Origin of the sequence: Streptomyces sp. NBC_00690 (assembly GCF_036226685.1) — a bacterium.
Classification (GTDB): Bacteria; Actinomycetota; Actinomycetes; order Streptomycetales; family Streptomycetaceae; genus Streptomyces.
This window is the reverse complement of sequence record NZ_CP109009.1, coordinates 2186826-2648198: the sequence shown is the minus strand read 5'-3', so window position 1 is coordinate 2648198 and position 461373 is coordinate 2186826. Positions and strand designations below refer to the sequence as shown.

Annotated in this window: 395 protein-coding genes, 1 tRNA gene, 4 pseudogenes and 3 riboswitches (2 of these 403 running past the window's edge); of the genes and pseudogenes, 216 read left to right on the top strand and 184 right to left on the bottom strand. The window is 69.1% G+C overall.

The genetic code is table 11. The features are described from left to right. Window positions 1-3256, top strand: the 3' portion of a protein-coding gene (locus OID54_RS11690) for an AfsR/SARP family transcriptional regulator (RefSeq protein ID WP_329017894.1). It extends 140 nt beyond the left edge of the window; the window shows 3256 of its 3396 coding nt (coding positions 141-3396); its start codon lies off the left edge, out of view; it ends in the stop codon at window positions 3254-3256. An 81-nt stretch (window positions 3257-3337) separates the two neighbouring features. Here OID54_RS11690 and OID54_RS11685 read toward each other — a convergent pair whose 3' ends face one another. From OID54_RS11685 to panB, 3 genes are all read right to left on the bottom strand, one after another. Continuing rightward, window positions 3338-4168, bottom strand: a complete 831-nt coding sequence (locus OID54_RS11685; protein WP_329027431.1) for an ABC transporter permease — start codon at window positions 4166-4168, stop codon at window positions 3338-3340. Between the two features lie 32 nt (window positions 4169-4200). Continuing rightward, the gene (locus OID54_RS11680; protein ID WP_329017891.1) at window positions 4201-5250 is read right to left on the bottom strand and encodes an ATP-binding cassette domain-containing protein; all 1050 of its coding nucleotides are present in this window, start codon (window positions 5248-5250) and stop codon (window positions 4201-4203) included. A gap of 205 nt (window positions 5251-5455) precedes the next feature. Continuing rightward, window positions 5456-6316 (bottom strand): 3-methyl-2-oxobutanoate hydroxymethyltransferase, encoded by an 861-nt coding sequence (panB, locus tag OID54_RS11675; RefSeq protein WP_329017888.1) that lies wholly within the window; start codon window positions 6314-6316, stop codon window positions 5456-5458. Between the two features lie 171 nt (window positions 6317-6487). Between panB and OID54_RS11670 the strand changes: the two genes are divergently transcribed. From OID54_RS11670 to OID54_RS11660, 3 genes are all read left to right on the top strand, one after another. After that, window positions 6488-8221 (top strand): DHA2 family efflux MFS transporter permease subunit, encoded by a 1734-nt coding sequence (locus OID54_RS11670; protein WP_329017885.1) that lies wholly within the window; start codon window positions 6488-6490, stop codon window positions 8219-8221. 260 nt (window positions 8222-8481) lie between these two features. Beyond that, the gene (locus tag OID54_RS11665) at window positions 8482-9162 is read left to right on the top strand and encodes a TetR/AcrR family transcriptional regulator (protein WP_443055768.1); all 681 of its coding nucleotides are present in this window, start codon (window positions 8482-8484) and stop codon (window positions 9160-9162) included. Window positions 9163-9528: 366 nt separating this feature from the next. Then, complete coding sequence (locus tag OID54_RS11660; protein WP_329017879.1) at window positions 9529-10560, top strand: endonuclease/exonuclease/phosphatase family protein; 1032 nt, start codon at window positions 9529-9531, stop codon at window positions 10558-10560. Between the two features lie 87 nt (window positions 10561-10647). Here OID54_RS11660 and OID54_RS11655 read toward each other — a convergent pair whose 3' ends face one another. The 6 genes from OID54_RS11655 to OID54_RS11630 all read right to left on the bottom strand — a co-directional run bounded on the left by OID54_RS11655 (window position 10648) and on the right by OID54_RS11630 (window position 17289). Continuing rightward, window positions 10648-12405, bottom strand: coding sequence for an NAD+ synthase (locus OID54_RS11655; RefSeq protein ID WP_329017876.1), 1758 nt, complete (start codon window positions 12403-12405; stop codon window positions 10648-10650). Window positions 12406-12574: 169 nt separating this feature from the next. Then, a complete protein-coding gene (locus tag OID54_RS11650; protein WP_329017873.1) occupies window positions 12575-14179 on the bottom strand; it encodes a multicopper oxidase family protein in 1605 nt (534 codons plus the stop codon). An 83-nt stretch (window positions 14180-14262) separates the two neighbouring features. Next, complete coding sequence (locus OID54_RS11645; RefSeq protein WP_329017871.1) at window positions 14263-14814, bottom strand: hypothetical protein; 552 nt, start codon at window positions 14812-14814, stop codon at window positions 14263-14265. Between the two features lie 161 nt (window positions 14815-14975). Beyond that, complete coding sequence (locus tag OID54_RS11640) at window positions 14976-15761, bottom strand: hypothetical protein (protein WP_329017868.1); 786 nt, start codon at window positions 15759-15761, stop codon at window positions 14976-14978. Between the two features lie 53 nt (window positions 15762-15814). After that, window positions 15815-16195, bottom strand: coding sequence for a hypothetical protein (locus OID54_RS11635; protein WP_329017865.1), 381 nt, complete (start codon window positions 16193-16195; stop codon window positions 15815-15817). 128 nt (window positions 16196-16323) lie between these two features. Continuing rightward, a complete protein-coding gene (locus tag OID54_RS11630; protein ID WP_329017862.1) occupies window positions 16324-17289 on the bottom strand; it encodes an ATP-binding protein in 966 nt (321 codons plus the stop codon). Window positions 17290-17867: 578 nt separating this feature from the next. Here OID54_RS11630 and OID54_RS11625 point away from each other — a divergent pair. From OID54_RS11625 to OID54_RS11615, 3 genes are all read left to right on the top strand, one after another. Next, window positions 17868-18839, top strand: a complete 972-nt coding sequence (locus OID54_RS11625) for a hypothetical protein (protein WP_329017859.1) — start codon at window positions 17868-17870, stop codon at window positions 18837-18839. A gap of 10 nt (window positions 18840-18849) precedes the next feature. Continuing rightward, window positions 18850-19428, top strand: a complete 579-nt coding sequence (locus OID54_RS11620; RefSeq protein ID WP_329017856.1) for a GNAT family N-acetyltransferase — start codon at window positions 18850-18852, stop codon at window positions 19426-19428. Window positions 19429-19720: 292 nt separating this feature from the next. Continuing rightward, entirely contained in the window at window positions 19721-20587 is an 867-nt protein-coding gene (locus OID54_RS11615) for an alpha/beta fold hydrolase (protein ID WP_329017853.1), read from the top strand. Here OID54_RS11615 and OID54_RS11610 read toward each other — a convergent pair. Further along, window positions 20572-20991 (bottom strand): CBS domain-containing protein, encoded by a 420-nt coding sequence (locus OID54_RS11610; protein WP_329017850.1) that lies wholly within the window; start codon window positions 20989-20991, stop codon window positions 20572-20574. The two genes, OID54_RS11615 and OID54_RS11610, sit on opposite strands and share 16 nt — an antisense overlap. 149 nt (window positions 20992-21140) lie before the next feature. Between OID54_RS11610 and OID54_RS11605 the strand changes: the two genes are divergently transcribed. Continuing rightward, window positions 21141-21584: a DUF5990 family protein gene (locus OID54_RS11605; RefSeq protein ID WP_329017847.1), complete on the top strand. Its 444-nt coding sequence runs from the start codon at window positions 21141-21143 to the stop codon at window positions 21582-21584. A 9-nt stretch (window positions 21585-21593) separates the two neighbouring features. Here OID54_RS11605 and OID54_RS11600 read toward each other — a convergent pair whose 3' ends face one another. The 3 genes from OID54_RS11600 to OID54_RS11590 all read right to left on the bottom strand — a co-directional run bounded on the left by OID54_RS11600 (window position 21594) and on the right by OID54_RS11590 (window position 23399). Beyond that, window positions 21594-22244 (bottom strand): DUF305 domain-containing protein, encoded by a 651-nt coding sequence (locus OID54_RS11600; protein ID WP_329017845.1) that lies wholly within the window; start codon window positions 22242-22244, stop codon window positions 21594-21596. 19 nt (window positions 22245-22263) lie between these two features. Beyond that, window positions 22264-22908, bottom strand: coding sequence for a DUF3105 domain-containing protein (locus tag OID54_RS11595; RefSeq protein ID WP_329017842.1), 645 nt, complete (start codon window positions 22906-22908; stop codon window positions 22264-22266). Between the two features lie 128 nt (window positions 22909-23036). Continuing rightward, the gene (locus OID54_RS11590) at window positions 23037-23399 is read right to left on the bottom strand and encodes a hypothetical protein (protein ID WP_329017840.1); all 363 of its coding nucleotides are present in this window, start codon (window positions 23397-23399) and stop codon (window positions 23037-23039) included. Between the two features lie 241 nt (window positions 23400-23640). Between OID54_RS11590 and OID54_RS11585 the strand changes: the two genes are divergently transcribed. From OID54_RS11585 to OID54_RS11575, 3 genes are all read left to right on the top strand, one after another. Then, on the top strand, window positions 23641-25002 hold the full coding sequence (locus OID54_RS11585) for a glutamine synthetase family protein (protein ID WP_329017836.1): 1362 nt from the start codon (window positions 23641-23643) through the stop codon (window positions 25000-25002). A gap of 177 nt (window positions 25003-25179) precedes the next feature. Continuing rightward, on the top strand, window positions 25180-26514 hold the full coding sequence (locus OID54_RS11580) for a hypothetical protein (protein WP_329017833.1): 1335 nt from the start codon (window positions 25180-25182) through the stop codon (window positions 26512-26514). A 182-nt stretch (window positions 26515-26696) separates the two neighbouring features. Further along, a complete protein-coding gene (locus OID54_RS11575; RefSeq protein WP_329017829.1) occupies window positions 26697-26897 on the top strand; it encodes an antitoxin in 201 nt (66 codons plus the stop codon). Window positions 26898-27062: 165 nt separating this feature from the next. On the opposite strand, the gene OID54_RS11570 is transcribed toward OID54_RS11575, so the two are convergent. Further along, the gene (locus OID54_RS11570; protein ID WP_329017826.1) at window positions 27063-27494 is read right to left on the bottom strand and encodes a VOC family protein; all 432 of its coding nucleotides are present in this window, start codon (window positions 27492-27494) and stop codon (window positions 27063-27065) included. A 55-nt stretch (window positions 27495-27549) separates the two neighbouring features. Continuing rightward, window positions 27550-28074: a pyridoxamine 5'-phosphate oxidase family protein gene (locus tag OID54_RS11565; protein ID WP_329017823.1), complete on the bottom strand. Its 525-nt coding sequence runs from the start codon at window positions 28072-28074 to the stop codon at window positions 27550-27552. 232 nt (window positions 28075-28306) lie between these two features. On the opposite strand from OID54_RS11565, the gene OID54_RS11560 reads away from it, so the two are divergent. After that, window positions 28307-31297: a bifunctional [glutamine synthetase] adenylyltransferase/[glutamine synthetase]-adenylyl-L-tyrosine phosphorylase gene (locus OID54_RS11560; protein ID WP_329017820.1), complete on the top strand. Its 2991-nt coding sequence runs from the start codon at window positions 28307-28309 to the stop codon at window positions 31295-31297. A 219-nt stretch (window positions 31298-31516) separates the two neighbouring features. After that, window positions 31517-32575 carry an alpha/beta hydrolase gene (locus tag OID54_RS11555; RefSeq protein WP_329017817.1) on the top strand — a complete coding sequence of 353 codons (1059 nt, stop codon included), beginning with the start codon at window positions 31517-31519 and terminating at the stop codon, window positions 32573-32575. A gap of 9 nt (window positions 32576-32584) precedes the next feature. On the opposite strand, the gene OID54_RS11550 is transcribed toward OID54_RS11555, so the two are convergent. Further along, window positions 32585-33190, bottom strand: coding sequence for a TetR/AcrR family transcriptional regulator C-terminal domain-containing protein (locus OID54_RS11550; protein WP_329017815.1), 606 nt, complete (start codon window positions 33188-33190; stop codon window positions 32585-32587). A gap of 114 nt (window positions 33191-33304) precedes the next feature. Here OID54_RS11550 and OID54_RS11545 point away from each other — a divergent pair, with 114 nt between their 5' ends. Then, window positions 33305-34873: an amidohydrolase gene (locus OID54_RS11545; protein WP_329017814.1), complete on the top strand. Its 1569-nt coding sequence runs from the start codon at window positions 33305-33307 to the stop codon at window positions 34871-34873. 103 nt (window positions 34874-34976) lie between these two features. Here the strand turns inward: OID54_RS11545 and OID54_RS11540 are convergent, their stop codons facing one another. Together OID54_RS11540 and OID54_RS11535 are read right to left on the bottom strand one after the other, a co-directional pair. Further along, window positions 34977-35756 carry a GntR family transcriptional regulator gene (locus OID54_RS11540; RefSeq protein ID WP_329017812.1) on the bottom strand — a complete coding sequence of 260 codons (780 nt, stop codon included), beginning with the start codon at window positions 35754-35756 and terminating at the stop codon, window positions 34977-34979. Beyond that, the gene (locus tag OID54_RS11535; protein WP_329017809.1) at window positions 35753-36295 is read right to left on the bottom strand and encodes a UTRA domain-containing protein; all 543 of its coding nucleotides are present in this window, start codon (window positions 36293-36295) and stop codon (window positions 35753-35755) included. Before OID54_RS11535 ends, OID54_RS11540 begins: the two co-directional genes overlap by 4 nt. A 158-nt stretch (window positions 36296-36453) precedes the next feature. On the opposite strand from OID54_RS11535, the gene OID54_RS11530 reads away from it, so the two are divergent. Continuing rightward, window positions 36454-36840 (top strand): ATP-binding protein, encoded by a 387-nt coding sequence (locus tag OID54_RS11530; protein WP_443055767.1) that lies wholly within the window; start codon window positions 36454-36456, stop codon window positions 36838-36840. A 92-nt stretch (window positions 36841-36932) separates the two neighbouring features. On the opposite strand, the gene OID54_RS11525 is transcribed toward OID54_RS11530, so the two are convergent. From OID54_RS11525 to OID54_RS39180, 5 genes are all read right to left on the bottom strand, one after another. Then, window positions 36933-37820: a phosphatase PAP2 family protein gene (locus OID54_RS11525; RefSeq protein WP_329017807.1), complete on the bottom strand. Its 888-nt coding sequence runs from the start codon at window positions 37818-37820 to the stop codon at window positions 36933-36935. A 429-nt stretch (window positions 37821-38249) separates the two neighbouring features. Continuing rightward, window positions 38250-39848 (bottom strand): glycoside hydrolase family 13 protein, encoded by a 1599-nt coding sequence (locus tag OID54_RS11520; RefSeq protein ID WP_329017804.1) that lies wholly within the window; start codon window positions 39846-39848, stop codon window positions 38250-38252. 352 nt (window positions 39849-40200) lie between these two features. Then, the gene (locus OID54_RS11515; RefSeq protein WP_329017801.1) at window positions 40201-40974 is read right to left on the bottom strand and encodes a TetR/AcrR family transcriptional regulator; all 774 of its coding nucleotides are present in this window, start codon (window positions 40972-40974) and stop codon (window positions 40201-40203) included. A gap of 152 nt (window positions 40975-41126) precedes the next feature. Continuing rightward, window positions 41127-43010, bottom strand: coding sequence for a hypothetical protein (locus tag OID54_RS11510; RefSeq protein WP_329017798.1), 1884 nt, complete (start codon window positions 43008-43010; stop codon window positions 41127-41129). Between the two features lie 100 nt (window positions 43011-43110). Then, on the bottom strand, window positions 43111-43896 hold the full coding sequence (locus OID54_RS39180) for a helix-turn-helix domain-containing protein (RefSeq protein WP_443055563.1): 786 nt from the start codon (window positions 43894-43896) through the stop codon (window positions 43111-43113). A gap of 236 nt (window positions 43897-44132) precedes the next feature. Between OID54_RS39180 and OID54_RS11495 the strand changes: the two genes are divergently transcribed. Together OID54_RS11495 and OID54_RS11490 are read left to right on the top strand one after the other, a co-directional pair. Then, complete coding sequence (locus OID54_RS11495) at window positions 44133-44798, top strand: DUF4097 family beta strand repeat-containing protein (RefSeq protein ID WP_329017794.1); 666 nt, start codon at window positions 44133-44135, stop codon at window positions 44796-44798. A gap of 75 nt (window positions 44799-44873) precedes the next feature. Next, the gene (locus OID54_RS11490) at window positions 44874-45695 is read left to right on the top strand and encodes an alpha/beta fold hydrolase (RefSeq protein ID WP_329017791.1); all 822 of its coding nucleotides are present in this window, start codon (window positions 44874-44876) and stop codon (window positions 45693-45695) included. 72 nt (window positions 45696-45767) lie between these two features. On the opposite strand, the gene OID54_RS11485 is transcribed toward OID54_RS11490, so the two are convergent. Next, entirely contained in the window at window positions 45768-48860 is a 3093-nt protein-coding gene (locus tag OID54_RS11485; RefSeq protein ID WP_329017789.1) for an alpha-N-acetylglucosaminidase, read from the bottom strand. Window positions 48861-48977: 117 nt separating this feature from the next. Between OID54_RS11485 and OID54_RS11480 the strand changes: the two genes are divergently transcribed. Continuing rightward, window positions 48978-49484: a hypothetical protein gene (locus tag OID54_RS11480; RefSeq protein ID WP_329017788.1), complete on the top strand. Its 507-nt coding sequence runs from the start codon at window positions 48978-48980 to the stop codon at window positions 49482-49484. A 140-nt stretch (window positions 49485-49624) separates the two neighbouring features. On the opposite strand, the gene OID54_RS11475 is transcribed toward OID54_RS11480, so the two are convergent. The 3 genes from OID54_RS11475 to OID54_RS11465 form a co-directional block, all read right to left on the bottom strand. Next, a complete protein-coding gene (locus tag OID54_RS11475) occupies window positions 49625-51130 on the bottom strand; it encodes a DUF1996 domain-containing protein (RefSeq protein WP_329017785.1) in 1506 nt (501 codons plus the stop codon). A gap of 245 nt (window positions 51131-51375) precedes the next feature. Further along, complete coding sequence (locus OID54_RS11470) at window positions 51376-52023, bottom strand: response regulator transcription factor (protein WP_329017783.1); 648 nt, start codon at window positions 52021-52023, stop codon at window positions 51376-51378. Then, window positions 52008-53270: a sensor histidine kinase gene (locus tag OID54_RS11465; RefSeq protein ID WP_329017779.1), complete on the bottom strand. Its 1263-nt coding sequence runs from the start codon at window positions 53268-53270 to the stop codon at window positions 52008-52010. The genes OID54_RS11470 and OID54_RS11465 overlap by 16 nt, the downstream gene beginning before the upstream one ends. A 255-nt stretch (window positions 53271-53525) precedes the next feature. Between OID54_RS11465 and OID54_RS11460 the strand changes: the two genes are divergently transcribed. Then, on the top strand, window positions 53526-55667 hold the full coding sequence (locus tag OID54_RS11460) for an MMPL family transporter (protein ID WP_329017776.1): 2142 nt from the start codon (window positions 53526-53528) through the stop codon (window positions 55665-55667). Here OID54_RS11460 and OID54_RS11455 read toward each other — a convergent pair. Continuing rightward, window positions 55659-55943, bottom strand: a complete 285-nt coding sequence (locus OID54_RS11455) for a putative quinol monooxygenase (RefSeq protein WP_329017773.1) — start codon at window positions 55941-55943, stop codon at window positions 55659-55661. The genes OID54_RS11460 and OID54_RS11455 overlap by 9 nt on opposite strands. Before the next feature lie 277 nt (window positions 55944-56220). Further along, window positions 56221-57216: an NAD-dependent epimerase/dehydratase family protein gene (locus OID54_RS11450; protein ID WP_329017770.1), complete on the bottom strand. Its 996-nt coding sequence runs from the start codon at window positions 57214-57216 to the stop codon at window positions 56221-56223. Between the two features lie 147 nt (window positions 57217-57363). Between OID54_RS11450 and OID54_RS11445 the strand changes: the two genes are divergently transcribed. Both OID54_RS11445 and OID54_RS11440 read left to right on the top strand, forming a co-directional pair. Beyond that, on the top strand, window positions 57364-58002 hold the full coding sequence (locus tag OID54_RS11445) for a hypothetical protein (protein WP_329017768.1): 639 nt from the start codon (window positions 57364-57366) through the stop codon (window positions 58000-58002). 44 nt (window positions 58003-58046) lie between these two features. Beyond that, the gene (locus OID54_RS11440) at window positions 58047-59471 is read left to right on the top strand and encodes a PepSY-associated TM helix domain-containing protein (protein ID WP_329017766.1); all 1425 of its coding nucleotides are present in this window, start codon (window positions 58047-58049) and stop codon (window positions 59469-59471) included. Window positions 59472-59589: 118 nt separating this feature from the next. Here the strand turns inward: OID54_RS11440 and OID54_RS11435 are convergent, their stop codons facing one another. Together OID54_RS11435 and OID54_RS11430 are read right to left on the bottom strand one after the other, a co-directional pair. Continuing rightward, the gene (locus OID54_RS11435; protein ID WP_329017764.1) at window positions 59590-60222 is read right to left on the bottom strand and encodes a winged helix-turn-helix domain-containing protein; all 633 of its coding nucleotides are present in this window, start codon (window positions 60220-60222) and stop codon (window positions 59590-59592) included. 434 nt (window positions 60223-60656) lie between these two features. After that, window positions 60657-62075: an MFS transporter gene (locus tag OID54_RS11430; RefSeq protein ID WP_329017761.1), complete on the bottom strand. Its 1419-nt coding sequence runs from the start codon at window positions 62073-62075 to the stop codon at window positions 60657-60659. Between the two features lie 71 nt (window positions 62076-62146). Between OID54_RS11430 and OID54_RS11425 the strand changes: the two genes are divergently transcribed. Next, window positions 62147-63136 (top strand): GlxA family transcriptional regulator, encoded by a 990-nt coding sequence (locus OID54_RS11425; RefSeq protein WP_329017759.1) that lies wholly within the window; start codon window positions 62147-62149, stop codon window positions 63134-63136. Between the two features lie 15 nt (window positions 63137-63151). On the opposite strand, the gene glnII is transcribed toward OID54_RS11425, so the two are convergent. From glnII to OID54_RS11410, 3 genes are all read right to left on the bottom strand, one after another. Next, on the bottom strand, window positions 63152-64177 hold the full coding sequence (glnII, locus tag OID54_RS11420) for a glutamine synthetase (protein ID WP_329017756.1): 1026 nt from the start codon (window positions 64175-64177) through the stop codon (window positions 63152-63154). A gap of 152 nt (window positions 64178-64329) precedes the next feature. Next, entirely contained in the window at window positions 64330-65478 is a 1149-nt protein-coding gene (locus OID54_RS11415; protein WP_329017754.1) for an ARPP-2 domain-containing protein, read from the bottom strand. Beyond that, window positions 65475-66902: a hypothetical protein gene (locus tag OID54_RS11410; RefSeq protein WP_329017752.1), complete on the bottom strand. Its 1428-nt coding sequence runs from the start codon at window positions 66900-66902 to the stop codon at window positions 65475-65477. Before OID54_RS11410 ends, OID54_RS11415 begins: the two co-directional genes overlap by 4 nt. A 293-nt stretch (window positions 66903-67195) precedes the next feature. Here OID54_RS11410 and OID54_RS11405 point away from each other — a divergent pair, with 293 nt between their 5' ends. Then, window positions 67196-68119 carry a Gfo/Idh/MocA family protein gene (locus OID54_RS11405; RefSeq protein WP_329017750.1) on the top strand — a complete coding sequence of 308 codons (924 nt, stop codon included), beginning with the start codon at window positions 67196-67198 and terminating at the stop codon, window positions 68117-68119. 8 nt (window positions 68120-68127) lie between these two features. On the opposite strand, the gene OID54_RS11400 is transcribed toward OID54_RS11405, so the two are convergent. Beyond that, the gene (locus OID54_RS11400) at window positions 68128-68490 is read right to left on the bottom strand and encodes an arsenate reductase family protein (protein ID WP_329017747.1); all 363 of its coding nucleotides are present in this window, start codon (window positions 68488-68490) and stop codon (window positions 68128-68130) included. A 222-nt stretch (window positions 68491-68712) separates the two neighbouring features. On the opposite strand from OID54_RS11400, the gene OID54_RS11395 reads away from it, so the two are divergent. Both OID54_RS11395 and OID54_RS11390 read left to right on the top strand, forming a co-directional pair. Further along, entirely contained in the window at window positions 68713-68994 is a 282-nt protein-coding gene (locus tag OID54_RS11395; RefSeq protein ID WP_329027426.1) for a hypothetical protein, read from the top strand. A gap of 333 nt (window positions 68995-69327) precedes the next feature. Then, complete coding sequence (locus OID54_RS11390) at window positions 69328-70626, top strand: glycoside hydrolase domain-containing protein (protein ID WP_329017744.1); 1299 nt, start codon at window positions 69328-69330, stop codon at window positions 70624-70626. A gap of 38 nt (window positions 70627-70664) precedes the next feature. Here the strand turns inward: OID54_RS11390 and OID54_RS11385 are convergent, their stop codons facing one another. Genes OID54_RS11385 through hemC form a run of 3 tightly spaced genes read right to left on the bottom strand, consistent with a single transcriptional unit; the run spans window position 70665 to window position 73122 of the window. Further along, a complete protein-coding gene (locus OID54_RS11385; protein ID WP_329017741.1) occupies window positions 70665-71519 on the bottom strand; it encodes an MOSC domain-containing protein in 855 nt (284 codons plus the stop codon). Beyond that, on the bottom strand, window positions 71516-72127 hold the full coding sequence (locus tag OID54_RS11380) for a GNAT family N-acetyltransferase (protein ID WP_329017740.1): 612 nt from the start codon (window positions 72125-72127) through the stop codon (window positions 71516-71518). The genes OID54_RS11385 and OID54_RS11380 overlap by 4 nt, the downstream gene beginning before the upstream one ends. 59 nt (window positions 72128-72186) lie before the next feature. Next, entirely contained in the window at window positions 72187-73122 is a 936-nt protein-coding gene (hemC, locus tag OID54_RS11375) for a hydroxymethylbilane synthase (protein WP_329017737.1), read from the bottom strand. A 383-nt stretch (window positions 73123-73505) separates the two neighbouring features. Here hemC and OID54_RS11370 point away from each other — a divergent pair, with 383 nt between their 5' ends. After that, window positions 73506-74636, top strand: a complete 1131-nt coding sequence (locus OID54_RS11370) for an amidohydrolase family protein (protein ID WP_329017735.1) — start codon at window positions 73506-73508, stop codon at window positions 74634-74636. A 230-nt stretch (window positions 74637-74866) separates the two neighbouring features. Here the strand turns inward: OID54_RS11370 and glnA are convergent, their stop codons facing one another. Further along, the gene (gene glnA, locus OID54_RS11365) at window positions 74867-76276 is read right to left on the bottom strand and encodes a type I glutamate--ammonia ligase (RefSeq protein WP_329017732.1); all 1410 of its coding nucleotides are present in this window, start codon (window positions 76274-76276) and stop codon (window positions 74867-74869) included. 336 nt (window positions 76277-76612) lie between these two features. Here glnA and OID54_RS11360 point away from each other — a divergent pair, with 336 nt between their 5' ends. After that, window positions 76613-77080 carry an RDD family protein gene (locus tag OID54_RS11360; RefSeq protein ID WP_329017729.1) on the top strand — a complete coding sequence of 156 codons (468 nt, stop codon included), beginning with the start codon at window positions 76613-76615 and terminating at the stop codon, window positions 77078-77080. 236 nt (window positions 77081-77316) lie between these two features. Here the strand turns inward: OID54_RS11360 and OID54_RS11355 are convergent, their stop codons facing one another. The 4 genes from OID54_RS11355 to lipB all read right to left on the bottom strand — a co-directional run bounded on the left by OID54_RS11355 (window position 77317) and on the right by lipB (window position 80562). After that, the gene (locus OID54_RS11355; protein ID WP_329017723.1) at window positions 77317-78027 is read right to left on the bottom strand and encodes a DUF4191 domain-containing protein; all 711 of its coding nucleotides are present in this window, start codon (window positions 78025-78027) and stop codon (window positions 77317-77319) included. 10 nt (window positions 78028-78037) lie between these two features. Continuing rightward, the gene (locus OID54_RS11350; RefSeq protein ID WP_329017720.1) at window positions 78038-78256 is read right to left on the bottom strand and encodes an SCO2195 family GlnR-regulated protein; all 219 of its coding nucleotides are present in this window, start codon (window positions 78254-78256) and stop codon (window positions 78038-78040) included. Between the two features lie 421 nt (window positions 78257-78677). Next, window positions 78678-79631: a lipoyl synthase gene (gene lipA / locus OID54_RS11345; protein ID WP_329017717.1), complete on the bottom strand. Its 954-nt coding sequence runs from the start codon at window positions 79629-79631 to the stop codon at window positions 78678-78680. Window positions 79632-79767: 136 nt separating this feature from the next. After that, window positions 79768-80562, bottom strand: a complete 795-nt coding sequence (lipB, locus tag OID54_RS11340; RefSeq protein ID WP_329017714.1) for a lipoyl(octanoyl) transferase LipB — start codon at window positions 80560-80562, stop codon at window positions 79768-79770. Window positions 80563-80811: 249 nt separating this feature from the next. Here lipB and OID54_RS11335 point away from each other — a divergent pair, with 249 nt between their 5' ends. Further along, entirely contained in the window at window positions 80812-82266 is a 1455-nt protein-coding gene (locus OID54_RS11335) for a regulator (protein WP_329017711.1), read from the top strand. Window positions 82267-82406: 140 nt separating this feature from the next. Here OID54_RS11335 and OID54_RS11330 read toward each other — a convergent pair whose 3' ends face one another. Together OID54_RS11330 and OID54_RS11325 are read right to left on the bottom strand one after the other, a co-directional pair. Further along, on the bottom strand, window positions 82407-83726 hold the full coding sequence (locus OID54_RS11330; protein WP_329017708.1) for an NAD(P)/FAD-dependent oxidoreductase: 1320 nt from the start codon (window positions 83724-83726) through the stop codon (window positions 82407-82409). Between the two features lie 196 nt (window positions 83727-83922). Next, a complete protein-coding gene (locus tag OID54_RS11325; protein WP_329017705.1) occupies window positions 83923-84066 on the bottom strand; it encodes a hypothetical protein in 144 nt (47 codons plus the stop codon). Between the two features lie 63 nt (window positions 84067-84129). Between OID54_RS11325 and OID54_RS11320 the strand changes: the two genes are divergently transcribed. After that, window positions 84130-85830: an ATP-binding protein gene (locus tag OID54_RS11320; protein WP_329017702.1), complete on the top strand. Its 1701-nt coding sequence runs from the start codon at window positions 84130-84132 to the stop codon at window positions 85828-85830. 65 nt (window positions 85831-85895) lie between these two features. Here OID54_RS11320 and OID54_RS11315 read toward each other — a convergent pair whose 3' ends face one another. Continuing rightward, window positions 85896-86786 (bottom strand): TIGR01777 family oxidoreductase, encoded by an 891-nt coding sequence (locus OID54_RS11315; protein WP_329017699.1) that lies wholly within the window; start codon window positions 86784-86786, stop codon window positions 85896-85898. 44 nt (window positions 86787-86830) lie between these two features. Between OID54_RS11315 and OID54_RS11310 the strand changes: the two genes are divergently transcribed. Beyond that, window positions 86831-87397: a GNAT family N-acetyltransferase gene (locus OID54_RS11310; protein ID WP_329017697.1), complete on the top strand. Its 567-nt coding sequence runs from the start codon at window positions 86831-86833 to the stop codon at window positions 87395-87397. 34 nt (window positions 87398-87431) lie between these two features. Here the strand turns inward: OID54_RS11310 and OID54_RS11305 are convergent, their stop codons facing one another. Continuing rightward, the gene (locus tag OID54_RS11305) at window positions 87432-87953 is read right to left on the bottom strand and encodes a DUF4240 domain-containing protein (RefSeq protein ID WP_329027424.1); all 522 of its coding nucleotides are present in this window, start codon (window positions 87951-87953) and stop codon (window positions 87432-87434) included. A 159-nt stretch (window positions 87954-88112) separates the two neighbouring features. Between OID54_RS11305 and OID54_RS11300 the strand changes: the two genes are divergently transcribed. Continuing rightward, on the top strand, window positions 88113-89048 hold the full coding sequence (locus OID54_RS11300) for an SDR family oxidoreductase (RefSeq protein WP_329017695.1): 936 nt from the start codon (window positions 88113-88115) through the stop codon (window positions 89046-89048). A gap of 46 nt (window positions 89049-89094) precedes the next feature. Here the strand turns inward: OID54_RS11300 and OID54_RS11295 are convergent, their stop codons facing one another. The 8 genes from OID54_RS11295 to OID54_RS11260 all read right to left on the bottom strand — a co-directional run bounded on the left by OID54_RS11295 (window position 89095) and on the right by OID54_RS11260 (window position 101571). After that, window positions 89095-90075 (bottom strand): helix-turn-helix transcriptional regulator, encoded by a 981-nt coding sequence (locus OID54_RS11295; protein WP_329017692.1) that lies wholly within the window; start codon window positions 90073-90075, stop codon window positions 89095-89097. A gap of 29 nt (window positions 90076-90104) precedes the next feature. Next, window positions 90105-90932, bottom strand: coding sequence for a MerR family transcriptional regulator (locus OID54_RS11290; RefSeq protein WP_329017689.1), 828 nt, complete (start codon window positions 90930-90932; stop codon window positions 90105-90107). A 118-nt stretch (window positions 90933-91050) separates the two neighbouring features. Beyond that, window positions 91051-93732 (bottom strand): pyruvate dehydrogenase (acetyl-transferring), homodimeric type, encoded by a 2682-nt coding sequence (gene aceE, locus OID54_RS11285; RefSeq protein ID WP_329017686.1) that lies wholly within the window; start codon window positions 93730-93732, stop codon window positions 91051-91053. 704 nt (window positions 93733-94436) lie between these two features. After that, the gene (locus tag OID54_RS11280; RefSeq protein WP_329017684.1) at window positions 94437-95060 is read right to left on the bottom strand and encodes a GntR family transcriptional regulator; all 624 of its coding nucleotides are present in this window, start codon (window positions 95058-95060) and stop codon (window positions 94437-94439) included. 143 nt (window positions 95061-95203) lie between these two features. Next, window positions 95204-97072 (bottom strand): 2-oxoglutarate dehydrogenase, E2 component, dihydrolipoamide succinyltransferase, encoded by a 1869-nt coding sequence (sucB, locus tag OID54_RS11275; protein WP_329017681.1) that lies wholly within the window; start codon window positions 97070-97072, stop codon window positions 95204-95206. A 119-nt stretch (window positions 97073-97191) separates the two neighbouring features. Next, a complete protein-coding gene (gene lpdA / locus OID54_RS11270) occupies window positions 97192-98580 on the bottom strand; it encodes a dihydrolipoyl dehydrogenase (RefSeq protein ID WP_329017679.1) in 1389 nt (462 codons plus the stop codon). A gap of 321 nt (window positions 98581-98901) precedes the next feature. Further along, the gene (locus OID54_RS11265; protein ID WP_329017676.1) at window positions 98902-100419 is read right to left on the bottom strand and encodes a leucyl aminopeptidase; all 1518 of its coding nucleotides are present in this window, start codon (window positions 100417-100419) and stop codon (window positions 98902-98904) included. Window positions 100420-100800: 381 nt separating this feature from the next. Beyond that, the gene (locus OID54_RS11260) at window positions 100801-101571 is read right to left on the bottom strand and encodes an adenosylcobinamide-GDP ribazoletransferase (protein ID WP_329027423.1); all 771 of its coding nucleotides are present in this window, start codon (window positions 101569-101571) and stop codon (window positions 100801-100803) included. Between the two features lie 161 nt (window positions 101572-101732). On the opposite strand from OID54_RS11260, the gene OID54_RS11255 reads away from it, so the two are divergent. Next, window positions 101733-102488: a hypothetical protein gene (locus OID54_RS11255; RefSeq protein ID WP_329017673.1), complete on the top strand. Its 756-nt coding sequence runs from the start codon at window positions 101733-101735 to the stop codon at window positions 102486-102488. Between the two features lie 116 nt (window positions 102489-102604). On the opposite strand, the gene cobT is transcribed toward OID54_RS11255, so the two are convergent. Both cobT and OID54_RS11245 read right to left on the bottom strand, forming a co-directional pair. Further along, a complete protein-coding gene (cobT, locus tag OID54_RS11250; RefSeq protein ID WP_329017670.1) occupies window positions 102605-103711 on the bottom strand; it encodes a nicotinate-nucleotide--dimethylbenzimidazole phosphoribosyltransferase in 1107 nt (368 codons plus the stop codon). Window positions 103712-103758: 47 nt separating this feature from the next. After that, a complete protein-coding gene (locus tag OID54_RS11245) occupies window positions 103759-104958 on the bottom strand; it encodes a bifunctional adenosylcobinamide kinase/adenosylcobinamide-phosphate guanylyltransferase (protein ID WP_329017667.1) in 1200 nt (399 codons plus the stop codon). A gap of 92 nt (window positions 104959-105050) precedes the next feature. On the opposite strand from OID54_RS11245, the gene OID54_RS11240 reads away from it, so the two are divergent. Then, the gene (locus OID54_RS11240; protein ID WP_329017662.1) at window positions 105051-105257 is read left to right on the top strand and encodes a hypothetical protein; all 207 of its coding nucleotides are present in this window, start codon (window positions 105051-105053) and stop codon (window positions 105255-105257) included. A gap of 851 nt (window positions 105258-106108) precedes the next feature. On the opposite strand, the gene OID54_RS11235 is transcribed toward OID54_RS11240, so the two are convergent. The 4 genes from OID54_RS11235 to OID54_RS11220 form a co-directional block, all read right to left on the bottom strand. Further along, entirely contained in the window at window positions 106109-107185 is a 1077-nt protein-coding gene (locus OID54_RS11235; RefSeq protein WP_329017658.1) for a S1C family serine protease, read from the bottom strand. A 906-nt stretch (window positions 107186-108091) separates the two neighbouring features. Further along, window positions 108092-109843, bottom strand: coding sequence for an ABC transporter ATP-binding protein (locus OID54_RS11230; RefSeq protein ID WP_329027422.1), 1752 nt, complete (start codon window positions 109841-109843; stop codon window positions 108092-108094). A 144-nt stretch (window positions 109844-109987) separates the two neighbouring features. Then, on the bottom strand, window positions 109988-110668 hold the full coding sequence (locus OID54_RS11225) for a class I SAM-dependent methyltransferase (RefSeq protein ID WP_443055766.1): 681 nt from the start codon (window positions 110666-110668) through the stop codon (window positions 109988-109990). Window positions 110669-110811: 143 nt separating this feature from the next. After that, on the bottom strand, window positions 110812-111408 hold the full coding sequence (locus tag OID54_RS11220) for a DUF3043 domain-containing protein (protein WP_329017655.1): 597 nt from the start codon (window positions 111406-111408) through the stop codon (window positions 110812-110814). Between the two features lie 302 nt (window positions 111409-111710). On the opposite strand from OID54_RS11220, the gene OID54_RS11215 reads away from it, so the two are divergent. The 5 genes from OID54_RS11215 (at window position 111711) to OID54_RS11195 (ending at window position 118482) form a co-directional block, all read left to right on the top strand. After that, complete coding sequence (locus OID54_RS11215) at window positions 111711-112511, top strand: PspA/IM30 family protein (protein ID WP_329017652.1); 801 nt, start codon at window positions 111711-111713, stop codon at window positions 112509-112511. 113 nt (window positions 112512-112624) lie between these two features. Continuing rightward, window positions 112625-112912: a PspA-associated protein PspAA gene (gene pspAA, locus OID54_RS11210; protein ID WP_329017649.1), complete on the top strand. Its 288-nt coding sequence runs from the start codon at window positions 112625-112627 to the stop codon at window positions 112910-112912. Between the two features lie 276 nt (window positions 112913-113188). Further along, window positions 113189-114475, top strand: coding sequence for a sensor histidine kinase (locus OID54_RS11205; RefSeq protein WP_329027419.1), 1287 nt, complete (start codon window positions 113189-113191; stop codon window positions 114473-114475). Further along, window positions 114472-115155, top strand: a complete 684-nt coding sequence (locus tag OID54_RS11200) for a response regulator transcription factor (RefSeq protein WP_329017646.1) — start codon at window positions 114472-114474, stop codon at window positions 115153-115155. Before OID54_RS11205 ends, OID54_RS11200 begins: the two co-directional genes overlap by 4 nt. Window positions 115156-115338: 183 nt before the next feature. Next, on the top strand, window positions 115339-118482 hold the full coding sequence (locus OID54_RS11195; protein WP_329017643.1) for an efflux RND transporter permease subunit: 3144 nt from the start codon (window positions 115339-115341) through the stop codon (window positions 118480-118482). Between the two features lie 143 nt (window positions 118483-118625). Here the strand turns inward: OID54_RS11195 and nadA are convergent, their stop codons facing one another. Continuing rightward, entirely contained in the window at window positions 118626-119810 is a 1185-nt protein-coding gene (gene nadA, locus OID54_RS11190) for a quinolinate synthase NadA (RefSeq protein WP_329017640.1), read from the bottom strand. 294 nt (window positions 119811-120104) lie between these two features. Between nadA and OID54_RS11185 the strand changes: the two genes are divergently transcribed. After that, complete coding sequence (locus OID54_RS11185; protein ID WP_329027417.1) at window positions 120105-120461, top strand: HesB/IscA family protein; 357 nt, start codon at window positions 120105-120107, stop codon at window positions 120459-120461. A gap of 70 nt (window positions 120462-120531) precedes the next feature. Here OID54_RS11185 and OID54_RS11180 read toward each other — a convergent pair whose 3' ends face one another. After that, entirely contained in the window at window positions 120532-122043 is a 1512-nt protein-coding gene (locus tag OID54_RS11180; RefSeq protein WP_329017637.1) for a hypothetical protein, read from the bottom strand. Window positions 122044-122136: 93 nt separating this feature from the next. Then, window positions 122137-122340 carry a hypothetical protein gene (locus OID54_RS11175; RefSeq protein WP_329017634.1) on the bottom strand — a complete coding sequence of 68 codons (204 nt, stop codon included), beginning with the start codon at window positions 122338-122340 and terminating at the stop codon, window positions 122137-122139. Window positions 122341-122470: 130 nt separating this feature from the next. Between OID54_RS11175 and OID54_RS11170 the strand changes: the two genes are divergently transcribed. After that, window positions 122471-123445 (top strand): carbohydrate kinase family protein, encoded by a 975-nt coding sequence (locus tag OID54_RS11170; protein ID WP_329017631.1) that lies wholly within the window; start codon window positions 122471-122473, stop codon window positions 123443-123445. A gap of 925 nt (window positions 123446-124370) precedes the next feature. Here the strand turns inward: OID54_RS11170 and OID54_RS11165 are convergent. Then, window positions 124371-125852 (bottom strand): cysteine desulfurase/sulfurtransferase TusA family protein, encoded by a 1482-nt coding sequence (locus OID54_RS11165; RefSeq protein WP_329017628.1) that lies wholly within the window; start codon window positions 125850-125852, stop codon window positions 124371-124373. A 379-nt stretch (window positions 125853-126231) separates the two neighbouring features. Here OID54_RS11165 and ctaC point away from each other — a divergent pair, with 379 nt between their 5' ends. The 4 genes from ctaC to OID54_RS11145 all read left to right on the top strand — a co-directional run bounded on the left by ctaC (window position 126232) and on the right by OID54_RS11145 (window position 130687). After that, window positions 126232-127191, top strand: coding sequence for an aa3-type cytochrome oxidase subunit II (gene ctaC / locus OID54_RS11160; protein WP_329017625.1), 960 nt, complete (start codon window positions 126232-126234; stop codon window positions 127189-127191). Next, complete coding sequence (gene ctaD / locus OID54_RS11155; protein WP_329017621.1) at window positions 127188-128924, top strand: aa3-type cytochrome oxidase subunit I; 1737 nt, start codon at window positions 127188-127190, stop codon at window positions 128922-128924. Before ctaC ends, ctaD begins: the two co-directional genes overlap by 4 nt. Then, on the top strand, window positions 128921-129319 hold the full coding sequence (locus tag OID54_RS11150) for a cytochrome c oxidase subunit 4 (RefSeq protein ID WP_329017618.1): 399 nt from the start codon (window positions 128921-128923) through the stop codon (window positions 129317-129319). The genes ctaD and OID54_RS11150 overlap by 4 nt, the downstream gene beginning before the upstream one ends. Window positions 129320-129439: 120 nt before the next feature. Then, entirely contained in the window at window positions 129440-130687 is a 1248-nt protein-coding gene (locus OID54_RS11145) for a L,D-transpeptidase (RefSeq protein ID WP_329017615.1), read from the top strand. Window positions 130688-130811: 124 nt separating this feature from the next. Here OID54_RS11145 and OID54_RS11140 read toward each other — a convergent pair whose 3' ends face one another. Next, window positions 130812-131213, bottom strand: a complete 402-nt coding sequence (locus OID54_RS11140; protein ID WP_329017612.1) for a hypothetical protein — start codon at window positions 131211-131213, stop codon at window positions 130812-130814. Between the two features lie 208 nt (window positions 131214-131421). Between OID54_RS11140 and ctaE the strand changes: the two genes are divergently transcribed. From ctaE to OID54_RS11110, 6 genes are all read left to right on the top strand, one after another. After that, window positions 131422-132039 (top strand): aa3-type cytochrome oxidase subunit III, encoded by a 618-nt coding sequence (gene ctaE, locus OID54_RS11135; RefSeq protein WP_250922800.1) that lies wholly within the window; start codon window positions 131422-131424, stop codon window positions 132037-132039. An 89-nt stretch (window positions 132040-132128) separates the two neighbouring features. Next, complete coding sequence (gene qcrC, locus OID54_RS11130; protein ID WP_329017609.1) at window positions 132129-132941, top strand: cytochrome bc1 complex diheme cytochrome c subunit; 813 nt, start codon at window positions 132129-132131, stop codon at window positions 132939-132941. Further along, window positions 132938-134017, top strand: coding sequence for a cytochrome bc1 complex Rieske iron-sulfur subunit (gene qcrA, locus OID54_RS11125; protein WP_329017606.1), 1080 nt, complete (start codon window positions 132938-132940; stop codon window positions 134015-134017). The genes qcrC and qcrA overlap by 4 nt, the downstream gene beginning before the upstream one ends. Continuing rightward, window positions 134014-135654, top strand: a complete 1641-nt coding sequence (gene qcrB, locus OID54_RS11120; RefSeq protein ID WP_329017603.1) for a cytochrome bc1 complex cytochrome b subunit — start codon at window positions 134014-134016, stop codon at window positions 135652-135654. Before qcrA ends, qcrB begins: the two co-directional genes overlap by 4 nt. 127 nt (window positions 135655-135781) lie before the next feature. Further along, on the top strand, window positions 135782-136846 hold the full coding sequence (trpD, locus tag OID54_RS11115; RefSeq protein WP_329017600.1) for an anthranilate phosphoribosyltransferase: 1065 nt from the start codon (window positions 135782-135784) through the stop codon (window positions 136844-136846). Between the two features lie 154 nt (window positions 136847-137000). After that, window positions 137001-137118, top strand: a riboswitch (SAM riboswitch). A gap of 202 nt (window positions 137119-137320) precedes the next feature. After that, the gene (locus tag OID54_RS11110) at window positions 137321-138733 is read left to right on the top strand and encodes an aminotransferase class V-fold PLP-dependent enzyme (RefSeq protein WP_329017598.1); all 1413 of its coding nucleotides are present in this window, start codon (window positions 137321-137323) and stop codon (window positions 138731-138733) included. Here the strand turns inward: OID54_RS11110 and OID54_RS11105 are convergent. From OID54_RS11105 to OID54_RS11075, 7 genes are all read right to left on the bottom strand, one after another. Then, on the bottom strand, window positions 138676-139899 hold the full coding sequence (locus OID54_RS11105) for a glycerate kinase family protein (protein ID WP_329027415.1): 1224 nt from the start codon (window positions 139897-139899) through the stop codon (window positions 138676-138678). The two genes, OID54_RS11110 and OID54_RS11105, sit on opposite strands and share 58 nt — an antisense overlap. A gap of 35 nt (window positions 139900-139934) precedes the next feature. Continuing rightward, complete coding sequence (locus tag OID54_RS11100) at window positions 139935-141347, bottom strand: SLC13 family permease (RefSeq protein ID WP_329017597.1); 1413 nt, start codon at window positions 141345-141347, stop codon at window positions 139935-139937. A 243-nt stretch (window positions 141348-141590) separates the two neighbouring features. Then, entirely contained in the window at window positions 141591-142253 is a 663-nt protein-coding gene (locus OID54_RS11095; RefSeq protein WP_329017594.1) for a response regulator transcription factor, read from the bottom strand. After that, entirely contained in the window at window positions 142250-143710 is a 1461-nt protein-coding gene (locus OID54_RS11090; RefSeq protein ID WP_329017591.1) for a sensor histidine kinase, read from the bottom strand. Before OID54_RS11090 ends, OID54_RS11095 begins: the two co-directional genes overlap by 4 nt. Continuing rightward, window positions 143700-144023, bottom strand: a complete 324-nt coding sequence (locus OID54_RS11085; RefSeq protein WP_329017588.1) for a small secreted hydrophilic protein — start codon at window positions 144021-144023, stop codon at window positions 143700-143702. Before OID54_RS11085 ends, OID54_RS11090 begins: the two co-directional genes overlap by 11 nt. 131 nt (window positions 144024-144154) lie before the next feature. Further along, entirely contained in the window at window positions 144155-144436 is a 282-nt protein-coding gene (locus OID54_RS11080; protein ID WP_329017585.1) for an Lrp/AsnC family transcriptional regulator, read from the bottom strand. Next, window positions 144433-145170 carry a rhomboid family intramembrane serine protease gene (locus OID54_RS11075; protein WP_329017582.1) on the bottom strand — a complete coding sequence of 246 codons (738 nt, stop codon included), beginning with the start codon at window positions 145168-145170 and terminating at the stop codon, window positions 144433-144435. The genes OID54_RS11080 and OID54_RS11075 overlap by 4 nt, the downstream gene beginning before the upstream one ends. 212 nt (window positions 145171-145382) lie before the next feature. Here OID54_RS11075 and OID54_RS11070 point away from each other — a divergent pair, with 212 nt between their 5' ends. The 5 genes from OID54_RS11070 (at window position 145383) to OID54_RS11050 (ending at window position 151077) form a co-directional block, all read left to right on the top strand. Further along, a complete protein-coding gene (locus tag OID54_RS11070; RefSeq protein ID WP_329017579.1) occupies window positions 145383-145628 on the top strand; it encodes a hypothetical protein in 246 nt (81 codons plus the stop codon). A gap of 42 nt (window positions 145629-145670) precedes the next feature. After that, entirely contained in the window at window positions 145671-147032 is a 1362-nt protein-coding gene (locus OID54_RS11065) for an NYN domain-containing protein (protein WP_329017576.1), read from the top strand. A 407-nt stretch (window positions 147033-147439) separates the two neighbouring features. After that, window positions 147440-148465 carry a C40 family peptidase gene (locus tag OID54_RS11060; protein WP_329017574.1) on the top strand — a complete coding sequence of 342 codons (1026 nt, stop codon included), beginning with the start codon at window positions 147440-147442 and terminating at the stop codon, window positions 148463-148465. Between the two features lie 282 nt (window positions 148466-148747). Continuing rightward, window positions 148748-149776: a C40 family peptidase gene (locus tag OID54_RS11055; RefSeq protein ID WP_329017571.1), complete on the top strand. Its 1029-nt coding sequence runs from the start codon at window positions 148748-148750 to the stop codon at window positions 149774-149776. A 98-nt stretch (window positions 149777-149874) separates the two neighbouring features. Next, complete coding sequence (locus OID54_RS11050) at window positions 149875-151077, top strand: hypothetical protein (protein WP_329027413.1); 1203 nt, start codon at window positions 149875-149877, stop codon at window positions 151075-151077. A gap of 37 nt (window positions 151078-151114) precedes the next feature. Here the strand turns inward: OID54_RS11050 and OID54_RS11045 are convergent, their stop codons facing one another. Next, window positions 151115-152347, bottom strand: coding sequence for a glycosyltransferase 87 family protein (locus tag OID54_RS11045; RefSeq protein WP_329017569.1), 1233 nt, complete (start codon window positions 152345-152347; stop codon window positions 151115-151117). Window positions 152348-152565: 218 nt separating this feature from the next. Between OID54_RS11045 and OID54_RS11040 the strand changes: the two genes are divergently transcribed. Continuing rightward, a complete protein-coding gene (locus OID54_RS11040) occupies window positions 152566-153708 on the top strand; it encodes a glycosyltransferase family 4 protein (RefSeq protein ID WP_329017566.1) in 1143 nt (380 codons plus the stop codon). A gap of 77 nt (window positions 153709-153785) precedes the next feature. Here the strand turns inward: OID54_RS11040 and OID54_RS11035 are convergent, their stop codons facing one another. Beyond that, window positions 153786-155579, bottom strand: coding sequence for an AMP-dependent synthetase/ligase (locus OID54_RS11035; RefSeq protein WP_329017563.1), 1794 nt, complete (start codon window positions 155577-155579; stop codon window positions 153786-153788). Between the two features lie 280 nt (window positions 155580-155859). Here OID54_RS11035 and OID54_RS11030 point away from each other — a divergent pair, with 280 nt between their 5' ends. The 5 genes from OID54_RS11030 (at window position 155860) to OID54_RS11010 (ending at window position 160054) form a co-directional block, all read left to right on the top strand. Continuing rightward, on the top strand, window positions 155860-156627 hold the full coding sequence (locus OID54_RS11030; protein WP_329017559.1) for a metallophosphoesterase family protein: 768 nt from the start codon (window positions 155860-155862) through the stop codon (window positions 156625-156627). Between the two features lie 159 nt (window positions 156628-156786). Beyond that, window positions 156787-157233 carry an SRPBCC family protein gene (locus tag OID54_RS11025; protein WP_329017556.1) on the top strand — a complete coding sequence of 149 codons (447 nt, stop codon included), beginning with the start codon at window positions 156787-156789 and terminating at the stop codon, window positions 157231-157233. After that, on the top strand, window positions 157233-158504 hold the full coding sequence (locus tag OID54_RS11020; protein WP_329017553.1) for an ArsA family ATPase: 1272 nt from the start codon (window positions 157233-157235) through the stop codon (window positions 158502-158504). Before OID54_RS11025 ends, OID54_RS11020 begins: the two co-directional genes overlap by 1 nt. Before the next feature lie 77 nt (window positions 158505-158581). Further along, window positions 158582-159049, top strand: coding sequence for a DUF5304 domain-containing protein (locus OID54_RS11015; protein ID WP_329017550.1), 468 nt, complete (start codon window positions 158582-158584; stop codon window positions 159047-159049). Window positions 159050-159112: 63 nt separating this feature from the next. Beyond that, window positions 159113-160054 carry an ROK family glucokinase gene (locus OID54_RS11010; protein ID WP_329017547.1) on the top strand — a complete coding sequence of 314 codons (942 nt, stop codon included), beginning with the start codon at window positions 159113-159115 and terminating at the stop codon, window positions 160052-160054. 275 nt (window positions 160055-160329) lie between these two features. On the opposite strand, the gene OID54_RS11005 is transcribed toward OID54_RS11010, so the two are convergent. The 3 genes from OID54_RS11005 to OID54_RS10995 all read right to left on the bottom strand — a co-directional run bounded on the left by OID54_RS11005 (window position 160330) and on the right by OID54_RS10995 (window position 161344). Then, the gene (locus OID54_RS11005) at window positions 160330-160596 is read right to left on the bottom strand and encodes a DUF4235 domain-containing protein (protein ID WP_329017544.1); all 267 of its coding nucleotides are present in this window, start codon (window positions 160594-160596) and stop codon (window positions 160330-160332) included. After that, a complete protein-coding gene (locus OID54_RS11000) occupies window positions 160593-160940 on the bottom strand; it encodes a DUF3618 domain-containing protein (RefSeq protein WP_329017540.1) in 348 nt (115 codons plus the stop codon). The genes OID54_RS11005 and OID54_RS11000 overlap by 4 nt, the downstream gene beginning before the upstream one ends. A 65-nt stretch (window positions 160941-161005) precedes the next feature. Next, window positions 161006-161344, bottom strand: coding sequence for a phage holin family protein (locus tag OID54_RS10995; protein ID WP_329017537.1), 339 nt, complete (start codon window positions 161342-161344; stop codon window positions 161006-161008). Window positions 161345-161543: 199 nt separating this feature from the next. On the opposite strand from OID54_RS10995, the gene OID54_RS10990 reads away from it, so the two are divergent. Further along, complete coding sequence (locus tag OID54_RS10990) at window positions 161544-162314, top strand: endonuclease/exonuclease/phosphatase family protein (RefSeq protein ID WP_329017534.1); 771 nt, start codon at window positions 161544-161546, stop codon at window positions 162312-162314. A gap of 87 nt (window positions 162315-162401) precedes the next feature. Here OID54_RS10990 and OID54_RS10985 read toward each other — a convergent pair whose 3' ends face one another. Together OID54_RS10985 and OID54_RS10980 are read right to left on the bottom strand one after the other, a co-directional pair. After that, window positions 162402-162986 (bottom strand): hypothetical protein, encoded by a 585-nt coding sequence (locus OID54_RS10985; RefSeq protein WP_329017530.1) that lies wholly within the window; start codon window positions 162984-162986, stop codon window positions 162402-162404. Further along, the gene (locus OID54_RS10980; protein ID WP_329017527.1) at window positions 162979-163758 is read right to left on the bottom strand and encodes an alpha/beta hydrolase; all 780 of its coding nucleotides are present in this window, start codon (window positions 163756-163758) and stop codon (window positions 162979-162981) included. The genes OID54_RS10985 and OID54_RS10980 overlap by 8 nt, the downstream gene beginning before the upstream one ends. A 180-nt stretch (window positions 163759-163938) precedes the next feature. Here OID54_RS10980 and OID54_RS10975 point away from each other — a divergent pair, with 180 nt between their 5' ends. The 5 genes from OID54_RS10975 to OID54_RS10955 all read left to right on the top strand — a co-directional run bounded on the left by OID54_RS10975 (window position 163939) and on the right by OID54_RS10955 (window position 169524). Beyond that, window positions 163939-164733, top strand: a complete 795-nt coding sequence (locus OID54_RS10975) for a lysophospholipid acyltransferase family protein (protein WP_329027411.1) — start codon at window positions 163939-163941, stop codon at window positions 164731-164733. A gap of 120 nt (window positions 164734-164853) precedes the next feature. Continuing rightward, window positions 164854-166059 (top strand): MacS family sensor histidine kinase, encoded by a 1206-nt coding sequence (gene macS, locus OID54_RS10970; RefSeq protein ID WP_329027409.1) that lies wholly within the window; start codon window positions 164854-164856, stop codon window positions 166057-166059. A 180-nt stretch (window positions 166060-166239) separates the two neighbouring features. Beyond that, on the top strand, window positions 166240-166974 hold the full coding sequence (locus OID54_RS10965; RefSeq protein WP_329027407.1) for a response regulator transcription factor: 735 nt from the start codon (window positions 166240-166242) through the stop codon (window positions 166972-166974). 421 nt (window positions 166975-167395) lie between these two features. Further along, window positions 167396-168424 carry a 6-phosphofructokinase gene (locus tag OID54_RS10960; RefSeq protein ID WP_329017525.1) on the top strand — a complete coding sequence of 343 codons (1029 nt, stop codon included), beginning with the start codon at window positions 167396-167398 and terminating at the stop codon, window positions 168422-168424. Between the two features lie 101 nt (window positions 168425-168525). Beyond that, window positions 168526-169524, top strand: a complete 999-nt coding sequence (locus OID54_RS10955; protein WP_329017522.1) for a 2-hydroxyacid dehydrogenase — start codon at window positions 168526-168528, stop codon at window positions 169522-169524. Between the two features lie 100 nt (window positions 169525-169624). On the opposite strand, the gene OID54_RS10950 is transcribed toward OID54_RS10955, so the two are convergent. Then, window positions 169625-171520 carry an anthranilate synthase family protein gene (locus OID54_RS10950; protein ID WP_329017519.1) on the bottom strand — a complete coding sequence of 632 codons (1896 nt, stop codon included), beginning with the start codon at window positions 171518-171520 and terminating at the stop codon, window positions 169625-169627. 376 nt (window positions 171521-171896) lie between these two features. Between OID54_RS10950 and OID54_RS10945 the strand changes: the two genes are divergently transcribed. Then, entirely contained in the window at window positions 171897-173243 is a 1347-nt protein-coding gene (locus tag OID54_RS10945) for a class II 3-deoxy-7-phosphoheptulonate synthase (RefSeq protein ID WP_383536960.1), read from the top strand. 167 nt (window positions 173244-173410) lie between these two features. Then, window positions 173411-173653 (top strand): (2Fe-2S)-binding protein, encoded by a 243-nt coding sequence (locus tag OID54_RS10940; RefSeq protein WP_329017513.1) that lies wholly within the window; start codon window positions 173411-173413, stop codon window positions 173651-173653. Between the two features lie 95 nt (window positions 173654-173748). Here the strand turns inward: OID54_RS10940 and bfr are convergent, their stop codons facing one another. Continuing rightward, window positions 173749-174228: a bacterioferritin gene (gene bfr, locus OID54_RS10935; RefSeq protein ID WP_329017510.1), complete on the bottom strand. Its 480-nt coding sequence runs from the start codon at window positions 174226-174228 to the stop codon at window positions 173749-173751. A gap of 157 nt (window positions 174229-174385) precedes the next feature. On the opposite strand from bfr, the gene OID54_RS10930 reads away from it, so the two are divergent. Continuing rightward, window positions 174386-175018, top strand: a complete 633-nt coding sequence (locus OID54_RS10930) for a sulfite oxidase-like oxidoreductase (protein ID WP_329017507.1) — start codon at window positions 174386-174388, stop codon at window positions 175016-175018. 94 nt (window positions 175019-175112) lie between these two features. On the opposite strand, the gene OID54_RS10925 is transcribed toward OID54_RS10930, so the two are convergent. The 6 genes from OID54_RS10925 to thiO all read right to left on the bottom strand — a co-directional run bounded on the left by OID54_RS10925 (window position 175113) and on the right by thiO (window position 181341). Then, the gene (locus tag OID54_RS10925; protein WP_443055562.1) at window positions 175113-175784 is read right to left on the bottom strand and encodes a DUF4396 domain-containing protein; all 672 of its coding nucleotides are present in this window, start codon (window positions 175782-175784) and stop codon (window positions 175113-175115) included. A gap of 73 nt (window positions 175785-175857) precedes the next feature. Further along, complete coding sequence (locus OID54_RS10920; protein WP_329027403.1) at window positions 175858-176706, bottom strand: deoxyribonuclease IV; 849 nt, start codon at window positions 176704-176706, stop codon at window positions 175858-175860. Window positions 176707-176903: 197 nt separating this feature from the next. Next, the gene (gene pknB / locus OID54_RS10915; protein WP_329017504.1) at window positions 176904-178856 is read right to left on the bottom strand and encodes a Stk1 family PASTA domain-containing Ser/Thr kinase; all 1953 of its coding nucleotides are present in this window, start codon (window positions 178854-178856) and stop codon (window positions 176904-176906) included. Window positions 178857-179071: 215 nt separating this feature from the next. After that, window positions 179072-179812, bottom strand: a complete 741-nt coding sequence (locus OID54_RS10910; RefSeq protein ID WP_443055765.1) for a thiazole synthase — start codon at window positions 179810-179812, stop codon at window positions 179072-179074. A gap of 120 nt (window positions 179813-179932) precedes the next feature. Next, entirely contained in the window at window positions 179933-180148 is a 216-nt protein-coding gene (thiS, locus tag OID54_RS10905; RefSeq protein WP_329017498.1) for a sulfur carrier protein ThiS, read from the bottom strand. Next, on the bottom strand, window positions 180145-181341 hold the full coding sequence (gene thiO / locus OID54_RS10900; protein ID WP_329027401.1) for a glycine oxidase ThiO: 1197 nt from the start codon (window positions 181339-181341) through the stop codon (window positions 180145-180147). The genes thiS and thiO overlap by 4 nt, the downstream gene beginning before the upstream one ends. A gap of 5 nt (window positions 181342-181346) precedes the next feature. Further along, window positions 181347-181460: riboswitch (TPP riboswitch) on the bottom strand. A gap of 96 nt (window positions 181461-181556) precedes the next feature. Here thiO and OID54_RS10895 point away from each other — a divergent pair. The 6 genes from OID54_RS10895 to OID54_RS10870 all read left to right on the top strand — a co-directional run bounded on the left by OID54_RS10895 (window position 181557) and on the right by OID54_RS10870 (window position 186535). After that, on the top strand, window positions 181557-181904 hold the full coding sequence (locus OID54_RS10895) for a hypothetical protein (RefSeq protein WP_329017495.1): 348 nt from the start codon (window positions 181557-181559) through the stop codon (window positions 181902-181904). Window positions 181905-181932: 28 nt separating this feature from the next. Beyond that, window positions 181933-183171: an NAD(P)/FAD-dependent oxidoreductase gene (locus OID54_RS10890; protein WP_443055561.1), complete on the top strand. Its 1239-nt coding sequence runs from the start codon at window positions 181933-181935 to the stop codon at window positions 183169-183171. Between the two features lie 121 nt (window positions 183172-183292). Next, window positions 183293-183658 carry an Rv2175c family DNA-binding protein gene (locus OID54_RS10885; protein WP_329017492.1) on the top strand — a complete coding sequence of 122 codons (366 nt, stop codon included), beginning with the start codon at window positions 183293-183295 and terminating at the stop codon, window positions 183656-183658. A 226-nt stretch (window positions 183659-183884) separates the two neighbouring features. Further along, a complete protein-coding gene (thiE, locus tag OID54_RS10880) occupies window positions 183885-184589 on the top strand; it encodes a thiamine phosphate synthase (protein WP_329017489.1) in 705 nt (234 codons plus the stop codon). A gap of 101 nt (window positions 184590-184690) precedes the next feature. Next, a complete protein-coding gene (metF, locus tag OID54_RS10875; protein WP_329017486.1) occupies window positions 184691-185608 on the top strand; it encodes a methylenetetrahydrofolate reductase [NAD(P)H] in 918 nt (305 codons plus the stop codon). Window positions 185609-185659: 51 nt separating this feature from the next. After that, window positions 185660-186535: a hypothetical protein gene (locus OID54_RS10870; RefSeq protein WP_329017482.1), complete on the top strand. Its 876-nt coding sequence runs from the start codon at window positions 185660-185662 to the stop codon at window positions 186533-186535. 21 nt (window positions 186536-186556) lie between these two features. On the opposite strand, the gene OID54_RS10865 is transcribed toward OID54_RS10870, so the two are convergent. The 5 genes from OID54_RS10865 to OID54_RS10845 form a co-directional block, all read right to left on the bottom strand. Further along, window positions 186557-188056, bottom strand: coding sequence for a phytoene desaturase family protein (locus OID54_RS10865; RefSeq protein ID WP_329017479.1), 1500 nt, complete (start codon window positions 188054-188056; stop codon window positions 186557-186559). Window positions 188057-188113: 57 nt separating this feature from the next. After that, window positions 188114-188725: a DUF4126 domain-containing protein gene (locus OID54_RS10860; protein WP_329017476.1), complete on the bottom strand. Its 612-nt coding sequence runs from the start codon at window positions 188723-188725 to the stop codon at window positions 188114-188116. A gap of 499 nt (window positions 188726-189224) precedes the next feature. After that, a complete protein-coding gene (locus OID54_RS10855; protein ID WP_329017473.1) occupies window positions 189225-189842 on the bottom strand; it encodes a TetR/AcrR family transcriptional regulator in 618 nt (205 codons plus the stop codon). A 60-nt stretch (window positions 189843-189902) separates the two neighbouring features. Continuing rightward, window positions 189903-191987 (bottom strand): YhgE/Pip domain-containing protein, encoded by a 2085-nt coding sequence (locus OID54_RS10850; RefSeq protein WP_329017470.1) that lies wholly within the window; start codon window positions 191985-191987, stop codon window positions 189903-189905. Next, entirely contained in the window at window positions 191959-192831 is an 873-nt protein-coding gene (locus tag OID54_RS10845; RefSeq protein ID WP_329017467.1) for an ATP-binding cassette domain-containing protein, read from the bottom strand. The genes OID54_RS10850 and OID54_RS10845 overlap by 29 nt, the downstream gene beginning before the upstream one ends. Before the next feature lie 153 nt (window positions 192832-192984). On the opposite strand from OID54_RS10845, the gene OID54_RS10840 reads away from it, so the two are divergent. The 3 genes from OID54_RS10840 to OID54_RS10830 all read left to right on the top strand — a co-directional run bounded on the left by OID54_RS10840 (window position 192985) and on the right by OID54_RS10830 (window position 195374). Continuing rightward, window positions 192985-193581, top strand: a complete 597-nt coding sequence (locus OID54_RS10840) for an SAV_6107 family HEPN domain-containing protein (protein ID WP_329017464.1) — start codon at window positions 192985-192987, stop codon at window positions 193579-193581. 419 nt (window positions 193582-194000) lie between these two features. After that, window positions 194001-194717 (top strand): class I SAM-dependent methyltransferase, encoded by a 717-nt coding sequence (locus OID54_RS10835; protein WP_329027398.1) that lies wholly within the window; start codon window positions 194001-194003, stop codon window positions 194715-194717. A gap of 249 nt (window positions 194718-194966) precedes the next feature. After that, the gene (locus tag OID54_RS10830) at window positions 194967-195374 is read left to right on the top strand and encodes a DUF3040 domain-containing protein (protein ID WP_329017462.1); all 408 of its coding nucleotides are present in this window, start codon (window positions 194967-194969) and stop codon (window positions 195372-195374) included. Between the two features lie 386 nt (window positions 195375-195760). On the opposite strand, the gene OID54_RS10825 is transcribed toward OID54_RS10830, so the two are convergent. The 4 genes from OID54_RS10825 to OID54_RS10810 all read right to left on the bottom strand — a co-directional run bounded on the left by OID54_RS10825 (window position 195761) and on the right by OID54_RS10810 (window position 201356). Continuing rightward, window positions 195761-198184 (bottom strand): transglutaminase TgpA family protein, encoded by a 2424-nt coding sequence (locus OID54_RS10825; protein ID WP_329017459.1) that lies wholly within the window; start codon window positions 198182-198184, stop codon window positions 195761-195763. Between the two features lie 16 nt (window positions 198185-198200). Then, a complete protein-coding gene (locus OID54_RS10820) occupies window positions 198201-199574 on the bottom strand; it encodes a DUF58 domain-containing protein (protein WP_329017456.1) in 1374 nt (457 codons plus the stop codon). After that, a complete protein-coding gene (locus OID54_RS10815) occupies window positions 199574-200617 on the bottom strand; it encodes an AAA family ATPase (protein WP_329017454.1) in 1044 nt (347 codons plus the stop codon). The genes OID54_RS10820 and OID54_RS10815 overlap by 1 nt, the downstream gene beginning before the upstream one ends. Window positions 200618-200813: 196 nt before the next feature. Then, on the bottom strand, window positions 200814-201356 hold the full coding sequence (locus OID54_RS10810; RefSeq protein ID WP_329017451.1) for a beta-class carbonic anhydrase: 543 nt from the start codon (window positions 201354-201356) through the stop codon (window positions 200814-200816). 324 nt (window positions 201357-201680) lie between these two features. On the opposite strand from OID54_RS10810, the gene rsmH reads away from it, so the two are divergent. The 16 genes from rsmH (at window position 201681) to OID54_RS10730 (ending at window position 220254) form a co-directional block, all read left to right on the top strand. Beyond that, window positions 201681-202670 carry a 16S rRNA (cytosine(1402)-N(4))-methyltransferase RsmH gene (gene rsmH / locus OID54_RS10805; RefSeq protein ID WP_329017448.1) on the top strand — a complete coding sequence of 330 codons (990 nt, stop codon included), beginning with the start codon at window positions 201681-201683 and terminating at the stop codon, window positions 202668-202670. A 97-nt stretch (window positions 202671-202767) separates the two neighbouring features. Next, the gene (locus OID54_RS10800) at window positions 202768-203490 is read left to right on the top strand and encodes an FtsB family cell division protein (protein WP_443055764.1); all 723 of its coding nucleotides are present in this window, start codon (window positions 202768-202770) and stop codon (window positions 203488-203490) included. 4 nt (window positions 203491-203494) lie between these two features. Continuing rightward, a complete protein-coding gene (locus tag OID54_RS10795; RefSeq protein WP_329017445.1) occupies window positions 203495-205453 on the top strand; it encodes a peptidoglycan D,D-transpeptidase FtsI family protein in 1959 nt (652 codons plus the stop codon). A 15-nt stretch (window positions 205454-205468) separates the two neighbouring features. Continuing rightward, window positions 205469-207199 (top strand): UDP-N-acetylmuramoyl-L-alanyl-D-glutamate--2,6-diaminopimelate ligase, encoded by a 1731-nt coding sequence (locus tag OID54_RS10790; RefSeq protein WP_443055560.1) that lies wholly within the window; start codon window positions 205469-205471, stop codon window positions 207197-207199. Between the two features lie 4 nt (window positions 207200-207203). Then, window positions 207204-208643, top strand: a complete 1440-nt coding sequence (locus tag OID54_RS10785) for a UDP-N-acetylmuramoyl-tripeptide--D-alanyl-D-alanine ligase (RefSeq protein WP_329017442.1) — start codon at window positions 207204-207206, stop codon at window positions 208641-208643. Continuing rightward, the gene (gene mraY, locus OID54_RS10780; protein ID WP_329017440.1) at window positions 208640-209710 is read left to right on the top strand and encodes a phospho-N-acetylmuramoyl-pentapeptide-transferase; all 1071 of its coding nucleotides are present in this window, start codon (window positions 208640-208642) and stop codon (window positions 209708-209710) included. Before OID54_RS10785 ends, mraY begins: the two co-directional genes overlap by 4 nt. Continuing rightward, window positions 209707-211203 (top strand): UDP-N-acetylmuramoyl-L-alanine--D-glutamate ligase, encoded by a 1497-nt coding sequence (murD, locus tag OID54_RS10775; protein ID WP_329017437.1) that lies wholly within the window; start codon window positions 209707-209709, stop codon window positions 211201-211203. The genes mraY and murD overlap by 4 nt, the downstream gene beginning before the upstream one ends. Window positions 211204-211286: 83 nt before the next feature. After that, entirely contained in the window at window positions 211287-212867 is a 1581-nt protein-coding gene (gene ftsW, locus OID54_RS10770; RefSeq protein WP_329017435.1) for a putative lipid II flippase FtsW, read from the top strand. A gap of 6 nt (window positions 212868-212873) precedes the next feature. After that, a complete protein-coding gene (murG, locus tag OID54_RS10765) occupies window positions 212874-213962 on the top strand; it encodes an undecaprenyldiphospho-muramoylpentapeptide beta-N-acetylglucosaminyltransferase (RefSeq protein ID WP_329017433.1) in 1089 nt (362 codons plus the stop codon). Between the two features lie 60 nt (window positions 213963-214022). Beyond that, window positions 214023-214838 (top strand): cell division protein FtsQ/DivIB, encoded by an 816-nt coding sequence (locus OID54_RS10760; RefSeq protein WP_329017428.1) that lies wholly within the window; start codon window positions 214023-214025, stop codon window positions 214836-214838. Between the two features lie 275 nt (window positions 214839-215113). Further along, a complete protein-coding gene (gene ftsZ / locus OID54_RS10755) occupies window positions 215114-216340 on the top strand; it encodes a cell division protein FtsZ (protein ID WP_329017425.1) in 1227 nt (408 codons plus the stop codon). Then, window positions 216337-217116 (top strand): peptidoglycan editing factor PgeF, encoded by a 780-nt coding sequence (gene pgeF / locus OID54_RS10750; RefSeq protein WP_329017422.1) that lies wholly within the window; start codon window positions 216337-216339, stop codon window positions 217114-217116. Before ftsZ ends, pgeF begins: the two co-directional genes overlap by 4 nt. Continuing rightward, the gene (locus tag OID54_RS10745) at window positions 217113-217832 is read left to right on the top strand and encodes a YggS family pyridoxal phosphate-dependent enzyme (RefSeq protein ID WP_329017419.1); all 720 of its coding nucleotides are present in this window, start codon (window positions 217113-217115) and stop codon (window positions 217830-217832) included. Before pgeF ends, OID54_RS10745 begins: the two co-directional genes overlap by 4 nt. Before the next feature lie 141 nt (window positions 217833-217973). Beyond that, window positions 217974-218591 carry a cell division protein SepF gene (locus tag OID54_RS10740; protein WP_329017415.1) on the top strand — a complete coding sequence of 206 codons (618 nt, stop codon included), beginning with the start codon at window positions 217974-217976 and terminating at the stop codon, window positions 218589-218591. 67 nt (window positions 218592-218658) lie between these two features. After that, window positions 218659-218949 (top strand): YggT family protein, encoded by a 291-nt coding sequence (locus OID54_RS10735; RefSeq protein WP_329017413.1) that lies wholly within the window; start codon window positions 218659-218661, stop codon window positions 218947-218949. 63 nt (window positions 218950-219012) lie between these two features. Continuing rightward, a complete protein-coding gene (locus tag OID54_RS10730; protein WP_329017410.1) occupies window positions 219013-220254 on the top strand; it encodes a DivIVA domain-containing protein in 1242 nt (413 codons plus the stop codon). A gap of 383 nt (window positions 220255-220637) precedes the next feature. On the opposite strand, the gene ileS is transcribed toward OID54_RS10730, so the two are convergent. Further along, a complete protein-coding gene (gene ileS / locus OID54_RS10725; RefSeq protein ID WP_329017408.1) occupies window positions 220638-223775 on the bottom strand; it encodes an isoleucine--tRNA ligase in 3138 nt (1045 codons plus the stop codon). A gap of 552 nt (window positions 223776-224327) precedes the next feature. Here ileS and OID54_RS10720 point away from each other — a divergent pair. The 6 genes from OID54_RS10720 (at window position 224328) to OID54_RS10695 (ending at window position 230041) form a co-directional block, all read left to right on the top strand. Next, complete coding sequence (locus OID54_RS10720) at window positions 224328-225242, top strand: TraR/DksA family transcriptional regulator (RefSeq protein WP_329017406.1); 915 nt, start codon at window positions 224328-224330, stop codon at window positions 225240-225242. A 59-nt stretch (window positions 225243-225301) separates the two neighbouring features. Continuing rightward, entirely contained in the window at window positions 225302-225865 is a 564-nt protein-coding gene (gene lspA / locus OID54_RS10715; RefSeq protein WP_329017404.1) for a signal peptidase II, read from the top strand. Between the two features lie 94 nt (window positions 225866-225959). Then, the gene (locus tag OID54_RS10710) at window positions 225960-226901 is read left to right on the top strand and encodes an RluA family pseudouridine synthase (protein WP_329017401.1); all 942 of its coding nucleotides are present in this window, start codon (window positions 225960-225962) and stop codon (window positions 226899-226901) included. A gap of 2 nt (window positions 226902-226903) precedes the next feature. Continuing rightward, window positions 226904-227380: a GNAT family N-acetyltransferase gene (locus OID54_RS10705; protein ID WP_329017398.1), complete on the top strand. Its 477-nt coding sequence runs from the start codon at window positions 226904-226906 to the stop codon at window positions 227378-227380. A 134-nt stretch (window positions 227381-227514) separates the two neighbouring features. Continuing rightward, window positions 227515-229101, top strand: a complete 1587-nt coding sequence (locus tag OID54_RS10700) for a Na+/H+ antiporter (RefSeq protein WP_329017395.1) — start codon at window positions 227515-227517, stop codon at window positions 229099-229101. A 193-nt stretch (window positions 229102-229294) separates the two neighbouring features. Then, on the top strand, window positions 229295-230041 hold the full coding sequence (locus OID54_RS10695) for an SDR family NAD(P)-dependent oxidoreductase (RefSeq protein ID WP_329017392.1): 747 nt from the start codon (window positions 229295-229297) through the stop codon (window positions 230039-230041). Between the two features lie 111 nt (window positions 230042-230152). Here OID54_RS10695 and OID54_RS10690 read toward each other — a convergent pair whose 3' ends face one another. After that, window positions 230153-231292, bottom strand: coding sequence for a mechanosensitive ion channel family protein (locus OID54_RS10690; protein WP_329017389.1), 1140 nt, complete (start codon window positions 231290-231292; stop codon window positions 230153-230155). Between the two features lie 23 nt (window positions 231293-231315). Between OID54_RS10690 and OID54_RS10685 the strand changes: the two genes are divergently transcribed. After that, complete coding sequence (locus OID54_RS10685) at window positions 231316-231894, top strand: dienelactone hydrolase family protein (protein ID WP_329017386.1); 579 nt, start codon at window positions 231316-231318, stop codon at window positions 231892-231894. Between the two features lie 215 nt (window positions 231895-232109). On the opposite strand, the gene OID54_RS10680 is transcribed toward OID54_RS10685, so the two are convergent. The 3 genes from OID54_RS10680 to OID54_RS10670 all read right to left on the bottom strand — a co-directional run bounded on the left by OID54_RS10680 (window position 232110) and on the right by OID54_RS10670 (window position 235413). Next, window positions 232110-232925, bottom strand: coding sequence for a DsbA family protein (locus OID54_RS10680; RefSeq protein WP_329017383.1), 816 nt, complete (start codon window positions 232923-232925; stop codon window positions 232110-232112). Window positions 232926-233328: 403 nt separating this feature from the next. Then, window positions 233329-234012, bottom strand: a complete 684-nt coding sequence (locus tag OID54_RS10675) for a hypothetical protein (protein WP_329027393.1) — start codon at window positions 234010-234012, stop codon at window positions 233329-233331. Between the two features lie 36 nt (window positions 234013-234048). Further along, window positions 234049-235413, bottom strand: coding sequence for a DUF2252 domain-containing protein (locus OID54_RS10670; protein WP_329017381.1), 1365 nt, complete (start codon window positions 235411-235413; stop codon window positions 234049-234051). 340 nt (window positions 235414-235753) lie between these two features. On the opposite strand from OID54_RS10670, the gene dnaE reads away from it, so the two are divergent. Further along, on the top strand, window positions 235754-239296 hold the full coding sequence (gene dnaE, locus OID54_RS10665) for a DNA polymerase III subunit alpha (RefSeq protein WP_329017378.1): 3543 nt from the start codon (window positions 235754-235756) through the stop codon (window positions 239294-239296). 218 nt (window positions 239297-239514) lie between these two features. Here the strand turns inward: dnaE and OID54_RS10660 are convergent, their stop codons facing one another. Then, on the bottom strand, window positions 239515-239694 hold the full coding sequence (locus OID54_RS10660; RefSeq protein WP_329017375.1) for a hypothetical protein: 180 nt from the start codon (window positions 239692-239694) through the stop codon (window positions 239515-239517). A 316-nt stretch (window positions 239695-240010) separates the two neighbouring features. Between OID54_RS10660 and OID54_RS10655 the strand changes: the two genes are divergently transcribed. From OID54_RS10655 to OID54_RS10640, 4 genes are all read left to right on the top strand, one after another. After that, window positions 240011-241234 (top strand): NYN domain-containing protein, encoded by a 1224-nt coding sequence (locus OID54_RS10655; RefSeq protein WP_329017372.1) that lies wholly within the window; start codon window positions 240011-240013, stop codon window positions 241232-241234. Between the two features lie 46 nt (window positions 241235-241280). After that, window positions 241281-242246 carry an ABC transporter ATP-binding protein gene (locus OID54_RS10650; RefSeq protein WP_329027391.1) on the top strand — a complete coding sequence of 322 codons (966 nt, stop codon included), beginning with the start codon at window positions 241281-241283 and terminating at the stop codon, window positions 242244-242246. An 11-nt stretch (window positions 242247-242257) separates the two neighbouring features. Further along, a complete protein-coding gene (locus OID54_RS10645) occupies window positions 242258-243070 on the top strand; it encodes an ABC transporter permease (protein WP_329017369.1) in 813 nt (270 codons plus the stop codon). A gap of 170 nt (window positions 243071-243240) precedes the next feature. Further along, complete coding sequence (locus OID54_RS10640) at window positions 243241-243870, top strand: DUF2567 domain-containing protein (RefSeq protein ID WP_329017367.1); 630 nt, start codon at window positions 243241-243243, stop codon at window positions 243868-243870. 149 nt (window positions 243871-244019) lie between these two features. Here the strand turns inward: OID54_RS10640 and ybaK are convergent, their stop codons facing one another. The 4 genes from ybaK to OID54_RS10620 all read right to left on the bottom strand — a co-directional run bounded on the left by ybaK (window position 244020) and on the right by OID54_RS10620 (window position 248046). After that, on the bottom strand, window positions 244020-244514 hold the full coding sequence (gene ybaK / locus OID54_RS10635; RefSeq protein WP_329017364.1) for a Cys-tRNA(Pro) deacylase: 495 nt from the start codon (window positions 244512-244514) through the stop codon (window positions 244020-244022). Window positions 244515-244531: 17 nt separating this feature from the next. Then, a complete protein-coding gene (locus tag OID54_RS10630) occupies window positions 244532-245272 on the bottom strand; it encodes an LON peptidase substrate-binding domain-containing protein (protein ID WP_329017362.1) in 741 nt (246 codons plus the stop codon). A gap of 11 nt (window positions 245273-245283) precedes the next feature. Beyond that, on the bottom strand, window positions 245284-246297 hold the full coding sequence (locus tag OID54_RS10625; RefSeq protein WP_329017361.1) for a hypothetical protein: 1014 nt from the start codon (window positions 246295-246297) through the stop codon (window positions 245284-245286). Between the two features lie 201 nt (window positions 246298-246498). After that, window positions 246499-248046 carry an oxidoreductase gene (locus tag OID54_RS10620; RefSeq protein ID WP_443055763.1) on the bottom strand — a complete coding sequence of 516 codons (1548 nt, stop codon included), beginning with the start codon at window positions 248044-248046 and terminating at the stop codon, window positions 246499-246501. Between the two features lie 286 nt (window positions 248047-248332). Between OID54_RS10620 and hisD the strand changes: the two genes are divergently transcribed. The 9 genes from hisD (at window position 248333) to OID54_RS10575 (ending at window position 255374) form a co-directional block, all read left to right on the top strand. After that, window positions 248333-249670: a histidinol dehydrogenase gene (gene hisD / locus OID54_RS10615; RefSeq protein ID WP_329017355.1), complete on the top strand. Its 1338-nt coding sequence runs from the start codon at window positions 248333-248335 to the stop codon at window positions 249668-249670. Next, the gene (locus OID54_RS10610) at window positions 249660-250787 is read left to right on the top strand and encodes a histidinol-phosphate transaminase (protein WP_329017352.1); all 1128 of its coding nucleotides are present in this window, start codon (window positions 249660-249662) and stop codon (window positions 250785-250787) included. The genes hisD and OID54_RS10610 overlap by 11 nt, the downstream gene beginning before the upstream one ends. Continuing rightward, window positions 250784-251377: an imidazoleglycerol-phosphate dehydratase HisB gene (gene hisB, locus OID54_RS10605; protein ID WP_329017349.1), complete on the top strand. Its 594-nt coding sequence runs from the start codon at window positions 250784-250786 to the stop codon at window positions 251375-251377. The genes OID54_RS10610 and hisB overlap by 4 nt, the downstream gene beginning before the upstream one ends. Continuing rightward, the gene (locus OID54_RS10600; protein ID WP_329017346.1) at window positions 251374-251538 is read left to right on the top strand and encodes a hypothetical protein; all 165 of its coding nucleotides are present in this window, start codon (window positions 251374-251376) and stop codon (window positions 251536-251538) included. The genes hisB and OID54_RS10600 overlap by 4 nt, the downstream gene beginning before the upstream one ends. Beyond that, window positions 251535-252194, top strand: coding sequence for an imidazole glycerol phosphate synthase subunit HisH (gene hisH / locus OID54_RS10595; protein ID WP_329017343.1), 660 nt, complete (start codon window positions 251535-251537; stop codon window positions 252192-252194). The genes OID54_RS10600 and hisH overlap by 4 nt, the downstream gene beginning before the upstream one ends. Then, entirely contained in the window at window positions 252194-252919 is a 726-nt protein-coding gene (priA, locus tag OID54_RS10590) for a bifunctional 1-(5-phosphoribosyl)-5-((5-phosphoribosylamino)methylideneamino)imidazole-4-carboxamide isomerase/phosphoribosylanthranilate isomerase PriA (RefSeq protein ID WP_329017340.1), read from the top strand. The genes hisH and priA overlap by 1 nt, the downstream gene beginning before the upstream one ends. Continuing rightward, the gene (locus tag OID54_RS10585) at window positions 252916-253329 is read left to right on the top strand and encodes a RidA family protein (RefSeq protein ID WP_329017337.1); all 414 of its coding nucleotides are present in this window, start codon (window positions 252916-252918) and stop codon (window positions 253327-253329) included. The genes priA and OID54_RS10585 overlap by 4 nt, the downstream gene beginning before the upstream one ends. After that, complete coding sequence (gene hisF / locus OID54_RS10580; RefSeq protein ID WP_329017334.1) at window positions 253326-254081, top strand: imidazole glycerol phosphate synthase subunit HisF; 756 nt, start codon at window positions 253326-253328, stop codon at window positions 254079-254081. The genes OID54_RS10585 and hisF overlap by 4 nt, the downstream gene beginning before the upstream one ends. Before the next feature lie 87 nt (window positions 254082-254168). Beyond that, window positions 254169-255374: a cytochrome P450 family protein gene (locus OID54_RS10575; RefSeq protein WP_329017331.1), complete on the top strand. Its 1206-nt coding sequence runs from the start codon at window positions 254169-254171 to the stop codon at window positions 255372-255374. 137 nt (window positions 255375-255511) lie between these two features. Here the strand turns inward: OID54_RS10575 and OID54_RS10570 are convergent, their stop codons facing one another. Continuing rightward, a complete protein-coding gene (locus OID54_RS10570; RefSeq protein WP_329017328.1) occupies window positions 255512-256153 on the bottom strand; it encodes a TIGR03085 family metal-binding protein in 642 nt (213 codons plus the stop codon). A gap of 74 nt (window positions 256154-256227) precedes the next feature. Here OID54_RS10570 and hisI point away from each other — a divergent pair, with 74 nt between their 5' ends. The 11 genes from hisI (at window position 256228) to lgt (ending at window position 266010) form a co-directional block, all read left to right on the top strand. Next, complete coding sequence (hisI, locus tag OID54_RS10565) at window positions 256228-256602, top strand: phosphoribosyl-AMP cyclohydrolase (RefSeq protein WP_383538581.1); 375 nt, start codon at window positions 256228-256230, stop codon at window positions 256600-256602. Between the two features lie 11 nt (window positions 256603-256613). Then, entirely contained in the window at window positions 256614-258113 is a 1500-nt protein-coding gene (locus OID54_RS10560) for an anthranilate synthase component I (protein WP_329017323.1), read from the top strand. Window positions 258114-258138: 25 nt separating this feature from the next. Next, window positions 258139-258783 carry a TIGR02234 family membrane protein gene (locus tag OID54_RS10555; RefSeq protein WP_329017320.1) on the top strand — a complete coding sequence of 215 codons (645 nt, stop codon included), beginning with the start codon at window positions 258139-258141 and terminating at the stop codon, window positions 258781-258783. Between the two features lie 149 nt (window positions 258784-258932). Beyond that, window positions 258933-259211: an HGxxPAAW family protein gene (locus tag OID54_RS10550; RefSeq protein WP_329017317.1), complete on the top strand. Its 279-nt coding sequence runs from the start codon at window positions 258933-258935 to the stop codon at window positions 259209-259211. Window positions 259212-259398: 187 nt separating this feature from the next. Then, window positions 259399-259839, top strand: coding sequence for a DUF2752 domain-containing protein (locus OID54_RS10545; RefSeq protein ID WP_329017314.1), 441 nt, complete (start codon window positions 259399-259401; stop codon window positions 259837-259839). A 148-nt stretch (window positions 259840-259987) separates the two neighbouring features. Beyond that, window positions 259988-260797 carry an indole-3-glycerol phosphate synthase TrpC gene (trpC, locus tag OID54_RS10540; protein ID WP_329017310.1) on the top strand — a complete coding sequence of 270 codons (810 nt, stop codon included), beginning with the start codon at window positions 259988-259990 and terminating at the stop codon, window positions 260795-260797. Window positions 260798-260805: 8 nt separating this feature from the next. Continuing rightward, window positions 260806-261006, top strand: a complete 201-nt coding sequence (gene trpM / locus OID54_RS10535) for a tryptophan biosynthesis modulator TrpM (RefSeq protein WP_329017308.1) — start codon at window positions 260806-260808, stop codon at window positions 261004-261006. 573 nt (window positions 261007-261579) lie between these two features. Further along, a complete protein-coding gene (gene trpB, locus OID54_RS10530; RefSeq protein ID WP_329017305.1) occupies window positions 261580-262851 on the top strand; it encodes a tryptophan synthase subunit beta in 1272 nt (423 codons plus the stop codon). Beyond that, on the top strand, window positions 262848-263672 hold the full coding sequence (gene trpA, locus OID54_RS10525) for a tryptophan synthase subunit alpha (protein ID WP_329017302.1): 825 nt from the start codon (window positions 262848-262850) through the stop codon (window positions 263670-263672). Before trpB ends, trpA begins: the two co-directional genes overlap by 4 nt. Before the next feature lie 86 nt (window positions 263673-263758). Continuing rightward, a complete protein-coding gene (locus OID54_RS10520) occupies window positions 263759-264592 on the top strand; it encodes a DsbA family protein (protein ID WP_329017300.1) in 834 nt (277 codons plus the stop codon). Between the two features lie 302 nt (window positions 264593-264894). After that, window positions 264895-266010, top strand: coding sequence for a prolipoprotein diacylglyceryl transferase (gene lgt, locus OID54_RS10515; RefSeq protein ID WP_329017297.1), 1116 nt, complete (start codon window positions 264895-264897; stop codon window positions 266008-266010). A 127-nt stretch (window positions 266011-266137) separates the two neighbouring features. Here lgt and OID54_RS10510 read toward each other — a convergent pair whose 3' ends face one another. The 7 genes from OID54_RS10510 to OID54_RS10480 form a co-directional block, all read right to left on the bottom strand. Then, window positions 266138-266956, bottom strand: coding sequence for an HpcH/HpaI aldolase/citrate lyase family protein (locus OID54_RS10510; RefSeq protein ID WP_329017294.1), 819 nt, complete (start codon window positions 266954-266956; stop codon window positions 266138-266140). Between the two features lie 140 nt (window positions 266957-267096). Continuing rightward, on the bottom strand, window positions 267097-268305 hold the full coding sequence (locus OID54_RS10505; RefSeq protein WP_329017292.1) for a CaiB/BaiF CoA transferase family protein: 1209 nt from the start codon (window positions 268303-268305) through the stop codon (window positions 267097-267099). Beyond that, window positions 268302-269189, bottom strand: coding sequence for a ribokinase (gene rbsK, locus OID54_RS10500; protein WP_329017290.1), 888 nt, complete (start codon window positions 269187-269189; stop codon window positions 268302-268304). Before rbsK ends, OID54_RS10505 begins: the two co-directional genes overlap by 4 nt. Further along, window positions 269186-270688, bottom strand: coding sequence for an ADP-ribosylglycohydrolase family protein (locus tag OID54_RS10495; protein WP_329017286.1), 1503 nt, complete (start codon window positions 270686-270688; stop codon window positions 269186-269188). Before OID54_RS10495 ends, rbsK begins: the two co-directional genes overlap by 4 nt. A 116-nt stretch (window positions 270689-270804) precedes the next feature. Further along, the gene (locus OID54_RS10490) at window positions 270805-271986 is read right to left on the bottom strand and encodes an ADP-ribosylglycohydrolase family protein (protein ID WP_329017283.1); all 1182 of its coding nucleotides are present in this window, start codon (window positions 271984-271986) and stop codon (window positions 270805-270807) included. Next, window positions 271937-273142, bottom strand: coding sequence for an ADP-ribosylglycohydrolase family protein (locus tag OID54_RS10485; RefSeq protein WP_329017281.1), 1206 nt, complete (start codon window positions 273140-273142; stop codon window positions 271937-271939). Before OID54_RS10485 ends, OID54_RS10490 begins: the two co-directional genes overlap by 50 nt. After that, window positions 273139-274212, bottom strand: a complete 1074-nt coding sequence (locus tag OID54_RS10480) for an ADP-ribosylglycohydrolase family protein (RefSeq protein WP_443055558.1) — start codon at window positions 274210-274212, stop codon at window positions 273139-273141. The genes OID54_RS10485 and OID54_RS10480 overlap by 4 nt, the downstream gene beginning before the upstream one ends. 239 nt (window positions 274213-274451) lie before the next feature. Here OID54_RS10480 and OID54_RS10475 point away from each other — a divergent pair, with 239 nt between their 5' ends. The 3 genes from OID54_RS10475 (at window position 274452) to OID54_RS10465 (ending at window position 281666) form a co-directional block, all read left to right on the top strand. Continuing rightward, a complete protein-coding gene (locus OID54_RS10475) occupies window positions 274452-275180 on the top strand; it encodes a VIT1/CCC1 transporter family protein (protein WP_329017278.1) in 729 nt (242 codons plus the stop codon). Window positions 275181-275647: 467 nt separating this feature from the next. Further along, complete coding sequence (gene gltB / locus OID54_RS10470) at window positions 275648-280213, top strand: glutamate synthase large subunit (protein WP_329017275.1); 4566 nt, start codon at window positions 275648-275650, stop codon at window positions 280211-280213. Then, window positions 280206-281666 carry a glutamate synthase subunit beta gene (locus OID54_RS10465; protein ID WP_329017271.1) on the top strand — a complete coding sequence of 487 codons (1461 nt, stop codon included), beginning with the start codon at window positions 280206-280208 and terminating at the stop codon, window positions 281664-281666. The genes gltB and OID54_RS10465 overlap by 8 nt, the downstream gene beginning before the upstream one ends. Before the next feature lie 161 nt (window positions 281667-281827). Here OID54_RS10465 and OID54_RS10460 read toward each other — a convergent pair whose 3' ends face one another. Beyond that, a complete protein-coding gene (locus OID54_RS10460) occupies window positions 281828-283327 on the bottom strand; it encodes an MFS transporter (protein ID WP_329017268.1) in 1500 nt (499 codons plus the stop codon). Window positions 283328-283476: 149 nt separating this feature from the next. Here OID54_RS10460 and OID54_RS10455 point away from each other — a divergent pair, with 149 nt between their 5' ends. Further along, window positions 283477-284220, top strand: a complete 744-nt coding sequence (locus OID54_RS10455) for a VWA domain-containing protein (RefSeq protein WP_329017265.1) — start codon at window positions 283477-283479, stop codon at window positions 284218-284220. Between the two features lie 107 nt (window positions 284221-284327). Here OID54_RS10455 and OID54_RS10450 read toward each other — a convergent pair whose 3' ends face one another. Then, window positions 284328-284696, bottom strand: coding sequence for a hypothetical protein (locus tag OID54_RS10450; protein ID WP_329017263.1), 369 nt, complete (start codon window positions 284694-284696; stop codon window positions 284328-284330). A 76-nt stretch (window positions 284697-284772) separates the two neighbouring features. Between OID54_RS10450 and OID54_RS10445 the strand changes: the two genes are divergently transcribed. Continuing rightward, window positions 284773-285264 (top strand): pyridoxamine 5'-phosphate oxidase family protein, encoded by a 492-nt coding sequence (locus OID54_RS10445; protein WP_329017260.1) that lies wholly within the window; start codon window positions 284773-284775, stop codon window positions 285262-285264. A gap of 131 nt (window positions 285265-285395) precedes the next feature. Here the strand turns inward: OID54_RS10445 and OID54_RS10440 are convergent, their stop codons facing one another. Then, window positions 285396-286256, bottom strand: a complete 861-nt coding sequence (locus tag OID54_RS10440; RefSeq protein WP_329017257.1) for an SCO6745 family protein — start codon at window positions 286254-286256, stop codon at window positions 285396-285398. 78 nt (window positions 286257-286334) lie between these two features. Between OID54_RS10440 and OID54_RS10435 the strand changes: the two genes are divergently transcribed. Next, window positions 286335-286745 carry a hypothetical protein gene (locus OID54_RS10435; RefSeq protein ID WP_329017252.1) on the top strand — a complete coding sequence of 137 codons (411 nt, stop codon included), beginning with the start codon at window positions 286335-286337 and terminating at the stop codon, window positions 286743-286745. Between the two features lie 21 nt (window positions 286746-286766). Here the strand turns inward: OID54_RS10435 and OID54_RS10430 are convergent, their stop codons facing one another. Beyond that, the gene (locus OID54_RS10430) at window positions 286767-287531 is read right to left on the bottom strand and encodes an ankyrin repeat domain-containing protein (protein ID WP_329017249.1); all 765 of its coding nucleotides are present in this window, start codon (window positions 287529-287531) and stop codon (window positions 286767-286769) included. 22 nt (window positions 287532-287553) lie between these two features. Further along, on the bottom strand, window positions 287554-288450 hold the full coding sequence (locus OID54_RS10425; RefSeq protein WP_329027387.1) for a hypothetical protein: 897 nt from the start codon (window positions 288448-288450) through the stop codon (window positions 287554-287556). 243 nt (window positions 288451-288693) lie between these two features. On the opposite strand from OID54_RS10425, the gene OID54_RS10420 reads away from it, so the two are divergent. Next, the gene (locus OID54_RS10420) at window positions 288694-289461 is read left to right on the top strand and encodes a S1 family peptidase (protein WP_329017246.1); all 768 of its coding nucleotides are present in this window, start codon (window positions 288694-288696) and stop codon (window positions 289459-289461) included. 243 nt (window positions 289462-289704) lie between these two features. After that, complete coding sequence (locus OID54_RS10415) at window positions 289705-292770, top strand: endo-alpha-N-acetylgalactosaminidase family protein (protein ID WP_329017243.1); 3066 nt, start codon at window positions 289705-289707, stop codon at window positions 292768-292770. Window positions 292771-292777: 7 nt separating this feature from the next. Here the strand turns inward: OID54_RS10415 and OID54_RS10410 are convergent, their stop codons facing one another. Both OID54_RS10410 and OID54_RS10405 read right to left on the bottom strand, forming a co-directional pair. Beyond that, window positions 292778-293575: an MBL fold metallo-hydrolase gene (locus OID54_RS10410; RefSeq protein ID WP_329017240.1), complete on the bottom strand. Its 798-nt coding sequence runs from the start codon at window positions 293573-293575 to the stop codon at window positions 292778-292780. 5 nt (window positions 293576-293580) lie between these two features. Further along, complete coding sequence (locus OID54_RS10405) at window positions 293581-295074, bottom strand: purine-cytosine permease family protein (RefSeq protein WP_329017237.1); 1494 nt, start codon at window positions 295072-295074, stop codon at window positions 293581-293583. 82 nt (window positions 295075-295156) lie between these two features. Between OID54_RS10405 and OID54_RS10400 the strand changes: the two genes are divergently transcribed. Next, on the top strand, window positions 295157-295783 hold the full coding sequence (locus OID54_RS10400; protein WP_329017234.1) for a TetR/AcrR family transcriptional regulator: 627 nt from the start codon (window positions 295157-295159) through the stop codon (window positions 295781-295783). An 88-nt stretch (window positions 295784-295871) separates the two neighbouring features. On the opposite strand, the gene OID54_RS10395 is transcribed toward OID54_RS10400, so the two are convergent. Next, window positions 295872-296288, bottom strand: a complete 417-nt coding sequence (locus tag OID54_RS10395) for an ATP-binding protein (RefSeq protein WP_329017231.1) — start codon at window positions 296286-296288, stop codon at window positions 295872-295874. 291 nt (window positions 296289-296579) lie between these two features. Between OID54_RS10395 and OID54_RS10390 the strand changes: the two are divergent. Both OID54_RS10390 and OID54_RS10385 read left to right on the top strand, forming a co-directional pair. Further along, window positions 296580-297461 (top strand): annotated as a pseudogene (locus tag OID54_RS10390) (helix-turn-helix domain-containing protein). Further along, window positions 297445-297657 (top strand): DUF397 domain-containing protein, encoded by a 213-nt coding sequence (locus OID54_RS10385; RefSeq protein ID WP_329017228.1) that lies wholly within the window; start codon window positions 297445-297447, stop codon window positions 297655-297657. Before OID54_RS10390 ends, OID54_RS10385 begins: the two are co-directional and overlap by 17 nt. 539 nt (window positions 297658-298196) lie before the next feature. On the opposite strand, the gene OID54_RS10380 is transcribed toward OID54_RS10385, so the two are convergent. Next, on the bottom strand, window positions 298197-299936 hold the full coding sequence (locus OID54_RS10380; protein ID WP_329017226.1) for a glycoside hydrolase family 35 protein: 1740 nt from the start codon (window positions 299934-299936) through the stop codon (window positions 298197-298199). Window positions 299937-300050: 114 nt separating this feature from the next. Between OID54_RS10380 and OID54_RS10375 the strand changes: the two genes are divergently transcribed. The 9 genes from OID54_RS10375 to pyk all read left to right on the top strand — a co-directional run bounded on the left by OID54_RS10375 (window position 300051) and on the right by pyk (window position 311632). Further along, window positions 300051-300935 (top strand): helix-turn-helix domain-containing protein, encoded by an 885-nt coding sequence (locus tag OID54_RS10375; protein WP_329017224.1) that lies wholly within the window; start codon window positions 300051-300053, stop codon window positions 300933-300935. Between the two features lie 11 nt (window positions 300936-300946). Beyond that, complete coding sequence (locus tag OID54_RS10370) at window positions 300947-301273, top strand: chorismate mutase (protein ID WP_329017222.1); 327 nt, start codon at window positions 300947-300949, stop codon at window positions 301271-301273. Window positions 301274-301515: 242 nt separating this feature from the next. Beyond that, on the top strand, window positions 301516-302337 hold the full coding sequence (gene erm, locus OID54_RS10365) for a 23S ribosomal RNA methyltransferase Erm (protein ID WP_329017220.1): 822 nt from the start codon (window positions 301516-301518) through the stop codon (window positions 302335-302337). A gap of 232 nt (window positions 302338-302569) precedes the next feature. Next, window positions 302570-302974: a hypothetical protein gene (locus tag OID54_RS10360; RefSeq protein ID WP_329017218.1), complete on the top strand. Its 405-nt coding sequence runs from the start codon at window positions 302570-302572 to the stop codon at window positions 302972-302974. Between the two features lie 401 nt (window positions 302975-303375). Beyond that, a complete protein-coding gene (gene pepN, locus OID54_RS10355; RefSeq protein WP_329017216.1) occupies window positions 303376-305907 on the top strand; it encodes an aminopeptidase N in 2532 nt (843 codons plus the stop codon). Window positions 305908-306217: 310 nt separating this feature from the next. Continuing rightward, window positions 306218-307705, top strand: coding sequence for a pyridoxal phosphate-dependent decarboxylase family protein (locus OID54_RS10350; protein WP_329017213.1), 1488 nt, complete (start codon window positions 306218-306220; stop codon window positions 307703-307705). Continuing rightward, the gene (locus OID54_RS10345) at window positions 307702-309114 is read left to right on the top strand and encodes a lysine N(6)-hydroxylase/L-ornithine N(5)-oxygenase family protein (RefSeq protein WP_329017210.1); all 1413 of its coding nucleotides are present in this window, start codon (window positions 307702-307704) and stop codon (window positions 309112-309114) included. The genes OID54_RS10350 and OID54_RS10345 overlap by 4 nt, the downstream gene beginning before the upstream one ends. 199 nt (window positions 309115-309313) lie before the next feature. After that, entirely contained in the window at window positions 309314-310027 is a 714-nt protein-coding gene (locus tag OID54_RS10340; protein WP_329017208.1) for an SIMPL domain-containing protein, read from the top strand. Window positions 310028-310198: 171 nt separating this feature from the next. Then, complete coding sequence (gene pyk / locus OID54_RS10335) at window positions 310199-311632, top strand: pyruvate kinase (RefSeq protein ID WP_329017205.1); 1434 nt, start codon at window positions 310199-310201, stop codon at window positions 311630-311632. A gap of 102 nt (window positions 311633-311734) precedes the next feature. Here the strand turns inward: pyk and OID54_RS10330 are convergent. After that, a tRNA-Leu gene (locus tag OID54_RS10330) sits at window positions 311735-311807 on the bottom strand. A 119-nt stretch (window positions 311808-311926) separates the two neighbouring features. Here OID54_RS10330 and OID54_RS10325 point away from each other — a divergent pair. Then, entirely contained in the window at window positions 311927-312580 is a 654-nt protein-coding gene (locus OID54_RS10325) for an ANTAR domain-containing response regulator (protein WP_329017202.1), read from the top strand. A gap of 101 nt (window positions 312581-312681) precedes the next feature. On the opposite strand, the gene OID54_RS10320 is transcribed toward OID54_RS10325, so the two are convergent. From OID54_RS10320 to OID54_RS10285, 8 genes are all read right to left on the bottom strand, one after another. Beyond that, entirely contained in the window at window positions 312682-313398 is a 717-nt protein-coding gene (locus tag OID54_RS10320) for an ABC transporter ATP-binding protein (protein ID WP_329017199.1), read from the bottom strand. Then, on the bottom strand, window positions 313395-314339 hold the full coding sequence (locus OID54_RS10315; RefSeq protein WP_329017196.1) for an ABC transporter ATP-binding protein: 945 nt from the start codon (window positions 314337-314339) through the stop codon (window positions 313395-313397). The genes OID54_RS10320 and OID54_RS10315 overlap by 4 nt, the downstream gene beginning before the upstream one ends. Next, window positions 314336-316066 (bottom strand): branched-chain amino acid ABC transporter permease, encoded by a 1731-nt coding sequence (locus OID54_RS10310; protein ID WP_329017193.1) that lies wholly within the window; start codon window positions 316064-316066, stop codon window positions 314336-314338. The genes OID54_RS10315 and OID54_RS10310 overlap by 4 nt, the downstream gene beginning before the upstream one ends. A 5-nt stretch (window positions 316067-316071) precedes the next feature. Then, a complete protein-coding gene (locus OID54_RS10305; protein ID WP_329017190.1) occupies window positions 316072-317004 on the bottom strand; it encodes a branched-chain amino acid ABC transporter permease in 933 nt (310 codons plus the stop codon). A gap of 105 nt (window positions 317005-317109) precedes the next feature. Further along, window positions 317110-318342, bottom strand: a complete 1233-nt coding sequence (locus OID54_RS10300) for a branched-chain amino acid ABC transporter substrate-binding protein (RefSeq protein WP_329017186.1) — start codon at window positions 318340-318342, stop codon at window positions 317110-317112. A gap of 536 nt (window positions 318343-318878) precedes the next feature. Further along, window positions 318879-319289, bottom strand: a complete 411-nt coding sequence (locus OID54_RS10295) for a hypothetical protein (protein WP_329017183.1) — start codon at window positions 319287-319289, stop codon at window positions 318879-318881. A 588-nt stretch (window positions 319290-319877) separates the two neighbouring features. Next, window positions 319878-320363 carry a PaaI family thioesterase gene (locus OID54_RS10290; protein ID WP_329017180.1) on the bottom strand — a complete coding sequence of 162 codons (486 nt, stop codon included), beginning with the start codon at window positions 320361-320363 and terminating at the stop codon, window positions 319878-319880. 289 nt (window positions 320364-320652) lie between these two features. Next, window positions 320653-322926 (bottom strand): FdhF/YdeP family oxidoreductase, encoded by a 2274-nt coding sequence (locus OID54_RS10285; protein WP_329017178.1) that lies wholly within the window; start codon window positions 322924-322926, stop codon window positions 320653-320655. 274 nt (window positions 322927-323200) lie between these two features. Here OID54_RS10285 and polA point away from each other — a divergent pair, with 274 nt between their 5' ends. Beyond that, window positions 323201-325915: a DNA polymerase I gene (polA, locus tag OID54_RS10280; RefSeq protein ID WP_329017176.1), complete on the top strand. Its 2715-nt coding sequence runs from the start codon at window positions 323201-323203 to the stop codon at window positions 325913-325915. Between the two features lie 140 nt (window positions 325916-326055). Here the strand turns inward: polA and OID54_RS10275 are convergent, their stop codons facing one another. Then, the gene (locus tag OID54_RS10275) at window positions 326056-326940 is read right to left on the bottom strand and encodes a DUF4184 family protein (RefSeq protein ID WP_329017173.1); all 885 of its coding nucleotides are present in this window, start codon (window positions 326938-326940) and stop codon (window positions 326056-326058) included. A gap of 222 nt (window positions 326941-327162) precedes the next feature. Between OID54_RS10275 and OID54_RS10270 the strand changes: the two genes are divergently transcribed. After that, entirely contained in the window at window positions 327163-329010 is a 1848-nt protein-coding gene (locus OID54_RS10270) for a lytic transglycosylase (protein ID WP_329017170.1), read from the top strand. Window positions 329011-329092: 82 nt separating this feature from the next. Here OID54_RS10270 and hrpB read toward each other — a convergent pair whose 3' ends face one another. Both hrpB and OID54_RS10260 read right to left on the bottom strand, forming a co-directional pair. Next, complete coding sequence (gene hrpB, locus OID54_RS10265) at window positions 329093-331657, bottom strand: ATP-dependent helicase HrpB (protein ID WP_329017168.1); 2565 nt, start codon at window positions 331655-331657, stop codon at window positions 329093-329095. Window positions 331658-332108: 451 nt separating this feature from the next. Next, window positions 332109-332993 (bottom strand): class I SAM-dependent methyltransferase, encoded by an 885-nt coding sequence (locus OID54_RS10260; protein ID WP_329017165.1) that lies wholly within the window; start codon window positions 332991-332993, stop codon window positions 332109-332111. Window positions 332994-333374: 381 nt separating this feature from the next. Here OID54_RS10260 and rpsA point away from each other — a divergent pair, with 381 nt between their 5' ends. The 5 genes from rpsA (at window position 333375) to OID54_RS10235 (ending at window position 337718) form a co-directional block, all read left to right on the top strand. Next, entirely contained in the window at window positions 333375-334865 is a 1491-nt protein-coding gene (rpsA, locus tag OID54_RS10255) for a 30S ribosomal protein S1 (RefSeq protein ID WP_329017163.1), read from the top strand. A gap of 200 nt (window positions 334866-335065) precedes the next feature. Next, the gene (locus OID54_RS10250; protein ID WP_329017161.1) at window positions 335066-336004 is read left to right on the top strand and encodes a PAC2 family protein; all 939 of its coding nucleotides are present in this window, start codon (window positions 335066-335068) and stop codon (window positions 336002-336004) included. 98 nt (window positions 336005-336102) lie between these two features. Next, window positions 336103-336705 (top strand): dephospho-CoA kinase, encoded by a 603-nt coding sequence (gene coaE / locus OID54_RS10245; protein WP_329017158.1) that lies wholly within the window; start codon window positions 336103-336105, stop codon window positions 336703-336705. A gap of 95 nt (window positions 336706-336800) precedes the next feature. Then, complete coding sequence (locus OID54_RS10240) at window positions 336801-337190, top strand: DUF3592 domain-containing protein (protein ID WP_329017155.1); 390 nt, start codon at window positions 336801-336803, stop codon at window positions 337188-337190. Between the two features lie 159 nt (window positions 337191-337349). Beyond that, on the top strand, window positions 337350-337718 hold the full coding sequence (locus tag OID54_RS10235) for a tetratricopeptide repeat protein (protein ID WP_329017152.1): 369 nt from the start codon (window positions 337350-337352) through the stop codon (window positions 337716-337718). A gap of 12 nt (window positions 337719-337730) precedes the next feature. Here OID54_RS10235 and OID54_RS10230 read toward each other — a convergent pair whose 3' ends face one another. Then, complete coding sequence (locus OID54_RS10230) at window positions 337731-338033, bottom strand: DUF6343 family protein (protein ID WP_329017149.1); 303 nt, start codon at window positions 338031-338033, stop codon at window positions 337731-337733. Window positions 338034-338116: 83 nt separating this feature from the next. Here OID54_RS10230 and OID54_RS10225 point away from each other — a divergent pair, with 83 nt between their 5' ends. The 5 genes from OID54_RS10225 to OID54_RS10205 all read left to right on the top strand — a co-directional run bounded on the left by OID54_RS10225 (window position 338117) and on the right by OID54_RS10205 (window position 345946). After that, window positions 338117-338806 (top strand): class I SAM-dependent methyltransferase, encoded by a 690-nt coding sequence (locus OID54_RS10225; protein WP_329017147.1) that lies wholly within the window; start codon window positions 338117-338119, stop codon window positions 338804-338806. 172 nt (window positions 338807-338978) lie between these two features. Beyond that, window positions 338979-339977 (top strand): slipin family protein, encoded by a 999-nt coding sequence (locus OID54_RS10220; RefSeq protein ID WP_329017144.1) that lies wholly within the window; start codon window positions 338979-338981, stop codon window positions 339975-339977. Between the two features lie 345 nt (window positions 339978-340322). Further along, window positions 340323-343646: a DEAD/DEAH box helicase gene (locus OID54_RS10215; protein ID WP_329027385.1), complete on the top strand. Its 3324-nt coding sequence runs from the start codon at window positions 340323-340325 to the stop codon at window positions 343644-343646. A gap of 119 nt (window positions 343647-343765) precedes the next feature. Next, entirely contained in the window at window positions 343766-345043 is a 1278-nt protein-coding gene (locus OID54_RS10210) for an SWIM zinc finger family protein (RefSeq protein WP_329027383.1), read from the top strand. A 183-nt stretch (window positions 345044-345226) separates the two neighbouring features. After that, on the top strand, window positions 345227-345946 hold the full coding sequence (locus tag OID54_RS10205; protein ID WP_329017141.1) for a chaplin: 720 nt from the start codon (window positions 345227-345229) through the stop codon (window positions 345944-345946). A 139-nt stretch (window positions 345947-346085) separates the two neighbouring features. On the opposite strand, the gene OID54_RS10200 is transcribed toward OID54_RS10205, so the two are convergent. Next, window positions 346086-346544 carry a hypothetical protein gene (locus OID54_RS10200; protein WP_329017138.1) on the bottom strand — a complete coding sequence of 153 codons (459 nt, stop codon included), beginning with the start codon at window positions 346542-346544 and terminating at the stop codon, window positions 346086-346088. Between the two features lie 145 nt (window positions 346545-346689). On the opposite strand from OID54_RS10200, the gene OID54_RS10195 reads away from it, so the two are divergent. The 3 genes from OID54_RS10195 to OID54_RS10185 all read left to right on the top strand — a co-directional run bounded on the left by OID54_RS10195 (window position 346690) and on the right by OID54_RS10185 (window position 349212). Beyond that, entirely contained in the window at window positions 346690-347421 is a 732-nt protein-coding gene (locus OID54_RS10195) for a DUF7873 family protein (RefSeq protein WP_329017136.1), read from the top strand. Between the two features lie 642 nt (window positions 347422-348063). Beyond that, window positions 348064-348498 carry a cupin domain-containing protein gene (locus OID54_RS10190; RefSeq protein ID WP_329027382.1) on the top strand — a complete coding sequence of 145 codons (435 nt, stop codon included), beginning with the start codon at window positions 348064-348066 and terminating at the stop codon, window positions 348496-348498. Window positions 348499-348564: 66 nt separating this feature from the next. Next, complete coding sequence (locus OID54_RS10185; RefSeq protein WP_329017134.1) at window positions 348565-349212, top strand: uridine kinase; 648 nt, start codon at window positions 348565-348567, stop codon at window positions 349210-349212. A 101-nt stretch (window positions 349213-349313) separates the two neighbouring features. On the opposite strand, the gene OID54_RS10180 is transcribed toward OID54_RS10185, so the two are convergent. The 4 genes from OID54_RS10180 to OID54_RS10165 form a co-directional block, all read right to left on the bottom strand. After that, complete coding sequence (locus OID54_RS10180) at window positions 349314-350555, bottom strand: MFS transporter (RefSeq protein ID WP_329027380.1); 1242 nt, start codon at window positions 350553-350555, stop codon at window positions 349314-349316. A gap of 257 nt (window positions 350556-350812) precedes the next feature. Beyond that, window positions 350813-351343, bottom strand: coding sequence for a methylated-DNA--[protein]-cysteine S-methyltransferase (locus OID54_RS10175; RefSeq protein WP_329017131.1), 531 nt, complete (start codon window positions 351341-351343; stop codon window positions 350813-350815). A 146-nt stretch (window positions 351344-351489) separates the two neighbouring features. Further along, on the bottom strand, window positions 351490-351996 hold the full coding sequence (locus OID54_RS10170; RefSeq protein WP_329017129.1) for a YfbM family protein: 507 nt from the start codon (window positions 351994-351996) through the stop codon (window positions 351490-351492). A 136-nt stretch (window positions 351997-352132) separates the two neighbouring features. Continuing rightward, window positions 352133-353032, bottom strand: a complete 900-nt coding sequence (locus OID54_RS10165) for a glycerophosphodiester phosphodiesterase (RefSeq protein WP_329017126.1) — start codon at window positions 353030-353032, stop codon at window positions 352133-352135. Between the two features lie 286 nt (window positions 353033-353318). Between OID54_RS10165 and OID54_RS10160 the strand changes: the two are divergent. The 5 genes and pseudogenes from OID54_RS10160 to OID54_RS10140 form a co-directional block, all read left to right on the top strand. Beyond that, window positions 353319-354059: pseudogene (locus tag OID54_RS10160) on the top strand (MHYT domain-containing protein); the annotation flags it as partial. A 559-nt stretch (window positions 354060-354618) separates the two neighbouring features. Then, the gene (gene uvrB, locus OID54_RS10155) at window positions 354619-356742 is read left to right on the top strand and encodes an excinuclease ABC subunit UvrB (protein WP_329017123.1); all 2124 of its coding nucleotides are present in this window, start codon (window positions 354619-354621) and stop codon (window positions 356740-356742) included. A 199-nt stretch (window positions 356743-356941) separates the two neighbouring features. Continuing rightward, on the top strand, window positions 356942-357526 hold the full coding sequence (locus OID54_RS10150) for a TerD family protein (RefSeq protein ID WP_329017121.1): 585 nt from the start codon (window positions 356942-356944) through the stop codon (window positions 357524-357526). 315 nt (window positions 357527-357841) lie between these two features. Further along, a complete protein-coding gene (locus OID54_RS10145) occupies window positions 357842-359803 on the top strand; it encodes a TerD family protein (protein WP_329017118.1) in 1962 nt (653 codons plus the stop codon). 575 nt (window positions 359804-360378) lie between these two features. Beyond that, on the top strand, window positions 360379-361398 hold the full coding sequence (locus OID54_RS10140; protein ID WP_329017115.1) for a TerC/Alx family metal homeostasis membrane protein: 1020 nt from the start codon (window positions 360379-360381) through the stop codon (window positions 361396-361398). Window positions 361399-361530: 132 nt separating this feature from the next. On the opposite strand, the gene OID54_RS10135 is transcribed toward OID54_RS10140, so the two are convergent. From OID54_RS10135 to OID54_RS10120, 4 genes are all read right to left on the bottom strand, one after another. After that, the gene (locus tag OID54_RS10135) at window positions 361531-362724 is read right to left on the bottom strand and encodes an ABC transporter permease (RefSeq protein WP_329027378.1); all 1194 of its coding nucleotides are present in this window, start codon (window positions 362722-362724) and stop codon (window positions 361531-361533) included. A 77-nt stretch (window positions 362725-362801) separates the two neighbouring features. Continuing rightward, entirely contained in the window at window positions 362802-363476 is a 675-nt protein-coding gene (locus tag OID54_RS10130; RefSeq protein WP_329017112.1) for an ABC transporter ATP-binding protein, read from the bottom strand. After that, window positions 363473-364702 (bottom strand): efflux RND transporter periplasmic adaptor subunit, encoded by a 1230-nt coding sequence (locus tag OID54_RS10125; protein ID WP_329017109.1) that lies wholly within the window; start codon window positions 364700-364702, stop codon window positions 363473-363475. Before OID54_RS10125 ends, OID54_RS10130 begins: the two co-directional genes overlap by 4 nt. Then, window positions 364699-365241, bottom strand: a complete 543-nt coding sequence (locus OID54_RS10120) for a hypothetical protein (RefSeq protein WP_329017106.1) — start codon at window positions 365239-365241, stop codon at window positions 364699-364701. The genes OID54_RS10125 and OID54_RS10120 overlap by 4 nt, the downstream gene beginning before the upstream one ends. Window positions 365242-365464: 223 nt before the next feature. Between OID54_RS10120 and OID54_RS10115 the strand changes: the two genes are divergently transcribed. Together OID54_RS10115 and OID54_RS10110 are read left to right on the top strand one after the other, a co-directional pair. Continuing rightward, window positions 365465-366121, top strand: a complete 657-nt coding sequence (locus OID54_RS10115; protein WP_329017104.1) for a response regulator transcription factor — start codon at window positions 365465-365467, stop codon at window positions 366119-366121. A gap of 50 nt (window positions 366122-366171) precedes the next feature. Further along, window positions 366172-367467: a sensor histidine kinase gene (locus tag OID54_RS10110; protein ID WP_329017101.1), complete on the top strand. Its 1296-nt coding sequence runs from the start codon at window positions 366172-366174 to the stop codon at window positions 367465-367467. Between the two features lie 49 nt (window positions 367468-367516). Here the strand turns inward: OID54_RS10110 and OID54_RS10105 are convergent, their stop codons facing one another. Both OID54_RS10105 and OID54_RS10100 read right to left on the bottom strand, forming a co-directional pair. After that, window positions 367517-368173, bottom strand: coding sequence for an MBL fold metallo-hydrolase (locus OID54_RS10105; protein WP_329017098.1), 657 nt, complete (start codon window positions 368171-368173; stop codon window positions 367517-367519). Between the two features lie 10 nt (window positions 368174-368183). Further along, complete coding sequence (locus tag OID54_RS10100) at window positions 368184-368894, bottom strand: maleylpyruvate isomerase family mycothiol-dependent enzyme (protein ID WP_329017095.1); 711 nt, start codon at window positions 368892-368894, stop codon at window positions 368184-368186. Window positions 368895-369177: 283 nt separating this feature from the next. Here OID54_RS10100 and uvrA point away from each other — a divergent pair, with 283 nt between their 5' ends. Next, complete coding sequence (gene uvrA / locus OID54_RS10095; protein ID WP_329017092.1) at window positions 369178-372309, top strand: excinuclease ABC subunit UvrA; 3132 nt, start codon at window positions 369178-369180, stop codon at window positions 372307-372309. 260 nt (window positions 372310-372569) lie between these two features. Then, window positions 372570-373187, top strand: coding sequence for a DinB family protein (locus tag OID54_RS10090; protein WP_329017089.1), 618 nt, complete (start codon window positions 372570-372572; stop codon window positions 373185-373187). A gap of 199 nt (window positions 373188-373386) precedes the next feature. Here the strand turns inward: OID54_RS10090 and OID54_RS10085 are convergent, their stop codons facing one another. Beyond that, complete coding sequence (locus tag OID54_RS10085) at window positions 373387-374286, bottom strand: carbohydrate kinase family protein (protein WP_329027377.1); 900 nt, start codon at window positions 374284-374286, stop codon at window positions 373387-373389. Between the two features lie 161 nt (window positions 374287-374447). Here OID54_RS10085 and OID54_RS10080 point away from each other — a divergent pair, with 161 nt between their 5' ends. After that, window positions 374448-374879, top strand: a complete 432-nt coding sequence (locus OID54_RS10080; RefSeq protein WP_329017085.1) for a Rieske (2Fe-2S) protein — start codon at window positions 374448-374450, stop codon at window positions 374877-374879. Between the two features lie 123 nt (window positions 374880-375002). Here the strand turns inward: OID54_RS10080 and OID54_RS10075 are convergent, their stop codons facing one another. Beyond that, the gene (locus OID54_RS10075; protein ID WP_329017082.1) at window positions 375003-375932 is read right to left on the bottom strand and encodes a hypothetical protein; all 930 of its coding nucleotides are present in this window, start codon (window positions 375930-375932) and stop codon (window positions 375003-375005) included. A gap of 255 nt (window positions 375933-376187) precedes the next feature. Between OID54_RS10075 and OID54_RS10070 the strand changes: the two genes are divergently transcribed. The 15 genes from OID54_RS10070 to OID54_RS10000 all read left to right on the top strand — a co-directional run bounded on the left by OID54_RS10070 (window position 376188) and on the right by OID54_RS10000 (window position 394532). Next, window positions 376188-376793 carry a papain-like cysteine protease family protein gene (locus tag OID54_RS10070; protein WP_329017080.1) on the top strand — a complete coding sequence of 202 codons (606 nt, stop codon included), beginning with the start codon at window positions 376188-376190 and terminating at the stop codon, window positions 376791-376793. A 5-nt stretch (window positions 376794-376798) separates the two neighbouring features. Then, window positions 376799-377638, top strand: coding sequence for a hypothetical protein (locus tag OID54_RS10065; RefSeq protein ID WP_329027375.1), 840 nt, complete (start codon window positions 376799-376801; stop codon window positions 377636-377638). Window positions 377639-377866: 228 nt separating this feature from the next. After that, complete coding sequence (uvrC, locus tag OID54_RS10060) at window positions 377867-379972, top strand: excinuclease ABC subunit UvrC (RefSeq protein ID WP_329017076.1); 2106 nt, start codon at window positions 377867-377869, stop codon at window positions 379970-379972. Next, window positions 379969-380907 carry an RNase adapter RapZ gene (rapZ, locus tag OID54_RS10055; protein ID WP_329017073.1) on the top strand — a complete coding sequence of 313 codons (939 nt, stop codon included), beginning with the start codon at window positions 379969-379971 and terminating at the stop codon, window positions 380905-380907. Before uvrC ends, rapZ begins: the two co-directional genes overlap by 4 nt. Next, on the top strand, window positions 380904-381938 hold the full coding sequence (locus tag OID54_RS10050; RefSeq protein WP_329017070.1) for a gluconeogenesis factor YvcK family protein: 1035 nt from the start codon (window positions 380904-380906) through the stop codon (window positions 381936-381938). The genes rapZ and OID54_RS10050 overlap by 4 nt, the downstream gene beginning before the upstream one ends. Beyond that, window positions 381929-382918, top strand: coding sequence for a DNA-binding protein WhiA (gene whiA, locus OID54_RS10045; RefSeq protein ID WP_329017067.1), 990 nt, complete (start codon window positions 381929-381931; stop codon window positions 382916-382918). The genes OID54_RS10050 and whiA overlap by 10 nt, the downstream gene beginning before the upstream one ends. A 297-nt stretch (window positions 382919-383215) precedes the next feature. Further along, a complete protein-coding gene (locus tag OID54_RS10040; RefSeq protein WP_329017065.1) occupies window positions 383216-386161 on the top strand; it encodes a M14 family metallopeptidase in 2946 nt (981 codons plus the stop codon). A 210-nt stretch (window positions 386162-386371) separates the two neighbouring features. Then, entirely contained in the window at window positions 386372-387382 is a 1011-nt protein-coding gene (gene gap, locus OID54_RS10035; protein ID WP_250921193.1) for a type I glyceraldehyde-3-phosphate dehydrogenase, read from the top strand. 209 nt (window positions 387383-387591) lie between these two features. Further along, window positions 387592-388803 carry a phosphoglycerate kinase gene (locus tag OID54_RS10030; protein WP_329017061.1) on the top strand — a complete coding sequence of 404 codons (1212 nt, stop codon included), beginning with the start codon at window positions 387592-387594 and terminating at the stop codon, window positions 388801-388803. Window positions 388804-388811: 8 nt separating this feature from the next. Further along, window positions 388812-389588, top strand: a complete 777-nt coding sequence (tpiA, locus tag OID54_RS10025; RefSeq protein ID WP_329017058.1) for a triose-phosphate isomerase — start codon at window positions 388812-388814, stop codon at window positions 389586-389588. A gap of 117 nt (window positions 389589-389705) precedes the next feature. Beyond that, the gene (gene secG / locus OID54_RS10020; protein ID WP_329027374.1) at window positions 389706-389936 is read left to right on the top strand and encodes a preprotein translocase subunit SecG; all 231 of its coding nucleotides are present in this window, start codon (window positions 389706-389708) and stop codon (window positions 389934-389936) included. A gap of 134 nt (window positions 389937-390070) precedes the next feature. Continuing rightward, a complete protein-coding gene (locus tag OID54_RS10015; protein ID WP_079110552.1) occupies window positions 390071-390406 on the top strand; it encodes an RNA polymerase-binding protein RbpA in 336 nt (111 codons plus the stop codon). A 225-nt stretch (window positions 390407-390631) separates the two neighbouring features. Then, window positions 390632-392347: a glucose-6-phosphate isomerase gene (gene pgi / locus OID54_RS10010; protein ID WP_329017054.1), complete on the top strand. Its 1716-nt coding sequence runs from the start codon at window positions 390632-390634 to the stop codon at window positions 392345-392347. Window positions 392348-392352: 5 nt separating this feature from the next. Continuing rightward, window positions 392353-392868, top strand: coding sequence for a PH domain-containing protein (locus OID54_RS10005; protein WP_329017051.1), 516 nt, complete (start codon window positions 392353-392355; stop codon window positions 392866-392868). Then, a complete protein-coding gene (locus OID54_RS10000) occupies window positions 392865-394532 on the top strand; it encodes a PH domain-containing protein (RefSeq protein ID WP_329017048.1) in 1668 nt (555 codons plus the stop codon). The genes OID54_RS10005 and OID54_RS10000 overlap by 4 nt, the downstream gene beginning before the upstream one ends. Window positions 394533-394577: 45 nt before the next feature. Here the strand turns inward: OID54_RS10000 and OID54_RS09995 are convergent, their stop codons facing one another. The 6 genes from OID54_RS09995 to tkt all read right to left on the bottom strand — a co-directional run bounded on the left by OID54_RS09995 (window position 394578) and on the right by tkt (window position 401937). After that, a complete protein-coding gene (locus tag OID54_RS09995; protein ID WP_329017045.1) occupies window positions 394578-395132 on the bottom strand; it encodes a hypothetical protein in 555 nt (184 codons plus the stop codon). A gap of 190 nt (window positions 395133-395322) precedes the next feature. Next, complete coding sequence (gene pgl, locus OID54_RS09990; RefSeq protein WP_329017041.1) at window positions 395323-396105, bottom strand: 6-phosphogluconolactonase; 783 nt, start codon at window positions 396103-396105, stop codon at window positions 395323-395325. Beyond that, window positions 396102-397154: a glucose-6-phosphate dehydrogenase assembly protein OpcA gene (opcA, locus tag OID54_RS09985; RefSeq protein ID WP_329017038.1), complete on the bottom strand. Its 1053-nt coding sequence runs from the start codon at window positions 397152-397154 to the stop codon at window positions 396102-396104. The genes pgl and opcA overlap by 4 nt, the downstream gene beginning before the upstream one ends. Next, window positions 397151-398683 (bottom strand): glucose-6-phosphate dehydrogenase, encoded by a 1533-nt coding sequence (zwf, locus tag OID54_RS09980; protein WP_443055555.1) that lies wholly within the window; start codon window positions 398681-398683, stop codon window positions 397151-397153. Before zwf ends, opcA begins: the two co-directional genes overlap by 4 nt. Window positions 398684-398688: 5 nt before the next feature. Further along, entirely contained in the window at window positions 398689-399807 is a 1119-nt protein-coding gene (gene tal, locus OID54_RS09975) for a transaldolase (protein WP_329017034.1), read from the bottom strand. A gap of 42 nt (window positions 399808-399849) precedes the next feature. Continuing rightward, the gene (gene tkt, locus OID54_RS09970) at window positions 399850-401937 is read right to left on the bottom strand and encodes a transketolase (RefSeq protein WP_329017031.1); all 2088 of its coding nucleotides are present in this window, start codon (window positions 401935-401937) and stop codon (window positions 399850-399852) included. Between the two features lie 297 nt (window positions 401938-402234). Here tkt and OID54_RS09965 point away from each other — a divergent pair, with 297 nt between their 5' ends. Together OID54_RS09965 and OID54_RS09960 are read left to right on the top strand one after the other, a co-directional pair. After that, window positions 402235-403176 carry a heme o synthase gene (locus OID54_RS09965; RefSeq protein ID WP_329017028.1) on the top strand — a complete coding sequence of 314 codons (942 nt, stop codon included), beginning with the start codon at window positions 402235-402237 and terminating at the stop codon, window positions 403174-403176. A 178-nt stretch (window positions 403177-403354) separates the two neighbouring features. Continuing rightward, window positions 403355-403687, top strand: coding sequence for a hypothetical protein (locus OID54_RS09960; RefSeq protein ID WP_329017024.1), 333 nt, complete (start codon window positions 403355-403357; stop codon window positions 403685-403687). A 218-nt stretch (window positions 403688-403905) separates the two neighbouring features. Here OID54_RS09960 and OID54_RS09955 read toward each other — a convergent pair whose 3' ends face one another. The 4 genes from OID54_RS09955 to OID54_RS09940 form a co-directional block, all read right to left on the bottom strand. Further along, a complete protein-coding gene (locus OID54_RS09955; protein WP_329017022.1) occupies window positions 403906-404898 on the bottom strand; it encodes a COX15/CtaA family protein in 993 nt (330 codons plus the stop codon). Between the two features lie 60 nt (window positions 404899-404958). Further along, on the bottom strand, window positions 404959-406098 hold the full coding sequence (locus tag OID54_RS09950) for a hypothetical protein (RefSeq protein ID WP_329017018.1): 1140 nt from the start codon (window positions 406096-406098) through the stop codon (window positions 404959-404961). Between the two features lie 168 nt (window positions 406099-406266). Then, window positions 406267-407034, bottom strand: coding sequence for an ABC transporter permease (locus OID54_RS09945; RefSeq protein ID WP_329017015.1), 768 nt, complete (start codon window positions 407032-407034; stop codon window positions 406267-406269). A 58-nt stretch (window positions 407035-407092) separates the two neighbouring features. Then, a complete protein-coding gene (locus OID54_RS09940; protein ID WP_329017012.1) occupies window positions 407093-408019 on the bottom strand; it encodes an ABC transporter ATP-binding protein in 927 nt (308 codons plus the stop codon). Window positions 408020-408432: 413 nt separating this feature from the next. On the opposite strand from OID54_RS09940, the gene OID54_RS09935 reads away from it, so the two are divergent. The 11 genes from OID54_RS09935 (at window position 408433) to dapD (ending at window position 417677) form a co-directional block, all read left to right on the top strand. Then, window positions 408433-409215, top strand: coding sequence for a helix-turn-helix transcriptional regulator (locus OID54_RS09935; protein WP_329017009.1), 783 nt, complete (start codon window positions 408433-408435; stop codon window positions 409213-409215). Then, complete coding sequence (gene sufB / locus OID54_RS09930; protein WP_329017006.1) at window positions 409212-410633, top strand: Fe-S cluster assembly protein SufB; 1422 nt, start codon at window positions 409212-409214, stop codon at window positions 410631-410633. Before OID54_RS09935 ends, sufB begins: the two co-directional genes overlap by 4 nt. Before the next feature lie 98 nt (window positions 410634-410731). Then, complete coding sequence (gene sufD, locus OID54_RS09925; RefSeq protein ID WP_329017003.1) at window positions 410732-411916, top strand: Fe-S cluster assembly protein SufD; 1185 nt, start codon at window positions 410732-410734, stop codon at window positions 411914-411916. Next, window positions 411913-412230 (top strand): non-heme iron oxygenase ferredoxin subunit, encoded by a 318-nt coding sequence (locus OID54_RS09920; protein ID WP_329016998.1) that lies wholly within the window; start codon window positions 411913-411915, stop codon window positions 412228-412230. The genes sufD and OID54_RS09920 overlap by 4 nt, the downstream gene beginning before the upstream one ends. 7 nt (window positions 412231-412237) lie before the next feature. Further along, a complete protein-coding gene (sufC, locus tag OID54_RS09915) occupies window positions 412238-413002 on the top strand; it encodes a Fe-S cluster assembly ATPase SufC (protein ID WP_329016995.1) in 765 nt (254 codons plus the stop codon). 88 nt (window positions 413003-413090) lie between these two features. Continuing rightward, window positions 413091-414359, top strand: coding sequence for a cysteine desulfurase (locus tag OID54_RS09910; RefSeq protein ID WP_329016993.1), 1269 nt, complete (start codon window positions 413091-413093; stop codon window positions 414357-414359). Window positions 414360-414372: 13 nt separating this feature from the next. Then, window positions 414373-414837: a Fe-S cluster assembly sulfur transfer protein SufU gene (gene sufU, locus OID54_RS09905; RefSeq protein WP_329016991.1), complete on the top strand. Its 465-nt coding sequence runs from the start codon at window positions 414373-414375 to the stop codon at window positions 414835-414837. Next, window positions 414834-415172 (top strand): metal-sulfur cluster assembly factor, encoded by a 339-nt coding sequence (locus OID54_RS09900; protein WP_329016989.1) that lies wholly within the window; start codon window positions 414834-414836, stop codon window positions 415170-415172. The genes sufU and OID54_RS09900 overlap by 4 nt, the downstream gene beginning before the upstream one ends. A 494-nt stretch (window positions 415173-415666) precedes the next feature. Beyond that, a complete protein-coding gene (locus OID54_RS09895) occupies window positions 415667-415987 on the top strand; it encodes a DMT family transporter (protein WP_329016986.1) in 321 nt (106 codons plus the stop codon). Next, complete coding sequence (locus OID54_RS09890) at window positions 415987-416520, top strand: TetR/AcrR family transcriptional regulator (RefSeq protein ID WP_329016983.1); 534 nt, start codon at window positions 415987-415989, stop codon at window positions 416518-416520. Before OID54_RS09895 ends, OID54_RS09890 begins: the two co-directional genes overlap by 1 nt. Before the next feature lie 167 nt (window positions 416521-416687). After that, on the top strand, window positions 416688-417677 hold the full coding sequence (dapD, locus tag OID54_RS09885; protein ID WP_329016981.1) for a 2,3,4,5-tetrahydropyridine-2,6-dicarboxylate N-succinyltransferase: 990 nt from the start codon (window positions 416688-416690) through the stop codon (window positions 417675-417677). Window positions 417678-417726: 49 nt separating this feature from the next. On the opposite strand, the gene dapA is transcribed toward dapD, so the two are convergent. Continuing rightward, complete coding sequence (dapA, locus tag OID54_RS09880) at window positions 417727-418617, bottom strand: 4-hydroxy-tetrahydrodipicolinate synthase (RefSeq protein WP_329016978.1); 891 nt, start codon at window positions 418615-418617, stop codon at window positions 417727-417729. A gap of 330 nt (window positions 418618-418947) precedes the next feature. Between dapA and OID54_RS09875 the strand changes: the two genes are divergently transcribed. The 3 genes from OID54_RS09875 (at window position 418948) to OID54_RS09865 (ending at window position 420507) form a co-directional block, all read left to right on the top strand. Then, window positions 418948-419094 carry a hypothetical protein gene (locus tag OID54_RS09875; RefSeq protein WP_329016975.1) on the top strand — a complete coding sequence of 49 codons (147 nt, stop codon included), beginning with the start codon at window positions 418948-418950 and terminating at the stop codon, window positions 419092-419094. Next, window positions 419091-419654, top strand: coding sequence for a hypothetical protein (locus OID54_RS09870; RefSeq protein ID WP_329016973.1), 564 nt, complete (start codon window positions 419091-419093; stop codon window positions 419652-419654). Before OID54_RS09875 ends, OID54_RS09870 begins: the two co-directional genes overlap by 4 nt. 79 nt (window positions 419655-419733) lie before the next feature. Further along, window positions 419734-420507, top strand: a complete 774-nt coding sequence (locus OID54_RS09865; RefSeq protein ID WP_329016970.1) for an antibiotic biosynthesis monooxygenase — start codon at window positions 419734-419736, stop codon at window positions 420505-420507. Window positions 420508-420733: 226 nt separating this feature from the next. Here the strand turns inward: OID54_RS09865 and OID54_RS09860 are convergent, their stop codons facing one another. Continuing rightward, a complete protein-coding gene (locus OID54_RS09860) occupies window positions 420734-422599 on the bottom strand; it encodes an endonuclease/exonuclease/phosphatase family protein (protein WP_329016968.1) in 1866 nt (621 codons plus the stop codon). Window positions 422600-422940: 341 nt separating this feature from the next. Between OID54_RS09860 and OID54_RS09855 the strand changes: the two genes are divergently transcribed. Next, complete coding sequence (locus OID54_RS09855) at window positions 422941-424380, top strand: hypothetical protein (protein WP_329016963.1); 1440 nt, start codon at window positions 422941-422943, stop codon at window positions 424378-424380. A 240-nt stretch (window positions 424381-424620) separates the two neighbouring features. Here OID54_RS09855 and OID54_RS09850 read toward each other — a convergent pair whose 3' ends face one another. The 3 genes from OID54_RS09850 to OID54_RS09840 form a co-directional block, all read right to left on the bottom strand. Continuing rightward, entirely contained in the window at window positions 424621-425670 is a 1050-nt protein-coding gene (locus tag OID54_RS09850) for an aminotransferase class V-fold PLP-dependent enzyme (protein ID WP_329016960.1), read from the bottom strand. Window positions 425671-425769: 99 nt separating this feature from the next. Then, entirely contained in the window at window positions 425770-426477 is a 708-nt protein-coding gene (locus tag OID54_RS09845) for a DsbA family oxidoreductase (protein ID WP_329016957.1), read from the bottom strand. 321 nt (window positions 426478-426798) lie between these two features. Next, window positions 426799-427413, bottom strand: a complete 615-nt coding sequence (locus OID54_RS09840) for a DUF1349 domain-containing protein (RefSeq protein ID WP_329016953.1) — start codon at window positions 427411-427413, stop codon at window positions 426799-426801. A gap of 217 nt (window positions 427414-427630) precedes the next feature. Between OID54_RS09840 and OID54_RS09835 the strand changes: the two genes are divergently transcribed. Together OID54_RS09835 and OID54_RS09830 are read left to right on the top strand one after the other, a co-directional pair. Further along, window positions 427631-428401 (top strand): IclR family transcriptional regulator, encoded by a 771-nt coding sequence (locus OID54_RS09835; RefSeq protein WP_329016950.1) that lies wholly within the window; start codon window positions 427631-427633, stop codon window positions 428399-428401. Between the two features lie 140 nt (window positions 428402-428541). Then, window positions 428542-429990, top strand: a complete 1449-nt coding sequence (locus OID54_RS09830) for a peptidoglycan D,D-transpeptidase FtsI family protein (RefSeq protein ID WP_329016947.1) — start codon at window positions 428542-428544, stop codon at window positions 429988-429990. A gap of 2 nt (window positions 429991-429992) precedes the next feature. Here the strand turns inward: OID54_RS09830 and OID54_RS09825 are convergent, their stop codons facing one another. Beyond that, complete coding sequence (locus OID54_RS09825; RefSeq protein ID WP_329016944.1) at window positions 429993-430646, bottom strand: GntR family transcriptional regulator; 654 nt, start codon at window positions 430644-430646, stop codon at window positions 429993-429995. Window positions 430647-430957: 311 nt separating this feature from the next. Here OID54_RS09825 and OID54_RS09820 point away from each other — a divergent pair, with 311 nt between their 5' ends. Further along, on the top strand, window positions 430958-432160 hold the full coding sequence (locus OID54_RS09820; RefSeq protein WP_329016942.1) for a TerD family protein: 1203 nt from the start codon (window positions 430958-430960) through the stop codon (window positions 432158-432160). 67 nt (window positions 432161-432227) lie between these two features. On the opposite strand, the gene OID54_RS09815 is transcribed toward OID54_RS09820, so the two are convergent. Both OID54_RS09815 and OID54_RS09810 read right to left on the bottom strand, forming a co-directional pair. Further along, window positions 432228-432455 (bottom strand): hypothetical protein, encoded by a 228-nt coding sequence (locus tag OID54_RS09815; RefSeq protein WP_329016940.1) that lies wholly within the window; start codon window positions 432453-432455, stop codon window positions 432228-432230. Between the two features lie 396 nt (window positions 432456-432851). Further along, complete coding sequence (locus tag OID54_RS09810; protein WP_329016937.1) at window positions 432852-433352, bottom strand: MarR family winged helix-turn-helix transcriptional regulator; 501 nt, start codon at window positions 433350-433352, stop codon at window positions 432852-432854. 156 nt (window positions 433353-433508) lie between these two features. Here OID54_RS09810 and OID54_RS09805 point away from each other — a divergent pair, with 156 nt between their 5' ends. Further along, window positions 433509-434585, top strand: coding sequence for an alkene reductase (locus OID54_RS09805; RefSeq protein WP_329016934.1), 1077 nt, complete (start codon window positions 433509-433511; stop codon window positions 434583-434585). An 84-nt stretch (window positions 434586-434669) separates the two neighbouring features. Here the strand turns inward: OID54_RS09805 and thpD are convergent, their stop codons facing one another. The 6 genes from thpD to OID54_RS09775 form a co-directional block, all read right to left on the bottom strand. Then, a complete protein-coding gene (gene thpD, locus OID54_RS09800) occupies window positions 434670-435566 on the bottom strand; it encodes an ectoine hydroxylase (RefSeq protein WP_329016931.1) in 897 nt (298 codons plus the stop codon). A 3-nt stretch (window positions 435567-435569) separates the two neighbouring features. Beyond that, window positions 435570-435968: an ectoine synthase gene (locus OID54_RS09795; RefSeq protein ID WP_329016928.1), complete on the bottom strand. Its 399-nt coding sequence runs from the start codon at window positions 435966-435968 to the stop codon at window positions 435570-435572. Between the two features lie 83 nt (window positions 435969-436051). Beyond that, complete coding sequence (ectB, locus tag OID54_RS09790; RefSeq protein WP_329016925.1) at window positions 436052-437320, bottom strand: diaminobutyrate--2-oxoglutarate transaminase; 1269 nt, start codon at window positions 437318-437320, stop codon at window positions 436052-436054. Between the two features lie 152 nt (window positions 437321-437472). Next, a complete protein-coding gene (gene ectA, locus OID54_RS09785) occupies window positions 437473-438066 on the bottom strand; it encodes a diaminobutyrate acetyltransferase (RefSeq protein WP_329016922.1) in 594 nt (197 codons plus the stop codon). 534 nt (window positions 438067-438600) lie between these two features. Next, on the bottom strand, window positions 438601-439314 hold the full coding sequence (locus tag OID54_RS09780) for an ABC transporter ATP-binding protein (RefSeq protein WP_329016920.1): 714 nt from the start codon (window positions 439312-439314) through the stop codon (window positions 438601-438603). 1 nt (window position 439315) lies between these two features. Further along, window positions 439316-440761, bottom strand: a complete 1446-nt coding sequence (locus tag OID54_RS09775; RefSeq protein ID WP_329016916.1) for an ABC transporter permease — start codon at window positions 440759-440761, stop codon at window positions 439316-439318. Between the two features lie 168 nt (window positions 440762-440929). Between OID54_RS09775 and OID54_RS09770 the strand changes: the two genes are divergently transcribed. Continuing rightward, a complete protein-coding gene (locus OID54_RS09770) occupies window positions 440930-441592 on the top strand; it encodes a response regulator transcription factor (RefSeq protein WP_329016914.1) in 663 nt (220 codons plus the stop codon). Window positions 441593-441702: 110 nt separating this feature from the next. Continuing rightward, on the top strand, window positions 441703-442923 hold the full coding sequence (locus OID54_RS09765; RefSeq protein WP_329016911.1) for a sensor histidine kinase: 1221 nt from the start codon (window positions 441703-441705) through the stop codon (window positions 442921-442923). Window positions 442924-443026: 103 nt separating this feature from the next. Here OID54_RS09765 and OID54_RS09760 read toward each other — a convergent pair whose 3' ends face one another. Then, complete coding sequence (locus OID54_RS09760; protein WP_329016909.1) at window positions 443027-444127, bottom strand: pyridoxal-phosphate-dependent aminotransferase family protein; 1101 nt, start codon at window positions 444125-444127, stop codon at window positions 443027-443029. Window positions 444128-444274: 147 nt separating this feature from the next. Between OID54_RS09760 and OID54_RS09755 the strand changes: the two genes are divergently transcribed. Continuing rightward, window positions 444275-445366 carry an amidohydrolase family protein gene (locus tag OID54_RS09755; RefSeq protein WP_329016907.1) on the top strand — a complete coding sequence of 364 codons (1092 nt, stop codon included), beginning with the start codon at window positions 444275-444277 and terminating at the stop codon, window positions 445364-445366. Window positions 445367-445704: 338 nt separating this feature from the next. Next, window positions 445705-446670, top strand: coding sequence for an SCO1860 family LAETG-anchored protein (locus tag OID54_RS09750; RefSeq protein WP_329016905.1), 966 nt, complete (start codon window positions 445705-445707; stop codon window positions 446668-446670). A 102-nt stretch (window positions 446671-446772) separates the two neighbouring features. On the opposite strand, the pseudogene cobC reads toward OID54_RS09750, so the two are convergent. Both cobC and OID54_RS09740 read right to left on the bottom strand, forming a co-directional pair. Beyond that, window positions 446773-447873 (bottom strand): annotated as a pseudogene (gene cobC / locus OID54_RS09745) (Rv2231c family pyridoxal phosphate-dependent protein CobC); the annotation flags it as partial. Between the two features lie 855 nt (window positions 447874-448728). Next, window positions 448729-449133 (bottom strand): annotated as a pseudogene (locus OID54_RS09740) (cobalamin biosynthesis protein); the annotation flags it as partial. A 188-nt stretch (window positions 449134-449321) separates the two neighbouring features. On the opposite strand from OID54_RS09740, the gene OID54_RS09735 reads away from it, so the two are divergent. Further along, window positions 449322-450044: a ZIP family metal transporter gene (locus OID54_RS09735; RefSeq protein ID WP_329016902.1), complete on the top strand. Its 723-nt coding sequence runs from the start codon at window positions 449322-449324 to the stop codon at window positions 450042-450044. A 56-nt stretch (window positions 450045-450100) separates the two neighbouring features. Here OID54_RS09735 and OID54_RS09730 read toward each other — a convergent pair whose 3' ends face one another. The 7 genes from OID54_RS09730 to OID54_RS09700 all read right to left on the bottom strand — a co-directional run bounded on the left by OID54_RS09730 (window position 450101) and on the right by OID54_RS09700 (window position 458903). Then, complete coding sequence (locus OID54_RS09730; RefSeq protein WP_329016899.1) at window positions 450101-451450, bottom strand: cobyrinate a,c-diamide synthase; 1350 nt, start codon at window positions 451448-451450, stop codon at window positions 450101-450103. Continuing rightward, on the bottom strand, window positions 451444-452043 hold the full coding sequence (gene cobO, locus OID54_RS09725) for a cob(I)yrinic acid a,c-diamide adenosyltransferase (protein ID WP_329016896.1): 600 nt from the start codon (window positions 452041-452043) through the stop codon (window positions 451444-451446). The genes OID54_RS09730 and cobO overlap by 7 nt, the downstream gene beginning before the upstream one ends. Then, window positions 452044-454158, bottom strand: coding sequence for a putative cobaltochelatase (locus tag OID54_RS09720; protein WP_329016893.1), 2115 nt, complete (start codon window positions 454156-454158; stop codon window positions 452044-452046). Continuing rightward, window positions 454155-455945 (bottom strand): cobyric acid synthase, encoded by a 1791-nt coding sequence (locus tag OID54_RS09715; protein WP_329016890.1) that lies wholly within the window; start codon window positions 455943-455945, stop codon window positions 454155-454157. Before OID54_RS09715 ends, OID54_RS09720 begins: the two co-directional genes overlap by 4 nt. Then, complete coding sequence (locus OID54_RS09710) at window positions 455945-456919, bottom strand: cobalamin biosynthesis protein (protein ID WP_329016886.1); 975 nt, start codon at window positions 456917-456919, stop codon at window positions 455945-455947. The genes OID54_RS09715 and OID54_RS09710 overlap by 1 nt, the downstream gene beginning before the upstream one ends. 183 nt (window positions 456920-457102) lie before the next feature. Next, window positions 457103-457244, bottom strand: a riboswitch (cobalamin riboswitch). 156 nt (window positions 457245-457400) lie between these two features. After that, window positions 457401-457625, bottom strand: a complete 225-nt coding sequence (locus tag OID54_RS09705; RefSeq protein ID WP_329016883.1) for a hypothetical protein — start codon at window positions 457623-457625, stop codon at window positions 457401-457403. A gap of 12 nt (window positions 457626-457637) precedes the next feature. Further along, window positions 457638-458903, bottom strand: coding sequence for an inorganic phosphate transporter (locus OID54_RS09700; RefSeq protein WP_329016881.1), 1266 nt, complete (start codon window positions 458901-458903; stop codon window positions 457638-457640). A gap of 269 nt (window positions 458904-459172) precedes the next feature. On the opposite strand from OID54_RS09700, the gene OID54_RS09695 reads away from it, so the two are divergent. Further along, the gene (locus OID54_RS09695) at window positions 459173-459835 is read left to right on the top strand and encodes a class II aldolase/adducin family protein (RefSeq protein WP_329016878.1); all 663 of its coding nucleotides are present in this window, start codon (window positions 459173-459175) and stop codon (window positions 459833-459835) included. A gap of 810 nt (window positions 459836-460645) precedes the next feature. Continuing rightward, on the top strand, window positions 460646-461373 hold the 5' portion of the coding sequence (locus tag OID54_RS09690; RefSeq protein ID WP_329016875.1) for an alpha/beta hydrolase. It continues 400 nt past the right edge of the window; 728 of the gene's 1128 nt are visible here — the first part of the coding sequence; its start codon is at window positions 460646-460648; the stop codon falls past the right edge of the window.

Genomic DNA, 461373 nt, shown 5'->3' with positions numbered 1-461373 from the left:
CGACGAAGTGTGGGCCGGCGATCCGCCCGTGGATGCGACGGGCGCGGTGCAAGCCCTGATCGGACGGCTGCGGCGGGTGCTGGGGCGGGACGCGATCGTCTCGACCGAGGGCGGCTACCGACTGCGCGCGGACCCCGACGACATCGATTTGTACCGATTCGCACGGATCGCGGGGGAGGGCGCCCGGACGCTGGAACTCGGCGAGCCCGGGACCGCGATCGAGTTGTTCGACGAGGCCCTCGCACTCTGGCAAGGCGCACTGCTTGCCGACCTCCCGCTGCGTGCCGCCGAGGCGTCCCGGTGGGAGTCGCGACTGCTGAACGTCCGACGCGGGCGGCTCTCTGCGGTCCTGCTCCTCGGGCGGGCGGCGGATGCGTTGGAAGAACTGGCCGCACTGAGCGCGGAACACCCCATCGACGAGTCGTTCCACCTGCTGTTCCTTCGGGCGCTGCGGGCCACGGGCCGGTCGGCCGAGGCGCTCGCGGAGTACGAGACGTTCCGCCGCCGACTTGCGGACCGGTTGGGCGCGGACCCTGGTCCGGCACTGCGCGCGCTCCACACGGAGTTGCTCACCTCGCGCGGCGAACGCCCAGACGCGCTGCCGGCCGCCGGTCCTCACCCGTCGGCACCGGATGTGCCGAAGGACACCACAGCGGCGATCGATCCGGGCATCGCCGGAAGGACGCGCAGACGGGTCCCGGGGAACCTGAAGGCCCGGCTCACCTCCTTCGTGGGGCGCGAGCACGACATCGAGACCATCCGGGCCGATCTGACCAGGGCCCGTCTGGTCACCCTGTTGGGGCCCGGGGGCGCGGGGAAGACCCGATTGTCGGCGGAGGCCGCCGAAGGTGTCGTCGCCGAGGCACCGGATGGTGTCTGGCTCGTCGAACTCGCTCCCGTCGACGACCCCGACGATGTCCCCGAGAGCGTGCTGACGGCCCTCGGGGCTCGACAGACCGTGCTGCGCTCGGCCGGGGCCGAGGAGTTGCGCAGGGGTGACGACCCCCTGCTGCGGCTGGTGGAGCACTGCTCCCGCCGTCACATGCTCCTTGTCCTCGACAACTGCGAGCACGTCGTCCATGCCGTGGCCACGCTCGCCCAGCGGCTGCTGGAGGAGTGCCCCGGGCTGACCGTCCTCGCCACCAGTCGGGAACCGCTCAACGTCGCCGGCGAGTTGGTGCGCCCGGTGGAACCGCTGCCGCAGCCGACGGCCCTGCGGCTGTTCGCCGAACGGGGGGCAGCGGCCCGCCCGGGATTCCGCATCGAAGACGACGCGGACGCCTGCGCCGAGATCTGTCGCCGTCTCGACGGTCTGCCGCTCGCCATCGAGTTGGCCGCAGCCCGGCTGCGGATGCTGACCCCGGGGCAGATCGCGGCCCGCCTCGACGACCGGTTCGCGTTGCTGGCCAACGGCAGCCGTACCGCATTGCCGCGCCAACAGACCCTGCGTGCCGTCGTCGACTGGTCATGGGACCTGTTGGACGACTCCGAGCGGGCGGTGCTGCGACGCCTCTCCGTCTTCGCCGGCGGCTGCTCGCTGACCGCGGCCGAAGCAGTCTGCGCGGATGGCACCTCCGCAACCGACACCGCAGACGGCCCCCTTGCCGACGCCGCGGCCGGCGGAACCTCGGGAGGTGTGGCCGTCGCCGACGCACTGGGCTCGCTCATCGACAAGTCCCTCGTGGTCGCCGCCCCCGCCGACGGGGGAGAGATGCGGTACCGACTCCTGGAGACGGTCGCCGAGTACGCAGCCGAACGACTCGACGAGGCGGCCGAGCGCGCGGCCGTCGAGCGCCGTCACCTCGTCCACTACCGCGAGTTGGCCCGTACCACCGATCCGCTGTTGCGCCGCCACGGGCAGCGCGTCGCCATCGAGACCTTCCAACGGGAGTACGAGAACCTCCGCACCGCACTGCGTCGTGCCGTGCTGGCCCGGGACGAGCAGGAGACCCTCCATCTCGCCCTCTCGCTCTCCTGGTACTGGCAGATCCGTGATCTGCGCACCGAAGCCCGCCACTGGACGACGCTAGCGGCGGAACTGGGGCCCGACCCCTTCGGGCCGCCGTACGCTCCCGCGCCGCCGGTCTACGAGCGGCTATCGGACGTGCCCCCGCCGATGCCGCCCGAACTCCTTCAGGAGGCCCGCCGTGGGGTGGCCATTCTGCGGTTGATCTTCGTCGACCACGGGGTGGAGGAGTGGGGCACCCCGGAGAACCAGGAGCGATTGCGCGGGATCACCCGGGTCTACCGCCCCGGGCTGCCGCAGACGTGCCGAGTGCCGGGGGCCCTGTGGTTCTACGCCATCCTGCTCACGGAGGACGTGGAGCGGCTCAAGGCCATGCTCGACCGGACCGTTCAGACATGCCGCGAACTGGACTACGAATGGGAGTTGGCCTGCGCGCTCCACACCCGGGCCGCCCTGCTCGCCCACCGCGCCCACTGGTCGGGCGGCGCCGCCGACGACGCCGAGGAGGCACGGAAGATCTTCATCGGCCTCGGGGACGACTGGGGCGCGTCGGAGGCGCTGTCCGCCCGTGGCGAGACCCGGGAACGCAAAGGGGAGTTCGATCTGGCGACCGAGGACTACCGGGCCGCCATCACCCATGCCGAACGGATCGGAGCCACCATCCAGGTCTCGGTGCTGAGGGGAAGGCTCGCCGGCATCCTGATCGAGACCGGCGAGGGCGAGAGCGGTGAACGGTTGGCACGCGAGGTGCTGGCCTCCCATGACGGGGAGATCAACGAATCGACCGCCATAGCCCGTATCCACCTGGTCATCTGGCTCGGACTGACGGGCCGCAGGGACGAGGCGCGGGCCGAGGTCCTCCTGCTGATAGAGCAGTTCCGCCGCAACACCATGGCGATCTTCGAAGGCATGTTGATCGGGATGCTGGCCTGGCTCGACATCGGGGACGAACAGTGGGAATCCGCTCGGACGAGAGCGTTGGACGCCCTGGAGCGGGCGGCTGACCGGCTGAGCGTGTTGGTCGCGCCGCAGCTCATTCCGGCGCATCTGGTGACGCTCGCCAGAACGGTCGTCGGCGGCTGGCCCGAGCGGGCAGCGGATGCGGCCCGGCTCATCGGTGCCGCCGACGCCCGGCTGCCCCCGGGCTATCTCCGTCTGCGCCAAGAGCGCGAGGCGCGGGAGTCGGCCGAGCGGCAGGTCCGGGCGTTGCTGGCGGACGGGGCGTACGAGTCGGCCCACGCCCAGGGCGGCGAACTCAGCCTGGAGGAAGCCGCAGCCCTGGCCGGGTGACCTCGCCCCCGCTTTGGTGGAACCCGGGGGAGGCCCCGGACGTCGACGTCCTGGCGAGGGATCCCACCCGGGCGCGCCGGCTCAAGACCGCTTGCGGAAGGCGGTGATGGCCAGGGGAGCGGTGACGAGCGTGATCGCCACCGTCCAGCCCAGCGTCATCCAGACGGAGTTCGCCCAATCTCCCCCGGTGATCAGAAAACGGGCCGCGTCGGCGAGATTGGAGAGCGGGTTGTAGTCGGTGAAGGTCTTCAGCCAGTCGGGCATGGTGGACGGCTTGGCGAAGATGGACGAACCGAACTGGAGTGGTGTCAACACCAGGAAGGCCATTCCCTGGACGGCCTGGGGGGTGTTCAGAGCGAGACCCAGCAGGATGAAGATCCACATCAGTGAGGCCCCGAAGACGATCGACAGGGCCATGGCGAAGAGCAGGTGCACGACCGAGGTCTGGACCTCCAGGCCGAGGATGAAGCCCATCGCGAGCAGGATGGTCATGGCGACCACCATTCGGCCGATCTCGACGACGATCTTCGCCACGAGCACCGACGACGGGGCGATCGGCATCGACCGGAACCGGTCCATCACCCCCTTCTTGACGTCGTCGTTGATGCCGGTGCCCACGGCCATGGCGATGCTCATGCCCATCATCGCCATGAGCCCCGGCACGACGTAGTTGACGTAGTCGGCCTGGTTGCCCTGCCCGGAGATCGCGCCGCCGAAGACGTAGACGAAGAGGAGGGTGAAGATGATCGGCATCAGCAGGACGTCGAACATCGACTGGGGGTCCCGCTTGATCTGGAGGACGTTTCGACGCGTCAGCGCTTCGACGTGCCGCAGATGGGCCCGGGGTCCGATGCGGGTCTTGCCGGTCACCTTCGGAAGCCGACCGTCCGCGCTGGGCGCAATGGGCCGCATGGGGCTGGAGCGCCGGGTAGAGGTGTCGAGGTTCATGAGGTGTACTCCGGGATGGCTGCGTCGGTCGCTTGGGTCGAGTCGTGCTGGGTGGTGGCCGGTGGGGTGGTGCCGGTGAGGGAGAGGAAGACGTCGTCCAGGCGGGGCAGTTCGGTGGAGATGTGGGCGATGCCGAAGCCCCGGGCCGACAGGACGCCGATCACGGAGGTCAGTTGTGCGTCGCTCAGGATCGGAACCGTCACCAACTGGGCGTCGGGGACGACACTGACTCCTGCGATTCCGTCGAGGCCGGCCTCCGTGAGCGCCCGAGCCATCTCGGGCAGCCGCTCGGGTTCGCTGGGGCGGATATGCAGGGTGCGTCCGCCGACCTTGGCCTTCAACTCGTCCACACCGCCGTTGGCGATGACCCGCCCGCGATCGACGACGGTCAATGCGTCGGCGAGCTGTTCGGCTTCCTCCATGTACTGCGTGGTGAGGAGGACGGTGACACCCTCGTCCGCCATGCCCTCCACCTCATCCCAGACCTCGTTGCGGGTCCTGGGGTCCAGCCCCGTGGTGGGTTCGTCGAGGTAGAGGACGGCGGGCCGGCCGATCAACGAGGCGGCGAGGTCGAGGCGTCGGCGCATTCCGCCCGAGTACTGGATGACGGGCCTCCTGGCCGCGTCCGTGAGCGAGAAGCGTTCCAGCATGGCGTCGGCGCGGGCACGGGCATCCCTGCGGGAGAGGTCGAGCAGCCGCCCGATCATCTGGAGGTTCTCCCACCCGGAGAGCTTCTCGTCGACGGATGCGTACTGGCCGGTGAGCCCGATGGTGCGCCGCAGTTCGTGCGGCTGGTGCACCACGTCGTAACCGGCGACCCTGGCGGTGCCGGAGTCGGGGACGACGAGGGTGGACAGACAGCGCACGAGGGTGGTTTTGCCTGCGCCGTTGGGGCCGAGTACGCCCATCACCGTGCCCTCGGGGATGTCGAGGTCCACGCCGTCGAGTGCCTTGGTCGTGCCGTAGTGCTTGACCAGCCCCCTCACCTCGACGGTGTGGGCGCCCTCGCCCCGGTGGGAAGTGTCGCTGCGGTCGTAGTGCGTCATGCGACCCACGATGGGTGGCGCGACCGACAGATCACCGACAGTCCACCGACAGATCGCTGCTAGCCCGCCTACGGATGCCTACGGGCCTGGGCCGGGCGGGGAGGGCCGGGAGGGCCGGGAGGAGTCCACCACCCCGACAGCCCGCCGACGGGGGATGATCGGCGGGCTGTCGTCTGTACCGGGATGGCTCGTGGGCCGGGCGGGCTCAGTGGAAGGTGTGCTCCTCCTGCGGGAACGCGCCGCCGACGACGTCGTCAGCGAATGCCTTGGCGGCATCGCCCAGCGTGCTGCGCAGATCGGCGTACTGCTTGGTGAAACGGGGCACCTTGCCGGCGGTGAGGCCCGCCATGTCGGTCCAGACGAGGACCTGTGCGTCGGTGTCGGGCCCGGCTCCGATGCCGATGGTGGGGATCTGGAGCGAGCGTGTGACCTCGGCTGCGAGTTGCGCAGGCACCATCTCCAGGACGACGGCGAACGCGCCCGCCTCCTGAGCGGCCTTCGCGTCGTGCAGCAGACGGTGGGCCGCCTCGTCGCCGCGGCCCTGTACGCGGTAGCCCATGGTGTTCACGGACTGTGGGGTCAGACCGAGGTGCGACATCACGGGGATGCCCGCCTGCACGATCTGCTCCGTCTGGGCCAGTGAGCGCTCTCCGCCCTCCAGCTTGATCGCACCGACGCCCGCCTCCTTCACCAGCCGGGTCGCGTTGCGCAGGGCCTGGACCGGGCTCTCCTGGTACGAGCCGAAGGGCAGGTCGGCGACGACCATGGCCCGCCGGGTGCCGCGCACGACGGCCGCGGAGAGCAGCGCGATCTCGTCCATGGTGACCGGGACCGTGGTCTCGTAGCCGAGGTGGGCGTTCCCCATGGAGTCGCCGACGAGCACGACCGGGATTCCGGCCTCGTCGAAGACGGACGCGATCATCGCGTCGTAGGCGGTGAGCATGGGCCACTTCTCGCCGCGATCCTTGGCGCCGGCGATGTCATGGACCGTGATGCGGCGAGTGCCCTTGCCGCCGTACAGCGTCTTGCTGCTGTCGGCGGGCTTGTGGGCAGCCTGAAGCGTCATGGCTAACGGCTCCTTACGTCATCTCGAGGCACCCTGACGGCGTCCCCGGATCCCTCCCATGGTGGCACTTTGTGTCGCTCGCGGGGAAGGGGGCCCACTCGTGAGCGTCGCCGCAAGTAAAGAATTGCTATACGAGACGGTCTCGTATCGAAAATAGTCTATGGTGGCGCCATGTCGACTCCGCAGCCATCGTCCGGCCCCCTCGGTGCCCCCGTGGCGCCGGGCGACGGGCCGCGGATACCCGCGGCCGTGCACCGGCGCCGCTGGGCGATCCTCACCGTCCTGACGTTCAGCCTGATCATCGTCGTCCTCGACAACTCGATCCTCAACGTGGCCGTCAAGACCATCGCCAGCCCGGCCCCCACCGGCATCGGAGCCACCCAGGGTGAGCTGGAGTGGGCGATCAACTCCTACACGCTGCTGTTCGCCGGTCTGCTCTTCACCGCCGGTCTGCTCGGCGACCGCATCGGCCGCAAGAAGGTGCTGCTCTTCGGGATCGTGGTCTTCGGCGTCGGATCGGCACTCGCCGCCTTCTCCACCTCGCCCGGTGAGCTCATCGCGTACCGGGGCGTGATGGGCTTCGGCGCGGCCTTCGTCATGCCCGCCACCCTCGCCGTCCTGATGCACGTCTTCGAGCGCGACGAGCAGCCCAAGGCGATCGGCATCTGGGCGGGCAGCGTCGGCCTCGGCATCGCGATCGGGCCCGTCACCGGCGGGGTGCTCCTCGAACACTTCTGGTGGGGCTCCATCTTCTTGGTCAACGTGCCCGTGGTGATCGTCGCCTTCATCGCCATGGCGGTCCTGGTGCCCGAATCCAAGGACCCCGCGCCCGGGCGCACCGACCCCGTCGGCGTACTCCTGTCCATCGTCGGTCTGGTGCTCCTGGTCTACGGGATCATCCGCGGCGGCGAACTCGCCGACTTCACCGAGCCGACCGTGCTCCTCTCCGTGCTCGGTGGCATCGCCGTGCTGGTGGCTTTCGTCTGGCACGAGAAGCGCAGCTCCCATCCGGCGATCGACATGAACTACTTCCGGATGCCCGCCTTCTCCGCTTCCGTGGTCGCCATCGCCCTCGTCTTCTTCGCGATGATGGGAGTGACCTTCCTCTCGGCCTTCTACCTCCAGAGCGTGCGTGGCTATAGCGCCCTGGAGTGCGGGCTCCTCGTCCTGCCGCTCGCGCTCGCCCAGATGTTCTTCTCGCCGCGCGCCAGGCTGGTCGTCGCGCGCTTCGGGGCCCGTGCGGTCTGCGCGATGGCATTGGTCCTGATCGCGGTGGGACTCGGGTCCTTCGCCTTCTTCGACGAGTCGACACCCATGTGGGTCTTCGGGGTCTCCCTCTTCGTCCAGGGCGTCGGGATGTCGCACATCACCGTGCCGGTCACCACCGCCGTGATGCAGTCCCTGCCCCGGGAGAAGGCGGGTTCGGGATCGGCGGTCAGCAACACCTTCCGCCAGGTCGGCGGGGCGCTCGGGGTCGCCGTGCTCGGCTCCCTGCTCTCCATCCGCTACCGCGCCGAGATGGAGGGGGAGTTGGCGAACCTCCCGGTCGGCGTGCGCCACACCGCGGGGGAGTCGATCGAGGGGAGCCTCGCCGTCGCCGACCAGTTGGGTCCGGCCGGCGGGCAGTTGATCGACCGGGCCAATGCGGCCTTTATCGACGCCATGCACCTCACCGCGGTCTGTGCGGCTGCGGTCGCCCTGCTCGGGGTCGTGGTCGTCCTACGCTGGCTGCCCGGTCGTCCACGGCCCTCGACCGGGCAGTCTTCAACCGATCAGGAGACGGCTCCCGTGCTGGTCGGCCAGGCCCCTCACATCCCCGACCCCCAGGGCACGCCTGCGGCGGACCAGGAGCGCAAGGTGCTGGGCACCCCATCGCAGCCCGCGGCCCCTTCCGCCGAGCGCTGATCACCGCGGGCGTCCCCATCGGGGACAATCGGCGAGTGGACGGGCCGAGCGCCCCGGACGGCGGCGCTGATCGTGGCAGAGCGACAGCGCGACAGCGCGACAGCGCGACAGCGCGACAGCGCGACAGCGCGAAAGACCGACAGAGCGACAGAGAGCGAGCGGATGTGCCCGTGAAGAAGCGGCCCGAGGAATATCGCGCCGGCTCGCGGACTCCGCCACCCGCGTCAGGCGTCGAGGACGATCGGGGAGCCGGTCCTGACCTGGACGACGGGCCGACCGGCCCCGGCGCCCCCACCGACCGGCCCGGCCCGAGCGCCCCCACCACCCCGGGCCCCGACCGCCCACCCGTCCGACGGGGCCGCCCCCGGAGCGAGGCGGCCGAGCGGGCCATCGTCGAGGCCACCCTGCGGCTGATCGAGGAGGGCATCCCCCTCTCCGACCTCTCCATCGAGCGCATCGCCCGCACGGCGGGCGTCGGCAAGGCCACCATCTATCGGCGTTGGGAAGGCAAGGAAGCCCTCCTCGTCGACGTCGTCCGCTCCCTGGACCCCGAGGACCCACCGCTGCCCGGCACCTCCCTGCGCGACGACCTGGTCGTCCTGATGGAGAACATCCACCGGCGCGGCCTCGCCAAGAGGTCGTCGGCGCTGCTCGTCAGCGTGTTCGCACAGATGCAGAGCTATCCCCGGCTGTGGGAGATGCACCACCGGGTCTCCGTGCTTCCGCGGCGACTTCAGATGGACGAGGTACTGCGTCGCGGCATCGCCGACGGCGAGATCCGCGACGACCTCGACTTCGATTTGCTGGGCGATCTGTTCGTCGGACCGATCCTCGTGCGCACTGTGCTCAGACCCGAGGTCGTCTGGGCGAAGGACAGCGCGGAGCAGATCGTCGATGCGGTGCTCGCGGGCGTCCGTCCGCCGCGGTGGCCCTCCTCCTGACGCCCCGTCACACCGCGCGCCCCACCCATCGAACTCTCCCCGGTTCCGCAATTTCGCACCGCCTCCGGCGACACGACCGCCATGACGGCCCCTCTGCCCTCGGGTGACCACCGACCCGGATCGCCACCGCCAGTTCGGGGGAGTTGGGCCCGAGCGCCTCGCCGCGACACGCCGCGCCGGAGCACATCTGACGTGTGCGTCTTCGGTCACACCCGCCCTACCAGGCCCAATACAAGGAACCACCGTCGCTGCCCCATCGTCATCGGGACAGTACGGCCGCTCCAGGGCGGTGAGACCAGTACCGTCATCGCCTAATGTCGATGTCGAGGCTGGAATGACGCGGGCAAGGCAGTGAGGACAGGCTTGATGGTGCAGGCGTACGAGACCGAGACCGGGAGCGGCGACCCGGGGGACCGGCTCACTCGATCCCGATCCCGAGCCCGGCACCTGCTGGACGGCTGGCGCGGGGACCATGACATCTGGCGGCGCGGCCTGCTCATCGCCGCATCCGCAGTGTTCATCGCACTGCTGATGATCTTTCACGCTCAGGTCCCCAACCGGATCGGGAACATGGGCTCGTTGAATGAGACGTTCCTGCCCTGGCTCGGACTGCTCTTCATCCCCCTGCTGCTGGTGGCCGCGCTCTGGCGCCGCTCGGCCACCGCACTGATCGTCCTTCTGCTCCCGACCATTGTCTGGTTCAACCTCTTCGGCGGGCTGCTCACCGACAAGTCGACCGGGGGCGGCGATCTGATGGTCGCCACCCACAACGTCAATGCGCAGAACCCCGACCCGAGCGGCACGGCGAAGGAAGTCGCCGCATCGGGCGCCGATGTGCTCGCCCTCCAGGAGTTGCCGCAGGGCCAGGTGGCCACCTATCGCAAGGCACTCGCGGAGACCTACAAGTACCACGTGGTGCAGGGCACGGTCGGCCTCTGGAGCAAGTACCCCCTGGTCGACAACTCCCCCGTGGAGATCCGGGTGGGGTGGACCCGCGCCATGCGCTCGACGGTTCAGACCCCCAAGGGCGAGGTCGCGGTCTACGTCGCCCACATGCCATCCGTACGGGTCAAGATGCATGCGGGCTTCACCGCCAACCAGCGCGACAACAGCGCCGATGCGCTCGGTGAGGCCATCGCCAAGGAGCGGATCGGGAAGATCGTCCTGCTCGGGGACCTCAACGGGACGATGAATGACCGCGCGTTGAACGCCGTGACCTCGCAGATGCGTTCCACCCAGGGCGCGGCCGGAGATGGGTTCGGCTTCAGTTGGCCGGCATCCTTCCCGCTGGCGCGCATCGACCAGATCATGGTGAAGGGGGTCGAGCCGGTGTCGTCCTGGACCCTGCCGCGGACCGACAGCGACCATCTGCCCATCGCGGCGCGCGTCGAACTCTGAGCTGGCCTCACGGCCCGGCGCGGTGAGCAGGTCAGGGCGTCGGGCCGTGAGGCGCTGTGGTTCTGTGATGCGCGAGGGACCTCTGGCTCAGTGCGAGGTCGACTCCCGCCAACGGTTGGTGATCGGCAGTCGACGGTCCTTGCCGAAGCCCTTCGCAGAGATCTTGGTGCCCGGCGGGTACTGGCGCCGCTTGTACTCGGCCATATCCACCATGCGCAGGGTCCGCGCCACCAACTCCTCGTCGAATCCGGCCGCCACGATCGCGTCCTTGCCCTGGTCCCGGTCCACGTACAACTCCAGGAGTCGGTCCAGTACGTCGTAGTCCGGCAGTGAGTCGGTGTCCACCTGGCCCGGTCGCAGTTCCGCGCTCGGCGGCTTGCTGATGGAGTCCTCGGGGATCGGCGGCGTCTGCCCGCGTTCTTGAGCAGCGCGGTTGCGCCACCGCGCAAGCCGGAAGACGGTCGTCTTGTAGACGTCCTTGATCGGGCCGTACGCCCCGACGGAGTCGCCGTACAGGGTGGAGTACCCCACCGCCAGTTCGGACTTGTTACCCGGGGCGAGCACGATCTGGCCCTCCTGGTTGGAGATCGCCATCAGTGTGGTGCCCCGCAGCCTTGACTGGAGGTTCTCCTCTGCCAGCCCGGTCAGTGCCAGCCCGCTCATGTAGGCGTCGAACATGGGCTCGATGGAGACGGTGCGGAAGTTCAGGCCGGTGCGCCGGGCGAGTTCGGCCGCGTCCGACTTGGAGTGCTCGGACGAGTACTTGGACGGCATGGACACGCCGTAGACGTGCTGGGCGCCGAGCGCGTCACAGGCGATCGCCGCGACCAGCGCGGAATCGATACCGCCGGAGAGTCCGATCAGCACCGAGGAGAAGCCGTTCTTGGCCACGTAGGCGCGCAACCCGACGACCAGCGCCGAGTAGATCTCCTCGTCGTCGTCGAGACGCTCCGCGTAACCGCCCGCGACCTCGGCCTCATAGGCGGGCAGCGGGTCCTCAAAGAGCACCACATGGTCGATCCGCAGCCCGTCGTCCACCACACCGGACGGCGCGTCCCCGGCGGCTGGCAGCTCAAGATCGAGCACCACGCACCCCTCGGAGAACTGCGGCGCACGGGCGATGACCTCGCCGGACGCGTCGACCACGATCGAGTCCCCGTCGAAGACCAACTCGTCCTGTCCGCCCATCATCGCCAGATAGGCGGTGGTGCACCCGGCCTCCTGTGCGCGCTTGCGCACCAACTCCAGCCGGGTGTCGTCCTTCATCCGCTCGTACGGCGAGGCGTTGATGGAGAGCAGCAGCCCGGCGCCCGCCGACCGGGTGGCGGGCACCCGACCGCCGTCCTGCCAGAGGTCCTCACAGATCGCGAGCGCCACATCCACCCCGTGCACCCGGATGACGGGCAGGGTGTCCCCGGGCACGAAGTAGCGGAACTCGTCGAAGACGCCGTAGTTGGGCAGATGGTGCTTGGCGAAGGTGAGGACCACCTCGCCCCGGTGCAGGACGGCCGCCGCGTTGCGCGGGGCTCCGGCCGGCTGGCCGTACTTGGGCTGGGGGCGCTCGGAGCGGTCGAGGTAGCCGACCACGACCGGAAGCTCTCCGAGGCCCTCGTCCTTCAGTCGAACGGCGAGCGCCCGCACGGTGGCCCGGGACGCCTCCACGAAGGACGACCGCAGAGCCAGGTCCTCCACGGGGTAGCCGGTCAGCACCATCTCCGGGAAGGCGACCAGGTGCGCTCCCTGCTCGGCGCAGTGCCGGGTCCACCGCACGACCGCCTCGGCGTTCGCGGTGAGGTCTCCGACGGTGGAGTCGATCTGATTCAGGGCGAGACGTAGTTGAGGCACGCCCCCCAGTGTAATCGTCTTTCTGACGCGATGTCCTGGGCGGAGGGTGTGGGACGCCCCACGCACGTGCGCTGCGGGGGCGCGCACGTCGTTGGGGTAGCTCCCGGGTACGGCCCTGGTCGTGTCGTCGAAGCCCGGCTGCTCGACGACACGACCCGTCAGCGGTGTGTCACCTCAGGTAGCCGAGTGCCGTCATCATGCCCGCCTCGGCGTGGTAGACGTTGTGGCAGTGGATCATCCACAGCCCCGGGTTGTCCGCGTCGAAGTCAACGGTGAGCTTGCCGTTCGGCAGGATCACCGAGGTGTCCTTGCGGGCGCCGCCCGCCCTGTTCGCGAGGGCGAAGGTGTGTCCGTGCAGATGCAGCGGATGCCACATCGCGGTGGGGTTGGTGAAGACCAGACGGACCCGCTCCCCGGAGCGGACCGCGTGGCGGGGCTCGGGTGAGTAGCTCCGGCCGTCGAAGCCCCAGTCGTACTTCGCCATGCCGCCCGTCAGCTTGATCTTGATCGTACGGTCGGGACTGCGCGCGGGCAGGGCGACTGAGGCGTGCGCGCGCAGGGCATCGGCGCTCACCACGCGTCCGTCCAACTCCTTCGGCCGGACCGAAGCGGCCGGCGCCGCACCGCCCCCGGTCCGCAGGAGCGCCAGGGCGGCGGCCTTCTTGCCCTCGGCGACCGCGGTGAGCGGGAAGACCCCGTTGCCCGCGGTGACCAGGACGTCGTAGCGCTCGCCCATCCCCAGCAGGAGTGCATCGGTCTTCGCGTGCTGGACGGGGAAGCCGTCGGTGTGGGTCACGGTCAGCTCATGGCCGCCGAGCGCCACCCGGAAGGCGGTGTCCCCGCCCGCGTTGATGATGCGCAGTCGGATGCGGTCGCCAGGACGGGCGCTGAAGGAGGTGGGCGCCTCGGGGGTGCGCCCGTTGATCAGGTAGTGCGGATAGGCCACGTCCCCGGCGTCCCCGCCGAGTAGATCGCTCTTCGCACCCATCATCATCCGGGACGGCCCCTTCCCCGGGCCGGGCGTCTCCTCGGTGTCGAGTGACATGGGCGCCATGCCCCCGTGCCCCTCGTGGCCGCCGCCTCCCATGCCCTTGCTCAGTTCCGCCAGCACCGCGTCCGGCGTCGAGCCGTCCACCCCGTCGACCCAGTCGTCGAGGACGATGACCCACTCCTTGTCGTACGCCAGCGGCTCCTTGGGGTCCTCGACGATCAGCGGTGCGTACAGTCCGCGGTCCTGCTGGACGCCGGAGTGGGGGTGGAACCAGTACGTCCCGGGGTGCGCGACCGTGAATCGGTAGTCGAAGGTCGCCCCGGGCTTGACGGGCTGCTGGGTCAGCCCGGGGACCCCGTCCATGTCGTTGCGCAGCGCGAGCCCGTGCCAGTGCAGCGAGGTCGACTGCGGGAGGTGGTTGGCGAGGGTGAGAGCGAGGGTGTCCCCTGCGGTCACCCGGACCTCCCGCCCGGGGAGGTCGTCGCCGTACGCCCAGGAGCGGACGGTACGGCCGCCGCCGAGGTCGAGGGTGGTGGCGACGGCGGTGAGCTTCACCTTTCGCTCGGGTCCCGTACCGCGTTTGGCTTCGGCGGCCCGGACCTCGGGGCCGTCGGGGGCGACGAAGCCCTGCGGGGTCTTGCCGGGGGCGCTGGCCTTCCCTCCGCCGCCGTGCCCGGCGTGGCCCCCGCCCGAACCGGAGGTCGAGCAGGCGGCGAGGACTCCGGTCCCGGCGACGGCCAGGGAGGCTCCGACCATGGAGCGGCGGGTGATGTGTGAACGCATGACTGAGTGCACCTCGTGGTGGTGTGTCGATGGAGCAGCTGTGGACGGACGCGCGTTCGCCGCGGGGACGGCGAGGGCTCGGCCTAGGTCCGCAGCACCGACAGTTGGGCCAGGAGGGTGCGGGGAGGCGGTGGGGCGGGACGCAGGGTGTCGACGGCCCGCACGCCGACACCGCGCACGGAGGGGTGGGTGGCCGCAGGCAGCTCCCACCAGTCGCCGGTGACGGCGAGTGCGACGCCGGTGGCGGCGAGCACGGCCAGACAGACCGTGGACGGATCCATCCCGTGGTCGCCGCCGTGGGCGTCCTTGGCACCGTGCTGCACCGGCAGTACGGACGTCGACGGCAGGTGGGGCGGGTCGAGCGCCCCTTCGACCAGAGGGCCTGCCACTGCCGCACCTGGCCCGGAGACCGGACCCCGTCCGGCGCCCTGATGGGAACCGTCCTCGGAGGAATCGACCTCGTGGGAGCCGTAGCGGGCGGTGGGGTGCGAGGTGGTCGGGTACGGGGACTGCTCGGGGGCGGCCGTGGCGCTCGACGGCGCGGGATGCCCCACCGTGTGCATGGTGGCGAGGCCGAACAGCAGCGCGACCAACAGCAGCAGCTGTCCCGTCCGCCGGCCGTTCCCCAGTTCCATGGAGGGAATCTTACCCCCACCGGGTATATGAACAGCGCGTACCCATGGGTAGGCGATCATGTGTCGACGACAGCCCTGGTACCCATCGGCCCGCTCGCCGGGGCACCGGACGACGGCCCAGGTGCCTGTTGTCTGGTGCCTGGGCGACCAACCCCGGAGGATCAGGCACCATCACCGGCCCGGCCCCGTGCCCGGAGCACCGGACGATGCCGGCAGGAGCGCTCTGGTGCCTCGGTTCCGGCCTCAATGGCGCCGATCAGGTCGCTGATCTGCTCCAACGTGGCCGTGCCGATACGGATCTGGTGGGGTCGGTCTTGAACACAACTGGTGCAGGCCGGATGCGGGGTGACCTTGATCCGAGGGGCCAGGCGGCGGAGCCGGCCGCGGAGGCGGTCCGTGATCCCTTCGGTGTTTCGCCCGTTGGCCGGGTTGGCTCGGGGCGGATGCTTCCCCCCGAGAACCGTGATCAAGGTGAGGGCGTCGCTTGCGCTGATCGTCCCGATCTCCACGCCCAGATCGTTGATCCACGTGTCGCTGACCTCTACGCCGGCAGCATGGAGGGCGGCGCCCAGGCGATGCTTGAGGAGGCCGGACTCCGGCATCTCCTGCCAGATCAGAGTGGTCAAGCGCTTCGCGTCGGCGGGGGTGGCCAGGGTGAGGAAGGGGCCCCGTTCATACCAGGGGGAGACGGTGATCTGCGCGTTGACCTCCTGCCTGTGGAGGGCCTGTTGCAAGGTACGGCGGTCATCGTCGCAGTCCAGCGGGTAGGCAGGAACCCCTGCCAGGGTGAATCGGATCGGGGAGTGGAAATGCACCGTAACCGCCTCTGAAGCGGTCTGGTCCACGAGGGCCCAATGGCCACGGGCCTTCAGGGCCTCGATCAGCTCGCGCATGGCGAGGTCAACTTCTGAGAGGGCGTCGCTGAAGGCCCCGGTGGGCGAGTTCATGGCATGTCCTGAGATGTCGAGAGGGCGGGGCGGCGTGGGGGCCTGGAGGTCACTCAGTGCGGTGAGCTGAGGGTCCTGTTGTCACGGCTTCCGATGTGCGGCCAGGGGGTACCGAATGAGCTGAGGTCGACTTGGGCGGAAGTCCTCCACGACCAGGCCGTCAGCTTGTATCGACCTGTCCAGTCAGCGGCTTCCAAGGAGAACTCGTGACCGGCCTTGAGGTCCTGCACGACCTCGCGCCGAGCGTCTTCATCCGCGATCCAGGCCCGTAGCAGGGTCGGCGCGTCACCGAGGTCGAGATCGAGCGCTGTCCGGGCGTCGACGGAGAAGAGCGCAGCCGACCACGGAACGTCGGGATCGGGATCCAGGCCGTTGGCGAGGCGCTCCGCCTGCACACACAGCCACCGCACCGCTCGCGCTGCATACGGAGTCACGAACGCACCGAGACAGATGGGCTTGGGCTCGGGAGGCTCGGGGAGACAGTCAGCGGCCACCTCGGCCCAGTACAGGAAACACTCCTCAAAACCCGTACCGTTCCGCGACGAACGCTGGGGGAGCCCGCTCACCGCGGCGTGGAGTGGTCGCCGGCTGCAACGATGGCCCAGACGGCCTTACCACCCTGGTCCAGGAGCTCTACGCCCCACTGGCCTCCGCAGTGCGCAGCCACGAGCGCCAGACCCCGGCCCGATTCAGCCTGGTCACCCACGCTTCGACTACGGGGGAGGGCCTGAGACTCATCCACCACCGCCACCCGCACAGACGTCCGGTCCTGCCTCGTCACGGTCACCCGAATCCGGGGCCCCGACGCGTGCACGAAAGCGTTCGCGACTAACTCCGACACCACCAACTGCGCCGCGTCGGCCACGTTTTCCAAGCCCCATGCGCTGAGCGCCGAGGACACGAGGCAACGGGCGCTCCGCGCCGACTCAGGAACCCTCGGCAGAGTCTCCGTGTAGACGGGACTGGCCGCGATGGCAGTGGTGTTGTCTCTTCGACCTGCCGCATCGTGCGACCCGCTCAGGACGTTCTGCCCCACGGTGACCAGGGCGGTGAGTCTGTGGGGCGGGCAGAGCACACCGGGACCGCTGGGAGGGACCACCCACCACGGGCCTTCGTCCCGGTGCTCCTGCACGTCAGGTGCGGGGACATGGAGTAAAGCCCGGTGGGGGTGCGCCATCGTGCCGACCATCGCCCACCGCATTCCAGCGGCTGCCGGTACGAGAGCCGTGTACGACGGCCCCCGGCCGAAGCCGGCCTGAGTGAAGAAGACCGGTCCCCCTTCAAGGAGTTCGGCGAGCGGGTCCGCGCACTTCGTCGGCTCCGCCAGACCGATGGCGGCATGAACCAGGTCAGCCGGGACAGTGATCGCCCCGAACAACTCACCGGGACGCAGCCAAGCAGCCCCGACCTCCTGCCACTCCCGAGACGCCTGCGGCTCCGACGGGCCAGCGGCCAGTATCCAGCGACCAGAGGAACGACCGCCACTGGCTACTAGCTGTGTGATCTTGCCATCCGACAAGGGGTCCATGAGGGCTCCTCAGTCCGGGAGCAGCCGCCGCAAGTGTGTAAGGCGGTCGGCTGCCATCCGCTGAGATAGATGCGGATAAAACGGGTGTCACGGGCAGTGGAGAGGTCAGCCCGAGGGGGAGGTGATGAGGGTGTACGGATTGCGGAGCGGGTCTGCGTGACTACTCAACGGCATGACCTGAGCCGTCGGGGAGGGCGATACGGGAAATTCAACTCTCCTGCGGATAGGCCGATTTGACCCCTGCTTTACCTCTGTTGGCAGCCGGATTCCTCTACGCTCATCAAGTGCTCCCGACCCAAAATGTGAAACTTGTCGCATGGATGACTGATCACGGGGTCAGCTCCAACTTGCTTGCAGAACAGGTAAATCGGGCCATCGGAGATCTCACTGGGAAGCCTGGCGGCGTCGATGGGTCGACGGTGCGCGACTGGCGTGCCGGAAGGGTCCGGTGGCCCAAGACCGTCACCCGAATCGCTCTTCAGCAGATCACCGGCCTGACCGCACTCGAACTAGGGTTCATTCCCAGGGGCAAGTCCTCGTCGACTCCCAGCCCGCAACTGTCCGAGGAGGGAGATCCTGTGAAACGCCGCAGGTTCATCGCTGCCGGTACCGGACTCGCTGCCGGAATCACCTCCGCTGCCCCCTTCACCCTGGGTGCAAGCGATGTGCAGCGCTTGCAAGACGATCTGGGCAACCTGTTGCGACTCGATGACCAAAATGGCGGCGGACCCGAGCTGGAACGGAGGGCGGTCTCCCTGAGCGACCACGCCGTAAGCCTCCAGACAACCGGTCGCGCTACCACGCGCATCCGCAGCCGGCTCTACTCCCTGGCGGCTTCCTTCCGTGCGCTCGCCTTATGGGCTGCGATCGACTCACGACGGTTGGACCAGGCAGGCCGCCATATGGAGACGGCTGTGACTCTGGCCGGGCTATCCCGCGACGGGCTGGTCCAGCATCAGGTGTGGCGCTTTGCTTCCAGTCTGGCGATCCAGCGCGGAAACTGGATCGAAGCCACTGCGGCCAACGAGGCCGCAGCTCTGACCTCCGTACACCGCAGGGATCCCCTATACGCCTCCCTTACCAACGCGCGTCTCGCCGTGACGCTGGCCAAGCAGGAGCCGGCCCGGGCGCGGCGAGCATTGGACCGCGCGGAACTTGCCTTCGGTCGAGCAGATCTAGCAGCCCACCGGCCGGTCGCAATGGAGTTCTACACCCGGAGCGAGTTGGACGGCCTGCTCGGAGTCGCCCACCTTCACCTCGGCGAGCCGGAGGCTGCCGAAGCCCGCTTTCATCGTTCCATCGCCGGACTTCGCCCCGAACAACACCGCAACCGCGCCTACTACACAGTTCACGCAGCGCAGGCGCAGCTACGACAGAGAGACATCGAGCAGGCGTGCGCTACAGCTGCCACCGTGATTCCGCCGCCGTGGTCGACAGAGAGCGGGCGCATTCCTCACATGCTCGGTGGCTTCACCAAGCAACTTCGGGTCACCGCACCCGACGCCTCAATCACCCGCGAATGGCTCCACCAAATTCGCGCCGCGGACTGAAGAGGAACTGATGACTGACTTTCCCCTGACGTTGCGTCGCTTCGGACTTCAGGACGTCGACACCGTGCGAGACACACTTGTCGACACCTACGCCGAGGTATACGCAGACAGGCTCGCCGAACCCTTCCTGTCCCTGCACCGGTTCCAGGAGCGATTGCAGGGTCACATTTCCCGACCCGGGTGGACCGCAGTCGTCGGCTACGACGGCGATCAGGCGATTGGCTACGCCTACGCTGCCCCGCTTCCGGAATCCCCCCGCTGGTGGGTGGGACTGACCGACCCGGCCACCGGGCTCGACACGACGGAGACCGGTTCGCGGACGTTGGCTCTGTTTGAGCTGATGGTCCGGACTCCCTGGAGGAAGACCGGCACAGCGCAGGCCATCCACGAAGACCTCTTGACCGGCCGTCCTGAGGAACGTGTGACGCTGATGGTCGAGCCACACAAGCCCGGCGTTCGGCGCCTGTACGAGCGGTGGGGGTATGCGCGTGTGGGCAGTGTGCAACCGTTCCCGGATTCCCCCACGTACCACGTCATGCTTCGTGAGTTGGGCGGGGATCAAGGGGCCGGTAGTAGATCCTTGATCTAGACCGCCTCGCCCGGCCGTCAGGTCAGAGAGGGGAGTGGGGGCTGCCCCACTGCACCCCGGCGTGTCCTGCGAGGGGTGGTGGACGGTCCGGCCCACGATCGAGGTGCACCGATCTGAGGTCGTCTCGATCGACTCGTGGCCCGAACTCCGCTGGACGTAGGTGAGACCGTGTGAAGCCGAGAGCAGTGCGTCGACGTGCGAACGTCGGAGGTCGTACTGGGTGGGGAACCTCTCGTACGGCGGTAGTGCCCCGGACGGCGGCCCTTCGCCCACGGGCGGAAGAGGTGCCGTGATGTGGATCCGGATCGCCGGCGTACCCCACCACGTACGCGTTGAGGGCTCCGGCCCGCTCTGTGTGCTCAGCGCCGGGCTCGGTCTCACCTGGTTCGACTGGGACCCCGTCGTCCCCCTGCTCGCTCCTCACCGCACGGTCGTGCGCTTCGACCGCCCTGGGCACGGGCTGAGCGGCCCAGCCCTCGTCCCGCCCTCGCTAGCCGGGGAGGCCCACCGGATCGCGGCTCTCGTGCGCGCGCTCGACCCGACGGGACTCCCGGCCCATGAGCCCCGGACCGGCGTGACCGTGGTCGGACACTCCATCGCCGGGTTCCACGTCGAAGCCTTCGCCCGACTCCACCCCTCGATGACCGCAGGCGTGGTCCTGGTCGACTCCAGCGTGGAGGAGGGCGTCCGCACCCCGGCCGCCCCCGCACTGCGGAGCGCAGCGGCCCTTGGCGTGGGCAGCGCCCTCGGTGCCGTTGGTGTCCCCGCGGCCCTTGGCCCCACCGCCCGCCGACTGGCCGTACGCCTCGCCCGTACCGGGGGCGGCGACCCGGCCCCCCGTGAACTCGTCCGCCGCTGCTACGCCACGACCCGCGTCCTGCGGGGAGCGTTGTTGGAGAACGCGCACTACCGCGCGGTTGCCGTCGAACTCCTCGCCCTGCGCGAACGCCGTCCCCTGCCCATCGGGGTGCCCGTCACCGTTCTCGCGGCTTCGAGGGGCGGACGGCGCCGACTGGCTCGGCAACAGCGGCTCGCCACCGTACTGGGCGCCCGCTACCGCGAGATCGGGCCCGCGGGCCATCTGCTGATGCTGGACCGCCCGGACGCGGTGGCCCGGGCGGTGCTCGACATGGGCGGCGCCGGTCAGCCCCTGGCGTAGACCCGCTCCACCCACCCGGCGAGTTGTTCGTCCGAGAGGTGCTGGGCTAGATCAGCCTCGCTGATCATGCCCACCAGCCGCTTGCCCTCGATCACCGGCAGTCGACGGATCTGATGGACCTCCATCTCCTGGAGGACGTCCTCCACCCCCGAGTCGGCCTCGATCCAGCGCGGCGTGCCCTTGGCGAGCTCACCGGCGGTCACCTTGGCCGGATCGTGGCCGAGGGCGACGCAGCCCACGACGATGTCACGGTCGGTGAGAATGCCGCAGAGCCGCTCATTGGCATCGGCGATCGGCAGCGCCCCCACATGGTGGGCACGCATCAGCTGCGCGGCTCGGTCGAGGGTCTCGTGTGCGGGAATCCACTGTGCCCCGCTGTGCATGATGTCCTTGGCGGTGGTCATGACGTTCGCGCCTCCTGGTACGTCACAGCTGCCCCGCGGGCAGCTGAAGGTCCGGGCGAACTCATCGTCATGGGGCCATTGGGAGTACGCGACCGCTGTAGGCCACATGGGTGAATATGGTGCGGGTGACACCGACGAAGGGGATCGGAATGGCGCGGCTGACCTTGCAGATCAGGGGCCATGAGCTGCCCGGCAGCAGCTGCGGCGAGTACCGCCATGTCCATGTGGGCACCCAGCGGGGCAAGAACCCCGAACAACTGGTGTCGGCGGACGTGTCCGAGGCGGTCTTCGACATCCCCGTCGAGACGGTCGGTGCCGCCGACGGCACCACCGATTTCAAAGGACCGCACGTCCAGGGCCCTCGCGGATCCCGATTCATCTATCTGACCTGGGGCGAGCTCCCACCAGAAGGCGAGTTCGCGATGTTCCGCCGGGCGAAGTTCTTCCTCGCCGACCTTCCGCCCGAGGCGGCGGCGGGAGGCACCGTGCGTACCGATGTCGCTCTGACGGACGACCGGGGGCTGCCCCTGTGCGCGGCGGTCCGCCCGCCCCGGATCACCTGGCGGTTCTCCGGAGCGGACGAACGTGGTTGAGCAAGCGGCTCAGGTACGCACCTGAGCGCCCCGCCCCTTCAACAGATCCACCATCAGTTCCACCTCGGAGCGCTGGGCGTCGACCATGCCCTGCGCCAATTGCTTCTCGGGCGCCACCGTGCACAGACGGACACAGCCCTCGGCCATGGCCACCCCGCCGTTGTGGTGGACGATCATCAACTGGAGGAACTCGACCTCGGCGGCCTTGCCGCTCAGGGTTCCGAGCTTTTCCAGCTGCGCCTTCGTCGCCATCCCCGGCATCAACGAACCCTCCCCGGCCGACTGCTGCCCGGAGTGTCCGCTGTGGTCGCCGCCGCCCTGTGACATCCAGGCCATCGGCTCGCTGCCCGCCGTGGTGACCGGCAGCCCCCACAGGTCCAGCCAGCCCAGCATCATGCCGCGCTGATTGGCCTGGGTGTTGGCGATGTCGTACGCCAGCCGGCGGATCTCCTCGTTCTTGGTGCGATCGCGGATGATGAACGACATCTCCACCGCCTGCTGGTGGTGGAGCGACATATCGCGGGCGAATCCCGCGTCCGCGGAGTCGGACGCAGGCGTCCGGGAGCCGTCGCCGTCGCCCGCGGAAGCCACCGTCGCGGCCCCGGCGAACAACAGCGCCAGGACGACCGCCGCGATGGCGGCCCAATGGGTACGTGTCATTGCGATCACCGCCCGTTCACTAGCTCCTCAGGCCGCCCGTGCAGGCCGCGCCCTTCTCGGGAGTCTGCTCGCCCAGCACGTACTTGGTGAAGAACTGCTCCACCCGCGAGTCGGACGCCTTCTCGACGGTGAGCTGCTTGCCCCAGGCACTCAGCATGATCGGGCCGGCCTGGTCCTTGACCGGGCTCATCAGCGTGTACTGGTTGCCCTTGACCCGCTTCTCCAACTTGGCCACGTCGGCCTTGGCGGCCTTGTCGTTGTACGTCACCCACACGGCGCCGTGCTCCAGGGAGTGCACGGCGTTCTCGTTCGGGATCGACTCCTTGTAGACGTCACCGTTGCAGTTCATCCACGCCTGGTGGTGGTCACCGCCGACCGGGGGCGTCATGGGGTACTTGACGGCCTGCTTGACGTGGGTGCGGCCGAGCTTCTTGGCGTCCCAGGTCTTCTCGTCCTTGATGGGTTCCTTGGCCTGGGCGACCTTCTGATCCTGCTCGTCGTTCTCCTTCTCCAGCACATAGACGCCGAAGCCGATGAGCGAGGCGACGACGATGCCGCTGAGGCTGATGGTGAGGATGCGATTGCGACGCTCGCGGGACTGGTCGGCCTTGCGCATGGCCTCTATTCGGGCGCGGCGGTCGTCGCTGGTCTTACGGGAAGCCATGGTGTGTCGTCCTTCTTCACTGGGTGATCGATGGGGGTGTGTGCGGAGCTGTGGGGGAGCGGACCCGTTGCGGCCCACCTCCGGATCCCGGTCGGGTTGTCTGCCCCGGCCGGTCCGAAAGGAAGGCACTAGGTCCGCAGCACCTGAAGGACGTGCAGATCGGGAGCACGCGCCAGCGCCCCGGAGCGCGTCGAACGATCGACTGCGGGCGCTGTGTCACGGCGGACGCCCTGCTCGCCGGCGTCGACGGGGTGGTCCGGCGGCGGCGACGTCAGTACGGCGGCGCTGACCTCGGGCAGCAATCCACAGGCCCCGTTGTCGTAGGGGCAGGAGAAGGCCGGCGGCACATCGCCCGCGGCCGGCGCGGGAGCGTGGTGATCGGTCAGCGCGCCCAGACAGATGACGAGCGCGCCGAGGAGCGTCGCCACGGCACTCAGCAGTGCCGCGGGACGCGTGCTACGCGTGATGAGGTCGAGCCGCGAACCCCCCATGGCCGTGATCGTAGCGAGCGAGCCCGCCGAGCACCTCATACGGGGCGGCCAAAACAGCTTTCGCCAGGTGGCCGGAACCACCCGGGAACCGCCCAGGGCGCCCTCAGGGTCGTACGGCGGTGCACCCTGACCCACAATGGGGCTCAGCGCTGGTGCGCAATGTGTCGGAAACCCATGGATGGGATGCTCGCGGGAGCGGACGGCTCGACCAGCAATGAGTGGGTGGAAGGATTGGGTGGCAATGGATAAGCAGCAGGAGTTCGTGCTCCGCACGTTGGAGGAGCGCGACATCCGCTTCGTGCGTCTGTGGTTCACCGACGTGCTCGGCTTCCTGAAGTCGGTCGCGGTGGCCCCCGCCGAGCTTGAGCAGGCGTTCGACGAAGGCATCGGCTTCGACGGATCCGCAATCGAGGGCTTCGCCCGCGTGTACGAATCCGACATGATCGCCAAGCCGGACCCGGGCACCTTTCAGATCCTGCCCTGGCGTGCGGAGGCCCCGGGCACGGCCCGGATGTTCTGCGACATCCTCATGCCCGACGGCTCCCCGTCCTTCGCCGACCCCCGCTATGTGCTCAAGCGGATGCTCGCCAAGACCTCCGATCTGGGCTTCACCTTCTACACCCACCCGGAGATCGAGTTCTTCCTGTTGAAGGACAAGCCCCTCGACGGCAGCCGACCCGTGCCCGCCGACAACTCGGGCTACTTCGACCACACCCCCCAGAACGTCGGCATGGACTTCCGCCGGCAGGCGATCACCATGCTGGAGTCCATGGGGATCTCGGTGGAGTTCAGCCACCACGAGGGCGCCCCCGGCCAGCAGGAGATCGACCTGCGGTACGCCGACGCACTCTCCACCGCCGACAACGTCATGACCTTCCGGCTGGTGATGAAGCAGGTCGCGCTGGAACAGGGCGTACAGGCGACCTTCATGCCGAAACCGTTCAGCGAGTACCCGGGCTCCGGGATGCACACCCACCTCTCCCTCTTCGAGGGGGACCGGAACGCCTTCTACGAGTCCGGTGCGGAGTACCAACTCTCCAAGGTGGGCCGCTCCTTCATCGCCGGCCTACTGCGCCACGCGGCGGAGATCTCCGCCGTCACCAACCAGTGGGTCAACTCCTACAAGCGCATCTGGGGCGGTTCGGCCCGCAGCGCGGGCGCGGGCGGCGAAGCCCCCTCGTACATCTGTTGGGGCCACAACAACCGCTCGGCGCTGATCCGCGTCCCGATGTACAAGCCGGGCAAGACGGGCTCCTCGCGGGTCGAGGTGCGCTCCATCGACTCGGGCGCGAACCCCTACCTGACCTATGCGGTGCTCCTGGCCGCGGGCCTCAAGGGCATCGAGGAGGGCTATGAACTGCCGCCCGGCGCGGACGACGACGTATGGGCGCTGTCGGACGGCGAACGACGGGCGATGGGCATCGAACCGCTGCCGCAGAACCTCGGCGAGGCGATCTCCCTGATGGAGCGCAGCGAACTGGTCGCCGAGACGCTGGGGGAGCACGTCTTCGACTTCTTCCTGCGCAACAAGAAGCAGGAGTGGGAGGAGTACCGCTCCGAGGTCACGGCCTTCGAGCTGCGGAAGATGATGCCGGTGCTGTAGGCGCAGGTGAGAGCGAGTCATCTCCGAAACGACCATCAGGGCCAGCGGCCGTCAGCCGCTGGCCCTGAGTCGTCTCGCCCGCCCCGGGCCGTCTGACGTCGAAACCGGTCTCCGCGGATTGTCAGCGTGCTGTCGTAGCCTCATGGGATTGATCTCCTCGACCCAACGGGGGTGGGCATGGCGACGTGGCTTCTGGCGTGCAACCAGGAGATGTTCGAGCTCGACAGGTACCGGCAGGATGGGCACAGCCTCAGGTCCTGGAGCGTCGGGAGGCACCTGAAGGAGTTGGCCGACGGCGACGAGTTCGTCATGTGGGTCACGGGCCCTGGTGGAGGGCTTGTCGGCCGGGGGCGTATCACTGGTGTGCCGACGCAGCAGCCGAGTGCCCCGGATGAGTACTGGCAGCAAGACCCCGGAACGCGCTGGTACGCGCCGCTGGTCATGGATGAATGGCTCACGCAGGCGATCCCACGGCAGCGGTTCAAGGCGGACGCGCGCTTCGAGCAGCGGTCGCCGCTGAACACCTTGTTCGCCACGAATCCGCACCGGGTGTCCGAGGAGCAGTGGAGCGCCTTCGAGGAGGCATTCACGGCCGGACAGATCGTGGACACCGCGTCTGCCTGGCACCTCCTGCCCGGCCAGACCATCAAGCGCAAGGAGCTGCACGACCGCTACGGCGGTAGCCGCCAGGGCGGTATGAGCAAGTGCGCCAAGTCGAAGAACGTGCTGCTGTTCAGCGACCCCAAGACGGGTCACCAGCACGGCTACTTCGACAAGTGGGCCGAGGACGGCACGTTCCACTACACGGGCGATGGACAGATCGGACCGCAGACCTTCGAGACCTTGGGCAATGCGTCCACGCGTGACCATGTGAGTCTCGGGCTCGCCTTGCGGCTCTTCGAGGGGTCACGCGGCATCATTCGATATGTCGGCGAGTTCGCGGTGGACCCGGAGCAGCCGTACTCCTGGGGTGAAGCGCCGGAGACGGGCGGCGGTCCGCTCAGGCCCGTCATCCAGTTCCATCTGGCGCCGGTCGGTCGCTCCACCCAGCCGGCGGACGTTCCGGTCGGTTGTGGATACCGCGAGGCGGACGAGTCGGTCGCCCCGTCCCCTGCCCAGCTCAGCCCCCCGGACTCGGATCTCGTCGGGAGAAACCTCAAGGCGCACCGCAAGCTACAGAACGACCTGGCCAAGGCCGCCGTCGCGCGTGGACTGGAGGTGTTCTCGCCAGGTGTCGCGGACCCCGACTTCGATCTCGGATGGCGTCTGCCCCCTGCCGATCTGACGGTGTGCGAGGTGAAGTCACTGACGCCCGCCAATGAGACCCGTCAACTACGCACGGGGATCGGACAACTTCTCGACTACCACGACAGGCTCAGGGACAGGGCTGCTTCCGTAAGGGCCGTCTTGTGGGTGGAGCGCGAGCCGTCGGACTCTCGATGGGTCGCCCTGTGCGAGCGGGTCGGCATCACCCTTGCTTGGCCCGGTCGTGAGGACGATGTGCTCGTGTGAACCCCTGCCGGTGCTGTAGGCGCCCGCCGCAGTAGTCGCCCCCGTACGACGGGCCGCCGGGAATCCGATCGGTGGTCCGTCGTTTCCGGGCTCTCAGGGCTCCTCAGGGCTGCCGGGATGCGGAGCGCCGCTTGTGCGGTGACCCTGGAGTAGAGGGGGACGAGCGCAGAAGGGATGACCCCATGTCCGTGATGGACAAGCTCAAGAACATGCTCAAGGGCCACGAGTCCCAGGCAGACAAGGGCGTCGACCGGGCCGGTGACAAGGTCGACGAGAAGACCCAGGGCAAGTACACCGGCCAGGTGGACACCGCCCAGGACAAGATGAAGGGCCAGTACGGCTCCGGTGGCACCTCGGGGCAGGGACAGCCCCCGCAGACCTGACGTACGGGAGTCACCCCGCCCCCTGCGCCCCGACGCCGACCCATCAGGGGGCTCGGCACCAACACACTGCTGGGTGCTGAGGGGAGTCCCGGTGCGCCCGGTGGTCCGTAAGGGCCACCGGGCGCACTGCGTGGCGCTGCTGACGAGGACCTTCCGGGCCGGGGCTCAGCGGTCCGACAGGGGCGACGGCGCCTCCTGGATCGCCCAGCCGTTGCCGTCCGGGTCGCGGAAGAAGGCGAAGGAGTTCCACACTCCGCCCGGACCCCCCTCCCAGCCGCTCTCACCCACGTGCTGGATCTCACTGATGTCCACCGCGCGCTCCACCAGCGCCGCCCGGGCCGCCGCGAGGTCTGTCACGCACAATTGGAGCCCCTGGAGCGCGCCCGGCGCCATCGACCGCTGCCCCGGCGCCAGAGGGAACCCTCCCATCAGGGCGATCGAACAGCGCGAGCCAGGCGGCGTGAGTTGGACGATGCGCACGCCCGGCGCGACCTCTTGATCCAGGTCGAGGCGGAAGCCGCAGCCCTCCTCGTAGAACTTCTTCGAGCGGTCCAGATCGGTCACCGGGACGGTGACGACCTCAAGCGTCAACTCCATGAGCGGGACTTCCTCCCTGTAGGTATCGGTGGGTCGAACGGTCGCCGGGGGCGATTCAGCCCTGACCGAACCGCCAGCGCGTCATTCCGTACGGTCCCTTGGTGAAGCCGAAAGCGGTGCGCGGCTCCACCCGGAACACCAGGGCCGGGCCACCCTGCCCTACGAATACCCCGTCCTGCACCTCGAAGGTCCACTCCGAGCCGTACTTGCTCGTGTACGCGCCCGCCAGCGAACGCAGCCGGGCATCGTCGGTCACCCGCTCCGCCGTGCCCTCGACCACGAGGTCACAACCCCCGTGCAACGAGTTGACACCGGTCGTGAGCACCACTTCCCCGTTCTCGGCGATGTTCTTCGCCTTGCGCTCGTCCTGACCGGTACAGAAGTTGAGCCCGTTCTCGTGCCACACCGCGATCAGCGGAGTGACGTGCGGGCGACCGTCGGGACGGACCGTCGACAACCAGAAGACCTCGGCCGCCGTCAACAACTCCACCGCCTCGGACCAGTCCTCGGCCGCGGCCTCGTCCTCGCTGAAACGGGTGATCAACTGGGTCAATGGGGGAGGGGATGCGGAGTCGACCATGGGGGGTGGTCCTCTCGTACGGGTGCGGTGCAACGTTTCGTCGCGGTCGGAGGTCGCCGAGCCGAGTGCAAGGGAGACTGCCTCCGCGGCCCATACTCATCGCTCGGGCGCGGACCACAGGGGACCGCCGCGCGAAGCTGCGGCTAGTCTCCCTTGCAGACCTTGATCGCGGCCCGGTACGAGCGCCGGGCACGGGGCTAGCGCGGGGCGAGCGCGGAACGGAGGCGACGGGATGACGGCGGTTCCCGGGCGCAGGAGCAGTACCTTCACACGGTTGCTGCGGCACGGTTTCACCGACCCCGCCGCCGCCGAGAGACTGCTCGACCTGCCCGTCCTCGCCCCCGTACGGGACGATTCCGTACTGCTGGACGCACTGGGCGCCGCGGCCGATCCCGACCTCGCGCTGCGCAGCCTCGTCCGCCTGGTCGAAGCACAGGACCCGGACGAGCCCCGCGTGCTCCTCGACACCCTCGTCACGGCCAAACCCCTGCGCGATCGACTCCTCGGCGTCCTGGGCGCGTCCGAGGCGCTCGGCGACCACCTGGTGCGCCACCCCGGCGACTGGCGGGTCCTCGCCACCTACGAGTCGACCGACCTCCACCCCGGCGTGGCCGACTTCGAACGATGCCTCGCCGACGCCGACGACCCCGTCTCCCTGCGCATCGGCTACCGACGCTGTCTGCTGTCCATCGCCGCCCGGGACGTCTGTGGAACGACCGGCGTCGCCCAGACCGCGGCCGAACTCGCCGACCTCGCCACCGCGACGCTCAGGGCCGCCCTCGCCATCGCCGAGGCCGCGGCCCCCGAGGACGCAGCGAGTTGTCGACTGGCCGTGATCGCCCTCGGCAAGTGCGGCGGCCATGAACTCAACTACGTCTCCGACGTCGACGTCATCTTCGTCGGAGAGCCCGCCATCGGCGTTGACGAGAACCGGGCCGTCCAGGCGGCCACCCGACTCGCCTCCCACCTCATGCGCGTCTGCTCCGAAACGACCGTCGAGGGCACGATCTGGCCGGTGGACGCCAATCTGCGCCCCGAAGGCCGCAACGGACCCCTGGTGCGCACCCTCTCCAGCCATCTGGCCTACTACCAGCGCTGGGCCAAGACCTGGGAGTTCCAAGCCCTCCTCAAGGCCCGGCCGGTCGCCGGCGACCCGGTGCTGGGCGACGAGTACATCGCCGCCGTCTCCCCGCTGGTCTGGCAGGCGGCCGAGCGGGAGAACTTCGTCGCCGACGTGCAGAAGATGCGCCGACGGGTCATCGACAACATCCCCGCGGCCGAAGTGGAACGCGAACTCAAACTCGGCCCCGGCGGACTGCGGGACGTGGAGTTCGCCGTCCAACTGCTCCAACTCGTCCACGGACGCGGCGACCACACCCTCCACAGCGGCAGCACCCTGGAAGCGCTGGAGGCCCTCGCCGAAGGCGGCTACGTCGGACGGGTGGACGCCGCCCAACTCGACGACGCTTACCGCTTCCTGCGCGCCATGGAACACCGCATCCAGCTCTACCGGCTGCGCCGCACCCATCTGGTCCCGGAAGGCGACGCCGACCTGCGCCGACTCGGACGCTCACTGGGGCTGCGCACCGACCCGATCGCCGAACTGAACCGCTCCTGGCGGCGCCACGCATCGGTGGTGCGAAGGCTGCACGAGAAGCTGTTCTACCGACCCCTGCTCGACGCCGTCGCCCAACTCTCCCCGGTGGAGGCCCGACTCAGCACCAAGGCCGCCCGGGAACGACTCGAAGCGCTCGGGTACGCCGACCCGTCCTCCGCCCTGCGCCATCTGGAGGCGCTGGCGTCCGGAGTCAGCCGCAAGGCCGCCATCCAGCGGACCCTGCTGCCGGTGCTGCTCGGCTGGTTCGCCGACTCCGCCGACCCCGACGCGGGACTGCTCGGCTTCCGCAAGGTGTCCGACGCCCTCGGCAAGACACCCTGGTACCTGCGGCTGCTGCGCGACGAGGGCGCGGCGGCGGAGAACCTCGCCCGCGTCCTGTCCGCCGGGCGACTCGCCCCCGACCTGCTGCTGCGCGCCCCGGAGGCGGTGGCCATCCTCGGTGACCCGGGCGGCCTCAACCCGCGCCGTCGCGACCATCTGGAACCCGAGGTCCTGGCGGCCGTCGGGCGGGCGGCGAACGCCGAGGACGCGGTCGCCGTGGCCCGCGGGGTGCGCCGCCGCGAGTTGTTCCGTACCGCCGCCGCCGATCTGATCGGCTCGTACGGCACCGAGGAGAGCCCCGCCGAGTCCGACCCCGGCGCCCTCGTCGACCGGGTGGGTCTCGCCCTCACCGATCTCACCGCAGCCACCATCGCCGGCGCGCTCCGCGCCGCTGTCGGCGCGCACTGGGGCGATGTGCTGCCGACCCGGTTCGCCGTGATCGGAGTGGGACGCTTCGGCGGCCGGGAACTCGCCTACGGCTCGGACGCGGACGTGCTCTTCGTCCACGAGCCCCGGCCGGGAGAGGACGAGCAGGAAGCGGCCCGCGCCGCCAACACCGTTGTCACCGAGATGCGCAGGCTCCTCCAACTGCCCACCGCCGACCCACCGCTCCTCATCGACGCCGACCTGCGGCCCGAGGGCAAGAGCGGGCCCATGGTCCGCACCCTGGCGTCGTACGAGGCGTACTACAGGCGCTGGTCGCTGGTGTGGGAGAGCCAGGCCCTGCTGCGGGCCGAACCCATGGCGGGCGATCCCGACCTCGGAGCCCGGTTCATCGACCTCATCGACCCGCTGCGCTACCCCATGGAAGGACTCGGCGAGGACGCCGTCCGCGAGATCCGTCGGCTCAAGGCACGGATGGAGTCCGAGCGGCTGCCGCGCGGCGCGGACCCCACCCTCCACACCAAGTTGGGTCGCGGCGGACTCAGCGACGTGGAGTGGACGGTCCAACTCATCCAGATGCAGCACGCCTGGACGGAGCCCGGGCTGCGCACCACCCGCACCCGCCCGGCCCTGCGAGCCGCCCACCAGGCCGGGCTGATCGGGACGGAGGACGCCCAGACCCTGGATGAGGCATGGGTACTGGCCACCCGGGTACGCAATGGGGTGATGTTGGTCCGCGGCCGGGCGGGGGACACCTTTCCCTCCGACGGCCGTGAACTGGCGGCACTCGGTCGCTACTTGGGCTACGACCCCGGGCATGTCGGCGACATGCTCGACGACTACCGAAGGACGACCCGGCGGGCGCGCGGTGTGATGGAGACCCTGTTCTACGGGGCCTGAGGCGCCGGCCGTTGATGGTGTGACCACCGGTGGGGCCGACCCGAACGGCTTCGCCCGTACGCGGTCGACACGCCCCACCCCGGGTCGTTCGGTCCGACGCCCGCGATCCCTACGGTGGTGGGGCGACTTCCGCCGTGCCGGTGGTGCCCGCTGCACTTCACCCCGACATCGACCGACTCGCCGACCATCTGCCCGCGTCCTGACCACCGGAGGAGCCCCATGCCGACCCGGTTGACCCGGATCACCCTCGCGTCCGTGCTCGCCCTGCTGATCGCCGTCCTGCTGCCCCAGCCCTCCGCCGACGCACAGGGCAGCCGAGGACCGGATCGCGTACGGGTCGTCGAGGAACGTCGCGTCGCCCCGCGGATCGTCGATCTGACCCTGGACACACCGTCCCTGGACACCCCCGGGAAGGTGCGGCTGCTGACCCCCGACGGCTGGGACGAGCGCGACCCCCGGGACCGCTGGCCGGTGCTCTACCTGTTGAGCGGCGGCGACGGCGATCACGAGACCTGGACCCGGGAGTACCTGGTCCAGGACCGACCGGAGCTGCGCGATGTGCTGGTGGTGATGCCGTCGATGCCGCTGTACGGCTTTTACAGCGACTGGTGGAACCACGGCGAGGGCGGTCCACCGGCCGTGGAGACCTTCCACCTCGACGAGGTCATGCCCCTGTTGGAGCGCTCGTACGGGGCCGGGAAGCAGCGCGTCGCGGCTGGCGAGTCCCAGGGAGGCTACGGCGCGGTCGCCTATGCCGCACGCAGACCGGGGCTGTTCCGAGCCGTGGCCAGCTTTAGTGGTTTCGTACATCCCTCGCAGCATCCCCACGCGGTCCGCGCGGGCATGACCTACCTCGGACTCGACTGGCTCGCCCTGTGGGGGGATCCGATCCTCCAGCGCGCCCGCTGGCACGCCCATGACCCCTACTACCTGGCAGAACGCCTACGGGGCACCCGGGTGCACCTGTCCAGCGGCGACGGGACGAAGGGAGAGCTGGACCCGCCCGACGTCCAGCCCGACCCGCACATCCCGGGGCTTGAGGACCCCGACGACCCCTTCCCCGCCGAGGTGATCTCACCGACCGAGGCCATCATGGAAGCTGAGTCGAAGACGCTGGCGGACCGGTTGGCAGCGGCCGGAGTGCGGCTCAGCACCCACTTCTACGCCGGCACCCACTCCCCGCCGTACTGGTGGCGGGAGCTGGATCGCACTCTGCCCGCGCTGTTGGCGGAACTCGGGCCGACCGACCGGCGCGGCTCGCGGACCTCGCAGACTTAAGGACAGCCCTCAGGCGTCGAGAAGTCGGCGGAAGTGCTCCACGCAGGCGTTCAGCCCCATCTCGAACGCCGCGTCGGACTGTCCCGCCGGCACCGCGGCCAGCGCCCTGGCCAGGGTGGGAGTGCTGTCGTCGTCCGACAGTTCCCACATGGTCTCGGGCGCTGCCAGGTCGAGGGCCGAGCCGAGCACCACGTTCTCCACGGCGGTGATCACCGTCAGGACCGACGGGAGGGCGAATCCGGCGTCCAGTAGGGCGCGCACCGCCTGCTCGTATCCCTCCAGGACCCGGGGTGCACGGATCGGGGACGCCATCAGCAGGGGGATTACCCGGGGATGGGCGGCGAAGGCGGCCCGGTAGGAGCGGGCCCATCCGACCAGGGCGCTGTCCCAGGGCGAGTGCTCCAGTACCGAGGTGTCGATCGCACCGGCGACGCGCTCCCGCATCAGTTCGATGATGCCGTCGCGCCCTTCGACGTGGTGGTACAGCGAACCTGTCTGCACCCCGAGTTTCCGGGCGATCTGCGGCACGCTGAACTCGCCTTGTGCATCGACGAGCTCCAGTGCGGCGGTCGTGATGCGCTCCCGATCGATCAGAGGTGTGCGCGGCCGTCCCATGTCTGCGATCTCCCCGTGTCTTCCCTGAACCCACGGCAGAGGCTACATTGCCAAAACCGAAAGGCTTTAGGTTTATGGTCTGACGTCCACCGACCTCCAGTGAAGGAGTGCCTCGTGCCCGCTGCCGACATCATCCTGACCGGCGCCCGGATCCACACCCTGGACCCCGCCCGACCTCGGGCAACCGCCGTGGCGATCAAGGACGGGACCATCACCGCGGTCGGTGACACGGCGGACGTACGGGACTGGAACGGCCCCGGCACCGAGACGGTCGACCTCACCGGCGCCACCCTCACCCCCGGACTGACCGACGCCCACAGCCATCCCGTATGGGGCTTGGAACTGGCGACGGGCATTGACCTCTCCGGCGTCGGCGACCTCGCGGGGCTCCTGGCGGCACTCAGCAGCGCACCCCGGGTCGACGGCTGGGTGTTGGGCTACGGCCTCGACCACAACGCCTTCGAAGGCCGCCCCCTCCACCACACCCTGATCCAAGGCGCACTGAACGGTGCCCACGCCTACATCCGGCTGTACGACGGCCACTCGGCGCTCCTGGGCGAAAGCGCCCTCGAACTCGCCGGGATCGATGGGCCGCGCACCTTCGACCAGCGGGCCGAAGTGGTCTGCGATGTCGAAGGACGCCCCACCGGCCATCTGATCGAGCACGCGGCCATGGACCTCGTCGCCCCGGTCCTGCCGCGCACCCCGCAGGCCGAACGCCGGACCCAGCTGATCGACCTCCTGTCGGCGATGGCCGCCACCGGGCTCACCTCGGCCCATGCGATGGACCTCGGGGGAGGCGCGCTGGAGTTGCTACCTGCGGTCGAAGCGGAGGCGGACCTCCCGTTGCGCCTACGGCTAGCACCCTGGTGCATGCCCGGCGCATCGGACGACGACCTCGCCGAGCTGATAGCCCTCCAGCGGCAACGGGGCCGCAACTGGCGCGTCGGCGGGGTGAAGTTCTTCATGGACGGCACGGTCGAGGGCGGTACGGCCTGGCTGGAGCAGCCCGACTGCCACGGCCAGGGTGCGGATGCCTTCTGGCCCGACCCGAAGGCATACAGCGCGGCAGTGCGAAGGCTGCACGAGGCGGGGGTGCCGACCGCGACCCACGCCATCGGTGACGCCGCCGTCCGCCATGTGCTCGACACCGTCGAATCGTTGGGCGCCGGAGGCCCGCGCCACCGCATCGAACACATCGAAACCGTCCCGGACGACCAGATCCCCCGATTCGCCCGGCTGGGCGTGGTCGCCTCCATGCAGCCCCCGCACACCGCGTTCACCCGCGCCGACCACACCGACGAGTGGTCACAGCGCCTCGGCGGCGAACGTGCGTCCCGGGCCTGGCGCTGCCGGGATCTGCGTGATGCCGGTGCGGTCCTGGCCATCGGCTCCGACTGGCCGATCGCCCACTTCGACGCCCGCCAGGTCCTGGCCATGGGCCGCCACCCCAAGGGCGCCTCCCGGGACGCCGGGCTCACGGGCCTGATGGCGCTGGAGGGGATGACCACGCACGCGGCCCACGCCGCCGGTGAGGAGACCGTGGCGGGTCGCGTCGCGGTGGGCCACCGCGCCGACCTGACCGCCTTCGGCCTCGACCCGATCGAGTCCACACCGGACGAGCTCGCCGACGCCCCGATCCCCCTGACGATCACGGCGGGCCGCATCGTCCACCGCGCCTGAAGACCGGAAGGGCCTTCGTCACGCGGATACCGGCCCCCCCCGCCTACTTTCCCGCTCGGCCCCGAAGGATGTGACGAGTCCGTTGGGGCAGAGAGGGTGACGGCTACTCGGGAGCGAACTCGTACTGAACCTCGTAGAGGTGGCCCGCCTTGACCATCACGGTGGCTTCGATGGGTCGGTTGCCGTCGGTGTAGACGACGCGAAGGGTCCGCAGTACAGGCAGATCGCCCGGCAGTTTCAGCACTCTGGACTGTTCCTGCGTGGGAACCCGCGCTGAGACGCGATCGGTGCTGAGTCTGGGAGGGAAGCCGAGGCTTGACAGCAAGGTAGGCGTCCCGCCCCGGATCTTGCGCTTCTCCATCATTGCTGTTCCACGGGCGAGGGCCAATGGGTAGTAGGAGTGCACCAGTTCTGCCGGCTCGTCATCGATGGTCAGCACCTGGGTACGCATGAGCGCCGCTTCCTCGGCCGAGAGGGCGAGCGCTGTTGCGATCTCCACGGGTGGCACGGTCTCCCGCACATCGAGGAGCGTGCTCCGAGTCTGGACGCCGTTCTTCGCGTTCTCGGTCAACCAGCGGTATGGAGTCCCTGTTGGGGACGGCGCCATGAACGAGGCAGGACGTATCGTTCGCTGTCTGTGGTCTCGCACGGTGACGGCTGCGCCCGCCCTACCGACGACGAGCCCCTCATCCTTGAGGAGCTGAAGTGCCTTCTGGACTGTGGCATTCGAGGCCGAGAACCTTGCTTTGAGCTGTGCGGTGGACGGCACCTTGGCTCCCGGAGCCAGTTCCCCGGACATGATTTCGTCGCGTAGGTCCGCGGCGATGCGCTCATGAAGGGACCGATGGTCGTGCGAGCCTGCTTCGGTGCTGGGCACTGTCATCCGATTCTGATTTCGTACTGCAGCCGCTGGCTGCTGGCTAGCATGATCATGACGTCTACCTGGATCGGATTGTCGTCCCGGTCCAGTGTGGTCCGCACCACTTGAAGGACCGGTTCGTCGTCTCCTGAACACAATGCCTCACGCTCATGCGCGTGGGGCATCCGGGCGCTGACGTCCTCGCGGGCGCGTGCGCCCACATATCCGAGCCCCGCGAGGTAGGTGACCGCTCCGCCTGGGATCTTGGTCGCCTGCGCCAACCGCGTATTGCGGGCGATCTCGGTGGAGTAGTAGCTGTCCGTCAGCTCGCACGGTCGTCCGTCGAGGAGCATGAGACGGCGGCGGACGACGACCGCGTCGCCTTCGTGAAGACCAAGCCGTTCGGCCACGTCTCGCGGCGCGGAAGCTTCACCTGCGTACAGGATTCGCTGGCGGCCCTGGCGCCCCTCCATTGCGGTCTCCGCACCCCAAGCCTCCCCCTGTCCCTTCGGCCGCGGTGCGAGATAGGGGGTCGAGGTGTTGATCCACTCGCCTGTGCTCACGGTGTCCTCCCTGCGCAGATGGCCATCTCACAAGCCTGCCGTCCCCCACGGTATGTGCATGGCTGGCTGCATCTCGCAGAGGATAAACTTTGCTGCTTTTCGTGAATAGCAATACGGTTTCGAGGTGTTGGTGGTTCAACGTTGAGGAGGCGGTTGTGGTGCCCCTGTTGCAGCGGCGAGGATTTCCACGATCCCCCGTGTCCGTCAGTGAAGTGAGAGCCTTCGCTGTCCATGTTCTAGGGGAGTGGGGTGTTACCGAGAGGCTGAGCGACGTTGAGCTGTGCCTTTCCGAACTGGCCACCAATGCGCTTCTGCATGGGGTTCCCGCAGGCAGGGAGTTCGGTGTCACGCTTGCCTTGGACGCAAGTCTCCTGCGGGCAGAAGTGCGCGACAGCGGCGACGGCACTCCCGTCGTGGACGCGCCGGACTGCGAACAGATGTCAGGGCGTGGGTTGTATCTCGTGCAGCACCTGGCCGATGGCTGGGGCTTCCGGAACCACGTGGTCGGAAAGTCCGTGTGGTGCGAGTTCAAGTTCGATCCTTGACCGGAAGGCGCGAGAGGCGAGGGTCCGCCATGTGTCCTCACCAGCCGGATACGCCCCAGGGCTGCCCTGAAGCCTCGCGCCGTCGCGGTGACCTACTGGTTTGTCCAGGCCCTCGGCTGGCGCAGGCGCTTGGGGGCCCTGTCGTTGATCGGGAGCTTCGGGAGCTGGTGCGGGAGCGCGCGGTACCAGGCGTAGGAGAGGGCGAAGCCGAAGGCCAGGCAGACTATTCCGCCCACCGCGTCCAACCAGAAGTGGTTGGCCGTCGCCACGATCACGATCAGTGTTGCCACCGGGTAGAGCGCACCGAGGATCTTCGCCCAGGGGGTCGATGCCAGGGCGAAGATGATCAAGCCGCACCACAGGGACCAGCCGATGTGCATCGACGGCATCGCCGCGTACTGGTTCGACATGTTCTTCAAGTCGCCCGATGCCATCGATCCCCAGGTCTTGTGGACCAGGACGGTATCGATGAAGTTCTGGCCGTTCATCAACCGAGGAGGGGCGAGCGGATACAGGTAGTAACCGACGAGGGCGACACCTGTCGTGGCGAAGAGGACGAGTCGCGCGGCTGCGTAGCGGCCCGGATGCCAGCGGTAGAGCCACACCAGTACACCGATGGTCACGATGAAGTGCAGTGTGGCGTAGTAGTAGTTCATGCCCACGATCAGCCATGTCACCGAGTTCACGGCGTGATTGACCGACTCTTCGAAGGCCAGGCCGATCGCCTTCTCGGCGTCCCAGATCCAGTCGGCGTTCTTCAGTGCCTGGGTCTTCTGCTCCGGGACCGCATTGCGGATCAGCGAGTACGTCCAGTAACTCACCGCGATCAGCAGGATTTCGAACCAGATGCGGGGACGGCGTGGAGAACGCAGGTTCTTGAAGCGCGCAAAACGGGAAGGGGGCGCTTCGGCATCCTCGTCCACCATGGGTGACGGGGTGGCCGTCTGGTCTTCCAGAGTCTTCACGGTCGCTTCACCCATGGGACGAGAGTCTGCCAGATGTGCGCCCACCCATCGATCATCCCTCGGTCTTGGATGGGACGCACCCGCTCCCCCTTATGGACGAGTCGGTCGTGCCCCACAGGTCGGGGGCGAACCCGGAGTGACCTTTGGGAGCCGTCGTGCTTGCACCCTCGAAGGGCCAGCTCAGACGGGTGGACGCAGACACGATACGTGGCCGTGGCCCTCCCGGGCCACCAGGGGTGGGTGCCTCAGCAGTGGCATCCGCCCCTTGGCTGCCCCTGGGTGTCAGCCGTCCACCGGGCCGCGCGGAGCGTATGGATCAAGCCATTCTCGGAGAGCTCTGGCTAGGGAGGGAAGCGGTACCCGGCGCTCCGGGGAGCGGGCCGCGGCGTCGATGCCCCCTCGACCGCGGACGCTGTTCGATGGGAGCTGCATGCTTCGCCGCGGTCAGACCGTCCACCATGCGCAACTCTCCGCCGGCAGTCGTACGACGTCCGCCGCGGGTGTCAGTTCCACCGAAGAGAGCGCGAGGCGCCCCGGCGTGGGCAGTTCGACGGCGTCCGCGAGAGCGTTGAGCGTGCAGACCACTCCGGACCGCCGGAAAACCAAGGTCCCCACCGGGCTCTCCAGCCACTCCATCTCGCCGTCGCCGAGACCCGTCAGCTGTTTGCGCAGAGTGATGGCCGAGCGATACAGCTCCAGGGTGGACCCCGGTTCGCCGCTCTGCGCCGCCACCGAGAGCGCCTTCCAGCCGTCCGGCTGGGGCAGCCAGCTTCCGCCGCGCCCGAAACCGTACGGAGCGGAGTCACCCGACCACGGCAGGGGTACGCGACAGCCGTCCCGTAGCCCTTCTTGCCCGTCACCACGGAAGAACGCCGGGTCCTGGCGCACCGAGTCCGGTAGGTCGACCTCCGGGAGACCGAGTTCTTCGCCCTGGTAGACGTAGGCGGACCCGGGCAGTGCCAGGGTCAGCAGGGCCGCGGCCCTGGCCCGGCGCAATCCCTGTTCCCCGCCCCCGTAGCGGGTCGTGTGGCGCACGACGTCGTGGTTGGAGAGGACCCAGGTGGTGGTAGCGCCCACCGAGGTCGTCGCTGCCAGGGAAGAGTCGATCACCTGCCGCATGGCGCTCGCGTCCCAGGCGCAGGTCAGGAACTGGAAGTTGAACGCCTGGTGCAGTTCATCGGGTCGCACATACAGGGCGAGCCGCTCCGCGGAGGGCGCCCATGCCTCAGCGACGCCGATGCGCTCGCCGTCGTAGGAGTCCAGGAGCCTGCGCCAGGAGCGGTGGATCTCGTGCACGCCGTCCTGGTCGAAGAACGGCAGCACCTGGGCGCCGATCATCTTGGCCTGCTCGCGGCGGCCGATGTCCGGCATCCCATCGGCCTTGATCATTCCGTGGGCGACATCGATGCGGAAGCCGTCGACCCCGAGGTCGAGCCAGAACCGCAGAATCGATTCGAACTCCTTGTGTACGGCGGGATGCTCCCAGTTGAGGTCGGGCTGCTCGGCCGCGAACAGATGGAGGTACCAGTCGCCGTCGGCCGTGCGGGTCCACGCGGGACCGCCGAACACGGACTCCCAGTCATTGGGCGGAAGTTCTCCCTCCGCGCCGCGACCGGGCCGGAAGTGGTAGCGGGCGCGTTCTTCCCCGCCGGCGAGCGCGGCCCGGAACCAGGCGTGCTGGTCGGAGGTGTGGTTGGGCACGATGTCCACGATCACCCGCAGGCCCAGCCGGTGGGCCTCGTACACCAGGGCCTGTGCGTCGGCGAGATTGCCGAAGAGCGGGTCGACCACCCGGTAGTCGGCCACGTCATAGCCGCCGTCCGCCTGGGGCGAGCCGTAGAAGGGGGTGAGCCAGACGGCGTCGACGCCCAACTCGGCGAGGTGGGGAAGCCGGGCCCGGGCGCCGGGCAGATCACCGATGCCGTCGCCGTCGCCGTCGGCGAAGGAGCGCACGTACACCTGGTAGATGACGGCGTCCCGCCACCAGTTCGTGGTGCGGGGGACGGGTTGGTCCGTGCGGGTGCGAGCGAGTTCCTGGGTCATGGACGTTCCCTCGTGAGGATGGGTACGGCGTCACAGCTGCCGTGGTGGCCGACACGCACGGGGGATGCTTTCCCCCCATCGGCGGGTCAACGCGCCCCTGCGTTCCCGGATGCGGCAGGATCGGCTGCCTTCGGGGTCTTCCGCAGGGCGCGCGTACGGAGCCTTCAGCGCCGTCGAGTGCGGTTGTGAGCCGGTCCCGACCCCGGTCCACCCCGTGCCTGAGGGTGGCGGGAAGCCGGGTGGGGAAGGGGTACCCCTTTACGAGGGCGCTAGCGGCGAGGATCAATATCCGGCGCGTTCAAGGCCAAGGCCGCTCGCCTGCTCCCTCCCGGCCGGTGGCCGGTAGAGAGGGTCAGCCGTTGCGCGGCGCTGGAACCGTATCGTCCGCGACGTCGGCGCTTGCCGGGCTGGTGGTGACGTCCACGGTGACGGCTGCCGCGGGGGCGAACGCCAACAGGCGCTCCAACAGATCCGCGAACGGCCCCTGCCCCGGCTCCTTGGCGAGCATGTCGACGATCACCCGTGCCATCTCGTCGTCGTACGCCGCGCTCACTGCGCACAGGGCGCCGAAGTCGTGCACCAACTGCAGCTCCAACTCGGCGCGCGGGATCTTCCGCCCGTCCAGCCAGAGCAGCGCGGTCGATTCGGCGAGCGCCACCCATGAGCGCACCACCAGGGTCAGTCGAACCGGTGGGGACTCGATGCCCAGGTGGCTCATGATCTGTTCGTACGCGGCCTGCCGCACCTCGTCGATCATTGCGTTGGTTGTGGTGGAGCCGATGGCCGGGCCGCCGCGCATGAGCGCGGAGAAACCGGGGCCGTGGTGGTCCACGAAGTCGAAGAAGCGGGTCATGACCCGCAGCAGCCGTGTGCCGAGGGGGCCTTCCTGCGGTTCCACGAACCGGCCGGCCAGGTCGTCGGCCGCGCGTCGCAGCGCCGCCTCGTACAGACTCTGCTTGCCGGGGAAGTAGTGGTAGACCAACGGTCGGGAGATGCCGGCCGCGGCGGCGATCTCATCGATGGACACCTCGTCGGGTGAGCGCGAACTGAACAGCTCCAACGCAACGCCGATCAGCTGTTGTCTGCGCTCCTCGACACCCATCCTGCGGCGAACCCCGGTGGTCATGCGAACACCCTACCGATGCCATACGCGCATGTGTTCTATAGGTGGCCCGATGTTGGGGACGCGGGCATGTGCTAGAAGCACCTTCCGCCCCCGGGCATTCAGTGTTCCGGAACGCCGTGGGTACGGGTGGATCGCCGCTCCCTCCGAACCCATCAGCCCAAGGCGCCCACCCGGGCGCCGTTGAGCAGGACGCCCGTCAACTCGGCCCGTGTGCCCTGGCGTGCGCGGATCGCCAGGAGCCGTCCGCGCGCCCGAGCGGTGACCCCGCCCGTCGCCGCGAGCGAGGTGAACCGGTCACTGCCCGCCGCCAGCACATACCAATCGCCCGCCGGCGACCGCCACACCACACCCGCGAGCGCCTTCGGATCGCGTACCCCACAGGCCGCGGAGTCGTCGGACCGCGCCACCACCGCACCCATCGGCGCCCCGGGCGCCTGGAACTGGGCCAACACCCGACTGCCCCGACCGCGCCAGGTCTCCGCACGCAGACACAGCCAGGACGCGGTGCCGGCCGACCGGGGCAACGGCTGCTGCGCATAGCGCCAGAGGTTCACCGTGCGCACACCGCGGCCCCGGACCTCCGGCAGCAGACAGGCCGTCGATGCCCAGACCGGCAGTGATGTCCGTGGGCGCACGTCCTGCGGGGCCGTCGGCGGGCCGAAGGTGAGCCGGGCCGGAGTCAACTCGCCCAGATCGGTCAGGAACCGGTCCACCGTTCCGTCCGCGATCTCCAGCGTCTCCCACGTCCGGCAGGTGCGGGCCTGCGCCGGGCTCGGCAGCGGTCGGGTCACCCCGTGCGCATCCCGAGGCAGCAACCGGGCATCGACGGCCGGGGCGAGGAGGTCCCGTACGGACACCTTCTGTACCCAGGGAGCCGTCAAGTAGCGGACGTTCCCGTCCGTGCGTCCCACCACGAGCGCGTCCGACGACAGGGCCTCCGCCCCATCGGTCCTGGCGAAGTCCAGTGCCGCACCCCGGGTCGAACCGGTCGGCTCGGCATAGCGGACCACCCGCAGACCGTCGTGCAGCAGCACCACCCGGACCTCGTCCACCAGGCCCGCGTAGAGCAGATGGGCGGGGCCCACCGGCGGCCCGGGGGGCGTGGCCGGGGTCGCCGACACCCGCACCGAACGGCCCGGGCGCGCCCACACGCTCAGGGCGCGCCCCAGGAGCGAGCGGTCCTCGGCCAGTTCCCCGCGCGCCGGCCACACCGAGAAGTCCAGTCGGGACGACTGCCGCCACACCGTGGGTGAGACCCGTACCAACCGCTCGGGGTCCAAGGCCCGCTCGGCGGCGGGGTTACGGGTGTACGGCGGGGCCGCAGCACCACGCTGCCCCCATCCCTCACCCGGCATCCCGAGGAGCGCACCGCACACCGCGAGCGCGGCGGCGCCCACCACGGCGGCCCGGGCGTGCTGGCGGCGGCGGATCAGATCGGGCGGCCGGACCTGGAGCGAGCAGGGGTCGAACTCCGTCGACGACAACAGGGCCCCGGCCCGGGGGTCGGCCCGGTGGGTTGCGGCGGCGTCAGTGACGGCCGCATCCGTGTCCTGCGCCCCTGCGGTGTGCAGCACCTGCCGCACCTCGTCCTCGTCCAGGCCCTCCAACTGCCGTAGTACGTACGCGGCGCGGGCCGGCCCGGAGAGCCGGGCGAGACGTCGGTCGAGGGCGAGTTCATCGGCGCCGCCCGAGCGGGGGAACACCCGCAGTCCCCAGATCCGGGGCAGCAGCGGTGGGAGCTGGGCGCGACGGGGGCGGGCGGACCAACTGAGCGGCAGCCCGGCTGCCAACGCCTGCTCGATCACCCGTGCCCGCAGATACGCGTAGCCGCTGCCGCCTTCGTCGACCCGGCCGCGCGGTAGCGAGCGCTGCACGAGGGAGTGGGAGGTCAGGACGCGGCGGTTGCGGCTGAGCGAGGGTGGCAGCACGAGATAGGCGATGCGTACGAGCCGGGGGTAGTGCTCGACGAGGGCGGCCTCGGCGTGTTCGAGTTCGAGGGAGGTCCCGGGCGAGGGGATGGTGTCCTGTGAGCGCACGTTCAGCTGAACGAGCGAATCGTCGTATGGTCACCCACGGGGGGTGGCTGGCGAATCACCCACCCCAACAGCCCCATCAGGGTCGCTCCCGGTGGGTGATTCACGATCGGGTGCCGCCCGGGGCATTCGACGGGGAGCGGTCCGGACCTGGTCGGCCGGTGTCGGCTGAGGTCGGGCCGGATGTGCTGTGGAGGACTTCGCGCCCCTGTTCGGCGGCGCGGATGATGCTCTCGCTGATGAAGTCCAGGAAGCGCGCGACGTTCTCCAACCGGTTGGCGGCGGGGGTGTGGGGGCCGAGGACGGCGACCCCTTCGCGTGCGGCTCGGACGAGTTGGTCATTGGAACGGGCGCTGGCGATCGTCGCCTGGTAGAAGAGGTCGTCGTCGACGACGTACCGGTCGCGGCGCCGCTCGTCGCGCTCTCGGCGCACAAGGCTCTGACCCTCTAGGAAGGTGATCGCCTTGGAGACCGAAGCCGGGCTGACCTGGAGGCGCTGGACCAGGTCGGATGCGGTGAGGCTGCCCGCGTCGCTGATGTACAGGCACGTCAGCACCCGGGCCATCATCTTGGGCAGGCCGGTTGCCATGAGGGTGGTGGTGAACGTCTCCTCGTACTCGGCCACCGCCTCGGGGTCGCGTCCGTACGACTGGGGAGCCACTGCCCCCGATCCCCGGGAGGATGCGGGCCTGCGGTGCGCGCGGCGTTCCGTGGCGCGGTGGGCCAGGTCGGCGCGGTAGGCCGTGGGGCCGCCGTTGCGCATCACCTCACGCGTGATCGTCGAGGTCGGACGGTCCAGACGTCTGGCGATCTCGGCGTAGGCGAGGCTGTCGGCCAGCCCCAGCGCGATCTGCTGGCGTTCCTGCTGGGTGAGTCTGCCTCCCGGCATCGCGTTCTCCTCGATGGTCCTGCGCGGTGGTCACTGGTGGCCCACTGTAGCGTTCGCTCTCTCGCCATTGCAATGAGTTGCCTCTTCTCGTTGCGTTATCGCTGAAATCATTGCAACAGTTGCATGCTCTCTAGCTGCAAAGATGCTTCTTCAGTGCAACAAGGCTGTTGCTTGGGATTGGAAAGCAACGTAGCGTTTCCGTTGTTGGAAAACGTGAACGAACATGGGAGAGCGCAATGCAGAAGTTCGACACCACCGCCCCGATCTCCGCGGTCCTGAACATCCCCGCCGGACGCATCCGCTTCATCGCCGCGGACCGTGCCGACACCACCGTCGAGGTCCTGCCCGCCGACCCCGCCAAGAGCCACGACAACAAGGCCGCCGAGCGGACCACCGTCACCTATGCCGACGGGGTCCTGCGGATCACGGCCCCGACACCCGGCACCCGGTCCTTCGGCCCCTCCGGGTCCCTGGAGGTCACCGTTCAACTGCCCGCCGGATCCCGCATCGAGGCCAGGGCCGCCAGCGCCGAACTCCGTGGCGTCGGACGCCTCGGCGACGTCGACTTCGAAGGTGCGTACCGAAAGATCAAGATCGACGAGGCTGGGAGCGTCCAACTCGCCGCGATCGAAGGCGACATCGAGATCGGCCGGCTCAACGGCTCCGCGGAGATCAGCACCGCACGCGGCGACATCCGCATCACCGAGGCCGTGGGTGGCACGGTCGTGCTCCGCACCCAGTCCGGTGACATCGCGGTCGGCGCCGCCGCCGGCGTCTCGGCCGCCCTGGAAGCCAACACCGACTACGGCCGCATCAGCAACGCCCTCAAGAACGACGGCACCACCGGACTCGACATCCGCGCCACCACCTCCCACGGCGACATCACCGCCCGCAGCCTCTGAAGGCGCAGGACCAGCCTCCGAAGGTGCAGCACCAGACAGGACCCGACCCCCGACTCACGCGAACAGGTGGAACCCATGACGAAGGACAGCACCTCATCGAACGCTGCGGCGTGGACCGGCATGGTGCCGGTCGACGATACGGCCCTGGCCGTCACCGACACCGGAGGCCCCGGCATCCCGGTGGTCTACCTCAACGGGCAGTTCTCCACCCAGTGGCACTGGCGGCGGGTCATAGCCGACCTGGGGACGGGGTGGCGCCACATCACCTATGACGAGCGGGCGCGCGGCAGGAAGTCGAAACGCTCGGCGGACTACTCCTTCGAGGCCGCCGTCCGGGACGTCGATGCCGTCCTTGCGGCCAGGGGCGTGGACCGGGCGCTGGTGGTGGGCTGGTCCTACGGAGCAGTCGTCGCGGCCCACTGGGCGAGCCGGAACCCGGACCGGACCCTGGGCGCGGTCATGGTGGACGGCGCGTACCCCGCGGACTGGCTGGACGAGGCCATGGAACGGCGGGTGCGGAAGCTGTTCCGGCGCATGAACTGGTTCCTGCCGTTGCTGCGCCCGACCGGCCTGGCCCCGAGGATGACCGCCGAACAGATGGCGGACAGCAACATCGAACTGGGCGAGCTCTCCCGTCTGGGCGAACTGGGCCCCGTGCTGGACTCCATCACCGTCCCGACGCGGTACGTGGTCGCTTCGGGGGTCTCCTTCGGAAGCAAGGGGGACGAGCAGGAACAGCTGCGCACCAGCCTCGATGAGGTGGTCGTCCGCAACCCGAACATCCAGATCGGCGCGAAGGTCGCCAGTAACCACGGGACGATCCTGAGGAAGGACTCCCCAGCCGTCGCCGACGCCGTACGCGAGGTCGCCGCCCCGGACCACGGGGGCCGCCGCTGACGACCCGCCAGTGCCATGGCAACGAGCAGCGCGGGAAGCAGGCGGTGCAGTGGATCGGGTAGCAGCGGTACTTCAGCCGCCGGTGACCTCCCAGCCGCTGAAGTTGACCGTCCCACGTGCGCCGCTGCCTCCGTTTATGGCCGTCATGAAGAACCCCACGTCCTGGCTCGATGCCGCGCCCGCCACCGAGACCGTCGCCACCGTCCGCCAGGTGGCGCCTCCGTCCACCGAGCAGGCCCCCGTGAGCGAGGTCCCCGCCCCGCGCGTGAGCCGCAGGAGCACGGGAGCCTTCACCCCCGTGATCCGCCGGTAGGTGTCGAGCGTGCCGTCGCCGTTGGAGTCGTAGGACAGCGCCACGCCCTGGCCCGGAGTCACCGCCAGATTGGCGAACCCCGGATCGCCGGGGGTGCCCAGCCGATTGCGCACGATGATGCCGGCGCGCGCCCAACTGGCCGTCCGGTCCTGGGAGTCCACCCGAAGCGTCACGCTCGTGCCCTGGCGCAGTACGCCCTCCCGGTAGGCGGTCCCGAACTGGGCCGTACCCCGCCACAGGTCGTGGCCCGCGCCGTTGATGGCAAAGCGCTGCTCGAACTGACCGAAGACCGCAGCATTGCTGGTGAACGTGCGCCACGGGGAGTCCAGCGGCGCGGCGATGTGCACCGCCCCCTGTTGGGTCACCGACACCCGGTCCTCGTCCTGGGGCCCGTACCGGGTGCGCAGGGAGTAGGGCAGTGGACGCAAGGGCGCGGTGAGCGGCTCGGTGGGTGCGGTGACCCGCCAGGAGACGGTTCCGGTGCCGCCCGCCGCCACCGATGCCACCGATGTGGGGCCCTGCGGTTCGGGCGTGACGCCGTCGACGGTCAGGTCGAAGTCGACGGCTCCGGTGGCCCGCAACCCGTTGAGGTTGCGGAAGGAGGCCGTCACGGTCCCGGAACTGCCCGGGGTGAACGCGGGCGGGTCCACGCTCACCGAGGCGAAGCCTTGGTAGGGCGCGGTGGTGAGGGTCTCCAGCACCCGCTGGGCCGTGCGGTGGGCGTCTCCGGTCGGGCGGACCGGATAGGTGCGCCGGTCCTTGGTCCATGCCTCCTCGGCCGCGTACCAGTCGATCGCCTTGGGGGCGCGGTTCTCGCTCAGCGCGGCGACGAGTTCGGCGAGGTACGCCTCCCACTGCGGTACGTGGACGTCGGCGAGCAGTCCGTGCCAGTCCCGGTTGGCGTAGTTGCTCAAGTGGCCGGCCACCACCCGGTCGCCCCAGGTCGTGACGAGGACACGGGCGGTGCGTTCGAGCTCCACGGCCTCCTCGGGGCTGGTCGCGAACCGTTTGGCGTCCTCCAACCACGGCCCGAGGAGGAACAAGCGGTGGCAGCCGGCCATGGTGTCGCTGAGCCGCATCAGCTTCAACCAGAGGGCCGACAGCGCCTTCAGGGTCTCCACGTCCTTGTCGGCGTAGGCCGCGCGCAGGGGGAGTTGGAGCGTACGGGAGCGGTTGGCGAGCGCCTGGCGGGCCACGTCGGTGAGGTCGTGGCGGTAGGCGTCGTTGTCGCGCAGTTCGGGGCGGACCTTGAGGAGCTGCTCCAGGGCCCGGTCGAAGGCGGCCGGGTCGAAGGCCGTGCCGATGGCCGATGTGAGGTTGGGCCGGCGGCCGAAGTGGGAGTCGAAGGGGCGGCCGTCGGTGCTGGTGAGCTGGTACGCGGTCGTGGCCAGCGCTGCGAAGGCCGCTTTCGCCGCCGGGTCGTCGCCGCCGTAGCGGATGGTGGCGTACTCGGCGAACCAGGCGGCCCGGTCGATGGGCTCCGTGCGCCAGGCGAGCTCGCTGAAGAGTTCCAGGGCGGCCGGGTCCCGTTCGGCCGCCTCCGGCATGTACGCGGTCCCCACCAGGGCACTGCCCGGTTTGTCGCGCCAGGCGGTGAACTTGGCCGTCCAGCGGTCGGTGTTCGCTCCGATCGTGGTCCGGCCACCGAAGTTGGGGATCGTGCCGAAGGCGTAGGGCGCGCCGCCCCACTCCGCGTCCCGGTCCGTGACCGTGTCCAGGTCGGACAGGCCGTCCACGATCAGCACCCGATCGGTGTCGATCGCGTCCAGCAGCGCCGGGCGGGGGTTGGACTGCCAGCCGAGGATCACCCAGGTCGCCTCGGGGCGGGCGGTGCGCAGGGAGGTCTCGACCGCGCGGGCCGCATCCGCGACGGGTACGTCACCTGCGGTGCCGCCCTCGTGCAGCAGGTCCATCTTGAAGTAGTCGATGTCGCCGAACAGTTCCGTCTGGTGGCGGTAGTAGGCGGCGGCGATCTCCGTGAAGACGGTGGTCCGTGGATCGAGCCAGTCGGGTCGGGGCAGCCCGTTCCAGGTGCCCTGCGGGATGACCCGGGCGCCCGGGTTGCGGGCGGCGAAGCCGTCGGGGACGGTCCCGAAGTATCCGGGCAGCACCGGCCGCATGCCCAGTTGGCGCAGCCGATCGACGATCTTGCGCCCGAGTTCCGTGCGGGCCGCCAGCAGCGCGGGGGACACCGGGCCGCCGTACTCGCTCATGTTCTGGAGCAGCCACCACGGCTGGTGGGAGGGGGCCGGTAGCCAGGTGTCGGCCTCGGTGTCCGAGTAGCCGAAGTCCTTGAGCAGTCGGTGGTAGACGGCCTCTTGCCCGGGGGTGACCAGGACTTCGTTGCAGCCGTGCAGGGCGAGGACGTCGATCAGGCGTTCCCAGCGCGCCCAGTCGGCGTAGGGGGCGGTGTAGCCGTCGTGGGTGTCGTTGTAGGCGAAGCGGTGCGGCACGGTCGCCCGCTGCTCCAAGGCCCTACGGGGCGCGGGGAGCACGACGGGCAGGTCGACCTGGCTGCCCGACCAGGAGATCTGGGCGCGGCATACGTACTTGAGGTACCAGTGGACACCGGTGAGCAGTACGGCGGGGGAGGTGCCCGAGACCTCGATCCGACCGGTGGTGCCGGTGACCTTGAATCGTTCGGCGCCCTCGATCGCCGTGAGCCGGAACTGGTCGGCGTGGTCCGGGAGGAGTCGCCGTAGCGCGGTGAGCGCCGGAGCAGTGCTGAAGAGGGCCCGGCGCACCGGGTGCCGGGTCAGCGCCGCGGCGCCGGGGGCGGGGCCGGCGAGTGCCGCTCCCGCGCCGATGGCTCCCGCGGTGCCCAGGACCGTACGTCTCGACAGTTCGGACATCAGGATTCCTCCGGCTGACCCGTATCCGTGATCGCGCAGTGACAGTAGGTGCGCGCGTGGCGCACGTTACTCGGCGTTCGCCCGCGGGGAAGCGCGGTGCGGGGGCACGATGGCCGGATGCGGACGAGGACGAAGATCCGGCGCGGGCGTACGGCCCGTACGGCATGGGCAGTTGTGGCACTCGCGCTCATCACAGGGTGTTCCTCGGGCGGTGACGGCGGTCGGCGTGGCGACGGCGACAGTGCGCCCTCACGGCGCGCGAGCTCTCCCGCGCCGGCCGTCGGCACCCTGGAGCAGCTGGCGGCGCGGGCGAGTTGCACACCGAACGTCCAGACGGACGCGGAGGAACTGCGACAGGCGAACTGCACCACGTCCGACGGCAGGTATGTGCTGACGACCTTCGCCACCGACCATGGACTCCACGAATGGATCACCGAGGCCAAGGACTACGGGGGCACCTACCTCGTGGGCAGCCGCTGGGTCGCCGTGGGCGACGAGAAGGTGATTACGGCGCTGCGCGGTCGGCTCGGGGGCACGGTCGAAAGCGGTTCGCTCCACCACTCAGGAGGAAGTGGGGGGAGTGGTGGTGGGGGGAGCGATGACCATTCGGACCATGGGAGCTGACCGCGCAGGACTGGGGGGCGCCGCCGAACGGCGGCGCCGGGTGTGCCGTGAGGATCGTGGACCGGGCGTACCACGGTCCGGTCATGCCGGATGGCCGGATCGGCCCCCGCGCCAAGAGGGGCCGATCCGGCCTGCTCAGATCACCGGCACTTCTCGCCCCGGTTGATGCAGCCGACCATGCGATCCATCAACTTCCTGTCGAAGACGTTGATGAAGTCGCCGTGGTCGGTGACCGGCTTGTGCAGTTGCTCCGGAAAGGAGTCCACGGCGAAGCCCGGCCCCGGCGGAACCTTGTAGACGATCCGCTGGACGAGTTGGGGGATCGCCTTGAAGCCCTGACCACAGCGGCCGTTGCGGTCGGCGAAGGCCACATGGGTGCGGTGGTTCGCACTGTCGGTGTTCCGGCCGTCCCAGCAGCTTTGGAAGTTGAAGGTCCGCACCACTTGGCTGCCGCTCGGGCAGATCGGGTACTTGTCCTTCAACTGGCGGTCCTCGAAGCCGGTGCAGCTCCAGGAGGCGTTGGCATTGCCCGGACCGTTGACGAACGCCTTGGCGTCGCCGGTGATGATGCGCAGGAATCGGGGCATTGCGGTGACCTTGCCGACCGCGCTGCCGCGGAAGGACAGGGTCACCTGGGTCGGCGTCTGGATCTCGCCGACGTTCTTGTCCCTGCCGCCACCGTCCTGGTTGGCGTCGCTCTCGGCCCGACCGTTCTGCACCCGCAGGACGGGCCAGTAGTAGGAGGACCGGTCCCCGCGGTTGCTACAGGTCGTACGGGCCCTTGCCAGGTCCTCGTCGCTCGCGAAGGCGTCGTTGCCCTGGTTCCCGATGTAGTCGTGCATGTGGTGCGCTCCATTGGAGACGCCCGGGGCGACGATCACATTGTCGGAGTTGAACAGGCCGGCCGCGTTCACGCCGCAGTTGGACGAGAACGTGCCCCGGGAGGAGCCCCGGCGCTGTTGGGCGCTTTGCACATTGGGGCGTACGGAACGGATGTCGACGAAGTCGGAGCGCACCGGGCCGTTCCCGCTCTGGCCGCTGCCGCCCTGACCGTTGCCGGGTGGACGGGGGCGGTTCGGGGGACGGTTCCCGTTCCCGTTGCCACCGCCGGGGCGGTTGCCCTTCACCTCGTTGTCGTCGTCATCGTCGTCGGCGTCATCTTCATCGTCATCGCCAGCAGCCGTACGCATGGTGCACGCCGCCATGCCCTGCATGCCCCGGGGCTGCGCGCCGTTGCGTTCGATGGCGGCGACGATCCGGTCGATGCTCTTTCGGCGGTCGTCCTGCAACGGGTCGAGGATCGTCTCATCGGCGACCGCAGGATCGCTCTGGACCTGCTCTCTGCGCTCGTCGAACCGCTGGTAGGCATCGGCGATCTGGGTGTCCATCGCCGCCATTTCGCGGTCCACCTCGGCCCGTGCCGGAGGCGGCATCTCGCGTGGCAGCCCGTCCGCGACCTCGGGGCAGTCGATGGTCGACACCTGCCGTCCGGCGTAGGGGTTCTGCGCCTTCTGGCCGGAGCGGCCTTCACCCGCGGAGGCGTTCACATTGACGGCTACCAGCCCACCTCCGCCCAGGATCAGCGCCAACGTCGAAACGATCGCACGGTTCGCCAGCTTCGAGCGTTTTCTCGTCTTGCGTCCCAAGGGAACTCCTCTGCTTCGTCGCCGGGGAGATGGTCGTTTGAGGGTTCTCGCAGGTTCCCCGGCAGAGGGAGAAGCGCGCCGTTCCATACGGACCGGGCCGCGGGGGTGTTCACCCCGGAGTGGAATTCGGAGGAAGGTACAGCGTCAAAACCGACACCAATGAACAAAGTGGTCCGGTGTGAGGCGGACGGTCGGAGCCGGGTCGCCCCCCGGCTCTTGCGAGTGCCGGAGCCGTGCCGGCTCTCTCAGCCCCGGTCCAGATACGCCAGCACGGCGAGCACCCGCCGGTTGTCGTCGTCGGACACCGGGAGCCCGAGCTTTCCGAAGATGTTGGACGTGTGTTTGGCCACCGCGCGCTCGGTGACGACCAACTGGGAGGCGATCGCCGCATTCGAACGCCCCTGTGCCATCAGCTCCATCACGTCCCACTCGCGCGGGGTCAATCCCCCCAGGGGCCGGTCGTTCGAGCGCCGGGTGAGCAGTTGGGAGATCACCTGCGGGTCCATGGCCGTGCCCCCCGCCGCCACCCTGCGCACGGCGTCGATGAACTGGTCGGCGTCGAAGACCCGGTCCTTGAGGAGGTAGCCGACCCCGCCGTCCCCGTCCGCGAGGAGTTCTCGCGCGTACAACTGCTCCACGTGCTGGGACAAGACGAGCACCGGCAGACCCGGTCTGGCGCGCCGTGCCGCCAGCGCGCACTGGAGGCCCTCGTCCGTGTGGGAGGGCGGGAGACGTACGTCGACCACGGCGATGTCGGGTTTCCCCTCGGCCAACGCCTCGGTGAGCTCCGGGCCGCTCTCCACGGCGGCCACGATGTCGAAGCCGTACGCCTCCAACAGCCGCACGAGGCCGTCGCGCAACAGGAAGAGGTCTTCGGCTAGGACAACGCGCACGGGATCTCCATCGTGACCATCGTCGGTCCGCCCACCGGGGAGGAGACGGCGAGCACCCCGTCGAAGGTGCCGAGCCTGCGTTCCAGTCCGCTCAGCCCCGACCCGGATGCCGGCGAGGCGCCGCCCCTGCCGTTGTCGGTGACGGCGATCCGCAGGCCGCCCGTCCCATGGCTGATGTCCACCCAGATCCGATCCGCACCCGAGTGCTTCACCGCATTGGCGAGCGCCTCGCTCACCGCGAAGTAGGCCGCCGACTCCACCGGTGCGTCGGCGCGGCCCGTCAGTTCCACGTCCACCTCGGTCCGCAGCGGCAGCCGCAGCGCGAGCGCCTTCACCGCATCCCCGAGGCCCCGTTCCGCCAGTACCGGAGGATGGATGCCGCGGACCAGGTCCCGAAGCTCCGCCAGCGCCTCGGCCGAGGTCGCCCGGGCCCGGCCGATCAACTCCTTCGCCTGCGCCGGATCACGCTCGATCAGCGCCTCCACCGCGCTCAGGTTCATCCCCACCGCCACCAGCCGGGCCTGGGCGCCGTCGTGCAGATCGCGTTCGATACGGCGCAGCTCCGCCGCCGAGGAGTCCAGTGCGTCGTGCCGGGTCTCGGTCAGCCGACCGATGCGCTGTTCCAGAGCGGCCCGGCTCGGCGCCAACAGTCCGGCGATCGTGAAGTGGGTCCGCACCAGGAGGGAGTTGTACCTGAACCCGATGCCGATCAGCGCGACACCCACCAGCGCCGCGGCCACCGCCGTACTGGCCCCGCCCACGGGTACGAACGTGTACCAGAAGGTGTGCTGCGACGACACCAGCGGCTTCCACAGGCCCAGGGGCAGCAACAGCCCGAAGACACCGTGGGCGAACAGGCCAGGGGCCACGACGGCGACGGTCGCACCGGCCGTGGAGTCCACGAACAGCCACTGCACATCCCGCCAGGTCGCCGGGTCCCGCAGCAAGTGCGCACAGCGCTCCACCTGACCCGTCACACCCCGCCGCACATCCCGTGGCAGCGGCCGGTACCCGGCCGGTATCAGCACCCCGCTCCAATCGGCCGCCAGTCGCCTGCGCTGATTGGCATGGGCCCTTACCAGCGCCAACACCGCGGGGGTGGTCAGGACTCCGATCCCCACCACGGTCAGGGCCAGGGACACCACGGTCAGCACGAACAGCGTGATCGAACCGATGAGTGCCATCAGGGTCAGGGCCAGTCCCCTGGCACCGGCGAGCAGCGACGCACGCACCGTCGTGGCGTTCATGGATCCCCCTCCTCGTCCCCGTGGTGAGCAGTCTGGCCCGCGGGCCCGATCAGGTCACTGGGCCCTGCCCCCGGCCGTGGGGTGGTGCTGGCACCACCCCACACCCTCGCCTTTTGGCTCCGCGAACGGGGGGTTCGACGGCTGGGGGAGAGCGCCGCGGGTTTCTAGCGTCGTCGTCGAACGGCACGGGCCCATCGGCTCCGTCGCCAAGGCCCGGTGCCCATCTCGGCCCGACCCCTGGGGGGACTGAACGTCATGAGACGCAATCTCGCGGCTCGCATCGGTGTGTGGAGCGCGCACCACCGCACGGCGGCCATCGTCGGCTGGCTGCTCTTCGTCGTGCTGTCCGCCGTGGCCGGCGGTGCGGCCGGCATCGTCGAGATGTCGGACTCGGAAGCGGGAGCCGGGGACTCGGCGCGAGCCCAGAAGATCCTGGAGGACGCCGGTCTGGACCGACCGGCAGGAGAACTCATCCTGGTCAGCGCCGAAACGGCCGGAGGATGGCGGACCGCGGCGACCGAGGTCACGGCCGTGCTCAAGGCGAGCGACGACGTCAGGAAGGTGGAGCCGCCGTTGGCGTCCGATGATGGACGCGAGGCGCTGATCCGGCTGGAGATGGCAGGCGATCCCACCACCGCGGGGGACCGGGTACAGCCCGTGCTCGACGCCGTGCGCGAGGTGGACCAGAGCCACCGGGACGTCGAACTGCACCAGTTCGGCGACGCCAGCGCGGACAAGCGGCTCGGTGATCTGCTCACCGACGACTTCCAACGGGCTGAACTCACCGCCGTACCCCTGGCACTGGGCATTCTGCTGGTCGCATTCGGAGCGGTCGTCGCCGCGCTGCTCCCCGTCGGGCTGGCGCTGACCGCATGCCTGGCAGCCTTCGGGCTGCTGTCCCTGGCCAGCCACCAACTGCACCTCTTCCAGACGACTTACTCGGTCATGTTCCTGATGGGACTGGCCGTCGGTGTGGACTACTGCCTGTTCTACCTGCGGCGGGAGCGCGACGAGCGAGCCGCCGGCCGCGACGCCGAGACCGCGCTGCGGATCGCCGCCGCCACCAGCGGTCGGGCCGTGCTGATCTCCGGGGTCACCGTGATGGTGGCGATGGCGGGCATGTTCCTGTCCGGTCTGATGCTGTTCGAGGGGTTCGCACTCGCCACCATCCTTGTCGTCCTCATCGCGATGCTCGGCTCGGTCACCGTGCTGCCCGCACTGCTGTCCTGGCTGGGGGACCGCGTCGACGCCGGCCGGATACCGCTGCTGGGCCGTCGGCGCGCCCGGGCACACGGAAGCGGCGGCGCCTTCGCAGGAGCGGTCCTCACGCCCGTACTGGCGCGGCCCAAGCTCTTCGCCGCCCTCGGCGTCCTCACCCTGCTGGCGCTCGCGGCCCCCGCGATCGGGATGAAGACCGAGCAACTCGGCATGGAGAAGCAGTTCGGCTCCGACTCACCGCTCTCCGTCGCCTACCAGCGCATCACCGACGCCTTCCCCGGCGGCCCCGAGCCGGCACGGGTGGTGGTGCGGGCGAACGACATCACCGCCCCACCGGTACGCGCCGCCCTGGCCGGCTTCGACCGGGTCACCGTGGACCGCGAGCACGATGTGGCGCAGATCGATGTGCCGCTCGCGGGCAACGGTAGTGACGCACGCTCCCGGCAGGCGCTGACCGAACTCCGCGAGCAACGGCTACCGGCAGCGTTCGACGGCACGGGAGCAGACGTCCACGTCACCGGCTCACTCGCCGAGTCCGTCGACTACAACCAGCAGCTCAGGCGCGGCATCGTGCCCGTCTTCCTCTTCATCACGGCCGTGACCTTCCTCCTGATGCTGTTCTGCTTCCGCTCCTACGTCATCGCCTTGACCTCGATCGTGCTCAATCTGCTGTCGGTGGCCGCCGCCTACGGAGTGATGGTCGCCGTCTTCCAACACGGCGTTGGCGCCGCCCTCCTGGGTACGGAGGCGGTGGGCGCGATCCAGAGCTGGCTGCCCCTGTTCGTCCTGGTGGTGCTCTTCGGACTGTCGATGGACTACCACGTCTTCGTGGTCTCCCGCATCCGGGAAGCCTGGGACGGCGGGGCCGACACCCAGACAGCGATCGGCGAAGGCATCCGTCGTACCGCGGGCGCGGTGACGGGAGCCGCAGCCATCATGGTCGCCGTGTTCGCGGTGTTCGGCACGCTCTCCATGCAGGACATGAAGCAGATGGGCGTCGGGCTGGCCGTCGCCGTGCTCCTGGACGCGACCGTGGTCCGCATGGTGCTGCTGCCGTCGGTGATGGCCCTGCTGGGCGAGCGCAACTGGCGTACGCCCAGGATGCTGCGCCGACTGCCACGGATGGAGCACGGTGACGAGCCCGCCCCGATGGCGGCGGGACGAGAGCCGTCACGCTGATTCGACCGCGGCCACCCGGTACTGCTGGACCTGTGCCTCCAAGATCGCCGCGGACTGGTCCGGGTCCGGCCCCGAACCCCGGAACTCGGCCAGCTCCGCGTCGGATGCCCACCGCTCGTACACGATGACCCGATCGTCCTCCAACAGGTCGGCCGCGATCACGAACTCCTGACAGCCGGGTGCGGTTCGGGCCGCGATCACGACCTTTCGGCACCCGGTCACATAGGCGTCCCGGACGAGCGGGTCGACCCGCAGCCAACCGGACACGATCACCATGGAATTCCTCCTTGCACAGCGCACGAACGGCCGGAGCGGTCCCGGCCCATGGGAACGAGACCGTACGGGAGGCAGGAACTCATCGGCGGGAGGGGCTCGTGCGGTCGTCCGGCCCGACCGTGGAGTGCAAGATCCGGCCGGTGGCGCCGGCGTCCAGCGCGCGACGATCGGCATCCGCACCCCACGACCCGTCCGCGGGAGGGCCGAGGCTTTCAGTGCGCCGGGGCCGCGGGCCGCGCCCGAAGCCCAGGCGACAGCCGCGGAACTCCGGGCCGCCTCACACCCCGAGGAGCTGCGCCTCCACCGACGGATCGAGCCCCACTGCCGGACGGTCCTCTCGCAGCGGCGCACTGCCCCCGATCGACTGCATCCACGACCAGGTGTCGGCGACCGTCTCCACGGCCGGCCGGCAGGACAGACCGGTGTCCAACGCCTTCGTCACCTCCAGCCCGTACACCGCCCGGTGGAGCTCGGCGGCCTCCGTCTGCGGCACCCAGATCGGCAGACCGCTCCACGGCGCGACACCCGCCGCCAGGATCGGCGCCGGGTCCGTCCAGCGCAGCTCGGCCGTCGACCCCGTGACCCGGACGCACTCCGTCAACAACTCCTCCATCGTCGAATGCGCGGGCGGGCTCACCAGGTTGTACGCACCGCCCAGACCCGCCGCTGCCGCCGACAGGGTCCACTCCGCGAAGTCCCGCACATCGATGAACTGCAACGGAGTCTCCCGTGGACCGGGCGCAAGGACCGGACCTCCTCGGGCGATCCGCTCCAACCACCACGGCAGCCGCCCCACGTTCTCCCGCGGCCCCAACAGCAGACCCAGCCGGACCAGTAGCGTGCGGTCCGCGCCGAACGCGTCCAGCGCGGCCAACTCCCCGCCGCGCTTGGCCTGTTCGTACGGCACGTCCACCGCATCGGGCGTCGCGTCCACCAGCGGTGCCGACTCATCGCGGGCGGCCACCGGAGGCCAGGCGTACACCGAACAACTCGACACATAGACATAGCGCCCCACCCGGTCGGCCAACAACCGGGCCGAGTCCCGCACCACGGTGGGCGCGGCCGACCAGGTGTCGACCACCGCGTCCCAGGTGCCTTCGGCGAGGGCGGCCAAGCCGTTCGGTTCGGTCCGGTCGCCCAGCAGCTCCGTCACCCCGGGCGGAGCCTCGTGCCTGCCCCGGTGAAAGACCGTCACTTCCCAGCCACGTACCAGCGCCGCATCCACCACGGCCCGACCGGCGAACTCGGTACCACCCAAAATCAGAAGTCGCATGGGTCGACTGTGCACCTCTGTCCCCACGGTGAACAGGGATTCTGCTGCCAGAAGAGCGCCCCCGCCGCCCCCGCCTGCCTCTTCGCTGAGATCGGATCACTCCCACCTCTCCCGCACCCGCCCGGGGGATGGCAGCATGTGCGCACCATGACGGATGTCCGGTCGCCACTGCGCGCCCTGCGAGCCGCACTCTTCGCGGCGATCTGCAGCTCCTTGGCTGCGATGGGGCATTCGTTCACATCTGGTCATGACCTACCGCTCCTGGTGCTACTTCCGGCCGTTCCCGTGACCGCCGGCTGTGCCTGGCTCGCCGCCGGCCGACGCCGCGGCGCACTCTCCATCGGCCTCGGACTGCTCGCCATGCAAGGCGCGCTGCACCTGTTCTTCAGCCTCGCCCAGACCCATCGGGCGGCACCACCGACCAGCCACCACATGGCCTCGATGGACCACCTGGCCACCGCGGTGCCGGTCGAGGCCGGATCGCCTGGCCAGTCCTCGGCGACCATGCTCGCCGCACACCTGGCCGCAGCCGCCTTCTGCGCACTGTGGCTCGCCCACGGCGAATCCGCCTTCTTCCGGCTGACCCGCACCGCCACCGCGTTCGCCTTCACCCCGCTGCGGCTGCTGCTCGCCGTCGTGCCCCTGCCACAGCGCCCGCGGCCCGCACCGGTGCGGCGGGTACCCCTCATCCGCAGGCCGACCGTCCTCCTCGGCCACACCGTGGTGCGCCGTGGCCCGCCCGCCCTGTCGTCGTCTCGCGCCACGGCCCCTGGAGCAACCGTCTGACCTGGGGCCGATCCCCCATGTCACACCAACTCCCCAGGATGACCATGGCCATTGACGTCCCTGTCCAGGGCAGCACCGAGACCGAGCAGGAGACCGCAGCCAGCTCCTCCACCTGGAGTGCACTGCGACCCCTCGTTCTGCGCATCCACTTCTACGCCGGCCTGCTGGTGGCTCCACTGCTGCTGATAGCCGCCGCTAGCGGACTGCTGTACGCCCTTTCCTTCGAAGCCGAGAAGATCATCTACAGCCATGAGCTGGAGGCCCCGGTCGGCGACCGAGTCCTGCCGCTCGCCGACCAGGTCAAGGCGGCCCAGGCGGCACGTCCCGACGGCACGGTGACCGCCGTCTGGCCCAGCTCCGAGGACGGAGCCACCACCCGGGTCCTGATGAGCACCCCCAAGGTCGAGGTGGGCAAGTCCCTCGCCGTGTTCGTCGACCCCTACACCGCCGAGGTGCGCGGATCGCTCGCCTCCTACGGCAGCTCGGGGGCCCTACCGGTGCGCACCTGGATCGACGAGCTCCACCGTGATCTCCACCTCGGCGACCTCGGCCGCCACTACAGCGAACTGGCCGCCAGTTGGCTCTGGGTCGTCGCCCTCGGTGGGCTCCTGCTCTGGTTGGGGCGCCGCCGCCGCAACAAGCGCGCACTGCTCGTTCCGGAGCGCGGGGCCAAGGGCCGTCGCAGGACGCTCTCCTGGCACGGAACCATCGGCCTGTGGGCGACGATCGGCCTGGTCATGCTCTCCGCGACCGGACTGACCTGGTCCCGGTACGCGGGTGAGAACATCGGCGCGGTCCAGGACCAGTTGGGCGGCGCGACGCCCGCCGTCTCCGCGGAGATCACTCCGGGCGCCGGTGGCGGCGGGGACCATGATGGTCACGGCGCGGGCCACGGCGGTGAACACCACGGGGCGGACGTCGGCATCGACAAGGCGCTGGAGTCGGCACGAGCCGTGGGGATCGACGGCAAGATGACGATCGTGCTCCCCGGTGAGGGCACCGGCTACGTCATCAGGGAGACCGACGCCACCTTCCCCATCCACCTGGACTCCGTGGCCGTGGACCCGGCCGACGGCAAGGTCATCGACGACCTGCGGTTCGCCGACTATCCGGTCCTCGCCCAGCTGACGCGCTTCGGCATCGACGCGCACATGGGCGTCTTCCTCGGCCTCGCCAACCAGTTGGCCCTGGCCCTGCTGATGGTGGCGGTCATCCTGCTCACCTTCTGGGGCTACCGGATGTGGTGGCTGCGCCGCCCCACCAAGGACCACAAGCTCGGCGTCGGTCGGCCGATCCCGCGCGGCACCTGGCGCCGGGTGCCGCTCGTCGTCCTGCTGCCGCTGATCGCGGTCACCGCACTCGTCGGATGGTTCGTCCCCCTGCTGGGGATCACCCTGGTCGCCTTCCTGGTGCTGGATCTGGCGGTCGGATGGGCACAGAAGCTCCGCGCCCCCGCCTCCACAGGATGAGACCCAGGTGACACCGATGGGTCGATGTCACGAGCAGCTCTCGTGACATCGACCCATCGGCTTTCGACATGTGCAGAAGGTCCCGGCCCTGGTCGTCCCGTGGGCCTGGTCCTTCGGCTCAGGGCGCGTACTTGTACCCCACCCGGCGCACGGTCTTGATGGTGCGTCGGTGCTCCACGCCCAACTTGCGCCGCAACCGGGCGACATGGACGTCGACGGTCCGCCCGTCGCCGACGTGTCCGTAGCCCCAGACCGTGGTCACCAGCTGATCGCGGGTGTGGACCCGATGGGGGTAGGTCACCAGATGGGCGAGGAGCTCGAACTCCAGGTATGTCAGATCCAGTGCCTTCCCGGCGACCAGGGCGACCCGCTCCACCGGGTCGATCCGTACCGGGCCCGACTCGGTGACGGCCGCCTCGTTCGCGGTCGACGGATACGGAGGCGGGGGTGATGACGGCGCCAGCGCTGTGTGCAGCGGAACCTGCTGGTCAGCCGGGACGAGGACGAGATAGCCGACCATCGGCGGATGGCCGGGCAGGCTGGGCACGCTGTGCTGTGGTGCCGGCAGCCAGGTGGCGCCGGGCGGCAGGTAGTCCGCCACATTGCGCAGACCGCCGATGGCACCCGCGGGTACCACCTCATCGCGGTCGACGGCGCGCAGTCGATGACGGGCGGGGTTCAGTGCACCGGTAGCGGCGGCAGCAGTCGCGGAGCCGGCCGGTACGGAGGAGAAGGATCGAGGGTTCGCCATGAGAGGTCAGCTCTCTTTCGCGCGGAGGATTCGTCGAGCCGTGTGGGACGGGACGTACGTCATGCGCGCTGGCCGAAGGCCGGGGGAACGGCTTTAGAGGGCCCGCGCGTTCACCGCGCGGCAACACACCCGGTCAAAGTCATGATCCTGCCGGGACGGCCAGAAGGGCTCAAGGTCGCTGCGACCCATCGCGAGGTTCTCAAGGCTGGCCATGGCCCTCATTGAATCAGATGAACACGATGCGAACGAGGGTCCCTCTCACGGATCGAGACGCGAGTCTCATCACATTAAATCGGCCCTGATTGCAGGGGTGGTACGGGAATTTCCGTACCATCGGTGCCTTCGCGGCCCCGGCCGGAGCGGGCTTCTGGCCACGGCTTAGGGACGCCGTGCGGGCGTTGGGCACACTCTGCCGAGCGGTTCCGCAGGTCCGCTCAGCCTTTCTGCGGACCGTTCGGTGCACCCCGCTCGGCACTGCCCATGGCAGCGGCGCGGGGCAGCGTGCGGATCGCCGGGATCGCGAACAGTGCCACGCAGCCCACCAGGCAGGCGCCGGCCGACACCAGGAGCAGCCGGTCGGGGGAGGCCAGCGCGATGGCCGGGCCTGCCAGCATCTGGCCGAGCGCGATGCCGGACACCGAGCCGGCCAACTCGTACGCGGAGACCCGGTTGAGCACCGCGGGCGGAGTGTGGGTCTGCACGCTAGTCGCCCACATCACCGACCAGAACGCCATGGTGGCGCCGCCGAGCACATGGCCCGCCAGGAGCAAGGGAAGGTCGGCGCCCAGCGCCACGCAGAGCGGGAGCACGGTGTACAGGGCCATCGCCGCCGTGCCTGCGGCCAGTGGCCTGGCCGGGCGCAGCCGTAGCGCCAACAGACCGCCGAGCACGGCTCCGAGGCCGAGGAAGGAGATCGCCAGACCGTAGGCGTTGGGGCCGAGGCGGGTGCCGACCAGGGCCGAACTGAGCGGTACCAGCGGGCCGAAGACCAGCACGCCGTAGCCCACCCAGATCAGGATCACCGCCCACATCCAGGTACGTGCGCGGAACTCCTGCCAGCCCTGGCGCAGATCACGGCGGAGCGCATGGCCGGTGCGGGCAGAGGTGTCGGTGCGGGTGCGGGCGTGGGCGTGGGTGGCGGTGTCGGCGTGGGCGGGACTGTCGGTCGGGCCGTTCTGGAGCGTGTCGGCGCGGGAGCCCTTGGGCGTGCCGGCCGGGGCGAGCCGGATCAGCACCAGGCACAGGGCGCTGAGCGCGAAGGTGCCGGCGTCGATCGCGTACACGGTCCCGGCGTTGGTCAGCGCGATCAGGAGTCCGGCGAAGGCCGGGCCGAGCAGATGGGCGAGCGCGTCGGCGACCTTGAGCGTGGCGTTGGCCCGCTGCGGTTCGCTGGCGACCAGCGGAACCATCCCGTTCGCCCCCGGCAGGAACATCGCGACACCCGCACCGGCCAGGGCCGCCATGGTCACCAACAGCCAGAACGGCGGCGGACCGGCGAAGAACGCGACTGCCAGCACCCCTTGGGTGAGCACCCGGACGAGGTCGGCGATGACCATCATCCGCCGGGCGCCGAACCGGTCGGCGAACACCCCGCCGAACAGCACCAGGAGGACGAACGTCCCGGTCCAGGTGCCGAGGACGAAGCCGACGCCGGAGATCCCGTACAGCGCTCCCACCGCGAGTGCGGCGGCCACCGGCATCATCGCGTCGCCGAACAACGAGATCGTGCGGGCGGTGAAGAAGAGGGCGAATCGGCGGTCCCACAACGGGGGACGGGCCGACGCCAGGCCGGTCGGCGGATCGGCCAGCGGGTCGGTTCGAGCGGTCTCGGGGTGCGTCGGTGCGGTGGTCACAGCTCAGATACTGGTTTGGTCCCATCGATGGTCCCAGTGTCCTGAACGACATGATGAGGTACTTTCACGCCATGACGCTTCGTGCACTGCCGGAGCCCCCGGCGCTCCATCGGGTGGTGGCCCTGTTGCAGCCCCCACAGTCGACCTTCCTGCTGGCCTGTGCGGCTGAGGTGTTCGCCGACCACGGCCCGGCGATACCCGCCCGCTACACGTTCGAGGTCTGCACCGAGCAGCCGGGCCTGCTGCGCACCCAGTCCGGCTACGACATGCTGGTCACGCAGGGGCTGGACACGGTGGAACGGGCGGACACCGTGCTCATCCCCGGCTGGCAGCAGGCGCCCGGAGTCGAGATCCCGCCCGAGGTGATCGCGGCGGTCCGACAGGCGCACCGGCGCGGCGCTCGGATCGTCGGCCTCTGCTCGGGCGCCTTCGTGCTCGCCGCCGCCGGGCTGTTGGACGGTCGGCGGGCCGCGACCCACTGGGCCAGGGCCGCGGAGTTGGACGCCCGGTTCCATCGGGTCCAGGTCGACCCCGCGGTGCTGTACGTGGACCACGGCGACGTCGCCACCAGCGCCGGATCGGCCGCCGCCGTGGACGTCTGCCTCCATCTGGTCAGGGCCGACCAGGGCTCCGCGTACGCGCTGCGCATCGCCCGGCAGATGGTGATGCCGCCGCACCGCGAGGGCTGCCAGTTGCAGTACGCCGAACTGCCCACATCCGGACCGGTCGCCGACTCGCTGGCACCGCTGCTGGAGTGGTTGGCCGGCCGGCTTGACCAGCCCGTCAGCGTTGCCGAGATGGCGGCCAGGTCCCAGGTCTCCGCCCGCACACTGACCCGGCGCTTCACCGAACAGTTGGGCATCAGCCCCGGACGCTGGTTGCTGGACCGGCGAATCGCCGCCACCCGGGCGCTGCTGGAGGAGACCGACCTGCCGGTGGAGAGCATCGCTCGCCGGGTCGGCCTTTCCTCGGCCGTCAATCTGCGCCGGCGTTTCCACGAGGCCCTGCGCACCACACCCGCCGCATATCGGCGCGCCTTCCGTCTGGACAAGGCTGGCTAGCGGGCCCGCTTCGGATCAGACCTGTCCGGCCTTCTCCAGTGCGGTGCAGCAGGTGTCCACCATCAGCCGCGTCACCAGGTACGGGTCCACGTTGGCGTTCGGTCGGCGGTCCTCGATGTAGCCCTTGCCGTCCTTCTCCACTTGCCAGGGAATGCGGACGGACGCACCCCGGTCGGACACGCCGTAGCTGTACTCGTTCCAGGGCGCGGTCTCGTGCAGACCGGTGAGCCGGTCGTCGATGCCAGCCCCGTAGTTCTTGACGTGGTCGAGCGGCTTGGAGCCCTCGCCCAGCGACTCACAGGCGGTGATGATCGCCGGGTATCCGCCGTCCTCGCGCATCGCCCGGGTGGAGAAGTTGGTGTGTGCGCCCGCGCCGTTCCAATCGCCCCGTACGGGCTTGGGCGCCAGGGTCGCCGCGACGTTGAAGTCCTCGGCCGTGCGGTAGAGCAGCCAGCGGGCGATCCACAGCTGGTCCGCGACGACGACCGGGTTCAGCGGGCCGACCTGGAACTCCCACTGTCCCGGCATCACCTCGGCGTTGATCCCCGAGATGCCGAGGCCCGCGGTGAGGCAGTTCTCCAGGTGGGCTTCGACCACGTCACGGCCGTGGATCTCGTCCACGCCGACGCCGCAGTAGTAGCCGCCCTGCGGGGCGGGGAAGCCGCCGACGGGGAAGCCGAGCGGACGGTCGCCCTGGAAGAACGTGTACTCCTGCTCGATGCCGAAGATCGGCTCCTGCGCGGCGAACCGCTCCGCCGTCTCCACCAGCTCCGCCCGAGTGTTGGAGCGGTGCGGGCTCAGATCCGTGTTCAGCACCTCGCACAGCACCAGTACGTCATCTCCGCCGCGGATCGGGTCCGGACAGGTGTAGACGGGCTTCAGCACACAGTCCGACGAGCTGCCCTCGGCCTGGTTGGTGCTGGAGCCGTCGAAGCCCCACAGGGGCAGCTCAGCGCCGGTGGCCAGGATCCTCGTCTTGGAGCGGAGCTTGGCAGTGGGCTCGGTGCCGTCGATCCAGATGTACTCAGCCTTGAAGGTCACGGGTCCCGTCCTTTGCTGGTGCTGCTGTATGCCCCGAAGCTTCGCAAAGGGCGATTTCCCGACCATTGCCCGAAGATGAACCCCGTGTTACGTATGTGGCCGCCGGGTTACCTGAGGTGTTACGTAGGTAACCCGGCGTTGACCCCCATCCGCTATCGGGCGCTCGCGCGCTCCGCCCCGTGCTTCAGCAGCGAACCGAAACCGGCATCCTCGACACGCCTCACCAACTGCGTCCGGCTGACCCCCATGGCCTCCGCCGTCCGGTCCAGGTGCCAATCGTGATCGTGCAGCCGGTCGAGCAGGTGCCCGCGTCTGATCTGCGCGTCCGACAGCCGGAAGGTCTTCAGATAGGCGACCCGGCCCCGGTGGTCGCAGATCGCCTCCCCGATGTGCTGCTCGGGCTCGCTCCGCGAGAAGGACGGCAGGAACCGCCACAGGGCGAAGCGATCCATCCGATACACCCGATCGAAGCGGTACGAGGGGCCCAGCAGCCGCGCGGACATCAGCGCGTCATGGCCCTGTACCCAATTCCTCTCCTGCCCCCGCGCGGCCAGCCGGAGATCGGCCAGGGTCCGGATGTGACGCTCCCCGCCGATCCGCACCTCGAAGTCCGGCACATCGCCCGAGAAGTGTGCGTACTGGTACACCAGCTCGCCGTAGAGGTCCTCGATCAGCGAGGGGTGCAGAGCGCGGTAGTCGTCCGGATGCGGCACGACGAAGGCGGCAGCCAGGGAATCCGCCGTGTACACCAGCACACCGCACTGACCGGGATGGATCTCGAAGATCCGCAGCGCCTGTCCGAGCCCCGGCACCTGCCAACCCGCGTACGCCGCCTCGGCCCGTGGCGAGAGCCCCTGCCGTACCGCCTGCTGGGACCACTCGTCCCAGACCACGGACGGCCCGCCGAAGTGCAGCGCCAGATACCCCTCCAACGCCAGGTGCAGGGGGAGGAACCGCAGCCGCTGCTCGCTGACGCCCTTGCTCCGTCGACGCTTGGCCAGCCGGTGGTGCATCCGCACGGGAACGCAGTCCGCCCCGCCGTCCGCCGACGGCGCCAACCGGCTGCCGTAAGCCGCCTGCTGGCCCCCGTCTCCCGACCAGTCCGCGATGAACCCGTGCGGGACGTACGACAGATAGTGGGCCCGCGGACCCACCTGCACCTCGCCGATGGCCCGGTCGTAGATCTCGTGGTGCAGCCGCAGCCCGGGCACCGGCTCCGTACGCACCAGGGGCACGAGCCGAACACCGCCCCAGACCTGCGACGGCATCACCGTCAACCCGGTCAGATCCAGTCCGTTCACCGCTCGTCCCCTCCCCGTCCGGTCAAGAAGGCGTCCGCTCGGCGGTCGAGGTACGCCAGCAGTTCCGGCAGACCCGTACGACCCTCGGCGAACTGTGCGATCTCCACCAGCGCCGCGAGGTCCTCCGCGTCCCGCACGCCGGCCGTCGGCACACTCGGCGCCAACCGGCGCACATCGAAGGCGTCCGCGTCGTACACCGGATTCAGATGGACGACGCTGGTGCGGCGCTCCCCGTCGAGCCGGGTGCGCCAGATCCGCAGCACTTCGCCCGCCAGCCCCGGTGGCGCGTTGTCCCAGCCGTCGGAGACGATCACCAAGCGATCGGGTGAGTCCTCCAGGGCGTCCAACACCCGGGTGCCGAGCGGACTCGGACCCCAGGGGCGCACCAACAGTGCATCGCTGCCACCCGAGAGCCAGTGCGCACGATAGGAACCGGCCAATGCCTCCAACAGGAAGTGCGCGCCCAGGGCGACGGCGAGCGGTCGACGCCGCTTCACCCCCGACCCCGATGACGAGTAGCTGTCGTCCAGCACGGCCGAGACCCGCCCCCAACCGCCCGCGTGCGGTCCGGCGACCCGGGCCGCCGCAGCCCGAAGGGCGCCCGTCAACTCCGTCCGCCGAGCGTGGCGCTCCTGCCGTGACAGCGACAGGACGAAGAGGGCAAGCCGGGTGAGCGGCATCGCGGTCAGGTCCGTGGGCATCCCGGTCGAGCGCTGGGTGCGCAACCGCTCCAGCCGGGTCATCCGCGGCGCGATCCGTTCCAGGAAGAGCGCACGCGGCACCCCGTGCTTCGCCGCGAACCCCTCGGCGACCGTGAACGGCAGTTCGTAGATCGCCCCCTGCTCGTAGCGCGCCCGACGGTAGGCGTCGAGGCGCGCATCCGCGTAGCGGGCGGTCTTGCCGGGGCGGAACAGGAAGTTTCCCAGTTCACTGCCGAGAGGCTGATGGGCGTGGCGGGCCACCGTCTTCAGTCCGCTGCGGTACTTCACCGCGTCATGGCCCAGATCCGGGCGGGCGGCCAGCCAGTCCCGCTGGATCGCCCGGGTACGGCGATTGTTGACCCCGGCGGTGCGGAGCGCCCGGAAGACCCGGTAGACGCGCTGCGGCGGCAGGGCAGCCAACCGGGCGGCGATCAGACGCCCCTCGCTCCGCTTCTGTGCGGAGGTGGCCTCGTCCGCGGTGCGCAGCAGATCGACGACGATGCGCGCCGCGTTGTGGTCGTTGATGTCGAGGGCCAGCACCGCCGCGTAGAGGGGGCGGTAGTTGATCCGTACGTACTCGTGCAGGAACGCCAGGGACAACCGTTGTTCACCCGCCCCGGAGTGGAACTCCCGCTGTCCGGTGGAGGTGACCGCGGCGTTCACAAAGAGGAGCACGTCCTCGGCGGCGATCAGATCGGCGACGGTCCCCGCGGTCCCTGCCATGCGTCTTCCCCTGCTCCCGTGGCGGTGCGTCCGGCCCCGCTGCGGGCGACACCCATCCGCGCGAGCCGTCTCCGCGGTGGTCGGACGGGCCCGGCGGCCCGGCGGGAGGTTCGATGCGGACGAAGTTCCGAGCAGCGGAAACCGGCCGGGGAATGAGGGCGTGATCAGCGAAATCACTGCTTCATAGGCAAGTCCCGGAAGTCACACCGGAGTCCCGCGGCCGGCTCGTTGAACCTACAACACCTCATCCACAGGGCTCTACGGGAATTCGAACCGGCGGGCACACTGAGGCCATGACTGATCACGAGCCCGCGCGGAAACCGCGCTTTGGACTGCTGGGTGCCGGCCCCTGGGCCGAGCGCACCCAGGCACCCGCCCTCGCCTCCCACCGGGGCATCGAGTTCGCGGGCGTCTGGGCGCGGCGCCCCGAGGCCGCTGCCGAGCTCGCCGCCGCGCACGGCACCCGGGCCTTCAGCGGCGATTTTGGAGCCGCGGAGTTGTTCGCCGACTGCGACGCGGTCGCCTTCGCCCTGCCACCGGACATTCAGGCGTCGTGGGCGGTGCGCGCCGCGGAAGCGGGCTGCCATCTACTGCTCGACAAACCGGTCGCGACGACGGTGGCGGGTGCCCGCGCGGTCGCCGAAGCGGCCGAGCGCGCCAAAGTGGCATCCGTGGTCTTCTGCACCCTGCGGTTCGCGGCACAGACCCGGCCGTGGATCGAGCAGCAGGCCGCGGTCGGCGGCTGGTTCACCGCCCAGGCCCAGTGGCTCGGTTCGCTGTACGCCGCGGACGGTGCGCCCGCCGAGGCCGGTGGCTATGCCGCGTCCCGCTGGCGCCGGGAGAAGGGCGGCCTCTGGGATGTCGGGCCGCATGTCCTGTCCGTGTTGATACCGGTACTCGGGGACGTCACCGATGTGACGGCCGCCCGGGGCCCCCTGGACACGGTCCATCTGGTGCTGCGCCATGCGTCAGGTGCGTCGAGCACGGTCACGGTGGGCCTCAGCGCACCGCCGAAGGCAGCGGCGGTGGGCGTCGAACTTATGGGGGATCAGGGGCGGGTACAGCTGCCGCAGTGGTCCGATGCGATCGCCTCCTTCGGGAGCGCGATCGACGGACTGCTGGAGGCTTCGCGCACGGGGCACGCGCACGACTGCGATGTGCGCTGGGGAATGCGTCTGACGCAGATCCTGGCCGAAGCGGAGTCCCAGTTGGGTTGAGCGGATGCTCAACCGCGGCCGATGGCGTCCCGTACGGCTTCGTCGGTGCGGGCCACCACGGCCGTGCCGTCGTCCGCCGTGATGATCGGGCGCTGGATGAGCCGCGGGTGGCTGGCGAGCGCCGCGATCCAACGGTCGCGCGACTCGTCCGTGCGCGGCCAACCGGCCAGCTCCAGGGCTTTGGCCTCGGGTTCCTGGGTGCGGGTGATGTCCCAGGGGGCGAGTCCCAGCCGTTCCAGGACCGTGCGGATCTCGTCCTCGCTCGGTACGTCCTCCAGATAGCGGCGCACGGTGTACTGGGCGCCCTCCTCGTCGAGGAGGCCGAGGGCGCTGCGGCACTTCGAACAGGCGGGATTGATCCAGATCTCCATGGGAGGCACCGTACCCGCCGAAGCCGTACGGCCAAGTGCCCAAAAGGGTGCCCCAACAGGGCGCCCAGCAGAACACTCGCCACGGCGCTCGACGGCGCGTTCAAATCACCGTCAGATGCCGTCTGAGCAGGGACGATTGTCAGTGCCCGGCAGTAGAATGGAGGTAGTTCGGGATGGTCCCGCCAGCACGTCTGGAGGTTGCCGATGACCGTGGTCAAGCTGATGAGAAAGCCGTCGCAGACCGACTCGGGCACCGAGCCCGCGGCGAAGCAAATCCCCCTGAAGAAGCCGCTGCCAGCCGGGCAGCCGCGCGATTGGTACGTGACGCACAACCGCCGGTTGAAGGCGATGCGCCTCGCCATAGCCCTGCTCGACTCCGGCGTCTACCACCCGGCCACCGCTGACAACCGCAGGATCCGGGCGATGGCAGACCAGGTCGGCATCCACCCCCCGTCGGACACCACCTGCCGCATGGTGCGTGCGCTGATCCGCTACGGGCGCTGAGCCCTGTGACGCCCGCCGCTCTCGACCGGACGGCGGGCGTCCTCGTACGCGCTTCGGCGCAATGTCCCTCCGCATAGGGTCCAGAACCCGCAAAACCGGGCATCCTGATGCCAATCGGTTTGCGCCACACCTTGGGGGACTCGTATGTGGCATCCGCACCGCACCCTTCGCAGAGCTCTGCACCGACTACTCCACCGGGCTGCACCGAGCACGCAGCACCCGGACCACGCCCGTTCGTCCCACGGCCCGGGCGCCAGGGCGAGCGGCCAGCCGGCGTCCGCCGACTCGCGCCCGATCCGGCGCGCCCGGAGGCAGCCTTCGCACACGGTCGCGGTGTTCTCCGCGGCCGGCGCGCTGGGCGCCACGGCCGTCCTGGCCTTCGCGCCGCCCGCCGCCGCCGAACCGGCCACACCGGTCGCCTACGCAGCGGGGGCGGGCTCGACCCGCTTCGCCGGGCTCGCCTTCGACACCTGTACCGCACCACCCCTCGCCGCCATGCGCGCCTGGACCGCCTCGCCCTATCGCGCGGTCGGCGTGTACTTCGGCGGGGTCAACCGCACCTGCGCCCAACCGGAACTCACCCCGTCGTGGGTCGCGTCCGTCGGCGCGCTGAAGTGGCGTCTGCTGCCGATCTACAAGGGTCTGCAACCACCGTGCGGGGCCAGGCCGATCGACGCCAAGATCAGCCTCGTCCCCGCCACCGCCCGATCGCAGGGCATTGCAGCCGCCACCGACGCCATCGCCAAGGCGAAGGCCCTCGGCATGCAGCCGGGCAGTGCGTTCTACAACGACATCGAGCACTACTCCCAGACCGATACCGCCTGCCGGACCGCGGTGCTCACCTATGTCTCCGCGTGGACCAAGGAGTTGCACCGGCTCGGCTATGTGTCCGGGGTCTATATGAACCTCAACCTGGGGGCGAAGCAACTCTCCGACGTCTACACCTCCACGGCCTACGCACGTCCCGACGCGCTCTGGATCGCACGGTACGACGAGGTCGACTCGCTCAAGGGATGGACCAACATCCCCGACTCCAGATGGGCCGTGCACCAGCGGGCGAAGCAGTTCCGCGGCAGCCACAACGAGACCCACGGCGGCACCACCATCTGGATCGACAGCAACCGTCTCGACACACCGGTGGCAACCCTCGCCTATCCGTACAAGGTCACCAGCACCACCACCCTGAACGCCCGTACCGGCCCCTCGTCGACGTACGCGGTCAGCCGCTCGCACGCCCCGGGAGCCGCGCTGAAAGTGCTGTGCCAGACACCGGGACAGTCCGTCGGCGGCTCAGCCGTGTGGAACAAGCTCGCCGACGGCTCCTACGTCAGCGACCGGTACGTGAGCACGCCTTCGGCGACCGGCTACAGCGCTCCGCTGCCCCGCTGTCTCTACCCGTACCAGGTCACCGCGGCCGGCGGCCTCTCGGAACGCACGGGTCCGGGCGCTTCCTACGCCGTCCGGGCGACCCTTCCGCACGGCGCGCTGGCCTGGGTGTACTGCCAGCGATCCGGGTCGACGGTCGGCACCACCAAGATCTGGAACCGTCTGGAGAACGGCCGGTACGTGTCCGACTACTACGTGGCCAACCCGAGCAACACCACGTACAGCAAACCGATCCCCCGCTGCTGAACCAGCAGGGACGGCAGGCCGGACCAAGCCGCCAGCCGTCAGCCGTCCTCTTCGCGAACGGCGATCGCCGAGACGAGGTCGCCGACGGACAGTGAACCCTGCCGTACGACCGCGGCCTTCATCCCGAAGCTGACCTTGTTGTCGTACTGCGGTTCCCGCCGATAGGTGGCGAGGGTGCGGATGGGCTCGGGACCCGAACGTGCTCCGGTGCGCTGGTCCACCATCGGGACGGCGCACCGGGTCGCCCGTACCGCGTACGCCAGTCCCACGGTCCCGATGTCGAGGCGGCGCAGCGTGTCCTCGGCGTGTGCGTCACTGCACCCGTCGAGGACGATGTTCGGCCGGAAGCGGTCCATGGGCACGGGTGCCGCGCCCCGCGCGGTGATGAGCGCATTGAGATGGTCCAACGATGCCTGGGAGACCACCAGGACGGCATGGGCGTCCGCGAACCCGACCTTGCCGGGGGTCTCGCCCCAGCCGTCCCGGTCGAAGTCGTCCGGTACGCGCACGAGTCGGGACGCGGCCCCCAACGCCTTGGAGAACCACGCGGCGGCGTCTTCCCCCTGGTCCACGCCCTCACCGATGGGCCGGCCGAACATGCTCACCGCTCGGCGTCGACCCTCCGGCGCGACCTGGAGCACCAGCTCGTCCACATCCGGTGCCGAGAGGCGAAGTGTGCTGCCGTCATCGGTGATCGTCGGCCGGATCGCAGCCATGGCGGGCAGGGTGCGCTGGCTCCTGAAGGTGCCGTCCGCCGCGTCGACGACCATGAATGTGCGGTCGTGCGCCAGGCCGATCGTCGTCACGGACGCCGATGCGGTGTCCGTGCCCGCACAGCCCTTGACGGGGTAGAACGTGAGCCGCTGCACGGACAGGTTCCCGGGTCCGGTCATGGCTGTGCCACCGCTGCGAGAGCCGTGTGCAGCCGTTCCTTCGCCGCTGGCCATTCCTCCGCCAGCAGCGAGAAGTACACCGTGTCCCGCCAGGTACCGTCATGGCGCCGCCGATGGCGACGAAGCACCCCTTCACGCCGTGCCCCGAGCCGGGCGATCGCTGTCTGGGAGCGCTCGTTGCGGTGGTCGGTCTTCAACTGGACGCGGCCCATGCCGAGCTCCTCGAAGGCGTGCGTCAGCAGCAGGAGCTTGGCTTCGGAGTTGACCGCGGTGCGCCAGTGCTCGCGTCCGTACCAGGTCCAACCGATCTCCAGCCGTTCATCGTCGACCTCGATGTCCAAGTAGGTGGACCAGCCGATCGCCCGACCGGTCGTCAGGAGGATCACGGCGAACGGAACGGTGGCACCGCGCTCCGCCTCGTCGAGCACTTCGCGCAGCGTGACGCCGAGGTCCTCCTGACGGGTGGGCGTGGGACCGCCCTGCCAGCGCCAGATCTCCTCGTCGCCGCCACCCGCGACGAAGAGGTCGGGGAGGTGCGCCATGGTGAGGGGTTCGAGACGGATGTGCCGACCGGTGAGGGTGATCGGTGACGGTGTCTTCGCGGGCATACCCGGACGGTAGCCGGTCTCTGCACTAGCTGCAAACTATCATTGTACTAGTGTGAAATTCAGTGGGAGATCTCGTCGATCAGCTCCCGTGCTCCCTGCCGCAGCAGAGCCACCGCCACCGACGTTCCGAGTGTGGCCGGATCGAGTGGGCCGGCCCACTCATGGGCGTTCAAGACCCGCTTGCCATCAGGGGTGAAGACCTTCGCACGCAGGGACAGGTCACCGCTGCGCTCCGAGCGTGCGAAGCCGGCGATGGGGGAGTTGCAGTGCCCTTGGAGCACATGGAGGAACATCCGCTCCGCGGTGGCCTCGCGATGGGCGGCCGGATCGCCGAGCCCGCTCACGGCGTCAATGGTCGTGGCGTCGTCCTCCCTGCACTGTAGGGCCAGGATGCCCGCGCCGATCGGCGGACACATGGCCTCCACGGACAGCACCTCGCTGATCACGTCCATACGCTCGATGCGCTCCAGCCCCGACACGGCGAGCAGTAGGGCATCAGCCTCCCCGGCGGCGAGCTTCTCCAGCCGACGGTTGGCGTTCCCTCGCATCGGTACGCACTCCAACTGCGGGTGGGAGGCGGCGAGTTGCGCAACCCGCCGCACCGACGAGGTTCCGATCCGCGTACCTCCAGGGAGCTCGTCGAGACGCAGCCCGCCGGGATGGACGAGTGCATCCCTGATGTCGTCGCGACTGAGGAAGGCGGCGAAGGTGGTCCCGGCCGGGAGCGGTCGGTCGGCGGGCACGTCCTTCACACAGTGCACGGCGAGATCGGCCTCCCCGGCGATCAGTGCGGCGTCCACCTCCTTGGTGAACGCGCCCTTGCCGCCCAACCGGGCGAGATCCCCCATCCAGCGGTCACCCGAGGTGGTGACGGGTACGACCTCGGTCCGAATTCCGGGGTGCAGCGCCTCCAACTCCGCCTGTACGCGGGCGACTTGGGCCAGGGCCATGGGGGAGGAGCGGGAGACGATGCGAATCAGCTCAGGGGCAGACATGCGGAACACCATAGGGCGTCCCGCTAGAGCACTGATTCACTCCGAGGCACCCGCGCCCACAACGGCCGCCCACCGCTCAGGCCCCGTGCCGGTCCCGGCGCGCCGGTGTCCAGGCCAGGCCCCGACCGCCGTACTCCTCGCTGGGATCGGCGCCTTCGAGAATGAACCTCCGGGGCCGCGTCCGATCGGGCGAACGGGCACCGTCCCGGTACTCCGGCCCGAAAGGTCCGGGTCCAGACGAACGTTCACCATCGCGCGGTGATCTCCCGCCATCGTGCATCCGGGGGACCGGAACCCCGCCGTGTGTGTGTCGGCCAGACCCTCGGCGCCCCCCGCCCCACAGTGAGTATCCACATCCACCAGCGCACCAGGGGCGTACTCACATGCCACACGCAAACCGGGGGATCGGCCGCCGCGACATGCTGCTGCTGGCAGGGGGCGCCGCTGCGGTGGCGACCGTCACCGACGGCAATAGGGCACACGCCTCGGCCGGGAGCGACAGCCCCGTGCCGCACGCTCGCCCCGCCGGTGACGCCCGCGGCGCGCGCATCGACGTCCACCACCACTACACCGCACCCAGTTGGGTGGCCTGGGCCGAGGGCAAGGGCCTGGTGGAATCTGCCCAATTGCCCTGGTGGACACGGTGGAACCTGGCCGACACGCTCGCCCTGATGGACGACGCCGGCATCGCGACCAGTGTGCTCAGCCTGGCCATGCCCGTCCGTAGATTCACCGGCGCGGCCCAGTTGCAGGAGAGCGTGACCATCGCCTTCGAAGCGGTCACGGAACTGACGGACAGTTACCCCGACCGCTTCGCGTTCTTCGCGCCCGTCTTCACCGATGACCTGGAGAGCTCACGGCGCTCCTTCACCCGGGGCCTCGACGACCTCGGCGCAATCGGCGTCCAGACCAGGGCGAGCACCAACGGCGTCTACCTCGGCGACCCGTCGCACTCCACCCTGCTCGCCGAACTCAACGAGCGCTCCGCGGTGATCAACACCCATCCCCTGGAACTGCCCGGCTCGGACCCCACCCGCCCGGCCGTCCCCGGCGTGCCGAGCTTCCTCTGTGACTTCCCGCTGGACACGACCCGCGCGGCGATCAATCTGATCCTCAACGGAACGCTGGACCGCTTCCCCAACCTGTCCTTCATCTTGCCGCACGGCGGAGGCTTCCTGCCCTACATCGCCACCCGCGCGGAAGCCTTCGCCGGCTTCCTCACCCCACCCGTCGACCCGTCCCGGGTGCGCGACTACCTCCACCGCTTCTACTACGACACGGCCGCCCCGCTGGGGCCGTCCTCGGTCGCCACCCTGCTCACGGTCACCGACCCCAGCCGCCTCCTGTACGGCAGCGACTGGCCCGCCAGCCCGGCCGCGACCATCACCGACGTCGCCCTCCCCGCCCTGGACGACGACCCCACGCTCACCACCCGCCAGCGTCGCCACATCAACCGCGACAACGCGGTGCGCCTGCTGCCGGCACTCGACCGCAGGTCGACGGCAACCCGCTGAACCACTCCCACCGTCCCCACAACTCGCTGACGGCCCTCGTGGAGCGCGTCAGCGACGGCTCCTTCCGCCCTCGTCGTCATCGGGCGGAAGGAGCCCACTACAGAACACCGAAGTGCCCACGGACTCCCGGCAACGCACAAGGCCGTCGACCGTGCCTCCCATCGAAGGGAAGGACACAGCCGACGGCCCAGGAGAAGACGACCTGAGGGGCGACCCCGAAGGGCGCGTTCCTAGATGTCGAAGTAGAGCTCAAACTCGTGCGGGTGCGGGCGCAGCTGGATCGGGGCGATCTCGTTGGTGCGCTTGTAGTCGATCCACGTCTCGATCAGGTCGGACGTGAACACACCGCCGGCCTGGAGGTACTCGTTGTCCGCCTCCAGCGCCTCAAGGACGGCCGGCAGCGACGTCGGGACCTGGGGGACGCCCGCGTGCTCCTCGGGGGCGAGCTCGTAGAGGTCCTTGTCGATCGGCTCCGCGGGCTCGATCTTGTTCTTGACGCCGTCGAGGCCGGCGAGCAGCAGCGCCGAGAACGCCAGGTACGGGTTGGACGACGGGTCCGGGGCGCGGAACTCGACGCGCTTGGCCTTCGGGTTCGACCCCGTGATCGGGATGCGCATGGCGGCCGAGCGGTTGCGCTGCGAGTACACCAGGTTGACCGGGGCCTCGAAGCCGGGCACCAGACGGTGGTAGGAGTTCACCGTGGGGTTGGTGAACGCCAGCAGCGACGGGGCGTGCTTGAGGATGCCGCCGATGTAGTAGCGCGCGGTGTCCGACAGGCCCGCGTAACCCTGCTCGTCGTAGAACAGCGGGACGCCGCCCTGCCAGAGCGACTGGTGGACGTGCATGCCCGAGCCGTTGTCACCGAAGATCGGCTTCGGCATGAAGGTCGCGGTCTTGCCGTTGCGCCAGGCGACGTTCTTCACGATGTACTTGAAGAGCATCAGGTCGTCCGCCGCAGCCAGCAGCGTGTTGAACTTGTAGTTGATCTCGGCCTGACCGGCCGTGCCCACCTCGTGGTGCTGACGCTCGACCTGAAGGCCCTGGCGGTCCAGCTCAAGCGAGATCTCGGCGCGCAGGTCGGCGAAGTGGTCCACCGGCGGGGCGGGGAAGTAGCCGCCCTTGTAGCGGACCTTGTAGCCGCGGTTGTCCTCGACGGCACCCGTGTTCCAGGCGCCGGCCTCGGAGTCGATGTGGTAGAAGCCCTCGTTGGCGGAGGTGTTGAAGCGCACCGAGTCGAAGACGTAGAACTCGGCCTCGGGGCCGAAGTACGCGGTGTCCGCGATCCCGGTGGAGGCCAGGTACGCCTCCGCCTTCTTGGCGATGTTGCGGGGGTCACGGCTGTACTGCTCGCCCGTGATCGGGTCGTGGATAAAGAAGTTGATGTTGACCGTCTTGTCGCGACGGAAGGGGTCCAGCCGCGCAGTCGACAGATCGGCGCGCAGCGCCATGTCGGACTCGTGGATCGCCTGGAAGCCGCGGATCGAGGAGCCGTCGAAGGCCAGTTCCTCGGTCGGGTCGAACACCGCCGCCGGGATCGTGAAGTGCTGCATCACTCCTGGCAGGTCACAGAACCGGACATCGATGAACTTGACGTCCTCGTCGGCGATGTACTTCTTCGCGTCGTCGGCGTTCTGGAACATCCAACTCCTCCTACTCCCGGCCCGGGAGGGCGGGGGTTGCAACTCGGTCGTGAGGCCAGTGCGGTGGCACACGCAAGACCCGACCATAGGTAGACGGGATTTCTCCAGCGTGACCCGTTTGTTTCGCACAAGTTAACCGGACGGCGGTCGGAGTGCTCCGGTCCGCTCGATGCGCCAGGGGCGCGGCGACTCGATGTGTGGTGCACCACAGGACCGTACGGACCGGATCGCCGGGCCCGGCGCCATGAGCCACCCTTCCCGCTGGGGGATGTTCCGCGACCGTCTATGGGGAGACCAGCCGTGAGATCGCAGAGCCCGGCACAGTACCGTGGACGGGTGGACAACAGGCAAGTAATCGGATCGTGGCTCTCCGGGCCCCGCGCGGCCGTCGAACAGATGGGGGCCGACCTCGGGCACCGCGGTCAGCGGCTCGGCCTGCCGGAGTCGGGCCCCGGCTCCATGGCCCCGCTCGGGAGGCGCTTCGGCGCACTCTTCATCGACTGGGGGCTCTGCCTGCTCATCGCCTCCGGCTTCTTCGCCGCAGGCAGCCAGCAGGCCGCCGGCAACTGGGCGCTCGGCATCTTCCTCCTGCTGAGCGTGCTCACCGTCGGTACCATCGGCTCCACTCCCGGCAAGCGAATCTTCGGGCTCCGCGTCATCTCCGTACACGGTGGGCGACTCGGCATCCCCCGTGTCCTCCTGCGCAGCGTGCTGCTCGGCCTGGCGATCCCGGCCCTGATCTGGGACCGCGACGGCCGGGGGCTCCACGACCGCCTCTCCCGTGCCGTTCAGGTGCGGATCTAGAGCGCTTCTGTACGCGAGGTCCCGGGGGCACGGGCTGCCCGTAGGCCCTTGGGCATCGGACCCTTTGGCAGTGGCATATGGCCCATGGGGTCGCGCCCATGGCGCGCAGTCTGCCCTCGACCAACATGCGGAACTGGTCGAACGTCGGGGCAGTTCGAATCCGCAGACGAACATGCGGAAGGGGCGGTTCGGACTCACTGTCCGGGCCGCCCCTTCGTGATGTGTGGTGGTGTGGCCTAGCGCATCTTCGGGCCGCCGCGCGGCATCCGCATGCCCTTGGGCATCGGACCCTTCGGCAGCGGCATATTGCTCATGAGGTCGCCCATGGCGCGCAGTCGGTCGTTGGTCGCCGTCACCTGCGGGCCGGTCAGTACGCGGGGCAGCTTCAGCATGGTCGTACGGACCTTTTTCAAGGGCACCTGGCCCTCGTCCGTACCCACCAGGATGTCGTGCACCGGCACGTCCACCACGATGCGTGCCATCTTCTTCTTCTCGGCCGCCAGCAGGGACTTCAGCCGGTTCGGATTGCCCTCGGCCACCAGCACGATGCCCGCCTTGCCGACCGCCCGGTGCACCACGTCCTGGCTGCGGTTCATCGCCACCGCCGGTGTGGTCGTCCAGCCTCGGCCGATGTTCTGGAGCACTGCGGCAGCCGCGCCCGGCTGGCCCTCCATCTGCCCGAAGGCCGCCCGCTCGGCCCGGCGCCCGAAGACGATCGCCATCGCGATGAAAGCGATCAGGAAACCGAGGATCCCGAGATAGATCGGGTAGTCGAGCCAGAATCCGATCGCGAGGAAGACACCGAAGGTGACGATTCCCACAGCCGCGAGGACGAGACCGATCTTGGAATCGGCCTTCCTGGTCATCTTGTAGGTCAGAGCGATCTGCTTCAGTCGCCCCGGGTTCGCAGCAGCGTCAGTGCTGTCGGATTTTGCCTTCCTCGCCATAACCGGAAGTTTACGTGGCTTGGGAAGCGCGACCAGCCACGGCCTCCAGCACATGCTGGGTTTCGACCCGGTCCTTGGCCCGACGGCGGTCCTCCAGGACCGATGTCCAGGCATTGCGCCGCGCCGTGCGGTGCCCGCGCCCCAGGAGCAGTGACTCCACGGTGCGCAGCGCGTCGGTGACGGACGGAAGAGTGGTTGCGTGCACGGGACGTACCGGCGCGGCCTGCATGATTGCGGTCCCCTCGGGATGTACGGGCAGGAAGGTGCGGGGGGTGTGGTGCTGGAGAATCAGGGTTACTGATTGGTGTTACCAGTGGGTGACCGACCGGTCAAACACTGATGAAACCTCTACGTGTCTGCCCTAAAGCCGCGGAAAACGCGGCAGCGGCCCCCGCACCGCCCCTACCTGCGGGGAGCGCGTGGGCCGCTGCCGACCTGGCAGTACTTGCCGGTAGCTGCTTGTGCCTGAATTCACAGGAGCCAGGGGCTGTCTCGCCTTGTTGCGGCGGGGTGCCAGCGGTGTTGTTGGGGGCCTTGGCTGGCCCCCCACCTACACTGCCGCTCGACTCCGCCGTGCTGTTCGTTGGGTCGCGCTTTGTCTCGCCTTGTTGCGGCGGCGTGCCAGTCTCGTTCCTCGACTGACCCCCCACCTACACTGCCGCTCGACTCCGCCGCTCCATGGCCTGGCCGAAGAGCCTGCCCGCCCGGTACGACGAGCGCACCAGCGGCCCCGACATCACGCCGGAGAAGCCGATCTCATCGGCCTCGTCCTTCAGCTCCACGAACTCGTGCGGCTTCACCCAGCGCTCCACCGGGTGGTGGCGCACCGAAGGCCGCAGGTACTGCGTGATCGTTATCAGCTCGCAGCCGGCCGCGTGCAGCTGGCGCAGTGCCTCGCTGACCTCTGCCCGCTCCTCGCCCATGCCCAGGATCAGATTGGACTTGGTCACCAGCCCCGCCTCACGGGCGCGCGTGATGACCTCCAACGAGCGCTCGTAGCGGAAACCGGGACGGATGCGCTTGAAGATCCGCGGCACGGTCTCGACATTGTGGGCGAGCACCTCGGGGCGAGAGGAGAAGACCTCCGCCAGTTGCTCGGGGACCGCGTTGAAGTCGGGGATCAGCAGCTCGACCTTGGTCTGCCCGCTCTCCCGCTCCGCCGTCATCGCATGGATCTGGCGCACGGTCTCGGCGTAGAGCCAGGCTCCGCCGTCCTCCAGGTCGTCACGGGCGACACCGGTGATGGTGGCGTAGTTCAGGTCCATCGTGACGACGGACTCGCCCACTCGACGCGGCTCGTCACGGTCGAGCGCCTGCGGCTTGCCCGTGTCGATCTGGCAGAAGTCGCAACGTCGGGTGCACTGGTCGCCACCGATGAGGAAGGTCGCCTCGCGGTCCTCCCAGCACTCATAGATATTGGGACAGCCGGCCTCCTGGCACACGGTGTGCAGGCCCTCGCTTTTGACGAGCTGCTGCATTTTCGTGTACTCGGGACCCATCTTCGCCCGGGTCTTGATCCACTCGGGCTTGCGCTCGATGGGGGTCTGGCTGTTCCGGACCTCCAGGCGCAGCATCTTGCGTCCGTCGGGTGCGACAGCGGACACGTCGGCGCCCCTTTCTGCTATCGCGGCATGTGATTCTGCGGCGCCCACCAGGGTACGCCCGTCATTTGTGTGGCCCTACTTCCAGCCAACCCGGGGCTAGCAGGGTCCATTCCCCTTCCGCTGGGATTCTCGGTGTTCAGACTTCACTCCCGACCGTCCGCGGAGCCGGCTCGGCCGTCTCCAGGACCTCCCTCAGATGCCGTTCCACCACCGGAAGTACTTCGGCGACGGAGATGTCCCGGCCGAGTTCCGTCGCGAGCGAAGCCACGCCCGCGTCCCGGATGCCGCACGGCACGATCCGGTCGAACCAGGTGTTGTCCGGATTCACATTGAGGGCGAAGCCGTGCATGGAGACACCCTTGGCGATGCGGATGCCGATGGCCGCCAGCTTGCGGTCCTCACGACGCTGGCCCGCGTTGGACGGGGCGTACTCGGGGCCGTTCAGGCGCGGGTCGAACTCGTCGTCGTGCAGCCGTGGGTCGAAGTCGAGCGACAGACCGCCGATCGCCGGACGGTCCTCGACGGGATCCCCCAGCACCCACACACCGCTGCGGCCCTCCACGCGACTCGTCTGCACACCGAACTCCGCGCAGGCGCGGATCAGCGCGTCCTCAAGGCGACGCACATGGGCCACGACGTCCACCGGTCGCGGCAGCTTCATGATGGGGTAGCCCACCAGCTGCCCCGGCCCGTGCCAGGTGATCTTTCCGCCCCGGTCGACGTCGATCACCGGAGTGCCGTCCAAGGGGCGCTCGCTGTCGAGCGTGCGGCGCCCCGCGGTGTAGACCGGGGGGTGCTCCAGCAGCAGACAGGTGTCCGGGATCTCGTCCTCGAAGCGTTGGGCGTGCACCTCGCGCTGCTTCTGCCACGCCTCCTGGTACTCCACCGCCTCGGCGCCAAAGCCCAGCCGGACGAACCGCAGCTCACTCACGGCACTGCCTTTCCCTTGGACTTTCCCTTGAACCACATCTGGCGCATACCTGCACTCCCTACGCCCCAGCCACTGTACGGCGGCCCCTGGGAGCCCTATCGGGGCGGTACGACCGTCAGCGTCACCTTGAATCCTCACACGATCGGATGAATTTGGGGCGAAGGCGGCGGTACTCGCGGTAAGGGCCGCTACATTCACGCCGTTCCATGAGGGCTGGACCGGCCCGGAAGGCAGGAGACCGCACAGCTGATGACGGAACGACCCTCGCAGCGCATCCCCAACCGCCAGCTTGCCGCACTCATCGCAGAAGCCGGATTCTCCAATGCGGGACTCGCCCGCCGAGTGGATCAGTTAGGTCTTGAGCACGGCCTCGACCTCCGCTACGACAAGACGTCCGTCACTCGCTGGCTCCGTGGCCAGCAGCCACGCGGCACCACGCCCGCCCTCATCGCCGAAGTCTTCACCCGGCGACTCGGTCGACGCCTTTCCGCGCAAGACCTCGGGCTCGACGCCTGTGCCCCCGTCTACGCCGGACTGGAGTTCGCGGCCACCCCCGAGGAAGCCGTCGACATCGTCAGCGGACTGTGGCGCAAGGACTCGGGCAGTCACGGGGAACTGCGCAAGATCGCATTCACCCCCGCCGGGCTCGTGGTGCCGAGCCGGGATTGGCTCATCGGTCGACCGGACGAGCGGGTCGGTCGCTCCGAGAGCGGCCCCATCGGCGTACGGGTCCCCCATCAGGCGGGCCCGGGCGTCCTGCCCCGTCAGCGGGCCTTCGACCGCACCGATCGGGGACCGGGGCAGCGGGTCTCCAGCGGCGACATCGCGGCCCTGCGCTCGGTGGGGGAGTTGTTCCGCACCCTCGACCACGCCTACGGAGGCGGGCACGCCAGACAGGCCCTCGTCCGCTATCTGGAGCACGAGGCCGAGCCGATGCTCCGCGGCAGCTACGGCGAGGCGACCGGGCGCAGGCTCTTCGGCGCCGTCGCCGACCTCACCCGGCTCGCCGGCTGGACGTCGTACGACATCGCCGCCCACGGCCTCGCCCAGCGGTACTTCGTCCAAGCCCTGCGTCTCGCCCAGGCGGCGGGGGACCGGGCGTACGGCGCCTATGTGCTGGTCGCCATGAGTCGGCAGGCGATCTATCTGGGTCATGGCCGTGAGGCGGTTCAGCTGACCAGGGTCGCCCAACAGGGGGTGGGTCACTCGGCGCCACCGGCGGTCCAGGCACTCCTGCACGCCGTCGAGGCACGTGGTCACGGTGTGCTCGGCGACGGACGGGCCTGTGCCGCCTCGCTCGTCCGGGCCGAGAGGGCGTTGGAAGCGGCGCGCTCGGGGGACGAGGTGCCGCACTGGGCGCGGTTCTTCGACGAGGCGCAGTTGGCCGACGAGTTCGGACACTGCCACCGCGACCTCCAGCAGTACCGGCAGGCCGTGCAGCACGCGGAGCGCTCCCTCCAACTGCGTCCGGCCGGTCTGGCCCGCAGCAGGCTGTTCTGCCGGGTGGTGCTGGCCTCCGCCAGGTTGGGGCTCGGAGAGCTGGACCAAGCCTGTGCGCTGGGCGCGGAGGCGGCCCAGCAGGCGTCGGAGATGAGGTCCGCGCGGGCCACGGAGTACGTGCGGGACTTCGAGCGGCGGTTGGAGCCCTACCGGGATGCCGCAGCCGTGCGGAACTACCGCGACCGGGTCGCCGCCTACGGGTGAGGGACCCGCGGTGCGGACCGTCCGGTGCCGACGGTCCGATGTGCGGACCGTCGGCACCGGACGTGATCCACAAGGCCGCGGTGTCGCCGCCGTGATCCACACGGCCACGGCGGGCACTACCGAACCGGCAGGTTTCGCCCTCAGGCGGCGGCGGGCAGCGGCGGCAATCCAGGACGGCGCACGGCGAAGTCCTGGAGGATCGCGTCCGTCACCCTTCGGGCCGAGTACATCGCCCCCCAGACCGTGCTGGTGGTGCGGTGGTCGCCGCAGACGTAGAGCCCCGCCAGCACCCGTACCGGCCGATGGAGGTCGTGCGGTGGGGGCATCGCCGGCACCGCCTGCGGACTGTGGTGCACGGCGAGCACCTCCCAGTCGTCCGTGGGGATGCCGTAGAGCCGGGTCAGCTGTCCCCGCACGGACTGCTCCAACTGCGGCGGGGGCGGCCCCAGCACGGTGGAGGTGATCAGTACCCGCCCCTCGGGGGCCCGGGAAGGGTCGACCTCGCTCATCACCGCGGTGTGTGCGACCGGACCGATCCGTTCCGAGTCGAGGACCAGCGAAGCCCCCGTCGGTGGTGCCGAGGGCGCTGTGTGGTGCACCACGGTCACCTGGTGGAACGGGGGCACCCGCAGCCCCGGCAGCAGTCTGGCGGCCTCCTGCGCACCGGTGGCCACGACGAGGGCGCGGCAGGTGAGTTCGCCGTACTCCTCGGTGCTGACCCGGTTGATGGATGCCTCCTTGACCTGTACGCCCGTCAGGAGGGTGCCGGGGGGCAGTGTCGCCGCGAGGTGTTCCGGCAGGGTTGCCGCACCGCCCGCGGGGACGGCGAGCCGGCCGCGGGCGAAGTCCCGCAGCACCAGATCGGCGCTGCGGCTCGACGTGGTCAGCTCCGGATCGCAGAGCAACGCCGACAACAGGGGCCGGAGAAATCCATCGAGGGTACGGGCCGGTAGCCCCCGGCTCGACGACGAGGCGAGCGCGGTCCGCTCAGGCCGGGCCGCGAGCCGCGCGGTCGAGGTGCCGGCGAGTCTGGTGAGCCAGGCGGCCAGCCGGGCTTCGTCCAAGGGCCTGGGAGCGCTTGCAAGGGCTCTCGCCACGGTCAGTGCGCCCCGTGCGCTCCCCGGTTGACCTGGTCTGCGGACGGTCTCGCCCATGCGGTGCAGCCGTCCCCCGGCATGGACCAGCACACCGGGAGCGAAGGACCGCAGCTCGACGTCCGTGGTGCCGTTCTGGTCCGACAGGCCCGGGTACGAGGTGCTGAGCAACTGTCCGATCCGGTCGAGGCGGAAGCCGTCGACCTCCTCCGTGGCCATGCGCCCACCCGGCCGCGGAGCGGCTTCGAGCACACTGACACTGAGTCCTGCGCTGATCAGCCGGTGGGCGGCCGAGAGTCCAGCGACCCCGGCTCCGACGACGATGACGTCCGCATGGTCCTTGTGGTGAGCGGTGCTGATGAGCACGTGCCCCTCCCCGAGGTCGCACGGCCGACGGGAGGATCTCGCCCCCGCCAGGCCCCTGGAATACCCGAGTTCAGTACGAGAGTAGGCAGGGCCCCCGGCCGTTGGTGCGCGCGTGTAGCGGGGCACCGGAGCGCAGGGGGCGCACGCGCCCGGCGCGGGGCCAGTCCAAACCGCCCTGGCCCGACGCCGCCCGGCCTCAGGAGCCGTCCGACGACGCGTCCCCGTTCCGCCGAAGGCGCACCGCCCGCCACACCAGCCCCGCTCCTAGAGCTGCCGCCGCGAACTGGATTACTGCGGCGATCAGTTCGACGATCGCCTTCACCATCCCCACCTGATCCACTTCCCCTTCCGTCGTGCTTCGTCCTGTCCCTCTCGCACCTCGACGTTCGCGGGGCCGTCAATCTTGCGCCAGAAGCAACAAAAGATCTTCCCGTCGTCCGGGAAGATTGGTCGACTGGCAGCGCTGGAAGGGGAGTTGTTGCGGGGGATGCAAGAAGCACGCCGAGGACGGCCGCTCAAGAAGCTGGACCCGGAGCTCAAACCGGAGATCGCCGCCTGGGCGATCAGACTGCGCGAGTTCTACACGATCCTGAACATGACGCTGGTCGAGCTGGAGCAGCACCTGGGCGTGACACCGGCGACGCTGTCCCGCTATCTGAACGGTGAGCGGCTCCCCGAGATCGCCTTCCTGGCCCGCCTGGACGCGGCGGTGGAGAGCAAGACCGGCCGGGCACTGCGGCCGGAGGTCGTCTGTTCCGTCCGGGAGCAGTACTACGCGGCCTGCGCGGTACGGGAACCGCGGCGGCACCAGGTGTACGTACTTCAGGACGCGCTCAAGGAGGCCGAGGGCAGGGCGACGGAAGCCGAGCGGACCGTATGGGAACTGCGCACCGAGCTCCAGGCCGAGAAGAAGCTGCGGGGCGCGGCCGAGACAAGCCTGCGGGCACTGAGGGAGCACGCCGACCGGGCCACCGAGATCGGGGCCGTACACAAGGAACTCGAAGAGGCCGCCGCCGAACGGGACCGGCTCGGCGCACTCGTCCAGCTCCATCTGGAGGAGTTGGCGCACGCACTGAAGACACAGCAGCTCATCGAAGACGCGCGGGTTCGAACGGAGTTCGCGTTACGGAAGGCCGAACTGGAACTGGAGGCGGAGTTGGAGCGGCACTGGACAGCGGTACAAGCGGTACGGACGAATCGAACCTCCTCGGATCCTGGACCGGCGCGCGGCTGGTGGCGTCGGTCCAGGCCGAAGCCGGGAGGCGGCCCGCAGGAGGAGCGTCGAGCCGGGGGGCGAGGGCGGCCGGCCCCGGTGGAGCCCGCAGTGAGCGAGCCTGATCCACCCGATGCGCGGGAACTCATGAACGACCTGTTCGTCAATCTCTCCCGCCGCAATCAGCTGCTGATCAAACGCCAGCTCTCGCTGATCTCCACGCTGGAGTCGAGGGAAGTCGATCCGGACCAGTTGTCGTCACTGTTCACGTTGGACCACCTGGCGACCCGGATACGCCGCAACGGGGAGAACCTCCTTGTCCTCGCAGGTGCGGAAGCAGGCCGCGAGATGGTCGGGCCGGTGCCCCTGGTGGATGTGCTCAAGGACGCGGCGTCCGCGATCGAGGAGTACGAGCGCATCGAACTGGAATCGGTGCCGGTGGCAGAGGTCACGGGCCGGGCCGTCAACGACCTCGTACACCTCTTCGGTGAACTACTGGAGAACGCCACCTCGTTCTCCTCCCCGCAGTACCGGGTCAAGGTCACGGGCCACGATCTTCCCGACGGACGGCTCCTGGTCCAGATCCAGGACAAGGGCGTGGGGCTGTCGCCCGGGGACCTCGGCGAGATCAACGACCGGCTGGCCTCGCCACCGACGGTGGACGTCTCGGTCTCCCGCCGCCTCGGCCTCCTGGTGGTGGGCCGGCTCTCCGTGCGCCACGGCACCCGGGTCCAACTGCGTCCCGGCGATTCCGGCGGAACGATCGCGCTGGTCATGCTGCCGGGTCATGCACTGGAGGGCCGTGAGGGGTTTATGACCGCCCCGCCCTTCGTGCCGGGACCCCACGGTCAGGGCCGGCGAACCCGACAGAAGCCGAGGGAGGGTCTCTAGAGGCCGGGACACACCGAGCCGACCGACGGACACTGCGATGGCACGACTCGCCGGGATGGCATGCCCTAGCGCAGCGCTGCCCCGATGGCCGCGTCGATCCCCGGGAACGCGAAGGAGAACCCCGAGTCCAACAACTTCGCCGGCACGGCACGCTGACTGCCGAGCACATCGCCCGCCATGTCCCCGAGCACCACCTTCAGCGCCACCGCGGGCACCGCGAACAGGGTCGGTCGGTGCAGTACGCGCCCCATGGCCGCGGTGATCTCGCGATTGGTCAGCGGATCCGGGGCTGTGCAGTTCACCGGACCGGACAGTGCGTCCGTGTCCAGGATGTGGCGCAGCGCGGCCACTTCGTCGTGCAGGGAGATGAAGCTCCAGTACTGGCGGCCGTCGCCCAGCCTGCCACCGAGTCCGGCCTTGAACAGCGGGAACATCCGCGCCCAGGCGCCGCCTTCGCGAGCGACCACCAGCCCGGTGCGGGCGAACGCGGTCCGCACCCCCGCCTCCTGGGCCGGGGCCGCGGCCTCCTCCCACTCCACGCACACCTCGGGCAGGAATCCGTCGCCCGGCGGAGCGTTCTCGTCCACCGCCCGGTCGCCGGTGTCGCCGTAGTAGCCGACCGCGCTGCCGTTGAGCAGCACCCGCGGCGGCGTGTCCAGGGAGGCCACGGCCTCCGCCAGCGCCGCCGTGCCCAGCACCCGGCTGTCCCTGATCTCCTTGCGGTACGCGTCGGTCCAGCGGTGGTCGCCGATTCCCGCGCCCGCCAGGTTCACCACCGCCTCGCACCCCACCAGACCCGCAACGTCGACGTACTGACGGTTCGGCTGCCACTCCACCTCGTTCCCGGACCGGGAGGGGCGGCGCACCACACGCACCACCTCGTGCCCGTCCGCGCGCAGTGAGCGCACCAGGGCGCCGCCGATGAGTCCGGAAGAGCCGGTGACCGCGATACGCATGAGCCCATCCTGCCCTCCGAACCCTTCATGACACAGTTGCCGTCATGCCCGAGTCGCACATACGCCCCGCCCTGCTCGCCGATGACGCCTCCCTCACCGCTCTCGACGTGGAGACCTGGTCGACCCTGCACGCCGTGACCCCGCGGCCCCTGCCTCCGTACGACTCCTTCTTCGACTCCAACCACCGTCCGCAGGACTACCTCGTCGCGGAAGAGGTGGCGACACCGAAGGACGAGCACGACGGGGAGATGGGAGTGCCGCCGTCGGCGGGTGGCGCGGGCGGTCCGGTCATCGGCTACCTCCGGCTTGTGCCGCCGACCTCTCTCGCCGCCAATCAGCACGTGCGCCAGATACAGGGGCTCGCCGTCTCTCCGAAGGCACGGGGCCGCGGAGTGGCCCGGGCGCTGTTGCGGGCGGCTTGTCGCCAAGCGAGGGAGCAGGGAGCCGTGCGGATCACGCTGCGGGTGCTGGGACACAACACGCCCGCCCGCGCGCTCTATGAGTCCGAGGGCTTCACGGTGGAGGGAGTGCTGCCTGAGGAGTTCTTCCTCGGCGGCCGGTACGTCGACGACGTGTTCATGGGCCGCACCCTGCGTTCGGACACCGCCTAGCCGTACTGATCACGGGCGGCCCGCCCCAGCCGACTCAGTCCGTGCCGAACCGCTCCCACAACCGGGGGAAGCGGCGGGCCAGCCCGGCATCGTCGTCGAGGTTGAACGCCGACCCCAGCGGTTCCGCTGGCTGGGGCGGAATCCCCAGGTCCGGTGCGACGACGCCGGTCAGCTGCTCATATGCCTCGTCCGCCGCGTACCCCAGTTCCTCGCCGTCCCCGTCGATGTCGTCGTCGAAGTCTTCGAGGAGTTCGGCCAGCTCGTCCGGCTCGTGCACCGCGCCTTCGAAGACCTCCCTGCCCTGGCCGATCAGCCAGCAGCGGAAGTAGTCGAAGGCATCGTCGCTGGCCCCGCCCAGCAGCAAGGCGGCGGCTCCCCACAGCTCCCAGGTGTACGCCCGGTTGTAGCGGGCCTCGAAGTGGCGGGCGAAGTCCAGCACGGAGTCGGGGTCGAGCTGCATCAGCCGTTCCACCAGCAGGTCGGCATGGTCTTCGGGGTCGCCTTCGGCGGCCTCGCGGGTGCTGTCGACGATCTCCCAGAACTCCGTCTCGTCCATCACGGGTCCAGCATCGTGGTTGGCGGGGGGCGGCGCACGCCGAGCCACCGAAGTGATGAGGATTTCGAAGGGTTCTTTCGAAGGAGATTCACTCCTCGTTCCCCGCGGGAGCGCAATCCCCGACAGAAGATGTCCGGTATCCGTGCGACGGTCGTTCCCATGACGACGAAGAACACAGCAGCGGACGCACCCCCGCTCACCGGGCGGATCGCTCTGGTCGCCGGGGCTACTCGGGGCGCCGGCCGGGCCATCGCCGTGCAACTCGGACAGCAGGGCGCGACCGTCTACGTCACTGGACGCACGACCCGCGAACGGGTCAGCGAGATGGGCCGACCGACGGAGACCATCGAGGAGACGGCCGAACTGGTGGACGCCGCGGGCGGCACGGGAATCGCGGTGCCCACCGACCACCTCCAGGTGGAACAGGTCAGGGACCTCGTCACCCGGATCGAACGCGAGCAGGGCCGGCTCGACATCCTCGTCAACGACATCTGGGGCGGCAACGCGCTGCTCGACTTCGACACCCGGATGTGGGACATCGACCTCGACCGTGGACTACGGATGATCGATCTGGGGGTCCGCAGTCACATCATCACCAGCAGCGTGGCACTGCCCCTGCTGGTCCGCAGGCCGGGCGGGCTCGTCATCGAGGTCACCGACGGCACCGCCCGGACCAACGAGGGCTTCCGCGAGAACTTCTACTACGACCTGGCCAAGAACACGCCCATCCGCATGGCCTTCGTCCTGGGCGAGGAGTTGAAGGCGGTCGGTGGCACGGCGGTCGCGGTCACCCCGGGGTTCATCCGCTCCGAGGAGATGCTCGACACCTTCGGCCTCACCGAGGAGAACTGGCGCGAGGGCACCGAGGCCCAGCCGCACTGGTCGCTCTCGGAATCGCCCCTCTATCTGGGCCGTGGAGTCGCCGCGCTCGCCGCTGACCCCGAGCGCGCCCGGTGGAACGGACAGTCCCTCGACAGCGGACAACTGGCCAAGGAGTACGACCTCACGGACGCCGACGGCAGCAGGCCGGACGTCTGGAGCTACATCCTCGCTGAGCGCGCCGGAGGCTCCCCGGACACGGCCGACTACCGGTAGCCGACGCCTTCTGATGGCACGGGGGTACGGCCGGATGCCGTACCCCTCAAGACCGCCCGTAGAGATCGACCATCCGCCGCGCCGCCGCGGCGAACGCCTCGCGCAGCTCAAGAGGCTCCAGCACTTCCACCTCCGCCCCCAGCGCGAACAGTTGGGCGTACGCCACCTCGGGGGACTCCACGGGCAGCCGTACGGTCGTCCGACCATCGGGATCGGCAGGCCCCGCCGCAGCCAGGGCCTCCCGGGCGGCAGCCCGATCCGTGACGTACGGCAGTCGATGCGCGCCCTGCTCGGTGAGGCGCACCACGATCTCCAGACGCAGGATGGAACGCGCGAACTGCGCCGCCCGCTCCGTCCAGAACTCGGGCAGGTCGAACCCCTCGTCCCGGACGAAGATCTCGCTGTCCGTCATGTCTCCGACGGACTCGAAGCGGTCGATCCGGTACACCCGGTAGGAACCCTCGACCCGCGCGCAGAGGTACCAGATCCCCGCTTTGAGGACGAGGCCATAGGGCTCAAGCTCCCGCTGTACCTCCACGCCCTTGCGGTTGCGGTACACCACCGACAACCGACGGTCGTCCCACACCGCCTCGGCGACCGCCGGGAGCAGCGGTGGCGTCTTCGGTTCCTGGTACCAGCCAGGGGCATCGAGGTGGAAGCGCTGCGTGGCACTGCGTGACGCGTCACGGATCGAGGGCAGCAGGGCCGCGGACACCTTCAGCCGGGCCGCTGACGCCGCGTCCGCCAACCCCATCTCGCGCAGTGCCCCCGGCAGGCCCGAGAGGAACAGCGCCTCGGCCTCGCTGCGACCAAGACCCGTCAATCGGGTGCGATAGCCGCCGATCAGCCGGTACCCGCCCGTTCGGCCTCGGTCCGCGTACACCGGGACGCCCGCCTCCGACAGGGCGAGTGCGTCCCGGGTCACGGTCCGCTCCGAGACCTCTAGCTCCCGGGCCAGTTCGGCGCCCGTCATGGACGGTCGGGACTGAAGGAGCAGCACCATCTTGATCAGCCGAGCAGCGCGCATGGTCCCATCATCGCCCGGGCCAGCGCGGGCTAGGCCAGCGGTTCCTGGAGCTCGGTGACCCACTGGTCCGGGTCGGGCGGGCACTCCAGGCTGACCTCACGCGCATAGCCGGCTGAGCGATGGCCGCCCGCGTCGATCCAGCGGGCCAGCGTCTGCGCCGTGGGCATCACCGACTGCATCGATCCGCGGTGCACGACGGTGGCCGCGCGTTCGATCGCCGGCAGCTCCACGATCGCGAAGTCCAACCCGGGCCGGGGGCCTGCCGCGACAGCCGCGACCGTCACCCCGGCGTGGACCACGATCGTGCCGTCGCCCTCCGGCGAGTCCTCGTAGTACGCGATGCCCGGGCCAGTGGGAGAGATGTCCGACGGCTCCACCCGACGGAACAACTCCTGGTAGAGGGGGCCGATGACCGGGCCGATGTGCTCGGGCGCATAGCTCTCGGCCACTGCCGTGAGCTCGGCGACCCGCACGGCGGGCAGTGACTTGATGATGACGTCGTCGGTGGGCATGCGCCCCTCGCTCTCGATGGTCCGGAGCCTCGCCTCGACCTGGCCCAGCGTGGCCGCAGCCGCGGCCATCGCCGCTTCCAACTCGGCCCGCCGCAGAACGAGCATCCCGCGCAACTCGTCCGTATTCACCTTCTCCGCCAGGATGCGCCCCACCTGGTCCAGGGTGAAGCCGAGGTCCTTGAGGGCGATGATCCGGTTGAGCCGGGAGAGCTGGGCCGCCCCGTAGTGGCGGTAGCCCGTGAACGGGTCGGTGCGCTCCGGGCGCAGCAACCCGATCGCGTCGTAGTGGCGCAGCATCCGGGCCGATACCCGGCCGTGCCTGGCGAAGTCTCCGATGGTGAACATGACTCCCTCAGTCCACGGGTTCACACGGTGTCAAGGTCAAGGGGCGCCCCCGATATCTGCGGGACGCCCCTCAATTCTTACTCTCCGTGTCATCGCCCCCGGCCAGCGGGAGGTGCGATCACAGACCGTAGCGCTCGCGCGCCTCCTTGACGGTGGAGGCGGGGATCTCGCCGCGCCGCGCCAGCTGGGCCAGCGCCGCGACCGTGACCGACTGGGCGTCGACACCGAAGTGCCGCCGCGCCGCCGGCCGGGTGTCCGACAGACCGAAGCCGTCGGTGCCCAGCGAGGACCAGTCCTGCTCGACCCACTGGCTGATCTGGTCCGGCACCTGGCGCATCCAGTCGCTGACCGCGAGCACCGGGCCCGGTGCTCCGCTGAGCGCCTGGGTGACGTACGGAGTGCGCTGCTCCCCGCGGAGGAGGGCCGCATCGGCCTCCAACGCGTCCCGGCGCAGCTCGCCCCAGGAGGTCGCCGACCAGACGTCGGCCGTGACGCCCCACTCGGCGGCGAGCAGTTCCTGAGCCTCCAGGGCCCAGTGGATCGCCGTTCCCGAGGCCATCAGCTGGAGCCGCGGCGAGTCGGCGGAGGCGGCCACGCCCTCCTTGAAGCGGTAGAGCCCGCGGATGATGCCCTCCTCCACGCCCTCGGGCATGGCGGGCTGTGGCTTGGGCTCGTTGTAGACGGTCAGGTAGTAGAAGACGTTCGGGTCCTCGCCGGGGAGGTTCTCCCCGTACATCCGGCGCAGACCCTCCTTGACGATCACCGCGATCTCGTACGCGAACGCCGGGTCGTAGTTGAGCGACGCCGGGTTGGTGGCGGCGATCAGCTGCGAATGGCCGTCCGCGTGCTGGAGGCCCTCGCCGGTCAGTGTGGTGCGGCCCGCGGTCGCACCGACGATGAAGCCCTTGCCGAGCTGGTCGGCGAGCTGCCACATCTGGTCACCGGTGCGCTGCCAGCCGAACATCGAGTAGAAGATGTAGAACGGGATCATCGGCTCGCCGTGCGTCGCGTACGACGTGGCGGCGGCGATGAAGTCGGCCATCGAACCGGCCTCGGTGATCCCCTCGTTGAGGATCTGGCCGTCCTTGGCCTCCCGGTAGTACATCAGCTGGTCGCGGTCGACCGGCTCGTACGTCTGGCCCAGCGGCGAGTAGATGCCCGCCGAAGGGAACAGCGACTCCATGCCGAAGGTGCGGGCCTCGTCGGGCACGATCGGCACCCAGCGGCGGCCGGTCTCCTTGTCCCGCATCAGGTCCTTGACCAGCCGGACGAAGGCCATGGTGGTGGCCATCTCCTGCTTGCCGGAGCCCTTCTCCAGGGTCTTGAACGCACGCTCCTCGGGGGCCGGCAGGGCCACGGAGTGCACGCGTCGCGCCGGCGCGGGCCCGCCGAGCGCCGCACGGCGCTCATGCAGGTAGCGCACCTCGGGCGAGTCCTCGCCGGGGTGGCCGTAGGGCACCAGACCGTCACCGAAGGCGCTGTCGGGGATCGGCAGCTCCAGCAGGTCCCGCATGCACATGAACTCGTCCACCGTCAGCTTCTTCATCTGGTGGTTGGCGTTCTTGGACGCGAAGCCCTTGCCGAGGGTGTGGCCCTTGACGGTCTGCGCCAGGATCACGGTCGGCGCGCCCTTGTGCGAGATCGCGGCCCGGTAGGCGGCGTACACCTTGCGGGCCTCGTGGCCGCCGCGGGAGGTGTAGAAGCACTCGGCGATCTTGGCGTCCCCGATGACTCGCGCCAGCTCGATCAGGGCGGGCTCGGTACCGAAGAAGTGCTCACGGATGTACGTGACGTCCCGCGTGGCGTACGTCTGGAATTGGGCGTCCGGCACCTCGCGCAGTCGGCGCAGCAGGGCGCCCGTGGTGTCGAGCTGGAACAGCTCGTCCCAGGCGGAGCCCCAGAGGGATTTGACGACGTTCCAGCCCGCGCCGCGGAACTGGGCCTCCAACTCCTGCACGATCTTGAAGTTGGCGCGCACCGGCCCGTCGAGGCGCTGGAGGTTGCAGTTGATGACGAACGTCAGGTTGTCCAACTGCTCCCGGGCCGCGAGCGCGAGGGCCGCGGTCGACTCGGGCTCGTCCATCTCGCCGTCACCGAGGAAGGCCCACACATGCGAGGCCGAGGTGTCCTTGATCTTGCGATTGTGGAGATAGCGGTTGAAACGCGCCTGATAGATGGCCGAGAGCGGCCCAAGACCCATGGAAACGGTGGGGAACTCCCACAGCCAGGGCAGTCGGCGCGGGTGGGGGTACGAGGGCAGACCCTCGCCGCCGGCTTCCTGGCGGAAGTTGTCCAGGTGCGCTTCGCTCAACCGGCCGTCGAGGAACGCGCGGGCGTAGATGCCGGGCGAGGCGTGGCCCTGGACATAGATCTGGTCGCCGCTGCCGTCCCGCTCCTTGCCCTGGAAGAAGTGGTTGAAGCCCGTCTCGTAGAGCCAGGCAGCAGAGGCAAAAGTGGCTATGTGGCCGCCCACGCCGAGCCGGGAGCCTCGGGTGACCATCGCAGCCGCGTTCCAGCGGTTCCACGCGGTGATCCGTGCTTCCAACGCCTCGTCGCCGTCGAAGGCGGGCTCGGCGGCGGTCGGGATGGTGTTCACATAGTCCGTCTCCAGCAACCGGGGTACCGGGATGCCGGCGGCCTCGGCGTGCTGGAGGGTGCGGCGCATCAGATACGCGGCGCGATGCGGGCCGGCATGCTGTGTAACGGCGTCGAGGGAGGCCGCCCATTCGGCGGTCTCCTCACGGTCACGGTCCGGGAGCTGGTCGAGCTCGCTCGGAAGCTTGCCTAGGGGGTCGGTCATGATCGCCGCCTTCCGGACTGGGAGGTGGTGTAACAGGGGGTGATGGGGCTGCCTCGTCTGGCAGGACAGGGCGGTGGGGGCTGACCCCGAAGGTGACTGTAAGCCTCTGATCGATGATCGATCAAAGTATTCGGAGATAAAAATACTCCGAGGGGCGAAATTGGCATTCCGTGCCCCGTGAAACGGCACCCGGTGCCGCGTTTCCCCGCCCTGAGCAGGGCTTTGTTGCTGGCCCGACAACAGAGGGCAATGGGGAAGCTGTGCTCTGTGGGAGCGTACTGGCTGGGCGGGTCGACCGGGGGGCGTTCGCCAGGACGACGGGTGAGATGGCCGAGAGCGCGACAGAGGGGCCAGCCGGTAGTGCGACGGACGGTCCAGCCGGCAGTGCGACGGACGGGACGACAGAGGGGATGGCCGGTCGTGCAACAGACGGGGACGGTCACCGCCGACGCCTCGTGTGCTGCGGGCCCGTGCCTCCCCGGCGACCTGGAGCAGGCGGCCTGCAGCCCCGACCGCCAGGGGCCGCGCCCCTCCCGTCGGTGCGAAGGGGCGGGACCCGGTGGCCGAACGACACCGGTGGGGAGACCGGCTAGGCAGCCTGCCTGCCGGGGGACACGGACCATGCCCGCAGCCTGCGACAGGAACGTTGAGCCGGCCTAAAACAGCAGGCCGTCACGGACCCCGACAGCCCGCGACATCGAGGACTACGCGCGGGGCGCGCACCCGAGCACATGCGCCTTCACCAGGAGACCGATGTCCGGATCACGTCGTAGGAAAGCCTCCACCAGCGCCTCGTGCTCCTCCGCGTACGACTGCTGGACCGTACCCAGCCATCTGATCGACAGAGCGGTGAAGACCTCGATGCCGAGCCCCTCCCAGGTGTGGAGCAGGACCGCGTTGTCCGCGGCACGCACCAACTCCCGGTGGAAGGCGACGGTATGGCGGACCTGGCCGGCCGAGTCACCCGCCTGGTCGGCGGCGTACAGCGCGGTCACATGGGGCTGGAGCGTCGAGCAGTCCCGGGCGAGGTGCTCGGCTGCGAGTTCCGCCGCGATCTGCTCAAGCCCCGCCCGTACGGGATAGCTCTCCTCCAGGTCGGCGGCGGTCAGATTGCGCACCCTGACGCCCTTGTTGGGCGCGGATTCGATCAGCCGAAGGCTCTCCAGCTCGCGGAGCGCCTCTCGGACCGGGGTCTGGGAGACCTGGAGCTCAGTGGCGATGCCGCGCTCGACGATCCGCTCTCCCGGCTTCCAGCGGCCACTGACGATCCCCTCCACGATGTGCGCGCGGATCTGCTCCCGCAGCGACTGGACGACGGGCGGGGTCATGGGGGGCTCCTTCAGGGATGGGCATAGCTCACCGATTATGCCCCTCGGTCGGCGGGGGACAGCGGACGCACGGCGCCCCCGCCCGGGAGAACCCCGGACGGGGGCGCCGTAGTGCACTGTCGGTAGACACCTGCCGACGGGCCTTAAAGGCCCAGTTCAACCTCGAACTCGCCGGCTTCCAGGATCGCCTTGACCGAGGTCAGGTAGCGGGCGGCATCCGCGCCGTCCACGAGACGGTGGTCGTACGAGAGCGAGAGATACGTCATGTCGCGGACACCGATCACGGTGCCTTCCGGCGTCTCGATGACCGCCGGACGCTTCACCGTGGCACCGATGCCCAGGATGGCGGCCTGGGTCGGCGGCACGATGACCGTGTCGAAGAGCGCACCGCGCGAACCGGTGTTGCTGATGGTGAAGGTCGCACCCGCCAGGTCGTCCGGCCGGATCTTGTTGGACCGGACGGCACCGGCCAACTCGGCGGTCTTCTTGGCGATGCCGGCGATGTTGAGGTCGCCCGCGCCCTTGATGACCGGCGTCATCAGACCCTTCTCGGAGTCCACGGCGATGCCGATGTTCTCCGAGTCGAAGTACGTGATGGTGCCTTCGTCCTCGTTGATCCGGGCGTTGACGATCGGGTGGGCCTTCAGCGCCTGCCCGGCGGCCTTCACGAAGAACGGCATCGGGGAGAGCTTGACGCCCTCGCGAGCCGCGAAGCTCTCCTTGGCCTGGTTGCGCAGTCGCATCAGCTTGGTGATGTCGACCTCGACGACCGAGGTCAGCTGCGCCTGGGTGTGCAGCGCCTTCATCATGTTGTCGCCGATGAGCTTGCGCATCCGGGTCATCTTGACCGTCTGGCCGCGCAGCGGGGACACCTCAAGTGAGGGCGCCTTCGCGGACGGCGCAGCAGCCGCGGGTGCGGCGGCCGGTGCCGGTGCGGCGGCCTTGCTGGCCTCCGCCGCCGCGATGACGTCCTGCTTGCGGATGCGTCCGCCCACGCCCGAGCCCTTGACCGCGGAGAGGTCCACGCTGTTCTCGGAGGCGAGCTTGCGGACCAGCGGGGTCACATACACATCGCTGCCGACGGGAGCGACCGGTGCGGGTGCGGGTGCTGCCGGTGCCTGCTGGGCAGGTGCTGGAGCCGGAGCCGCGGGCTGAGCCGGAGCTTGCTGCGCAGGAGCGGGCGCGGGTGCCGGAGCCTGAGCGGCGGGAGCCGGGGCTGCGGGCTGAGCCGGCGCGGGTGCAGGCGCCGGAGCCGGGGCGGGCGCCGGTGCCTGCTGGGCGGGCTCGGGAGCCGGTGCCGCAGGCTGGGCCGGAGCGGCAGGAGCCGCACCGGGAGCACCGATGACGGCCAGCTTCGCGCCGACCTCGGCGGTCTCGTCCTCGCCGACCACGATCTCCAGCAGGACGCCGGCCGTGGGCGCGGGGATCTCGGTGTCGACCTTGTCGGTCGACACCTCCAGCAGCGGCTCGTCGGCCTCGACGCGCTCGCCCTCGGCCTTCAGCCAGCGGGTGACAGTGCCCTCGGTGACGCTCTCACCGAGCGCGGGCAGCACCACGTCGGTGCCACTCGCACCGCCGGCGGGTGCGGCCGGAGCCTCCTGCGCGGGTGCCGGAGCCGGGGCGGGCGCCGGTGCCTGCTGGGCGGGCTCGGGAGCCGGTTCGGGCGCTGCCTGCGCCGGGGCTGCGGGCTGAGCCGGAGCTTCCTGCGCGGGAGCAGGAGCCGGGGCGGGCGCCTGCTCGGCGGCCGGTGCCGGTGCCTCGGCCGGAGCGCCGCTGCCGTCGTCGATGATGGCCAGCTCGGCGCCGACCTCGACGGTCTCGTCCTCGGCGACCTTGATGGAGGCGAGTACGCCGGACGCGGGCGCGGGGATCTCGGTGTCGACCTTGTCGGTCGACACCTCAAGCAACGGCTCGTCGGCCTCGACGCGCTCGCCCTCGGCCTTCAGCCAGCGGGTGACAGTGCCCTCGGTGACGCTCTCACCGAGCGCCGGAAGGGTTACGGAAACCGACATGGTTTCAGTTGCTCCTAACGGTGGGGTCTCCCCAGCTCAAGCGAAGCGCGAGCAGAGGGGAAATGCGGAAGTGGTCGTCTGTCCCGAGGGACTCAGGCGGCGCGAGCTGCGGGGACGGCTCAGTCATGCGCGTGCAGCGGCTTGCCCGCCAACGCCAGGTGGGCCTCTCCGAGCGCCTCGTTCTGGGTCGGGTGCGCGTGGATGAGCTGCGCCACCTCGGACGGCAGGGCCTCCCAGTTGTAGATCAGCTGAGCCTCGCCGATCTGCTCGCCCATCCGGTCACCGACCATGTGGACACCGACCACGGCGCCGTCCTTGACCTGGACGAGCTTGATCTCGCCCTGAGTCTTGAGGATCTTGCTCTTGCCGTTGCCACCGAGGTTGTACTTCAGGGCGACGACCTTGTCCGCACCGTAGATCTCCTTGGCCTTGGCCTCGGTGATACCGACGGATGCGACCTCCGGGTGGCAGTACGTCACCCGGGGCACACCGTCGTAGTCGACCGGGACCGGGTTCAGACCGGCGAGCCGCTCCGCCACCAGGATGCCCTCGGCGAAGCCGACGTGTGCGAGCTGAAGCGTCGGGACCAGGTCGCCGACCGCGGAGATCGTGGGCACGTTGGTGCGCATGTACTCGTCGGCCAGGACATAGCCGCGGTCCATCGCGACGCCCTGCTCCTCGTAGCCGAGACCCGCGGAGACCGGACCGCGACCGACGGCCACCAGCAGCACCTCGGCCTCGAAGGTCTTGCCGTCCGCGAGGGTCACCCGGACGCCGTCCTGCGTGTACTCGGCCTTCTCGAAGAAGGTGCCCAGGTTGAACTTGATGCCGCGCTTGCGGAAGGCGCGCTCAAGAAGCTTGGAGCTGTTCTCGTCCTCGACGGGCACCAGGTGCTTGAGGCCCTCGATGACCGTCACATCGGCGCCGAAGGACTTCCACGCGGAGGCGAACTCCACGCCGATCACACCGCCACCGAGCACGATCGCGGACTGCGGGACGCGGTCCAGCTTCAGCGCGTGGTCGGAGGAGATGATGCGGTTGCCGTCGATCTCCAGCCCGGGCAGCGACTTCGGTACGGAACCGGTCGCGAGCAGGATGTGGCGGCCCTGGATGCGCTGGCCGTTGACATCGACGGAGGTGGGCGACGACAGCCGGCCCGCACCCTCGATGGTGGTGATCTTGCGCGAGGCGATCAGACCCTGGAGTCCCTTGTACAGGCCGGAGATCACCTCGTCCTTGTACTTGTGCACGGCTGCGACGTCGATGCCCTCGAACGTCGCCCGAACACCGAACTGCTCGGATTCACGGGCCTGGTCGGCGATCTCACCGGCGTGCAGCAGAGCCTTGGTGGGAATGCAGCCGTAGTGCAGGCAGGTGCCGCCGAGCTTGTCCTTCTCGATCAGGGCGACGTCCAGGCCCAGCTGGGCTCCACGCAGCGCCGCAGCGTAACCGCCGCTACCGCCGCCGAGGATCACTAGGTCGAAAACGGTGCTGGCGTCGTTCGCCACGTCACGTCCTCCATGCATGTGCGCCGGTCGCCGGGGTCCCCTTCCCGGGGACGACCGGCCTCTCGGCTGGTGTGCGGCCGTTTCTTCGGCCCTGTCGTGGGCCCTGTCCTGCCGAGCCCATCTTCGCACTTGTTGGGGGAAGACGGGACGCGGGGCGGGTGTCTTCTGGCGTCTGATCGATCACCTCAAACATTACCGGGGCGTAACAACCCCGGTAAGGCCGAAACGATTCCGCCCACAGCGGCATTTCGTCGAGAGCGAACGCACCCTCCGAGGGGTGGCGGCGTACGGAACCACTCGCCGCCACCCTGCGAAGCGTCGTCAGCCGAGTTCGCCCGCGCCGATCCGCTCGGCCAGCCGGACCAGGGTGCGCACGGACGAGCCGGTGCCGCCCTTGGGGGTGTAGCCGTACGGGGCTCCCTCGTGGAACGCCGGACCGGCGATGTCCAGGTGCGCCCAGGTGATGCCCTCGCCCACGAACTCCTGGAGGAACAGACCAGCCACCAGGCCGCTGCCCATCCGCTCGCCCATGTTCGCGATGTCCGCGGTCGGGGAGTCCATGCCCTTGCGCAGTTCGCTCGGGAGCGGCATCGGCCAGGACTGCTCGCCGGCCTCCTCCGCGGTCTCGTAGATCGCGGTGCGGAACGCGTCGTCGTTGGCCATGATGCCGAAGGTGCGGTTGCCGAGCGCGACCATCATGGCGCCGGTCAGCGTGGCCACGTCCACGATTGCGTCGGGCTTCTCCTCCGATGCCTTCCAGAGCGCGTCCGCCAGCACCAGCCGGCCCTCGGCGTCGGTGTTGAGCACCTCGACCGTCTTGCCGCTGTACATCCGCAGCACATCGCCGGGGCGCACGGCGGAACCGGACGGCATGTTCTCCGCCAGGGCGAGCCAGCCGGTGACGTTGACCGGTAGGCCCAGCCGCGCGACGGTGATGACCGCGGCGAACACCGCGGCGGCGCCGGCCATGTCGCACTTCATGGTCTCGTTGTGACCGGCCGGCTTGAGGGAGATGCCGCCCGAGTCGTAGGTGATGCCCTTGCCCACCAGCGCCAGCGTCTTGGCGTCCTTGGAGTGGGTGTAGGTGAGCTTCACCAACCGCGGCGGGTTCTGCGAGCCCTGCCCGACGCCGAGGATGCCGCCGTATCCGCCCTTGAGGAGCGCCTTGTCGTCAAGGACCTGCACCTTGACGCCGTGCTCCTTGCCCGCGGCGGTGACCACGGCGGCGAAGGACTCGGGGTACAGGTCGTTGGGCGGGGTGTTGACCAGGTCCCGGGCCCGGTTCAGCTCCTCGGTGATGGCGAGCGCACGCTCGGCCGCAGCCTTGTGCGCCTTGTCCCGCGGCTTCGCGCCCAGCAGGGCGATCTCGGCGAGCGGAGCCTTCACGCCCTTGTTGCCTTCGCCGCCCTGGTAGGCGATGAAGGCGTACGCGCCCAGCAGCGCGCCCTCGGCGATCGCCTCGACGTCCTCCGACGCCTCGATCGGCAGCGCGAAGGCGGCCTTCTTCGAGCCGGCGAGCGTACGGGCCGCGGTGCCGGCGGCCCTGCGCAGGGACTCGGCCCCGTACGCCTCGTCCTCGTTCGGTACGGACCCGAGGCCGACCGCGATGATCAGCGGTGCCTTGATGCCGGCCGGCGCGGCCAGCTTGGTCACCTCGCCCTCGGAGCCACCGGCTCCGAGGGTCTCCAGTACGGCGGCGAGCCTGCCGTCGAACGCCTTGTCCACGGCCTCTGCGCCCGGTGCGACCACCGGGCCCTTGTCGCCCTTTGCGACCCCGATGACCAGGGCGTCGGCGCGCAGCGTCGCGGCACCGGCAGTGCTGAGAGTGAGAGCAGTCACGGTGGTGAAATCTCGCTTCCGTTGAGTTCGAGGGGCCATTTCGGGGCCGTTGGGGGGATAGGTCGACACCCCGCCCGGCAAGAGCCTACGCGCGGTCATACGGGTCGCTCACGGCGGCAGCCGTTCACTCCGGCCGTGGCGTCCGCCCTGGTTGAGGACATCCGGGGGAGCAGTGCGGGGTGAGACTCGTGTGGCGTGAGCGAGGGGACGGGCGGACTCCCTTGAGGGGAGCGGAACTTGGGGTGCCGTCCTCCGCGGGGGTGCCGTCGTCGTCCTGTGCAGCACGGTTCGCGGTACTGGCCGCACTTCGTTCACCACGGGCGCACACTCCACCGCCCGAAGGGGCGACCGACGCACTCGCAAGGGGGCGGCCCACCGGGGTCAGCCCAGGGCCAGCGCCACCAGGCAGATCGTCGCGGATGTCTCGGCCACGGCACCGAACACGTCCCCGGTCACCCCGTCGAAGCGTCGTACGCAGTGCCGAAGCAGCAACTGGGCGGCCAGCAGTCCGCTCACGACGGCCAGTGCCATGTGCAGTGCACCGAGCGGACCGGGGCCGAACAGCCAGCCGGCCGCGGCACAGAGCAACGTCACCCCTGCGGTGATCGCCAACGCGGACCGTACGGAGAGCACCTCCGCCACCAGTGCGCCCAGGCCCTCGGCACGGGCGGCCGGCACTCCCGTACGGGCGGCGAGGGTGAGCGCCAGCCGAGCGGCGACCTGGCAGATGACCGCGCCGAGCGCTCCATGGCCCCAGCCCTGCGCGTACAACTCGGACAGGGCCGCGACCTGCGCCAGCAGGGTGAACAGCAGCGTCAGCACGCCGAAGGGACCGATGTCCGACTTCTTCATGACCCTCAGCGCGTCCTCGGCGGGGCGCGCGCTGCCGAGCCCGTCGGCCGTATCGGCGAGTCCGTCCAGATGGAGGGCGCGGGTGAGGACGGCGGGCACCGTCGCGGTCGCGATCGCCACCAGCAGTGGCCCGGCGCCCAGGAGGATGAACAACCCGCCCGCCCCGGCCGCGACCAGACCGACCACCACGCCCACCAGCGGCGCGCACGCCATCCCGGCCCGCGCGGCCTCACGGTCCCAGCGCGTGATGCGCACGGGCAGGATGCTGAGGGTGCCAAAGGCGAAACGTATGCCGGTCATAGCCGTGGAGACGGGTGCTTCACTCACCGCCGAAGGGTAGCCCGGACCTGTTCGGCGGCCGATTCCCGCGCCACCACAGGAGATCTCCGCTCGATGATCCCGCCCGCTGTCCCGCCGGCGACGGTAAATTGCGCATATCGCGCAAAACGGGAGGACTTTCTATGGGGCACTGGTTCTCCACCAACATCGTCGAGCCGGGAAAGCTCCCGATGTTCCTCGCCCTCGCCTCCTTCGTACTGACCTTCCTCATCACCCGTGTGATCACCCGCATGATCCGCGCGGGCCGCGGCCCCTTCCGCAACATCGCATCGGGGGGAGGGGTGCACATCCACCATGTGGTGCCCGGAGTCATCCTCACCCTCGTGGGCGGCTTCGGCGCCGTGGGCAGCGGACAGCACGGCGTCACCGCGGCCGTCTGCGCAGTGATCTTCGGGGTGGGGGCGGGACTCGTCCTGGACGAGTTCGCGCTGATCGTCCACACGGACGACGTGTACTGGACCGAAGAGGGCCGGCAGAGCGTCGAAGCCGTCATCGTGGCCACCGCACTCGCCATGCTCGTGCTCAGCGGCTTCTCACCACTCGGCGTGGACAGCCTCACCCCGGACGAACGACAGAACCGCGCCACCCTGATCAGCACCCTCGTACTGAACTTCCTGCTGGTGATCGTCACCCTCTTCAAGGGGAAACCACAACTGGCGCTCATGGGCACCCTGGTGCCCTTCGTGGCGATCTTCGGCGCGGTTCGGCTGGCGAAGCCCACCTCGCCCTGGGCGCGGCGCTTCTACCGCCGCAGGCCGAAGTCCCGGGCCCGCGCCTGGCTGCGCGCCTATCGACACGATCGACGCTGGGACGGACCGCGCCGCAAGTTCCAGGACCTGATCGGCGGTACGCCCGACCCCGAGCGACTGGGACGCTGACGGCCCGTCCGCGCCCCACGGCCGTCATGCCCCAAACTTCTACGCCCGCAGCCTCCGTGCTCGTCACTGCGTGCCACGAGCGAAACCGTCCCGATCGCTCCCCGCGGGGGCGGGGCTCAGTCCCGGTCGTCCCCCGCGGACGTCGACTCGTCCTGCTCCTCAGTCGGCTCACCGGGCTCGGGACGCTCAGGCAACTCGGCAGCCAGTGCGGCAGCCGCCCGGACGAGAGGGAGGGCGAGCAGCGCTCCGGTGCCTTCCCCCGCCGTTACGCCATGGTCCAGCAACGGGGTGAGCGCCATCCGGTCCAACGCCTTCGCCTGGGCGGGCTCCCCGGTCAACTGGCCGGCCAGCCACCAGTCCGGTGCGCGGTACGCAGCCCGCTGCCCCACCAGCGCACAAGCGGCCGAAACCACTCCGTCCAGAATCACGGGCATCCGTCGCGTCGCACTCTGGAGGAGGAAGCCGGTCATCGCCGCCAACTCGGCGCCCCCCACCGCGGCCAGCAACTCCAACTGATCGCCCAGCACCGGGCGGGCACGGCGCAACGAATCCCGGATCGCGGCACACTTGCGCATCCATGCCAGATCGTCGATGCCCGCGCCACCACGACCCGTCACCACCGAAGCGTCCGTACCGCACAGCGCCGCGATCAACGTCGAGGCGGCAGTGGTGCCACCGACGCTCAGATCACCGAGCACCACCAGGTCAGTGCCGGAATCCGCCTCCTCATCGGCGATCGCCATACCCAGGCGTACCGCACGCTCCGTCTCATCGACCGTCAGCGCGTCCTCGATGTCGATGCGCCCGCTGCCGCGCCGCACCCGATGGCGCACCACGTCGTCCGGCAGCAGATCGGGATCGCAGTCCAAGCCGGCGTCGATGACGCGCACCTGAACATCCGCCTGGCGGGCCACCACCGCGACGGGACTCGCCCCTTCCAACACGGCCCGGACCAACCGGTGCGCCGACCCCGCCTCCCGGCCCGACACCCCCAGCGCCGCCACCGCGTGGTCACCGGCGAACAGCACCACGCGCGGCTGACCGATGGGCTTCACCGGTACCCGGCCCTGAGCGAGCGAAAGCCACTCGCCCAACTCGTCGAGTCGACCCAGCGCTCCGGGGGGAACGGCGAGCCGGGCCCGGTGTTCCTCAGCACGCTGGCGGAGGCCACTGTCCGGGCGCTCGATCAGATCGGAGAAGTCATCGAGATTCAGCCTGCTCATTCGCCGAACAGTACCCGCCCGCCCCGGCCATCCGCCTACCCCGTCGATCAGCTCCGGAGCACCAGTGGCTGCCCGGCGACCACCAGCAACACCTGCTCGCACTCCGCCGCGAAGGCGGCGTTCAGCCGACCGAGCTCATCACGGAAGCGGCGCCCCGACGCGGTGGCGGGGACCACTCCCGACCCGGCCTCGTTCGTCACCGCGACGAGCGTGCGCGGAGTCTCCCGCACCGCCGTGACCAACTCGGTCACCTTCTTGCGCAGCGCGGTCTCACCGCTCTCCCGCCACTGCGCGTCGTCCCAGGCGCCCACCTGGTCCATCGCGTCGGTGAGCCACAACGAAAGGCAGTCGATCAACAGAGGCGGGCCGTCCTCTGCGAGCAGCGGGACGAGATCACAGGTCTCCGCGGTACGCCAGGACCCCGGCCGACGGTCGCGGTGCAGGTCCACCCGGGCCGCCCACTCCTCGTCCCCCTGCCGGGTACCGCCCGTGGCCACGTACAACACCCCGGGGAAGGTCTCCAGCCGACGTTCGGCCTCCAAGGACTTGCCCGAACGCGCCCCACCGGTGACCAGGGTGCGCCGGGGCACATCAGGGACGGCGTGGTACTCGCCGACCACCAGCGTCGTCCCGTCCGGCACGGTCCGCGCACCCGCGGCGGCGAGCCGGCGGTCCAACTCGGGCCCACCGGGGACTTCATGGCCGATGTGGACGGCGATCACGTCCGTGGTCGCGCCGATCGCCCCGACGGCCCTCAGTCGCGCGATCGCATCCGGACGCCCCACGACATCGGCCACGACCATCTCGTAGGCCGCCCGCCCCTCCGCGACACCGGCCGGAGCGCCACCCGGAGGCAGGTACAGCAGCCGATCGCCCTCGGGGGAGGAGACCTCGTAGCCCGTGCCCGGGTGGTCCATCGCCACCGCCCGCACCCGGTGACCGCTGATCAACGTCAACACCCGTCCATCGGGAACCCGCCCCGCCGACGGTAGCCCCGCGGGCAACTCGACAGCCGGTCCGTCGTGCGGGTGAGTCAACAACACCTGTCGTACGCCCACGAGCGAATGCCCTGCCCGCGCTGCGGCCAGGGCGGCTCCGGGCGTCAGATCCAGGAGTAGCGCCCCGTCGATGAGCAGCGCGGTGGCTGCCCTGGCGCGTGAGCCACGGGCAGCGGCACACGCGGCGCAGGGACAGTCGGGCTGAGGGAGACCGGCAGGAGATCCGGTGCCGAGCAAAGTCACTTCCACATCCCCGATCCTGCCTCTTCACCGCAGGCAGTGCGCGCCCGGATACGCTGCGGGCAGGACAGAGATCCTTTGCGGGACTCAGGGAGGCGTACATGGCATGGACGTGGCGGTTCGAGAAGTCCGACGGAACGGAGGTCCAGCCGGCCGTCGAGCCGGAGGAGTTCACGACGCAGGGGGACGCGGAATCCTGGCTCGGTGAGCACTGGAAGGAGCTGCGAGACGGCGGCGCGGACCAGATTCACCTCTCGGAAGACGCGACCAAGATCTACGGCCCCATGAGCCTGGACGCCCCGGAGTAGCTTTCCGGGGGGACGGCTGTGCGAACGGGTCCCCGGAGAGTGAATCTCCGGGGGCCCGGGTGGGGCTTGGTCCGGGTGGGGGCCTAGCTTGGTCCGGGTGGGGCCTGTGCCTGGGTTTCCGCCTTGGGTGGCGGGGGGTTCCGTCCTCAAGCGCCGGACGGGCTGAGGTGATCCGGGGCTGCGGGTTTTGACTGTTTCCGGGCGGAGCCCGTTCTGTGAGCTCAGCCCTGGGGGTGGAGGGTTCCGTCCTCAAGCGCCGGACGGGCTGGGTGGGGCGGGTGGAGCTTGTGTTGTGGGGGCTGGTCTGGGGGGCGGGGCTTTGGGTGGTCCGGCTGGGGGTGGGGTTGGTGCGGGTGGTGGGGGTGCTTTCGGGCGTGACTCCTCAGCGCCGGCGGCCAGCGGCTGGCCCGTTGGTGGCGGCTCTGAAGCCGCCGACGCTTCCGGGGACACCCCCTGCGCGCCCCCAATACCGCAACCAGGCATACCTGCCCCTAGCTCGTCCATAAGTCGGGCTCAGGACGGGTGCTACCCAATACCGCAACCAGGTCTTGCTTGCCCCCAGCTCGTCCAAGAGTCAGGAAGTCGGGCTCAGGGCAGGTGCCCAGTGGCGCAACCAGTTCTGCTTGCGCCTGGCTCTATCCGCGGGTTGAGCTCGGGGCGCGTGGTCAACACCACCATCAGGGCTGCTTGCCCCCCTGCCCCGGCTCCATCCATGAGTTCAGCCACGAGTGGGGGTCTTCTTGCACATCGGACAGGTTCAGGGCCGAGCGGGAGGTTCCCTGGGCCATCGGAAAAGTTCAGGGCCCAAATGGGGGCAGTCGGTTGAAGGTTGAAGGTTGAGGTCGGCGGGCTTAGATCTCGCCCAAGGTGACCTCGGCCGTTTTGGAGTCGCCGCCCCGTTGGTATCCCACAACCACCTTCTGGCCGGGCTCGTCCGAAGCCAATGCCTCGGCGAGAGAGGTGATGGTCGTGATCTGTGCGGAACCGACCTTGGTGATGATGTCGCCCGGACGCAGCCCGGCTTCATCGGCGGCACCGTCCTTTTCGACCGTCACCACTGCCGCGCCGGAAGGCTGGTAGCTGTCGTCGAGGACCGTACGGGCGGTGATGTCCAGGGCGGCTCGACCTGAGTCGATCACTCTTCCACTCTGGATGATCTGGTCGGCGACCGTCTTCACCATGCTGGCCGGGATGGCGAAGCCAATTCCCGGTGCCGCTCCCTCACCGAGTGAAGGGTCGCTCGCAGCCAGGGTCGGGATTCCGATGACTTCACTATCCAGATTGACCAGCGCACCCCCGCTGTTGCCCGGGTTGATCGCTGCCGAGGTCTGGAGCATGTTCCCGATGGTGGCGCCCGTACCCCCACCCGATTCGCTCTCCGTGACCGTGCGCCCAACCGCCGAAATGATGCCTTGGGTGACGCTGCTCGACAGCCCGAGTGGCGAACCCATCGCCAACACGATCTGCCCCACCTGGACCCTGGACGAGTCCCCGAACTTGGCCGGTTTCAGCTCGGCCGGGACCTTCTCCAGCTTGATGACCGCGAGGTCCTGTTCAGGGTAGGAAGAGACCAGCCGTGCGCTGAGGGGAGCCTCGCCCGTGGCGACGGTGACTTTGAAGGATGTTCCCTCGCCCACGACGTGTGCGTTGGTGATCACATGGCCCTTGGTGTCATAGACGATCCCCGAGCCGAGGGCCTCACCCGCCTCGATCTGGACCACGGACGGCAATACGTTCTTGATGGCCGTCTCGTAGTCCGACTGGAGGTCGTTCGCGGCCTTCGGCGGCGCAGCGCGCGTGGAGGTCTCAGGCTGAGCTGCGGGCGTACTGGAACAGCCTGCGATCAAAGTGGCCGCGGCTGCACAGGCCCCAACGCTGAGGACCAGCATCCGGCGCATACTCCAGGTGGGGCGAGGGGATGCATCCATGATCGGAGTATCCCTTTTGTCGCTTTAGTTCGTCCCCTAGTGCGCATCCGAACAGGTGGCACCCCTGCGTGTCGACACGCCTTGCCGTGACTCACAGGAACTCCCTCCCTCACCTCATAGTCGAAGCCAGGGACGCTCGCTCCAGGATCTGAGTTGTTCCACCACCCGACGGACTCCCCCCACCTGACACCAAGCCCCCTTCGCAGCCGTCCTCATGTAGGCACCGAGCCCCATTCGCGGCCGTCCGCATTTGAGCGCCGAGCCCGATTGGCGGCCCGGGGGACCTCCCCCCATGACCTAAGCCTTCGGCCCGGGGGAACACTCCCCACCCGGGGCATCACTCATGGATGGAGCCAGGGCCAGGCGCAAGCAGAACTGGTTGCACCACTGGGCACCTGCCCTGAGCCCGACTTCCTGACTTTTGGACGAGCTGGGGGCAAGCAAGACCTGGTTGCGGTATTGGGTAACACCCGTCCTGAGCTCGACTTGTGGATGAGCTAGGGACAGGGAGACCTGGTTGATGTTCTGGGGGCGCGCAGGGGGTGTCCCCGGAAGCGTCGGCGGCTTCAGAGCCGCCATGGACGGATCAGCCGCTGGCCGCCGGCGCTGAGGAGTCACGCCCGAAAGCACCCCCACCACCCGCACCCCACCCCACCCCCAGCCGGACCACCCAAAGCCCCGCCCCCCAGACCAGCCCCCACAGCAAGGGCTCCACCCGCCCCACCCAGCCCGTCCGGCGCTTGAGGACGGAACCCCCCGCCCCCCAGGGCTGAGCTCACAGAACGGGCTCCGCCCGGAGAGAGCCAAAACCCGCAGCCCAAGCCAACCCAGCCCGTCAGGCGTTTGAGGACGGAACCCCGCCACCCCCCAAGGCGGAACCCAAAACACAGCCCCACCCGGACCAAGCTAGGCCCCCCCGTTCCCCTCACCCCCTGACAAAAACTGCGTCGCCGCCAGTTCCCCATACAGCGGATCCCCCGCCACCAGCTCCGCGTGCGTCCCCACCGCGCGTACCTTTCCCGCGTCCATCACCACGATCCGGTCGGCCAGCGTCACGGTGGAGAGCCGGTGTGCCACCACCAGGACGGTCACTTCGCGAGCCACTTCCGCCACCACGTCCCGTAGCGCCAGCTCGTTCACCGCGTCCAGTTGTGAGGTCGCCTCGTCCATCAGCAGCAGTCGCGGCTTGCGCAGCAGGGCGCGGGCGATGGCGACCCGTTGGCGTTCGCCGCCGGAGAGTTTGGAGCCGCGGTGGCCCACGAGGGTGTCGAGCCCTTCGGGGAGGCGGCTCACCAGCGTGTCCAGTCGGGCCTTCACCAGGACTTCGGCGATGTCTTCGTCCGTGGCGTGGGGGGCGGCGAAGACGAGGTTGTCGCGCAGGGTGCCCGCGAGTACCGGTGCGTCCTGTTCCACGTAGCCCATGGCTGCCCGGAGTTCGGCCAGCGGCCAGTCGCGTACGTCCTTGCCGTCCACCAGGACTCGTCCGTCGTCCACTTCGTAGAACCGTTCGATGAGGGCGAACACGGTCGTCTTGCCGGCGCCTGACGGGCCGACGAAGGCGGTCATCCCGCCTTCCGGTATGTCGAAGGAGACCCCGTGGTGCACCGGTGGGAGGTCGTCCCGATAGCGGAAGGCGACCTCTTCGAATGCGACCGAGACCGGTGCGGCACGCTGCGGGAGCACGGACTCCTGGGCTCCCGGTTCCTCCGTCGCCAGTTGTTCGGCTTCCACGATGCGGGCGATGGCGGCCGAGCCCTGCTGGTACTGGGTGGCGGCCTCCACCATCCGTGACACCGGGTCGATCAGGTAGAAGAGGAAGAGGAGGAAGGCGACGAGTGTGGAGATGGAGATCGCTCCGGATGCGACGCGTGCGCCGCCGATGCCCAGGACTGCCAGGAACGACACCTGTACGGCCAGCCCAACGGACGACCAGGCCACGGACTGCCATTTCGCGGAGCGCACACCATGCCGCCAGGCGTCGGTCGCGGCTGCGGTGACGACAGCGGTCTCTCGGTCTTCCGCGCCGGACGCCTTGACCGTTCGGAACGCTCCGAAGGCCCGTTCGAGCACGGTCGAGATCTCCGCGACGGATTCCTGTGCCCGCTGGGTGGATCGGGCGATCTGCGGCATCACCAGGGCGACACAGCCTCCGATCAGCACGATCACCGCGAGCGTGACCCCGAGGAGTACCGGGTCCATGACGGCCATCAGCACGATGGTCGCGACGAACGCGATTCCGCCCGTTGCGGCGGAGACGATCGACTGGGTGGTCACCGCGCGGAGGAGGGTGGTGTCCGAGGTGACGCGGGACATCAGATCGCCGGGTTGGGTCCGCTCCATCTCCGTCAGCCGCAGGCGGAGCAGTCGTCCGATGAGGGAGCGACGGGCCGCAAGGACCACGGATTCGGCGGTGCGTTCCAGGATGTACGCCCCGACCGCTTCGATCGCGGTACCTATGATCACCAGGCCGGTGAGCAGCAGGAGTATCCCGGTGATCGACTCGTCGTTGCCCAGTCGATCGACGAGGGACTTCGCCGCGAGGGGCTGGCCCAGTCCGGCCACGGTACCGACGAGGGCGAGGGACGCACCGAGCGCCACGGTCCAGCGGTGTGGCTTGAAGTGTGCGTAGAGCGCCCGCCAGGTCTCCCGGGCGGGCAGCCGGGCTGGCGCGTTTTCGCTCGTTCCGGTGGAGCCGGGGCCGGCGGGGCGCGGGGTGGATTTAGCGGTGCTCACCCCTACGATGACGCGAAATCTCCGCCCGCGCCTGACTGGCCGGAAGTACTAGCCGTTCCGGCGCGGGCGTCAGCCCCGTACCCCGCACAGGTGCAGCAGTGCCGCGACCTGGCGATAGGGGTCGGTGCGGCCTGCGCGGTCCTCGGCGGCCAGGAGGCGTTCCAGGGCGGTGGCCGCGGGGATCTCGGTGTCCGCTCCCCGGTCGGTGAACACCTGCACGCCGTACCAGGCGTGCAGGGGGGCAGCGATGCCCGCCAGCGCAGCGGTCAGTGCGTGGAGCCGGTCGGTCCGCTCCACGATCCCGCCGCGGTCGGTCCAGATGTCCGCGTCGAAGGCGGCCAGCGTCCCGTCCCAGTCCCCGTTCAGTCCGGGGGCGAGGGCGAGCGCGTCCCCGTTGCGGACGAGGAGGGAGAGCAGTCCGCCGGGAGCCAGCATCCGGGCGAGGCCGGCGAGCATCGCGTCCGGTTCCTGTTCGGACATCAGTACGCCATGGCACAGGACCACGTCGAAGCTGCCGGGCAGGAAGTGGACGCCGGTCTCGCGGCAGGCGCCTTCGATGAACCGGACGCGTTCCCGGATGCCGGCGGGTTCGGTCGCCAGCGATTCCTGTGCGGCCCGCAGGAGGCCGGCGTCGGATTCCAGTCCGGTGATGGTGTGGCCCGCCCGGGCCAGCCGGAGCGCCTGGACGCCCCTGCCCATGCCGACGTCGAGTATCCGCAGCCGCTGCCCCACGGGGTAGCGGGCGGCCATCTGCTCATCGAGTTGGCGGGCCACCAACTCCTGGCGGACGGTCTCCTTCAGCCCACCCCGCAGTACGGGGGCGGGCGTGATCGGCTGAATCTGCCCCTCAGGCCCTCCGGGCACGGTCGCCGTGCCTTCGAGGGCCTGGCTGCTCAGGGTCGCTCTCCGCGCTTGACCTGCGGCTTCGGCAGGCGAAGTCGCCGCAGTTGGAGCGTACGCATCAGGCCGTAGGCGACTGCGCCACGCTTCGGCTCGTCCGGGTAGCGCTCGCGCAACTGCTTCTTCAGTCGAATGGCGAGCCCGATCGAGTCCACGACGATCATGACGATGACACCCAACCAGACCAGCAGCGCGATGTTCTGCATCTGACGGTTCTGGATGAGGCTCATGATGAGGATCAGGACGGCGATCGGCAGGAAGAATTCGGCGATGCAGAAGCGCGAGTCGACGAAGTCGCGGACGAACCGTCGCACCGGGCCCTTGTCACGAGCGGGCAGGTACCGCTCGTCACCGCTGGCGAGGGCCTCGCGCTGACGGGCCAGATCGGAACGGCGTGCCTCACGCGCACGCTTCATGCCCTCCTTGCGGTCCGCCGGCGCGCTTGAGGCGCGGCGACGCTGACTCTGGGCCTCACTGCGCTTGGGCGTGGGGCGGCCCTTGGGGGCCTCGGGATCGCGGGTCTGCTTGGAGAGGTCCGCCGTCACCTGATCGGTGGGGGCCTTCTCTGTCTTGGCACGGCTACGGAACACAAAGCCCAAGGGTACGGGGTGGCAGGCATGGACCCAACGCCGGAGGGGAACGATCCGGCAACACCAAGCGTCTGTAGGGGGCAGAAGGGGCAGAACGCACATTGCGTGGAGTTCCCGCTGAGGCTCCTGAGGTTTCCCTGACGGTCGTCTACTCCCTGCGCCGGATCGGAAGCTGTCCGCAGTCGTCCTTGGGGATGAGCGCATCCACGCTCGAACAGTGCGGTAATGGATGTAGGGCCCGTACTGTGGGTTCTGTTGGAGTGCTGGAGCCGGAGTCCGTCAGAAGGGGGCGCGCGAAGCCCATGAGCGGTGTCATGAAGCGTATGGGGATGATCTTCCGCGCGAAGGCAAATAAGGCCCTGGATCGGGCCGAAGACCCGCGCGAAACCCTGGATTACTCATATCAGAAGCAACTGGAGCTGTTGCAGAAGGTGCGTCGGGGCGTCGCCGATGTGGCCACGTCACGCAAGCGCCTCGAACTGCAGGTGAATCAGCTCCAAGGCCAGTCCTCCAAGCTGGAGGACCAGGGCCGCAAGGCGCTGGCACTGGGCCGCGAGGACCTGGCGCGTGAGGCGCTCTCCCGCCGGGCCGCATTGCAGCAGCAGATCAGCGACCTGGAAGTGCAGCACCAGACCCTCCAGGGTGAAGAGGAGAAGCTCACCCTGGCGGCTCAGCGCCTTCAGGCGAAGGTGGACGCCTTCCGCACCAAGAAGGAAACGATCAAGGCGACCTACACCGCCGCTCAGGCGCAGACGCGGATCGGCGAGGCGTTCTCCGGTATTTCGGAGGAGATGGGCGATGTCGGCCTGGCCATTCAGCGGGCCGAGGACAAGACCGCGCAGCTCCAGGCCAGGGCCGGGGCCATCGACGAGCTGCTCGCTTCCGGTGCGCTGGACGACCCGTCCGGCATGGCGAAGGACGACATCGCCGCCGAGCTGGACCGCATCTCCGGTGGTACGGATGTAGAGCTGGAGCTCCAGCGGATGAAGGCCGAGCTGGCGGGTGGCAGCAGCTCCTCGCAGCAGGCCATCGAAGGGAACAAGGGGGCCCCGCAGGACGCTCCCGGCCAGCACACCAACAAGCCCAACTTTGACAAGAACTGAACAAGAACTGATCAGAGCCGAGGCAGAACCCGAGCGGGACCGAGAGGTCCCGGTCAGGCACCCCAGCACCGCTCAGCACCTGTCCGAGTGACATCGACCAGTAGGGGCTCGTCATGATCGTACGGATCATGGGGGAGGGCCAGGTGAAGCTGGCTGACACCCACTTCGCCGAACTGAACAAGCTCGACGACGAGCTGCTCGCCGAGATGGAGCGGGGTGACGGTCCCGGTTTCCGCCGGACTCTCGCCGCGCTCCTGGAGCGTGTGCACGCCCTCGGTGAGCCCCTGCCGGACGATGCCCTGGAGCCATCAGAGCTGATCCTTCCGGCAGCGGACGCGACGTTGGAGGACGTGCGGGCGATGCTCGGCGACGACGGATTGCTCCCCGGACTCCCCGGCTGACCACACGCGGTTGCCGGGGTTTCCGGCTGACTGCACCCGGTTCCGAGGCTCCTGGCTGAGCAGCGCCCGGTTTCCGGTCTCCCGGGGCTGACCGCAGCCCTGCTTCCGACCCCCTCCCGGCCGCTGCGCAGGCCACCCTGCTGCCTTCCCGCAAGATCCAAGCCCTTCCCGCACGGTTCGGGGAGCATGGCCACACCCGAGATGGTGGTCGGCGAGCAGGACGAGCAGGAGGAAGCGCCTTACCCGCCCGCAGGGTCACGCCGTACCGTTCCTGGCGTGACCTCACTCGCCTCCGGCTTCGCCCGCACCCAGCGCTGGCTCCGCGAGCACCCGTTGGCGCTCGACGGGTCGCTGGCCGTGACGGTGCTGATCTGCATGGTGATCGGATCCTTCGCCGAGCCGTACGGCGAGCACGGGCCCGAGTTCGGCGCCCGCACCCCCGAGTTGCGCAGCGTGGTGTTGATCGCCCTGGTCTCGGCCGCGCTCGTCTTTCGCCGCAGCAGGCCGATGGGCGTACTGCTCTTCACCGGGTTGCTCTCCGTCACCGAGTTGATCATCGGTGATCCTGCCGCTCCGGTGGTGATGAGCGCGGTGATCGCCCTGTACACCGTCGGCTCCCGTACCGATCGGCCCACCACCTGGCGGGTCGGGCTCCTCGCGATGACCGTGCTCACCGGCACCGCCATGTTCTTCGGCTCGACCCCTTGGTACACCCAGGAGAACCTGGGCATCTTCGCCTGGACCGGCATGGCCGCCGCCGCGGGGGACGCGGTCCGCAGCCGCCGCGCGTTCGTCGACGCCATCAGGGAACGCGCCGAACGCGCCGAACGCACCCGCGAGGAGGAGGCCCGCCGTCGGGTGGCCGAGGAGCGGCTTCGGATCGCCCGTGACCTCCATGATGTGGTCGCCCACCACATCGCCCTGGTCAATGTGCAGGCGGGAGTGGCAGCCCATGTGATGGACCGACGCCCCGACCAGGCGAAGGAGGCACTCGCGCACGTACGGGAGGCAAGCCGTTCCGCGCTCAATGAACTCCGCGCCACGGTCGGTCTGCTCCGGCAGTCGGGCGACCCCGAAGCCCCCACCGAGCCGGCACCCGGCCTCGCCGTCCTCGACGCCCTCGTCACCACCTTCCGGCAGGCCGGTCTGCCGGTCGAGGTGGCCCGCGCGGACGACGGTGCGCGTCCGCCGTCCGCCGTTGATCTTGCCGCGTATCGGATCATCCAGGAGGCGTTGACCAATGTGCAGAAGCACGCCGGCCGGGAAGCGACGGCCGAGGTCAGCGTGATCCGGGTCGGCGCCACCCTGGAGGTCACGGTCCTGGACAACGGAAAGGCGCCGGAGCTCTGCCCGGCGGGTTGCGCGGACCATCCCGGCGGGCCGCTGCCCCCGGCCGCAGACCCTTCGGACTCCGAGTCCGGGGGAGGCGGCCACGGCCTGCTCGGGATGCGTGAGCGGGTCACCGCGCTCGGCGGCCGGCTCAGCGCGGGCCCCCGATACGGAGGCGGTTTCCGAGTGCAGGCGATACTGCCCCTCACGGCTCGTACGGGGGAGAACAGATGACGATCAGGGTGCTGCTCGCCGATGACCAGACGCTCCTGCGCAGTGCGTTTCGCGTGCTGGTGGACTCGGAGCCCGATATGGAGGTCGTCGGCGAGGCCGCGGACGGAGCGGAGGCGGTCGCTCTCGCCCGTTCCACGCGTGCCGACGTCGTCCTGATGGACATCCGGATGCCCGGCACCGACGGACTGGCCGCCACTCGCATGATCAGCGCGGATCCCGAGCTCGCCGAGGTGCGGGTGGTGATGCTGACGACCTTCGAAGTGGACGAGTACGTGGTCCAGTCGCTGCGAGCCGGGGCGTCCGGCTTCCTCGGCAAGGGGGCCGAGCCCGATGAGTTGCTCAATGCGATCCGGATAGCCGCGGCGGGCGACGCCCTGCTCTCACCGGTCGCGACCAAGGGCCTGATCGCCAAGTTCCTGGCCCAGGGCGGCGACATGGACACCCAGGAGTCCGAGAGCTACTCCGAGCGGCTGGGCGCGCTCACCAGCCGGGAGCGCGAGGTGCTCGTCCTCGTGGCCGGGGGGTACACCAACGATGAGATCGCCGAACGCCTCCAGGTGAGCCCCCTGACCGTCAAGACCCATGTGAATCGGGCGATGGCCAAGCTCGGTGCGCGCGATCGGGCCCAGCTGGTGGTCACCGCGTACGAGTCCGGACTGGTACGTCCAAGGGTGGAGTGATCGGGCTCCCCGGCATACTCCAACTGCGGTATGCCCCAGATAAAGAAACGGGACCTGGGGCCGACAGTCGGGCCGATTCGATGACGGATGGTATTAGCGGGGTTCTGGCGGTCCGTGTCCGCACGTCCGCCCCCGGCGAACCCTCCGCTCCTTGCCTGCCGCGAGCCACAGAAGAGAGTCCCCATGTCCTGGCTGTCTCAGTTCAGCCTGAAGCAACGTGCGCTGGTCGGGCTGATGTCGATCGTTGCGATCGTCTTCGGCGCGATTGCCATACCCCAGCTCAAACAGCAGTTGCTGCCCTCCATCGAACTGCCCATGGTGTCGGTGCTCGCCCCCTACGAGGGCGCGTCCCCGGACGTCGTCGAGAAGCAGGTCGTTGAGCCGCTCGAAAGCTCCCTGGAGATGGTCGACGGCATCAAGGGCATCACCTCCACGGCGAGCGAAGGCAACGCCGTGATCATGGCCAGCTTCGAGTACGGGGACGGCACCAAGCAACTCGTCGCCGATGTGCAGCAGGCGGTCAACCGAGCCAGGGCACAACTCCCCGACACCGTCGATCCCCAGGTCATCGCCGGCTCGACCGACGACATCCCGACCGTCGTCCTCGCGGTCACCTCGGACAAGGACCAGCAGACGCTCGCCGACCAACTGGAGCGCACGGTCGTCCCCGCACTGGAGGACATCGAGGGCGTCGGACAGGTCACCATCGACGGCGTCCAGGACCTCCAGATCTCCGTCACGCCCGACGGTGCCAAGCTGGCCGCGGCCGGTCTGAATGCGGCCGTCCTCGCCGAGGCGCTCACCGCCGGCGGCGCCACCGTCCCCGCCGGCTCGTTCAGCGAGGCCGGCAAGAGCCGCACGGTCCAGGTCGGCGGCGGCTTCACCAGCGTCCAGCAGATCCAGGAACTGCGGATCGCGCCCCCGGCGCCCGCCAAGGGCAAGCCGGTGCGTCTCGCTGATGTCGCCACCGTCCAGCAGACGCCCGCCACCGCGGTCTCCCTCACCCGGACCAACGGAAAGCCCAGCCTGGCCGTCCTCGCCACCATGGACAACGACGGCAGCGCCGTCGCCATCTCCGAAGCGGTCACGGACAAGCTGCCCGAGCTGCGCAAAGACCTCGGCTCGGGGGCCGAGCTGTCCGTGGTCTCCGACCAGGGACCCGCGGTCTCCAAGGCGATTTCCGGACTCACCACCGAAGGAGCACTGGGACTGCTCTTCGCGGTGATCGTGATCCTGGTCTTCCTGGCCTCGGTGCGCTCCACCCTGGTCACGGCCGTTTCCATCCCGCTGTCCGTGGTCCTCGCGCTGATCGTGCTGTGGACCCGTGACCTCTCCCTCAACATGCTCACGTTGGGCGCGCTCACCATTGCCATCGGCCGGGTCGTCGACGACTCGATCGTGGTCCTGGAGAACATCAAGCGTCACCTCGGCTACGGCGAGGAGCGCGAGAGCGCGATCGTCAACGCAGTCAAGGAGGTCGCGGGAGCGGTCACCGCGTCCACGCTGACGACCGTCGCCGTGTTCCTGCCGATCGGTCTGGTCGGCGGCATGGTCGGCGAGCTGTTCGGCTCGTTCTCCCTCACCGTCACCGCGGCACTGCTCGCCTCGCTGCTGGTGTCACTCACCGTCGTACCGGTGCTGTCGTTCTGGTTCCTGCGCGCGCCCAAGGCCGTACGGGGACTGGGCGCCGACGAGGCCCGTCGGATCGCCGAGGAGAAGGAGGAGCGCAGCCGGCTCCAGCGGATGTACGTACCCGTCCTGCGCTTCGCCACGCGCCGCCGCCTGACCAGCATCGGCATCGCGGTCGTCGTCCTGTTCGCCACCCTCGGCATGGGCGGTCTGCTGAAGACCAACTTCTTCGACCAGGGCGAACAGGAGGTCATGTCGATCAAGCAGGAGCTGCCGCCAGGCACCAGCCTGGAGGCGTCCGACGCTGCCGCCAAGAAGGTCGAGCAGGTACTCTCCGGTCTTGACGAACTGAAGAACTACCAGGTCACGGTGGGTTCTTCCGGATTTATGGCGGCCTTCGGCGGGGGCACGGGCTCCAACCAGGCGTCCTATCAGATGACCCTCAAGGACGCCGGAGACTACGAGAAGGTCCGGGACCGCATCGATGCGGAACTGGCCAAGCTCGACGGCGTCGGCGACACGACCATCGCGGCGGGCGACGGCTTCGGCAGCCAGGACCTGAGTGTCGTGGTGAAGGCGGCCAACCCGGACACGCTCAAGACGGCGGCCGAGTCCGTCCGCAAGGAGATCGCCGGCCTCGACGACGTCACCGACGTCCAGAGCGACCTGGCCCAGTCCATCCCGCGGATCTCCGTGAAGGCGAACGCCAAGGCGGCCGAGGCGGGATTCAACGACGCCACCCTCGGAATGGCCGTCGCCCAGGCAGTGCGCGGCACCCCGTCCGGCAAGGCGATCATCGACGACACCGAGCGGGACGTGGTCATCACCTCCGCCCGGCCCGCGAAGACCCTCGCCGAACTCCAGAACCTGCCACTGGGCGCGGTCAAGCTCGGCACCATCGCCGATGTCAAGCTGGTGCCGGGGCCGGTCTCCATGACCCGCATCGACGGCTCGCGCGCCGCGACGATCACGGCCAAGCCGACCGGTGACAACACCGGCGCCGTCAGCTCCGAGCTCCAGACCAAGCTGAACTCCCTGGATCTGCCGGAGGGCGCCACCGCCTCCATCGGAGGGGTCTCCGAGGACCAGGACGACGCGTTCGCCTCCTTGGCCCTGGCGATGCTCGCGGCGATTGCGATCGTGTTCATGCTCCTGGTGGCGGCGTTCCGTTCGCTGATCCAGCCGCTGATCCTGCTGGTCTCCGTTCCGTTCGCGGCAACCGGCGCGATCGGACTGCTGCTCCTCACCGGTACGCCGATGGGCGTGCCGGCGATGATCGGTATGTTGATGCTGATCGGCATCGTGGTCACCAACGCGATCGTGCTGATCGACCTGATCAATCAGTACCGTTCCCAGGGCCTCGGCGTGGTCGAGGCGGTCATCGAGGGCGGTCGACACCGGCTGCGCCCGATCCTGATGACCGCACTGGCGACGATCTTCGCCCTGCTGCCGATGGCGCTCGGCGTCACGGGCGAGGGCGGCTTCATCGCCAAGCCGCTGGCCATCGTGGTCATCGGCGGGCTGCTCACCTCGACGCTGCTGACCCTGCTGCTCGTACCGACGCTGTACGCGATGGTCGAGCTCCGCAAGGAGCGCCGTGCCGCCAAGCGGGCTGCGAAGCGTGCGGAGAAGTCCGGCGAGGCAACGGCCGAGGACGAGGGCGCGCAGAGCGAGGAGCCGAGCCCGGTCAACGTCTGATCCCAGCACCCCTGACGGCCCACCCGGTCCGCGGTCCCGAGAGGAACCCGGACCGGGTGGGCCGTTTCGCACCTGGGGAACAACGGGAGAACACAGTGCCCCGGCCGTCATCGACGACCGGGGCACCACGCTTTGTCCGCCCGCTACGGAAGGGTCAGCATCCGTTCCAGGGCCAGCTTGGCGAAACTCTCTGTCTCGCTGTCCACCTGGATCTGGTTGACGAGGGTGCCCTCGGCCAGGGACTCCAACGTCCACACCAGATGGGGCAGGTCGATGCGGTTCATCGTCGAGCAGAAGCAGACGGTTCGATCGAGGAAGGCGATCTCCTTGTCCGGGTGGGCCTGGGCAACCCGGCGGACCAGGTTCAGTTCGGTGCCGATGGCCCACTTGGAGCCGGCCGGGGCGGCGTCGAGCGTGTTGATGATGTACTCGGTCGAACCGACGTAGTCCGCCGCCGACACGACCTCGTGCTTGCACTCGGGGTGGACCAGCACATTGACGCCCGGAATCCGCTCCCGGACCTCCCGTACGGAATCCAGCGAGAACCGGCCGTGCACCGAGCAGTGGCCGCGCCACAGGATCATCTTCGCCGAGCGCAACTGCTCGACGGTCAGTCCGCCGTTGGGCTTGTGCGGGTTATAGAGGACGCAGTCGTCGAGGGACATGCCCATGTCCCGTACGGCGGTGTTGCGGCCCAGGTGCTGGTCGGGCAGGAAGAGGACCTGCTCGCCCTGCTCGAACGCCCAGTCCAGCGCACGCTTGGCGTTGGACGAGGTGCAGATGGTGCCACCGTGCTTGCCGGTGAACGCCTTGATGTCGGCCGAGGAGTTCATGTACGAGACGGGTACGACCCGCTCGGCTATGCCGGCTTCGGTCAGCACGTCCCAGCACTCGGCGACCTGTTCGGCCGTCGCCATGTCGGCCATCGAGCAGCCCGCGGCCAGATCGGGCAGGACCACCTTCTGGTCGACCGAGGTCAGGATGTCCGCGGACTCTGCCATGAAGTGCACGCCGCAGAAGACGATGTACTCGGCGTCGGGGCGCGCCGCTGCTTCCCGCGCCAACTTGAAGGAGTCACCCGTGACATCGGCGAACTGGATGACCTCGTCGCGCTGGTAGTGGTGGCCCAGGACGAAGACCTTCTCGCCCAGTTTCTCCTTCGCCGCGCGGGCGCGCTCCACCAGATCCGGGTCGGAGGGGGACGGCAGATCGCCGGGGCACTCCACGCCGCGCTCGCTCCTGGGGTCGGCCTCACGGCCGAGCAACAGAAGGGCGAGCGGCGTCGGCTGCACATCGAGCGACTCCGTACGGGGTGGGGCGGTGGTCACGACACACACCCTTTCTTTCTCTGCACAGACCTTTTCGTCTATTTGACGTTATCTATGATAACCGCTTCATGTCACTTTGACGATGGCCATTGCGTCGATGTGACGCACCCCCCTGTGTAGGCCGGTGCCCCCTCGCGGCCGGGTATGCGAGCATGAAGGCAGTAGAAAGAAGACCAAGGAGAGCCCTGGGCCCGGAATGAATCCAGGACTCCACCGGTTGGAACCGTCTGCAAGCAGTCTCCGTACTTCCCCTGCCTCTGGTGGGGAGACCCCATCCCGGGAGTGATGAAGCAGATGTCCGTATCGGACGAGACCACCACCGTGAACGACGGCATCCTCCTGTCCGAAGCCGCCGCGGCCAAGGTCAAGGGCCTGCTGGACCAGGAAGGTCGGGAGGACCTGGCACTGCGGGTAGCCGTCCAGCCCGGCGGTTGCTCCGGTCTGCGCTACCAGCTCTTCTTCGACGAGCGTTCGCTCGACGGCGATGTCATCAAGGACTTCGACGGAGTCAAGGTCGTCACTGACCGGATGAGCGCTCCCTACCTCGGCGGCGCCTCCATCGACTTCGTGGACACCATCGAGAAGCAGGGCTTCACCATCGACAACCCGAACGCCACGGGGTCCTGCGCCTGTGGCGACTCCTTCAACTGAGTCGTCCCCCGCACGCACCAAGGGCGGCGGCCCGTACGGGCCGCCGCCCTTTGGCATGGACAGTCATCACTCAGCCGGACGAACCGACCCGCTCGACCGTCCCGCCGGACTCGGCGTCCACCACCGCCCGATCGCCGAGCGGCCGATCCAGCGTCACCGTCTCCTTCAACTGCTTCGCCAGGGCGATGCACACCCTGTCCGGGTCCGGTGAGGACTCGTTGATCCGCACCTTCACCACACCGCCGCTCTCGACCGCCGTCGCCCGGTGGTCGGAGCACACCCCGCCCCAGAAGGTCACCGTCAGCTTCAGTCCTTCGACCGCGTACGACTCGACGCGCCCAGCGGGCCGTGGCACGGCGGGGTCGGCCACTGGTCCGGACGGCTTGATCTTTTGCGGCGGCTTCGGAGGCTGAACCGGCTGCGCGGGACGGGTCTCCCCCTTCTCCCGCAAGAACTCAGGCTCCACCGCGGGCTGCACGACCGCCGCCGCCTCGCCGCCCACCCGGAAGACCCAGGACGGGACGAGTGCCTGGCCCTGCCCCACCGGCTGGGCGGACAACGCGAACACCGCGCCCGTCACCGTTCGCTGCTCCGGCGTCACCGTGCCACAGGGCTGCGCCGGCTTCTGCGCACCCTCCAGCGGTACGGGAGTGGCACACGCGGGCGGACCACAGGGGACGTCCGAGACCGCCGCGTCCGCTCCCGGCAACGGCGTGGGGCAGTCGGCGGTGCCCGCTGTGTTCGCACCTTGATTCAGTCGGTCCAGCGCCTCCTGGGCGGAGAGCACCGGATGCTCGGTGGACTTCACCGGCTCCAGCAGCCGCCCGCCACCACCGACGACCTGACCGTCCGCGCCGATCTCCACCCCGGTCGTCCAGCCGTACGTGGGCAACCCGCCGACCACCGGATCGGCGTTCACCACCCGCACGGCACCGCGCACCTGCCGAGCGTCCGTTCGGGCGTCGGCCTGCCGGAGGGCCTTGAGCAGCGGTGCGGCTGCCTTCTTCGCCGCAGCCTCGCTCACCGGCGTACCCGCCTCGGTCCCGGTGTCCGGCTTCTGGCAGGTCGCACCCGGGGCGCAGTCGTCGCCGCTCGGAGCACTTCCGTACGCACCGTAGGTCCAGGTGCCCGGCGCCTTGCGGTCGACCCGCAGCAATGGCCCGGAGCCATCGGCCCCGGGGCCCACGGACCACGTGCCACCGGTCAGCCGCGGAGTGCCCGACATCCCGAGCGCCGCCGCGAGCCGAACCACCTCGCTCCGGTCGACCGTCCCGACCGACTGGTGCACGGTGGCCCGTTCAGGTCCTGCTGGAAGTCGATGGGCGCGATAGCGGACGGCGCCGGAAGGGGCCGGCTCACCGGGTGCGATACCCGCCCGCGCCCGCGCCTGTTCCGGATCTGCGGAGAGCTGCGGCGGAGGGGCTGCACTCCGATCGGAGCCCGCCGAAGCCCCGCTGGAACCCACGGTCGCCAGATAGGTGCCGCCGCCCCCCGCGATGAGCAGTACCGCCACCGCGGATGCGACGAGCGGGGCGCGCTTACGGCGCACACGGGGTTCGCTGTTCTCGGTGCTGCTGCTCACCGCATCGCTCCTTGGCCTCATACCCACCCACGGCGCGTGGATGTGTATGGGACGGGGCCGACGGCCGGACGGTTCCCCTTCGCCGGGGCGCGGTCACTGCCCGTACTCGGGCATGGCCTCCACCAGTCGTGCCGAGGCGCTGGGCACCACGACGCCATGGATGCTCGAAGGCAACACCGGAGCCGGCACGTCCGCCATGGGCACCACCCAGTGGGGAGCCATCCGTGCGCAATCCCCGCGCAACTGGGCAAGGGTGAATTCCGTCTCGCGGCCGGCAGCACCTGCGTGGTTCGTCATAACAGCACCGTACGCACCTTGGAGAGAGGGAAAAAAGACCTACTATTGGGTAGTTCTCGCCTTACGGGGAGACCTGTTCGACCGGGTAGCGTTAAGCGTCAACGCCCCCCCTCCACAGGAGCGCCTCGCCGTGCGAATCGCAGTCACCGGCTCCATCGCCACTGACCACCTCATGACCTTCCCGGGTCGTTTCGCCGATCAGCTGGTCGCGGACCAGCTCCACACGGTTTCTCTCTCCTTCCTTGTGGACACCCTCAACGTCCGCCGCGGCGGTGTCGCCGCCAACATCTGCTTCGGTATGGGGCAGCTCGGGACCGCGCCGATCCTCGTCGGAGCGGCCGGGGCGGACTTCGACGAGTACCGCGCCTGGCTGGATCGACACGGAGTGGACACCGATTCCGTACGGATCTCCGAGGTCCTGCACACGGCGCGTTTCGTCTGCACCACCGATGCCGACCACAACCAGATCGGCTCCTTCTACACCGGCGCCATGAGCGAGGCCCGTCTGATCGAGCTCAAGTCGGTCGCCGACCGGGTGGGCGGGCTCGACCTCGCACTCATTGGCGCGGACGACCCGGAGGCAATGCTCCGACACACCGAGGAGTGCCGTTCGCGGAACATCCCCTTCGCGGCCGACTTCTCCCAGCAGATCGCCCGGATGAGCGGGGACGAGATCCGGATACTGCTGGACGGCGCCACCTATCTCTTCTCCAACGAGTACGAGAAGGGCCTGATCGAGTCCAAGACGGGCTGGACCAACGACGAGATCCTCTCCCGCGTCGGCCACCGGATCACCACCCTCGGGGCTCGCGGAGTACGCATCGAGCGCGTCGGCGATGACCCGATCGAGGTGGGTTGCCCGCAGGAAGAGGCCAAGGTCGACCCGACGGGCGTCGGGGACGCCTTCCGCGCCGGGTTCCTGTCCGGGCTCTCATGGGGCGTCGACCTGGAGCGGGCGGCCCAGGTGGGCTGCATGCTGGCGACGCTGGTCATCGAGACCCTGGGCACCCAGGAGTACACCCTGCGCCGGGCGCACTTCATGGACCGCTTCACCAAGGCATACGGCGAAGACGCAGGCACCGAGGTCAAGACTCACCTGGCCTAACCCCACCCGGGCCGGGGGCCTTTCCCCCGGCCCGACGAACACTCCCGCCCGGGTCTCAACTGCGGACGCCCCAGGGGTAAGCCGACGGCACTGGGGCCGCGCCCCGCGACCTAAGCCTGATCCACGGCCAGTGGAACACTCCCCACCCTGGCTGAACCCACGGATGGAGCCAGGGCCAGGCGCAAGCAGAACTGGTTGCCCCCTGGGCACCTGCCCTGAGCCCGACTTCCTGGCTTTTGGACGAGCTGGGGGCAAGCAAGACCTGGTTGCGGTATTGGGTAGCGCGCATCCTGAGCTCACCCCGTGGATGGCCCGGGGCCAGGTAGACCTGTTTGCGGTGTTGGGTAGCGCCTGTCCTGAGCTCGACTTATGGACGGGCTGGGCGCAGGCAGAGCCAGTTGCGGCACTGGGGGCGCGCAGGGGGTGTCCCCGGAAGCGTCGGCGGCTTCAGAGCCGCCACCAACGGGCCAGCCGCTGGCCGCCGGCGCTGAGGAGTCACGCCCGAAAGCACCCCCACCACCCGCACCCCACCCAAACCCCAGCCGGACCCCCTAAAGCCCCGCCCCCCAAGGCCAAGCCCACAACACAAGCTCCACCCGCCCCACCCAGCCCGTCCGGCGCTTGAGGACGGAACCCTCCACCCCCAAGGGCTGAACTCACAGAACGGGCTCCGCCCGGAAGCAGTCAAAACCAGCAGCCCAAGCCAACCCAGCCCGTCCGGCGCTTGAGGACGGAACCCTCCACCCCCAAGGGCTGAACTCACAGAACGGGCTCCGCCCGGAAGCAGTCAAAACCAGCAGCCCAAGCCAACCCAGCCCGTCCGGCGCTTGAGGACGGAACCCCGCCACCCCCCAGGGCGGAAACCCAGGCACGGGCCCCACCCGGAAACAGCCAAGACCCGCAGCCCCCGGGCCACCCCCGCAGCTCACACCACCCGCCTCACCCCATACCCCACCCCCCCTTCCACTTCCTCCTCCCCCAAATACTCCTGCCCCCGCATCGCACACCAAGCCGGAATGTCCAGGCGGGCGGCCTCGTCGTCCGACAGCACCCGCACCACCCCGCCGATGCGTACGTCCTCGATCACCTTCGCCAGTTCGATCACGGGAATCGGACAGAGCTTGCCCAGGGCGTCCAGGACCAGTACCTCGGAGTCCGACCCCTCGGAGTCCGACCCCTCGGCACCCGGCCCCTCCGAACCCGGCCCCTCGGAGCCCACCCCCACGGCGCCCACCTCCTGGCCACCCACCCCCCGGACCGTCCCCCCCACCCCCGGAGCCCCCAGCCGCTCCCGTACGGACGACACGACTTCCGGCAGAACGTCCAGGAACCGTTCCACTTCGGACGCTGTGGTGCCGGACGGCAGCGAAACCCGGACGTTTCCCTCGCTGAGCACCCCCATGGCCCGCAGCACATGGCTCGGAGTCAGCGTGCTCGATGTGCAGGAGGAGCCTGAGGAGACGGAGAATCCCGCACGGTCCAGTTCATGGAGCAGTGCCTCCCCGTCCACGTACAGACAGGAGAACGTCACCAAGTGGGGGAGTCGGCGTACCGGATCACCCACCACCTCCACATCGGGCACCACCTCGGGCACCCGGGTGCGGATGCGGTCCACCAGACCCCGCAGGCGCACCGCTTCTCCCGCGGCCTCGGCCCGGACGGCGCGCAGTGATGCGGCGGCGGCCACGATCGCGGGCAGGTTCTCAAAGCCGGGGGAGCGCCCCGACTCCCGTTCGTCCGCCGGGCCTCTGGGAGCGAACCGGACCCCCTTGCGTACCGCGAGGAGCCCGACGCCCGCGGGCCCACCCCACTTGTGGGCGCTCGCGGTGAGCAGCGACCACCCGTCGGGCACAGCCCCCCACCCGAGGGACTGCGCCGCGTCCACCAGGAGCGGTACGCCCGCCGCACGGCACGCTTCGGCGACTTCGCCCACCGGCTGTTCGGTGCCGACTTCATGGTTGGCGGACTGGAGGCAGGCCAGTGCGGTGCCTTCGCCAGGTCCCCCGCCCGGCCCTTTGGCGAGTTCCCCGGCGAAGGCGGCGGCGTCCACCCGGCCGTGCCGGTCCACGGGGACGGTGACCGCAGCTTCACCAGCGCCGTGGAGTACGGAGGAGTGCTCGACCGCGGAGACGACCACTCGGCTTCCGGCCCGTCGCCGCCCTGCTGTCGCCCCGGCGATCGCGAGGTGCACCGCGTGCGTCCCCGAGGGAGCGAAGGTCAACTCGTCCGGTCGGCATCCGATGGCTTCGGCCGCCGCCTCGCGCGCTGCGTCGAGCAGCAAACGCGCCCGGCGGCCTTCGCGGTAGAGACGTGCGGGGTCCGCCCAGCCCTCGTCCAGGGATGCTTGGAGGGCCTGTCGGGCCACGGGGTGCAAAGGTGCGGAGGAGGCCGCGTCGAAGTAGGGCACCCGGCCACGCTAACCCCCTCGGGTTCGGCTCTGCGGTCTGGAGGGGCGTCAGATCTCCACCGGGTGTGGGGACTCGGTAGTCGCGGCGGGATGTGGACTGCGACCGTCCGGGATGGAATCCGGTGATGGCCTCCGAATGTGAATCCGGCTCTGGATTCCCTAGCGATTCCCGTCGAAAACCGCGCGATATGCAGGGGGATTCCATCCCTTCGGGGTGTCGGACGGCGCGTTGGGCACCCTCCCCGCGCGACCCCAAATAGCGTCCAGTAGGGTTTGGTCCGCATAAACATCCAAACCCCTGCCCGCGTCAGGGCCGGCGACCGACCAGCGAGACGGCCGCAGCCGGTAGCGCGGGCCGAGACTCTCGGGAAGGCGCTACGTGAGTCCCAACGGCTCCGACCGCTCGTCGCGGCGCCCGATGCGGCGGAAGCTGCCGCAGGTGCTGACTGCGGGCCTAATCCTTGCGACCGCTACCGGTTGTACATACAAGGATTTCCCCCGTCTTGGTATGCCTACTCCGGTTACGGAAGAGGCGCCGATCATTCTCTCCCTCTGGCAGGGCTCGTGGGCGGCAGCGCTCGTCACGGGCGTGCTGGTGTGGGGCCTGATCTTGTGGAGCGTGATCTTCCACCGGCGCACGCGCACCAAGGTAGAGGTGCCTCCGCAGACCCGGTACAACATGCCGATCGAGGCCCTGTACACGGTGGTCCCGCTCATCATCGTTTCGGTGCTCTTCTACTTCACCGCACGTGACGAGTCCAAGCTTCTCTCCCTCTCGGACAAGCCCACCCACACGGTCAACGTGGTCGGCTACCAGTGGAGCTGGGGCTTCAACTACATCGAGGATGTGGACGGCTCCAAGGGCGACGCTAAGACCGAAAAGAACCTGGAGGGGATTCCGGACAAGTACCGCGATGAGTTCCCGGCCAATGCGGGCGGCGTGTACGACGCTGGCATTCCCGGAACCCGGAACCCCCAGACCGGCAACCCCGGCCCGACACTGTGGCTCCCCAAGGGAGAAAAGGTCCGCTTCGTGCTGACCTCACGCGATGTCATCCACTCCTTCTGGGTTGTCCCCTTCCTCTTCAAGCAGGACGTGATCCCGGGACACACCAACGTCTTCGAAGTGACCCCCACGCGTGAGGGCACCTTCCTGGGCAAGTGCGCCGAGCTCTGTGGTGTCGACCACTCCCGGATGCTCTTCAACGTCAAGGTGGTCTCCCCCGAGCGCTACCAGCAGCACCTCAAGGAGCTTGCCGAGAAGGGGCAGACCGGTTACCTCCCGTCGGGCATTGAGCAGTCGACCCCGGCCAAGAACTCGGAGAAGAAGCAACTGTGAGCATCCTCAACGAATCCCAGGGTGCCGCCGCAGCTGATGACTCGTACGAGAACGAGCTGCCGGTGCGGCGCAAGCAGCCCGGCAACGTCGTGGTGAAGTGGCTGACGACCACCGACCACAAGACCATCGGTACGCTCTACCTGGTCACCTCGTTCGTGTTCTTCTGCATCGGCGGACTGATGGCGCTCTTCATGCGCGCCGAGCTGGCCCGTCCGGGCACGCAGATCATGTCCAACGAGCAGTTCAACCAGGCGTTCACGATGCACGGCACGATCATGCTGCTGATGTTCGCGACGCCGCTGTTCGCCGGATTCGCGAACTGGATCATGCCGCTTCAGATCGGGGCGCCCGATGTGGCCTTCCCGCGGCTGAACATGTTCGCCTACTGGCTCTACCTGTTCGGCTCCATCATCGCGGTGGCCGGCTTCCTCACCCCCCAGGGTGCGGCCGACTTCGGCTGGTTCGCCTACTCCCCGCTGTCGGACGCGGTCCGCTCGCCGGGTGTGGGCGCCGATATGTGGATCATGGGCCTGGCCTTCTCCGGCTTCGGCACGATCCTCGGTTCGGTCAACTTCATCACCACGATCATCTGCATGCGCGCTCCCGGCATGACCATGTTCCGGATGCCGATCTTCACCTGGAACGTGCTGCTGACCGGTGTGCTGGTCCTGCTCGCCTTCCCGGTCCTCGCCGCCGCGCTCTTCGCGCTGGAGGCGGATCGGAAGTTCGGCGCACACATCTTCGACTCGGCCAACGGCGGAGCGTTGCTGTGGCAACACCTCTTCTGGTTCTTCGGCCATCCAGAGGTGTACATCATCGCCCTACCGTTCTTCGGCATCGTCTCGGAGATCATCCCGGTCTTCAGTCGGAAGCCGATGTTCGGTTACATGGGCCTGGTCGCCGCGACGATCGCCATCGCCGGTCTGTCGGTGACGGTGTGGGCGCACCACATGTATGTCACGGGCGGTGTGCTCCTACCGTTCTTCTCCTTCATGACCTTCCTGATCGCGGTACCGACCGGTGTGAAGTTCTTCAACTGGATCGGCACCATGTGGAAGGGGTCGCTGTCCTTCGAGACACCGATGCTCTGGACGATCGGCTTCCTGATCACCTTCACCTTCGGTGGTCTGACCGGTGTCATCCTGGCGTCGCCCCCGATGGACTTCCACGTCTCCGACTCGTACTTCGTCGTCGCGCACTTCCACTACGTCGTCTTCGGCACCGTGGTCTTCGCGATGTTCGCCGGGTTCCACTTCTGGTGGCCGAAGTTCACGGGCAAGATGCTCGACGAGCGGCTTGGAAAGATCACTTTCTGGACCCTGTTCATCGGTTTCCACGGAACGTTCCTGGTGCAGCACTGGCTGGGTACGGAAGGTATGCCGCGGCGTTATGCGGACTATCTCGACGCCGACGGTTTCACCGCTCTGAACACCATCTCCACGATCAGTTCATTCGTGCTCGGCGCGTCGGTCCTTCCGTTCATCTACAACGTCTGGAAGACCGCCAAGTTCGGCAAGAAGATCGAGGTCGACGACCCGTGGGGCTACGGACGTTCGCTGGAATGGGCTACTTCCTGCCCGCCCCCGCGGCACAACTTCCTCACGCTTCCGCGCATCCGCTCCGAATCTCCGGCCTTCGATCTGCACCACCCGGAGATCGCGCTGGTCGACCAGCTCGAAAACCGTGGTGAAGTCGACCAGGCCATCACCGATGGAAGGGAGGCCGCCAAGTGAAGATCCAGGGAAAGATGTTCCTCTGGCTGAGCGTCTTCATCCTCGCCGTGGCCATCCTCTACGGCGTGTGGTCGAAGGAGCCTGCCGGTACGACGGCGCTCTTCCTGGCGTTCGGTCTGAGCGTCATGATCGGCTACTACCTGGCGTTCACGGCCCGGCGTGTGGACGCCATGGCCCAGGACGACAAGGAAGCCGACATCGCGGATGAGTCCGGCGAGGTCGGGTTCTTCGCCCCGCACAGCTGGCAGCCGCTCTCGCTGGCCATCGGTGGAGCGCTCGCGTTCCTCGGTGTGGCGGTCGGTTGGTGGCTGCTCTACTTCTCGGTCCCGATCATCCTCGTCGGCCTCTTCGGCTGGGTGTTCGAGTACTACCGCGGTGAGAGCCAGAACCAGTAACACAGCGTCAGCGCATCACGGCCGGGCCCGGCTTTCCCGTCACTCGAACGGGGAAGCCGGGCCCGCCCATTTGGAGGTGTTCGGCGCGCCGTGGTGGACGGGTCTTCATAGCGTGTGCTTATGAACCAGACGCCCCGCACCCGCACGACCCTCCGCTGCACCCTCCTGGTCGTCTCCCTGGGGGCGGTCGCGATCGCGTGTGGCTTCTCTGACCCGAGCCCGCTCACCGGAAAGCCCTTCGACGCGGCCGAGCAGATCACGTTCAACACACCCGCGGACAGCCGCAAGGCGAATCCCGACAAGCCCCTGGAGATCGACGTCAAGGGGGACGAGGGCCGGATCACGGACGTGACCGTCATCGATGACTCAGGCCATCACCTCGCCGGGGAACTGTCCGCCGACGGCAGCCGCTGGCGCTCCACGGGGGCGCTGTCGGCAGGGGTGAAGTACACCGCCCGCGTGGCCACGGAGGACTCCGAGGGTGCACCGGGCAGTCGTACGCTCTCCTTTGAGACATCACCCGCACAGCGCAAGCTGACGGTCGCCTTCGGACCCGAGGCGGGCACCTACGGCGTGGGCCAGCCCATCACCGCCGAGTTGAGCCTTCCGGTCAAGGACAAGGCGGCCCGGGCGGTCATCGAACGGGCGCTCAAGATTGACTCAAAACCGGCCGTCGACGGCGCCTGGCACTGGGTCGACGACGAAAAGCTCCACTTTCGGCCCAAGGATTACTGGCCAGCCGGGACCAGCGTCACCGCCGCCAGCAACCTCCAGGGCGTGAAGGTCGCAAGAAGCCTGTACGGCGGCACGTCCAAGGCCCTGAAGATCTCCATCGGAGACCGCATCGAGGCCATCACCGACGCCTCGTCGCACCACATGACGGTCAAGCGCAACGGAGAAGTGATCAACACCATTCCGGTGACCACGGGCAAGCCCGGATTCTCCACCCGCAACGGCGTCAAAGTGGTGCTCGGCAAGGAGTACTTCGTCCGGATGCGGGGCACGAGCGTCGGGATCTACGGCGACGAGGGGTACGACCTGCCCGTGTACTACGCCACACGGGTCACGTGGAGCGGCGAGTACGTGCACGCCGCGCCGTGGTCGGTCGGCTCGCACGGGTACGCCAACGTCAGCCACGGCTGCACCGGAATGTCGACGGGCAACGCGGCCTGGTTCTACGAGACCGTCCGCGAGGGCGACATCGTCCAGGTCGTCAACAGCTACGGCGACGACATGGACCCGTTCGGCAATGGATTCGGGGACTGGAACCTGTCCTGGGCCGATTGGCGGCAGGGCAGTGCACTGGTGGCAGGGACCCCGGACGGCAGCAATCCCGTCGACGCGGCCCGACTGCGGCCTCAGGTCTAGGTCCAGGCCCCAGGTCGAGGGTGGGGCAGATGGGCGGGCCGCGTCGCCTTCGCGACCCGCCCCGGCCCGATCTCCCCGGTAGGTCCGATGCCTTCCGGGGTCACCAGGGGCCCCAGAAGGCCACTCACGCCTCTACTGCGAGCCTCTCACGCAGAAGTGAGGCCAGTGCCCTCGCGAAGTCCACGGGGTCCACAGGCAGCGTCACAGCGGCTTCCGCGCGACTCCAGGTCGCCAGCCAGGCGTCCTGCGGGCGGCCGATGAGGACCAGCACCGGCGGGCAGTCGAAGATCTCGTCCTTGATCTGGCGGCACACGCCCATGCCGCCCGCCGGCACGGTCTCGCCGTCCAGCACGCAGACGTCGATCCCGCCCTGGTCAAGCCGCTTGAGGACGGCCGGCAGGGTTGCGCATTCGATGAACTCAACCGGGGGAACATCGGCCGCGGGCCTGCGCCCTGCGGCCAGCCGCACCTGTTCGCGGGTGTTGGCGTTATCGCTGTAGACCAGCACGGTGGCGGTCGGCTGCATCGTTCCTCCGCGTCGCTTGGATCGGGCTGTGGGGGCCGTCGCCGAACCCCTCGTTGGATCAGGTACCGATGGGCCGGATCGTACTCGCTCCAACTCCGCGCAAACAGCGGTTCGGACACTGCGGTGATCGGCCGTTCGGGCAGCACAGCGGGTACTGACACACCGAACGGCACCCCCCGGAGTGAGGGCGGGATAAGCGACCGACATAATGTCGGTCGTGGCGACAGCAACGACAGTAGAAACCGGGCACGCGCACCCGTCGGTCAATCGGCCGAACCTCACCAGCGTCGGAACCATCATCTGGTTGAGTTCCGAGCTGATGTTCTTCGCGGCCCTCTTCGCGATGTACTTCACCTTGCGCTCGGTAACGGGTGCCGAGTTCTGGTCCGAGAAGGCCGACCTTCTGAACTTCCCGTTCTCGGCGACGAACACCACGATCCTGGTGCTCTCTTCTCTCACTTGCCAGCTCGGCGTATTCGCCGCCGAGCGCGGAGACGTGAAGAAGCTGCGCAGCTGGTTCGTGATCACGTTCATCATGGGCGCGATCTTCGTCGGCGGTCAGGTGTACGAATACACCGAACTGGTCCAGCACGGGCTTTCGCTCTCGTCGGACCCGTACGGCTCGGTGTTCTACCTGACCACCGGCTTCCACGGACTGCATGTGACGGGCGGACTGATCGCCTTCCTGCTGGTCCTGGGCCGTACCTATGCGGCCAGGAGATTCACCCATGAGCAGGCAACCGCCGCCATCGTCGTGTCCTACTACTGGCACTTCGTCGATGTCGTCTGGATCGGCCTCTTCGCCACGATCTACTTGATCAAGTAACGGCGCGGGCGACACTGCCGGACGCAGAAGCCCGAAGCAGACACAGTCCAGAAGCATCGACGCAGAAAATCCTGACACCGGGGTAATCCGTGAAAAAGCTCTCCGCACGACGACGCCATCCGTTGGCGGCGGTCGTCGTCCTACTCCTCGCGCTGGCGGCCACCGGGGGGCTGTACGCCGCGTTCGCACCTGCGGACAAGGCGCAGGCCGATCAAACCTCCCAGTCCCTCGCCATCGAGGAGGGCAAGAAGCTCTACACCGTTGGCTGCGCCAGCTGCCACGGAACCGGCGGTCAGGGCACCACTGACGGTCCGACCCTCGTCGGTGTCGGTTCCGCCGCCGTCGACTTCCAGGTCGCGACCGGCCGTATGCCGGCCCAGCAGCCCGGCGCACAGGTGCCGAAGAAGAAGAACATCTACACGCAGGCCCAGATCGACCAGCTGGCCGCGTACGTTGCTTCCTTCGGTGCCGGTCCGATCACACCCACCGAGAAGCAGTACAGCGCCAAGGGCGCTGACATCGCCAACGGTGGCGACCTGTTCCGCACCAACTGCGCCCAGTGCCACAACTTCACCGGCAAGGGCGGCGCGCTGACCGACGGCAAGTACGCCCCCACCTTGGAGGGGGTGAGCGCCAAGCACATCTACGAGGCCATGCAGACCGGCCCGCAGAACATGCCTTCCTTCCCCGACGGGGTGATGCCGGAGAAGGAGAAGCAGGACGTCATCGCTTACGTCGAGGCCATGAACGACCCCAACGAGTCGTCCAGCCCGGGCGGTCTCTCGCTGGGTGGGCTCGGGCCCGTCAGTGAGGGCCTGTTCGCCTGGGTCTTCGGACTGGGTGCGTTGATCGCAGTTGCCGTCTGGGTCGCGGCCCACACCGCTAAGGCCAAGAAGTCATGAGTAGCCAAGACATTCCAGAAGAGAACCTGCCGCAAGAGCAGGGCGCTGCGCACGGCGCGGCGGGGCACGGGAACACCGCCGTAGCCCAGCGCGCGGACGACAATCCGTTCGCCGATCCGGGACTGCCGGCCCACAAGCCGCGCATACAGGACATCGACGAGAGGGCCGCCAAGCGGTCCGAGCGCGCGGTGGCTCTGATGTTCACGCTCTCGATGCTCTCGACCATCGCCTTCATCGCGTGCTTCGTGATCTTCCCCGTGGACCAGCTCGTCTACATCTGGCCCTTCGGCCGGGTGAGCGCGCTGAACTTCTCGCTCGGCCTCACGCTCGGTGGCGCGCTCTTCTTCATCGGCGCGGGCGCGGTCCACTGGGCCCGCACCCTGATGTCCGATCAGGAAGTCGCCGACGAGCGTCACCCGATCGCGGCGTCCCCCGAGGTCAAGGCCCAGGTCATGGCCGACTGGGCGGCGGGCAACGAGGAGTCCGGCTTCGGCCGGCGCAAGCTGATCCGCAACACGATGTTCGGTGCGATGGCGCTGGTGCCGCTCTCCGGAGTGGTCCTGCTGCGCGACCTCGGCCCGCTGCCGGAGAAGAAGCTCCGCACCACGCTCTGGGCCAAGGGCAAGCAGCTCATCAACATGAACACGATGGAGCCGCTGCGTCCCGAGGACATCACTGTCGGTTCGTTGGTCTTCGCCATGCCCGAGGGCCTGGAGATGGACGACCACGAATTCCAGAAGGAGATCGCCAAGGCGGCCCTGATGATCGTCCGGATCCGTCCCGACGACATCAAGGACAAGCGCGAGCTTGAGTGGTCGCACGAGGGCATCGTCGCCTTCTCGAAGATCTGTACGCACGTCGGCTGCCCGATCAGCCTCTACGAGCAGCAGACCCACCACGTGCTCTGCCCGTGCCACCAGTCCACCTTCGACCTCTCCGACGGAGCCCGTGTCATCTTCGGCCCCGCCGGTCACGCCCTCCCGCAGCTGCGGATCGGTGTGAACACCGAGGGCAATCTCGAAGCACTCGGCGACTTCGCGGAGCCGGTCGGACCTTCCTTCTGGGAGCGCGGATGAGCACTACGACAGAGTCCAAGGGCGCTGACAACCAGCGCAAGGCCCCGGCCGGCGAGCGCGTCGCCGACTGGGCGGACGGCCGGCTCGGGATCTACTCCCTGGCCAAGGCCAACATGCGCAAGATCTTCCCGGACCACTGGTCCTTCATGCTCGGTGAGATCTGCCTCTACAGCTTCGTCATCATCATCCTCACGGGTGTGTATCTGACGCTGTTCTTCCACCCGTCGATGAACGAGGTGGTCTACCACGGCAGCTACGTGCCCATGCAGGGCGTGCGGATGTCGGAGGCGTACGCCTCCACGCTGGACATCAGCTTCGACGTCCGTGGCGGTCTGCTGATCCGGCAGATCCACCACTGGGCCGCGCTGATCTTCATCGCCGCGATGATGGTCCACATGATGCGCGTCTTCTTCACGGGCGCGTACCGCAAGCCGCGCGAGATCAACTGGCTGTTCGGCTTCCTGCTGCTCGTCCTCGGCATGTTCACCGGTTTCACCGGTTACTCGCTCCCGGACGACCTGCTCTCCGGCACCGGTGTCCGCTTCACCCAGGGCGCGATCCTGTCCGTACCGGTCGTCGGTACGTACATCTCGATGTTCCTATTCGGCGGGGAGTTCCCAGGCCACGACTTCGTGGCCCGGTTCTACTCGATCCACATCCTGCTACTGCCGGGCATCATGCTCGGACTGCTCGTGGGCCACTTGATCCTGGTCGTCTACCACAAGCACACCCAGTACGCGGGCCCCGGCCGGACCGAGAAGAACGTCGTCGGCATGCCGCTGCTGCCCGTCTACATGGCGAAGGCCGGAGGCTTCTTCTTCCTGGTCTTCGGTGTGATCGCGGCCATCTCAGCGATTGCGACGCTCAACCCGATCTGGGCACTCGGCCCGTACCGCACCGATCAGGTCTCCACCGGAGCCCAACCGGACTGGTACATGGGCTTCGCCGAGGGACTGGTCCGAGTGATGCCCGGCTGGGAGATCAACGCCTGGGGTCACACGCTGGCACTCGGTGTGATGGTCCCGCTGATGGTCTTCCCGCTGGTGCTGGGGGCGATCGCGCTCTATCCGTTCATCGAGTCGTGGGTCACCGGCGACAAGCGCGAGCACCACATCCTGGACCGCCCGCGCAACACCCCGACCCGTACCGGCTTCGGTGTGGCGTGGCTGACCGCGTACTTCATCATGCTCATCGGTGGCGGCAACGACATCGTGGCCACGCACTTCAACCTGTCGATCAACGCGATCACCTGGTTCGTCCGGATCTTCTTCTTCGTCGGACCGGTCCTCGCCTTCATCGCCACGAAGCGCATCTGCCTCGGTCTCCAACGTCGCGACCGCGACAAGGTGCTGCACGGTCGCGAGACCGGCATCATCAAGCGGCTGCCGCACGGTGAGTTCATCGAGGTGCACGAGCCGCTCAGCCAGGGCCAGCTGTACACGCTCACCTCGCACGAGCAGTACCAGCCGCTGGACGCCGGCCCCACGGTCGACGAGAACGGTGTCGAGCGCAAGGTCGGCCCGACCCAGCGGATCAAGGTCAGCCTCAGCAAGGGCTTCTACGGCGAGGGGAACCAGATCCCGAAGCCGACCACAGAGGAGTACAAGGAGATCACGAGCGGCCACGGCCACCACTGATCATCCGTAGCACTCGCTGATCGCCACAGCAGGAGCCCCGTCCAATGATTGGACGGGGCTCTTTGCCGTCCCCGGCGCTGGATAGGGTGGGTCGTATCCATTCAGCCTGTGGACCCTGGAGCGGACCATGAACGTTGTGACCCCGGTTGGCGGCGACAGCGTGGCGGACCTCTCCTGGCCCGTCGTGCTGAACGCCCTCCTCGACAACCGTGACCTCAGTGCCCGTGCAACCGCCTGGGCCATGGACCGCATCCTCAGCGGCGAGGCCACCAATGTGCAGATCGCCGGCCTCGCGGTCGCCCTGCGGGCCAAGGGCGAGACCGTCGAGGAGATCTCCGGTCTCGTGCGGACCATGTACGAGCACGCCCATCTCATCGAAGTGCCCGGTCCGTGCGTCGACATCGTCGGCACCGGGGGCGACGGCGCCAAGACGGTGAACATCTCCACCATGTCCGCGATCGTGGTCGCGGGCGCCGGTGTGAAGGTCGTCAAGCACGGTAATCGCGCCGCTTCGAGCGCCTCCGGAGCCTCGGACGTGCTGGAGAAGCTCGGCGTGAACCTGGAGCTGACCCCGCAGCGGGTCGCCGAGGTGGCCGAGGAAGCGGGCATCACGTTCTGCTTCGCGGTGAAGTTCCATCCGGCGCTGCGCCACGTGGGCGTGGCCCGCAAGGAACTCGGCATCCGTACCGTCTTCAACTTCCTGGGGCCGTTGACCAACCCCGCCCGGGTGATGGCCCAGGCGACGGGGGTCGCGGATGCCCGGATGGCCCCGATCATGGCGGGCGTGCTCGCGGAGCGCGGTTCCTCGGCGCTGGTGTTCCGGGGCGACGACGGTCTCGACGAACTGACGACGACCGCCACCTCGCACGTCTGGGTGGTCCGGGACGGGACGGTCCGCGAGGAGCGGTTCGACCCGCGGGACATCGGTATCGACCTGGTGCCGGTGGAGGCCCTGCGCGGTGCGGACGCCTCGTACAACGCCGATGTGGCGCGCCGGTTGCTGGGCGGTGAGAAGGGTCCGATCCGGGACGCGGTCCTGTTGAACTCGGCGGCGGCGCTGGTGGCCCAATCACCGTCGGACGGCACGCTCAACGAGCAGTTGACGGCCGGCCTCGCCCGGGCGGCCGAGGCCATCGACTCCGGGGCCGCCCTCGCCGCGTTGGAGCGCTGGGTGGCCGCCAGCAACGCCTGAAGCCGTGCGCCGTCGGTGGTCGTGTCGCTGGGGGTGGCCCCGACACGACCGCCGGCGTACGCCCCGAGCAACCCGCACAGCAGGGTGCGGCATGGTGCGTCCGGAATGCGGAACGGGTTGCGGTATCGCGACGCACTGGCATACCGTCTCCTCAGGTCATGAGTGACAGCGATTACGGCCCCGGCCCGCTGTCCGGCAACCCTCCGTCCGTGGCGGGGTGCCCCGGGTGAAGACCAGGCCGTGGGCAGCGAGGCCCGTGGCAAGCGCGGACCCCTGCGAACCCTGGGGTCCTGGTCCTCAAGGGAGCAGTCTCGTGAGCAAGCGAATGCGATAGGGCTCTTCGCCCCTCCTTCAGTACACCTCCACGCGGACATCCCGCGTGCTCTGAGGCAATCCCCGTACAGCGAGGCTCTCTTGCCCTGCCCGTGTACGGGTCATGAAGACACGCCGCCTGTCACCCCGGGAGATTCCGCCATGTCCGTACGCCCGAGCACCTCCGCACGCCCGAACACCACCGCCACCTCCGCTGCGGACACCGATCCCGCCTGTGCCGCCCCGCTCCCCGTGCTCGGCCGTGATGTGACCGTCCCCCTCGTCACCGGGGGTGAAGTCACCTACGCCGCGCTTGACTACGCCGCCAGCGCACCCGCCCTCCAGCGCGTCTGGGACGATGTCGCCGCCTATGCGCCGTACTACGGCAGCGTCCACCGCGGTGCCGGTTACCTCTCCCAACTCTCCACCGACCTGTTCGAGAACAGCCGTCGCACGGTGGCGGAGTTCCTCGACTGCCGCAGCACCGACCAGGTCGTGTTCACCCGCTCCACCACGGACTCGCTCAACCTCCTCGCCGCCTGCCTGCCCGCCGACTGCCAGGTCTTCGTCTTCGAGACCGAGCACCACGCCTCCCTGCTTCCGTGGCAGGGCGCCCAGGTCACCTACCTCAACGCGCCCCGCACCCCCGACGAGGCCGTCGCCACCCTGGAGCGGGCACTCGCCGACCGCGATCCGTACGGCCCCGCGCTGGTCTGCGTCACCGGAGCGTCCAATGTGACCGGTGAGCTCTGGCCGGTACGCGAACTGACCGCAGCCGCCCACGCCCACGGCGCCCGGATCGTCCTCGACGCCGCCCAACTCGCACCCCACCACCGCGTCTCCGTGAGCGAACTGGACGTCGACTGGGTCGCCTTCTCCGGCCACAAGCTCTACGCGCCCTTCGGTTCGGGCGTCCTCGCAGGTCGCGCCGACTGGCTCCAGGACGCCGAGCCCTACCTCGCGGGCGGCGGCGCCTCCCGTCAGGTCGCCCGCCGCTCCGACGGAGGCGTGGACGTCGAATGGCACACCACGCCCGCCCGCCACGAAGCCGGCTCGCCGAACGTGATCGGTGTCTACGCCATCGCCTCCGCCTGCAAGGCCCTGAGCGAAGAGGGCTTCGACCGGCTGGTCGCCCGTGAGCAGCGCCTCGTCGCCACGGTCCGCGCGGGTCTCGCCGAGGTGCCCGAGGTCAAGGTGCTCTCCCTGTTCGGGGACGAGGCTCCGCGGGTCGGCGTGATCTCCTTCGTCGTCCGGGGCTGGAACAGCTCCCACTTCGCCGCCGCGCTCTCCGCCGAGTACGGCATCGGAGTGCGCGACGGGCTCTTCTGCGCTCATCCGCTGGTCCGCACCCTGTTGGGCAGCACCCCGCAGGAGCCGGGTGAGTGCGGAGCACCGGACGAGACCCCCGGCTCGCTGAACGCGATCCGGGTCAGCTTCGGCGCCGGCACCCCTGACGAGCACGTGGAGCGCTTCGTCGGTGCCGTCAAGGAACTCGTTCGTGACGGCGCCCGCTGGAACTACCGGACCGAGGACGGTCGGTGCGTCCCCGACAGGACCACGGCCCCCTCCGCCTGACGATCGTCGTCCGCTGACAGGCGGGTTCCGATCAGTACCATCCGCAGGGCGCGCTCGGTGGCGTCGGTGAGGAACTCGCCGCCGCGCCCGAGCGCCTCCGTCAGACTGACCGGCGCGGGCAGGATGGAGCTGTACGCGTCCACGCCCACCGAACGCACGTGGTGCGCACCCTCGCCGATCGTGCCGGCGAGCGCGAGCACTTCACGACCGTACCGCTTGGCGCGCCTGGCGACCTCGGCGGGCACCTTGCCGCGCGGGGTCTGATGGTCCAGTGCGCCCTCGGCGGTGATCACCAGATCGGCCCTGGCCAGTCGCTCGTCGAGGTCGAGTTGGTCGAGGAGCACGTCGAAGCGGGGCAGCAGTTGGGCCCCGAGGGCGGCGAGTCCGGCGCCGAGCCCACCGGACGCTCCGGTGCCGGGTCCGCCGAAGAGGTCGTCCCGGACCTGGAAGTCACGGGTGAGGACGGTCGCCCAGTGCTCCAATCCCGCCGAGAGCTGTTCGACCTGCGCGGGGGTGGAGCCCTTCTGCGGACCGAAGACCCGGGCGACTCCGCGTTCCCCGCAGAGCACGTTGAAGGGGTTGCAGGCGACTCGGATCTCGGTGGCGGCCAGTCGCGGATCGAGCGCTGAGGTGTCGATCCGGTCGAGTCGAGCCAATTCCCGACCGCCGAAAGGGAGTTCGCGGCCCTCGACGTCGAGCAGCCGTGCTCCCAGGGCCTGGAGCGCGCCCGCGCCGCCGTCGCAGGTGCCGGAGTCCCCGCAGCCGACGAGGATGCGGCGGACGCCCGTGTCGAGTGCGGCCCGGATCAGCTCTCCGACGCCGTAGGTGGTGGTGGCTCCGGGGTCGCGCAGGTCCCGCGGCACCAGGGAGAGACCTGCGACGGCCGCCATCTCCACCACGGCCGTCGCTTCCCCGTCTCCGAGCAGGGCGAAGTGCGTACCGATCCGATCGCCCGTGGGCCCGGTGGCGGTCAGTCGCACCAGCCGCCCGCCCGACGAGGAGGCCAACGCCTCCGCGGTGCCCTCGCCCCCGTCGACCAGCGGTATCAGATCGATCTCCGCGTCGGGTACGACGCGGCGCACGCCTGCTGCGATCGCCCGCGCGGCGGACTGGGCGGACAGGGATTCCTTGAAGCCGCTCGGGGCGATGGCGAATCGGATCAACACGGTGGGCACTCCTTGAGGGTGAGGGCGAGGGTGCGTCAGCGGACCGGCACGCCGAGGAGCGGCCAGACGGCGACGGCGAAGAGCAGTACGAGGGCCGCGGTCATCGGTGCCAGCACGGCGGACATCCGGAGCAGGTCGCGGGGGGTGTAGGTGGGGACGCCTGGGATCTCGGCGAAGAGGGTCACCGGCTTGGCCGAAGCGGGCAGGGTGTGGCAGAAGCCGGCCGCGGCGGTGGAGGCGAGGGCCGCGGCCACCGGATTGACTCCGGCTCCGACTGCGGCGGCGACCACGAGCGGCACCAGGACCGAGGACCGGGCCGACCGCGACTGGAGGACCAGATGCGCGAGGGTGGAGACGGCGACCACGACGGCGAGGAACAGCCACGGCGGCAGATCCAGGGGTACCCCGGACACCAGCCACTTCGCGGCCCCGGAGTCGGCGAGCGCCAGCCCCATGGCCATGGTCGCGGCCATGAACAGCAGCAGGGCCCACGGCACCGTCTTCAGGGCGTCCTTGAGCCGTACGGTGCCCAGGGCCGGTGAGGCCGCGACGATCGCGCCGATCAGGGCGACGACGGCGGGTGGCACCCGGTGGAGCGGCTCGCTGCACCACAGGACGACGACGGTGGCCAGCAGGACGGCGCAGCGCGTTTCGGCCGCCTCCCACGGGCCCGTGACGGGCCGGTCGCTGTGTTCCTGGATCTCGGCGGGGGTGATGTGTACCGGACCCTTGCGGTCGGCGCGTCGGGTCGTGGTGAACAGGACCACTTCGGCTGCCAGATGGGAGGAGACGACGGCCAGCGGCAGTCCGAGCAGCAGCCATTCGGTGAAGCCGATGCGTTCCCCTGCGGCCTCCCACAGCACGGACACGGTGATGAGGTGGGCGCCCGCGCCGATCAGGGTGGCCACGGCGGAGAGCAGGATGACCGTGGGGAACAGGAGCGCCAACATGACCACCAGGCGCTTCCGGTCCTGGAGCGCCTTGGCGAGCGCGAGGAAGACGGGCATGGCGAGCGCGGCCCGTCCGGAGGTGGCCGGTACGGCGAAGGCCGTGACGACGAGGGCCGCGGTCGTCAGATGCACCAACTGCCGTACGCTGCTGGCCCCTCCGACGAGGAATGCGGCGGCCCGCCCGGCGAGCCCGGTCCTGGCCACGGCGGCGGCCAGGACGAAGGCGCAGATCAGCAGCCAGACCGTGTCGTCGCCCAGGGTGCCGAAGAGGGCGTCGCTGGAGATCACGCCGGTCGCGGTGAGCGCGAGACCGGCTCCGAGGGCGATATAGGTGTCGTCGATCGGGGTGCCGATCCAGGCGCAGGTCGCCAGGGCGAACACGGCGAGCGTGATGCGGGCGTCGCCGCTCAACTCCGGGAAGTTGCCGGGCACGACGAGCAGTGCGCAGATGCTCAGGGCCACGCAGAGGGTTGCCGCTTGGCGCAGGTTCAAGGTCACGTCATCGAGACTCCGCCTGCGTGGTGAGCGCTTCATGAGCCCTTCATGAAAGGAACTTCACGGAGCGGGGGTCAGAGAAATGCGCAGGCCAGAGGGGACTACGTGAATCTTGGTGGCCATGGTTCGGGTGGGGCCGGGGCGCAGGGGGACCGCTGTGGGTGGCGGCCCGGAAGAGGGCGACGGCAGCGCGGAAGGGGCACCCCGCCGCAGGGGGTGCCCGATGGGTTCGTGCCCGTGCGCGTGCTACTCCGGCAGTCGGTATCCCATGCCGCGTACGGTCTCCACCCGGTCGGCGCCGAGCTTCTTGCGCAGCGCGCGGACATAGACGTCCACGATGTTGGAGCCCGGGTCGAAGTCGTAGCCCCAGACGTGGGACAGGATCTGTTCCCGGGACAGGACCTGTCCGGGGTGCCGTAGGAAGAGTTCCAGCAGCACGAACTCACGGGCTGTCAGATCCACGGTCCGCTCACCCGAACGCGCCCTGCGGGTACGCAGGTCGAGGGTGAGTTCGCCGTTGCGCAGTACCGTCACCTCGGGGGCCCTGGCCGCGGTGCGCAGCCGGAGTCGGACCCGGGCCAGGAGTTCTTCGAACCGGAACGGTTTGGTCATCCAGTCGTCCGCGCCGCCTTCGAGTCCGGCCACCGTGTCCCGTACGGAGTCCCTCGCGGTGAGCACGATGACCGGCACGGACACCCGGGCCTCGCGCAGTTGGCGCAGTACGGTGAACCCGTCCTTGCCGGGCAGCCCGATATCCAGGATGACCAGGTCGAATCCGCCGGTGATCGCGTAGTCGTAGGCGGCTTCTCCGTCGCCGACGGCGCTCGTGGTGAATCCATTGGCCCGCAGGCCCTTTTCGACGAAGGACGCGATGCGCTCCTCGTCCTCGACGATGAGGATGCGGTTCACCGGACGGCCTCCTTCAAGTCCTTCACTTCTCTCGGTTCGTGGAGCACGAGGACGAAGGTCGCCCCACCGCCTTCGGTGGTACGCAGTTCGACCCGTCCGCCGTGGCCTTCCGCTATGGCCTTCACGATGGCGAGGCCGAGTCCGGCGCCGGTGGCGCGCGATCCTCTGCGGGCGGTGCCGCGCCGGAAGCGCTCGAAGATCACTTCATGGTCTTGGGGCTGGATCCCCGGGCCGGTGTCGGCGACGAAGAGCTCGATCCCGTCGGTGCGGGCGCGCGAGCCGATGCTGACACGCTGGCCCGGGACGGTGTGCTGGACGGCGTTCTGGGCGAGTTGGACCATGGCCTGCGTGATCCGCTGCGAGTCCAGGAACCCTTCGGCGTCGACGGTCCCGGCGAGTTTCCAGTCGCGGTCGCCGAGCGCGCGGGCCTTCACGAACACATCAGCGGTCAGTTCGGCGAGTTGGACCGGTTCCGGGGTGACGAAGTCGGGTCGTTCGGCCTTGGCGAGCAGGAGCAGGTCCTCCACGATCCGGCTCATCCGATCCAACTCCTCCATCACGATCCTCACGGTCTCCTCCCGTTCGACCGGGTCGTCGCCCATGAGTTCCAGATGGCCGCGGACGATCGTGATGGGGGTGCGCAGTTCGTGCCCGGCGTCGTCGACGAATTCGCGCTGGGCGGCGAACGCCCGCTCCAACCGGTCCAGCATGGCGTTGAAGGTCTCGGCGAGCGCCGCTATGTCGTCCCGACCCTGTACGGGTATGCGCTGGGTCAGGTCTTGTTCGGTGAGTTGGGCGGCGGTCGTGCGCACCAGCCTGACCGGGCGCAGTATCCGGCCGGCGACCACCCAGCCGATGCCCGTGGTCATCAGCAGTGCCACTCCGGAGATGGCGATCAGCATGGTGAAGACGTTGCCGGCCTTCTGCTGCTCGCCCTCGGGGTGGAAGGCGACGACGAAGGCGGCCGGCGGATAGCCGGCGCTCGCTTTGATCTCGACCTTCGCCCAGCGCACCTCCCCCTGCCGACGGTGGAGGGTGCCGGTGGCGTTGGCGGATTCAAAGATGGTGTTCAGGGAGCGGGAGTCCTCGGCGAGTGGATGGTCCACCCGCCCCTCACGGAACTGCATCTTGCGGGCCGGGGCCTGGCCGGAGCGACCGACCAGACCCAGCAGTTCCTCGTCGGGGTCGGCGTACTGGCGCTCCAGGAACAGCCGCAGGAGCGGGTCGGGGTCGGTGAACGGCTGGCCGGTCCGGGGGTCGACCCCGTTGCGCGCGAGGTTGGCGAACTCCTCCGCCTCCTGCGCCAGGAGGTTGTTGATCCGGTGGTCCACGTCCCTCAGGAGGACGCTGCGGGTGGCGGCTGCGACCGCTGTCAGGGCGACCGCCATCACGACGACCAGCCAGAGGAGGATGCGCAGCCGGGCGGAGACCCAGGGGCGTCCGGGATCAGCCGTCATCACCGAAGTCGTCGCCGCCCGGGCCGTCGTCGCCCTGCCCGCCCTGTTCGTTGCCGTCGTCGTGGTTGTCGTCGCCCGACGGGCTCTGGCCGACGGTGGGGCTCTCGCCGACCGGTGGCGGTGAGACCGTCTCGTCGCTGGGGGAGGGGGGAGCGGTGGAGGGAGGCGCCGACGGGGAACCGCTCTCCAGCTCCACCTTGGGTGGTGCCTTGCGGTCGTCGGGGTTGTCGGTGAGGGCGTAGCTGGTCACCGCGATACCGAGGGGTATCGCGACGACTGCGGCGAGGGTCGCCAGGCGATGCGAGAAAACCATGATGTCGATGGTGGCGCCCCGCAAGTGGCGTTCGGATGAGGCGCAGATGAAGAATTCTTCATGCGGGTGCGGTTCGTCCGTCGTGGTGAGTGGCGGGAATCGGCGCTCGGGGGAGTGTCGGGACCGTGGACTCAGGCGTCCAGGCCGATGGCGAAGGCTGCTTCGAGGTCGTGCTGCGAGTAGGTGCGGAACGCCACGTGCGTGTCGGTGGCCTCGACGCCCTGGATCTTGCTGATGCTGCCCGGGATCACATCCGCGAGGTCGTCGTGGCGGGCGACCCGGACCATGGCGATCAGGTCGTAGGTGCCGGTGACCGAGAAGACCTCGCTGACGCTGTCCAGGGCGGCGATCGACTCGGCGATCTCCGGGATGCGGTCCACACTGGTCTTGATGAGCACGATCGCGGTGATCACGGTTGGCTGTCTCCCTCGGCGGCCGTGGTTTGGGTCTTCACTCTAGCCCGGCGCCCATAGCGCACCCAGGCGTAGCAGAAGCCGGTGCCGAAGCCGACGACGTGCGCGAGGTAGGCCACCCCCGGGCCGCCGGTCCCAGCCCCGGAGGCGGCCAGCCACTGCAGGGCGAACCAGAAGACCAGGACGATCCAGGCCGGGAAGCGCAGCGGCAGGAAGAAGAGGAAGGGGAACAGACTGGTGACCCGGGCCTTCGGGAAGAGGAACAGGAAGGCGCCGAGGACTCCCGAGATCGCTCCGGAGGCCCCGACGAGGGTCTGGTCGGAGTCCGCATTGGTGATGGCGTAGGCACAGAGCGCGAGATAGCCGGTGGCCGTGTAGAAGACGGCGAACCAGATCGCCCCCATGCGTTCCTCGGTCATCGCGCCGAAGACATGGAGGAACAGCATGTTGCCGAGCAGATGCAGCCAGTTGCCGTGGACGAAGAGCGCCGTGAAGGGCGTCAGCAGTGCGTCGGACGTGCCCGTCATCAGTTCGGCGGGGATTACCCCCCACCTTTCGAAGTACGCGGCCTGGGCGGCGAGCAAGGCGTCCCCCGTGCCGTACGAGGCGTTGAGCCCGGATACGGGGCTAATGAGGAAGACCGCGCAGCAGATGGCGATCACCCCATGCGTCACCGTGGGCCCTGTCATCACGCCCCGGACCGTCCTGAGGGCCACGCCCCGCCAATCGATCACGGACAGATCATGGCGTAGTGGTCGTGAACGGTACAGAGTGCCTCGCCGTGTTCGGGGGTAGGCGCGAGGCCATAGAGTGACAGGGAGTACACCCGCAGTTCGACGGCGCACCGCGGACCTCGCTTCCGTACCTGGAAATCCGAGACGGGACCATGGAGTCCCGCACCAGTCTCAGCGAAGCCCAGTGAAGTCTGAGAGACAAGGACGGCACGATGACGACGACGGTTCCCCTGCCGACGGCCGGTACCCGCTGGCGCTGCACGCTCTGCGGCAACCTCACCCGCTTCGATGTCACCCGCTCCTCCAAGGTCGTCGAGTACGTCCATCTGGATCTCGCCGGGGAGCCCACGGTCGAGGAACGCCAGGTGCTCAGTGAGACCATCGAGTCTGTGCGCTGCCGCTGGTGCAACGCCGTGGACGAGATCGAACTCGTGGACAGGCCGGGCGCCGGCTCCTGAGGGAGCGGTGCGAGGCGCAGCAGGATAATGGGGTGACGGACCGTGGAGCAGCCTGATAGTGGCGCCGAACCGGCCTCCGCGGCCGGTGGCGCCGCCGAGGCGCTCGACCGACCGTTGCCGGAAGGCGTACGACGCCGGGTCGTGGCCCTGGTGTCGGACGCCTTCGGTGGTCTCACGGTGGGTGAGCTCCCCGCCCAATTGAGACAGTACGTCCGCTTCACCCCCTCTCGGCGTGCCAAGTTCGCCGGCAACGCCATGGCGGCTGCCCTGGAGAGCGACCCCGTCTTCCGTCAGCGCATCGGCGAGCGGTTGACCCTGGCCCAGCCCGAGCTGTGCGGCGCCCTGGCCGCCGGATCGCCGCCCGCTGCCGCTGACCCGCTGGACGTGGCGGCAGCGGCGTATGTGCTGCGACCCGCCGGCTGGGTGAAGCTGGTCGCCGCGGCGGGCGAGGAGGCCCTGCGCGCCGACGCCGAACGGGCCGACGAGGCGGGACGGCGGGAGCTTGAGCGGCTGCGCGAGGAGTTGACCGAGGCGCGGGCCCTGACCAAGAGCGAGACCGAGCGGCTGCGCACCGAACTCGACGCCGCCCGCAAGGAAGCCGAATCGCTGCGCCGCAAGGTGCGCAGCGCCCAGAGCGACATCAAGCGCGGTGAGGCCGCGCTGCGGCAGGTCGGCGCCGAGATGGAGACCGTCCGTACGGACGCGACGGCCCAGGTGTCGGCCGCGGAGTCCGAGGCCCGACGGCTGCGGGGGCGGCTCGGTGAGGCGGAGGCGGCCGTGGAGGCGGCCAGACGGGCCGCCAGGGAAGGCAGATCGGTCGAGGACATGCGGCTGCGGCTGCTGCTCGACACCGTCCTGGAGGCGGCCCAGGGGCTGCGCAGGGAGCTGGCACTGCCACCGGCGTCCGTCCATCCCGCGGATCTGGTGGATGCGGTGGAGCCCGGTCGGATGTCGCCCAAGGACATCGCGGCGCGGGCGCTGTCGGAGTCCGATCCGGCCCTCCTGGACCAACTGCTGGCCCTGCCCCAGGCGCATCTGGTCGTGGACGGCTACAACGTCACCAAGACCGGCTACCCGACCATGCCGCTGGAGAAGCAGCGGCTGCGGCTGTTGGGCGGCCTCTCGGTGCTCGCCGCGCAGTCCGGCGCGGAGATCACCTGTGTCTTCGACGGCGCCGAGTTGGCCGCACCGGTGCTGCTGGCGCCCCCGCGGGGGGTACGGGTGCTGTTCTCCAAGGCGGGCGTCACGGCCGATGAGCTGATCCGCCAGATGGTGCGTGCCGAGCCGCCCGGGCGACCGGTGGTGGTGGTCTCCACCGACCGCGAGGTGGCTGACGGGGTGGCCAAGTCGGGAGCCCGCCCGGTGGCGTCCGCGATGTTGTTGAAGCGGCTCTCCCGCGTCTGATCTCTTCCGCGTCTGATGGGGTGTGTCCCCTCCCGCCCGCCGAGGGCCGGGGCGTAATGATCACTTCGGTATGACAATCCTGTCTAATGTCAACTGAGGTGAGGAATGACCGAATTGCTGTCATTGGTGGTCAACAATCTGTCAAGACTCCTCACTGCGTGTGGATTGGGCGAAAAGAAAACGCCCATGAGCCAAGATTTTTCGCAACAGGATTTGAAGTGATCACAAGAACATCACTAGGGTCAGGCGTCGAACCTTCGCACGGTTGATCATCCATCCGGGATGGCAGCGAAGGAACCGCCGCATCTGCGCATCCAGCCGATTTCCGGGGGAGTTGTGTGTGCGGAGCCGGGGCATCGTCCCCACTGGCCCGGTAGGCGGCTCTGAGGCAGAAGGAGCTCGCCTTCGTGGCGTCCCACCGTCGTCCCAAGCAGCCGGGCCGCACCCGTGTGACCGTGCTCACCGCGACCGCCGCCGCAGCTGTCGCTCTGACGTCCCAGACCGCTCAGGCAGACCCCAAGCCGAGCAAGAGCGAAGTCAAGGCCAAGGTCGACAAGCTCTACGAAGAGGCCGAGAAGGCCACCGAGAAGTTCAACGGCGCCAAGGAGCGGCAGGGCAAGCTCCAGAAGCAGGTCGACACCCTCCAGGACGAGGTCGCCCGGGGTCAGGACGACCTCAACGACCTCCGGGACAAGCTCGGGTCCGTCGCCAGCGCCCAGTACCGCTCGGGCGGCATGGACCCCTCGCTCCAACTCTTCCTCTCCTCGGACCCGGACACCTTCCTCGACAAGGCGTCCGCGCTCGACCACCTCGGCGACAAGCAGCAAGAGGCCATCGCCGAGATCCAGAACAAGCAGCGGGCCCTCGCGCAGCAGCGCAAGGAGGCCCAGGGCAAGCTGACCGACCTGGCCGACACGCGCAAGGAACTCGGCACCAAAAAGCGCGAGGTGCAGACCAAGCTCGCCGAAGCGCAGAAGCTGCTGAACTCCCTGAGCGTCCAGGAGCGGCAGTCCATCAAGGCCGAGGAGACCCGCGCCAACCGGGCCAACCAGCGCGCCGACCTCGGTGAGGCCAAGCCTGCGTCCGGCCGGGCGTCCTCCGCGTTCGCCGCCGGTCAGAGCAAGATCGGCACGCCGTACGTCTACGGCGCGTCCGGTCCCAACTCCTTCGACTGCTCCGGCTTCACCTCCTGGTCCTTCGCCCAGGCCGGCATCTCCATCCCGCGCACCTCCCAGGCCCAGGCGGGCATCGGCCAGCGCATCAACTCCCAGAGCGACCTGCGCCAGGGCGATCTGGTCTTCTTCTACGGCGACCTGCACCACGTCGGCTTCTACGCCGGCAACGGCCAGGTCCTGCACTCCCCGCGCACCGGTGCCGTGGTGCGCTACGAGTCCATCAACAACATGCCGTTCCAGTTCGGGGTCCGCGTCTGAGGCAGGGTCGTCGCCTTCGACGCCCCGCCACGCCCAAGCCCCCCGATCGGGGGATTTCCCGCTCCCCTTGCTGACGCCGCGCCCTGCCGGTGACCTGTGGTCTCCCGGCAGGGCGCCGCCGTGTGCGCCCCACGAGGTCGTTGGTCGCTGTGTGTTCGCCGGGCTACTGTCTGCCGCGCAACAGACCTCGTACGGCGTTCGCCCGGGTTCGTCCCTGACAGCGCTGTTCTCGAACCAGCGGATTCGGTCGGCGGATTCGTGCAGCGGAAGGGAGCGCGGCCCGTGGCGTCCCATCGACGACCCACCCACTCCGGTCTCACCCACAGTGCCCGGGTCACCGTTCTGTCCGCCGCGGCGGCAACGGCCGTCGCGGCACTCGGGGCCACCCCCGCCGGCGCCGATCCACAGACCTCCCCGGAGCGGGCAAGGGCCGCGGTCGACCGGCTCTTCCAAGAGGCGGAGAAGGCCACGGAACGCTTCAACAGCGCCTCCGAACGCGCCACTCACCTGCGCGAGGAGTTGGGGCAGGTACAGGACGGCGTCGCCCGCGGTCAGGAGCGCATCAACCGGTTGCGGGAGGCGCTCGGCTCCCTGGCGGGCGCCCAGTACCGCTCCGGTGGAGTCGACCCCACCCTCTCGCTGTTGCTCTCGTCCGACCCCGACACCTTTCTCGCCCAGGCGGAGATGCTGAACATGGTCACCGAGCGTCAGCACTCCGCCCTCCAGGACCTGCAACGGGCCCAGCGCAGCATCGGCCAGTTGCGGACCGAAGCCGCCCGCGACCTCTCCGACCTCGAACGCAGCCGGGCGGCGGTGGCCCGCCACAAACGCACCGTGGAACGCAAGCTCGCCCAGGCGCAGAGACTGCTCAACTCCCTGCCGTCCGAGGAGCGCGGCGCGTTCGACCGGGCCTCCCGCTCGGGCCGTGGCGTCCTGCCTGCGGTCTCCGGTGACGCACCCGCCTCCTCCCGGGCCGCCGCCGCGATCCGGGCCGCCCGCAGCGCCGTCGGCAGGCCCTATGTGTGGGGTGCCAACGGGCCTTCCGGATTCGACTGCTCCGGGTTGGTCCAGTGGTCGTACGCACAGGCGGGCGTGGGGCTGCCCCGGACCTCGCAGGCCCAGCGGTACGCCGGGCGGCAGGTGCCGCTCTCGGAAGCACGCCCGGGAGATCTGGTGACCTACCGCAACGATGCCAGCCACATCGGGATGTACATGGGCAACGGTCAGGTCGTGCACGCGCCCTACCCCGGTGCCTCCGTCCGCTACGACCCGGTCCGCATGATGCCGATCTCCGCCGTCACCCGGGTCTGACGCCTGTGAGACGGCCCGGTGGTGCATCCACCCGGCCCGGTGTTCCGTACCATCGGCTGGTGGCAGCAGACGGGCGCGGGCGGCGCCGGGCGATACGGATGACAGCGGGGCTCGGCGTCGCCGCAGCCGTACTGACCCCCTCCCTTCTGGGTTGTGCGACACCCGAGGCTTCCGACACCGTGCGCCGGGAGGTCCAACGCACGCTCGACGCCCGGGCCGCGGCCGTCCTCGATCACGACGAGCACGCGTATCTCTCCCACCTCGCCCCCGAGGTCGTCGGGCTGTATGTCGAGGAGCGTCGGCAGTTCCGCAATCTCGCGGACGTACCGCTGCGCTCCTGGTCGTACCGAGTGGTCGAGATGGACGGCGAAGGGGAGCGGGTCACCGCAGACGTGGAGCTCCGCTACCGTCTCACCGGCTACGACTACGCACCGGTGACCTCCCGGCGTCAGGTACGGCTCGACAAGCGGCACGAACGCTGGTGGGTGACCGCCGATGAACCCGCTCAGGGCAGCGCCCAGCAGTTGTGGCAGCAGGGTCGGGTGCGGGCCGTCCACGGCAAGCGCAGCCTCGTGATGGGGGTCGACCAGGGCGTCGAGCGGCTCAAAGCGCTCGCCGACCGGGCGGATCGGGCCGTGCCCGCCGTGTCCGACGCCTGGCCGTCGCCGTGGCCGCGACGGGTCGTGGTCCTGGCCCCGGCTTCGGTGGAGGCGATGGGCGCCCTGTTGGGAGCACCCGCGGCCGGCTACCGGGGCATCGCCGCGGTCACGACGGGGGAGACGGGGAGGACCGGGGCCGTGCCCGCGGACCGGATCCTGGTGAACCCCTCCGCGTACACCGTGCTCAGCGAGTTCGGCCAGGACGCCGTACTGACCCATGAGACCGCGCACGTCGCCACGCGGGCGTACACCTCGCAGGCCACCCCGATGTGGCTGTCGGAGGGCTTCGCCGACTGGGTCGCGTACCGCGGGACGGGCCGTACCGCGAGCCAGACCGCACCCGAACTCCAGCGCGCGGTCCGTCGTGGCGCGGTCCCGGCCGGCCTGCCGTTGGACGGCGACTTCTCCTTCGGCGCGGACGCGGACGGTTTAGCCCGCGCCTACGAGGGTGGTTGGCTCGCCTGTGAACTGATCGCGGAACGCTGGGGCGAGCGGAAACTGACCGAGTTCTACCGGGCGGTGGGCGCGGGCCGGACCCGGGCGGGCGCGGTCGAGCGGGCCGTGGTCGAACAGTTCGGCACGACGCTGAAGGAGTTCACCGAGGAGTGGCGCGACTATCTGCGGGAGCGGCTCGGCGGCTGATGCCCCGCAGGACCGCTCCCGTCCGCTCCCGTCCGTGTCAGGACGTCAGCAGGGCACGTGCGGCCGTGGGTTCCTCGCTCGCCGGTGGTGGATCCGTCACCGTGCCCCGCCACAGCCGTACGGCCGCCGTCAGCGCGGCCCCCACCAGCAGTCCGTTGCGCACCAGCAGCAGCCCGACCCCGAGCGGATCGCTGGCGACCACCTCGGCGAAGTAGATCGGGAACTCCAACGTCGTCACCGCGGTCGCCAGCAGTACCAGGGCGGCGGGCAGCACCATGCGACTGTCCCGGCGGACCAGGCAGACGGCGGCCAGACCCACCGACCAGATCAGGTACTGCGGGCTGATCACCCGGCTCGTCGTGGTGAACAGCAGAACAGCGGTGAACGCCGCGTCCCCGAGCGTCGCAGGGCCGAAGCCGCGCGCCCGCCAGCGCCAGAACACCAGCCAGCCGAGGGCGACGAGCGCGAGGGCCAGCGCCAGGGACGACACCAGTGGCACGTGCGGGCCGAGGAACTCGATCGACCCGTAGTTCAGCAGCACACGCCCGTCCCAACCGAACTGCCGGGCCACATGGAAGACCAGCGCGCCCAGCGACTCCACCTCGGTCCCCCGGTCCCGCTGGAAGACCAGGAAGACCAGTGCCCCCGGCATCGCCACGAGGAATCCCAGGGTCAGGCCGATCGCCGTGCCCGTGGCCGTCCCCCAGGCGACCAGGGCGGCCCGCCCCCGATCCACTCCGACCAGCAGCAGTACCGGCCACACCTTCAGCAGAGCTCCCAGCGCCACCAGGGCACCCAGTGCCCCGGGCCGTCGCACGCCCACCAACAGGGCCACCACGGCGACCGCGGTCACCATCAGGTCGTAGCGCGCATACGCGGTCGGTCCCAGCAGCGGTACGCCCACCACCCAGACCCAGGCCCCCCGCGCGCAATTGCCGGGCCGCCCGGCCGCGTACCGCAGCAGGACGAACACCACCGCGTCGCAGAGCAGCACCAGGACGAAGAAGCCGGCGGCGTAGTCGAGGAACGGCAGGAGCGCGGGGGAGAGGATGGCGAGAGCAGCGGCGGGCGGATACTGCCAGGTCACGTCGTCCAACGGAAAGAAGCCGCTCCGGAGCGTCTCGGACCAGCGCCGATAGATCACCGAGACATCGGCGGTGACGTCGGGGCCCGGGAACGGGACCACGTGGAAGACCCAGAGCAGCAGCACGACCCTGGTGAGCAGCCACAGGGAACTCGGCACCAGCGACGGGGACCGTCCACCCCTCATATGCGACTCATCCCGCCTTCCGATGGAACGGTGAAGCGATCATCGTGCCCGGACGAACCCGGTGGGCTCGATCAGACGGGGCCGGCGTTCGGGGGATAGGGCCCGGTTCACACGGGTGGTGCACGCGCGGTGGGCCGGCCGGGCGGTGCGGCTCCCGCTGCGGCTGCGCCTGGCGGGGCGTTCGGCCCGCCGCACGGATTTCGGTACTGTCGGCCACGATGCACAAGACCCTGATCGTGACCAATGACTTCCCGCCCCGCCCCGGTGGCATCCAGGCGTTCCTCCACAACATGGCGCTGCGGCTGGACCCCGAGCAACTCGTCGTCTACGCCTCCACCTGGAAGCGGGGCCACGAGGGCACCGCGGCGACGGCGGCCTTCGACGCCGAACAGCCGTTCACCGTCGTCCGGGACCGAACGACGATGCTGCTGCCCACCCCCCGCGTCACCCGCCGAGCGGCCTCCCTGCTGCGGGAACACGGCTGTGAGTCCGTCTGGTTCGGGGCCGCTGCTCCACTCGGACTGATGGGTCCGGCGCTGCGGAAGGCCGGTGCACGGCGGTTGGTCGCCAGCTCGCACGGCCACGAGGCGGGCTGGGCCCAACTCCCCGCCGCCCGGCAGTTGCTGCGCCGCATCGGGGACGGCACGGACACGATCACCTATCTCGGCGAGTACACCCGCTCCCGCATCGCCGCCGCGCTGAGCCCCGAGGCCGCCCGACGGATGGTGCAACTGCCGCCGGGGGTCGACGAGAAGACCTTCCACCCCGACTCCGGGGGCGCCGCCGTGCGGGAGCGGCTCGGACTCGCCGACCGGCCGGTGGTGGTCTGCGTCTCCCGACTCGTGCCGCGCAAGGGACAGGACACCCTCATCCGGGCGATGCCCCGGATCCTGACCGCGGTCCCGGACGCGGTGCTGCTCATCGTGGGCGGCGGGCCGTACGAGGACGATCTGCGGCGGCTCGCCGAAACCGAGGGCGTTTCGACCTCGGTGGTGTTCACCGGCGCGGTGCCCTGGTCCGAATTGCCCGCGCACTACGGGGCGGGCGACGTCTTTGCCATGCCGTGCCGCACCCGCAGGGGCGGGCTCGACGTCGAAGGGCTGGGCATCGTCTATCTGGAGGCGTCGGCGACCGGCCTGCCGGTGGTGGCGGGCGACTCGGGGGGTGCGCCCGACGCGGTCCTGGACGGGGAGACCGGCTGGGTGGTGCGCGGCGGCTCGCCGCAGGACGCCGCGGAGCGGATCACGGCCCTGTTGCAGGATCCGGAGCTACGGCAACGGATGGGCGAGCGCGGTCGTCGCTGGGTCGAGGAGAAGTGGCGCTGGGACCTGCTGGCCGAGCGGTTGCGCGAACTGCTCTGAGACACGAGGCCGGGCGGGTGCGCATGGAGGGTGCGCCAGGCGTGGCCCGGCCCCGGCCCGGTCTCTCTCGCTGCGCCCTAGCCGCGGTAGATGCCCTCGATCTCGTCCGCGAAGTCCTTCGCCACCACAGTGCGCTTCAACTTGAGCGATGGTGTGATGTGCCCGGCCTCCTCGGTGAACTGGGCCCCCAGGATGCGGAACTTGCGGACCGACTCGGCCTTGGAGACGGCCGCGTTGCCGTCGTCCACCGCGCGTTGGATCTCGGCCAGCACTTCGGGGTCGTCCCGCAGTACGGCCGCCCCCTTGGCCGGCTTGCCGTGCTCGGCGGCCCAGCGGCCGAGGAACTCCTCGTCCAGGGTGATCAGCGCACCCACGAAGGGACGCCCGTCGCCGACCACCATGCACTCCGCGACCAGCGCATGGGCACGGATGCGGTCCTCGATCACTGCGGGAGCGACGTTCTTGCCGCCCGCGGTGACCAGGATCTCCTTCTTCCGGCCGGTGATGGAGAGGAAGCCGTCCTCGTCGAGGGCGCCGATGTCACCGGTGTGGAACCAGCCGTCGGCCAGCGCCTCCGCCGTCGCCGCCTCGTTGTTCCAGTACCCCTGGAAGAGGTGCTCGCCGTGCAGCAGCACCTCGCCGTCGTCGGCGATCCGAACGACCGACCCCGGTAGGGGCTGGCCGACCGTGCCGATCTTCTGACGGTCCCACGGGTTGAAGGCGGTCGCGGCGCACGACTCGGTGAGCCCGTAGCCCTCCAGGACCGTGAATCCGATGCCGCGGAAGAAGTGCCCGAGACGCTCTCCGAGCGGTGCCCCTCCGGAGATCGCGTGCTCGCCGCGCCCGCCGAGGACGGCCCGCAGCTTGCTGTAGACGAGACGGTCGAAGATCTTGTGCTTGATCCGCAGCCCCAGCGAAGGGCCCTTAACGGTGTCGAGAGCACGGCTGTACGAGATGGCCGTCTGTGCGGCCTTGTCGAAGATCTTGCCCTTGCCGTCGGCCTGCGCCTTCGAACGCGCCCCGTTGTAGACCTTCTCGAAGACCCGGGGAACGCCGAGGATCAGCGTGGGCTGGAAGGAGGCGAGCTCATCGGTGAGGTTCTTGACGTCCGACACGCAGCCCAGCTTGATCGGGGCCATCACGGCCGCCACCTCGACCAGCCGACCGAAGACATGTGCGGCGGGCAGGAAGAGCAGGACCGAGCACTCGCCCGTGCGGAAGAGGGGCTTGAGGCGTTCCACCGCGTTGCCGCACTCAGCGAAGAAGCTGCGGTGGGTGAGCACACAGCCCTTGGGGCGTCCGGTGGTGCCGGAGGTGTAGACGATCGTCGCCGGGTCATCGGCCTTCGCGGTCCTGGTGCGCTCGTCGACCAGTGAGTCCTCGACGTCGGCGCCCGACTCGATCAGCTCCGCCACTGCACCGGCGTCGATCTGCCAGAGGTGGCGCAGGGCCGGCAGTCGATCCCGTACGGACTCCACGGAGGCGACGTGCGCCTCGCTCTCCACGATCGCGGCGACCGCGCCCGAGTCGGAGAGGATCCAGGAGACCTGCTCGGCCGAGCTGGTCTCGTACACCGGCACGGTCACCGCACCGGCGCTCCAGATGGCGAAGTCCATCTGCACCCACTCGTAGCGGGTGCGTGACATCAGGGCCACCCGGTCCCCGGGGCGCACACCGGCGGCGATCAGGCCCTTGGCCGCGGCTCGCACTTCCGCGAGGAACTGCGTGGCCGTCACGTCCGCCCAGCCGCCCGCGACCTTTCTGCCGATGACGACGACATCGGGGTGTTGCGCGGCGTTGCGGCGGATCAGATCCGTCAGGTTTCCGTCCGAAGGGACCTCATACAGGGCCGGAAGGCTGAACTCGCGCAAAACTGCTGCTCCTCATCGGGCTCCGGCGCCACGGCTCTGTGTAACGCGCACCGGCTGCGGTCCAAGATCGGGCTGGTGCTCCTGGGGGTGAGCAGAAGCAGACTGCCCGGACGTTACCCACCGGTACTCGGTTCCGGGTAGGGGTTTCCGGCCAGATGTTCCCTGCGTCACATGTTCATGGCAGTACTTCGCGCAGAGTAGTCCAATCCTTGCCGGACCCGGAAGAACGACCGGCCTGCCCCACTGTCCAGCACTCGCGACGCGTCTTAAGGTGACCGCCATGCGGGTCAATGTGATCAGTGATGTGCACGGCAACGTCGACGACCTCGCCAGGGCGGGAGACGGTGCCGACGCCTTGGTCTGCCTCGGCGACCTCGTCCTCTTCCTCGACTACGCCGACCGCTCCCGCGGCATCTTTCCCGATCTGTTCGGAGTCGAGAACGCCGAGCTGATCGTGGGTCTGCGCACCTCCCGCCGGTTCGATGAGGCGCGGGAGCTGGCCCGTGGCCTCTGGGCGGAACTGGGGGAGGACCGGGACAGCACGATCGAGACGGCGGTGCGCCGGCAGTACGCAGAACTGTTTGCGGCTTTTCCCGTGCCTACGTACGCCACCTACGGCAATGTCGATATCCCTGCACTATGGCCGGAATACGCCCACGATGGCACCACCGTTCTCGACGGTCAGCGGGCCGAGATCGGCGGTCTGGTGTTCGGATTCGTCGGCGGCGGGTTGCGCACGCCGATGCGCACGCCCTATGAGATCTCGGACGAGGAGTACGCGGCGAAGGTCGAGGCGCTGGGGGATGTCGACGTGCTCTGCTCCCACATTCCGCCCGATGTGCCCGAACTGACCTATGACACGGTCGCCCGCCGCTTCGAACGCGGTAGCTCCGCGCTGCTGGCCGCCATCCATCGCAGCCGACCCCGGTACGCACTCTTCGGCCATGTACACCAGCCCCTCGTCGCCCGGATGCGCATCGCGGCCACCGAGTGTGTCAATGTGGGGCATTTCGCCTCCACGGGCCGACCTTGGAGTCTGGAGTGGTGAACACCACCCGGGCCGCCCGGACCAGCCGCTGAGATTCGGCCGCCCACTCCCGGGACGCGTCTTGGGGGCTGGAGGGCCGCAGACGGAGGGCGCCCCCGGTCGCGATAGCCTTCCCACCATCAACACCGGTCCGTACCCGCACTCCAGGGAGCCGCAGCGATGGCGGAACACACCAGCTCAAGCATCACCATTGAGGCGGCACCGGCCGAAGTGATGGGAGTGATCTCGGACTTCGACCGCTATCCGGAATGGACCGGGGAGGTCAAGCAGGCCGAGGTGATCTCCCGGGACGCCGACGGCCGTGCCGAGCAGGTCCGGCTGGTCCTCGACGCCGGCGCGATCAAGGACGACCACACCCTCGCCTACACCTGGAACGGTGCGAACCAGGTCAGTTGGACCCTGGTGAAGTCACAGATGCTGCGCGCCATCGACGGGTCCTACACCCTCACCCCGGTCGGCGGCGACCGTACCGAAGTCACCTACCGACTCACCGTCGACGTCAAGATCCCGATGCTGGGGATGATCAAGCGCAAGGCCGAGAAGGTCATCATCGACCGGGCCCTGGACGGACTGAAGAAGCGCGTCGAGAGCGGACACTCCCACTGATGCACCTGGTCCTCGTCACCGGACTCGGCGGCGCGGGCCGTACCACCGTCGCTGCGGCGACCGCCCTCGCCCTGGCCCGGCCGACGGCAGCGACACCCGCGGCCCAACCGGCACGGGTCCTCCTGCTCTCCACCGACCCCGGCACCCCCCTCGGCGTGCCCGTCACCCCCGCCCCCGGGCTGCGTACGACCGAGATCGCCGACGGTCTGCGAGCCGTCGAGATCACCGAAGGGCTCTGGGCCGCCGCGATCGACAGCGCGCCCCGCTTCCGGGCCGAGTTCCTGTCCTGGCAAGAACGCGGTGCGACCGTCCTCGACCTCCTCGGCGCCACCAGACTCGCGGACGAGGAACTGACCGAGCTCCCGGGCAGCGAGCAGTTCGCCCTGCTCAAGGCGCTGACCGCGGCGGCGGCCGGCGACTGGGACGCGGTTGTCGTGGACCTGCCCCCGGTACGCGAAGCCATCGCACTGCTCGCCCTGCCCGAGCAGCTCCGTCGCTATCTGCGCCGACTGCTGCCCCCGGAACGCCAGGCCGCCCGCGCGCTGCGTCCCGTGCTCGCCCAACTCGCCGGGGTCCCCATGCCCGCCCAACTGCTGTACGACACGGCAGCGGGCTGGGACACCGAGCTCGCCGCGGTCCAGCAGGTGGTCGCCTCTCCGCAGACGGTGGTGCACCTCGTCGCCGAGCCGGGCTCCACCGCCGCCGATGCGCTGCGGACCGCCCGTACCGGGTTCGCCCTGCACGACCTGCGCGTGGATGCGGTGATCGCCAATCGGGTTCTCCCCCGGCACTCGCCCGATCCCTGGCTCGCGGGCCTCGCAGCCCAGCAGGAGAAGACGCTGCACGAGTGGCACGCGGAGTGGGGGCCGCGCGTCCGTGAGGTCACCCACATCGGACGGGAGTCCCGGGGCATCGCGGCACTCCAGGACATCGGGGACGACCTGTTCCCCGAAGCCGCCGGAGCGCCGCTTCCGCTTGCTGCGGAGGCGGGCGTGGAGGGGGCCGGTGACTTCGAGTCGAAGCGGGTCATCGACCTGCGCGATGAGGACGGCACGTTCGTCTGGGACATTCCGTTGCCAGGCGCCAGCAAGGGGGAGGTACATCTCGTGCGTCGTGGTGAGGAGCTTGTCCTCACCGTGGGCCCCTTCCGCAGGATCGTTCCGCTGCCGTCCGCCCTGCGCCGCTGCACCGTCTCCGGGGCCGCCCTGAAGGAGGGCGCACTCAAGGTCCGATTCACCCCGGACCCGGACCTCTGGCCGCGCACTCGCTGAACCGTTCGCGTCCGTTCGGGTAACGTCGAGGGTACGAACACCCATCGCCGGACCAACGCCCTGTGCAGGAGTACGCCATGAGCGATGCCACCGAGCGGCCAGCCGACGCCGACGCATGGGCCGACGCCTGCGCCGAAGACCTCGCGTCAGAAAAGGCCCGCCGCCGCGCCGAGTACGGCCCCCCGCCCGGCTCCGCCGGCGATGAGCTGCGCAAACTCTTCGGTGCCGTGGCCGACAAGGTCAATGAGTTCCAGTCGTCCCTGCCGGGGGTCGCAGCGCAGAGTGCCGTGCAGCAACTGGTCAATCAGGCGAAGTCCGCCGTCGAGCCGGTGTTGCAGCGCAATCCCCAGGTGTTCGACCATCTCGCCGCCGCGGGCGGTGAGCTGCTCGCGGCCTACCGCTCCGCCGTCGAGGGCCAGGAACGCCGCTGGACCCAAGGGCCCGAGAAGCCGTCCGATTCCGCGAAGGACTTCGGTCCCGCGAAGAAGTCCGGCGATCCGCGCGACGGCGAACCCGGTGACGGCGAACACATCGACCTGGACTGATCATGGTCCTGTTGCCCTCGGGTACGGTTGAAGCCTGTGGCCATACCGGGAACTGAGGGGCACATGGGACTCACCATCGGCGTCGACATCGGCGGCACCAAGATCGCTGCGGGCGTTGTCGACGAGGCGGGCACGATCCTCAAGACACACAAGGTGCCCACACCACCGACCCCCAGCGGCATCGTGGATGCCATCTGCACCGCCGTAGCTGCGGCGGGCGAGGGGTACGAAGTCGCAGCGGTCGGCATCGGCGCCGCGGGTTATGTGGACGACAAGCGGGCCACCGTACTGTTCGCGCCCAACATCGACTGGCGTCACGAACCACTCAAGGACAAGGTCGAGCAGCGCGTGGGGCTGCCGGTCGTCGTCGAGAACGACGCCAACGCCGCGGCCTGGGGCGAGTACCGCTTCGGGGCCGGGCAGGGACACGATGACGTCATCTGCATCACGCTCGGCACGGGCCTCGGCGGCGGCATCATCATCGGCAACAAGCTGCGCCGGGGACGTTACGGGGTGGCCGCCGAGTTCGGTCACATCCGTGTGGTCCCGGACGGTCTGCTCTGCGGCTGTGGCAGCCAGGGCTGCTGGGAGCAGTACGCGTCCGGCCGTGCTCTCGTCCGCTACGCGCGCCAGCGTGCCAACGCCACCCCCGAGAACGCGAAGATCCTCCTGGGCCTCGGCGACGGCACGGTCGACGGCATCGAAGGCAAGCACGTCAGCGCCGCCGCCCGCGAGGGCGACCCGGTGGCGGTCGACTCCTTCCGGGAACTCGCCCGCTGGGCCGGGGCTGGACTGGCGGACCTCGCCTCGCTGTTCGACCCGTCGGCCTTCATCGTTGGTGGCGGAGTGTCGGACGAGGGGGAGTTGATCCTCGAACCGATCCGCAAGTCCTTCCGCCGCTGGTTGATCGGTGCCCAGTGGCGACCCCACGCCCAGGTCCTCGCCGCCCAACTGGGCAACAAGGCAGGCTTGGTGGGCGCGGCGGACCTGGCACGCCAGGGCTAGGTGCACCACTGCTGCGTGGTGATGGCCGGGGCGCGAGGGCGGCGGACTACTGATTCCGCGGCGGGTCCGCATCGATTCCACGGCGCGTTCATGACGGCTCCCGGTGCCGGAAGGCCCCGGGAGCGCCCAGGCGGTCGGTTCACCGCCGGCGCGTCCCGGAGACCGCCTTCCGCCCGGAGCCCCGGAGACCGCCCTACGGGTAGGTCGGTCGGGAGGGACCGACCGGTTCCCGCCCGGACGCCCTGGCCTCGATCGTCCCTCTGAGGGGCCCGGAGCTACCCCGGCCAGGTTCCCGTCAGCCGTCGGGCCGCCGTGGCCCCGCCGCGGTCCACGGCCGCCTTCACCACGGCGAAGACCGCCCCTTGGAGCGCCGCAGCCATCAATACCTCGCCCCAGCCACGGCCCTCGTCCGTGGGCCCGGGCGCCTTGTCGTTATGGCCGAGGCGCTTCCAGATCTGACCGAAGGCCGCGCTGGCGAGCAGCCCGCCGAGCGCTCCGACCCCGGCACCGACCGGCTTGTAGAGCACTTTCGACGCCTTCACCGGCCCCTCCGTCGGGCCAGCACCACCAGCGCCACGGTCGCTATGCCCACTGCCAGCAGCGGCACGCGCTTCCTCCGTGCGGTCTCGGCGACCAGGGCCGTCGTCTCCTGCACGGGCGGCGGGGTGACTTCGCGCAGTTTGTCGCCCACGGCCGTTGCCGCATCCGCCAGCTGGGTCTTGGCCGCGGATGCCTTCGCACGGACCTGCTCGCCCATCTCGCCCACCTCGGCTTTCGCGGCGAGTGCCTCGATGGTCTGTCCCAGTTGTTCGCGGGTGTCCTGTGCACGGGAGCGCAGCTCCTCGGTGTCGAGGACGTTGCGTCGGGGGTGGGGGATGCCGTTCATCGTGTGCCCTTTCCTGTGTCTCGGCGTACTGGGTCTGCTCGCTTGGGCTTTGGTCGATCTCTCGCCTATGCGATCGACGGCACCGCAGGACGCGGGGTTCTGCGGCCCGGTGCCGCCAGTGCCGCGGCGCCGGCTACCAGGACCCCGACAACGATGAGCGTGGACGCCGACCAGGGCAGAACCTGCCCGATGGCGACCAGCGCCACGGTCAACGCGATTTGGAGGCCGAGTGCCGCCACCACGGCGGCGACGCCCTGGAGTCCGCGGTTCCGGCCTGCTTGCCGAAACCGTGGCAACCGTGGCGGCTGCCTTCGCCGCGCATCGGTACCGACCGGCTGCCGCGGCTGCGCGACGGTGGCGGGCACCGGTCCCCACAGCCCGCCGCACCAGGTCATACCGCTCATGACGTCCTCACCGCCTCGCCGGGGTCTTCGAGGAAGCGGCTACCCGGTTCCCCCCACATCAGACATCTCCCTCATCACACCCCCTGAGGTCATGGGCGCCTGGGAAGGGGACGCAACCGTGGCAAGGGGGGCGCGGCCGGCCACGCCGGCCCCGGGCGAGCCTGACGAAACACGGGCAACTCCGTCGTAGGGTGCTGGCATGGCCACGGTCCTGCCCAACTCCCGTACCGAACCCGATGGTTCCGCCGTTGTTCGTGTCCTCAGCTACAACGTTCGCTCGCTGCGCGACGACGAGGACGCCCTCGCCCGAGTCATTCGGGCCTGCGCGCCCGACCTCGTCCTCATCCAGGAGGCGCCCCGCTTCTTCCGCTGGCGCAAGCACGCCGCACGGCTCGCCGCCAAGACCGATCTCTTCGTCCTCAGCGGCGGGGCCACCGCTGCCGGCCCCCTGCTCCTGTGCTCACTGCGGGTGACCGTCGAGCGGACTCAGGACGTCCTGCTGCCGCTCGTCCAAGGTCAGCACCGCCGCGGCTTCGCCACCGCCGTGGTCACGATCGGCGGTGCCAGATTCGGTGCGCTCAGCTGTCATTTGAGCCTGTCGGATGCCGAGCGCCCTACGCAGGCAGGGTTGCTCATCGACCAGATCACCGCGATGGACGTGCCGTACGCCGTCGTCGCGGGAGACCTCAACGAGACCCCTGCCGGACGCAGCTTCCAACGAATCGCACAGCAGATGCAGGACTGCTGGGCCACTGCGCCGTGGGGCGGGGAGAACACCTTCGACCCCGACCGGCCGCGACGCAGGATCGATGCCGTGTTCGCGAGCCACGGCATCGAGGTGCTCGGCTGCGGGGTGCCGTTCGACCATCCCGGTGTGAGCCCGGCTGATCTGCGCGCGGCCAGCGATCATCTCCCCGTACTGGCCGCGCTCAGGATTCCTGCCGTACTCCCCGCCTTCGCGGGTTCCTAAAGGGTGTGCAGCAGGTCGTGTCCGATGCATCCCGTCCGGCCTGTGAGCCCTTGGGACGCACGAAGCCCTTCGTCGGACAGGTCCTGGTTAGACGACCGCGCCCCGACCGGGGTCGTCGTCCTCTTCGTCACCGTGTGCCATCCGGGCCACCAGCGTGGCGAAGCCGCCGAGGAAACCGCTGACGCACAAGGTGGTCAGCCACCAGGTCATCTCCCACTGGAGCAGAACCGCGATCAGCATCAGCACCGGACCGCCGATCACCGCCAGCCAGGCGAACTTCGCCGTGACATCGGCCTCCGGCAGCGGCGGCGGCTCCGGGGGGACGAAGTGGCCTTCGTCGCCGTCGTCCCCGTCCTCGCCCTGGTCGGTGTTGGCTTCGTTCGGCTCGACCACCTGGTAGTCACGGGGGCCGGCGCCGCCGACCCCGGGGGCGAAGGTGATGGAGCTGCCGAGCCCGGCCGCCTGGTCCTCTTCGGGCGCAGGCTCCTTCCCCTTGCCCTGGGGCGACTCGTTCACCTCGCCTTCGAGGAGCGCGAGGTCCTCCACCGATTTGAACGGCTTGGCACCCGGCGGGTCCGCCGGTTCATCCCCGTACCCCGCGACGATGGCGGCCCAGGCCGCCTCCTCGTCGATGGGCTGCGGCTCTCGGTCCGCGTCATGCTGCTCAGCCACCGGCGGTGCTCCCCTTCCTCACGGCATTCGGAGCGAGCCGGTCGACGAACGCACAACTCTCGTGGAAGATCCGCTCCGCATCGTGGTCCAACGTCGCGACGTGGTAGCTCTGTTCCAACACGACCTCAGTGACGTCCGTGGAGGAGACCCGGCCGAGAATCCGCGCCGAGTCGACCGGCGGTACCACATGGTCCTGCAAACTGTGCAGGAGCACCATGGGCTGGGTGACCTGGGGCAGCTCGCCGTCGACGAGCCGAAGGAAATTCCGCAGCGAGTGGGCGGCCTGGAGCGGGACCCGGTCGTAGCCGACCTCGTGGGCGCCCTCCTTGGCGATGTCGTCGATCAGCCCCGGGGTGGTCCGGACGAAATGGCGGGCCACCGGCAGTGCCCGCGCGGCGAGACCGTGCACCTTGTTCGCCGGATTGACCACGACGATCCCTCGGACCGCGTCCCCGTACCGGGCGGCGAGCCGCAGGGCGAGGGCACCGCCCATGGAGAGCCCGAAGACGAAGACCACCTCACACTTCGAGAGCAGTTCGCGCAGCTCCCGGTCCACCTCCGCGTACCAGTCCTGCCACCCGGTGATCTGCATGTCCTGCCAGCGCGTGCCATGGCCGGGGAGCAGCGGCAGGGAAACGGTCAACCCTCGCTCGGCCAGGAACTCCGCCCAGGGACGCAACGACTGCGGTGAACCGGTGAATCCGTGGCAGAGAAGGACGCCGACCTCGCCGCCTTCATGGCGGTAGGGCTCGGCTCCGGGAAGGACCGGCACCGGGGTCTCCTGTTCTGTGGCATGAAGCATCGAAGGGGGTGCATCTCACCGTACGCGACCGGACTGACACCGACCAGGTCCATAAGTCCACCGGCGCGGGGGATGCGCCGGCCCCGTGGTCACGTCGGGTTAAGGTCTGTTCGACAGCAACAGGAGGCATTCGAGTTGATCTACGGCGCAATGAAGTTCTCCATCGGAGGCTCGCTGAAGCTTGCCTTCAGACCCTGGGTGGAGGGTCTGGAGAACATTCCCGCCGATGGCCCGGCGATCCTCGCGAGCAACCATCTCTCCTTCTCCGACTCCTTCTTCCTGCCGGCGGTCCTCGACCGGAAGGTCACCTTCATCGCGAAGGCGGAGTACTTCACCTCGCCAGGGGTCAAGGGTCGGCTCACCGCCGCCTTCTTCAAGGGTGTGGGACAGCTCCCGGTCGACCGGTCCGGTGGGCGGGGCGCGGGTCAGGCGGCGGTCAGGGCCGGTATCGAGGTGGTGGAGCGCGGCGATCTCTTCGGCATCTACCCCGAGGGCACGCGCTCCCCTGACGGCAGGCTCTACCGCGGCAAGCCCGGTGGCCTCGGCCGGGTGGCGCTCGCCACCGGTGCGCCGGTGATCCCCATCGCCATGATCGACACGGAGAAGATCCAGCCGCCCGGCAAGGTCGTGCCCAGGCTGATGCGGCCGGGCATCCGGATCGGCAAGCCGCTCGACTTCAGCCGCTATCAGGGCCTGGAGGAGGACCGCTACATTCTGCGTTCACTGACCGACGAGGTCATGTACGAGATCATGAAGCTCTCCGGGCAGGAGTACGTCGACATCTACGCCACCGTCGCCAAGCGGGAGATCGCGGAGGCGGAGAAGGCGGCCAAGGCGGCGGCGAAGGCGGCCGAGGGGAACAAGGCCCGGGAGAAGGCGCCGGCCGTGGAGCAGGCCGCTCCGGCCGATGACGTCGAACACACGGACAGACCGCCGGCAGCGTAGTAGCGCTGTCGTTGATCGGGGGTGGGGGACATGGCTGGACAGGGTGCGCACACCCAGCCCACTGCGGGCACTGAGGCTGCTGGGGGACCTGGGGGCACGAAGGCCCGACAGGTCGGACGGATGTCGGTCGAGTTGCCCCTGTGGCGCGCGCTCGCCGGCTACCGGGTCCTGACGATGGTGTACGCGATACTCCTCTTCGCCTTCACCCCGGACGACTTCGAGCGCCCCTGGGTGGCCTTCGCCTTTCTGTCGGTTCTGGCGATCTGGACCCTGGCCACCCTGCCCCAGGTCTCCAACGCCACCCGCTGCACCAAGCGGTTCCTGGGCGTGGACCTCACCATCGCCCTCACCGGCATCCTGATCACTCCCCTCGCCGACGTGGACGCACCCCACGTCGACGGGCCCACCCTGCCGTCGATCTGGACCGCGGGCTCCGTACTGGCCTTCGCCATCAAGGGCGGCTGGCGGTGGGCGGGCTTCGCCTCCTCCCTGGTCGCCGTCGCCAACATCGTCGAGCGCGCCGAACCCAGCCGCGACACCTTCCACAATGTGCTCCTGGTCTGGGTCGCTTCGATAGCCATCGGCTATGTGGTCGAGGTCGCGCGGGCATCGGAACGCACCCTGGCCCGAGCACTGGAGATCGAGGCGGTGACCCGGGAGCGGGAGCGGCTCGCCCGCGACATCCACGACGGGGTGCTCCAGGTGCTGGCGATGGTGCAGCGGCGCGGTACGGCCCTGGGCGGCGAAGCGGCCGAGTTGGGTCGGATGGCGGGGGAACAGGAGATCGCCCTGCGCACCCTGGTCTCCCGTGGCCTCGTGCCCGTCACCCGCCCGGGGGCCGCCGAAGCTGGCGGATCTGGCGGGGCAACGGCGGCAGGGGGGGCAGCGACGACCGAGTACGTCCTGGGCGGCGAGGACTACGACGAGTCCGCCCACGAGTGCGATGTGCGCTCCCTTCTCGCACGCTACGCGGGCCCTCAGGTGACCTTGTCGGAGCCGGGCGCGCCGGTGCAGCTCCCGGCCCTGGCCGCGGCCGAACTGACGGCCGCAGTCGGTGCCGCCCTGGACAATGTGCGGCGCCACGCGGGAGCGGACGCCAATGCCTGGATCCTGGTGGAGGACTGGACGGACGAGGTGATCGTCACCGTTCGGGACGACGGCCCCGGCATTCCGGAGGGCCGTCTCGCCCAGGCCGAGGGGGAGGGCAGGCTGGGCGTCGCCCAGTCCATCCGCGGTCGGTTGCGCGATCTCGGAGGCACGGCCGAACTGCTCTCCGTACCGGGGCAGGGGACGGAGGTCGAGTTGAAGGTGCCACGCCAGCGATGACGTTGACCGGGCATGCCGCCCGAGGAATGAAGGGCGTCGCGCATCCGGGCGAACCGCAGCCCGTAGATCCTTCGTCCCCTTCATTGCGCTTTTTCGCTTGATTGCACAGGATCGATCAATTCACCGAGAGCGATGAGTTCACCGAGAGCGATGAAGTTCGACGGGGGAAGGCAGCGGGAGATGACGGAAGAGCAGACGGTCAGGGTGATGGTCGTCGACGACCATCCGATGTGGCGGGACGCGGTCGCCCGCGATCTGGCTGCGGCCGGGTTCGACGTGGTGGCCACGGCCGGTGACGGCCGACAGGCGGTGCACCGCGCCAAGGCGACCGTGCCGGACGTCCTCGTACTCGATCTCAACCTTCCCGAACTCCCCGGAGTGCAGGTGTGCAAGGAAGTGGTCGGGGCGCTGCCGGGGGTGCGGGTGCTGGTGCTGTCGGCCAGTGGTGAGCACGCGGATGTGTTGGAGGCGGTGAAGTCGGGTGCGACGGGCTATCTGCTGAAGTCCGCGAGCACACAGGAGCTGACCGATGCCGTGCGCCGGACGGCCGTCGGCGACGCGGTCTTCACCCCGGGCCTGGCCGGGCTGGTGCTCGGCGAGTACCGCAGGCTGGCCACGGAGCCCGTCCCCGCGGCGGGGGCGGACGAGCCCAAGGCTCCGCAGCTGACCGACCGGGAGACCGAGGTGCTGCGGCTGGTCGCCAAGGGGCTCTCGTACAAGCAGATCGCGGAGCGGCTGGTCATCTCGCACCGCACGGTGCAGAACCATGTCCAGAACACCCTGGGCAAGCTGCAACTGCACAACCGGGTGGAACTGGTGCGCTATGCGATAGAGCGTGGCATCGACACCCCGGACGGCCCCGACAGCCCCGGACACCCGGGCAGCTTCCGTACCCCCCGAGGCGGTCGTCGGTAGCCTCCATGGCCGTGCCGGGCCTGTGAGCGCTCCGGCGCGCCCGGCAGACCTTCTCCGCATCGGTGCGGCGTCCCTGGACGGGGGCGCCGCACTGCCGTTTCGGTGGCGCGTTTCGGCAACCGCCGCGCCGGGCGTCGTGACCCCGGGGCAGGCCGCCCTTCTTGCCTCCCTTTGCGCGCTGTGATCTCGTTCGCCCGCCGGCGTGCGCCCTATCCACGCCCGGGTGGTGGTGGGCGTGCGAGCACCACCCCGCTCGTAAGAGTGAAAAAGCTCCTCTATGCAGTGCTTCAACGGCCTTAATTCGCGCGGGAATTGGCTATCCCTCGCATCCCACGGTGACGCGTTTCACCACTAGCGTTGCCGTTCTGGGCCCCCCAGCAGAAGACGGTTTTGGGGCCCATTCAGGCGAAGGGAAGTATCCATGCGCGTAGGAGTACTGACCGGGGGCGGCGACTGCCCCGGCCTCAACGCCGTCATCCGTGGCGCTGTCCGGAAGGGCATTCAGGAGTACGCGTACGAGTTCGTCGGTTTCCGCGATGGATGGCGCGGACCGCTCGAAGGTGACACGATCCCGCTCGACATCGCGGCAGTTCGCGGCATTCTGCCTCGCGGTGGCACCATTCTCGGCTCCTCCCGCACCAACCCGCTCAAAGCAGAAGACGGTGTTCGGCGGATCAAGGAAAATCTTGCAAAGCACGAGGTCGATGCACTGATCGCAATTGGCGGCGAGGACACCCTCGGCGTCGCGACAACGCTCTCGGGCGAGTACGGAATTCCCTGTGTCGGGGTCCCGAAGACCATCGACAATGATCTTTCCGCCACCGACTACACCTTTGGATTCGATACCGCAGTCGGCATCGCCACCGAGGCGATCGACCGACTGCACACCACGGCCGAGTCGCACATGCGCGTGCTCGTGGTGGAGGTGATGGGCCGGCACGCAGGGTGGATCGCGCTCCACTCGGGTCTCGCGGGTGGAGCGAACGTCATCCTCATCCCGGAGCAGCGCTTCGACGTCGACCAGGTCTGCAAGTGGGTGACCTCGCGTTTCAGAGCCACCTATGCCCCGATCGTCGTGGTCGCCGAGGGCGCCATGCCCAAGGACGGCGATGCGGTGCTCAAGGACGGCTCACTCGACTCCTTCGGCCATGTGCGGCTCTCCGGAGTCGGCGAGTGGTTGTCGAAGCAGATCGAGGCCCGTACGGGCAAGGAGGCTCGTACGACGGTTCTCGGCCATGTTCAGCGCGGGGGCACACCCAGTGCCTTCGACCGCTGGCTGGCGACCCGCTTCGGGCTGCACGCGATCGACGCGGTGCGGGACGGCGACTTCGGCAAGATGGTCGCCCTCCAGGGCACCGACATCGTCCGGGTCCCGATCGTGGACGCGACCTCCAAGCTCAAGACCGTCGACCCGAAGCTCTACGAGGAAGCCGGAGTGTTCTTCGGCTGATCCACAACGCTGAACGGCGCCACCGGGCTGCGGGTCGTATATTCGCGATATCTGGACCCTTCGCGATATCCGGCCCGCAGCTCTCATTCCTGGAGGAAGTCGTGGACATCCTTGCCTTCGGGGTGCAGGCGGATGAGAAACCCCTGATCGAGCGGGCATTTGCAGGACTCCATGACGTCCGCTGCGTGGAGGTTTTCCTCACGCAGGACACGGCTCCCATCGCCGCCGGCTATGAAACGATCTCCACGAGCGTCAACGCCAACCTCAGTGGTCGAGTGCTGCAAACCCTGGCGGTCGGCGGAACCACCATGATCGCTCAACGTTCCACAGGATTCAATAATATCGATCTTGAAGTGGCCGAGCGGCTGGGTTTGACCATTGCCCGGGTCTCCTTCTACTCGCCCTACTCCGTGGCCGAGTTCGCCTGGACGCTGGCCATGGCGGTCAACCGCAGAATTGTTCGTGCCTCCGCCCGCACCCGCGATTTCGACTTTCGTCTCGACGGACTCATGGGACGTGATCTTCACGGTCGGACGGCCGGAGTGATCGGCACCGGAAAGATCGGTGAGGCATTCACCCGAATCGCCCATGGCTGTGGAATGAACCTATTGGGCTGGGACATCACGGAGAACCCGGCCTGCGTCGAACTCGGCATGCGGTACGTCGACAAGGACGAACTGCTCGCGTCCGCCGACCTCGTCAGTCTCCATGTGCCCCTGCTGCCCGCCACCCACCATCTGATCGGCCGGGACGCGCTGCGCGCCATGAAGGACGACGCCATCCTCGTCAACTCCAGCCGCGGTGGACTGATCGACACGGAAGCCCTGGTGGGCGAGTTGCGCAAGGGCAGGTTCACCGGCGTGGGGCTCGATGTGTACGAGGCGGAGGCCGGGCTCTTCTTCCTCGACAAGTCCTTGGAGCCCATCGAGGACGACACCCTGGCCCGACTGGTCACCTTCCCCCACGTCCTCGTCACCTCGCACCAGGCGTACTACACGAAGGACGCGGTGGGCCAGATCGTCGCCGCGACCGTACAGAACGTCAATGACTACGTGGCCGGTCGGCGCAGCGAGAACTTCCTCGTGCCCAAGGCGGGCTGATCCGACAGAAGGACGTCCGGCAGACGGGCCGATCCGGAGACGGACTCATCCGGCGGACGCGGGTGCGGGGCCGCCGGGGACGCCCCCGCACCCCGGGCCATCAGCCGCGTGGCAGCGCCGTGGCCGCCAACAACTCCGCGACCACCGCCGGGCCGTCCAGGGTCAGCACCGACTCGGGATGGAACTGCACCGAGGCGAAGGTGGCCGCCCGCATCGCATGGACGTCCCCGGTCAGTGGATCACGTGCCGTCTCCACACCCCGCCCCATGAGTTCCGCGGCCATCCGGTCGTCGCACCGGGCGGTGAAACTGTTGTAGAAGCCGACGGTCCTCTCGTGTCCGAACAGTTCGACGCGCTCCTGTGCGCCCTGGTACGGCTCCGCCTTCCGTACGACCGGCAAGCCCAGCTCCGCGGCGATCAGCTCGTGTCCCAGACACACGCCCAGCAGCCCACGGGGAGGGCCCGCCAGCAGCTCGGTCGTCAGCGCCCGCAGCACCTGCATCTTCGGGTCGGACGCATCGGTGGGATCGCCCGGCCCCGGGCCCAGCACCACCGGTCCCGGGTGGGCCAGTGCCGCTTCCCGCAGCCCCGGCTCGTCGAAGCGCCGCACGGTGACCTCCAACCCAGTGGAGCGCAGCAGATGCGACAGCATCGCGGTGAAGGTGTCCTCGCCGTCGATCATCAGGGCGTGCCCCGTGGGCTCGGCAGCGCGCTCCTGCATCCGCAGCCAGAACGGGGCGAGCGATGCCCGCCGGGATTTCAGGGCCGCCTGTACCCGGGGGTCGTCGGCCAGCCGGGGGCGCTCGGGTCCCGCCTCGCGGCGCTGCGGGCCCACGCCGAGCGCCGCGAGCACCCCGGCCGCTTTGGCATGCGTCTCGGCCACCTCGGCCAAGGGGTCCGAATGGCGCACCAGCGTGGCTCCGACCGCCACCCGCACCCGACCTTCGGCGGAGATGTCGGCCGTGCGGATCGCGATGGGGGAGTCCAGCGTCTGCTGCCCTCCCGCGTCGACGCCGAGGAGGGCGAGCGCGCCCGCGTAGTAGCCGCGACCCCCCGCCTCGTACCGGCGGATGACCCGACAGGCGTTCTGCACCGGCGATCCGGTGACCGTCGCCGCGAACATCGTCTCCTTCAGCACCTCGCGCACATCCAGCGAGGAGCGACCGCGCAGTTCGTACTCGGTGTGGGCGAGGTGCGCCATCTCCTTGAGCCGCGGGCCGACGACGACCCCGCCCCGGTCGCCGACGGTGCACATCATCTTCAGTTCCTCGTCGACGACCATCGACAGTTCATCGCGCTCCTTGGCGTCGTCGAGGAAGCGCAGCAGCGCTTCGGGGTCGGGACCCTCGGGCGGATAGCGGAACGTGCCGCTGATCGGATTCATCACCACGGTCTCGCCGCTCATCCGCACGTGCACTTCCGGGCTGGCACCGACCAGCGTGCGCTCCCCGGTGTGCACCACGAAGGTCCAGTACGCGCCGCGCTCCCCGGCCAGCAACCGTCGGAACAGGGCCAGTGCGTCCGCCCGTCCGAACCCGGGGATCTCACCGGTGAAGGTGCGGCGGATCACGAAGTTCGCCCCCTCGCCCTGTCCGATCTCGTCCTCGATCACCCGGCGCACGACATCGGCGTACTCGGCGTCCCCGATGTCGAAGGCGCCCGATGCGACGGTCACCGCGTGCGCGGGCAGCGTCCGCAGTGCCTCGTCGAGCGGAAGCGCCCAGGACTCGTCCGCGATCAGCACGCTCAGTGGCGTCCCGTCGTCGTGGACCTCGAAGCCGCGCTCAGCGATCTGCCGGAACGGGACCAGTGCGAGGGAGGGGCGCGTTGAGACCGGGATCTCGGCGAGGGTTTCGACCTCCCGCACCGAGCCGATCAGTACCTCCACCAGGTCCTGATCGTGACCGGGGGTGCGTCTGCGCAGCAGGGCGAAGGGCGGACAGTCGTCGTCGAGGAGCCGGGCGAGGTTGTGCACGGGGGTCGCGGCGGTTGCCATCCGGGCTGTTCCTTCCAGTGAGAGGGAGGAGGAACGGCCGGTTTCACTGCGGAAACACCGAAGGCCGCCCCTCGGGCGGCCTGTGTGAAATCCGATTGCGCCGTGCGCAGTCAGTGGGCCGCCGAGTGAGCGGTCCACCACCAGTTCTGCTGCACATGTGCGGTCACGCCGGGAACTGTAGCGCACGGGGGGTCGCGCCGAACGGCTGTGACCAAAACCACCTCGCGCCCGGAAGATGCGCCAAAGTCGCGCCCCATCCGCCCCATCGCACGCCCGTGCTCCCATGGAGGCGGTCGGAAGCCGGGAGGATCGCTGTCCAGAGTGTGAGCGGCCGGGGAGTACGGCCCGGCAACGTCGTAACCTAAAGAGCGTGACGATGAACGTTGAGAGCTCAGCTGCCCCGGTGCCCACCTGGCGAAACCTGCCTGCCGCGCAGCAGCCCGAGTATCCCGATCCCGAAGCTCTTCGCGGGGTCGTCGCCGAGCTGGAGAGCTACCCCCCGCTGGTCTTCGCGGGGGAGTGCGACCAACTGCGCGCCCGGATGGCGGCCGTCGCCCGCGGAGAGGCATTCCTTCTCCAGGGCGGCGACTGTGCCGAGTCCTTCGAAGCCGTGGGCGCCGACGACATCCGTGCCAAGCTGAAGACCCTGCTCCAGATGGGGGCGGTCCTCACCTACGCGGCATCCGTGCCCGTGGTGAAGGTCGGCCGTATCGCGGGCCAGTACTCGAAGCCGCGTTCCAAGCCGACCGAGACCCGTGACGGCCTGACGCTGCCGACCTACCGCGGCGACTCCGTCAACGGCTTTGACTTCACCGAAGCGGCCCGTGTCCCGGACCCCGAGCGGCTGAAGCGGATGTACAACGCCTCCGCGGCCACGCTCAACCTGGTGCGCGCCTTCACCACCGGTGGCTACGCGGACCTGCGCCAGGTGCACGCCTGGAACCAGGACTTCGTGAAGTCCTCCCCGTCCGGGCAGCGCTACGAGCAGCTCGCCCGCGAGATCGACAACGCCCTCAACTTCATGGAGGCGTGCGGCACCGATCCCGCGGAGTTCCGCACGGTGGAGTTCTTCGCCTCGCACGAGGCGCTGCTGCTCGACTATGAGTCGGCACTGACGCGGATCGACTCGCGCACGGGCCACTTGTACGACGTTTCCGGCCACATGGTCTGGATCGGCGAGCGCACCCGTCAGCTGGACGGGGCGCACATCGAGTTCGCTTCGAAGATCCGCAACCCCATCGGCATCAAGTTGGGCCCGACCACCACGGTGGACGACGCCCTCCAGTACATCGACCGTCTCGACCCCGACCGGGAGCCGGGCCGGCTGACCTTCATCGTCCGCATGGGCGCCGACAAGGTCCGCGACAAGCTTCCGGAGCTGGTCGAGAAGGTCACCGCGTCGGGTGCGACCGTCGCCTGGGTCACAGACCCGATGCACGGCAACACCTTCGAGGCCGCATCCGGCCACAAGACGCGACGGTTCGACGACGTCCTCGACGAGGTCAAGGGCTTCTTCGAGGTCCACAAGGCACTCGGCACCCACCCCGGCGGCATCCATGTCGAGCTGACCGGTGACGATGTCACCGAGTGCGTGGGCGGTGGCGACGAGATCTTCGTCGACGACCTCCACCAGCGGTACGAGACGGCCTGCGACCCCCGGCTGAACCGCAGCCAGTCGCTGGACCTGGCCTTCCTCGTGGCCGAGATGTACCGCGACCAGTGAGCTGATCAGCGGGCTTTGACAGAGGTGTGGGGCACGTATCCATGTGATACGTGCCCCACACTGTTTTCAGCCACCCCCAAGGCGGGTAAGGTTAGGTTTGCCTCACCGATCAATCGGGACGATCAATCGGAAAAGGCACGCCCTAGACCCATCGGCCCGTCGGGGAGGTGACCCGCGTGTACGTCTGCTCGTGCTTCGGCATCACCGAGAAGCAGGTGAAGGAACACGCTGACGCCGGCGCCCACACTCCGCGCCAAATAGCGTCCGCCTGCAAAGCCGGCACCGACTGCGGGTCCTGTGTGCGACGCATCCAGTCGATCCTCGGCCGGGGCAACTGCCCGCGGCGTGAGCTGCTCGACCAGGGCCAGCCGGCCCTGAGCGTCGTATCGGAGCTGAACGAAGCCGCCTGACGCGATGCCCGACGATCCGACGATGGTCATCCACCGGTCCGTCCCAAGCACCCGCCCAGGCCCATGGCCCGAGCATGCGTCTCGATGGAGAGTGCTCAGCTCTCCGGCTGCTCGATGAGCTGGGCGATGTACAGCGGTTCGCCCAACTTCTCGACCAGTTCCAACTGGGTGTCGAGATAGTCGATGTGGTGTTCCTCGTCCTCAAGGATCGACTCGAAGATGTTCGCCGACGTCACATCGCCCTTGGCGCGCATGACGTCGATGCCGCGCTTGAGACGGTCGATCGCCTCGACCTCGACCTGTCGGTCGGCCTGGAACATCTCGGTCACCGTCTGACCGATCCGCACATGGAACAGTCGCTGGTAGTTCGGAAGGCCGTCGAGGAAGAGGATGCGGTCGGTCAGCACCTCTGCATGCTTCATCTCATCGAACGACTCAGCCCGGGTGTACTTGGCAAGCTTCGTCCAGCCGAAGTTCTCTTGCATCTTCGCGTGGAGGAAGTACTGGTTGATCGCCGTCAGCTCGGCCGTAAGCTGCTCATTGAGAAACTCGATGACCTCGGGGTCGCCCTGCATCGCAGAAGCTCCTTCCACGTGTGTGGCTCGGGGGCAGGTTCGCGCATCCTTGCATTGCCGTAGTGAGCCGTCCAGTAAGTGCCTCCTTAGTAGGAGTTGCCCGAATCGGGCCAGACCTGGTCATGACCACCCCTCCCGGTCTGTCACCATGGAACGCATGGGTCAGCCGGAGAGCCGGGATTACCGCGCAGCAGAGGAGTCCACGCTTCCACCGGGACAGCGAGTCCAGCGCGGTTGGCCAGTCACCCACTACGGCCCGGTCCCCAAATTCAAGCCGGACCGTTGGGAATTCAGGGTTTTCGGGGCGACGGCCGACGGGGACAAGCACTGCTGGAACCATGAGGAGTTCTCCGCACTGCCGTTCTCCACGGTGGTGGCCGATCTTCACTGCGTGACGAAGTTCAGCATGCTGGGGGCCGAATGGGGCGGTGTGGCCGCCCGGACCATCGTTGAACTCGCGCCACCCGCCGACGATGTCACGCATGTCATGGTCTGGGCCGAGTACGGCTTCAGTGCAAATATGCGGCTCTCCGACTTCATGGCCGAGCGAGCGATTTTCGCCACGCACAAGGACGGCGAACTGCTCACGGCGGAGCATGGGTTTCCGCTTCGACTGGTGGTTCCCCATCTCTATGCCTGGAAGGGTCCTAAATGGGTCCGAGGCGTGGAGTACATGACGGCGGATCGTCGCGGGTTCTGGGAAGAGCGCGGCTATCACAATCTGGGCGACCCCTGGGAGGAGCAGCGGTACTCCTACCAAGAGGAGCCCGGGGACGGTCCAGAGTTGTAAGTGACACGTGTCGAAGCGGCCCGTATGTGTTGTCTTGAAATATGACAAGGGGCCCGGCGGATGCCGGGCCCTTCGTCGTGCGGTGCTGCTCGCGTCAGTGGAACTGATGCATGACGGCATGGCCCTTGCCCCGGCCGATCAGCCACTTGTTCACCGGGGTGGTGACCAGGAAGGCGACCGCGAAGGCGATCGCCAGTGCGTACCAGAACAAGCCATCGGACAGTTGGGCGTGCATGGCTCCGGGCCAGAGGGCGAGCACGCTGTTGTCCGTGATCTCCATGACCAGGATGGAGAGCGTGTCGGCGGCCAGGGCGACCTTGACCGCGGCCTTGAAGCTCAGGCCGGCGCGCAGAATCGTGATCATGGTGAATGAGTAGCCGAAGATGAAGGCCAGGAAGATCGCGAGCGCCATCGTCGGAACGTTGTGCCAGCCGAGGGCCGTGCCGATCACCATGCCCAGCACTTCGCCGATGGCGCAGCCTATGAGGCAGTGGAGGGTCGCCCGGGCGGCCATGGACCAACTGACGCCGCCCTCAGTCGCATGCCCGGTGTGGCTGTCGTGGCCGCTGTGATCCGCCCTGCCAGGTGTGTGCTCGGGCTGCGAGTGCCCGGTGTGCACTGAGTGCTCGACGTGCTCTGGAGGATCGGGCTCTGAGCGCTGGGCGTGTCCGGCGTGCTCTGGGTGGGCGTGCTCTGTGTGCTGGTGGCTCGTGCCGTCCGCGCTCCGGTCATGACCCGCCCGATGGGCGTGAGCGTCGTGCTGCATGAGGGATCCCCAAAGTCAGGTGTGCGGTTCCGGTCAACGACGGAAACCCTATACCCCTATAGGGTATTCGTCATCAGCGAAGGCTCTTCAACCGCTCCACATCGGCCGCGTGCCCCTGTGGCCCCCCGGGCGTCTCGATGACCAGCGGCACGCCGTCGGTCGCGGGATGGCGCAGCAACTCCCGGAACGCCTCCACCCCGATGTGACCGGCGCCGATGTTCGCGTGCCGGTCCTTGCGCGCACCGGCAGCCTCCTGGGAGTCATTGGCGTGAATCAGTTTCAGCCGCCCTTCACCCACCGTCTTCACCAGGAGGTCGAGCGTCCGCTGCACCCCGAGCGGGTCCGCGAGATCGTGGCCCGCGGCATGGATGTGACAGGTGTCCAAGCAGATGCCGAGCTTGGGATGGGCGTCCAGGGCTTCGAAGTAGGGGCCGAAGTCCTCCGCTCGCGAACAGAGCGAGAAGCCCTGCCCGGCGGTGGACTCCAGCAGCAGAAACGGATCGTCGTCATGGGTCAGCTCATCCAGCAGCGGCAGCATCAACTCCCTCGCCTGGGCCAACGCCACCTCACGAGTACGGCCCCCGGTCGCCGAACCGGTGTGGACGACGACGCCCTGTGCGCCGATCTCCCGTCCCCGGCGCAAGGAGTGCCGCAGCGATTCCACCGACTTCTCGGCGGTCGCCTCGGTGTGCGACCCGAAGTTGATCAGATAGGGAGCGTGGACCCAGGCCGTCAGTCCGGCCTCGGCGCACCCGGCACGGAACTGCTCGTCCTGTGCGGGGTTCCCCGACGGGGTCGCCCAGCCGCGTGGATTGGCCACGAAGACCTGGACGGCCTCGGCCTTCAACTCACGGGCGTAGCCGAGGCCGATGGTCGCGAGACCTCCCGCCACGGGGACATGGCCGCCGACGGGGTTGCGCATGCGGTTCTCGATTCTCGCTGTTCTCACCGGGAGACGGGTGGGGCAAGTGGGACGGGGGGTGGCGGGCACGTTCGCGATCGACGGGAACCCTGCGACGGCACGCGGTATGCGGCACGCGGTATCGACATCAGCATCGAGGCAGGGTTTGTCGTCGACGGCCAGCAGTCGAGGCGCGGCGGCTCACCGGGACACGGCGATCACAGACCCTTGATCTTGATGGTGATGGTGCTGCCCTCGGGCGCCTCGTCGCCACCACCGGGTGACTGGCTCTCCACCGTGTCACCGAGGTACGGGAAGCTCTTCTCGGTCTTCACCTGGAAGCCGGCGGCCTCCAGTGCGTCCTTGGCCTCGCCGGCACTCTGACCCACCACATCGGGAACCGTGACCATCCGCGGCCCCTTGGACACCGTCAGCGTCAAGGTGTCACCGCTGGCGAGCCGGGTGCCCGCAGGCGCGGACTGCCGTGCCACCGTCCCGGCCGCCCCGGGCGCGAACACCCGCTCCGTGGCCACCTCGACCTCGAAGCCGGCACCCTCCAGCACGCTCGTCGCCTCCTGCACCGGCCGCCCGGTGACATCGGGCACCGTGATCGGGGCTCCCTTGCTGACGACGATCGCCACCGCGGAGTCCGGGCTGCGGCCCGTCCCCGCACCCGGATCCGTGCGGATGACCGCGCCCTGCGGGATCTCCTGGCTGAACGCCTTGGTGACCACCCCGGGCGCCAGCCCGACGTCCCGCAGCGCCCGCTCCGCGTCGTCGAGCGATTCGCCCCTGAGGTCGGGCACCCGGACGATCTCAGGGCCGCGCGAGACGATGAGCGTGACCGACCCATTGCCGCGGATGCGCTCGTGCGTGGCCGGATCGCTGCTGATGACGGCCCCACGTTCGACCGTCTCGCTGAACTCCTTGCGTACATCGCGCACATCGAGGCCCGAGTTCTTGAGGTCTTGCCGGGCCTCCTTCTCGGTCTTGCCGATGAGGGCGGGGACGCGGGTGAACTGCCCGGAGTTGATGTACCAGACGCCGGCACCCACACCGAGGACCAGCAGCAGGGCCGTGAGGGCGGCGAGGATGCCGCGTCGGGGCAGGGCCGGCCGGCGGCGCACCCGGGTGCGGTCCGGTGCGATCGGCGGCAGCACCAATCGAGCCGTATGGCTGACCCCGGACTCCGGAGCGGGCAGGGCCCGGCTGATCACGTCCGTACGCTCCTGGGAGCCCGTGCGATCGGCGGATGGCTCCCGGCCGGAAGGGCCCCTGCTGGCATCGACGGCCGACGCCCGGGGCGGCATCAGATCGAGTTGCTCGTCGCTGAGCCCGGCCCTGGTGCGACGCGCCCGGGCCAGCAGCGCCACCGCGTCGTCGGGGCGTGCATCGGGGTTGCGGGCCGTGGCGCTCGCCACCAGCGCGTCCAGTTCCGTCGCGAGCCCGGGCGCCAGCGCGGACGGCGGCTGAACGTCCTCGTGCAGATGCTGGTAGAGGACGTGCGCCGGTGTCTGGCCACCGTACGGTTTGGCGCCGGTGAGCATCTCGTAGAGCACGACCCCGCAGGCGTACACATCGGTGCGGGTGTCGGACGTGCCGTCCTCGATCTGCTCGGGGGCGAGGTAGGAGACCGTGCCGAGGACCGTGCCGGTGGTGTTGGTGACCGAGCCCACGGCGCGCACCAGTCCGAAGTCGGCCACCTTCACCCGGCCGTCGTCGCCGATGAGGACGTTCTCCGGCTTGATATCGCGGTGGACGAACCCGGCGCGGTGCGCTGCGCCCAGGGCCGCGAGCACGGCTTCGAGGATGTCGAGCGCGGCCCTCGGCTGGAGCGCGCCCCGTTCCCGCAGTACGTCGCGAAGGGTGCAGCCGGCGACGTACTCCATCGCCAGATAGACATAGGCACCCTCGGCGCCCTGGTCGAAGACCGCGACCACATTGGGGTGGGCGAGCCGCGCAACCGACTTGGCCTCACGGATGAAGCGCTCGACGAAGGTGACGTCCGTGGCGAGGGCGGGGTGCATGACCTTGAGGGCAAGCTCGCGGTCGAGACGGGTGTCGACGGCCCGGTAGACCGTGGCCATACCCCCGACGGCGATGCGCGCGTCGACGCGGTAGCGGCCGTCGAGCAGCTGCCCGACGAGGGGGTCCTGGAGGGTCGTGTCCACGGAGCGATTCTACGAGCCGGTACGGACACCCTGATCTGGTCGCGGCCGTACCGCAGCAGAGCTGTGACAGCCCGCACATGCCTACGGGCCTGCGCTTACCCGGGCGGGGCGGGCTGGCGGGGGCCTTCGTACCGCGGCGGGACGCCCGCTCGGCGGGTCTGCCGGCCCGTCCCCCGCGCGGCCGTACGGGTGCTGCTGGAGCGAGGTGTTCCGGTCTAGAACGCCGGGCGCTCCGGGTCGAAATCGGCCCTGCCGGTCTCCGGTGACGAGGCCAGGGCGAAGTGCCGGCGGGGGATACGCCCGGCGCGCGCGGCGAGGCGGCCGGCTGCCACGGCGTGCCGCATCGCCCGTGCCATCAGCACGGGCTCCTGGGCCCGGGTGACGGCGGAGGCGAGCATCACGGCGGCACACCCCAGTTCCATGGCGAAGGCGGCGTCCGACGCGGTGCCAGCGCCCGCGTCGAGGATCACGGGCACCTGCGCCCGCTCGGTGATCAACTGGAAGTTGTGCGGATTGCGAATGCCCAGCCCGGAGCCGATCGGCGACCCGAGGGGCATCACCGCGGCACACCCCGCGTCCTCCAGCTTCCGGGCCAGGATCGGATCGTCGTTCGTGTAGGGAAGCACGGTGAAACCGTCGTCGACCAGGGTCTCCGCCGCATCCAGCAGTTCGACCGGATCGGGCAGCAGGGTCCGCTCGTCGGCGACCACCTCCAGCTTGATCCAGTCGGTGCCCAGGGCCTCCCGGGCGAGCCGCGCGGTCAGTACGGCCTCGCCCGCGGTGAAGCAGCCTGCCGTGTTGGGCAGGACGCGGATGCCCAGTTTGTGGAGGACCGAGAGCACGGAGCCCTGCACGGTGGGATCGAGGCGGCGCATCGCCACCGTGGTGAGTTCGGTGCCGCTGGCCACGAGGGCGCGTTCCAGGGTGTCGAGGCTGGGCGCCCCACCCGTACCCATGATCAGTCGGGAGGCGAAGGAGATGTCCGCGATGGTGAGCGGATCGTCCGAGCCGGTGACTCCAGCGGTCTCTGGGTCTGTGGAGGCGGAGGAGGCGGGGGAGGCGGGCGTGGTCATGGGTCAGCCTCCCTGGACGGCGGTGAGGACTTCGACACGGTCTCCGTCGTCGAGCCGGGTCAGTCCCCAGCGGCTGCGGGGCACGACCGTCTCGTTCACCGCCGCCGCGACGCCCGTCGGAGCGGCGGTGAGCTGGGCGACCAGGGTGTCCAGGGTGGTTCCGGCGGTCACCTCGTGCCGCTCACCGTTGATGGACACCGCCACGGGCCGAGTGTTCATGCGGAGTGCTCCTGGGCGAGGGGGGAGAAGCGGTGCGGGGCGAAGGGGAGCGCCTCGTCGGGCAGGACGCCGCAGACGAGGGCCGAGGCCATCACATCGGCGGTGAGGGGGGTGAGCAGGACACCGTTGCGGTAGTGCCCGGTGGCGACCAGCAGGCCGGGCAGTGCGGTCGGGCCCAACAGGGGGGCGTTGTCCGGGGTGCCGGGGCGCAGCCCGGCCCGGGTCTCGACCAGGGGGAGTTCGGTGATGCCGGGCACCAGTTCATGGGCGTCCCGCAGCAGTTCGTAGACGCCTCCCGCGGTGACCGTGGTGTCCCATCCCAACTCTTCGCTGGTTGCGCCGACGACCAGTTCGCCATCCTGTCGGGGCACCAGATAGATGGAGCCGCCCCGCACCACCGCCCGGACGGTCCGGGACAGGAAGGGTGCGAAGGCGGCGGGCACGGTCAGCCGCAGAATCTGCCCCTTGACCGGTCGTACCGGCGGCAGGACGTGCGGCGGCACGCCCTCCAGGTCCCTGCTGTAGCTGCCGCCCGCAAGCACGATCTGCTCGGCGTGGAGCTCTCGACCGTCCGCGAGCCGGACGCCCACCGCCCGGTCGCCGTGAACGGTGAGGGCCTGTGCCCAATGGTGGTGGAAGACCACCCCGGCTCGTTCGCAGGCGGTGACCAGCGCGGAGGTGAGCCGCCGTGGGTCGACCTGGTGGTCGCCGTCCACTCGCAGTCCGCCGCGTACGCCCGGGGCGAGCATCGGTTCGAGGCGTCGGCATTCGCGGCCCGACAGCCACTGCGATTCCAGCCCGGAGCGCTGTTGCAGGGCGTGGAGCTCCCGCAGATGGGCCCGGTCGTCGCTGTCGAGGGCGACCGCCAGGGTGCCGCAGGGTCGGTAGCCGACCTCCTGCCCGGTGCACTCCTCCAGTTCGGCGGAGAAGTCGGGGTAGCGGCGGGCGGATTCCAGATTGAGGGCGAGCAGTGCCTGTTCGCCGTAGTGGAGTTCGGTGACGGCGGCGAGCATGCCCGCGGCGACCTGGGCCGCACCGCCGCCCGGCGTCGGATCGACGACGGCGACGCTCAGGCCGTGCTGGGCGGTCCGCCAGGCTGTCGCCAGGCCGATGATTCCGCCCCCGATGACGAGGACGTCGACGCCCCGGGACGGTTCGTGTGCGCCCTGCGCTGTGGCGCGGGTGCGGGGAATGTACGGCACGGTGGCCCGGCTCCTCCCTTCGCCGGCATGACCCGGATCAGGTTCGTACGGTCGGAGGCCGGTCAGCCTCCCTCTCAGCCCGGTGCGTCCGGGCTCCCGCGAGTGCTTTACGGTGGCCACCCTAACCCCCGGCCCCAACTCGCGTTAAGTGTCGGCCGTGCACCCCGGTCCGATCGAGTGGGCCCATGAACGAGGGAGCACGGAGCATGCCAAGGTCACTGGACGGGCTCGTCGCCGCCCCGGTCGCGGATCAGGCACCCGGCCAGGTGGGCACCAGCACCCGGTTCGCCTACCACGAGCGGGACGGCCGGATCTGGGCCGAGTACGAGGGCGGCGACGTGGCCCAGGGCTTCCTGGTCGGGACCCGCGAGGGCGATCGGATCGACTTCCGCTATGTCCAGCTCAAGATCGACGGGACCACCTCATCGGGCCACTGCGTCTCCTCGGTCGTCGAGTTGGCCGATGGGCGGATCCGGTTGGACGAGACCTGGGAGTGGGAATCGCAGGAGGGCCACGGCACGAGCGTGGTCGAAGAGGTCGCCCCACTCACCTGACGCTACGTCAGCTGTTTAGGGTGGAGGCGTGAGCGAGCAGCAGAGGCAGCGAGTGACGGTCGTCGGCGCGGGCATGGCGGGGGTGCAGACCGCCGTTGCACTGCGGGAGCAGGGCTTCACCGGCCCCATCACCCTGATCGGAGCCGAACCCCACCAGCCGTACGACCGACCGCCCCTCTCCAAGGCCGTACTGCTCGGCAAGGCGGAGGACTCCGCCTTCGAGGTCGACTTCGAGGCACTGGACATCGAACTCCGCCTGGGCGTCGACGTCACCGGAGTGCGCGCCGCCGCGAAGGAACTGGACACCGAGGCGGGGCCCGTCCCCTACGACACCCTGGTCATCGCCACCGGGGCCGAACCGATCGAACTGCCGGGCACCGAGGGCGTCCCCGGCGTCCATCTGCTGCGCACGCTCGACGACGCGGCCCGACTACGGCCCGTACTCGACCGGCAGCACGACATCGTGGTCGTCGGCGCGGGGTGGATCGGGGCCGAGTTCGCCACGGCGGCCCGGGCGGCTGGTTGTGCGGTCACCGTGGTCGAGGCCGCGGACCTCCCGCTGGTCGGTGCACTGCCCGCCGAGGTCGCAGCTCCGATGGCGGCCTGGTACGGCCAGAGCGGAGTGCAATTGCTCACCGGCGCTCGGGTCGCCGGAATCGAGGACGGCTCGGTACTGCTCGCGGACGGTCGGCGCATTCCGGCCGGGGCCGTCGTCGTCGGCATCGGGGCCCGGCCCGCCACCTCCTGGCTGTCCGACTCGGGCATCGAGATCGGCACGGACGGCGCCGTCGTCGCCGACGAGCACCTGCGCACCTCCCTGCCGTCCGTGTACGCCGTGGGCGACTGCGCGTCCTTCCCTTCGGCGCGCTACGGCAGACGACTGCTCGTCCACCACTGGGACAACGCACTCCAGGGACCCCGAACGGTCGCGTCCAACGTGATCGCCGACGGGTCGGGCACCCCACCGCAGACCTACGACCCCGTGCCGTACTTCTGGTCCGAGCAGTTCGGCAGGTTCGTGCAGTACGCCGGCGACCACGCGGCTGCGGACACGACGGTGTGGCGGGGCCACCCCGATAACGCGGAGGGCGCGGATGAGACGGGCTGGTCGGTGCTCTGGCTGCGTCGAGGGGCGTTGGTCGCCCTGCTCGCCGTGGGCCGACCCCGCGACCTGGCGCAGGGGCGCAAGCTCATCCAGAGCGGCGCACCCTTGGTCGTCGAGCGTGCCGCCGACCCGTCCATCCCCCTGAAGGCCGCTTCCCAGTAAATCGAAATGGGCGTTCTGCCAGGCCGCTGACCAGCGATTCCCCTCACACATCCCCGGATGGCAACCCTCGACGACCGGGGCCCGGCTACCGGCTGACAGTCCCAGATGGCAGGCTTGTCCCGTGACCGAGATTGACGCAAAGATCGATGCCCTTGTGCCTGACTGGCTCAACCTCCCCGACATCGCGGAGAAGCTCGGAGTCGAGGTGACCCGTGTGAGGCAGTTGGTCAAGGAGGGCCAGCTGATCGCGGTGCGCCGCGGGGAGAACAGGGCGCTCCATGTCCCCGCCGCCTTCATCAGCGAAGACAAGGTGGTGAAGGGGCTCGCCGGAACCCTGACCCTGCTGAGGGACGACGGCTTCAGCGACGCGGAGATGCTGGAGTGGCTCTTCACTCCCGACCCGTCTCTGCCGGGCACCCCCGCCCAGGCGCTCAGCGAGAACCGCGGCACGGAGGTGAAGCGCAGAGCGCAGGCACTCGCCGTCTAAGGGTTGTCGTCGAGCGCCCGCAGGGATCACGGGACGGTCCTCGGGCCGCGTCTGACACATCCCGTCATTCATGGGAGGCCGCGGAGTTCGCCGCCGCCTCTCCACACACGGTGGTCCACCCCGCCCGGGTCGCGCCATCGCGAACGACACAGCACCAGCGGTGTGCGGCCAATTGACCGTGTCACGGTCCGGTCGCACACCGCCGAGCAACTCCGGGGGGATCAGCATGTCCGCGACTCACGCGCCGTCGTCCGAACCGTCCACACGGGCGGTGGCGGACGCCGAGCAGCTGCGCAGCGCCCTGGCCGGTGCCCGGCTCTATCTGTGCACCGACGCCAGGACACGGCAGGGGGACCTCCCCGACTTCCTCGACGCGGTCCTCTCCGGCGGGGTGGACATCGTGCAACTGCGGGACAAGGGCATGGAGGCAGCGGAGGAGTTGGAGCACCTCCGGATCTTCGCGGACGCCTGCCGCAGGCACGGCAAGCTCCTCGCGGTGAACGACCGCGCCGACGTGGCCCACGCCATCAGCTCGGACGTGCTCCATCTGGGCCAGGGCGACCTGCCCGTACCCGCGGCCCGCGCCATCATCGGCGCCGCCCCCCTGGTCGGGCGTTCCACCCACTCCGCCGCCGAAGCCACCGCCGCGGCCGTGGAGCCCGGCGTGGACTACTTCTGCACCGGACCGTGCTGGCCCACCCCCACCAAGCCGGGGCGCCACGCTCCCGGCCTCGACCTGGTCCGACACACGGCCGCCCTCAACACCGAACGCCCCTGGTTCGCCATCGGCGGCATCGACGCGGGGAACCTCGACGAGGTGCTGGACGCCGGTGCACGGCGGGTGGTCGTCGTCCGGGCCGTCACCGAGGCCACCGACCCGGCCGCCGCCGCAGCAGCACTCAGGGCACGGATCGTGGCGCGCGGTCACTGAGCGCAGCCGATATCGATCTCCACCGCCCGATTACGGACAGTGTGTGTCCGATAGATGGACTCCGGTTGGGATGCCTTCCTGGCCCCCGCTAGCCTGCGAGCATGGCCCTCGGAACCTCATCGACCAGGACGGATCGCGCACTGACAGTGCGCGAACTGCTCGCCACAGGCAAGACCTCCTACTCCTTCGAGTTCTGGGCGCCAAAGACCGAAAAGGGCGAGCGCAACCTCTGGAACGCGCTGCGCAGGATCGAGGCGGTGGCTCCCAGCTTCGTCTCGGTGACCTACGGCGCGGGCGGCTCCACCCGCTCCGGGACGGTGCGGGCGACCGAGCAGATCGCCTCCGACACCACGCTGACTCCGGTGGCCCACCTGACCGCGGTCAACCACTCCATCGCGGAACTGCGCAACATGATCGGCCAGTACGCGGACGCCGGTATCCGCAACATCCTCGCGGTCCGCGGCGACCCGCCCGGCGACCCGACCGCGGAGTGGATCAAGCACCCCGAAGGCGTCGAGTACGCGGCCGATTTGGTCCAGCTGATCAAGGAGTCGGGGGACTTCTGCGTCGGCGTTGCCGCCTTCCCCGAGATGCATCCGCGCTCCCAGGACTGGGACACGGACATCCGCCACTTCATCGCCAAGTGCCGGGCCGGGGCGGACTATGCGATCACCCAGATGTTCTGGCAGCCGCAGGACTATCTGCGCCTGCGCGACCGGGTCAGCGCGGCAGGCTGTGACACCCCCATCATTCCCGAGATCATGCCGGTCACGAGCGTCAAGCAGCTCGAACGATTTGCTCAGCTCAGCAATGCCGCATTCCCGTCCGAGCTGAAAGATCGCATCCACTCCGTCAAGGACGATCCCACCGCTGTACGCTCCATGGGTATCGAGTTCGCAACGGAGTTCTGCGCAGAGTTGCTTTCCGAGGGTGTCCCCGGTCTGCACTTCATCACGCTCAACAACTCGACTGCGACGCTCGAAATCTACGAGAATCTCGGACTGCACGTGCAGTCGTGACCGGCCGTACCCGTCCTGAGCCGGGGCGGCGGCCGAAGGAGAGGGGCGGGCATGGGCTGGACGGTCCTCTATATCGCTTTCGGTGTCGTCGCGCTGTGGTTGCTCGGCGAGGTCCTGCTGCAGTACAAGGCGCGGCTGCGCTGGCGGCTGTTGGCCTTCGGCGGCTTCCTCGGAGTGGTCATCGGCGTACTGATGTCATCCGTTGCCGTCATCGGTCTCGGTGCCATCGCCTTCGCCATCGGCCAGACCTGTGTGACGCTCTCCTTCCGCAAGGGCTTCTCCACCGGCTGGGCCATCGGCGGCGGTCCGGGGGCGAGCCGTCGCCGTCGGGCGGGTAGCGGCGACGGGCCGCGCGAGCCGGCCCTTGAGGTGTCCCCGATCGAGGAGAACGCGCAGGCGTTCGCCGCCATGGAGACCACCGTGGGGCCCCAGGCCATATACGAGCCGCTGCCCCTGCCCGACGAGACCGGTCAGTACGGCGTCTACAGCGATGCGGCCTACGACGCCCTGAACGCCCGCCAGGACGACGAACAGCACCAGAGCCCGACCGCAGGCGATCCCCAGGGCGCCGATGCCCACACGGACGCATACGCCAGCGCTTTCGACCCGTACTACGCCCAGCAGCAGCCCGCCGAGCAGGAGAACCCGGCCGGGCAGTACGACTACGGCACCGGGCAGCAGCAGTACGCGGCCTACTCGGACCCGTACGTCGGCGGACAGCAGTACGGCACCTACGAGAGCTACGACAGCTTCGGCAACGAGCAGCCGTACGCGACGGACCCGTACTACGCCCAGCAGCCGCACTCGGACACCCCTCCGGGAGGCGTGTGGGTCCCGCAGCAGCGCGACACCGATGAGCAGCCGCACGAGGAACCCGCGCAGTACGGCTACGACTCCGGCCAGAACGACCAGCAGTACCGCTACTGAGGCTGTTCGTCTCGCTCGCGGTCACTGGGAACCGCGGAAGTCCGCTCCCTCGACGATCAGACCGGCGACGAGCGCTCCCGACATCCCCACATGCGCCAGCCCGCCGCCCGGATGGGCATGACCCCCCACCAGCAGGAGCCCGGGCAGCAGCGTGCTGTTCCCCGGGTGCAACCAACGCCCCTGCGCCCCGGCCAGCGCGGGCGCGGTCAACACACCCGTCTCGACCGGTGTCAGGACCTCGTGCCACAGCAGTCTTTCGCGCAGCTCCCGCGCCCCGCCGGTCGCTCGCCCCGCCGTGTCGATCAGCAGCTCCGCATAGCGCTCGCGCAATGCCTTGTCGGACCAGTCGAGCCGCTCGCCCTGTCGCGCGACCGTGGCGCTCACGGTGATCGCCTCGTGCTCGGCGTCCGGCCGGGTCAGCGGATCGTCGGGGCGCAGCACCGTGACCGTGGGGTGTTCGGCGGCCCGGCCGCTGAAGACGGCAGCCGCCTCCGCTTCCGTGTCGGGAGAGTGCACCACCGTCCGGTGGGCGGTCGACGATCGGGCGCCCCGCAGCGCCAGCAGAACCGTGAACCTACCCGGCTGCACCGCGGCGGGCTGGTTCACCGGCTGTGCGGACATCTCGTCGTCCTGCTGGAGCGGGCGGTCGAGCAGGTCCCGGGCGTTCCCGACACCCGCGACCACCCAGTCCGCCTCTGCAACGGTCCCGTCGACCAGGGCGACCCCGGCGGCCCGGCCGTCCTGCTCGACGATCGATGCGACCTCGGCGCCGAAGACGAACTCGACCCTGCGGGCGACACACCGCTCGTACACCGCGCGGGCCAACTCCCGCAGCCCCCCTGTCACATACCAGCTGCCGAAGGTCTGCTCCATGTACGGCAGCAGGGCTGCGCCCGCCGGGGCGCTGCGCGGGTCGAGGCCGTAGGAGAGGGCGTACGCGTCGAAGAGGGCTGCCAGCCGGGGATCGTCCAGCTCCCAGGCGCCCACTTCGGCGACCGTGCCGGCCTGGCGGGAGCGCAGCAGTCTGCGCCGGCGCACCGCGGGATACGGATCGCGCTCCAACGACTGCCGGTCCGACCGCAGCGGCTCCTCCAGCAGTGGCCGGCGCGAGCGGTCCCAAGCCTCCCGGGCCCGCCCGAGGAACGCGCCCCACCGCTCACCCGCCCCCGAACCCAGCGCCCCCTCCAGCGCGGAGACGATGCCGGCCCTGGACGCGTTGGGCAGGGAGACATCGCTACCGTCGGCGAACAGATGACGACTCGCCGGGTCGGTCTGCACCAGATCGACGCACTGCTCCAGTGGTTCCTTGCCGGTTTTGACGAACAGGTCCCGCCACACGGCCGGTAGGTGCAGCAGGCCAGGGCCGGTGTCGAAGACGAACCCGTCACGCCGAACGGATCCCACGACTCCGCCGTAGGTCTCCGAGCGCTCGAACACCGTCACCCGATGGCCCGCCACGGCGAGCCGCGCAGCAGCCGCCATGGCACCCATTCCCGAGCCGATCACTGCAATCCGTGCCATGCCGCCGACTCTATCGACCGCCACTGACACCGCCGCCAGGTGTGCCGGACCGGCAGCTCACCCCGAGGGTCTGCCGCCCGCCGCCAGACGTTTCTCCTCGCGGCGCTGGGCTCTGCGTCGAAGGAAGCGCCGGATCCTGCTGGCGAGCAGGACGACCGTGACGAGGCCCAGTACCAGCAGCACTCCCGCGATGACGGCAGCCGCCACGGGATTGAACATGGCGAACGTGATGATCCCGGCGACGCCGAGGTCCTCCGTCACGCTCAAGGCGACATTGCTGAACGGCTCGGGGGAGGTGTTGACCGCCATCCGGGTGCCCGCCTTGACCAGATGGCTCATCAGGGCGGTGGAACCGCCCACCGCGCCGGCCGCCAGTTCCGGGAGCGAGCCGCTCTCACCGGCCAACAGCGCTGCTACGACCGCCCCGGCGATCGGGCGGATCACGGTGTGGGCCGTGTCCCACACCGAGTCGACGTACGGAATCTTGTCCGCCACGGCCTCACAGAGGAACAGCACCCCCGCGGCGATCAGCACATCGGTGCGCTGGAGCGATTCGGGTACTTCGTCGGTGAGTCCGGTGGCGCCGAAGATGCCGAGGAGCAGGACCACGGCGTAGGCGTTGATCCCGCTGGCCCAGCCGCTCGTGAACACAAGGGGGAGTACGGACACGGACGCGATCGTATCCAGGGACCGCCGCTCGGCGCTGGGGTCGGATGCGCAGCGGTGAGTACTGGTACCTAGTCGTCGACTTGAGTATCCGTACGGATGGGCCGTCATGCTGCGGAGGGAAGAGTGGTGATCACGCAGGAGGGGCCAGCGCCGGTACCGCCGACACGGGGTGGCGGAACGGCGCGGCTCCTCCGGGACATCCGGCCCGACACCGATGAACGACCTCGGGCTCTCCGCGTCTGCGGGGGAGCGGAGAGCCCGAGGACCCACGGGGGATCAGAAGGGGTTCACGGGAGAGGGACGGGGGAGTACGAGCCCCACGGGCACGGGGGAAGCGCCTGTGGGGCACGGGGGAAGCTCGGGGGAACGACGGGGGAAGCGGTAGGGACACCGGTCCGGTGGACACTCGAAGATTCGGGTGCCACCGGGCCGGTGTCTTTCGTACGCACGCTTCTTCCGGCTCCGGACGGGACGGGCCCCTCCGGCATGGTGGGACGGGTCAGCGACCGCTCACCCTTCCGTGCAGCAGGCGGGAGAGTGCGGCGTGGACGTCGTCGAGCGTCCGCTCCCGCTGGAACGACTGCCAGTCCAACGCCGCCACCAACACCATCCCCACGAGGGCGGCGGCGGTGAGCGGAATGTCGATCTCGGCGCTGAGCTCGCCGTTGTCCACGGCCTCCCGGAGCACCGTCTCGACCACGGCGACCGCCTGTTGGCGCACCACCAGCAAGGTCGACTGCCACGCCCTGTTGGTACGCCACAGTTCGGCGACGTACAGCTGGGTGAAGGCCGGGTAGCGGTCGATGAAGACCAGGCCGGCCCGGATCATCTCGTCCAGCGCGGCCACCTTCGTCCCGCCGCGCTCGGCCGTCCGGTCGGCGGCGGACTGGAGTGAGGCGGTGAGCAGCCCGACCCCGTACCGCAGCAGTTCCTCGAAGAGTTCCGTCTTGCTCTTGAAGTTGTAGTACACCGTGCCCTTGGCCACTCCGGCGCGCTCGGCGATCTCGTCCACCGTGGTCGCCGAGAAACCCTGCTCGGCTATCAGTGTCACTGCCGCCTCGTACAGTTTCGCCCGTGTCGCCCGGCGTCTGGTGCTGCTGCTGTCCCTCGCGTCCATGGTGCCGATTCTCACAGGTTCGACCCGCTTCCCGGATCGCTCCGGGCTCTTCGCGGCACCTCAGAGGCTCAGTTCGGGGTGGAGTCGATCCAGCGTCCACACCTGTTTGCGGCGCGCGGACAGTGCCGTGAGGGCGAGCGCGCCCGCGGTGAACGCGAGCAGGACGGCACTGGCCTGCCACACCGGATCGAGCCCACCACCCGTGATCAGCCTGCGCAGCGCCTCGACCACATGGGTCATCGGCAAGAAGGGGTGCAGGGCGTTGAAGAACGCCGGGCTGGTCTGGACGGGATAGGTGCCGCCGGCAGAGGTCAACTGGAGCATCAGCACGGCGAGTACGAGGATGCGCCCCGCGGCACCGAAACGGGCGTTCAGCCACTGGATGATCGAGGCGAAGCAGCCGATGGTGAGCGCCAGGAACGCGACCGTACCGCCGGCGTGGGCCAGGGTCAGCCCGAGCCCCCAGTGCAGTACCGACATGAGTGCGCCGACCTGTACCAGTCCGATCGCTACCACCGGCAGCCACCCCGCCAGCGCGATCCGCCAGGCAGAGCCTCCCGCGGCGAGCGCCCGACGGTTGAGCGGCGAGACGATCATGTAGGCGACCATGGCGCCCACCCACAGGGAGAGCGGGATGAAGTACGGAGCGAAGCCGGTGCCGTAGTTGGGCGCCTCGTTCAAGGACGTGCTCGCGAGGCGTACGGGGTCGGCCATCACCTCCGTACGGCGGTCACGGTCCGGCTCGTCGTAGTCCGGGATCTTGGTGACACCGTCCTTGAGGCCGCCGGCCAGGTCCGCGGATCCATCGGCGAGCTTGAACAGTCCGCCGTCCAGGTTCCCGGCGCCCTTCGTCAGCTTGCCGACCCCGGAGTCCAGTTCGGTGGAGCCGGACTGCGCGCCGCCCAGCCCCGAATGCAGCTTCTTCGCCCCTTGGAAGACGTTCTTCGCCCCGGAGTTGAGGGCGTTGACCTTCTTCACGGCGGAGTCGAGGTCGTCGTCGAGACCGGGGGCGCGCCGGGCGAGGTCGTCCGCCTCGCCCTGGAGGTCGGCGAGCTTGGCGTCGAACCTCTTGAACTCGCGCTTGTTCCCCTGCACCGAAGCGTTGGCGTCTTTCGCGGCACCCGCCGCTGCCGTGGCCGCGGTACTGGCCCGCTGGAGGGCGGGGCAGGCCGCATCCGGCTGCTCGGCCTCCACACAGCGCTCGCGGTGGATCGCGGCCAGTTCATCGGCCGAAGTACGCGCCGTGGCGGCTGCGGTCGGGGCCGCGCTCACCATGGTCTCCATCCGTTCGCGCAGCGCCCGGGAGGAGTCGGCGGCCACTCGGGCCGCCTTTCCGATCGACTTGCCGTCGTCCTTCAGATGGGGACGGACGCCGTCGGCGAGCCCGTTGACTTTGTCCGCGAGGGTCTGTGTCCCGGAGGCGAGCTGCCGCGAGCCCGACTCCAGTTCGCCGGCTCCTTCGGTGAGCTCGGTCAGACCGCCCGCCAGCTTTCCCGCGCTGGCCTTCGCGTCCTTGAGGCCCTCCGCGAGGTCACGGGAGCCCTTCTTGGCCTCCCCGATGCCGCCCTTCAACTCGGTCGCGCCCTTGGCGGCCTCCTCGGTCGCCGTGTGGATGTCGGAGAACGAGATGAAGATCCGGTCCAGGAAGCCGCGCGACGCCTTCGCCGACGCAGCCGTGCGGACCTCGGCGAACACCGTCCGGGAGATCTGCCCGACGATGTAGTTGTTGGCGTCGTTCGTGTGCACCTGGAGTGCGCCGGTCTCGGGGGAGTCGCCCTCGCTGGACGCGATGCGTGAGCTGAGGTCCTTCGGCAGGGTCAGGGAGAGGTAGTACGCGCCGTTCTCGACGCCTTCGCGTGCCTCATCGGCGCTGACCTCGTGCCAGGCGAACACATCGCTGTCGATCAGGCCCCGCGCGATCTCGTCGCCCGCCGAGATCTGCTCGCCCCGTGCGGTCGCACCGTCGTCCTCGTTGACGAGGGCCACGGGCACCCGGTCGAGTTGTGCGTAGGGGTCCCAGAAGGACCACAGGTACAGCGCCCCGTACAGCAACGGCAGCAAGACGACCGCGACGATCGCGGCACGTGGCAGCTTTCCCCTGCCGAACCTCCTAAGTTCAAGCGCGGCCAGTCTCGGCGAGCGCATCCGACGTTCCCCTCTGTGCGTCCCGTTCGTTCTTCTCGCTCGCCGTGCCCTCGTGCGTTCCGGCGCTGTCGTCGTCCTGGTCACCGGATTCCGCCCGGTCGGCAACCGGGTCGTCGGAGTGCGGTGCGGTCGCGGCCGATACGCCGGTCCGTACGGTCGTGGCATCCGGCGGAGCCTGACTGGAGACCGCCAGTACGGTCGTGCCGTCCGCGGCGACCGACCGCAGCAGCGCCCAGGCGGCGCGCCGGTCGGCGGCGGAGAGCTTGAGGTCGGTGTCGTCGACCGCGAGCAGTTGGGGGCGGCCGATCAACGCCAGGGCGACGGACAGCCGAAGGGCCTCCAGCCGCTCCAGGTCGCGTACCGCCGTGCGATCCCCCTTGGGGAGTACGGCCGGGTCGAGCCCCGCCACTTTCAACGCCTCTTCGATCCGCCGCCGTGCACCGGCGCGGCGGTCGGCCCGTGAGCGCAGCAGGCTCCGGGTCAGTTCGGTCAGCGAGCCGTCGAACCGGCGCTGCATGAGGGCCCGTTCGCGTAGGTGCTCGGCGACGGTCAGCGCCGGATCGAGTTCATTGACTCCCGGCACATGGCCCAGGGCGCTGATCGCGCGGACGGCGGCCAGCTTGCGCGGCAGGGGGAGTCCATCGACCTCGGCACTGCCTTCGGTGGTGCGCATCCTGCCGCTGAGGGCGAGCAGGAGGCAGGTCCGCCCGGAGCCGGACGGCCCTTCGACGGCGATGAGCGAGCCCGGTTCGGCCTGGAGGTCCATTCCCCGGAACGCCCAACCCCGCGGCCCTTTGAGCCCGAGGCCCTCGGCGCTGATGTGCGCCCCGCGTGGTCCGTCCACACGTCCCCCTCTTTTGAACTGACCAGTCAGTTCAAAAACTATCGCGAACCTTTGATCACGGCAAAAGCGCAGGTCGAAGCCGATTGTCAGTGGCGCCCTTCACGATGGGTACATACGGCTACAGAGCCGTCACACGACGACAGGAGGCTCGTCATGGCCAACCGTCATCCGGCCGCCGCACACCGGCGCCGTGTCACCGGCCCTGTCCCCTCACTGGCCGGGCCCGCGAGCGACGTCCACCCCGTCCTGCGGCGCGCAACGGCGCCGCCCGCGGCCCTCGATCTCCTGGCCCAGGCCCGCACCGGGCTCGATGAGGCCGCCACCCTCGATGTGCCCAACGAGCGCTATGCGAGGGCCCATCTGGCCGCCCTGCGCACCGCGGCGGCCGTACTGGCCGCCCGGGGGCATCCCGATGGCTCCCCCGCAGGGCCACCGGCCTCGGGGAGCGCTCCCCGTCGCGGTCGACGGGCGGGCATCCGCACCGCCTGGGAACTGCTGCCCGAGACCGCACCCGAACTCTCCGAGTGGAGCACCCTGTTCGCCTCGGGCGCCGCTCGTCGGGCGCGGGCCGAAGCCGGCATAGCCGGTGCGGCGAGCAGCCGCGATGCCGATGGACTCCTGCGTGACGCCGCCATGTTCCTGCGGCTCGTCGAGCGGATGCTGATCGTCCAACCGGTCCTGCCGCTCCCGAGGGAAGGCCGGACGGATGCGGCGCAGGAGGAGGACGCGGAGGCGGTGCGGGGAGCCTGAGGTCCTATGAGATCTTCAGGCTCTCTCCTGTGGGTGCCTCCCCGAGCCGGGCGAGGTTCGCGGAGAAGGTCCGCCAGCCGCGGGAGCGGTTGCGGTGCCGCGGATCGAGCAAGCATGTCCTCCCGCGCACGGGAGAGGAGTGCCTGCGACGGCCGAGGTCAGTGCAGGCCGTCACATGAGACGGAACGCTGGGACATGCGGTGGAGGCAATAGGGTGGGAGATGTTCCAAGCCCACCGAGCGTCCATCGATCAGGTCCGACCCGACATCCGTCGGCCCAGGTCATCGCACACCGTCCGCCCCGTCGCGCCGCAGCGGTCCCGGGGGCGGCACCCGTTCGAGGAGTCAACTGCCGTGCCGGACCAGTCCCCCCGTGGGGAGACCCCACCGCGCCCGCCCCGGGCCTCTCTGCGCACCTCCGTGGTCTGGGAAGTCCTGAAGGACGCTCTCGACCGTCGGGTCAAGGCGACCGGGACGGACGTCCTCGACGTCCTCGACACCGGCGGCGGCAGCGGCTCGTTCGCCGTACCGGTCGCGCAGCTCGGCCACCGGGTCACCGTGGTCGACCCCAGCCCCAACGCCCTCTTCGCGCTGGAGCGCCGCACCGCCGAGGCCGGTGTCGCCGAACGCGTCCGCGGCGTGCAGGGCGATGTGCACGGCCTCTTCGACGTGGTGGAACGCGGCTCCTACGACATCGTCCTGTGCCACGGGGTCCTGGAATACGTGGATGACCCCGTCGAGGGCGTGCGCAACGCGGTGGACGCCCTGCGGCCCGAGGGTGCGATCAGTCTGCTGGTGGCAGGGCTGGGCGGTGCCGTCATCGCCCGCGCCCTCGCCGGCCACTTCGCCGAGGCGCGCCAGGCGCTGACCGACCCCGCCGGACGTTGGGGCGACGGCGACCCGGTGCCCCGTCGATTCACTGCCGAGCAGCTCACCGAATTGTGCGGGGAGGCCGGAGTGGAGGTCGGTGCCGTGCACGGCGTACGGATCTTCGCGGATCTGGTCCCCGGCGTTCTGGTGGACACCGAGCCGGGTGCTCTGGACGCCCTCCTCAAGCTGGAGGCGGCCGCCGCCGAGCTCTCCGCATTCCACTCGGTCGCCTCCCAGCTGCACGTCCTGGGTGAGAAGCACGCCTGATCAGGGGCTCAGCCGCAGATGGAGTACGCCACAGACCCCCCGATCGTGTCGATCTCCCCGTATGATCGAAGGACACCATCCGGCATGACGGATCGGAGGTTGGGGAATCTACGCCTCAACAGCCAAAGCCGCCGTGGCGGCCCAAGCTGGCGAATTGGCGTAGAGGGCGGGTTTCACGGGGGCGATTCCCTGCCTATCCTGAAAGGGCCGCAAACGGTCGCCCCCGCGGCCGACGACTAGGAGGACTCCGTGCCGCTCTCGGAGCACGAGCAGCGAATGCTCGAGCAGATGGAGCGAGCGCTGTACGCCGAAGATCCCAAGTTCGCTACAGCGCTTGAGGGAAGCGGGCTGCGTACGTACACCCGGCGACGGGTCTACCAAGCGGTCGCGGGCTTCCTGGTGGGTATCGCGCTCCTCATGGCCGGAATGGTCGCGCAGCAGATCTGGATCAGCGTGGTGGGGTTCCTCGTCATGCTGGGCTGTGCGGTCCTGGCGGTCACCGGATGGCGCAAAGCGCCGAAGCCGGGTGAGCAGCAGACCCTGGGGGATGCGGCAGCGGGTGCTCGCCGCCAGCCCCGTCAGTCCCGTCAGCGTAAATCGGTGATGGACCGGATCGAAGAGCGGTGGCAGCGCCGCCGCGACGAGCAAGGCCACTGAAACAACCGATCCCGCCGGCCCGGTGTCCGGGCCGGCTTTGTTGGACCCAGCTGCTCCTCAGCACCGCCTTGTCAGGCCGTCGAACCCGCTCCGTCGGTGGAACGCCTGACAAACGTCTGTGACGCGCGGCCGTGGTCTTCGTGACCCCGGCTCTGCGCAAGCCACGTCACCTCTGGTCAGTGCCATCCGCTCCGGTCCATGCCGGGGTGGGTCGCCCGCCCGGCGGCAGCGACGGTCGTCCGGACCGGTCCCCGGGCCAACCCTCGTCCCCTTGCCCGCGTGTCCCCGTTCCCATCCGGGGCTGCTCACCATCTGATCGCCAGACGTCCGAGAGGGCCGACGCGCTGCACTGCGTCGGCCCTCTGTCATGCATCCGATCCGTCCGGTCAGCTCCGCTGCCGCAACGGGCGGCGCAGTAGCGCTGCCCCACGGGCCGGCGACCAGCGGCTTGCGCGCAACCGCTCGGCGACGGTGATCCAGCGGGCTGAAACGGCCCAGATCACCCGAATGGACGATCGGGGCAGGAGAAGTGCCCGTAGCCGGGTGCCTCTGCCCGCTGCTGCACCCAGCCCCGCTCGGATGCGTGCGGCATCGTCGACCAGGCCACCGGTGACCTGGCGGTGGGGCGCGTACAACACCTTCTCGACGGCGCCGGCCATCTGGTGGACGGTGTCCGCCGCCTCGCCTTCGAGTTGTCCCTCGCGAACGATCCGGGCCGCGGTCCTGCGCGGTGTGTCGGAGCCGTCCGGTGCGATTCCGTGGTCCCAGGCCGTGTCCAGCACCTCGTGCCACGCTGCCAACGTCCGGTGCGTGGCATCCGCCTCCGTGCGCCCGCCGGAACCCAGCCGTCGGGACCGGATTCTCAGTCTCAGCAGCATGGGCGACAGCGGCACGAGCAGTGCGACCAGCACCGTCACACCGGTGAGCAGGACGTTCCAGGCCGAGGCGCCCGCGTCGGTGGGGGTGGCCAGGTCCTGCGGCGCGGCGGCGCCGCACTCACCGAGGCGTCGCAGTTCCGGGGAGCAACTGTCGGTGGGCGACGGGGCCGCCGACGGCTCGTTCGACGCTGCCGCCTCGGGTGCGGTGGGGTTGCTCGGGGCCCCGGACGGGGTCTCGGGCTGTGCGTACTGGGGAACGTTGCCCCGGCTGGGGGTGGGCTCGAACCGTGTCCATCCCACGCCCTCGAAGTACAACTCGGGCCAGGCGTGGGCATCCCGCACTGCCACGGAGACCGTGCTGTCCGCCCCCGGAGTGCCGGGGGTGAAGCCGACCGCGACCCGCGCGGGTATCCCCAGGGTGCGGGCCATGGCTGCCATGGAGAACGAGAAGTGGATGCAGAATCCCTGCTTGTCCCGGAGGAACCGGACGATCGCCTGGCTCCCCGTGCCTGACTGCACCTGGGTGTCGTAGGTGAAGCCACCGCCCACGGTGAACCACTCCTGGAGCATCACCGCTCGCTGGTAGTCGTTGTTCGCGCCGCGGGTCACGTTCTCCGCCGTCCTGCGCACGACTGCGGGTAGGGAGTCCGGAACCCTGGTGTACTCGCGCCGCAGCTTGGCCGGGGCCGGCGGTGCCTGCGCCAACTGCTCCGCCGTGGGCTCCACCAGCAGACTTTCCACCGTGTACTGGGCACTGCGCGTGTCCTCGCCGCGGTCACCGACCACGGTCCTGCCCTCGGGCTCGAACCGCCAGCGGCCGTCGATCGACACCTCCGTCGCGGGATAGGGGAGGGGGAGCCAGTTCTGTTCGTAGTACCCGGCGGCCGTGATGTTCGTCCTGATCGCGGTGGTCTTCACCGACGGGCTCAGCCCGGGCGGCCGGGGCAGCCGGTCGGGCACGTCCTCGACTTTCCGCTCGGAGGACTTCCAGGTGGTTCCGTCGAACTGGTCGAGTGCCACGAACCGCAGATAGTGGTCCTCGATCCCTGCGGCACTGGTGCGATAGCGCATGACCTCGCGGTTGTCCGACTGGTTCAGATTGTCCTGGAGCGACACCAGGGGGTTCACCGCGGTGATCGTGCCGCCGCCCGAGCCGGAGCCCTCTCCGGCGCCGACGCCGGCCAGCAGACCGCCGTCCATCGCGGGCAGCGCGGCCGGCACCACGAGCGCGACTCCCAGGGCGAGCGCTCCGATGCGCCGTCCCGTGCGAACGGACGCCAGGGGCACACCACCGTCGGATTCGAAGGCCCGCGCCCCACGCGGGGGAGCGGCCGGAGCACCTCGGAACACCCGACCCCACCGGGAGACCCGATCCTTGCTCTCGGCCAGCAGGAGCAGCAGGAACCCGGAGGCTGCGAGCAGGAACCACAGCCAGTTGGCACCTCCACCCGAGAGTCCGGCGGCGACCGAGTACAAGGCCAGCAGGGGCAGTCCCGCCGGCGCAGCGCTGCGGAGCGTGACCGCTATGACGTCGACGCACAGGCCGATCAGCAGGACTCCGCCGACCACCATGAGTCGGATGCCGTCCGTGGTCGGTGCGGGCGTGGCGTAGCGGCTGATGTCCTGTCCGCCCGTGGCGAGCAGTTCACCGAACCACTGGAATGTCGCAGGACCAGGAATCACTCCCAGCACCGCCTGGCCACGGGCGAAGACCCAGGTGAGCAGGGACAGGGCCACCAGTGTCTGGAGGGCCACCGTCAACAGCCGGGCCAGCGAAATCCGCCGGGCAGCCGCACCGACAGCGCTCTGGATCCCCAGCAGCAGGGCCGCCTGCACAAGCCACCCGGGCGAGTCCAACAGCGGCAGCAGTGCGCTCGCCGTCATCACCGTGGCGGCGTAGGCGCAGAGCGCCAGCCGTCCTCGACCGCTCATGTCGTACCCCCACCGTTCATGACCAGGTTCCCGTCCCGGCCGTACCCCCGCCGGTCTCGGCCCGCTGTTGACCCGCCTGCTGCCACAGCGCAGGCAACGACGCCCCGGGCGGGACGGCCAGCGCGGTCCACCCGACCTCGCGCAGGGCTCGGACGCGCTGGTCGACTGCCGCCGTCACGGTTCCGCCGGTGGCCCAGTTCTCGCTGTCCAGAACGAAGGCGACGGCGGCACCGGCGCGCTGTCGCATCCGGCCCGCGAGTGCGGTCTGCTCCGTGTCGAGGTCGCCGAAGAAGGCCACCAGCAGACCTTCACTCCCGCCGCGCAACACGTCATGGGCGGCGGTGAGCCCCTCACCGTCCGACTGCTCGACGACGGCGAGCATGTCCATCATCAGGCCGGCGGACTGGGCGGACTCCTGGGCGGACGCGGTGAAGCCGTTCACCCCCTCGCCGGGTACGGACTGTCCGGTGTCCGTGAGCACCCGGACCGCGAAGCCCCGCTCAAGGATGTGCACCAAGGTGGAAGCGGCGCCGGAGACCGCCCACTCGAAGGCCGAATCGGGACCCGAGCCCTCGTAGGCGAGATTGCGGGTGTCGAGCAGGACGGTGCAACGGGCGCGCTGTGGTTGCTCTTCGCGGCGCACCATCAACTCGCCGTGGCGGGCGGTGGAGCGCCAGTGCACCCGCCTGAGGTCGTCCCCGTAGCGGTAGGTGCGGGGAATGACATCGTCGTCACCGGCGAGGGCGAGGGAGCGAAGCCTGCCGTCTCCGTGCCCCGAGGCGTCCCCCAGCAGGCGCACCGGGGGGAGCGGTTCGGTCCGCGGTATGACGGTGAGGGTGTCGAAGGCACCGAAGGACCGGGTCAGTTCGCACATTCCGAAGGGGTCGTTCAGCCGTAGTTGCAGCGGCCCGAGCGGATACCGTCCGCGCAGATCGGAGCGCACGCGGTAGGACACCTCGCGCCGCCCGCCCGCCTCCATCCGGTCCAGGACGAACCGTGGGCGGGGACCGAGGACGTAGGGCACGCGGTCCTGGAGCATGAGCAGCCCGGTGGGCAGCCGCGAGACGTTGTCCATGCGCAGGTGGACGCGTGCCTCCGCGCCCGCCGGCACCCGGGAGGGGGTCAACCGCCGACTGCCCGTGACGCGGTGGCGGGTGCGATAGAGCACGGCCACACAGACAAACGGCAGCACGGCGAGGAGCAGCCCCACCCGCAGCAGATCGCTCTGCCCCAGGACGTAGGCGCAGATGGCCGCTGCCACTCCCGCCGCGAGGAACGACCGACCGCGCGTCGTCAACCCGCTCAGCGCGGCCCGTACCCCCGAAGCGTCCGTGTCGGTGTTCGTGTCCGTCTCGGCGTCCGCCACCGTGGCGGCCTGCCCGTGGGACATCACAGGCGCCGGGGGCCGAGGTGCTGGCCGTACAACGGCTGGGGCGGTCGGCCCCCCAGGAACTGGGTCTCCGCACCCTGTGCGGTGGGCACGGGGGTGCGTTGGAGGATCTCCAGGACCACCTGCTCCGCGGTGCGCCCGTTCAGTTGGGCCTGTGCCGTCGGCAGCAGCCGGTGCGCGAGCACCTGCACCACGAGCGATTGCACATCGTCCGGCAGGGCGAAGTCACGGCCTGACAGCGCTGCGGTGGCCCTGGCGGCTCGCAGCAGGTGCAAGGTGGCACGCGGCGAGGCTCCGAGCCGAAGGTCCGGGTGGCTGCGGGTGGCACCGACCAACTCCACCGCGTAGCGACGGATGGACTCGGCGACGTGGACACTGCGCACGGCGTCGATCAGCTTGAGAATGTCGTGGGCGTGGGCCACCGGCTGGAGGTCGTCGAGGGGGGAGGCCCCGCCGTGGACGTCCAGCATCTTGAGCTCTGCTTCGGCGCTGGGGTAGCCGATGGACACACGGGCCATGAAGCGGTCGCGCTGGGCCTCGGGCAGCGGATAGGTGCCCTCCATCTCGACCGGGTTCTGGGTGGCCACCACCATGAAGGGACTGGGGAGTTCGTAGCTGTTGCCGTCCATGGTGACCTGCCGCTCCTCCATGGACTCCAGCAATGCGGACTGGGTCTTGGGGGATGCGCGGTTGATCTCGTCCCCGATGACGATCTGCGCGAAGATCGCTCCCGGTTTGAACTCGAAGTCTCTCTGCTGCTGGTCGAAGATGGACACACCCGTGATGTCGGACGGCAAGAGGTCCGGTGTGAACTGGATCCGCCGCACCGAACAGTCGATGGATCTCGCCAGCGCCTTGGCCAGCATGGTCTTGCCCACACCCGGCACGTCTTCGAGGAGCAGATGCCCCTCGGCCAGCAGCACGGTCAGCGAAAGCCGTACGACCTCTGGCTTGCCCTCGATCACACTCTCCACCGATCTGCGGACGCGATCCGCTGTGGTGGTCAGATCTGTGAGGCTCGCTCGATCGTCATAGGTGGTCACCCGGCCCTCCTCGGCACGTTCTCCGGCCGGTCCGCACGCGGTCCGGCCCACCCCAAACACGAACACCGGTCCCTGGAAGTTCCGGAGGGGGTGCTACCCCCGCATTCTTGTTGCCGTTACCGTCCCGTGTCACTCGCCTGTGGATAACTGGGAGGGATTTGCCGTGTTTGGGGTGATTGCCGGGAGCCTCTGAGGGTTACGAACTGGGGTCGATCTCCCGAAGCAGACCGTCGTGCACATCGAAAACGAAGCCGCGCACATCATCGGTGTGCAGCAGGAACGGCGATGTGCGGACCCGCTGCATCGACTGCCGTACGTCCTGCTCGACATCGCGGAACGCCTCCACCGCCCACTGCGGGCGCTGCCCGACCTCACGCTCCAACTCGTGGCGGAAGTCCTCGGTGAGCGACTCCAGACCGCAGCCGGTGTGGTGGATGAGGATGACGGTTCGGGTGCCCAGCGCCCGCTGGCTGATGGTCAGCGAACGGATCACATCATCGGTCACCACTCCTCCGGCGTTGCGGATGGTGTGGCAGTCGCCCAGTTCGAGGCCGAGTGCGGCGTGGAGGTCGAGGCGGGCGTCCATGCAGGCGACCACGGCCACTTTGAGCACGGGGCGCGCATCCATGCCCGGGTCCTCGAACCCGGCTGCGTACTGCTGGTTCGCCGCGACGAGGCCGTCGGTGACCGAGCCGGCCGCACGCGTGGGATCGGCGGGGCGGTGTGCGGAAGTCGTCATGTTGACGACGGTAATGGCCGCGGGCGTCGGTGGCTTGCTGCGAAGCGGACAAAGAACATCAACATCACTTGTTGTGAGGTAACCCACAAGAGTGGGACCGACACGCCCGTTCGAGTGAAGTCTTCCGTTCCGGCGAGCACGCCCGCCCCGCCCGCCACGCCGTCGGGCAGTTGATTGACCGCACCGTACGGTGGACTAAAGTGACGCGGAGTCCACGGACACATCCTGCACTTTCCCCATGATTTCCCCGCGTGTGCGGCGTACGCACGGCTCGGCCCCCGCTCGCCGGTCGATTGGGCCCCGCGTCGGACCTGAGAGGGCGCTTTGAGCAATACCCGCCATGTCCCGGTGATGCTCCAGCGGTGTCTGGACCTGTTGGCCCCGGCCCTGGAGCGACCAGAGGAACCCCTCAACCCGGGCGCGGCGCCCGAAGCGCCCGTCGTGGTGGACTGCACCCTCGGTCTCGGCGGTCACAGTGAAGCCCTCCTCACCCGCTTTCCCGCGGCCCGGCTCATCGGCCTCGACCGCGACAAGGAGGCACTGCGGCTCTCCGGTGAGCGCCTGGCCTCCTTCGGCGATCGCGCGACGCTGGTGCACGCGGTCTACGACGAACTGCCCGAGGTCCTCGACCGTCTCGACATCCACCGCGTCCAGGGCATCCTGTTCGACCTCGGGGTCTCGTCCATGCAACTGGACGAGGCCGATCGCGGCTTCGCCTACGCCCAGGACGCCCCGCTCGACATGCGCATGGACCAGACGACCGGCATCAGCGCCGCCGAGGTGCTCAACACCTACCCGCCCGGTGAACTGGTCCGCATCCTGCGGATGTACGGCGAGGAGAAGCAGGCCCGCCGGATTGTCTCCGCGGTCGTACGGGAGCGGGGCAAGGAGCCCTTCTCCCACAGCGCCCGTCTGGTGGAACTGATCCGTGATGCCCTGCCGCAGGCCGTCAAGCGCACCGGCGGCAACCCGGCGAAGCGCACCTTCCAGGCACTGCGCATCGAGGTGAACGGCGAGCTCAGCGTCTTGGAGCGAGCCATTCCGGCCGCGGTAGGACGCCTTGCCCTCGGCGGTCGAATTGCCGTGCTCGCCTACCAGTCGCTGGAAGACAGGCTGGTCAAGCAGGTCTTTGCGGCAGGCGCTGCGAACACCGCTCCGGCCGGACTGCCCGTGGTGCCCGAGGAGTACCAGCCACGGCTGAAGCTGCTGACCCGCGGCGCCGAACTTCCGACGGAAGAGGAAGTCGCGGAGAACCGCCGTGCAGCCCCCGCGCGTCTGAGGGGAGCACAGCGCATCCGTGAGGACGCGTCGTGAGCGACGCGCACCGGTCGCGGCGTCGACACGGGAACGCAACGCCCCCAACTCGCGGATCTGCGGTCGTGGGCACGAGCGGAAGGAACGGGAGGACTCGGTGAGCGCAGCGGCCAAGCAGCTCAAGGGACGTGCTGCCAGACTCTCCCGGCTGATGCCGGCCGGGCCGAGCAGTGCCGCCCGTACTCCCTTCGTCCTGCTGGTCGTGGTGCTGCTCGGCGGCGGTCTGATCGGGCTGCTCCTGCTGAACTCCGCGCTCAACGAAGGTTCGTTCGAGCTCAGCGAACTCAAGCGCAAGACCACGGAACTCACCGACGAGCAGCAGGCGCTCCAACGGGACGTGGACGACTTCTCGGCCCCTGACGCCCTGGAGCGGCGGGCCCGCCAGTTGGGCATGGTCCCCGGCGGCAACCCGGCCTTCATCGATCCCGACGGGACCGTCAGCGGCGAGTCCGACCGGGCGACCTCGTCACCGTCCCCCGAAGCGACCAGGTCCGCCGAATCCACTCCGGACACAGCAGCCGGTTCTTCGGCGACACCCGGACCATCGGTCGAGTCCTCGCCCGTGACACAGGAGCCGCTGGAGCCCCAGGGCTCGGTCTCCGGAGTCGCCGAGGTGAATCCAGCACCTGCCCCAGCACCTGCACCGACACTGACACCGGCTTCGCCCCCGACTCCTGCTGGTCGGATCGGCGCCGAAGCCGGTGTGCCCGCTCTCCCCGTTCCCGCCCCCGACGCCGCAGCCGTCCCGGTGGACCCTGCGGCCTCCCTCCGGGCGATCACCCTGCCCATCAAGCCCACCCCGACACCTCCCGGCAGGTGACGCAGTGCCCCCCAAGGATCCGCCGCCCCCCAGGCGCCGTGTGCCCGGGCCCGCCCAGCGCCGCCCCGCGAGCCCCGGCCGTACCGCCCGCCCGCCCCGGCCCGCCGGGCGCCCCGCACCGCGCGCACTCAAGCTCGGCAACCCCCGGCCCCGACTGCGCCTGGTGAGCTTCGGCCTCACCCTCGTGATGCTGGCCTTCGTAGTCCGGCTGCTCCAGGTCCAGGCGGTGGACGCCGATGCCTATGCGGCCAAGGCCCAGAAGCACCGTTTCATCAGCGTCGAGCTGGCCGCCGAGCGCGGTGAGATCACCGACCGGGCCGGCATCGCACTGGCCGCCAGTGTCGACGCGTACGACATCACCGCCGACCCGAAGCTGTTCACGCCGAAGGAGAGCAAGTCGCCCAACGCGCCCGAACAGGCCGCGGCGCTGCTCGCACCCATCATCGGCAAGACCCCGACCGAACTGGTCGAGAAGCTGAAGACCCCCAAGTCCCGCTACACCGTCCTGGCCCGCCGCCAGACGCCCCAGGTCTGGAACCAGATCAAGGACCTGAAGAAGGTCTACGCCGAGAAGGCCCGGGAGGACCGGGCGAGCGGCGGTCCCGGGATCAGCATCCTCGCCGGCGTCCTCCAGGAGCCCAGCACCAGGCGCGTCTACCCCAACGGTGATCTCGCGGCCGGAATACTGGGTTACGTCAATGCCGACGGGCGCGGCGGTGGCGGGATCGAGTCCATGTTGGACACGACGCTGGCCGGTAAGGACGGCGAGATCACCTACCCCCAGTCCGGTGGGCGCCGCGTCCCCACCGCCGACGGCACCCGCGAGACACCCGCGGTGCCCGGCTCTGACATCGAGCTCACCATCGACCGCGACATCCAGTGGGCCGCCCAGCGCGCGATCAGCGATCAGGTCCGCGAGTCCAAGGCCGACCGCGGTTACGTCATAGTGCAGGACACGCAGACCGGTGAGGTCCTCGCCATGGCCAATGCCCCGGGCTTCGACCCCAACGACCTCTCCCAGGCCAACACCACGGCCATGGGCAACGCGGCCCTCCAGGACGCCTACGAGCCCGGCTCCACGGCCAAGGTCATGTCGATGGCCGCCGTACTGGAGGAAGGCGTCGCCACCCCCCAGACGCATGTGACCGTCCCCAACCGCCTCCACCGCGGCGACCGACTGTTCAAGGACGACATCGACCACCCGACCTGGTACCTCACGCTCAACGGGGTGCTCGCCAAGTCCAGCAACATCGGGACCATTCTCGCCACGGGCCAACTCGGCAAGAACCAGACCGAGGCCAACCGGGTCCTCCACTCCTACCTGCGCAAGTTCGGCATGGGCAGTCCCAGCGGGCTCGAATACCCGGGTGAGACCCCCGGCATCCTCGCCCGCCCCTCGAAGTGGTCCACGTCGCAGCAGTACACGATTCCCTTCGGCCAGGGCTTCTCCATCAACGCCATGCAGGCCGCATCGGTCTACTCGACGATCGCCAACGGCGGCATGCGCATCGAGCCCACCCTGGTCCGCGGCACCAGGGGCCCCGACGGTCAGTTCAGTGCCGCCCCCGCTCCCAAGAAGACCCGCGTCGTCAGCGAACAGACCGCAACGACGCTGGCCACGATGATGGAATCCGTCGTCGGCAACGAAGAGGGCACCGGCACCAAGGCCCGTATCCCCGGCTACCGGGTCGCGGGCAAGACCGGCACCGCCAACCGCGTCGACCCGGATCTCGGCCGCTACCGCGGCTACACCGCTTCCTTCGCCGGCTTCGCACCCTCCGACAAGCCCCGCATCACCGTGTACTGCGCCATCCAGAACCCCACCGAAGGCAGCTACTTCGGCGGACAGATCTGCGGCCCGATCTATCAGAAAGTGATGCAGTTCGCGCTCAAGACCCTCAAGGTGCCGCCCACCGGCAATGAACCCACCCGGCTTCCCGTGACCTTCAAGCCCGGCGAATGACCCGAGGAACCACCAGTGACGACGACGAAGCCCGAACCCGGGAACAGCGGCCCCGGGCAGCACACCTCATTTAGCCCCCCGGCGGGGGAGCCCGGTACGCTCACCGCCGTGCCGCACCGTGATCAGTACCAAAACCCCCAGCAGGACGTCCCGGCGAAACAGCCGGGAGCACCCCGTCCGGACCGGACCCACCCCACACCGCTCGGGGAGCTGGCCGCCCGGCTCGGGGTGGCGGATCCCGCTCCCGGCGAGGCCGCCGGCGCGGAGACGATCACCTCAGCCGAGTCGGGCCCCGTACGAGTCACCGGCATCACCCACGACTCGCGCGCCGTCCGACCCGGCGACATCTACGCCGCCCTGCCCGGCGCCCGACTGCACGGCGCCGACTTCGTCGCCCAGGCCGTCGATCTGGGCGCCGCCGCGATCCTCACCGACCCGTCGGGCGCCGAGCGTGCCACCGCGACCGGGCTGCCGGTCCTGGTGACCGAGGACCCGAGGGCCCGGATGGGGGAGCTGGCCACCGAGATCTACGGACACCCCGGGGACGACCTCCTCCAGATCGGCATCACCGGGACCTCCGGCAAGACGACCTCCGCCTATCTCGTCGAGGGCGGTCTGCGCGCCGCCGGTCGTGCCACCGGTCTGATCGGCACCGTCGAGATGCGGATCGGCGACGAAGCCCTCAAGTCGGAGCGCACGACGCCCGAGGCCACCGATCTCCAGGCGCTCTTCGCCGTGATGCGCGAACGCGGGGTGGAGGCCGTCGCCATGGAGGTCTCCAGCCACGCCCTGGTGCTCGGCAGGGTCGACGGCTGCGTCTTCGACGTCGCGGTCTTCAACAACCTCAGCCCCGAGCACATGGAGTTCCACTCGGGCATGGAGGACTACTTCCAGGCCAAGGCGCAGCTCTTCACCCCCGAGCGCAGCAAGCTCGGCGTGGTCAACCTCGACGACGCCTACGGGCGCAGGCTGGTCACCGAGGCGACCGTGCCCGTCGTCACCTTCTCCGCCGAGGGACACCCGGACGCGGACTGGCACGCGGAGGACGTCGAACTGGGCGTCTTCGGCTCCGTGTTCACCGCCGTTGGACCCGAGGGCGTGCGCATCGAGGCCAGGTCCCCCCTGCCCGGCGCGTTCAACGTCGCCAACACCCTGGCCGCCATCGTGACCCTGGCCGCCGCGGGCATCGCCCCGCAGACCGCCGCCGACGGCATCGCCACGGTGCCCGGAGTACCCGGCCGACTGGAACGCATCGACGAAGGGCAGCCCTACCTCGCCGTCGTCGACTACGCCCATAAGACCGACGCCGTCGACTCGGTGCTGCGCTCCCTGCGCAAGGTCACCAAGGGCCGGCTGCACATCGTCCTCGGCTGCGGCGGCGACCGCGACACCACCAAGCGCGGCCCGATGGGCGCCGCCGCCGCCCGGCTCGCCGACACCGTCGTGCTGACGTCGGACAACCCGCGTTCGGAGGACCCCCTGGCGATCTTGGCCGCCATGCTCGCCGGAGCCGCCGAAGTGCCCGTCCACGAGCGGGGTGACGTCCTCGTCGAAGCCGACCGGGCCGCCGCCATCGCCACCGCCGTCGCCAGGACCGAACCGGGCGACACCGTACTGATCGCCGGCAAGGGCCATGAACAGGGCCAGGACGTCGCCGGGGTCGTACGCCCCTTCGACGACCGCCAGGTGCTCCGCGCTGCCATTCGCGACTCCCGTGCCACCCTTCACCACACATCCCAGGGATGACCCAGTGATCGCCCTCTCCCTCTCCGAGGTCGCCGCCATCGTCGGCGGGCAGCCCCACGACATACCGGATATGGACGTCCGGATCACCGGCCCGGTCGTCATGGACTCCCGTCAGGTGCGGCCCGGCGCCCTCTTCACCGCGTTCGCCGGCGAACGCGTCGACGGCCATGACTTCGCCGCGCGGGCCGTCGCCGACGGCGCGGTAGCCGTCCTCGCCACCCGGCCCGTCGGCGTCCCCGCCATCGTCGTGGACGACGTCACCGTGGCACTCGGGGCGCTCGCCCGGCATGTCGTCGAACGCCTCGGCGCCACCACCGTCGCCCTCACCGGCTCGGCCGGAAAGACCAGCACCAAGGACCTGATCGCCCAACTCCTGGAGCGCAAGGGGCCCACCGTCTACCCGGCGGGAAACCTCAACAACGAGATCGGTCTGCCCCTCACCGCGCTGCGCGCCGACGAGAAGACCGAACACCTCGTCCTGGAGATGGGCGCCCGCTACATCGGCGACATCCGCTACCTCACCGGTCTGGTGCCCCCGCGGATCTCCCTCGTACTGAACGTCGGCACCGCCCACATCGGCGAGTTCGGCGGCCGTGAGCAGATCGCGGAGGCGAAGGGCGAGATCGTCGAGGCCCTGCCGCCCGCCGAACAGGGCGGTGTTGCCGTCCTCAACGCCGACGACCCCCTCGTACGCGCCATGGCCTCCCGCACCACGGCCCGCGTGATCACCTTCGGCGAGTCCGAAACCGCCGATGTGCGTGCCGAGAATGTCCGGCTCACCCAGCAAGGTCAGCCCGCCTTCACGCTTCACACCCCCACCGGGTGCGGCGATGTGACTATGCGGCTGTACGGTGAGCACCACGTGTCGAACGCGCTCGCTGCCGCCGCCGTCGCCCATGAGCTGGGCCTACCCGCCGAAGAGATCGCCCTCGCGCTCTCGCAGGCCGGTACCCTCTCCCGCTGGCGCATGGAGGTCACCGAGCGTCCGGACGGCGTGACGATCGTCAACGACGCCTACAACGCGAACCCCGAGTCCATGAGGGCGGCGCTGCGCGCGCTTGCCGCCATGGGCACAGGCGCACAGGCCCGGGGGGGAAGAACGTGGGCGGTGCTCGGCCTGATGGCCGAGCTCGGTGACGAAGCGCTCGCCGAGCACGACGCGGTCGGACGGCTCGCCGTCCGACTCAACGTCAGCAAGCTCGTCGCGGTCGGGGGCAGGGAAGCGTCCTGGCTGCAACTGGGCGCATATAACGAGGGTTCGTGGGGTGAGGAGTCGGTGCACGTGTCCGACGCGCAGGCGGCGGTCGACCTGTTGCGCAGTGAGTTGCGCCCGGGTGACGTCGTGCTGGTGAAGGCGTCCAGATCGGTCGGCCTTGAGCGGGTGGCCCAGGCATTGCTCGACAGCGCGGCAATGCCCACGGATGGGCAGGGTGCCGGTCGATGAGGCAGATCCTCTTCGCGGGGGCCATCGGGCTCTTCCTGACCCTCATCGGCACCCCGCTGCTGATCAAGCTGCTGGCCCGCAAGGGCTACGGCCAGTTCATTCGGGATGACGGCCCGCGCAGCCACGGCAGCAAGAAGGGGACGCCCACCATGGGCGGCATCTCCTTCATCATGGCCACCCTGATCGCGTACGCACTCGCCAAGGTGATCACCGGGGAGCGGCCGACGATCTCCGGCATCCTGGTGCTGTTCCTGATGGCGGGCATGGGAGTCGTCGGTTTCCTCGACGACTACATCAAAATCGTCAAGCAGCGCTCGCTCGGCCTTCGGGCCAAGGCGAAGATGGCCGGCCAGTTGATCGTCGGCATCGCGTTCGCGGTGCTCTCGCTCCAGTTCGCCGACAAGCGCGATCTGACCCCGGCCTCGACCAAACTGTCGTTCATCAATGACTTCGGCTGGTCGATCGGGCCGGTGCTGTTCGTCATCTGGGCCCTGTTCATGATTCTCGCCATGTCCAACGGCGTGAATCTGACGGACGGTCTGGACGGCCTGGCCACCGGCGCATCGGTGATGGTCTTCGGCGCCTACACCTTCATCGGCCTCTGGCAGTTCCAGGAGTCCTGTGCGAACGCGGTCTCGCTGACCAACCCGGCCGCCTGTTTCGAGGTGCGTGATCCGCTCGACCTCGCCGTCGTCGCCTCCGCTTTGATGGGCGCCTGCTTCGGCTTCCTGTGGTGGAACACCTCACCCGCCAAGATCTTCATGGGGGACACCGGTTCACTGGCGCTCGGCGGCGCGCTCGCTGGTCTGGCGATCTGCTCCCGCACCGAACTGCTGCTCGCTCTCCTCGGCGGACTCTTCGTCCTGATCACCATGTCCGTGGTCATCCAGGTCGGTTCCTTCCGGATGACGGGCAAGCGAGTCTTCCGAATGGCCCCGCTCCAGCACCACTTCGAACTCAAGGGGTGGTCCGAAGTCCTTGTCGTGGTCAGGTTCTGGATCATCCAGGGCATGTGCGTGATCGTGGGTCTGGGGCTCTTCTACGCGGGCTGGGCGGCCGACAAGTGAGTACGGGGGCGCAGTGGCAGGGCCGGCTGGTCACCGTCGCCGGCCTCGGGGTGTCGGGCATCCCGGCGGCCAAGGTCCTGTCCGGCCTCGGAGCCGTCGTCACGGTCGTCAACGACGGCGACGACGAGCGCTCCCGGGCCCAGGCGGCCGACCTGCTGCGGTGGGCTGCCGAACACGAAGCGGCGGTTGAGGAGCCCCGCGGGTCGATCACCGTACGCCTCGGCGACGGCGCCACCCTGCCCGAAGGCACTGAACTCGTCGTCACCGCCCCCGGCTGGCAGCCCGACAAGCCCCTGTTCCGGGCCGCCGCCGAGGCGGGCGTGGAGATCTGGGGCGATGTGGAACTCGCCTGGCGGCTGCGCGGCCTCGACGGCCGCAAGGTCGCGCCCTGGCTCGCCGTCACCGGCACCAACGGCAAGACGACCACCGTACGGATGCTCGCGGCCATCCTCGAAGCCGCCGGCCTGCGCACGGCGGCCGTCGGCAACATCGGGGTCTCCCTGCTCGATGCCGTCCTCGGCAACGAAGCAGCCGAAGGCGGCAGCGAACACGGTGAGTACGATGTGCTCGCCGTCGAACTCTCCAGCTACCAACTGCACTGGGCACCCTCCGTACGGGCGCACTCCGCCGTCGTGCTCAACCTGGCCCCCGACCACATCGACTGGCACGGTTCGATGGCCGCGTACGCCGCCGACAAGGGACGCGTCTACGAGGGCAACACCGTTGCCTGCGTCTACAACGCGGCGGACACCGCGACCGAGGACCTCGTCCGCGGCGCCGATGTCGAAGAGGGCTGTCGGGCGATCGGTTTCACGCTCGGCACCCCGGGCCCCTCACAACTCGGTGTGGTCGACGGCATCCTGGTCGACCGGGCCTTCGTGGAGAACCGGCAACAGCAGGCGCAGGAACTCGCCGAAGTGGCCGACGTCAACCCACCGGCGCCGCACAACATCGCCAACGCCCTCGCGGCGGCGGCGCTAGCGCGGGCCTACGGCGTTCCCGCGGCGGCCGTACGGGACGGACTGCGGGCCTTCCGCCCCGACCCGCACCGCATCGAGAAGGTCGCGGACGTCGCCGAGGTCGCCTACATTGACGACTCCAAGGCGACCAACACCCATGCTGCCGAGGCGTCCTTGGCCGCCTACGACCCCATCGTGTGGATCGCGGGCGGATTGGCCAAGGGGGCGACCTTCGACGAACTGGTCGCCGCTTCGGCCGCTCGGCTGCGCGGAGCCGTACTGATGGGGGCTGATCGTGCGCTCATCCTCGAAGCCCTGCGGCGACACGCCCCCGACGTCCCGGTCGTCACCCTCGACCGGACCGACACTGGGGCGATGGCGGCGGCGGTCCAGGAAGCCGCACGGCTCGCCCGGCCGGGGGACACCGTCCTCCTGGCCCCGGCCTGCGCTTCCATGGACATGTTCGTCAACTACAACAAGCGGGGCGAGGCGTTCGCGGACGCGGTTCGCGCACTCGCCGCACAGCGCGCCTGACCGGCCCGACCTCCGCGCCGCGGACATCGGGGACCGCCCCGGTGGCCGCGGCGCGCCGGGCACGACTGGAGGGGACGGCGTCCATGCCGGCTGACGACATCGAACCCGCCGCGGCACACGCCGCTCGGCGGCCATCCCCACGGGTGGCCGACGACACTGGCGCGCCGCATGGTCCGCACGGGCGCGTCCCGGAGAAACCCCCCTTCCGTCCGTCGGCGACGCGTGCACGCGCCTCCCGTCAACCCGGCGCCATCGGCGACCGACTCGCCGAGACCGCCCGGGCCCTGCTGCCGACCCCTGCATTCGCCGGGCTGCCGCAGGAGCGCGGCGTCTTTCCCGGTCGCGTCCTACGCAGCGGGACCGCACCTGCACGAGGCCCCGTGGCCCGCGGTCGGACCGGCACCCCCGGCTCCTCCCGACCGCCCCGGGGCAGGGGCCTGCGAAGGCTCTACGAGCGTGCCCGCCGGGCCTGGGACCGCCCGCTCACCGCCTACTACCTGATCCTCGGCAGCGGCCTGCTGATCACCGTGCTGGGCCTGGTGATGGTCTACTCCGCCTCGATGATCACGGCGCTGGAGTACGACCTCCCCGCCTCCTACTTCTTCCGCAAGCAGTTCCTCGCCGCGGCCATCGGCACCGGACTCCTGCTCTTCGCGTCCCGCATGCCCTCCCGGCTGCACCGGGCACTCGCGTACCCGCTGCTCGTCGGCGCGGTCTTCCTGATGGTCCTGGTGCAGATCCCGGGGATAGGGCAGTCGGTCAAGGGCAACCAGAACTGGCTCTCCATCGGCGGCCCCTTCCAGCTCCAACCCAGCGAGTTCGGCAAGCTCGCCCTCATCCTCTGGGGAGCCGATCTCCTCGCCCGCAAGCACGACAAGCGGCTGCTGACCCAGTGGAAGCACATGCTGGTCCCGCTGGTCCCGGTCGCCTTTATGCTGCTCGGGCTGATCATGCTCGGCGGGGACATGGGCACCTCGATCATCCTCACCGCGATCCTCTTCGGCCTGCTCTGGATGGCTGGCGCCCCCACCCGGCTGTTCGCGGGCGTCCTCGGTTTCGCCGCCCTGGTCGGGTTCGTATTCATCAGGACGAGCGAGAACCGCATGGCCAGGCTGGAGTGCATCGGCGCCATCGACCTCGGACCCAAGGGCGAATGCTGGCAGGCGGTCCATGGAATCTACGCCCTGGCGTCCGGCGGCTGGTTCGGTTCCGGCCTGGGCGCAAGCTTGGAGAAATGGGGGCAACTCCCCGAAGCCCACACCGATTTCATCTTCGCCATCGTCGGGGAGGAACTGGGCCTGGCGGGGACGCTGTCCGTGCTCGCCCTGTTCGCGGCTCTAGGCTATGCGGGTATCCGCGTGGCCGGACGCACGGAGGACCCCTTCGTGAGGTACGCGGCGGGAGGCGTGACCACCTGGATCATGGCGCAGGCCGTGGTCAACATCGGTGCAGTGCTCGGACTGCTGCCGATCGCGGGTGTCCCGCTGCCGCTGTTCTCCTACGGAGGGTCAGCCCTGCTGCCGTCCATGTTCGCTATCGGGCTGCTGATCGCCTTCGCGCGTGAAGACCCGGCCGCGAAAGCGGCCCTGGCCGTGCGGAGGCCAGGGGTGAGATGGAAGACGATGAGACGGCGCATCACCAAGCGTCCGTCCGGAGAGCGGTGAAATTCGGTGCATGTCGTACTCGCCGGCGGCGGAACCGCCGGCCACATCGAGCCCGCGCTCGCGCTCGCGGACGCCCTGCGGAGGCAGGATCCATCCGTGGGCATCACGGCCCTCGGCACGGAGCGCGGATTGGAGACCAGGCTCGTCCCCGAGCGCGGCTACGAACTGGCGCTCATTCCCGCCGTACCGCTCCCGCGGAAGCCCACCCCGGAACTGATCACGGTCCCCGGTCGACTCCGCGGCACCATCAAGGCCGCCGAGCAGATCCTGGAGCGCACCAAGGCGGACTGCGTCGTCGGATTCGGCGGATACGTGGCGCTGCCCGGCTACCTCGCGGCCAAGCGCCGGGGCGTGCCGATCGTCGTCCACGAGGCCAACGCCCGCCCCGGGCTCGCCAACAAGATCGGCTCCCGGTACGCCGCCGGGGTGGCCGTCGCCACGCCCGACAGCAAACTGCGCAACGCCCGCTACATCGGCATTCCGCTGCGGTACTCGATCGCCACGCTCGACCGGGCGCGGGTCCGCCCCGAGGCGCGCGCCGCTTTCGGACTCGACCCCAACCTGCCCACCCTGTTGGTCTCGGGAGGTTCCCAGGGCGCCCGACGGCTCAATGAGGTCGTCCAGCAGGCCGCGCCGATCCTCCAGCGCTCGGGAATCCAGATCCTCCACGCGGTCGGTCCGAAGAACGAACTGCCGCACGTGGACAACATGCCCGGAATGCCGCCCTACATCCCGGTACCGTACGTGGACCGGATGGACCTCGCGTACGCGGCGGCCGACATGATGCTCTGCCGTGCGGGCGCGATGACCGTCGCCGAACTCTCCGCCGTCGGGCTTCCCGCCGCCTATGTCCCGTTGCCGATCGGCAACGGCGAACAGCGGCTCAACGCCCAGCCGGTGGTCAAGGCGGGCGGTGGACTGCTCGTCGACGACGCCGAACTGACCCCCCAATGGGTCCAGGGCAACGTCCTGCCGGTACTGGCCGATCCGCATCGGCTGTACGAGATGTCCCGCGCGGCTGCCGAGTTCGGCCGCAGGGACGCCGACGAACTGTTGGTCGGCATGGTGTACGAGGCGATCGCGGCACGTCGATAGGCGTGGACCGCGTGGCCCGGGGGAAACGCCCCGGGCCCCAGCCGGAAGGAGACCCGGAGCGTGGTCGGACCCACCACCACGGAGCGCGGTTCGCGCGATCCGTCCCCGTCGTCGCAGCGCCCGACCGGGCGGCCGTCGTCGGGCCCCCCGGACACCGCCCCCCGCCTTCGCCGGCTGCTGCCCCCCCGCACCCTGGTGCTCGCCCTGCTGGCCGTCGCACTGCTCGCAGGTGGGATCTGGGTGTTGTACGGGTCCGATTGGCTGCGCGTGGAACGCGTAAAGGTCTCGGGCACCGAAGTGCTGACGACGAAACAGGTGATTTCGGCGGCGGGTGTTCCGATGGGAGCACCACTCGTCTCCGTCGACACAGACGGTATTGAGTCAAGATTGCGCGAGCGGCTACCTCGGATCGATGAGGTGGAAGTCTCCCGGTCCTGGCCGCACGGCGTTACTCTCACGGTTACCGAGCGCACACCTGTACTGCTCCTCACCAAGGGTGTCCGGTTCGTCGAAGTGGATGCGGGAGGAGTCCGGTTCGCCACTGTCGACAAGGCACCGGCTTCGGTCCCCCTCTTGAAGTTGTCCACGGTGCAGGCGCCGAGCCTGCGACGCTTCCCCGTGGACCGGTTGATCGGGGAGGCCGTGGGTGTCACAAGTCAACTCCCGGTAAAGGTCAGTAAGAACGTACGCAGTCTTGTAGTCCGTTCATATGACGACATGTCCCTTGAGTTGACGGACGGTCGCACCGTGGCGTGGGGGAGTCCTGAGGAGGGTGAGTCGAAAGCCCGTGCCCTGACCGCGCTACTGAAGGCGGACCCTGGGGCGCGGCACTTCGACGTGAGCTCGCCCATCGCTCCGGCTTCATCGGGGAGTTGACGCACAAATGACCCCCTGAGCACCCTGGCTGGTCACCGCGACGGCTGATCACATAGGGTGAAAAGAAAAACGGGAGGTTCGGCGTGTTCATTGAACGTGCGCCGCTTGTCGACTTAGTGTCCTGTTCGGAAGAGTCCAACGAACAGTCACACTGGTAACCCTAAACTTCAACGTTAGGGTTTGGGTCGGCGATTCGGACCGTCCCATCGGCATCCGTCGTCGCAACGCGCACAGAGCGTGGTGGCGACACGTAATCGAGGCGAGAGGCCTTCGACGTGGCAGCACCGCAGAACTACCTCGCAGTCATCAAGGTCATCGGTGTCGGCGGCGGTGGTGTCAATGCCATCAACCGAATGATCGAGGTCGGCCTCAAGGGCGTTGAGTTCATCGCTATCAACACCGACGCACAGGCGCTGTTGATGAGCGACGCCGACGTCAAGCTTGACGTCGGTCGCGAACTCACCCGGGGCCTTGGCGCCGGCGCCAATCCGGCCGTCGGTCGCAAGGCGGCAGAGGACCACCGCGAAGAGATCGAAGAGGTCCTCAAGGGGGCCGACATGGTCTTCGTCACCGCGGGAGAGGGCGGCGGCACCGGCACCGGTGGCGCGCCCGTCGTGGCCAACATCGCCCGCTCCCTGGGTGCCCTCACCATCGGCGTGGTCACCCGGCCCTTCACCTTCGAGGGTCGGCGCAGGGCCAATCAGGCGGAGGACGGTATCGCCGAACTCCGCGAAGAGGTCGACACCCTCATCGTCATCCCGAACGATCGACTGCTGTCCATCTCGGACCGTCAGGTGAGTGTTCTGGACGCCTTCAAGTCGGCGGACCAGGTACTGCTCTCCGGCGTTCAGGGCATCACGGACCTCATCACCACCCCGGGCCTGATCAACCTCGACTTCGCTGACGTCAAGTCCGTGATGTCCGAGGCCGGATCGGCGCTGATGGGCATCGGCTCGGCCCGCGGCGACGACCGCGCGGTGGCCGCCGCCGAGATGGCGATCTCCTCGCCGCTCCTCGAAGCGTCCATCGACGGCGCCCGTGGCGTGCTGCTCTCCATCTCGGGCGGTTCGGACCTCGGTCTCTTCGAGATCAACGAGGCCGCGCAGCTCGTGAGCGAAGCCGCCCACCCCGAGGCCAACATCATCTTCGGAGCGGTCATCGACGACGCCCTCGGGGACGAGGTCCGCGTCACGGTCATCGCCGCCGGGTTCGATGGCGGTCAGCCGCCGAGCCCGAACGCCCGGGTCAAGGTCGTCGGGGGGTCCACCCAGGGCTCCAAGGCCGCCGACAGTCACTCGGTGGTGCCCCGGCCGGGCGGCCAGGACGACTCCCACCGGGTGTCGGAACTGGGCAACGTACCGGCGAGGAAGCCCGCCCCCGAGCCGGCTCCCGTGCCCGACGACGACCGGACCTGGTTGCCGCCCATGACTTCGGCGCATTCCTACGGGGACTCACCCGCCCCCGAGGAGTTGGACGTGCCGGACTTTTTGAAGGGGCCGTGAAGCACCACGCGATAGACGCGAGCGGCGCGCACTTCGCCTTCACTGACAAGTGGGGTGGGGTGAGCGCCGCTCCGTACGAACAGCTCAACCTCGGCGGCGCGGTCGGCGACGACCCCGCCGCCGTTCTGGCCAACCGGGCCATTGCGGCGAGGGGTCTGGGCCTCGACCCCGATCGGGTCGTCTGGATGAACCAGGTGCACGGCAAGGACGTTGCGCTGGTCGAAGGACCGTGGGGAGATGCCCCGGTGCCCGAGGTCGATGCCCTGGTGACGGACCGTCGTGGGCTCGCCCTCGCAGTGCTCACGGCCGACTGCACTCCCGTGCTGTTGGCCGATCCGGTCGCCGGGGTGGTGGCCGCGGCGCACGCCGGTCGTCCCGGAATGGTGGCCGGCATCGTGCCCGAGACCGTCAAAGCGATGATGACCCTGGGCGCCGAGCCCGAGCGGATCGTCGCCCGTACAGGACCCGCCGTCTGCGGACGGTGCTACGAGGTTCCGCAGGAGATGCGGGCCGACGTCGCTGCGATCGAGCCCGAAGCCTGGTCCGAGACCAGTTGGGGTACCCCGGCCGTCGATGTGAGCGCCGCAGTCCACGCCCAGCTCCGGGCGCTCGGCGTGCAGGACCTCCGCTCGTCCGAGGTCTGCACATGGGAATCGCCCGACCACTACTCGTACCGCCGTGACCGGACCACCGGACGGTTGGCCGGATATATCTGGCTGACACCGCTCCCCGTGGGGACGGACTCCGACTCCCCCGCAGGAGAGACCGCAGCATGACGGACCGTCGAAACGAACTCGCCGGCAATCTGGCCCGTGTGGAGGAACGTATCGCCTCTGCTTGTGCCGCCGAGGGACGCACGCGGGAGGAGGTGACCCTCATCGTGGTCACCAAGACCTACCCGGCCAGTGACGTACGCCTCCTTCATGAACTCGGCGTGCGACACGTGGCCGAGAATCGCGATCAGGACGCCGCACCCAAGGCTATGGCTTGTGCCGATTTGAACCTCACATGGCACTTTGTCGGCCAATTGCAGACCAATAAGGTTCGTTCGGTCGTTCGTTACGCGGATGTGGTGCAATCAGTGGACCGCGTCAAGCTGGTCACTGCTCTCTCGTCCGCGGCGGTCCGCGACGGACGGGAGATCGGCTGCCTCATCCAGGTCGCCCTGGACGCCCAGGAGGGCGGGCGGGGTGATCGAGGAGGTGTCGCTCCGGACGGAATCGAAGAACTGGCCGCCACAGTTGACGGTGCGCCAGGGTTGCGACTCGACGGACTGATGACCGTGGCGCCGCTGACCGGGCCCTATGCGGAGCGGCAACGCCTCGCATTCGAGAGGCTGGTGGAATTCTCATCCAGCCTGCGCGTCGCCCATCCGGCTGCGAACATGGTGTCAGCAGGGATGAGCTCGGACCTCGAAGAGGCAGTGGCGGCCGGAGCGACACATGTGCGCGTCGGCACCGCGGTACTCGGAGTCCGTCCTCGGCTCGGGTAACGTCGCCAAGCAAGTCGGACCACAGCAGACAATATGGTCATTCCCGCAGTAAGACGGGCAGACCCAGTGGATCGCGGGCACTTGGTGACACTGCGACATTCGTGACTAGGGCGATCCACCACAGAGCGGAGGACTCAGAGAATGGCCGGCGCGATGCGCAAGATGGCGGTCTACCTCGGCCTCGTGGAGGACGATGGATACGACGGCAGGGGTTTTGATCCCGACGACGACTTCGAACCCGAGCCGGAGCCCGAGCGGGAGCACCGGCGGCATCAGCCCGCGCACCCCGTCGAGCGCGAAGAACCGGTCCGAGCCGTGCAGCCTCCGGCGCCCCGTGAGCCACTGTCACGTCCCGCTCAGCTATCAGCAGAAAGCGGACGTCCGGCGCGAATTGCCCCCGTGGCGTCTATCACACCTGAACGTCCGAGCCTGGAGAAGAACGCACCGGTGATCATGCCCAAGGTTGTGTCCGAGCGGGAGCCGTACCGCATCACCACGTTGCACCCGCGGACCTACAACGAGGCCCGTACCATCGGGGAACACTTCCGAGAGGGCACTCCGGTGATCATGAATCTCACCGAGATGGACGACACCGATGCAAAGCGACTTGTCGACTTTGCCGCGGGACTTGTCTTCGGTTTGCATGGCAGCATTGAGCGGGTGACGCAGAAGGTGTTCCTGTTGTCTCCTGCTAACGTCGATGTCACGGCGGAGGACAAGGCCCGTATCGCAGAGGGCGGATTCTTCAACCAGAGCTGAGAAGCGCAACACCGGGACCGGTCGCGAAGCGGCCGGAGTCAGAGCACAGGGGAGAGGGAAGCGCGGGATGGGCGTCGCACTACAGGTGGTCTACATCGCGCTGATGTGCTTCCTCATCGTGCTGATCTTCCGGCTTGTCATGGACTATGTCTTTCAGTTCGCCCGTTCATGGCAACCCGGCAAGGTGATGGTGGTCGTCCTTGAGGCGACCTACACTGTCACCGATCCACCGCTCAAGCTCCTTCGGCGGTTCATTCCGCCGTTGCGTCTCGGGGGCGTGGCACTCGACCTGTCCTTCTTCGTTCTGATGATCATCGTCTGGATCCTGATCTCCCTCGTGAGTGGCTTGGCGAGGTGATCAAGTAACTGTGGACGATACGGTCTTGCCGACTGCCGACGACTACGTAGAGGTGAAGAAGAGATGCCGCTGACCCCCGAGGACGTGCGGAACAAGCAGTTCACGACCGTCCGCCTCCGAGAAGGCTATGACGAGGACGAGGTCGATGCCTTCCTCGACGAGGTCGAGTCCGAGCTGACCCGCTTGCTCCGCGAGAACGAGGACCTGCGAGCCAAGTTGGCTGCGGCGACCCGTGCGGCGGCGCAGAACCAGCAGCAACAGGGCATGCGTAAACCGCCGGAGCCGCAGGACGGCCGCGGCGGACCGGGGGCACCTGTCCCCGCCGCCATATCCGGACCTCCGGTCCAGCAGCAGCAGCCCCCGCAGATGGGTCCGCCCCAACTGCCGAGTGGTGCTCCGCAGCTGCCGGCCGGTCCGAGCCATGGTGGACAGAACCACGGCGGCCCGATGGGCGGTCCCGGTCAGATGCAGGGCGGTCCTGGTCAGATGCAGGGCGGCCCCATGCAGGGCAACCCGATGCAGGGTGGCCCCATGCAGGGCGGTCCTGGTCAGATGCAGGGCGGCCCCATGCAGGGCAACCCGATGCAGGGTGGCCCCATGGGTGGGCCTCCGCAGATGGGCAACCCGATGCAGGGCGGCCCCATGGGCGGTCACCCGCAGCAGATGCAGCAGATGCAGCAGCCCGTTCAGGGTGGCGACAGCGCCGCTCGGGTGCTCTCGCTCGCACAGCAGACCGCTGACCAGGCGATCGCGGAGGCCCGTTCCGAGGCCAACAAGATCGTGGGCGAGGCTCGTTCGCGCGCCGAGGGCCTGGAGCGGGACGCCCGCTCCAAGGCCGATGCGCTGGAGCGGGATGCGCAGGAGAAGCACCGCGTCGCGATGGGCTCCCTGGAGTCCGCGCGTGCCACGCTGGAGCGCAAGGTCGAAGACCTCCGTGGCTTCGAGCGGGAGTACCGCACCCGTCTGAAGTCCTACCTGGAGAGCCAGCTGCGTCAGCTGGAGACCCAGGCGGACGATTCGCTGGCTCCGCCGCGCACGCCGTCGGCCGCTTCGCTGCCGCCCGCGCCTTCGATGGCTTCCGCGGGTGCGAGTTCCATGGGCCACTCCATGGCCGGCAGTTCCTCCATGGGCCAGTCCATGGGCGGTGGCCAGGCGATGGGAGGGGCTCCCTCCTACGGTGGTCAGCAGCAGATGTCCCCGGCGATGACTCAGCCGATGGCGCCTGTTCGACCGCAGGCACCGCAGCCGATGCAGCAGGCGCCCGCGCCGATGCGCGGCTTCCTGATCGACGAGGACGACAACTGACAGGCGAGCACGCGCTCAGCGCGTAACCTTCTCGGCAGTCGAGGGGCCGTGCCCAGGACACCAGTCCTGGGCACGGCCCTTTTTCCATGGGGTATTACTCGGTCATGGGTACCTGGCCCGTTTCCCTGTGCCCATCACAGGCCCTTTCCAGCGTGGTGTAGTTCAGCGATCTCGCCGGGCACCCGCATATACGGAGGTCCCTGGTGCGTTGTCGTCGGGACAGTCGGTTGTCCTGCCCAAGGGGGGAGTGCTGTTAGTTCGGTGGTCAACGGGCGGGCGATCGCGAGCGTCTTCACCGTCACTTCCCGGTTCCATGGGGTCCCTTGAGCAAGACGAAGCCGGGGCGGCCCTCATGGAGGACCGCCCCGGCGTGACCGCGGAAGCTACTGCTTGCGCAGATGGAAGGTCAGCGACAGTGAATCGTCGGTGAAGGAGGGGCCGTATGTGTCGTCCGGTTCCGATCCGGTGAACGACGTGGCCAGCACCTCGTCCGCGATGAGGGACGCATGGGCGGTGAGCGCCTCCGTCGTGGATGCGTCCGATGAACTCCACACCACCGCGATCCGGTCCGCCACGTCGAGTCCGCTGTTCTTGCGGGCTTCCTGGATGAGTCGGATGGCGTCACGGGCCAGGCCCGCGAGGCGCAGGGCGGGGGTGATCTCCAGATCGAGCGCCACTGTGGCGCCCGAGTCGGAGGCAACCGACCAGCCCTCCCTCGGGGTTTCGGTGATGATGACCTCGTCCGGGGCCAGGGAGATCGTCTCGCCCTCGACCTCCAAGGTCGCCGTACCGCTCCGCAGGGCGAGGGAGAGTTCAGCGGCGTCCGCTGCGGCCACGGCTTTGGCCACCGCCTGGACTCCCTTGCCGAACCGCTTGCCGAGTGCACGGAAGTTGGCCTTGGCCGTCGTGTCCACGAGCGAACCGCCGACCTCGGAGAGGGAGGCGAGTGAGGAGACGTTGAGCTCCTCGGTGATCTGTGCGCGCAAGTCGGCGGAGAGCGCGTCGAAACCATTCGCGGCCACCAGGGCGCGCGACAGCGGCTGACGGGTCTTGACGCCGGACTCGGCCCGGGTCGCTCGACCCAGTTCCACCAGCCGTCGCACCAGCACCATCTGCCGGGACAGTTCGGGGTCGATCGCGTCGAGGTCGGCGTCCGGCCAGGAGCTGAGGTGGACGGACTCCGGAGCTTCCGGCGACACCGGACGCACCAGGTCCTGCCAGACCCTCTCCGTGATGAAGGGGGTGAGCGGGGACATCATGCGGGTGACCGTCTCGATCACGTCGTGAAGCGTCCGCAGTGCGGCCGGGTCACCCTGCCAGAAGCGGCGGCGGGAGCGGCGCACGTACCAGTTCGAGAGATCGTCGACGAAGGCCGAGAGCAGCTTTCCTGCGCGCTGGGTGTTGTATCCCTCCATCGCCTCGGTGACCTGGTCCACCAGGGCGTGGAGTTCGCTGAGCAGCCAGCGATCCAACACCGTGCGGTCGGCCGGGGCCGGATCGGCCGCGGAGGGGGCCCAGCCGGAGGTCCGTGCGTACAGGGCTTGGAACGCCACGGTGTTCCAGTAGGTGAGCAGGGTCTTGCGCACCACCTCCTGGATGCTGCTGTGACCCACGCGGCGCGCGGCCCAGGGAGAACCGCCGGCCGCCATGAACCAACGGACGGCATCGGCGCCGTGCTGGTCCATCAGCGGGATCGGCTGAAGGATGTTCCCCAGGTGCTTCGACATCTTCCGGCCATCCTCGGCGAGGATATGGCCGAGACAGACCACGTTCTCATAGGACGACTTGTCGAAGACCAGGGTCCCGACCGCCATCAACGTGTAGAACCATCCACGCGTCTGGTCGATCGCCTCCGAGATGAACTGCGCCGGATAGCGCTTCTCGAAGATGTCCTTGTTCTGGTACGGGTACCCCCACTGGGCGAAGGGCATCGAACCCGAGTCGTACCAGGCGTCGATGACCTCGGGCACGCGTGTCGCCGTGTTCGAGCACTGGGGGCAGTCGAAGGTGACGTCGTCGATGTAGGGACGGTGCGGGTCGAGCGCCGACTGGTCGGCGCCCGTCAGTTCGGACAGTTCGGCCCGGGAGCCGACGCAGGTGAGGTGGTCCTCCTCGCAGCGCCAGATGGGCAGCGGCGTACCCCAGTAGCGATTGCGGGACAGGGCCCAGTCGATGTTGTTGTTCAACCAGTCGCCGTACCGGCCGTGCTTGACCGAGTCCGGGAACCAGTTGGTCGCCTCGTTCTCCGCGATCAGTCGGTCCTTGACCGCGGTGGTGCGGATGTACCAGGAGGGCTGTGCGTAGTAGAGCAGCGCGGTGTGACAGCGCCAGCAGTGCGGGTAACTGTGCTCATACGGGACGTGCCGGAAGAGTCGGCCGCGCGCCTGGAGGTCCGCGGTGAGCTTCTCGTCCGCCTTCTTGAAGAAGACGCCGCCGATGAGCGGGATGTCCTCTTCGAAGGTGCCGTCGGGGCGGACCGGGTTCACCACGGGCAGTCCGTAGGCCCGGCAGACCTTGAGGTCGTCCTCACCGAACGCGGGGGACTGGTGGACCAGGCCCGTACCGTCCTCGGTGGTGACGTACTCGGCGTTGACGACGTAGTGCGCCTCGGCCGGGAACTCCACCAGGTCGAACGGGCGCTCATAGGTCCAACGCTCCATGTCCGCGCCGGTGAAGGTCGTTCCGGTCAGCTCCCAGTCCTCGCCGAGGGCCTTCGCGACCAGCGGTTCGGCGACGACGAGCCGCTCCTCGCCGTTCGTGGCGACCACATAGGTGACGTCGGGGTGCGCGGCGACGGCGGTGTTGGAGACCAGGGTCCACGGGGTCGTCGTCCACACCAGCAGGGACGCTTCGCCGGCGAGCGGCCCGGAGGTCAACGGGAAGCGGACGAACACGGAGGGGTCGACGACCGTCTCGTACCCCTGTGCCAACTCGTGGTCGGACAGACCGGTGCCGCACCGGGGGCACCAGGGCGCCACCCGGTGGTCCTGGACGAGCAGTCCCTTGTTGAAGATCTCCTTCAACGACCACCAGACCGAGTCGATGTACTCGGGCTTCATGGTCCAGTAGGCGTCGTCGAGGTCGACCCAGTAGCCCATGCGCTCGGTGAGCTCGGCGAAGGCGTCCGTGTGGCGGCCGACGGATTCACGGCACTTGGCGTTGAACTCCGCGATGCCGTACGCCTCGATGTCCTTCTTGCCGGAGAAGCCCAACTCCTTCTCGACGGCGAGTTCCACCGGCAGTCCATGGCAGTCCCAGCCGGCCTTGCGGGCGACGTGGTAGCCGCGCATGGTGCGGAACCGGGGGAAGACGTCCTTGAAGACGCGGGCCTCGATGTGATGGGCGCCCGGCATGCCGTTGGCGGTCGGCGGGCCCTCGAAGAAGACCCACTCGGGGCGGCCCTCGGACTGGGCGAGGCTCTTGGCGAAGACCTTGTTGTCGCGCCAGAAGTCGAGCACGGCGTGCTCCAGCGCGGTCAGGTCGACCTGGGCGGGCACCTGGCGGTACTGCGGGGGTGTCATCGACGAACTCCTCCGGCGGACAGTTTCTCTTCCGTCGGAGGGACGAGAGCGAATCGCTCCCGCGGTACCACCCTCCTTGGCGGCGCAGGGCGCACCGCCCCCTCATTGGGGTCGCGCAGTCGGGTCTACTCGCCTGACGGCTTTCTTCCGACGGCTCCGGGGTGATGCTTCACATCGCGCTCGCCCCCGGGCTCTCACCGTCCCCGGGTCGCTCATGGCTGCGTACGACGCTACTCGTCCCCATCCAAGCCTTTCGCTTCGGCCAGTGTAAGGGGCGCCGTGGGTGATCACGACCGGCATTTGTCGAGTACGGCGAAGGCCCGCTGCTTGACCCGAATGGCCAGATCGACGTCCGCGGGTCTCGACGTGCCCTGGTCGCTCGCCGGGCCGGTTCGCCGGGCGGGGAGCTGGGCACAACGGATGCAGGTTCGTTTGACGGAGCGACTTACGAGCGGAATAGGCGGTGTGCCCCGTTTGCTGCGGAGCTGAGGTCGATTTATCGTCCCAGCACGATTCGCGTGCAAGATCACAATATGTGAAGGGGCCGCGGCCATGGTGGCGAAGAAGACTGCCGAGGGTGAATCGGCGTCCGGGCGATCCACCGCGGCTGCGGCGAGCGCCGGGGGAACGGAAGGCTCTGCCGACGCATCTCCCGGGGCGGTGGAGAAGGCCGCTGCCGGCGACCGAAAGTCCGCTCCGGCGAAGAAGGTGAAGAAGGCGGCGGCGAAGAAGGTCGCAGCCAAGGCGACTGCAAAAGCCAAGACGACTGCGAAGAAGGCGACCAAGAAAACCACGGCCAAGACCACGGCCAAGACCACGGCCAAGAAGACGGCGAAGAAGGTCGTGGCTAAGAAGAGCGCGACGGGGAAAGCGTCGGATCGAACCGGCGTGCGAGTACCCCCGAAGAAGACCGCGGCTGCTCAGGCCGCACACAGCGCCGCATCCGCGGCTGGGACGGCTGAGGCCGCGAAGCAGACAGGAGCCAGAACGGTGGGAACAGAGAAGACCGTGGCTGCCGGCGACGGCCAAACGGCGGTGCCCACGGCCCGCACGGTGGCTGCTGCCGGCCCGCAGGAGCTGGCGGTGCGCCCGGGCGAGGACCCATGGACCCCACAGGAGGTCGCTGAGGCCCGCACGGAGCTGGAGGACGAGGTGACCAGGCTCAACGCCCAGCTCGCCGCCTCCGAAGCCGCGCTGATGGGCCTGATGCGGGACTCCGGCGGGGGAGCGGGCGACGATGACGCCGACATGGGCTCGAAGAACATCACCCGTGAGCACGAGCTGTCCCTCGCGGCCGGCGCCCGCGAGATGCTGGAGCAGACGGAGCGTGCTCTGCTGCGGTTGGACGCGGGCACCTACGGCGTCTGCGAGAACTGTGGAAAGCCCATCGGCAAGGCCCGTATGCAGGCATTCCCCCGCGCCACACTGTGTGTGGAGTGCAAACAGAAGCAGGAGCGCAGGGGCTGAGTCCGTACGCCCGTGGCGTACCCTCGTGGTCAGTCAGGCACCTAGGTTGAGGGACTCACGTGGCAGAGGCGGAGCGGACCATCGGTACGCCGGATGTGGACGGCGACGACGCTGCGGCGTCGGCCGAGCAGCCGAAGGGCAGACGGCGGATCGCCGTGCTCTTCGGCGTGGCGGTCGTGGCGTACGCGCTCGACCTCGTCACCAAGATGATCGTGGTGGCGAAGCTGGAGCACCATCCGCCCATCGAGATCATCGGCGACTGGTTGCAGTTCGAAGCGGTACGGAACGCCGGTGCCGCCTTCGGCATCGGCGAAGCCTTCACCGTGATCTTCACCGTCATCGCCGCGGCGGTGATCGTGGTGATCGCACGACTGGCGCGCAAGCTCTACAGCCTGCCGTGGGCCATCGCACTCGGTCTGCTGCTGGGCGGTGCGCTCGGCAATCTCACGGACCGCATCTTCCGTGCACCCGGAGTCTTTGAGGGCGCTGTGGTCGACTTCATCGCTCCCAAGCACTTTGCCGTTTTCAATCTTGCCGACTCCGCGATCGTCTGCGGCGGCATCCTGATCGTGATCCTCTCCTTCCGCGGACTGGACCCCGACGGGACCGTCCACAAGGACTGATCGAGAACCGCCGCGCCCACCGCTCGTGGGCGAGTTATCCACAGGTATCGGCTCCGGCGGCGGTGCACCGTGGCGGACAAGGCATACTCGACAGGTGAGCACGCTTCCCGAGATCCGCACCCTGCCCGTACCCGATGGCCTTGAAGGCGAGCGCGTCGACGCCGTCATCTCCCGGATCTTCGGGTTCTCTCGTACCAAGGCGGCCGAGCTGGCCGCTGCGGGGAAAGTGCTGGTCGACGGCTCCGCGGTGGGAAAGTCCGAGCGGGTCCACGGCGGTGCATGGCTTGAGGTCGAGATGCCCCAGGCCCCCGCTCCGGTCCAGATCGTGGCCGAGCCCGTCGAAGGCATGGAGATCATCCATGACGACGACGACATCGTGGTGATCGCGAAGCCCGTCGGTGTGGCCGCGCACCCCAGCCCCGGCTGGACCGGTACCACGGTGATCGGTGGCCTCGCCGCCGCGGGCTACCGCATTTCCACCTCCGGTGCGGCCGAGCGCCAGGGCATCGTGCACCGACTCGACGTCGGGACCTCCGGACTGATGGTGGTTGCCAAGTCGGAGCGGGCGTACACGCTGCTGAAGCAGCAGTTCCGGGAGCGCACGGTCGACAAGCGGTACCACGCGCTGGTGCAGGGGCACCCCGACCCCATGAGCGGCACGATCGACGCTCCCATCGGTCGCCACCCCAATCACGACTACAAGTGGGCGGTCACCGCGGAGGGCAAGCCGTCGGTGACGCACTACGACCTGCTGGAGGCGTTCCGGGCCGCCTCACTGCTCGACATCAAGCTGGAGACCGGCCGCACCCACCAGATCCGGGTGCACATGGCGGCGCACCGGCATCCCTGCGTGGGCGATCTGACCTATGGCGCCGACCCCACGATGGCCAAGCGGCTGGGACTGACCCGGCAGTGGCTGCACGCCGTACGACTGGGGTTTGAGCACCCGTCCGACGGCCAGTGGGTGGAGTTCGAGTCCGGCTATCCCGACGACCTGCGTCAGGCACTCGACACGATCGCGGCGGAGAGCGCCTGACAGTGGTCCGGGTGCGAGTGGCGGAAGATCCCACGGACCGGCAGGCGTGCTTCGCCGTACGCCAGGCGGTCTTCATCGTCGAGCAGGGCGTACCCGCCGAGGACATTGAGTACGACCTCTTCGACGAGCCCGAAGCCGACACCGTGCACGTGGTGGCGGTCGACACCGAGGGTGCACCCCTGGGGACGGGCCGATTGCTCCACGGGCCGGCTGCCGCAGAGCGCACCGGAGGCGATCTCACCATCGGCTCCTTGGGTCGGCTCGCCGTGCTCCGGACGGCCCGCGGACGAGGTGTGGGCGTGGCGCTGGTGCAAGCCGTGGAGGAAGCCGCGCGTGATCGCGGGCTCAAAGCCGTGGACCTCCATGCGCAGAGTCATGCCCTCGGTTTCTACGAGCGGCTGGGCTATGTGCCCTACGGCGAGGAAATGACCGAGGCCGGTATCGCGCATCGGTCGATGAGACGAGAGCTGCACGGCTGAGCCCGAGGTGGGCGGTCGGGGGCCGGGAAGATCACGCCGTGCGGCAGGGGTCGGTCCATTCGGACAAAAAGTGCATCCCGCATGGCAGGCTGTGCCCCTGATCGTGGAGGTCTCCCACCCCGGAGGGCACACTCGTGGACCAGGTGGCGCTGCTGCTCGTCCTGCTGCTCGGAGCCGTGGTGACCGTGCCCCTCGGTGAACGGCTCGACCTGCCGCCACCCGTGTTGATGACCTTGGCCGGAGCGGGAGTCGCCTTCCTCCCCTTCGTCCCCACGGTGGAGATCCCGCCCGATTTCATCCTTCCGCTCATCCTGCCGCCCCTCCTGTACGCCGCGGCACAACGCACCTCCTGGCGACAGTTCGCCGCCAATGTGCGCCCCATCCTGCTGCTCGCGGTCGCCCTGGTCTTCGTCACCACCGTGGCGGTCGCTGCCGTCGCCCAGTCGCTCGTACCGGGACTGCCCATCGCCGCGGCCGTCGCCCTCGGCGCCCTGATCGCCCCGCCCGACCCCGTGGCCGCCACCGCCGTCGCCGGCCGGCTCGGTCTGCCGCGCCGGCTCGTCTCCATCCTGGAAGGGGAAGGGCTCTTCAACGATGTGACCGCCATCGTCCTGTACCACGTCGCCATCGCCGCGGTGGTCAGCGGCACGTTCTCCTGGCCGGAAGCCGTCGGCCAACTGGTCCTCTCGGCCGTGGTCGCCGTCGTGGTGGGACTCGCACTGGGATGGGTCACCAACAAACTGATGGGCCTTCTCGGCGATGCCACCCTTCAGGTCGGCCTCTCCCTGATGGTGCCGTTCGTCGCCTATGTACTGGCCGAGGAACTGCACGGCTCCGGCGTGCTCGCCGTGCTGACCACGGCCCTCTATCTGGCCGAACACGCCGCGGACGCCGACGATGTGATGGGTCGGCTCGCCGGCAACACCTTCTGGCGGATCATCGACACACTCGTCACCGGGGTGGCCTTCGGACTCATCGGACTCGAACTCCACACCGTCTTCGGTACGGAGGACGGGCGGGTGCCCCAGCTGCTGGTCTGGGGTGCGGCGATCACCGGCGTCGTCGTGGGCGTACGACTCCTGTGGCTGCTCCCCGCCACCTGGCTGGCGAAGAAGCTGCACTCCCGCCGTGACTTCGACGAGGACATTCCGGTGAGTTGGCGGGAGACCGTCGTCATGTGGTGGTCAGGAATGCGTGGAGTGGCCTCGGTGGCCCTGGCGCTCGCCATTCCACTGACCACGGACAGCGGGGCGCCCTTCCCCGCGCGCAATGAGATCGTCTTCGTCGCCTTCGTCGTCATCCTCGCCACGCTCCTCCTCCAGGGGCTGACACTGCCCTGGTTGGTACGCCGCCTCGGAGTGCGGGCCGACGGGGACGCCGAGCGCCGGTTGGAACACGATCTCGCCATCAGAGCGGCCAAAGCGGCCCGCCACCGGCTGCGGGAGATCGAAGCGGTGGAGGACCTTCCGGACGAGATCAGCGAGCGGCTCCTCCGGGGTGCGTACGAGGTGGGAGCACGGATCAGCCCCGACATCGTCGACGAGGACCGGCGCGACTGGTACGCGAAACGCACCGAGCGGGTACGGACGATGCGGCGCATCCAGCGGGAGATGATGTCGGCCGCACGGCACGAAGTGCTGTCCGCGCGGAGCGAGCCGGGTGCCAATCCCGAGGTGGTCGACCGGGTGCTGAGACAACTGGATGTGCACAGCTTGCGTTGATCGCCATCGCCCGCTTCGGAGCGCCCGCAGTCGGAGCAACGGTCTGGGGTCATCGGCCTCGGGTCATCGAACTGGGGCCATCGAACTGGGGTCGTCGGGGGCAAAGACGGAGCCAGGGGCGGGGATGGGCACCACCATCGCCGATGGCTCGCGCCTCCGTTCCTTCCGTACGAGCGCCGCCTAGGCTCCTGACATGGCACGTACCGTGGTGATCAGTGGCGGCGGCACCGGAATCGGCTTCGCCACGGCAGAGGCATTCGCTGCCGAAGGTGACCGGGTCGTGCTCCTGGGCCGCCGCGAGGAGGCCCTTGCCCATGCGGCCGAACGACTGCCGTCCGCCGGATACTTCGCCGTCGACCTCAGAGATCCGGCGGACGTCCTGCGCGCCGCCGCCTTTGTCGAGCGCGAGTACGGAGCGGTCGACGTACTGGTGAACAGCGCAGGTGGCAACGGCGGCCGGGAGAAGCAACACGCCCACAGCAGCCCGCTGGCCGCTCTGGCACACGACTGGACCGTGAACTTCCGGCTCAACACCCTCACCGCCGCCCTGCTCACCGAGGCGCTCAAGGAGCATCTGGCGACCCCCGGTGGCCGAGTGCTCTTCCTCAGCTCCATCGCGGCCTACCGTGGGTCGGGGTCGGTTGCCTACGGGGCGTCGAAGGCCGCCCTCCACCCGTACGCCTTCCAGTTGGCCCGGACGCTCGGTCCGCGGGGGATCACCGTCAATGTCGTGGCACCGGGGCTGGTCGAGGAAACCGACTTCTTCGGCGAACCCCTGGCGCAGGAGCGCAAGGACGCCCTGGTCGCCGAGACCGCCACCGGGCGCATCGGTCACCCCGGGGACATCGCACGGACCCTGCACTGGTTGGCGTCCTCTGCCGCAGGACACATCACTGCCCAGGTGATCCAGGTCAACGGTGGTGCGGAGCGCGGCCACTGAAGGGGACGGGCTCCCCGGGCCGCGCCAGCCGTCGGCTACGACACGTCGGCCAGTGGGGTACTTCTACGGGAACCGGTGACCACGCCACGCCACGCCACGCCGCGCCGCCCGTCAGCCGCGGCCCGTCCGTGCCGGCTCGTCCTCCGCGGTAGGGCCCTGCTTCGGCGCGCGGCCGTTCGGAAGGGCGGCCACGGCCGTCGGCTCGGCGGTGCCCAGCAATGCGGCCGGCGCGGTCGCGACCTTCGGCAGCGCGTGGGGGTGGTGCTCATGGAGCCAGCCGATCAACTGCTCGCGCACGGCGCAGCGGATGGTCCAGATGTCGTCCGCGTCCTTTGCTGTCACCACGGCACGCACCTGGATCGTCGTCGGCGTGGTGTCGGTGACCGCGAGCGACCAGTCACGTCCGTCCCACGCGGAGTGGTCCTTGATGACCTCGTGCAACTGCTCCCGCATCCGGGCCACCGGAGTGGAGTGGTCCAGATGGAAGTAGACCGTGCCGGTCATCTGCACTCCACCGCGTGACCAGTTCTCGAACGGCTTGCTGGTGAAGTAGGACACCGGCATGGTGATCCGGCGCTCATCCCAGGTCCGAACGGCCAGGAAGGTGAGGGTGATCTCCTCGACGGTTCCCCACTCGCCGTCGACCACCACGGTGTCACCGATGCGGACCATGTCACCGAAGGCGATCTGGAACCCGGCGAAGAGGTTGCCCAGGGTCGATTGGGCGGCGACACCCGCCACGATGCCGATGAGTCCGGCCGAAGCGAGCATCGAGGTGCCGACGGTCTTCATGGCAGGGAACGTCAGCAACATCGCGGCGACGGCCACGACACCCACCACGGCGATGACCACGCGTTGGATCAGGGTCACCTGGGTGCGGACCCGGCGGACCCGGGCCGGATCACGGGTGGCCGCCGCATAGCGGCTGTAGGTGGATTCGACGATGACCGTGGCGATCTTCACCACCAGCCAGGCGGAGGCACCGATCAGGACCAGGGTCAGTACCTGTCCGATGCCCGCGTGATGGTCGCGGATGGTTTCCAGTTCCGCCTGTCGGTAGTTGCCCCGCAACAAGGCGGCGGCGAGGACCACCTGGAGCGGAACTCGACACTGTCGGAGCAGACCCCACAGGGGAGCCTCGGGATGCCGTGCGTCGGCACGGCGAAGTAGCAGGTCAGCGAGCCAGCCCACGAGCAGCGTGAGCACGGCTGTACCGCCGAGGACAATCAATGGGCGCAGCACGTTCTCCATGTCTTCGAACGTAACCTGACTCCATGGACATCATGCTTCTTCATTCCGCCTATGGCCTGCGGCCCGCCGTCCGTGCGGCAGCCGAGCGTCTTGAAGCCGCCGGTCACCGGGTGTGGACCCCCGATCTGTACCAGGGGGAGACCTTCGACACGGTCGAGGAGGGCATGGCCTGCAAGGAGCGGATCGGCAAGGACGAGCTCTTGAAGCGTGCGGTGCTCGCTGCCGCGCCCTATTCGGAACGCGGTCTGGTGTACGCGGGGTTCTCCCTGGGCGCATCCATCGCCCAGAACCTGGCGCTCGGGGACACCAAAGCGCGCGGACTGCTCCTGCTGCACGGCACCTCGGACATCGCACCGAACGCTGCCGTCGACGAGCTGCCCGTCCAACTGCACATCGCGGACCCGGACGCCTTCGAGCCGCACGACTGGTTGACCGCCTGGTACCTGGGGATGGGGCGTACGGGAGCGGACGTGGAGATCTACCGCTATCCGGGCGCAGGCCACCTCTACACGGATCCCGACCTTCCGGACTACGACGAGAGCGCTGCCGAGCAGACCTGGCGGGTGGCGCTCGGTTTCCTGGCGACGCTCGGGGACAGCTGACCACGCTGGGGACAGCCGTCACCCGCGTGATGTCGCAGGGCGTGACTTCGCTGGGCCGCCCGGGGCCCGCTCGACCGTGAGGAGGAGCGGGCCCCGGTGCCGTCTGCGGCTGCTGCCGTCGAGAGTCGCCGTGGGCTCGGTGCGCACGCGTCTGGGCCATTCCGGCCCGGCCGTGGGGCGCTTGGCGGCTGCGGGCGACAGCCAGCCCGTGTGGATCAGCCCTTCAGCGCACGGTCCATGGCGGTGTTGAACTCGGTGGCCGTCGACGGCGGAGTGTCCGTGCCCTCCACGACCACCTTCTTGCCGTCGACCTTGAGGGTCGGGGTGCTGCCGACCCCGCTCTTGTCGAACGCGCCGGACATCTTCATCGCCCAGGCGTCGTACGTGCCGTCCTCGACGTTCTTCTTGAACTCGGCATTGCCCTTCAGGGCCGGTACGGAGTCGGCAACCTTCAACAGGTAGGAGTCCTTGGCGAAGTCATCCTTGCTCTCGGTGGGGTGGAACTCCTTGGAGTACAGGGCGGCCTTGAAGTCGGAGAACGCCTCCGGACTCACGTTCAGGGCGGCGCCCATGGCACTCAGCGCGTTCTTCGAGCCTTCGCCCTGGTCCATGTTGTCGATGAAGGTCGCGCCGACGAACTTGACCTTGTACTTGCCCGCGGCCAGGTCCTTCTTGATCGTCTCGCCGACGCCCTGCTCGAACTTGGCACAGGAGGGACAGCGGGCGTCCTCGTACAGTTCCAGGGTCTTCTTGGCCTCGGGCTTGCCGATGACGACGTTGGTTCCGTTGGTGCCGTCACTGTTCTTGGGCGCGGTGACGGTCTTCTCCTTGCTCACCGACTCCCAGTGGTCCGGCTCGTTGGACTGGATCACGCCATAGCTGATGCCGCCGGCAACCGCGAGTACGGCGATGGTGGAGCCCACGACGATCAACTGCCGACGCGTCTTGTCCTTCTTGGCCTGCGCCTCGCGCTCCTGGCGCAGTCGCTCCCGGGCCGCGGCCTTGTTCGCCTTGTTGTTGCGTGCACTCATGCTGAATCACTCCGTGTGATGCCGCACCGGAAGGCGCGGAAGAATGGGGGGAATTTATGAAAAGGGTGAAATGGGGTGGACCGGCCAGGCGTCGCGGCTGAAAGGGTCCACACCCGGCGTGGAGTCGACACCGCTCGTCCGGGAGAACCCATGGCGGCTGAGATCCACTCCGGATGGACCTTCGAGCGCGGGATCGGCCTGTCACCCGTCGGGACGGGCCCGCCCTGTGCGCGGTGTCCGGAAGGGGCTGGGCAGGGAGACCGTGGATGGTCACCGTCCGGCCGGCCGTCTTGACCATGACCGCCTATGACCACCGGTGGGCCAGGACCCTGACCGCCCGTGACCGCCTATGGACCGGGACCGTGACCACGTGTGACCGTGGCCTTACGGGGCCGGGCTCAGCTCAGCCGAGGGCCGCGACGGTACCGGGAGGGCCGCGCAGGCCGAGGGAGTGCACCAGGAGGGTGGTGCGGGAGGCCGTGTGCCGGGGCAGCGACCGCGCCGGGAGCCGCAGGGGGCGAGTCAGGCCCCTCGCCACGACGACGGCGAGCAGGAGCGGACGGAAGGCGAAAGCGGCCATCGTCCGCATCAGCCCCGACAGCGCCGCTTCGCCGCGCCACAGCCAGGCCGCCGCCAGCAGACCGACGGACACATGCGCGGCAAGCAGGACCCAAGGCAGTGCGGGATGCGTGGTGCCGAGCACGGTGGTGGCGCCAGGGTCCGTCCCGGCGACTCCGGGCAGGGCGGCGCCCGCGCTCCCGCCGCACAGCACATCGAGGCCCAGCGCCCTCAGCGACCCCGTGACCGGGCCGCCCCCAGGTCCGTAACAGAGGTCCTGGCCCGTGGTGAACACCGTGTCGGCGGCCAGTTCCAGCGGGATGAGGAGGCCGGCGATCCGCCAGAAGCCCCGCTCTCGGCGGGAGAGGAAGAAGGCGATCGCGAAGACGCCCGCCGAGAGCCCGGCGAGCGCGGTCCACGGCAGCGGCGAGCGGGAGAGCAGCACATGGGAAGCAGCGGACAGCGTCACGACCAGTGCCGTGAAGATCGCTGCCCGTACCGTCCTGAGCTGCATTCCCGATACGTCCATCGTCTGCGAGTGTGCCATGGCTCCCTGAGAGGAGCCTTAACGGATGCCGTTCCCCGCCAGGCCCGGGATGCGTCCGTTGCGGAAGAGGTCGACGAAGATCTGGTGGTCCCGCCTGGCCCGAGCGCCGTACTGGTGGGCGAAGTCGATCAGCAGCGCGGGGAAGCCCTCCTCGTCGGCCGCGATGGCCGCGTCGATGGCCCGCTCGGTCGAGAACGGCACCAGCGAGTGACCGCTCTCGTCGTCCGCGGCGGCGTGCATGGTGGCCGTCGCCCGCCCGAGGTCGGCGACGACCGCCGCGATCTCGTCCAGATCGTCGATGTCCGACCAGTCGAGATCCACCGCGTAGGGCGAGACCTCGGCGACCAGTTGGCCCGCGCCGTCCAACTCGGTCCAGCCCAGCCAGGGATCGGCGTGGTCCTGAAGGGCTCGCTGGGATATCACCGTGCGGTGGCCCTCGTGGTGGAAGTAGTCCCGTACGGTCAGGTCGTCGATGTGCCGGGAGACGGCGGGCGTCTGCGCCTGCTTCATATAGATGACGACGTCGTTCTCCAAGGCGTCGCTGTTGCCCTCCAGCAGGATGTTGTACGAGGGCAGCCCGGCCGAGCCGATGCCGATGCCGCGTCTGCCGACGACGTCCTTCACCCGGTAGGAATCGGGGCGGGTCAGACTGGATTCGGGCAGCGTCTCCAGATAGCCGTCGAACGCCGCCAACACCTTGTACCGGGTGGCCGCATCGAGCTCGATGGAACCGCCGCCGGGGGCGAAGCGCCGTTCGAAGTCGCGGATCTCGGTCATGGAGTCGAGCAGGGAGAAGCGGGTGAGCGAGCGGGCGACGCGCAGCGCGTCCAGCAGCGGACCCTCCGCGGTGTCCAGGGTGAACGGCGGTACGTCGTCGTCCTTGGCCCCGGCCGCCAGCGCGTGGATGCGCTCGCGGTAGGCGGCGGCGCAGACCCGGATCAACTCGCTGATCTGTCCGTCGCTCAGTGCCTTGGTGTAGCCGATCAGCGCCAGCGAGGCCGCGAGGCGCTTCAGATCCCAGGTGAAGGGGCCGACGTACGCCTCGTCGAAGTCGTTCACGTTGAACACGAGCCGGCCGTTGGAGTCCATGTAGGTGCCGAAGTTCTCGGCGTGGAGATCGCCGTGGATCCAGACGCGGCTGGTGCGCTCATCCAGATACGGGTGGCTCTCATACGGCTTGGGCCGCTCCCGCTCCAGATCGTGGTAGAAGAGGCTGGCTGTGCCCCGGTAGAAGGCGAACGCCGATGAGGCCATCTTGCGGAACTTGACCCGGAACGCCGCCGGGTCGGCGGCCAGGAGCTCACCGAACGCGGTCTCGAAGACGGCGAGTATCTCCTCGCCGCGCTCGTCGGCCGTGCCTTCGGCGGGGTGCAAAACCGGCATCGCTCTGTGCCTCCTGGTGCGGTACGTGCGGGTCGATCGGCGCTTCCCCACCCGCCCGGGCCGGGAACGCCGCTCCAGTCCGTCCAACGCTCGGCCACCGCCGGTAGTGCCCGGCCGGAGCCCTGGCCGGAGCCTCGGATCGAGCACCCTGCATCCCGGTGCTGCGGACTCCGACGCTCCGGTCCGCGGACCTCCAACCCTAGTCCCGCGGACCACAACCCCGGGTTCGCGGGCCCCGCCTTCTGTGCCGTGAGGTGTCGGTGGGGAGTCGTAGACTTCCAACCTGTCCCCCCAGACTCCCTCGCCGCCCTTCATCGCCCGTTCTCCGGAGGCCCCAGCCGTGACCAAGCCGCCCTTCACGCATCTGCACGTGCACACCCAGTACTCGCTGCTGGACGGTGCGGCGCGGCTGAAGGACATGTTCGCTGCCTGCAATGAGATGGGCATGTCGCACATCGCGATGACGGACCACGGAAACCTGCACGGGGCGTACGACTTCTTCCATCAGGCGAGGAAGGCCGGGGTGACGCCGATCATCGGGATCGAGGCGTACGTGGCCCCCGAGTCCCGGCGGAACAAGCGGAAGATCAAGTGGGGTCAGCCGCACCAGAAGCGCGATGACATCTCCGGTTCCGGTGGATACACGCACAAGACGATCTGGGCCGCGAACAGCACGGGACTGCACAATCTCTTCCGTCTCTCCTCCGACGCCTACAAGGAGGGGTGGTTGCAGAAGTGGCCGCGGATGGACAAGGAGACCATCGCCCAGTGGTCCGAAGGTCTCATCGCGTCCACCGGGTGTCCGTCGGGCGAGTTGCAGACCAGGCTGCGGCTGGGGCAGTTCGACGAAGCGCTGAAGGCGGCTTCGGAGTACCAGGACATCTTCGGCAAGGAGCGGTACTTCCTGGAGCTGATGGACCACGGCATCGAGATTGAGCGCCGGGTGCGGGAAGGTCTGCTGGAGATCGGGAAGAAGCTCGGCATCCCCCCGCTGGTGACGAACGACTCGCACTACACCTACCCGCACGAGGCCGCGGCGCACGACGCATTGCTGTGCATCCAGACCGGCAAGAACGTCTCCGATCCGGACCGCTTCCGGTTCGACGGCACGGGCTACTACCTGAAGTCCACGGACGAGATGTACGCGGTGGACTCCTCGGACGCCTGGCAGGAGGGGTGCCGCAACACGCTCCTGGTCGCGGAGCAGGTGGATGTCTCCGGCATGTTCAAGGCGAAGAACCTGATGCCGAAGTTCGACATCCCGGCCGGGTACACCGAGATCACCTGGTTCCAGGAAGAGGTCCGGGTCGGCATGGAGCGCCGATTCCCGGGCGGTGTGCCCGACGACCGCCAGAAGCAGGCGGAGTACGAGATGGACGTCATCATCAAGATGGGGTTCCCGGGGTACTTCCTGGTGGTCGCCGACTTCATCATGTGGGCGAAGAACCAGGGCATCGCCGTGGGCCCCGGCCGTGGTTCGGCGGCCGGCTCGATCGTGTCGTACGCGATGGGGATCACCGACCTCGACCCGATCGAGCACGGGCTGATCTTCGAGCGGTTCCTCAACCCCGAGCGCGTCTCCATGCCCGACGTTGACATCGACTTCGACGAGCGTAGGCGCGTCGAAGTGATCCGGTATGTGACCGAGAAGTACGGCGCCGACAAGGTCGCCATGATCGGAACCTACGGAAAGATCAAGGCGAAGAACGCCATCAAGGACTCCGCCCGGGTGCTGGGCTACCCGTACGCGATGGGCGACCGGCTGACCAAGGCCATGCCCGCCGACGTCCTGGGCAAGGGCATCGACCTCTCCGGCATCACCGACCCCGCCCACCCGCGGTACAGCGAGGCGGGCGAGATCCGGGGGATGTACGAGAACGAACCCGATGTGAAGAAGGTCATCGACACCGCGAAGGGCGTCGAGGGCCTGGTGCGGCAGATGGGTGTGCACGCCGCCGGCGTGATCATGTCCAGCGAGACCATCACCGACCACGCGCCGGTCTGGGTGCGGCACACCGACGGCGTCACCATCACCCAGTGGGACTATCCGCAGTGCGAGTCGCTCGGCTTGCTGAAGATGGACTTCCTGGGCCTGCGCAACCTCACCATCATGGACGACGCCATCAAGATGGTGCGGTCCAACAAGGGCATCGACCTGGAGATGCTGGCCCTGCCGCTGGACGACCCCACGACGTACGAACTGCTCTGCCGCGGTGACACGCTCGGCGTCTTCCAGTTCGACGGCGGCCCGATGCGCTCCCTGCTGCGGCTGATGAAGCCCGACAACTTCGAGGACATCTCCGCCGTCTCGGCCCTGTACCGCCCGGGCCCGATGGGAATGAACTCCCACACCAACTACGCGCTGCGAAAGAACAAGCAGCAGGAGATCACCCCGATCCATCCGGAGTTGGAGGAGCCTCTCAAGGAGGTTCTGGACATCACCCATGGATTGATCGTCTACCAGGAGCAGGTGCAGAAGGCCGCGCAGATCATCGCCGGCTACTCGCTGGGCGAGGCCGACATCCTCCGCCGGGTGATGGGCAAGAAGAAGCCCGAGGAACTGGCCGCCAACTTCACGATCTTCCAGGCGGGCGCGAGGAAGAACCAGTACTCGGACGAGGCGATCCAGGCGCTGTGGGACGTGCTGGTGCCGTTCGCGGGTTACGCCTTCAACAAGGCCCACTCGTCCGCGTATGGCCTGGTGACCTACTGGACCGCCTATCTCAAGGCGAACTATCCCGCCGAATACATGGCAGCGCTGCTGACCTCGGTCAAGGATGACAAGGACAAGTCGGCCGTCTATCTGAACGAATGCCGGCGCATGGGCATCAAGGTGCTGCCGCCCAATGTGAACGAGTCCGAGTCGAACTTCGCGGCCCAGGGCGACGACGTCATTCTGTTCGGCCTCTCCGCCATTCGGAACGTCGGCACCAATGTGGTCGACTCGATCATTCGTTGCCGGAAGTCCAAGGGGAAGTACGCGACCTTCTCCGATTTCCTCGACAAGGTCGAAGCGGTCGTCTGCAATAAGCGGACCGTCGAATCGCTGATCAAGGCCGGTGCCTTCGATGAGATGGGGCACACGCGCAAGGGTCTCGTCGCCCACCATGAGCCGATGATCGACAATGTGGTGGCGGTCAAGCGCAAGGAAGCCGAAGGGCAATTCGACCTCTTCGGCGGCATGGGCGGAGACGACAGCGCCGACGAGCCCGGTTTCGGTCTCGATGTGGAATTCTCCGACGTCGAATGGGAGAAGTCCTACCTCCTGGCGCAGGAGCGGGAAATGCTCGGACTCTATGTGTCCGACCATCCGCTCTTCGGTATCGAGCACGTCCTGTCGGACAAGAGCGATGCCTCCATCTCCCAGCTCACCGGCGGCGAGCACGCGGACGGCGCGATCGTCACCATCGGCGGCATCATCTCCGGCCTCCAACGCAAGATGACCAAGCAGGGCAATGCCTGGGCCATCGCCACCGTCGAAGACCTCGCCGGCTCCATCGAGTGCATGTTCTTCCCCGCCACCTATCAGCTGGTCTCCACCCAACTCGTCGAGGACACCGTCGTCTTCGTCAAGGGACGTCTCGACAAGCGCGAGGACGTGCCCCGGCTCGTCGCCATGGAGCTCCAGGTGCCCGACCTCTCGTCGGCCGGCACCAATGCGCCCGTGGTGGTGACCATCCCCACGGTCAAGGTGACTCCGCCGATGGTCACCCGGCTCGGTGAGATCCTCAGCCACCACCGGGGCAACACCGAAGTGCGGATCAAGCTCCAGGGGCCTCGCACCACCACCGTGCTCCGGCTCGACCGGCATCGGGTACAGCCCGATCCGGCACTCTTCGGCGACCTCAAGGTGCTGCTCGGCCCCTCCTGCCTCGCCGGCTGACCTTTCGAGGCCCCGCGAGGGTCGGTGTGAGGCCGGTGTGGGCCCGGGCGGTGGCGCACGCGGGCTCGGGCCGCGCACTGCCGGGTGGGCCGGTCAGGGAGGCTTCCAGTCCGAGGAATGACGAAAGGGGGCGCGCTCGTGATGACGAGCGCGCCCCCTTCTCCGCGATGCCGGGCGTCCGGACCGTTCCCACGGTCGGGCGCTACGGAGCGGAATGATCAGTTGTGGCCGAAACGCCGCTGGTGCTTACGCGCAACATCCGCCGGGCTGCCCTGTGCCTGCGATTGCGGTTGGGCCTGCGCCTCGTAGGCGGTCGACTTCGCCTCCTCGCTGCCTCGCTCCGATTGCGACGAGCGATCCTGCTGATGGCCACCCTTGCGATTCTTGTGCTTGGCCATGGTGTGCCTCCATCGTGGGTCTCGGGGCCAGGGCCGCGACCAGACTCACATATGGTGGGATACGTCGCATTTTGGATCATTGCCGTGGGTAAACGCCCCTTGTCACGGGGCTTGGCGAGGTTCCGCCACGCCGATGATCGAGTTCCGGCCGTTTAGCCCTTCGCGGTCGGGCAGACTCGAAGCAGCCGGTATGAATCCCGGCTCGCAAGCGTCTCCGGGGGCCTCAGCCCCTGTGAACTCAAGATCTCAGAACCCCAAGATCCCCAAGAATCCTTGGTCCCCGAGACCTCGGAGTGTGCGAAAGAGGGTGGAGCGCGTGGACCGCTGCGTTGTGCTGGTGGACGCCGGCTACCTGCTCGGTGCCGCTGCGAGCCTGCTCGCCGGTGAACCAGCGCGTTCCCGGATCACCGTCGATCACACCGCTCTCATCCAGGGCCTGCGTGAACTCGCCGAGGCCGATACGGAACGCCCCCTGCTCCGCATCTACTGGTTCGACGGCGCCCCCGACCGCGTCCCACAGCCCGAACACCGCCGGCTGCGGGTGATGCCCAGGGTCACCGTCCGGTTGGGCGCGCTCACCCGGAGCGACGGACGGTGGGCCCAGAAGGGCGTCGACGCCGCGATGCATGCAGAGCTCACTGAACTGGCCAGAAATCGCGCCTGCTCGGATGTGGTGCTGGTCACCGGTGACGGCGACCTCCTGCCCGGTCTGATGTCGGCCAAGGAACACGGTGTCGCGGTCCACCTCTGGGCGGTGCAGGCAGCAGACGGCGACTACAACCAGTCCGAAGACCTCGTCGCCGAAGCCGACGAACGACGCGTCCTGGACCGGGCCTGGATCACCGGAGCGGTACGGGCCAAGGAACTCACGGGAGTCTGCGCCCCGCCCCCCGCTCCCCGCCCGGAGATCGCCGCGATCCTCTCCGCCCCGCTGCCCGAGTCGGCGCTCGCGGCATCGCAGGCGGCGGCCGAGCCGGGGGCCAACGGCGCCCAGCCGACAGCCCGCGACCATCGCCCCGACCACGCCCCGCCCCCCGCCAAGGGCGTTCCCACTCCCAAGGACCTGGCCGGTCTGCGTGCCTCCGGTACGGGCCCCGCGCCCCAGCCGCCGAGCGCCACCCTGCGCTGGTCCTCCGACAAGGGTTGGGTGGAACGCCCGCACGCCCCGGCCCTCGGCGAACCGCCCGAGACCGCATCGCTCCCCACCCTGGCCCAGCTCACCAGCGCCGAGCAGCGCTGGGCCGACCGCGAGGAGGACATCACCACGGTCGGTGGTGACCCCTTCGAGGTGGGGCAGGTCTTCGCCCGGCGCTGGATGGCCCGGCTGTCCGAGAGCGGCCATGTACAGAAACTCTCGACGATGTACCCCCGGATCCCTCACCGCATCGACGGGGAACTGCTGCGCTACGCAGCACGTTTCGGTCTGCTGGCCCACAAGGACGACCAGATCGACGAACACGACCGCTATGCGATCAGGGCGGGATTCTGGCGGGAGATCGATGTCCAGGCGGCGGCGGAACACGCCCCCGCCGGGGAGTAGCGCGGACGACCCCGTACTCTCATACCTCGTGAGTACGGTGTGCGTGGTGCGACGGCTGGTCAAGACGTACCCCGCTGCGCGTGCCCGCCGTGGGGTGCCCGCTACCCCCGAGGTCCGGGCCACCGATGGAATCAGCCTGGAAGTCCAGGGCGGCGAGATCTTCGGACTGCTCGGCCCCAACGGCGCCGGCAAGTCCACCCTGGTACGTCAGCTGACCGGATTGATGCGCCCGGACGCCGGCAGCATCGAGGTGCTGGGACACGACCTCGTCCGCCACCCGGAGCGCGCCTCCCGGCTCGTCGGCTACCTCGGGCAGGAATCCACCGCACTCGACGAACTGACCGTCGCGCTCGCCGCCGAGACCACCGGACGGCTCCGCGGGCTGTCCATCAAGGACGCCCGCGCCGAACGTGACGCCGTACTGGACGAACTGGGCCTGGCAGAGCTGGCCGGCCGGCCGTTGAAGCGGCTCTCCGGTGGACAGCGGCGCCTGGCGTGCTTCGCGACGACCCTCGTCGGAGAGCGCCCGCTGCTCGTCCTTGACGAACCCACCACCGGTATGGACCCGGTGGCGCGCCGAGCGGTCTGGGCCGCGGTCGACCGCCGCAGGGCAGAGCACGGCACCACCGTCGTCCTGGTCACCCACAACGTTATCGAGGCGGAAACCGTGCTGGACCGGGTCGCCGTACTGGAACGCGGCCGGGTCATTGCCTGCGACACCCCCAGCGGGCTGAAGGAACATGTCGCCGGCGAGGTCCGCGTCGAACTGGTCTGGCGGGAACGGGCACCGCTCGATGTGCCCGAGGTGGCCGCACTGCGCGGCTCCGCACAGGAATCGGGCCGTCGCTGGGTGCTCAGACTCGCCCCCGACGAGGCTCGGGCGGCGGTCGCCGCCGTGACGGGCGGTGCGGCGTTCGCGGCGCTCGACGACTTCACGCTGGCAACCCCCAGCCTGGAGGACGTGTATTTGGCTCTCGGGGGGAACGCGATGAAGGGGCTGGTCAAAGCGTGAGCATCGTGCCCATGGAAGCAGTGTCCGGGCAGACGCGGGTCAGGGGACGGGGTACGCCCGTCGTCGCGCCCGCGCCGCTCGCCCCCCGGGCACGGCTGCTGCCGGCGCTCGGAGCGGTCTACACCGCGCAGTTGTCCCGGGCCCGGGTCGCCAGGATTCCGCTGCTGTTCGTGGCGACCTTCCAATCCATCGGGATCATGGTCTTGATGCGGGGCGTCGTGGAGGGCGGGGACGAGGCACGGGCCGTGGTCGCGGGCTCCTCCGTCCTGGTCGTGGCCTTCGTGGCGCTCAACCTCCTCGCCCAGTACTTCGGGCAGTTGCGGGCCAGCGGTGGCCTCGACCACTACGCGACCCTGCCGGTGCCGCCCGCGGCCGTGGTACTGGGTGCGGCCGGCGCGTACGCCTCCTTCACGGTCCCCGGCACCATCGTCACCGCGATCGCCGGCAGCGTCCTGTTCTCGCTGCCCATGACGCATCTATGGATCCTCCTCGCCGTGATCCCGTTGGCCGGGGCCGCGCTCGCGGGGCTCGGGGCGGCACTCGGTCTGCTCGCGCCCCGGGCGGAACTGGCCACCCTGCTCGGGCAACTGGGCATGTCCGCGGCGCTGCTGCTGGGAGTCCTGCCCGCGGACCGACTGCCGGAACCGATCTCGTACGCACGCGATCTGCTGCCTTCCACCTACGGGGTCGAGGCGCTGGCGCGGACCTTCGGACCGAACCCCGACTGGGCTGCCGTCGGGTTCGACCTGGCGATCTGCGCCCTGGTGGGCGTGGTCTCGCTGACCGTGGCGACCTGGGCCTACCGGCGGGCCGCCGTCCGCTGAGCGGCCCTCGCCACTGGTGTGCCCACCGGCGCCTCGCGACTGCCGGTGTGCCCAGCGGTGCACCGGGGCGCCGGTGAGCTTTCGGGGCCGCCCCGGGCGTGGCCGGCGGTAGCCGTGGGAGCGACCGGTCCGGTGAGGCGCGCCCGGCTCATGCCTGGCACGATGGCCGGGTGACCGCACCGCTGACACCGCCGCACCCACCACACCGCCCGTCCGCATCCGGGACCCCGGGGGACGACCCCTGGCAGGCTCCGCCGAGCGATCAGGACTCGGGTCCGCACGAGGCGGCAGTACTGCGGGACGACATCCGTGATGCGGTGATCGTGTTGTTCGCCGTGGCCGTCCTGGGCGTCGGCCTCGGCTTGCTGTGGTTGGCCCTGGCCCCCAACGTGCCGCTCATCTCCGACGGCAAGGCGGTCTTCCTGCGGGACTCCGAGGGCGAGGAGGCGGTCGGTGCCGACGGTACGTTCGCGCTCCTCGGCCTGGCGTTCGGTGCGGTGAGCGCCGTGGGCGTGTTCGTGTTCCGCCGTCGTGGCGGCATCGCCCTGGTGGTGGCGCTGGCCATCGGCGGGCTCCTGGGCGCGCTTGTCGCCTGGGGGGTCGGCACCTGGTTCGGGCCGACGGAGGATGTCGTCGCCCATGCGAAGGCCGTGGGTGCGGGGGTGGTGTTCGACGCCCCGCTGGAGCTGAACGCCAAGGGTGCGCTCCTGGCGTGGCCGGTGGCCGCGATGATGGTGCACCTGCTGCTGACGGCGCTGTTCGGCCCCCGTGATCCGGAGCCGCTGCCGCTGCCCGACTGATGCGTCGGCGGCGCCGGTCGTCGAGGACCGGGCTCCGTGCTCCGGCTGGCCCGACCCCCATCAACCCGATCCGATGCAGCCTGAACCAGTGCGACCTGGCCCGATGCAGCCTGACCTGATGCGACCCGGTCTGGCCCGATCGGTCGAGCCTAGGCACGACCGATCGGGGCCAGCACGGCCGATGTCAGCTCCGCGAGGGCCGCGGGCGCAAGTTCCACCTCAAGGCCCCTGCGTCCGGCCGAGACGCAGATCGTCGGATGGGTGGACGCGGAGGCGTCCAGTACCGTGCGCAGCCGCCTGCGCTGGCCCAGCGGGGAGATCCCGCCCCGGACATAACCCGTGGTCCGTTCCGCCGCCGCCGGATCGGCCATGGCGGCCCGCTTGCCGCCCACCGCCGCCGCCAGCGCCTTGAGGTCCAGCTGACCGGCCACCGGTACGACGGCCACCGTCAGCTCGCCGTCCACCTCGGCCACGAGCGTCTTGAAGACCCGGTTCGGGGACACTCCCATCACCCGTGCCGCCTCCTCGCCGTACGAGGCGGCTGCCGGGTCATGGTCGTAGGCGTGCACGACGAACTCAGCCCCTGCGGCCGTCAGCGCGACCGTCGCGGGAGTACCGCCCGTCTTCTTGGCCTTCTTCGCCATGGAGCTGGGGTTCCTGTTCAGTTCAGACTCGTCGGCAGTCTGGTGAGGTCCGCCGCGGGCAGTGACGGGAGGTGGCGGATGACCGCGGTCTCCGAGCGCAGGAGCGTGAGCTCCTCGCGCAGCCGTGCCGCGGCGTCGGGCGCTTCGAGCAGTCGCTGTTTCGCGGGGGTGTCCAGCAGGGCCTTGGCAGCGACGAGGTAGGAGACGACCGTGGGGTCGTCCGGCAGGTCCCCGTTGCCCGTCAGCGATCGTTCGCGGGCCCCGGCCAGTTGCTTCTGGTACTTGAGGAAGGCCCGCAGGACCCCTTCGGCGAGTGCGCCCGCGCCCTCTCCGGCCACATCTCCGATCTCCTCCACCTCCGCCAGCAGGAAGGGGCCGCTGGCGTCGACCGAACGGATGGCGACCCGGGTGGTGGCAGTGGCGAGGACCTCGAAACCGCCGTCCTCACGTTCCCGGATGGTCGCCGCGTCCACGATGCACCCCATGCTGTGGAACACCTTGAGCGGGTCGTCGCCGAAGCCGGCGGCGGGTCCGCGCTCGGGGACGGCGGTCTGGTCGGGCAGTCCGGGCAAGGTCGGGGCCACCTCGTGGCCGTCGCGAATGGCGACCACGGCGAAGCGGCGCGGTTCGGAATCATCGATCTTGAGCAGCTCGCGCATCATGGCGCGGTAGCGCTCCTCGAAGACGTTCAAAGGGAGAACGAGGCCAGGGAACACGACCGAGTTGAGCGGGAAGAGCGGCAGACGTGCGGTGGTCACACTGGCCAACCCTAATGGTCCGTGCGCTCGCCCAGGCAGGTCCGTAGCGGCGTCATGGACGCAACCTCGATCCGTACGCCGTCGCGGGTGTCCAGGAACTGCCCGAGCGGGTCGTCGGAAACCCGGCTCCACGGGAAGGAAGTGGCGTGCGGTCCGATGAGCCGGAACTGCTCCAGGGCCTCCTGCCAGCGCCCTCGCCGCACCAGGACGTACGCCGCGAGGTTGCGGACCTCGGCCGGCCAGGGGTCGCCCGGGGGATAGCCCGCCGAGAGCGCGATCGCGAGATCCGCCGCCGCGTCCGTCCGGTCCTGCGCCAGCGGTGAGCCGTCGCCGCTCTCCAGCCAGGCGAAGGCGGCCCGGACCGGCAGCGCCTGTACGAGCGAACCGGGCAGGGCGTCCGCGGCGGCTTGCTCGGCGAAGTCGAAGCACTCGCGGTGCGATCCGTACCACTGTGCGGAGAGGTAGCGCAGGGCCGCGACGTGGCAGCCGTAGTGGTGGGAGGAGCGACGGACCGCCTGTTCCCACAGCGCCTCGAAGCGGGCGTGTCCGACATGCGTGCCGCGTGCATGGTCCAGGGCGATGCGCCAGGGCACCGGGTCGCCGGCGCACCCCTCCGCAGCCGCGTCGATCAGCGGACCGATCTCGCGCAGCCGCTCCGATCTGGCGGGCGAGTCCCACGCCCTGCGGACCGCCAGTTCGGCTTTGACGACCAGCGCGTCGGGGTCATGGGGTGCCGCCGCGAGCCAGGCGGTCAGCCAGTCGCCGCGGGAGGAGGCGAAGGTGGCGAGCCGCATCACATAGCGGTCGCGGTTCTCCCATTCGGCCGCCGAGCGCGTGGCGGCCAGGAGGGAGGCGGCCGGTCGGAACTCCCCGACGGCCGCCGCCACGAGCGCCGGTCCGATGAGCTCGTCCGGCGCGTCGAGGAGCACGGTGTCATCGGCGGGCAGCCCGCCGTCGACGGAACCGAGCCGTGACGTGTGCCTGATCATCCGCGCGGTGCGCACCAGGGCGCGAAGCAAAGACATGGTCCGGCCATTGAAAACCGCAGGTCGGAGGCGACGCCAGAGGGGCCCTGTGAAGCTTTGGTAGCGGCCGGGAAGGTTGTCCTCAAAAAAGTCAAGAGAGCGCAAAGAATGCGACTGGCTGACTGGTGTGGGGGCACAACCGCACCCCTTGTCCGCACGGTTGCTTCCCTTCCGTGCCCGGCGCGCGCCGCCGAGTTGGAGTCACCCCCTGCGCAGCAGTCTCGATGCCCCCGCCGCCACCGTCGTGGCGAGTATCCAGCCCAGCAGCACCAGCACGGCCGCCGCCCACTGCCAGTGCCCGTCGAGTCGCCAGTAGCCGTCCTGCCCCAGATTGATCACCGGGATCAGCAGGTCCAGGGCGTACAGGGGCGCGTTCCAGTGCGGATGCTCGCCGGGCTTGAACGGTTCCGGTTCCACCTGGGCGAAGGCCACTGCCCCGGCGGCCCAGAGCACCGCCATCCACAGCGCCGCGCGCCCCGGGCGGTAGCCGTAGGCCACGGTCCAGTCCTGGAGGTAGCCCCAGAGCTTCGCGGCCAGCGGCAGGGTCTCGCGGCGTCGGCGCTGCTTGGCCAGCAGCACTTCCCGGGCGTCCGCGTCCTCGCCGCTGTTGCGCAACACGGTCGCGAGCCGTTCGTACGGCTCCGGCGAGTACTCGGGGGTCGCCGACGCCACCCACTCCAGCCGTCTGCTGAGCGGGAACTCCTCGTACGGCACCAGGTTCTCGTAGACGAAGCCGCCCATGGCCAGTCCACCGGGGCCGGGCCAACTCGCGGCGAGGTCCACCAGCGTCACCACCTTCGCCCCGTTGAGGACCACCCGACCCTCCTCGGGGCGGACCGCGTTGAAGCGCAGTTCCGGGGTGACGATCCGACGCAGGGAGAGCTCCTCGCGCGGGCTGAGCGTGAACCGCGCCCGATGGAGGTCCACCGCGTCCCCGAAGCGTCCGTCGTCGAGTCGGACCCCGCCGTAGCACTGGAAGGGCTGGAGGCGGGTGGTGCCCTGGCTCGACTCCCCGCCGCGCCCGATGCCGAACGGGGGAGTGGTGCCCTGACGGCCGGTGGTCTCGCTCACCCAGGCGCCGGTCATGTAGAGCGTCCGCTCCACACTGATCTGCGGTGCGTTCAGCGCGCGGCGCTCGCCCGCGGCCCTGAGCCTGCTGCCCCGCAGGCTTAAAGACACTCCGACCTTCGCGCCGCGCAGACTGAACTCCCCGTAGGTCTCGATCAGTTCCGCCTGGAGGTCCTGGGCGACGGACAGCCCGTCCGCCGTGATCGCCCGGCCCCGGCGGTCGGGGCGCACATGGATCTGGTTGATCAGCAGATCCGTCCCGATCTGCGCGTCCGTGAGCCGGATGCCGTGCTCGACCCGGCAGCGCGGCAGATGCAGATCGCCTTCGGTGCGCAGTCGGGCGGCCTCCAGTCGCGGAATGGCGCAGCCCACCATCCGTACGGTGGTGAAGTGGGCCTCGGGCAGCCAGATCTCGCTCTCGAATCGACAGCCGTTCAGTTCGACGTAGGGCGCGATGCTGCCACCCGCCAACTTGAGCGTTCCGGTGATCAGGACGCCCCGCAGTTTGAGTGCGGCGACCCGCCCGGGATGCGGGGTGGGACCGCTGAGCAGGAGGCGGGCCACGATCGCGGCCCGGACACTGCGCTCGGGGCCCCAGGGACGCGGCGAGAACGGGTCGTTCAGCAAGGGGTCGGGGTCGCTGAGGTCGTAGGTGCTGCCGCTGCGGAATGCGTTCCACATGCGCTGCTCGGTCAGGGTGAGCCCGTCCGGGCAGCCTTCGTCCAGCGGCTCGGTCACTACCGCCCCCTCTTCGATTCTGTGAAGTTGTGCGCGTCCTCCGCGGTGTCGCGGACACCGGTGCGGGGCGCGCCCTGCCCAGCCGGTCACCAGGCCCGTACTGCCGTTCTTCCCCCTGTGTGACGGAGTGAACGCTAGTGGTCATCGATCACCCGTGGGAGGTCTGAGTCGCGTATCAGCCAGTGATACGGGAAACAGCAGCCGAATCGGGTCTGCGAGAATTGGCTGTGTGATCTCTCGAATCGATCTGCGCGGCGATGCCCTCCCCGAGGGCGCCGCACTGCGCGACCTGCTGCCCCGTGCCGAGTTCGACGTGGAAGCCGCCCTGGAGAAGGTGCGGCCCATCTGCGAGGACGTACGCCATCGCGGCACGGCGGCGCTGATCGAGTACGCGGAGAAGTTCGACGGTGTGGTGCTGGAGCAGGTGCGGGTGCCCGCCCGTGCCATCGCGGACGCCCTCACCGGCCTGGACCCCGAGGTCAGGGCCGCGCTGGAGGAGTCCATCCGGCGCGCCAGGATCGTTCACCGCGCCCAGCGGCGCACCGAGCACACCACTCAGGTCGTGCCCGGCGGCACCGTGACCGAGAAATGGGTTCCGGTGGAGCGCGTCGGGCTGTATGCACCCGGTGGCCGGTCCGTGTACCCCTCCTCCGTGATCATGAACGTCGTCCCCGCGCAGGAAGCGGGCGTGGCCTCCATCGCCCTGGCGTCGCCGCCCCAGAAGGAGCACGGCGGCCTGCCGCACCCGACCATCCTGGCCGCCTGCGCCCTCCTCGGCGTGGACGAGGTGTACGCGGTGGGCGGTGCCCAGGCGGTCGCGATGTTCGCGTACGGCACGGAAGGCCCCGACGGCTGTCCGCCCGCGAACATGGTCACCGGCCCCGGCAACATCTGGGTCGCCGCCGCCAAGCGCTACTTCACCGGCCGGATCGGCATCGACACCGAGGCGGGCCCGACCGAGATCGCCGTCCTCGCCGATGCCACCGCCGACCCCGTGCACGTCGCGGCTGACCTGATCAGCCAGGCCGAGCACGACCCGCTGGCCGCCGCGGTCCTGGTCACCGACTCGGTGGAGCTCGCGGACGCGGTCGACAAGGAGTTGGAACCGCAGATCGCGGCCACCCGGCACGTCGAGGACCGGATCGTGCCCGCCCTGACCGGCCGGCAGTCCGCGATCGTCCTCGTCGACGGCGTGGCCGAGGGCCTGCGGGTCGTCGACGCCTACGGAGCCGAGCACCTGGAGATCCAGACCGCCGACGCAGCCGCCGTGGCCGCCCGGGTCCGCAACGCCGGTGCGATCTTCGTCGGGCCCTACTCGCCCGTCTCCCTGGGCGACTACTGCGCCGGCTCCAACCACGTCCTGCCCACCGGGGGATGCGCCTGCCACTCCTCTGGCCTGTCCGTCCAATCCTTCCTGCGCGGCATCCACATCGTGGATTACAGCCGCGAAGCCCTCGCCGACGTCACCCACCACGTGGTCACGCTCGCCGAGGCCGAGGATCTGCCCGCCCACGGTGCCGCCGTGAAGGCGCGCTTCGGCTGGAAGGTGCCGGGCCGTGAGCAGTGAGCCAGCGGGCGGCGTGCGCATCGACGATCTGCCCATCCGCGACGAACTGCGCGGCAAGTCCCCCTACGGTGCCCCCCAGCTCGACGTTCCCGTCCAACTGAACACCAACGAGAACCCCTATCCGCTGCCCGAACCCCTTGTGGAGCGGATCGCCGAGCGGGTCCGGGAGGCGGCGCGCGGTCTCAACCGCTATCCCGACCGGGACGCCGTCGAACTGCGCACCCAGCTCGCCGCCTACCTCTCCCGGACCACCGGCCACCTGGTGGGCATCGAGAACGTGTGGGCCGCCAACGGCTCCAACGAGGTCATCCAGCAACTGCTCCAGACCTTCGGCGGCCCCGGGCGCACCGCCATCGGCTTCGAGCCCTCGTACTCCATGCACGGGCTGATCTCCCGCGGCACCGGTACCGGCTGGATCTCCGGGCCGCGCCATGACGACTTCACCATCGACCTCCCCGCGGCCGAGCGCGCCATCGCCGAGCACCGCCCGGACGTCATCTTCATCACCTCGCCCAACAACCCCACCGGCACCGCGGTCGACCGGGACACCGTGCTGGCGCTGTTCGATGCCGCCCAGGCCGCGAAGCCGTCCCTGGTGGTCGTGGACGAGGCGTACGTGGAGTTCAGCCACCGGCCCTCCCTCCTGTCACTGATCGAGGGCCGACCGAACCTGGTGGTCTCCCGGACGATGTCCAAGGCGTTCGGCGCGGCCGGACTGCGGCTCGGTTACCTCGCCGCGGCCCCCGCCGTGGTCGACGCGGTACAGCTGGTGCGGCTGCCGTACCACCTGTCGGCCGTCACCCAGGCCACCGCGCTCGCGGCGCTGGAGCACACCGATACGCTGTTGGGGTACGTCGAACAGCTGAAGGCCGAGCGGGACCGTCTGGTCACCGAGCTACGGGCCATCGGCTTCTCGGTGACCGACTCGGACGCGAACTTCGTGCAGTTCGGACGGTTCGACGATGCCCACGAGGCATGGCAGAAGATCCTCGACCGCGGAGTGCTGGTCCGGGACAACGGAGTACCGGGATGGCTGCGGGTCACCGCCGGCACCCCGACGGAGAACGACGCGTTCCTCGACGCGGTCCGTGAGTTGATGAAGGAGCAGAGCGCATGAGCCGCGTAGGACGGGTCGAAAGGGCCACGAAGGAGACCTCCGTCGTCGTCGAGATCGACCTCGACGGCACCGGGCAGGTCGATGTGTCGACCGGGGTCGGTTTCTACGACCACATGCTCGACCAACTGGGCCGGCACGGTCTCTTCGACCTCACCGTGAAGACCGAGGGTGACCTCCACATCGACACCCACCACACCATCGAGGACACCGCCCTCGCGCTCGGCGCCGCCTTCAAGCAGGCCCTCGGCGACAAGGTCGGCATCTACCGCTTCGGCAACTGCACGGTCCCGTTGGACGAGTCCCTCGCCCAGGTCACCGTCGACCTCTCCGGACGCCCGTACCTGGTGCACACCGAGCCGGAGAACATGGCTCCGATGATCGGCGCCTACGACACGACGATGACCCGCCACATCTTCGAGTCCTTCGTCGCGCAGGCCCAGATCGCGCTGCACATCCACGTCCCCTACGGCCGCAACGCCCACCACATCGTGGAGTGCCAGTTCAAGGCGCTCGCCCGGGCCCTGCGCTACGCCAGCGAGCGCGACCCGCGCGCCGCCGGCATCCTCCCCTCCACCAAGGGCGCCCTGTGACCGGCCTGTCGACCATCCTGATCGTCGTCGGCCTCTTCCTCCTCGGTGGGATGTACTCCTTCCAGAAGCAGGGCCTGCCGCGCGGAGTGGTCGTCCTCCTCGGCATCGGCTCTTTCATGTGCCTGCTCGCGGGCGTGCTCCGATTGGACGTGTGGTCATGAGCGCCGGCCAGCAGGGCAAGAAGGCCAAGAAGGTCGTTGTCTTCGACTACGGCTTCGGCAATGTCCGCTCCGCCGAGCGGGCGCTCGCCAGGGTCGGCGCCGATGTGGAGATCACCCGCGACTTCGACGCCGCCATGAACGCCGACGGACTGCTGGTCCCCGGCGTGGGCGCGTTCTCCGCCTGCATGGAGGGGCTGCGCGCGGCGCGCGGCGAGTGGATCGTCGGCCGCAGGCTCTCCGGTGGCCGTCCCGTGATGGGCATCTGCGTCGGCATGCAGATCCTCTTCGCCCGCGGCATCGAGCACGGTGTGGAGAGCGAAGGGCTCGACGAATGGCCCGGCACGGTCGGCCCGCTCAAGGCACCCATCGTTCCGCACATGGGCTGGAACACGGTCGAGGCGGCACCGGACAGTCGGCTCTTCGCCGGCCTCGACCCCGAGGCCCGCTACTACTTCGTGCACTCCTACGCCGTGCACGACTGGGAACTGCAGATCACCAACCCCGCCATCCGCGCACCCCAGGTCACCTGGGCGACACACGGCGAGCGCTTCGTCGCCGCCGTGGAGAACGGTGCGCTGTGGGCGACCCAGTTCCACCCCGAGAAGTCCGGCGACGCCGGGGCCCAGCTGCTGACCAACTGGATTGAGACGCTGTAATGCCGAAGCTTGAACTCCTGCCCGCAGTTGACGTCCGCGACGGCCAGGCCGTCCGCCTCGTACACGGCGAGTCCGGTACGGAGACGTCGTACGGATCCCCGCTGGACGCGGCCCTCGCCTGGCAGCGCGCGGGTGCCGAGTGGCTGCACCTCGTGGACCTCGACGCGGCCTTCGGCACCGGTGACAACCGGGAGCTGATCGCCGAGGTGACCGGCGCCATGGACATCAAGGTGGAGCTGTCCGGCGGCATCCGCGACGACGCCTCCCTCGCCGCTGCGCTCGCCACCGGCTGCACCCGGGTCAACCTCGGCACCGCGGCCCTGGAGACCCCCGAGTGGGTCGCCAAGATCATCGCCGAGCACGGTGACAAGATCGCGGTGGGTCTGGACGTCCGTGGCACCACGCTGCGCGGCCGTGGCTGGACCCGCGACGGCGGCGACCTCTACGAGACCCTCGCCCGGCTCGACTCCGAGGGCTGCGCCCGCTACGTCGTTACCGACATCGCCAAGGACGGCACCCTCCAGGGCCCCAACCTGGACCTCCTGCGCAATGTCTGCGCCAAGACCGACCGCCCCGTCGTCGCATCCGGCGGAGTCTCCTCGCTGGACGACCTGCGCGCCATCTCCTCCCTGGTCCCCGAAGGCGTCGAGGGCGCGATCGTGGGCAAGGCGCTGTACGCGAAGGCGTTCACGCTGGAGGAGGCGCTCGCGGCGGTGTCCGCGTGAGCGAACTGCGGCGGATCAGCACCGGCGCGCCCTGGGAGGAGACGTTCGGCTACTCGCGGGCGGTCGAACTGCCGGGCGGGCTCGTGCTCGTGGCCGGCTGTACGTCCGTCGTGGACGGTGAGATCACCGACGGCACGCCCTACGAGCAGACCGTGAACTCCTTCCGGGCCGCCTTCGACGCCCTGGCACAACTGGGCCTCGGACCGCAGGACACCGTGCGGACCAGGATGTTCATCACCCACGCCCGGGACGTGGACGACGTCGGACGGGCCCACAAGGAGCTCTTCGACGCCGTACGCCCGGTGGCCACCATGGTCATCGTCGCGGGCCTCGTCGATCCGCGCCTGGTCGTCGAGGTGGAGATCGAGGCGTACCGCACACCGAGCCGAGAGGCGGGCGAGAACGCATGACGCTGGCCGTCAGGGTCATTCCCTGTCTTGACGTCGACAACGGACGAGTCGTCAAGGGTGTCAACTTCCAGAACCTGCGCGACGCCGGCGATCCGGTGGAGATGGCGAAGCTGTACGACGCCGAAGGCGCCGACGAGCTCACCTTCCTCGACATCACCGCCTCTTCGGGCAACCGGGAGACGACATACGACGTGGTGCGGCGCACCGCCGAGCAGGTCTTCATCCCGCTCACGGTCGGCGGCGGCGTCCGGTCCCCCGACGACGTCGACAAGTTGTTGCGCGCGGGCGCGGACAAGGTCGGTGTGAACACCGCCGCGATCGACCGCCCCGACCTCATCCGGGAGATCGCCGAGCGCTTCGGCCGCCAGGTGCTGGTGCTGTCGGTCGATGCCCGCCGCACGCCCTCCGGCTCGTTCGAGGTCACGACCCACGGCGGACGGCGGGGCACCGGCATCGACGCCGTCGAGTGGGCCCACCGGGCCGCCGAGCTCGGCGCCGGGGAGATCCTGCTCAACTCGATGGACGCGGACGGCACCAAGGACGGCTACGACACCGAGATGATCACGGCGGTACGCGCGCATGTGAGCGTCCCCGTGATCGCCAGCGGTGGCGCCGGTCGGCTGGAGGACTTCCCGCCGGCGATCGACGCCGGTGCCGATGCGGTGCTCGCGGCCTCCGTCTTCCACTTCGGCGACCTCAAGATCTCCGAAGTCAAGGACGCCCTACGGCGTTCGGGACACACCGTGCGCTGACCAAAGCGGCCGAAAATGGGTATCCGCCCGCACCTTGGGCCGGGTTAACGTGCGTGTACTTCCCAACGGTTCACCAGGGAGCACACCATGTCGACCCGGCCTATCGTCGATCTCTTACAGCTCAGCCCCGACTTCGTCCGTGATCCCTACCCCGTCTACGCCCGGCTGCGAGCCGAAGGCCCCGTCCACCGGGTGCGCGACTCCGACGGCGAGGAGAAATGGCTCGTCGTCGGCCACGAGGCGAGCAGAACGGCCTTCAACGACCCCCGGTTGAGCCGCGACTGGCTGCGGTCGGGCGATGTCAGTTCGATCGTCAACACCGGCGGGGACGACTCGGCCCTCGCTCATATGCTGATGTCCGATCCGCCCCACCACACCCGACTGCGCCGGCTCGTCGCCCGGGAGTTCACCCCCCGACGGGTCGCTTCCCTCGCCCCCCGCGTGCAGCAGCTGACCGATGAGCTGCTGGACGCCATGCTCGCGAACGGGACCCGACAGGCCGATCTGATCGCAGCCTTCGCCTTTCCCCTGCCGATGACGGTCATTTGCGAACTGTTGGGCGTACCGGAACTCGACCGTGACGCCTTCCGCGCCTGGTCCAACGAGATGGTCGCCCCCTCCAGCGCCGAGGCCGAGGTCCTCGCCTACACCCAGACCACCGCCTACCTCGGCGAACTGATCGTCGCCAAGCGGGAGCGGCCGGGCGACGACCTGCTCAGCGCCATGATCCATGCAGTGGACGAGGGCGGGGACCGGCTCTCGCCCGCCGAGCTGGTCGGCATGTCCGTGCTGCTGCTGATCGCCGGCCATGAGACGACCGTCAATCTGCTCGGCAACGGTCTGCGCGCGCTCTTCAACCATCCCGACCAGCTCGCCGACCTACGCGCCGACCTCGGTCTCCTCGACGGGGCGATCGAGGAGATGCTGCGCTACGACGGCCCAGTGGAGAACTGCACGGCACGGCTCGCCCTGGAGGACGTGGAGATGGGCGGTGTGACCATTCCCGCGGGCTCACCGGTCCTGATCGCCATGGCGGACGCGGACCGGGACCCGGCCCGGTTCAAGGACCCGGACCGCTTCGACATCCGCCGTGACGCCCGCGGCCATATTGCCTTCGGACACGGCCTCCACTACTGCCTCGGCGCCCCGCTGGCCCGACTGGAGGGCCGCATTGCCCTGCACACGCTGCTGGAGCGGTGCCCTGAACTGGCACTGGACGCCGACGAGGCGAGCCTGCCGTGGATGTCCGGGATGTTGATCAGGGGAGTGCGGCGGCTACCGGTTCGCTGGTAGGACCGGCCCGAGCCGACCACCACCGCCCGTGCCCTCCCCCGTACGCACATCTGCCAGGGGCAGAGGCAGGGCCGGGGCTCAGACCGGGTCGGTCGATCGACGCGTCGACCGGCCGGCCCGCGTCACCATTGCGGCCGTCAGGCCCCCGGCAAACCCAGCGGGGCCGAGCGGACGCGCTCCACCGCCTCCTTCTCGCCCTCCAGATCCACCTGCGCCACCTCCTGGCGACCGAAGGCGAAGAGCGTCAGCTCCCCGGGCTCGCCGGTCACCGTGACCACCGGGGCGCCCCGGCGCGCGACCGCCGTCTGACCGTCGGGACGGCGCAGCACCAGCCCCTGGGGAGCCTTCCGCCCCAGCACCTTCGCCGCCCGCTCCAACCGCGCCCACAGGGCGTCCTCGAAGACACGGTCAAGGGGCCGGGGGGTCCAGTCCGGCTGGGCCCGCCGCACGTCCTCCGCATGGACGAAGAACTCCACCGTGTTCGCCGCCTCGTCCACCTGCTTGATCGCATACGGCGACAGCCGTGGCGGTCCCGTCCGGATCAGCTGGATCAGTTCCTCGTACGGCTTCTCCGCGAACTCCGCCTGCACCCGTTCCAGCCGCGGCTTGAGGGCGCCCAGCAGGATTCCGCCCGCGGCATCGGCCCGCCGCTCGCGCACCACCACGTGCGCCGCCAGGTCCCTGGTCGTCCAGTCCCCGCAGAGGGTTGCAGCAGCCGGGCCGGAGGACTCCAACAGATCGGCGAGGAGGAGTCGTTCACGCTTCGCATGGGTCGACATATCGCCAGCGTACGGCGAGTGCTCCGGGTCCGCCCAATGGACGCCCTCCCGCCACACCCCCGACACCCGGCACAATGGACGGCATGACCAGCAGTGTTCCCGCCAGCCCCCTCGATCCCGCCATCGCCGCCCGCCTCAAGCGCGGTGCCGACGGACTGGTGCCAGCCATCGCCCAGCAGTACGACACGGGCGAGGTGCTGATGCTCGGCTGGATGGATGACGAGGCCCTGCACCGCACCCTCACCACGGGCCGGTGCACCTACTGGTCCCGCAGTCGCCAGGAGTACTGGGTCAAGGGCGACACCTCAGGTCACGTACAGCACGTCAAGTCCGTCGCCCTCGACTGCGACGCCGACACGATCCTCGTCAAGGTCGACCAGGTGGGCGCCGCCTGTCACACCGGGGACCGCACCTGCTTCGACGCGGGCCCGCTCCCGCTCGCCCAGTAGGGTCGGGCGCCATGGATCTGGAGACCTTCCGCAAGCTCGCCGCCGACCGCCGCGTCATTCCCGTCCACCGCCGCCTCCTCGCCGACGGTGACACCCCGGTCGGGCTGTACCGCAAGCTCGCCGCCGAGCGCCCCGGCACCTTCCTGCTGGAGTCCGCAGAGAACGGGCGGTCCTGGTCCCGGTACTCCTTCGTGGGCGTCCGCAGCGCCGCCACCCTCACCGAGCGTGACGGACAGACGCACTGGCTCGGCACCCCACCGGTCGGCGTCCCGGTGACGGGCGACCCCCTCGCCACCCTGCGGGCCACCGTGGAGACCTTGCACACCCCGCACGACCTGGCCGCCGCGATGCCCCCGTTCACCGGTGGCATGGTCGGCTACCTCGGCTACGACATCGTCCGGCGGCTGGAGAAGATCGGCCCGGGCGAGCGGGACGACCTCAAGCTTCCCGAGCTGACCATGCTGCTCACCTCGGACCTCGCCGTGCTCGACCACTGGGACGGCACCGTCCTGCTGATCGCCAACGCGATCAACCACAACGACCTCGACACCGGGGTCGACGAGGCGCACGCCGACGCCGTGGCCCGACTCGACGCGATGGAACGCGACCTCGCCCGCCCCCTCGCCTCCGTACCCGCCGCCCTGCCGCCGTCCGAACTGCCCGTCTTCACCGCCGAGTGGGGCGGCAAGGACTACCAGGACGCGGTGGAGGACATCAAGGAGCGCATCCGGGCCGGTGAGGCGTTCCAGGTGGTCCCTTCGCAGCGGTTCGAGACCCCCTGTACGGCCAGCGCGCTCGACGTCTACCGGGTGCTGCGCGCCACCAATCCGAGCCCGTACATGTATCTGATCCGGTTCGAGGGCTTCGACGTCGTCGGCTCCAGCCCGGAGGCCCTGGTCAAGGTCGAGGACGGGCATGCCATGCTCCACCCGATCGCCGGCACCCGCCCGCGCGGCGCCACTCCGCAGGAGGACCAGGCGCTCGCCGACGAACTGCTCGCCGACCCCAAGGAGCGCGCCGAGCACCTGATGCTCGTGGACCTCGGCCGCAACGACCTGGGCCGCGTCTGTGAGCCGGGCAGTGTCGAGGTCGTCGACTTCATGTCCATCGAGCGGTACTCGCACGTGATGCACATCGTGTCCACGGTGACCGGCAAGGTCGCCGCCGGCAACACCGCCTTCGACGTCCTCACGGCCTGCTTCCCGGCCGGCACCCTCTCGGGGGCGCCGAAGCCCAGGGCGATGCAGATCATCGATGAGTTGGAGCCGTCCAGGCGCGGTCTATACGGCGGGTGCGTCGGCTATCTCGACTTCGCGGGGGACTCCGACACGGCCATCGCCATCCGTACCGCCCTGCTGCGGGACGGGACCGCGTATGTGCAGGCCGGCGCGGGTGTGGTGGCCGATTCGGACCCGGTGGCCGAGGACACGGAGTGCCGCAACAAGGCGGCTGCCGTGCTGCGTGCCGTGCACACGGCCAACCGGCTGAACGGCCGGAGGGCCACCGGCTGAACGGACCTTCGGGTCATGAGGGATAGTGGGGTGTGTGAGCGCTGTACCCGTACCCCAGCCCCGCGCCCGGTCCGCCAACTCCTCCTCCACGGCGGACAACGGGCGCCGCACCCTCGTCCTGGCCCTGTTGCTCGGTGCCATCGGCGCCACCGTCGTCCTGATCACCTCCGGTCAGACCTGGGCCGAAGGCACGGCAGAGGTCGGCGGTGGCACCCTCGCACTCGACGCCGAGGGCAGGGACGTCACCGGAGTGCCGGCCGCCCTCGCCGTCGTCGGGCTGGCCGCGCTGGTCGCCGTCTTCGCCGTTCGCCGGGCGGGCCGCGTGCTCGTCGCGGCCGTGCTCGCCCTCAGCGGTGCGGGCGCGGCCCTCGCCGCCTTCCGCGGCGCCTACGACAGCTCGGCGCTCGATGCGGAGGCCGCCCGCACCACCGGCAACGCGTCCGCCACCATCAACGCCCTCACCCACACCGCCTGGCCCTTCGTCACCACGGCCGCGGGAGTGCTGATCCTCCTCGCCGGGGTGCTCGCCCTTCGCTACGGTCGGCAGTGGCCCTCCATGTCGGGACGGTACGAGCGCGAGGCGACCCCACGGGCGGCCAAGCCCCCCGCGGACCCCGATCGCCCCGAGGAGTTGTGGAAGGCCCTCGACCGCGGCGAGGACCCCACCTGATCGACGGCGCACGGGTGACCCCCTGCGTCGTCCGTGCACGGCGTACGGGACAATGGGCCGCGAGCGTCCGGCTCACCCACAGAGCAGCAGTTCACCGTGGTGGCGCCGTCGGGCGCCCACCCCAGGACACCAGCAACGAGGAGCAACTCATGTCGGGCACCGCCCACGGACACACCCTGGCCGCCTGGACCGGCGTCAGCATCGCCTTCTTGGGTTTCTGCGTCTCCGGCGTCTTCATGGTCGCTGCGAATCCCCTCGGTTTCTGGGGCGGCCTGGCGATCGTCGCCCTGGGCGGCGTCGTCGGCGTTGCGATGAAGGCCGCCGGGATGGGCATGCCGAAGGAGTCCGCCGACCGGGTGGCCGCCCGTGAGCGCGCCACGCTGGTGGCCCGCTCCAAGTCGCCCGCCACCGCTGACACCGCCGTCTGAGTCCGCTGCACGCGGCTTCCCGGACGCAAGGCCCTGCGCGGATCGTGTGCAGGGCCTTCGCCCACCCCACGGCAACCGGTCGCCGGCTCGACCGCCCCCATCGTGCGAGTTCCGACACGCGGCACCCGACCGATGCCGTAGCGATGCGCCCCTCGGTGCTCCTGGAGAGAATCGGACGGTGGACGCCATGACCTCTCCCGTCTCCCCGGGGCCCGCGCCCGGACCGCCCGTCCCGCTCGTGCGACGGCTGGCCGCCCCCCTCGGGACGATCACCGCCGTCGCCGCGGCCTTCGCTTACGTCGGCACCGTCGACCCCCATGAACCCGGCCACTACCCGGTCTGTCCCCTCCTGAGCCTCTCCGGCCTGTTCTGCCCCGGTTGCGGAGGGTTGCGCAGTGCCTACTCCTTCATCCACGGCGACCTTCCGGCAGCGCTGGGAGCCAACGCCGTGGCGGTCGTCGGCTATCTCGTCTTCGCGGTCGTCTGGACGGTTTGGCTGATTCACGCCGTACGGGATCGGCCGGTGAAATTTGCGCTCCGACCCGTGTGGTGGTGGTCGATCGGCACGGTCGTGCTGCTCTTCACGGTGATCCGGAATCTGCCCTTCGGCTCTGTGCTGGCCCCGTGAACGAGGACGTCCCCAGGCTGGTCGGACGGTATGCCGAGTCCCATCCAGTGGGACAGGCGGCGCCCGGATGCGAGCCCGAGGGCCTCCTGCGGATACCATCGACATGGCTGATCCTTGACCATCAACGTCCCGGAAGGGGGCCGCTCGGGTGAGTGTGCTCGACGAGATCATCGAAGGCGTACGCGCCGACCTCGCGGAGCGGCAGGCACGCGTCAGCCTCGACGAGCTCAAGGAGCGCGCGGCCAAGGCTCCGGCAGCCAAGGACGGCGTCGCGGCCCTGCGCGGCGAGGGCGTCCAGGTCATCTGCGAGGTCAAGCGCTCCAGCCCCTCCAAGGGTGCGCTGGCGGCCATTGCCGACCCTGCTGCGCTCGCGGCCGACTACCAGTCCGGTGGCGCTGCCGTCATCTCCGTACTGACCGAGGAGCGCCGCTTCGGCGGTTCCCTCGCCGACCTGGAAGCCGTCCGGGCCCGGGTCGACGTCCCCGTCCTGCGCAAGGACTTCATCGTCACCGCCTACCAGCTCTGGGAAGCCAGGGCCTACGGCGCGGATCTGGTCCTGCTGATCGTGGCCGCCCTGGAGCAGGAGGCCCTGGTCTCGCTGATCGAGCGGGCCGAGTCGATCGGGCTCACCCCGCTCGTGGAGGTCCACGACGAGGAAGAGGTCGAGCGTGCGGTCGAGGCCGGCGCCCGGATCATCGGGGTGAACGCCCGCAACCTCAAGACGCTCAAGGTGGACCGGTCCACCTTCGAGCGGGTCGTGGACGAGATCCCCGCCCATATCGTCAAGATCGCCGAGTCTGGTGTGCGCGGTCCGCACGACCTGATCGCCTACGCCAATGCGGGCGCCGACGCCGTATTGGTGGGGGAGTCCCTGGTCACCGGGCGCGACCCGCGCACTGCTGTCGCCGATCTGGTCGCCGCCGGGGCCCACCCGGCACTGCGGCACGGACGGAGCTGACCCCACCCATGACCGGCGCACCCACCCGCCCGGCGCTCCTGACGGGCGCCGATGCCTACGCCCGCCTGGCCCGCGGCTGCCGCCCTCGCGGTTGCCGCGCCCCGGCGCGCCGGGTGCACGGGCGCCGGGTGCGCTATGTCATCGGTTCCGAGCCCGGCCAGGTCAACGGGATGCGATGGCGCATCCGGCCAGGTGCGCCGCTGAGCTAGGCCCGTCAACCGGCCGTACGGCCGGTTGACCCGTGCCCCAGCTGATCGCGTGCGGTCGGCCATCGGTCATGAGCCGATGTCCCGCCGACCGCGGGCAGGGTACGGGCCGCGGCTCCAGCGCTGACCGTTCCGGCTGCCCGGCTGCCGTGCTGTCCCACAGGCGCGGAGGCAGGTCCACCGCCACGGGCGGCGACGTCGTTTCCGGCGTTGCCCGACCCGTGCGCCACACGACCAGGGCTGCACCGGCCGAGGACGATCGCCGAAGCAGGCGATCCGCCCCGGACACCGGGAACGGTCGGGAGCCCGGACAGCAGACGGCGGAGGCTCCATCCCCCAGGGCGCGCTCGAACGCCATCGAACGCGACAAGGGGCGATCGAGCGCTGCCGGGTGCGACCGGGCAGCGAGCGGCGCTTGATGCTCGTAGTCCTGGCGGGCCCAGCATCCGGCCGACCCCGTGAGGGATCGGCCCTCTCGTGCACCGGGCGGCGGCGAACGGCCGCCCAGTGCGCACCAACGTGTCCTGTGAACACCAGACATCAGGGGCTCACACCCCATTCTGAGGAGTACGTCGGATGTCTTCTGACTTCTTCATTCCGGACCCCGAGGGTCAGGTTCCGAGCGCCGCGGGCTACTTCGGTGCCTACGGCGGCAAGTTCATCCCCGAAGCGCTCGTCGCCGCGGTGGACGAGGTCGCCGTCGAGTACGACAAGGCCAAGGTCGATCCGGCCTTCTCCGCCGAACTCGATGACCTCCTGGTCAACTACACCGGCCGGCCCAGCTCGTTGACCGAGGTCCCGCGGTTCGCCGAGCACGCGGGCGGCGCCCGGGTCTTCCTCAAGCGGGAGGACCTGAACCACACCGGCTCGCACAAGATCAACAACGTGCTCGGGCAGGCGCTGCTCACCCGACGCATGGGCAAGACGCGCGTCATCGCCGAGACCGGCGCCGGTCAGCACGGTGTCGCCACGGCCACCGCCTGCGCCCTGTTCGGCCTGGACTGCACGATCTACATGGGCGAGATCGACACCGAGCGCCAGGCACTCAACGTCGCCCGGATGCGGATGCTCGGCGCCGAGGTCATCCCGGTGAAGTCCGGCAGCAGGACCCTCAAGGACGCCATCAACGAGGCGTTCCGCGACTGGGTCGCCAATGTCGACCACACCCACTACCTCTTCGGCACCGTCGCCGGCCCCCATCCCTTCCCGGCCATGGTCCGCGACTTCCACCGGGTCATCGGGGTCGAAGCGCGCCGGCAGATCCTGGAGCGCACGGGCCGTCTCCCGGACGCGGCCGTCGCCTGCGTCGGCGGCGGCTCCAACGCGATCGGGCTGTTCCACGCCTTCATCCCCGATGAGTCCGTACGGCTCGTGGGCTGTGAGCCCGGCGGCCACGGAGTGGAGACGGGCGAGCACGCGGCCACCCTGACCGCGGGCGAGCCGGGCATTCTCCACGGTTCGCGCTCGTACGTCCTCCAGGACGACGAGGGCCAGATCACGGAGCCGTACTCGATCTCCGCCGGTCTGGACTACCCGGGCATCGGCCCCGAGCACTCCTACCTCAAGGACATCGGCCGGGCGGAGTACCGGGCGGTCACCGACGCCCAGGCGATGGAGGCCCTGCGGCTGCTCTCCCGCACCGAGGGGATCATCCCGGCGATCGAGTCCGCGCACGCGCTGGCCGGTGCGCTGGAGGTCGGTCGTGAGGTGGGCCCGGAGGGGCTGATCCTGATCAACCTCTCCGGCCGGGGCGACAAGGACATGGACACCGCCGCCCGCTACTTCGGGCTGTACGACGCAGAAGCAGGATCGGCAGAGGCATCAGAAGCAGGGGAGGCCGCCCGGTGAGCGGGAACAGAACGCTGTTGACGGACACCATCGCCCGAGCCGCGTCCGAGGACCGGGCCGCGCTCATCGCCTACCTTCCGGCCGGGTTCCCCACGGTCGACGGTGGCATCGAGGCCATCAAGGCGGTCCTCGACGGCGGCGCCGACATCGTGGAGGTGGGGTTGCCGCACAGCGATCCCGTGCTCGACGGGCCGATCATCCAGACCGCGGACGACATCGCGCTGCGCGGCGGAGTCAAGATCGCCGATGTACTGCGTACCGTCCGTGAGGCCCATGCAGCCACGGGCAAGCCGGTACTGGTGATGACCTACTGGAACCCGATCGACCGGTACGGCATCGAGCGGTTCACCAGCGAACTCGCCGAAGCGGGCGGAGCCGGGTGCATCCTGCCCGACCTCCCGGTCGAGGAGTCCACGGTGTGGCGCGAGCACGCCGACAAGCACGAGCTCGCCACGGTCTTCGTAGTCGCCCCGAGCAGTAGGGATGCTCGGATCGCCCGCATCACCGAGGCCGGTTCCGGCTTTGTGTACGCGGCGTCGCTGATGGGCGTCACAGGCACGCGCGAGTCGGTGGGAGCCCAGGCCCAGGATCTGGTCCAGCGCACCAAGGCCACCACCTCGCTCCCCGTCTGCGTCGGTCTGGGGGTGTCCAACGCGGTCCAGGCCGCGGAGGTCGCCTCCTTCGCGGATGGTGTGATCGTCGGCTCGGCGTTTGTGAAGCTGCTCCTGGAAGCCCGGGACAGCGCCGCGGGGCTGGCCGCCGTGCGCGATCTGGCCGGCGAACTGGCGGCCGGCGTCCGCAAGGGGCGCGCCGGCGCCTAGGACAGTCCGCTCGTACGTCGTCGCTCGTACGGGTGGAACCAGGACCGGGGAGGCGCGCAGGTGCCTCCCCGGTTCGTTTGCGGGATGTGAACGAGAAGAATCAGGCACCGAAAGGGACCGCGCGGGAGCGGCTCCAGCAGGAACGCGAGCGGGAGAAGGTGCGCGACAAGCGCCGACGGGTGCTCATCGTGTCCTCCGCCGTGGTCGCGATCCTCGCCCTGGCCGCCGTGGTCGGCGTGATCGCGGCCAATGCCGGCAAGGACAAGGACGGCTCCAGTCAGGCGGGGCCGCTGCTGGCCCCCTCCGGGGTGGCGGGCAAAGAGCAGCTCGCGATCCCCGTGGGCGCGGTCGACGCCCCCTCCACCCTCACGATCTGGGAGGACTTCCGCTGCCCGGTCTGCGCGCAGTTCGAGAACTACTTCCGCAAGACCATCCATGAGCTGGAGGAGTCGGGCCAGCTCAAGGTCGAGTACAACCTGGCCACGATCATCGACGGGAACATGGGCGGCACGGGCTCGCTGCGGGCGGCGAACGCCGTCGCGTGCGCCCAGGACGCGGGTTCGTTCGTCCCGTACCACGATGTGCTCTTCCAGAACCAGCCTCCGGAGCCGGACGACGCCTTCGGGAGCAATGACAAGCTGATCGAGTTGGCCGGCAAGGTGAAGGGGCTGGACACCCCTGGGTTCCGTAGCTGCGTACAGGACGGAAAGCACGACTCCTGGGTCCAGAAGTCGAACACCGCCTTTGTGAACGGTGGCTTCCGCGGCACGCCGACGGTGCTGCTGAACGGCGAGTCGATCTTCCCGGACAAGGCCGGCCAGCAGATCTCGGTCGCCAATTTGAAGAAGTGGGTCGCCGAGGCGAACAAGGGCAAGGAGCGGGGCACCGAACGACCCGCACCCGCACCCGAAGCCCCCTGAGGCGGGTCAGCCGAGGGCAGGGGCTGAGCCGGCTCGCCCTTGTCCTCGGCCCGCCGCTGGTGGCCGTCGCTTCTGATGGGGCCGGGGAGTCGATCGGGCGCTCCTCCACCTTGACCCGATGGGTGACGACCACCGGCCTCCGGGGCCCTGCGGCGCCCGGGCTCCTGCCCGTCCGGGCCCACCGGGCGCCGTGAGCACACCGGCGCCCCGGTGGAGGCCGTTCCGCCGGGCGGCTCGTTATGCAGACGTTGCCCGTCCGGGTTGCCGTCTGCGCCGTGCGGCAGGGTAGCGTCGGAGCTGCCATGGAACTTGCCTACATTCCCAGCCCGTCGACCGGAGTGCTCCAACTCGGACCCCTCCCGCTGCGCGGCTATGCGCTCTGCATCATCCTCGGTGTCTTCGTAGCCGTCTGGTACGGCAACAAGCGATGGATCGCCCGGGGCGGAAAGGCCGGCACGGTGGCCGACATCGCCGTCTGGGCGGTGCCCTTCGGCCTGGTCGGCGGACGGCTCTACCATGTGATCACCGACTACCAGCTGTACTTCAGCGAGGGCGAGAACTGGGTCGACGCCTTCAAGATCTGGCAGGGCGGCCTCGGGATCTGGGGGGCCATCGCCCTCGGCGCGGTCGGTGCCTGGATCGGGTGCCGCCGCCGTGGCATTCCCCTGCCGGCCTGGGCCGACGCCATGGCACCCGCCATCGTCATCGCCCAGGCCATCGGCCGCTGGGGGAACTGGTTCAACCAGGAGCTGTACGGCAAGCCGACGGACCTGCCCTGGGCGCTCAAGATCAGCGAGGGTGTGAACCGCGAGGCCGGCACCTACCACCCGACGTTCCTCTACGAGTCCCTGTGGTGCATCGGGGTCGCACTGCTGGTGATCTGGGCGGACCGGCGCTTCAAGCTGGGCCACGGCCGGGCCTTCGCCCTCTACGTCGCCGCCTACTGCGCGGGCCGTGCCTGGATCGAGTACATGCGGGTGGACGAGGCACACGAGGTGCTGGGCCTGCGGCTCAACGTCTGGACCTCGATCGTCGTCTTCGTGCTGGCCGTGGTGTACATCGTCGTCTCGGCGCGGATCCGGCCGGGGCGCGAGGAGATCGTGGAGCCCGATCGGGATGCGACCGGGACGACCGGTGGGACTTCGGCAGCCGGCGAGCCCGCTGAGAAGGCCGCCGCCTCCGAGAAGAGCCCGAAGGCTGAGAAGGCCGAAAAGGCCGAAAAGGCTGACCAGAGTGTGAAGGCTGACCAGGGCGAGAAGGCCGGCACGACGGGCGCCGAACCCTCCGAGGCTGCCAAGGGCGGCTCCGACGGGTCTGGCGGGTCCGACGACTCCGGCCCGTCCGCTGGCGGTGTGCAGTCAGGCGCGGCTGATGCCGATGGCGCGGTCGCCGATGCGGGATCGGCCAAGAAGGGCTGACCCGCGCACCAGGTGCGTACCGGCTCCGTACCGCCCGTTTTAGGGGGAGCTGGACGACGAGGCCGTCGGAGACCGAAAGGTCATCCGGCGGCCTCGTGTCATTTCCGGGGCGGTGCGCGACCGGGGATCAGAAGGTGTTCGCCCGGCGTGCGATGGACAGGGTGCGGCGGGCCGCGGCCACGATGGCGGCATCGACGAAACGGCCGTCGGGCAGCGCGAGCGCTCCCTCGTCGGTGGCCGCCGCGGTGATGACCTCCTCGGCAGCTTCGATCTCCCGCTGGGTGGGGCGGAAGGCGCGCTCGATGACGTGCAGCTGGCGGGGGTGGATGGCGGCCCGACCGAGGAAGCCGAGCGCCCGGCCGTGGGCGCAGGACGCGTACAGCGCGTCCAGGTCCCGAATGTCGGGGAAGACGGACTGCGGTGGGGGCGGCAGGTCGGCGGCGCGGGCGGCGACGACGATGCGGCTCCGCGGCCAGTCGAGTGCGGCGCCGTCCCGAACGCCGAGGTCGGCGCGGAGGTCGGCCTCCCCGAGGGAGATGCCGTGGACCGCGGGGTCTGCGGTGGCGATGGTGTACGCGTGCTCGATCGCGAGGGCCGTCTCCAGCAGGGGATGGAGCGGGACACCGGGGGCGAGTCGGGCGATCCGTCGGATGTCAGTGGCGTGTGCGACCTTGGGAACACGGAGGGCGGCGAGGCCGGGCAGCGCGGTGAGTGCCTCCACTGCCTGCTGGGTGAGCCTGGATCGGGGGGAGTTGACGCGTACGTGCACGGGCAGCGGTTGGGGCGTTGCGAGCAGTTCGGCGGTGGCGGTGAGGGCGTAGTCCTTGCGGTCGGGGGCCACCGCGTCCTCAAGGTCGATGATCACGGCGTCGGCGCCGGACACCAGGGCCTTGGCGACGACGCGCGGGCGGTCGCCGGGGACATAGAGATAGGTCAGGGGGATCATGGGCGGGGGCTTCGGGGGGAGCGGCGGTGTCAGAGGGTTCGCGAGAACCTGAGGGACTCGGGGGACCTGAGAGATTTGAGGGTCCTGGGATGTCTGGGACGCCTGAGATGTTTGAGGGATCTGGGGGATCTCGGGAGGGGTCATACGGCTCCCTGGGTGCGTAGTGCGGTGATGTCGGCAGCGGTCAGACCCAGTTCGGTCAGTACTGCCTCCGTGTCCGATCCATGGGCGCGCCCCGCCCATCGGATAGCTCCGGGCGTCTCGGACAGTCGGAAGAGGACGTTCTGCATACGGATGGGGCCCAGGTCCGGATCGGGCACCTCGGTGATGCTCTCCAACGCCCGGAACTGGGGATCGTCCATCACATCGCGGACGTCGTAGACGGGGGCGATGGCTGCTTCCGCCTTCTCGAAGGCGGTCAGGGCCTCGGCGCGGGTCCGCCGCCCGATCCAGTGGCCGACGGCCTCGTCGAGTACGTCGCAGTGGTCGGCGCGCCCGGCCCCGGTGGTGAACCAGGGCTCGTCGACCAGATCGGGGCGGCCCACCAGCCGCATCACCCGCTCGGCGATGGACTGTGCCGAGGTGGAGACGGCGACCCAGTGCCCGTCAGCCGTTCGATAGGTGTTGCGCGGGGCGTTGTTCCGCGAGCGGTTGCCCGTGCGGGGCTGGACATAGCCGAGTTGGTCGTACCAGAGCGGCTGGGGGCCGAGGACGGTCAGGATCGGTTCGATGATCGCCATGTCGACCATCTGTCCGCGCTCGGTGGTGTGGCGCGCGGTGAGGGCCGTCAGTACGGCGTAGGCCGTGGCGAGTGCGGCGATCGAGTCGGCGAGACCGAAGGGGGGCAGGGTCGGAGGGCCGTCGGGCTCGCCCGTGATGGCGGCGAAGCCGCTCATCGCTTCGGCGAGCGTGCCGAACCCGGGCCGGTGGGAGTAGGGGCCATGTTGTCCGAACGCCGTGACGCGCGCCAGCACCAGACGCGGATTGGCCGAGCTCAACTCGGGCCAGCCGAGGCCCCATCGCTCCAAGGTGCCCGGGCGGAAGTTCTCGATGACCACATCGGCGGTGGTGGCGAGTTTGAGCAGGGTGTCGCGTCCACCGGGGGCGGACAGATCGAGAGTGATCGTGCGCTTGTTGCGGCCCAGTACCTTCCACCACAGGCCGATGCCGTCCTTGGCCGGGCCGTGGCCGCGGGACGGGTCGGGGCGCAGGGGATGCTCCACTTTGATCACTTCGGCGCCGAAGTCGCCCAGCATGGTGGCGGCGAGAGGTCCGGCGAAGAGGGTGGCCAGATCGAGGACGCGCATCCCGTGCAGGGGTGCGTGGGGGGTGTGCGATGGCTCAGTCATGAGGCGTTGTCGATCTCCGAGCGGTACGGCATGGAGGTGGATGCGCCATGGCGCTGGACGCAGAGGGCGGCGGCTGCGGAGGCCCAGCGCAGGGCTTCGGCCATGGGCCGCCGCTCGCCGAGGGCGACGGCGAGGGTGCCGACGAAGGTGTCGCCCGCTCCGGTGGTGTCCACCGCCGTCACCTCGGGAGCGAAGACGGTGAAGGGCTCGGTGTCACGGCTTGCGTGGAGACTGCCGGCCGCGCCGAGGGTGATCACGACCTCCGGCACTTTGCGCAGCAGTTCGACCGCCGCCTGATGGGGGTCGGCGGTGCCGGTGAGCGTCGCGGCCTCGTGCTCGTTGGGCACCAGGAGGTCGACGGCGGACAGGAGTTCGTCGGAGAGCGGCTGGGCGGGCGCCGGGGTCAAAACGGTCCGTACGCCGTGTCGACGGGCCGCGCGTGCCCCGTCGAGTACGGCGCTCAGCGGGAGTTCGAGTTGGAGGAGGAGCAGATCGGCGGTAGCGATCAGGGTTTCGTCACCGGGGGCGAGCGCGGTGACCGTGCCATTGGCGCCCGGCACGACGACGATGGCGTTGCCGCCGTCGTCGTCGACGACGATGTGGGCGGTGCCGGACGGGCCGTCGGCCGTGCGCAGCAGATCGATGTCGACCCCGGAGGAGATCAGGGTCTGTCGTAGCTGGTCGCCGAAGGCGTCCGAGCCGACCGCGCCCATGATGGTGACTTCACCGCCCGCTCGTGCGGCGGCGACGGCCTGATTGGCGCCCTTGCCCCCGGGGACGGTGCGGAACTCCCGCCCGGTGACGGTCTCCCCGAGCTTCGGTGCGCGGGCGACGTAGGCCACCAGGTCCATGTTGGTGCTGCCGAGCACTGCGATGCCGGTCATGGGCGGAGCGCCTCCTGGTGGGTGAGGTGGGCGAGCGCGTCGAAGCCGATGCCGTCGAACGCGCCGATGGACGTGGAGAGGCGGTTCTTCAGGGGTGCGGTCCACCGCTGCGGAAGCGCTTCGGGCCGTCGGGCGAGCAGCCCCGCGAGGGAACCTGCGGTCGCACCGTTGGAGTCGGTGTCCCATCCTCCGCTGACCGCACGGCAGATGGATCCGGCGAAGTCCCCGTCGGCATGGGTCAGGGCGGCGGCGAGCAGTGCGGCATTGGGGATCGCATGGACCCAGTGGTAGCCGTCATGGGCGGTGTGCAGATGGTCGACGACGGAGTCGAAGTCCGCTTCCTGGCGGGCGATGTCGATGGCTTCGCGGACCGCGCGGGCCAGCCGGGAGGCGGGGGGTACGACGCTGAGGCCGATGGACAGGGCTCGGTGGACGTCGACGGCGGGCTCGGCAGCCGCCGCGATGGCGGCGGCGATGAACATGGCGCTGTGGACACCGCTCCCGGTGTGGGTGAGTGCGGCGTCCCGTTGAGCCTGGGCGGCTGCTGCGCCCGGGTCGCCGGGGTTGGTCCAGCCGTGGACGTCCGCCCGGATGGCGGCCCCGATCCACTCCCGGAAGGGGTTGCGGTGGCGGGCGCAGAGCGGGGGTTCGAGACCGAAGAGGAGATTGCGCAGGGCGATGCGCTCCGCGGTGAAGGTGCGCCCTGCGGGCAGTTCGTCGAGCCAGAGCCGGGCCACGTCGTCCGTGCGGAAGTCGCGCCCGTACCGCTGGAGCAGCAGCAGGTTGAGCAGCGGGTAGTTGAGGTCGTCGTCCTCGGGCATCCCGTCGATGTTCTCGGCGAGCGAGGTGGCTGCGGAGCGTCGGTTCCACGGGTGGGCGCGGCCCAGTTCGGTCGGTAGGCCCCGTGCGGTGAACCAGTTGTTCAGGGGCCAGTTGTCGGTTGCGCGACCGATGGCGCGGATCGCGGCCAGCGGGAGCTTTTCGACCGGCTTGCCCAGCAGACAGCCGGCCGCCCGGCCGAGCCAGGCCGCGTGGAGGGCCTGGAGGTGTGGTGCCGGTGCGCTCTCGAACGGCGACGGTGAACCGAATGGATGGACGCCGTCGACCGGGGCTGGCGAGCCTCGTTCGGGGGGCGCGGGCCAGTCGGGGCAGAGGGCACGGATGGCGTGCAGCTCGGTCGGCTCGGTCGTCGCCAGGGGCGCAGGCAGGTCCGCCAACTCGTCGAGGAGGCGCAGCGCGAGGGCGCGCAGTTCGGTGGGAGCGGGTGACGCGGACGCTCCCGCGGTGGGTGGAGGTGCGGCTCCGCCCGCGAGGTGCCAGCGGGCGGCGATGGCCCGCGCGTCCCGGCCGTCCTCCGATGCCTGCCGCAGCTCATGGCCGATGAGGTCCTCGGGCTGTACCCAGGTGAAGCGCAGTTCGGCAGAACGCGTGGTGTCCGTACGAGAGGTGTCCGTACCCGGTGTGTCCGTACCCGGTGTGTCCGTACGAGAGGTGTCCATACGCTGCCGGTCGCCGTCCCGGCCCGAAGCTGTCCGACCCCCATGAGGGTTCGGGTCGTGGGTCGGCGGTGCTGCGCTGGAACCGGGGGCAGGGGCGTGCAGTGGTGCCGGGGCCTTCATCGTGCTTCCGCGGTGAGCAGGGCAAACGCGGATTCATGGGCGCGTCTGCGCTCACGGTCCCGGGCGAAGACCTCACGGGCCACCGCGGCGAGTTCGAGCGCCGGGGCGTGCAGATCGAGCCGGCTGGCCTCGGCGACCCGCTTCGCCCAGTCGTAGGGGATGGCCGACTCGCCCTGGAGCGCCCCTGCGATCGCCCCGGCCATGGTGGCGATGGAGTCGCAGTCCCGGCCGTAGTTCACGGCGCCCAGCACCGTGTGGCGGTAGTCGCCCGCCCCGACGATCAGCATGCCCAGTGCCACCGGGAGTTCTTCGATCGCATGGAGCCGGGAGGCCCTGCGGGCGGCCAGGGACGGTGCGCGGTAGTCGGATCCGACGGTGTCGAAGGGGGCGACCGCGGCCCTGAGCGGGGACAGCGCCGATTCGAAGTCCGTGTAGCCGCTGGCGACGTCGGCCACCGCTTCGATGGCCGACCGGGTCCCGTCCTTCGCCAGCAGCAGTGTCGCCTCCAGTACGGAGGTGGGTGTCGCTCCGGGGCGACAGGCGGCGGCGACCGCGGCGGCGAAGACTCCGGCCGCCTCGCGCCCGTACGAGGACTGGTGCGCGCCCGCGATGTCCAGGGCCTCGGCGTAAGCGGCCTCGGGGTGGCCCGCGTTGACGAGCCCGACAGGGGCCATGTACATCGCCGCACCGCAGTTGACGATGTTTCCGTAGCCGGCCTCGCGCGGGTCGTGGTGACCGTAGTGGAGCCGTGTCACCAGCCACTTCTCGGCGAGGAAGATGCGCTGGAGGGGCAGGGCGGCTGCTTCGAGTTCGGGGATCCACCGGGGGGTGGAGATCAGGTCCGGCACCAGGTGGTCGGCGATCGCGTAGGCGTCCAGGTGGTCACGTACCCGGGCGTACACCCGGATCAGGGCGTGCGTCATCAGGGTGTCGTCGGTGATGTGGCCGTCGCCCTTGTGGTACGGGGCGAGGGGGCGGGCGGTGCGCCAGCGTTCGCCGTGCCAGGGGCCGACGATGCCGTGGATCCTGCCGCCGTGCCGTTCGGCGATCTGCTCGGGTGAGTACCCCTCCACCGGGCCACCCAGCGCATCGCCGACGGCTGCGCCGATCAGACTGCCGGTGATCCGGTCATCGAGGGTGGGGGTCGCGAGCGTGAACCTCTCGGATTTCAGCGTCATGCCGGAATTGTCCACCCGGGGCGGTCAGTTCCGTGTGTGCGAGCAACTCGGCGAGTTCGACGAGATCGGTTCCCGCGAGACGCGGAAGCGCACACCCCGCGAGGGTGCGGCAGGCGTCTCGCCAACTGCCGGGGATGGCGTCCCCACCGCCGAGTGCGCCGGTCAGTGCCCCGGCGAGGGCGGGCGCCGAGTCCGCGACCCGGGAGAGGCAGGCCGCTGCCGGCACTGCCTCGGCGACCCGGCCGCGGGCGGCGGTGGCGACGGCGAGCGCCACCGGCACGGTCTCGGCGGCGGCGATTCCATAGCTGTAGACGTGGTCGACGATCTGATGTTCCAACAGGGGGACGAGGTCGAAGGCGGCGTCCGCGTCCCGGGCGAGTTTGACCGCGTGCTGGGCGTTGCGGCCGATCTCGGTGCTGTCGGGGAGTTGGGCGAGCGCCGCGTCCACCGCCTCGTCGACCCGGGCGCCGCCGAGCGCTGCCGCGATCGCCGCGGCCATCGCCCGTGCGCCGTGCACTCCGTCCCCGTCCTGGGTGTAGCGCGCGTCGAACTCGGCGAGCGTCGCCGCCGAACTCGGGTCCCCGGGGTGGGCGACGGCCAGGACCACCGCCCGTACACAGGCCGCGTCGTCGAAGTAGTGGGGGTTGTCATGACCGGTGGCTGGCGGGCGCAGTCCGGTGGCCAGGTTCCCGAGTCCCGCCCGTACCGAGATCCGTGCCCGCAGGGGCAGAACCGCCGATTCGACCTCGGGCGCCCGCTCGGCGGCGGCGGCGATCGCGGCGGCGAGGGAGTTCCAGGCGAGGTCGACCGCGGCCCTCATCCGTCGGGCGGGCGGTAGGGACGCGAACAGCGGGCCGGCCGCGGTGAGAAGGGTCTCCGCGGTGAAGGCGGCCCACTCGGCGTCGTCGGACGGGCCGAGCCGCAGCGGCTCGGGCGGTTGGTTGAGCGCGATGGGCACGGGCAGGGTGGTGGTGGCGTTCTGCTCGGCGAAGGTGTCGAGTTCACGGGTGAGCCGTCGGGTCCACTCGGGCATCCGGGCGGCCCGGTGGCGGGCGGCGGGCCAGCCCGCCGCGTCCCCGGCGGCGAGCCCGAGCAGCAGACCCTCGATGGCCCGGGGCGCCGGGGCCCCGTCCCGGCCCGCGCCGCCGTTCCTCACGAGGCGACCTGCGGATCGTCGTCGGGCATCAGCAGATCCGCGATGTCCAGGATGTGCTGTCCCCTCATCGAGGGAAGGCAACTGCCCCGCACCGGGCCGATCGCCGATGACCACTCGACGGGGATCGCCGACGCGCCGAAGACCGCGCCCGCCAGCGCACCCGCGACCGCCGCCGTCGTATCCGCGTCGCGCCCCATGTTGACCGCCGTGAGCACGGAGGTGCGGAAGTCCCCCCGGGCCGCGGCGAATGCGCCGAACGCCAGCCCCACCGCCTCCGGGGCCAGGTCCGTCCAGGGGTAGCCGCCGATCACCACCGAGGAGCGCACGGCGCGTTCCATGGTCAGGGTGTCCTCGTACACCCGTTGGGCCGCCACCACACCGCGGCGCAGCGAGCGGGAGGTCCAGGAGTCGAGGGGGATCACCGAGAGCGCCGCGCCGATCACCCCGGCCGGACCGGCGCCGGCCATGGCGGCTGCCACCCCCGCCGCCACCGCTTGGCCTCCGTAGATGCCCTCCCCGTCATGGCTGACCGTGCCGTCGATGGCGACCAGCCTGGCCGCTTCGAGCGGACGCCCCGCGGCGAACACCCCGAAAGGGGCCGCCCGCATCGCCAGTCCGTCGCTCCAGGCGTGCCGGTGCTGGGCCGAGATGGGCGCGGCCAGACCGCGCCGTAGGTTCTCCAGGGTGCCGCGCTCGCTGAATCCCGCGCCGCGGAACGGGCCCTCGTCCAGATCGGCGATCCAGTGGTGCCACGCCTTCTCCACATGGGCCACGGTGAGCGCGGAGCCGTGCCGGGCCAGGAGCAGCCCAGAGAAGATCGCGTACTCGGTGTCGTCCGTGCCGGCCGGATCGTCGCTGACGAAGCCTTCGATGCGCCCCCAGCGCCTACGGATCTCCGAGGGGCGCAGATTCTCCGCCGGGGCGCCGAGAGCATCGCCCACGGCCAGTCCGAGGAGGGCGCCGCACGCGCGATCCCTGAGCATCGAGTACGGCACGGGGGCGGGTGGCGCCGAGGGGCGCCGATGCCTGCTCCCGAGAGGGTCTGTGGGGTGGCAGACGGCCAACTCCATGGGGCGGGCCCCTTTCACGCGCGAGTCAGGTTGCGACCATCTGTGCCCCGAGGCGGGCAACACGAGTCAGACAATCGCCTCTTGTCACCCCAAATATTCTCCAGCGTCGGGGAGGTAAGTACGGCCTGCCTTCCTAGCGCGCCCCTTACTTCGCGCGTATTTTCGAGTTGTTCGACAGGTGGCGAGATCGATTGATCCGCAGCCGGGAACACAGGAACACGGCAGGAAGAGGGGAAAGCGTGTCCATCATGGAAACCGCGGCGCCGCTGCACGAGGCGCACCGGGACAACCACTCCCACCGCGATGTCAACGGTGGCTGGCTGCGTCCCGCGGTCTTCGGCGCGATGGACGGACTCGTCTCCAACCTGGCGCTGATGACCGGAGTCGCGGGCGGCGCGGTCGCCCAGCAGACCATCGTCATCACCGGCCTCGCAGGGCTCGCCGCGGGCGCGTTCTCGATGGCGGCCGGAGAGTACACCTCGGTCGCCTCCCAGCGAGAGCTGGTCCAGGCGGAGTTGGAAGTGGAGCGCAAGGAGCTGCGCAAGCATCCCGTCGACGAGATGGAGGAGCTCGCCGGGCTCTACGTCTCCCGCGGTGTGGAGCCCGCACTCGCCCGTGAGGTGGCCCTCCAGCTCTCCCGGGACCCCGAGCAGGCCCTGGAGATCCATGCCCGCGAGGAGCTGGGCATCGATCCGGACGATCTGCCGTCACCGCTGGTGGCCGCAGTCTCGTCCTTCGGCGCGTTCGCGCTGGGTGCGCTGCTGCCCGTCCTGCCCTATCTGCTGGGAGCGGCGGAGCTCTGGCCCGCGGTGCTGCTGGCGCTGGTGGGTCTCTTCGCCTGTGGCGCGCTGGTGGCCCGGGTGACGGCGCGCAGCTGGTGGTACAGCGGACTGCGGCAGCTGGTGCTGGGCGCAGCGGCGGCGGCGATCACCTATGGACTCGGATCCCTGCTCGGTGCGGCCCTCTAGGTCGGGTCTTCGAAGGCACTCCCTGGCGAGGCCCGGGCGCCGCCGTAATTCGTACAGTCTCCGCAGATGACGCGCCCCGTGTGCGCCTGCCGCGCTGCCCCGGCGCGGCAGGCGCGGTGACTGTGGGTCTTCGCAGGCCACGCGAGTGTGACGGACGTCCCCGAGCCGGATTCCGGCGAGAGTGAGACACTATGCATGGCGCCGCAAAAACAGTCATGTAACCCGGCGGTTTCGATTCCGTCATCACAGGGCATGAGCCGTAGGCGCTGCTGGCAAAGAAGCCCGCTCCGCACCAGGGCCTCGATCTGACCGAAGGCGACCTCACCGCACCCCCCAGGGTGTCCGCATGTTGGAATGAAGAATCCACTTTCCGAGAATCACTCCATCATGTAACCTGCACGAAATTTCGCAGAGGGCCAACGTCGTCCCTCGGCACTGAACATGCCACGACGACGACGGGAGAGCCGATGCGTTCCGACGCCTGGTCGCCCATGGACGGTCGCCCCGCTGCTCAGGGGATGTACGACCCTCGTAACGAACACGACGCCTGTGGTGTCGGGTTTGTGGCCACCCTGACCGGTGTGGCCAGCCATGAGCTGGTGGAACAGGCGCTGACCGTACTCCGCAACCTTGAGCACCGCGGTGCCACCGGCTCCGAGCCCGACTCGGGAGACGGCGCAGGCATCCTGCTCCAGGTTCCGGACGCGTTCCTGCGCGAGGTCAGCGGATGCGAACTGCCCGAGGCCGGGGCGTACGCCGTCGGAATCGCCTTCCTGCCGGAGCAGGGGACCGACGACGCCGTCTCACGGATCGAGACCATCGCCACGGAGGAAGGACTCACCGTCCTCGGCTGGCGCGAGGTCCCCGTGGCCCCCGAGCTGCTCGGCGCCACCGCCCGCGCCACCATGCCCGTCTTCCGACAGATCTTCGTCGGTGACGGTGCCAGCCAGGGCATCGCCCTGGACCGCAAGGCATTCGTGCTGCGCAAGCGCTCCGAGCGCGAGGCCGGGGTCTACTTCCCCTCACTCTCCGCCCGCACGATCGTCTACAAGGGCATGCTGACCACCGGCCAGCTGGAGCCCTTCTTCCCGGACCTCTCCGACCGACGGATCGCCACCGCGGTGGCCCTGGTCCACTCGCGGTTCTCGACCAACACCTTCCCGAGCTGGCCGCTGGCGCACCCGTACCGCTTCGTCGCCCACAACGGTGAGATCAACACCGTCAAGGGCAACCGCAACTGGATGCGGGCCCGCGAGTCCCAGCTCGCCTCCGACCTCTTCGGCGGCGACGCCCAGCAGCTGGAGCGGATCTTCCCGGTCTGCACCCCGGACGCCTCCGACTCCGCCTCCTTCGACGAGGTGCTGGAACTCCTCCACCTCGGCGGACGCTCCCTGCCCCACTCCGTCTTGATGATGGTCCCCGAGGCGTGGGAGAACCACGACTCGATGGACCCGGCCCGGCGCGCCTTCTACCAGTACCACTCCACGATGATGGAGCCCTGGGACGGCCCGGCCTGCGTGACCTTCACCGATGGTGTCCAGGTCGGCGCGGTCCTCGACCGAAACGGTCTGCGCCCCGGTCGCTACTGGGTCACCGACGACGGTCTGGTCGTGCTCTCATCCGAGGTCGGCGTCCTCGACATCGACCCGGCGAAGGTCATCCGCAAGGGTCGCCTCCAGCCCGGCAAGATGTTCCTCGTCGACACCGCGGAACACCGCATCATCGAGGACGACGAGATCAAGTCCACGCTCGCCGCGGAGCAGCCCTACGCGGAGTGGCTGGACGCCGGCACCATCGAGCTCAGCGATCTGCCCGAGCGCGAGCACATCGTCCACACCCACGCCTCGGTGACCCGCCGCCAGCAGACCTTCGGTTACACGGAGGAGGAGCTCCGCATCATCCTCGCGCCGATGGCGAGGACGGCTGGAGAGCCCCTCGGCTCCATGGGAACCGACTCCCCGATCGCCGCGCTCTCCGCGCGCCCCCGGCTGCTGTTCGACTACTTCACCCAGCTGTTCGCGCAGGTCACCAACCCCCCGCTGGACGCGATCCGCGAGGAGCTCGTCACCTCGCTGCACTCGTCGCTTGGCCCTGCGGGCAACATCCTGGAGCCCACCGCGGCCTCCTGCCGCAGTGTCACCCTGCCCTTCCCGGTGCTCGACAACGATGAGCTGGCCAAGCTCATCCACATCAACGCCGACGGCAACCTGCCCGGGATGAAGGCGGCCACGCTCTCTGGCCTCTACCGCGTCAGCGGGGGCGGTGAGGCGCTCGCCGCCCGCATCGACGCCATCTGTGTCGAGGTCGACGCCGCCATCGAGTCCGGCGTCCGGCTGATCGTGCTCTCCGACCGCCACTCGGACGCCGAACACGCCCCGATCCCCTCGCTGCTGCTGACCTCCGCGGTCCACCACCACCTCATCCGCACCAAGCAGCGCACCCAGGTGGGCCTGCTGGTGGAGGCGGGCGACGTCCGCGAGGTGCACCACGTCGCCCTGCTGATCGGCTTCGGCGCCGCAGCGGTGAACCCCTACCTCGCCATGGAGACGGTCGAGGACCTGGTCCGCGCGGGCACCTTCATCGAGGGCATCGAGCCCGAGCAGGCCATCCGCAACCTGATCTACGCGCTCGGCAAGGGCGTCCTCAAGGTCATGTCCAAGATGGGCATCTCGACCGTCGCCTCCTACCGGGGCGCCCAGGTCTTCGAGGCCATCGGCCTGGACTCGGCGTTCGTCGAGAAGTACTTCAACGGCACCGCCACCAAGATCGGCGGCGCGGGACTCGACATCGTCGCCGGCGAGGTCGCGGCCCGGCACACCAAGGCGTACCCCACCTCCGGCATCGCCCCGGCACACCGTGCGCTGGACATCGGCGGCGAGTATCAGTGGCGGCGCGAGGGCGAGCCGCACCTGTTCGACCCGGAGACGGTCTTCCGCCTCCAGCACGCCACCCGCAACCGCCGCTACGACATCTTCAAGCAGTACACGGACCGGGTGAACGAGCAGTCCGAGCGGCTGATGACCCTGCGCGGGCTCTTCGGTTTCAAGAGCGGGCGCGAGTCCATCCCGCTGGACGAGGTCGAGCCGGTCAGCGAGATCGTCAAGCGGTTCTCCACCGGCGCCATGTCCTACGGCTCCATCTCGCGCGAGGCCCACGAGACCCTCGCCATCGCCATGAACCGACTCGGCGGCAAGTCGAACACCGGTGAGGGCGGCGAGGACCCGGACCGTCTGTACGACCCGGTTCGGCGCTCCAGCATCAAGCAGGTCGCCTCCGGCCGCTTCGGTGTCACCAGCGAGTACCTGGTCAACGCCGACGACATCCAGATCAAGATGGCGCAGGGAGCCAAGCCCGGCGAGGGCGGCCAGCTACCCGGCCACAAGGTCTACCCCTGGGTCGCCAAGACCCGGCACTCCACCCCCGGCGTGGGCCTGATCTCCCCGCCCCCGCACCACGACATCTACTCCATCGAGGATCTCGCCCAGCTGATCCACGACCTCAAGAACGCCAACCCGCGGGCCCGCATCCACGTCAAGCTCGTCTCCGAGGTCGGTGTCGGAACGGTCGCCGCCGGCGTCTCCAAGGCCCACGCCGACGTGGTCTTGATCTCCGGACACGACGGCGGTACGGGAGCATCCCCGCTGACCTCGCTCAAGCACGCGGGCGGCCCCTGGGAGCTGGGGTTGGCCGAGACCCAGCAGACCCTGCTGCTCAACGGACTGCGGGACCGGATCGTCGTCCAGACCGACGGTCAGCTCAAGACCGGCCGTGACGTCGTCATCGCCGCGCTGCTCGGGGCCGAGGAGTACTGCTTCGCCACCGCGCCGCTCGTCGTCTCGGGCTGCGTCATGATGCGCGTCTGCCACCTGGACACCTGCCCGGTCGGCATCGCCACCCAGAACCCGGTACTGCGCGAACGCTTCTCCGGCAAGGCCGAGTACGTCGTCAACTACTTCGAGTTCATCGCCGAAGAGGTCCGTGAACTCCTCGCCGAACTGGGCTTCCGCTCGGTCGAGGAGGCCGTCGGTCACGCCGAGCTCTTGGAGACCGAGCGTGCCGTCAACCACTTCAAGGCCGAGGGCCTCGATCTGGCGCCGCTGTTCCATGTGCCGGTACTCGCCGAGGGCGCGGTGCGCCACGCCCTGATTGAGCAGGACCACGGACTGTCGAAGGCGCTCGACAACGAGCTGATCAAGCTCGCCATCGACGCCCTGAAGGCGGAGAGCCCCGAGGCCGCCCAGCCGGTGCGCGCCCAGGTGGCCATCCGCAACATCAACCGCACCGTGGGCACGATGCTCGGCTACGAGGTGACCAAGGCGTTCGGCGGTGCCGGACTGCCCGACGACACCATCGACATCACCTTCACGGGCTCCGCCGGCCAGTCCTTCGGCGCCTTCGTACCGCGCGGTGTCACCCTGCGGCTGGAGGGCGACGCCAACGACTACGTCGGCAAGGGCCTGTCCGGCGGCCGGGTCATCGTCCGGCCCGATCGCGGCGCCGACCACCTGGCGGAGTTCTCCACCATCGCCGGCAACACCATCGCGTACGGCGCGACCGGCGGCGAGATCTTCCTGCGCGGACGCACGGGCGAGCGGTTCTGCGTCCGCAACTCCGGTGCCACCGTGGTCTCGGAGGGCGTGGGCGACCACGGCTGTGAGTACATGACCGGTGGCCACGCGGTCGTCCTCGGCGAGACCGGACGCAACTTCGCGGCCGGCATGTCCGGTGGCGTCGCCTATCTGATCGACCTCGACCGGGACAATGTGAACGCGGGCAACCTGGCCGCGATCGAGCCCCTCTCCGACACCGACAGGCAGTGGCTGCACGATGTCGTGCGCCGGCACCAGGAGGAGACCGGCTCCACCGTCGCAGCGAAGCTGCTGGCCGACTGGTCGGTGAACGTCGAACGATTCAGCAAGATCATTCCAACCACGTACAAGGCAGTGCTCGCCGCCAAGGACGCCGCTGAGCTCGCCGGTCTCTCCGAGCAGGAGACCACTGAGAAGATGATGGAGGCGGCGATCAATGGCTGACCCCAAGGGCTTCCTGACCACCGGGCGCGAAGTCGCCAAGTCCCGCCCCGTGGGCGAGCGTCTCAAGGACTGGAACGAGGTCTACGTTCCCGGCTCCCTGCTGCCGATCATCAGCAAGCAGGCCGGCCGCTGCATGGACTGCGGCATCCCGTTCTGCCACAACGGCTGTCCGCTCGGGAACCTGATCCCCGAGTGGAACGACTACGCGTACCGCGAGGACTGGGCCGCCGCCAGCGAGCGGCTGCACGCCACCAACAACTTCCCGGAGTTCACCGGGCGGCTGTGTCCGGCGCCCTGTGAGTCGTCGTGCGTCCTCGGCATCAACCAGCCGGCCGTCACCATCAAGAACGTCGAAGTCTCCATCATCGACAAGGCGTGGGACTCCGGTGACGTGACCCCGCAGCCGCCGGAGCGGCTCTCGGGCAAGACGGTTGCCGTCATCGGCTCCGGTCCGGCCGGACTGGCCGCGGCGCAGCAACTGACCAGGGCCGGTCACACCGTCGTCGTCTACGAGCGCGCCGACCGGATCGGCGGACTGCTGCGGTACGGCATCCCCGAGTTCAAGATGGAGAAGGTGCACATCAACCGACGCATCGAGCAGATGCGCGCGGAGGGCACCAAGTTCCGTACCGAGGTCGAGATCGGCCAGGACATCGAAGCGGCCCAACTGCGCCGCCGCTATGACGCGGTGGTCGTCGCCGCCGGTGCGACCGTCTCCCGCGATCTGCCCGTGCCCGGCCGTGAGCTGCGCGGCATCCACTTCGCGATGGAGTACCTGCCGCTCGCCAACAAGGTGCAGGAGGGCGACTTCATCGCCCCGCCGATCACCGCGGCGGGCAAGCACGTCGTCGTCATCGGTGGCGGTGACACGGGTGCCGACTGTGTGGGTACGGCCCACCGGCAGGGTGCCGCGTCCGTGACCCAGTTGGAGATCATGCCCCGTCCGGGTGAGGAGCGCAGCGCCGGCCAGCCCTGGCCCACCTTCCCCATGCTCTACAAGGTCACCTCCGCGCACCAGGAGGGTGGCGAGCGGGTGTACGCCGTCTCCACGACCCACTTCGAGGGCGACGAGGACGGCAATGTCCAGGCGCTGCATCTCATCGAGGTGGAGTTCAAGGACGGCAAGCTGGAGCAGAAGCCCGGCACCGAGCGCAGCATTCCGGCCCAGTTGGTCACGCTCGCGATGGGCTTCACGGGCACGGACCAGGAGAACGGTCTGGTCCAGCAGTTCGGTCTCGATCTCGACGGCCGTGGCAACATCGTGCGGGACGCCGATTACGCGACCAATGTCGAAGGCGTGTACGTTGCAGGTGACGCCGGACGCGGTCAGTCGCTGATCGTGTGGGCCATCGCAGAGGGCCGCTCCGCCGCCCGTGGAGTGGACCGCTTCCTGACCGGGGCGAGCGAGCTGCCCGCACCGGTTCGCCCGACGGACCGGGCACTGACCGTCTGACCCGTCGCACCGGGGCCCGAAACCGGCCCCGGCCCAAGATCGTCCCGTACAACGGCGTGCGGAACTAGCGCGGCGCCTGCCCCGTCCCCGACCGGACCTGGGCAGGCGTCGCATCGCTTTTTTCGCGCGGTCCCCCTCCCGTACGACACGGGCCCGAGCGGTCAGGTGCTCGGCACGGGCTCGGGATCCGGTTCGCGCTCCTGTGACACCGACGACTGCGGCCCATCCGCTCGGGTCGCGCCCGGGCGCAACAGCCGGTGGACCAGGACGGCCGCCAGGGCGAGGACCAGCGCGATCCCCGTCACCACCAACTGCCAGGCGTCGGTGAACTCGCCCGCCAACTCCGGGCGCTGCCCCGCCGTCACCCCGGCCGTGAGTCCGCGATCACCGGTCCGGGCATCCACCAGGGTCACCAGCAGGGATCCGAAGCCCGCCATGACCAGGGCGCCCGCCCCACCGCGGGCCGTGCCGAGCAGCCCCGAAGCCATGCCCACCCGTTCCGGGGCGACTGCCCCGAGCGCCTGGACCTCGATCTGTCCGAGTGCCAGCCCGTTGCCCGTGCCGATCAGCAGCAGGGGAGCGGCCAGCCGGGTGAGCCCCGCGTCCGGGGCGAGGGCGAGTGCGAGCCAGAGGTTGCCCGCGGCCGTGAGCAGCAGGGCCCCGAGGATCAGATGCCGCGCGGGCAGTCCACGGGCGACGAGCCGCCCGCCCACAGCGGGGAAGACGAAGACCGGAGCGGTCGCCATCAGCAGGACCAGCCCTGCGCCCTGGGCGGAGAGCCCGCCCGTGCCCTGGAGGTAGGTGGGCAGGAAGACCAGCACTCCGACCGAGCCCGCGGTGATGAACACCGCCCCGACCAGCCATCCGGAGAACGCACGGTCGCGCACCAGACTCAGATCCAGGACGGGGTGGTCGCTGCGGCGTTCGACGGCCACGAAGACCGCGAGGAGCGCCAGGCCCCCCAGCAGTGGGATGAGGACTGCCGCACTGGTCCAACCCGACTGCGAGCCCTGGGTGACGGCGAACATCAGCAGCGCCAGGCCGGCGACGAAGCTCGCCACTCCCGGCCGGTCGACGCGGGGCCGCACGGCCGCCCGTGACTCCGGTATCAGTCGACCGGCGAGCAGGATCAGCGCGCCTGCGACACCGAAGACCAGGAAGGACGAGCGCCAGCCGAGCCCTCCGACCAGCCATCCCGACAGCGTCGGACCGGTCGCCAGACCCACGCCCGCGGTGGTGCCCACGGCGGCGAACGCCCGTGCCCGGGCGGGGCCTTCGAAGACGGTGGCGATGATCGCGCCCCCACCGGCCATCACCGCGGCTCCGCCGACGCCCGCGATGGTGCGGGCCACATCGAGCACCAGCACATCGGGCGCGGCGGCGGAGCCGAGGATTCCGGCTGCGTAGAGGAGGGCTCCGAGCGCGTACACCCTCCGGCGGCCGAAGAGATCGCCGAGCGAGCCGGCCACCAGCATCGTGGACGAGGCGGCCAGCATGTATCCGGTGACCACCCACTGGAGGGCCGCGCCGGAGGCGTCGAGGTCCCGGCCGATCTCAGGCAGGGCGACGGAGGTTCCCGTCATCCCCATCGGCAGGGAGAGATAGCCGAAGAGGACGACGAGCAGGGTCAGCAGGGGGCGGGACGGCCGTGGTGGGGTCATGCACCCATCGTTGAACCTCAACTTTGCTTGAGGTCAACCCCATTGCGGTCGGCCACCGGTCCGATGTCGTACGTATGACGTAATCTCGGGTGCACTGTCGATCTATGGGGACGTCTGCCGGGGGCGGCGGACGAAGGGGGAGCAGCGCCATGGCCGTACTGCGCACTGCCGGGGGACCGGCGATCAGTCTTCAGAAGGTCGAGCAGCGGGCGCCCGCTCTGGTCAGCCTCTACAAGTCGGCCGGGGTCTCCCTGCGCAAGCACCGTCTCGACGGCCATCGCGTCGCCGTCTACCTGGTGTTGGACTACTCCGGCTCGATGAAGGACTACTACCGGGACGGCAGCGTCCAGGCACTCGCCGACCGGGTGCTCGGGCTCTCCGCCAACCTCGATGACGACGGCATCGTCCCGGTGGTCTTCTTCTCCACCGATGTCGACGCGGTGACTGACATCGCCCTGGACAACCACCGCGGGCGGGTCGCCCAGATAGTCGCCGGCCTCGGACACATGGGGAAGACGAGCTACCACCTGGCGATGGACGCGGTGATCGACCACTACATCGACAGCGGGTCGACCGCACCCGCCCTGGTGGTCTTCCAGACGGACGGCGGCCCGATCAACAAGCTCGCGGCCGAGCGGTACGTCTGCAAGGCGGCGAAGCTTCCGCTGTTCTGGCAGTTCGTGGGCTTCGGCAACACGCGCAGCACCCAGTTCGACTTCCTGCGCAAGCTCGATGAACTGGCGGTGCCGGACAAGCGGCCCGTGGACAACGCCGGTTACTTCCACGCGGGTCTCGACCCCCGCCAGGTGCCGGACGGCGAGTTGTACGACCGGCTCGTGGGCGAGTTCCCGCGCTGGCTGGCCGCGGCGCGGGCGCAGGGCATCGTCGGCTGAGCGCGCACGTCCACCCGGTCGTGTGCCCCTTCGCCGCTGAGGGGCTGCTCAGCGCTGGTCGGGCACGACTGCTGGGGGAGGGGTCACGAGATGTCGGTGGTCGGTGATCACTTCCCCGCAACCCAGTGGTTGTAGACCTCGTACTGGGTCGGCTCCTGCTCGGGAGCGCTCCAGCCGAGCCGTTCCGTGACCGGCATCATCACCGTGAAGAACTTCTCCATGGCCTCCTTGGACTCCCAGAGGTCATAGACCTCGATACCGGTCGAGGTGGCCACGCACACATGGGTGAGGCAGCCGGCGAAGGTGTCGCCTGGCAGTGCCTGGAGTTCCTTGTTGAGCGTGTCGTACTGCTCGGTGGTGACACCGGGCATGGTGGCGTGCATCAGGATCGCCATCACAACCTCCTGATCGGGGTCGGGGGTGAGCGTCCTCCCCACCGCCGCCCGGGCGGTACGCCCCACCTTCCAGGACAGCACGATTCATCGAGGGGTGTTTCACCGACACCGGTAAAACCGGACAGAAGATGTCGGGATTCCATGGTGAGGTGAAGTCATGACTGCACAAACCCCCGCGGTCGGCTCCTCCTGGGCCGACTTCCAGCACGCCGAACCCGACTTCGCCCAGACCGTGCAGGCGCGCTTCGCACGCCACCGCCACCATGTCCTCGCCACCCTGCGCAAGGACGGATCGCCGAGGGTGACGGGGCTTGAAGTGATCTTCCGTGAGGGACAGCTCTGGCTGGGGATGATGCCCGACTCGCTCAAGGCCCGGGACCTCGTCCGAGACCCACGGCTGGCTCTGCACGCCAATCCGGGCACGGACGACTCGATGGACGGGGGAGACGTCAAGCTGTCCGGACGGGCGGTGGAGATCACCGACCCCGAGGAGCTGGCCCGGTTCGCCGAGGCGATCGAGCATCCGCTGCCGTTCCATCTCTTCCGGGTGGAACTCGCGGATGTGGTGCGGACCTCGGTGGAGGGTGACGAGATGGTGCTGCGGTCCTGGCGGCCGGGCGAGGAGTTGACGGTGCGTCGCCGCCGTTGAACCGGCGCGCTCCTGGCGCAGAGGACCCCGACCGCTCGGGCGGCACACCGGGGAAGGGGCGGGAGCGCTGTGTGGATCACGGTCTCTGGATGCCGGGCGGGCGGGCCCGCCCGGCTCTGTACGGTACGGCGCTATCGCCCTGGCCGGTCCGGGAGTCCCACCGGGTTCGGGAAGCGCAGTACCTTGGCGACCGCGTCCGCGAGTGGGGTCAGAGTCTCGGCGATCAGATGCAGATCGGCGCCGGCCCACGGTCGGGTGGACACCCGGTCGGTGGTGTCCTCGATCGCCGCGTGCAGACGCCGACCGTCCTCGGTGGCCCGGCCGTCCGGGGCCAGCAGCCCCCGGTCTTTGAGGCGTTGCCCCGCCTCTTCCCACTCGGTGTCGCTCCAGCCGCGGTAGGGCTGGAGCTCACTGCGCGGCAGGTCGATGCCCGTGCGCAGCAGCAGGATCTCGCAGCCGTCGAGGTCGGCCGCGGTCTGTGCGGCCACGTACCCGTCACCGCGGTGTTCGCGCAGGACGGTCGCCGCGTGCCACAGGCGGTCGAGCGGGTCCTTCGGCCAGGGGAGCGCTGCGTTCGCCGCGGCGAGGGTGCGGCCCGCGCAGTCGGGGGCGGCTGCGACCTCGGACAGCAACTCGGCTGCCTGCTCGGTCCGTTCCTCCTGGCCCGCGAGGAGGCGGGCCAGGGCGGCCCGCGCGCCTTCGCGCCGTACGTCGAGCGCCTCGGACGGGGTGATCTGGGCCCAGACGGAGGGCAGCGCTTCCGCGACCATCGTGGGCGCGTACGAGCAGAACGCCCCCGTCGCCGCTCCGGCGCCCACGGTGCCCAGTGGTGCCGACCGGCCGGCGAAGTAGCCGCGCCAGAAGCCGCGTAGCCCGGCCTCCTCGAACACGGAGGTGCCTTCCGGAGTGAAGTACGTGACGGAGTGGATCGGTTCGAAGAGGAGCCAGAGATCACGGGACGTGACGGTCTTGGTGCTCACGGTAGTGGCCATGAGGGCATTGTGCCGCCACTCGTCGGGTGTTAGTACCTCTTGTCCGAATACGACTGACCTGGTGCGATCATCTGAACCATGAGCAGACACAGAGAAGAACAAAAGCAAAGAAGAGTGTTGGGACTTCTCGCAGGTGTGTCCGTTTCCGTCCTAGTGCTCCCGGGGATCTCCATGCCCGGAGGCTTCTCCTTCGCCGCGTTGGTGATCCCCTTCGCGCTGTTCGTGATCTTCAACCAACTGGTCAGCGTATGGCCCGAGAACATCAGGACCGCACCTCCCCTGAGAGTCCTCCTGCTCGCGACGATAGGACTCGTCCAGGACTTCCTGATCTGGCTGTTGGTGTCCTGGGTCGCGGACACGATGGACCTGTCCCTGGCGATCGACGGAGTTCTCCCAATGGTGTGGGGTGCGTTCATCGTCAGGTTGACGGCGCTGGCGTGCCTTGCGCTGCCGTCCCGTGCTGCCGTCGATGAAGTCGAGAGCGCATAGTCCGGTCCCCGCGCCCTTCCCTCATCCTGTGCGCTCGCCCAGTGCTTCTTCCAGCAACGCCGCGATGTTCCGGTGTCCGGTCTCCCGCTCCCTACCGGCGAAGGGCTCATCGTCCCGCAGCAACTCCACCACCACCGTCTCGACTCCGCCCTGGCCCGTCTCCCGACGGGTCACGGCACGGTGGCCCTCGCCATGAGCGAGGACCAGTTCGGTGTGCAGGTCCTCGGCCACATCGCGGTCCAGCCACAGACGGGCCTCGGCCAGCGCCACCCGCTGGCCGGGCTCACTCACCCCGTGCTCCAGCAGCACCCGTACCGCGGCGGGTGAACCTCGGCGCACCGACACGACCAAGGGCGATGTCCCCTCTTCTGTGGCGAGTTCGGAATCGGCGCCGAAGGCCAGCAGCACATCGGCGGTGGCCGCGTGTCCGCCCTCCACCGCGCTCAGCAGGGCAGTCCCCCCGAACTCCTCACGGCTGTCGGGCCGCGCCCCGGCTTCCAGGAGGGCTCGTACCGTCTCGGCATGGCCCCAGGTCGCGGCCCCGCACAACGGTAGTTCTCCCGCCTGCGGCCCACTGCCCCGGTTGGGGTCGGCGCCGGCGGCCAGGAGTCGACGTACGATCCCCGGCTGATCCTGGACGGCCGCCAGGTGCAATGCGGTCTGGTCGTCCTCGTCGGTCGTCTCCGCACTCACGCCGCTGCTCAGCAGCGCGACGACGGCGTCCTCTTCACCCCGAAGGATAGCCGTGAACAACGCGTCGGTCCCTGCTGTCACTTGGTGTGTCATGGGCGGAGCCTACGAGGATCGCTCAGGTGTCGCATTCGAGAATCGAGCGGCACAGGCCGCAGCGGGCCCGGGTGTGTCCGCGGACGGGGAGGCGGATGCGCTGCTGGCAGGTGGGGCAGGGGAAGGAGACCCGCGGTCCCTGCGGTCCCGGCTCGAAGGCATAGGGATGCTGGCCGTTCGCCCGGTCCCGCTCCGGGTGCTCCAGCGCCTGGCGGCGGTCCTTGGCGTAGCGGTGTCTCGCGGTCCAGCCCGAGGTGGTCAGCGGTGGCTGTCGGGCCTCGCGCAGGGCCTGTGCGCGCCCCTTCGTGTACGCGGTGTACCCCTGTGGGCTGGTGAACCACGTTGCTGGGTCTTCGTGAAGGAAAAGCGCACGTTTGGCAATGACATAGCCGAACTCCTCGGGTGTCAGATAGCCCAGTTTCTGGCTGGAAACCCGGTCCTCGCGGAAAGCGTCGAGCAGCAGCCAGCCGGCGCCCAGGTAGGTCGTCACGGTGTCGGTGAGGATCTCGTTGTCGTGGGTGTCGGGGAACGACAGATCCAGTCGGTGCAGCCAGACATGGGTGATCTCATGTGCCAGGGCGGCGCCGACGTCCCGCCGGTGTCGGCGGAAGCGGTCGTTGAGTTCGATGAAGTACTCCGGTCCCGCGGTCAGTTCCACCGTCGCCGCGTGAGGCATCTCCCGAAAGCTCACCACCATCCGGGCGTCCGGTAGTCGCAGGTGGTTGACCAGCGCTTGGGCGACGGTCTGGGCTCCCAGATGCAGATCGTCGTCATCCGAGAAGGCCACGTCGGCGGCGAGGACGCTCGATGCATAGGCGAGCAGCCCATCGGGTGCGAGCCGTCGGTGGAGTGCGGTGATCGCTCGCCGCACGGTGTCGAGATGGGGGAAGCCGTGGACGACTTCATTGCCCTTCGCCATCAGATGTTCCGCTCCTGATCCGCGCCCCCGAGGCGTCCCCTCCATGGATCAACTGTACGAAGACTCACCCCCGAAGCACTTTGCTGACATGGCTGAAAATTGCTCCTTGTGGCACCGCTGATCGACTGCTCATAATCCGGATCACCGCTTGTCGGGCTCATGACAGCACAGGTCCAACAGTGAGGTGTGCGGTCATCGCCCGATGGGAGCGCAATTTCTCAACCCCCCACGAAGGGCAGACCGTTGAAGCTTCTGCGTACCCTCAAGAGATGCGCTGCGACCGGCGCCGTCCTCCTCGCCGCCGTCAGCCTCCAGCCCAGCACCGCATCCGCCGCCGCCCCACCCGTCGTCGGCGGCACCCGCGCCGCCCAGGGTGAATTCCCCTTCATGGTGCGGCTCTCCATGGGCTGTGGCGGATCCCTGATCAGCCCGCAGGTCGTGCTGACCGCCGCCCACTGTGTGAACGGCTCCGGACCCAACACCACCATCACCGCCACCGCGGGCGTCGTCGACCTCCAGAGCACCAGCGCGATCAAGGTCCGCTCCACCAAGGTCCTCCAGGCGCCCGGCTACAACGGCACGGGCAAGGACTGGGCCCTGGTCAAGCTGGCCCAGCCGATCAACCTGCCCACCCTCAAGCTCGCCGAGACCGCCACGTACAACACCGGCACCTTCACCATCGCCGGCTGGGGCGCGGCCCGTGAAGGCGGTCCGCAGCAGCGCTACCAGCTCAAGGCCCAGGTCCCGTTCGTCTCCGACGCCAACTGCCAGCGCTCCTACCCGAGCCTGGTCGCCCGCGAGGAGATCTGCGCCGGATACACCTCGGGCGGCACCGACACCTGCCAGGGTGACTCCGGCGGCCCCATGTTCCGCCGCGACAACGCCAACGCCTGGGTGCAGGTCGGCATAGTCAGCTGGGGCCAGGGCTGCGCACGGCCCAACTATCCCGGCGTCTACACCGAGGTCTCCCACTTCGCCGCCACGATCAAGTCGGCCGCGGCAACCCTCTAGGTCGCAACTGACGAACCGTGCCATCCGCCCGGTGGGCAGGGCGCACCAGGCGGGATTCGTCAGCCGCGGGCCAGGGGCCTTCTCTCGGCAAGAAGGTTCCACTTCGCTCCAGAACGTTAGCTCCGGGACGGCGGGGGCTGGTGTGGTTAAGTCCAACACCTGCCCCCGCTTTGTCCATGGGCCACGCCCGTTCGTCACGGCCAGATTGACCTGAACCGCATCACCGTGACGAGGAGGACGAGCGTGTACGCAGAAGATCGCGGGCCCAGTCGTAGAACCGTGGTGGCCGCCACCGCCCTCGCCGGAGCCGGCGCGGCCCTCGGCACCTCGGGCACCGCGTCCGCCTCCCCGACCGGACCCGCTGAAACTGTTCTGCGCTCCGCCGAACTCGACGTCACCGTGGACAGCGGCTTCCCGCGCATCCTGGCGTACACCCACCGTGAGTCCGGCGCCCGGCTGTACGGCCAGGAAGACCCGATCACCTCCGTACTGATCGACTCGGTGGCCCGCACCCCGGAGCGGGTCACCGCCCGCGCCCGCCGCGACCGCGTCTCCTACACCCTCGGCTTCGGCCCCACCGAGATCGACGTGGAGATCCGTGTCGACGGCTGGCAGGTCCACTGGCGCGTCACCCGCATCGAGGACAGCGGCGCACTGCCCGTGGGCACCCTGCAGATACCGGACCTCGCACTGCTCTCCGTCCGCAGCGACCAGCCCGGCGCCGTTCTCCACGCCGCCCGCATCCACCTCGACAAGGCCGCCAGCGCAGACACCCTCGTCCGGCTCACACCCCAGACCCCCGCGGAGAGCCGGGCCACCGGCTGCGCGTACGCCGTCGTCGCCCATGACCGGCTCGGCGGTGCCATCGAGACCAACACCGTCTGGGACAAGCCCACCAGCGCGGCCGGCACCACCTGGGAGAACGGCCGGCTCTGGCGCCAGACACTGGTCCGCGACGGCTATGTGAAAGCCCAACTCGTCCCCGGCCAGTGGACCCATCGCGCGGCCACCGCACCCGCCGACGCCACCGAACCCCTTCCGTACGCCACCGTCGTCATCACCCGTGACCGCGGCGGCGACGGCATCGTCGACTGGCAGGACGCCGCGATCGCCTTCCGGGACATCATGGTCACCCCGCTCGGTGCCGACGAACAGCATCTGCGCGTGGTGCCCCACATCCCCTTCAACTTCGCCTCCCAGGCGACCAACCCCTTCCTCGCCACCCTCGACCAGGTGAAACGCATCTCCCTGGCGACGGACGGGCTGCGGCAGTACACCCTCCTCAAGGGCTACCAGTCGGAGGGCCACGACTCCGCCCACCCCGACTACGCCGGCAACCACAACCAGCGCGCGGGTGGACTCACCGACCTCAACACCCTGCTGCGCGAGGGGCAGAAGTGGAACAGCGACTTCGGTGTGCACGTGAACGCCACCGAGTCCTATCCGGTCGCCAACGCCTTCTCCGAGACGCTCGTCGACAAGACCGACGAACAGTGGGACTGGCTGGACCAGTCGTACCGCATCGACCAGCGGCGCGACCTGGTCAGCGGTGACATCGTCCGGCGCTTCGCCGCCCTGCGCGCCGAAACCCACCCCGCGTTGAACATGCTGTACATCGATGTCTTCCGCGAATCCGGCTGGACCTCCGACCGACTCCAGCGCGCCCTGCGCGACCAGGGTTGGCAGATCACCACCGAGTGGGGCCACGGCCTGGAACGCTCGGCGCTGTGGGCGCACTGGGCGACCGAGATCGACTACGGCCCCGACACCTCCCGCGGCATCAACTCTCGACTGATCCGCTTCATCCGCAACCACCAGAAGGATGTCTTCGCCGACAAGTGGCCCACCCTGCTGGGCATTCCCCGCACCAGCAACTTCGAAGGCTGGGTCGGCAAGATCGACTGGCCCGCCTTCTACGAGCTGATCTGGACCCACTCCCTGCCCGCGAAGTACCTCCAGGCGCACCCCATCAAGCGGTGGGACGACCACGAGATCACCTTCTTCGGCCCCACCTCGGTCTCCGACGCTGACGGCATGCGCAAGATCACCACGGACGGCCGTCTGGTCTACAGCGGCGGAACGTATCTTCTCCCCTGGGAGCCGCGCCGGGCCACCGACCCCACCAAGCTCTACCACTACAACCCCGCGGGCGGCACCAGCGAATGGCGTCTACCCCGCGGCTGGCAGCGCCGCTCCCGCGTGGCGCTCTACCGCCTCACCGACCAGGGCCGCGAGCACATCGAGGACCTACGCGTGCGCAGTGGCGGCCGGATCACCATCGACGCCGAGCCGGGACAGCCGTACGTCGTCCACCGCACCCGACTGCCCGCGCAGCCCGATCCCGACTGGGGCCAGGCGACCCCCCTCCACGACCCCGGGTTCACCTCGGGGACCCTCGACGGTTGGCGGACCACCGGCCCTGCTTCGGTCGCCCTGAGCGCGATCGGGGACTACGAACTGGTGATCGCGGCCGGTGCAGCAGCGACCGTCAGCCAGCGTCTGACCCGGCTGAAGCCCGGCAGCTACGCGGCCTCGGTGCAGGTCGAGATCGGTGCGACCGCCGGCGACCGTCGCCGCGCCAGCCTGGAGGTGCGTACGTCCGACGGGGTGCGGGCCGAGAACTGGACCGACATTTCCACGGCCGTCAACTACGTGGCGGCGGACCGCAAGCACGGCACGCGGTTCCAGCGGATGTTCACCCACTTCACGGTCCCCGAGGGCGGCGGCCCCATCACCCTCACCCTGCGCGCTGCTGCCGGTGCCGCCCGCGTCCGCTTCGACAACGTCCGCATCGTCGCCGCCCGCCCCACCCGCAAACCGGGCACGGTGGCGTACGAGGACTTCGAGAATGTGCCCCAGGGCTGGGGCGTCTTCGTCAAGGGCGACGCGGGCGGCGCCACCGACCCACGCACCCACATCGCCCAACGCCACGCCCCCTTCACCCAGCGGGGCTGGAACGGCAAGGCGATCGACGACGTCATCGACGGCACCGAGTCCCTGAAGTCCCGCGGGGAGAACGAGGGCCTGGTCTACCGCACGGTCCAGCACCTGGTGCGCTTCGAGCCGGGCAAGCACTACCGGGTGGAGTTCCGGTACGAGAACGAGAAGGCGGGGGAGTACGCCTGGATCACCGGCGTCGACACCCGCGAACTCGACCGCGCCCCGCTCCCGGTGGCCACCGAACCCACCCTGTGGAGCCATGAGTTCACCGCACCCGACGAGGGCGAGGCATGGGTGGGGCTGCGGAAGATCGGAGGCGCCTGGGGATCGGAGTTCGTCCTGGACGCCTTCGAGGTACGGGAGGTCTAGACGGCGCTCACTGCGCCTCCGGGGGCGCCTGTCCACCGCGGAACAGCAGATACGCGTCGATGATCTCGCGCATCCGCTCGGCCCCGAAGCTCGCCCCGTGACCGGCGTGGACAAGGTCGACGTCGAGCCGGCGCAGTCTCCTCATGGTCGCGATGTACTGGCCGATGTCGGAGCCCTCCAGCGTGTCGAGGAGTTCGTCGTCGTAGAGGACGTCGCCGGAGAAGAGGATGCGCCGGCCCTCGTCGTACAGACCGATGCTTCCGGGTGTGTGACCGGGCAGATGGAGTACGCGCAACTGTCGGTCGCCCAGATCGATGGTGTCGCCCTCCTCCAACTGCCGGGTGATCGAGACCGGACGCAGTCGATAGGCGAGTGGGTCGTAGTCCGCGGTGGGCAGGGCGTTGATCAGCACCGGAGGGAGTTTCGCGGCTGCGTCGGGATCGCCGCCGAGGGTGTCGTTCAGTACGCGGGCGAGGAGGGAGCCGCGGCCGGGTGTGTCGACCGGCTCGGCCGGGTGGGCCCAGCACTCGGCGAACTCATGGGCCGAGCCCATGTGGTCGAGATGGGCGTGGGTGAGGACGACGACCGGCTCGCGCTCGCCGAAGAGGTCCGGCAGTGCGTCCCGCAGGGAGGCGACCCCGAGTCCGGCGTCGATGAGCAGATCGTGGCGGGTGCCGCGCAGATGCCAGGTGTTGGCGCTGAGCAGCGGGTCCACATGGGGCTCTTGGATCAGTGTCAGCGACTCGTCGACAGGGGTGACGGTGTACCAGCGGTCGGCGACAGGCAGCGCGGTGGGGGCGGACATACGGGTCAGTTCTCCTTGCCGGTGGTGCTTGTCGTGACCGCGCGGTCCAGGGGGACGGTCCGGTTGCGGGCGACGGCGTACTGCGCGGGGTAGAGGGTCTTGACCAGTACGAGGTAGAGGGAGGCGGCGACGATCGGCCCGAAGACGAAGGTGAGGTCGGCGCCACCGAGGGCCGAGGCGATGGGCCCGGTGAACAGCGTGGTGTTCATGCACAGGGCCCCGACGGTGGTGCCGGCCACCAGCGCCGTACAGCCCGCCCAGTTGGTACCGCCGGAGAACCAGTACGGCCCTTGTGGGGACTCGTCGTGCAACTCCACACCGTCATAGCGGTTGTGCCGCATCAGCAGGTCGGAGGCGATGATCGCGATCCATGGACCGGCGAAGGCGACGGACAGTTCGAGGATGTTGCTCAGGGCGTCGGTGAAGTCGGAGATGAACAGCGCGTAGCAGGCGATCGCGGTACCGAGCAGACCGCACAGCAGGACGGTGGCCATGCGGGGCAGCCGCAGCCCGACCGACTGGAGACAGAGACCCGAACTGTAGAGAGTGATCACGTTGTTGGTGATCGAGCCGATGACGATCACCAGCAGGAAGACCGGATAGAACCAGCCCGGCAGGATCGTGGCCAGCGACTTCTGGGCGTCGGCCATGTCGACGACGCTGCCGGCCAGCACGCCCACCGACCCGAGCAGGACGGCCGGGATGAATCCGCCGAGCGCGGTCCAGGTGGCGACGGCCTTGCGGGAGGTGTCCGCGGGCAGATAGCGGGCGTAGTCGGGGCTGATGGCCCATGACAGGGGCGAGGAGGCGGTGAGCGCGATGCCGGCGGTGATCACGGCCCAGAGTGCACCGCCGGACAGCGCGGACTCCGGATCGGGGGCGTAGTTCCAGTCGGCTTCGGTGAGGACATAGCCCGCGAGGACCGCCATGCACAGCGCGAGTGCGGTGGTGATCGCGCCGCTCACCTTGAGGATGGTGCCGTACCCGTAGACGCTGATCGTCAGGGTGAGGGCGGCGATCAGCAGCACGATCACGATCTGTACGGGCCGCTGGGCGGCCATGCCCACCTGCTCGGTGAAGGCGAAGGCGGCGAGCCCTCCGACCGAGAGGTTGATGGCGCCGTACGCGATGAAGCTGGGCCAGCTGAACAGCCCGACGATGACGCGGTTGCCCAGGGTCCCGAACATGGCTCGGGTGATGACCCCGCTGGGCGTCCCGGACACCGGGCCGCTGGTCGCGAGCAGGCCGATGGCCGCCCAGAACAGATTGCCCACGACGACCACGGCGAGGCCCTGCCACACGGTCAGTCCGAAGACGATCAGCAGGCCGCCGAGGATGATGTACAGGTAGTTGACGCTGGCGAAGGCCCAGATGCGGATCAACTCGCGGGGGTGGCCGTGGCGTTCGTCGTCGGGGATGCGGTCGATGCCGCGGCTTTCGATCCTTCCGAACGCGCTGGCGCTCGTTCTCTCCGGGTCGGTCTGCTCGGCTATGGACATGGGACGCTCCTGAACTGGTGCAGAGCCTTATTGAGCATGTGCTCAATTGCCTGTTGAGCGAGCAGTCAATAGAGTCCTCCCCGTGACGTCAACCCCTAGAGCCAAAGTCCGTCGGAAGTCCGCCGAAGACCGGCGCGCGGAGATCGTGGCCGCAGCCTCGGCCCTGGCCCTGAGCGAGGGGCTGGAACACATCACGCTCCGGAGCGTCGCCGACCGGCTGGGGGTGGCAGGCAGCCTGGTCAGCCACTACTTCCCCTCGGTTGACAGCCTGCTCGCCGAAGCGTTCACGGCAGCCGCCGTGGCGGAGAGCCGCGAGATCGACGCCGTCGTCGAGACGGCGGAGCTACCGGTCGACCGGCTGCTCGCCCTGCTGCGGTTCCACACCGCCGGAGATCGCGACCGGATGAACCTGCTCTGGCTGGATGCCTGGAGGCTGGGCCGCAAACGGCCCGCACTGCACAGCGCGGTCGCCGCCCGGATGGGTGCGGACGTCGAGCAACTGGCCGGCCTGATCGACGAGGGCATCGAATCCGGCGACTTCACCTCGGCCGACCCCCGGGTCAGCGCCTCGCGCATCCTCGCCGTACTCGACGGGCTCAGCGTCCAGGCCGCCATGCGCAAGGCCGTCAACTACGGCACGGTCGAAGAACTCGTCTTCATCGTCGCGGAACGCGAACTCGGCCTGCCGGTGGGGGCTTTCACCTCGTAGGGTGCGGGCCCGGTCCGTACACACCTCGGACACACGCCTGCGCCCCTGGCCGTACGTCGGATCATGACCACGGCCAGGGGTGCGTACCTCATCCGCTGGACAGCTCCGGGAGGGTCAGCTCGGCCCAGACGATCTTCCCGGGGCCAGTGCGCGAGGCGACGCCCCAGGCATCGGAGAGAGCCGCCACCAGCGGAAGCCCCCTGCCTCCTGTCGCATCCACCGCGGGTACGGTCAGCCGCGGCCGTACCTCGGAAGCGTCATGCACTTCGATCCGCACCCCGCGCCAGAGCGGCAGATAGCGGGTCTCGATGTCCCGCCCGGGTACGCGTGCGTGCCGCACGGCATTGGTCAGCAACTCCGAGAGCACGATCAGCGCGGCCTGTTCGATGGGGGCGAGTCCCCAGCCGTTGAGGACTTCCCGGAATTCGGTCCTGGCCTGCCCGACGCTACGGGGAGTCGGCCGCCATCGGGACAAGGTGAAGGCGCTGCCACAGGTCTCGCTCATCGAACGGCCCCGGCAGTCCCGGGGGCGGACTTTTGCGTCATCGGAGACCGGTCTTCGGACGTTGGGGAGGCGGAAAGGCGTAGAGCGGGGAAGTGGTCGATAGCGTTGGTCATGCCGACGCTCCTTTCAAGCGTTGGCCAATACCCCCGCGCCGCTCAACCGGTTGCGGGGGTTCTCGTTGTGGCCAGATATATCGAGCGAGAGATTCCGCCCCGGCTGCCGAGGCGTCGCTACTACCATCGATGAAAGGGCACGTCAGGTACCTGTTCTGCCTGTCACCAAAGGGTCTCTGTGGACAGGGAATTGAAGGTGAGTTCGATCGTGGAGCTAAACAACGAGGACGGCGGGAAACCCACTCCGCGCACGGTGCTGGGGCGTCGCTTGCAGCGCCTGCGGATGGAAGAGGGCCTGTCACAGCGCGCGCTCGCGGAGCGGGTGACGTATCCGCACACATATCTCAGCCGGGTGGAGCGCGGGGAGCAGTTACCGTCGGAGGCACTGGCTCAGGCGTTGGATGCCCATTTCCGCACCCACGGATTGTTCGTCGAACTCCTGGACATGGCTCAGGACTCGACGATTCCTGACTATGGGCGAACGATCGTGGAAAGCGAAAAGAGCGCCGCCCGAATTCAGGTTTTTGAGTGCAGCCTGGTGCCAGGTCTACTTCAAACCGAGGGTTACGCTCGTGCCCTGTTCTAAGCGTCGCTTCCCGGATTTGCGGGGGATGACGTTGAAAGCCGGGTTGGCACGCGGATGCGGCGCAAGCAGATCTTTGAGCGTGAAGAACCGCTGCTCTACTGGGCCATCATGGATGAGGCGGCCGTTAAGCGCCCCATGGGTCGAATGAGCTGCATGGCTGGCCAAATCGCTCACCTTCTCACGGCTGCTCAGAGTTGGAACATCTCGGTTCAGATCTTGCCCTTTGCCCGTGGCCAGCACCCCCTGCTGGGTGGGAGTCTGAGCCTCCTGACCCTGGCAAGCGGCGCTACGCTCGGGTACGCAGAGAGCTTTATTTCCGGCGAACTGGTCGAGTCGCCAAAAGGCGTTCTCGGTCTGACCCAGCGCTTCGACGTGGCTCGCTCCATGGCTCTGCCGGAGAGGGAGTCGCTCGACCTCCTCCGCAGTTACCTGAAGGGGTACGAAGAAGGATATGAAGATGACGACCGTTCCTGAGTCCTCAGTGCTCACCGGCTGGCGCAAGTCCAGCTATAGCAATGGGGACGGCGCTGCCTGCGTCGAGGTGGCACATCTCCACGTCGGCCTGTTGCCGGTGAGGGACAGCAAGAACCCCCATGGCCCTGCTCTCCTCATTCCCGCTCACGCGTGGGCCGACTTCATAGACGAGATCAAGGCCCGCCCGGGCCTGTGAACGGACCTCGCCCCCGATGCGGAGCACCAGGCATCGGGGGCGAGGCGTGTGGGGGGACGGGGGTGTCCCTGCGTGAGGGAGGGGCGCGGTCGGTGTGAACGGGTGGGGATCAGCGTTCTCGTGGGCGGGGTGGGCGGACCCAATGTCCGCCGCTGACTCCGCACTGGCGGTACGCGGAGTCGACGCGCCCCGTCACGGCGGCCGTACATCTCGGCTCCGGGCTTGGGTTCGGTCGTTCACGGAGTGCCCGCAGTGGTGAGCCCCGCGCGGACGTGGTCGTTCCCGCCAGCATCACCAGCGGGAGCACCGTCACCAGGATGCTGAGCGCACGCTTCTTGGATGGGAGCTTGGTGCCAGTTCTCACGGACACTCCTCCGGACGGTCCGGGAGTCCCGGACGGGGAGATCAAAAACCGTGCGCCGCACCGCGTTGACTTGAGCGTAGGAAGCAGTCTCCGTCGCGGTCAACGATTATGGGTGGATTGTCATGTGATGAGAGAGACCTTCATTCAGCAGCAGCAAATATCCGGGTGAGGCCGGTCAGCGCAGGGTGATTCCTGCCCCCGCCTCCTCCAGCTCCAGGACCCAGATGTCGTTCGTGCCCTGTCTGAGCACCGACCCCGGCAGGAACAGGCCCTGTTGGGGGCCGACCCACCAGTACCGGCCCAGGCAGAAGCCGTTTACCCAGAGGAAGCCCCGGGTCCACCCGGGCAGTTCGACCCGGGCGTCCCCGGGCGCCTCGATCTCCACCGAGGCGCGGTACAGGCCCGGCCCGCCCGATTCCGCGGGCAGGAACGACACACTCTCAACCGCTTCCGGGGTGAACGAAGCCAGCCGTAGACCCCGTGCCCGTACACCGTGCAGATACTGGCGCTCGTGCAGCACGCCACCCGTGATGCCCTTCGGTTCGCCCAGGCGCGGACCGTAGTTGACCCGGCCCTGCGACTCCACCCAGAAGTCCACCTCGGCAGGGCCCGGGACCAGGTCGGGGAGGGTTTCGTGGTCCTCGCTGAGGACCCCGGTCCGTACGCCGTCCACGTACACCACCGCCCGGTCGCGCAGCCCGGAGGCGCGCAGCGGATACGGTCGGCGCGGACCAGGTACCCGGACCCGGTAGCGGACCAGGCCGCGGTCCACGCCCAACTCCTCGAACGTCGGCGGGGTCGGGGTCATCGTCTCCGGGTCGCCGACCGCGTCCAGGACGGCATCGAGCGGTGACCAGTCGGCCGGACGCACATCGAGACCCGTGCCCAGGAGCGGGGGAGCGGGCGGGACCTCGGGTAGCGGCTCCTCGGCGTATTCGGCGAAGACCTCCCGGAAGGCCCAGAACTTCGCCGTCGGACGTCCCGACTCGTCGATCGGTGCGTCGTAGTCGTAGGACGTCACCGTCGGTTCCAACAGTCCGTCGTGCAGGGTGCCGGCCCGGTTGGCGCCCGCCCAGCCGGCGAAGTTGGTACCGCCGTGCGCCATGTAGAGGTTGACCGAGCCGCCCAGCTCCAGGATCTCGCGGAGTTCCTTCGCTGCCTGCGCCGCGTCCCGGGTCACGCACTCGTCGCCCCAGTGGGCGAACCAGCCGCACCAGAACTCCATGCACATCAGCGGTCCCGTCGGCCGGTGGCGGCGCAGGGCGGCGAAGGCGTCCATGGCGCCCGACCCGAAGTTGACGGTGGCGAGCACGTCCGGCAGCGAACCGCCGGTGAGCATGTGGTCCTCGGGCCCGTCCGACGTGAACAGCGGGACGCTCACCCCGCAGTCGCGCAGGACGTCCGCCACGTGCCGCAGATAGCCGTGGTCGCTGCCGTAGCTCCCGTACTCGTTCTCCGCCTGGACCATGATCACCGGGCCGCCGCGGTCGATCTGGCGCTCCACGACCTGGGGGAGGAGTGTGGTGAACCAACCGTCCACGGCCGCCAGGTATTCGGCGTCGTCGGTGCGCACCCGTCGGCCGACCAGTCCGGTCAGCCACATCGGCAATCCGCCGTTCTCCCACTCGGCGCAGATGTACGGCCCCGGGCGCACGATCGCCCACAGACCCGCCTTCTGTGCGGCATCGAGGAACCGGCCCAGCGCCTCCACATCCGTGTACTCGCCGCGGGCGGGCTCGTGGAGATTCCACGGAACGTACGTCTCCACGCAGTTCAGGCCCATCGCGCGGAGCATCGCCAACCGGTGGTCCCACTGCCCCTCGTGTACTCGGAAGTAGTGCAGCGCGCCCGAGAGCAGCCGCACCGGCCGTCCATCGAGCAGAAAGTCCGTCTCACCCACGCCGAATTCAGCCACCTGCCCACCTTTGACCCCTGGCGGCCGACCGGTCCATGGACAAAGATCGGCACTGTTTGGACACAAGCGAGCGCGGAGAAGCGCAGACGATCAGCCAAGAAGGGGCAAAGGCGGATGTATCACACCTGGATGCGTTACTTCACCCCAGGTGCGGTCCATCGTCGGCTCGGTCTGGTCTGCCTCGGTGTCGGTCTACAACACGGCAGCCTTCCGACCGTGGGGCCGCGCACGCTGGACCACCATGTGGCCGTGGTGATCAGCTCGGGGAGCGGCTGGTTCCGCGCGCCCGACGGGCAGCGCCTCGCCGTCACCGCACCCGCCCTGATCTGGATCACCCCCGGCGTCCCCCACCACTACGGACCCGACCCCGGCGGCTGGGACGAGAGCTTCGTCGACTTCGACGGCCCCGCGACCGACACGTACACCGAACTCGGCTACATCGACCCTGACCTGCCCGTGGTCCCGCTCTCGGACGCGGCGGGACCACGCGCCGCGATCGGCCGGATCGCCCGGGCCGCCCGCCGGGGAAACCCCCTCCTGGAGGTCGAAACCGCGGCTGCCGTCCATGAACTCCTCGTCGCCCTGCGCCGCGCCCGCGCCGACACCAGCCCCGCAGGCGACCCCGTGCTCACCGCGCTGGCCCGGGACGCCTTCCAACCCCTGTCCGTCGCCGAGCACGCCGCCCGGCACGGGATGACCCCGGCCGAACTGCGCACCGCCGTGCGCCGGGGCGCGGGATGCAGCCCCAAGGACTATCTGCTCTCCATCCGACTGAGACGGGCCCGAGAGCTCCTCGCCGCCACCGAACTCTCCGTCGCATCCATCGCCCGCCGCGTCGGCTACGAGGACCCCGCGTACTTCTCCCGGCTGTTCACCCGGCGTGTGGGCACCGCGCCCGTCCGCTTCCGTGAGCAGCAGGGACGTTCCGTACCGGGGGGCTGGAGCGACCGCATCCCAGACCCTGAACACCCGCCCACCATCAGCACCCGGTCCACGTAAGCTCACCAACCATGACGACCAGGGACATCGACGAGAACGTACGGGCCGAGCTGGATCGGCTGCGCGGAAGCATCGACAACATCGACGCCGCCCTCGTCTATATGCTCGCCGAGCGCTTCAAGTGCACCCAGCAGGTCGGTCATCTCAAGGCGCACCACCAACTCCCGGCCGCTGACCCGGCGCGCGAGTCCCGCCAGATCGAGCGGCTGCGCAGCCTCTCGGAGGATGCCCGGCTCGACCCGGCGTTCGCGGAGAAGTTGCTCAACTTCATCATCGCCGAGGTGATCCGTCACCATGAGACGATCGCGGCCAACCCGGGCGGCGCGCACCAGCCCTAGCGCCCCGGCTAGTGCACCGGCGCCCGCCGCCTCTCGGGCGCCGAAAATGAGTTGCGAGCCCCCACCACCGCCCGCCTAGGCTCGCCCCCATGTGTGGAATCTCCTGTGGGATCGCAGTGATGAGGCTGCGCCGCGCCTAGCGGCGGATCGTCCTCACCTCCCGAATCGCTCCGCCGCTTCCGTGAGTCATCTCCGAGCGGCATCCCGTGCTGCCCGGATCACCTCGAAGTCGCGGAGATCCTGTGCCCACGCACCACCGTTCTGGCCGTCATGAACTCGGTCAGAATTTCCTCACCGACCGCACCACCATCACCACCGTCATTGACCTCGTCGCCCGTACCGAAGGACCGATCATCGAGATCGGCAGCGGCGACGGCGCACTGACGCTGCCGCTGGAGACCCTGGGACGTCCCCTCACCGGTATCGAGATCGACCCCAGGCATGCCGCCCGGCTTGCGCGGCGCACCCGGGGGCGCACCACCGTCGTCCCCGGTGACTTCCTCCGCTACCAGGCCCCGACCAGCCCGCACGTCCTCGTTGGGAACCTTCCCTTCCATGAGACGACCCCGATGCTCCGCCACATCCTCACCTCGCCCGACTGGACCGATGCGGTGCTGCTGGTGCAGTGGGAGGTGGCCCGGCGGCGGGCCGCGGTGGGCGGGGCGACGTTGATGACGGCCCAGTGGTGGCCGTGGTACCGCTTCGGACTGGTCGCCCGAGTGCCGTCGACGGCGTTTCGCCCACGGCCCACCGTCGACGGCGGGCTGATGACCATCACCCGCCGTGACCGCCCGCTTCTGCCGCACCCGGCTCGCCGTGAGTACCAGGATCTCGCCCACCGCGTGTTCACCGGCCGGGGGCGCACCCTGCCCGAGATCATCGCCGGCGCGGCGCCGGGCCTGCCCGGCCATCACATCGGGCAGTGGGTGCAACGGCACGGCATCCGCCCCCGACAACTGCCCAAGGACCTCGACGCGGAGCAGTGGGCGGATCTGTTCCGGCTCCACAGCGATCACCGGGGGGCACGGCGAGCGGGGTCACCGCGCCAGCGCGGGCGTCGCTGACCTGACCTGATCCGAGGTCGGCGTCCTGCCCGGGGCAGGACGCCGACCGCTCCACAGGCGGTTTTCGGAGTCGCCTTCTGCTACGGCGCAAACCCTCCGGCTCGTGCGCCGCATCTGCCCGCGCGGTCCGGAACGCAGGTCACTCAGCCACAAGTCTTCGGCACGCATTGGCATGGAACGCCCGGCTCACAGGAGGAAAGACTGGCGCCCACGACGAAGAAGGTGGGAAGAGATGAAGAGGAAACTGGCCGCTGCCGGAACCGTAGTGGCGTCGCTGGCTCTGACCGCGGCGATGGCAAGCCCAGCCGCCGCGATCACCGCGTACAGGCACTGCTTCACCACCGGTGCCGACGGCGGCGCCCGTGTCATGAACTGGCACGGCCCCGACAGGGTCGACCTCACCTTGAGCGTGACGGACTCGCGGGCCGACGGCCACCACGCGAGGGTTCGCTTCCTGTCGAAGACGGTCAGCGGCACCACGGTCAAATGGGGTTGGCACAAGAACACCAGCGGCGCCGGACGCACGTTCGTGCGTGAGACGAGCGCCTCGCACCCCAACGGGATCTTCAAGGTCGGTGTGGAGATCGCCCGGTTCGAGGGCGACACCTATCTGAACTCCTGTGTTGACTGGGGCTGACCGCCGCCGCACGAACGTGCACATCACGTTTCGGGTGTCCGTGCCACCGCCTCCCCGGCCTGAAAAGGCGCGGCCCGCCGAAGGGCAATGCCTTCCCGTGCCGTGATCCGTTCCGCCCCCGTCCGAGCCGGGGTGCGGGGACGGCCGGTCGGCTTCCCTCCCCAGACACGGGAGGGCCGACCGGCACCCGGCTCCATCACGGCCCGCGAGGGTGCACGCGGGCGCCGTCGCACGAGAGGGATGAGCGGGCGTCTGCGACTCCCACCAGTTGCTCCCGGGACACGCGGGACACCACACAATCGAAATGAGGCGTGCCAGCCCTTTATGCGACGCCGACGTGCGCTCAAAGCGCAACCGATACCCCATGTGCTCGGCCCCGTGGATCAGGCAGCATGGCACCCATGTCCGTACTCACGCGCGACGAAGCGCAGACTCGTGCACAGCTTCTCGACGTCCACCGCTACACCGTGGATCTCGACCTCACCGCCGGGGCGGGGGTCCCTCCCGGGAAAGAGACAGAGACCTTCGGCTCCACCACCGTCATACACTTCACCGCCCGCGCGGACGGGGACACCTTCGTCGAGGTCAAGCCGGCCGCACTGCACTCCGTAACGCTGGACGGACATCCGCTCGACCCCGCCGCGCTCGACGGCAACCGCTTCCCGCTGCCCGGGCTCACCCAGGGGGAGCACGAACTGCGCGTCGAGGCGGACATGCACTACTCGCGCACCGGCGAGGGAATGCACCACTTCACCGACCCCGCCGACGGCGAGACCTACGTCTACACCACACTTTTCCTGGACGACGTCCAGCGCGTCTTCTCCGCCTTCGACCAGCCGGACCTCAAGGCCGTCTTCGACGTGTCGGTGACCGCCCCCGACGGCTGGAGCGTCCTCGGCAACGGTGTCGCGACCCACCACGGCGACGGCAAGTGGAGCTGCGCCACCACCACCCTGCTCTCCACCTATCTCATCGCGATCGCCGCCGGACCCTGGCACTCCGTACGCACCGAACACGCCGGGCTGCCCTTCGGTCTCCACTGTCGCCGCTCGCTCGCGCCCTACCTCGACGCGGACACGGACGAACTCTTCGAGATCACCCGGCAGTGCTACGACCGGTACCACGAGAAGTTCGAGGAGCCCTACCCCTTCGACTCGTACGACCAGGCGTTCGTCCCCGAGTTCAACGCGGGCGCGATGGAGAACCCCGGGCTGGTCACCTTCCGCGAGGAACTGGTCTTCCGCTCGGCCGTCACCGACACCGAGCGTCAGACGCGGGCGATGGTCATCGCCCATGAGATGGCCCATATGTGGTTCGGCGACCTGGTCACCATGGTCTGGTGGGACGACCTCTGGCTGAACGAGTCCTTCGCCGAGTACATGGGCTTCCAGATCCTCACCGAAGCCACCCGCTTCACCGACACCTGGGTCGACTTCGCCGTCGCCCGCAAGGGCTGGGGGTACGACGCCGACCAGCGGCCCTCCACCCATCCCGTCTCCCCGGACCCGGACGCCGTCCCGGACACCGCCGCCGCCCTCCTCAACTTCGACGGCATCTCCTACGCCAAGGGAGCTTCCGCACTGCGGCAGCTGGTGACCTGGATGGGGGAGAAGGACTTCCTCGCCGGCATCAACATCCACTTCGCGCGCCACAAGTTCGGCAATGCGACCCTCGCCGACTTCATCGACTCCCTGTCGCAGGCCACCGACCGCGACCTACCCGCCTGGGCCGAGTCCTGGCTGCGCACCACCGGCGTCGACACCCTCACGCCCACCGTCACCGAAGCCCCCGGCACCTGGTCGCTCGCCGTCGACCACCAGGGCAGCCGCCCGCACCGCATCGCCGTCGGCGCGTACGACATCGACCCTGTCGACCCGACCCGAGTCGTCCTGCGTAATCGCTACGAACTGGACATCCCGCAGAGGGACGGCGCCGCCGAGCAGCACCCCGGCCGACGCCCCGCGCTCGTCGTCCTCAACGACAACGACACCACCTACACGAAGATCCGACTCGACCCCGGCTCCTGGGAGACCGCGGTACGCATCCTGTCGTACGTCCCGGACGCCCTGACCCGCGCCGTCATCTGGAACGCGGCCCGTGACATGGTCCGCGACGGAGAACTCGCCCCCAGGGCCTATCTGGAGGCTGCCCGGACGCAGTTGCCCCGGGAAACGGACCTGGCGATCGCCCAAGGCGTCCTCGCCTTCGCCGCCGGTCAGGTCGCGGACCGCTATGTACCGGCCGCTGAACGGTCCGCCGCACTCGGTGCGATCCGGGACATCTGCCGCGGACTGATGCGGCGCACCGAGGACGGCAGCGACCCGGGGCTGCGACTGATCGCCGTACGTCACTTCATCGACGCGGCGGCCCAGCCGGAGGCGATCCAGGAATGGCTCGCCGAAGGCAGCGTGATCGGCGGACCGGAACTCGATCCCGAGCTGCGTTGGCGCATCCTGTACCGGCTCGCCGTCCTCGGTGAGACGGACGAGGCCGCGATCGCCGCCGAACTCGAAACCGACCCGAGCGCCACCGGCCAGCAGGGCGCGGCTCGATGTCGCTCCGCCCTGCCGACACCGGAAGCGAAGGAAATCGCCTGGGAGCGGCTTTTCGCCTCCGACGACCTCTCGAACTACCTGTTCCGTGCGACGGCCCAGGGCTTCTGGCAACCCGAACAGGCCGAACTGGTCGCCCCGTACCTCGTGCGCTACTACCCCGACACGGTCGCCCTGGCGGACCGCAGGGGTCCGGCGATAGCGGAGGCCGCCGGCCGGTACGCCTTCCCGCTGCACGCGGTGGACGACGAGGCCCGGGAGCTGGGCGAGACATGTCTGCGGGACGCCCAGATGATCCCCGCCCTGCGCCGTAGCCTCTCCGACCAACTGGACGACCTGCGCCGAGCACTGGCGGTACGGGGGGTCGACCCCACCACGTGATCGGCTCCGGGGGCTGACCGGCTGTCGGTCAGCCCCCAGGACTTCGGTCTTGCTCGTCCAGCCCGCTCGTCTGCGTTTCGCACAGGGTGCGTTCCGAGCGCGTTGCCCGCCGCGGCGGACCGCTGTCGTCGACAGCAGACCGCGCCCGGAAGTGCGCCGGGTGGCCACCCTCCGCGCCGAGTGCTCCGACGCGCCCGTGTGACCAGGCTCCCCGCGGGGGGCCGAACCTCCTCCATGCCGGACTCGTTGAGCACGGCGCGCACCCCTTTGACCGGGGTCGCCCCGCCCACGCAGCCCGCGGAGGACGCCCATGAGCACGTCGAGCGCACCCGACCCGAGTTCGTCACCGGCACCGGCCGCACCCGGCACGGCACCCGAGACCGGTACGGCCGCCGGGGAACCGGGGGCCTTCAGCACCTGGCCCGCTCCTCTCGCCGGTGGGGCCCATGGCCCCGACGCACTCCGTCCCCTCATCGGTCTGGTGCTCGAAGCCCTCAGGGAAGGCACCGCCGACCGCGGCGGCCCCCTCCCACCGGGCGGCCCCCTGAGCGTCGCAGCCCTGGTCCAGCAGATCGCCGAACCGGTCCTGCCCGACCACGGCATCGGCGCGGGCGACGCCCTGCACCGGCTCGTACGGACCATGGCGTACGGCGCCGCGGATCCCGCGGACCCGCTGTGCGCCGCACATCTGCACACCCCACCGCTCGCCCTCGCCGTCGCCGCCGATCTTGCGGCGTCCGCACTCAACCAGTCCCTGGACTCGTGGGACCAGGCTCCGACGGCCTCCGAGTTGGAGCGCGTGGTGACCGAGGCGGTTGCCGCCGAGGTCTATCCCGATGCGCCCGATCCGGACGCCCTCGTCACCACCGGAGGCACCGAGTCCAACCAACTCGCCCTGCTGCTGGCCCGTGAACGCCACGGTGCGATCCAGGTGATCTGCGGTGCGGGCTCCCACCACTCCGTACAGCGTGCCGCCTGGCTGCTGGGCCTGCCCGCGCCGGTGGTCGTGTCGGCGGGTGGCGGCACCCTCGACCCGGTCGCGCTCGACGAGGCCCTGACCGAACTGCACGGACCCCGGCTGGTGGTGGCCACGGCGGGGGCGACCGACACCGGACGCATCGACCCCCTTCCCGAGGTCGCCGCACTGTGCGAGCGGCACGGCGTCGAACTCCACGTCGACGCCGCCTACGGCGGACCGCTCCTGTTCAGCGAGCGCCACCGCCCTGCGCTCGCGGGTCTGGAACGCGCCGACTCCGTCACCCTCGATCTGCACAAACTCGGCTGGCAGCCCGTGGCGGCCGGACTGTTCGCGGTGCGCGACCGGTCCCGGCTCGGCCCGCTCGCGATCACCGCCGACTACCTCAATCCCGACGACGACACCGAAGCCGGCCTCCCCGACCTCCTGGGTCGGTCCCTGCGGACCACGCGCCGCCCCGACGTGCTCAAGGTCGCCGTCACCTTCCGTGCCCTCGGCCGCAGCGGGCTCGCCGAGTTGGTGGACGCCACCGTGGCGCGCGCCGGCGACTTCGCCGCCCTGGTCGCGGCGGACACCCGGTTCGAACTATGGGACCGCCCCACGCTCAGCACCGTACTGTTCCGGCCGCGCGGTGCGACGGACGAACAGACCGCGGACATTCGCCGCACCCTCCTCACCAGCGGCAGGGCCGTTCTGGGCCGCGCCCGCATCGACGGCCGCCTCTGGCTCAAAGTGACGCTCCTGAACCCGTACACCACCGCGGACGACCTGCACCGACTGGTCCACCTCGTGATCGAACTCGTGGAAGGCACCCATCGATGAGCGCAATGCCCCCCGCCGAAGCCGAGCAGCCCCACGACCTCGTGGGCATTGGCATCGGACCGTTCAACCTCTCGCTCGCCGCACTGGCCCACGGCCTGCGCAAGCCCCTGCACACCGCCTTCTACGAGCAGGGCCACCACTTCAGCTGGCACCCGGGCCTGCTGATCGAAGGCGCCCGCGTCCAGGTCCCGTTCCTCGCCGATCTGGTGAGCCTCATCGACCCCGCCAGCCCCTGGAGCTTCCTGAACTACCTCCGCTCCCGTGAGCGGCTGTTCCCCTTCTACTTCGCCGAGCGGTTCCACATCCACCGCGCCGAGTACGAGGCGTACTGCCGCTGGGTGAGCCACAGCCTGCCCGGGCTCCACTTCGGCCACCAGATCGACGCCGTGCGCTGGAATCCCGACCGCCAACTGTTCGAAGTCGACTTCACCCAACTCGACGCCGACGGCGAGGCCGAGGCACTGGGCCGCACCTACGCCCGGAACATCGCCCTCGGGGTCGGCACCGAACCCTATGTACCCGAACCGCTGAGACCCCTGGTCGACGCACCGGCCGCACCGGTGATCCACTCGGCCGACTACCTCGACCACCGCGATCGACTGCTGGCCGCCGAACACATCACGGTGATCGGCTCCGGACAGTCGGGGGCGGAGATCTTCCTCGATCTACTGCGCCAGCGGCCCGTGGGGCGCGAGGGGGTGCACTGGCTGACCCGTACCGAGGCGTTCACACCGATGGAGTACTCCAAGCTCGGCCTCGAACACTTCACCCCCGACTACAGCCGCTACTTCCACTCGCTCCCCGAACAGACCCGGGACCAGGTCGCCTTCGGTCAGTGGCACCTCCACAAGGGCATCGACGCGGGGACCATCGCCGACATCCACGAGGAGCTCTACCGGCGCACCCTGCACGGCGGCTGGCCGGACGCCGTACTCACCCCGGGGGTGCGCGTCCGAACGGCGGGCCGGGTCGCCACCACCAAGATCGAACTACATCTGGAACACCTTCAACAAGCCGCGCGATCACGGCTGATGACCGATGCGGTCGTCCTCGCCACCGGCTACCGCCAGCGCCCGGTGGACCTCCTCCTCGCCGGGATCGACCCCTACTTGCGTCGGGACGCCGCCGGGCGTCCCCATATCGACACCGACTACCGGATGGTCACCGACAAGACCATGACCGGCTCCGTCTACGTACAGAACGCCGAGACGCACACCCACGGCGTCGGCGCGCCCGACCTGGGACTCGCCGCCTGGCGCAGTGCCAGCATCCTTAACTCGCTGACCGGCCAGGAGCCCTATCCGCTGCCCAGGCGCACCGCCTTCACCAGCTTCGGACTGGAGCGGCCTGCTCCGCCCCGCGTACCCGCCCAGGGCATGCACTTCACCCCGCTCGCACCGAGCTTCTGAGCCGCGGGAGTCGGTCGGGTCCACGTCGGGTAAGCAGTCGTGGGCGACGGGGCGTGCTCGCTCGCACCGGCCCGCCGATGAGCTCCTGGATGTCCGAGCCGGATGCGACAGTGTTTCTGACACCAGCCGTCAGCATGTCCGCGCCTGCCACGCGATCCGTGCGGCAGGCACGGACGAACGAGGGAGCCTCGCCGAGACCATGGACGCATCCAGCACCGACGCACCCGCACCCGCCGCCCCGTACGGCACTCCCGAGACTCCGCGCGTCGCCGTCCGCGGCGAGGCCCGGCTGGAGGTCGATCCGGAGATCGCCCGGATCGGGATCACCGTCGTCGCCCGCGGCTCCGACCGCCGGGCCGCACTCGCGGACCTCACCCGGCGCAACACAGCCGTCCTGGACCTCGTCAGGTCCTACGGCGAGGCCGTGGAGAAGCTGGAGACCGGCGCCTTCTCGATCACCCCGGAGCTCGCCAAGCGCGGCAAGGGGGAACACGTCCGTACGTACCACGGGAAGGTCTACCTCATCGCAGAGCTGGCCGACTTCACCGCTCTCGGCGAGCTGACGACCCGGGTCGGGGATCTGGAGATGACCCGGGTCGACGGGCCGTGGTGGAAGCTGCGGCCCCAGTCGCCCGCCCATGGCGAGGCCCGTCGGCAGGCCGTGCTCGAAGCCGTCCAGCGGGCCCGTGAGTACGCGGGGGCGCTCGGAGCCCAACTCTCGGCACTGGTGGAGCTCGCCGATCTGGGCGCGGAGGACGGCGGCGGCTACAGCATGGCCCGGGCGGCTCCCATGGCCTTCGCCGGCTCCGCCGAACTGGCCAAAGGAGCACCGGCGCTCGATCTCGAACCCCAGCGTCAGACGGTCTACGCACAGGTGAACGCCCGCTTCACGATGACCCCACCGGTGCTTTAGGGGATTTCTCCTAGCGGACCATCGCAGAAAGGGCGCTCCGGGCAGCGGAATTGCTCATCGGAGCGCCCTTGCGCACATTTCGACAGTTGTCAATGACCTTTCACGCAAAGGTTGTTGGGAAGAAACCTGGAATCAAATCCCTACGGATGGGGTATGCCCTAGGGTCGTTCTATGCGCCGAGCGAAAATCGTCTGTACTTTGGGCCCAGCCACCGACTCGTACGACCAGATCAAAGCCCTGGTCGAAGCCGGAATGGACGTGGCCCGACTCAATCTCAGCCACGGTAGTTACACCGAACATGACGAGCGCTATCAGCGCGTACGCAAAGCGTCCGACGAGACGGGTCGCAGCGTCGGTGTACTGGCTGATCTCCAGGGCCCGAAGATCCGACTTGGGCGCTTTCGTGAGGGTCCGGTCCTGTTGGAGCGCGGTGATGAATTCACGATCACCGTCGAGCCGATGGAAGGCGACCGCAATATCTGCGGAACGACCTATCAGGGGCTGGCCGGCGATGTCGCTGCCGGTGAGCGCATCCTCGTGGACGACGGAAAGGTCACCCTCGAAGTGACCGCCGTCGACGGGCCGCGGGTGCACACCACGGTCATCGAAGGGGGCATGGTCTCCGACAACAAGGGCCTCAACCTCCCCGGTGTCGCCGTCTCCGTCCCCGCCCTCTCCGAGAAGGACATCGAAGACCTCCGCTGGGCGCTGCGCACCGGTGTCGACGTCATCGCCCTGTCCTTCGTCCGTAGCGGTCGGGACATCGAGGACGTGCACCGGATCATGGACGAGGAGGGGCGCAGGCTGCCCGTCATCGCCAAGGTCGAAAAGCCCCAGGCCGTCGACAACATCGAAGACATCGTGGCCGCCTTCGACGGCATCATGGTCGCCCGCGGCGACCTCGGCGTCGAAATGCCGCTGGAGCTGGTGCCCATCGTCCAGAAGCGGGCGATCAAGCTGGCCCGGCGCAACGCCAAGCCCGTCATCGTCGCCACGCAGATGCTGGACTCGATGATCGAGAACTCCCGCCCCACCCGCGCCGAAGCCTCCGACGTGGCCAATGCCGTCATCGACGGCACCGACGCCGTGATGCTCTCGGGCGAGACGAGCGTGGGCAAGTACCCCATCGAGACCGTGCGCACCATGGGCAGGATCGTCGAGGCGGCCGAGGAGGACGTGCTCGGCAAGGGTCTGCCGCCGCTGACCGAGCGCAGCAAGCCGCGCACCCAGGCCGGTGCGGTCGCCCGTGCCGCCGCCGAGATGGGTGACTTCCTCGGAGCCAAGTTCCTGGTCGCCTTCACGCAGTCCGGCGACACCGTGCGCAGACTCTCGCGCTATCGCTCGCCGATTCCCCTGCTGGCGTTCACGCCCGACCAGGGGACCCGTTCCCAGCTCAATCTGACCTGGGGTGTGGAGACCTTCCTCGGCCCCCATGTGGAGTCCACGGACGCCATGGTGGCGCAGGTCGACGAGGAACTGCTGAAGATCGGCCGGTGCGAGCGGGGTGACATCGTGGTGATCACCGCGGGATCGCCTCCCGGAATGCCCGGCTCCACGAACCTGGTGCGGGTGCACCACATCGGTGTGGACGACACCACCAGCTGAGGGACGCAGGACCGCCGGGGCCCCTCACCCGGGGCCTCGGCGGAGGCGGAAAACAATCATGGTCGCGATTGCGAAATCGCGACCATGGAATTGCAGGGAAAGTACCCCGGGTGGGATTCGAACCCACGCTGGATGGTGTTTGAGACCATTGCCTCTACCGCTGGGCTACCGGGGCGCCTTGGAAACGTAGGGTGGCGGGCACCCTTCGTGCCCCCACCATACAGGAGCTCGGTAGGCTCATGGGCAGCACCCTGCATTGGAACGCCTTGGAAATGCCTTGGAATGAGGAGTCCCGTGACCGCCCCCGACTCGCCCCAGCCCGTCGCCGACGACGACAAGTCGCACGTCCCCCCGCTCACCACCCGCGTGGTCATCGCCGAGGACGAGGCCCTCATCCGGCTCGACCTCAAAGAGATGCTGGAAGAAGAGGGATACGCGGTCGTCGGTGAGGCCGGAGACGGACAGCGCGCCGTCGAGCTCGCCCGGGAACACCGGCCGGACCTCGTCATCCTCGATGTGAAGATGCCCATTCTCGACGGCATCTCCGCAGCCGAGAAGATCGCCGAGGAATCCATCGCCCCGGTGCTGATGCTCACCGCCTTCTCCCAGCGGGACCTGGTCGAACGAGCCAGGGACGCCGGCGCGATGGCCTATCTGGTCAAGCCCTTCAGCAAGAGCGACGTGGTCCCCGCCATCGAGATGGCCGTCTCCCGCTTCACCGAGCTCAAGGCGCTGGAGCAGGAGGTCGCCGACCTCTCCCAGCGGCTGGAGACCCGCAAGCTCGTCGACCGTGCCAAGAGCATCCTCCAGACCGAGTACGGGCTGAGCGAGCCCGCCGCCTTCCGGTGGATCCAGAAGACCTCCATGGACCGCCGCATGTCCATGCAGCAGGTCGCCGAGGCGGTCATCGAGGACGCCGAGGAGAAGAAGGCGGCGAAGGGCCAGTAGCGGCCCTCCTCACACGACGACAGGGCCCGCGGTCCCCACCGATTCCTCGGCGGGGGCGCGGACCCTGTCGTCGTGCGGGGCCTTCAACAGCCCCGAAGGGCTCAGTCCTCGCCCAGGTACGCCTTGCGCACCGACTCGTCGTGCAGCAGGTGCTCTCCCGTACCGGACAGCACGATCTTCCCGACCTCCATCACATGCCCGTGATCGGCGAGCGAGAGCGCCGCCTGGGCGTTCTGCTCGACCAGCAGGATGGTCGTGCCCTGCGCCTTCAACTCGGTGATCGTGGCCATGATCTTCTGCATCATGATCGGTGAGAGCCCCATCGACGGCTCGTCGAGCATCAACAGCTTCGGCTGGCACATCAGCGCCCGCCCCATCGCCAACATCTGCTGCTCACCGCCGGAAAGCGTGCCTGCGGCCTGCTTGCTGCGCTCGCCCAGAATCGGGAAGAGCTCATAGGCGCGCTTGATGTCCCGCTCGATGCCGGCCTTGTCGCTCCGCAGGAACGCACCGAGCCGCAGGTTCTCCTCGATCGACAGCCGCGGGAAGATGTGCCGGCCCTCGGGGGAGTGGGCGAGGCCCATCGCCACGATCTTGTGCGCGGGATAGCCGCTGAGCGGCTTGCCGTCGAAGACGATCCGCCCACCGGAGGGCTTCAACAGCCCGGACAGCGTCCGCAGGGTCGTCGTCTTGCCCGCGCCGTTGGTGCCGATGAGGGTCACCACCTGGCCGGCCTCGACGCTGAAGGAGATGCCCTTCACGGCCTCGATCTTGCCGTAGGCGACCCTGAGGTCCTCGACCTCCAGCAAAGTACTCACTGGGTCTCCCCTTCCGGGCTGGTGGTGCCGGTACTGCCCGGCGCGACGGAGCCGCCCTCCGCAGTGCCTTCGGCACCGGAAGCAGCGGCGTTGTGCGCCTCCGCGGCCTCGACTTCGGCGACCTCCTCCGCACCCGGAGCTCCCTCGAAGGGCGTCCCGAGGTAGGCGGCGACCACCCGCTCATCGCCCTGGACGACCTCCGCGGTGCCTTCGACGAGCTTCTCGCCCTGCACCAGACAGGCCACCCGGTCACAGAGGTTGAAGATGAACCGCATGTCGTGCTCGATGACGAGGACCGCGATCCCCTGGTCCCGGATGGCGAAGATCAGTTCCTCGGCCGCCCGGGTCTCCTGCGGGTTCATGCCGGCCGTCGGCTCGTCCAGCAGCAGCAGGCCGGGATCGCTGGCCATGGCCCTGGCGATCTCCAACTTGCGCTGCTCGCCGTAGGGGAGGTTGCGCGCCAGATGATCGGCCTTGTGCTCCAGGCCGATGAAGGCCAACAGCTCCATGGCACGCTCGTGCGACGCCGCCTCGGCCCGTTTGAAGCCCGGCCCGCGCACCAGCGCGGACCACAGCCCCTCCTTCGTACGGGTATGCCGTCCGACCAGGACGTTCTCCAGCACGGTCATGTTGGCGAAGAGCCTGATGTTCTGGAAGGTCCTGGCGACGCCCGCCTTGGTGACCAGATGGGGCTTCGGCGGGAGCACGGTGCCCTTGTAGCGGACCTTGCCCTCCGTGGGCACGTACAGCCCTGTCAGGCAGTTGAAGAAGGTGGTCTTGCCGGCGCCGTTGGGGCCGATCAGGCCGACGATCTCGCCCGCGTTGACGGTGAGGTCCACCGAACGGACGGCGGTGAGCCCGCCGAACCTCATGGTGACACCGCTCGCCTCCAGGACGGGAGAGGTGGCGATGCCGATGGTGGTGGTCGTCATGGTCGTCACGCCCCCGCCTTGGTGATGCCGACGCCGGGGCCGGTCAGGCCCTTGTCCGGCACGTCGAGCTGGTCGGTCTCGTGGTACTCCAACTGCGCCCGACGGTTGGCGATCAGCCCCTCGGGACGGAACCGCATCAGCAGGATCAGTGCGAGACCGAAGCCGAGGAGCTGGTAATCCTGGAGGAACTGGAGCTTGGCCGGGATCATGTACAGCAGCGTGGCACCGAGCAGCGGTCCGGTGACCGTGCCCATGCCGCCGAGGATCACAGCCGCCAGCAGGAAGGCCGAGTTGGGCGGTACGGGACCGGCGAACTGGTACATCTCCGGAACCACGGTGTGTTGCACGTGTGCCTGCACGGTACCGGCGAGACCGGCCAGCGTGGCACCGAGTGCGAAGGCGATCAGCTTGACCCGGAAGCCGTTGATGCCCATCGCCGTGGCCGCGGTCTCGTCCTCCCGGATGGCGACCCAGGCCCGACCGATGCGGGAGCTGCCCGCACGGCTGAACACGACGATGACGAGCGCCATCGCGAGCAGCATCAGCAGGTAGTAGTTGGCGTAGCTGCCCAGTTCGATCCCGAACACGGTGTGGGATTCACCGAAGTCGTACCCGAAGAACTCCAGGTCCGGGATGTTGGGAACACCGTTGGGACCGTTGGTGATCTGCGGACCCGACACGCCGTCGAGGTTGCCCATGGCGATGCGGAAGATCTCGCCGAAGCCCAGGGTCACGATGGCGAGGTAGTCGCCGCGCAGCCGGAGCGTCGGTGCGCCGATGACCACACCGAAGATGAGCGACACGACCGCACCGGTGAGGACAGCGGCCCAGAACGGGAAGTGCACGTCGAAGGCCGACGCGGTCGAACCCGACACCAGGGCGGCCGTGTAGGCACCGACTCCCAGGAAGGCGACGTACCCGAGGTCCAGCAGACCGGCCAGGCCGACGACGATGTTCAGACCCAGGGCGACCGTCGCGAAGATCAGGATGTTGACCGCGATCAGCGTGTACGTGTCGGTGTTCTGGGTGAACGGGAAGGCGATGGCGGCGGCGAACGCCGCGATCACGGTGACCTGGCGGTACTTGGTGGTGAGCCCGGAAAGACGCGCGGTCAGACCGGACTTGATCAGACCGCCCACCGCGAACCCGACGGTGATGAGGTAGCCCGTGAACAACTCGGCGTACTCGGTGTCGATGCCGTACGTCACGACGTACATGCCCACCGCGAACGCCGCGACGATCAACAGGATCTCGGCCCAGGACGGCAGCTCCTTGGGGCGGGCCGCCTTGCGGGTGTCGTCCGCCAGGGCGAACGCGGCCAGCGGTACCGCCGATGCCACGGAGGCGACGAAGGCACCCGGTTCGAGATTGACCAGCCCTTCGAGCTGCCAGGCGATGGCGATCGTCGTGAACCAGGTGGTGGCGAACGCGCCGAGGGCGAGGAAGCGCAGCGCCTTCGTGGTGCCCGCGGGCGCCAGCCAGCCGAGGCCCTTGACGCCGAGCGAGGCCAGGCCGTAGAGGACGACGAGTGCGCCGGCAACCAGGGTCAGGACCTGGAGTCCACCGGGGTAGCCGTAGACGGTCAGATCGCCCGGGAAGGCGTCCGTGTACGTCCAGGCCGTGAAGGTGCTGGCGATGGTGGCGAGGCCGCCGGCCGTCACGATCCAACGGATCAGCCCGGCACGGGAGGCGTCATCGGGCGCCGGCTTGGCTTGGGTGATGGTGTCCGTGGTCATCGCTCTCACGCCCGATCCGCGACGCGCTCACCGAGCAGACCTTGCGGCCTGACCAGGAGCACGACGATGAGGAGTACAAACGCCCAGACGTTGGCCCAGGCGCCGCCGCCCAGCTGCTGCATACCGGGGATCTCTTCGATGTAGGCGATCGACAGGGCCTCGGCGAGACCGAGGACGACGCCGCCGACCATCGCACCGTAGATGTTGCCGATACCGCCGAGGACCGCCGCCGTGAACGCCTTCAGCCCGAGGATGAAGCCCATCTCAAAGTTGATCTGGCCCTTGTCCAGGCCGTAGACCACGGCTGCGACCGCGGCGAAGGCGGCACCGATGGCGAACGCCAACACGATGATCCGGTCGGTGTTGATGCCCATGAGCTTGGCGGTGTCCGGGTCCTGCGCGGTGGCCTGCATGGCCCGTCCGTTGCGGCTCTTGGAGACGAAGAGTCCCAGCGCGAGCATGCAGAGCGGGGCGAGGACCAGCACGAACGCATCGGCGCGCTGGATCGTCAGATTGTCCAGGACCTTGAAGGACTCTCCGGTGAACTCCGGGAAGCTACGAGCCTTCTTCGCGTCCGGGTACCAGCTCCAGACGGCCTGCTGGAGCACGATCGACAGTCCGATCGCGGTGATCAGTGGGGCGAGCCGGGGCGCGCCACGCAAGGGCCGATACGCGAATCGTTCGGCTAGTACGGCGACGCCGACGGAGGCTATCGCGCCACCTATGATCATGAGAGGAATCGAGACGAAAAGACCGATTCCACTGGGGAGCCATATATAGGTGGTGAGGGCGCCAAACCCCCCGATCATAAAGATCTCGCCATGGGCGAAGTTAATGAGCTGGACGATGCCGTAGACCATGGTGTACCCGATGGCGATGAGACCGTATAGGGCACCCAGGGCTAGACCGTTGGCCAGCTGTTGCGGCAGTTCGTTCACCGCAGAGCCTCCGATGTCCGATGAGCGTGTCGGATATGACTCCGCGCGAGGGCGCTGTTTGCGCCCTCGCGCGGGTGGTTCAGTGCTGCGGGGCAGTGCTGGGGATCAGTCCTTGAACGTTTCGCTCTTGACGTCCGTCCACTTGCCGCCCTTGACGGAGTAGACGGTGAGCTGCTTGTTCGTGGTGTCGCCGAACTCGTCGAAGGAGACCTTGCCGGTGACTCCGTCGAAGGACACCTTCGACATGGCCTCGGTCACCTTCGCGCGGGCGTCCTCGGGCAGCTTGCCGTCGTTGTCCGCGACGACCGCCTTCACGGCCTGGACGATGGCCCAGCCGGCGTCGTAGGAGTAGCCGCCGTACGCCGCGTACGGGTCGCCGTAGCCGCCGGCCGCGTAGTCCGTGATGAACTTCTTCGCGGTTTCGAGCTTCTCGACCGGGTAGCCGACCGAGGTCGCGAAGTCACCGTCGTTCGACTCGCCCGACGCGCTGATGAACGCGGGGTCGTAGATGCCGTCGCCACCCATCGTGGGGATCTTCGCGCCGGTCTTCTTGATCTGGTCCGCGAGCAGTCCCGCCTCGGGGTACTGGCCACCGAAGTAGACCGAGTCCGCGCCGGACGACTTGACCTTGTCGGCGGTGCTGGAGAAGTCGGTCTCCTTCACCGTGACGTGGTCCGTACCCGCGACCGCACCGCCGAGGCGCTTGAACTCCTCGGCGAAGATCGCCGCCAGGCCGGCGCCGTAGGTCTGCTTGTCGTCGACGACGTAGACCTTCTTCTTCTTGGCGTCGTTGAAGAGGTACTGGGCGGCGAACTTGCCCTGGATGACGTCCGTGGTGGAGGTACGGAAGTACGTCTTGAAGGGGCGCTTCTTCTCACCCTTGCCCCAGTTGTCGCCCTGGGACAGCGACGGGTTGGTGTTGGCCGGGGACACCTGGGTCAGATTGGCCTTGTCGAACTCGCCCTGCATGGACTGGGCGACGCCGGAGTTCAGCGGGCCGACGACGCCGAGGACGTCCTTCATGCCCACGAGCTTGGTGGCGTTGGCCTGCCCGGATGCGGGAATGGCCTGGTCATCGAGTGCTTCGATCTTGAATTCAACACCCGGGACCTCGTTGTTCTTGTTCGCGGTCTTGGCCGCGAGGTCCACCGAGTTCTTGATTCCCTGACCGAGCGCGGACAGTGAACCTGTCAGCGGGGCATCGACACCGATGATCACAGTGGTTTTTTTGCCACTGTCGGACTTCTTGTTGTCATCGTCGCGCGATCCGCATGCGGTGAGGGTGAGCGCTCCCGTGGTGACCACGGCGGTGAGTATGAGCAAGGAACGGTTTCGCACGATAAGTCCTTTCCCTGGCGCGGCCCCTCCCCTGAAGGGCCGATGCGTCGCCGAGCCGAACGGGCGTACACGTGTCACGCTGTCATTGAGCCCGGCGGCGCGGTGACTGGCCGTGACTCTAAGCGCAGCCGGATGGGTGGGTCAGTAGCCAAGTCAGGATGTGACTCTCTTGTTATGCCGAGGTCAAATATCGGTGAGTCGGAGGGTCGTAGATCGGTCATTCACTCGGCCAAACCTCAGCCACATGCTGAGAACGCCCAGTTCCACTAAGGGGCTTGAGGCGATATTGGTGCTGACTGCACACATCTGCGGCCAGGGGTGTGGACGGCTCTGTGGAGGTTGGCGCCCCGGCGAGTGGAGCCCTCAATTCCGCCACGAGATTGACTACTGATTGTCACAGTCAACGCGGGGTGGCTATCCGTCATATCCGGCTTGGTTCCGACTTCCGCCTTCGGCTTCCCGGGGGTGGGAGGGGCGGGTGCGGCGGGGGTGGATGCTGCGGCAGCGCCGTCGAACGCATCCATGGGGCGGGTCCGTCAGCCCTGCGGTATCGGCGGTCGCCAGTTCTCCGAATTGCCGGTGGCTCCATGTCGCGCCGAGCACTCCTGGCTGGCCCGTACATCGATCAACTCTAAGGCTGCTTCGCGACCTTGATGTCTTTCCTCGGTTCGCGCAGCCGACAGGAGTTCCTCGTGGATTTCGAACTGCTCGTTGGACAGGCCCTTCTGCTCCCAGTCGAGCCCCGCCCATTTGCTGCCCTTGAGCGACTCTTTGGCCCAGTAGGAGATGAGAGTTGTGCATATGGCGACAGCTGAGGAGTTTCGCGGTGTGGGAGTTGCGGTCGTGCCGCCGTTGGTTCGCAGCGGCGATGTGCAACCGCTCGCGAGGACGATGAGGAGGGTGAGGGTCAGGGCGAATCCGGCCGAAGTGCGCCGAGGGATCCCCATGCTGACCACGCCCATTCGTCACGTTCGGTAACTCGGTGATGGCGAAGTTCCGGGCTCTGGTGGAGGGACGAACGAGGTTCGCCGTTCGTTCCCGGGTGTCGAGCCGGCCATGTGGTGGTCATGATTCATGGGGCGGACTGCATCGCGATCGGTCGTCGAGCAAGGGCTGATGCCCGACCTTGCGGGGGGCCAGGGCGAACCTGAGCCGTCCTGAGCCGTCCCGGGTGGTGATGGGGCGACCGTCGGAGGGCGCCTTCGGGCAGTGGAAGCCTCGTGAGGGTGGATATCGGCTGAGCCTGCCGAATTCTTGGGTTCAGTGCCTTTCTCTACGCAGTTGGGGCGGAAGGGCTGGCCGGCGGGGCAGTGTGCGGGGTGAAGCCGCTCGGACGTACCCCGTCGGTCGACGTGCGCCGCAGATCAAAGCGGCGCATACCCCGTCGTCCGCCCACACCATCCAGGAGCCGAGCCGAGCCGAGCCGAGCCGAGCCGAGCCGAGCCGAGCCGTATGCCCGTCCGTCTGGTCGGTCTGGGTGGTGGGCCTGCCTGCCTGGTCGGTTGGTCGGCCGGTTGGTCGGCCGATTGGTTGGTCTAGCTGGTGCGCACGCCGTCGGCGTCGCCGGGCCGCATATCGCGCACCATGCACGTCAGCCGTGCCGAGCAGACCCGCCGGTCCTGCTCATCGGTGATCACGATGTCGTACGTGGCCGTCGACCGGCCGCGGTGCAGTGGTGTGGCCACGCCGGTGACCAGGCCGGATCGGACGCCCCGGTGGTGGGTGCAGTTGAGGTCCACCCCGACCGCGATCTTGCTGCTGCCCCCGTGCAGCATGGCACCGATCGAACCGATCGTCTCCGCCAGGACGGCCGACGCGCCACCGTGCAGCAACCCGTAGGGCTGTGTGTTCCCTTCGACCGGCATGGTGGCGACGACCCGCTCGGGCGATGCCTCGATGATCTGGATCCCCATCCGGCTGCCCAGATTGCCCGCGGAGAAGAGGGCCGGCAGATCCACGCCGAGAGCGGCGTACTCGTCGATGACCTCTTGCGGAAACTTCGCGGTTGAGGGCTCGCCCATGGGTCCGACTCCGATCGCTATGGGTACGTGGTGCGTACAACGTCATATCAGTTGGTTGAGCGACGCTCGCTGTGCGTTGCGTCGCCCCCCTGTGCCGCACACCCTGGTCTGCCCCGAAGCTCCTCATGCTCCTGGCGCTTCCGGTGTGACCGCGGGCGCCGGAGGTCACTCGGCTCGGATGCCACCGAGGCGGCCGGAACCATCCCTCCGGAACTCTCCACCGAAGCGCACCGCCCCAGGGCGGCGGCGGGCCTGCGCGGGTGCCCATCCCTTCGGTCGGACGGGTCGCTCAGACGGGCTCGAAGCGCACCACCACGGACTTGCTCGCCGGTGTATTGCTCGTGTCCGCGGTGGAATCCAGCGGCACCAGGACATTGGTCTCCGGGTAGTACGCGGCGGCACAGCCTCGCGCCGTCGGATAGTGCACCACCCGAAACCCCGGCGCCCGACGCTCCACCCCGTCCCGCCACTCACTGACGAGGTCCGTGTACGCGCCGTCCGCCAAGCCCAGCGCCGCTGCGTCCTCCGGGTTCACCAGGACGACCCGACGGCCGCCCTTGATGCCGCGGTAGCGGTCATCCAGCCCGTAGATCGTGGTGTTGTACTGGTCGTGCGAACGCAAGGTCTGGAGCAACAGCCGTCCCTCGGGCACCTCGGGGAACTCCACCGGCGCCGCTGTGAAGTTCGCCTTCCCCGTGGCGGTCGGGAAACGGCGCTCGTCCCGCGGTGCGTGCGGCAGGGTGAAGCCTCCAGGCCGCGCGATCTTGGTGTTGAAGTCCTCGAAGCCCGGCACCACGCGGGCGATCCGGTCCCGGATCGTGCCGTAGTCACGCTCGAAGTCCTCCCAGGGCGTCGCCGAAGCCGACCCGAGGACCGCACGTGCCAGCCGGGCCACGATCGCCGGTTCGGAGAGCAGTTGGGGGCTCGCAGGCGGGAGGTTGCCCCGCGAGGCGTGCACCATGCCCATCGAGTCCTCGACGGTCACCACCTGCCTACCGCCCGCCTGCACGTCCTTGTCGGTACGCCCCAGGGTGGGCAGAATGAGCGCTCGCCGACCCGTCACCGCGTGGGAGCGGTTGAGCTTGGTCGATACGTGCACCGTCAACCGGGCCTTGCGAATGGCCGCCTCCGTGACATCCGTGTCCGGTGTCGCGGCCACGAAGTTGCCACCCATGGCGAAGAACACTTTCGCCCGACCATCCCGCAGGGCCTCGATGGATCGGACGACATCGAAACCGTGATGGCGGGGCGGCGCGAAGCCGAACTCCCTCTCCAGCGCGTCGAGGAAGGCCGACGCGGGACGCTCGAAAATCCCCATGGTCCGGTCGCCCTGCACATTGGAATGACCGCGAACGGGACACACGCCCGCCCCGGGTCTCCCTATGCTGCCGCGCAACAACAGAAAGTTGACCACCTCGCGGATGGTCGCCACCGAGTGCTTGTGCTGGGTGAGCCCCATGGCCCAACAGACGATGGTCCGCTCAGACGCCAGCACCATGGCCAGGGCCCGCTCGATCTCGGTGCGCTCCAGCCCCGTCGCGGCGAGCGTCTCGTCCCAGTCGGCGGCCAGCGCCGCGGCCCGGAACTCCTCGTACCCATGGGTGTGCTCGTCGATGAACGGCTGATCGACCGCATCGGCGCCCGCCTCCAGAATGAGCCTGTTCAACAACCGGAACAGGGCCTGGTCGCCGCCGATGCGAATCTGGAGGAACAGGTCGTTCAGTGCGACCCCCTGGACCAGGCCACGCGGTGTCTGCGGGTTCTTGAACCGCTCCATCCCGGCTTCGGGAAGGGGGTTCACCGAGATGATGCGCGCGCCGGCCCGCTTGGCCCGCTCCAGGGCGGACAGCATCCGGGGGTGGTTCGTCCCGGGGTTCTGGCCGGCGACGATGATCAGATCGGCCTGGTGGATGTCCTCCAGGGACACACTGCCCTTGCCGACCCCGATCGTTTCGGTGAGCGCAGAGCCGGAGGACTCGTGGCACATGTTCGAACAGTCGGGGAGGTTGTTCGTGCCGAATTCGCGAGCGAACAGTTGGAACAGGAACGCTGCCTCGTTGCTCGTGCGCCCCGAGGTGTAGAACAACGCCTCATCGGGAGATGACAGGGCCGTCAACTCCTCGGCGATGATCGAGAACGCCCGCTCCCAACTCACCGCCTCGTAGCGATCGCCGCCCTCGGGCAGATAGACGGGCTCGGTGATCCGGCCCTGCTGCCCCAGCCAGTAACCGCTGCGCGTCGCGAGGTCCGCCACGGGATGCTCGGCGAAGAAGGCCGGGGTCACCCGGCGAAGCGTGGCCTCCTCGGCGACCGCCTTCGCCCCGTTCTCGCAGAACTCGGCCGCATGGCGTTTCTCGCCCTCGGGCCAGGCACACCCCGGACAGTCGAAGCCGTCCTTCTGATTGACCTTGAGCAGTGTCTGCGCCGTACGCCGTACGCCCATCTGTTGTTGGGCGATCTTGAGCGTGTGCCCGATGGCGGAGAGACCCGCCGCGGCGTGCAGCGGAGCGTCGACCTGCGGCGCGTCCTGAATCGGATCACCTGCGGGAGGCTTGCCGGCCATCGTGCTCCTCTGTGAGCGCGTGCTCTGTGCGTGTCGTACCCATCGATTTGGTTGGCGCCCTGCCGGACGCGACCATCGGGAAACGGCCGGCAGAGATGGCGAACGTACATTTGTACGGGAAAGTCGTCCACCTTCGATCCTGCCACGCCCCGCTGACAAACCCCACCGACAACCTGGCCAACAAGGGGACGGCCTGCCCGCAGCGACCCAGCCCGAGGGGTACCGGACCCTCGCATGGCGGGCGATGTCAGTGGCACATGGCAGGATCGTGTCCGTGGCTGAGACAGCGTCGAAGAAGACCCCAGACGACAACCGTCCGCGCCTGCTCCTGATGGACGGGCACTCCCTGGCGTACCGGGCGTTTTTCGCGCTCCCCGCGGAGAATTTCTCGACCGCCAGCGGTCAGACGACCAATGCCGTCTACGGCTTCGCCTCCATGCTGGCGAACACCCTGCGTGACGAGGCGCCCACGCACTTCGCCGTGGCCTTCGATGTGTCGCGCAAGACCTGGCGTTCGCAGGACTTCCCCGAGTACAAGGCGAACCGCTCGGCCACTCCGGACGAATTCAAGGGGCAGGTCGAGCTGATCGGCGAGCTCCTCGACACGATGAACGCCGTCCGGTTCGCGGTCGAGGGCTTCGAGGCCGACGACATCATCGCCACCTTGGCCACCGAGGCCGAGGCCGCTGGCTTCGACGTCCTGATCGTCACCGGCGACCGGGACTCCTTCCAGCTCGTCAGCGAGCACACGACCGTGCTCTACCCCACCAAGGGCGTCTCCGAGTTGACCCGCTTCACCCCGGCCAAGGTCGAGGAGAAGTACGGACTGACCCCCGCGCAGTACCCGGACTTCGCCGCCCTGCGCGGCGACCCGTCCGACAACCTCCCGGGCATCCCTGGCGTCGGCGAGAAGACCGCCACCAAGTGGATCAACCAGTTCGGGTCCTTCGCCGAGCTGATCGAGCGCGCGGACGAGGTGAAGGGCAAGGTCGGACAGTCCCTGCGGGACCATCTGGACTCCGTCAAACTCAACCGCCACCTCACCGAGCTGGTCCGTGACGTCGAGTTGTCCCGGCCCGTCGCCGAACTGGAGCGTGCCCCCTATGACAGGGACGCGCTCAAGGGATTCCTCGAAGTCCTGGAGATCCGTAACCCGAGCCTGCGTGAGCGGCTCCTCGCGGTCGACCCGGGCTCCGCTGAGGAAGAAGCAGCTCCGCCCGCCGCCGGTGTGGAACTCGACGGCACCGTCCTCGCCACCGGTGAGCTCGGCCCCTGGCTCGACCAGCACGGCGCGCAACCGCTGGGCATGGCCGTGGTCGCCAGCTGGGCCCTCGGCGTCGGCAGTGTCAGCGAGATCGCCCTCGCCGCAGCCGACGGAAACGCCGGATGGTTCGACCCGACCCGGCTCGACGAGTCCGACGAGCAGGCGTTCACCGCCTGGAGCGCCGACGCCTCCCGGCCGAAGGTCCTGCACAACGCCAAGGACGTGCTGCGGGTCTTCCCCGAGCACGGCTGGCAGCTCGCCGGTATCTCCATGGACACGGCCCTCGCGGCCTATCTGGTGAAGCCGGGCCGTCGTTCCTTCGCCCTGGACGCCCTGTCCATCGAGTACCTCCACCGTGAGCTGGCACCGGCCGCCGCCGCGGATGGGCAGTTGGCCTTCGGTACCGACGAGCAGGCCGAGGCCGATGCGCTCATGGCCCAGGCCCGGGCGATCCTCGACCTGGGCGACGCCTTCGGCGAGAAGCTGTCCGAAGTCGGCGCCACCGAACTGCTCCACGATGTGGAGCTCCCGACCTCCCTCCTGCTCGCCCGCATGGAGCGGCACGGCATCGCTGCCGACCGGTCCCATCTGGAGGCGATGGAGCAGTTGTTCGCGGGTGCGGTCCAGCAGGCGGTGAAGGAGGCCCACGCCGCCGTGGGCCACGAGTTCAACCTCGGCTCGCCCAAGCAGCTCCAGGAAGTCTTCTTCGGCGAGCTCAACCTGCCCAAGACCAAGAAGACCAAGACCGGCTACACCACCGACGCGGACGCGCTGGCCTGGCTCGCAGCACAGACCGAGCACGACCTGCCCGTCATCATGCTGCGCCACCGTGAGCAGGCCCGACTGCGTTCCACCGTCGAGGGCCTGATCAAGACGGTCGCAGCGGACGGCCGGATTCACACGACCTTCAGCCAGACCGTCGCCGCGACCGGTCGACTCTCCTCCACGGACCCCAACCTCCAGAACGTGCCGGTCCGTACCGACGAGGGCCGGGCCATCCGCCGCGGCTTCGTCGTCGGCGAGGGCTTCGAGTCGCTGATGACCGCCGACTACAGCCAGATCGAGCTGCGGGTGATGGCCCACCTCTCCCAGGACGAGGGTCTGCTCCAGGCGTTCACCTCGGGCGAGGACCTCCACAACACCGTGGCCTCCCAGGTGTTCAACGTGAAGACCTCCGAGGTCGACGCGGAGATGCGCCGCAAGATCAAGGCCATGTCGTACGGGCTCGCCTACGGGCTGTCGGCGTTCGGCCTCTCCCAGCAGCTCAACATCGAAGCCGGCGAGGCCCGTGCGCTGATGGACACCTACTTCGAGCGCTTCGGCGGGGTCCGTGACTACCTCCACCACGCTGTGGACGAGGCCCGGGCGACGGGATACACCGCCACCATGCTCGGCCGGCGCCGCTATCTGCCCGATCTCAACAGCGACAACCGCCAGCGCCGTGAGGCGGCCGAGCGCATGGCGCTGAACGCACCGATCCAGGGCACCGCCGCCGATATCGTCAAGATCGCCATGCTCAAGGTGGACGGGGCGCTGCGCGAAGCAGAGCTGTCCTCACGACTGTTGCTCCAGGTCCACGATGAAATCGTGCTGGAGATCTCGCCCGGCGAGCGGGCGGAGGTCGAGGCGATCGTGCGCCGCGAAATGTCCTCCGCCGCCTCGCTGAGCGCTCCGTTGGATGTGTCGGTGGGTGTGGGAACGGACTGGGAGTCCGCCGCCCACTGAGCCAAGGCAGTAGGTCGGCGCGGGCAGCGACCCCTTTCGGGCCGCGCGCCGAACTCGCCTCCGATGGATGTGGATGTGCCCAAGGGCTGCGACCCGCAGGCACATCCATCGAGGGCGGGGCGCCTCCCAGAGAAGACTGATCAGAGCCGTCCACCACGAGGGGATGGCTCTGATTCATCCGGTTCCGCGTGGGCCGGGTCCATGGCGGTGTGCGAAGTCGAAGCGAGCCGGGCCACCATCGCGTACAGCAGTACGCCGAAGGCCCACCCGGTCCCCGCCCCGAAGCAGGCCGTCGGGATCAGATCGATGGGGGAGAGGTCCCCGTCCCAGCTCCGATACAGCACGATGCACCGGTGGAGCGCGCCGCACAGCGCGAACGCCAACAGCGCCAGACAGACAGTGCGACGAGTGCGGCGATCCATGGGCCGCCAGCGCGGCGCCGTGTGCGGCGGGCGCGAGTTCGGGGGCGATGCGGGCTGTTGGCTCAGCGCGGACACGACGAACGCCCCGATCACCAGCAGAGCGATCGCCGACGAGCCGTACTGCGCGAACTTATGGACTCCGAAGCCGCCCACTGTTTCAGCCAGCACCGGCACCACCCTCGTGCCCCAGCGGCCGTCATGTGTGAAGGAGTCCCAGAAGATGTGCGTGGCGGCGCCGATGACCGCCGACACGAAGAACCTCACCAGATACGAGGGTCCCCAGCGGATCGCCGGGCCGGTGAGCCATGCACGGACCCGAAGATGCAACGGAGGGGACAGCAGAGCGAGCAGGGGATCGCGCACCACCCACCAGAGGCCCACCAAAAGAGCGGTCACCAGCACATCGGCGGTCAACAGCCCGGTGAGGCCATGGGTGAAGTCGCCCCAGGCCATGGCCTCCGGCACCACAGAGGCCGCGAAATAGGTGATGTCTGGCGAAAAGGAGCCCATCACCAATGCTGAGGCGACCAGCGGTCCGCGCGCTGTGCCGTCCCGTCTGAGTCCTGGGAGAACCGCGGCGGCATGGCTGAGCGTGAAGGGCATGAGAGGTCCTCGGTGATCGCCGAGGGGCGAACCCCCGACCAACGCCGTTCGGTCCGTGCGAGGTGCCGAGTTTGGACACCTGGCGATGCGGAGGTGGCGAACTGGTGAATGCAGGTCAAGGCCCGGTGTTGTGGAGCCTTTAGTTGCCGTAGGGTCGCGTGAGTATTGCATTTAATCGTATTGGGGAGCGCGGGGGCGTCGCTTTCGGGAGGGAACAGACGTATGGCAGCGCACATCGGCCGACGGCTGCGCAGAGGGGCGACGAGCACCGCAGTCGCCGCCGCGGCCGTCGCGGCACTCTCCGCTTCGCAGGCGCCGGGAGTCACCCCCTCAGGGACGGGTGACGGCTCGGCCCGCGGCAGTGGCCAGAGTGCGTCCGACGCAACGCCACCACCCGGCACGCCCGTCACAGGCAACTCGCCCTACCACACGGACTTGCCACCGCTGACGACTCCGGGGAAGCCTGGCACGTCCGCGGACCTTCCTGTCACCACCGGCCCTGCCGAAGCGGGCATCCCGGCCACGGTTCTCGCGGCCTACAAGCAGGCTGAGCAGACCATCGCCGGCTCGGATCCGGGCTGCAAGGTGCCCTGGCAACTCCTCGCCGCCATCGGGAAGGTGGAATCCGGCCAGGCCAGGGGCGGCCGGGTGGACGCCCAAGGCACCACGCTCGCTCCGATCCGAGGCCCGGTCCTCAACGGTGTCGGCTTCGCCAACATCCCCGACTCGGACAACGGCGCACACGACGGTGACACGGTCTACGACCGCGCCGTCGGCCCCATGCAGTTCATTCCCACGACCTGGGCGACCTGGGGACAGGACGCCAACAGCGACGGGCTCAAAGACCCCAACAACATCTACGACGCGGCCCTGGCCGCCGGTCGCTACCTCTGCGCGGGCAACAGGGACCTGACGGTCAAGCAGGACCTCGACCAGGCCATCCTCGGCTACAACCACTCCCGGGAGTACCTCCGTACGGTCCTCTCCTGGTTCGAGTACTACAAGAACGGTACGCACGAGGTCCCCGACGGCGAAGGTGTGCTGCCCGGGTCCACCACCCCTGACAGCCCGGAAACCGATGAGGGTTCCCTACCCGGTGGAGATTCACTCGGTGGCACGGATCCCCTCACACCGCCCGGCTCCGAGAAGCCCGCGCCCAAGCCACCCAAGGGGCCGGGCACCGGGGAGGAGGGGCCATCGACACCACCCACCAGCAAGCCGCCTCAGCTCCCCAACCCGCCGGCGAAGCCCAATCCGAAGCCGCCGACACCTCCCGCGGTGTCACCGGTCACCAAGATCGAGGATGCCGGTACCGGTACCTTGACCGCCGTTGCCGGGCGCGACTTCGCCGAGAAGATCACTGCCCGAGTGCGCGATGCAGCCGGCCGTGGCGCGGCTGAGAAGGATGTGCGCTTTGAGATCGTCGGGAACACGGATGCCCGCTTCAGCGGCGGCAGGACCAGTGTCGTCCGTGCTACGGGTGCCGATGGCACGGTCACCGCGCCCACGCTGAAGGCCGGAGCGAAGGCGGGACGGTTCACCGTCTGGGCCAGTGTCGTGGGGCGGGAACTGAAGCCGATAGCCTTCTCCGCCGTGGTCACGGCACCCGTGGCCGACAAGCTCTCCAGGGTCGGCGACAAGCCCCTGACAACGGCCGTCGGTTCGGAGTTTGCCGAGCTGATCACCGTCAAGGCTGCCCACCAGGGAGCGGACGCCGCTGGAGTGGCGATCACCGCCACGATGATCAAGTCTGTAGACGGCGCTGCAGCCGTCGAGAACGACAAGGGCCCCTACTTCAAGGACGCCGACGGCAAGCCCCTCCGTACGCTCTCCGACCTCACCACCGACGCGGAGGGAAGGCTGACGCTTCCCAAGGTCTTCGCGGACGAGTCGGCGGGTACCTTCCTGCTGCGGCTGACCGCGGCGGGCGGAGTGAGCATCACCATCGAGCTTGAGGTGGCCCCAGCACCCTCGCCGTCTCCGACCCAGTCGGCCCCTTCCCCATCCCCGTCGTCGCCCGCATCTTCGTCCCCGTCCTCGTCCCCCTCGACCAGGGCATCCGCGGGCTGACTGGCGCACCCCAACGATCCGCTGCCCCTCCGCCCTCCAGTGGTGGAGGGGCAGCGGACGCCTTGCGCTTACGTTCGGCGCCCTACGGTTCTCGTGATCCTCCCTTGGCCATACGGGCCTTGGTGTGCCGGGTCGGTTCTGCGGTCGATGGGTCCAGTGGCCAAGGGTGCTTGGGATACCGGCCACGCAACTCCGCCCGAACCGATCGATATCCCTCCTTCCAGAAGGAGGCCAGATCAGCAGTGACGGCGGCTGGTCTGCCCGCGGGGGAGAGAAGGTGCAACAGCACGGGTACTCCCGCGACCGAGGGGGTCTGCCCCAACCCGAACAACTCCTGGAGCTTGACCGCCAACACCGGTTGGGCGCCGCTGTAGTCCACCCGTATCCGGGAGCCGCTCGGCACCTCGATCCGTTCGGGTGCGAGCTCCTCCAATCTGGCCGCTTGGCCGCTTGCCCATGGCATCAACCGCTGCAATGCCTCCCGTGCGGGGATGCGACCCAGGTCCGACCGTCGTTTGGCGCGGGACAACTCCGGCTCCAGCCACTCATCGCTCCGGGCCAACAGCGCCTCATCCGACACATCAGCCCAGGGGCTGCCCAACTCCCGGTGCAGAAAGCCGAGCCGATGGCGCAGGTCGTGGGCCTCCCGTGTCCAGCGCAGCAGCCCCCACCCCTCTCGCCGCAGACCGTCGAGGAGCGCTTCACGGACCAGATCAGCAGGAGGGTTGCGCAGAGGTTGCGCGGACAACTCGATGGCGCCCAGTCGCCTCACGCTCCTGGCCACCACATCACCGTCGTGCCATCGGACTTCCTCGCCGGCGCTCAACAGATGCCCGGCGGCCGACAGGGCGATGTCCTCTTCCACCACGGCGGCAAGTCGGACCCGGGCTGCTGCCGCGGTCATGGGCCGATCCGCCACGGCCACCGCCAGCCAGGACACACCGCCCAGCCCGGAACCTCCCCGAACCTCGGCAGCCGTACCCGAGGCCATGAGGAAGGCTCCTGCTCCGCGTGTCCTCGCCACTCTCTCGGGGAACGCGAGTGCCGTGACCAGCCCCGCCGCAGTGTCGTCGCCGATACCGGAGCGATCTCCCCGGCTGGATGAGTCCTCGCCCCGACCCGTTGCCTCGGGCAGAGCCGATGCCAGCCGTCTGGTCTCGGCGCGCCACCGTGCGGTGTAGCCGTCCCTGCCGTGACGGGCCGCACGCCACGCCGCCGCGAGATCGTCACCGTACTCACGCGGTGGCTCTTCGCTGAGGAGCGCGACGATCTCGGCCGCCCGCCGTTCGCCCACGGCGGGGGCGCCGTCCAGCAGTGCTCGGGCCAGCCGCGGATGCAGTCCGATGCGGGACATCTGTATGCCTCGCTCGGTGGCCCGACCGGAGGTGTCCACCGCCCCCACCGCCGCAAGCACCTCCCGGGCCGCCGCCATGGCCCCTGCCGGAGGGGCGTCGAGCAGCGCAAGACCGGCCGCCGAAGGGTCTCCCCAACAGGAGACACGGAGAGCGAAGGACGCCAGGTCCGCCGTCCTGATCTCGGGTGAGGGAAACCGGGGGCGCCGTAGATCGTCGGCCTCCGCCCAGCAGCGATAGACGGCGCCGGCCGCTTCGCGCCCTGCTCGCCCCCGCCGCTGTGTCGCCGCCGCGATCGAGACGGGGACCGTCGCCAGGGAACCGAGACCACGTGCATGGTCAGTGCGCGGCTCGCGGGCGAGCCCGGAGTCGACGACCACGCGCACACCGGGCACGGTCAGGCTCGACTCCGCGACCGAGGTGGCGAGCACCACGCGCCGACGGCCCTTGCTGCCGCTCAGCACCGCGTCCTGCACCGCCGCGGGTGCGCGCCCGTGCAGCTGAAGGACTTCCGCTTCCACCCCGTCCAACATTCCGGCGGTCCGGGCGATCTCACCGGTCCCTGGTAGAAAGCACAGGACGTCTCCCGGGTGGCGATCGAGCGCCAGACGGACGGTGCCCGCGACATGGCGGAGGAGGCCGGCGTCCACCCAGGTCCCGTGCGCCGGACGGATGCCCGCGGGCGGCGGGGCAAAGTGGACGGCGACCTCGAATCCCGTACCCGAGCTCGACACGACCGGAGCAGGCCCCGATGCATCCAGAGTGCCGAGCAGATCGGCCCAGGCCGGAGAGTCTCCGGTGGCGGAGGCCGCGATGAGCTTGAGCTCCGGCCGCAGCGTCGCTCGTACATCCGCCAGGAAGGCGAGTGCGGTGTCGGCGTCGAGATGACGTTCATGGCACTCGTCGATGAGCACGACATCCACACCCGCGAGTTCGGGATCCCGCTGGAGGCGCTGGAGCAGGACACCGGTGGTGACGACCTCGACCCTGGTCGAGGGGCCGACGCTGCGCTGGCCGCGCACGGTGAAGCCGACCGACTGCCCGGGCTCCTGCCCCAGGAGCCAGGCCATCCGCTGGGCTGCCGCTCGCACCGCCATCCGCCGGGGTTCGGCGACCAGGACGCGCCTGCCCGGTCCAGCCCCGACCAGACCGGCGAGGACCAAGGGCACCAAGGTGGTCTTGCCCGTGCCGGGTGGTGAGTGCAGAACCGCGGTGCCGCGCTCGTCGAGAGCTGCCAGCAGTGCGGGGACGGCCTCGCGGACCGGCAGCCGGTCGAGTGCGTCGGTTCGGATCATGCGCCCAGTCTCGTACTTCGGATCGGGCTCCGCCGTGCCCCATCCACAGGATCGAACATCTAGTCCGTTGATATGACCAATGCCTCGCCTGGTGTGCGCACGGTTGCCCGGAGCGGATCCCTCCAGCGCGCCAACAGGTGCCCACTCATGTGCTCTCGGTCTGGGAATCGGCCGTTCCGGGCCGTCGGCCGGGCAGCAAGGGAGACCTGGCCGTGCCGTCAACCGTCAACCGTCTGCCACAGGCCGTCGGGCGCCACCGCCCCACCCGCCAGCAGACACCCAACCGGGCAGGAGGCACCCGACCCAACCGGGCCGGCCCGCCCCCCCCACCTGATCAGATCCGCCTCCCGTGATCCGACCGACGGGCCGTGGCGACCCGACGTCGAGTCGCCACGGCCCGCCCGAACGATCTGGGCGAGCCCCGAGGCCGCCCCGTCCTGACCCGCGTCGCTCAGTCCCTCTCGCAGACGAAGATCGCTGTCCCCGGTATCAAACTCCCCCGCAGCGGCGACCAGCCTCCCCACTCCTGGGCGTTCCACGCGGGCCACTCCGGCTCCACCAGATCCACCAGCCGAAAGCCGCTCGCCACCACGTCCCGTACCCGGTCACCGATGGTCCGGTGGTGCTCCACATACACCGCACGCCCCTGCTCGTCCTGCTCCACATAGGGAGTGCGGTCGAAGTAGGAGGCGCTGATGCTGAGCCCCTCGGGCCCCGGCTCGTCCGGGAACGCCCAGCGGATCGGATGGGTCACGGAGAAGACCCAGCGACCGCCCGGCCGCAGGACCCTACGCACCTCCGAGAAGACCCTCACCGGGTCGGAGACGAAGGGCACCGCTCCGTATGCGGAACACGCCAGATCGAACGAGCCGTCATGGAACGGCAGCGCACCCGCATCCGCCTGGACCAGCGCGGGGGCGCCGCCCGCCGCAGTCTCCGCCTCGATGCGCAGCGCGTGCTGGAGCTGTCGGTGGGAGAGGTCCAGAGCCACCGGGCGCGCTCCACGCGCGGCCAGCCAGCGCGAGCACTGCGCCGCGCCGGCCCCGATCTCCAGCACGTCGAGGCCCTTCAGCTCCTCTGCGGGACCGAGCAGCCCTGCCTCGGCCTCGTCGAGTCCTTCCGGACCCCAGACGAAGCGGTCGTCCCCAAGGAAGGAACCGTGCTCGCTCTGGTACTCGTCGGCGTTCCGGTCCCACCAGCTCCGACTGGCCCGGCTGCTCTCCGTGGCATCCGCGACACGCCTGGTCGCCTCGGGTTCGAGCTCATCGGCGGGTAGGGGTTCACGGAGAGCCGCGGGGCGTGCGGAATCCGTAGGATCTTGAGGATGCTGGATCATCTTCACCGTCGTTGTGGTTTGCGTTCAGCGCGACTGATGACGGCCATCGTGGCCTCTGCAAACATTAGTTGTGCCGGGTATGCGGTGATCCGCCCCGGGTGTGCGCCTTCGCGCATTGACCGGCTCCGGCTGCCCCCGTATGCTACAAGTTGCGCTGCGGGCCTGCGTGCCTCAGACAGAGTAGGCCGCGCTCGCATCTGTATGTATGTCCCCTCGGTTCACGAGGCGCCTCCATGCGGGTAGTCGTCGAAGTCTTCCAGACTTCGCTGATCACCCACTGGGCAGGTGCTTCCTAAGCTGTCCGGCTTCTTGCAGCTGCGATACGGGCTCCGGCGTAGCAGTACCTACGACTTCAATGTCCGCACCGGAGCCCTTTCCCACATGACGAGCAGCACCGAGACCACCGCCACTCCGCAGGTAGCGGTCAACGACATCGGTAACGAGGAAGCCTTCCTCGCCGCGATCGACGAGACGATCAAGTACTTCAACGACGGCGACATCGTCGACGGCGTCATCGTGAAGGTCGACCGGGACGAGGTCCTGCTCGACATCGGTTATAAGACCGAAGGTGTGATCCCGAGCCGCGAGCTCTCGATCAAGCACGATGTTGACCCCAATGAGGTTGTCAAGGTCGGCGACGAGATCGAGGCCCTTGTTCTCCAGAAGGAGGACAAGGAAGGCCGCCTGATCCTCTCGAAGAAGCGCGCCCAGTACGAGCGTGCCTGGGGCACCATCGAGAAGATCAAGGAAGAAGACGGGATCGTCACCGGTACCGTCATCGAGGTCGTCAAGGGTGGTCTCATCCTCGACATCGGCCTCCGCGGCTTCCTCCCGGCCTCCTTGGTCGAGATGCGCCGTGTTCGCGACCTCCAGCCGTACGTTGGCAAGGAGCTTGAGGCCAAGATCATCGAGCTGGACAAGAACCGCAACAACGTGGTCCTGTCCCGCCGTGCCTGGCTGGAGCAGACCCAGTCCGAGGTTCGCCAGACGTTCCTCACCACCCTCCAGAAGGGGCAGGTCCGCTCCGGCGTCGTGTCCTCGATCGTCAACTTCGGTGCCTTCGTGGACCTGGGTGGCGTCGATGGTCTGGTTCACGTCTCCGAGCTCTCCTGGAAGCACATCGACCACCCCTCCGAGGTTGTCGAGGTCGGCCAGGAAGTCACCGTCGAGGTTCTCGACGTCGACATGGACCGCGAGCGTGTCTCCCTGTCGCTCAAGGCGACGCAGGAAGACCCGTGGCAGCAGTTCGCCCGTACGCACCAGATCGGCCAGGTCGTTCCCGGCAAGGTCACCAAGCTGGTTCCGTTCGGTGCGTTCGTGCGCGTCGACGAGGGCATCGAGGGCCTGGTCCACATCTCCGAGCTGGCCGAGCGCCACGTGGAGATCCCGGAGCAGGTCGTTCAGGTCAACGACGAGATCTTCGTCAAGGTCATCGACATCGACCTTGAGCGTCGTCGGATCAGCCTCTCGCTGAAGCAGGCCAACGAGTCCTTCGGTGCTGACCCGGCTTCGGTCGAGTTCGACCCGACGCTGTACGGCATGGCCGCGTCGTACGACGACCAGGGGAACTACATCTACCCCGAGGGCTTCGACCCGGAGACCAACGACTGGCTGCCGGAGTTCGACACCCAGCGCGAGGCGTGGGAGACCCAGTACGCCGAGGCGCAGCAGCGCTTCGAGCAGCACCAGGCCCAGGTCATCAAGTCCCGCGAGGCCGACGAGGCCGCTGCTGCCGAGGGTGGCACCGCCGCTCCGGCCGCCGCGCCCGCCAGCGGTTCCTACTCCTCGGAGTCGGACGACAACTCCGGCGCCCTGGCGTCGGACGAGGCGCTCGCAGCCCTGCGTGAGAAGCTGGCCGGAGGCCAGAGCTGACGCTCGGCACCTGCTGAGGGATAGCTGAACAGCGAGGCCCGCTCCTTCGGGAGCGGGCCTCGCCGTATGTCGGCTCCGAGTGCGTTGCCCCGAATCCTCCTTGAATTCCGCTCCTGCGATGGCGTGTTCGCGCCCGTGGCGGGGAATGTCCGTGCCGGGCCGTGTGTTCTTGTCCATGGAGACGAGGAGGAGCGGTAATCGTGCTTGATCCCCAGGGATTGTACGAATGGGAGCCCAAGGGCCTCGCGGTCGTCGATATGGCGCTCGCGCAGGAGTCAGCGGGCCTGGTCATGCTGTACCACTTCGACGGATACATCGACGCGGGGGAGACCGGCGACCAGATCGTCGGCAACATCCTCGACTCACTGCCGCACCAGGTCGTGGCTCGTTTCGATCACGACAAGCTGGTGGACTACCGGGCCCGGCGCCCGCTGCTGACCTTCCGGCGTGACCGGTGGACCGCGTACGAGACTCCGACCATCGAGGTGAGCCTCGTCCAGGACGCCACGGGCGCGCCCTTCCTTCTGCTCTCCGGGCCCGAGCCCGATGTGGAGTGGGAGCGGTTCGCCGCCGCCGTGGCGCAGATCGTCGAACGCCTCGGGGTGCGTCTGTCGGTCAACTTCCACGGCATCCCCATGGGCGTGCCGCACACTCGTCCGGTCGGTCTCACACCTCACGGCAACCGCACGGATCTCATGCCCGGCCACCGCAGTCCCTTCGACGAGGCGCAGGTTCCGGGCAGCGCGGAGTCCCTCATCGAGTTCCGGTTGATGGAGGCCGGCCAGGACGTGCTGGGCGTTGCCGCCCACGTGCCGCACTACGTGGCTCGTTCGTCCTACCCCGATGCAGCGTTGACCGCACTCGAAGCGATCACCGCCGCCACCGGGCTCGTACTGCCGGGCGTCGCCCACACCCTGCGCACCGAAGCCCATCGCACCCAGAACGAGATCGAGCGCCAGATCGGTGAGGGCGACGAGGAACTCGTCGGGCTGGTGCAGGGCCTTGAGCACCAGTACGACGCCATGGCGGGCGCGGAGACCCGGGGCAACCTCGTCGCTGAGCCTGTTGATCTACCGTCCGCGGACGAGATCGGGCGGGAGTTCGAGCGCTTCCTCGCGGAGCGCGAAGGCGACGGCTAGCCCCACGTGACAGCCCCGGGGCTCCGGCTCCCGGGGCCCAGCGGGCAGAGCCCGGGCCGTCGTACCGCTCCGGTGCTCAAAGAGCTAGGCTGCGGATCATGCTGTCCGTGGGCCTGACCGGTGGAATCGGCGCCGGCAAGAGTGAAGTCTCCCGACTGCTGGCCTCCTACGGGGCGGTGTTGATCGACGCCGATCGCATCGCTCGTGAAGTGGTCGAGCCCGGCACCCCCGGCCTCGCGGCCATTGTGGAGACCTTCGGCCCGGGCGTGCTCGGTGCCGATGGCTCACTGGACCGACCGAAGCTCGGATCGATCGTCTTCGCCGATCCCGAGCGGCTCGCCGCCCTCAACGCGATCGTGCATCCACTGGTGAGGGCGCGCTCACAGGCATTGGAGGAGGCCGCAGCTCCCGATGCGGTGGTGGTCCATGACGTTCCCCTCCTCACTGAGAACGAACTGGCTCGGCTGTACGACCTGGTCATCGTTGTGGACGCGTCGACGAAGACCCAGTTGGAGCGGTTGGTCCGCGTACGTGGAATGGCTGACTCCGAGGCGCGGGCGCGCATGGCTGCGCAGGCCACCCGTGAGGAGAGGCGTGCCATCGCCGATCTCGTGATCGACAACGACGGGCCCTTGGAGGCCCTGGAGCCCCAGGTGCGCACGGTGTGGGCCGAGCTGAAAAAGCGAGCGGCAGGACGCTGAGCCGCGTCAGGCCGGTGTGAGTTTTCTGGCGCTCTGCATCAGGTCCGCGTCAACGCTCCTTCGCGGTCGACTCCCTACTGCCTAGCCTCGGCGGGGTGGAGCCCATCTTTGCCGTCTTCACGGCCATGGCAGGACTCGTAGCGATGCTCGCCGGGGCGTACGGTCTGCGCCACACCCGCCGCATCACCGGCTCGTGTCACTTCGCCCTCGCGCTGGTCAAGCCACCGCCGCCGGGTGCCCTACGCCCTTTGCTGACGTACGAGACCTTGGACGGCAGGGTGGTGGAGACCGTCTCCCCGGTGGCGCTCGACCCGACCAGCGGCAGCGTCAGGCTCTGGTACGACCCGGCCGATCCGTATGACGTCGTCATCGACGGGCACCAGCGCACAGCAGTGGACCGAGCACTCATCGTCGCGGGGGTCGGGCTGCTGGCGCTCGGTCTGGGGCTTGCCACTGCCGTCCTGATCGCTGCCATGGCCGGCTGACCAGGGCCCATCGACGCATCGGTGCGCTCTGGGCTGTCGGAGGTGGCGCCGGGCAGGGCGCCTTTCCCTGGAGCGGGCGCCCCGCACCTATTGCCGATCATCGGAATACCGCCAACGGCCGCGGTGTTGGAACCAGTCAGTCATGGGAAGGATGTTGCCGTGCCCAATAGCAACCCGGATACGCACGTCATCGACTTCCGCGCAGCCGAGCAGCTGCTCGCGGCGAGGGATCCGCGTGGCGCCGTGAAGCTCCTGGACTCGGTCATCGGCGCCCATCCCGAGAACACCGCCGCTCGGCTGCTCCGCGCTCGCGCCTTCTTCGCCGCGGCCCAACTGCGGGCTGCTGAGCTCGAATTCGAGTTGGTGCTGGAACGCGAGCCCGACAATGCCTTCGCCCACTTCGCCCTGGCGCGTACATTCGAGCGCTCGGGCCGTCCTGAGCAGGCCAGACGCCATTTCCGGCTGGCTGCGGCCCTCGATCCCAAACCGGAGTATCTAAAGGCCGCGCGCTTTGATGCACCGAGCTGATCTTCGATCGCTCTAGGCGCGGTGCGGTCCCGCCGGTGGTCGTGGCCTCGGGCGGTTCTGTCCGTGCACGGGTTCGTACGGGGGTACATCCCGGCCCGGCTGGTAGTGCGATCCCTGGTGAATATGGTGGACGATCATGCTCAGATCGATGGTCACGATCACCAGGAGCGCTCCGAAGGCCGCTGCCCAGCCGGGGTGTCCCGTGAGGCTGAATACGGCCGTGCCCGCGGCGGACCAGACGAATCCCCACACGCTCAGCCAGAACCGCAGTCGCAGAGCACTGCGTGCGGTGACGGGTTCACTACCTGTGCGCATGGCCTTTACATCTCCTCCTCCAGGATGCACCCACCGACGACGGGATGGGGAACCGCAAGGGCCGGACCGTGCGTTGGTGGTACATGACCACAAGGAGGCACGCAGGACACCAGGGGACCGGACCGGGCGCGATCACCCCCGACGGCTGCTCGGTCGAGCTCTACGCCCGACTGGGTCCGCAGGACGAGCCGGACATCATCCAGGCCGCCGTTCCCGAGCGGTCGAGCATTCTTGAACTCGGTAGCGGGGTCGGACGGCTGACCCATCCCCTCATCGAGCGCGGGTTCACGGTCACCGCCGTCGATGAGTCACCCGAGATGCTGGAGAGGGTCCGGGGTGCCCGCACCCTGTGTAGCTCCATTGAGGTGTTGCAACTCGGCGAGCGGTTCGACGTGGTTCTCCTCGCCTCCTTCCTGATAAACACCAGCGAGCCGGCAGCGCGCCGGCGCATGCTGCGGACCTGTCGTGATCATGTGACCGACGACGGCTGTGTGTTGATCCAACGGGAGGGCGCGGACTGGCACACGCAGGTTCCGCGAGAGCGGGTGGATCCGTCCGGCTACACCATGCGGATCGTGTCCGAACCGGTGGGAGGCGGTGTGTACCGCGCACGTGCGGAGTACGTGTTCCCGGATGTGACCTGGACGCAGACGTTTCGGAGCCGTCCGTTGGCCAAGCAGGAGTTCGCGGAGTGCTTGGCCGAGGCGGGCCTCGCCGTTGAGTCCTACCTGACCGCCGATGACACCTGGGTGCGGGCGCGACCGGTCTCCTGACGGGCCGGTTTGGTTGGGCCATGGCTGGCTTGTCTGGCACCGCCGCGGGCTCGCTGCACCTGTGGGGCCGGCTGGTCACGGCTGTTCGGAGCATGCGAAGATTCCTGGATTTATGTGGCATATCGGGCATATCGCGGTGTTGGGCGTAGCTCGGACAGAAGGGGGTGCCCTGATGATCGAGGCACTGGTGATAGCCGCGGTGGCCGTCGCATCCGGTCTTGTGCTCTACGCGATGGCGGCAGCCCGTGTGGTCAAGCAGTACGAGCGGGGTGTGGTGTTCCGGCTGGGGCGGCTGCGCGGCGGGATCAAAGGACCCGGATTCACCATGATCGTCCCGGCTTTGGACCGCCTGCGGAAGGTCAACATGCAGGTGGTGACCATGCCGGTGCCGGCACAGGAGGGCATTACCCGCGACAACGTCACGGTTCGTGTTGACGCCGTCGTCTACTTTCGAGTGGTCGATCCGGCCAACGCCATCGTCGAGGTCGAGGACTATCGGTTCGCGGTCTCTCAGATGGCCCAGACCTCACTGCGTTCGATCATCGGCAAGAGCGATCTGGATGATCTCCTGTCCAACCGGGAGAAGCTCAACCAGGGGCTTGAACTCATGATCGACAGCCCTGCGATGGGTTGGGGCGTGCAGATCGACCGGGTCGAGATCAAGGACGTGTCACTGCCCGAGGCCATGAAGCGGTCCATGGCGCGGCAGGCCGAGGCCGACCGTGAGCGCCGCGCCCGGGTGATCAACGCGGACGCAGAGCTCCAGGCGTCGAAGAAGCTGGCAGCGGCGGCGGGAGTGATGTCCCAGGAACCGGCGGCCCTCCAGTTGCGGCTGCTTCAGACGGTGGTCGCCGTGGCCGCGGAGAAGAACTCCACCCTGGTGCTTCCCTTCCCGGTGGAACTGCTCCGCTTCCTGGAGCGGGCCCAGCAACCGCAGCAGGCTCAGTCGGCGCAGCAGCTTTCGGCAGGCAGCGGGGAGCGGACGGATCCGTCCGCATCCGTCGCTGATCGTGAGGATGACTCCCCGGAGGGCCAGCCGCACGCAGCCGCGAGCCCTCAGACGACGAGCCCCGTCGGTACGCGCGGGACTCCGCCGACCCGTAAGGACTCGGTGGCGCATCCGATGGCATCGACGGCTTCGCGCAGGGGGAACCTACCGCCTGCTGCCTGATAGCTCCCACTGTGCCCACTGGTCTGTGGCTTGCCCTGGCCTGGCCCATGGCGCCGAACGACCCCGAGACCAGGCTACGGGCCGGTCGCGTGCCCAGCGCCGTCGCATTCGGCGGTGCAGAGACGGTAGACGGTGCAGGCCCGGAAGTAGCGCGTACGAGGGCCCACCGAGGTTCACCAGCGACCTCCACGCAACACTCCGGGCCGTGCCAGCCAGCCGTTCCGACCTGCTGCTATGCCGTGGGACCGAGGCGATGTCAGACCCCACCCGTATGGTCGTCATCAGTGAGGGAGCCGTGCCAAGGCACTCAATCCCGGTGAGGGGAGGTGACCCATGAAGGGTCTGATGACAGAACTCGTCTATCCGTCCGACGCCCAGGACCTTGCCGCCTCCTGCGCGGCAATCTTCCTTCCCGCGGCGCTCCCGCGCGAGGGCAAGGTCGCCTTCTGGTCCCCCGAGGGGAACCCATTGAGGGGGGAGCCCGGCGAGATCACCGTCGTGCTGCCGCAATCCACCGTTGACGTCGGCGAACAGAACGCCGATGACCGGTTCTCCGTTCAGGTCGTCCCTGCCGTGGTCCTTTCGGTGGTCGAGGCCCTTCCCATGCTGGTGCGCGCCCGTTCGCACCCGTCCGCGCACCCGGCCGCCGCCTGCTGGGGAGCGGCAGCCCTGCACGCGCTGCATCTCGTTGCCGGGGGAAAGCTCCTCCCCGGCCTGACCTCGGCCGATCACGATGCGTGGCGAGCGGGGCCACTGGATGCCCATGACATCGCCCAGCTGAGAGCGATCGCAGCCGCCATGCCCCCCGAGGCGCATGCGACACCGTCGTCGTCCGCCCGCGATGGCATCGCACTGCCCGAGCCCGAGGCGCTGGTCAGAGCCTTCTTCGACGCGGTCGCCGACAGCTTGCCAAGGACTCCCGCAGCAGCCTGGGCCGCAGGCGCCCCTTTCGCGGCCCAAGCGCCGCAGTGGTTGCCCCACACCCGTACCTGGGCGGCGGAAGCCGTCGCAGGGATGGACGCGGGCGTACGGGTGTCGCTGCGGCTCGACCTCTCGGCCTTCGAGCTGTTCGACACACCGGGCGAAGGGGAGGAGCCGAGGAAGGGTGCCGCTGCGGCCGTCGTCCAGGTGCACAGCCTGGCCGATCCCACCCTCGTCATCGACGCCGAGCGGCTCTGGGCAGGTGGCGGATCCCAGCAGTTCGGGCCGAGAGCAGAGATCGACGCCGTTCTCGCCGTGCGCCGTGCGGCGAGGGTCTGGCCACCCCTCGCCCGTCTCCTGGAGCGCGATGTGCCCGATGTGCTGACCCTGGAGGAGGACGAGCTCTACGAGCTGCTCGGTCCCGGGGCTCAGAAGCTCGCCGCTGCCGGGGTGAGCGTGCATTGGCCCCGTGAACTGGTGCGCTCGCTGTCGGCCAGTGCCGTCGTGCGGTCGGCTCCGGGGTCAGCGACCGACGGCACCCCCTTCTTCGACAGCGCCCAGCTCCTCGCGTTCAACTGGCAACTCGCCCTGGACGGCGATCCGCTCACCGATCACGAGATGGACCTCCTTGCCGAGTCGCACCGCCCGATGGTGCGGCTGCGGGACCAGTGGGTGGTGGTCGATCCCGACCTGGTGAGGAAGGCCCGCAAACGCGAGCTGGGCCTGCTCGAACCGATCGACGCGCTGGCGGTGGCGCTGACCGGGACCGCCGAGGTCGATGGCGAGTCCGTGCCGGCCGTACCCACCGGGGCCCTGGCCGTGCTGCGCGACCGGCTCGGCACCGGCCCCGCCCCGGTGCCGCCTCCCGCAGGGCTCGCAGCGACCCTGCGGGACTACCAGCAACGCGGACTGGCCTGGTTGGACCTGATGACATCCCTCGGGCTCGGCGGCTGCCTCGCCGACGACATGGGCCTCGGCAAGACCGTGACGCTGATCGCGCTCCACCTCCACCGCGACCGTCCCGAGCCGACGCTGGTCGTCTGCCCGGCCTCGCTCCTCGGCAACTGGCAGCGAGAGATCACCCGCTTCGCCCCCGGTGTCCCCGTCCGACGCTTCCACGGCGCCAGCCGTACGCTGGACGACGCGGCAGGCGGATTCGTCCTGACCACCTACGGCACGATGCGCTCCAGTGCCGAACAACTCGCCTCGCATGCCTGGTCGATGGTGGTCGCCGACGAGGCGCAGCACGTCAAGAACCCCTTCTCAGCGACGGCCAAGGCGCTGCGCACCATTCCCGCTCCCGCCCGAGTCGCGCTCACCGGCACTCCGGTGGAGAACAACCTCTCCGAGCTCTGGGCGTTGCTGGACTGGACCACCCCGGGGCTCCTCGGACCGCTCAAGGCGTTCCGCTCCCGCCACGCCAGATTGGTGGAGCTCGGCGAGGACCACGAGGCGGCCGAGCGGCTGGCCCGCCTGGTTCGGCCTTTCCTCCTGCGCCGGAAGAAGTCCGACCCGGGCATCGTTCCCGAGCTTCCCCCCAAGACCGAGTCGGACCACCCCGTGGCCCTCACCCGGGAACAGGCATCGCTCTACGAGGCGGTGGTGCGCGAGGCGATGGCCACGATCGGCGGCGCAGAGGGGATCGCGCGCCGTGGATTGGTGATGAAACTGCTGACCGATCTCAAACAGATCTGCAATCACCCCGCTCAGTTCCTGAAGGAGTACGACGGGTTGAAGGGGAGGGGCGCACTTCCGTCGGCGGGTGGGCGGGCGCCGCTTGCGGGAGGAACCGTAGACATCACAGGGGCGCTGCTCGCCGCATCGGATGCCGTCCTTCCTGTTCCACCGCTATCGGTCGGTGTGCCGGAGACGGTGGCGGAAGTGGATCCGGGAGCAGCGGCCGTCGAGAGCCCGTCACCCGTGGCCCCCGCTCCTCGGGCGCCCGGCAGTCCTTCGGATCCGGTCCATTCCCCAGGGGATGACATCGTTCCGTCGGAGCCGCCCATGGACCCGGTACGGCGCCGAGCCCTGCGCTCCGTCGCGAAGCAAGTCGGACGTGGAGAGTTTGCCGACGACAGCGCTACGGGTGTCGACGCTCCAGGAACTCGCCCCGGCACGCCCCATGGGGTACGCCATGGGCGCGAAAGAGCAGACGGGTCGGGCCACGGTTCCACCAGCGCGGGAACTGACCGTCAGGGAAGGGCGATCCGACTCGCGGGGCGTTCCGGGAAGCTCGCCCTTCTCGACGAACTGCTCGAAGTGATTCTGGCCGAGGGCGATTCGGTGCTGGTGTTCACCCAGTACGTCACGATGGCCAGGCTGATCGACCGGCATCTGGCCTCCCGCGGCATCTCGACCCAACTCCTCCACGGGGGAACACCCGTAGCGGAGCGAGAGCGCATGGTGGACCGCTTCCAGTCCGGTGACGTTCCGGTGTTCCTCCTCTCCCTCAAGGCCGCGGGCACCGGCCTCAACCTCACCCGTGCGGCACACGTCATCCACTTCGACCGCTGGTGGAATCCCGCCGTCGAGGAACAAGCAACCGATCGTGCCTACCGCATCGGTCAGACACAGCCCGTACAGGTCCATCGGCTGATCGCCGAGGGCACGGTCGAGGACCGCATCGCGGCCATGCTCGCCGACAAGAGGGCCCTTGCGGACGCGGTTCTCGGGTCCGGAGAAGCCGCGCTCACCGAGCTGTCCGACCGTGAGTTGGCCGATCTTGTCTCCCTGCGGAGGCCCGCGTGAACCGCCCGTACGGCCGCCCCCGAGCCGGCTCCGGACAACAGCAGCGACCAGAGCACCAGGAACAGCAGGGCCACCAGGAACAGCAAGAGCGCCAAGGGGACGAGCACCGAGGGCAACCACTGCCCGGGCGGGACCCCCGAGGCACGCGAGGACGGCGCACCGCACCGGCGGCCGCCCGGCACGACGACCGGCGTCGCACCTTTCCCGCTCCGGAACCACTGACCGGCACACAACCCGCGTCCAGCTGGTGGGGGCACGCCTGGGTCGAAGCCCTGGAGGACACCGCGCTCGACCAGGCCAGACTCACCCGCGGCCGGGCGTACGCAGGTCGCGGTCTCGTCGACTCGATCACGATCACCCCCGGGCGGGTCACCGCCTATGTCCATGGCAGTCGCCCCCGCCCCTACCGGACGGAGATCCGTCTGCGCACCCTCGGGGACGATGAATGGGCCGACCTCCTGGCCGCAGTGGCGGCCCGCCCCGAACACATCGCTGCCCTTCTCGACAAGGACGTCCCGCACGTACTCGCATCCGTTGCGGACCTCCTCCCCGCCGCAGGTGATCTGATTCCCGATTGCTCTTGCCCTGACGATGGCTTCCCCTGCAAGCACGCTGCCGCGCTCTGCTACCAAACCGGGCGACTGCTCGACCAAGACCCACTGGTGCTGTTCCTGATGCGGGGCATGGGGGAGCGCGAACTCCTCGCAGCCATCTCCCAGCGCAACGTCACCCGATCAGCCGCGCAGCGCGCATCCGACGCCGGCACGTTCCCCACGGTCGACATCCGCGAGGTGCTCGCCCGAGGTCCGCTCCCCATGCTCCCGCCGCCCTTCCCGCTCCCGGCAGCCCCCGGGCGGCCACCCGCATACCCTCAGGCGCCCGACGCCCCCGATCCGCTGGCGTTGGACCTCCTCGCCACGGAGGCCACCGCGCGGGCTCATGCTTTGCTCACCACGGGCGTCGATCCGATCGCGCCCTTGACCGCATGGCAGGACGCGGTCCGGCTGGCAGCTGCCCATCCGGGCTCGGGGCTCACCGCCTCCTCCCGCGCCCTGTACCGGGAGTTGGCCGCGGCCACAGGGCGTACTCCCACGACCATCGCCCGGGCGGTGGCCGCCTGGCGGCAGGGCGGATCGTCGGCGCTGACCGTGTTGGAGTCCGCTTGGGATCCGCCTGCCGGTCCGTTCGACCGGGCCCGACCGGCCCTGGTAGCTGCCGGGTTCCCGGATTTCCGCCCCCGCGACAACCATCTGTCCACCGCTACGCTCCAGCTCAGATACGGTCGCGACGGCCTCTGGTACGGATATGAGTCCGATGCGGGCCGGGACGACTGGTGGCCGCGCGGGACACCGAACTCCGACCCGGTCGAGGTGCTCAACACCCTGCTGGGCGGCTGAGTCCCACCCTCGGGGACGCCGACGAAAGGTCGACGACCAAGGTCCGGGCGCCCGGCCACCGGTTCGAACAGGCGCACACTCGATGGGGTGAAAGGCGCAGAGATCCGGATCCAAACGGCCTTTGAGCATCGTTGTCCGGGATGCGGGCGAGTGCCCGAGAAGTTCTCCTGAAGGCAGGATCCGATGAGGCAGCTTCATCGAAAGGGGCTCGCCACCGTGATGCTCACGGGCGGCGCGCTGGCGTTGGCGGGACACGCACACGCCGACTCGACCGCCAATGGGGCGGCGATCGGCTCGCCGGGTGTGATCGCGGGCAACACGATCCAGCTTCCGATCCACGTCCCCCTCAACGTCTGCGGGAACACGGTCAACGTGGTCGGACTGCTCAACCCGACCGCGGGCAATACCTGCGCGAACACCTCCGGCGGTGCTACTCAGACCGGCAGCACCGCTCCCGGCGGCCAGACGTCGAGCAACGGCCAAGCTCCGGGAGGCGCCGTCGCCAGCGGTATCGCCCAGGGTTCCCCCGGTGTGATCTCCGGCAACGGCATTCAGCTGCCGATCGATCTCCCGGTGAACGTCAGCGGCAACTCCGTGAACGTCGTCGGCATCGGCAACCCCGCGATCGGCAACACCTCGGTCAACGGGCCGTCCGAGCCCACGGGCCCCAAGCCTCCGCCCGTGGTGGAGAAGCCGGTGGTCCCGCCGACCAAGCCGGTGGAGAAGCCCGTCACCCGGGCCGTCGAGAAGCCCACCAAGCCCGTGGTCTCAGTGGACACCGAGACGGACGACGCCCTGGCCCAGACCGGTGCCGACGGGATCGGATATGCGGTGCCCGTGGGAGCAGCCCTGATGCTCGGTGGGGCCGTGCTCTTCCACCGGGCCCGTCGCACGGGGGCCTGAAAGGACCTGCCACCGCAGTAGGGAAGCGTCAGCGCTCCTCCCATGGCGGTGTACGACCGGCCATCGGGAGGGCGTGGCAGGGGGCTACGCCCACAGTGCCCTGGGTACGCGGCCGAAGGCGGGGCCCGGTTCCGGGTGTTCAGCGAACGCTCGGAGCGGCGGCCCCGATGAACTCCGACAGGGTCTCGCGGGCCTGCTCCGACCGCTGCGAGCGGTCGTCCTCATCAGGTGCCTCATGCATGCAATTGGTCACTTCAAAGGCCGCCGCCGCCAGCTCTAGTGCCTTGATGTCGTCACACACCAACTGCACCCTGATCCATGCCTGATGCGCGCTGGAGCGCAAGCGGTACGAGTCGATCCGTGCCTCTTCGGCCGCCGAACTGCCCGGGGTCTCCCGAGCGCGGTGCCATCGGTCGTTCTGTCCCCGCCGGTAGTCCACCAACGCCCCGGCGAAGGCGCTGTAGGCGGAGATCCGCTCCTGGCGCAGTTGTTCGGCACGGGTCAGTTCCGCCGTGCGCTCTGTCGTCCGGCGCTGGAAGAAGTGGGTGACCACCGAGCCGAGCAGCGTGCCGATGACCGCGATGACGGCTGTCTCCATGGTGCTTGCTCCCCAAGGGACGTTGAAGGGTGAGAGGTCGTGCAACCCCGGGACGACGATCCGGAGAGCGATCGGAAGATGACGATCCGACAGGGATCGCGATAATCGGTCGAGCCCACAAGATGGTCTTGATAGCTTGATCGACGTGGCGAAACTAAACCAGATCATCGCAGTGGAGAAGGGCGTCAAGTCCAAGACCCATCAGGACCTGACCGCCGCCCATCACGGGCTTCAGAAACCTGCGCTGCTCGCCGGTATCTCGCGTACCTACCAGCCGAAGGACGAGGAGGGCGAGCAGCTGCCGCCCGAGTCGACGAGGGTGCAGGTCAAGGCCGAGGATGTACTGCGCGACACGGCGAAGACGCTGTCCCGGCTCTTCGATGTGACCGCCACCAAGGACTGGGCCAACTGCACCGCCCGCGCGGACGTCTCCGTGGACGGGCGGGTGCTCGTGAGTGACGTGCCCGTCTCCTATCTGCTCTTCCTGGAGAAGCAGCTCACGGACGTCAACACCTTCGTGCGCAAGCTGCCCGTGCTTGACGCGTCCGAGTCCTGGACGCAGGACCCTTCGACCGACGCCTGGAAGACGGAAGTCGTCCGTACGGTGCGTACGAAGAAGGTCCCGCGCAACCATGTGAAGGCGGAGGCGACCGAGAAGCACCCGGCGCAGGTCGAGGTGTACTACGAGGACATTCCGGTCGGCTACTGGACCACGGTGAAGTTCTCCGGCGCACTGCCCGCGCGGCGGGTGAACGAACTGCTGGAACGGGTGGAGAAGTTGCAGCAGGCCGTGAAGTTCTCCCGCGAGGAGGCCAATGGCGCCGATGTCACCGACCAGCGGGTGGGTGACGCAGTTTTCGGCTACCTGTTCGGTTGAACGGATAGCCGTGATGACTCCCCGTCCGCCGTTGAGCGGGCGGGGTGCGCGAGGAGCGCAAGCTGAAACTGAGGCTTGTCGTGATGGTGCGGTTCCAGTGGAGGTTCGAATCCTCCCCGCGGCACTCGTTGTACGGGTCGCGGTAGCCCAAGTCCGGTAGAGGCAGCCGCCGTCAGACTCAGATTATTCCTCTAGGTTCAGCATTCTCCGCCGATCGTCGGATCGACCGGGCCCGAGCCCTCGGACGTCGAAATACCGGTTCAAGTCCGGTCCGCACAGCTCGATGTGCGGTGGTCCAAAGGCAGGACGCGACGACATAATGACTGACTCGGGTTCTTCAATGCGCCGGCGTGCAAGATGGGCGGAAACCAAGGGTCCGAAGGCCGGCTACGCCTTCGGACCCGCTCCTTTTTCGGCTGTTCGCGCTGGCCAGAGCCCGATGACCTATCCGTGCCCCCATTGCTGACACGCGTCCCTTTCGGACGGTCCCTTCTCGAATAGCGCGACGTCGTTTTGGCGAGACACCCGGGCGGACGGGTGCGCACGGCCACATCTTCCCGGGCAGAGGTTGGAGGCTTCATGGGGTTCGAGGACATGCTGGCGAGCGCTGGACGTCATGGAAGGACGAGCGGCGCGCTGGTGATGGGTGGCAGTCGACACACGACGATCGCCGCGGCATCACCCTCCGCGGTGAGTGCTTCGTCCGGTAGCGGTCTCGTGGGCACGGTCCTTGCACACGGAGTCACCCAGGGGACCGTGAAACTCAGGGCCACCGGGCGAACCGATGTGGTCGTGCGCACGATCACGATCGCCCCGGGCGGCTCCACCGGATGGCACTACCATCACGGCCAACTCCTCACCGTCGTCACCTCGGGCACCTTGACCCGCACGCTTCAGGACCGGTCGGTCGAAGTCACCCCCGCAGGCTCGGTGTTCATAGAACCGTCGGGGCCCGAACACCGCCACATCGGACGGAACACGGGAAGTGTGCCGGTGGTGTTGTACGTGACGTATCTGCTGCCCCACGGCAGCCCCCTCGCGGTGAACACCGAGGCACCGACCTGGTTCGACGAGTAGGCGCCCGCATTCCTCCCGCGCCACGGCAACTGGGTCCGGCCCGGTGCCGTGGCCGAAGATGGGCCGGTGCAACTCAAAGCGATCACCTGGGAGCGATTGGCCGCTGCCGTGGCGGACCACACCATGGGCATCTCATCTGCGGACGGCAGTCCCTGGCTCCGAATCGGACTGGACGGTTCCTTTGTCGCAGGGGGCGGGGAGTTGGGCGCGAAGATCGGACGGGAACTGCGGTTGCGTGGCCGAGCGACCCTCGGGGTGAGCACAGCGGGCTTTCTGCGCCCCGCATCGCTTCGGTACGAGTACGGACGCACCGACCCTGACGCGTACTACAGCGACTGGTTCGATGCGGGGGCGCTCTGGCGTGAGGTCTTCGGTCCGCTGGGGCGCGGAGGCAGCGGGCTCGTACTGCCCGACCTCTGGGATCCCGTCACGGACCGGGCGACCCGTAGTGCGCGAGGAGAACTGCCTGCGGGCGGAGTGCTGCTCCTGGACGGTCCACTGCTGCTCGGCCAGGGATTTCCCTTCGATGTGTCCCTGCATCTGCGGCTCTCACCAGGAGCCCTGCGACGGCGTATGGACGAGGCCGAACGCTGGACACTGCCCGCATTCGAACGGTACGAGGAGGAGGTCGCCCCCGGGGACCTGGCCGACGCGGTCGTCCACGCTGACGACCCGCGCCATCCCGCCTGGAGCGGCTTCCGCCAGTCCGAGTGAGCCGTTCCCGGAGGGTCGGGCTGGGCGTCACCGGACGATGGGGCGATGGGTCGGTCGGCTCTTGGCTTGGTGCCCGTCGGAGCGGTGCCGTTGCTGCTCAGTCAGCGCATCGCCCGCCGGATGGCCAACGCGGCCATCGGGAGCAGGAGGCAGGCGCCGACCGCGTTCAACCAGCCGTATCCGGCCTGGGCGACGATCAGCCCGGCGCAGATCCCACCGATACCGGCCGCAGCGCTCATCACCAGGTCGGACAGCCCCTGCACAGCGGCCCGGGAAGCGGGTGACACCGAGTCGGTGAGCAACGCCGAGCCGGACACCACACCGGCCGACCAGCCGAGGCCCAGCAGGAAGAGACCGACGGCGATGCGGGTATGGCTCGACCCGGCCGTACCGGCGAACAGTGCCGCGAGCGAGAGCAGACCGACGGCGAGGCCGATCACCGAGATCCTCCCGAACCGGTCGGCCAACCAGCCCATCACCGGCGAGAAGGCGTACATACCCGCGATGTGGCCGCTGATGACCAGTCCGATCAGTTCGATGTCCGCGCCGTGGTGGCTGAGCGCGACCGGGGTCATCGACATGATCGCCACCATGGCGGTGTGCGACACGGTGACGGTCACCAGCGCCAGTTTGGCCATGGAGGACTCCCGGACCGCCTCGATCCCGGACCGTAGGGAGCGTCCTGCCGACGAGGATTCCCCGGGAGACATCGCGCGGGCGGTCAGCAGTGGATCGGGGCGCAACAGCACATGTACGAAGAGCGCCGCCAGGAGGAACACCGCGGCGGCCCAGACGAACGGTCCGGCTTCGGAGGGAAGGCCGAGACCGGAGATGCTGCGACCGGCGGGCGCAGCGATGTTGGGCCCGAGTACCGCTCCGACCGTCGTGGCCCAGACCACATTGGAGATCGCCTGACCCCGCCGTTCGGGCAGGGCGAGGTCGGCGGCGGCGAAACGGGCCTGGAGGGTGGCCAGAGAACCGGCGCCGAAGGCGGCCATGCCGAGGAGCAGGAGGGGGAAGTTGTCGATCGCCGCGGCCAGCACCACCACGCCGCCGCCCGCTGCTCCGATCAGATAGGCGAGCACGAGGCCCGGGCGTCTGCCGCGGGACGCCATCAATGAGGCAAGCGGCAGGGAGAGCACCGCGGTGCCGGCGACGGTGGCGGTGGGAGCCAGTCCCGCGAGTGCTTCCGTACCGCTCAGTCGCTCGGCGAGTACCGCGGCCAGGGCGACCCCGATGGCAACGCCGAGCCCACCGAGGATCTGGCTGATGACCAGGACGGTGGTGGTACGGCGTCGCAGCGCGATCAGTGCTTGATCGGACGGCTCGGGCGTGGACGCGATGCCGGGGGCCGAGGCGGGTGGCTCGGAGGCGCCGGATATGCCGGGTAGGTCAGGACTGGTACTCACCCACGCAGTCTGCCAGGAGATATGACAAAGGAATATCTTCCGGTCCGACCTTGAGAGCCGTCCCGCGGAGGGCATCGCCCCCGGTCCTCCGCCAGGGCACGCGAACGGGACCGGGGACCGGTGCCCATGATGTCGAGCCCTGCCTTCGCAAGGGTCGGTCGGGGTAGCGGTCCTGGGTGGCGGGACCGGTCCTAGAACAGCGGCTCCGGGAGCACGCCCTCCAGCGCCAGCAACTGGCGCTTGGTCTCCAGACCACCGCTGAATCCGCCCAGCTTCCCCCCGGACTCCACCACCCGGTGGCAGGGCACCACCACCGGCAGGGGATTGGACCCCATGGCCGCGCCCACGGCCTGTGCCGCGCCGGGCTGGCCGACCCGGGAAGCGAGGTCTCCGTATCCCACCACCGTGCCGTAGGAGACAGTGGACGCCAGTTCACGCAGCACTTCGCGGTTGAACCCGCTGGACAGCGACCAGTCGAGGGGTAGGGCGAAGTCGATCGGCTTCCCCGCGAAGTACGCGTCCAACTGCCGCACGGGCTCGGCGAGCAGCTTCGTCCCTTCCGCCACGGCCTGGGCGCCCAATCTCTCGGACAACTCGCCCAGCGCCCTGTCCTGCACTGATCGCTCGGCATGGAACACGACACTGACCAGGCCGTCCTCGGTGGCGGCCAACAGCAGCGGTCCAACGCGCGTGTCGAGGACGGTCCACTCGAAGGTCTTCATGTGAACCACGGTACGGCGCACCACTGACATCTCAGTCGCCTCGAGTTTCCGGCCGTAGTGGCTCGGGCGCTACGGTGACGCCCTTCGGAGAGCGTGCAGTGGCACCCTCCGGGCATCCCTCCCCCTTGCTCGGAGCCGGTCCCTCGTCAGTCGACCCAGACGAGAAGGGCATGACCCCGCAGGGCCGTGGTCCTGAAGAAGGCGACAAGGGATGGGTAGACGCCGGTCACCAGGCCCAGGGAATGCTCGTCGGCCCATTGCGAGATCGGGTAGACGCCCGCGTCGGCGAGTTGCCCCGGGGTGACGCCATCGATCAGTTCGGCTGGGGTGAGTGCCAAGAGGGCATCGGCGGCGATGCGGACCCGGTCGGGAGCCACACAGCGCGGCGGGCCGTGCCCTCCCCGGTCCTGCATGCCGGGCACCTCCTCCTCGCCGTGGACGATGTCGACGGGAAAGCCCCGACGCCGCAGCAGGAAGTGCAGGGCGTGCCATGCCCCGTACGTGTGATGACTGCGCGCGGTCGACGGCAGCTGTTCGAGATCGGACTCGGCCTCCAGCAACCCATCCACGTACTCCATGGCCCAAGCGGGGTCGTGCAGTGCCCGGGTGAGTTCGGAAGGAGTCAGGCGTATGTACACGCCGTTCATGCTCATGCCCGGAGGGTAGGGCAGCGCCCTGACAGTGCTGCCCGGATGCGCTGCGGATCCGGTGTACGCCTGGTGGGCCCGGCGTACGGGGTGCCGTCCGCCGGGCCCGTCATCAGTGCTCGCTAGTCCACGGCAGTGCTCGTTAGTCCACGGCGTCCCGTACGACGTCCGGCCGGTCCGTGATGATGCCGTCCACGCCGAACTCGCTCATCCGGACGGCCGTTGCGGCGTCGTTGACGGTCCAGGTGTTCACCTTCAGTCGGGCACCGTGCGCGCCCTTGAGTCGCTGTACGGAGGCGACGTAGTCGGCAGTCACCGATGAGGCGGCGGGGTTGATCTGGTCGGTGAAGGCGGCGTACGACGGCAGGTCGGCGACGGGCGGTGTGCCGAGGAATCCGGTGATGACGTCGGGTCGTAGGCGGTGGACGGTCTTCACGCTGTCCGCGCTGAAGTTCTGCATCACCAACCTGCCGCGGATGTGCGAGCGGTCGAGCCAGCCCTCCTGGCGCAGCACCCGCAGGGTGTCCTTCTCGATGCCCGGGTAGAGCTCGGGGCGCTTGATCTCCAGCAGGAGCTTCTGTCCGTTGCGGTCGACGCGGTCGAGGTACTGCCGCAGCGTGGGCACGCGGGCGTGGGTCCACTTCTGGCCGAACCAACTGCCAGCGTCGAGGGTCGCGATCTCCGCGCCGGTGAAGTCGCGGACCCGCCAGGGCGCGCGGTCGGGGAAGCGCTGCTCGACGTCCGTTGTCCGCGCCAGGGTGTCGTCGTGGACGACGACGAGTTGGCCGTCCCGGGTGCGTTGGACGTCGTTCTCCACCCAGTCGAAGCCCATGTCGTCGGCGAGGTCGACGGCCGCGAGGGTGTTCTCCGGGGCGTATCCGGAGGCGCCCCGGTGTGCGATCACCGACGGTCCACTCCCCGATGCTGCGACGGCTCCTGTCCGGGAGGGCGCCTGATCGGCCTGCGCCAGTGGGGCGAGGGTGAAGGAAGCGCCGATTCCCAGCAGGGTGAGGGTGGTTGCTGTGGCATGACGTGAAAACACCTTGACTCCTGACGATGCTCGGTCGTTCGTGGAGGCGTGCAAACGCCTCATCGACTCAATACAGGCCAGGGCAGACCAACGCACGTCACTCAGTGCGCTACTGAAACATGAACAAATACGTACAGATGCTGCCAGTCAGGCATCTTGCTAGCTTTCGATCTTGTACCCATATGTTTGTCCATCGGCGTGTTGGGCATAGTGTCGCCCCTTGAAGAGACGTTCCACCAGCGGTCAGGGGCCACCGCCAGGAGTTCGCCGAGACCACAAGGAACAAGGGACGCAGGACATGCAGGGAACATTGGACGGCTTCAGCTACGGGCTGGTCACGCCCGTGGTGGCATTCATCATGGCCTGCCTCGGCTCGGCACTCGGGCTGCGCTGCACCACGCGGTCGGTGCATGGCACCGGCTCGTACAAGCCAGGATGGCTGGCCCTCGGCGCAACCTCCATAGGCTCCGGCATCTGGACGATGCACTTCATCGCCATGATGGGGTTCTCCGTCGCCGAGGCCCCGATCAGTTACAACCGGTCCATCACCTTCGCGAGTCTCGTCGTCGCGATCGTGATGGTCGGCATCGGCATCTTCATCGTGGGCTACCGGGGAGCGACCGTGATGGCGCTCCTCACGGGAGGCACCATCACCGGTCTCGGGGTGGCCTCGATGCACTACCTCGGCATGGCTGGCATGCGGATGGAGGGCACGATCGCGTACAGCACGCCCATCGTCATTCTCTCCGTGGTGATCGCGGTCGTGGCGGCGACAGCCGCACTGTGGGCCGCGGTCTCCGTCCACGGCTTCATGGCGAGCCTCGGCGCCAGTCTTGTGATGGGCGTCGCCGTCACCGGGATGCACTACACCGGAATGGCATCGGTCAGCGTCCATCTGCACGGGACGGTGGGCAGCGCCGGGACCGGTGACTCTCCGGCCAGCATCCTCGCTCCCATGCTCCTCGGCCCGCTCGTCTTCCTCCTGCTGGCCGGAGTGGTCGTGATGTTCGACCCCCAGTTGGTGATGGGGGAGCCCGACCGGAATCGGCTCGGCGGTAGCGGGCAAGGGCGCTCCGACGACTCCGTGGGGCGCGTGAACCCGTCCCTGTTCGGACAGGCGCCCGACGCCTGGCGCGATACCGGGCTCCGGACGGTGGGTCGACCGTCGCCGCAGGACGTCTCAGCGGTGGACAGGCCAGCACAGACTTCCCCGACTGAGCCCTCGGTGGAGTGGCCGCCGCGAGGCGTCGAGCCGCGGGCCGCGGCGCCCTGGTCCGCGTTCGGCACGAGGCGCGTCGAGGACGATTGGCCGCTCCCCTCCCAGGGCCGGCACGCCGCTGTCCCCCCGGCCGCCGAACCGATCCCACCGCAGGCGGCGGCGTATCTCGCTGGTGTACCCGGGACGGGCGCGCGTGACGGCGAGCAGCCGGCATCGGTCGTGGAGCCGCAGACACCCTGGATCGCCGGCGATGGAAACCCTCCGCACCGGTACTGACCAGCACTGATCGCCTCGCCGACCACCCGTGTGCCCCTCGGTGCAGGGCGGTCGGCGAGCGGTCAGACGCCCAGATGTCAGTGGCGGGTCGTACGGTGGATCCATGCGGCCCGTTTCCAAGATCGAACGTTCGGTGGCGCCCTTCGAGGTCGTCAGTCCCTTCCAGCCCAGTGGTGACCAGCCCACGGCCATCGCCGACCTGGAGCGCCGTGTCCGTGCGGGCGAGAGGGACGTGGTCCTGCTCGGCGCCACCGGTACCGGCAAGTCGGCGACCACCGCATGGATGATCGAGAAGCTCCAGCGGCCCACCCTGGTGATGGCACCGAACAAGACCCTGGCCGCCCAGTTGGCGAACGAGTTCCGGGAGCTGCTCCCCAATAACGCCGTCGAGTACTTCGTCTCGTACTACGACTACTACCAGCCAGAGGCGTACGTCCCCCAGTCGGACACCTACATCGAGAAGGACTCCTCGATCAACGAGGAGGTCGAGCGGCTGCGCCACTCGGCGACGAATTCGCTGCTGACTCGGCGCGACGTGGTGGTCGTCGCCTCCGTCTCCTGCATCTACGGCCTGGGGACCCCGCAGGAGTACGTCGACCGGATGGTGCCCCTCAAAGTCGGTGACGAGATCGACCGCGACCAGCTGTTGCGCCGATTCGTCGACATTCAGTACACGCGCAATGACGTGGCGTTCGCCCGCGGCACCTTCCGAGTCCGGGGCGACACCATCGAGATCTTCCCGGTCTACGAGGAGCTCGCGGTCCGGATCGAGATGTTCGGCGACGAGATCGAGGCGCTCTCCACCCTCCACCCGCTCACCGGCGAGATTATCAGCGAGGACCAGTCGCTCTACGTCTTCCCGGCTACCCACTACGTGGCGGGACCGGAGCGCCTGGAGCGGGCGGTCAACGGCATCGAGCAGGAGCTCGAACAGCGACTGACCGACCTCGACAAGCAGGGCAAGCTGCTGGAGTCCCAGCGATTGCGGATGCGCACGACCTACGACATCGAGATGATGCGCCAGATCGGCTCCTGCTCCGGCATCGAGAACTACTCGATGCACTTCGACGGCCGTGACCCGGGTTCCCCGCCGAACACCCTCCTCGACTACTTCCCCGAGGACTTCCTGCTGGTCATCGACGAGTCCCATGTGACCGTGCCCCAGATCGGCGCGATGTACGAGGGGGACGCCTCCCGAAAGCGCACCCTGGTCGACCACGGTTTCCGACTGCCGTCCGCGCTCGACAACCGGCCGCTGAAGTGGGAGGAGTTCACCGAGCGGATCGGGCAGACCGTCTATCTGTCCGCCACCCCCGGTACCTACGAGCTCTCCCGTGGTGACGGCTTCGTGGAGCAGATCATCCGCCCGACCGGGCTGATCGACCCCGAAGTCGTCGTCAAGCCCACCGAAGGGCAGATCGACGATCTGGTGCACGAGATCCGCCTGCGCACCGAGAAGGACGAACGGGTCCTGGTCACCACGCTCACCAAGAAGATGGCCGAGGACCTCACGGAGTACTTCCTGGAACTGGGCATCCAGGTGCGCTATCTGCACAGCGATGTGGACACCCTGCGCCGAGTGGAGTTGCTACGCGAGCTGCGGGCCGGCGAGTACGACGTGCTGGTGGGCATCAACCTCCTGAGGGAGGGGCTCGACCTGCCCGAAGTCTCCCTCGTGGCGATCCTCGACGCGGACAAGGAAGGTTTCCTGCGGTCCGGGACCTCGCTGATCCAGACCATCGGCCGTGCGGCGCGCAACGTCTCCGGTCAGGTCCATATGTACGCGGACAAGATCACCGCGGCCATGGCGAAGGCCATCGACGAGACCAACCGTCGCCGCGAGAAGCAGGTCGCGTACAACACCGAGCGGGGCATCGATCCCCAACCGCTGCGGAAGAAGATCAACGACATCGTCGCCACCATCGCGCGCGAGGAAGTCGACACCGAAGAGCTGCTCGGTACGGACTACCGCAAACCGACGCCCGGCAAGGGTGCCAAGGCCCCGGTTCCGGCACTCGCGGGCAAGGGCAAGGGGAAGCGCGGCGCCAAGGACACCCAGTTGACCGACCGACCCGCCGCCGAACTCGCGGGGATCATCGAGGAGATGACCGAGCGGATGCGGGCAGCGGCAGCCGACCTCCAGTTCGAGGTGGCCGCCCGACTGAGGGACGAGGTCGGGGAACTGAAGAAGGAACTGCGTCAGATGAAGGAAGCGGGGCTGGTCTGAGATGTGCGCTCCCTGAGGTGCGGGAGAGCGGTGGGTACACCCCACCAGGCACGTCGCACGGGCCACGTACCTGCTGTGTTGCAAGAACGACACAAATACTGGCCAATTGTGCCGCGCCGTTGAGGTGACTGCGTAGGGTGCTGGGCAGCCACCCGTATGGGTGGCTGCACATCGATGAACAGGAAGAAGGGGACAGCGCGTGACGGTCAACATGACCAAGGGTCAGGCCATCAGCCTGCGGAAGAGCGACGGGGGCACCCTCACGGCTGTGCGGATGGGGCTCGGCTGGCAGGCGGCGGCGCGCCGCGGTCTGTTCGGCTCGCGCACCAAGGAGATCGACCTCGATGCCTCGGCGGTGCTCTTCGCCGACAAGCAGCCGGTGGACGTGGTCTTCTTCCGCCACCTCGTCAGTGATGACGGCTCGGTGAAGCACACGGGAGACAACCTCGTCGGCGGTGCCGGTTCGGGCGGCGACGACGAAGCGATCCTGGTGGACCTCCAGAGGGTGCCCGTCCACATCGACCAGATCGTCTTCACGGTCAACTCGTTCGGCGGCCAGACGTTCCAAGAGGTGCAGAACGCCTTCTGCCGTCTCGTCGACGAAACGAACGGCCAGGAGCTCGCCCGCTACACCCTGGACGGCGGCGGCAACTACACCGCCCAGATCATGGCCAAGGTGCACCGGAGCAAGGGCGACGACGGCTGGCAGATGACCGCCCTGGGCAACCCCGCCAACGGGCGGACGTTCCAGGACCTGATGCCCTCGATCCTGCCGCATCTCTAAGGGCCGGGCCCGCAGGGCTCCGTGCAGGGCGCACGGATGGACATGCAGCTCCCGGAGGCTTCGGCCGCCGGGAGCTGTAGCGCTTGCCGGCGGCACGATCGCCTTCGCGAGGGAGCGAGTCGATCCCGGGCCCGCGCGGCTCGACCGGGCGAGGGCTTTGCACCCCGCACGGCGGTGGCCACCATCGCCGCCATGCGAAGAGAGACTCACGCAGTACCCGCAGCACCGCAGACCCGAACACCGCGTGATAGTCGAAATTGAGGGCGCGGTACCGACCACCGCGCACCACCGCAGAGCACCGAGGGGACGAAGGCGATGACCGCCGAGTTGGTCCGGGGGCAGAACCATCCACTGCCCGAATCCCGCCTGGAGATCCGGGTGTCGGCCGGACACCCGCTGTTGGCCTGCGTCACCTGCTCCGATGACCAGGGATGCGTACGGGGCGAGGAGCTCGCCCACCCCGGAGCGCCCGCCGTGCCCGGGGTCGAGGTGTCCCGTGCGACCACCGACGCACCCCGTTTCTCCGTCGATCTGGATGCCGTGCCGGCCGCTGTGCACCAGGTGCACCTGCTTCTGGCGCTCCCCGACGGCACCGCGGGGCCGGCGCACTTCGGTGCCACGGCCGCACCCTTCCTTGCGGTGATCGGACAGGACGGCGACGAGCTGGTGAGTTTCACCATCACCGGCCTGGAGGCGGAGACCGCTCTCGTCGCGGTCGAGCTGTACCGGCGCCAGGGTGCCTGGAAGGTGCGGGCCGTCGGTCAGGGGTACGCGGGCGGTCTCGCCCAACTGCTCGGCGACCAGGGACTTCCACAGGCCAGGGAGCGGGCGGCCGAGATCCAGGCGGCAGCCGTGGCCCCCGCCCCACGAACGGAGCCCGCGGAGTTGCGGACCAGCGGTGCCCACGACGGCGGATACACGCTCCAACCCCCGGCACCGCCCGCGCCACAACCGCCCAACGGCGGTGAGCCCACCATTCCGCAGGGCCTGTCGGGCGCAAGTGCTAGCTCTGGGGCCGGAGTCTCGGACACTCAGCACCCCTCTGCCGGCGCGGGCGGGCCCATCGACTACGCCCATCCCCGCAGGCGCTCCGCCCCGCCCCCGCCGCCTCCCACGGCGCCTACCGGCGAGCCGGGCCAGCCCGCCCATCCGGTCGCGGGGGACGCCACCGGCTGGTCCATGGAGGAGCGCCTCTACAACCAGATCTGGGGCATGTTCGAGGACTTCGCCCGCTCGGTCGCCGCGTACCGCAGCGCCGTCGAGTTCGCCGAGTCCCGGCTCGACCAGGAGCTCGACCAGGCCCTGTCCGACCCCCGCAGTCGCATCGGGGGCGCGGGTGACGCGGCCAGGGCTGCTGCCCGTGCCAAGTGCGAAGGGTTGACCGCGCAGGCGCGGCAGGCGCTCGACCGGGATCTCGCCCAGCTCACCGCCGAGTCGGATGTCGTCGAGCCGGCGCTACCGCCCGCGTACGCGCGCTGGGACAACCCGGTCTGGCACGCCTATCGGGTGCCCATGGAGACTCCCATGGCGTTGCGGCTGGGCGATCTCCAGCTGCCCGAGAGCCCGGAAATGCGCATTCCGTTCCTGGTCAGGCTCCCGTTGGAGCGCGGCCTGTGGATCGACAGCGGGCGTGGGGGCGCGGAAGCCGCGCTGATGCTGGACGAGGCCCAGTTGAAACGGTTGGCCATGGACTGCGCGGTGGCCCACGCCGCCCGGTTGCTCGCGGTCTATCCACCCGGTGAGTTCACCGTCCATGCGATCGACCCCGCGGGGACCGCTGCCGCCTCCCTCGCGCCACTCGTCGAGTCCGGAGTGCTGGCGAACCCTCCGGCCGCCGGCGCCCAGGGAGTGAGCGAGACGCTGGCGAAGCTCACCCAGCGGGTTGACCTGGTCACCATGGCGGTGCGCGGCGGCGCCCCGGACGCGCTCCCACCGGACCTCGACACGGCTGAGCAACTACTGATCGTCCATGACTTCCCCCACGGTTTCGACGATCGTGCGGTCACCCAGCTGCGCTATCTGGCCGATGAGGGTCCGGCGGTGGGTGTGCATCTGATGATGGTCGCCGACCGGGAGGACGCCAGCGCCTATGGGCCGGTGCTCGACCCCCTGTGGCGGGCGCTGCTGCGGATCACGCCCGTACCGGACGATCACCTGGCCGACCCGTGGGTGCGTCATGCGTGGACCTATCAGCCTCCGACGATTCCGCCGGGCAGCGCCGTGCTGCGCCAGGTGTTGGATCAGGTCACGGCAGCCCGTCGTACCTGGGGGCGCTGAGAACCCGGCCGGGCCGGGCCGACCTGCCCTCGGTCGGCGTTTGCGAGGGCTGGCCCGGGGCACCCGTGGGTCACCTCGGGGAGCGCGTCGAAAGGACGCCGCCCCGGGGGGTCGCTGCCCCTTTCGGCGTAGTCCATCGTCGCTTCCCGACCATCGGATACGGTGCCGGACACACCGGGACCGCATGGGTGGAGATGGCTGGTGGGTGCGAAGCCGGACGAGCAGTCGAAGGGCGGCGTGCTGCACAGGAGCACAGTCAGCCGCAGTTCGATCACGCGGCGCTACCGCGGGAAGGTTCAGGATGGGCGACACCGGTCGGCGACATCGTGGTCATGACCAAGAGGACCCCTCTGAGCAGGGGATTTGAACCTCCCTTTACCATCTTCTTTACCTTTCCTTGGGGCTACTGTAAGCTCCTGTGAGCGGAGGGGAGTATTCCCGGCCTGCGACGTACCCGTCAGTACGGATCACCATTGGTCCCGGGGCGTCGGCCTGAGCGGCTAGGACCGCCCAGGTGGAAGAGACCTCCGGCAGCGACGACGCTGAGCAAAGAGCCGTACGACGCCGGAGGCGCAGTGGACGTTTCATTCACCCTGTGGTTGCTGACCATCCTCGGTCTGTCAGCCCTGATCGCGGTCGACTTCTTCATCGGGCGCAAGCCCCATGATGTGTCGATCAAAGAAGCCGGAATCTGGACGGTCGTCTGGATCGCGCTAGCCATCCTGTTCGGCATCGGCCTGATGGTCTTCGGCACCAGCCAGGCATCCGGAGAATTCTTCGCGGGCTTCATCACCGAGAAGTCGTTGAGTGTCGACAACCTCTTCGTCTTCGTGCTGATCATGGCGAAGTTCTCGGTGCCCTCACACCTCCAGCAGCGAGTGCTGCTCATCGGTGTGCTGATCGCCCTGGTGCTGCGCGCCATCTTCATCGCGGCCGGCGCGGCCATCATCGCCAGCTTCTCCTGGGTCTTCTACATCTTCGGCGCGTTCCTCATCTACACCGCCTGGAAGCTCATCCAGGAAGCGCGTGCCGACGATGAGGAGGACGACTTCGAGGAGAACCGCCTCCTGAAGTCGATCGAGAAGAAGTTCGGCGTCGCCGACCGCTACCACGGCACGAAGCTCTTCATCCAGGTCAACGGCAAGCGTGTACTGACCCCGCTGATGGTCGTCATGCTCGCCATCGGCAGCACGGACATCCTCTTCGCCCTGGACTCCATCCCGGCGATCTTCGGTCTGACCCAGGACCCGTACATCGTCTTCACGGCCAACGCGTTCGCCCTGATGGGTCTGCGCCAGCTGTACTTCCTCATCGGCGGTCTGCTGAAGAGGCTGGTCCACCTCAGCTACGGCCTGTCGGTGATCCTCGGCTTCATCGGCGTCAAACTGGTGCTCCACGCACTGCATGAGAACGGGGTGCACGTCCCCGAGATCTCCATTCCGTTCTCGCTCACCGTCATCTGCGGTGTGCTGATCGTGACCACCATCACCAGTCTGATCGCCTCCAAGAAGCAGGCCGAGCGGGAAGCGGCCGAGGCTGTCGAGGCCGGCGAGACCCCGGTCAAGGACGACGACAAGGACAGCGTCCAGTCCTGACCTTGATGTGTCGGACACGACGGGGGCGGATGGCAACGGAGCCATCCGCCCCCGTTCGTGCGTCCGGAGTCCTTCGTCGAACGGAGGCCGCCCGGCCCCGTCGTCCGGGCGGCCTCCTCCGATGACCGGGTACTACGGCGAGGCCAGGGCCTCCGTGGGAGCGAGCCGGGAGGCCCGTACCGCCGGGTAGAGTCCGGCCACCGCACCGATCGCGAGGGTCGCCCCCATCCCCCCGAGCAGTGCCCACACGGGCACCACCACGGGCCACCCCTGGTAGCCGGCGAAGCCGGCCGTCACCGCCGACCCCAGCACCGCGCCTCCCGCGCCGCCCAGGGCCGAGAGGAGGAGCGACTCGGCCAGGAACTGCGTACGGATCTGTCCCCGTGTCGCCCCCAACGAGCGGCGCAAACCGATCTCGGCCCTGCGCTCCAGCACCGAGATCACCATGGTGTTCGCGACTCCGACCCCGCCGACCAGCAGCGCCACCCCACCGAGTCCCAGCAGCAGTCCGGTGAACGCCTTCCCCGCCGCCTGCTCGGCGGCCAGTGCGTCCGACGGCCGTGAGACCTCCGCCTCGTTGGGCGCCACGGGATGCGCGCTGGGTCCGAGCACCGCGCGTACGTCCGCGACCGCTCCCTTCTCGGCCCGGGCGTAGACGGTCGTCGGGCGTCCGTCGAATCCCAGCTCGGCACGGGCGACCGACCAGCCCACCAGTGCCGCCGTGTCCAGTTCGGGAGCGAGGGCGGCCGGCTTGAGGATGCCGACCACGGTGAACCACTCCCCGCCGATCAGCACCCGGGTCCGTGGCCCCGCGCGGCCGAGACCGAGCCGCTCGGCCGCCGACGCACCGAGGACGGTCGCCGGGTAGCGGCTGGTGGCGGAGTTCAGCCAGACCCCGCTGGCGACCTCGGCCGCCACGGTGGCCGGCAGATCCTCACGTACGGCGTAGGCGGCCAGACCGCCCGTCTCCACCTCGGGGATCTTGTCGCTGCGGTACACCTTCGCCCCCTCGATCGAACCGACCGCGGAGACCGACTCCACCGGGCCGATCCGGCCGACCATCGCCTCGGCGTCCTCGGGCAGCTGGGCGGCGTCACCGGTCATCGTCGACCCGGGGGAGACGGTCAGCAGATTGGTGCCCAAGGTGGCGAGTGTGCGGTCGAGCCCGGCGCGCGACGAGGACGAGATCCCCACGACCCCGATCATCGCCGCGATGCCGATGGCGATGCCGAGCGCGGACAGGAACGCCCTCAGCGGTCTGGTCCGCAAGCCCACCGCCCCCACCTTGACGACGTCCCTGGGGCGCAGCCTGGCCGGTCGCAGCATGCCGGGGGAGGGGGCGTCGAACGGCCTCGGACCCCGGGCCACCGTCGTGTCCACCGGTGCCGAAGCCGCGGAGGAGGTCATTGAGCCACCCCCGTGGAGTTCTCGGCGATCCGGCCGTCCAGCATCCGTATCTGCCGGGGCAACGAGCCGGCGATCTCCCGATCATGGGTGATGATCACCACGGTGGTACCGGCCGTGTTCAACTCGCGCAGCAACCGCATCACACCCTCCCCCGATACGGAATCGAGTGCACCGGTCGGTTCGTCGGCGAGCAGCAGCGCCGGGTCGCCTGCCACCGCCCGTGCGATGGCGACCCGCTGACGCTCCCCACCGGACAACTCATGGGGCTCGTGGTCCATCCGGTGGCCGAGACCGACCCGTTCCAGCGCGGCGGCTGCCCGTCGGCGCCGTTCGGCGGGACGCAGCCCGCAGTACAGCAGTCCGTCGGCGACGTTGCCCAGCGCCGATGTGCCCCCTGCCAGGTGGAACTGCTGGAAGACAAAGCCGATCCGGTTCGCGCGCAGCGCCGACAACTGTCGGTCGGAGAGCGAACCGACCTCGTGGCCCTCGATGTGGACCCGCCCGGCGCTGGGACGATCCAGCGTCCCCAGTACATGCAGCATCGTCGACTTCCCCGACCCGGAAGGCCCCACTATGGCCAGGAGCTCACCACGGGAGATGTCCACCGACACCCCGTTGAGTGCCACCACCGGACCCGGATAGACCTTGCTGACGTCCCTCAGAGAGATCACTTCGGTATCCCCACCGTGGTGCCCCGCTCGATGCCCGTTCCGGTGACCTCCACCCGGCCGTCCGCGAACAGCCCGGTGGTGACCGGGACATAGGAGGAGGTGCCGTCCTTGACGACCTCCACGCCGAAGCCGCCCTCGGACAGCGCCAGCAGCGCGGCGACGGGCACGGTCAGCACGTCCTTGCGCGTCTGCGCGACGAAGTCGACGTTCACGGCGGCGAGGGCGTACGCGTCGGCGGCCCGTTGGGCCTTCTTGCCCGTGAGCACCACCTCGACCTTGGTCTGTGCCTCCTCCTGGCCGGTGGCCGCCTCGATGACGGTGGAGACCTGGGTGACCTTGCCCTGCACCACCACCTCGTCGGGCAGGGTCACCGTGACCGTCGAACCCTTGACGGCCAACCGCTGTTCGCTCGCCTCCAACTCGACGGTGACGGCCTTCGCCAGCCCGGTGTACGACAGCACCCTGCCGCCCTGTCCCAACTGCCCGCCCACTTCGGCCTCCAGGCCGTCGATCCGGACCTCGCCGGGTGCGAACACCACCCGGCCCAGGTCGACCCGCCCCGACTCCTCCAGGCCGAGGTCCTCCTGCCACTGCTTCACCGCATCCGCGGTCGCATCGGTGAACTCCTCGTCCACGGTGAAGCCGGTGTGCCCGAGTGCCGCGAGGTTGCGTTCCAACTGCTGCACGTCCGGGCCCTCGACACCGGAACCCAGTGCGCGGTACGCCGGGAGCGAGCCGTACATCAGGGTCACCGGACGGTTGTCCACCTCGTACAACGGCTTGCCACGTCTGATGCGGTCGCCCGTCTGCGGGAGATCGGTGATGGTGCCCGGGGTGCGTTCGGCCGCCGTGGTCGCCTGCCCGTAGCCGAGTTGTCCGTCCGCGCGGTGCACGTCCCGCAGGGTCTGTCGGGTCACCTGCGTCGTGTTCGGCGGCAGTCCGCCGTTGCTCTCGCCACCGGATGCGCCGTTGCCGTCGCCGAGTCCGAGCGCAGCCGCTGTGATGGCACCGCCCGCGGTCAGCACGACCAGGGCGACCAGCAGGGCGCCGCGGCGTCGGGGGCCGGTCGTACGCACCCCCGCCGCTGCTGTCGTCACGGATGCCGCTGCACCGTCGGTCGACTCCGCGGCCCCTGTCGTAACGTCGCCGGGCGCGGCCCCTGTCGTACCGTCGACGGTTGCGTACGGATGCTCCCGCAGGGAGGGGGAACCGGCTTCGTCGGTCACCGGTTCTTCTCCTCGACCCGCTTGTGCTCGGCCTCCAGATGCTCCTTGCACGCCTTCTCCGCCGCAGCGAAGTTGGGGTCGTCATGGACTGACTTGTCCATTTGCAGACCACCGCCCGGCCGCGGGTCCGGGAACTTCTCCACCCCGTTCTTCCGCATGCACGTCGCGTACTTCTGCATCGCCGCGACCGCCTTAGGATCGGCCTTCTTCCCCGGTCCGGGGCCCTGGGGCTGGAACTCCCGGCACTTCTCCATCGCCTTTTCCATGGCGGCCTCGGACTCCTTCTTCTGCTTGACGATGACGCGGCCCTCCTTCGGGTCCTCCATGTCGACGCCGTTCTTGCGCATGCACTGGGCGAACTTCACGCCCATCTCCTGCTGGCTCAGGCTGGGTCGGGCACTGCCCGGTGTGTCCGAGCCGGCCTTGCCGCCCTCGGCCGTGGCCACCTTCTTGCCCCCGTCATCGGACGAACATCCGGTCAACGTCAAGGCCAGCGCGAACGGCAGCACCGCCAGCGCGGTACGGGTGCGTGATCGCATGGGTCGTCCCTTCCTCGGACCACGGCGGCCCGAAGACCTTCCGGCCGCCTGCGTCAGATGGAACGCCGCCTCCCGTTTCCTCGTCGTTTCCCCCGGCGACCGCACCTCCCTAACGGTGAGGAAACAGAACGGTGGTCACCATGGAGACCACCGGCCCCGCACCCGTTCGACCAACTCGGCGCGCGGGGACGGGATACGGCGGACCAGGGGAAGGGAGCCACACGTGCGCGTACTGGTGGTCGAGGACGAGCCCGTACTGGCCGACGCCATCGCGGAGTGGCTGCGCGAGGAGACGCACGCGGTCGACATCGCACTCGACGGCGCCGCCGCGCTGGAGCGGGCCACAGTGAACGACTACGACGTGATCGTCCTCGATCGCGACCTGCCTGTCGTCCACGGGGACGAGGTGTGCCGTCGGCTCGTCGACTCCGGCGCCGCGGCCCGCGTACTGATGCTCACCGCCGCCGCCGAGGTGGCGGACCGGGTACGGGGCCTGGGGATCGGTGCGGACGACTACCTCACCAAGCCGTTCGCGTTCGCGGAGCTCTCCGCCCGTATCCAAGCGCTCGGGCGCCGTTGCCGACCCGCGGTGCCACCCGTGCTGCGCAGGGCCGGCATCAGCCTCGATCCCGCCCGACGCGAGGTGTTCCGGGACGGCCGCTATGTGCCCCTGTCCCGCAAGGAGTTCGCCGTACTCAGCGAACTGCTGCGCGCGGAGGGTGCCGTGGTCTCCGCCGAAATGCTGCTGGAGAAGGCGTGGGACGAGCACGCCGACCCGTTCACCGGGGCCGTACGCCTGGCCGTCCTCAAACTCCGCCGCAAGCTCGGCGGCCCGCCCGTCGTGGAAACGATCACAGGAGCGGGGTACCGCATCCCATGAGGTCCACCGGCGCCCGGAGGCATGGGACGCACCGGCACGGACTGCGCCGGATGCGTTTGCGGACCCGACTCACCCTGATCTACGGCGGACTGTTCATGGTCGCCGGGGTGGTGATCCTCGCAACGGTCTACGTCTTCTTCAACCAGGAGCTCAACCGCGTCAGCCCCAAGGTCATCGAGAAGTCGCTGAACCAGGCGGCACCGTCGTCGCTGGCATCGCCGCCTGCCACGGCCATCCCGTCATCGCCGCGTGCCACGGCCGTGCCGTCCCAGCAAGCTTCGGCTTCGACGCCCGGGCTGATGAGATCGCCCGCACCCGGCGCTCCCCCGACCACCTTCTATGACCGCCACGGGCAGGTCGTTCCCAGCGATCTGCCCGGCGTCTGGCTCAAGGAGCAGCGGGAAGTGATCCAGGACGCGGCCGTCACCTCCCTACTGGCCCAGGGAGGCGTCGCGCTGGTGGTGGTGGGCGGCACGGCTGCCGTCGTCGGTTGGCTGGTGGCCGGGCGGGTGCTCGCCCCGCTGCACCGGGTCACCGAGACCGCCCGGCGCATCGCAGCCGCCCCCGCCGCGGGCCGGGGACTACACGAACGCATCGCGTTGCAGGGCCCCGACGACGAGGTGAAGGACCTGGCCGACACCTTCGACACCATGGTCGAGCGCCTCGACCGCTCCTTCGACGGCCAGCGCCGCTTCGTGGCCAACGCCTCCCATGAACTGCGCACTCCGCTCACGCTGGGACGGGCTCTCGTCGAAGTGGCCATGCACCGCAGAACGGCGTCGGAAGACGTGCGACAACTCGGTGAGAGCCTCTTGGAGATCAACAGCAGACATGAGCGGTTGATCAGCGGGCTGTTGCTGCTCGCCGACTCGGAGAACGAGATCGCCGATCGGCTGCCCGTCGATCTGGCCGACATCGTCACCCATGTGGTGTCCCAGACCGCAGCGGAGGCGCGCCGGGCCGGGATCACCGTGCACGAGTGCGCGCAGGAGGCGCTCACCACGGGTGACGCCCTATTGCTCGAACGGATGGTGCACAACCTCGTGGAGAACGGCATCCGTCACAACGCCGGCGACGGGGGCGCCTTGTACGTCGTCAGTCGCACCGGGGCCGACGGAGCCGCGGAGGTCGAGGTCTCCAACACCGGGCCCGTGGTGCCGCCGTACGACATACCCGGGCTCTTCGAGCCGTTCCGTCGGCTGGGGGCCGATCGCCTGGTCAGCGCCAAGGGTGCAGGGCTCGGCCTCTCGATCGTCCGGGCAGTGGCCCGTGCGCACGGCGGAACGGTCGACGCTACTCCCCGGGCGGGGGGCGGGTTGGTGGTGACGGCGACCTTGCCGGCCTGACCGGCAAGGCTCCGCTGTGGGCCCCTGCGGAACCCCCGATGGATCTCGGTCACCAGCCCCGTTCGCGCCACTCGGACAGGTGCGGGCGCTCCGCGCCCAAAGTGGTGTCCTTGCCGTGCCCCGGATAGACCCAGGTCTCGTCCGGCAGTGGGGCGAAAAGTTTGGTCTCCACGTCGTGGAGGAGGTTGGCGAACGCCTCGGGGTCCTTGCGGGTGTTGCCCACTCCGCCGGGGAACAGGCAGTCACCGGTGAAGACGTGGGGGTGTCCGTGCGGATCGTCGAAGACCAGGGCGATGGACCCTGGGGTGTGCCCCACGAGATGCCGGGCGGTCAACTCCACTCTGCCCACCAGGATGGTGTCCAAGTCATTGACCCGTACGTCGGTGGGGACCGGGATGCCTTCGGCGTCCAAGGCGCCGGCATAGGTGCGCGCACCCGTGGCGGCGACCACCTCGCCTAGCGCCTGCCAGTGGTCGCCGTGGCGATGCGTGGTGACCACCGAGGCGATGGAGTCGTCCCCGATCAACTGGAGCAGGGTCTGCGGGTCATTGGCCGCGTCGATGAGCAACTGCTCGCCGGTCGCCCGGCAGCGCAACAGGTAGCAGTTGTTGTCCATCGGGCCGACCGTGACCTTGGAGATCATCAGATCGGTCAGCTCGTGCACATCTGCCGGTCCGCCGACCTTCACCACACCGCTGTACGTCATGGTGGGCAGCCTATAGCGGGGGCAACACGGGTGGAGTGGCGCCGGGAGCAGTGCCGCCGACGGTCAGTTCCATCAGCTCCGCCCCGGCGCGCCGGCCCGCGAGCCACCCCAGCAGCACCGGCGCCGGTCCGGCGACCCTGACGGGCTCTCCCCGGGTGCCTCCCGTGTGCCAGTCACTGGTGCCGGCGACTTCGACCACATGGATCGGGGGGACCTCAGGGTGGCCCGCGAACCGCTCGGTCAGGAACGTGATCTCCCGGGCGGTGAAGCCGGCCGGCAGGTGCTCCAGCTCGTAGCCGATGTCCAGGTCGACATGGTGCAGCTCGACCTCGACGAGCCTGCGGAAGGGCACGCGGGACGCCGAGTCGGTGACGCCGTTGCGCAGCTCGACGGTGCGGTCCCAGTCGGCGGGGCGGGCGCCCGCCTCCCGGAAGCGTGCGGCGCTGTCGCGGACGTCATCGAGCTGTGTGGAGAGCGGGCGGGGGGCGTCCCGCTCGATGTCCTCATCGCGGGCCGTGGCGCTCTCGTACATCGGGCGCCCTTCGAGCACCTTGACGAGGGCGTCGGCATTTCGGGCCAGGTGGGCGAGCACATGGCCGCGGCTCCAGCCGGGCAGCCGTGACGGTCCGGCGAGGCGGGCGTTGTCCAGGGCGGCGGTGGCGCTCAGCAGCCGCTCGGTCGCGTCGTGGAGGGAGGCCAGGTCACGTTGGGGATCGATCATGGGCCCGACCCTAGCCCGGCCACTCATTCGGGTGAAGGTGGCTTCCGGCGGCCGTAAATCGAATGTGCGTGCTATAGCCTGGGGAGAGGCATCCTTGGTTCTCAGGCACTCGATCCCTTCAGTCCATGCAGCGGTATTCCGACATATTTGACGGTCCGCTTTACGCTGGAAGGCTGGAGCAGTCCGGGTCGGGGCAGCCACCCTCACTTCCCTCGTCCTGCCCATGACCTTCAGGACCTCCTTTGATCTTCCCCAGGTCTCTCTAGAAAGGTGCGGACCCGGCGTGGCCGACCGTCTCATCGTCCGTGGCGCTCGCGAGCACAACCTCAAGAACGTCTCGCTCGACCTCCCCCGTGACTCCCTGATCGTGTTCACGGGGCTCTCGGGGTCCGGCAAGTCCTCGCTCGCCTTCGACACGATCTTCGCCGAGGGCCAGCGCCGCTATGTGGAATCCCTGTCGTCCTACGCCCGCCAGTTTCTGGGGCAGATGGACAAGCCCGACGTCGACTTCATCGAGGGGCTGTCCCCGGCCGTCTCCATCGACCAGAAGTCGACCTCCCGTAACCCCCGCTCCACGGTCGGCACGATCACCGAGGTCTACGACTACCTCCGGCTGCTGTTCGCCAGGATCGGCAAGCCTCACTGCCCCGAGTGCGGGCGCCCCATCACGCGCCAGTCGCCGCAGGCAATCGTGGACAGGGTCCTGGAGCTGCCCGAGGGCAGCCGCTTTCAGGTGCTCTCCCCGCTGGTGCGCGAGCGCAAGGGGGAGTTCGTCGATCTCTTCGCTGATCTTCAGACGAAGGGGTACAGCAGGGCCAGGGTGGACGGGCAGACCATCCAGCTCGCCGAGCCGCCGACGCTGAAGAAGCAGGAGAAGCACACCATCGAGGTGGTGATCGACCGCCTCACGGTCAAGGACGGCGCCAAGCGGCGGCTGACCGACTCCGTCGAGACCGCCCTCGGGCTCGCCGGCGGCATGGTGGTCCTGGACTTCGTGGACCTGCCCGAGGACGACCCCGAGCGCGAGCGGATGTACTCGGAGCACCTGTATTGCCCGTACGACGATCTGTCGTTCGAGGAGCTGGAGCCGCGGTCCTTCTCGTTCAACTCTCCGTTCGGTGCCTGCCCCGACTGCACCGGCATCGGCACCCGTATGGAGGTCGATCCCGAGCTGATCGTCCCCGACGAGGACAAGTCGCTGGACGAGGGGGCGATCCACCCCTGGTCGCACGGTCACACCAAGGAGTACTTCGGGCGACTGATCGGCGGGCTGTCGAAAGCGCTGGGCTTCTCCACCGACATGCCCTGGGCCGGGCTGCCGCAGCGGGCCAAGAAGGCCCTGCTGCACGGGCACAAGACCCAGGTCGAGGTCCGCTACCGCAATCGGTACGGTCGGGAGCGCGCCTACACCACCCCGGCGTTCGAAGGCGCCGTCCAGTTCGTGCGCAGGCGGCACCAGGAGGCCGAGAGCGACACCAGCAGGGAGCGCTTCGAGGGCTATATGCGCGAGGTGCCCTGTCCGACCTGTCAGGGCACGCGGCTGAAGCCGATCGTTCTCGCGGTCACGGTGATGGAGAAGTCGATCGCCGACGTCTCCGCCATGTCGATCAGCGACTGTGCCGAGTTCCTCGGTCGGCTGAAGCTGAACACCCGGGACAAGAAGATCGCCGAGCGGGTGCTCAAGGAGGTCAACGAGAGGCTGCGCTTCCTCGTCGACGTCGGCCTGGACTACCTCTCGCTGAACCGCGCCGCCGGCACGCTCTCCGGAGGCGAGGCGCAGCGCATCCGTCTCGCGACCCAGATCGGCTCCGGACTCGTCGGGGTGCTCTACGTCCTCGACGAGCCGTCCATCGGTCTGCACCAGCGGGACAACCACCGGTTGATCGAGACGCTCGTCCGGCTTCGTGACATGGGCAACACCCTGATCGTCGTCGAGCACGACGAGGACACGATCAAGGTGGCCGACTGGGTGGTCGACATCGGCCCCGGCGCCGGTGAGCACGGCGGCGAGGTGGTGCACTCCGGACCGCTCAAGGAGCTCCTGGCCAACAAGGAGTCCATGACCGGGCAGTACCTCGCGGGGAAGCGGTTCATCCCGACCCCGGAGATCCGCAGACCCGTGGATCCCACCCGTCAGCTCACGGTCCACGGCGCCCGGGAGAACAACCTCCGCGACATCGACGTCGCGTTCCCGCTCGGGGTGCTCACCGCTGTCACGGGTGTGTCGGGCTCGGGCAAGTCCACCCTGGTCAACGACATCCTCTACACGCATCTGGCGCGCGAGCTCAACGGTGCGAAGTCGGTCCCCGGTCGGCACACCCGGGTCGAGGGCGACGATCTCGTCGACAAGGTCGTCCACGTCGACCAGTCGCCCATCGGACGTACGCCCCGGTCGAACCCGGCCACGTACACCGGTGTCTTCGACCACGTCCGCAGGCTGTTCGCGGAGACGATGGAGGCCAAGGTCCGCGGATATCTCCCCGGCCGGTTCTCTTTCAACGTCAAGGGGGGCCGCTGCGAGAACTGCTCCGGCGACGGCACCATCAAGATCGAGATGAACTTCCTGCCGGACGTCTATGTGCCGTGCGAGGTCTGTCACGGTGCGCGCTACAACCGGGAGACGCTGGAAGTCCACTACAAGGGCAAGTCCATCGCCGAGGTGCTGGACATGCCGATCGAGGAGGCACTGAGCTTCTTCGAGGCGGTGCCGACCATCGCCCGCCATCTGAAGACGTTGAACGAGGTGGGTCTGGGCTATGTCCGGCTCGGGCAGTCCGCGCCGACGCTCTCCGGTGGCGAGGCCCAGCGGGTCAAGTTGGCCTCCGAGCTGCAAAAGCGTTCCACGGGCAGCACGGTCTATGTGCTCGACGAGCCCACCACCGGACTGCACTTCGAGGACATCAGCAAGCTGATCACGGTTCTCTCGGGACTGGTGGACAAGGGCAACACCGTCATCGTCATCGAGCACAACCTCGATGTGATCAAGACCGCCGACTGGGTCCTGGACATGGGCCCCGAGGGCGGTAGCGGTGGCGGTCTGGTGATCGCCGAGGGTAGCCCCGAGCAGGTCGCCGCAGTTCCCACCAGCCACACCGGGAAGTTCCTGCGGGAGATCCTGGATGCTGATCGGATCAGCGACGCGGCGATGCCACAGACCCGGTCGAGCACTCGGAAGACGGCTGCGAAGACGACCGCGAGGAAGGCGACCACCAAGGCCACGGCAGCGAAGTCGACGGCGGCCAAGGCTGCGGTGACCAAGACCGCGACCAAGGCTGCGGCGACCAAGACGGCGGCGACCAAGACGCCGGCGACCAAGACCGCAGCCCCGCAGAAGACGGCGGCTAAATCGGCTGCCAAGTCAGCCGCCGTGCGCAAGACCGCCGCGACGAAGACCGCGCGGGCCCGCAAGGCATAAGTTCATGAGTCTCGACTCCGACCGTCGGAATCACCTTCGTCGGTCGGAATCGGACTGAGCGCCGAGCCGGTGCTTCTCGCCACCACACCAACGGTCGTGGCAGCGGGAAGCACCGGCTCGAACCGTATGCCCCCCTCACGGTTTCCCCAGCCGAGGCGCCCAGAGAACTGGGGCGCGGCGGGAAAGCAGGGTGTGGCAGGCTCGCGGTCTGCGGATCGACCCTCCCTCAGCCGACCCGGTCCGCCCATAGGAGCGTCGCAGTGATCCCACCCCGTCTGGTCCCCTTGCTGGAGCAGTTCGACTTCGCACACGAACGCCTCGCCAACCGGCTGGCCGGGCCTGTCATGGACAGCGGCGACGGGACGGACACCGAGGTCGGCCCCATGACCGACCGGGAGTACTGCTGGGAGCCGACGCCGGACTGCTGGTCCGTTCGGCGACGCACGGACGGGCCCGGGCCGCGCGCAACGCTGTTGGCCGGTGCGGGGGAGTGGGGGCGCGACGGGGCGGCGTATCCGCATCCCTGGCCGCCGCCCTTCACGACCATCGCATGGCGCCTCAGCCACCTCACCGAGATGCTCGCCCTGCGGGCTGACCACACGGCCGGCAGCCATGTGCTCACCCGGGACGACCATCCGGTCGAGGCGGACGCAAGGGGGGCGATGGCGGCCTTCGGTGCGGGAGCCACCGCCTGGCGTCGGGCCCTGTCGAACGTCGACGACACCGCTCTGGACACCGTGGGGTACTGCACCTATCCGCATGGCAGCGATGCGGAGGAGCCGTTCATCGACATCGTGTGGTGGGTCAACCAGGAGTTGTTGCACCACGGGGCGGAGATCGCCCTGCTGCGCGATCTGTACCGGGTCTCGCACCACTGACCCGCCCGACCTCGTGCCCGTCCGACAGCCCGCCCGCCGCACCGCACCCGTCCAGGGCGCAGGACTCCCCCTCCTGGTCCGATCCCCTTCTGGTCCGATCCCCGAAGTCGGCACGGGACCGGGCCCGCATCGACTCATCAGTACCGCCCGGACACGAGCCAGCAGCCCACATCCGCCTCAGCCGTGACACGCCGGTTCGCTAGCTGCCACCCAGCTCATGGGCGTACGGCGGTTGGGCGCCGGATCGGGAGCACGTCACCGCCGCCGCCCGGGCGGCGAACTCCAGCACCTCGCGCCAGCCGTCCGCGTCCAGGGCCGACAGTGCGTGCGGTGAGAGGGCGTCCCGGACGGCCAGAGCGTGGAGCAGGGCGGCGTTCACCGTGTCGCCGGCCCCGATGGTGTCCACGACCTTCACCGCAGTGGCCGGAACCGACACTTCCACGCCATGGCGGGTCCAAACGGTCAGGCCCGCCCCGCCCCGTGTCAGCACCACGGCACCGGGGCCCTGCGGCACGCCTCCCAGCCAGTGGGCGTCCTCCTCCGAGAGCTTCAGCAGCGACACATCGGGCAACCAGCTCGAAAACCGCTTCCGGTACGCATCCGGGTCGGGGATCAGACCCGGCCGCACATTGGGGTCGAGGAGCGTCACTAGTCCGCGCCGCGCCTCCCGCCGCAGCAAGGTCTCGTAGTCCGTCGCGGCCGGCTCCAGCACCAGCGAGCAGGTGCCCAGGGCCACCGCGCGCACCTGAGGGGGCAGTGACGGGGGCAGCTCGAAGAGACGGTCGGCGGTGCCTTCGGCGTAGAACGTGTATCCCGCCGAGCCGTCCGCGCCCACGGTGGCGACCGCCAGCGTCGTCGGTTCCGGGCCGCGCACCACGAGCGAGGTGTCCACACCGGCGCCGTGCAGCCCGGCGAGCAGGGCGTCGCCGAAGCCGTCGGTCGACATGCGCGAGCAGAACGCCACCGGTGCGCCGAGCCGCCCCAGGGCCACCGCGGTGTTGTACGGTCCGCCGCCGAGGCGGGGAAGCAGGGGTGCGAGCCCCGTTCCCTCTGCATGCGGGACCAGGTCGATCAGGGACTCTCCGGCGACGACGATCACCGACCGAAAGTAACGCATGGGACTCCTGAGACTTGGGTCGGGGAGGGGAGCCCGCTCATCGGCCCAGCGGTCGGCGTCGGTATTGTCGGCTCTGTCGCCACGGCACCAGCACCGCCCGTCCGGGCGACACCCCGCCCCATGATCGAAAGCGTGGAGTCCTCATGTCCGGCCACTCCCCAGCCGCCCGTCGCACCGTGCTGAAAGGCGCGGCCCTCGCCGGGGCCGCCGGTCTGGGGGTCGCCGCCTGCTCCACCGAATCCAAGCTCGGACACGCCAAGAACCCGGTTCCCACCGCGCCGGTGGAACTGGGCGCGGCGGACGCCGTCCCGGTCGGCGGGTCCAAGCTCTACCGTGAGCAGCGCCTCCTGGTGAGCTGCCCCGCCGCAGGCGAGTACAAGGCATTCAGCGCCCAGTGCACCCATGCGGGTTGCGTGCTGGACAAGATCGTGGAGAACGAGGGCAACTGCCCCTGCCACGGCAGCCGCTTCGACGTGACCACCGGCGAGGCGCTCCAGGGGCCCGCGACCGTGCCACTCCCCGCCGTCCCGATCAAGGCCGAGAACGGGCGACTAATCGCCGGCCCTCAGAGCTGAGAAGCGCCCAAGAGCTGAGCACCGCCCATGCCGAAGGGCGCCGGGGCCGGGCTGGCCGCCCCCGGTACCGGTCGGATGCCGGGCTCGGCCCGGCCCCCTGCGGGCACTGACCGTGGGCATCGATCAATCCCAGTCCCAGTCGATCCCGAGGATCCCGGGCCGTACCCCCTGCTCGACGAGATGGACCGTGCGGTGCTGCCCGCTGAGTGTCAGATCCGTTCTGGCGCCGCGTGGCGCACCGGTCGTGGCCTGGGCGAACCGGCGGCAGCGCACCGGCAGCGCCCCCTCGTCGAAGGCCACCTGGAGCACGTACTGCCCGCCCGCATAGGTGAAGCCCCGCACGTATTCGCCGCTCGGACCGCCCGTTCCGTCCTCGAACCCGTAGCTGAAGAGGTACGTGTCACCGGCCCGCAGCCGGGCGTCGAAGAGGAGCTCCGCGACGACCACCCCAGTGTCCCGGTCCGAGCGGACCCGTCCGGTACGGCAGTTCTCCCGTGCGGTGACCTCGATCCGTTCGGGATCGCATCCGACTTCGCCGTGGTGGATGGCGAGATAGCGGTCGATCCCGTCGCGGTGGGCGCGGACGACGTGCTGTGAGGCGCGCGCCAGCAGTTGCCGCCGGGCCCCGATCCGCACCCTTTCGTGGTGGCCGACGGTGTGCAGTCCGCCGTCGGTGGGTGCCTCCAGGTCGGCGAGCAGTCGCTCGACCGTGTCCGAGACCTCCAGCAGGGAGCGGTAGGAGCGCGAGGCGGGGCGTTCGACGTCCGAGCGGGCGCTGTTCTCACCGTCGAGCAGTCTCAGCAGGGAGTTGCCGGGCAGCGACAGTACGTCTTCGAGGGCCCGCACGGCTCGTAGCGACTCGGGGCGCTGCGGTCGGCGGGCTCCCTGCTGCCAGTAGCTGAGGCTCGTCACCCCGACCTTGATGCCGCGGTGGGCGAGGTGGTGCTGGACGCGGTGCAGGGGCAGCCCGCGCACGGCCAGCGCCGCCCTGAGCGCCAGATGGAAGGGGCCGGTGTGCAGCACCTGCGCCAGATCGGCTTCGGTATGACCCATGAGTGCCTCTCCCCAGGTGCGTGTTCCCTGCACGGAGGACAGTGAATGTTCACGACCGGGGTGTGCCCTGTGGCCAGGCGATCACGGCCGTCCAGGTGGGGCGGGACTCATCCGTTCACATCCTGGCCGTCACGTTCACAGCTCCATGTCTCCCGCATTGAAGCGTGTTGACCTGCTCGCGACAAGGATCGATGCTCAACCAGCAGCGTCCGGACGCGCTCCTCCACCCCTCACCATCCCTCAGGGAGGACCGCGATGCGCAGTACCAGGAGACGACTTGCCGCGATGGCGGCAGTCCTCGCCGCCCTCGTCACCCTGCCCCTGTCCTCGGCCGTCGCCGCCACACCGGCGACCGACGGCGGCTCCGCCCAGGCCGCACTGGCCAGCAAGCGGCTCAACATCACCATGCAGGCCCAGTTGAAGACCAACTGGTGCTGGGCCGCAGCCGGCAACACGATCGCCACGTTCTACGGCCGTACCTACTCGCAGAACCAGTTCTGCAACGCCGCCTTCAACCGGTCGCAGAACACCGAGTGCCCCAACAACCAGGCCACGCTCGGCAATGTGCAGACCGGGTTGCGCTGGGCGGGCATCAACCCCGGCTCCTACGTCACCGGCTGGCTGAACTACTCCACAGTCCAGACCGAAATCAACTCCAACCGTCCGATAGAGACCCGTATCCAGTGGTCCAGCGGCGGTGGTCACATGCATGTGATCTACGGCTACGACACCGCCAGCAGCTGGGTCTACTGGGGCGATCCCTGGCCCTCCAGCGGACGGTACAACTGGGCATCCCACGCCTGGTACATCAACAACAGCAGTCACTCCTGGACCCACTCGCTCTACCGGATCGGGGCGTGAGCGCGATGAAGCCGACGTCTAGAGCACCCCGGCTGACCGCCGCGGTCGCCGCCTGCATCGCGTTGGGCACGGCCGGCACCCTCGCGGGCGCCTCCACGGCCGCCGCCGACAGCACACCGAGCCTCACGGCAGCGGCGGCGGACCTCACCGAGGCCCGCAAGGCCGCCACTGCTCCGGCGACCCTCGACACCCTCTCCCGGTTCTTCGCCCGTGACGGGGCCGTCGCCAGATCGGCCGCGGCTCCCCGTGCGGAGGGCGCAACGGTCCCCGTCCACACCCTGTCGCCCGCGTTCGTCGCGGGTAGGGCCGGCGCATCCGTGGCCCAACTGGAGTTCGTCGCCACCAAGGCCGTTTCGTCCGACGGCCAGAAGGCGTCCGTCTGGGCGGCCCGGGTGGGTTCCGCCTGGCAGGTGGTGAACATAGCCACCGGCGACGACGAACTCCGGTACGCCCAACTGGGCGCCGCCAAGTTGGCCGGCGGCACCGTCTTCAAGGAACCGCAGATCGACGCCTGGTACGTCAGCAAGGGCACCAAGGTCCTCCCGCTCGACGAGGACGCGATCCGCGCGGTCGGCAGCAAGGGCACCACCCTCGCCGCCTACGGGAACCGGGTGCGCGCCGCCTACGGCGACAAGCTCCCCGGCTCCACCTACGCGAAGAAGGGTGTGGCCGGCGGTTACGACCAGTCGGCACCGGAGCCCCGGGCCGCCGCCGGGTCCTCCCAGGCCGTCGATGAGCGCGATGCCGGCGCGCTCACGGTCTCCTCGGTCACGGCGGGCGCGGGCGCCGTCCTCGCCGTCTCCCTGTGCGGGGTGACGGCGCTGAGGCTCCGCCGCCGCGGCTGAGTGCCAGGGGCGCCCGCCACCCCAGCAGGTGGCGGGCGCCCGAACCACGATCGGGCGTCGAACCCGCTGCGGAACCCCCCTGCTGTGACGGCCCCCACCGCCGTCGCGGCCTGCCGCGCACAACGCCGCCCGGCCCATGGCGCGGGGCCGGTGCTCCCCTGAGCACCGGCCTCGCGGTCATGCCCTGACGTGGCCTGACTGTCAGCCCCCGCCAGTAGGGTGGACGGTATGGCAGACCCCTCCAGCTACCGTCCCAAGCCGGGAGAGATCCCCGACTCCCCGGGGGTCTACAAGTTCCGCGACGAGCACCGGCGGGTGATCTACGTCGGGAAGGCCAAGAGCCTGCGCCAGCGCCTCGCCAGCTACTTCCAGGACCTGGCGAATCTGCACCCGCGCACGGCCACCATGGTCACCACCGCGGCATCGGTGGAATGGACGGTTGTCTCCACCGAGGTCGAGGCCCTCCAGTTGGAGTACTCCTGGATCAAGGAGTACGACCCCCGGTTCAACGTCAAGTACCGCGACGACAAGAGCTATCCCTACCTCGCGGTCACGCTGAACGAGGAGTTCCCGCGGGTCCAGGTCATGCGCGGGGCCAAGCGTAAGGGCGTGCGCTACTTCGGCCCGTACGGCCAGGCGTGGGCCATCCGCGAGACCGTCGACCTGATGCTGCGGGTCTTTCCCGTACGGACCTGCTCGGCCGGCGTGTTGAAGAACCACCAGCAAAAGGGCCGGCCCTGCCTCCTCGGCTACATCGGCAAGTGCTCGGCACCGTGCGTGGGGCGGGTCACCGCCGAAGAGCACCGCGAACTGGCCGAGGAGTTCTGCGACTTCATGGCGGGCCGCACCGGGACCTACATCCGCCGTCTGGAGAAGCAGATGACGGCCGCCGCCGAGGAGATGGAGTACGAGCGCGCGGCCCGGTTGCGCGACGACATAGACGCCCTGCGGCGCGCCCTGGAGAAGAACGCCGTGGTGCTCGCCGATGCCACGGACGCCGATCTGATGGCACTGGCCGAGGACGAGCTGGAAGCCGCCGTACAGATCTTCCACGTCCGCGGCGGACGGGTGCGCGGACAGCGCGGCTGGGTCACGGACAAGGTCGAGGCCGTCGACACAGCCGGCCTCGTCGAACACGCGCTCCAGCAGCTGTACGGCGAGGAGCGCGGCGAGTCCGTCCCTAAGGAGGTCCTGGTCCCGGCGCTGCCCGAGGCGGCCGACACGGTCGGGCAGTGGCTCAGCGAGCGCCGCGGCGCCCAGGTGTCGCTGCGCATTCCGCAGCGCGGCGACAAGAAGGACCTGATGGAGACGGTCCAGCGCAACGCCCAACAGGCACTGGCCCTCCATAAGACCAAACGCGCCAGCGATCTCACCACCCGCTCCCGGGCGCTGGAGGAGATCGCCGAAGCCCTCGGGCTGGACTCGGCACCCCTGCGGATCGAGTGCTTCGACATCTCCCACTTCCAGGGCGAGGACGTCGTGGCCTCCATGGTCGTCTTCGAGGACGGGTTGCCCCGCAAGAGCGAGTACCGCCGGTTCCAGATCAAGGGCCGGGTCGGAGACACCCAGGTGTGGCACGGCGAGGGCCAGGACGACGTCCGGTCCATGCATGAGGTGATCAGCCGCAGATTCCGCCGCTACCTGGCTGAGAAGGACCGTACGGGTGAGTGGATCGGCGCGGACGATCCGGGCGAGCAGGACGCCATGCCCGGTGCCGCCGTGGACCCAAGCCACCCAGCCCACCCAGGCGTCCCGGCCGGACCGGACGGTCGGGACGAGCAGCCCGCCCCGGCCACCGATGACGACGGTCGGCCTCGGCGCTTCGCGTACCCCCCGCAACTGGTCGTGGTGGACGGTGGGCAGCCGCAGGTCGCCGCGGCCCGGCGCGCGCTGGACGAGCTGGGCATCGACGACGTGGCCGTCTGCGGACTCGCCAAGCGGCTGGAAGAGGTCTGGCTGCCCGGCGAGAGCGATCCGGTCGTCCTGCCGCGCTCCAGCGAGGGCCTCTACCTCCTCCAGCGGGTGCGCGACACCGCCCACGACTTCGCCATCCGCTACCAGCGGTCCAAGCGGACCAAACGCATCCGTACCAGCCCCCTGGACGCCGTCCACGGTCTCGGGGAGCGCCGGAAACAAGCGTTGATCAAGCATTTCGGCTCGGTCAAGCGGCTGCGACAGGCCACAATCGAGCAGATCTGCGAAGTACCCGGCATGGGCCGCAAGACCGCCGAATCCGTGGTCGCCGCCCTTGCCGCGGCGGCACCCGCCGCCCCTGCCGTGAACACGGCGACAGGAGAGATCATGGAAGAGAACGACGGGGGCAGCACAGCATGAGCGAGCACGACGGAGACGGAGCAGCAGAAGTGAGTACGGCCACCACCACCGAATCGGGCGAGGCTGCGGAAGCCGCCATTCCCGAGCTGGTGATCATCTCCGGTATGTCCGGCGCCGGGCGCAGCACCGCCGCCAAGTGCCTGGAGGACCTCGGATGGTTCGTCGTCGACAACCTGCCGCCCGCGCTGATCCCCACCATGGTGGAGCTGGGCGCGCGCTCCCAGGGCAATGTGGCCCGGATCGCGGTCGTCGTCGACGTCCGCGGCCGGCGGTTCTTCGACAACCTCCGCGAGTCCCTCGCCGACCTCGACGCCAAGCAGGTCACCCGGCGAATCGTCTTCCTCGAATCGTCGGACGACGCCCTGGTGCGCCGCTTCGAATCGGTCCGCAGGCCGCACCCGCTCCAGGGCGACGGCCGGATCGTCGATGGCATCGCGGCCGAGCGCGACCTCCTGCGCGAGCTGCGCGGGGACGCCGACCTGGTCATCGACACCTCCAGTCTGAACGTGCACGAACTGCGGGCCAAGATGGACGCCCAGTTCGCGGGCGAGGAGGAGCCCGAGCTCCGGGCCACTGTGATGTCCTTCGGCTTCAAGTACGGACTGCCGGTCGACGCGGACCTCGTCGTCGACATGCGGTTCCTGCCCAACCCGCACTGGGTTCCGGAGCTGCGTCCCTTCAACGGCCGCAACGAAGAGGTGTCCAACTACGTCTTCAACCAGCCCGGCGCCAAGGAGTTCCTCGACCAGTACACCGAGCTGCTCCAGCTGATCGCCGCCGGCTACCGTCGTGAGGGCAAGCGGTACGTGACCGTCGCAGTCGGCTGTACGGGCGGCAAGCACCGCTCGGTTGCCACCTCCGAGAAGCTGGCGGCGCGGCTGTCCGCAGCCGGAGTCGAGACCGTCGTCGTCCACCGGGACATGGGGCGCGAGTGAGCATCAACACCCTGCGGCTGCGGCGGTTGCGCAGATCCGCGCACACCGCCGTGGGCCGCAAACGCGGCGCCCAGCCCAAGGTCGTCGCCCTCGGCGGCGGTCGGGGGCTGTCCGCGTCGCTGGCGGCCCTGCGTCGAATCACCGGGGACCTCACTGCCGTGGTCACCGTCGCCGACGATGGAGGCTCCAGCGGGCGGCTCCGGGAGGAGCTCGGGGTACTGCCCCCCGGCGACCTCCGCAAGGCCCTGGCCGCCCTGTGCGGGGACGACGACTGGGGCCAGACCTGGTCGAGGGTGATCCAGCACCGCTTCCAGTCCCACGGCGACCTCCATGAGCACGCGGTCGGCAATCTGCTCATCGTCGCCCTGTGGGAGCAGCTCGGCGACCATGTCCAAGCCCTCGACCTGGTGGGCAAGCTGCTGGGCGCCCATGGGCGGGTGCTCCCCATGTCCGCCGTACCGCTGGAGCTCCAGGCCCTGGTCCGGGGGCACGATCCGGCGCGTCCCTTCGACGTGGACACGGTCTGCGGGCAGGCGACGGTCGCCCTGACCCCGGGCGACGTGCAGTCCGTCCATCTCGTCCCGCACGATCCCCCCGCCGTACCGGAGGCCGTCGCCGCCGTTCTTGACGCCGATTGGGTGGTTCTCGGACCCGGTTCCTGGTTCTCCTCCGTCATCCCGCACCTGCTGGTGCCTGAGCTGCTGGATGCCCTGGTGGAGACCAAGGCCAGGCGTGTCCTCTCGCTCAATCTGGCACCCCAGCCCGGTGAAACAGAAGGCTTCTCACCGCAGCGTCATTTGGAGGTTTTGGGACGACACGCGCCTAAACTCGCACTGGACGTGGTGCTGGCCGACGAGGCCGCCGTGCCCGATCGCAGCTTGCTCGCCGATGCCGCTGAGCGTCTCGGCGCCGCGGTCGAGCTGGCCCCTGTGGCCTCGCCCGACAGAGTTCCACGGCACGACCCGGAACTGTTGGCCGCCGCGTACGACCGTATTTTTCGGATGCATGGAAGGATCGGCCCATGGCGATGACGGCAGCGGTGAAAGACGAGATCTCCCGGCTTCCCGTCACCCGGACCTGCTGCAGAAAAGCAGAGGTTTCGGCGATCCTGCGGTTCGCGGGCGGGTTGCACCTGGTGAGCGGACGGATCGTGATCGAGGCGGAGCTGGACACCGGCATCGCCGCCCGGCGGTTGAAGCGGGACATCCTGGAGATCTTCGGCCATGGCTCGGAGCTGATGGTGATGGCGCCCGGCGGGCTGCGCCGAGGCTCGCGCTATGTCGTCCGGGTGGTCGCGGGCGGTGATCAGCTGGCCCGCCAGACCGGTCTGGTGGACGGCCGTGGCCGACCGATCCGGGGTCTGCCGCCCCAGGTCGTCTCCGGTGCCACCTGCGACGCCGAGGCGGCGTGGCGCGGCGCCTTCCTGGCCCATGGATCGCTGACCGAGCCGGGTCGCTCCTCGTCCCTGGAGGTCACCTGCCCCGGCCCGGAGGCGGCGCTCGCCCTGGTGGGCGCGGCGCGTCGACTCTCCATCGGTGCCAAGGCGCGCGAGGTGCGGGGTGTGGACCGGGTCGTCGTGCGTGACGGTGACGCCATCGGCGCGCTGTTGACCAGGCTGGGTGCCCATGAGTCGGTGCTGGCCTGGGAGGAGCGCCGGATGCGGCGCGAGGTGCGGGCCACCGCCAATCGGCTGGCCAATTTCGACGACGCCAACCTCCGTCGCTCCGCCCGGGCCGCGGTCGCGGCCGGCGCACGGGTCCAGCGGGCGTTGGAGATCCTGGGCGAGGAGGTTCCCGAGCACCTCGCAGCGGCGGGCCGACTGCGCATGGAGCACAAGCAGGCGTCCCTGGAGGAGTTGGGAGCCCTCGCCGACCCGCCATTGACGAAGGACGCGGTCGCGGGGCGCATCCGCCGGCTGCTGGCCATGGCCGACAAGAGGGCGCAGGACCTGGGGATTCCCGGTACGGAGTGCAACCTCACCGAGGAGATGGCGGACGGCCTCGTCGGCTGAACTCACCACGCCCGTACCGGCCCGATCGCGCCGGACGGCTCAACGGACCCGCTCACGGCACTCCACGGAGTGCCGTGTCCCGTGTCCGCCCCCGATGGTGCGGCCAGGTTGGCTCCAGCCGGAACGACTCCGTCCGGTGCCTTCGCCCGAGCCGTTCCGACCCGATCGGGTTGCACGGAAGGCCACTTCAGCCACGTCCCGCTCTCATATACCAGCGCGCGCTCCTTGACATGGCCATGGACGCTGATGAGTCTGGCGTCTGTTCACTTTCCTGGCACACACCAGCAAGGGGGGCTTATGAGACGCAGAGCGAGTGCGATCCTTGCCGCCGTTTCACTTCTGACCGCCGCACTAGCCGTCGCACCACTCGCCCAGGCCGAGCCGGCCCCGGACGGGGGCGGCGACGGACTGTCCGTATGGCACGCGAAAATCACCAAGGCCCAGGTTCCGTTGGTCCTCGCGACGGGCGCCGACGGGCATGAACTCAGTTCCCAGGTGCCCGACCAGGGCACCGGCACTGTCGAGTTGTACCTCACCGACGAACAGGCCGGTGAGCTGCGCCAACAGGGCGTCGGCGTCACCGAGCACAAGATCTCAGCCGCCGTCAGCAAACGGCTCGCGGCAGCGGGTGACGGCGTCTACCGCCCGTATGGCGGCGCCGGTGGTCTCAAGAACGAGATCCTCGCCACCGCCCAGGCCCACCCCTCCCTCACCAAGGTCATCAGCATCGGCAAGTCCGTCAAGGGCCAGGACATCCTCGCCCTGAAGGTCAGCAAGGGCGCCGACCGCTACCGGGATGGGTCCAAGCCCTCCACCCTGTACATGTCCAACCAGCACGCCCGGGAGTGGATCACTCCTGAGATGACCCGGCGGCTGATGCACCACTACCTCACCAACTACGGCAAGGACCCGCGGATCACCAAGATCGTGGACTCCAGCGAGCTGTGGTTCGTGATCTCCGCCAACCCCGACGGATACGACTACACGTTCCAGGGCACCGAAGAGCGGCAGTGGCGCAAGAACCTGCGCGACAACGACCGCAACGGTGTGATCGAGGCGGGCGACGGCGTCGACCTCAACCGCAACTTCTCGTACAAGTGGGGATACGACGACGAAGGCTCCTCGCCCGACCCCTTCGACGAGACCTTCCGCGGCAGCCGCCCCGGCTCCGAGCCCGAGACCAAGGCCATCGACGCCTTCCAGAAGCGCATCGGCTTCGAGTACGGCATCAACTACCACTCCGCCGCCGAGCTGATCCTCTACGGAGTCGGCTGGCACATCGCCACCGACACCCCCGACGACGTCATCTACAAGGCGCTGGCCGGCACCCCCGGGAACCCGGCGATCCCCGGCTACCGCCCCCAGGTCTCCTCCGAGCTCTACATCACCAACGGCGAGGCCGACGGACACGCGGCCAACGTCAACGGGATGATGATGTACACCCCGGAGATGTCGACCTGTGCCACCGTCTCGCGGATCGATCCCAACGACGCCTGGAACGCTGCGGACTGCGCCTCCGTCTTCACCTTCCCGGATGACGAGAAGCTGATCCAGCAGGAGTTCGCCAAGAACATCCCGTTCGCGCTGTCGCTCGCCGAAAGCGCGCCGACACCCGACCAGCCGGTGTCGTCACTGGGACTGAAGGCTGCGGACTTCACGCCCGACCCCTTCACCGTCTCCTACGCCCGCGGTGGCGACCAGGAGGTCTCCGTCGTCGCCCGGAAGTCGGTCCGGGACAAGGAGCTCAACTACCGCATCAACGGCGGACGCGTCCAGGACGAGGACCTCAAGGCGTGGAAGGGCGGTGAGACCTACGGCGGCGAGGACAACATCCGCTTCGACGAGTACCGCGCCGAAGTGGAGGACGCCCGCCCCGGTGACAAGGTCGAGGTCTGGTTCACCGGCCGCACCAGGGACGGGAAGACCACCTCCAGCACCCCGTTCACCTACACCGTCGCCGAACGTGCCCGCGCGGACACCCTGGTGATCGCCGAAGAGGGCGGCACCACCGCGGCCCGGCACGCCGCCACCTACACGAAGGCGCTCGCCGACAACAAGCGCAGCGGCGTCGTCTGGGACGTGGCGACCCAGGGCGCACCGCACCGCCTCGGTGTCCTCAGCCACTTCTCGACGGCCGTCTGGTACACGGGTGCAGCCGCACCCTCCTGGGCGGTCACCAAGTCCGTCCGGTCCTACCTCAACGAGGGCGGCAAGCTGATCACCGCCGGTGAGCGGGCGGGCGGCAACGCCAACCTGGGCCGGGCGATCAGCGACGACTTCGCCCAGTACTACCTGGGTGCGTCGGGTCGTGCGTCCCTCGGCAACGTCACGGACTTCGCGGGCCAGGGACGGCTCTCGGGCGCGGCGGCTGCCCTCGCGGGCGCCGACGGCAACCCGCTGGACGCCGCGGGCGCCTACACCATCACCTCGGACACCCTGCCGCCCGACGAGTTCCCGCAGTTCCGCAGTGCGGCTGCCGGCGACTACCAGGGCGTACGGATGCCCTTCTCGCCGTACGAGGGGCAGTACTACGCGGCGGCCAGCCACCGCAACGCGTCCTGGATGCGGCTGAGCCGTCCGGTCGATCTGACCGGCACCAGCGCGGCCGACGCCCCGAAGCTCGATCTGCGCCTCAGCTTCAACACCGAGCCCGGCTACGACAATGCGGTGGTCGAGGTGCACACCGTCGGTCAGGACGACTGGACGACGCTGCCCGATCTCAACGGTGGGACCCGCACCACGGTGCCCGCGGAGTGCGGCGCAGGGTTCTACGTCAACCAGCACCCGCATCTGAAGCGCTACCTCACCGTCGGCGACGACGGATGCACGCCCAGTGGCACCACCGGCACGTGGAACTCCTTCACTGGGGCTTCCGACGGCTGGCGGTCCGCCTCCTTCGATCTGAGTGCCTACGCGGGCAAGCAGATCGAGGTCTCCGTCTCCTACATCACCGACCCGAGCGACGGTGGACGCGGCGTCTTCGTCGACGACACCAAGCTCGTCACCAGCGGTGCTGCACAGGGCGAAGGCTTTGAGACCTCGCTGGGCGCCTGGACGGTCGGGGCACCGCCCGCCGGCAGCCCGGTGCCGCGCGGGAACTGGGTCCGCAGTCAGGACCTCTTCCCGTCGGCGAGCGCGGTGACCACCAGGGACACCGTGTTGATCGGATTCGGTCTGGAGCACGTGGCGGCTCCTGACCGCAAACAGTTCCTTGGCAAGGCGCTCAGTGCACTGCGGCGTTGACGCTCGGTAGCGAACAGCACAGCTAGATCAGGTCAAGATCAACCGACGGCGGTCCGAGCCCCCTACTCGGGGGTACGGATCGCCGTCGCCACGTACGGGCCCCTTGATGTCACCTCGGGCCGCCCAGAGAGGTAGGGTCGTAAGCGGTCGGGGACATCCCATACAACTCGCCGGCGTCGAAACCCGGCGTACCAACGAGGAGATCGGTTCGTGACGATCCGCGTAGGCATCAACGGCTTTGGCCGCATCGGTCGTAACTACTTCCGCGCGCTGCTGGACCAGGGTGCGGACATCGAGATCGTGGCTGTCAACGACCTGGGTGACACCGCGACCACGGCCCACCTGCTGAAGTACGACACCATCCTGGGACGACTGAAGGCCGAGGTGTCGCACACCGCCGACACCATCACGGTCGACGGCCGCACTCTCAAGGTGCTGTCCGAGCGCAACCCCGCCGACATTCCGTGGGGTGAGCTGGGCGTCGACATCGTCATCGAGTCGACGGGCATCTTCACCAAGAAGGCCGACGCCCAGAAGCACATCGACGGCGGCGCCAAGAAGGTCCTCATCTCTTCTCCGGCCAGCGACGAGGACATCACCATCGTCCTCGGCGTCAACCAGGACAAGTATGAGCCGGCTAACCACCACATCATCTCGAACGCGTCCTGCACCACCAACTGTGTGGCGCCGATGGCCAAGGTCCTCGACGAGAACTTCGGCATCGTCCGCGGTCTGATGACCACGATCCACGCCTACACCAACGACCAGCGCATCCTGGACTTCCCGCACAAGGACCTGCGCCGCGCCCGCGCAGCCGCGGAGAACATCATCCCGACCACGACCGGTGCCGCCAAGGCGACCGCTCTGGTCCTTCCGCAGCTCAAGGGCAAGCTGGACGGCATCGCCATGCGCGTCCCGGTCCCGACCGGTTCCGCCACCGACCTGGTGGTCGAGCTGGGCCGCGAGGTCACCAAGGACGAGGTCAACTCGGCCTTCCGCAAGGCGTCCGAGGGTGGCGACCTCGCCGGTGTCCTGGCCTACACCGAGGACCCGATCGTGTCTTCGGACATCGTCGGCGACCCCGCGTCCTGCATCTTCGACTCCTCCCTGACCATGGTCCAGGAGGGCAACTCGGTGAAGATCCTCGGCTGGTACGACAACGAGTGGGGCTACTCGAACCGCCTCGTCGACCTCACGGTCTTCGTCGGCAACCAGCTCTGAGCACCACCGCTCTGAACGGCTTCGCTCAGATCAGCAACGGGAGCACCACGAGGTGAGCAACAGGGCTCGGGCTGCGCAGTGAAGCGCGGTTCGAGCCCTGTCGCACGTCCCAGCCCACGCCGACCGGGCCGCGCCTTCGAAGGCGCGGCCCGGCCCGGCGAAACACAGCCCAGTCCAGCTCTCAGACAGCCCTCCGAGGAGTCCTGTCCATGAAGACGATCGACCAGCTTCTGGCCGATGGAGTCGCAGGCAAGCGGGTCTTTGTCCGCGCCGACCTCAATGTGCCGCTCGACGGCACCACCATCACCGACGACGGCCGCATCCGCGCCGTCCAGCCGACCGTCGCCGCACTCGCCGCCGCGGGTGCGCGCGTGATCGTCGCCTCGCACCTCGGCCGCCCCAAGGGCGCACCCGACCCGGCCTTCTCGCTGGCCCCCGCCGCTGCCCGCCTCGGCGAGCTCCTCGGTGCGGACGTCGCCTTCGCGACGGACACCGTCGGCGACTCGGCCAAGGCCACGGTCGCGGGGCTCGGCGACGGTCAGGTCGCGGTGATCGAGAACCTCCGCTTCAACCCCGGCGAGACCAGCAAGGACGACGCCGAGCGCGCCGCCTTCGCCGATGAGCTCGCCACCCTCGCCGACGTCTACGTCGGCGACGGCTTCGGCGCCGTGCACCGCAAGCACGCCTCCGTCTACGACCTCCCGGCCCGGCTGCCGCACGCGGCCGGCTACCTCATCGCCACCGAGGTGGGGGTCCTGAAGAAGCTCACCGACGAGGTGCAGCGCCCGTACGTCGTCGTTCTCGGCGGGGCGAAGGTCTCCGACAAGCTCGGCGTGATCGACCACCTGTTGGACAAGGCCGACCGCATCCTGATCGGCGGCGGCATGGCGTACACCTTCCTCAAGGCCCAGGGCCACGACGTCGGCAACTCGCTGCTCCAAGAGGACCAGGTTCCCGCGGTCCAGAAGTACCTGGAGCGTGCGAAGACGCAGGGCGTCGAGTTCGTGGTGCCCGTCGACGTCCTGATCGCCTCCGGGTTCCCCGATCTGAAGACGAAGGCCCCGGCCAACCCCGACACGGTCCCCGCGGATGCCATTCCGGCCGGTCAGGAGGGTCTGGACATCGGTCCCGAGAGCCGCAAGCTGTACGCCTCGAAGCTCGCGGATGCGGCCACCGTCTTCTGGAACGGCCCGATGGGCGTCTTCGAACACCCTGACTACGCCGAGGGCACCCGCGCACTGGCGCAGGCGCTCCTCGACTCCCCGGCCTTCACCGTCGTCGGGGGCGGGGACTCCGCCGCCGCGGTGCGCATCCTGGGCTTCGACGAGAACGCCTTCGGTCACATCTCGACCGGTGGCGGCGCCAGCCTCGAATATCTCGAAGGCAAGACCCTTCCCGGCCTTGCCGCACTGGAGGACTGATCCTTTCCATGAGTACCCGTACCCCCCTGATGGCGGGCAACTGGAAGATGAACCTCAACCACCTTGAGGCCATCGCCCACGTCCAGAAGCTCGCCTTCGCCCTGGCGGACAAGGACTACGACGCCGTGGAGGTCGCCGTTCTGGTGCCCTTCACCGATCTGCGCTCGGTGCAGACCCTGATCGACGGCGACAAGCTGAAGATCAAGTACGGCGCTCAGGACATCTCCGCCCATGAATCCGGCGCGTACACCGGCGAGATTTCCGGCTTGATGCTGTCCAAGCTGAAGTGCTCCTACGTCGCTGTCGGTCACTCTGAGCGACGTCAGTACCACGCCGAGACGGACGAGATCTGCAACGCCAAGGTGAAGGCCGCGTTCAAGCACGGCATCACCCCGATCCTCTGTGTCGGCGAGGGCCTGGACATCCGCAAGGCCGGACAGCAGGTGCAGTACACCCTCGCCCAGCTCGACGGCGGCCTCAAGGACGTCCCGGCCGAGCAGGCCGAGACCATCGTGATCGCCTACGAGCCCGTCTGGGCCATCGGCACCGGTGAGGTCGCCACTCCCGAGGACGCCCAGGAGGTCTGCGGTGCGATCCGTGGGCGGCTCGCCGAGCTGTACTCGCAGGAGCTGGCCGACAAGGTCCGCATCCAGTACGGCGGCTCGGTCAAGTCCGGGAACGTTGCCGCGATCATGACCCAGCCCGACGTCGACGGCGCCCTGGTGGGCGGTGCGGCACTGGACTCGGACGAGTTCGTCAAGATCGTCCGCTTCCGCGACCAGTGAGTATGCGGTAGGGCAGATCCGTCGTACCCTTGCGGGGGCCGGGGTGGCTTGCCATCCGGCCCCCGTCGTCATAGAAGTTCCGAGAGATTTGCCAGGAAGTAGGGTCCAGCCGTGGTTATGGGGTTCTCGATCGCCCTGATCGTCTTCAGCCTGCTGCTGATGCTGCTGGTGCTGATGCACAAGGGAAAGGGCGGCGGCCTCTCCGACATGTTCGGTGGCGGCATGCAGTCTTCCGTCGGTGGCTCCTCGGTCGCCGAGCGCAACCTCGACCGCATCACCGTCGTGGTCGGTCTGATGTGGTTCGCCTGCATCATGGTGCTGGGTCTGCTGATGAAGCTGGACAGCTGACCTGCGGGTTACCCGCCCCGGGATGGTAGGTAACTCCAATCCCTGGACGAGCGTTGGGCCTTACGTAGACTGGGGCACCGCGGCGCAGCCGCTGTGAGACGCTGTACAGCACCATCACGCAGGGAGTTACGACCGTGGCAAGTGGCAACGCGATCCGGGGAAGCCGGGTCGGAGCGGGGCCGATGGGCGAGGCCGAGCGCGGCGAGTCCGCGCCCCGCTTGCGCATCTCCTTCTGGTGCTCCAACGGGCACGAGACGCAGCCGAGCTTCGCCAGTGACGCGCAGGTCCCTGACACCTGGGACTGCCCGCGCTGTGGATTCCCGGCCGGTCAGGACCGGGACAGTCCCCCGGACCCGCCGCGCACGGAACCGTACAAGACGCATCTCGCCTATGTACGGGAGCGGCGCAGTGACGCAGACGGGGAAGCGATTCTCGCCGAGGCGCTCGCCAAACTGCGCGGCGAAATCTAGTACTTGGAAACCGGCCGGGACACCTTGGGTGCCCGGCCGGAGGCTTTTCCCGCGATCGCGAGGGCCGGTCGGCCCCTCGGTCGCCTACCACGGCCGTCGTGCCCTTCGCCCCGTTTTCGCTCTGACCGGGCGACGCCGCTGCGTGCTCCTCTCACCCGCCGTTCTGATCAATTAGGTTGGAGACGGCGCAGCAGGCAAGCACGACAGAATTGGGCTGATGTCCGAGTGAACGCACCAAGCCGCCCCAGGCTCAACCGGATTCCCGAGTGGACCGCTCTCGGCAAGCACCGCGAGCAGCTGGGACAGACACATCTACGGGAGTTGTTCGCGGCTGACGCCGCACGCGGCAGCGCGTACACCCTGCGGGTCGGCGATCTCCACCTGGACTACTCCAAGCACCTGGTGACCGACGAGACGTTGGGGCTGCTGCGGGCACTGGCCGAAGCGACCGACGTGGCCGGGCTGCGGGACGCCATGTTCCGCGGCGACCGGATCAACATCACCGAGGACCGGGCAGTGCTCCACACCGCGCTGCGCGCCCCCCGCGACGCGGTGATCGAGGTGGACGGGGTGAATGTGGTCCCCGACGTCCATGCGGTCCTGGACCGCATGGCGGCCTTCTCCGAGCAGATCAGGTCGGGGGAGTGGACCGGTCATACCGGCAGGCCCATCAGGGCCGTCGTCAACATCGGCATCGGTGGATCGGACCTCGGTCCGGCGATGGCGTACGAGGCGCTGCGCTCGTTCTCGGCGCGCGATCTGACCGTCCGCTTCGTGTCCAACGTCGACGGAGCCGATCTCCATGAGGCGGTACGCGATCTGGACGCGGCCGAGACCCTCTTCATCGTGGCGTCGAAGACGTTCACCACGGTCGAGACCATCACCAATGCCACCTCGGCGCGGGACTGGCTCCTCAGCCAGCTGAATGCGGGTCAGGAAGCGGTTCCCCGGCACTTCGTGGCCCTGTCGACGAACGCCGAGAAGGTCGCCGACTTCGGGATCGACACCGCGAACATGTTCGAGTTCTGGGACTGGGTCGGCGGACGCTACTCCTTTGACTCCGCCATCGGCCTCTCGCTGATGATCGCCATCGGACCGGCCGCCTTCCGGGAGATGCTCGACGGCTTCCACCTGGTCGACGAGCACTTCCGTACGGCCCCCGCCGAGGCCAATGCGCCGCTCCTGTTGGGGCTGCTGGGCGTGTGGTACGGCGCTTTCTTCGACGCCCAGTCCCATGCAGTGCTGCCGTACTCCCACTATCTGAGTCGCTTCACCGCCTATCTCCAGCAGCTCGACATGGAGTCCAACGGCAAGTCGGTGGACCGTACGGGGGCCCGTGTCGACTGGCAGACGGGGCCGGTCGTCTGGGGCACCCCCGGCACCAACGGGCAGCACGCGTATTACCAGTTGATCCACCAGGGCACCAAGACCATCCCGGCGGACTTCATCGGCTTCGCCCGTCCGGTCGCGGACCTCGGGCCCGCGCTAGCCGCCCAACACGACCTTCTGATGGCCAACTTCTTCGCCCAGACCCAGGCGTTGGCTTTCGGCAAGACGGCCGACGAGGTGCGTGCCGAAGGAGTGCCGGAGCGGCTGGTCCCGCACAAGACCTTCCTGGGCAACCACCCCACGACGACGATCCTCGCCGACGCCCTCACCCCTTCGGTGTTCGGCCAACTGATCGCCCTCTACGAGCACAAGGTGTTCGTCCAGGGCGCGATCTGGAACATCGACTCCTTCGACCAATGGGGCGTCGAGCTCGGCAAGGTGCTCGCCAAGCAGCTCGAACCGGCGCTGACCGCCACGGGTGGCACTGACGGTACGGACGGCACCGACGGTGCGACTGACGCAGCCGGCTCGCAGGGCGGCCAGAGTGATGATTTGCTCGACAGCTCCACCGCCGCGCTGGTCGCGACGTACCGCTCCCTGCGAGGGCGTTGATCCGGATGGATGAGGGGGCGAGGGGTGAGAGTGCCGTGGTGCGGCTGAGACCGCCCAACCACATGCTCGATGAGCGGGTCGTGGGCTGGTGGCGGGTGCAGTCATTGATCGGCACCGCGGTGGTCGCAGGGGTGCCGGCCGTCCTCGCCGCCTTCATCACCCCCGCCCGTGGCTGGCTCCTTGCGGTGGCCGGGGTTCTGGCCGTGCTCGGGGTCGTGGAGGCTTTCACCGTCCCCGCCTGGCGGTTCCGCGTCCACCGCTGGGAGGTGACGGACGAAGCGGTCTACGTCCGTACGGGTGCCTTCTGGCAGGAGTGGCATATCGCCCCCATGTCGAGGATCCAGCGCGTGGACACCATGCGAGGACCCCTGGAGCGGGCCTTCGGACTGTCCACGGTCACCGTGACGACGGCCTCGTCCCGTGGCGAGATCAAGATCGAAGGGCTCGATCAGCAACTGGCCGCAGAGCTGGCCGACCGTTTGACCCGGATCACCCAGGCCACGCCCGGGGACGCCACATGACACCGGACGGCACAGCGGAGCCCAAGGGGAACGAACCCCCGGCGGACCATCCCCCCGGGGTCACGGACACGGGCACGGACACTGATGCGTCCGCCGCACAGCTGCACCCCTCGTCGGAAGACACCGGCGAGGGTGCCCCGTGGCAGCAGCTCGACCAACGGGCCGTGCTCGTCACGACGGCCGTCCTGTTGTCCGTCGCCGCCGGCATCTGTCTGCCGGTACTGCTCGGCCTCTCCAGCGGTGCATGGTTCGGCTTCGTACCCGAGGGAGGCACCGGTCTGGCCCTGCTGCTCGGCGCCGCCGTCCTGCTTGTGCTCGCAGGGGCGGCCGTCGAGTACCTCAACTGGCGCCGCACCCGCTACCGCGTCGGCGCCGAGCGGGTCGAACTCCACACCGGAATCCTCCTGGTCACCCGGCGCTCCCTGGCCCGCGAGCGCATCCGCAGCGTGGACCTCTCCGCCAACCCCCTGCTGCGCGTCCTCGACCTGGTCAAGGTCCGCATCGGCACCGGGGAGCGCAGCGGCGGCGAATCGACGCTGGAGCTGAATCCGGTCTCCAAGGCCGAGGGCGAGCGGCTGCGCACCGAACTGCTCGGCCGTCCCACGCGCCCCGACACGGTCCACGGTGAGGGCGTGATCGCCGCCGTCGACCCCGCCTGGATCCGCTACGCACCGCTGTCCGTGCTCGCCCCGGTACTCGGCGGTGCGGCAGCCGGTGCGGTGATGCAGGTCAGCGAGTGGTTCGGGGCCCAAGGCGAAGTGATCGACTGGGTGGGCGACCGCTTCGAGGACACATCCATCGCGGTGATGGTGGTCGTCCTTGTGCTGGTCGCCCTCGTGGCCGGTGTGGTGGGGGCCCTCGGCGTCTGGATCGAGGTCTGGTGGGGCTATCGGCTGGAACGCGAGCAGGGCGGCACCCTCCGGGTGCGCCGAGGGCTGCTCACCGCCCGCTCGGTCTCCATGGAGGAGCGTCGGCTGCGGGGCGTCGAACTCGTCGAACCCTTCGCCATACGTTTCCTGGGGGCGGCCCGGTTGGACGCCGTCGCCACCGGAATCTCCCACGACGACGGCGACAAGCACGCCGACCTCAAGTCCTTGCTGCCGCCAGCGCCCCGAGAGATCGCGGACACCGTCGCGGGCGGTGTACTGAGGGAAGTGCGCACACCGACCAGCGCGCCCCTGACCCCGCACCCCGCGGCGGCCCGCGCCCGCCGTCTGCGGTGGGCGCTGCTAGCCGTCGCCGTCCCGACCCTGGTCCTGGCCGTGCTGGGGCTGTGGTTGACGCCCGTACTGGCGTATCTGGCCGCGGGGTTCGCCGTGGTGGCGCTGCCCGCGGCGGTGTTCTTCGCGCTGGACGCCTACCGCAGTCTGGGGCACGCGCTCAGCGGGGACTACCTCGTCGCCCGTTCCGGGACCGCCCGTCGGGCGACGGTCGCCCTGCAACGCGGTGGGGTGATCGGCTGGGTGGTCCAGCAGTCGTTGTTCCAGCGGCGCGCGGGTCTGGTGACCCTGACCGCGACCACCGCGGCGGGCAGCGGTGCCTACACGGTCCACGACGCGGCGCACGGCGAGGGCCTCGCCTTCGCCGCGGACGCGGTGCCGGGGCTGCTGGAACCCTTCCTGGAGCGGGAGGAACCGGCCGGGGACGACGCGGCGGCTGACTAAGCGCCCAGGAATTGCAGGAGATGCCCAGGCGATGGGGAGGGGCGGTCAGTGGCCGGTCGCCGGATAGAGGCAGCCCGTCTCGGGGTAGGGCCCATTGACACTCGCCCATGTCTCGCTCTCGACGACCCGTCCGGTGACACAGCCGGTCGTACCGATGTGGATGCCGAAGGCCGTGCCCCAGGAGGCGTCGGGGTCCGAGTCGTCCCACGCCGACCAGGGGCGCTGGACCTCCATGCGTGAAGCGTCGAAACCGAGGCCGAGCAGTGCCGGGAGCACGTCTTCCGGTTCGATGCGGCCCTGGCGGCGCAGCTTCTCCACCACGGGACGGATCCGGTCGACCGCCTTCCTTGCCGCCGCCGCGTCAGCAGGGGTGATCTCGCCCGCCCTGCGGTGGGCGCTGTTCTCCCGGTTGTGCGGTGCGCCGTCCACCACGCCCTCCTCCACATAGGGGCTCGGCCCGGCTGCGGGGGGCTTGGAGGATGAGGGCGGGGGACCGCTGGTGCCGGAGGAGGCCCCCTGGGTCCCGCACGCGCTGAGCGACGCGGCCGTGGCCATCCACAGCGCCGCTCCGACAGCGGTGGTCCACTTTCCCCAGGACATGGCGCCTCCCTGCGGGCGCCTTGGGAGCACCCTCCACCCGGGAACATACCGGTGGCCCGGTCCGAGCAACGGACCGGGCCACGAGGGCAGTTGAAGCAACTGCTCAGATGTCAGATGACAGACACCAGATGCCAGACATCAGGCACCGGACATCAGGCACCGGACATCAGCCGTCAGGCATCGGGCACGCCTAGGCGGAGGCCGGTGGGTAGAGGTCCCGGGGCAGCTCGGATGCCGCTGCCGCGTCCAACAGCCAGAGCGTCCTGCTGCGTCCTCGGGCGCCCGCGGCCGGGGCCTGGATCTCGCCCGCCCCCGACAGCGCCATCGCCACGGCATTGGCCTTGTCCTCGCCCGCGGCCAGCAACCACACCTCACGGGCCGCCCTGATTGCCGGAAGCGTCAGGGAGATCCGGGTCGGCGGCGGTTTCGGTGCGCCGCGCACCCCCACCACCGTGCGCTCGGTCTCCCGCACGGCGGGCAACTCCGGGAAGAGCGAGGCCACATGGGTGTCCGGCCCGACGCCCAGCATCAGTACGTCGAAGGTGGGCACCGGACCGTGGTCCTCCGGGCCGGATGCGGCAGCCAGCGCCTGTGCGTAGGCGGCGGCTGCCGCCTCCACGTCACTGCCGTACGCACCGTCCGAAGGGGCCATCGGATGCACCCGCGCAGGGTCCACCGCAACCCGGTCCAACAGTGCCTCGTGGGCCTGGGTGACATTGCGCTCGGGGTCCCCGTCCGGCAGGAACCGCTCGTCACCCCACCACAGGTCGAGGTGCTGCCAGTCCACCGCATCCCTGGCGGGTGAGGTCGCGAGGGCCGCCAGCAGGGCATTGCCGTTACGGCCGCCGGTGAGCACCACCGAGGCCGAGCCGCGTGCTGCCTGCGCATCCACGATCCGGGTGATCAACCGGGCCGCGGCGGCCTGTGCCATCAACTCCTTGTCGCGGTGGACGACCAGCTGCGGAGCGCTCACTTGGCCGCCGCCTTGCGCGCGGGGGCCTTGCGAGCGGCGGCCGGGGCCGCCTTCTTCTCCGCGGCGGGCTCGGCCACCGGACGGGCGTCGTCCGATGTGCCGGGGCGTGCCCCGCCGCCGTCGCTGTCGTCCAGCCGGTCCACACCGAAGCGCAGCGTCGACTCGTAGGTGTCGTCCGGGTCCAGCCTGCGCAGCTCCTCCGCGATCAGTTCCGCGGTCTCACGGCGCTTGAGGGCCACCGCCCGGTCGGGCTGCCCATGGATGGCGAGGTTCGCCAGGGACCCGTCGGCGCGGTCGAGGACGATCGGGCCGCAGCTCGTCTCCATGCGGACCGCGGTCAGCCCGGGCCCCGAGGAGAGCGAGCGCCGCACCGGTACCGAGAGCCGATCCGCCAGCCACATCCCCAGCAGTTCCACACTGGGATTGAACTCCTCGCCCTCCACCTCGACCGAGGTGACGTCGCAGATCACCTGGTCCAGCGCGGCGGCGAGCATGGAGCGCCAGGGGGTGATCCTGGTCCAGGCCAGATCCGTGTCCCCGGGGGTGTAAGCCTCGGAGCGCGCGGTCAGCTCGTGGATCGGCCGCTCGGCCGCATAGCTGTCGGTGACTCGCCGCTGGGCGAGCGCCCCGAGCGGGTCCTTGGCGGGGTCCAGCGGCGCGTTGATCGGCCACCAGACCACCACCGGGGCGTCGGGGAGCAGCAGCGGCAGCACCACGGACTGGGCGTGGTCGGTGACCTCGCCGTACAGCCGCAGCACGACCGTTTCACCGTTGCCGGCGTCCGCGCCCACCCGCACCTCGGCGTCCAGCCGCGTCTGCGCCCGGTCCCGCGGTGAGCGGGAGACCCGCTTGATGACCACGAGGGTCCGCGAGGGGTGCTCCCGGGACGCGTCGTTCGCGGCCTTCAGCGCGTCGTAGGCGTTCTCCTCGTCCGTGACGATGACCAGGGTGAGGACCATGCCGACGGCCGGGGTGCCGACCGCTCGGCGCCCCTGCACCAGCGCTTTGTTGATCTTGCTGGATGTGGTGTCCGTGAGGTCGATCTTCATGGGCGACGCCAGCTCCGTCCGTCTCGTGCGAGCATTTCGTCCGCCTCGATCGGGCCCCAGGTCCCGGACGGATACTGGGCGGGCTTGCCGTTGTTGTCCCAGAACGTCTCGATGGGATCGAGGATCTTCCAGGACAGCTCGACCTCCTCCACCCTCGGGAAGAGGTTCGAGTCACCGAGCAGGACATCGAGGAGGAGTCGCTCGTACGCCTCCGGGCTCGACTCGGTGAAGGACTCGCCGTAGGCGAAGTCCATCGAGACGTCACGCACCTCCATCGAGGTGCCCGGAACCTTGGAACCGAACCGCAGCGTCACGCCCTCGTCCGGCTGCACCCTGATCACCAGGGCGTTCTGCCCCAGCTCCTCGGTGGCGGTGTGGTCGAAGGGGGAGTGCGGCGCGCGCTGGAAGACGACCGCGATCTCGGTGACCCGGCGCCCGAGGCGCTTGCCCGTCCGCAGGTAGAACGGCACGCCCGCCCAGCGGCGGTTGTCGATCTCCAGCTTGACGGCCGCATAGGTGTCGGTCGTCGACCGAGGGTCGATGCCCTCTTCCTGGAGGTAGCCGACGGCCTTGGCGCCGCCCTGCCACCCGGCCGCGTACTGGCCGCGTACGGTGTTCGCACCGAGGTCCTTGGGCAGCCGTACCGCGCCCAACACCTTGGTCTTCTCCGCGGCGAGTGCATCGGCGTCGAAGGAGGCGGGCTCCTCCATCGCGGTCAGCGCCAGCAGTTGCAGCAGGTGGTTCTGGATGACGTCCCGCGCAGCACCGATGCCGTCGTAGTACCCGGCCCGGCCGCCGATGCCGATGTCCTCGGCCATGGTGATCTGCACATGGTCGACGTACGACCGGTTCCAGATCGGCTCGAACAGGGTGTTCGCGAACCGCAGCGCCAGGATGTTCTGGACGGTCTCCTTGCCCAGGTAGTGGTCGATGCGGAAGACCTCGTGGGGCGGGAAGACCTCGTGCACCACCTGGTTGAGCTCCTTGGCCGACACCAGGTCGTGGCCGAAGGGCTTCTCGATCACGGCCCGTCGCCAGGAACCTTCCTTCTGGTCGGCCAGGCCGTGCTTCTTCAGCTGCTTGACCACCTTGGGGAAGAACTTCGGCGGCACCGACAGATAGAAGGCGAAATTGCCTCCGGTGCCCTGTGCCTCGTCCAGTTCGGTGATCGTCTTCTTCAACGTCTCGAACGCGTCGTCGTCCCCGAAGTCGCCCTGGACGAAGCGCATCCCCTGGATGAGCTGCTGCCAGACCTCCTCACGGAACGGAGTGCGGGCATGAGCCTTGACCGCGTCGTGGACCTCCTGCGCGAAGTCCTCGTTCTGCCACTCCCGACGGGCGAACCCGACCAGGGAGAAACCCGGCGGCAGCAGTCCGCGATTGGCCAGGTCGTAGACGGCGGGCATCAGTTTCTTACGGGACAGGTCACCCGTGACACCAAAGATGACCAGGCCCGACGGCCCCGCGATGCGCGGGAGCCGTCGGTCGGCGGCATCACGAAGCGGATTTGCTTCGCCGGTACCGAACAAGTTCGTCAGCCCTCCGAGGGGGCGAGGCGCTTGAGCTCTGCCTCGGTCGACTTGAGCAGATCGTTCCAGGCGGCCTCGAACTTCTCGACGCCTTCGTCTTCCAGCAGCTTGACGACATCGTCGTACGAGATGCCCAGTTCCGCGACCGCAGCCAGTGCGGCACGGGACTCGTCGTACGTGCCGCGCACCGTGTCACCGGTGATCTGGCCGTGGTCCGCGGTGGCGTCCAAGGTGCTCTCGGGCATGGTGTTCACCGTGCCCGGCGCGACCAGCTCGTCCACGTACAGCGTGTCCTTGTACGCCGGGTCCTTGACACCCGTCGACGCCCACAGCGGACGCTGCTTGTTGGCGCGGGCACGGTCCAGCACCGACCAGCGGTCCGAGCCGAACACCTCCTCGTACGCCTCGTAGGCCAGGCGGGCATTGGCGAGTGCCGCCTTGCCGCGGGCGTCCTTGGCCTCGGCGGTCCCCAGCGCGTCGAGCTGCTTGTCGATCTCGGTGTCCACGCGGGAGACGAAGAAGGAGGCCACCGAATGGATCTTCGAGAGATCCAGTCCGCGCTCCTTGGCCTTCTCCAGGCCCGCCAGATAGGCGTCCATCACCTCGCGGTACCGCTCCAGCGAGAAGATCAGCGTGACGTTGACGCTGATGCCGTTCCCGATGGTCTCGGTGATCGCGGGCAGACCGGCCTTGGTCGCCGGGATCTTGATCAGGGTGTTGGGGCGGTCCACCAGCCAGGCCAGCTGCTTGGCCTCGGCGACCGTCGACAGGGTGTTGTGGGCCAGTCGGGGGTCGACCTCGATGGAGACCCGGCCGTCCTGACCGCCGGTGGCGTCGAACACCGGCCGCAGGATGTCGGCGGCGTCCCGCACGTCCGCCGTCGTGATCATGCGGATGGCTTCCTCGACGGTGACCTTGCGCGCGGCCAGCTCCGTGAGCTGCCGCTCGTAGCCGTCACCGCTGCTGATCGCCTTCTGGAAGATCGACGGGTTGGTGGTCACGCCGACCACGTGCTGCTGGTCGATCAGCTCGGCGAGGTTCCCCGAGGTGATCCGCTTGCGCGACAGGTCGTCGAGCCAGATCGCGACGCCTTCGTCGGTCAGGCGCTTGAGTGCGTCTGTCATGAGGGTTGCATCTCCTGCTTGATACTCAGTCGTTTAACGGCGTCAGCGTGCTGCGGCGGCGAGAGATTCCCGCGCGGCGGCGGCAACCGCGTCCGCGGTGAATCCGAACTCGCGGAACAGGACCTTCCCGTCCGCCGAGGCACCGAAGTGCTCCAGCGAGACGATCCGTCCTGCATCGCCCACGAAGCGGTGCCAGGTGAGCCCGATGCCGGCCTCCACCGCCACCCGCGCCCTGACGGCGGGCGGCAGCACCGCGTCCCGGTACTCCTGGTCCTGCTCCTCGAACCACTCGACCGACGGCATCGAGACCACCCGGGTCGGCACACCGGCCGCCTGGAGCTGATCCCGCGCCTCGACCGCCAGCTGCACTTCGGAGCCCGTGCCGATGAGCACCACCTGGGCGTCGCCGCCCTCGGCCTCGAACAGCACATAGCCGCCGCGCGCAGCGTCCTCGTTGCGCTCGTACGTCGGCACGCCCTGGCGGGTGAGCGCCAGACCGTGCGGCGCACCCACGCCGAACTTCTTCGTGTACCGCTTCAGGATCTCGCGCCAGGCGATCGCCGTCTCATTGGCGTCGGCCGGGCGGACGATGTTCAGCCCCGGGATGGCCCGCAGCGACGCCAGGTGCTCCACCGGCTGGTGGGTCGGGCCGTCCTCGCCCAGACCGATCGAGTCATGCGTCCACACGTACGTGACCGGCAGGTGCATCAGCGCCGACAGCCGCACCGCGTTGCGCATGTAGTCGGAGAACACCAGGAAGGTGCCGCCGTAGATACGGGTGTTGCCGTGCAGCGCGATGCCGTTCATCACGGCCGCCATCGAGTGCTCGCGGATGCCGTAGTGGACCGTGCGGCCGTACGGGTTGGCCTCCGGCAGCGGGTTGTCCGCGGGCAGGAACGACGACGTCTTGTCGATCGTGGTGTTGTTGGAGCCCGCGAGGTCGGCCGAGCCGCCCCACAGCTCGGGCAGGAGCGCACCGAGCGCCTGGAGGATCTTGCCGGACGCCGCTCGGGTCGCGACGCTCTTGCCGGGCTCGAAGTCCGGGATCGCCTCTTCCCAGCCCGAGGGCAGCTCGCCCGCGCGGACGCGGTCGAACTCGGCCGCGCGCTCCGGGTTGGCCGTACGCCAGGCGGCGAAGGTCTTCTCCCACTCGCCGCGCGCCTCACGACCCCGGTCCAGTGCCCCGCGGGTGTGCGCGATGACCTCGTCCGTGACCTCGAAGTGCTGCTCGGGGTCGAAGCCGAGGACGCGCTTGGTGGCCGCGACCTCCTCCTCGCCGAGTGCCGAACCGTGCGCAGCCTCGGTGTTCTGGGCGTGCGGGGCGGGCCAGGCAATGATCGAACGGGCCGCGATGAAGGACGGCCGCTCGGTCTCCGCCTGCGCCGCCTTGAACGCCCGGTACAGGGCCGCAGGGTCGAGGTCGCCGTTCTCCTGCTGCTCCACGCGCTGGACGTGCCAGCCGTACGCCTCGTACCTCTTGAGGGTGTCCTCGGAGACCGCGGTCTCCGTGTCGCCCTCGATCGAGATGTGGTTGTCGTCCCACAGGAGGACCAGATTGCCCAGCTTCTGGTGGCCGGCGAGCGAGGACGCCTCGGCGGCGATGCCCTCCTGGAGGCAGCCGTCACCGGCGATGGCGAAGACGGTGTGGTCGAACGGCGAGGTGCCGGGCGCCGCGTCCGGGTCGAACAGACCGCGCTCGTAGCGGGCGGCCATCGCCATGCCCACGGCGTTGGCGACACCCTGGCCGAGGGGACCCGTGGTCGTCTCGACACCGGTGGTGTGGCCGTATTCCGGGTGGCCGGGGGTCTTGGAGCCCCAGGTCCGGAACGCCTTCAGATCATCCAACTCCAGGCCGAAACCGGCCAGGTACAGCTGGGTGTAGAGGGTCAGCGACGAGTGCCCTGCGGAGAGTACGAACCGGTCCCGACCGGTCCAGTCCGCGTCCGCGGGGTCGTGGCGCATCACCTTCTGGAAGAGCACATAGGCGGCGGGCGCGAGGCTCATGGCCGTACCGGGGTGGCCGTTGCCGACCTTCTGTACGGAATCCATGGCCAGGACGCGGGCGGTATCAACGGCCCGCTGGTCCAGATCGGTCCACTCAAGGTCTGTGGTGGTCGGCTTGGTGCTCACCCTGGGTCAGGGCTCCTCTCCACATGTCTGCGCACGTGCTTCCACGTGCCGTCCCCCGGTGACGCGAAAGCACCGGGCGCCATCGAGCCTACCCGCGACACGGCCGACGGCCCGTCGGTGAAGCTGCCGGCCCACCCGTGGGAGCGTTGCCGCAGGCAGGGCCGGGCGTTCAACACGAGCGCACCCCCGTGCGGAGCGGCGCACGGGCAGCCTCTAAAGTGACGTCGTACGCGCAAGCCATGACCGGACCCTTTCCTGTGGCCCGGGGCTTGCTGGGAGTCTCTGTCAGGGGTGTGCGTGACGGCCGTCGAATCCCGTCCAGCGGGGGTGCTTGGGACTAGCCCCGGCGCCCGGCCGTTCGGGGCCAGGGTCAAAGCATTCGTGGCCCTCACCAAGCCACGGATCATCGAGCTGCTGCTCATTACCACCGTGCCCGTGATGTTCCTCGCGGCGCAAGGTGTGCCTGATCTTTGGCTGGTGCTCGCCACCTGCTTCGGTGGCTATCTCTCCGCGGGCGGCGCCAACGCGCTGAACATGTACATCGATCGCGATATCGATGCCCTCATGGACCGCACCTCGCAGCGGCCCCTCGTCACCGGCATGGTGTCGCCGCGTGAGGGCCTGGTCTTCGGCCTTGCGCTCGCGGTCATCTCCACGCTCTGGTTCGGGCTCCTGGTCAACTGGCTGTCCGCCTGGCTCTCGCTCGGTGCCCTCCTCTTCTACGTCATCGTCTACACGATGATCTTGAAGCGGCGCACCTCGCAGAACATCGTCTGGGGCGGCATCGCGGGCTGTATGCCGGTCCTGATCGGCTGGTCAGCGGTCACCAACTCGATGTCCTGGGCTGCGGTCATCCTCTTCCTGGTCATCTTCTTCTGGACGCCGCCGCACTACTGGCCGCTGTCGATGAAGGTGCGGGAGGACTACGCACGCGTCGGGGTGCCGATGCTGCCCGTGGTCGCCTCCAACCAGGTGGTGGCCCGCCAGATCGTCCTCTACAGCTGGGTGATGGTCGCGGTCTCACTGCTGCTGACCCCGCTCGGCTACACCGGCTGGTTCTACACCTCGGTGGCGCTGGCCACCGGTGGTTGGTGGCTGTGGGAGGCCCACGCCCTCCAGACCCGCGCCAAGTCGGGTGCGACGGGCGGCAAGCTCAAGGAGATGCGCCTCTTCCACTGGTCGATCACCTATGTGTCGCTGCTGTTCGTCGCGGTCGCCGTGGACCCCTTCGTCAGCTGACGCCCCCCTGCCGGCCCCGCGCCTTTTGGTGCGGGGCTTCGTGCGTTTCGGGGCTCGTTTCGCGGGCGGCCACTGCCGCGGCGCACGCGTCCCGTACGAAGGGCGAACCGCTCCGCGTGGCACACACCACGCGCACCCGCCGTCGCCAGCGGGCGTACCCGTGAGTAGCATCGCGATCATGGCAGACATCACGCAGTCGGAGCGCCGCGCGGAGCGCAAGGCGGCCAAGCTCGCCCGGGAGATCGGCTCCTTCTCCCGCGTCCACGGGGGCGCCGAAGGGCAACTCGCCTACCTGGGACAGGCCGGTACCCGGATCGTCCTCGTCGGGGAGGACGGGCGCTGGGGCGATCTCGTCGCTCCCACCCATGCGATCGCCGTGGCCGCCGCCGGCAAGGCCGGCCTCACGCTCCACGAGTCCTTCGACGGTGACTTCGCGGCCAAGGTCCGCACGGGGCGCTACGAATGGGCCCGGATGGCGGGCATCCAGGTCGGCGGCCCCGCTCAGGACTGACGGCCGCGCGACGACACCGGAGAGACGGCCTCCGGATCACCGGAGACCGTCGTCACCACTGGTCGAGCACCGTTGTTGGAGCACCACTGCTCGCGCCCGCAGCGCCCGCGGGGCGGTCGGCGTGGGAGCGAACTGCTGTTCACCACGGGGGCATGGATCGCGGCGCTGACCTCAGGGCCGCCTTGTACCCGGCCGCCCGTGATGCCCCGCCCGAGCCGTCAGAGCGAGGAGAGCGCGGGGTCACCGCTCTGCGCGGGTACGGAGGCAGGTGCCTGCGAGCGTTCCCGCAGGCTCAGTGCCAACCGCAGCACGGCGATCCACATCAGGGCCGAGCCGAACATATGGGCGCCCACCAGGATCTCGGGTACGCCGGTGAAGTACTGGAGATAGCCGACGCCGCCCTGGAGCAACAGGATGACCAGCAGATCTCGGGAGCGGGCCCGGATGTCGAGCGGCGCGTCCACCACCCGCAGCACGAACCACATCGCGAGGGCCAGTGCGCAGACCACCCAGGCGGAAGCGGCATGGACGTGCGCGGCGTTGGCCCAGTCCCATGGCATCCGCGGCACATCGCTGCTGTCGCCTGCGTGCTTGCCCGAGCCGGTCACACTGGTACCCAGAACGATTAGCACCACTGAAGTGAGGACGATCGCCCAGGACAGTTGGCGGACCGGGCGAGGCACCCGTGGACGAGGTGCCGCATCCGTCTCACCCGCCCGGTGCCAGGTGATGACGGCCACCGTGAGCAGCGCGTTCGCGGCGAGGAAGTGACCGGCGACGGTCCAGGGGTTGAGGCCCGCCCAGACGGTGATACCGCCGAGGACGGCATTGCTGAGCACGATCCAGAACTGCGCCCAACCCAGCCGGGTCAGGGAGTACCGCCGCGGCTTTGCCGAACGGGCGGCGATGATGGCCCACCCCACAGCGGCCGACAGCACATAGGTCAGCATCCGGTTGCCGAACTCGATCGCACCGTGCAGACCCTGCTCGGGAGTGGCGAAGAGACTGTCGTCCGTGCACTTGGGCCAGGTGTCGCAGCCGAGACCTGAACCGGTGAGCCGGACCGCTCCGCCGGTGACGATGATCAGTACGGTCATCACGACGGCGGACAGGGCGGCACGCCGGACGATACGGGGAGACGCGGTCCAGCGTTGGGCGATGAGAGCGAGGGGGGTCTGCACGGGACCATCGTAGGCGGGTGCCTTGTGCATGTTTTCACGAGGGGTGGGATCGGCCGGCGTGCCGTTCTGAGCAGCGCAGATCTACGGCTCTCAGCGCACCCCATCGGGGGTCGCCGTGCTCGTGCTCGCCGTGTGGGTGACACAGAAGCGGGAGCCGTCCAGATGGCCTTCCTCCTCCCACCACACGGCGATCCGCCACTGTGCGGCTCCCGGTGGCCGGACGGGTCCGTTCAAGAAGGCGTCCACCAGATCTGCGGCCACGGCTGCCGCACTGAGGTCGGTCACCGCGTTCGTACCGCGCCACGGGTGCGCCAACGCCGTCCAGGGGGCACCGTCCTCCTCCCGGGTGTCGAAGCGCCAGACCGCACGCCATGAGCGTGCCCGCAGCATCCGCTGGACCTCGGACAGCGCCAGGCCCAGCCCGGCCGCGATCACCTCGGGTTCGACGCCTTCGACACGCGCGGCGACCACGGCGAGCGGAAGCAGCGGTTCGGGAAGCAGGCCATCGGTGTGCAGCCGCGTGAGCCCGCCATGGAAGGGGCAGCGCCGCAGTCTGCGTTCCAACTGATCACCCAGGTGTTCCAGCGCGGCGGCCCGCACGGTCGTCGGCGTCCCGACGTCCGGTGGCAGGGCGTGGAACTCACGCTGGGACCGAACCGCCCACGCCGCCGCCTCCACCGGGTCGCCGAGTTCCTCCAGCCGATCGCCGAGGAAGGCGTGGGACTGGGCCAGCCCCTGACGGTTGCGCGGATCGCGGGAATCGAGCCGTTCCCAGACCTCGATGGCACGGCGCGTGGACGCGAGCGCGGCGCAGCCGTCGGCCCGGTCCGCTGCCGGCGGGCGGTCGCCGCCCTGCCGGAAGGAGTAGCGCGGTAGCCCCAACTCGTCGCTGAGTGGCTCGGCGAGGTAGAGCGAGTGGCTGATCAGGGCATGGGCGTACCAGCGGGCGTGTTCGGGGTCCTGCTCGGCGGGGCCGGCGCAGCGTCGCAGTGCCTCCCGTACGGCACTCAGGGCTGCTGTCCGTCGGCCCGCGTCGAAGTGGTGGCGGGCCAGATCGGTGTAGCGGAGCCCGAGTCGGGCCGCGAGCGGGGGGTCCGTGTCCGCGTGGGGGGTGAGGGCGGCGATCACCTCGCGCAGCTTCCGCTCGCGTGCGGCCGATGCGACACCCGCCCGACCCGATCTGACCCGTGTCCACTCCGCGTCCAGTCGCAGTGCCGCGGTCCGCTCCATTCATGCCTCCCACGCGCAGATCGCACTGATCTTGGTAGGCACATACTGGCGCGGGGTTCAGTACCAGCGGAAGACGCCGGACATCAACCGGGACAGGGAAGTCGGAACATCGTCCATCGAACCGTCACCCGCAAAACCGTCGGAAGCGTCGCTCCGCGGGGCCTGCGGCTACTCCCAGCGGAAGTAGCGGGCCGCCGCGCCCAGGCCGAGAATCGCCCAGAGCGCCAGCACTCCCAGGTCCGCCCAGGGCAGCGTGGCCCCCTGTTGTAGGACGTCGCGCAGCCCGTCGGAGAGCGCGGAGATGGGCAGCAGGGAGAGCACCGACTCCACACCGTCCGGGAACCGGTCCAGCGGCACGATCACGCCACCGCCCACCAGGAGCAGCAGGAACACCAGGTTCGCCGCGGCCAGCGTTGCTTCCGCCCTCAGGGTTCCGGCCATCAGCAGCCCGAGTCCGCTGAACGCGGCGGTGCCGAGTGCCAGCAACAGCAGTACGGAGATGGGGTTGCCCCGTGGAGACCAGCCCAGCGCCAGGGCGATGGACGTCAGCAGGGTGATCTGGAGGAGTTCGGTGACCAGGACCGACAGCGTCTTGGCGCACATCAGGGCCCAGCGGGGGAGCGGTGAGGCACCGAGCCGCTTGAGGACTCCGTACCGGCGTTCGAAGCCGGTGGCGATCGCCTGCCCGGTGAAGGCGGTGGACATGACCGCGAGGGCGAGCACGCCGGGGGCCAGGAAGTCGACCGCTTCGGAACTTCCCGTGTCGATGATGTCCACGGTCGAGAACAGCACGAGCAGCAGGGACGGGATGATGACCGTCAGCAGCAGTTGCTCGCCGTTGCGCAGCAGCATCTTCGTCTCGAACACCGTCTGCGCCGCGATCATGCGGCCGAGCGGGGCGGCACCGGGCCGCGGTGCGTAGGTTCCGGCGCTCATGGGCGCAACCCCTCACGGAGGGCGGACGGCCGTCGGCCGCCCGCGATGGTGTTCCGGGTCATGCCCGTAGCTCCTTGCCCGTCAGCTCCAGGAAGACGTCCTCCAGGGTGTGCCGCTCCACGGAGATGCCATCCGGCATGACCCCGTGCTGTGCGCACCACGAGGTGACGGTGGCCAGCAGTTGGGGTCCCACCTCGCCCGATATCCGGTAGGCGCCCGGGGTCAGTTCGATCGCTTCGGTGCCGTCGGGCAGGGCCTTGAGCAGGGAGCCGACGTCGAGTCCTGGCCTGCCGGTGAAGCGCAGGGTGTTCTCGGCGCCGCCCCGGCAGAGTTGCTCAGGGCTGCCCTGGGCGATCACTTGGCCGGCGTCGATGATCGCGACATCGTCCGCCAGTTGTTCCGCCTCGTCCATGAAGTGGGTGGTGAGGATGGTGGAGACGCCGTCGCTGCGCAGTTCCCGCACCAGGTCCCAGGTGGAGCGGCGGGCCTGGGGGTCGAGGCCGGCGGTGGGTTCGTCCAGGAAGACCAGTTCGGGACGGCCGACGACGGCCATGGCGAGCGCGAGCCGCTGCTGTTGGCCACCGGAGAGTCGGCGATAGGTGGTCCGACCGCAGCTACCGAGGCCCAGCCGCTCGATCAGGGCGTCCACGTCCAGCGGATGGGCGTGGAGCTTCGCCATGTGGCGCAGCATCTCGTCGGCGCGGGCACCGGAGTACACCCCGCCGGACTGGAGCATCACGCCGATCCTGGCGCGCAGTCGTGCGGCGTCGGCGATCGGGTCGAGGCCGAGGACCCGCACGGTGCCGGAGTCGGCACGGCGGTAGCCCTCGCAGATTTCGATGGTGGTGGTCTTGCCAGCCCCGTTCGGGCCGAGGACAGCGGTCACCAGAGCGGGGAAGACGTCGAGGTCGAGGCCGCTGACGGCAGTCTTCGATCCGTACCGCTTGGTCAGGCCCCGGATCTGGACGACCGGCTCGCTTCGCATATGCGGAGTCTAGGCGGGTGCTCACTCTCCTCGGAGCGCGCCCCCGGGGAGAGCGAATGCCGAGGGGCGAATACCAGCCGAAATGAACTTCTGGAGTTCCCTCGCCCTTCTGCCGGGTCCACGGCCGCGGAGCGGATTCCTCCGCCCCGATGGCGGATCTTCCCGAGGAATCGGCAGCGGCGAAGGCTGGACCTGCGCTTTCGGCCCTCTTTCGAAAAATTCCCCTTGGATACGATCAAGGTCACCGAGCGTCCCGATTCAGGGGCTGAATATCCGGTAAAATGCCTGGCCAGAGTAGGTTTGATCAACCGTTGGCGAGTGGGCTAATTAGGTAACCCTAAGTGATGAAGCGCACCGCCCCTGCGCCCGGACGGCGGTTGTCACGTCCAGCGGAATTACGCAACAATGGTGTTGTGAAAAACGTTGGCGAGTCCCTCAGGGAGGAACTTGCGACCGGAACGCGTGGGGATCATCCGACGCGCAACCGGGTCGCGCGGTCCGTCCTGGACCACGGCCCGTCCACCGTCGCCGACCTGGCCGGCCGTCTGGGACTCACCCAGGCAGCCGTCCGCCGACACCTCGACACCCTCGTCGCGGAGAACGTCGTCGAACCCCGCGAACAGCGGATCTACGGCGCCCGCACCCGGGGCAGGCCCGCCAAAGTGTTCGCCCTGACCGCCTGCGGTCGGGACGCCTTCGACCAGTCGTACGACTTGCTGGCCGTGGACGCCCTCCGCTGGATCGAGAAGGCCGCGGGCGGCGGAGCGGCAGGAGAAGCGGCCGTCGCGGCATTCGCACGCGATCGGATCGAGGGCCAGGCCGAGCCCTATCGCAAGGCCGTCGAGGCCGCGCCCCCCGAGGGGCGCACCGAAGCGCTTGCGAAGGCCCTCAGCGTCGACGGGTACGCTGCTACGGCGCGCAGCGCGCCGGGCCCCCAGCAGGGCGAACAGCTCTGCCAGCACCACTGCCCGGTCGCTCATGTAGCCGAGCGCTACCCACAGCTGTGTGAGGCAGAGACGGAGTTCTTCTCCCGTCTGCTCGGCACCCATGTACAGCGTCTGGCCACCATCGCCCACGGCGACGGTGTCTGTACGACGTTCATCCCGCGCAATCGGCCCTATCCGGCCGGTCACGGGAGCTCACAGACCACCACACCGTCAGCATCTGGAAGCACGGCCGGGAGGAACCCCGCATGACTCTCCCCACGGAGACTGCCCACCCCGAACTGGAAGGGCTGGGTACGTACGAGTTCGGCTGGGCCGACTCCGACGCGGCAGGCGCGACGGCCAAGCGTGGCCTCTCCGAGGCCGTCGTCCGCGACATTTCGGCGAAGAAGAACGAGCCGGAGTGGATGCTGAAGCTGCGCCTGAAGGGGCTGCGGCTGTTCGACAAGAAGCCCATGCCGAACTGGGGCTCGGATCTGTCGGGCATCGACTTCGACAACATCAAGTACTTCGTGCGCTCCACGGAGAAGCAGGCGGCCTCCTGGGAGGACCTGCCCGAGGACATCAAGAACACGTACGACCGGCTGGGCATCCCGGAGGCGGAGAAGCAGCGCCTGGTCGCCGGTGTCGCCGCGCAGTACGAGTCCGAGGTCGTCTACCACCAGATCCGTGAGGACCTGGAGGAGCAGGGCGTCATCTTCCTCGACACCGACACCGCGCTGAAGGAGCACCCCGAGCTCTTCCAGGAGTACTTCGGCACCATCATCCCGGTCGGCGACAACAAGTTCGCCTCGCTGAACACGGCGGTGTGGTCCGGCGGCTCGTTCATCTACGTGCCGAAGGGTGTCCACGTCGACATCCCGCTCCAGGCGTACTTCCGTATCAACACGGAGAACATGGGCCAGTTCGAGCGGACGCTGATCATCGTCGACGAGGACGCCTACGTCCACTACGTCGAGGGTTGTACCGCGCCCATCTACTCCTCGGACTCGCTGCACAGCGCCGTGGTGGAGATCATCGTCAAGAAGGGCGGCCGGTGCCGCTACACGACGATCCAGAACTGGTCGAACAACGTCTACAACCTGGTCACCAAGCGCGCCGTCGCGTACGAGGGCGCCACCATGGAGTGGGTCGACGGCAACATCGGCTCGAAGGTGACCATGAAGTACCCGGCCGTCTACCTGATGGGCGAGCACGCCAAGGGCGAGACCCTGTCCATCGCCTTCGCGGGCGAGGGGCAGCACCAGGACGCCGGCGCCAAGATGGTCCACATGGCCCCGAACACCTCCTCCAACATCGTCTCCAAGTCGGTGGCGCGAGGCGGCGGCCGTACCTCCTACCGTGGTCTGATCGAGATCGGCGAGGGCGCACCCGGCTCCAAGTCCAACGTGCTCTGTGACGCCCTGCTGGTCGACACCATCTCGCGTTCGGACACCTACCCCTACGTCGACGTCCGCGAGGACGACGTCTCCATGGGACACGAGGCGACCGTCTCCAAGGTCTCCGAGGACCAGCTCTTCTACCTGATGAGCCGCGGCATGACCGAGTTCGAGGCCATGGCGATGATCGTGCGCGGCTTCGTCGAGCCGATCGCCAAGGAACTGCCGATGGAGTACGCGTTGGAGCTCAACCGGCTGATCGAGCTCCAGATGGAGGGATCGGTCGGCTGACCCCGACCCCCCTCACCGCCGGGGCGGGCGCATCCGTGCCCGCCCCACATGCGACTGAATCCTTGACCCGAAGGCAGAGAGAGAGCACGACGACAGCCATGGCTGAGGCTCAGAACATTCCGGCGGGGTCCACCACCGCCGGCGCGATCGCGGTGGCCGCCGAGTCGACCGTCGCCACCCGTATGAGTGCGCCCCCGTCGTACGACGTGGCGGACTTCCCGGTCCCGCACGGCCGTGAGGAGGAGTGGCGCTTCACGCCCCTCGACCGGCTCGGCGGGCTGCACAACGGCACCGCCGTTGCGAACGGCGGCGGAGTGAAGGTCGTCATCGACGCGCCCGACGGCGTCATCGTCGAGACCGTGGGTCGTGACGACGCGCGGCTCGGCAAGGCCGGTATCCCGGTGGACCGGGTCGCCGCGCAGGCGTACTCCTCCTTCGAGCAGGCGTCGGTCGTCACCGTGCCCAAGGAGAAGGTGCTCACCGAGCCGATCCGCGTCGCCGTTCACGGCGAGGGCGGCACCGCCTTCGGCCACCAGGTGATCGAACTCGGCGCGTTCGCCGAGGCGGTCGTCGTCATCGACCACACGGGCGATGCGGTTCTCGCCTCCAACGTCGACTACCTCATCGGTGACGGCGCCAAGCTCACCGTCGTCTCCGTACAGGACTGGGACGACAAGGCCGTCCACGTGGCCCAGCACAATGCGCTGATCGGCCGGGACGCCTCGTTCAAGTCCGTCGTGGTCACCTTCGGCGGGGACCTGGTCCGCCTCCACCCGCGCGTCTCGTACGCGTCCACCGGTGGGGAGGCCGAGCTGTTCGGCCTCTACTTCACCGACCAGGGCCAGCACCAGGAGCACCGCCTCCTCGTCGACCACAACAACCCGCACAACAAGTCCAACGCGGTCTACAAGGGCGCGCTCCAGGGCCAGGACGCCCATGCGGTGTGGATCGGCGATGTCCTGATCCGGGTGATGGCCGAGGGCACCGACACCTACGAGATGAACCGCAACCTCGTCCTTACCGATGGTGCACGCGTCGACTCCGTGCCCAACCTGGAGATCGAGACCGGCGAGATCGTCGGTGCCGGCCACGCCAGCGCCACCGGTCGGTTTGACGACGAGCAGCTCTTCTATCTGATGGCCCGTGGCATCCCCGAGCAGGACGCCCGCCGTCTGGTGGTCCGTGGCTTCTTCGCCGAGCTGGTCCAGCAGATTGGTCTGCCGGATGTCGAAGAGCGCCTGATCACCAAGATTGAGCAGGAGTTGGAGGCGTCGGTCGCATGAGTTTCGTCCGCGCCTGTGGGCTGAGCGAGCTTGAGGACGACACCCCCAAGCGGGTGGAACTCGATGGCACCGCGATCTCTGTCGTTCGCACCGAGGGCGAAGTCTTCGCGATCAACGACATCTGCTCCCATGCGAACGTCTCGCTGTCCGAGGGCGAGGTGGAGGACTGCCAGATCGAGTGTTGGCTGCACGGTTCCGCCTTTGACCTTCGTACCGGCAACCCGTCCGGACTGCCCGCGACGCGCCCCGTCCCCGTATACCCCGTACAGATCCAAGGGGACGATGTGCTCGTCTCCATCACCCAGGAGTCCTGAGTCACCCATGGCAACGCTTGAAATCCGCGACCTGCACGTCTCCGTCGAGGCCGACAACGGCTCCCGGGAGATCCTCAAAGGCGTCGACCTGACCGTGAAGCAGGGCGAGACCCACGCCATCATGGGCCCCAACGGCTCCGGCAAGTCCACCCTCGCCTACTCGCTCGCCGGCCACCCCAAGTACCAGATCACCAGTGGCACGGTCACCCTGGACGGCGAAGACGTCCTGGAGATGAGCGTGGACGAGCGGGCGCGTGCCGGCGTCTTCCTCGCCATGCAGTACCCCGTCGAGATCCCGGGTGTCTCGGTCTCCAACTTCCTGCGCACCTCCGCCACCGCGATGCGCGGTGAAGCACCCAAGCTGCGTACGTGGGTGAAGGAGGTCCGGGAGACCATGGAGCGCCTCCACATGGACCCCGCCTTCGCCGAGCGCAACGTCAACGAGGGCTTCTCCGGCGGTGAGAAGAAGCGCCACGAGATCCTCCAGCTGGAGCTGCTCAAGCCGAAGATCGCCATCCTCGACGAGACGGACTCCGGCCTCGACGTGGACGCGCTGCGCGTCGTGTCCGAGGGCGTCAACCGCGTCCGCGAGTCCGGCGAGGTGGGCACCCTGCTCATCACCCACTACACGCGCATCCTGCGCTACATCAAGCCGGACCACGTCCACGTGTTCGCCAACGGTCGGATCGCCGAGTCCGGCGGCCCCGAGCTGGCGGACAAGCTGGAGGCCGAAGGCTACGAGGCTTACACCAAGGACGGCGTATCCCAGTGAGCGACGCACGCGAGGCCACCGGCCCGCAGCTGATCTGCCGCGGGCGGGTGCGCCTCGCGGGCGGCAATGAAAGTGGAAGGGGAAGGCTGTGACCACTGTCCGGCAGGGGCTTGACGGCCTCCTCGACACGGAATCGATCCGCAAGGACTTCCCGATCCTGGATCGGGTCATCCACGACGGCAAGAAGCTGGTCTACCTCGACAGCGCCGCCAGCTCGCAGAAGCCGCGCCAGGTGATCGATGCGATCACCGACTACTACGAGCAGCACCACGCCAATGTGCACCGCGGCGTCCATGTGCTCGCCGAAGAGGCCACGGCACTGTACGAGGGCGCCCGTGACAAGGTGGCGTCGTTCATCAACGCGCCCAGCCGCGACGAGGTCATCTTCACCAAGAACGCCTCGGAGTCGCTGAACCTCGTCGCCAACATGCTCGGCTGGGCCGATGAGCCCTACCGCGTGGACAGCGACACCGAGATCGTCATCACCGAGATGGAGCACCACTCCAACATCGTGCCGTGGCAGCTGCTCGCGCAGCGCACCGGCGCCAAGCTGAAGTGGTTCGGGCTCACCGACGACGGTCATCTCGACCTCTCCAACATCGAGGAGATCATCACCGAGAAGACGAAGATCGTCTCCTTTGTGCTGGTCTCCAACATCCTGGGCACCCACAACCCGGTCGACGCCATCGTGCGCCGCGCCCAGCAGGTCGGCGCACTGGTCCTGATCGACGCCTCGCAGGCGGCGCCCCATATGCCGCTCGACGTCCAGGCGCTCCAGGCCGACTTCGTGGCCTTCACCGGCCACAAGATGTGCGCGCCCACCGGCATCGGTGTGCTGTGGGGACGGCAGGAACTGCTGGAGGACCTGCCGCCGTTCCTCGGTGGCGGCGAGATGATCGAGACCGTCTCCATGCACTCCTCGACCTACGCGCCGGCGCCCCACAAGTTCGAGGCGGGTACGCCCCCGATCGCCCAAGCCGTCGGCCTTGGGGCGGCCGTGGACTACCTCAATGCGATCGGCATGGACAAGATCGCCGCCCATGAGCACGCGATCACCGAGTATGCGGTGAAGCGGCTGCTTGAGGTCCCCGACCTGCGCATCATCGGCCCGAACACGGCCGAGGAGCGGGGTGCGGCGATCTCCTTCACACTGGGGGACATCCACCCCCATGACGTGGGCCAGGTCCTCGACGAGCAGGGCATCGCGGTCCGGGTCGGGCACCACTGCGCGCGGCCGGTGTGCCTGCGCTATGGAATTCCCGCGACCACCCGGGCGTCGTTCTATCTGTACTCCACGCCCGGAGAGGTCGATGCGCTGATCGACGGGCTGGAGCACGTCCGACAATTCTTCGGGTAGGGCGGTTGTTGCTGTGAAGCTTGATTCGATGTACCAGGAAGTCATCCTGGACCATTACAAGCACCCGCACGGGCGCGGTCTGCGTGATGGCGATGCCGAGGTGCACCACGTCAATCCGACCTGCGGCGACGAGATCACCCTGCGGGTGAAGTACGACGGCTCCCGGGTCGCGGACGTGTCCTACGAGGGCCAGGGCTGTTCCATCAGCCAGGCCAGCGCGTCCGTCCTCAACGAGCTGCTGGTCGGCAAGGAACTGGCCGAGGCGCAGAAGATCCAGGCCACGTTCCTGGAGCTGATGCAGTCCAAGGGCAAGATCGAGCCGGACGAAGCGATGGAAGAGGTACTGGAGGACGCGGTCGCGTTCGCCGGTGTCTCCAAGTACCCGGCGCGGGTCAAGTGCGCGCTATTGAGCTGGATGGCGTGGAAGGACGCGACCGCGCAGGCGCTGGGCGACGGCCCTGAGAGGAAGACGGCATGACCGAGAACACAGGAGCCGCGCTCAAGCCGGCCTCCGAGGAAGAAGTCCGCGAGGCGCTGTACGACGTGGTCGACCCCGAACTGGGCATCGACGTCGTCAACCTCGGGCTGATCTATGGCATTCACATCGACGACGCCAATATCGCCACGCTCGACATGACGCTGACGTCGGCGGCCTGTCCGCTCACCGATGTGATCGAGGACCAGGCGAAGTCGGCGACGGACGGCATCGTGAATGAGCTGAAGATCAACTGGGTGTGGATGCCGCCGTGGGGCCCGGACAAGATCACTGACGATGGGCGCGAGCAGCTGCGCGCACTGGGCTTCAACGTCTGACCCGTACGCCACCTGTACCTCACCCGTACATCCCGTGCAGCGGGAACGGCCGTACCGACCGGAGTGACCGGTGGGTGCGGCCGTTGTCGTGTGCACGCTCCGGGCCCATATGTGCGATCGCGGTATGCGCTCCTAGGGCCAAAGGCGTTCGGTGTCATCGGTCCCTGCCCATGCCGCTGCCGCGAGGGCGGGTCCCAGCTGCTCCGTGCGGTGCATCGTGGTGAGCGCTCCACCGAGGACATCGCCGACGCTCAGGGGCGCCCACGGGATCACTCCCGGGTGGGGTGGCCGAGGCGGGGGTGCGGACCCGTGTCCCTCTGCGCGGGTGTCGTCTGCCACTGGGTCTCCCGTGTCCTGTACTCGGAGTGCGGAGCCGTTTCCGGTGCGCTTCGCCGTTGAAGGCTCGGACGGACCGATCGCCGTCCCCGGTTGCGATCCGCGCGAAGGGAGCATGATGTGTACGGGCGTACGCATCCTTGTGTACGCTCGTACACATGGGATACGCACTCCTGGCCGCGGCCATCGTCGCCGAGGTGGCCGGCACCACCGCCATGAAGTACAGCGAAGGCTTCACCCGGCTCTGGCCCTCGATCCTGACCGTCCTCGGGTATCTGCTCGCCTTCTCCCTCCTGGCCCAGACCCTGAAGACCCTCTCCGTGGGCACCGCGTACGCGATCTGGGCGGGCGTGGGCACGGCGGCCGTCGCCGGCATCGGAATGATCTTCCTGGGGGAGACCGTCAGCCTGGCCAAGTTCGCTGGCATTGGCCTGGTGATCGCAGGCGTCATGGTGCTCAACCTCGGCGGAGCCCACTGATGGCCCGACGCCATGACCCGGAGCGACGGCAACGCATCATCGACGCCGCGATCCGGATCGTTGGCGAGGGCGGTATCACCGCCCTCAGCCACCGCACGGTGGCCGCAGCGGCGGATGTGCCGCTCGGCTCCACGACGTACCACTTCGCCTCCCTCGATGAACTGCTGATCGCCGCGCTGCGCCAGATCAATGAGTCCTTCGTTGCAGCCCTCCGCGCCATCGACCCCCGCCCCGCCGCCGCTCTCCCGGGCATCCTGGCCAAAACCATGGGGGAGTGGTTGGCCGCGGACCGCGCCCGGGTTGAACTGGAGTACGAGCTCTATCTCGCGGCGCTGCGCCGCCCCGCGCTGCGCCCGGTCGCGGCCGAGTGGACCCACGGCGTCGTGGACCACCTCAGCCAGGGCACCGACCGGGGCACCGCACGGGCGCTGGTCGCGCTGCTGGACGGAATCTTCCTTCAGGTCCTCCTGTCGAACGTCCCGTACGACGAGGCGTACGCACGGGAGATGCTCGGGCGCGTACTGCGTTCCTGAACTGCGGGCGGAGCCTTCGCGGTCCCGCGAACGAGATGCCGCGGCGGCCCGGTGGTGATGCCGTCCGGCCGGGTGTTGCCGCGCTCGCCGTCCACACCCGAGTGACCCCCGGGGCGGCGCATGAGACCGGTTCGCCCACCGGGCGCGGTGCGCGTTAGGTTCTCCCCATGACCGATACCACCGCCTCGCGCACCACCGGCGCCGCAGCCGCCGGGCTCGCCACCCTCGCTGCTGACGGAACCGTCCTCGACACCTGGTTCCCCGCCCCCGCCCTCGCGGCCGAGCCCGGCCCCGCGGGAACCGAGCGGCTCACCGCCGAACAGGCCGTCGAACAACTCGGCGCAGGGGCCGCCAAGGCGTTGGGGCCGGACACCCGCAGGGGAGTGGAGGTCATCGCCGTCCGTACGGTCATCTCCTCGCTCGACGAGAAGCCACTCGACGCCCACGACGCCTATCTGCGGCTGCACCTGCTCTCCCACCGGCTCGTCAAGCCGCACGGCCAGAGCCTTGAAGGTGTGTTCGGGCTGCTCTCCAACGTGGCCTGGACCTCGCTGGGGCCGGTCGCCGTCGACGACGTCGAGACGGTACGGCTCAATGCCCGCGCCGAGGGGCTGCACCTCCAGGTGACCAGCATCGACAAGTTCCCGCGCATGACGGACTACGTCGCGCCCAAGGGCGTGCGCATCGCCGACGCCGACCGGGTGCGGCTCGGTGCCCACCTCGCCGAGGGCACCACCGTGATGCACGAGGGCTTCGTGAACTTCAACGCCGGCACGCTCGGAACGTCCATGGTCGAGGGCCGCATCTCCGCCGGCGTCGTCGTCGGTGACGGTTCCGACATCGGCGGCGGCGCGTCCACCATGGGCACCCTCTCCGGCGGCGGCAACGTCATCATCTCCATCGGCGAGCGCTGCCTAGTCGGTGCCGAAGCAGGTGTGGGGATCGCACTCGGCGACGAGTGCGTGGTCGAGGCGGGCCTGTACGTCACCGCAGGCACCCGCATCACCATGCCCGACGGAGAGATCGTCAAGGCCCGGGAACTCTCCGGAGCCAGCAACATCCTCTTCCGCCGCAACTCGGTGACCGGCACGGTGGAAGCCCGGCCCAACAACGCGGTGTGGGGCGGCCTCAACGACGTCCTGCACAGCCACAACTAGGCGGTTCGGACCGCGGGTGGCGGTGCACTCACCGCCACCCCGGGCCCGCTCAGCCCCACTCGTCGTGGTGGGACATCAGCGTGTCACGGGCCGCCCGTAGCCGTTCCACCGTCAGTGGGTCGGCGCTCTGTAGCGGGGCCCTGACACCACCCGCGCCGATGACCGCCTTGGCCGTCACCGCTCCCGGAAGCCCCGACGCCATCATCAACTCGACCAGGGGCAGGGCCAGTCGATTCAGTCGGGCCGCGCGACCGGTCTCCCCGCGGTCGAAGGTGTCCAGTACCGCCCTGAACACTTCGGGCACCGCGTTGGCGACCGTGCTCACCTGGCCCGCGCCCCCCACCGCATACAGCGGAAGGTTGAGCTCCTCACAGCCGGAGTAGTACGCGAGCGAGGTGTTCGCGATCACCTTCGTGGAGCCCAGCAGATCCTGTGCGCAGTCTTTCACCGCCACGATCCGCGGGTGCTCCGCCAGCCGCAGCAGCGTCTCCACTTCGACCCTGACACCGGTGCGGCCAGGGATGTCGTAGACCATCAACGGAATGCCCACCGCATCCGCGACCTGGCGGAAGTGAGCCTCGATGGCGGGCTGCGGCGGACAGCTGTAGTACGGCGCCACCACCAACAGCCCGTCCGCGCCCGCTCGTTCGGCCTCCCGGGCCAACGCGACCGTGTGTCGGGTGTCCGCGCTGCCCACTCCGGCCACCACCGCGACCGCACCGCCCACGGCCTCCCGCACCGCGCGCACCAGTGCGGTCTTCTCCGCATCGGATGTGGTCGGGGCCTCGCCCGTGGTGCCGTTGAGGACCAGTCCGTCGCAGCCACCGGCCACCAGCCGCACCGCATGGCGGGCGGCAGTGGCCACATCGAGCGCCCCTGACGCATCGAAGGGGGTGATCATTGCGCACAGGGAACGGCCGAAGGGGCGCGGTGTCGTCATGGCCGCAGTCTTCGTGCCCCTGACACTTCAGGTCCACTTAGTTCTGCTTTAAGCAAGCGATAAGCAGCACTGAACAGTGACATATGGCTGCGGTCTTGGCCCGATGGTGCTCGGTGGGACACCATGACGGCAACGGGGTCCGGCTTTCGGCTGTCCACCCACGCCGAGCCCCTCCCTACTCACTGCTCCCTGCGCTCACGGCACCTCGCACCGCCGCTCCGCCTGCTCGGCCAGCACGTCCCGGCCCTTGCGCCGTCTGCTCGAACCGTTCCAACCGGGCGCACACTCGCGTGCCCGCTCGCCGCTCGTTTCGTCCCAACGGAGGTCTTCATGAGGCTTGGCAAGCCACTCGCCAAGGGATACGCGGAAGAGGAGCCGCTGGTTCAGGCGGAGTCCGATGAACCTACCCCGGCCGGAGAGCCGGCGCCGAGCGAACAGCCCAGCAAACACCCCGACGAGGTTCCGGTAGCTCCGTGAATCCCCGGCTTCTGGAGGAACGCCCCGCGGACCCTCCCATCGGCTACAAGATCGCCCATCCGGTGCTCTCGCGCGATCTCACCCGAGCCGGGTTCCTCGGGGTTGCCCTCGGCGGCCGGGAGCCCTACACCGTGCTGGACGACGCCCAGTGCGTGTACGGGCGACGGCACCGGGTGCCCTCCCGACGCTGTGACTGTGGCTTCCACGCCCTCATCTCACGCTCGGGTGCACTGGGCCTCACCTGTACCGCCGAGCACCGTACGGCCGTCCTCCTGGAAGTGGCGGTCCTGGGCGTCTACCTGCGCTACGAACTCGGCTTCCGCTACGCCCGTCAGCGCGTGCGCACCATGACCGTCGGCTGTTGCCCCTGCCTCGGGCGCACAACCCTGCTCGCCGACGCCGGTTGGGGAAGGCCCGGTTGGCATGCGATGGAGGCGGCCTGCGGCGGTTGTGTCCGGGGCCGCATGGCGATGACCCTGGCCGATTTCGCGCGCCTCGCGGGGCAGGGCCTCTCGGTGTTGCGGGCCGGACAGATCGCCCGCACTCCGGCCGGCTGTTGACCTCAACCGAACTTGATGTTCGACCCTGGTGATCGACGGCGCACCCATGGGGGGTGCGCCGATTCGAGAGGCCACCACGATGATCCTGTCTTTGATCACCCAGCAGAACTCCTATGCCCGCCCGGTGCTCGACCGGCCCGACTCCCATGTCGTCAAGGTCTCCACCTGGGACGTCGGCACCCCCGAGCGCCAGCGCGCCACCGTAGCCGCGCTGGAACTGGCATGGCGCCGCCGCGGCTGGCCGGGGGGCGGGCTGCTCTCCTACACCGTGCACTTTGGCGAGGACGGCCGCACCCTGCTGCACTACACGCAGTGGACCAGTGAGGAGGACTTCCAGGAGTTCCTGCGTACCGCCACCGACTTCAAGGAGGGCTGGAACGCCGAGGTGGATGCCGCGGTCCCCGGGATCCGGCGGCTGGGTCTCCATGGGTACGAGCTCTACCGCAGCGCGGCGACTCCGGGCGACACCAGGGTGCCCGGGGCGGTGGTGATCGTCGAGGCCGAGTTCGACGGCCCTGACGTCGAGCGGCAACGGGCCTGGGTGGACACCGTGTTCACCGCACTCCAGGCGGACGCGACCGCGGTCGAGGACCCGGCCCGCACTACCCCCGAGTCCGCCGCCCTCCAGGGTGCGGGCATCTCCGGACACTTCCATCTGGGACAGGACGGCACCCGGGTGCTCAACTACGCCGAGTGGGAGAGCGCCGAAGCGCATCAGAGCGCGCTGGACGCGCCGGGCAACGGGATCGGGACGTCCTCGAAGGAGTGGGCCCGGGTGCACGCGTTCCCCGGGGTGAGCGGAGGTTCGGTGCGCCGCTACACGCCCGGGCTGACGCTCGGCCCGGGCGTGTAGTCATCGGCGCGCGCCACCGCCGAGGGGCGCACTGCCTTCCTCGGCGGCTGCCGCGGCGCACTCGATCCACCCTCCGTGCAACACGAGGCGTACGAGGCTGACAAGGTCAGGGGACTCGGCGGGCGGACGCGTTCAAGAGCGGATGAGTGCGTGGCTTCACGGGCTCACGGGCTTTCACGGGCTCACGTGAACTCATGTGCTCATGTGCTCACGTGCTTCCCGGGCTTCATGGACGGAAGCGCAGCACCTGTGGATCGTGGTCGCTGTTCTGGTCCGTGAACTCGGCGTTGATGTGGACGCTGTCATAGCTGAAGTCGTCGATCGACGGGCTGGTCAGGATCTGGTCGAGCACCTGGCTGTTGCCCTGGTAGACGTACGAGTACCGCTCCGAGCGGGGCAGCGATGTGATGGCGGCGCGCAGGGCGCCGTCCGCCGTGAGCGCCTTGGTCGTTGCGGAGAACTCGAAGTCGTTGATGTCCCCCACGACCAGGACGTCCGCTCGGCGGTCCGCCTTCAGGATGTCCTTGACGAAGGCGTTCACCGACTGCGCCTGCTGGAGGCGCTTGACCTCAGAGATTCGATTCGGCGGCTGTCGGTGGGAGGTGAGCGCCTCGTCGCCGCCCTTCGAGCCGAAGTGGTTGGCGATCACGAAGACGGGTCGCCCGCGGAAGGAGAACTCACCCGCCAGGGGTTTGCGGCTCGCCTCCCAGGCGCTGTTCGCGGGGTCGATCCGACCGGGCGACAGGGTCAGCGCCGCTCGACCCCGCTCGCGTACGACACCGGTCGGGGTGGTGGCGTCGCCGCCGGGGCGGTCGGTGAAGGAGACCCGGTCGGGGTTGAAGAGGAAGACCTGGCGGATGTTGCCCCCGGGTTCGCCGCCGTCCTCGTTGTTCTTGGGGTCGACGCTTCGCCACTGGTAGGACGGGCCGCCCGCGGCGGCGATCGCCGAGATGAACTTCTCGACCGTCTGCTCGGCCGAGACCGTGCCGTCGTTCTTCGCCCCGCTGTTGTCCTGGATCTCCTCCAGAGCCAGGATGTCCGGCGAGGCCAGATTGGTCACGACGGCCCGGCCGAGGGCGTCGAAGGTCTCCTGCGGGTCCGACGGGTCGAGGTTCTCGACGTTGTACGTGGCGACCGCGAGTTCTCCCGAACGCTGCGGGCGAGTCCGCTCCCGTTCCAGGCCGCGGTCGACGACCGTGCCCAGGGTGCGGGCGGTGAGGGTGTAGCCGCCGTACTGGTTGAAGTCGAGCGGTCCCTCGGACCGGCCGGTCAGCACATCGCCGACGTTCGCATCGGGGAAGGGCTGCTGTGCGACGGGGACCAGGGACTGGACCTTGAGCCGACCGCCGTTCTGGGAGGCGTACGAGCCGTACAGCGCTCCGCCGCGGGCTGTCCGGACCTCCCACGGCTTGACCGTCACCCACAGTTCGGAGAAGGCGGTGGCTCCGACCACGGGAGAGGTGCCGATGCTGACGTTGCTCCCCTCTAGGGACTCGTAGTAGTCGAGGGCGAAGGAGCGGGGCTTCAGCGTGAGGGTGTTGACGCTGCCGCCTGCCGCGGGGTCGCCGACCGGGGCGTAGGCGGACGGCACCGTCCAGGCGGAGATGGTGATGGGCGCGGGCAGCGGGTTCCCCGATGACACCACGGTCACCGAGGGGCGCGAGAGCTGGGTCAGGGACTGGTTGCCCGAGGCCGTGCCCCCGGGGACGAACTCGCTGACCGTGCCCGACACCCGCACCTCGTCACCCACCGTGACCGAGGGGGTCGAGCCGGCGCCCGTGAAGACGAAGACGCCCTCGCTGGTCGCCGGGTTGGCGTCGGCGTGCGGGTCCTGGAACCAGAAGCCCCGGGACGATCCGTAGCCCCGTACGCCGGTGACGATGCCGGGGACGTCCGCGACCTGTTGACCCACGAGCGGGGAGATCCGGGTGGTGCCCTGGATGTCATGGATGTGAACACTGGTCGTGCTGTCCACCGATGTCGCCGCGTGCGATGTCGCGGCTGTGGCGGAGCCGGTGAGCAGTCCCGCGGCCAGCGCGGAGGCGACGAGGGCGGCGACTGCGGCGGTTCTCGGAACGGCGGGGAGAGGCATGAAGACTCCGGAATCGAGGGTGGTCGGGGCGGCACGGTGCTTGTGGCGTCGTTGCGTGCCGGCGGTGCTCGTCTACGGGATTGCCCGGGTGCGGGCCCACGGTGGTGGGCCCTGGCGCTCTACGCGCGTCAATCTCTGTGCTGCGACGGGTACTTGTCAAGAGTGGGCGGGAGTGTCGGGTTCGGCCGCGAGTGCGGCGGAAGGCCGCGGGGTGGTCACCGGTGCGTCAATGGTTGGCCGATGCCCGCAGCCCGGGCGGCGAAACCCGGCGATATGCGTCTACGCTGGAGAACCCCCGGCGCCACGTCCGGGCTCCCCAGACCCTTCAGGAGAAGCCCCAGATGCCCCACGACGGTCCCATCCTGCCGCCGGTGCGGCTGCGTCCGGACGCGGAGCTGGCGCGTGCCGCCCTGGCCGCCCCCCTGCTGGCCAGGGCCGTGCGACTGGCCCGCTGGGCAGGGCCGGAGACTCGGGTGGGAGCCGGCGGCGAGCTGGTCGAGGAACAACTGCCGGCCGCGGCGGAGGTGTTGGGGCTCGGTGACGACAGCGAAGGACCTGCGTACGCCAGTGAGGCATGGCGCACGGCCGTCGACGCGGGCCTCCTTGAGGTGCACGATCCGGCTGACGCTGACGCTGAGGCATACGGGACGGTCACCGCGGGGGAGGGCCTGGAACTGATCGCCGGCGCGCCCCGGGATGTCCTGGCCGTCTGGCAGGAGGCACTGGAGGCGGTGTACGCCGATGCCATCGCACCCCTGCTGGACGAGTTGTCCGAGGCGATCGGACCGGACGGCGAGATCGACTACGCGGCCCTCGACTGGGACCCGGACGGCGAGGCCGAATTCCTCGACGGGGTGCTCGGCAACCTCTATCTGCTGACCGTCACCGACGGGGCCACGGGTGGCGAACCGGTGCCCCTGCCCGCCCTCGCCGCCTCGATGATCGTGCCCGACGACATGGGCGAGCCCACGGACGACATCCTGGAACAGGTCTCCGTCGCCATGATGCGACTGGACGACCAGTTCCGGCTGCTGGAGCCGATCGGTCTGGTCGAGTACCAGCCGGTGGACGAGACGCTCATGGTTGATGAGCCGGGCGAGGGCCCTGCCTCGCCGGAGGACGAAGACCTCTCGCGGTACGGGCTGGTGAAGCTGACCCCGCTCGGTCTCCACGGAGTGCGGGTCCGACTGCTGGAGGCCGGCGTGGCGGCGCCGGTCGTGGGCGAACTCGCTGACAAGGGCGCGGACGTACTCCTCGACGGGCTCGCCCGCTACCCCGAGGCGGCGGCGGGCGCCGAGACCGAACAGTGGTTGGCCCGGCGCGAGCCCGCGGCGGCTGCGCATGAACTCCTGGCCGCAGCCCGTGGTTCGGACGCCGGCGGCCCCTTGCGTCGACTCCGCTGCCAGCAGGCGCTGGTCCATGTCGGGGCCCAGGCCGAGCCGGAGGTGCGCGCGGTCCTCGACGACGCCGAACTCGGCGGTCTCGCGCGGGTCTGGCTCGCCGAGCGTGGCGCTGCGGACGTGCCAGCGCCGCCGGAGTCGATGGTCTTCTGGCTCTCCATCGACACGATCGCCGCACAACTCGACGCCGACGGCGAACCGGACGAACTGCGCGGTCTGGTGGAGGGACTGACGGGCCAGCACAGCGGATTCTTTGATGCCGCGTGGCGGGTGGACCACCCGGCGACGGCGGATGTGCTGGAAGCGATGGGCCGCATGCACCCGAACAAGCGTGTTGCGAAGGAAGCGCGGAAGGCGGCGTTCAAGGCCCGCTCCCGCTGAGGCCCCCACCATGGGCCCGGGGCTTCACCGGGCCCATGGTGGGGGCCGTCCTCGGGCTGCCTTCCGCTCGGGCGTGGTTCGCTCGGGGGCTCGGGGCTCGACCGGACGCAGGTCGAGCCGACCGAGCGTGCCGTTCGAGGGTCCGCCCCAGCCGGGGTGACCCGGCCGGATCGCACGGGACGCCGTACGATCCGGCCTGGTCGCCCCTGTGGCCACCGTCGCTCCTGCGCCCTGTGGGCTTCACCCGCCTGCCAGCACCCCCAACGCCCGCTCCACATCAGCCGTCGAGTTGTACAGGTGGAAGGCCGCCCGCAAGTACCCCGCCCGCTCCGCGACCACGATCCCCGCAGCGGCCAGGTCGGCCGCCCGCCCACCGAGTCCGGGTACCGCCACGATCGCCGAGTCCGAGGGCACGGGGGAGTGGCCGAGCGCTCCAAGCCCTTCGCGGAACTGGCGCGCCAGTTCGGTGGCGTGCCGGTGAAGGGCGGGCACACCGACCTCCACCACCAGCTCCAGCGACCGCTGGGCTCCCTGGTACGCGAGGAAGGCAGGAGGCTCGTCGTAGCGTCGGGCCGAGTCCGCGAACCGTTCCACCGGCCCGTACGGCGGCCCCCACAGCTCCTCTGCGGCGTAGGGCCCCGCGTGGAGCGGTGCCACCGAGGTCTGTGCCTCTTCGGTGAGGGTGAGGAATGAGACCCCCCGTGGGCACAGGAGGAACTTGAAGGCTCCCGTCACCGTGTAGTCCCAGTCCCCGGCCCGCAGCGGCAGCCACCCCGCCGATTGGCTGGCATCCAGGAGCGTGCGGGCGCCATGAGTGGCCGCCGCCTCCCTCACCGCGGGAAGATCGGCGATCCGCCCGTCCGCGGACTGCACCGCGGAGAAGGCCACCAGCGCCGTCCCTGGGCGCACCGCGTCCGCCAGCCCGTTCAGCGGGACGAACCGCAGCTTGAGGTCCCCGCGGACCGCGAAGGGCGTCACCACCGAGGCGAACTCGCCCTCGGGGAGCACAACCTCGGCCCCGGGCGGCAGCGAACCCGCGATCAGTGCCGTGTGGACGGCGACCGAGCCGCCCACGGCGACCCGGTCCTCACCCACCTCGGCGATCTCGGCGAAGGAACGTCGGACGGCGATCACCGCCGCGTAGTCCCCGGCGCCGTCCATCCGTCCGGCGGCCAACTCGTCCATGAGCCCCGTCATCGCCGTGACGGCTCGGGCGGGCAACAGCCCGCAGGTGGAGGTGTTCAGATACGTCGTCTCCGGCGCGAACTCGGCACCGACCAAGGTCTCCATGCACTCACCTTGTGCCGCCCCCGAGCGGGGGTCAATCGGGCATCACCGAGTGATTGCCTTCTTTCGGACAGGGTGCATGGAGCGACTCGGCGATGTGGATCAGCCGTTCGGCACTGCACAGGCCCCGTCCGGCTCACAGGCTGGTGCGGCGGCGGTGGCGGCATCCGCCTCACGCCCCTGCCACGCCTGTTCCAACGCCTGGGTGAAGAGTTCGACGGGCTGGCCGCCGGAGACCCCGTACCGGCGGTCGAAGACGAAGAACGGCACTCCGTTCGCCCCGAGCTCCGATGCCTCGCGCTCATCGGCGCGCACCTCGTCGGCGTACCGCGACCCGTCGGCGAGCACCGCCCTGACCTCGGCTTCGTCGAGTCCGGCCGCCACGGCGACGGCGACCTGCACCTCCGGGTCGTACACGGATCGCTCGTCGGCGAAGTTGACCTCGTAGGCGCGGCTCAACAGCTCGTTCTGGAGCCCGCGCTCCTTCGCGAGGTGGAGCAGCCGATGGATGTCGAAGGTGCTTCCGTGGTCGCGGCCCTCGGTGCGGTACACGAGTCCCTCGGAGCGGGCGTTGGACGCCACGTGCTCCTCCATGGCGCGCGCCTGCTCCAGGGTGCGCCCGTACTTGCTGGCGAGCATGTCGACGACGGATGCGGTGTCGCCCTTGGCCCGCTGGGGGTCGAGTTCAAAGGATCGGTGGATGACCTCGACCTGCTCGCGGTGGGCGAATCCGGCGAGTCCCTTTTCGAAGCGTGCCTTCCCGATGTAGCACCAGGGGCAGGCGATGTCGCTCCATATCTCGACGATCATGCGGGGTGTCTCCAGTGTGGTTCGTGATGGATGTGGCCGTGTGTCCCACTGTGCGCAACACACGATGGTTCCGTTGGATTCCTGCCCGGTCGTACGTACGCTCCCGACCGTTGAGGCCGGCAATGCCCGGGCGTCCGTTTCCAGTCATTTCCAGCCTTGCCAGCCGGCAGGACGGGCTGATGCCTGGCTGGTTCTGGGCATCGGCCGGCCTGGAGTCGGCCAGTGGCCGGATTTCGGTCTGCGGTACACGGCCCGGAACCTTGGCCCGAGGGTGTTGGCACCCCGGACGATCAGCGGCAGCGTGGAGCGCCGAAACGCTCCTCAGGTTCCGTCGCGCAGCCCGCTGGGCCACCCTTCCCGGAAGTCGATGCGATCGAAGCTCACCACACACCCCTCTCCCACCGGCGACTGGGCGAGGAACCCCACCAGCGCGGCGCCCGCGGTCTCCTCGGTCCCCAGCGCGAAGATGCGGACGAAGATCCAGTGCTGGCCGTCGGTGGAGGCGTGGAAGGCGAACGCCCGTCCGGTGCGACTGATGCGCAGCCACACACTGTCGCCCTCGACCTCGAAGGAATTGGCGTCGTCGGAGTGGCCCCGCGTGACGACCGTGCAGATCGTGGGCTTGTCCGGGGAGAGCTCCAGGCAGAGCTTGGCCCATTCGTGCTCGCCCACGTGCAGATAGAGGGCACCCGCGTCGAAGGAGGCCCGGAAACCGACGGTGACCCGGGCGATGAGCTGGAAGTCACCCTCGGGTGCACCCAGCAGTCGAGGTGCGTCGGACGCGGGCTCCAACGAGCTGCCCGCCGGTGGTACGAAGCGGTCTGCCCTGGCGCCCGCCCAGCCGGTCAGCACCCCGTTCTCATGGGACCAGTTGGCCTGTGGGCCGTACGCACGCAACGGGAAGGGGAGCTCGGGCAGCTCACAGGGGTCGATCATCGGGGCAGTGTGCGTCAGAGGGGGCCGGGTCGTCCACCCGTCACACCGTCGCGCCGCCCCCTGCGGAGCCGTGCGATGACGCCGAGAGTCCCGTTCCTCGGCACCGACCCGCCCTCGGTTCGGTAGCGTGAACGTCATTCCAGATGATGAACGGCTTCGATCGGCGGCACGGCTCCGTCCGATGAAGTCGTCCTGGGTCGAAAGGGGGCTCGCGATCATGCCGGCGGTGGATTCGGGTGGTGCACAGGTCAAGTCCGCGGTGCGGACGGTGGAGTTGTTGGAGTTCTTCGCGGGGCAACCCGGAATGCACTCGCTCACCGAGGTCCAGGAGGCCGTCGGCTACCCCAAGTCCAGTCTGTACATGCTGCTGCGCACCCTGGTCGACTTGGGCTGGGTGGAGACGGACGCCACCGACACGCGGTACGGCATCGGGGTGCGTGCCCTGCTGGTCGGCACCTCCTATCTGGACGGGGACGAAGTGGTGGCGGCGGCCCGCCCCACGCTGGACCGGCTCTCCGACGACACCGGCGAGAGCATCCATCTGGCCCGTCTCGACGGGGTGAACGTGGTGTACCTCGCCACCCGGCAGTCCCACCACTACCTGCGCCCCTTCACCCGGGTCGGTCGCAGGCTCCCCGCGCACTCCACCGCCCTGGGCAAGGCCCTGCTCGCCACGCACACCGACGAACAGGTGCGGGCGATGCTCCCCGAGGTGCTGTCGGCGCAGACCGAGCACACCGTCACCGACCGGGAGCGGCTGATCGGGGAACTGTGCACGATCCGTGAGCGCGGCTTCGCGGTGGATCGCGAGGAGTCCACCTTGGGTCTGCGGTGTTTCGCGGTGGCGATTTCGTACCGGACGCCCGCCCGGGACGCGGTGAGCTGCTCGGTGCCGGTGGCCCGGCTTACGGCCGGGCACGAACACCTCATCAAGGAGGCCCTGTTCGATGCGCGCGACCGGCTGACCCTGGCGACGCGTCGACTGTGAGACCGCCTTCGCGGTACGGCGTTGGGCCCCTTGCCGCGGTCGGTCCCCGGCTCCGGACCTTTCCTCGGCCCACATGAAGAAAATGTGAGAAACGGGACGTGGGGGAACTCCTGTGGCGATCCCCTTCGTCTTGCAGTGGGATGAATAGGACAATCAGGCATGCCGCCGTCTTCAGTCTGCTGCTGGTGCTCGCACTCCTGGTGCGCGCCACCTGGCTCCAGACCTATGACGCCGAGGCTCTCGCGGACCAGGAAAAGAACCGACGCAACACCATTGACCAGTACGCCCAGCCCCTCGGGGACATCGTGGTCGCCGGCGCGCCCGTCACCGGTTCCAAGTCCACGACCGGCAGCGATCTGGCGTACCAACGCACCTACACCGACGGCCCCCTCTACGCCGCAGTGACCGGGTACAGCTCGCAGGCATATGGCGCCACCCAGTTGGAGGGTATCCACAGCAAAGTCCTGGACGGCACCGACGACCGGTTGAAGGACCCGGTGGACGCCCTCCTGGACAAGCAGTTGGAGCCGGGGGACGTGCTCACCACGATCGACCCCGAGGTGCAGCGGGCCGGATACGAGGCGCTCGGCGACATCAAGGGAGCAGCGGTCGCCATCGACCCGAAGACGGGGAAGATCCTCGGCATGGTCAGCACCCCCTCCTACGACCCGTCGACCATCGCCGGGATCAACGACGGGGAGCAGTGGCGCAAGCTCCTCGCGGACGAGGACAAACCACTGGTCAACCGGGCCCTTCGGCAGCCCCTGGCACCCGGCTCCACCTTCAAGCTGGTCGTCGCGGCGGCAGCCCTGGAGCAGGGGATCTACGACTCCGTGGACGAGCGGACCGACAGCCCCCTCCCGTACACGCTTCCGGGAACCACCCGCGTCCTCGTGAACGACATCCCCTCCGCCCCCTGTGAGAACGCCTCGCTGCGCACCGCCCTGCGGTACTCGTGCAACAACGTCTTCGGGAAGCTCGCGGCGGACCTCGGACAGGACGAGGTGCGGGCCATGGCGGAGAAGTTCGGCTTCAACGATGACGAACTCGATGTGCCGGTACGGGCGTACGCCAGCGTCTACCCGACCGGTCTGGACAAGGCACAGACGGCGTTGACGGGCATCGGCCAGTTCGATGTGACGGCAACACCCCTCCAGATGGCCATGGTCTCGGCGGCGATCGCCCACGACGGTGTGATGCAGGCTCCACACCTGGTCTCCGAGGTGGTGGACGGCGACGGGAACACCCTCCAGTCCGGTGGTGGAGGTTCCTCGTCCAGGATCATGTCCGCCGAGACCGCCAAGGAACTGCGCAGTGCCATGGTGACGGTGGTGGAGGACGGCACCGGATCGAACGCCCGGGTCGACGGCGCCGAGGTCGGTGGCAAGACGGGCACCGCCCAGCGCGGTGAGAACAACAGCAAGACGCCGTACGCCTGGTTCACCTCGTACGCCAAGGACAGTGCCAACGGCAAGGAGGTGGCGGTCGCGGTGCTCATCGAAGACGCGGGCGGACCCCGCTCCGAGGTCAGCGGCAACGGGCTGGCCGCTCCCGTCGCCCAGAAGATGATGGCGGCGGCACTGAAGTGAGATCAGCAGCTGGTGCGGCCGTCGGGGAAGGCACGGTCGACGAAGCCTGCGATGTGCCGGCGCAGTGCCGCGGCGGCGCCCTGGGCGTCCCCCTGGAGCGCCAGCCGGAGGATCTCCCGGTGCTCGGCGTCCTCGCGCGCCCCCGTGGGGTCGGCCGTCCAGACGACGGCGGAGACGAGGGCTGCCTGATCCCTGAGGTCATCGAGCATGCGGGCCAGCAGCGGGTTGCCACAGGGCAGACAGAGCGCCCGGTGGAAGTCACCGGCCGCGAGGGAGCGCTCGGCCGGATCGGTCGCCAGCGCGGCCCTGGCGAGGGCTGTCACGGCCCCACTCAGGTCCGCCTCCAGATCGAGCGACGACTCCACGGCCCGACGCAGTGCCTCCGGTTCGAGCAGTAGCCGGACGTCGTAGACCTCGCGGGCCATCGCGGCGTCCACGGCTCTGACGGTGACCCCCTTGTACTGACTCATCACCACGAGCCCACTGCCCGCCAGGGTCTTGAGCGCCTCGCGCACGGGAGTCTTGGACACCCCGAACCGAACGGCCAGCTCCGTCTCGACCAGCGGCTGCCCGGGCCGGAGCCGGCCGGTGAGGACGGCATGTCTGATCTCTTCGAGGACGTACTGGGTGCGGGAGGGGACGGGGGCGACGGTCATGGGGCGCCTTCCGCGTCGATCTCCTCCATGGGATGTGGCTGGATGACGCTAGACAGGGTCCGCCAGCGCCGTCAAGGTCAGGGAACGGGCCCGTACTGCCTGGTTGCGCTACAGGCGAGGGCAAGAGTCCCTCCGGTGCCGCTGGGTGACGGCCGTCCGAGCCCCGCGATCGGCCCGTCGCAGCCTGGCGTCCCCTACGCACGCCCGGAGCCGGTCACCGGTGCGGAAGCGCTGGTGGCGGCCTTCACTCACTCGGTCGTCGGCCGAAAAGGTAAGGGAACGGCAAAGCCGTCTCGCTCGTTACCCCAGACATGACAGCTATGACCCCCGGCTCGAACATCCCCCTGCCCGCCGCTCGAATCGCGGTGGACGTCGCCGCTCCGGTGCGGCTCGACGTATCGGGCCTGCTGCTCACCGCCGACGGCAAGGTGCGCTCCGACGACGACTTCATCTTCTACAACCAGCCTGTGGGCCCCGGGGTGACCTATCGCTCCGGCGGGGGCTCGGCTCCTGACGCCATCGTGGTGGACACCTCCGCGGTGCCGCCCGGCATCGAGAAGATCGTCGTCACGGCCAGCCCGGATGCGGCCGGACAGACGTTCCAGGGCGTCGAGCCGACCGCCACCGTGCGCAACGCCGACGACGGCAGCGCCCTCGCCACCTTCACCCCGCCGCAGCTCGGCGGTGAGACTGCGCTCGTGGTCGTCGAGGTCTATCTGCGCAACGGCGCCTGGAAGGTGCGCGCGGTCGGCCAGGGGTACGCCAATGGACTCGCGGGCATCGCCAAGGACTTCGGGGTCTCCGTCGAGGAGGAACCGCCGGCCGCTCCGGTGGCCGCCGCGCCCGCGCCCGCCCCCGTCGCCCCGGCCCCCGCCCCCGTTGCTCCCGCGGCGCCGCCCGCGCCCCCCGCCGCGCCCGTGGCAGCACCGGGTTCAGGCAAGATCAATCTCGACAAGGGGCGCGTCAACCTTCAGAAGAACCAGACGGTTTCCCTGGTCAAGGGCGGCCGTCCGCTGCTCTCGCAGGTCAAGATGGGCCTGGGCTGGGAGCCCGCCTACCGGTCCAAGGACATCGACCTCGATGCCTCCGTGATCGCCTACGGCCCCACGCGCAACCATCTGGACAGCTGCTACTTCGGCAAGCTCACGATCCTCCAGGGCTCCATCAGGCACTCGGGCGACAACCTGACCGGTGAGGGCGCAGGGGACGACGAAGTGATCACCGTTGACCTCGGTCGGCTCCCGGCTGACGTCACCGGCCTGGTCTTCACGGTGAACTCGTTCTCGGGACAGAAGTTCACCGAGGTCGCCAAGGCGTACTGCCGGCTGATGGACGCGGCCACCGGCGAGGAGCTGGTGCGGTTCGATCTGACGAGCGCGGAGCCTCAGACCGGGGTGATGATGGCGAAGCTGATCAAGCAGTTCTCCGGTGAGTGGGAGATGACCGCCATGGGCGACTTCGTGAAGTCGCGGACCGTTCGGGGCATGGTGAAACCGGCCGCACAGGCACTGTGACCGGGCCGCCGGGCCCGCCGCGGATCGCACGGCGGGTTCCGGTAGCGCGTTTCGGAGGAAGCGACCCTCAGAGTTTCGCGAGCTTGGTGTAGGGACTGGGGATTCTCCCCTTGCGACCGGCGAAGTCGACATGGACAGCGGCATTGCCGCTCTCCACCGCGATGACTCGGCCCAGACCGTATTGATCGTGCGAGACCCGGTCCCCCACCGCATACTCCTCGATGGGAGGACCCGCTTGTGCGCGGTTGAAGGGACTCGTCGGCAGATGGCGCCGGGATTCGGCTGACTTGTTCATTGCCGTGAGTATGACTCCTCCCGGGGCTTGAGGACATGTCCAATGCGGAACCGTGGTCAGATTGCAATGCCGCATCGCCGGCGTCGAGGCCGCAATAGAGCCATCTACGCGCATAGATCTCTTGTCTTGTGCGAGAGGGGATTCCGCCCCCTGGCAGCCCCGGTTCAGCACCCCGACAGGCCGTTCGAAAAGGTGCGAGTCCCGGCCATCCGGATTGACGTTCCAGTCGCGAGGCCGCCGCGCGCCGAGGCGCCGCTCCTGCTCTGAAGGCGGCCCGCGCTCTGAAGGCGGCCCGCGCTCTGAAGGCGGCCCGCGCTCTGAAGGCGGCCCGCGCTCTGGAGGTGGCCCGCGCTCCGCTCGGTGAGGCCCGTCCGAAGTTCCGCGGCCAAGAAGGGGCTACCTGTCGTCGCGGCAGTCCATGGTCTGGGTGCAGAGATTGGACTCCACCTTGCCGAGCAGCCGCACCAGCTCCTCGCGCTCATCCTCGTCCAGTCCGGCCAGGGTGCGCCCTTCCAGCTCGGTCATGGCCTCTTGTACCGCCGCGTTGAGCTCACAGCTCTCGGTGGTCGCCTCCACCAGTGCGGCCCTGCGGTCGGCCGGGTCAGGTCGACGGCGGACGTGTCCGGCCTGTTCGAGTCGTTGCAGCATCTTGGTGACGGTCGACGGATCGAGCTCCAGCGTCTTGATTAGGTCGGCCTGGCGCAGCGGCCCGGCGTTCCACAGCTGGATCATCAAGGACTCCTGCCCCGGGTAGAGCTCCAACCCCTTGAGTAGTTTGGCCGCTGCCATGCGGTGCAGTCGGGCGGTACGGGACAGGGAACGGCTCACCGGCCCGCCCAGCGCGCAGGCGGACAGCGGCTCGGAACAGACGGGGTCGGCGACTGCCTCGGGTTTCATCGGGACTCCTCGCTGGTGGGCTGCCGTGCGAACAGTGTCCCCGAACGTCGGGCAGCGCCTCCAAGGAAAACTTTACCTTGGCCGACCAAGTAAATGCGCTACAGTGACTCCCGGCGGAATACTTGGCCGACCACATATATCCTTTCTGGAGTCCTGATGACCACCGCGTTCGACCCGATCGACCTTTCGGGCAAGAAGCTGGCGAACCGCATCGCCATGGCCCCCATGACCCGCAGTCGTGCCTTCGGCCCCGGCCTGACGCCGACCGACTCGGTCGTCGAGTACTACGCGCAACGAGCCGGCGCCGGCCTGATCATCACCGAGGGCATCCAGCCCTCGATCACCGGACAGGGCTACCCCGACACCCCGGGACTGCACAGCGATGAGCAGGTCGCCGCCTGGCGCCGGGTCACGGACGCGGTGCACGCCAAGGGTGGAAAGATCTTCGCCCAGTTGATGCACTCCGGACGCATCGGCCATCCCTCGCTCTTCCCCGACGGCCGCTCCAGCGTCGCCCCCTCCGCGGTCGCCGCTGCCGGACAGCTCTTCACCCACGAGGGGCCCAAGGACTTCCTGCCGCCCCGTGCGCTCGACACCGCCGAGATCCCGGAGGTCGTCGAGGAGTTCACCCACAGTGCGCGCAACGCGGTCGAGGCGGGATTCGACGGCGTCGAACTGCACGGTGCCAACGGCTACTTGATCCAGCAGTTCCTGGCGTCGAACACCAACCAGCGCACCGACGAGTGGGGCGGTTCGGTGGAGAACCGCATTCGTTTCGCCACCGAGGTCACCCGGTCCGTGGTTGCCGCGATCGGTGCGGACCGCACCGGTATCCGACTGTCGCCGCGCAATGAGTACAACGACATCGCCGAGACCGACGCCCACGAGGTCTACCCGGCTCTGATCCGCGAGCTTGACCCGCTGGGCCTGGCCTATGTGCACATCTCCGAGGCGAACGAGAAGGCCCGCGAGATCACGTTGGAACTGCGTCGTCAGTACCGCGGAACCGTGGTGCTGAACCCGGCCACGGAGGGTCCGACCGACCACGCCGCCCTGCCCCTCATCGCGGAGGGTGTCGCCGACATCATCGCCTTCGGCTCCCTCTTCCTCGCCAACCCCGACCTTCCGGTCCGGTTGCAGAGCGAGGGTCCGTACAACGCCCCCGTCCCGACCGCCTTCTTCGGCGGTGGCGACGAGGGCTTCATCGACTATCCGGTGCTGAGCACCGTCTGATGGACAGCAGGCGGGGCCGGTCCGGACGCCACCCGGACCGGCCCCGCCGCGGCGTTCATCAGGCCCGTACCACGACCGTCGCGTTCATCGAATGGGCGTGAAGTCCCGGGCGCCGATGAAGTCCGGACGCGGCACGGGAGCCGCGAACGGCTCGACCGCCGCGTTCTCCACGCTGTTGAAGACGATGAACACATTGCTGCGGGCGTAGGGCGTGATGTTGTCGCCCGAGCCGTGCATGCAGTTGCAGTCGAACCAGGTCGCCGAGCCGGCCCGCCCGGTGAACAGCCGGATGCCGTGCTCCTGGGCGTACCGGGTCAGCGCCTCGTTCGAAGGGGTGCCGGCGTCCTGCATCTGGAGCGACTTCTTGTAGTTGTCGCTCGGGGTCTCGCCCGCGCACCCCAGGAAGGTCCGGTGCGACCCGGGCATGATCATCAGCCCGCCGTTGGTGTCCCGGTTCTCGGTCAGGGCGATGGACACCGACACGGTCCGCATGTTCGGCAGCCCGTCCTCGGCGTGCCAGGTCTCGAAGTCCGAGTGCCAGTAGAAGCCGGACGCGCCGAAGCCGGGCTTCACATTGATGCGTGACTGGTGGACGTAGACGTCCGAGCCGAGGATCTGGCGGGCCCGGCCGACCACGCGCTCATCGCGGACGAGGGCGGCGAAGATCGCACTGAGCTTGTGCACCTCGAAGACTGACCGCACGTCCTGCGACTTGGGCTCGATGATCGAGCGCTCGTCGGCGCGGACGGTCGGGTCGGCGATCAGCCGTTCCATCTCGGAGTGGTAGATCGCGACCTCGTCGTCGGAGATCATGTCCTCGACGGTGAGGAATCCGTCGCGTTCGTAGCCCCGCAGATCGCCCGGGACGATGGGCCCGGGCGCGCCGGGCGCGGACCAGACCACCGGGTCCTGGCGCGGGGTCATCACCTCCCCCACGCCTCGGGTCGGGTAGAGATCGGTGCGTACGGGTGCGGTCGTCATGATTCAGCCCTCCTCGGTGAGCAGTGGATAGACGCCGTTCTCGTCGTGGTCCTCGCGCCCGGTCACGGGCGGGTTGAAGACGCAGACGCAGCGGAAGTCGGTCTTGGGACGCAGGGTGTGGCGCTCGTGGCCGTCGAGCAGATACATCGTGCCGGGCTCGATCCAGTGGGTCTCGCCGGTCTCGTCATCGGTGAGCTCAGCCTCGCCCTCCACACAGAGCACCGCCTCGATGTGGTTCGCGTACCACATCGACGTCTCGGTGCCCGCGTACAGGACGGTCTCGTGGAGCGAGAAGCCCACCTTCTCCTTGGCGAGCACGATGCGCTTGCTCTCCCAGGTCCCGGAGGCCGATCTCACATGGCGCTCGGTGTTCTCGATGTCCTTGAACGAGCGGACGATCACAGTGCTTCGCTGCCTTTCCTCGATGGTGGGGCGGACGCCTCCCCCTGCGTCGACGGGGGAGAGCCGCCCTCGGGGTGGGGTGTTCAGCCGGTCTCGCGGACGCTGCGGGCGAGGATGCGCAGGCCCTGGTCCAATTCCTCGGGGGAGATGGTCAGCGCGGGCAGCAGCTTGACCACCTCGCTCTGGGGACCTGAGGTCTCCAGCAGCATCCCCAACTCGAAGGCGCGGGCGCAGATCGCCGAGGCGCGTGAGGTGTCCTCGAACTCCAGGCCCCACACCAGTCCACGGCCCCGGAAGGAGACGCCGGCGTCGGCGTTCTCGGCCGCGATGCCCAGCAGGGCCTGCTCCACCTGTTCGCCGCGGGCGAGGGTCTGCTTCTCCATCTGCCCGTCCGCCCAATAGGTGTCGAGCGCTGCCGCCGCGGTGACGAAGGCGGGGTTGTTGCCGCGGAACGTGCCGTTGTGCTCGCCCGGCTCCCAGATGTCCAACTCCGGCTTGAAGAGGCAGAGCGACATGGGCATTCCGTAGCCGCTGATGGACTTGGACAGGGTGACGATGTCCGGCGTGATGCCCGCCTCCTCGAAGGAGAAGAAGCCACCGGTACGGCCGCAGCCCATCTGGATGTCGTCGACGATCAACAGCATGTCCTGGCGTTCGCACAGTGCCTGGAGCGCGCGCAGCCACTCACCCCGGGCGACGTTGATGCCGCCCTCGCCCTGGACGGTCTCCACGATCACCGCGGCGGGCTTGTTGAGCCCCGAGCCCTGGTCCTCCAGCAGTCGCTCGAACCAGATGAAGTCCGGGATCTGACCGTCGAAGTAGTTGTCGAACGGCATCGGAGTGCCGTGGACGAGGGGGATTCCGGCACCGGCCCGCTTGAAGGCGTTGCCGGTCACGGCGAGCGAGCCCAGGGACATGCCGTGGAAGGCGTTGGTGAAGGAGACGACCGATTCACGGCCCTTCACCTTGCGGGCCAGCTTCAGCGCCGCCTCCACGGCGTTGGTGCCGGTCGGGCCGGGGAACATCACCTTGTACGGCAGGTCGCGCGGGCGCAGGACGATGTTCTGGAACGACTCCAGGAACGCCCGTTTCGCGGTGGTGGCCATGTCTAGGCCGTGGGTGATGCCGTCGCGCTCGATGTAGTCGATGAGGGCGCGTTTGAGTACCGGGTTGTTGTGGCCGTAGTTGAGCGAGCCTGCGCCGGCGAAGAAGTCGAGGTAGGTGTGGCCGTCCTCGTCGTGCAACTGGCTGCCCTGGGCCCGGTCGAACACGGCGGGCCAGCCGCGGCAGTAGCTGCGCACCTCCGATTCGAGGGTTTCGAAGACGCTCAGGGCGGGCGGGGTGATGGTCACAGTGGTCTCCAGGGGGTCCTGTTGGTCGAGTTCGCGAGTTGGCCGAGTGGGTGCGGGCATCCCGCCGGGGAGCCGGCGAACTGCCGGTGCGGGACGCGCACCTGCGGGGACGGGGTGCGAAGGTCGTGAGGGAGCGGAGGGCCGGGCCGCGGTCAGTGGCCGAGCGGGCCGATCCGGTAGAGGACTTCCGGCTGGTGTGCCCCTGTGGGCTGCCCCGGTGCCTGCCCCGCTTGCCCCTGCGGGGACTGGGGCTGCGGCTCGTCGGGAAACAGCGTGTCGTCGAAGAGGACTTCGCGTTCCACCCGGGCGCCGTGGCGCTGGGCGTAGGCGGTGAAGAGTCGGTCGGACGCGGTGTTGTCGGGGGTGATCGTGGTCTCGACCTCGCTGATCCCCCGGTCGCCCGTGACCTTGGCGGTCAGCGCGTCGAGCAGCACTCCGGCGAGCCCTCGGCCACGGAAGGCGTCGTCCACGGCGATCTGCCAGACGACGAGGGTCGTCGGACGATCGGGTCGGGCGTACCCGGTGACGAAGGCGATCGGCTCTCCGTCGGGAGCTCGCGCCACAAGTGAGGTGGCGGAGAAGTCACGGCACCACAGCAGATAGCTGTACGAGGAGTTGAGGTCGAGCACCTCGGAGTCGCGGGCAATGCGCCAAAGCGCGGCTCCATCCTCCACTCGCGGGGGCTCAACGGTTATGAATTCGCTCGACGGGGTGGCTCGTACAAGGTCTTCCTGTGCGGCGGTCATGCCCCAGTAATTTACCGAGCAAATTCTAAAAATGCATGGAGGAGAGGGGTTGGGTGAGATCGGGATATGTGTTATCGCGTGGGCGCGAGAACCGATCATGAACGGTGGAGCTATCGCCCATTTTGTGGGGTGCCAAAGGGATTTTTGGGGCGCCCTGTGGGGTCGGTCACATCTCGATATCGGCCTTGTGAATATTGATGAAACTCATGCGTTTAGGGTGAAGCTATGGGGGCAGACGAGATAGGGAAACCTGCCATCAATAAACCCTGTTGTGAATCGATGCCCGTAATGTCGAGTGGGTTTATCGAATGCATCGATCGTATTCTTGATGTGTCCCTGTCGCTTGAAGCTGCCCGGTTTTCCGTTTTCGGTTTTCGGACTACAAGTCGAGAGGGTGCGCGACTCACGAACGACCGCCCCCGGCCCGCTCAGTGTTGCGGTGCCAGCTGGCCTCGCGACGAGGTGCTCACGTCCTTCTTCGACGCCCCCGGGGCACTGCCCCGGGGGCGTCACGACCGTGCGGGCCGCGCCGGCTCAGATCGTCGAGAGTTTGCCCCGCTTCAGCCGGATCACCTCGTCGGACGCGTCCGCGACCTCCCGGGAGTGGGTCACGAGGATCACGCACTTCCCGGTGTCGTGCGCCAGCTTCCTGAACACCTCGATGATCCCGGCCGCGGTGTCCTGGTCGAGGCTGCCGGTGGGTTCGTCGGCGAAGAGGATGTCGACCTCGCACGCCAGGGCGCGGGCGATGGCCACCCGCTGCTGCTGTCCGCCGGAGAGCTCCAGCGTCTTGCGGTGCCGGTCAGCCTCCTCCACGCCGAGCAGACCCAGGAGCTCGGCGGCGCGCTGCTTCCTGGGGACGCCCTTCACGCCGGTGATCTCCATCGCGGAGGTGATGTTCTGGACGGCCGTCATGTACGTGAGGAGGTTCAGCGACTGGAAGACCGTGGCCACGTGCCGGTTGCGGTACCGGCCGAGGCCGATCCCTGCGATGTCGTCGCCCCGGAAGCGGACGCTGCCCGTGGTGGGTGAGTCGAGTCCGCTTGCGAGCGAGAGGAGGGTGGTCTTGCCGCTGCCGGAGGGGCCGATCACGGAGTACATCCGGCCCTGCTCGAACGAGTAGTTGACGTCCTTGAGGACGGTGCGGCGGGTGTTGCCCGACTGGTAGGCGCGGCTCAGACCGGTGAGCTGAAGGATCGGGGTGAAGGTGGAGGTGGGCACGGGGCCTCGGTCGGTCGTCGGGGTCACGTCAGTCGCCCTTCGTGAGGATGTCGCGGGGGTTGAGTCGCAGGACCCGGATGCCGGGGACGATCGTGGCCAGCGCGGCGATGCCGAGGCCCATGGCCCCCACATTGCCGATGTCGCCCGCACCGAGCCGGATGTTCATCGTGTCGATGGGCTTGACGTCCGGGCCCTGATCGCGCTTGTTGGCGCCGCCGGTCGGGTCGGACAGGTCCTGCCCCGGGCCCTCGTCGTCGGCTGAGTCCTTGGCCGAGGAGACCTGGCCCGCCAGGAGTCGGCCGCCGATGCCCTCGGCGATGAACTGGCTGCCCGCCGCGGCGAGGCCGATCGCGAGGAGTGCGCAGACGGTCACCTCCACCAGTTGCTGACCGAGCAGCTTGGGCTTCTTCTCGCCGAGGGAGAGCAGGATGCCCATCTCCTTGCGGCGCTCGCGGATGTTGGACGCGATGACCAGGGCCAGGATGACGGTCCCCGCGACCGCGACCAGCCAGACCGTGACCGCGGCGAAGTCCGCCGTCTTGTTGATCGGGCCGACCAGGGTCCGGTACTGCTTGTCGTTGACGCTGAACGGGAAGATCTTCAGGTCCGCCCCCGCCGCCTTCGCGTCCGACTTCAGTCGGCCCAGGTCGCCGGGGTCGCGCAGGGTGAAGGTCGCCGACCAGACCACGGCTCCGCCCGCGGTCGGGTCCTTGGCGGCGAGCCGGGTCGCGCCTGCCGGAGTGACGTAGACGTGGTTCGCGGGGGCTGCGATCGCCGGGACGTACGAGCCGGTGTCCGCCGTGTTGTTCTTGTAGATTCCGCGGACGGTGAATTCGACCTTCTCGGTGCTCATCGCGGCCGTCTTCTGGTCGATCGTGCCCGCCCTGAGCGTGATCTTGTCGCCGACTTTGAGTCGGTTGCGCTTCGCCATCCGTTCCTCGACGACGATCATGTCCGCCTTGCTGTCCGGCTTGATACCGGAACCGGAGATGAGCTTCGAATCGCCATTGCGGAAATTGGCGACCGAGTTGAGGTCGCGGATTCCGTCCGCCTTGAAAAGGTCCGTGATCGTGGTGTCCTGACCGCTCGGCGGTGCCACCGGTTGGTGCAGCCCGATCCGGTCGGTGGGGGCGGCGGCTGACTCCGATATGTAGTTGCACTGTGCGACGACAGACGATGTGCAGATCTTGTCCACCAGACCGGTGCGCAGATCACCCTCGGGTCCGATGGTGCCGCCCTGGGGACCGGTCGGCTCGCCGGCGCCACCCGAGTTGATCAGGGCGTTCACATCCAGCTGCATCGTCACCACCACGCCCACGCTCTCCTTGGCCGAGGCCGCGGCCCGCGCCGCCGCGGACTGGATCAGAAAGCCCGACAGGACCAGGGTGCAGATGACGAAGAACAGTCCGATCAGCATGGTCGTCTTGCCCGGATGGCCAGCCAGCCGCCACCAGGCCCGTTTGAACAGATTCATGGACAGCACGCTAAGTAGGAGGGGTTTTGAAGGGTGTTTGCCGGCGAGGGCGGCACAGCAGGTCTCATACACCGATCAAACAGGCCGTTTGATAAGACGGTTGAGGCCGGAATTCTCACCGGTCAGTAACCCCTCCGTGAATTAATGAAAAGAAAAGGTTGTCGACGGGTGCGCGTGCTGGTGGTCGAGGACGAGCAGTACATGGCCCGGGTCCTGGAGATCGGGCTGCGGCGGGAGGCCATCGCGGTCGACGTGGTGCACGACGGAGCCACCGCCCTGGAGCGGATCACGGTCTACGACTACGACACGGTGGTCCTGGACCGGGACCTGCCCGAGGTGCACGGCGACGAGGTGTGCCGTCGGATCGTCGCCATGGACATCGGCTGTCGCGTCCTCATGCTCACCGCCGCCGGGCGGCTGGGCGACAAGGTCGAAGGGCTCGGCCTGGGCGCCGACGACTACCTCGCCAAGCCCTTCGACTTCCCCGAACTGGTCGCCCGGCTGCGGGCCCTGTACCGCCGCAGCCCCATGGCCCACGCCCCGGTCCTCGCCTTCGCCGACATCACCTATGACACCCACCGCCGCCGGGTCACCCGCGCCGGCACCGAGGTGCGGCTGACCGCCAAGGAACTCGCCGTACTGGAGCTTCTGATGCGTGCCGACGGCGGTGTGCTGAGCGCCGAGTACCTCCTGGACAAGGCATGGGACGTCCATGCCGATCCGTTCACCAACGCCGTACGCCTCGTGGTGCACACCCTGCGCAAGAAGCTCGGCGAACCACGGCTGGTGCAGACCGCCATCAGCGCCGGCTACTACCTGGGGACCGAGTGAGGCGCCCGTCCCGGCGGGGTGCCCCGCGCCCTCCCCGGCGTCGGACGCTGAGCATCCACGGCCGGCTTTTCCTCGGCTTCGGGTCCGCACTCGCACTCTGCGCAACGCTGATGGTCGCGATCACCTACATCGGGATGCGCTTCCTGCCGATGTACGACTTCAGCACGACGCTGCTGCTACCGGACGATGCCGCCCACCGGTCCCCGGAGCCCACCACGAAACCGGTCCCGACCACCGGGCCGGTCACGACCACGGAATCCGTCCCGACCACGGAATCCGTTCCGACCACCGGGCCGGGCTCCGTCCCGAGCCTCGGGGCGGAGCTGCCGCGGATTCACCGGGCCGAGCGGTCGGGCAGCATCTCCACCAAGGAGGACGTCTGGAACACGGTCCTCCTGGTGTCATCCGGCAGCGTGCTCCTGGTGATGGCCATCGGCCTCGGCGCCGGTTGGCTGCTGTCCAAGCGGCTGCTCGCGCCCCTGCACACCATCAGCGAGGCCGCGGCGAAGGCGGCCGATGGCAATCTGACGGACCGCATCGCCGCCGAAGGGCCCGAGGACGAGCTCAAGCACCTGGCCGACACCTTCGATACGATGCTGGCCCGACTTGAGGAGTCCTTCGCCGCACACCAGCGGTTCGCCGCCAACGCCTCGCACGAACTGCTCACCCCGCTGGCCACCACCCGGGCCGTCCTCCAAGTCGCCGCGGCCGACCCCACCGGCGAGGACTTCGCCGAACTCGCCCCCATCCTCCAGGCGTCCAACGAGCGCAACATCAGCGTCGTACACGCCCTGCTCGACCTGGCGGGCGCGGACCACACCCGCTTCGACCCAAACCCGGTGGACCTCGCCGAACTCGTGGAGCAGGCAGTCGTCGAACGCTCGCAACAGGCCGCCGCGCGGGGCGTCCGACTCGATGTGGACACCGACCTCGACTGCGAGGTCACCGGCAACGCCACCCTGCTGCGTCAGTTGGTCCTCAACCTCCTCGACAACGCCCTCACCCACAACCTCCCCGACGGGGGCTCCGTCCAACTCGCCGTGTTCCGCGACGACGGCGGGGCCGTGGTGCTGGAGATCGAGAACACCGGACCCCAGTTGGACAGGGCCGTGGTGGACCGTCTCTTCGAGCCCTTCTACCGGGCCCGTTCACGTGTCTCCAGCGACCGTTCGGGCCACGGCCTGGGCCTGGCCATCGTCCGCTCGATCACCTCAGCCCACCACGGCACCCTCACGGCGAGCGCCAACCCCGGAGGCGGGCTCACCCTGCGGATGGGGATCCCCGGTGCCCCCGAATCGTCCAGATGTCCATCCCCGGCCCGGACCGCCTGACGGCCGTGCCTCCCACCGCGGTGGAACAGCACATCGGCCCCGAGACGGCGTCGACGCCACCTCGGGGCCGATGGTGTGCTCGGGCCCGCTGCCTACCGTGCGGTCAGGCCCACACCTCACTCACCGCGCGTCCCGCGGCCTCCAGATCCACCACCGCACCGGACTGGGCGAGCGCCGACCCCAGCGCGGTGAGCGAGGAACGCACCGCACCCCGAGTGGCGTCCACGCCGTAGTGGTTGACGCGGACCATCTCCTTGGCCAACGCCCCGCCACCCGCGATCAACGGCAGCGAGGGATCGGCGGCCAGGGCCCGCGCCACCAGCTCGGACGCGTCCACGCCCGCCGGCACACGCAGGGTCGTCGCCACCGGAGCGGCGTCCCGCGCCTCGTACACGTACGGCTCCAGACCGCCACCGAGCGCCGTGGCACCCGCGCGGGTCGCAGTGGCGGCCGACGCATGGCGGGCCATCACGGCCTCCAGGCCCTCCGACTCGATGCGCTCCACACAGGCTTCCAGGGCGAGCATCTCCAACTGCGCCGGAGCGTGCAGCAGTGCCCGCCGCCCGCCGTCGATCCAACGCTCTTTCCAGTCCAGCAGCGACAGATAGGAACGCCGGGGCGCTGCCGGGTTGGCCGCAAACCGCTCCCAGGCCCGTGCGCTCACCGACACCGCTGACACACCGGCCGGTCCCCCCATGGCCTTCTGCGCGCCGATCACACACAGGTCGACTCCCCAGACGTCCGGCAGCAGCGGTTCCGCGGCCACCGAAGCCACCGCGTCCAGCATGAAGAGGGCCCCGTGACGCCGTACGACCTCGCCGATCTCCGCAACCGGATTGGTGTTGCCCGTCGCCGCCTCCGCGTGCACCAGCGAGACGAAGTCGATCTCCGGATGGGCGGCCAGGGCCTGCTCCACCTGCTCCGCGGTGACCGCGGTGTGGAAGGGGACCTCCAGGTCGACGACCGTGGCACCGCAGTCCCGCAGCCAGTTGCCGAACGTCTGCCCGTACGGTCCCGTCACCACGTTCAGCGCGGTCGAGCCGGCTCGCGCGCCACTGCGGATGCATCCCTCAAGCGGCAGCAGGGCCTCACCCTGGGTGATCACCACATCGTGCTCGGTGTCGAGCAGTGCGGCGACGCGACGCTCGATGTTCGCGAAGTGTGCGGCGGTCAGCGGGGGCAGGTCCAGGAGCGGATGTGTCACGGTGGTGCCTCTTCGGGTCCGCGCAGCTAGGTCGCGCATCGGGTTCGTCTTCTGCTCCAGCCGCTTTGGTCATGCGTGTGATCAGCGGCTTTCAGCATCACAGACGAGAGTACCCACCCCCGTGAGCCGGGCTCGTACAGTGCTGGCATGAGCGATCACACGGTGCTGCATGTGAAGGGGCGGGTGCTGGTCGGCCCCGAGGACGTACGGGATGAACTGTGGGTCGTCGGGGGGCGCATCACCCATCAGCGCCCCCTCGCAGCCCATGATGTACGGACCGTTTCCGGTTGGGTGCTGCCCGGGCTGGTCGACGCCCACTGCCATGTCGGGCTCGACCGGCACGGCCCGGTGGACGACGCCACCAGCGAGAAGCAGGCGATCGCGGACCGCGATGCCGGCGCCCTCCTGATCCGGGACGCCGGTTCACCCTCCGACACCCGCTGGATAGACGAGCGCGAGGACCTTCCGAAGATCATCAGAGCGGGCCGGCACATCGCGCGCACCCGCCGCTACATCCGGAACTACGCCCATGAGATCGAGCCGGACGACCTGGTCGCATATGTGGCGCGCGAGGCCCGGCGAGGCGACGGCTGGGTGAAGCTCGTCGGCGACTGGATCGACCGGGACGCGGGGGACCTCACCGCCTGTTGGCCGCGCGCCGAGGTGGAGGCGGCGATCGCCGAAGCGCATCGGCTCGGGGCGCGCGTCACCGCCCACTGCTTCGCCGAGGATTCGCTGCGCGACCTGGTGGAAGCGGGCATCGACTGCATCGAGCATGCGACTGGACTCACGGAGGAGACGATCCCGCTCTTCGCGGAGCGCGGGGTCGCGATCGTCCCGACCCTCGTCAACATCGCCACCTTTCCGGCACTCGCGGACGGCGGGGAGTCTAAGTTCCCCCGCTGGTCGGCCCATATGCGCAGGCTCCACGAGCGTCGCTACGACACGGTGCGCGCCGCCTATGACGCGGGGGTGCCGATCTTCGTCGGCACCGACGCGGGAGGATCACTCGCCCATGGACTGGTCGCGGCCGAGGTCGCCGAGTTGGTGAAGGCGGGGATTCCGCCGCTGGAGGCACTGTCGGCCACTGCCTGGGGTGCCAGACAGTGGCTCGGGCGGCCCGCGTTGGACGAGGGTGCCCCGGCGGACCTGGTGGTGTACGCATCCGATCCACGCAAGGACGTCAGGGTGCTGGCGGCGCCGCAGCGGGTGATCCTCAACGGCCAGGTGATCGGCTGAGGTCGTTCCCTGCCGTCGGATCGACGTCGGCATCCCCTATGGCAGCACCTTGACTGAGCGTGTCTCCGGCTGGTCGCCGCTCGTTAGGCATTTTTCGGCCTGTGTCCGGTTGTGCACCGGCGCACGACCGGAGCACCCGGGACACGCCCACTGTTCAGGAACATGCGTACGTCACTAATCGAATATGGGCGCGGAAACCCCCCTTTGGGGTGAACTAACCCCAGGTGTCTGTCGGTTCACTCTGAGTGCGTAAAGATTCCGGTGTCCCCGTCGCCACGGCCCGCATGTCCCTGCGGGCCGTGCGGCGATGCCGTAACTCTCGTGGGGGTTCCACCACCGTGAACAGCAATGCCTTCCGCACGTCCGCACGCCGCTGCGCCGCCGTCACCGCCTCTGTCGCCATGGCCGCGGCACCGGTGGCGCTCGCCGGCCCTGCACACGCCACCGGCGGCGGTAGCGAGGGAAGGGCGAGCGCTGTCGTGCTCCGCGCCGGGCTCGACGTCTCGCTGCACAACAAGACCGTGCAGGTCCCCCTCAACGCCACGCTCAACGAGGTCAAGGCGCCGGCGAGCGCCGACAAGACGGCACTCTCCGTCCGGCTCGACGGAGTGGACCAGGGCAGGCCGTTCTCCGTGCTGCGCGCGGACGTGGCCACCTCCCGGGGGACCGTCGACAAGAAGCAGGCCGAGGGATACGCCCGTCTCGTGGGCGCCCGCGTGCACGTGCCCGGGCTTCCGCTGCTCTCCCTGATCGAGGTCGAGCAGGTCACCTCGCGAGCCACCTGCCGGGTCGGCGCCCGCCCCACCGCCACCTCGAACGTGCTCGGTCACGTCAAGGTGCTCGGCAAGAAGGTCACGCTCAGCGCGGGCGGGCAGACGGCGGTGGCCGTGCCGGGCGTCGGCACGGTCACGCTCGATCTGTCCCGGACCCACACCACCTCCCGTACCGCCGCGGCCACTGCCCTCGCCCTCAAGGTCGCGGTGAACCCCCTCAACCTGAACGTCGCCGAGGTCAACGGAACCGTGACGCTGGTGGAGGCGAAGTGCGCGGCGCCGAAGGCCCCGCACCGGGAGCAGGAGACCGCGACACCGCAGGAGCCGGGTGAGCAGGAGCCCACATCCCCGCAGGAGCCGGCGCCCACCGAGGGGACCAAGGCGCTCTCCGGTGGGGAGCCGACCGAGAACCTCGCCGAAACGGGCGGCAGCTCGACCACGATGTACCTGGCCGCCGGCTCGGTGGCGCTGCTCGGCCTCGGCGGGGGTGCGCTGCTGATGGTCCGCAAGCGGGCCCGGGCCCGCGGCTGACGGTGCTGAGGCCCCGGTAAGGGCAAGGCGAAGGGGGTGGGGTCCGCAGTAGGCGGGCCCCACCCCCTTTCGTCGGGCGGGTGCTGTCGGCGGTACGGAACGTCAGTCGCCCACCATCGTCAATGCCTGGTCCAGCGCCTGGAGGAAGCGGTTCGTCGTCACCCGGTCCCGTACCGCGATCCGCAACCAGTTGGGATCGAGACCGGGGAAGGTGTCACCGCGGCGCACCGCGAACCCCAGGGAGCGCAGCCGTTCGCGCACCTCCGCACCCCGTCGGACCCGGGCGAGGACGAACGACGCCTCCGCCTCGTCCACCACCCGCACCTCGTCGAACTCCGCCAGACCGGCCAGGAGATGGGCCCGCTCCAGGGCGATCAGTCCGGCCGCGTGCTCCGCCTCCTTCAGTGCTGCCGGGCTCATGCACACCTCGGCGGCGACCAGGGCGGGCGTCGACACCGGCCACAGCGGCTGGACGCGCTCCAACTCGGTGATCACCTCCGGTGGCGCCAGTACGTATCCGACGCGCAGACCGGCGAGCCCCCAGGTCTTGGTGAGACTGCGCAGCACCACAAGGCCCGGTACGTCCGTACGATCCGCCAGAGTCTCGCGTTCGTCCGGCACCGCGTCCATGAACGCCTCGTCCACCACCAGCATTCGCCCCGGCCGGGCGATCGCGACGAGATCCGCGGCGGGGTGGAGCACCGAGGTGGGATTGGTCGGATTCCCGATCATCACCAGGTCGGCAGCGTCGGGCACGGCCCCGGGATCGAGCCGGAAGCCGTTCTCCTCACGGAGCTCCAACCGGTGCACCGTGTGGCCTGCGTCGCGCAGGGCCGCTTCCGGCTCGGTGAACTGAGGATGGACGACCAGCGGATGCCGCACCCGCAGAGCCCTGGCGAGCAGTACGAACGCCTCCGCCGCACCAGAGGTCAGCAACACCCGCTCCACCGGCAGCCCATGGCGTGCCGCGACCGCGGCGCGCGCCGAGCGACCGTCCGGATAGCTGGCGAGCGTTACGAGTGAGGCGGCGATGCGTTCCCGCAACCATTCGGGAGGGGTGTCGGTGCGCACGTTGACCGCGAGATCGATCATGTGCGGAGCGTTGTCCCGTACTTCGGCGTCGCCGTGGTGGCGCAGGTCGTGGGGGTCAGTGTGCGTGTACATGGCTGCTGTCTGGACTTTCGTGGGTGCGGGGGATGGGGAGCGGGGACGTCACACGTCCTCCTTGGGGTGAGGGACGTACGGCAGGAGGGAGCGCACGGCAGGGGCGACCGCGCCATGAACGGGTGCGGCATGCCCCGGGCTGCGGGGGTGCGGTGGTGGGGAGGGCCACCGCACCCCCGGGGGCGGGCCGGCTGCGCCTGAGTGAAGCTTGTGCGCGCCGGCCGGGGCGGGCGACGTCGGTCGCCGGAGTGCGGGATGCGGGGGAGGGCGGTGGGGTGTCGACACAGCGAACCGGTTGCACCGACCGGCTCGGGTGGCCACACGGCGGTCGTCGGTGGCGTGGTCGGGCACACCACGGGCGCCGCGGGCGGTTCGCCGGTGTCTGGTGCACGGCGCCGTCGCGGTCCGGGGGAGGCCATCGTCTGTCGTGCGGGGTCGCCGCTCGATCCACGATGAGCGGGTGGCTGTGTTGCCGACCGTCACGATCGTCATCCTGTCCACCATCGCGGCATCCACTCCGTGCAGTGTGCCGACATGGCCTGTTCTTTTCGGTCTCTTGGGGTGATGGATGAATGGGGAGACCTCCCCGGGCAGGGTGATCCCGACCGGGTCCGCCTCGGTGTGCGGTGGCTCGGCGTCGGAACGGCGCGTTGGTGTCCCGGACTTCAACGAGGGTCCGCCCAGGTGCTGAAAAACCCAAGAAGAAGGCGCTGAACAGCAATATTGTTACCCAGGATGAATCGGCGAAGCCGCTGTTTCCTGCCCTGGGGCCAAGGCATGGTCGGCGATCCTCTACCGGGAGCCGCCCGGGCGGCCATCCGGCTCACCGAATGGCTCCATGGAAGTCCTGGCCACCAGCGAGTCGAGGCCGGATTTGCACCCTGAGGTGTGTGCACCTCCCACGGCGATCTCGGCGGTCGACACTCTGCGTACCACCGCACAGGTCGCCGCGGCGGCCCGTCCCTTCGGGCGGGACACCCTCTTGGGCACCAGCAGCACACCTCCACCAGCCAGGGCAGCCGCCTCCGCAACCGATGCGGTGCCGACGGCCCCCAGCACCGCCGCGGAAGGATGCGGTACGGAAACGAGGGCCAGCCGGTCCGCGGGATGCGGCACCAGCGGTACTCCCAGCCACCGGGCCACGGCGAGGACGCCCGGCTCATCGGCCTTGGCCGCGACGGTGGCCACCTCGACGACGTCCTCCGGCGTCAGTCCCGCCGTCCGCAGCGTCGTCGCGATGAGCTCGATCACCTCTGCCTCGGGCACACCGCGCGACGCACCCACCCCCACGACCAACGACCGCGTATCCGGGCCCGCGCGTCCGGTCATGGACACCACCGCACCCGACAGGGCCGAGCGGTCCAAGAGATCTCGTGGGCGTCGGCGATCTGGGCCATGAGCGGACTCCCTCCGCGGCAAACGGGTGATTGCGGCGGGTCCCGCAGCAGAAACCCCACAGCGCCCGATCGATCCGCTAGCAAAGGTCCATGGCGGTGTTCGTTGCGCTCGGCGCGTTTGTGATGACGCTGTTCGGCGGTTGGACGGCGCAACGCGTCACCGACCGGCGCCACTTGGTGCTGGGCCTGGCCGGTGGACTGATGCTCGGTGTGGTGGGGCTCGATCTGCTGCCCGAAGCGCTGGAAGCCGCGGGTGAGGAAGTCTTCGGGGTGCCCCAGGCGCTGCTGCTGTTCGTCGGGGGCTTCCTCGTGGCGCACATGGTGGAACGGCTGCTGGCCGCCCGGCAGATCGCCCACGGCGCAGCGGAGGAACGCGTCCCACAGGTGGGGCTCACGGCGGCCGGCGCCATGGTCAGCCACAGCCTGATGGACGGCATCGCGATCGGCGCCGCCTTCCAGGTGGGCGACGCCATGGGGATCACCGTGGCACTGGCCGTCATCACCCATGACTTCGCGGACGGCTTCAACACGTACACGATCGCCAGTCTGTACGGGAACACCCGGGCCAAGGCGATGGTGATGCTCTTCGCCGATGCGCTGGCACCGGTCGTCGGAGCGGCGTCCACCCTGCTGTTCACCCTGCCCTTGGAACTCCTCGGCAGCTATCTCGGCTTCTTCGGCGGTGCCCTGCTCTACCTCGCCGCCGCCGAGATCCTGCCGGAGGCGCACCACACCCACCCGGCCGGACCGACGCTCCTGTGCACAACGGCCGGGGTGGGCTTCATCTGGCTGGTGACCGGAATCGCCGAGTGAGCCCCTCGAACCGCCGCTCGCCCTCGCCGAAGCCGACGGACCGGGCCATCGGCTCGTCATCTCGTGCACCGGGCGACGAATCGCGCGGCCACCCCCGGCTCGGCCGTCCAGTGGGTGTGCAGATAGCTCGCGTGGACCCCGCCCTGGACGAATCCCTCCATTCGCGGCCGGGGCAGTCGCATCCCCCACGCGGGGGTCGGGCCCGCCGACGGTTCGATCACGGTCCGATGGAACTCGTGCCCCCGCAGCCGCGTCCCCACCACCGCCAGACAACTGTCGGTCACCGCGACCGCCTCGCGGTACCCGAGGGTCAGCCGCTCACCCATCCGCGCATCCGCGTCGAGCACCCCGCACATCGGCCGCCCGTCGAGCGACCGCGCCAGGTACAACAACCCGGCGCACTCCGCGGCCACCGGCCCACCGGAGCCGGCGAAGTCCGCCATGTCCTTGCGCAGCGTCTCGTTGGCAGACAATTCGGCACCGAACACCTCGGGGAAGCCGCCCCCGATGACCACGCCCGCGGTCCCCTCCGGCAGCCGCTCGTCCCGCAGCGGATCGAAGGGGACGACCTGTGCCCCGGCCGCCGTCAGCAGTTCGACATGCTCAGCGTACGAGAAGGTGAAGGCCGGGCCACCGGCGACCGCGACCACCGGCGATGGCCCGATGGCCGTCGCCGGATCGAGCACGGGCGGCGCCCAGGCCGTGGCCCCCAGCGGCGGCGCACTGCGCGCAAGGGCCAACAACCCGTCCATATCGCACCCCTGTCGCACCAGCTCGGCCATGGCGGCAACCGCAGTCAGGGCCTCCGTCCGTCGCTCGGCGACCGGCACCAACCCCAGGTGCCGGGACGGAGTCGCCACCGCCTCACCTCGCCTCAGCACCCCCAGTACGGGCACCCCGGACTCCTCCAGCGCGTCCCGCAACAGGGCCTCGTGCCGGTCGGTGCCCACCTTGTTGAGGATGATCCCCCCGATCCGCACCTCCGGATCGAAGGAGACGAAGCCGTGCACCAGGGCCGCCACCGAACGCGACTGCGACGAGGCGTCGACCACCAGAACCACCGGCGCCCGCAGCAGTTTCGCCAACTGGGCCGTGGACGCCAGTTCCCCAGCCCCCGACGCCCCGTCGTACAGCCCCATCACCCCCTCGACCACCGCCAGATCGCACCCGGCCGAGCCATGGGCGAACAACGGCGCCATCAACTCCGTACCGCAGAGGTAGGCGTCGAGGTTGCGGCCGGGGCGGCCGGTGGCCAGGGCGTGATAGCCGGGGTCGATGTAGTCGGGGCCCACCTTGTGCGGGGACACGGCCAGGCCCGTGGCGGCGAACGCCGCCATCAGGCCCGTCGCCACGGTGGTCTTGCCGCTGTTCGACGCTGGGGCTGCGATGACGAGACGTGCTACCACTCGATGCCCCGCTGCCCCTTCTGGCCTGCGTCCATCGGGTGCTTCACCTTGGTCATCTCCGTCACCAGATCGGCGAACTCCAGCAGTTCGGTCGGTGCGTTGCGGCCGGTGATCACCACATGCTGGTTACCGGGCCGATCCCGTAGCACCGAGATCACCTCGGCTGTGTCCACCCACCCCCAGTGCAGGGGGTAGGCGAACTCGTCGAGGACGTACAGCCGGTACGTTTCCGCGGCCAGATCCCGTTTGACCTGCTCCCAGCCCTCCCGGGCCGCCTCCTCGTTGGTGGCCTGCGCATCGCGCTGCACCCAGGACCAGCCCTCGCCCATCTTGTGCCAGTCCACCCGGCCGCCTTCGCCGGATGCGCCCAGCACCTTCAGGGCGTTCTCCTCGCCGACCTTCCACTTCGCCGACTTGACGAACTGGAACACTCCGATCGGCCACCCCTGGTTCCAGGCCCGCAGAGCCAGCCCGAACGCGGCCGTCGACTTGCCCTTGCCGGTGCCCGTGTGGACGAAGACCAACGGCCGGTTGCGGCGCTGGCGGGTGGTGAGTCCGTCGTCAGGAACGACGGACGGCTGTCCTTGCGGCATCTATGCGGCCCTCCCCATCGAGATCGGTCCACCCGTGCGCCGGGCGGTCTGCTCGCCCGGCTGCCGGGCGTCCTTCACCAGGCCGGCGATGGCGTCCGCGCGCAGTTCGTCCAGCGTCACCGCCGTACCCGCGAGGTCGGTCGCCAGCGAAACGGCGAGCCCCAGCCTGACCGGCCCCGACTCGCAGTCCACGACGATCGCAGCCGTGCCCTCACTGGCGTGCAGCCGTGCGGCGCGGGTCGCCAGGCCCACCGGGTCGGGTCCCTTGCCGGTCGCCCGGCCGTCCGTCACCACGACCAGCAGGGGCCGACGCGAGGGATCCCGCATCCGCTCCACCCGCAGCACGTCATGGGCCTTGAGGAGTCCGGCCGCCAGCGGAGTGCGCCCGCCCGTCGGCAACAGGGCGAGTCGGGCGGCTGCCGTGTCCACCGATGACGTCGGCGGCAGGGCCACCTCGGCGTCCTGGCCGCGGAAGGTGATCAGCCCCACCTTGTCCCGGCGCTGATAGGCATCGAGCAGCAGCGAGAGCACCGCGCCCTTGACCGCACCCATGCGCTGCCTGGCCGCCATCGAACCGGACGCGTCCACCACGAACAGCACCAGATTGCTCTCGCGCCCTTCACGCGACGCCTGCCGCAGGTCGTCCCTGCGGATCACCAGCCCGGGACCGCTGCGCCCCCTGGCCCGCTGATGGGGGGCGGCAGCCTGCACGGTCGCCGCCAGGTGCAGCCGGGTCAGGGCGCCCCGGGGCCGGCGTGAACCCGTGGTCCTGCCGTGCTCGGCCCGCGCCCGTGAGCGCCGGCCGGCCGCCCCCTCGCCGATGCCCGGCACGCTCAGCGCTTTCGTACGGAAGGGCTCCGTGGCCTGGACGGCACGCTGCTCACCGGCTCCACCCGTACCGGGGGAGTCCTGCCGGGGGGAGGGGTCTTCAGCGGCTGGGGTGTCCGGAGTGTGTGGGGAGTCCTGTGGCGCGGGCGCATCGGGCGCGTGGGGAGCGTCAGGGGAGTCGGGGGAGGGCGATCCGCCGCCCGGCCCACCGCCGGGGTCCGAATCCGGGTCCGGGTCTGAGTCGGGGTCGCGGTCCGGGTCGGGATCGGTGTCGGATCCGCCGAACTCCTCCAGCGTCTCGTCCAGCTTGTCCTCGTCGAGCCCGGGCGCATCGAAGGGGTTGCGTCGACGGCGGTGGGGGAGCGCCAACAGGGCGGCCTGTCGGACGTCCTCGGCGAGTACGTCCGTACGCCCCGCCCAGGCGGCCAGTGCCGTCGCGGTGCGCGCCATCACGATGTCGGCGCGCATCCCGTCCACCTCGAACGCCGCGCAGGTGGCCGCGATCTGCCGCAGGGCGTCATCGCCGAGCGACACCGTCGGCAGCAGCGCCCGCGCCGCAACGATCTTCGCCCGTAGGGCGTCCTCATCGGCGGTCCACCGCAGAGCGAACGCGGCGGGGTCGTCGTCGTACGCCAGTCGCCGTCGCACCACCTCGACCCGCTGGTCGGGCTCGCGGGACGCAGCCACCTCCACCGTCAGACCGAACCGGTCGAGGAGTTGCGGCCGTAGCTCACCCTCCTCCGGATTCATCGTTCCCACCAGCAGGAACCGCGCCGCGTGCCGTACGGACACACCCTCCCGCTCCACATAGGACGCCCCCATGGCGGCGGCGTCCAACAGCACGTCCACCAGGTGGTCGTGGAGCAGATTCACTTCGTCGACGTACAGGATTCCGCGGTGCGCGGCAGCGAGCAGTCCCGGCTCGAACGCCTTGACGCCGTCCGCCAGCGCCCGCTCGATGTCCAGGGCGCCGACCAACCGGTCCTCGGACGCGCCCACCGGCAACTCCACCATGCGAGCGGGGCGGGCGGCGGAGAGACCGGGCTCGTGCGGCCCGTCCGGGCACGCCGGATCGGGTGCGCCCGGATCGCAGGAGAACCGGCAGCCGGGAACGATCGACACCTCCGGTATCAGAACTGCCAGCGCCCGGACCGCTGTGCTCTTGGCCGTGCCCTTCTCACCGCGGACGAGCACACCGCCCACCTGCGGTGATACGGCGTTCAGCAGCAGGGCGAGCCGAAGGTCGTCCTGCCCGACAATGGCGGTGAACGGGTACGGCGTGCTCATCCGGCCTCCTGTGAGATGTGCGAATGGGTGTGCGGGAGCGGAGATGGCCCCGGCAACTGTTGCGTCGACGCGGGTTCGGTTTCCGCCCCGTTTTCCGTTCGGCTTTCCGTCCGGGTGTCCGTCCGGGTGTCCGTCCGGTCTTTCGGCCTGATGTCCGTTGCGGTTCCCGTGCCGGCTTCGGGCTTCGGGTCGGGCCCGACTCCTTCGGTGGCAGCCGCGTCCTTCGGTCGGTGCGGCCCGCCGCCCGCCGTCGCCTCTCCGGGCAGTGGCGGTGCTCCCGGCGGCAGGAAGGGAAGCCCCGCGGGCGAACCCCCTTCGATGAGCCGCAGCAGCGCATCGGTGTCCGCATGCTCCTCGATGAGATCGCCGAGCCGGTCCAACTGCTCCTCGCGCAGCGCCGCGAACGAGGTGTCAGGGGCCGGCACGAACCGACGGCCCGCGGCCCGGGCGACCTCGCGCAGGAACTGTCGGCGAAAGCCGTCGCTCTCCAATGAACCGTGCCAGTGGGTGCCCCACACCTGCCCGAGGCGGCATCCCGCCAAGAAGGGCTCTCCACCGAGGACTTCGGCCACCCCATGGTGGATCTCGTACCCCTCCACCTGCTCTCCGAGCGCACTTCCGACGGGTCGGGCGAGCGTCTTCTCCACGGCGAAGCGGACCCGGACCGGGAGCAGTCCCAGCCCGGTGACCGACCCGGCCTTGGACTCCACCTCGTCGTGGATGTGCTCGCCGAGGAGTTGAAAGCCCCCGCAGATGCCCAGCACGGGTCGGCCCGCCGCCGCTCGCCTGGCCAACTCCGCGGCCAGACCGCGTTCCTGGAGCCAGCGCAGGGCCCGTACCGTGCCCCGGGTGCCGGGGACGATCACCAGATCGGCATCCGCCAACTCCTCGGGCCGGTCCACGAAGCGCACGAGGACCCCCGGCTCCGCCGCCAGCGCGTCCACGTCCGTGAAGTTGGACATCAACGGCAGCGCGCACACCGCGACCCGCAGCACGTCCTCGCCGACCGGGGGCGCCGTGACCGACTCGCGCACGGCACCGCGCAGGGACACCCGCAGACCGTCCTCCTCGTCGATCCCGAGCCCGTGGGCGTACGGGAGGACCCCGAACGTCCGCCGTCCGGTCAGGTCATGGAGCATGTCGAGGCCCGGCTCCAGCAGGGAGACGTCACCGCGGAACTTGTTGATGAGGTAGCCCGCCACCAACCGTTGGTCCTCGGCCGCGAGCAGCGCCGTCGTCCCGAAGAAGGAGGCGAACACCCCGCCGCGGTCGATGTCGCCCACGACCAGCACCGGCAGCCCAGCCGCCCGGGCGACACCCATATTGACGATGTCGGTCCGCCGTAGGTTGATCTCCGCGGGGCTTCCCGCCCCCTCGCAGATCACGGCGTCATGGGTGGCCCGCAACTCCTCCAGGCACTCCACGACGGTGGCCAGCAGGGTCTGCTGTCGGCCGCCGTGGTAGCCGCGGGCGCTCATCTCACCGACCGGTCTGCCCATCAGCACGACCTGGCTGGACCGGTCGCTGCCGGGTTTGAGGAGCACCGGGTTCATCAGTGCGCTGGGCTCGACGCGGGCGGCCTGCGCCTGCATCGCTTGGGCCCGGCCGATCTCCGCGCCCTGTCGGGTGACGAAGGAGTTCAGGGACATGTTCTGGCCCTTGAACGGAGCGACCTTCACCCCCTGCCGCACCAGCCAGCGGCAGATGCCCGCCGTGACCACACTCTTGCCCGCGTCCGACGTGGTGCCGGCGATCAGCAGGCCACCGCCGCGCCCTCGGCTCGTCATCAGGTCTCCCCGTCTTCTCGTCGCCCGCGCCGCGGTGTCGCCGCCCGTTGGAACAGCGAGTGCGCCATCACGCCCACACCGAGCGCCAACACTCCGACCCGTCGTGACAGCCGTACCGCACGCTCGATGTCGGCCAACTCCACCTGCCGGCCCGCCGAGTGCAGGACCGGTCGGTGCTCGATCCGTCCGGCGTAGGAGAGCGTTCCGCCGAGTTGTACTCCCAGCGCACCGGCGAACGCGGCTTCTACGGGTCCCGCGTTGGGGCTGGGGTGCCGATGGGCGTCGGCCCGCCAGGCCGCGAGCGCCCGGGGGGCGCTCTCGCCCGTGACAGCGGCGAGAGCGGCCGTCAGCCGTGCTCCGGGCCAGCCGGCGACATCGTCGAGCCGGGCCGAGGCCCAGCCGAACCGTCGGTGCCGGGGCGACCGGTGCCCCACCATCGCGTCCAGGGTGTTCACCGCGCGGAACGCGACCAGTCCGGGCACGCCCGCGACCGCGCCCCACACCAGGGCCCCCACGACCGCGTCCGAGGTGTTCTCGGCGACGGACTCGACGACCGCCCGGGCGATCTGCTGCTCGTCCAGGTACTGGGGGTCACGTCCGCACAGATGTGGCAGCCGGGCCCGGGCCCGCTCGATGTCACCGGCCGCGAGCGCGGCACCGACGGCACGCGCTTCCCGGCCCAGTGATGTCCCTCCGACCACGGTCCAGGTGGCGGTCGCGGTCAGTGCGATGCGGAGCAGCGGACTGCGACGGGTGGCATGGGACGCCAGGGCGGCGGTCGCGGTGGCCCCACCGACGCAGAGCGTCGTGTACAGGGCTCCCCAGCCGCGGTGGTCACGCCACAGGGCCTTCTCGACGGCGCCGGCGGCCCGTCCGAAGAGGGCGACGGGATGCCCTCGGCGCGGGTCGCCGAGCAGTAGATCAGCCAGGAGTCCGGCAGCCGCCCCGTACGCGAAGACACGATCGGTACGCATGGGTTCAGACCGGTGTTCCGCCTCGGAGGGCCCTTGGTGCCGGCCCATGGGACATCCGTGCTCCCTGCCGGGCCGCGGTCGCCGGGGGTGCACCGCGCAGCAAGTGGGTGCCGTCGATCAGGGCAGGGGCTGGACCGTAGCCGGGCATGGCGATATGTCCTCACTCAGGGTGTCCGCGCCCTGGTTCGACGTGATCGACGCGAGAGTTCCTGGCTCCCGGGGAGGATCTCCCCGGTCACAGTGGCGGGACCGCGCCGGATTCGCACCGGCTTCCTCTGCTGCTGTCGTTGTTGGCCCCGGCAGTCCACCACGCCCCGAGAACAGCCGTCAACCTGCCGTTGACCTGCGACGGTGCAGTGTGCCGAGCCACACATCGCCCCTGCTTCCCGAGGGACCCTCAGGGCACGCAGAAGCCGGACCGCAGATCCCGAGAGATCGACGGCCCGGCTGTGAAACGACTGCTGTGCGGTGAGGTGCGGCCTCAGGTGACGATCAGATAGATCCCGTAGCTGATGGCCGCGGTGCAGAGGGCGAAGCAGGTGTAGGCGCCTATCCGGGGAAGGGCAACCGAGCCGGTGCCGGAGGCGGTCGCAGCCCCCTGCTTGCTCAGACCGATGATGCCCAGGGTGAACAGGCCCACCAGCGCAATGGTGGCGACGAGACTCACGCCGAAGACGGAGCCGAGGGCTACCCAGTCGATTTTCATGGTCTTCAGTCCTTACACCGCGGCCGGGCTGGCGGGGCCGGCTTCGGGGGTCGCGGCATTGCGGGCCGGGATGGTCGTCTTGAGGTCGTCCAGGGAGTTGTTCATCGCCGTGCCGGCAGGCGGCGGGGTGACGGCCGCGATGGCCGTGGTGACCACGCCCGCGGGCTCGCCTTCCTCGGACGTGTCGTTGACGTTGGTGTGGTCGACGACCTGGCGGCGGGAGATGAACCAGATGGCGGCGGACGAGGCGACCAGGAAGGTGGCGACCACCGCCACGCCCCAGTCGCCCTGCTTGGTCACGTACTCGGAACCGGCGGCCACCAGACCGGCGGCCGGCAGGGTCAGACCCCAGGCCACGAACATCCGGGTGGCGGTCGACCAGCGGACCACCCCGCCCTTGCGGCCCAGACCGGCACCCATCACCGCGCCGGAGCACGAGTGGGTGGTGGAGAGGGAGAAGCCGAGGTTCGACGAGGCGAGGATGACGCTGGCCGCACTGGTCTGGGCGGCGAAGCCCTGCTGCGGCTGGAGGTCGGTCAGGCCCTTGCCCATGGTGCGGATGATGCGCCAGCCACCGAGGTAGGTGCCGAGGGCGATGGCGATGCCCGCGGAGGCGATGACCCACATGGGGGGGTTGGAGCCGGGGACGAGCACTCCACCGGCGACGAGCGCGAGGGTGATGACACCCATGGTCTTCTGGGCGTCATTGGTGCCGTGGGCCAGGGACACGAGGCCGGCCGAGGCTATCTGGCCGGCGCGGTAGCCCTTGGCGGTGGACTTCGGGTCGGTGTTCCGGCCGAGGCGGTACGTCAGCCGGGACGCGAGGTAGGCGGCGAAACCGGCGACCAGCGGGGCTGCGATCGCAGGGATGAGCACCTTGGTGACCACGGTGCCGCCGTTGACTCCGCTGACACCGACCGACGCGATGGTCGCACCGATCAGACCGCCCATGAGGGCGTGCGAGGAGCTGGACGGCAGACCGATGAGCCAGGTCAACAGATTCCAGAGGATGGCGCCGACGAGCGCCGCGAAGATCACTTCGGGGGTGATGCCTGACTCGTTGACGATGCCGCTGGAGATCGTTTTGGCGACCTCCACCGAAAGAAACGCGCCGACGAGGTTGAGCACCGCGGACATGGCGACCGCGGCCTTGGGCTTCATCGCGCCGGTCGAGATGGTCGTCGCCATCGCATTGGCCGTGTCGTGGAAACCGTTCGTGAAATCGAACACGAGAGCCGTCACGATCACAATCGCGAGCAGCAGCGTGATGTGTTCCATTTACCCAGGCAATCTATGGACGTCAGTGACATCGCGAACGTAGATAACCTGGGTGAACGGAAGGTGAACTGAGGCGAGATTCGTGATGTCCCCAAGTGAGGTTCGCGATTCCGCTTGTGCCCTGAGTGATCTCTTCGGGCCGTCTGCGTGGTCGTGCTCCCGGGCCCACCATGGCACCGGTGTCCGCAAGATGGCATTTACGCCCTTTAAGGTGATCTGCATCACGGGACGGTCTGTTGCCTTCCGGCCATGCCTGACAGGATCGATCCATGGCCGAACACATGTCCAAAGAGTCCATCGAACAGGCGTGGCGGGATGTTGTGACCACCGCCCGGAGAACGGCTGCCGAGGGCTTGGTGGTGGGCACGTCCGGCAATGTGTCGGCGCGGGTCGGCGACCTCGTCGTAGTGACCCCCAGCGGAGTGCCCTACGAACGTCTGTCGACGAAGGAGCCCGTGGTCGTCGACCTGGCGGGCCGACAGGTCGCCGGCGACCTCAAGCCGACCAGTGAACTCCCCCTCCACCTGGAGGTTTACCGTACATCCAAGGCCGGGGCCGTCGTCCACACGCATGCCGTCCACGCCACCGCCGTCTCCACGCTCGTCGACGAACTGCCGGCCGTCCACTACATGACGGCCGAGCTCGGCGGACCCGTCCGTGTGGCCCCGTACGCCCTCTATGGCACGCCGGAGCTGGCCCGGAACATGGGTCGGGCACTGGATGGCCGCAGCGCCTGTCTGCTGCGCAACCACGGCACGATCGCGCATGCGGATTCGCTGGACCGCGCCTACGACCGCACCGCCCAACTGGAGTGGATGTGCCAGGTCTGGCTCGCGGCCTCGTCGGTGCCCGGCCTGCGGCCCTCCCTGCTCTCCTCCGTCGAACTCGACGAGGTGGCCGCCCAGCTGCGCGGGTACGGCCAACGCTCCTGACATCGCGTTCCGCTTAGGCTCCGGGAGCCCTGTTGACCGGGCCTTCGGCGCCGCTTTGCGGACGAGGGCCGGGTGTAGCGGCCACGGAGCCGTCCAGGAGGGCGGACCCGGCCATTCCGCACCGGGGTCGCGACCGGTACGGACGTATCGGTCCACCGTGGAGCGGCATCCGCCGCACCACCGGCCCACGGGCCGTCCGGGGCGGCTTCCCGCGGACGGGAACGAGCCAGGGACGCTGCCACGACCACACCGTGCCGCGCCCCGAGGCCGTCAGGACGACCTCGGGGCCCACTGGCCGGATTTCGACAATGCATCTCGCGAGAGCTGACGGCGCATCTCGCGGGAGCTCATGAGCCGTACGCACCGAGCCGCCGCCCGAACACCGCTCGGCGAAGAGCTCGGACGGCTCAACCGGACGCCCCGGATATCCCCGGACCGGCCCGACGGGCCCGGGATACGGTCCTGTGGTCCTGCGGGGCACGTGTGCACCGGGGTGCGGCCCGGTGCACACGATCCCGACGGGCGAGTTGCCAGGGGAGCCGCCTCCCCGGGCGGCCCGGCTGGCGGGCGAGCCCCGGCCCCAGTGAGCCACGACAGGGCATGACGAACGTCGGGGGGGCGTCGGCCCGGCCGTCCCACGGGTGGTCGCGCCCCCGACGGTCGGCGCCCTGCCCGCTCTCCCGGCACCGGTCGTACCGGGGCGACCGGCCCTGGCAGCGCACCGGAACGCGGTGGACCGCAGCAAGCCCGGCAGCGAAGAAGGCCGGTCGTCCACTGGCAGGGCCGCCCCGCCGTGCCGACACTGGGATGGTGCGCCCCGTTACTGCGACGGCAGCGGCCGTCACCACGCTCATCGGCATCGGTGCGGCTGCCATCGCGGCCGGACGGTACGCCGGCGACGCCGCCCTCAGGACCACCACCGGCCGACCGCTCCCCGGCGATCCCCGGCTCACCGTGCACGCCACGGCAGCCGGTCAGATCACCCTCACCCGCAGCCTCGCCTCCCGGCGGCCCGGCACCTACGGGCTTGAGGGCCCGGACGTCCACGCCGTGGTCGGCCCGGCGCTGGACGGCGTGCAGCATCCCGCCGACACCGTGGTGCGCCGGCTGGAGAGCATCGACCACGGCACCCTGGAACCCGGGACCAAGGTCCGACTCACCCCACAGCTGCACACCGGCGACCCGACGAGCGCCCTCGGCATCGAGCACCTGGACGTCAGCGTTCCCGGCGAGCTCGGCCCACTGCCCGCCTGGTACGTCCCCGGTCCGCGCGAGACCTGGGTGATCGCCGTCCACGGTCTCGGAGCCACCCGCGAACACCCCTTGAACCTGCTGCCGTTCCTCCATGGGCTGCGGATGCCGGTCCTCGGCCTCGGCTATCGCGGCGACCCCGACGCGCCCCGGTCACCGGACGGGACCGGACATCTCGGGTACACCGAGTGGCGTGACCTGGATGCCGCCCTCCGTTTCGCCGTCCGCAACGGGGCGAACCAGGTCGTTCTCCTCGGCTGGTCCACCGGAGCGACCATGGCCCTGCA

Bases quoted from the DNA above. Each gene is read 5' to 3' on its own strand.
- OID54_RS10675 (WP_329027393.1), bottom strand. From the start codon at position 234,012: ATGGACGTATCGGGAATGCAGCTCAGGACGGTACGGGCAGCGATCTTC.
- OID54_RS11040 (WP_329017566.1), top strand. From the start codon at position 152,566: ATGCACAAGACCCTGATCGTGACCAATGACTTCCCGCCCCGCCCCGGT.
- OID54_RS10230 (WP_329017149.1), bottom strand. From the start codon at position 338,033: ATGCGCACAGGTAGTGAACCCGTCACCGCACGCAGTGCTCTGCGACTG.
- OID54_RS09835 (WP_329016950.1), top strand. From the start codon at position 427,631: ATGCCGGCGGTGGATTCGGGTGGTGCACAGGTCAAGTCCGCGGTGCGG.
- OID54_RS10505 (WP_329017292.1), bottom strand. From the start codon at position 268,305: ATGACTGAGCCATCGCACACCCCCCACGCACCCCTGCACGGGATGCGC.
- OID54_RS10360 (WP_329017218.1), top strand. From the start codon at position 302,570: ATGAAGAGGAAACTGGCCGCTGCCGGAACCGTAGTGGCGTCGCTGGCT.
- OID54_RS10455 (WP_329017265.1), top strand. From the start codon at position 283,477: ATGGCCGTACTGCGCACTGCCGGGGGACCGGCGATCAGTCTTCAGAAG.
- OID54_RS11280 (WP_329017684.1), bottom strand. From the start codon at position 95,060: ATGACCCCGCCCGTCGTCCAGTCGCTGCGGGAGCAGATCCGCGCGCAC.
- OID54_RS10270 (WP_329017170.1), top strand. From the start codon at position 327,163: ATGGCAGCGCACATCGGCCGACGGCTGCGCAGAGGGGCGACGAGCACC.
- whiA (WP_329017067.1), top strand. From the start codon at position 381,929: ATGGCGATGACGGCAGCGGTGAAAGACGAGATCTCCCGGCTTCCCGTC.
- OID54_RS09830 (WP_329016947.1), top strand. From the start codon at position 428,542: ATGAATAGGACAATCAGGCATGCCGCCGTCTTCAGTCTGCTGCTGGTG.
- hisB (WP_329017349.1), top strand. From the start codon at position 250,784: ATGAGCCGCGTAGGACGGGTCGAAAGGGCCACGAAGGAGACCTCCGTC.
- OID54_RS11560 (WP_329017820.1), top strand. From the start codon at position 28,307: ATGACGGCGGTTCCCGGGCGCAGGAGCAGTACCTTCACACGGTTGCTG.
- OID54_RS10190 (WP_329027382.1), top strand. From the start codon at position 348,064: ATGGGTGGCAGTCGACACACGACGATCGCCGCGGCATCACCCTCCGCG.
- OID54_RS10960 (WP_329017525.1), top strand. From the start codon at position 167,396: ATGCGCGTAGGAGTACTGACCGGGGGCGGCGACTGCCCCGGCCTCAAC.
- OID54_RS09805 (WP_329016934.1), top strand. From the start codon at position 433,509: ATGACCACCGCGTTCGACCCGATCGACCTTTCGGGCAAGAAGCTGGCG.
- OID54_RS10070 (WP_329017080.1), top strand. From the start codon at position 376,188: ATGCGCAGTACCAGGAGACGACTTGCCGCGATGGCGGCAGTCCTCGCC.
- OID54_RS11565 (WP_329017823.1), bottom strand. From the start codon at position 28,074: ATGGTCGACTCCGCATCCCCTCCCCCATTGACCCAGTTGATCACCCGT.
- OID54_RS11240 (WP_329017662.1), top strand. From the start codon at position 105,051: ATGGCATGGACGTGGCGGTTCGAGAAGTCCGACGGAACGGAGGTCCAG.
- OID54_RS11070 (WP_329017579.1), top strand. From the start codon at position 145,383: ATGACGACGACGGTTCCCCTGCCGACGGCCGGTACCCGCTGGCGCTGC.
- OID54_RS10100 (WP_329017095.1), bottom strand. From the start codon at position 368,894: ATGATCGATCCCCAACGTGACCTGGCCTCCCTCCACGACGCGACCGAG.
- OID54_RS10510 (WP_329017294.1), bottom strand. From the start codon at position 266,956: ATGATCCCCCTGACCTATCTCTATGTCCCCGGCGACCGCCCGCGCGTC.
- OID54_RS11385 (WP_329017741.1), bottom strand. From the start codon at position 71,519: ATGACCGGACCCGGGAACCTGTCCGTGCAGCGGCTCACGTTCTACCCC.
- OID54_RS11480 (WP_329017788.1), top strand. From the start codon at position 48,978: ATGCGGACGAGGACGAAGATCCGGCGCGGGCGTACGGCCCGTACGGCA.
- OID54_RS10000 (WP_329017048.1), top strand. From the start codon at position 392,865: ATGACACCGGACGGCACAGCGGAGCCCAAGGGGAACGAACCCCCGGCG.
- OID54_RS11455 (WP_329017773.1), bottom strand. From the start codon at position 55,943: ATGGTGATCGTGTCCGGTTGGCTGCGGGTCGACCCGCTCGTCCGGGAC.
- OID54_RS11300 (WP_329017695.1), top strand. From the start codon at position 88,113: ATGACGACGAAGAACACAGCAGCGGACGCACCCCCGCTCACCGGGCGG.
- OID54_RS11555 (WP_329017817.1), top strand. From the start codon at position 31,517: ATGCCGACCCGGTTGACCCGGATCACCCTCGCGTCCGTGCTCGCCCTG.
- uvrB (WP_329017123.1), top strand. From the start codon at position 354,619: ATGCGGCCCGTTTCCAAGATCGAACGTTCGGTGGCGCCCTTCGAGGTC.
- OID54_RS09755 (WP_329016907.1), top strand. From the start codon at position 444,275: ATGAGCGATCACACGGTGCTGCATGTGAAGGGGCGGGTGCTGGTCGGC.
- OID54_RS10820 (WP_329017456.1), bottom strand. From the start codon at position 199,574: ATGTCCCACGGGCAGGCCGCCACGGTGGCGGACGCCGAGACGGACACG.
- OID54_RS10895 (WP_329017495.1), top strand. From the start codon at position 181,557: ATGCCAAGGTCACTGGACGGGCTCGTCGCCGCCCCGGTCGCGGATCAG.
- OID54_RS10670 (WP_329017381.1), bottom strand. From the start codon at position 235,413: ATGCCGGTTTTGCACCCCGCCGAAGGCACGGCCGACGAGCGCGGCGAG.
- OID54_RS10840 (WP_329017464.1), top strand. From the start codon at position 192,985: ATGGCCAACCGTCATCCGGCCGCCGCACACCGGCGCCGTGTCACCGGC.
- OID54_RS11485 (WP_329017789.1), bottom strand. From the start codon at position 48,860: ATGTCCGAACTGTCGAGACGTACGGTCCTGGGCACCGCGGGAGCCATC.
- OID54_RS11630 (WP_329017862.1), bottom strand. From the start codon at position 17,289: ATGGACCCCTTGTCGGATGGCAAGATCACACAGCTAGTAGCCAGTGGC.
- OID54_RS10465 (WP_329017271.1), top strand. From the start codon at position 280,206: ATGGCTGACCCCAAGGGCTTCCTGACCACCGGGCGCGAAGTCGCCAAG.
- OID54_RS10120 (WP_329017106.1), bottom strand. From the start codon at position 365,241: ATGCGATCACGCACCCGTACCGCGCTGGCGGTGCTGCCGTTCGCGCTG.
- mraY (WP_329017440.1), top strand. From the start codon at position 208,640: ATGAGGCAGATCCTCTTCGCGGGGGCCATCGGGCTCTTCCTGACCCTC.
- OID54_RS11195 (WP_329017643.1), top strand. From the start codon at position 115,339: ATGTCCTGGCTGTCTCAGTTCAGCCTGAAGCAACGTGCGCTGGTCGGG.
- OID54_RS11585 (WP_329017836.1), top strand. From the start codon at position 23,641: ATGGATAAGCAGCAGGAGTTCGTGCTCCGCACGTTGGAGGAGCGCGAC.
- OID54_RS09850 (WP_329016960.1), bottom strand. From the start codon at position 425,670: ATGGAGACCTTGGTCGGTGCCGAGTTCGCGCCGGAGACGACGTATCTG.
- OID54_RS09720 (WP_329016893.1), bottom strand. From the start codon at position 454,158: ATGAGCACGCCGTACCCGTTCACCGCCATTGTCGGGCAGGACGACCTT.
- pepN (WP_329017216.1), top strand. From the start codon at position 303,376: ATGTCCGTACTCACGCGCGACGAAGCGCAGACTCGTGCACAGCTTCTC.
- OID54_RS11515 (WP_329017801.1), bottom strand. From the start codon at position 40,974: ATGACCACCGGGGTTCGCCGCAGGATGGGTGTCGAGGAGCGCAGACAA.
- OID54_RS11015 (WP_329017550.1), top strand. From the start codon at position 158,582: ATGAGCGATGCCACCGAGCGGCCAGCCGACGCCGACGCATGGGCCGAC.
- OID54_RS10695 (WP_329017392.1), top strand. From the start codon at position 229,295: ATGGCACGTACCGTGGTGATCAGTGGCGGCGGCACCGGAATCGGCTTC.
- ctaE (WP_250922800.1), top strand. From the start codon at position 131,422: ATGTCGGTCGTGGCGACAGCAACGACAGTAGAAACCGGGCACGCGCAC.
- OID54_RS09960 (WP_329017024.1), top strand. From the start codon at position 403,355: ATGGCAGACATCACGCAGTCGGAGCGCCGCGCGGAGCGCAAGGCGGCC.
- OID54_RS11490 (WP_329017791.1), top strand. From the start codon at position 44,874: ATGACGAAGGACAGCACCTCATCGAACGCTGCGGCGTGGACCGGCATG.
- cobT (WP_329017670.1), bottom strand. From the start codon at position 103,711: ATGAGCAGGCTGAATCTCGATGACTTCTCCGATCTGATCGAGCGCCCG.
- OID54_RS11495 (WP_329017794.1), top strand. From the start codon at position 44,133: ATGCAGAAGTTCGACACCACCGCCCCGATCTCCGCGGTCCTGAACATC.
- sufD (WP_329017003.1), top strand. From the start codon at position 410,732: ATGGCTGAGGCTCAGAACATTCCGGCGGGGTCCACCACCGCCGGCGCG.
- OID54_RS10660 (WP_329017375.1), bottom strand. From the start codon at position 239,694: ATGGCCAAGCACAAGAATCGCAAGGGTGGCCATCAGCAGGATCGCTCG.
- priA (WP_329017340.1), top strand. From the start codon at position 252,194: ATGCCGAAGCTTGAACTCCTGCCCGCAGTTGACGTCCGCGACGGCCAG.
- OID54_RS11590 (WP_329017840.1), bottom strand. From the start codon at position 23,399: ATGGGGGGTTCGCGGCTCGACCTCATCACGCGTAGCACGCGTCCCGCG.
- OID54_RS10445 (WP_329017260.1), top strand. From the start codon at position 284,773: ATGACTGCACAAACCCCCGCGGTCGGCTCCTCCTGGGCCGACTTCCAG.
- OID54_RS09890 (WP_329016983.1), top strand. From the start codon at position 415,987: ATGGCCCGACGCCATGACCCGGAGCGACGGCAACGCATCATCGACGCC.
- OID54_RS11550 (WP_329017815.1), bottom strand. From the start codon at position 33,190: ATGGGACGGCCGCGCACACCTCTGATCGATCGGGAGCGCATCACGACC.
- OID54_RS10995 (WP_329017537.1), bottom strand. From the start codon at position 161,344: ATGAGCGGTATGACCTGGTGCGGCGGGCTGTGGGGACCGGTGCCCGCC.
- OID54_RS10975 (WP_329027411.1), top strand. From the start codon at position 163,939: ATGAAGTTCTCCATCGGAGGCTCGCTGAAGCTTGCCTTCAGACCCTGG.
- trpD (WP_329017600.1), top strand. From the start codon at position 135,782: ATGAACGTTGTGACCCCGGTTGGCGGCGACAGCGTGGCGGACCTCTCC.
- OID54_RS09705 (WP_329016883.1), bottom strand. From the start codon at position 457,625: ATGAAAATCGACTGGGTAGCCCTCGGCTCCGTCTTCGGCGTGAGTCTC.
- OID54_RS11645 (WP_329017871.1), bottom strand. From the start codon at position 14,814: ATGGAACTGGGGAACGGCCGGCGGACGGGACAGCTGCTGCTGTTGGTC.
- OID54_RS11435 (WP_329017764.1), bottom strand. From the start codon at position 60,222: ATGGCGAACCCTCGATCCTTCTCCTCCGTACCGGCCGGCTCCGCGACT.
- pyk (WP_329017205.1), top strand. From the start codon at position 310,199: ATGCGCCGAGCGAAAATCGTCTGTACTTTGGGCCCAGCCACCGACTCG.
- OID54_RS10490 (WP_329017283.1), bottom strand. From the start codon at position 271,986: ATGACGCTGAAATCCGAGAGGTTCACGCTCGCGACCCCCACCCTCGAT.
- OID54_RS11595 (WP_329017842.1), bottom strand. From the start codon at position 22,908: ATGGCTTCCCGTAAGACCAGCGACGACCGCCGCGCCCGAATAGAGGCC.
- OID54_RS11350 (WP_329017720.1), bottom strand. From the start codon at position 78,256: ATGCAGGCCGCGCCGGTACGTCCCGTGCACGCAACCACTCTTCCGTCC.
- OID54_RS10570 (WP_329017328.1), bottom strand. From the start codon at position 256,153: ATGTCGACCCATGCGAAGCGTGAACGACTCCTCCTCGCCGATCTGTTG.
- OID54_RS11620 (WP_329017856.1), top strand. From the start codon at position 18,850: ATGACTGACTTTCCCCTGACGTTGCGTCGCTTCGGACTTCAGGACGTC.
- OID54_RS09940 (WP_329017012.1), bottom strand. From the start codon at position 408,019: ATGCGAAGCGAGCCGGTCGTCCAGATCCGGGGCCTGACCAAGCGGTAC.
- OID54_RS11175 (WP_329017634.1), bottom strand. From the start codon at position 122,340: ATGACGAACCACGCAGGTGCTGCCGGCCGCGAGACGGAATTCACCCTT.
- OID54_RS10005 (WP_329017051.1), top strand. From the start codon at position 392,353: ATGGATGAGGGGGCGAGGGGTGAGAGTGCCGTGGTGCGGCTGAGACCG.
- macS (WP_329027409.1), top strand. From the start codon at position 164,854: ATGTCGGTCGAGTTGCCCCTGTGGCGCGCGCTCGCCGGCTACCGGGTC.
- OID54_RS10645 (WP_329017369.1), top strand. From the start codon at position 242,258: ATGGAAGCAGTGTCCGGGCAGACGCGGGTCAGGGGACGGGGTACGCCC.
- OID54_RS11410 (WP_329017752.1), bottom strand. From the start codon at position 66,902: ATGGCAGGGACCGCGGGGACCGTCGCCGATCTGATCGCCGCCGAGGAC.
- OID54_RS10345 (WP_329017210.1), top strand. From the start codon at position 307,702: ATGAGCGCAATGCCCCCCGCCGAAGCCGAGCAGCCCCACGACCTCGTG.
- OID54_RS09735 (WP_329016902.1), top strand. From the start codon at position 449,322: ATGGCGGTGTTCGTTGCGCTCGGCGCGTTTGTGATGACGCTGTTCGGC.
- ileS (WP_329017408.1), bottom strand. From the start codon at position 223,775: ATGACACCCCCGCAGTACCGCCAGGTGCCCGCCCAGGTCGACCTGACC.
- rapZ (WP_329017073.1), top strand. From the start codon at position 379,969: ATGAGCGAGCACGACGGAGACGGAGCAGCAGAAGTGAGTACGGCCACC.
- tpiA (WP_329017058.1), top strand. From the start codon at position 388,812: ATGAGTACCCGTACCCCCCTGATGGCGGGCAACTGGAAGATGAACCTC.
- OID54_RS09710 (WP_329016886.1), bottom strand. From the start codon at position 456,919: ATGCGTACCGATCGTGTCTTCGCGTACGGGGCGGCTGCCGGACTCCTG.
- OID54_RS11295 (WP_329017692.1), bottom strand. From the start codon at position 90,075: ATGCGCGCTGCTCGGCTGATCAAGATGGTGCTGCTCCTTCAGTCCCGA.
- OID54_RS10405 (WP_329017237.1), bottom strand. From the start codon at position 295,074: ATGTCCATAGCCGAGCAGACCGACCCGGAGAGAACGAGCGCCAGCGCG.
- sufB (WP_329017006.1), top strand. From the start codon at position 409,212: ATGACTCTCCCCACGGAGACTGCCCACCCCGAACTGGAAGGGCTGGGT.
- OID54_RS09875 (WP_329016975.1), top strand. From the start codon at position 418,948: ATGAGGCTTGGCAAGCCACTCGCCAAGGGATACGCGGAAGAGGAGCCG.
- OID54_RS11315 (WP_329017699.1), bottom strand. From the start codon at position 86,786: ATGCGTATCGCGGTCACCGGCTCTTCCGGACTCATCGGCGGCGCCCTG.
- OID54_RS10425 (WP_329027387.1), bottom strand. From the start codon at position 288,450: ATGGCGAAGGGCAATGAAGTCGTCCACGGCTTCCCCCATCTCGACACC.
- OID54_RS10990 (WP_329017534.1), top strand. From the start codon at position 161,544: ATGGCCACGGTCCTGCCCAACTCCCGTACCGAACCCGATGGTTCCGCC.
- OID54_RS10075 (WP_329017082.1), bottom strand. From the start codon at position 375,932: ATGGGTCATACCGAAGCCGATCTGGCGCAGGTGCTGCACACCGGCCCC.
- OID54_RS10225 (WP_329017147.1), top strand. From the start codon at position 338,117: ATGACCACAAGGAGGCACGCAGGACACCAGGGGACCGGACCGGGCGCG.
- OID54_RS10620 (WP_443055763.1), bottom strand. From the start codon at position 248,046: ATGTGGAACGCATTCCGCAGCGGCAGCACCTACGACCTCAGCGACCCC.
- hisH (WP_329017343.1), top strand. From the start codon at position 251,535: ATGAGCGCCGGCCAGCAGGGCAAGAAGGCCAAGAAGGTCGTTGTCTTC.
- OID54_RS11440 (WP_329017766.1), top strand. From the start codon at position 58,047: ATGGCCATTGACGTCCCTGTCCAGGGCAGCACCGAGACCGAGCAGGAG.
- OID54_RS11465 (WP_329017779.1), bottom strand. From the start codon at position 53,270: ATGAACGCCACGACGGTGCGTGCGTCGCTGCTCGCCGGTGCCAGGGGA.
- OID54_RS10965 (WP_329027407.1), top strand. From the start codon at position 166,240: ATGACGGAAGAGCAGACGGTCAGGGTGATGGTCGTCGACGACCATCCG.
- OID54_RS11030 (WP_329017559.1), top strand. From the start codon at position 155,860: ATGCGGGTCAATGTGATCAGTGATGTGCACGGCAACGTCGACGACCTC.
- OID54_RS11540 (WP_329017812.1), bottom strand. From the start codon at position 35,756: ATGACAGTGCCCAGCACCGAAGCAGGCTCGCACGACCATCGGTCCCTT.
- secG (WP_329027374.1), top strand. From the start codon at position 389,706: ATGGGGTTCTCGATCGCCCTGATCGTCTTCAGCCTGCTGCTGATGCTG.
- OID54_RS09810 (WP_329016937.1), bottom strand. From the start codon at position 433,352: ATGAAACCCGAGGCAGTCGCCGACCCCGTCTGTTCCGAGCCGCTGTCC.
- OID54_RS10340 (WP_329017208.1), top strand. From the start codon at position 309,314: ATGGACGCATCCAGCACCGACGCACCCGCACCCGCCGCCCCGTACGGC.
- OID54_RS11185 (WP_329027417.1), top strand. From the start codon at position 120,105: ATGTCCGTATCGGACGAGACCACCACCGTGAACGACGGCATCCTCCTG.
- hisI (WP_383538581.1), top strand. From the start codon at position 256,228: ATGGACGGCATGACCAGCAGTGTTCCCGCCAGCCCCCTCGATCCCGCC.
- dapD (WP_329016981.1), top strand. From the start codon at position 416,688: ATGACCGATACCACCGCCTCGCGCACCACCGGCGCCGCAGCCGCCGGG.
- OID54_RS10680 (WP_329017383.1), bottom strand. From the start codon at position 232,925: ATGAGTGCACGCAACAACAAGGCGAACAAGGCCGCGGCCCGGGAGCGA.
- OID54_RS11045 (WP_329017569.1), bottom strand. From the start codon at position 152,347: ATGAGGGGTGGACGGTCCCCGTCGCTGGTGCCGAGTTCCCTGTGGCTG.
- OID54_RS11425 (WP_329017759.1), top strand. From the start codon at position 62,147: ATGACGCTTCGTGCACTGCCGGAGCCCCCGGCGCTCCATCGGGTGGTG.
- OID54_RS10395 (WP_329017231.1), bottom strand. From the start codon at position 296,288: ATGAGCGAGACCTGTGGCAGCGCCTTCACCTTGTCCCGATGGCGGCCG.
- OID54_RS09700 (WP_329016881.1), bottom strand. From the start codon at position 458,903: ATGGAACACATCACGCTGCTGCTCGCGATTGTGATCGTGACGGCTCTC.
- rpsA (WP_329017163.1), top strand. From the start codon at position 333,375: ATGACGAGCAGCACCGAGACCACCGCCACTCCGCAGGTAGCGGTCAAC.
- OID54_RS10810 (WP_329017451.1), bottom strand. From the start codon at position 201,356: ATGACGACTTCCGCACACCGCCCCGCCGATCCCACGCGTGCGGCCGGC.
- OID54_RS09825 (WP_329016944.1), bottom strand. From the start codon at position 430,646: ATGACCGTCGCCCCCGTCCCCTCCCGCACCCAGTACGTCCTCGAAGAG.
- OID54_RS10375 (WP_329017224.1), top strand. From the start codon at position 300,051: ATGTATCACACCTGGATGCGTTACTTCACCCCAGGTGCGGTCCATCGT.
- OID54_RS11050 (WP_329027413.1), top strand. From the start codon at position 149,875: ATGACAGCGGGGCTCGGCGTCGCCGCAGCCGTACTGACCCCCTCCCTT.
- coaE (WP_329017158.1), top strand. From the start codon at position 336,103: ATGCTGTCCGTGGGCCTGACCGGTGGAATCGGCGCCGGCAAGAGTGAA.
- OID54_RS09845 (WP_329016957.1), bottom strand. From the start codon at position 426,477: ATGATCGTCGAGATATGGAGCGACATCGCCTGCCCCTGGTGCTACATC.
- OID54_RS11380 (WP_329017740.1), bottom strand. From the start codon at position 72,127: ATGCCCGCGAAGACACCGTCACCGATCACCCTCACCGGTCGGCACATC.
- OID54_RS11670 (WP_329017885.1), top strand. From the start codon at position 6,488: ATGTCGACTCCGCAGCCATCGTCCGGCCCCCTCGGTGCCCCCGTGGCG.
- OID54_RS11310 (WP_329017697.1), top strand. From the start codon at position 86,831: ATGCCCGAGTCGCACATACGCCCCGCCCTGCTCGCCGATGACGCCTCC.
- opcA (WP_329017038.1), bottom strand. From the start codon at position 397,154: ATGAAGATCGACCTCACGGACACCACATCCAGCAAGATCAACAAAGCG.
- trpB (WP_329017305.1), top strand. From the start codon at position 261,580: ATGTCTTCTGACTTCTTCATTCCGGACCCCGAGGGTCAGGTTCCGAGC.
- hrpB (WP_329017168.1), bottom strand. From the start codon at position 331,657: ATGATCCGAACCGACGCACTCGACCGGCTGCCGGTCCGCGAGGCCGTC.
- OID54_RS10350 (WP_329017213.1), top strand. From the start codon at position 306,218: ATGAGCACGTCGAGCGCACCCGACCCGAGTTCGTCACCGGCACCGGCC.
- qcrA (WP_329017606.1), top strand. From the start codon at position 132,938: ATGAGTAGCCAAGACATTCCAGAAGAGAACCTGCCGCAAGAGCAGGGC.
- OID54_RS10735 (WP_329017413.1), top strand. From the start codon at position 218,659: ATGGGCGTCGCACTACAGGTGGTCTACATCGCGCTGATGTGCTTCCTC.
- hemC (WP_329017737.1), bottom strand. From the start codon at position 73,122: ATGTCTGCCCCTGAGCTGATTCGCATCGTCTCCCGCTCCTCCCCCATG.
- trpM (WP_329017308.1), top strand. From the start codon at position 260,806: ATGACCGGCGCACCCACCCGCCCGGCGCTCCTGACGGGCGCCGATGCC.
- OID54_RS09945 (WP_329017015.1), bottom strand. From the start codon at position 407,034: ATGAGCGCCGGAACCTACGCACCGCGGCCCGGTGCCGCCCCGCTCGGC.
- OID54_RS11000 (WP_329017540.1), bottom strand. From the start codon at position 160,940: ATGAACGGCATCCCCCACCCCCGACGCAACGTCCTCGACACCGAGGAG.
- OID54_RS11640 (WP_329017868.1), bottom strand. From the start codon at position 15,761: ATGAACTCGCCCACCGGGGCCTTCAGCGACGCCCTCTCAGAAGTTGAC.
- OID54_RS10040 (WP_329017065.1), top strand. From the start codon at position 383,216: ATGAGACGCAGAGCGAGTGCGATCCTTGCCGCCGTTTCACTTCTGACC.
- thpD (WP_329016931.1), bottom strand. From the start codon at position 435,566: ATGACGACCGCACCCGTACGCACCGATCTCTACCCGACCCGAGGCGTG.
- OID54_RS09695 (WP_329016878.1), top strand. From the start codon at position 459,173: ATGGCCGAACACATGTCCAAAGAGTCCATCGAACAGGCGTGGCGGGAT.
- OID54_RS09715 (WP_329016890.1), bottom strand. From the start codon at position 455,945: ATGACGAGCCGAGGGCGCGGCGGTGGCCTGCTGATCGCCGGCACCACG.
- OID54_RS10435 (WP_329017252.1), top strand. From the start codon at position 286,335: ATGAGCAGACACAGAGAAGAACAAAAGCAAAGAAGAGTGTTGGGACTT.
- OID54_RS09900 (WP_329016989.1), top strand. From the start codon at position 414,834: ATGACCGAGAACACAGGAGCCGCGCTCAAGCCGGCCTCCGAGGAAGAA.
- OID54_RS10720 (WP_329017406.1), top strand. From the start codon at position 224,328: ATGGTGGCGAAGAAGACTGCCGAGGGTGAATCGGCGTCCGGGCGATCC.
- OID54_RS10145 (WP_329017118.1), top strand. From the start codon at position 357,842: ATGACCGCCGAGTTGGTCCGGGGGCAGAACCATCCACTGCCCGAATCC.
- OID54_RS11445 (WP_329017768.1), top strand. From the start codon at position 57,364: ATGACGGATGTCCGGTCGCCACTGCGCGCCCTGCGAGCCGCACTCTTC.
- OID54_RS10105 (WP_329017098.1), bottom strand. From the start codon at position 368,173: ATGACGTACAGCGGTGTGGTGAAGGTCGGCGGACCGGCAGATGTGCAC.
- OID54_RS11570 (WP_329017826.1), bottom strand. From the start codon at position 27,494: ATGGAGTTGACGCTTGAGGTCGTCACCGTCCCGGTGACCGATCTGGAC.
- OID54_RS11225 (WP_443055766.1), bottom strand. From the start codon at position 110,668: ATGGCCGCCCGCTACCCCGTGGGGCAGCGGCTGCGGATACTCGACGTC.
- OID54_RS11450 (WP_329017770.1), bottom strand. From the start codon at position 57,216: ATGCGACTTCTGATTTTGGGTGGTACCGAGTTCGCCGGTCGGGCCGTG.
- OID54_RS11610 (WP_329017850.1), bottom strand. From the start codon at position 20,991: ATGACCACCGCCAAGGACATCATGCACAGCGGGGCACAGTGGATTCCC.
- OID54_RS10495 (WP_329017286.1), bottom strand. From the start codon at position 270,688: ATGGACACCTCTCGTACGGACACACCGGGTACGGACACACCGGGTACG.
- OID54_RS09840 (WP_329016953.1), bottom strand. From the start codon at position 427,413: ATGATCGACCCCTGTGAGCTGCCCGAGCTCCCCTTCCCGTTGCGTGCG.
- OID54_RS10385 (WP_329017228.1), top strand. From the start codon at position 297,445: ATGACGACCGTTCCTGAGTCCTCAGTGCTCACCGGCTGGCGCAAGTCC.
- OID54_RS11260 (WP_329027423.1), bottom strand. From the start codon at position 101,571: ATGACCGGCATACGTTTCGCCTTTGGCACCCTCAGCATCCTGCCCGTG.
- pspAA (WP_329017649.1), top strand. From the start codon at position 112,625: ATGATCGTACGGATCATGGGGGAGGGCCAGGTGAAGCTGGCTGACACC.
- OID54_RS10925 (WP_443055562.1), bottom strand. From the start codon at position 175,784: ATGCAGCACGACGCTCACGCCCATCGGGCGGGTCATGACCGGAGCGCG.
- OID54_RS10945 (WP_383536960.1), top strand. From the start codon at position 171,897: ATGAACGTTGAGAGCTCAGCTGCCCCGGTGCCCACCTGGCGAAACCTG.
- OID54_RS11025 (WP_329017556.1), top strand. From the start codon at position 156,787: ATGGCGGAACACACCAGCTCAAGCATCACCATTGAGGCGGCACCGGCC.
- OID54_RS10135 (WP_329027378.1), bottom strand. From the start codon at position 362,724: ATGCTGCGACCGGCCAGGCTGCGCCCCAGGGACGTCGTCAAGGTGGGG.
- OID54_RS11580 (WP_329017833.1), top strand. From the start codon at position 25,180: ATGGCGACGTGGCTTCTGGCGTGCAACCAGGAGATGTTCGAGCTCGAC.
- OID54_RS11400 (WP_329017747.1), bottom strand. From the start codon at position 68,490: ATGGAGATCTGGATCAATCCCGCCTGTTCGAAGTGCCGCAGCGCCCTC.
- OID54_RS11405 (WP_329017750.1), top strand. From the start codon at position 67,196: ATGACTGATCACGAGCCCGCGCGGAAACCGCGCTTTGGACTGCTGGGT.
- OID54_RS10310 (WP_329017193.1), bottom strand. From the start codon at position 316,066: ATGACCACGGACACCATCACCCAAGCCAAGCCGGCGCCCGATGACGCC.
- OID54_RS10220 (WP_329017144.1), top strand. From the start codon at position 338,979: ATGATCGAGGCACTGGTGATAGCCGCGGTGGCCGTCGCATCCGGTCTT.
- rbsK (WP_329017290.1), bottom strand. From the start codon at position 269,189: ATGACCGGCATCGCAGTGCTCGGCAGCACCAACATGGACCTGGTGGCC.
- OID54_RS11520 (WP_329017804.1), bottom strand. From the start codon at position 39,848: ATGACCCAGGAACTCGCTCGCACCCGCACGGACCAACCCGTCCCCCGC.
- OID54_RS10690 (WP_329017389.1), bottom strand. From the start codon at position 231,292: ATGGAGAACGTGCTGCGCCCATTGATTGTCCTCGGCGGTACAGCCGTG.
- OID54_RS10460 (WP_329017268.1), bottom strand. From the start codon at position 283,327: ATGACCCCACCACGGCCGTCCCGCCCCCTGCTGACCCTGCTCGTCGTC.
- OID54_RS11305 (WP_329027424.1), bottom strand. From the start codon at position 87,953: ATGGACGAGACGGAGTTCTGGGAGATCGTCGACAGCACCCGCGAGGCC.
- thiS (WP_329017498.1), bottom strand. From the start codon at position 180,148: ATGAACACTCGGCCCGTGGCGGTGTCCATCAACGGTGAGCGGCACGAG.
- OID54_RS10910 (WP_443055765.1), bottom strand. From the start codon at position 179,812: ATGGGTACGGGTGGGGCGCCCAGCCTCGACACCCTGGAACGCGCCCTC.
- OID54_RS09895 (WP_329016986.1), top strand. From the start codon at position 415,667: ATGGGATACGCACTCCTGGCCGCGGCCATCGTCGCCGAGGTGGCCGGC.
- OID54_RS11575 (WP_329017829.1), top strand. From the start codon at position 26,697: ATGTCCGTGATGGACAAGCTCAAGAACATGCTCAAGGGCCACGAGTCC.
- OID54_RS11660 (WP_329017879.1), top strand. From the start codon at position 9,529: ATGGTGCAGGCGTACGAGACCGAGACCGGGAGCGGCGACCCGGGGGAC.
- OID54_RS10295 (WP_329017183.1), bottom strand. From the start codon at position 319,289: ATGGGGATCCCTCGGCGCACTTCGGCCGGATTCGCCCTGACCCTCACC.
- OID54_RS11255 (WP_329017673.1), top strand. From the start codon at position 101,733: ATGGGGCACTGGTTCTCCACCAACATCGTCGAGCCGGGAAAGCTCCCG.
- OID54_RS10825 (WP_329017459.1), bottom strand. From the start codon at position 198,184: ATGAGCGGTCGAGGACGGCTGGCGCTCTGCGCCTACGCCGCCACGGTG.
- OID54_RS09920 (WP_329016998.1), top strand. From the start codon at position 411,913: ATGAGTTTCGTCCGCGCCTGTGGGCTGAGCGAGCTTGAGGACGACACC.
- OID54_RS11600 (WP_329017845.1), bottom strand. From the start codon at position 22,244: ATGACACGTACCCATTGGGCCGCCATCGCGGCGGTCGTCCTGGCGCTG.
- panB (WP_329017888.1), bottom strand. From the start codon at position 6,316: ATGACGCTTCAGGCTGCCCACAAGCCCGCCGACAGCAGCAAGACGCTG.
- OID54_RS09855 (WP_329016963.1), top strand. From the start codon at position 422,941: ATGCCCCACGACGGTCCCATCCTGCCGCCGGTGCGGCTGCGTCCGGAC.
- OID54_RS10865 (WP_329017479.1), bottom strand. From the start codon at position 188,056: ATGGCACGGATTGCAGTGATCGGCTCGGGAATGGGTGCCATGGCGGCT.
- OID54_RS09950 (WP_329017018.1), bottom strand. From the start codon at position 406,098: ATGGAGCGGACCGCGGCACTGCGACTGGACGCGGAGTGGACACGGGTC.
- OID54_RS11140 (WP_329017612.1), bottom strand. From the start codon at position 131,213: ATGCAGCCGACCGCCACCGTGCTGGTCTACAGCGATAACGCCAACACC.
- OID54_RS10685 (WP_329017386.1), top strand. From the start codon at position 231,316: ATGGACATCATGCTTCTTCATTCCGCCTATGGCCTGCGGCCCGCCGTC.
- OID54_RS11010 (WP_329017547.1), top strand. From the start codon at position 159,113: ATGGGACTCACCATCGGCGTCGACATCGGCGGCACCAAGATCGCTGCG.
- OID54_RS10110 (WP_329017101.1), top strand. From the start codon at position 366,172: ATGCGTTTGCGGACCCGACTCACCCTGATCTACGGCGGACTGTTCATG.
- glnA (WP_329017732.1), bottom strand. From the start codon at position 76,276: ATGTTCCAGAACGCCGACGACGCGAAGAAGTACATCGCCGACGAGGAC.
- OID54_RS10745 (WP_329017419.1), top strand. From the start codon at position 217,113: ATGACGGACCGTCGAAACGAACTCGCCGGCAATCTGGCCCGTGTGGAG.
- OID54_RS10575 (WP_329017331.1), top strand. From the start codon at position 254,169: ATGTCGACCCGGCCTATCGTCGATCTCTTACAGCTCAGCCCCGACTTC.
- OID54_RS10285 (WP_329017178.1), bottom strand. From the start codon at position 322,926: ATGGCCGGCAAGCCTCCCGCAGGTGATCCGATTCAGGACGCGCCGCAG.
- OID54_RS11145 (WP_329017615.1), top strand. From the start codon at position 129,440: ATGAACCAGACGCCCCGCACCCGCACGACCCTCCGCTGCACCCTCCTG.
- OID54_RS10290 (WP_329017180.1), bottom strand. From the start codon at position 320,363: ATGGGCGAGCCCTCAACCGCGAAGTTTCCGCAAGAGGTCATCGACGAG.
- tal (WP_329017034.1), bottom strand. From the start codon at position 399,807: ATGACAGACGCACTCAAGCGCCTGACCGACGAAGGCGTCGCGATCTGG.
- OID54_RS10950 (WP_329017519.1), bottom strand. From the start codon at position 171,520: ATGGCAACCGCCGCGACCCCCGTGCACAACCTCGCCCGGCTCCTCGAC.
- bfr (WP_329017510.1), bottom strand. From the start codon at position 174,228: ATGCAGGGCGACCCCGAGGTCATCGAGTTTCTCAATGAGCAGCTTACG.
- OID54_RS11215 (WP_329017652.1), top strand. From the start codon at position 111,711: ATGAGCGGTGTCATGAAGCGTATGGGGATGATCTTCCGCGCGAAGGCA.
- OID54_RS11685 (WP_329027431.1), bottom strand. From the start codon at position 4,168: ATGCGGCCCATTGCGCCCAGCGCGGACGGTCGGCTTCCGAAGGTGACC.
- cobO (WP_329016896.1), bottom strand. From the start codon at position 452,043: ATGCCGCAAGGACAGCCGTCCGTCGTTCCTGACGACGGACTCACCACC.
- OID54_RS10930 (WP_329017507.1), top strand. From the start codon at position 174,386: ATGGGTCAGCCGGAGAGCCGGGATTACCGCGCAGCAGAGGAGTCCACG.
- OID54_RS10550 (WP_329017317.1), top strand. From the start codon at position 258,933: ATGTCGGGCACCGCCCACGGACACACCCTGGCCGCCTGGACCGGCGTC.
- OID54_RS10030 (WP_329017061.1), top strand. From the start codon at position 387,592: ATGAAGACGATCGACCAGCTTCTGGCCGATGGAGTCGCAGGCAAGCGG.
- OID54_RS11335 (WP_329017711.1), top strand. From the start codon at position 80,812: ATGACGGAACGACCCTCGCAGCGCATCCCCAACCGCCAGCTTGCCGCA.
- OID54_RS10170 (WP_329017129.1), bottom strand. From the start codon at position 351,996: ATGAGCATGAACGGCGTGTACATACGCCTGACTCCTTCCGAACTCACC.
- OID54_RS11605 (WP_329017847.1), top strand. From the start codon at position 21,141: ATGGCGCGGCTGACCTTGCAGATCAGGGGCCATGAGCTGCCCGGCAGC.
- thiE (WP_329017489.1), top strand. From the start codon at position 183,885: ATGTCCGCGACTCACGCGCCGTCGTCCGAACCGTCCACACGGGCGGTG.
- hisF (WP_329017334.1), top strand. From the start codon at position 253,326: ATGACGCTGGCCGTCAGGGTCATTCCCTGTCTTGACGTCGACAACGGA.
- OID54_RS11020 (WP_329017553.1), top strand. From the start codon at position 157,233: ATGCACCTGGTCCTCGTCACCGGACTCGGCGGCGCGGGCCGTACCACC.
- OID54_RS11650 (WP_329017873.1), bottom strand. From the start codon at position 14,179: ATGCGTTCACACATCACCCGCCGCTCCATGGTCGGAGCCTCCCTGGCC.
- OID54_RS10430 (WP_329017249.1), bottom strand. From the start codon at position 287,531: ATGACACACCAAGTGACAGCAGGGACCGACGCGTTGTTCACGGCTATC.
- sucB (WP_329017681.1), bottom strand. From the start codon at position 97,072: ATGTCGGTTTCCGTAACCCTTCCGGCGCTCGGTGAGAGCGTCACCGAG.
- OID54_RS11460 (WP_329017776.1), top strand. From the start codon at position 53,526: ATGAGACGCAATCTCGCGGCTCGCATCGGTGTGTGGAGCGCGCACCAC.
- OID54_RS09815 (WP_329016940.1), bottom strand. From the start codon at position 432,455: ATGAACAAGTCAGCCGAATCCCGGCGCCATCTGCCGACGAGTCCCTTC.
- qcrB (WP_329017603.1), top strand. From the start codon at position 134,014: ATGAGCACTACGACAGAGTCCAAGGGCGCTGACAACCAGCGCAAGGCC.
- OID54_RS39180 (WP_443055563.1), bottom strand. From the start codon at position 43,896: ATGCCGGGAGGCAGACTCACCCAGCAGGAACGCCAGCAGATCGCGCTG.
- OID54_RS10065 (WP_329027375.1), top strand. From the start codon at position 376,799: ATGAAGCCGACGTCTAGAGCACCCCGGCTGACCGCCGCGGTCGCCGCC.
- OID54_RS10545 (WP_329017314.1), top strand. From the start codon at position 259,399: ATGACCTCTCCCGTCTCCCCGGGGCCCGCGCCCGGACCGCCCGTCCCG.
- OID54_RS11680 (WP_329017891.1), bottom strand. From the start codon at position 5,250: ATGACGCACTACGACCGCAGCGACACTTCCCACCGGGGCGAGGGCGCC.
- OID54_RS10080 (WP_329017085.1), top strand. From the start codon at position 374,448: ATGTCCGGCCACTCCCCAGCCGCCCGTCGCACCGTGCTGAAAGGCGCG.
- OID54_RS11525 (WP_329017807.1), bottom strand. From the start codon at position 37,820: ATGGGTGAAGCGACCGTGAAGACTCTGGAAGACCAGACGGCCACCCCG.
- OID54_RS10625 (WP_329017361.1), bottom strand. From the start codon at position 246,297: ATGTCTTTGCTTCGCGCCCTGGTGCGCACCGCGCGGATGATCAGGCAC.
- OID54_RS11090 (WP_329017591.1), bottom strand. From the start codon at position 143,710: ATGACGGCTGATCCCGGACGCCCCTGGGTCTCCGCCCGGCTGCGCATC.
- ybaK (WP_329017364.1), bottom strand. From the start codon at position 244,514: ATGGCGAAGAAGGCCAAGAAGACGGGCGGTACTCCCGCGACGGTCGCG.
- OID54_RS10215 (WP_329027385.1), top strand. From the start codon at position 340,323: ATGACAGAACTCGTCTATCCGTCCGACGCCCAGGACCTTGCCGCCTCC.
- lgt (WP_329017297.1), top strand. From the start codon at position 264,895: ATGGAACTTGCCTACATTCCCAGCCCGTCGACCGGAGTGCTCCAACTC.
- OID54_RS10410 (WP_329017240.1), bottom strand. From the start codon at position 293,575: ATGTCCGCCCCCACCGCGCTGCCTGTCGCCGACCGCTGGTACACCGTC.
- OID54_RS10275 (WP_329017173.1), bottom strand. From the start codon at position 326,940: ATGCCCTTCACGCTCAGCCATGCCGCCGCGGTTCTCCCAGGACTCAGA.
- sufC (WP_329016995.1), top strand. From the start codon at position 412,238: ATGGCAACGCTTGAAATCCGCGACCTGCACGTCTCCGTCGAGGCCGAC.
- OID54_RS09765 (WP_329016911.1), top strand. From the start codon at position 441,703: ATGGTCGCGATCACCTACATCGGGATGCGCTTCCTGCCGATGTACGAC.
- OID54_RS09775 (WP_329016916.1), bottom strand. From the start codon at position 440,761: ATGAATCTGTTCAAACGGGCCTGGTGGCGGCTGGCTGGCCATCCGGGC.
- OID54_RS10440 (WP_329017257.1), bottom strand. From the start codon at position 286,256: ATGGCCACTACCGTGAGCACCAAGACCGTCACGTCCCGTGATCTCTGG.
- OID54_RS10205 (WP_329017141.1), top strand. From the start codon at position 345,227: ATGAGGCAGCTTCATCGAAAGGGGCTCGCCACCGTGATGCTCACGGGC.
- OID54_RS11235 (WP_329017658.1), bottom strand. From the start codon at position 107,185: ATGGATGCATCCCCTCGCCCCACCTGGAGTATGCGCCGGATGCTGGTC.
- OID54_RS10200 (WP_329017138.1), bottom strand. From the start codon at position 346,544: ATGGAGACAGCCGTCATCGCGGTCATCGGCACGCTGCTCGGCTCGGTG.
- OID54_RS10870 (WP_329017482.1), top strand. From the start codon at position 185,660: ATGGGCTGGACGGTCCTCTATATCGCTTTCGGTGTCGTCGCGCTGTGG.
- OID54_RS11290 (WP_329017689.1), bottom strand. From the start codon at position 90,932: ATGTTCACCATCGGAGACTTCGCCAGGCACGGCCGGGTATCGGCCCGG.
- OID54_RS09995 (WP_329017045.1), bottom strand. From the start codon at position 395,132: ATGTCCTGGGGAAAGTGGACCACCGCTGTCGGAGCGGCGCTGTGGATG.
- ectA (WP_329016922.1), bottom strand. From the start codon at position 438,066: ATGACCGCCGCACAGGAAGACCTTGTACGAGCCACCCCGTCGAGCGAA.
- OID54_RS11085 (WP_329017588.1), bottom strand. From the start codon at position 144,023: ATGGTTTTCTCGCATCGCCTGGCGACCCTCGCCGCAGTCGTCGCGATA.
- OID54_RS10560 (WP_329017323.1), top strand. From the start codon at position 256,614: ATGGATCTGGAGACCTTCCGCAAGCTCGCCGCCGACCGCCGCGTCATT.
- OID54_RS10740 (WP_329017415.1), top strand. From the start codon at position 217,974: ATGGCCGGCGCGATGCGCAAGATGGCGGTCTACCTCGGCCTCGTGGAG.
- dapA (WP_329016978.1), bottom strand. From the start codon at position 418,617: ATGACGACACCGCGCCCCTTCGGCCGTTCCCTGTGCGCAATGATCACC.
- OID54_RS10480 (WP_443055558.1), bottom strand. From the start codon at position 274,212: ATGGAGTTGGCCGTCTGCCACCCCACAGACCCTCTCGGGAGCAGGCAT.
- OID54_RS10920 (WP_329027403.1), bottom strand. From the start codon at position 176,706: ATGCGCAACCCCGTCGGCGGCCATGTCCCCGTGGCGGGAGGTCTCGCG.
- gltB (WP_329017275.1), top strand. From the start codon at position 275,648: ATGCGTTCCGACGCCTGGTCGCCCATGGACGGTCGCCCCGCTGCTCAG.
- OID54_RS10855 (WP_329017473.1), bottom strand. From the start codon at position 189,842: ATGGACGCGAGGGACAGCAGCAGCACCAGACGCCGGGCGACACGGGCG.
- OID54_RS11200 (WP_329017646.1), top strand. From the start codon at position 114,472: ATGACGATCAGGGTGCTGCTCGCCGATGACCAGACGCTCCTGCGCAGT.
- metF (WP_329017486.1), top strand. From the start codon at position 184,691: ATGGCCCTCGGAACCTCATCGACCAGGACGGATCGCGCACTGACAGTG.
- OID54_RS11395 (WP_329027426.1), top strand. From the start codon at position 68,713: ATGAGAAAGCCGTCGCAGACCGACTCGGGCACCGAGCCCGCGGCGAAG.
- OID54_RS09955 (WP_329017022.1), bottom strand. From the start codon at position 404,898: ATGCACAAGGCACCCGCCTACGATGGTCCCGTGCAGACCCCCCTCGCT.
- uvrC (WP_329017076.1), top strand. From the start codon at position 377,867: ATGGCAGACCCCTCCAGCTACCGTCCCAAGCCGGGAGAGATCCCCGAC.
- OID54_RS09865 (WP_329016970.1), top strand. From the start codon at position 419,734: ATGATCCTGTCTTTGATCACCCAGCAGAACTCCTATGCCCGCCCGGTG.
- OID54_RS10260 (WP_329017165.1), bottom strand. From the start codon at position 332,993: ATGATCCAGCATCCTCAAGATCCTACGGATTCCGCACGCCCCGCGGCT.
- OID54_RS10175 (WP_329017131.1), bottom strand. From the start codon at position 351,343: ATGAAGACCTTCGAGTGGACCGTCCTCGACACGCGCGTTGGACCGCTG.
- OID54_RS11370 (WP_329017735.1), top strand. From the start codon at position 73,506: ATGCCACACGCAAACCGGGGGATCGGCCGCCGCGACATGCTGCTGCTG.
- OID54_RS11110 (WP_329017598.1), top strand. From the start codon at position 137,321: ATGTCCGTACGCCCGAGCACCTCCGCACGCCCGAACACCACCGCCACC.
- OID54_RS09860 (WP_329016968.1), bottom strand. From the start codon at position 422,599: ATGCCTCTCCCCGCCGTTCCGAGAACCGCCGCAGTCGCCGCCCTCGTC.
- OID54_RS09820 (WP_329016942.1), top strand. From the start codon at position 430,958: ATGACAGCTATGACCCCCGGCTCGAACATCCCCCTGCCCGCCGCTCGA.
- ftsW (WP_329017435.1), top strand. From the start codon at position 211,287: ATGCCGGCTGACGACATCGAACCCGCCGCGGCACACGCCGCTCGGCGG.
- OID54_RS10850 (WP_329017470.1), bottom strand. From the start codon at position 191,987: ATGCGCTCGCCGAGACTGGCCGCGCTTGAACTTAGGAGGTTCGGCAGG.
- OID54_RS11355 (WP_329017723.1), bottom strand. From the start codon at position 78,027: ATGGCGAGGAAGGCAAAATCCGACAGCACTGACGCTGCTGCGAACCCG.
- OID54_RS10730 (WP_329017410.1), top strand. From the start codon at position 219,013: ATGCCGCTGACCCCCGAGGACGTGCGGAACAAGCAGTTCACGACCGTC.
- OID54_RS10370 (WP_329017222.1), top strand. From the start codon at position 300,947: ATGACGACCAGGGACATCGACGAGAACGTACGGGCCGAGCTGGATCGG.
- OID54_RS11615 (WP_329017853.1), top strand. From the start codon at position 19,721: ATGTGGATCCGGATCGCCGGCGTACCCCACCACGTACGCGTTGAGGGC.
- aceE (WP_329017686.1), bottom strand. From the start codon at position 93,732: ATGACCGACCCCCTAGGCAAGCTTCCGAGCGAGCTCGACCAGCTCCCG.